445 protein-coding genes, 4 tRNA genes, 9 pseudogenes and 1 riboswitch (1 of these 459 cut by a window edge) are annotated in these 447,011 nt (G+C 63.6%); of the genes and pseudogenes, 237 read left to right on the top strand and 221 right to left on the bottom strand.

Annotation, left to right across the window (positions count from 1 at the left end; translation table 11 throughout):
* Both ACVWW6_RS05255 and ACVWW6_RS05250 read left to right on the top strand, forming a co-directional pair.
* Positions 1-1,284 (top strand): annotated as a pseudogene (locus ACVWW6_RS05255) (efflux RND transporter permease subunit); it begins 1,882 nt to the left of the window's first position.
* 274 nt (positions 1,285-1,558) lie between these two features.
* Positions 1,559-2,752 (top strand): ABC transporter substrate-binding protein, encoded by a 1,194-nt coding sequence (locus ACVWW6_RS05250; RefSeq protein ID WP_161532960.1) that lies wholly within the window; start codon positions 1,559-1,561, stop codon positions 2,750-2,752.
* A gap of 192 nt (positions 2,753-2,944) precedes the next feature.
* On the opposite strand, the gene ACVWW6_RS05245 is transcribed toward ACVWW6_RS05250, so the two are convergent.
* Genes ACVWW6_RS05245 through ACVWW6_RS05230 form a run of 4 tightly spaced genes read right to left on the bottom strand, consistent with a single transcriptional unit; the run spans position 2,945 to position 7,543 of the window.
* Positions 2,945-3,331 (bottom strand): MAPEG family protein, encoded by a 387-nt coding sequence (locus tag ACVWW6_RS05245; protein ID WP_456680283.1) that lies wholly within the window; start codon positions 3,329-3,331, stop codon positions 2,945-2,947.
* 27 nt (positions 3,332-3,358) lie between these two features.
* Positions 3,359-4,441, bottom strand: a complete 1,083-nt coding sequence (locus ACVWW6_RS05240; protein WP_456680282.1) for a lipocalin-like domain-containing protein — start codon at positions 4,439-4,441, stop codon at positions 3,359-3,361.
* Complete coding sequence (locus ACVWW6_RS05235) at positions 4,431-6,893, bottom strand: FtsX-like permease family protein (RefSeq protein ID WP_456680281.1); 2,463 nt, start codon at positions 6,891-6,893, stop codon at positions 4,431-4,433. Before ACVWW6_RS05235 ends, ACVWW6_RS05240 begins: the two co-directional genes overlap by 11 nt.
* A complete protein-coding gene (locus ACVWW6_RS05230) occupies positions 6,890-7,543 on the bottom strand; it encodes an ABC transporter ATP-binding protein (RefSeq protein WP_011083822.1) in 654 nt (217 codons plus the stop codon). Before ACVWW6_RS05230 ends, ACVWW6_RS05235 begins: the two co-directional genes overlap by 4 nt.
* Positions 7,544-7,688: 145 nt before the next feature.
* Here ACVWW6_RS05230 and ACVWW6_RS05225 point away from each other — a divergent pair, with 145 nt between their 5' ends.
* A complete protein-coding gene (locus tag ACVWW6_RS05225) occupies positions 7,689-9,023 on the top strand; it encodes an MFS transporter (RefSeq protein WP_028172671.1) in 1,335 nt (444 codons plus the stop codon).
* Positions 9,024-9,229: 206 nt separating this feature from the next.
* Here the strand turns inward: ACVWW6_RS05225 and ACVWW6_RS05220 are convergent, their stop codons facing one another.
* The 11 genes from ACVWW6_RS05220 to soxX form a co-directional block, all read right to left on the bottom strand.
* The gene (locus tag ACVWW6_RS05220; protein WP_456680280.1) at positions 9,230-10,948 is read right to left on the bottom strand and encodes an N-acyl-D-amino-acid deacylase family protein; all 1,719 of its coding nucleotides are present in this window, start codon (positions 10,946-10,948) and stop codon (positions 9,230-9,232) included.
* Between the two features lie 195 nt (positions 10,949-11,143).
* Positions 11,144-12,352 (bottom strand): MFS transporter, encoded by a 1,209-nt coding sequence (locus ACVWW6_RS05215; protein WP_456680279.1) that lies wholly within the window; start codon positions 12,350-12,352, stop codon positions 11,144-11,146.
* Positions 12,353-12,658: 306 nt separating this feature from the next.
* Positions 12,659-12,841, bottom strand: coding sequence for a hypothetical protein (locus ACVWW6_RS05210; protein ID WP_456680278.1), 183 nt, complete (start codon positions 12,839-12,841; stop codon positions 12,659-12,661).
* An 89-nt stretch (positions 12,842-12,930) separates the two neighbouring features.
* Entirely contained in the window at positions 12,931-13,968 is a 1,038-nt protein-coding gene (locus tag ACVWW6_RS05205; RefSeq protein ID WP_011083827.1) for an MBL fold metallo-hydrolase, read from the bottom strand.
* 286 nt (positions 13,969-14,254) lie between these two features.
* Complete coding sequence (locus ACVWW6_RS05200) at positions 14,255-14,713, bottom strand: DsrE family protein (protein WP_161532967.1); 459 nt, start codon at positions 14,711-14,713, stop codon at positions 14,255-14,257.
* On the bottom strand, positions 14,710-16,461 hold the full coding sequence (soxB, locus tag ACVWW6_RS05195) for a thiosulfohydrolase SoxB (RefSeq protein ID WP_456680277.1): 1,752 nt from the start codon (positions 16,459-16,461) through the stop codon (positions 14,710-14,712). Before soxB ends, ACVWW6_RS05200 begins: the two co-directional genes overlap by 4 nt.
* Positions 16,462-16,505: 44 nt before the next feature.
* Positions 16,506-16,811 (bottom strand): hypothetical protein, encoded by a 306-nt coding sequence (locus ACVWW6_RS05190; protein WP_011083830.1) that lies wholly within the window; start codon positions 16,809-16,811, stop codon positions 16,506-16,508.
* Positions 16,808-17,671: a sulfur oxidation c-type cytochrome SoxA gene (gene soxA / locus ACVWW6_RS05185; protein WP_028172676.1), complete on the bottom strand. Its 864-nt coding sequence runs from the start codon at positions 17,669-17,671 to the stop codon at positions 16,808-16,810. Before soxA ends, ACVWW6_RS05190 begins: the two co-directional genes overlap by 4 nt.
* A complete protein-coding gene (gene soxZ, locus ACVWW6_RS05180) occupies positions 17,671-17,982 on the bottom strand; it encodes a thiosulfate oxidation carrier complex protein SoxZ (protein ID WP_011083832.1) in 312 nt (103 codons plus the stop codon). Before soxZ ends, soxA begins: the two co-directional genes overlap by 1 nt.
* 10 nt (positions 17,983-17,992) lie before the next feature.
* On the bottom strand, positions 17,993-18,484 hold the full coding sequence (gene soxY, locus ACVWW6_RS05175; protein WP_011083833.1) for a thiosulfate oxidation carrier protein SoxY: 492 nt from the start codon (positions 18,482-18,484) through the stop codon (positions 17,993-17,995).
* Positions 18,485-18,509: 25 nt separating this feature from the next.
* Positions 18,510-18,863: a sulfur oxidation c-type cytochrome SoxX gene (soxX, locus tag ACVWW6_RS05170; RefSeq protein WP_028172677.1), complete on the bottom strand. Its 354-nt coding sequence runs from the start codon at positions 18,861-18,863 to the stop codon at positions 18,510-18,512.
* 261 nt (positions 18,864-19,124) lie between these two features.
* Here soxX and ACVWW6_RS05165 point away from each other — a divergent pair, with 261 nt between their 5' ends.
* Complete coding sequence (locus ACVWW6_RS05165; protein ID WP_456680276.1) at positions 19,125-19,799, top strand: DUF938 domain-containing protein; 675 nt, start codon at positions 19,125-19,127, stop codon at positions 19,797-19,799.
* A 126-nt stretch (positions 19,800-19,925) separates the two neighbouring features.
* Here the strand turns inward: ACVWW6_RS05165 and ACVWW6_RS05160 are convergent, their stop codons facing one another.
* Entirely contained in the window at positions 19,926-21,995 is a 2,070-nt protein-coding gene (locus ACVWW6_RS05160) for a prolyl oligopeptidase family serine peptidase (RefSeq protein ID WP_456680275.1), read from the bottom strand.
* Positions 21,996-22,192: 197 nt separating this feature from the next.
* Here ACVWW6_RS05160 and ACVWW6_RS05155 point away from each other — a divergent pair, with 197 nt between their 5' ends.
* Entirely contained in the window at positions 22,193-23,440 is a 1,248-nt protein-coding gene (locus ACVWW6_RS05155; RefSeq protein WP_271557089.1) for an MFS transporter, read from the top strand.
* Positions 23,441-23,660: 220 nt separating this feature from the next.
* Positions 23,661-24,899: an MFS transporter gene (locus ACVWW6_RS05150; protein WP_456680274.1), complete on the top strand. Its 1,239-nt coding sequence runs from the start codon at positions 23,661-23,663 to the stop codon at positions 24,897-24,899.
* Between the two features lie 97 nt (positions 24,900-24,996).
* Here ACVWW6_RS05150 and ACVWW6_RS05145 read toward each other — a convergent pair whose 3' ends face one another.
* On the bottom strand, positions 24,997-25,491 hold the full coding sequence (locus ACVWW6_RS05145) for a VOC family protein (protein WP_456680273.1): 495 nt from the start codon (positions 25,489-25,491) through the stop codon (positions 24,997-24,999).
* 90 nt (positions 25,492-25,581) lie between these two features.
* A complete protein-coding gene (locus ACVWW6_RS05140; RefSeq protein WP_456680272.1) occupies positions 25,582-26,127 on the bottom strand; it encodes a carboxymuconolactone decarboxylase family protein in 546 nt (181 codons plus the stop codon).
* A gap of 137 nt (positions 26,128-26,264) precedes the next feature.
* On the opposite strand from ACVWW6_RS05140, the gene ACVWW6_RS05135 reads away from it, so the two are divergent.
* Both ACVWW6_RS05135 and ACVWW6_RS05130 read left to right on the top strand, forming a co-directional pair.
* A complete protein-coding gene (locus ACVWW6_RS05135; RefSeq protein ID WP_456680271.1) occupies positions 26,265-27,479 on the top strand; it encodes an acyl-CoA dehydrogenase family protein in 1,215 nt (404 codons plus the stop codon).
* A 123-nt stretch (positions 27,480-27,602) separates the two neighbouring features.
* On the top strand, positions 27,603-28,742 hold the full coding sequence (locus ACVWW6_RS05130) for an acyl-CoA dehydrogenase family protein (RefSeq protein WP_456680270.1): 1,140 nt from the start codon (positions 27,603-27,605) through the stop codon (positions 28,740-28,742).
* Between the two features lie 276 nt (positions 28,743-29,018).
* Here the strand turns inward: ACVWW6_RS05130 and ACVWW6_RS05125 are convergent, their stop codons facing one another.
* From ACVWW6_RS05125 to ACVWW6_RS05080, 10 genes are all read right to left on the bottom strand, one after another.
* Entirely contained in the window at positions 29,019-30,056 is a 1,038-nt protein-coding gene (locus ACVWW6_RS05125; protein ID WP_011083843.1) for an amino acid ABC transporter substrate-binding protein, read from the bottom strand.
* Between the two features lie 57 nt (positions 30,057-30,113).
* Positions 30,114-30,707, bottom strand: coding sequence for a L,D-transpeptidase (locus ACVWW6_RS05120; RefSeq protein WP_011083844.1), 594 nt, complete (start codon positions 30,705-30,707; stop codon positions 30,114-30,116).
* A gap of 446 nt (positions 30,708-31,153) precedes the next feature.
* Positions 31,154-32,128: a hypothetical protein gene (locus ACVWW6_RS05115; RefSeq protein ID WP_456680269.1), complete on the bottom strand. Its 975-nt coding sequence runs from the start codon at positions 32,126-32,128 to the stop codon at positions 31,154-31,156.
* 103 nt (positions 32,129-32,231) lie between these two features.
* Entirely contained in the window at positions 32,232-32,795 is a 564-nt protein-coding gene (locus ACVWW6_RS05110) for a thioredoxin family protein (protein ID WP_011083846.1), read from the bottom strand.
* Positions 32,796-32,825: 30 nt separating this feature from the next.
* Positions 32,826-33,524 (bottom strand): cytochrome c biogenesis CcdA family protein, encoded by a 699-nt coding sequence (locus tag ACVWW6_RS05105; protein ID WP_011083847.1) that lies wholly within the window; start codon positions 33,522-33,524, stop codon positions 32,826-32,828.
* 488 nt (positions 33,525-34,012) lie between these two features.
* Complete coding sequence (locus ACVWW6_RS05100; RefSeq protein WP_011083848.1) at positions 34,013-34,624, bottom strand: sigma-70 family RNA polymerase sigma factor; 612 nt, start codon at positions 34,622-34,624, stop codon at positions 34,013-34,015.
* 447 nt (positions 34,625-35,071) lie between these two features.
* A complete protein-coding gene (locus ACVWW6_RS05095; RefSeq protein ID WP_161532978.1) occupies positions 35,072-35,809 on the bottom strand; it encodes a response regulator in 738 nt (245 codons plus the stop codon).
* Between the two features lie 10 nt (positions 35,810-35,819).
* Entirely contained in the window at positions 35,820-37,565 is a 1,746-nt protein-coding gene (locus tag ACVWW6_RS05090) for an ATP-binding response regulator (protein WP_011083850.1), read from the bottom strand.
* On the bottom strand, positions 37,535-39,613 hold the full coding sequence (locus tag ACVWW6_RS05085) for a sensor histidine kinase (RefSeq protein WP_060909436.1): 2,079 nt from the start codon (positions 39,611-39,613) through the stop codon (positions 37,535-37,537). Before ACVWW6_RS05085 ends, ACVWW6_RS05090 begins: the two co-directional genes overlap by 31 nt.
* 6 nt (positions 39,614-39,619) lie before the next feature.
* Positions 39,620-40,615, bottom strand: coding sequence for a TRAP transporter substrate-binding protein (locus ACVWW6_RS05080; RefSeq protein WP_011083852.1), 996 nt, complete (start codon positions 40,613-40,615; stop codon positions 39,620-39,622).
* A gap of 187 nt (positions 40,616-40,802) precedes the next feature.
* On the opposite strand from ACVWW6_RS05080, the gene ugpB reads away from it, so the two are divergent.
* From ugpB to ACVWW6_RS05020, 12 genes are all read left to right on the top strand, one after another.
* On the top strand, positions 40,803-42,143 hold the full coding sequence (ugpB, locus tag ACVWW6_RS05075; protein ID WP_456680268.1) for a sn-glycerol-3-phosphate ABC transporter substrate-binding protein UgpB: 1,341 nt from the start codon (positions 40,803-40,805) through the stop codon (positions 42,141-42,143).
* Between the two features lie 205 nt (positions 42,144-42,348).
* A complete protein-coding gene (locus ACVWW6_RS05070; protein WP_011083854.1) occupies positions 42,349-43,380 on the top strand; it encodes a M4 family metallopeptidase in 1,032 nt (343 codons plus the stop codon).
* Positions 43,381-43,406: 26 nt separating this feature from the next.
* Positions 43,407-43,682, top strand: a complete 276-nt coding sequence (locus tag ACVWW6_RS05065) for a protealysin inhibitor emfourin (protein ID WP_456680267.1) — start codon at positions 43,407-43,409, stop codon at positions 43,680-43,682.
* 66 nt (positions 43,683-43,748) lie between these two features.
* Positions 43,749-44,684: an aminoglycoside phosphotransferase family protein gene (locus ACVWW6_RS05060; protein WP_161532982.1), complete on the top strand. Its 936-nt coding sequence runs from the start codon at positions 43,749-43,751 to the stop codon at positions 44,682-44,684.
* A 406-nt stretch (positions 44,685-45,090) separates the two neighbouring features.
* Complete coding sequence (locus ACVWW6_RS05055) at positions 45,091-46,713, top strand: ABC transporter substrate-binding protein (RefSeq protein ID WP_456680266.1); 1,623 nt, start codon at positions 45,091-45,093, stop codon at positions 46,711-46,713.
* Between the two features lie 269 nt (positions 46,714-46,982).
* Positions 46,983-47,996 carry an ABC transporter permease gene (locus ACVWW6_RS05050; protein ID WP_456680265.1) on the top strand — a complete coding sequence of 338 codons (1,014 nt, stop codon included), beginning with the start codon at positions 46,983-46,985 and terminating at the stop codon, positions 47,994-47,996.
* A gap of 3 nt (positions 47,997-47,999) precedes the next feature.
* Positions 48,000-48,899 (top strand): ABC transporter permease, encoded by a 900-nt coding sequence (locus ACVWW6_RS05045; protein ID WP_456680264.1) that lies wholly within the window; start codon positions 48,000-48,002, stop codon positions 48,897-48,899.
* A gap of 94 nt (positions 48,900-48,993) precedes the next feature.
* The gene (locus tag ACVWW6_RS05040; protein ID WP_456680263.1) at positions 48,994-50,829 is read left to right on the top strand and encodes a dipeptide ABC transporter ATP-binding protein; all 1,836 of its coding nucleotides are present in this window, start codon (positions 48,994-48,996) and stop codon (positions 50,827-50,829) included.
* 15 nt (positions 50,830-50,844) lie between these two features.
* The gene (locus tag ACVWW6_RS05035; RefSeq protein WP_028172697.1) at positions 50,845-51,024 is read left to right on the top strand and encodes a DUF4089 domain-containing protein; all 180 of its coding nucleotides are present in this window, start codon (positions 50,845-50,847) and stop codon (positions 51,022-51,024) included.
* Between the two features lie 7 nt (positions 51,025-51,031).
* Positions 51,032-52,426 carry an AtzE family amidohydrolase gene (locus ACVWW6_RS05030; RefSeq protein ID WP_304550353.1) on the top strand — a complete coding sequence of 465 codons (1,395 nt, stop codon included), beginning with the start codon at positions 51,032-51,034 and terminating at the stop codon, positions 52,424-52,426.
* Between the two features lies 1 nt (position 52,427).
* On the top strand, positions 52,428-52,820 hold the full coding sequence (gene hpxZ, locus ACVWW6_RS05025; protein WP_011083862.1) for an oxalurate catabolism protein HpxZ: 393 nt from the start codon (positions 52,428-52,430) through the stop codon (positions 52,818-52,820).
* A gap of 4 nt (positions 52,821-52,824) precedes the next feature.
* Entirely contained in the window at positions 52,825-53,547 is a 723-nt protein-coding gene (locus tag ACVWW6_RS05020; RefSeq protein ID WP_028172700.1) for a GntR family transcriptional regulator, read from the top strand.
* 107 nt (positions 53,548-53,654) lie between these two features.
* Here ACVWW6_RS05020 and atzF read toward each other — a convergent pair whose 3' ends face one another.
* Entirely contained in the window at positions 53,655-55,463 is a 1,809-nt protein-coding gene (gene atzF, locus ACVWW6_RS05015; RefSeq protein WP_456680262.1) for an allophanate hydrolase, read from the bottom strand.
* Positions 55,464-55,670: 207 nt separating this feature from the next.
* Complete coding sequence (locus ACVWW6_RS05010) at positions 55,671-56,165, bottom strand: MarR family winged helix-turn-helix transcriptional regulator (protein WP_456680261.1); 495 nt, start codon at positions 56,163-56,165, stop codon at positions 55,671-55,673.
* A 168-nt stretch (positions 56,166-56,333) separates the two neighbouring features.
* Here ACVWW6_RS05010 and ACVWW6_RS05005 point away from each other — a divergent pair.
* Positions 56,334-58,191, top strand: a pseudogene (locus tag ACVWW6_RS05005) (feruloyl-CoA synthase).
* Between the two features lie 409 nt (positions 58,192-58,600).
* On the opposite strand, the gene ACVWW6_RS05000 reads toward ACVWW6_RS05005, so the two are convergent.
* Positions 58,601-59,107, bottom strand: a complete 507-nt coding sequence (locus ACVWW6_RS05000) for a MarR family winged helix-turn-helix transcriptional regulator (protein ID WP_456680260.1) — start codon at positions 59,105-59,107, stop codon at positions 58,601-58,603.
* Between the two features lie 83 nt (positions 59,108-59,190).
* On the opposite strand from ACVWW6_RS05000, the gene ACVWW6_RS04995 reads away from it, so the two are divergent.
* From ACVWW6_RS04995 to ACVWW6_RS04985, 3 genes are read left to right on the top strand one after another with little or no spacing between them, the layout of a single operon-like run.
* Positions 59,191-60,399: a cytochrome P450 gene (locus ACVWW6_RS04995; protein ID WP_304550357.1), complete on the top strand. Its 1,209-nt coding sequence runs from the start codon at positions 59,191-59,193 to the stop codon at positions 60,397-60,399.
* A gap of 12 nt (positions 60,400-60,411) precedes the next feature.
* On the top strand, positions 60,412-60,735 hold the full coding sequence (locus tag ACVWW6_RS04990) for a 2Fe-2S iron-sulfur cluster-binding protein (RefSeq protein ID WP_011083869.1): 324 nt from the start codon (positions 60,412-60,414) through the stop codon (positions 60,733-60,735).
* A 52-nt stretch (positions 60,736-60,787) separates the two neighbouring features.
* Entirely contained in the window at positions 60,788-61,999 is a 1,212-nt protein-coding gene (locus ACVWW6_RS04985) for an ABC transporter substrate-binding protein (protein WP_456680259.1), read from the top strand.
* Between the two features lie 287 nt (positions 62,000-62,286).
* On the opposite strand, the gene ACVWW6_RS04980 is transcribed toward ACVWW6_RS04985, so the two are convergent.
* The gene (locus tag ACVWW6_RS04980; protein ID WP_038965243.1) at positions 62,287-63,552 is read right to left on the bottom strand and encodes an NAD(P)/FAD-dependent oxidoreductase; all 1,266 of its coding nucleotides are present in this window, start codon (positions 63,550-63,552) and stop codon (positions 62,287-62,289) included.
* A gap of 300 nt (positions 63,553-63,852) precedes the next feature.
* On the opposite strand from ACVWW6_RS04980, the gene ACVWW6_RS04975 reads away from it, so the two are divergent.
* Positions 63,853-65,025 (top strand): ABC transporter substrate-binding protein, encoded by a 1,173-nt coding sequence (locus ACVWW6_RS04975; RefSeq protein ID WP_028172709.1) that lies wholly within the window; start codon positions 63,853-63,855, stop codon positions 65,023-65,025.
* A gap of 300 nt (positions 65,026-65,325) precedes the next feature.
* Here the strand turns inward: ACVWW6_RS04975 and ACVWW6_RS04970 are convergent, their stop codons facing one another.
* From ACVWW6_RS04970 to ACVWW6_RS04930, 9 genes are all read right to left on the bottom strand, one after another.
* The gene (locus ACVWW6_RS04970; RefSeq protein ID WP_304550359.1) at positions 65,326-67,197 is read right to left on the bottom strand and encodes a bifunctional sugar phosphate isomerase/epimerase/4-hydroxyphenylpyruvate dioxygenase family protein; all 1,872 of its coding nucleotides are present in this window, start codon (positions 67,195-67,197) and stop codon (positions 65,326-65,328) included.
* Positions 67,194-67,931, bottom strand: coding sequence for an ABC transporter ATP-binding protein (locus ACVWW6_RS04965; RefSeq protein WP_271557049.1), 738 nt, complete (start codon positions 67,929-67,931; stop codon positions 67,194-67,196). Before ACVWW6_RS04965 ends, ACVWW6_RS04970 begins: the two co-directional genes overlap by 4 nt.
* An 11-nt stretch (positions 67,932-67,942) precedes the next feature.
* Positions 67,943-68,686 carry an ABC transporter ATP-binding protein gene (locus ACVWW6_RS04960; protein ID WP_025576614.1) on the bottom strand — a complete coding sequence of 248 codons (744 nt, stop codon included), beginning with the start codon at positions 68,684-68,686 and terminating at the stop codon, positions 67,943-67,945.
* Positions 68,683-69,681 (bottom strand): branched-chain amino acid ABC transporter permease, encoded by a 999-nt coding sequence (locus tag ACVWW6_RS04955; protein ID WP_011083876.1) that lies wholly within the window; start codon positions 69,679-69,681, stop codon positions 68,683-68,685. The genes ACVWW6_RS04960 and ACVWW6_RS04955 overlap by 4 nt, the downstream gene beginning before the upstream one ends.
* Complete coding sequence (locus ACVWW6_RS04950; RefSeq protein ID WP_161532997.1) at positions 69,678-70,553, bottom strand: branched-chain amino acid ABC transporter permease; 876 nt, start codon at positions 70,551-70,553, stop codon at positions 69,678-69,680. Before ACVWW6_RS04950 ends, ACVWW6_RS04955 begins: the two co-directional genes overlap by 4 nt.
* Positions 70,554-70,714: 161 nt before the next feature.
* Positions 70,715-71,845, bottom strand: coding sequence for an ABC transporter substrate-binding protein (locus tag ACVWW6_RS04945; protein ID WP_456680258.1), 1,131 nt, complete (start codon positions 71,843-71,845; stop codon positions 70,715-70,717).
* Between the two features lie 60 nt (positions 71,846-71,905).
* The gene (locus tag ACVWW6_RS04940) at positions 71,906-72,784 is read right to left on the bottom strand and encodes a shikimate dehydrogenase (RefSeq protein WP_011083879.1); all 879 of its coding nucleotides are present in this window, start codon (positions 72,782-72,784) and stop codon (positions 71,906-71,908) included.
* Positions 72,785-72,928: 144 nt separating this feature from the next.
* Positions 72,929-73,867 carry a LysR family transcriptional regulator gene (locus ACVWW6_RS04935; protein WP_304550368.1) on the bottom strand — a complete coding sequence of 313 codons (939 nt, stop codon included), beginning with the start codon at positions 73,865-73,867 and terminating at the stop codon, positions 72,929-72,931.
* Between the two features lie 249 nt (positions 73,868-74,116).
* Positions 74,117-74,293, bottom strand: coding sequence for a hypothetical protein (locus ACVWW6_RS04930; RefSeq protein ID WP_053815098.1), 177 nt, complete (start codon positions 74,291-74,293; stop codon positions 74,117-74,119).
* Positions 74,294-74,459: 166 nt separating this feature from the next.
* On the opposite strand from ACVWW6_RS04930, the gene ACVWW6_RS04925 reads away from it, so the two are divergent.
* From ACVWW6_RS04925 to ACVWW6_RS04895, 7 genes are all read left to right on the top strand, one after another.
* Positions 74,460-75,188, top strand: a complete 729-nt coding sequence (locus tag ACVWW6_RS04925) for a helix-turn-helix transcriptional regulator (protein ID WP_028172714.1) — start codon at positions 74,460-74,462, stop codon at positions 75,186-75,188.
* An 83-nt stretch (positions 75,189-75,271) separates the two neighbouring features.
* A complete protein-coding gene (locus tag ACVWW6_RS04920) occupies positions 75,272-75,931 on the top strand; it encodes an acyl-homoserine-lactone synthase (protein ID WP_456680257.1) in 660 nt (219 codons plus the stop codon).
* A gap of 1 nt (position 75,932) precedes the next feature.
* The gene (locus ACVWW6_RS04915; RefSeq protein WP_456680256.1) at positions 75,933-76,151 is read left to right on the top strand and encodes a hypothetical protein; all 219 of its coding nucleotides are present in this window, start codon (positions 75,933-75,935) and stop codon (positions 76,149-76,151) included.
* A gap of 312 nt (positions 76,152-76,463) precedes the next feature.
* Positions 76,464-77,381 (top strand): branched-chain amino acid ABC transporter permease, encoded by a 918-nt coding sequence (locus tag ACVWW6_RS04910; protein WP_011083884.1) that lies wholly within the window; start codon positions 76,464-76,466, stop codon positions 77,379-77,381.
* Positions 77,378-78,322, top strand: a complete 945-nt coding sequence (locus tag ACVWW6_RS04905; protein ID WP_456680255.1) for a branched-chain amino acid ABC transporter permease — start codon at positions 77,378-77,380, stop codon at positions 78,320-78,322. Before ACVWW6_RS04910 ends, ACVWW6_RS04905 begins: the two co-directional genes overlap by 4 nt.
* Positions 78,315-79,082, top strand: coding sequence for an ABC transporter ATP-binding protein (locus tag ACVWW6_RS04900; protein ID WP_161533001.1), 768 nt, complete (start codon positions 78,315-78,317; stop codon positions 79,080-79,082). The genes ACVWW6_RS04905 and ACVWW6_RS04900 overlap by 8 nt, the downstream gene beginning before the upstream one ends.
* Positions 79,075-79,788, top strand: coding sequence for an ABC transporter ATP-binding protein (locus ACVWW6_RS04895; RefSeq protein ID WP_161533002.1), 714 nt, complete (start codon positions 79,075-79,077; stop codon positions 79,786-79,788). The genes ACVWW6_RS04900 and ACVWW6_RS04895 overlap by 8 nt, the downstream gene beginning before the upstream one ends.
* Positions 79,789-79,988: 200 nt before the next feature.
* On the opposite strand, the gene ACVWW6_RS04890 is transcribed toward ACVWW6_RS04895, so the two are convergent.
* From ACVWW6_RS04890 to ACVWW6_RS04880, 3 genes are all read right to left on the bottom strand, one after another.
* Positions 79,989-80,408, bottom strand: coding sequence for a hypothetical protein (locus tag ACVWW6_RS04890; RefSeq protein ID WP_456680254.1), 420 nt, complete (start codon positions 80,406-80,408; stop codon positions 79,989-79,991).
* Positions 80,409-80,740: 332 nt separating this feature from the next.
* The gene (locus ACVWW6_RS04885; RefSeq protein WP_456680253.1) at positions 80,741-82,177 is read right to left on the bottom strand and encodes a glutamine synthetase family protein; all 1,437 of its coding nucleotides are present in this window, start codon (positions 82,175-82,177) and stop codon (positions 80,741-80,743) included.
* A 136-nt stretch (positions 82,178-82,313) separates the two neighbouring features.
* Positions 82,314-83,672, bottom strand: a complete 1,359-nt coding sequence (locus tag ACVWW6_RS04880) for an aromatic ring-hydroxylating dioxygenase subunit alpha (protein WP_304550377.1) — start codon at positions 83,670-83,672, stop codon at positions 82,314-82,316.
* Positions 83,673-83,787: 115 nt separating this feature from the next.
* On the opposite strand from ACVWW6_RS04880, the gene ACVWW6_RS04875 reads away from it, so the two are divergent.
* On the top strand, positions 83,788-84,573 hold the full coding sequence (locus ACVWW6_RS04875) for an IclR family transcriptional regulator domain-containing protein (RefSeq protein WP_304550378.1): 786 nt from the start codon (positions 83,788-83,790) through the stop codon (positions 84,571-84,573).
* Positions 84,574-85,077: 504 nt separating this feature from the next.
* Positions 85,078-85,410 carry a PRC-barrel domain-containing protein gene (locus ACVWW6_RS04870; protein WP_304550381.1) on the top strand — a complete coding sequence of 111 codons (333 nt, stop codon included), beginning with the start codon at positions 85,078-85,080 and terminating at the stop codon, positions 85,408-85,410.
* Between the two features lie 90 nt (positions 85,411-85,500).
* Here ACVWW6_RS04870 and ACVWW6_RS04865 read toward each other — a convergent pair whose 3' ends face one another.
* The 4 genes from ACVWW6_RS04865 to ACVWW6_RS04850 form a co-directional block, all read right to left on the bottom strand.
* The gene (locus ACVWW6_RS04865) at positions 85,501-85,935 is read right to left on the bottom strand and encodes a VOC family protein (RefSeq protein WP_404524611.1); all 435 of its coding nucleotides are present in this window, start codon (positions 85,933-85,935) and stop codon (positions 85,501-85,503) included.
* An 89-nt stretch (positions 85,936-86,024) separates the two neighbouring features.
* Positions 86,025-86,870 (bottom strand): helix-turn-helix domain-containing protein, encoded by an 846-nt coding sequence (locus ACVWW6_RS04860; RefSeq protein WP_456680252.1) that lies wholly within the window; start codon positions 86,868-86,870, stop codon positions 86,025-86,027.
* Positions 86,871-86,928: 58 nt separating this feature from the next.
* Positions 86,929-87,321 (bottom strand): group II truncated hemoglobin, encoded by a 393-nt coding sequence (locus ACVWW6_RS04855; RefSeq protein WP_404524607.1) that lies wholly within the window; start codon positions 87,319-87,321, stop codon positions 86,929-86,931.
* Between the two features lie 266 nt (positions 87,322-87,587).
* Entirely contained in the window at positions 87,588-88,496 is a 909-nt protein-coding gene (locus tag ACVWW6_RS04850) for a helix-turn-helix transcriptional regulator (protein WP_456680251.1), read from the bottom strand.
* Positions 88,497-88,617: 121 nt separating this feature from the next.
* Between ACVWW6_RS04850 and ACVWW6_RS04845 the strand changes: the two genes are divergently transcribed.
* From ACVWW6_RS04845 to boxB, 5 genes are all read left to right on the top strand, one after another.
* A complete protein-coding gene (locus tag ACVWW6_RS04845) occupies positions 88,618-90,159 on the top strand; it encodes a benzoate-CoA ligase family protein (protein WP_456680250.1) in 1,542 nt (513 codons plus the stop codon).
* Positions 90,160-90,271: 112 nt separating this feature from the next.
* Positions 90,272-91,108: an alpha/beta fold hydrolase gene (locus ACVWW6_RS04840; RefSeq protein WP_456680249.1), complete on the top strand. Its 837-nt coding sequence runs from the start codon at positions 90,272-90,274 to the stop codon at positions 91,106-91,108.
* A 21-nt stretch (positions 91,109-91,129) separates the two neighbouring features.
* Positions 91,130-91,648, top strand: a complete 519-nt coding sequence (locus ACVWW6_RS04835) for a DUF309 domain-containing protein (RefSeq protein ID WP_271557023.1) — start codon at positions 91,130-91,132, stop codon at positions 91,646-91,648.
* A 111-nt stretch (positions 91,649-91,759) separates the two neighbouring features.
* Positions 91,760-93,448, top strand: a complete 1,689-nt coding sequence (boxC, locus tag ACVWW6_RS04830) for a 2,3-epoxybenzoyl-CoA dihydrolase (protein WP_161533008.1) — start codon at positions 91,760-91,762, stop codon at positions 93,446-93,448.
* 14 nt (positions 93,449-93,462) lie between these two features.
* Entirely contained in the window at positions 93,463-94,914 is a 1,452-nt protein-coding gene (gene boxB / locus ACVWW6_RS04825) for a benzoyl-CoA 2,3-epoxidase subunit BoxB (RefSeq protein ID WP_456680248.1), read from the top strand.
* A 146-nt stretch (positions 94,915-95,060) separates the two neighbouring features.
* On the opposite strand, the gene ACVWW6_RS04820 is transcribed toward boxB, so the two are convergent.
* Positions 95,061-95,861, bottom strand: coding sequence for an SDR family NAD(P)-dependent oxidoreductase (locus tag ACVWW6_RS04820; protein ID WP_060909410.1), 801 nt, complete (start codon positions 95,859-95,861; stop codon positions 95,061-95,063).
* 122 nt (positions 95,862-95,983) lie between these two features.
* Complete coding sequence (locus ACVWW6_RS04815) at positions 95,984-97,042, bottom strand: polysaccharide deacetylase family protein (RefSeq protein ID WP_456680247.1); 1,059 nt, start codon at positions 97,040-97,042, stop codon at positions 95,984-95,986.
* 165 nt (positions 97,043-97,207) lie between these two features.
* On the opposite strand from ACVWW6_RS04815, the gene ACVWW6_RS04810 reads away from it, so the two are divergent.
* The 14 genes from ACVWW6_RS04810 (at position 97,208) to phoB (ending at position 109,575) form a co-directional block, all read left to right on the top strand.
* A complete protein-coding gene (locus ACVWW6_RS04810; RefSeq protein ID WP_456680246.1) occupies positions 97,208-98,602 on the top strand; it encodes an OmpA family protein in 1,395 nt (464 codons plus the stop codon).
* 2 nt (positions 98,603-98,604) lie between these two features.
* On the top strand, positions 98,605-98,901 hold the full coding sequence (locus tag ACVWW6_RS04805; protein ID WP_028172731.1) for a hypothetical protein: 297 nt from the start codon (positions 98,605-98,607) through the stop codon (positions 98,899-98,901).
* 202 nt (positions 98,902-99,103) lie between these two features.
* Positions 99,104-99,694 (top strand): TetR/AcrR family transcriptional regulator, encoded by a 591-nt coding sequence (locus ACVWW6_RS04800; protein ID WP_028172732.1) that lies wholly within the window; start codon positions 99,104-99,106, stop codon positions 99,692-99,694.
* Positions 99,691-100,623 carry a haloalkane dehalogenase gene (locus ACVWW6_RS04795; protein ID WP_456680245.1) on the top strand — a complete coding sequence of 311 codons (933 nt, stop codon included), beginning with the start codon at positions 99,691-99,693 and terminating at the stop codon, positions 100,621-100,623. Before ACVWW6_RS04800 ends, ACVWW6_RS04795 begins: the two co-directional genes overlap by 4 nt.
* A gap of 10 nt (positions 100,624-100,633) precedes the next feature.
* On the top strand, positions 100,634-100,861 hold the full coding sequence (locus tag ACVWW6_RS04790) for a SelT/SelW/SelH family protein (protein WP_456680244.1): 228 nt from the start codon (positions 100,634-100,636) through the stop codon (positions 100,859-100,861).
* A gap of 17 nt (positions 100,862-100,878) precedes the next feature.
* Positions 100,879-101,310, top strand: coding sequence for a GNAT family N-acetyltransferase (locus ACVWW6_RS04785; RefSeq protein WP_028172735.1), 432 nt, complete (start codon positions 100,879-100,881; stop codon positions 101,308-101,310).
* A gap of 422 nt (positions 101,311-101,732) precedes the next feature.
* Positions 101,733-102,788 carry a lysylphosphatidylglycerol synthase domain-containing protein gene (locus ACVWW6_RS04780; RefSeq protein ID WP_011083909.1) on the top strand — a complete coding sequence of 352 codons (1,056 nt, stop codon included), beginning with the start codon at positions 101,733-101,735 and terminating at the stop codon, positions 102,786-102,788.
* Positions 102,789-102,861: 73 nt separating this feature from the next.
* A complete protein-coding gene (locus ACVWW6_RS04775; RefSeq protein ID WP_456680243.1) occupies positions 102,862-104,160 on the top strand; it encodes an ATP-binding protein in 1,299 nt (432 codons plus the stop codon).
* 144 nt (positions 104,161-104,304) lie between these two features.
* Positions 104,305-105,318 (top strand): phosphate ABC transporter substrate-binding protein PstS, encoded by a 1,014-nt coding sequence (gene pstS, locus ACVWW6_RS04770; RefSeq protein ID WP_028172737.1) that lies wholly within the window; start codon positions 104,305-104,307, stop codon positions 105,316-105,318.
* Positions 105,319-105,459: 141 nt separating this feature from the next.
* Positions 105,460-106,449, top strand: coding sequence for a phosphate ABC transporter permease subunit PstC (gene pstC / locus ACVWW6_RS04765; protein WP_028172738.1), 990 nt, complete (start codon positions 105,460-105,462; stop codon positions 106,447-106,449).
* 4 nt (positions 106,450-106,453) lie between these two features.
* Positions 106,454-107,299 carry a phosphate ABC transporter permease PstA gene (pstA, locus tag ACVWW6_RS04760; RefSeq protein WP_011083913.1) on the top strand — a complete coding sequence of 282 codons (846 nt, stop codon included), beginning with the start codon at positions 106,454-106,456 and terminating at the stop codon, positions 107,297-107,299.
* Positions 107,296-108,117, top strand: coding sequence for a phosphate ABC transporter ATP-binding protein PstB (pstB, locus tag ACVWW6_RS04755; protein ID WP_011083914.1), 822 nt, complete (start codon positions 107,296-107,298; stop codon positions 108,115-108,117). Before pstA ends, pstB begins: the two co-directional genes overlap by 4 nt.
* Before the next feature lie 11 nt (positions 108,118-108,128).
* Positions 108,129-108,845 carry a phosphate signaling complex protein PhoU gene (phoU, locus tag ACVWW6_RS04750; RefSeq protein ID WP_011083915.1) on the top strand — a complete coding sequence of 239 codons (717 nt, stop codon included), beginning with the start codon at positions 108,129-108,131 and terminating at the stop codon, positions 108,843-108,845.
* Positions 108,846-108,867: 22 nt separating this feature from the next.
* Complete coding sequence (gene phoB / locus ACVWW6_RS04745; RefSeq protein WP_456680242.1) at positions 108,868-109,575, top strand: phosphate regulon transcriptional regulator PhoB; 708 nt, start codon at positions 108,868-108,870, stop codon at positions 109,573-109,575.
* Between the two features lie 256 nt (positions 109,576-109,831).
* On the opposite strand, the gene ACVWW6_RS04740 is transcribed toward phoB, so the two are convergent.
* Positions 109,832-110,341, bottom strand: a complete 510-nt coding sequence (locus tag ACVWW6_RS04740) for a GcrA family cell cycle regulator (RefSeq protein WP_011083916.1) — start codon at positions 110,339-110,341, stop codon at positions 109,832-109,834.
* A gap of 454 nt (positions 110,342-110,795) precedes the next feature.
* Between ACVWW6_RS04740 and ACVWW6_RS04735 the strand changes: the two genes are divergently transcribed.
* From ACVWW6_RS04735 to ACVWW6_RS04725, 3 genes are all read left to right on the top strand, one after another.
* Positions 110,796-112,004 (top strand): aspartate aminotransferase family protein, encoded by a 1,209-nt coding sequence (locus ACVWW6_RS04735; RefSeq protein ID WP_161533014.1) that lies wholly within the window; start codon positions 110,796-110,798, stop codon positions 112,002-112,004.
* Complete coding sequence (gene argF / locus ACVWW6_RS04730; RefSeq protein WP_011083918.1) at positions 112,004-112,927, top strand: ornithine carbamoyltransferase; 924 nt, start codon at positions 112,004-112,006, stop codon at positions 112,925-112,927. The genes ACVWW6_RS04735 and argF overlap by 1 nt, the downstream gene beginning before the upstream one ends.
* 158 nt (positions 112,928-113,085) lie before the next feature.
* Positions 113,086-114,093 carry an Hsp33 family molecular chaperone gene (locus tag ACVWW6_RS04725; RefSeq protein WP_011083919.1) on the top strand — a complete coding sequence of 336 codons (1,008 nt, stop codon included), beginning with the start codon at positions 113,086-113,088 and terminating at the stop codon, positions 114,091-114,093.
* 218 nt (positions 114,094-114,311) lie between these two features.
* Here ACVWW6_RS04725 and apaG read toward each other — a convergent pair whose 3' ends face one another.
* Positions 114,312-114,704: a Co2+/Mg2+ efflux protein ApaG gene (gene apaG / locus ACVWW6_RS04720; RefSeq protein WP_028172741.1), complete on the bottom strand. Its 393-nt coding sequence runs from the start codon at positions 114,702-114,704 to the stop codon at positions 114,312-114,314.
* A 211-nt stretch (positions 114,705-114,915) separates the two neighbouring features.
* Here apaG and ACVWW6_RS04715 point away from each other — a divergent pair, with 211 nt between their 5' ends.
* The 3 genes from ACVWW6_RS04715 to ACVWW6_RS04705 are packed head-to-tail and all read left to right on the top strand — an operon-like array spanning position 114,916 to position 117,947.
* A complete protein-coding gene (locus ACVWW6_RS04715; protein ID WP_011083921.1) occupies positions 114,916-116,163 on the top strand; it encodes an OpgC domain-containing protein in 1,248 nt (415 codons plus the stop codon).
* Entirely contained in the window at positions 116,163-116,942 is a 780-nt protein-coding gene (locus tag ACVWW6_RS04710) for an SGNH/GDSL hydrolase family protein (protein WP_028172742.1), read from the top strand. The genes ACVWW6_RS04715 and ACVWW6_RS04710 overlap by 1 nt, the downstream gene beginning before the upstream one ends.
* A gap of 12 nt (positions 116,943-116,954) precedes the next feature.
* Entirely contained in the window at positions 116,955-117,947 is a 993-nt protein-coding gene (locus ACVWW6_RS04705; protein ID WP_304550429.1) for an SGNH/GDSL hydrolase family protein, read from the top strand.
* Positions 117,948-118,074: 127 nt separating this feature from the next.
* Here the strand turns inward: ACVWW6_RS04705 and ACVWW6_RS04700 are convergent, their stop codons facing one another.
* Positions 118,075-119,262 (bottom strand): O-succinylhomoserine sulfhydrylase, encoded by a 1,188-nt coding sequence (locus tag ACVWW6_RS04700; protein WP_456683120.1) that lies wholly within the window; start codon positions 119,260-119,262, stop codon positions 118,075-118,077.
* A 74-nt stretch (positions 119,263-119,336) separates the two neighbouring features.
* Positions 119,337-119,416: riboswitch (SAM riboswitch) on the bottom strand.
* Between the two features lie 80 nt (positions 119,417-119,496).
* Here ACVWW6_RS04700 and ACVWW6_RS04695 point away from each other — a divergent pair.
* From ACVWW6_RS04695 to ACVWW6_RS04685, 3 genes are all read left to right on the top strand, one after another.
* Entirely contained in the window at positions 119,497-120,633 is a 1,137-nt protein-coding gene (locus tag ACVWW6_RS04695) for a 2'-deoxycytidine 5'-triphosphate deaminase (protein WP_011083925.1), read from the top strand.
* Between the two features lie 192 nt (positions 120,634-120,825).
* A complete protein-coding gene (locus ACVWW6_RS04690) occupies positions 120,826-121,878 on the top strand; it encodes a hypothetical protein (RefSeq protein ID WP_456680241.1) in 1,053 nt (350 codons plus the stop codon).
* Between the two features lie 347 nt (positions 121,879-122,225).
* Complete coding sequence (locus ACVWW6_RS04685; RefSeq protein WP_456680240.1) at positions 122,226-123,671, top strand: MATE family efflux transporter; 1,446 nt, start codon at positions 122,226-122,228, stop codon at positions 123,669-123,671.
* On the opposite strand, the gene ACVWW6_RS04680 is transcribed toward ACVWW6_RS04685, so the two are convergent.
* The 6 genes and pseudogenes from ACVWW6_RS04680 to ACVWW6_RS04655 form a co-directional block, all read right to left on the bottom strand.
* On the bottom strand, positions 123,668-124,168 hold the full coding sequence (locus tag ACVWW6_RS04680; RefSeq protein ID WP_456680239.1) for a hypothetical protein: 501 nt from the start codon (positions 124,166-124,168) through the stop codon (positions 123,668-123,670). The two genes, ACVWW6_RS04685 and ACVWW6_RS04680, sit on opposite strands and share 4 nt — an antisense overlap.
* A gap of 113 nt (positions 124,169-124,281) precedes the next feature.
* On the bottom strand, positions 124,282-124,683 hold the full coding sequence (locus tag ACVWW6_RS04675) for an SRPBCC family protein (protein ID WP_456680238.1): 402 nt from the start codon (positions 124,681-124,683) through the stop codon (positions 124,282-124,284).
* 124 nt (positions 124,684-124,807) lie between these two features.
* The gene (locus ACVWW6_RS04670; protein WP_028172750.1) at positions 124,808-125,167 is read right to left on the bottom strand and encodes a VOC family protein; all 360 of its coding nucleotides are present in this window, start codon (positions 125,165-125,167) and stop codon (positions 124,808-124,810) included.
* A 103-nt stretch (positions 125,168-125,270) separates the two neighbouring features.
* Positions 125,271-125,630, bottom strand: coding sequence for a hypothetical protein (locus ACVWW6_RS04665; RefSeq protein ID WP_456680237.1), 360 nt, complete (start codon positions 125,628-125,630; stop codon positions 125,271-125,273).
* A gap of 130 nt (positions 125,631-125,760) precedes the next feature.
* Positions 125,761-126,601 (bottom strand): annotated as a pseudogene (locus ACVWW6_RS04660) (helix-turn-helix transcriptional regulator).
* 10 nt (positions 126,602-126,611) lie between these two features.
* Entirely contained in the window at positions 126,612-127,190 is a 579-nt protein-coding gene (locus tag ACVWW6_RS04655) for a methylated-DNA--[protein]-cysteine S-methyltransferase (protein WP_456680236.1), read from the bottom strand.
* A 344-nt stretch (positions 127,191-127,534) separates the two neighbouring features.
* On the opposite strand from ACVWW6_RS04655, the gene ACVWW6_RS04650 reads away from it, so the two are divergent.
* The 6 genes from ACVWW6_RS04650 to ACVWW6_RS04625 all read left to right on the top strand — a co-directional run bounded on the left by ACVWW6_RS04650 (position 127,535) and on the right by ACVWW6_RS04625 (position 132,348).
* Complete coding sequence (locus ACVWW6_RS04650) at positions 127,535-128,650, top strand: site-specific integrase (RefSeq protein ID WP_456680235.1); 1,116 nt, start codon at positions 127,535-127,537, stop codon at positions 128,648-128,650.
* Positions 128,651-128,742: 92 nt separating this feature from the next.
* Positions 128,743-128,985 carry a helix-turn-helix transcriptional regulator gene (locus tag ACVWW6_RS04645; RefSeq protein ID WP_456680234.1) on the top strand — a complete coding sequence of 81 codons (243 nt, stop codon included), beginning with the start codon at positions 128,743-128,745 and terminating at the stop codon, positions 128,983-128,985.
* Between the two features lie 19 nt (positions 128,986-129,004).
* A complete protein-coding gene (locus ACVWW6_RS04640) occupies positions 129,005-130,963 on the top strand; it encodes a hypothetical protein (protein ID WP_456680233.1) in 1,959 nt (652 codons plus the stop codon).
* A gap of 122 nt (positions 130,964-131,085) precedes the next feature.
* The gene (locus tag ACVWW6_RS04635; RefSeq protein WP_456680232.1) at positions 131,086-131,952 is read left to right on the top strand and encodes a hypothetical protein; all 867 of its coding nucleotides are present in this window, start codon (positions 131,086-131,088) and stop codon (positions 131,950-131,952) included.
* Entirely contained in the window at positions 131,952-132,104 is a 153-nt protein-coding gene (locus tag ACVWW6_RS04630) for a hypothetical protein (protein ID WP_456680231.1), read from the top strand. The genes ACVWW6_RS04635 and ACVWW6_RS04630 overlap by 1 nt, the downstream gene beginning before the upstream one ends.
* Complete coding sequence (locus ACVWW6_RS04625; protein ID WP_456680230.1) at positions 132,097-132,348, top strand: hypothetical protein; 252 nt, start codon at positions 132,097-132,099, stop codon at positions 132,346-132,348. Before ACVWW6_RS04630 ends, ACVWW6_RS04625 begins: the two co-directional genes overlap by 8 nt.
* A gap of 177 nt (positions 132,349-132,525) precedes the next feature.
* Here the strand turns inward: ACVWW6_RS04625 and ACVWW6_RS04620 are convergent, their stop codons facing one another.
* Positions 132,526-133,314 carry a hypothetical protein gene (locus ACVWW6_RS04620; RefSeq protein WP_456680229.1) on the bottom strand — a complete coding sequence of 263 codons (789 nt, stop codon included), beginning with the start codon at positions 133,312-133,314 and terminating at the stop codon, positions 132,526-132,528.
* Positions 133,315-133,319: 5 nt separating this feature from the next.
* Positions 133,320-134,408 carry an ABC transporter substrate-binding protein gene (locus ACVWW6_RS04615; RefSeq protein ID WP_456680228.1) on the bottom strand — a complete coding sequence of 363 codons (1,089 nt, stop codon included), beginning with the start codon at positions 134,406-134,408 and terminating at the stop codon, positions 133,320-133,322.
* Between the two features lie 649 nt (positions 134,409-135,057).
* Between ACVWW6_RS04615 and ACVWW6_RS04610 the strand changes: the two genes are divergently transcribed.
* A complete protein-coding gene (locus ACVWW6_RS04610) occupies positions 135,058-135,837 on the top strand; it encodes a hypothetical protein (protein WP_456680227.1) in 780 nt (259 codons plus the stop codon).
* A 51-nt stretch (positions 135,838-135,888) separates the two neighbouring features.
* On the opposite strand, the gene ACVWW6_RS04605 is transcribed toward ACVWW6_RS04610, so the two are convergent.
* The 3 genes from ACVWW6_RS04605 to ACVWW6_RS04595 all read right to left on the bottom strand — a co-directional run bounded on the left by ACVWW6_RS04605 (position 135,889) and on the right by ACVWW6_RS04595 (position 139,722).
* Positions 135,889-136,536, bottom strand: coding sequence for a hypothetical protein (locus ACVWW6_RS04605; protein WP_456680226.1), 648 nt, complete (start codon positions 136,534-136,536; stop codon positions 135,889-135,891).
* A gap of 19 nt (positions 136,537-136,555) precedes the next feature.
* Positions 136,556-139,165 (bottom strand): Ig-like domain-containing protein, encoded by a 2,610-nt coding sequence (locus ACVWW6_RS04600; protein WP_456680225.1) that lies wholly within the window; start codon positions 139,163-139,165, stop codon positions 136,556-136,558.
* A 347-nt stretch (positions 139,166-139,512) separates the two neighbouring features.
* A complete protein-coding gene (locus ACVWW6_RS04595; RefSeq protein ID WP_456680224.1) occupies positions 139,513-139,722 on the bottom strand; it encodes a hypothetical protein in 210 nt (69 codons plus the stop codon).
* A 344-nt stretch (positions 139,723-140,066) separates the two neighbouring features.
* Here ACVWW6_RS04595 and ACVWW6_RS04590 point away from each other — a divergent pair, with 344 nt between their 5' ends.
* The 3 genes from ACVWW6_RS04590 to ACVWW6_RS04580 all read left to right on the top strand — a co-directional run bounded on the left by ACVWW6_RS04590 (position 140,067) and on the right by ACVWW6_RS04580 (position 141,812).
* Positions 140,067-140,906 (top strand): hypothetical protein, encoded by an 840-nt coding sequence (locus ACVWW6_RS04590; protein ID WP_456680223.1) that lies wholly within the window; start codon positions 140,067-140,069, stop codon positions 140,904-140,906.
* 46 nt (positions 140,907-140,952) lie between these two features.
* A complete protein-coding gene (locus ACVWW6_RS04585; protein ID WP_456680222.1) occupies positions 140,953-141,225 on the top strand; it encodes a hypothetical protein in 273 nt (90 codons plus the stop codon).
* A gap of 134 nt (positions 141,226-141,359) precedes the next feature.
* Positions 141,360-141,812: a hypothetical protein gene (locus ACVWW6_RS04580; protein WP_161533034.1), complete on the top strand. Its 453-nt coding sequence runs from the start codon at positions 141,360-141,362 to the stop codon at positions 141,810-141,812.
* Between the two features lie 370 nt (positions 141,813-142,182).
* On the opposite strand, the gene ACVWW6_RS04575 is transcribed toward ACVWW6_RS04580, so the two are convergent.
* The 4 genes from ACVWW6_RS04575 to ACVWW6_RS04560 all read right to left on the bottom strand — a co-directional run bounded on the left by ACVWW6_RS04575 (position 142,183) and on the right by ACVWW6_RS04560 (position 146,278).
* Positions 142,183-143,058: a hypothetical protein gene (locus ACVWW6_RS04575; RefSeq protein WP_456680221.1), complete on the bottom strand. Its 876-nt coding sequence runs from the start codon at positions 143,056-143,058 to the stop codon at positions 142,183-142,185.
* A 724-nt stretch (positions 143,059-143,782) separates the two neighbouring features.
* Positions 143,783-144,280, bottom strand: coding sequence for a hypothetical protein (locus ACVWW6_RS04570; RefSeq protein ID WP_456680220.1), 498 nt, complete (start codon positions 144,278-144,280; stop codon positions 143,783-143,785).
* Positions 144,277-144,633 (bottom strand): helix-turn-helix transcriptional regulator, encoded by a 357-nt coding sequence (locus ACVWW6_RS04565; RefSeq protein WP_456680219.1) that lies wholly within the window; start codon positions 144,631-144,633, stop codon positions 144,277-144,279. The genes ACVWW6_RS04570 and ACVWW6_RS04565 overlap by 4 nt, the downstream gene beginning before the upstream one ends.
* Before the next feature lie 274 nt (positions 144,634-144,907).
* Positions 144,908-146,278, bottom strand: a complete 1,371-nt coding sequence (locus tag ACVWW6_RS04560) for a hypothetical protein (RefSeq protein WP_456680218.1) — start codon at positions 146,276-146,278, stop codon at positions 144,908-144,910.
* 109 nt (positions 146,279-146,387) lie between these two features.
* On the opposite strand from ACVWW6_RS04560, the gene ACVWW6_RS04555 reads away from it, so the two are divergent.
* Positions 146,388-146,630: a hypothetical protein gene (locus ACVWW6_RS04555; protein WP_456680217.1), complete on the top strand. Its 243-nt coding sequence runs from the start codon at positions 146,388-146,390 to the stop codon at positions 146,628-146,630.
* A 383-nt stretch (positions 146,631-147,013) separates the two neighbouring features.
* Here the strand turns inward: ACVWW6_RS04555 and ACVWW6_RS04550 are convergent, their stop codons facing one another.
* Both ACVWW6_RS04550 and ACVWW6_RS04545 read right to left on the bottom strand, forming a co-directional pair.
* Entirely contained in the window at positions 147,014-148,045 is a 1,032-nt protein-coding gene (locus tag ACVWW6_RS04550; protein WP_456680216.1) for a tyrosine-type recombinase/integrase, read from the bottom strand.
* Positions 148,046-148,152: 107 nt separating this feature from the next.
* Complete coding sequence (locus ACVWW6_RS04545; RefSeq protein WP_456680215.1) at positions 148,153-148,437, bottom strand: helix-turn-helix domain-containing protein; 285 nt, start codon at positions 148,435-148,437, stop codon at positions 148,153-148,155.
* A 439-nt stretch (positions 148,438-148,876) separates the two neighbouring features.
* Between ACVWW6_RS04545 and ACVWW6_RS04540 the strand changes: the two genes are divergently transcribed.
* Complete coding sequence (locus ACVWW6_RS04540; protein WP_456680214.1) at positions 148,877-149,611, top strand: hypothetical protein; 735 nt, start codon at positions 148,877-148,879, stop codon at positions 149,609-149,611.
* A gap of 100 nt (positions 149,612-149,711) precedes the next feature.
* Here the strand turns inward: ACVWW6_RS04540 and ACVWW6_RS04535 are convergent, their stop codons facing one another.
* The 10 genes from ACVWW6_RS04535 to ACVWW6_RS04490 all read right to left on the bottom strand — a co-directional run bounded on the left by ACVWW6_RS04535 (position 149,712) and on the right by ACVWW6_RS04490 (position 161,522).
* A complete protein-coding gene (locus ACVWW6_RS04535; RefSeq protein ID WP_456680213.1) occupies positions 149,712-150,182 on the bottom strand; it encodes a DUF6527 family protein in 471 nt (156 codons plus the stop codon).
* A 4-nt stretch (positions 150,183-150,186) separates the two neighbouring features.
* Complete coding sequence (locus ACVWW6_RS04530; RefSeq protein WP_456680212.1) at positions 150,187-151,638, bottom strand: ThiF family adenylyltransferase; 1,452 nt, start codon at positions 151,636-151,638, stop codon at positions 150,187-150,189.
* Entirely contained in the window at positions 151,635-152,051 is a 417-nt protein-coding gene (locus ACVWW6_RS04525; protein ID WP_456680211.1) for an E2/UBC family protein, read from the bottom strand. Before ACVWW6_RS04525 ends, ACVWW6_RS04530 begins: the two co-directional genes overlap by 4 nt.
* Positions 152,052-152,327 carry a hypothetical protein gene (locus tag ACVWW6_RS04520; protein WP_456680210.1) on the bottom strand — a complete coding sequence of 92 codons (276 nt, stop codon included), beginning with the start codon at positions 152,325-152,327 and terminating at the stop codon, positions 152,052-152,054.
* 404 nt (positions 152,328-152,731) lie between these two features.
* Positions 152,732-155,068: an EcoAI/FtnUII family type I restriction enzme subunit R gene (gene hsdR / locus ACVWW6_RS04515; protein ID WP_456680209.1), complete on the bottom strand. Its 2,337-nt coding sequence runs from the start codon at positions 155,066-155,068 to the stop codon at positions 152,732-152,734.
* Between the two features lie 8 nt (positions 155,069-155,076).
* Positions 155,077-156,309, bottom strand: a complete 1,233-nt coding sequence (locus ACVWW6_RS04510) for a restriction endonuclease subunit S (protein WP_456680208.1) — start codon at positions 156,307-156,309, stop codon at positions 155,077-155,079.
* On the bottom strand, positions 156,306-157,790 hold the full coding sequence (locus tag ACVWW6_RS04505) for an N-6 DNA methylase (protein ID WP_456680207.1): 1,485 nt from the start codon (positions 157,788-157,790) through the stop codon (positions 156,306-156,308). The genes ACVWW6_RS04510 and ACVWW6_RS04505 overlap by 4 nt, the downstream gene beginning before the upstream one ends.
* Before the next feature lie 94 nt (positions 157,791-157,884).
* Positions 157,885-160,539, bottom strand: a complete 2,655-nt coding sequence (locus tag ACVWW6_RS04500; protein WP_456680206.1) for an AAA family ATPase — start codon at positions 160,537-160,539, stop codon at positions 157,885-157,887.
* Positions 160,540-160,805: 266 nt separating this feature from the next.
* The gene (locus tag ACVWW6_RS04495; protein WP_456680205.1) at positions 160,806-161,123 is read right to left on the bottom strand and encodes a DUF3768 domain-containing protein; all 318 of its coding nucleotides are present in this window, start codon (positions 161,121-161,123) and stop codon (positions 160,806-160,808) included.
* Positions 161,124-161,279: 156 nt separating this feature from the next.
* Complete coding sequence (locus ACVWW6_RS04490; RefSeq protein WP_161533049.1) at positions 161,280-161,522, bottom strand: hypothetical protein; 243 nt, start codon at positions 161,520-161,522, stop codon at positions 161,280-161,282.
* A 544-nt stretch (positions 161,523-162,066) separates the two neighbouring features.
* Between ACVWW6_RS04490 and ACVWW6_RS04485 the strand changes: the two genes are divergently transcribed.
* The 7 genes from ACVWW6_RS04485 to tnpC all read left to right on the top strand — a co-directional run bounded on the left by ACVWW6_RS04485 (position 162,067) and on the right by tnpC (position 168,887).
* Positions 162,067-162,516: a DNA N-6-adenine-methyltransferase gene (locus tag ACVWW6_RS04485; RefSeq protein ID WP_456680204.1), complete on the top strand. Its 450-nt coding sequence runs from the start codon at positions 162,067-162,069 to the stop codon at positions 162,514-162,516.
* Between the two features lie 196 nt (positions 162,517-162,712).
* Complete coding sequence (locus ACVWW6_RS04480; protein WP_456680203.1) at positions 162,713-163,909, top strand: type IV secretory system conjugative DNA transfer family protein; 1,197 nt, start codon at positions 162,713-162,715, stop codon at positions 163,907-163,909.
* Between the two features lie 50 nt (positions 163,910-163,959).
* The gene (locus ACVWW6_RS04475) at positions 163,960-164,295 is read left to right on the top strand and encodes a hypothetical protein (protein ID WP_456680202.1); all 336 of its coding nucleotides are present in this window, start codon (positions 163,960-163,962) and stop codon (positions 164,293-164,295) included.
* A 127-nt stretch (positions 164,296-164,422) separates the two neighbouring features.
* The gene (locus ACVWW6_RS04470; protein WP_456680201.1) at positions 164,423-165,340 is read left to right on the top strand and encodes a DUF5677 domain-containing protein; all 918 of its coding nucleotides are present in this window, start codon (positions 164,423-164,425) and stop codon (positions 165,338-165,340) included.
* A gap of 1,071 nt (positions 165,341-166,411) precedes the next feature.
* Positions 166,412-166,858, top strand: coding sequence for an IS66-like element accessory protein TnpA (gene tnpA / locus ACVWW6_RS04465; protein ID WP_060908461.1), 447 nt, complete (start codon positions 166,412-166,414; stop codon positions 166,856-166,858).
* The gene (gene tnpB / locus ACVWW6_RS04460) at positions 166,855-167,205 is read left to right on the top strand and encodes an IS66 family insertion sequence element accessory protein TnpB (RefSeq protein ID WP_038379303.1); all 351 of its coding nucleotides are present in this window, start codon (positions 166,855-166,857) and stop codon (positions 167,203-167,205) included. Before tnpA ends, tnpB begins: the two co-directional genes overlap by 4 nt.
* Before the next feature lie 95 nt (positions 167,206-167,300).
* Entirely contained in the window at positions 167,301-168,887 is a 1,587-nt protein-coding gene (gene tnpC / locus ACVWW6_RS04455) for an IS66 family transposase (protein ID WP_371740533.1), read from the top strand.
* Here tnpC and ACVWW6_RS04450 read toward each other — a convergent pair whose 3' ends face one another.
* The 4 genes from ACVWW6_RS04450 to ACVWW6_RS04435 all read right to left on the bottom strand — a co-directional run bounded on the left by ACVWW6_RS04450 (position 168,888) and on the right by ACVWW6_RS04435 (position 178,018).
* Complete coding sequence (locus ACVWW6_RS04450) at positions 168,888-169,325, bottom strand: hypothetical protein (RefSeq protein WP_060908463.1); 438 nt, start codon at positions 169,323-169,325, stop codon at positions 168,888-168,890.
* 133 nt (positions 169,326-169,458) lie between these two features.
* On the bottom strand, positions 169,459-169,995 hold the full coding sequence (locus tag ACVWW6_RS04445; protein WP_456680200.1) for a hypothetical protein: 537 nt from the start codon (positions 169,993-169,995) through the stop codon (positions 169,459-169,461).
* 165 nt (positions 169,996-170,160) lie between these two features.
* Positions 170,161-177,270 (bottom strand): SpvB/TcaC N-terminal domain-containing protein, encoded by a 7,110-nt coding sequence (locus ACVWW6_RS04440; protein ID WP_456680199.1) that lies wholly within the window; start codon positions 177,268-177,270, stop codon positions 170,161-170,163.
* A gap of 91 nt (positions 177,271-177,361) precedes the next feature.
* Positions 177,362-178,018 (bottom strand): hypothetical protein, encoded by a 657-nt coding sequence (locus ACVWW6_RS04435; RefSeq protein ID WP_456680198.1) that lies wholly within the window; start codon positions 178,016-178,018, stop codon positions 177,362-177,364.
* Positions 178,019-178,293: 275 nt separating this feature from the next.
* On the opposite strand from ACVWW6_RS04435, the gene ACVWW6_RS04430 reads away from it, so the two are divergent.
* The gene (locus ACVWW6_RS04430) at positions 178,294-178,887 is read left to right on the top strand and encodes a hypothetical protein (protein WP_456680197.1); all 594 of its coding nucleotides are present in this window, start codon (positions 178,294-178,296) and stop codon (positions 178,885-178,887) included.
* A 502-nt stretch (positions 178,888-179,389) separates the two neighbouring features.
* On the opposite strand, the gene ACVWW6_RS04425 is transcribed toward ACVWW6_RS04430, so the two are convergent.
* Positions 179,390-179,671, bottom strand: coding sequence for a helix-turn-helix domain-containing protein (locus ACVWW6_RS04425; RefSeq protein WP_456680196.1), 282 nt, complete (start codon positions 179,669-179,671; stop codon positions 179,390-179,392).
* Between the two features lie 323 nt (positions 179,672-179,994).
* On the opposite strand from ACVWW6_RS04425, the gene ACVWW6_RS04420 reads away from it, so the two are divergent.
* A tRNA-Gly gene (locus ACVWW6_RS04420) sits at positions 179,995-180,068 on the top strand.
* A gap of 89 nt (positions 180,069-180,157) precedes the next feature.
* On the opposite strand, the gene ACVWW6_RS04415 is transcribed toward ACVWW6_RS04420, so the two are convergent.
* Positions 180,158-181,150: an alpha/beta fold hydrolase gene (locus tag ACVWW6_RS04415; protein WP_011083933.1), complete on the bottom strand. Its 993-nt coding sequence runs from the start codon at positions 181,148-181,150 to the stop codon at positions 180,158-180,160.
* A gap of 175 nt (positions 181,151-181,325) precedes the next feature.
* Here ACVWW6_RS04415 and ACVWW6_RS04410 point away from each other — a divergent pair, with 175 nt between their 5' ends.
* The 11 genes from ACVWW6_RS04410 (at position 181,326) to ACVWW6_RS04360 (ending at position 191,698) form a co-directional block, all read left to right on the top strand.
* Positions 181,326-181,907, top strand: a complete 582-nt coding sequence (locus tag ACVWW6_RS04410; RefSeq protein ID WP_063921603.1) for a helix-turn-helix domain-containing protein — start codon at positions 181,326-181,328, stop codon at positions 181,905-181,907.
* Positions 181,907-182,419: a GNAT family N-acetyltransferase gene (locus ACVWW6_RS04405; RefSeq protein WP_304550611.1), complete on the top strand. Its 513-nt coding sequence runs from the start codon at positions 181,907-181,909 to the stop codon at positions 182,417-182,419. Before ACVWW6_RS04410 ends, ACVWW6_RS04405 begins: the two co-directional genes overlap by 1 nt.
* A gap of 2 nt (positions 182,420-182,421) precedes the next feature.
* The gene (locus ACVWW6_RS04400; RefSeq protein WP_028172791.1) at positions 182,422-182,886 is read left to right on the top strand and encodes a GNAT family N-acetyltransferase; all 465 of its coding nucleotides are present in this window, start codon (positions 182,422-182,424) and stop codon (positions 182,884-182,886) included.
* Positions 182,887-182,987: 101 nt separating this feature from the next.
* Positions 182,988-184,031 carry a LacI family DNA-binding transcriptional regulator gene (locus ACVWW6_RS04395; protein WP_011083937.1) on the top strand — a complete coding sequence of 348 codons (1,044 nt, stop codon included), beginning with the start codon at positions 182,988-182,990 and terminating at the stop codon, positions 184,029-184,031.
* Between the two features lie 80 nt (positions 184,032-184,111).
* A complete protein-coding gene (xylB, locus tag ACVWW6_RS04390; protein ID WP_456680195.1) occupies positions 184,112-185,566 on the top strand; it encodes a xylulokinase in 1,455 nt (484 codons plus the stop codon).
* Positions 185,567-186,889, top strand: coding sequence for a xylose isomerase (gene xylA / locus ACVWW6_RS04385; protein WP_456680194.1), 1,323 nt, complete (start codon positions 185,567-185,569; stop codon positions 186,887-186,889).
* Between the two features lie 12 nt (positions 186,890-186,901).
* Complete coding sequence (locus ACVWW6_RS04380; RefSeq protein ID WP_011083940.1) at positions 186,902-187,660, top strand: ATP-binding cassette domain-containing protein; 759 nt, start codon at positions 186,902-186,904, stop codon at positions 187,658-187,660.
* Positions 187,660-188,742, top strand: coding sequence for an ABC transporter permease (locus ACVWW6_RS04375; protein ID WP_038965265.1), 1,083 nt, complete (start codon positions 187,660-187,662; stop codon positions 188,740-188,742). Before ACVWW6_RS04380 ends, ACVWW6_RS04375 begins: the two co-directional genes overlap by 1 nt.
* A gap of 94 nt (positions 188,743-188,836) precedes the next feature.
* Positions 188,837-189,769, top strand: a complete 933-nt coding sequence (locus ACVWW6_RS04370) for a sugar-binding protein (protein ID WP_038965268.1) — start codon at positions 188,837-188,839, stop codon at positions 189,767-189,769.
* Positions 189,770-189,868: 99 nt separating this feature from the next.
* Entirely contained in the window at positions 189,869-190,846 is a 978-nt protein-coding gene (locus ACVWW6_RS04365) for an aldo/keto reductase (RefSeq protein WP_011083943.1), read from the top strand.
* Positions 190,847-190,849: 3 nt separating this feature from the next.
* A complete protein-coding gene (locus tag ACVWW6_RS04360) occupies positions 190,850-191,698 on the top strand; it encodes an amidohydrolase family protein (protein WP_011083944.1) in 849 nt (282 codons plus the stop codon).
* Between the two features lie 199 nt (positions 191,699-191,897).
* On the opposite strand, the gene ACVWW6_RS04355 is transcribed toward ACVWW6_RS04360, so the two are convergent.
* From ACVWW6_RS04355 to ACVWW6_RS04340, 4 genes are all read right to left on the bottom strand, one after another.
* Positions 191,898-192,263, bottom strand: coding sequence for a nuclear transport factor 2 family protein (locus ACVWW6_RS04355; RefSeq protein WP_456680193.1), 366 nt, complete (start codon positions 192,261-192,263; stop codon positions 191,898-191,900).
* Between the two features lie 157 nt (positions 192,264-192,420).
* Positions 192,421-192,771: a RidA family protein gene (locus ACVWW6_RS04350; protein ID WP_011083946.1), complete on the bottom strand. Its 351-nt coding sequence runs from the start codon at positions 192,769-192,771 to the stop codon at positions 192,421-192,423.
* Positions 192,772-192,885: 114 nt separating this feature from the next.
* On the bottom strand, positions 192,886-193,803 hold the full coding sequence (locus tag ACVWW6_RS04345; RefSeq protein WP_404524570.1) for an alpha/beta hydrolase family esterase: 918 nt from the start codon (positions 193,801-193,803) through the stop codon (positions 192,886-192,888).
* Between the two features lie 3 nt (positions 193,804-193,806).
* Complete coding sequence (locus tag ACVWW6_RS04340) at positions 193,807-195,465, bottom strand: FAD-binding dehydrogenase (protein ID WP_456680192.1); 1,659 nt, start codon at positions 195,463-195,465, stop codon at positions 193,807-193,809.
* 265 nt (positions 195,466-195,730) lie between these two features.
* On the opposite strand from ACVWW6_RS04340, the gene ACVWW6_RS04335 reads away from it, so the two are divergent.
* The 5 genes from ACVWW6_RS04335 (at position 195,731) to ACVWW6_RS04315 (ending at position 200,201) form a co-directional block, all read left to right on the top strand.
* Positions 195,731-196,252, top strand: a complete 522-nt coding sequence (locus ACVWW6_RS04335; RefSeq protein ID WP_028172800.1) for a hypothetical protein — start codon at positions 195,731-195,733, stop codon at positions 196,250-196,252.
* A gap of 110 nt (positions 196,253-196,362) precedes the next feature.
* Positions 196,363-196,557: a hypothetical protein gene (locus ACVWW6_RS04330; protein ID WP_060909380.1), complete on the top strand. Its 195-nt coding sequence runs from the start codon at positions 196,363-196,365 to the stop codon at positions 196,555-196,557.
* 24 nt (positions 196,558-196,581) lie between these two features.
* Positions 196,582-197,172 (top strand): SCO family protein, encoded by a 591-nt coding sequence (locus ACVWW6_RS04325; protein ID WP_011083950.1) that lies wholly within the window; start codon positions 196,582-196,584, stop codon positions 197,170-197,172.
* Between the two features lie 301 nt (positions 197,173-197,473).
* On the top strand, positions 197,474-198,409 hold the full coding sequence (locus ACVWW6_RS04320; protein WP_456680191.1) for a transporter substrate-binding domain-containing protein: 936 nt from the start codon (positions 197,474-197,476) through the stop codon (positions 198,407-198,409).
* Positions 198,410-198,557: 148 nt separating this feature from the next.
* Entirely contained in the window at positions 198,558-200,201 is a 1,644-nt protein-coding gene (locus ACVWW6_RS04315; protein WP_011083952.1) for a lysine--tRNA ligase, read from the top strand.
* 21 nt (positions 200,202-200,222) lie between these two features.
* Here the strand turns inward: ACVWW6_RS04315 and ACVWW6_RS04310 are convergent, their stop codons facing one another.
* A complete protein-coding gene (locus ACVWW6_RS04310) occupies positions 200,223-200,708 on the bottom strand; it encodes a cupin domain-containing protein (protein ID WP_404524567.1) in 486 nt (161 codons plus the stop codon).
* 109 nt (positions 200,709-200,817) lie between these two features.
* Positions 200,818-201,588, bottom strand: a complete 771-nt coding sequence (locus ACVWW6_RS04305) for a helix-turn-helix domain-containing protein (protein ID WP_456680190.1) — start codon at positions 201,586-201,588, stop codon at positions 200,818-200,820.
* A 215-nt stretch (positions 201,589-201,803) separates the two neighbouring features.
* On the opposite strand from ACVWW6_RS04305, the gene ACVWW6_RS04300 reads away from it, so the two are divergent.
* Complete coding sequence (locus tag ACVWW6_RS04300; RefSeq protein WP_404524565.1) at positions 201,804-202,160, top strand: antibiotic biosynthesis monooxygenase family protein; 357 nt, start codon at positions 201,804-201,806, stop codon at positions 202,158-202,160.
* Here ACVWW6_RS04300 and ACVWW6_RS04295 read toward each other — a convergent pair.
* Positions 202,139-202,891: a carbonic anhydrase gene (locus ACVWW6_RS04295; protein WP_028172806.1), complete on the bottom strand. Its 753-nt coding sequence runs from the start codon at positions 202,889-202,891 to the stop codon at positions 202,139-202,141. The genes ACVWW6_RS04300 and ACVWW6_RS04295 overlap by 22 nt on opposite strands.
* A gap of 89 nt (positions 202,892-202,980) precedes the next feature.
* On the bottom strand, positions 202,981-203,634 hold the full coding sequence (locus ACVWW6_RS04290) for a S24 family peptidase (protein ID WP_028172807.1): 654 nt from the start codon (positions 203,632-203,634) through the stop codon (positions 202,981-202,983).
* Positions 203,635-203,937: 303 nt separating this feature from the next.
* On the opposite strand from ACVWW6_RS04290, the gene ACVWW6_RS04285 reads away from it, so the two are divergent.
* Together ACVWW6_RS04285 and ACVWW6_RS04280 are read left to right on the top strand one after the other, a co-directional pair.
* The gene (locus ACVWW6_RS04285) at positions 203,938-204,285 is read left to right on the top strand and encodes a DUF952 domain-containing protein (RefSeq protein ID WP_304566609.1); all 348 of its coding nucleotides are present in this window, start codon (positions 203,938-203,940) and stop codon (positions 204,283-204,285) included.
* Positions 204,282-205,379, top strand: a complete 1,098-nt coding sequence (locus ACVWW6_RS04280) for a quinone-dependent dihydroorotate dehydrogenase (protein WP_011083959.1) — start codon at positions 204,282-204,284, stop codon at positions 205,377-205,379. Before ACVWW6_RS04285 ends, ACVWW6_RS04280 begins: the two co-directional genes overlap by 4 nt.
* Before the next feature lie 75 nt (positions 205,380-205,454).
* On the opposite strand, the gene ACVWW6_RS04275 is transcribed toward ACVWW6_RS04280, so the two are convergent.
* The 5 genes from ACVWW6_RS04275 to ACVWW6_RS04255 all read right to left on the bottom strand — a co-directional run bounded on the left by ACVWW6_RS04275 (position 205,455) and on the right by ACVWW6_RS04255 (position 211,085).
* Positions 205,455-206,780, bottom strand: coding sequence for an MATE family efflux transporter (locus ACVWW6_RS04275; protein ID WP_456680189.1), 1,326 nt, complete (start codon positions 206,778-206,780; stop codon positions 205,455-205,457).
* A 1-nt stretch (position 206,781) separates the two neighbouring features.
* Positions 206,782-207,516 carry an MBL fold metallo-hydrolase gene (locus ACVWW6_RS04270; protein WP_456680188.1) on the bottom strand — a complete coding sequence of 245 codons (735 nt, stop codon included), beginning with the start codon at positions 207,514-207,516 and terminating at the stop codon, positions 206,782-206,784.
* A 31-nt stretch (positions 207,517-207,547) separates the two neighbouring features.
* Complete coding sequence (locus tag ACVWW6_RS04265; protein WP_028172810.1) at positions 207,548-207,850, bottom strand: DUF6460 domain-containing protein; 303 nt, start codon at positions 207,848-207,850, stop codon at positions 207,548-207,550.
* A gap of 323 nt (positions 207,851-208,173) precedes the next feature.
* Positions 208,174-210,051 carry an ATP-dependent DNA ligase gene (locus tag ACVWW6_RS04260; protein WP_456680187.1) on the bottom strand — a complete coding sequence of 626 codons (1,878 nt, stop codon included), beginning with the start codon at positions 210,049-210,051 and terminating at the stop codon, positions 208,174-208,176.
* A complete protein-coding gene (locus tag ACVWW6_RS04255; protein ID WP_456680186.1) occupies positions 210,048-211,085 on the bottom strand; it encodes a ligase-associated DNA damage response exonuclease in 1,038 nt (345 codons plus the stop codon). The genes ACVWW6_RS04260 and ACVWW6_RS04255 overlap by 4 nt, the downstream gene beginning before the upstream one ends.
* A gap of 59 nt (positions 211,086-211,144) precedes the next feature.
* Here ACVWW6_RS04255 and ACVWW6_RS04250 point away from each other — a divergent pair, with 59 nt between their 5' ends.
* From ACVWW6_RS04250 to pdeM, 4 genes are all read left to right on the top strand, one after another.
* Positions 211,145-212,071 (top strand): methyltransferase domain-containing protein, encoded by a 927-nt coding sequence (locus ACVWW6_RS04250; RefSeq protein WP_456680185.1) that lies wholly within the window; start codon positions 211,145-211,147, stop codon positions 212,069-212,071.
* 116 nt (positions 212,072-212,187) lie between these two features.
* Positions 212,188-213,417, top strand: a complete 1,230-nt coding sequence (locus tag ACVWW6_RS04245; protein ID WP_456680184.1) for an ABC transporter substrate-binding protein — start codon at positions 212,188-212,190, stop codon at positions 213,415-213,417.
* A 164-nt stretch (positions 213,418-213,581) separates the two neighbouring features.
* Positions 213,582-216,158, top strand: a complete 2,577-nt coding sequence (locus ACVWW6_RS04240) for a ligase-associated DNA damage response DEXH box helicase (protein WP_456680183.1) — start codon at positions 213,582-213,584, stop codon at positions 216,156-216,158.
* 53 nt (positions 216,159-216,211) lie between these two features.
* Entirely contained in the window at positions 216,212-216,883 is a 672-nt protein-coding gene (pdeM, locus tag ACVWW6_RS04235) for a ligase-associated DNA damage response endonuclease PdeM (protein WP_051000237.1), read from the top strand.
* Positions 216,884-216,974: 91 nt separating this feature from the next.
* Here the strand turns inward: pdeM and ACVWW6_RS04230 are convergent, their stop codons facing one another.
* Entirely contained in the window at positions 216,975-217,838 is an 864-nt protein-coding gene (locus ACVWW6_RS04230) for a LysR substrate-binding domain-containing protein (protein WP_456680182.1), read from the bottom strand.
* Positions 217,839-217,947: 109 nt separating this feature from the next.
* On the opposite strand from ACVWW6_RS04230, the gene ACVWW6_RS04225 reads away from it, so the two are divergent.
* Together ACVWW6_RS04225 and ACVWW6_RS04220 are read left to right on the top strand one after the other, a co-directional pair.
* Positions 217,948-218,889, top strand: a complete 942-nt coding sequence (locus ACVWW6_RS04225; RefSeq protein WP_456680181.1) for a DMT family transporter — start codon at positions 217,948-217,950, stop codon at positions 218,887-218,889.
* A 12-nt stretch (positions 218,890-218,901) separates the two neighbouring features.
* The gene (locus tag ACVWW6_RS04220) at positions 218,902-219,675 is read left to right on the top strand and encodes an MBL fold metallo-hydrolase (RefSeq protein WP_456680180.1); all 774 of its coding nucleotides are present in this window, start codon (positions 218,902-218,904) and stop codon (positions 219,673-219,675) included.
* 115 nt (positions 219,676-219,790) lie between these two features.
* Here the strand turns inward: ACVWW6_RS04220 and ACVWW6_RS04215 are convergent, their stop codons facing one another.
* The 4 genes from ACVWW6_RS04215 to ACVWW6_RS04200 form a co-directional block, all read right to left on the bottom strand.
* Positions 219,791-220,561, bottom strand: coding sequence for a TIGR02186 family protein (locus tag ACVWW6_RS04215; RefSeq protein ID WP_456680179.1), 771 nt, complete (start codon positions 220,559-220,561; stop codon positions 219,791-219,793).
* Positions 220,558-221,475 (bottom strand): sulfite exporter TauE/SafE family protein, encoded by a 918-nt coding sequence (locus ACVWW6_RS04210; protein ID WP_028172821.1) that lies wholly within the window; start codon positions 221,473-221,475, stop codon positions 220,558-220,560. The genes ACVWW6_RS04215 and ACVWW6_RS04210 overlap by 4 nt, the downstream gene beginning before the upstream one ends.
* Before the next feature lie 315 nt (positions 221,476-221,790).
* Positions 221,791-225,228 (bottom strand): hypothetical protein, encoded by a 3,438-nt coding sequence (locus ACVWW6_RS04205; protein WP_456680178.1) that lies wholly within the window; start codon positions 225,226-225,228, stop codon positions 221,791-221,793.
* 372 nt (positions 225,229-225,600) lie between these two features.
* Positions 225,601-226,191, bottom strand: a complete 591-nt coding sequence (locus ACVWW6_RS04200) for a PadR family transcriptional regulator (protein ID WP_028172823.1) — start codon at positions 226,189-226,191, stop codon at positions 225,601-225,603.
* Between the two features lie 200 nt (positions 226,192-226,391).
* On the opposite strand from ACVWW6_RS04200, the gene ACVWW6_RS04195 reads away from it, so the two are divergent.
* From ACVWW6_RS04195 to ACVWW6_RS04180, 4 genes are all read left to right on the top strand, one after another.
* Positions 226,392-226,775 (top strand): nuclear transport factor 2 family protein, encoded by a 384-nt coding sequence (locus ACVWW6_RS04195; protein ID WP_060909362.1) that lies wholly within the window; start codon positions 226,392-226,394, stop codon positions 226,773-226,775.
* Between the two features lie 118 nt (positions 226,776-226,893).
* Complete coding sequence (locus ACVWW6_RS04190) at positions 226,894-228,684, top strand: acyl-CoA dehydrogenase C-terminal domain-containing protein (protein WP_456680177.1); 1,791 nt, start codon at positions 226,894-226,896, stop codon at positions 228,682-228,684.
* A 70-nt stretch (positions 228,685-228,754) separates the two neighbouring features.
* Entirely contained in the window at positions 228,755-229,963 is a 1,209-nt protein-coding gene (locus ACVWW6_RS04185; protein ID WP_011083978.1) for an acetyl-CoA C-acetyltransferase, read from the top strand.
* A 20-nt stretch (positions 229,964-229,983) separates the two neighbouring features.
* Entirely contained in the window at positions 229,984-232,197 is a 2,214-nt protein-coding gene (locus tag ACVWW6_RS04180; RefSeq protein ID WP_456680176.1) for an FAD-dependent oxidoreductase, read from the top strand.
* 448 nt (positions 232,198-232,645) lie between these two features.
* On the opposite strand, the gene ACVWW6_RS04175 is transcribed toward ACVWW6_RS04180, so the two are convergent.
* Together ACVWW6_RS04175 and gstA are read right to left on the bottom strand one after the other, a co-directional pair.
* The gene (locus tag ACVWW6_RS04175) at positions 232,646-232,954 is read right to left on the bottom strand and encodes a hypothetical protein (protein ID WP_456680175.1); all 309 of its coding nucleotides are present in this window, start codon (positions 232,952-232,954) and stop codon (positions 232,646-232,648) included.
* 227 nt (positions 232,955-233,181) lie between these two features.
* Positions 233,182-233,796 (bottom strand): glutathione transferase GstA, encoded by a 615-nt coding sequence (gene gstA, locus ACVWW6_RS04170; RefSeq protein ID WP_011083981.1) that lies wholly within the window; start codon positions 233,794-233,796, stop codon positions 233,182-233,184.
* 126 nt (positions 233,797-233,922) lie between these two features.
* Between gstA and ACVWW6_RS04165 the strand changes: the two genes are divergently transcribed.
* From ACVWW6_RS04165 to ACVWW6_RS04155, 3 genes are all read left to right on the top strand, one after another.
* On the top strand, positions 233,923-234,420 hold the full coding sequence (locus ACVWW6_RS04165) for a MarR family winged helix-turn-helix transcriptional regulator (protein ID WP_011083982.1): 498 nt from the start codon (positions 233,923-233,925) through the stop codon (positions 234,418-234,420).
* 96 nt (positions 234,421-234,516) lie between these two features.
* Entirely contained in the window at positions 234,517-235,887 is a 1,371-nt protein-coding gene (locus ACVWW6_RS04160; protein ID WP_028173709.1) for a glutamate--cysteine ligase, read from the top strand.
* A 113-nt stretch (positions 235,888-236,000) separates the two neighbouring features.
* The gene (locus ACVWW6_RS04155) at positions 236,001-236,573 is read left to right on the top strand and encodes a PAN domain-containing protein (RefSeq protein WP_028173708.1); all 573 of its coding nucleotides are present in this window, start codon (positions 236,001-236,003) and stop codon (positions 236,571-236,573) included.
* A 124-nt stretch (positions 236,574-236,697) separates the two neighbouring features.
* Here the strand turns inward: ACVWW6_RS04155 and ACVWW6_RS04150 are convergent, their stop codons facing one another.
* The 4 genes from ACVWW6_RS04150 to ACVWW6_RS04135 all read right to left on the bottom strand — a co-directional run bounded on the left by ACVWW6_RS04150 (position 236,698) and on the right by ACVWW6_RS04135 (position 240,125).
* The gene (locus ACVWW6_RS04150) at positions 236,698-237,264 is read right to left on the bottom strand and encodes a nucleotidyltransferase family protein (protein WP_456680174.1); all 567 of its coding nucleotides are present in this window, start codon (positions 237,262-237,264) and stop codon (positions 236,698-236,700) included.
* A 22-nt stretch (positions 237,265-237,286) separates the two neighbouring features.
* Positions 237,287-238,066: a signal peptidase I gene (gene lepB, locus ACVWW6_RS04145; RefSeq protein ID WP_456680173.1), complete on the bottom strand. Its 780-nt coding sequence runs from the start codon at positions 238,064-238,066 to the stop codon at positions 237,287-237,289.
* Positions 238,063-239,490 (bottom strand): metalloprotease TldD, encoded by a 1,428-nt coding sequence (tldD, locus tag ACVWW6_RS04140; protein WP_271556921.1) that lies wholly within the window; start codon positions 239,488-239,490, stop codon positions 238,063-238,065. The genes lepB and tldD overlap by 4 nt, the downstream gene beginning before the upstream one ends.
* Before the next feature lie 101 nt (positions 239,491-239,591).
* The gene (locus ACVWW6_RS04135; protein ID WP_028173706.1) at positions 239,592-240,125 is read right to left on the bottom strand and encodes an invasion associated locus B family protein; all 534 of its coding nucleotides are present in this window, start codon (positions 240,123-240,125) and stop codon (positions 239,592-239,594) included.
* Positions 240,126-240,572: 447 nt separating this feature from the next.
* Here ACVWW6_RS04135 and coxB point away from each other — a divergent pair, with 447 nt between their 5' ends.
* The 9 genes from coxB (at position 240,573) to ACVWW6_RS04090 (ending at position 247,656) form a co-directional block, all read left to right on the top strand.
* Complete coding sequence (coxB, locus tag ACVWW6_RS04130; RefSeq protein WP_011083989.1) at positions 240,573-241,412, top strand: cytochrome c oxidase subunit II; 840 nt, start codon at positions 240,573-240,575, stop codon at positions 241,410-241,412.
* A gap of 87 nt (positions 241,413-241,499) precedes the next feature.
* Positions 241,500-243,125: a cytochrome c oxidase subunit I gene (gene ctaD, locus ACVWW6_RS04125; RefSeq protein ID WP_011083990.1), complete on the top strand. Its 1,626-nt coding sequence runs from the start codon at positions 241,500-241,502 to the stop codon at positions 243,123-243,125.
* A gap of 60 nt (positions 243,126-243,185) precedes the next feature.
* Positions 243,186-244,130: a heme o synthase gene (locus tag ACVWW6_RS04120; protein ID WP_456680172.1), complete on the top strand. Its 945-nt coding sequence runs from the start codon at positions 243,186-243,188 to the stop codon at positions 244,128-244,130.
* Complete coding sequence (locus ACVWW6_RS04115) at positions 244,127-244,300, top strand: hypothetical protein (protein WP_011083992.1); 174 nt, start codon at positions 244,127-244,129, stop codon at positions 244,298-244,300. Before ACVWW6_RS04120 ends, ACVWW6_RS04115 begins: the two co-directional genes overlap by 4 nt.
* 5 nt (positions 244,301-244,305) lie before the next feature.
* The gene (locus ACVWW6_RS04110; RefSeq protein ID WP_456680171.1) at positions 244,306-244,950 is read left to right on the top strand and encodes a cytochrome c oxidase assembly protein; all 645 of its coding nucleotides are present in this window, start codon (positions 244,306-244,308) and stop codon (positions 244,948-244,950) included.
* Between the two features lie 79 nt (positions 244,951-245,029).
* Entirely contained in the window at positions 245,030-245,926 is an 897-nt protein-coding gene (locus ACVWW6_RS04105; RefSeq protein WP_011083994.1) for a cytochrome c oxidase subunit 3, read from the top strand.
* 97 nt (positions 245,927-246,023) lie between these two features.
* The gene (locus tag ACVWW6_RS04100; RefSeq protein WP_011083995.1) at positions 246,024-246,425 is read left to right on the top strand and encodes a DUF983 domain-containing protein; all 402 of its coding nucleotides are present in this window, start codon (positions 246,024-246,026) and stop codon (positions 246,423-246,425) included.
* Positions 246,422-247,174, top strand: coding sequence for an SURF1 family protein (locus ACVWW6_RS04095; protein ID WP_028173703.1), 753 nt, complete (start codon positions 246,422-246,424; stop codon positions 247,172-247,174). The genes ACVWW6_RS04100 and ACVWW6_RS04095 overlap by 4 nt, the downstream gene beginning before the upstream one ends.
* Before the next feature lie 116 nt (positions 247,175-247,290).
* Complete coding sequence (locus ACVWW6_RS04090) at positions 247,291-247,656, top strand: nuclear transport factor 2 family protein (protein WP_304550685.1); 366 nt, start codon at positions 247,291-247,293, stop codon at positions 247,654-247,656.
* On the opposite strand, the gene ACVWW6_RS04085 is transcribed toward ACVWW6_RS04090, so the two are convergent.
* Entirely contained in the window at positions 247,653-248,993 is a 1,341-nt protein-coding gene (locus tag ACVWW6_RS04085) for a histidine kinase (RefSeq protein ID WP_304550687.1), read from the bottom strand. The two genes, ACVWW6_RS04090 and ACVWW6_RS04085, sit on opposite strands and share 4 nt — an antisense overlap.
* Positions 248,994-249,079: 86 nt before the next feature.
* Between ACVWW6_RS04085 and ACVWW6_RS04080 the strand changes: the two genes are divergently transcribed.
* The 5 genes from ACVWW6_RS04080 to ACVWW6_RS04060 all read left to right on the top strand — a co-directional run bounded on the left by ACVWW6_RS04080 (position 249,080) and on the right by ACVWW6_RS04060 (position 254,391).
* Positions 249,080-249,724, top strand: coding sequence for a response regulator transcription factor (locus ACVWW6_RS04080; RefSeq protein ID WP_011083999.1), 645 nt, complete (start codon positions 249,080-249,082; stop codon positions 249,722-249,724).
* 548 nt (positions 249,725-250,272) lie between these two features.
* Positions 250,273-251,691, top strand: a complete 1,419-nt coding sequence (gene thrC / locus ACVWW6_RS04075; RefSeq protein ID WP_404524541.1) for a threonine synthase — start codon at positions 250,273-250,275, stop codon at positions 251,689-251,691.
* Entirely contained in the window at positions 251,688-252,977 is a 1,290-nt protein-coding gene (locus tag ACVWW6_RS04070; protein ID WP_011084001.1) for a M16 family metallopeptidase, read from the top strand. Before thrC ends, ACVWW6_RS04070 begins: the two co-directional genes overlap by 4 nt.
* 39 nt (positions 252,978-253,016) lie before the next feature.
* Complete coding sequence (locus ACVWW6_RS04065; RefSeq protein WP_011084002.1) at positions 253,017-253,604, top strand: GNAT family N-acetyltransferase; 588 nt, start codon at positions 253,017-253,019, stop codon at positions 253,602-253,604.
* 133 nt (positions 253,605-253,737) lie between these two features.
* A complete protein-coding gene (locus ACVWW6_RS04060) occupies positions 253,738-254,391 on the top strand; it encodes a hypothetical protein (RefSeq protein WP_456680170.1) in 654 nt (217 codons plus the stop codon).
* Between the two features lie 216 nt (positions 254,392-254,607).
* Here the strand turns inward: ACVWW6_RS04060 and ACVWW6_RS04055 are convergent, their stop codons facing one another.
* The 5 genes from ACVWW6_RS04055 to ACVWW6_RS04035 all read right to left on the bottom strand — a co-directional run bounded on the left by ACVWW6_RS04055 (position 254,608) and on the right by ACVWW6_RS04035 (position 257,244).
* Positions 254,608-255,093, bottom strand: coding sequence for a F0F1 ATP synthase subunit B family protein (locus ACVWW6_RS04055; RefSeq protein WP_011084004.1), 486 nt, complete (start codon positions 255,091-255,093; stop codon positions 254,608-254,610).
* Between the two features lie 5 nt (positions 255,094-255,098).
* Positions 255,099-255,662 carry a F0F1 ATP synthase subunit B family protein gene (locus ACVWW6_RS04050; protein ID WP_028173699.1) on the bottom strand — a complete coding sequence of 188 codons (564 nt, stop codon included), beginning with the start codon at positions 255,660-255,662 and terminating at the stop codon, positions 255,099-255,101.
* A gap of 62 nt (positions 255,663-255,724) precedes the next feature.
* On the bottom strand, positions 255,725-255,955 hold the full coding sequence (locus ACVWW6_RS04045; protein WP_007599451.1) for a F0F1 ATP synthase subunit C: 231 nt from the start codon (positions 255,953-255,955) through the stop codon (positions 255,725-255,727).
* Between the two features lie 53 nt (positions 255,956-256,008).
* Complete coding sequence (locus ACVWW6_RS04040; protein WP_011084006.1) at positions 256,009-256,758, bottom strand: F0F1 ATP synthase subunit A; 750 nt, start codon at positions 256,756-256,758, stop codon at positions 256,009-256,011.
* A gap of 111 nt (positions 256,759-256,869) precedes the next feature.
* Positions 256,870-257,244 carry an AtpZ/AtpI family protein gene (locus ACVWW6_RS04035; RefSeq protein ID WP_028173698.1) on the bottom strand — a complete coding sequence of 125 codons (375 nt, stop codon included), beginning with the start codon at positions 257,242-257,244 and terminating at the stop codon, positions 256,870-256,872.
* A gap of 359 nt (positions 257,245-257,603) precedes the next feature.
* Here ACVWW6_RS04035 and ACVWW6_RS04030 point away from each other — a divergent pair, with 359 nt between their 5' ends.
* Together ACVWW6_RS04030 and ACVWW6_RS04025 are read left to right on the top strand one after the other, a co-directional pair.
* Positions 257,604-258,125 carry a hypothetical protein gene (locus ACVWW6_RS04030; RefSeq protein ID WP_028173697.1) on the top strand — a complete coding sequence of 174 codons (522 nt, stop codon included), beginning with the start codon at positions 257,604-257,606 and terminating at the stop codon, positions 258,123-258,125.
* A gap of 143 nt (positions 258,126-258,268) precedes the next feature.
* On the top strand, positions 258,269-258,742 hold the full coding sequence (locus tag ACVWW6_RS04025; RefSeq protein ID WP_304550732.1) for a secondary thiamine-phosphate synthase enzyme YjbQ: 474 nt from the start codon (positions 258,269-258,271) through the stop codon (positions 258,740-258,742).
* Between the two features lie 63 nt (positions 258,743-258,805).
* Here ACVWW6_RS04025 and ACVWW6_RS04020 read toward each other — a convergent pair whose 3' ends face one another.
* A complete protein-coding gene (locus ACVWW6_RS04020) occupies positions 258,806-260,431 on the bottom strand; it encodes an MFS transporter (RefSeq protein ID WP_202633115.1) in 1,626 nt (541 codons plus the stop codon).
* A 346-nt stretch (positions 260,432-260,777) separates the two neighbouring features.
* Between ACVWW6_RS04020 and ACVWW6_RS04015 the strand changes: the two genes are divergently transcribed.
* Entirely contained in the window at positions 260,778-261,449 is a 672-nt protein-coding gene (locus ACVWW6_RS04015; protein WP_060909349.1) for a response regulator, read from the top strand.
* 5 nt (positions 261,450-261,454) lie between these two features.
* Here the strand turns inward: ACVWW6_RS04015 and ACVWW6_RS04010 are convergent, their stop codons facing one another.
* A complete protein-coding gene (locus ACVWW6_RS04010; protein ID WP_456680169.1) occupies positions 261,455-264,295 on the bottom strand; it encodes an ATP-binding protein in 2,841 nt (946 codons plus the stop codon).
* A 199-nt stretch (positions 264,296-264,494) separates the two neighbouring features.
* Here ACVWW6_RS04010 and ACVWW6_RS04005 point away from each other — a divergent pair, with 199 nt between their 5' ends.
* The 3 genes from ACVWW6_RS04005 (at position 264,495) to ACVWW6_RS03995 (ending at position 266,606) form a co-directional block, all read left to right on the top strand.
* Entirely contained in the window at positions 264,495-264,914 is a 420-nt protein-coding gene (locus tag ACVWW6_RS04005) for an organic hydroperoxide resistance protein (RefSeq protein WP_161533096.1), read from the top strand.
* 36 nt (positions 264,915-264,950) lie between these two features.
* Positions 264,951-265,979, top strand: coding sequence for an alpha/beta fold hydrolase (locus ACVWW6_RS04000; RefSeq protein ID WP_456680168.1), 1,029 nt, complete (start codon positions 264,951-264,953; stop codon positions 265,977-265,979).
* 72 nt (positions 265,980-266,051) lie between these two features.
* Complete coding sequence (locus ACVWW6_RS03995) at positions 266,052-266,606, top strand: cytochrome P460 family protein (protein ID WP_456680167.1); 555 nt, start codon at positions 266,052-266,054, stop codon at positions 266,604-266,606.
* A 39-nt stretch (positions 266,607-266,645) separates the two neighbouring features.
* Here ACVWW6_RS03995 and ACVWW6_RS03990 read toward each other — a convergent pair whose 3' ends face one another.
* Entirely contained in the window at positions 266,646-270,155 is a 3,510-nt protein-coding gene (locus ACVWW6_RS03990) for a PAS domain-containing hybrid sensor histidine kinase/response regulator (RefSeq protein ID WP_060909344.1), read from the bottom strand.
* 300 nt (positions 270,156-270,455) lie between these two features.
* On the bottom strand, positions 270,456-271,685 hold the full coding sequence (gene hemA / locus ACVWW6_RS03985; RefSeq protein ID WP_060909343.1) for a 5-aminolevulinate synthase: 1,230 nt from the start codon (positions 271,683-271,685) through the stop codon (positions 270,456-270,458).
* Between the two features lie 270 nt (positions 271,686-271,955).
* Between hemA and aroQ the strand changes: the two genes are divergently transcribed.
* On the top strand, positions 271,956-272,387 hold the full coding sequence (gene aroQ, locus ACVWW6_RS03980) for a type II 3-dehydroquinate dehydratase (RefSeq protein WP_456680166.1): 432 nt from the start codon (positions 271,956-271,958) through the stop codon (positions 272,385-272,387).
* Between the two features lie 59 nt (positions 272,388-272,446).
* Here aroQ and ACVWW6_RS03975 read toward each other — a convergent pair whose 3' ends face one another.
* From ACVWW6_RS03975 to ACVWW6_RS03960, 4 genes are all read right to left on the bottom strand, one after another.
* Entirely contained in the window at positions 272,447-273,508 is a 1,062-nt protein-coding gene (locus ACVWW6_RS03975; RefSeq protein WP_161533099.1) for an MBL fold metallo-hydrolase, read from the bottom strand.
* A 220-nt stretch (positions 273,509-273,728) separates the two neighbouring features.
* Positions 273,729-275,882, bottom strand: a complete 2,154-nt coding sequence (locus ACVWW6_RS03970) for a methyl-accepting chemotaxis protein (protein ID WP_404524527.1) — start codon at positions 275,880-275,882, stop codon at positions 273,729-273,731.
* 165 nt (positions 275,883-276,047) lie between these two features.
* Positions 276,048-276,773, bottom strand: a complete 726-nt coding sequence (locus ACVWW6_RS03965; RefSeq protein WP_011084022.1) for an outer membrane protein — start codon at positions 276,771-276,773, stop codon at positions 276,048-276,050.
* 223 nt (positions 276,774-276,996) lie between these two features.
* Positions 276,997-277,317 carry a helix-turn-helix domain-containing protein gene (locus ACVWW6_RS03960; protein WP_011084023.1) on the bottom strand — a complete coding sequence of 107 codons (321 nt, stop codon included), beginning with the start codon at positions 277,315-277,317 and terminating at the stop codon, positions 276,997-276,999.
* 192 nt (positions 277,318-277,509) lie between these two features.
* Here ACVWW6_RS03960 and ACVWW6_RS03955 point away from each other — a divergent pair, with 192 nt between their 5' ends.
* Positions 277,510-277,797 carry a hypothetical protein gene (locus ACVWW6_RS03955; protein WP_028173687.1) on the top strand — a complete coding sequence of 96 codons (288 nt, stop codon included), beginning with the start codon at positions 277,510-277,512 and terminating at the stop codon, positions 277,795-277,797.
* A gap of 19 nt (positions 277,798-277,816) precedes the next feature.
* Here the strand turns inward: ACVWW6_RS03955 and ACVWW6_RS03950 are convergent, their stop codons facing one another.
* From ACVWW6_RS03950 to ACVWW6_RS03920, 7 genes are all read right to left on the bottom strand, one after another.
* On the bottom strand, positions 277,817-278,329 hold the full coding sequence (locus ACVWW6_RS03950) for a PaaI family thioesterase (protein WP_011084025.1): 513 nt from the start codon (positions 278,327-278,329) through the stop codon (positions 277,817-277,819).
* Positions 278,330-278,399: 70 nt separating this feature from the next.
* Positions 278,400-278,609 (bottom strand): hypothetical protein, encoded by a 210-nt coding sequence (locus ACVWW6_RS03945; RefSeq protein ID WP_011084026.1) that lies wholly within the window; start codon positions 278,607-278,609, stop codon positions 278,400-278,402.
* Positions 278,606-278,782 carry a hypothetical protein gene (locus ACVWW6_RS03940; protein WP_166466026.1) on the bottom strand — a complete coding sequence of 59 codons (177 nt, stop codon included), beginning with the start codon at positions 278,780-278,782 and terminating at the stop codon, positions 278,606-278,608. Before ACVWW6_RS03940 ends, ACVWW6_RS03945 begins: the two co-directional genes overlap by 4 nt.
* 190 nt (positions 278,783-278,972) lie before the next feature.
* A complete protein-coding gene (locus tag ACVWW6_RS03935) occupies positions 278,973-280,592 on the bottom strand; it encodes an ABC transporter ATP-binding protein (RefSeq protein WP_456683119.1) in 1,620 nt (539 codons plus the stop codon).
* Between the two features lie 2 nt (positions 280,593-280,594).
* A complete protein-coding gene (locus tag ACVWW6_RS03930; protein ID WP_028173684.1) occupies positions 280,595-281,434 on the bottom strand; it encodes an ABC transporter permease in 840 nt (279 codons plus the stop codon).
* A complete protein-coding gene (locus tag ACVWW6_RS03925; protein ID WP_456680165.1) occupies positions 281,431-282,402 on the bottom strand; it encodes an ABC transporter permease in 972 nt (323 codons plus the stop codon). The genes ACVWW6_RS03930 and ACVWW6_RS03925 overlap by 4 nt, the downstream gene beginning before the upstream one ends.
* A gap of 199 nt (positions 282,403-282,601) precedes the next feature.
* Positions 282,602-284,152 carry an ABC transporter substrate-binding protein gene (locus ACVWW6_RS03920; RefSeq protein ID WP_011084030.1) on the bottom strand — a complete coding sequence of 517 codons (1,551 nt, stop codon included), beginning with the start codon at positions 284,150-284,152 and terminating at the stop codon, positions 282,602-282,604.
* 215 nt (positions 284,153-284,367) lie between these two features.
* Between ACVWW6_RS03920 and ACVWW6_RS03915 the strand changes: the two genes are divergently transcribed.
* The 3 genes from ACVWW6_RS03915 (at position 284,368) to ACVWW6_RS03905 (ending at position 286,545) form a co-directional block, all read left to right on the top strand.
* Positions 284,368-285,027, top strand: coding sequence for a TetR/AcrR family transcriptional regulator (locus tag ACVWW6_RS03915; RefSeq protein ID WP_011084031.1), 660 nt, complete (start codon positions 284,368-284,370; stop codon positions 285,025-285,027).
* Positions 285,028-285,280: 253 nt separating this feature from the next.
* Positions 285,281-285,943, top strand: a complete 663-nt coding sequence (locus ACVWW6_RS03910; protein WP_456680164.1) for a DUF3313 domain-containing protein — start codon at positions 285,281-285,283, stop codon at positions 285,941-285,943.
* 32 nt (positions 285,944-285,975) lie between these two features.
* Complete coding sequence (locus ACVWW6_RS03905) at positions 285,976-286,545, top strand: DUF2147 domain-containing protein (RefSeq protein ID WP_456680163.1); 570 nt, start codon at positions 285,976-285,978, stop codon at positions 286,543-286,545.
* Between the two features lie 3 nt (positions 286,546-286,548).
* Here the strand turns inward: ACVWW6_RS03905 and ACVWW6_RS03900 are convergent, their stop codons facing one another.
* Positions 286,549-286,860: a hypothetical protein gene (locus ACVWW6_RS03900; protein WP_161533106.1), complete on the bottom strand. Its 312-nt coding sequence runs from the start codon at positions 286,858-286,860 to the stop codon at positions 286,549-286,551.
* 182 nt (positions 286,861-287,042) lie between these two features.
* On the opposite strand from ACVWW6_RS03900, the gene irr reads away from it, so the two are divergent.
* Positions 287,043-287,522 carry a Fur family transcriptional regulator Irr gene (irr, locus tag ACVWW6_RS03895; RefSeq protein WP_060912765.1) on the top strand — a complete coding sequence of 160 codons (480 nt, stop codon included), beginning with the start codon at positions 287,043-287,045 and terminating at the stop codon, positions 287,520-287,522.
* A 235-nt stretch (positions 287,523-287,757) separates the two neighbouring features.
* Here the strand turns inward: irr and ACVWW6_RS03890 are convergent, their stop codons facing one another.
* The gene (locus tag ACVWW6_RS03890; protein WP_456680162.1) at positions 287,758-289,308 is read right to left on the bottom strand and encodes a winged helix-turn-helix domain-containing protein; all 1,551 of its coding nucleotides are present in this window, start codon (positions 289,306-289,308) and stop codon (positions 287,758-287,760) included.
* A 133-nt stretch (positions 289,309-289,441) separates the two neighbouring features.
* Here ACVWW6_RS03890 and mddA point away from each other — a divergent pair, with 133 nt between their 5' ends.
* Positions 289,442-290,230 (top strand): methanethiol S-methyltransferase, encoded by a 789-nt coding sequence (mddA, locus tag ACVWW6_RS03885; protein WP_028173676.1) that lies wholly within the window; start codon positions 289,442-289,444, stop codon positions 290,228-290,230.
* A 229-nt stretch (positions 290,231-290,459) separates the two neighbouring features.
* Positions 290,460-290,882 carry a GFA family protein gene (locus tag ACVWW6_RS03880; protein WP_028173675.1) on the top strand — a complete coding sequence of 141 codons (423 nt, stop codon included), beginning with the start codon at positions 290,460-290,462 and terminating at the stop codon, positions 290,880-290,882.
* A gap of 50 nt (positions 290,883-290,932) precedes the next feature.
* On the opposite strand, the gene phnF is transcribed toward ACVWW6_RS03880, so the two are convergent.
* The gene (phnF, locus tag ACVWW6_RS03875; RefSeq protein ID WP_011084038.1) at positions 290,933-291,664 is read right to left on the bottom strand and encodes a phosphonate metabolism transcriptional regulator PhnF; all 732 of its coding nucleotides are present in this window, start codon (positions 291,662-291,664) and stop codon (positions 290,933-290,935) included.
* Positions 291,665-291,771: 107 nt separating this feature from the next.
* Between phnF and phnG the strand changes: the two genes are divergently transcribed.
* The 9 genes from phnG to ACVWW6_RS03830 are packed head-to-tail and all read left to right on the top strand — an operon-like array spanning position 291,772 to position 298,747.
* A complete protein-coding gene (phnG, locus tag ACVWW6_RS03870; RefSeq protein ID WP_038965299.1) occupies positions 291,772-292,236 on the top strand; it encodes a phosphonate C-P lyase system protein PhnG in 465 nt (154 codons plus the stop codon).
* Between the two features lie 4 nt (positions 292,237-292,240).
* Positions 292,241-292,852, top strand: coding sequence for a phosphonate C-P lyase system protein PhnH (phnH, locus tag ACVWW6_RS03865; protein ID WP_038965300.1), 612 nt, complete (start codon positions 292,241-292,243; stop codon positions 292,850-292,852).
* A gap of 1 nt (position 292,853) precedes the next feature.
* The gene (locus ACVWW6_RS03860; protein WP_271556881.1) at positions 292,854-293,957 is read left to right on the top strand and encodes a carbon-phosphorus lyase complex subunit PhnI; all 1,104 of its coding nucleotides are present in this window, start codon (positions 292,854-292,856) and stop codon (positions 293,955-293,957) included.
* Complete coding sequence (locus ACVWW6_RS03855; protein WP_011084042.1) at positions 293,954-294,850, top strand: alpha-D-ribose 1-methylphosphonate 5-phosphate C-P-lyase PhnJ; 897 nt, start codon at positions 293,954-293,956, stop codon at positions 294,848-294,850. The genes ACVWW6_RS03860 and ACVWW6_RS03855 overlap by 4 nt, the downstream gene beginning before the upstream one ends.
* The gene (gene phnK, locus ACVWW6_RS03850) at positions 294,843-295,640 is read left to right on the top strand and encodes a phosphonate C-P lyase system protein PhnK (RefSeq protein WP_011084043.1); all 798 of its coding nucleotides are present in this window, start codon (positions 294,843-294,845) and stop codon (positions 295,638-295,640) included. The genes ACVWW6_RS03855 and phnK overlap by 8 nt, the downstream gene beginning before the upstream one ends.
* Positions 295,641-295,648: 8 nt before the next feature.
* Positions 295,649-296,347 (top strand): phosphonate C-P lyase system protein PhnL, encoded by a 699-nt coding sequence (gene phnL / locus ACVWW6_RS03845; RefSeq protein WP_456680161.1) that lies wholly within the window; start codon positions 295,649-295,651, stop codon positions 296,345-296,347.
* An 11-nt stretch (positions 296,348-296,358) separates the two neighbouring features.
* Positions 296,359-297,516, top strand: coding sequence for an alpha-D-ribose 1-methylphosphonate 5-triphosphate diphosphatase (locus ACVWW6_RS03840; RefSeq protein ID WP_456680160.1), 1,158 nt, complete (start codon positions 296,359-296,361; stop codon positions 297,514-297,516).
* A complete protein-coding gene (gene phnN / locus ACVWW6_RS03835) occupies positions 297,513-298,109 on the top strand; it encodes a phosphonate metabolism protein/1,5-bisphosphokinase (PRPP-forming) PhnN (protein WP_456680159.1) in 597 nt (198 codons plus the stop codon). Before ACVWW6_RS03840 ends, phnN begins: the two co-directional genes overlap by 4 nt.
* Before the next feature lie 26 nt (positions 298,110-298,135).
* Positions 298,136-298,747: a pyridoxamine 5'-phosphate oxidase family protein gene (locus tag ACVWW6_RS03830; protein ID WP_456680158.1), complete on the top strand. Its 612-nt coding sequence runs from the start codon at positions 298,136-298,138 to the stop codon at positions 298,745-298,747.
* A 229-nt stretch (positions 298,748-298,976) separates the two neighbouring features.
* Here the strand turns inward: ACVWW6_RS03830 and ACVWW6_RS03825 are convergent, their stop codons facing one another.
* Positions 298,977-299,708 (bottom strand): SDR family NAD(P)-dependent oxidoreductase, encoded by a 732-nt coding sequence (locus tag ACVWW6_RS03825; protein ID WP_011084048.1) that lies wholly within the window; start codon positions 299,706-299,708, stop codon positions 298,977-298,979.
* A 391-nt stretch (positions 299,709-300,099) separates the two neighbouring features.
* On the opposite strand from ACVWW6_RS03825, the gene ACVWW6_RS03820 reads away from it, so the two are divergent.
* Together ACVWW6_RS03820 and ACVWW6_RS03815 are read left to right on the top strand one after the other, a co-directional pair.
* Complete coding sequence (locus tag ACVWW6_RS03820) at positions 300,100-300,333, top strand: hypothetical protein (RefSeq protein ID WP_404524509.1); 234 nt, start codon at positions 300,100-300,102, stop codon at positions 300,331-300,333.
* A 21-nt stretch (positions 300,334-300,354) separates the two neighbouring features.
* Complete coding sequence (locus ACVWW6_RS03815; protein WP_404524508.1) at positions 300,355-301,308, top strand: aliphatic sulfonate ABC transporter substrate-binding protein; 954 nt, start codon at positions 300,355-300,357, stop codon at positions 301,306-301,308.
* Between the two features lie 7 nt (positions 301,309-301,315).
* Here ACVWW6_RS03815 and ACVWW6_RS03810 read toward each other — a convergent pair whose 3' ends face one another.
* The 3 genes from ACVWW6_RS03810 to ACVWW6_RS03800 all read right to left on the bottom strand — a co-directional run bounded on the left by ACVWW6_RS03810 (position 301,316) and on the right by ACVWW6_RS03800 (position 304,508).
* Positions 301,316-302,098, bottom strand: a complete 783-nt coding sequence (locus ACVWW6_RS03810) for an alpha/beta fold hydrolase (RefSeq protein WP_161533118.1) — start codon at positions 302,096-302,098, stop codon at positions 301,316-301,318.
* 4 nt (positions 302,099-302,102) lie between these two features.
* Complete coding sequence (locus ACVWW6_RS03805) at positions 302,103-303,398, bottom strand: O-acetylhomoserine aminocarboxypropyltransferase (RefSeq protein WP_011084053.1); 1,296 nt, start codon at positions 303,396-303,398, stop codon at positions 302,103-302,105.
* Positions 303,399-303,698: 300 nt separating this feature from the next.
* Positions 303,699-304,508, bottom strand: a complete 810-nt coding sequence (locus ACVWW6_RS03800; RefSeq protein ID WP_456680157.1) for an IclR family transcriptional regulator — start codon at positions 304,506-304,508, stop codon at positions 303,699-303,701.
* Positions 304,509-304,636: 128 nt separating this feature from the next.
* Between ACVWW6_RS03800 and ACVWW6_RS03795 the strand changes: the two genes are divergently transcribed.
* From ACVWW6_RS03795 to ACVWW6_RS03770, 6 genes are read left to right on the top strand one after another with little or no spacing between them, the layout of a single operon-like run.
* The gene (locus tag ACVWW6_RS03795) at positions 304,637-305,602 is read left to right on the top strand and encodes a Bug family tripartite tricarboxylate transporter substrate binding protein (protein ID WP_456680156.1); all 966 of its coding nucleotides are present in this window, start codon (positions 304,637-304,639) and stop codon (positions 305,600-305,602) included.
* Positions 305,603-305,605: 3 nt separating this feature from the next.
* Positions 305,606-306,223, top strand: a complete 618-nt coding sequence (locus ACVWW6_RS03790) for a flavin reductase family protein (RefSeq protein WP_456680155.1) — start codon at positions 305,606-305,608, stop codon at positions 306,221-306,223.
* Between the two features lie 49 nt (positions 306,224-306,272).
* Entirely contained in the window at positions 306,273-307,133 is an 861-nt protein-coding gene (locus ACVWW6_RS03785) for a fumarylacetoacetate hydrolase family protein (RefSeq protein ID WP_456680154.1), read from the top strand.
* Positions 307,134-307,136: 3 nt separating this feature from the next.
* The gene (gene hpaH, locus ACVWW6_RS03780; RefSeq protein ID WP_011084058.1) at positions 307,137-307,940 is read left to right on the top strand and encodes a 2-oxo-hept-4-ene-1,7-dioate hydratase; all 804 of its coding nucleotides are present in this window, start codon (positions 307,137-307,139) and stop codon (positions 307,938-307,940) included.
* 25 nt (positions 307,941-307,965) lie between these two features.
* Positions 307,966-308,349, top strand: a complete 384-nt coding sequence (locus ACVWW6_RS03775) for a RidA family protein (RefSeq protein WP_011084059.1) — start codon at positions 307,966-307,968, stop codon at positions 308,347-308,349.
* 13 nt (positions 308,350-308,362) lie between these two features.
* Positions 308,363-309,238: an amidohydrolase family protein gene (locus ACVWW6_RS03770; protein ID WP_304566579.1), complete on the top strand. Its 876-nt coding sequence runs from the start codon at positions 308,363-308,365 to the stop codon at positions 309,236-309,238.
* Positions 309,239-309,267: 29 nt separating this feature from the next.
* Here the strand turns inward: ACVWW6_RS03770 and ACVWW6_RS03765 are convergent, their stop codons facing one another.
* Both ACVWW6_RS03765 and ACVWW6_RS03760 read right to left on the bottom strand, forming a co-directional pair.
* Positions 309,268-309,996 (bottom strand): helix-turn-helix transcriptional regulator, encoded by a 729-nt coding sequence (locus ACVWW6_RS03765; RefSeq protein WP_456680153.1) that lies wholly within the window; start codon positions 309,994-309,996, stop codon positions 309,268-309,270.
* 171 nt (positions 309,997-310,167) lie between these two features.
* Entirely contained in the window at positions 310,168-311,175 is a 1,008-nt protein-coding gene (locus tag ACVWW6_RS03760; RefSeq protein WP_456680152.1) for an LLM class flavin-dependent oxidoreductase, read from the bottom strand.
* A gap of 262 nt (positions 311,176-311,437) precedes the next feature.
* On the opposite strand from ACVWW6_RS03760, the gene ACVWW6_RS03755 reads away from it, so the two are divergent.
* The 4 genes from ACVWW6_RS03755 (at position 311,438) to ACVWW6_RS03740 (ending at position 313,582) form a co-directional block, all read left to right on the top strand.
* A complete protein-coding gene (locus ACVWW6_RS03755; RefSeq protein ID WP_271556839.1) occupies positions 311,438-311,614 on the top strand; it encodes a hypothetical protein in 177 nt (58 codons plus the stop codon).
* Positions 311,615-311,848: 234 nt separating this feature from the next.
* Positions 311,849-312,352 carry a Twin-arginine translocation pathway signal gene (locus ACVWW6_RS03750; protein WP_456680151.1) on the top strand — a complete coding sequence of 168 codons (504 nt, stop codon included), beginning with the start codon at positions 311,849-311,851 and terminating at the stop codon, positions 312,350-312,352.
* A 12-nt stretch (positions 312,353-312,364) separates the two neighbouring features.
* Positions 312,365-313,003: a ferric reductase-like transmembrane domain-containing protein gene (locus ACVWW6_RS03745; RefSeq protein ID WP_456680150.1), complete on the top strand. Its 639-nt coding sequence runs from the start codon at positions 312,365-312,367 to the stop codon at positions 313,001-313,003.
* A gap of 102 nt (positions 313,004-313,105) precedes the next feature.
* Complete coding sequence (locus ACVWW6_RS03740; protein WP_456680149.1) at positions 313,106-313,582, top strand: Crp/Fnr family transcriptional regulator; 477 nt, start codon at positions 313,106-313,108, stop codon at positions 313,580-313,582.
* A gap of 1,023 nt (positions 313,583-314,605) precedes the next feature.
* Here ACVWW6_RS03740 and ACVWW6_RS03735 read toward each other — a convergent pair.
* Positions 314,606-314,680, bottom strand: a tRNA-Thr gene (locus ACVWW6_RS03735).
* Between the two features lie 319 nt (positions 314,681-314,999).
* Here ACVWW6_RS03735 and ACVWW6_RS03730 point away from each other — a divergent pair.
* The 5 genes from ACVWW6_RS03730 (at position 315,000) to ACVWW6_RS03710 (ending at position 319,022) form a co-directional block, all read left to right on the top strand.
* The gene (locus ACVWW6_RS03730) at positions 315,000-315,188 is read left to right on the top strand and encodes a hypothetical protein (protein WP_456680148.1); all 189 of its coding nucleotides are present in this window, start codon (positions 315,000-315,002) and stop codon (positions 315,186-315,188) included.
* A gap of 40 nt (positions 315,189-315,228) precedes the next feature.
* On the top strand, positions 315,229-316,935 hold the full coding sequence (locus ACVWW6_RS03725) for an FAD-dependent oxidoreductase (RefSeq protein WP_456683118.1): 1,707 nt from the start codon (positions 315,229-315,231) through the stop codon (positions 316,933-316,935).
* A gap of 125 nt (positions 316,936-317,060) precedes the next feature.
* A complete protein-coding gene (locus tag ACVWW6_RS03720) occupies positions 317,061-317,369 on the top strand; it encodes an EthD family reductase (protein ID WP_028173644.1) in 309 nt (102 codons plus the stop codon).
* A 189-nt stretch (positions 317,370-317,558) separates the two neighbouring features.
* Complete coding sequence (locus ACVWW6_RS03715) at positions 317,559-318,068, top strand: hypothetical protein (protein ID WP_060909319.1); 510 nt, start codon at positions 317,559-317,561, stop codon at positions 318,066-318,068.
* A gap of 129 nt (positions 318,069-318,197) precedes the next feature.
* Positions 318,198-319,022 (top strand): alpha/beta fold hydrolase, encoded by an 825-nt coding sequence (locus ACVWW6_RS03710; RefSeq protein ID WP_456680147.1) that lies wholly within the window; start codon positions 318,198-318,200, stop codon positions 319,020-319,022.
* Between the two features lie 38 nt (positions 319,023-319,060).
* Here the strand turns inward: ACVWW6_RS03710 and ACVWW6_RS03705 are convergent, their stop codons facing one another.
* Positions 319,061-319,702, bottom strand: coding sequence for a TetR/AcrR family transcriptional regulator (locus ACVWW6_RS03705; RefSeq protein ID WP_060909317.1), 642 nt, complete (start codon positions 319,700-319,702; stop codon positions 319,061-319,063).
* 89 nt (positions 319,703-319,791) lie between these two features.
* Between ACVWW6_RS03705 and ACVWW6_RS03700 the strand changes: the two genes are divergently transcribed.
* The 9 genes from ACVWW6_RS03700 to ACVWW6_RS03660 all read left to right on the top strand — a co-directional run bounded on the left by ACVWW6_RS03700 (position 319,792) and on the right by ACVWW6_RS03660 (position 325,888).
* Complete coding sequence (locus ACVWW6_RS03700) at positions 319,792-320,730, top strand: SDR family oxidoreductase (RefSeq protein ID WP_456680146.1); 939 nt, start codon at positions 319,792-319,794, stop codon at positions 320,728-320,730.
* Between the two features lie 26 nt (positions 320,731-320,756).
* Positions 320,757-321,416: an NAD-dependent epimerase/dehydratase family protein gene (locus ACVWW6_RS03695; RefSeq protein WP_038965313.1), complete on the top strand. Its 660-nt coding sequence runs from the start codon at positions 320,757-320,759 to the stop codon at positions 321,414-321,416.
* A gap of 81 nt (positions 321,417-321,497) precedes the next feature.
* Positions 321,498-321,941, top strand: coding sequence for a DUF2948 family protein (locus ACVWW6_RS03690; RefSeq protein ID WP_028173638.1), 444 nt, complete (start codon positions 321,498-321,500; stop codon positions 321,939-321,941).
* 276 nt (positions 321,942-322,217) lie between these two features.
* Positions 322,218-323,513 (top strand): histidinol dehydrogenase, encoded by a 1,296-nt coding sequence (hisD, locus tag ACVWW6_RS03685; protein WP_456680145.1) that lies wholly within the window; start codon positions 322,218-322,220, stop codon positions 323,511-323,513.
* Positions 323,510-324,007 (top strand): UPF0262 family protein, encoded by a 498-nt coding sequence (locus ACVWW6_RS03680; RefSeq protein WP_011084075.1) that lies wholly within the window; start codon positions 323,510-323,512, stop codon positions 324,005-324,007. The genes hisD and ACVWW6_RS03680 overlap by 4 nt, the downstream gene beginning before the upstream one ends.
* A gap of 6 nt (positions 324,008-324,013) precedes the next feature.
* Complete coding sequence (locus tag ACVWW6_RS03675) at positions 324,014-324,481, top strand: arsenate-mycothiol transferase ArsC (protein ID WP_011084076.1); 468 nt, start codon at positions 324,014-324,016, stop codon at positions 324,479-324,481.
* A gap of 155 nt (positions 324,482-324,636) precedes the next feature.
* Complete coding sequence (locus tag ACVWW6_RS03670) at positions 324,637-325,266, top strand: Maf-like protein (RefSeq protein ID WP_011084077.1); 630 nt, start codon at positions 324,637-324,639, stop codon at positions 325,264-325,266.
* Between the two features lie 166 nt (positions 325,267-325,432).
* Positions 325,433-325,615, top strand: a complete 183-nt coding sequence (gene yacG, locus ACVWW6_RS03665; RefSeq protein ID WP_011084078.1) for a DNA gyrase inhibitor YacG — start codon at positions 325,433-325,435, stop codon at positions 325,613-325,615.
* 197 nt (positions 325,616-325,812) lie between these two features.
* Positions 325,813-325,888 (top strand) — tRNA-Phe (locus ACVWW6_RS03660).
* 69 nt (positions 325,889-325,957) lie between these two features.
* On the opposite strand, the gene ACVWW6_RS03655 is transcribed toward ACVWW6_RS03660, so the two are convergent.
* The 7 genes from ACVWW6_RS03655 to mdcA are packed head-to-tail and all read right to left on the bottom strand — an operon-like array spanning position 325,958 to position 331,975.
* The gene (locus ACVWW6_RS03655) at positions 325,958-326,878 is read right to left on the bottom strand and encodes an acyltransferase domain-containing protein (RefSeq protein ID WP_456680144.1); all 921 of its coding nucleotides are present in this window, start codon (positions 326,876-326,878) and stop codon (positions 325,958-325,960) included.
* A complete protein-coding gene (gene mdcB / locus ACVWW6_RS03650; protein ID WP_456680143.1) occupies positions 326,878-327,726 on the bottom strand; it encodes a triphosphoribosyl-dephospho-CoA synthase MdcB in 849 nt (282 codons plus the stop codon). The genes ACVWW6_RS03655 and mdcB overlap by 1 nt, the downstream gene beginning before the upstream one ends.
* Positions 327,723-328,370: a malonate decarboxylase holo-[acyl-carrier-protein] synthase gene (gene mdcG / locus ACVWW6_RS03645; RefSeq protein ID WP_304550764.1), complete on the bottom strand. Its 648-nt coding sequence runs from the start codon at positions 328,368-328,370 to the stop codon at positions 327,723-327,725. The genes mdcB and mdcG overlap by 4 nt, the downstream gene beginning before the upstream one ends.
* Entirely contained in the window at positions 328,363-329,103 is a 741-nt protein-coding gene (mdcE, locus tag ACVWW6_RS03640) for a biotin-independent malonate decarboxylase subunit gamma (RefSeq protein WP_456680142.1), read from the bottom strand. The genes mdcG and mdcE overlap by 8 nt, the downstream gene beginning before the upstream one ends.
* On the bottom strand, positions 329,090-330,004 hold the full coding sequence (locus tag ACVWW6_RS03635) for a biotin-independent malonate decarboxylase subunit beta (protein ID WP_456680141.1): 915 nt from the start codon (positions 330,002-330,004) through the stop codon (positions 329,090-329,092). The genes mdcE and ACVWW6_RS03635 overlap by 14 nt, the downstream gene beginning before the upstream one ends.
* Positions 330,001-330,318, bottom strand: a complete 318-nt coding sequence (gene mdcC / locus ACVWW6_RS03630) for a malonate decarboxylase acyl carrier protein (protein ID WP_028173631.1) — start codon at positions 330,316-330,318, stop codon at positions 330,001-330,003. Before mdcC ends, ACVWW6_RS03635 begins: the two co-directional genes overlap by 4 nt.
* A 10-nt stretch (positions 330,319-330,328) precedes the next feature.
* Positions 330,329-331,975, bottom strand: a complete 1,647-nt coding sequence (mdcA, locus tag ACVWW6_RS03625) for a malonate decarboxylase subunit alpha (protein ID WP_456680140.1) — start codon at positions 331,973-331,975, stop codon at positions 330,329-330,331.
* Positions 331,976-332,168: 193 nt separating this feature from the next.
* On the opposite strand from mdcA, the gene madL reads away from it, so the two are divergent.
* From madL to ACVWW6_RS03585, 8 genes are all read left to right on the top strand, one after another.
* Positions 332,169-332,603 carry a malonate transporter subunit MadL gene (gene madL, locus ACVWW6_RS03620; protein ID WP_028173629.1) on the top strand — a complete coding sequence of 145 codons (435 nt, stop codon included), beginning with the start codon at positions 332,169-332,171 and terminating at the stop codon, positions 332,601-332,603.
* A complete protein-coding gene (gene madM, locus ACVWW6_RS03615) occupies positions 332,600-333,364 on the top strand; it encodes a malonate transporter subunit MadM (protein ID WP_456680139.1) in 765 nt (254 codons plus the stop codon). The genes madL and madM overlap by 4 nt, the downstream gene beginning before the upstream one ends.
* On the top strand, positions 333,365-334,084 hold the full coding sequence (locus ACVWW6_RS03610; protein ID WP_404524476.1) for a GntR family transcriptional regulator: 720 nt from the start codon (positions 333,365-333,367) through the stop codon (positions 334,082-334,084).
* Between the two features lie 220 nt (positions 334,085-334,304).
* The gene (locus tag ACVWW6_RS03605) at positions 334,305-335,624 is read left to right on the top strand and encodes an aminotransferase class V-fold PLP-dependent enzyme (RefSeq protein WP_456680138.1); all 1,320 of its coding nucleotides are present in this window, start codon (positions 334,305-334,307) and stop codon (positions 335,622-335,624) included.
* Positions 335,625-335,760: 136 nt separating this feature from the next.
* The gene (locus tag ACVWW6_RS03600) at positions 335,761-335,940 is read left to right on the top strand and encodes a hypothetical protein (protein WP_304550771.1); all 180 of its coding nucleotides are present in this window, start codon (positions 335,761-335,763) and stop codon (positions 335,938-335,940) included.
* A gap of 218 nt (positions 335,941-336,158) precedes the next feature.
* Positions 336,159-336,827, top strand: coding sequence for an FABP family protein (locus ACVWW6_RS03595; RefSeq protein WP_456680137.1), 669 nt, complete (start codon positions 336,159-336,161; stop codon positions 336,825-336,827).
* A 19-nt stretch (positions 336,828-336,846) separates the two neighbouring features.
* A complete protein-coding gene (locus ACVWW6_RS03590) occupies positions 336,847-337,557 on the top strand; it encodes a RibD family protein (RefSeq protein ID WP_404524471.1) in 711 nt (236 codons plus the stop codon).
* Positions 337,558-337,567: 10 nt separating this feature from the next.
* A complete protein-coding gene (locus tag ACVWW6_RS03585) occupies positions 337,568-338,839 on the top strand; it encodes a flavin monoamine oxidase family protein (RefSeq protein WP_456680136.1) in 1,272 nt (423 codons plus the stop codon).
* A 49-nt stretch (positions 338,840-338,888) separates the two neighbouring features.
* Here ACVWW6_RS03585 and ACVWW6_RS03580 read toward each other — a convergent pair whose 3' ends face one another.
* The 3 genes from ACVWW6_RS03580 to ACVWW6_RS03570 all read right to left on the bottom strand — a co-directional run bounded on the left by ACVWW6_RS03580 (position 338,889) and on the right by ACVWW6_RS03570 (position 340,434).
* A complete protein-coding gene (locus tag ACVWW6_RS03580) occupies positions 338,889-339,209 on the bottom strand; it encodes a hypothetical protein (RefSeq protein WP_028173622.1) in 321 nt (106 codons plus the stop codon).
* 164 nt (positions 339,210-339,373) lie between these two features.
* Positions 339,374-339,943, bottom strand: coding sequence for a cysteine hydrolase family protein (locus ACVWW6_RS03575; protein ID WP_456680135.1), 570 nt, complete (start codon positions 339,941-339,943; stop codon positions 339,374-339,376).
* A gap of 143 nt (positions 339,944-340,086) precedes the next feature.
* Entirely contained in the window at positions 340,087-340,434 is a 348-nt protein-coding gene (locus tag ACVWW6_RS03570; protein ID WP_011084105.1) for a DUF3088 domain-containing protein, read from the bottom strand.
* A gap of 110 nt (positions 340,435-340,544) precedes the next feature.
* On the opposite strand from ACVWW6_RS03570, the gene ACVWW6_RS03565 reads away from it, so the two are divergent.
* Positions 340,545-342,374 (top strand): AMP-dependent synthetase/ligase, encoded by a 1,830-nt coding sequence (locus ACVWW6_RS03565; RefSeq protein WP_456680134.1) that lies wholly within the window; start codon positions 340,545-340,547, stop codon positions 342,372-342,374.
* Positions 342,375-342,599: 225 nt separating this feature from the next.
* Positions 342,600-344,198: an oleate hydratase gene (locus tag ACVWW6_RS03560; RefSeq protein WP_074076562.1), complete on the top strand. Its 1,599-nt coding sequence runs from the start codon at positions 342,600-342,602 to the stop codon at positions 344,196-344,198.
* A 41-nt stretch (positions 344,199-344,239) separates the two neighbouring features.
* Here the strand turns inward: ACVWW6_RS03560 and ACVWW6_RS03555 are convergent, their stop codons facing one another.
* The 7 genes from ACVWW6_RS03555 to ACVWW6_RS03525 form a co-directional block, all read right to left on the bottom strand.
* Positions 344,240-346,096: a sensor histidine kinase gene (locus ACVWW6_RS03555; RefSeq protein WP_456680133.1), complete on the bottom strand. Its 1,857-nt coding sequence runs from the start codon at positions 346,094-346,096 to the stop codon at positions 344,240-344,242.
* A 141-nt stretch (positions 346,097-346,237) separates the two neighbouring features.
* Positions 346,238-346,816 carry a hypothetical protein gene (locus ACVWW6_RS03550; RefSeq protein ID WP_028173616.1) on the bottom strand — a complete coding sequence of 193 codons (579 nt, stop codon included), beginning with the start codon at positions 346,814-346,816 and terminating at the stop codon, positions 346,238-346,240.
* A gap of 203 nt (positions 346,817-347,019) precedes the next feature.
* A complete protein-coding gene (locus tag ACVWW6_RS03545) occupies positions 347,020-347,763 on the bottom strand; it encodes a CoA-transferase (RefSeq protein WP_456680132.1) in 744 nt (247 codons plus the stop codon).
* Positions 347,763-348,581, bottom strand: coding sequence for a CoA transferase subunit A (locus ACVWW6_RS03540; protein WP_456680131.1), 819 nt, complete (start codon positions 348,579-348,581; stop codon positions 347,763-347,765). The genes ACVWW6_RS03545 and ACVWW6_RS03540 overlap by 1 nt, the downstream gene beginning before the upstream one ends.
* A 33-nt stretch (positions 348,582-348,614) precedes the next feature.
* Positions 348,615-349,928, bottom strand: a complete 1,314-nt coding sequence (locus tag ACVWW6_RS03535; protein WP_456680130.1) for a tetratricopeptide repeat protein — start codon at positions 349,926-349,928, stop codon at positions 348,615-348,617.
* A gap of 15 nt (positions 349,929-349,943) precedes the next feature.
* A complete protein-coding gene (locus tag ACVWW6_RS03530) occupies positions 349,944-350,954 on the bottom strand; it encodes an aldo/keto reductase (protein WP_456680129.1) in 1,011 nt (336 codons plus the stop codon).
* Positions 350,955-351,290: 336 nt separating this feature from the next.
* Positions 351,291-351,716 carry a PaaI family thioesterase gene (locus ACVWW6_RS03525; protein WP_060912756.1) on the bottom strand — a complete coding sequence of 142 codons (426 nt, stop codon included), beginning with the start codon at positions 351,714-351,716 and terminating at the stop codon, positions 351,291-351,293.
* A 68-nt stretch (positions 351,717-351,784) separates the two neighbouring features.
* On the opposite strand from ACVWW6_RS03525, the gene ACVWW6_RS03520 reads away from it, so the two are divergent.
* On the top strand, positions 351,785-352,414 hold the full coding sequence (locus ACVWW6_RS03520; RefSeq protein WP_456680128.1) for an NUDIX hydrolase: 630 nt from the start codon (positions 351,785-351,787) through the stop codon (positions 352,412-352,414).
* A 56-nt stretch (positions 352,415-352,470) separates the two neighbouring features.
* Positions 352,471-353,685 (top strand): hypothetical protein, encoded by a 1,215-nt coding sequence (locus ACVWW6_RS03515; protein WP_456680127.1) that lies wholly within the window; start codon positions 352,471-352,473, stop codon positions 353,683-353,685.
* 113 nt (positions 353,686-353,798) lie between these two features.
* On the opposite strand, the gene ACVWW6_RS03510 is transcribed toward ACVWW6_RS03515, so the two are convergent.
* Positions 353,799-354,101, bottom strand: coding sequence for a hypothetical protein (locus ACVWW6_RS03510; protein ID WP_028173608.1), 303 nt, complete (start codon positions 354,099-354,101; stop codon positions 353,799-353,801).
* A 195-nt stretch (positions 354,102-354,296) separates the two neighbouring features.
* On the opposite strand from ACVWW6_RS03510, the gene ACVWW6_RS03505 reads away from it, so the two are divergent.
* From ACVWW6_RS03505 to ACVWW6_RS03485, 5 genes are all read left to right on the top strand, one after another.
* Entirely contained in the window at positions 354,297-354,776 is a 480-nt protein-coding gene (locus ACVWW6_RS03505) for a hypothetical protein (protein WP_028173607.1), read from the top strand.
* A 193-nt stretch (positions 354,777-354,969) separates the two neighbouring features.
* Entirely contained in the window at positions 354,970-355,917 is a 948-nt protein-coding gene (locus ACVWW6_RS03500; RefSeq protein WP_028173606.1) for a TAXI family TRAP transporter solute-binding subunit, read from the top strand.
* Between the two features lie 208 nt (positions 355,918-356,125).
* Positions 356,126-358,234, top strand: coding sequence for a TRAP transporter permease (locus ACVWW6_RS03495; protein ID WP_456680126.1), 2,109 nt, complete (start codon positions 356,126-356,128; stop codon positions 358,232-358,234).
* On the top strand, positions 358,231-358,608 hold the full coding sequence (locus ACVWW6_RS03490) for a DUF1850 domain-containing protein (RefSeq protein ID WP_304550784.1): 378 nt from the start codon (positions 358,231-358,233) through the stop codon (positions 358,606-358,608). Before ACVWW6_RS03495 ends, ACVWW6_RS03490 begins: the two co-directional genes overlap by 4 nt.
* A gap of 57 nt (positions 358,609-358,665) precedes the next feature.
* On the top strand, positions 358,666-359,472 hold the full coding sequence (locus tag ACVWW6_RS03485) for an SDR family NAD(P)-dependent oxidoreductase (RefSeq protein WP_456680125.1): 807 nt from the start codon (positions 358,666-358,668) through the stop codon (positions 359,470-359,472).
* Between the two features lie 160 nt (positions 359,473-359,632).
* On the opposite strand, the gene ACVWW6_RS03480 is transcribed toward ACVWW6_RS03485, so the two are convergent.
* Positions 359,633-360,403, bottom strand: coding sequence for a hypothetical protein (locus tag ACVWW6_RS03480; RefSeq protein WP_456680124.1), 771 nt, complete (start codon positions 360,401-360,403; stop codon positions 359,633-359,635).
* Between the two features lie 139 nt (positions 360,404-360,542).
* Positions 360,543-362,120 carry a cation:proton antiporter gene (locus ACVWW6_RS03475; protein ID WP_011084124.1) on the bottom strand — a complete coding sequence of 526 codons (1,578 nt, stop codon included), beginning with the start codon at positions 362,118-362,120 and terminating at the stop codon, positions 360,543-360,545.
* Positions 362,121-362,190: 70 nt separating this feature from the next.
* Here ACVWW6_RS03475 and ACVWW6_RS03470 point away from each other — a divergent pair, with 70 nt between their 5' ends.
* From ACVWW6_RS03470 to ACVWW6_RS03450, 5 genes are all read left to right on the top strand, one after another.
* Positions 362,191-362,955, top strand: a complete 765-nt coding sequence (locus ACVWW6_RS03470; RefSeq protein WP_028173600.1) for a tetratricopeptide repeat protein — start codon at positions 362,191-362,193, stop codon at positions 362,953-362,955.
* Between the two features lie 199 nt (positions 362,956-363,154).
* The gene (locus ACVWW6_RS03465) at positions 363,155-364,531 is read left to right on the top strand and encodes a tetratricopeptide repeat protein (protein WP_456680123.1); all 1,377 of its coding nucleotides are present in this window, start codon (positions 363,155-363,157) and stop codon (positions 364,529-364,531) included.
* A 304-nt stretch (positions 364,532-364,835) separates the two neighbouring features.
* A complete protein-coding gene (locus tag ACVWW6_RS03460) occupies positions 364,836-366,746 on the top strand; it encodes a propionyl-CoA synthetase (protein WP_011084127.1) in 1,911 nt (636 codons plus the stop codon).
* 176 nt (positions 366,747-366,922) lie between these two features.
* Positions 366,923-367,192, top strand: a complete 270-nt coding sequence (locus ACVWW6_RS03455; protein WP_028173597.1) for a hypothetical protein — start codon at positions 366,923-366,925, stop codon at positions 367,190-367,192.
* Positions 367,193-367,384: 192 nt separating this feature from the next.
* Positions 367,385-368,131 carry an OmpW/AlkL family protein gene (locus ACVWW6_RS03450; protein ID WP_028173596.1) on the top strand — a complete coding sequence of 249 codons (747 nt, stop codon included), beginning with the start codon at positions 367,385-367,387 and terminating at the stop codon, positions 368,129-368,131.
* A 70-nt stretch (positions 368,132-368,201) separates the two neighbouring features.
* Here ACVWW6_RS03450 and ACVWW6_RS03445 read toward each other — a convergent pair whose 3' ends face one another.
* On the bottom strand, positions 368,202-368,387 hold the full coding sequence (locus tag ACVWW6_RS03445) for a hypothetical protein (RefSeq protein WP_027546983.1): 186 nt from the start codon (positions 368,385-368,387) through the stop codon (positions 368,202-368,204).
* Between the two features lie 221 nt (positions 368,388-368,608).
* Positions 368,609-369,301, bottom strand: coding sequence for a DUF1013 domain-containing protein (locus ACVWW6_RS03440; protein ID WP_028173595.1), 693 nt, complete (start codon positions 369,299-369,301; stop codon positions 368,609-368,611).
* Between the two features lie 255 nt (positions 369,302-369,556).
* On the opposite strand from ACVWW6_RS03440, the gene ispH reads away from it, so the two are divergent.
* The 3 genes from ispH to rnhA are packed head-to-tail and all read left to right on the top strand — an operon-like array spanning position 369,557 to position 371,976.
* Positions 369,557-370,525: a 4-hydroxy-3-methylbut-2-enyl diphosphate reductase gene (gene ispH, locus ACVWW6_RS03435; protein WP_011084132.1), complete on the top strand. Its 969-nt coding sequence runs from the start codon at positions 369,557-369,559 to the stop codon at positions 370,523-370,525.
* A 6-nt stretch (positions 370,526-370,531) separates the two neighbouring features.
* Positions 370,532-371,515 (top strand): homoserine kinase, encoded by a 984-nt coding sequence (locus tag ACVWW6_RS03430; RefSeq protein ID WP_011084133.1) that lies wholly within the window; start codon positions 370,532-370,534, stop codon positions 371,513-371,515.
* Positions 371,512-371,976, top strand: a complete 465-nt coding sequence (rnhA, locus tag ACVWW6_RS03425; protein WP_011084134.1) for a ribonuclease HI — start codon at positions 371,512-371,514, stop codon at positions 371,974-371,976. Before ACVWW6_RS03430 ends, rnhA begins: the two co-directional genes overlap by 4 nt.
* Positions 371,977-372,095: 119 nt before the next feature.
* Here rnhA and ACVWW6_RS03420 read toward each other — a convergent pair whose 3' ends face one another.
* The 6 genes from ACVWW6_RS03420 to ACVWW6_RS03395 all read right to left on the bottom strand — a co-directional run bounded on the left by ACVWW6_RS03420 (position 372,096) and on the right by ACVWW6_RS03395 (position 379,736).
* Entirely contained in the window at positions 372,096-372,581 is a 486-nt protein-coding gene (locus ACVWW6_RS03420; protein ID WP_011084135.1) for a peroxiredoxin, read from the bottom strand.
* Positions 372,582-372,689: 108 nt separating this feature from the next.
* A complete protein-coding gene (locus tag ACVWW6_RS03415; RefSeq protein WP_011084136.1) occupies positions 372,690-373,244 on the bottom strand; it encodes a DUF924 family protein in 555 nt (184 codons plus the stop codon).
* 15 nt (positions 373,245-373,259) lie between these two features.
* Positions 373,260-374,945: a long-chain fatty acid--CoA ligase gene (locus ACVWW6_RS03410; RefSeq protein ID WP_011084137.1), complete on the bottom strand. Its 1,686-nt coding sequence runs from the start codon at positions 374,943-374,945 to the stop codon at positions 373,260-373,262.
* Positions 374,946-375,138: 193 nt separating this feature from the next.
* Positions 375,139-376,602 carry a D-alanyl-D-alanine carboxypeptidase family protein gene (locus ACVWW6_RS03405; protein WP_404524447.1) on the bottom strand — a complete coding sequence of 488 codons (1,464 nt, stop codon included), beginning with the start codon at positions 376,600-376,602 and terminating at the stop codon, positions 375,139-375,141.
* A 190-nt stretch (positions 376,603-376,792) separates the two neighbouring features.
* Positions 376,793-378,601: a glucan ABC transporter ATP-binding protein/ permease gene (locus tag ACVWW6_RS03400; RefSeq protein ID WP_011084139.1), complete on the bottom strand. Its 1,809-nt coding sequence runs from the start codon at positions 378,599-378,601 to the stop codon at positions 376,793-376,795.
* An 85-nt stretch (positions 378,602-378,686) separates the two neighbouring features.
* Positions 378,687-379,736 (bottom strand): ABC transporter substrate-binding protein, encoded by a 1,050-nt coding sequence (locus tag ACVWW6_RS03395; RefSeq protein ID WP_456680122.1) that lies wholly within the window; start codon positions 379,734-379,736, stop codon positions 378,687-378,689.
* Positions 379,737-379,965: 229 nt separating this feature from the next.
* Here ACVWW6_RS03395 and ACVWW6_RS03390 point away from each other — a divergent pair, with 229 nt between their 5' ends.
* The 7 genes from ACVWW6_RS03390 to ACVWW6_RS03360 all read left to right on the top strand — a co-directional run bounded on the left by ACVWW6_RS03390 (position 379,966) and on the right by ACVWW6_RS03360 (position 385,887).
* Entirely contained in the window at positions 379,966-380,343 is a 378-nt protein-coding gene (locus ACVWW6_RS03390) for a hypothetical protein (RefSeq protein ID WP_028173590.1), read from the top strand.
* Positions 380,344-380,514: 171 nt separating this feature from the next.
* The gene (hisE, locus tag ACVWW6_RS03385; protein WP_011084141.1) at positions 380,515-380,919 is read left to right on the top strand and encodes a phosphoribosyl-ATP diphosphatase; all 405 of its coding nucleotides are present in this window, start codon (positions 380,515-380,517) and stop codon (positions 380,917-380,919) included.
* Between the two features lie 45 nt (positions 380,920-380,964).
* Positions 380,965-381,567, top strand: coding sequence for a YqaA family protein (locus ACVWW6_RS03380; protein ID WP_161533195.1), 603 nt, complete (start codon positions 380,965-380,967; stop codon positions 381,565-381,567).
* A 128-nt stretch (positions 381,568-381,695) separates the two neighbouring features.
* A complete protein-coding gene (locus ACVWW6_RS03375; protein ID WP_011084143.1) occupies positions 381,696-382,226 on the top strand; it encodes a hypothetical protein in 531 nt (176 codons plus the stop codon).
* A 36-nt stretch (positions 382,227-382,262) separates the two neighbouring features.
* Entirely contained in the window at positions 382,263-383,663 is a 1,401-nt protein-coding gene (locus ACVWW6_RS03370; protein WP_011084144.1) for an aspartate ammonia-lyase, read from the top strand.
* 251 nt (positions 383,664-383,914) lie between these two features.
* Positions 383,915-384,883: an NAD(P)H-dependent flavin oxidoreductase gene (locus tag ACVWW6_RS03365; protein WP_011084145.1), complete on the top strand. Its 969-nt coding sequence runs from the start codon at positions 383,915-383,917 to the stop codon at positions 384,881-384,883.
* A gap of 230 nt (positions 384,884-385,113) precedes the next feature.
* Positions 385,114-385,887, top strand: a complete 774-nt coding sequence (locus ACVWW6_RS03360; RefSeq protein WP_011084146.1) for a thioesterase family protein — start codon at positions 385,114-385,116, stop codon at positions 385,885-385,887.
* 423 nt (positions 385,888-386,310) lie between these two features.
* Here ACVWW6_RS03360 and ACVWW6_RS03355 read toward each other — a convergent pair whose 3' ends face one another.
* A complete protein-coding gene (locus ACVWW6_RS03355) occupies positions 386,311-387,873 on the bottom strand; it encodes an AMP-binding protein (RefSeq protein WP_011084147.1) in 1,563 nt (520 codons plus the stop codon).
* Positions 387,874-387,981: 108 nt separating this feature from the next.
* Between ACVWW6_RS03355 and ACVWW6_RS03350 the strand changes: the two genes are divergently transcribed.
* The 4 genes from ACVWW6_RS03350 (at position 387,982) to ACVWW6_RS03335 (ending at position 391,046) form a co-directional block, all read left to right on the top strand.
* Complete coding sequence (locus tag ACVWW6_RS03350) at positions 387,982-388,947, top strand: NAD(P)H-dependent flavin oxidoreductase (protein ID WP_161533198.1); 966 nt, start codon at positions 387,982-387,984, stop codon at positions 388,945-388,947.
* 167 nt (positions 388,948-389,114) lie between these two features.
* Complete coding sequence (locus tag ACVWW6_RS03345) at positions 389,115-389,363, top strand: hypothetical protein (RefSeq protein ID WP_028173584.1); 249 nt, start codon at positions 389,115-389,117, stop codon at positions 389,361-389,363.
* Between the two features lie 136 nt (positions 389,364-389,499).
* Positions 389,500-390,219, top strand: coding sequence for a hypothetical protein (locus ACVWW6_RS03340; RefSeq protein ID WP_456680121.1), 720 nt, complete (start codon positions 389,500-389,502; stop codon positions 390,217-390,219).
* A gap of 137 nt (positions 390,220-390,356) precedes the next feature.
* Positions 390,357-391,046 carry a hypothetical protein gene (locus ACVWW6_RS03335; protein ID WP_456680120.1) on the top strand — a complete coding sequence of 230 codons (690 nt, stop codon included), beginning with the start codon at positions 390,357-390,359 and terminating at the stop codon, positions 391,044-391,046.
* A gap of 3 nt (positions 391,047-391,049) precedes the next feature.
* Here ACVWW6_RS03335 and ACVWW6_RS03330 read toward each other — a convergent pair whose 3' ends face one another.
* Positions 391,050-391,235: a GMC oxidoreductase gene (locus ACVWW6_RS03330; protein ID WP_236842174.1), complete on the bottom strand. Its 186-nt coding sequence runs from the start codon at positions 391,233-391,235 to the stop codon at positions 391,050-391,052.
* Positions 391,236-391,345: 110 nt separating this feature from the next.
* Positions 391,346-391,570, bottom strand: coding sequence for a cysteine rich repeat-containing protein (locus ACVWW6_RS03325; protein ID WP_028173581.1), 225 nt, complete (start codon positions 391,568-391,570; stop codon positions 391,346-391,348).
* Positions 391,571-391,804: 234 nt separating this feature from the next.
* Here ACVWW6_RS03325 and ACVWW6_RS03320 point away from each other — a divergent pair, with 234 nt between their 5' ends.
* Entirely contained in the window at positions 391,805-392,095 is a 291-nt protein-coding gene (locus ACVWW6_RS03320; protein ID WP_028173580.1) for a hypothetical protein, read from the top strand.
* 138 nt (positions 392,096-392,233) lie between these two features.
* Here the strand turns inward: ACVWW6_RS03320 and ACVWW6_RS03315 are convergent, their stop codons facing one another.
* From ACVWW6_RS03315 to ACVWW6_RS03280, 8 genes and pseudogenes are all read right to left on the bottom strand, one after another.
* Positions 392,234-394,159, bottom strand: a complete 1,926-nt coding sequence (locus ACVWW6_RS03315) for a sensor histidine kinase (protein ID WP_456680119.1) — start codon at positions 394,157-394,159, stop codon at positions 392,234-392,236.
* The gene (locus ACVWW6_RS03310; RefSeq protein WP_304550799.1) at positions 394,156-394,827 is read right to left on the bottom strand and encodes a response regulator; all 672 of its coding nucleotides are present in this window, start codon (positions 394,825-394,827) and stop codon (positions 394,156-394,158) included. Before ACVWW6_RS03310 ends, ACVWW6_RS03315 begins: the two co-directional genes overlap by 4 nt.
* 112 nt (positions 394,828-394,939) lie before the next feature.
* Entirely contained in the window at positions 394,940-397,666 is a 2,727-nt protein-coding gene (locus ACVWW6_RS03305) for a DUF2235 domain-containing protein (protein ID WP_456680118.1), read from the bottom strand.
* A gap of 326 nt (positions 397,667-397,992) precedes the next feature.
* A complete protein-coding gene (locus tag ACVWW6_RS03300) occupies positions 397,993-398,226 on the bottom strand; it encodes a hypothetical protein (RefSeq protein ID WP_028173576.1) in 234 nt (77 codons plus the stop codon).
* Positions 398,227-398,382: 156 nt separating this feature from the next.
* Positions 398,383-398,685 (bottom strand): hypothetical protein, encoded by a 303-nt coding sequence (locus ACVWW6_RS03295; protein ID WP_028173575.1) that lies wholly within the window; start codon positions 398,683-398,685, stop codon positions 398,383-398,385.
* 1,722 nt (positions 398,686-400,407) lie between these two features.
* The gene (locus ACVWW6_RS03290; protein WP_097668979.1) at positions 400,408-400,653 is read right to left on the bottom strand and encodes a hypothetical protein; all 246 of its coding nucleotides are present in this window, start codon (positions 400,651-400,653) and stop codon (positions 400,408-400,410) included.
* A 219-nt stretch (positions 400,654-400,872) separates the two neighbouring features.
* A pseudogene (locus ACVWW6_RS03285) lies at positions 400,873-401,094 on the bottom strand (hypothetical protein).
* Positions 401,095-401,268: 174 nt separating this feature from the next.
* Positions 401,269-401,502 (bottom strand): hypothetical protein, encoded by a 234-nt coding sequence (locus ACVWW6_RS03280; protein ID WP_245448845.1) that lies wholly within the window; start codon positions 401,500-401,502, stop codon positions 401,269-401,271.
* A 540-nt stretch (positions 401,503-402,042) separates the two neighbouring features.
* Here ACVWW6_RS03280 and ACVWW6_RS03275 point away from each other — a divergent pair.
* Positions 402,043-402,255 carry a helix-turn-helix domain-containing protein gene (locus ACVWW6_RS03275; RefSeq protein WP_456680117.1) on the top strand — a complete coding sequence of 71 codons (213 nt, stop codon included), beginning with the start codon at positions 402,043-402,045 and terminating at the stop codon, positions 402,253-402,255.
* Between the two features lie 177 nt (positions 402,256-402,432).
* Complete coding sequence (locus ACVWW6_RS03270; protein WP_143279317.1) at positions 402,433-402,612, top strand: hypothetical protein; 180 nt, start codon at positions 402,433-402,435, stop codon at positions 402,610-402,612.
* A gap of 14 nt (positions 402,613-402,626) precedes the next feature.
* Here the strand turns inward: ACVWW6_RS03270 and ACVWW6_RS03265 are convergent, their stop codons facing one another.
* The 3 genes from ACVWW6_RS03265 to ACVWW6_RS03255 all read right to left on the bottom strand — a co-directional run bounded on the left by ACVWW6_RS03265 (position 402,627) and on the right by ACVWW6_RS03255 (position 404,326).
* Positions 402,627-402,887, bottom strand: coding sequence for a DUF7662 domain-containing protein (locus ACVWW6_RS03265; RefSeq protein WP_430649833.1), 261 nt, complete (start codon positions 402,885-402,887; stop codon positions 402,627-402,629).
* A gap of 740 nt (positions 402,888-403,627) precedes the next feature.
* Positions 403,628-403,804 (bottom strand): hypothetical protein, encoded by a 177-nt coding sequence (locus ACVWW6_RS03260; RefSeq protein WP_179879972.1) that lies wholly within the window; start codon positions 403,802-403,804, stop codon positions 403,628-403,630.
* A gap of 102 nt (positions 403,805-403,906) precedes the next feature.
* Positions 403,907-404,326 carry a hypothetical protein gene (locus ACVWW6_RS03255; RefSeq protein ID WP_143279318.1) on the bottom strand — a complete coding sequence of 140 codons (420 nt, stop codon included), beginning with the start codon at positions 404,324-404,326 and terminating at the stop codon, positions 403,907-403,909.
* 547 nt (positions 404,327-404,873) lie between these two features.
* Between ACVWW6_RS03255 and ACVWW6_RS03250 the strand changes: the two genes are divergently transcribed.
* Positions 404,874-405,122, top strand: a complete 249-nt coding sequence (locus ACVWW6_RS03250; RefSeq protein WP_097668986.1) for a PilZ domain-containing protein — start codon at positions 404,874-404,876, stop codon at positions 405,120-405,122.
* A gap of 476 nt (positions 405,123-405,598) precedes the next feature.
* On the opposite strand, the gene ACVWW6_RS03245 is transcribed toward ACVWW6_RS03250, so the two are convergent.
* The 4 genes from ACVWW6_RS03245 to ACVWW6_RS03230 all read right to left on the bottom strand — a co-directional run bounded on the left by ACVWW6_RS03245 (position 405,599) and on the right by ACVWW6_RS03230 (position 409,634).
* The gene (locus ACVWW6_RS03245; protein ID WP_371740486.1) at positions 405,599-406,105 is read right to left on the bottom strand and encodes a thermonuclease family protein; all 507 of its coding nucleotides are present in this window, start codon (positions 406,103-406,105) and stop codon (positions 405,599-405,601) included.
* 24 nt (positions 406,106-406,129) lie between these two features.
* Complete coding sequence (locus tag ACVWW6_RS03240; protein WP_161533206.1) at positions 406,130-406,618, bottom strand: hypothetical protein; 489 nt, start codon at positions 406,616-406,618, stop codon at positions 406,130-406,132.
* 3 nt (positions 406,619-406,621) lie between these two features.
* Positions 406,622-407,599, bottom strand: coding sequence for a S8 family serine peptidase (locus ACVWW6_RS03235; protein ID WP_371740488.1), 978 nt, complete (start codon positions 407,597-407,599; stop codon positions 406,622-406,624).
* Positions 407,600-408,512: 913 nt separating this feature from the next.
* Positions 408,513-409,634 carry an IS630 family transposase gene (locus ACVWW6_RS03230; protein ID WP_456680116.1) on the bottom strand — a complete coding sequence of 374 codons (1,122 nt, stop codon included), beginning with the start codon at positions 409,632-409,634 and terminating at the stop codon, positions 408,513-408,515.
* Here ACVWW6_RS03230 and ACVWW6_RS03225 point away from each other — a divergent pair.
* Positions 409,557-409,934 carry a LexA family protein gene (locus tag ACVWW6_RS03225; protein WP_456680115.1) on the top strand — a complete coding sequence of 126 codons (378 nt, stop codon included), beginning with the start codon at positions 409,557-409,559 and terminating at the stop codon, positions 409,932-409,934. The genes ACVWW6_RS03230 and ACVWW6_RS03225 overlap by 78 nt on opposite strands.
* On the opposite strand, the gene ACVWW6_RS03220 is transcribed toward ACVWW6_RS03225, so the two are convergent.
* The 7 genes from ACVWW6_RS03220 to ACVWW6_RS03190 form a co-directional block, all read right to left on the bottom strand.
* On the bottom strand, positions 409,861-410,640 hold the full coding sequence (locus ACVWW6_RS03220) for a hypothetical protein (protein ID WP_456680114.1): 780 nt from the start codon (positions 410,638-410,640) through the stop codon (positions 409,861-409,863). The genes ACVWW6_RS03225 and ACVWW6_RS03220 overlap by 74 nt on opposite strands.
* Positions 410,543-411,280 (bottom strand): AAA family ATPase, encoded by a 738-nt coding sequence (locus ACVWW6_RS03215; protein ID WP_246740476.1) that lies wholly within the window; start codon positions 411,278-411,280, stop codon positions 410,543-410,545. Before ACVWW6_RS03215 ends, ACVWW6_RS03220 begins: the two co-directional genes overlap by 98 nt.
* Positions 411,281-411,821: 541 nt before the next feature.
* Entirely contained in the window at positions 411,822-412,136 is a 315-nt protein-coding gene (locus ACVWW6_RS03210) for a tyrosine-type recombinase/integrase (protein WP_371740489.1), read from the bottom strand.
* Positions 412,106-412,969, bottom strand: coding sequence for a tyrosine-type recombinase/integrase (locus ACVWW6_RS03205; RefSeq protein ID WP_371740490.1), 864 nt, complete (start codon positions 412,967-412,969; stop codon positions 412,106-412,108). Before ACVWW6_RS03205 ends, ACVWW6_RS03210 begins: the two co-directional genes overlap by 31 nt.
* A gap of 911 nt (positions 412,970-413,880) precedes the next feature.
* Positions 413,881-414,090: a MerR family transcriptional regulator gene (locus tag ACVWW6_RS03200; RefSeq protein ID WP_097669670.1), complete on the bottom strand. Its 210-nt coding sequence runs from the start codon at positions 414,088-414,090 to the stop codon at positions 413,881-413,883.
* Positions 414,091-415,154: 1,064 nt separating this feature from the next.
* Entirely contained in the window at positions 415,155-415,478 is a 324-nt protein-coding gene (locus ACVWW6_RS03195) for a hypothetical protein (protein ID WP_456680113.1), read from the bottom strand.
* Positions 415,479-415,720: 242 nt separating this feature from the next.
* Entirely contained in the window at positions 415,721-416,809 is a 1,089-nt protein-coding gene (locus ACVWW6_RS03190) for an LLM class flavin-dependent oxidoreductase (protein WP_161533207.1), read from the bottom strand.
* Positions 416,810-417,206: 397 nt separating this feature from the next.
* Between ACVWW6_RS03190 and ACVWW6_RS03185 the strand changes: the two genes are divergently transcribed.
* Genes ACVWW6_RS03185 through ACVWW6_RS03175 form a run of 3 tightly spaced genes read left to right on the top strand, consistent with a single transcriptional unit; the run spans position 417,207 to position 419,700 of the window.
* A complete protein-coding gene (locus ACVWW6_RS03185) occupies positions 417,207-417,953 on the top strand; it encodes an ABC transporter permease subunit (RefSeq protein WP_456683117.1) in 747 nt (248 codons plus the stop codon).
* Positions 417,950-418,678 carry an ABC transporter ATP-binding protein gene (locus ACVWW6_RS03180; protein WP_161533208.1) on the top strand — a complete coding sequence of 243 codons (729 nt, stop codon included), beginning with the start codon at positions 417,950-417,952 and terminating at the stop codon, positions 418,676-418,678. The genes ACVWW6_RS03185 and ACVWW6_RS03180 overlap by 4 nt, the downstream gene beginning before the upstream one ends.
* A 17-nt stretch (positions 418,679-418,695) precedes the next feature.
* Entirely contained in the window at positions 418,696-419,700 is a 1,005-nt protein-coding gene (locus ACVWW6_RS03175; RefSeq protein ID WP_161533209.1) for an NrtA/SsuA/CpmA family ABC transporter substrate-binding protein, read from the top strand.
* A 558-nt stretch (positions 419,701-420,258) separates the two neighbouring features.
* Here the strand turns inward: ACVWW6_RS03175 and ACVWW6_RS03170 are convergent.
* From ACVWW6_RS03170 to ACVWW6_RS03155, 4 genes and pseudogenes are all read right to left on the bottom strand, one after another.
* On the bottom strand, positions 420,259-420,468 hold the full coding sequence (locus tag ACVWW6_RS03170; protein ID WP_456680112.1) for a hypothetical protein: 210 nt from the start codon (positions 420,466-420,468) through the stop codon (positions 420,259-420,261).
* A gap of 48 nt (positions 420,469-420,516) precedes the next feature.
* Positions 420,517-420,729, bottom strand: coding sequence for a HEPN/Toprim-associated domain-containing protein (locus ACVWW6_RS03165; RefSeq protein ID WP_456683116.1), 213 nt, complete (start codon positions 420,727-420,729; stop codon positions 420,517-420,519).
* Positions 420,730-420,915: 186 nt separating this feature from the next.
* The gene (locus ACVWW6_RS03160; protein ID WP_161533211.1) at positions 420,916-421,587 is read right to left on the bottom strand and encodes a mobile mystery protein B; all 672 of its coding nucleotides are present in this window, start codon (positions 421,585-421,587) and stop codon (positions 420,916-420,918) included.
* Positions 421,587-421,832 (bottom strand): annotated as a pseudogene (locus tag ACVWW6_RS03155) (DNA polymerase/3'-5' exonuclease PolX); the annotation flags it as partial. The gene ACVWW6_RS03160 and the pseudogene ACVWW6_RS03155, both read right to left, overlap by 1 nt.
* Positions 421,833-421,940: 108 nt before the next feature.
* Here ACVWW6_RS03155 and ACVWW6_RS03150 point away from each other — a divergent pair.
* The 3 genes and pseudogenes from ACVWW6_RS03150 to ACVWW6_RS03140 all read left to right on the top strand — a co-directional run bounded on the left by ACVWW6_RS03150 (position 421,941) and on the right by ACVWW6_RS03140 (position 423,028).
* Positions 421,941-422,384, top strand: a complete 444-nt coding sequence (locus ACVWW6_RS03150) for a YybH family protein (protein WP_161533212.1) — start codon at positions 421,941-421,943, stop codon at positions 422,382-422,384.
* A 16-nt stretch (positions 422,385-422,400) separates the two neighbouring features.
* Positions 422,401-422,596: pseudogene (locus ACVWW6_RS03145) on the top strand (hypothetical protein).
* 15 nt (positions 422,597-422,611) lie between these two features.
* Complete coding sequence (locus tag ACVWW6_RS03140; protein ID WP_011087993.1) at positions 422,612-423,028, top strand: hypothetical protein; 417 nt, start codon at positions 422,612-422,614, stop codon at positions 423,026-423,028.
* Between the two features lie 224 nt (positions 423,029-423,252).
* On the opposite strand, the gene ACVWW6_RS03135 is transcribed toward ACVWW6_RS03140, so the two are convergent.
* From ACVWW6_RS03135 to groES, 9 genes and pseudogenes are all read right to left on the bottom strand, one after another.
* Positions 423,253-423,717: a hypothetical protein gene (locus ACVWW6_RS03135; RefSeq protein ID WP_011087992.1), complete on the bottom strand. Its 465-nt coding sequence runs from the start codon at positions 423,715-423,717 to the stop codon at positions 423,253-423,255.
* A gap of 62 nt (positions 423,718-423,779) precedes the next feature.
* Entirely contained in the window at positions 423,780-424,895 is a 1,116-nt protein-coding gene (locus ACVWW6_RS03130) for a trypsin-like peptidase domain-containing protein (RefSeq protein WP_011087991.1), read from the bottom strand.
* 72 nt (positions 424,896-424,967) lie between these two features.
* Complete coding sequence (locus ACVWW6_RS03125; protein ID WP_011087990.1) at positions 424,968-425,468, bottom strand: Hsp20/alpha crystallin family protein; 501 nt, start codon at positions 425,466-425,468, stop codon at positions 424,968-424,970.
* An 84-nt stretch (positions 425,469-425,552) separates the two neighbouring features.
* Positions 425,553-426,014, bottom strand: coding sequence for a small heat shock protein HspB (gene hspB, locus ACVWW6_RS03120; protein WP_456680111.1), 462 nt, complete (start codon positions 426,012-426,014; stop codon positions 425,553-425,555).
* 525 nt (positions 426,015-426,539) lie between these two features.
* Positions 426,540-427,465: pseudogene (rpoH, locus tag ACVWW6_RS03115) on the bottom strand (RNA polymerase sigma factor RpoH).
* A gap of 166 nt (positions 427,466-427,631) precedes the next feature.
* Positions 427,632-428,090 carry a small heat shock protein HspA gene (hspA, locus tag ACVWW6_RS03110; protein ID WP_011087986.1) on the bottom strand — a complete coding sequence of 153 codons (459 nt, stop codon included), beginning with the start codon at positions 428,088-428,090 and terminating at the stop codon, positions 427,632-427,634.
* A 592-nt stretch (positions 428,091-428,682) separates the two neighbouring features.
* Positions 428,683-429,030, bottom strand: a complete 348-nt coding sequence (locus ACVWW6_RS03105) for a hypothetical protein (protein WP_456680110.1) — start codon at positions 429,028-429,030, stop codon at positions 428,683-428,685.
* A 202-nt stretch (positions 429,031-429,232) separates the two neighbouring features.
* Entirely contained in the window at positions 429,233-430,855 is a 1,623-nt protein-coding gene (gene groL, locus ACVWW6_RS03100; protein WP_161533219.1) for a chaperonin GroEL, read from the bottom strand.
* A 48-nt stretch (positions 430,856-430,903) separates the two neighbouring features.
* Positions 430,904-431,218 carry a co-chaperone GroES gene (gene groES, locus ACVWW6_RS03095; protein WP_028171493.1) on the bottom strand — a complete coding sequence of 105 codons (315 nt, stop codon included), beginning with the start codon at positions 431,216-431,218 and terminating at the stop codon, positions 430,904-430,906.
* A 265-nt stretch (positions 431,219-431,483) separates the two neighbouring features.
* On the opposite strand from groES, the gene ACVWW6_RS03090 reads away from it, so the two are divergent.
* The gene (locus ACVWW6_RS03090) at positions 431,484-431,687 is read left to right on the top strand and encodes a hypothetical protein (protein ID WP_212320327.1); all 204 of its coding nucleotides are present in this window, start codon (positions 431,484-431,486) and stop codon (positions 431,685-431,687) included.
* Between the two features lie 103 nt (positions 431,688-431,790).
* Here ACVWW6_RS03090 and ACVWW6_RS03085 read toward each other — a convergent pair whose 3' ends face one another.
* The 4 genes from ACVWW6_RS03085 to hspE all read right to left on the bottom strand — a co-directional run bounded on the left by ACVWW6_RS03085 (position 431,791) and on the right by hspE (position 433,865).
* Positions 431,791-432,078, bottom strand: a complete 288-nt coding sequence (locus ACVWW6_RS03085) for a hypothetical protein (protein WP_202633240.1) — start codon at positions 432,076-432,078, stop codon at positions 431,791-431,793.
* On the bottom strand, positions 432,056-432,772 hold the full coding sequence (locus ACVWW6_RS03080) for an ETC complex I subunit (RefSeq protein ID WP_456680109.1): 717 nt from the start codon (positions 432,770-432,772) through the stop codon (positions 432,056-432,058). Before ACVWW6_RS03080 ends, ACVWW6_RS03085 begins: the two co-directional genes overlap by 23 nt.
* A 52-nt stretch (positions 432,773-432,824) precedes the next feature.
* Entirely contained in the window at positions 432,825-433,316 is a 492-nt protein-coding gene (locus ACVWW6_RS03075) for an Hsp20/alpha crystallin family protein (RefSeq protein WP_456680108.1), read from the bottom strand.
* Between the two features lie 93 nt (positions 433,317-433,409).
* Positions 433,410-433,865, bottom strand: a complete 456-nt coding sequence (gene hspE / locus ACVWW6_RS03070; RefSeq protein WP_456680107.1) for a small heat shock protein HspE — start codon at positions 433,863-433,865, stop codon at positions 433,410-433,412.
* 481 nt (positions 433,866-434,346) lie between these two features.
* On the opposite strand from hspE, the gene hspD reads away from it, so the two are divergent.
* From hspD to ACVWW6_RS03050, 4 genes and pseudogenes are all read left to right on the top strand, one after another.
* The gene (hspD, locus tag ACVWW6_RS03065) at positions 434,347-434,802 is read left to right on the top strand and encodes a small heat shock protein HspD (RefSeq protein ID WP_456680106.1); all 456 of its coding nucleotides are present in this window, start codon (positions 434,347-434,349) and stop codon (positions 434,800-434,802) included.
* 67 nt (positions 434,803-434,869) lie between these two features.
* Positions 434,870-435,199: a hypothetical protein gene (locus ACVWW6_RS03060; protein WP_456680105.1), complete on the top strand. Its 330-nt coding sequence runs from the start codon at positions 434,870-434,872 to the stop codon at positions 435,197-435,199.
* A gap of 10 nt (positions 435,200-435,209) precedes the next feature.
* Positions 435,210-435,431: a hypothetical protein gene (locus ACVWW6_RS03055; protein ID WP_456680104.1), complete on the top strand. Its 222-nt coding sequence runs from the start codon at positions 435,210-435,212 to the stop codon at positions 435,429-435,431.
* Positions 435,432-435,516: 85 nt separating this feature from the next.
* A pseudogene (locus tag ACVWW6_RS03050) lies at positions 435,517-436,015 on the top strand (glycosyltransferase); the annotation flags it as partial.
* Positions 436,016-436,208: 193 nt separating this feature from the next.
* Here the strand turns inward: ACVWW6_RS03050 and ACVWW6_RS03045 are convergent.
* Positions 436,209-436,400, bottom strand: a complete 192-nt coding sequence (locus ACVWW6_RS03045; RefSeq protein ID WP_212320337.1) for a hypothetical protein — start codon at positions 436,398-436,400, stop codon at positions 436,209-436,211.
* 102 nt (positions 436,401-436,502) lie between these two features.
* On the opposite strand from ACVWW6_RS03045, the gene ACVWW6_RS03040 reads away from it, so the two are divergent.
* Positions 436,503-436,865, top strand: coding sequence for a PRC-barrel domain-containing protein (locus ACVWW6_RS03040; RefSeq protein WP_456680103.1), 363 nt, complete (start codon positions 436,503-436,505; stop codon positions 436,863-436,865).
* Between the two features lie 321 nt (positions 436,866-437,186).
* Positions 437,187-437,321, top strand: a complete 135-nt coding sequence (locus ACVWW6_RS03035; protein WP_333937948.1) for a hypothetical protein — start codon at positions 437,187-437,189, stop codon at positions 437,319-437,321.
* 48 nt (positions 437,322-437,369) lie between these two features.
* Here ACVWW6_RS03035 and ACVWW6_RS03030 read toward each other — a convergent pair whose 3' ends face one another.
* The 4 genes from ACVWW6_RS03030 to ACVWW6_RS03015 form a co-directional block, all read right to left on the bottom strand.
* Positions 437,370-437,603: a hypothetical protein gene (locus tag ACVWW6_RS03030; RefSeq protein WP_161533221.1), complete on the bottom strand. Its 234-nt coding sequence runs from the start codon at positions 437,601-437,603 to the stop codon at positions 437,370-437,372.
* A 92-nt stretch (positions 437,604-437,695) separates the two neighbouring features.
* Positions 437,696-437,878: a hypothetical protein gene (locus ACVWW6_RS03025; RefSeq protein ID WP_097669664.1), complete on the bottom strand. Its 183-nt coding sequence runs from the start codon at positions 437,876-437,878 to the stop codon at positions 437,696-437,698.
* A gap of 402 nt (positions 437,879-438,280) precedes the next feature.
* Positions 438,281-438,667 (bottom strand): hypothetical protein, encoded by a 387-nt coding sequence (locus tag ACVWW6_RS03020; RefSeq protein WP_246740478.1) that lies wholly within the window; start codon positions 438,665-438,667, stop codon positions 438,281-438,283.
* A 238-nt stretch (positions 438,668-438,905) separates the two neighbouring features.
* A tRNA-Ile gene (locus ACVWW6_RS03015) sits at positions 438,906-438,981 on the bottom strand.
* 1,172 nt (positions 438,982-440,153) lie between these two features.
* Between ACVWW6_RS03015 and ACVWW6_RS03010 the strand changes: the two genes are divergently transcribed.
* The gene (locus tag ACVWW6_RS03010; RefSeq protein ID WP_246740479.1) at positions 440,154-440,300 is read left to right on the top strand and encodes a hypothetical protein; all 147 of its coding nucleotides are present in this window, start codon (positions 440,154-440,156) and stop codon (positions 440,298-440,300) included.
* On the top strand, positions 440,297-440,425 hold the full coding sequence (locus ACVWW6_RS03005) for a hypothetical protein (RefSeq protein WP_256380416.1): 129 nt from the start codon (positions 440,297-440,299) through the stop codon (positions 440,423-440,425). Before ACVWW6_RS03010 ends, ACVWW6_RS03005 begins: the two co-directional genes overlap by 4 nt.
* A gap of 80 nt (positions 440,426-440,505) precedes the next feature.
* Here the strand turns inward: ACVWW6_RS03005 and ACVWW6_RS03000 are convergent, their stop codons facing one another.
* Positions 440,506-440,712 carry a hypothetical protein gene (locus ACVWW6_RS03000; protein ID WP_161533222.1) on the bottom strand — a complete coding sequence of 69 codons (207 nt, stop codon included), beginning with the start codon at positions 440,710-440,712 and terminating at the stop codon, positions 440,506-440,508.
* A 500-nt stretch (positions 440,713-441,212) separates the two neighbouring features.
* Between ACVWW6_RS03000 and ACVWW6_RS02995 the strand changes: the two genes are divergently transcribed.
* Complete coding sequence (locus tag ACVWW6_RS02995) at positions 441,213-441,503, top strand: hypothetical protein (protein WP_161533223.1); 291 nt, start codon at positions 441,213-441,215, stop codon at positions 441,501-441,503.
* Positions 441,504-441,888: 385 nt separating this feature from the next.
* A complete protein-coding gene (locus tag ACVWW6_RS02990) occupies positions 441,889-442,155 on the top strand; it encodes a DUF3551 domain-containing protein (RefSeq protein WP_097670021.1) in 267 nt (88 codons plus the stop codon).
* An 885-nt stretch (positions 442,156-443,040) separates the two neighbouring features.
* Here the strand turns inward: ACVWW6_RS02990 and ACVWW6_RS02985 are convergent.
* Complete coding sequence (locus tag ACVWW6_RS02985) at positions 443,041-443,421, bottom strand: transposase (RefSeq protein ID WP_430649860.1); 381 nt, start codon at positions 443,419-443,421, stop codon at positions 443,041-443,043.
* A gap of 83 nt (positions 443,422-443,504) precedes the next feature.
* Positions 443,505-443,651 carry a transposase gene (locus ACVWW6_RS02980; protein ID WP_456680102.1) on the bottom strand — a complete coding sequence of 49 codons (147 nt, stop codon included), beginning with the start codon at positions 443,649-443,651 and terminating at the stop codon, positions 443,505-443,507.
* A gap of 226 nt (positions 443,652-443,877) precedes the next feature.
* On the opposite strand from ACVWW6_RS02980, the pseudogene ACVWW6_RS02975 reads away from it, so the two are divergent.
* A pseudogene (locus tag ACVWW6_RS02975) lies at positions 443,878-444,405 on the top strand (IS66 family transposase); the annotation flags it as partial.
* Between the two features lie 379 nt (positions 444,406-444,784).
* On the opposite strand, the gene ACVWW6_RS02970 reads toward ACVWW6_RS02975, so the two are convergent.
* Positions 444,785-446,428 (bottom strand): recombinase family protein, encoded by a 1,644-nt coding sequence (locus ACVWW6_RS02970; protein WP_456680101.1) that lies wholly within the window; start codon positions 446,426-446,428, stop codon positions 444,785-444,787.
* Positions 446,429-447,011 lie beyond the last annotated feature (583 nt).

Below are 447,011 nucleotides of genomic sequence, written 5' to 3'. Positions count from 1 at the left end.
CAGGCCGGCAATGCGGCGGCGCTCTTCCCTGTGTTCGATGAGCCCGAGGTGCGGCTGAAGAAGGGCCTGACCGCGAATGCCATCACGGCCGAGCTGCGCAAGCGCCTCGCCGCGATCCAGGGCGCCTTCATCATCGTGATTCCGCCACCCGCCGTGCCCGGCATCGGCACGGGCGGCGGCTTCACCATCCGCATCCAGGACCGCCAGGGCCGAGGGCCCGAGCTGCTGGCATCCGCGACCGACGAGCTCGTCGCCGCCGCCCGCAAATCGCCCTCGCTGCTCGCTCCGACGGTGTTCTCGCCGTTCTCAGCCAACACGCCGCAGCTCTTCGTCGACATCGACCGAACCAAGGCGCAGAAGCTCGGTGTACCCATCGCCAACATCAACGACACGATCCAGACCTATTTCGGATCGACCTATGTCAACGACTTCAACCTGTTCGGCCGCACCTACCACGTCACCGCGCAGGCCGATTTCCCGTTCCGCAAAGAGCCGAGCGATCTCGCGCGGCTGCGCACGCGCAACGCCTCCGGCGACATGGTGATGCTCGGCAGCGTGGTCGACTTCAAGGATGTCTCGGGGCCCGACCGCGTCGCGCGCTACAATCTTTACGCGGCGTCCGAGCTCCAGGGCGAGCCGGCGCCTGGGACGAGCTCGACCACCGCGCTCAACGCCATCAAGAAGCTCGCCGACGACACCCTGCCGAGCGGCTTCACCTTCGAGTGGACGGATCTCTCTTACCAGCAGGTCACCGGCGGCAACGCGGGCCTGCTGGTATTCCCGATCTGCGTGCTGTTCGTCTATCTCGTGCTCGCCGCGCAATATGGCAGCTGGACCCTGCCGTTCGCGGTGATCCTGATCGTGCCGATGTGCCTGCTAGCGGCCACCATCGGCGTCCGCATCATGGGGCAGGACGTCAACATCCTCACCCAGATCGGCTTCGTCGTGCTGGTGGGACTGGCGGCGAAGAACGCGATCCTGATCGTCGAGTTCGCGCGCGACATCGAGAACGAAGGCAAGCCGCGGTTGGAGGCCGTGATCGACGCCTGCCGCCTGCGTCTGCGGCCGATCCTGATGACCTCCTTCGCCTTCATTCTCGGCGTGCTGCCGCTGGTGGTCTCGACGGGCTCCGGTTCGGAAATGCGCCAAGCCGTCGGTGTCGCCGTCTTCTTCGGCATGCTCGGCGTCACCCTGTTCGGGCTTCTGTTCACGCCGATCTTCTATGTGGTGGTGCGCAACCTGGCTGAGGGGAAGAACGACGGGAAGCCGAAGGTCGCAATGTGATGTTTCTCCAGCGTCGTCCTGGCGAAAGCCAGGACCCATTACCCCAGGGAGAAGTTGCGGCGCGAGCAGGTTGCGACCACCGGTCTTCGCCAAATTGCTCCCTGGGGTATTGGGTCCTGGATCTACGCTCCGCTTCGCTGCGCTTGTCCAGGACGACGGTTTTTTGTGGTGCCGCCCTTCATACTAACGACCAACACGCAATGGATGGGCATTCCCGGGGTTCTTCACTAGTATCCGCGCGATTTCAAAACAGAACACTGCTGGGAGCCAACACATGAAATCAGCCCTTTTGGCCGCCGTCGCAACCTCGGCCCTGCTGCTGGCAGCACCGGCCTCCGCGCAAGGCGTCAAGATCGGCATCCTCAACGACCAGTCCGGCGTCTATGCAGACTACGGCGGCAAATGGTCGGTCGAAGCGGCCAGGATGGCGATCGAAGATTTTGGCGGCGAGGTGCTCGGTCAGAAGATCGAGCTCGTCACCGCCGACCACCAGAACAAGCCGGATCTGGCGAGCTCGATCGCGCGGCGCTGGTACGATGTCGAGAACGTCGACATGATCACGGAGCTGACGACCTCCTCGGTCGCGCTCGCGATCCACGAGCTCTCCAAGGAAAAGAAAAAGATCGACATCGTCGTGGGCGCCGCGACCTCGCGCCTCACCGGCGATGCCTGCCAGCCCTACGGCTTCCACTGGGCCTATGACACCCGCGCGCTCGGCGTCGGCACCGGCGGCGCGCTGACCAAGGCCGGCGGCGACACCTGGTTCTTCCTCACCGCGGACTACGCCTTCGGCTACGCGCTGGAGAAGGACACCAGCGAGATCGTCACCGCCAATGGCGGCAAGGTGGTCGGCTCGGTGCGCGTGCCGCTCAATTCCTCGGACTTCTCTTCCTTCCTGCTGCAGGCGCAGAGCTCCAAGGCCAAGATCGTGGGCCTCGCCAATGCCGGCCTCGACACCACCAACTCGATCAAGCAGGCGTCCGAGTTCGGCATCGTCTCCGGCGGCCAGAAGCTCGCCGGCCTCCTGATGACGCTCGCCGAAGTGAACGGCCTCGGCCTGCAGGCCGCGCAAGGCCTGGTGCTGACCGAGGGCTATTACTGGGATCTCAACGACAAGACCCGCAATCTCGGCGAACGTTTCCTCAAGCGCACCGGGCGGATGCCGAGCATGATCCATGCCGGCACCTATTCGGCGACGCTGAGCTATCTGAAAGCGGTCAAGGCCGCCGGCACCAAGGATCCGGAAGCCGTCGCCAAGAAGCTGAAGGAGCTGCCGGTCGACGACGACTTCGCGCAAGGCGGCAAGGTTCTCGAGAACGGCCGCATGGTCCACGACATGTATCTGTTCGAGGTCAAGAAGCCCTCGGAGTCGAAGAAGCCCTGGGACTACTACAAGCTGCTCGCCACCGTCCCCGGCGACAAGGCATTCTTCACCGCCAAGGACAGCGGCTGCCCGCTGACGAAGTAGGGGCGAGGACCGCGCTACAATCTCCGAGTCGTCCCGGCGCAGGCCGGGACCCATAACCCCAGGGAGAAGTGTGGTGCGAGATTCCCACTACGAGTCTTCGCAAAATCACTCCCTGTGGGTATGGGTCCCGGATCTGCGCTCCGCTTCGCTGCGCTTGTCCGGGACGACGGCGGAATGGCCGCAGCCCCCGCCTCACACCAGCCGCGACACCACCGCCCCGATCGCCCCTACCCATAGCGCTATGGCGGCCAGCGCCTGGACCGCAAAGCCCGGGCCGCGCTTTGCGGCGGCCTGCGAATAGCCGATGAAATAGACGATGCGGCCGGCGATCCAGACCACGCCGATTCCGGCCGCGACGGCGTCGCTGATATAGATCGCGAACAGCCAGAGCGACGGCAGGAAGATAGGCATCCATTCCAGCGTGTTGACCTGGATGCGGAAGGCGCGCTCGAAGTCCGGGTGTCCTGAGGTCGCCGGCACCTTGATGCCCGTCCTCGCTCGCGCGCGCGAGACGTTGATGGTGGCGAAGAAATAAAACGCAATCGCCAGCAGCGTGACGAGGGCGGTGAGGTGATACATCGCTCGCTTCCTTGAAGAGGTCGCGCTTCAATACCCGGTCAGCTCGAGATAGCCAACACCGTCATGCGTGCCGGCAAAGCTGATCGGCCCTTCCCAATAGGAGAAGCCGGTCCCCATCCAGGCCTTTGGATTGAGCGGCTTGCATTGGATTGAGAACGAGCGCGAGGGGATGGCGATTTGCCACTCCACCGGCAGCTTGCGCCCCGCGACCTCGGCGGTCGCCTTCGGCGTCATCTGGATGTCGCTGCCCGAGATCATCTGCGTGCTGCCGGTGGCGGTGATCCAGTTGCCGAACGGATAGTCCTTGCCGTCCTTCTGCCGCAGCCGGTACAGCATCAGCTTGTCGCCGGATGCAAGATGCAGCGACAGCCAGTCCCAGCCGGTCTGGTCGGCGTCGAGCGGCTGGCTGCTCCACTCGCGGTCCATCCAGGCCTGCCCCGACACATCAACCGGCTTGTCATCGATGGTGAGCGTGCCGCGCGCGCGGTAGAACGGCTGGCTGTAATAGTAGGAGGCCTGGCCGCGCTCCGACTTGCGGCTGAAGCCGCCGTCACCCTGCAACACCACCGCACGATCGGCCTCCAGCGTGAGCGCATAGCTGAAGTTCGTGCCGGAGGCCTTCAGCGTCAGGGGCGCCAAAGTGCGATCGTCGGTGCGCTCAAGACCCTTCATCTCCCAATCGTCGATCCACGCCGCGAAGGGCTTCACTTCGACGCCGGCCTGTCCGATCCCGCCGCGCGAAAACAGCTCGCTGAAGCGATGGGTGTCGGCACGCGTCACCGCCGCATGCGCCATCCAGATCTGCTGATTGGCCCAGCCTTCGCCTTGCGGTCCCGGCTGCGCCGCCTGACGGAACAGCGTCCATTGCAGGCCGCAAGCCGCGCCGCTGCTGTCGACGAGGTTCGCCGTGAGATACCACCACTCGATGCGAAATTCCGGATGCGGCCCGTGATCGGCGGGGAAGGCGAACGTCTTTCCCGGCGTGACCTTCGCAAAGCCGTCGGCCGTCTCGCCGAGCCCGGCATAGCCTTGCGCGCCGGCGCGGCTCGCAAGAGCGAGCGCGGCTATGCCGCCGGCAAATGCGCGCCGCGAGATCTTGTCAGCGCTCATTGGCAAACACCTTGACGAGGTTCGCCGGCTGCATCCGCGCCAGCCGTGCGACCGGCAGCAGCGCGGCGAGCAGCGAGGCGACCAGCGCGACCGCGACCAGCTCGACGAGTTGCAGCGGGAACACATGGAACGGCAGCCGCCAGCCGAACGCCTTCACATTCACGATCGCAATCAGGCACCACGCCACCAGCAGCCCGAGCGGCACGGCCAGCAGCGAGGTGAACAGCGCCACCGACAGCGTCTTGGTCAATTCGATCGCGGCGAGGCGCGGCCGCGTGATGCCGATCGCCCACAGCGGTGCGAGCTGCGGCAGGCGGGAGTTGGCCAGCGTCAAAAGACTGGTCAGCAGCGCGATGCCGGCGACACCGAGCGTGAAAGCGTTCAGCGCCGATGTCACCGCAAAGGTGCGGTTGAAGATGCGGATCGATTCCGCCTTCACCGTCGCCTGGTCGGCGACGCTGCGGTCGTCGAGTGCAAACCGCTTCTGCAAGGCCGCGATCAAGTCCGGAATCTTGTCCCGCGCGACGATGAGGCCGATCCGCGTCTGTGGCGTCTGCGGAAAGTGACGGATCAGCGCCGCGACATTCACGGCCAGCTGACCCTTGGGATTGCCGTAATCGGCATAGATGCCGACGATGTCGAGCTCCCAGGTCCCGCCCGGCGCCGGCACCTCGACGACGTCGCCGACGCGGACGTTGAGGCGGCGGCTCAATTGCTCGCTGATGAAGGCGGCATTGCCCGGCACCAGCTGGGTCCAGGCGCGTGGCGCAGTCTCCAGCAGCGGCCAGCGCTCGCGATAGAGTGCGTGATCGGGCAGGCCGAACAGCTCCACCGGCTGGCCCTGGACTTGCGTCTCGGCGCGGCCGCCCGACAGGATCGCCTGGACTTCGCTGCGCTCCTTCAGCCAGTTCCGGATCGCGACGCCGTGCGCATTGTCGGAAGCGCTGATGTAGACGTCGGCCGCGAGCCGCCCGTTGAGCCAGCCGACGAAAGTGCGGCTGAAGGTTTCCACCATGGTGGAGACGCCGACATTGACGGCGAGCGCGAGCAGCAGCGCCATCAGTGCCAGCGACAGCCCGGAGAGCTGCTGCCGGCTGTCCGCCCAGAACCACAGCGCGAGCGGTCCTCGCGCGCCGCGCTGGCCTATGAGCAGGATGATGTCGAGGAAGGCCGGCAGGATCAGTGCCGCGCCCAGCATCAGCGCCGCCAGCACGCCGAAGCCTGCGATCAGCGATTCGCCATAGTGAAGCAGCAGCAGCGCGACCGCGAACACCATGCACGCCGCAATGCTTTGCAGGATCAGCCAGCGGCGCTGCCTCTGCTGCCAGGCGTACGGCTGCGCGGTCGCCAGCACCGGCATCCTGATCGCCTTGATCAGGCTGGTCGCCGCCGCAACGAGCGCGCCGGCAACGCTGATGCCGATGCCGGCGAGCCACCATTCGGGCTGCAAGCTGAGTTGCCCCGGGATCTGCGCGCCATAGAGCCCGCGCAGCGACGCCGCGACGTCGGGCAACAGCGCTGCCGCGATGAAATAGCCGCAGACGAGCCCGATCAGTCCGGCGACCAGCGCCAGCGCCACCAGCTCGATCACCAGCACCGTGTTGACGAGGCGTGCCGAGGCGCCGCAGGCCCGCAACGTGCGCAGCATCGGCAGTCGCTGCTCGAAGGCAAGACCCACGGCCGAATTGACGATGAACAGGCCGACGAAGAACGACAACAGGCCGAAGGCGGTGAGGTTGAGATGGAAACTGTCGGTGAGACGCTCCAGCTCCGTCTCCGCATTCGGCTCGACCCGTTGCAGCCGGTCGCCGACGACGCTCGCCAGCGGCGCCGGCTTGCCCTTCGGCTTGCCGATCAGCAACCGCGAGATTTGGTCCGGCTTGTTCAGGAGCGTCTGTGCCACGCCGATATCGACCACCAGCACGTCGGGCACGAGCTGCGGCTGCACGTGCAGCGGCGGCAGTGTTGCGCCGCTGCTGATCGGCGGCGCCGCGCCTTCCTGCTCCTGCAAGTCGGCCAGCGTCTCCTTCGCCACCAGCGTCCGGCCGGGCGGCGCGACGAAGCTCGTCAGGTCCGCGGCACCAAGGCGTGGCGCGTTGCCGACATCGACCGGCAGCGTCACCGGCTCGATGCCGAGCAGCCGCACCGAGCGCCCGTTGATCTGGACGCGGCCCTCCAGCACCGGCGAGACCGGCCAGCCTGCGCGGCGGAGCCTGACGAACAGGTCTTGCGAGAAGGTCGCCGCATTGGGTGCGACCAGCATCGGCGTCCGCACGCCGCCGAACGTCGCCGCGGCGCGGTCATAGGCATTGCGGGCCTGCTGGTTGATCGCCTGCACGCCGCTCCACAGCGCGGTCGCGGCGATCAGCCCGATCAGAAGTGTCGCGAACTGCATCCTGTGCCGCCGCCAATGGCTCAGGAGCACCGCGAGGACCCACAGCGCGCGCCTCATGCGATTCGCCCCGCATGCAAAGTGAGGTGGCGGTCGAGCGTGCCGGCCAGATGCAGGCTGTGCGTCACCATCAGGAAGCCGCAGCCGGTGCGCGTGACGAGGTCGCGCGTCAGCGCCAGCACGTCCTCGGCGGTCGCTTCATCCAGATTTCCGGTCGGCTCGTCCGCGAGCAGCAGCGAGGGTCTTGTCGCGAGCGCCCGGCCGATCGCGACCCGCTGCTGCTGGCCGCCGGACAATTGCTCGGGATAGCGCTTCAGGAGGGCGCCGAGCCCGAGCCGTTCGACCAATTCACTGGACCAGGCCGCGTCGTGCCGGCCGGCGATCCGCGCCTGGAAGGCCAGATTGTCGGCCACCGACAGGCTCGGGATCAGGTTGTACTGCTGGAACACGAGGCCGATCCGGTCGCGCCGCAGGCTGGCGCGCCCCGCGTCGGACAGCTTGGTGACCTCGGTGTCTTCCAACCGGATCGAGCCGCCATCGGCGGCATCGAGCCCCGCGATCAGGTGCAGCAGCGTGCTCTTGCCGCTGCCGGATTCGCCGGTGAGCGCGACGCGTTCACCGGCCTTGAGGTCAAGGTCGACGCCGCGCAGCACGTGGACCGGTTCGGCGGCCGAGGAGAACGTCTTGGAGAGATTTCGGATGCTCAGCACGATGAATGGCGCCGGACGGAATTAACGGAAATGCTGCGTAGCACACCTGCCGCGGAAATGCCGGGGTTGCGTTGCCGTCGAAGCCGTTGTTAGCTCCAACAACGGCCAAATCAAAAAACTGCCAAAAAGACAGACGGGGAGAACGATGAGCGCTCAGGGAACGCCCATGGTGGCGGGCAAGACGACGACATCCAGGGAAACACCGAAGGGCGCCTGGACGGTCACCTTTCTGCTGTTTCTATTTATGCTGGTTAACTTCGCCGACAAGATCGTCGTCGGCCTCGCCGGCGTGCCGATCATGGCGGATCTGAAGCTCTCCCCGGAGCAGTTCGGCCTGCTCGGGTCTTCGTTCTTCTTCCTGTTCTCGATCTCGGCCATCGTGGTCGGCTTCATCGTCAACAAGGTGCCGACGCGCTGGGTGCTCCTGACGCTGGCGGTGGTCTGGGCGCTGGCGCAGTTTCCGATGGTCGGCACCGTCTCCTTCACCACGCTGCTGATCTGCCGCATCGTGCTGGGCGCCGGCGAAGGCCCGGCCTTCTCGGTCGCCGCGCACGCCATCTACAAATGGTTCCCCGACGAGAAGCGCACGCTGCCGACTGCGATCCTGTCGCAAGGCTCGGCTTTCGGCGTCATCCTGGCCGTGCCGGCGCTGAACTGGGTCATCGTCAATCACTCCTGGCACTACGCCTTCGGCGCGCTCGGCGTCGTCGGCCTGATCTGGGTCTGTGCCTGGCTCGCGCTCGGCAAGGAAGGCCCGCTGGAGGACACGCACACCCTTGCGGCCACCGAGGCGAAAATTCCCTATCTTCAGCTTCTCACCTCGCGCACCTTCGTCGGCTGCGTCGCGGCGACCTTCGGGGCTTATTGGGCGCTGTCGCTGGGCCTGACCTGGTTCACGCCGTTCATCATCAAGGGCCTCGGTTTCTCGCAGAGCCAGGCCGGCTGGATTTCGACCCTGCCCTGGGTGTTCGGCGCCACCATCGTGATCCTGACGGGTTGGATCTCGCAACTGATGATGGCCCGCGGCTCGACCACGCGCGTCGCCCGCGGCGTGCTCGGCTCGGTCCCGTTGATGGTCGGCGGCCTGATCCTGGCTGCGATGCCGTATGTTCAGGGCGCCGGCCTTCAGCTCGCCTTGCTCGTGGTCGGAACGGGCCTGTGCGGCGCGATCTACGTCGTCTGTCCGCCCATGCTCGGCGAATTCACGCCGTCGTCGCAGCGCGGCGCGATCCTGGCGATCTACGGCGCGCTCTACACGCTCTCGGGCATCATCGCGCCCGCCGTGATGGGCACCGTGATCCAGCGCGCCGGTAGCATGCTCGACGGCTACATGACCGGCTTCACCATCAACGCCGTGATCATGGTCGGCTCCGGCCTGCTCGGCCTGGCCCTGCTCTGGCCGAACAGCGAAAAGGCTCGGCTGACGCGCGCTGCCGCCCCGCAGGCAGCGGCGCTGAAAGGCGCGGTGTCGCCGACGTAAGGGGTGGCAGGCGTTCAAGGCCCGCCACAAACACCGCTGTCGTCCCGGCGAAGGCCGGGACCCATAACCACAGGGAGTGGATTGAGGCGAAGCTGATAACTCCAAGTCTTCGCAAAACAATTGCCGGGGCGTATGGGTCCCGGCCTTCGCCGGGACGACACCGAATGTGAGGCGCGGCCTTCGCGTCTCACATGCATCCTACCGCGCTAGTTCACCACCCCCTGCGCGCCACGAATCAACTTCCCCGGCCGGCGCCCCGTGGCCGCGCCATGCCGCTGCGTCACCACGCCCGACACGATGGTCGCTTCATAGCCGTCGACGTCCTGCAACAGCCGCCGCCCGCCGACCGGCAGATCGTAATGCACCTTCGGCGGATGCAGATGCAGGCGGTCATAGTCGATCACGTTGACGTCGGCCTTGTAGCCGGGCGCGATCAGCCCGCGATCGGTGAGGCCGACCGAGAGCGCGGTCTTGCGTGACTGTGCCGCGACCACGAACGGGATCGTGAGCTTCTCGCCGCGCTTGCGGTCGCGTGTCCAGTGCGTCAGCAGATAGGTCGGGAAGCTCGCATCGCAGATGATGCCGCAATGCGCGCCGCCGTCGGACAGGCCCGGCACCGATTGCGGATCGATCAGCATCTCGCGCGTCGCATCGAGATTGCCGTCGGCATAGTTGAGGAACGGCACGTAGAGCATGCCGCGGCCTTCGTCCGACAGCATCGCGTCATAGGCGAGTTCCTCGGGCTTCCGGCCCTGCTTGCGCGCCCGCGGCCCCAGCGCGTTCTCCGGCGGCTGCTCGTAATCGGGAGGATCGCCGAGCAGGAACATCTTGTCGTAGTTGGGCCGGAAGAACAGCGGATCGTCGGTCGCGGTCGCCGTCTCGCTGAGGATCGCCTGGCGGATCTCGCTCTGATGCAGCCGCGCCAGCCGCTCCTTCAGCGGCAGATGTGCGATCGCCTTGTAGCTCGGATGGGTCTGGAATGGGTTGCGCGACAGCTCGAGCCCTAGCAGCAGGCCGACCGGGCGCGCCGCGATCTGCGCGGTGATGGAGAGGCCGCGCTGTGCGGCGGCATTGATCTCGTCCAGCGTCTGGCGCCAGCGCTGCGGCGCCTTGTCGTTCTGCGTGATCGAGAACGAGATCGGGCATTTCGTCGTGTCGGCGACCCGCAGCATCATCGGCAGGTCTTCGTCGATGGTGGAGAGATCGAGCACGAATTGCAGCACGCTGCGGCCCTCGCGATGCATCGCACCCGCGATCGCGGTAAGCTCGTCTTCGCCGGCCTTCAAGGTCGGCGTGAAATCGCCGGTGGAGGTGCGGTGGTTGAGCGTGCGCGAGGTCGAGAAGCCGAGCGCGCCGGAGCGGACCGCTTCGCCCGCGAGCTTTGCCATCGCCGCATTGTCTTCCGCCGTGGACGGATCGCGGCGCGCGCCGCGCTCGCCCATGACATAGACGCGCAACGCCGCATGCGGCAGTTGCGCGCCGACGTCGATGTCGAAATCGCGCTTCGACAACCAGTCCATGTAGTCCGGAAAGCTCTCCCAGGCCCAGGGAATGCCGGCGCTCAGCACCGGCTCGGGAATGTCCTCGACGCCTTCCATCAGCTGGATCAGGCGGGTGTGGTCGGCGGGCTTGCACGGCGCAAAGCCGACGCCGCAATTGCCCATGATCGCGGTGGTGACGCCGTTCTGCGAGGATGGCGTGATGTCCTGGCTCCAGGTGACCTGCCCGTCATAGTGGGTGTGGACGTCGACGAAGCCCGGCGTCACCAGTTTTCCGCGCGCGTCGATTTCTTCTTTGCCCTTGCCGGAGATCTTCCCGACCTCGCTGATCCTGCCGCCGGTGATGGCGACATCGGCCTCGAACAGCTCGCCGCCGTTTCCATCCGCGACCATGCCGCCGCGGATCACGAGATCAGGATTGGTCATGAGGTTTCTTCCCGTTTTGTTTTTGTTACACGCAGTTCTCTCTACTCGTCGTCCCGGACAAGCGTCAGCGCAGATACGGGACCCGTAACCACAGGGAGTAGTTTGGCGAAGACTCGGAGTGACCAGTCTCGCGCGACGGATTCTCCCTGGGGTAATGGGTCCTGGCTTTCGCCAGGACGACAGTTGAACTTGTCGCTACGCCGCAGCCTGCCGCTTCCGCTCGGTGAACGGCGACAGCACCACCGTCGCCAGCATGAAGATCACGGAGGCGCCGAACACCCAGTGCGGCGCGCTCTGGTCCATGATCCAGCCGAACAAAAGCGGGCTGACGATGCCGCCGAGATTAAAACCGGTGGAGACGATGCCGAAGGCGCGCCCCGCAGCGCCGGCGGGAGCGGCATTGCGCACCAGCATGTCGCGCGAGGGGGCGATCACGCCGGAGAGGAAGCCCGCCGCCGTCATCGTCGCGGTCAAAGCCCAGCCGGGCAATGTCACCAGTGCGATCAAGAGCACGATCGCCGCATTCGCGGCAAAGCAGGCGGCGGCGACATAGCCGTGACGCTCGGTGTGATCGGCGAGGAAGCCGCCTGCGAGCACGCCCGCGGCGCTGGCGCCGAGGAATGCGGTCAGCGCGATGTTGGCGATCGAATAAGAGGCGCCGTAGCCGCTCATCAGCGCCACCACGCCGAAATTGTTGATGCCGGCCACCGACAGGCTGAGCAGCATGAACAGCGCGGTCAGCGTGATCAGCGCCGGCGTGATGACGGCCTGCTTCGGCGCGCTCTCGTGACCGGGCTTTTTCTTGTGCGCGCCGGCCTCGGGAATGCTCATGGCGACCAGCAGCAGCGCCACCAGCACGCCGATCGCGCCCGATGCGATCAATGCGCCGACGCCACCCGATACGGTGACCAGCGCGGCGACGATCGCCGGCGTCACGGCGCCGCCGAGATAGCCGGCAAAGGTGTGGATCGAAAAGGCGCGGCCCATCCGCGCCTCGTCCATGTGCTCCGCCAGGATGGCGTAGTCGGCGGGATGATAGACGCTGTTGGCGAGCCCGAGCAGCACGGCGCAGGCGATCAGCGAGGCGTAGCTGAGGTGCAGGCCGAGCAGGATCAGCGCGCAGCCGCCGAGTGTCAGCCCGATCAGCAGGATCCTGCGCGCGCCGAAATGGTCGACGAGATAGCCGGTCGGCGCCTGCGTCAGGCCCGATACGACGGCAAGGGTGGTGAGCGCGAAGCCGAGCTCGACATAGCCGACGCCGAGCCTGTCCTTCAGGAACGGAAACAGCATCGGCAGGACCAGCAGATGGAAATGGCTGACCCAATGCGCGATCGAGATTCCCGTCAGCGTGCGCAGCGCGCTGTCCGCCTTGCCTTGCTGCGGTGCGGCGAGAACATCGACCATTGCAGTTCCGATTCCCTCCCTGAAGGGAGCGCAAACTATCGGGCACAGCGGTTATTTGTCCATGAACACAGGCGCATGGCAGGTAGTGCGGGTGGCGCCGCTGTCTCAATCATGACTCGACGATGCGATCGGGCACACTGCGCGCCCTCCCCCCTTGCGGGGGAGGGCGGGGGAGAGGGGTAGCCCAGCAAAAGGTCTATCCGTGGTCGATGCAAAGATCGTCGCGTTCTCGAAAGAGTGTGCCGTGTGGCACCCCTCTTCCCGCAAGGGGGGAGGGAACGCGCCATTCGTGGGGCAGGCTTCAACTCACAACGGCTCGTCATCGGGACCGTACCGGTCGCGCTTCGGCGTTGCGATGTCGCCGTCTTCGTAATCGTCGTCGTCGGTGTCGCGCGGCAGCGGCTTCTTCGCCTTGTCGTCCGCCAGCTTCTCGCTGGGGGTTTTGGGCGGCGCGCTCGGCTTGGCGGTCTTGTTGACGATCTTGGCCATGGCTGTTCCCGGATGGTGATGCTGCATCCGATCCTAGTCCCAATATGTGGGCGCTTCCTGACTTATCTCAAGAACGGCGCGTCGGGGCGTCAGTGCACCACCGGTCCGCCCGCCTTCTTCCAGGCATCGATGCCGCCGGCGATATGGGCGGTATTGGCGAGGCCCGCCTCCTTCGCCGCCGCGACGGCCATCGCCGAGCGTTCGCCGAAGGCGCAGAAGAACACGATGCGGCGGCCGGTGGCGGCCGCGACCTCGCGCAGCATGCCGCCGGGCTTCAGGCTCTCCTCGACGGACGGATAGGGCGTGTGCAGGGCGCCCTCGAGCATGCCGTGTTTCATTCGCTCGTTGGTCTCGCGCAGATCGACCAGCAGGATGTCAGGCCGGCCCAGGACGCGGATCGCCTCGCTGGCGGTCAGCGCGCGGCCCTCCTTTTCCAGCTCCTCCTGATGCAGGCCGACGCGCATGTTGGCGGGCACCGCCACGTCCATCATCTTCGGATTGGGCAGCTTCAGGTTCGCCATCAGCTCGATATATTCGTCGACCGAGCGCACCTGGAGCCGCGGATTGTAGCGCTTCTCCTCGCCGATGGTGGAGACGGTGTCGCCCTTGTAGTCATGCGCCGGGAACACCATCGTTTCGTCCGGCAGCTTGAGTAGGCGATTGAAGATCGAATCGTACTGCGCGCGCGAGGAGCCGTTCTGGAAATCGGTGCGGCCGGTGCCGCGGATCAGCAGCGTGTCGCCGGTGAAGACGCGGTCGCCCATCAGGTAGGAATAGGAATCGTCGGTGTGGCCGGGCGTGTACATCACGTCGAGCGACAGCCCCTCGATCGTCACCTTGTCGCCGTCGGCGACGCGCATCGCCACCACGTCGGCCTTGGTCTGGTCGCCCATCACGGTCATGCAATGGGTGCGGTCGCGCAGCTCGCCGAGGCCGGTGACGTGGTCGGCATGAAGGTGGGTATCGACCGCCTTGACCAGCTTGAGGTCGAGCTCGCGCAGCAATTGGCAATAGCGGTCGACCTTCTCCAGCACGGGATCGAGGATCAGCGCCTCGCCGCCGTGGCGGCTGGCAAGGACGTAGCTGTAGGTGCCCGAAACACTGTCGAAGAGCTGGCGGAAGATCATGGCAAGACCCGGCGTGGAACTGATTGCAAATTCTACTACGGTTCTGGTCGAAAAGAGAAGCAATCCACTGTGAAGATGGGAAAATTTAGAAGATCTTTATTGTGAGGTAATGGGCCCGCGCGCTCCTCGTCACATACTCACTGTCATCGCCCGCCCTGTGCGCAATTGCGCACTGGGGCGGGCGATCCAGTATTCCAGAGACAGCGAGAGGTACGGAGAAGCCGCGGCGTACTGGATTCCCCGCCTGCGCGGGGAATGACAGCGCCGGGTGAGGCGTCGGCGCCCCCTACGGCCGCACCACCGTGTACCCATTCTCCGCCAGGAACAGGATCTGTCCGACCCCGACCTGCACCGGCGTCGCGGCGGGGATGAACTCCGGCCGCTTGCCTGTCTCCCGCTCGACCGTGTCGACGGTGTTGAGGCAGATGTCGAAGCGCACGCCTTGCGCGATCAGGCTCTCGACCTGCTTGCGGCGCTCGCTGTTCGACAGCAGCAGGTCGATGCCGGGTCCGAATGCCACCACCTCGATCGCGACCTTGTCGGGGGCGTAGGCCTTAAGGAGATTGTTGGCGACGCTGAGCACCAGCGCCTGCTTCCTGGCGTCGCCGTCGGAGAGCTGCAGCACGATCTTGTGCTCGGCGAACGGCTTGTCCTGAAGCGGCACCTGCTGCGCAAAAGCCGGCGGCATCGCGGCCAAGGCGAGCAGCGCCAGCATCATCGCGCGAAACATTTGCGAGCGCGTCATCCCTGTCCCGCAATGCCCGGATTGTTCTCGACGCCCTTCAGCGTGACGCCGGAGCCGAGCCGCTCCGAAAGCATCCGGCCCGAGCGCAGATATTTGGCCACCACGTCCCACACCGGGGCGCCCTGCTGGCCGTTGACCGAGGCCCAGCCCGCGACCTTGTAGCGGTGGTTGGCGCTGATCGCCTTGCCGTTGTTGAGCTTCAGCTCAGAGATGCGGCCGCCGATCACACCCGCCGGCGTGCAGGTGTAGCTGAGGCCGCCGGCGCGCACCATGTCGCCGCCCTGCTGGTAATAGGGATCGGCGTTGAAGAGATTGTCGCAGATGTCCTCCAGCACGTCCTTGATCTGGGCGCCGGTCATTTCCTGCACATAGGTCTCGGGATAGCTGATCGCGGTTTCCGCGAGCACGTCCTCCATGGTCAGCGCCTGGCCGGACAGCGCGGTGACGCCCCAGCGGAAGCCCGGCGACAGCGCGATCTCGGCGTCGAGCTCGCTGCGCAACGCGGTGCAGATCAGCTCGTCGACCGGGCCGGAGAAATTGCCGCGGCGATAGAGCAGGCGGTCGAGCGTTGCGATCTTCTCCGACCAGTCGGCCACGTGCGGCGCGCGAACCCGGCCGATCAGCTCGGCCATCGCCGGATCAGGCTTCAGCAGCTCGGAATAGACCGGCAGCAGGTGATATTTGACGCCACTGACCTTGCCCTTGTCGAGCGCGAGATCGAGCACGCCCAGAAATTTCCCGTTGGAGCCGGCATTGGTGACGAGTGTCGTGCCGCCGGCGTTCGTCACGGGAATCGGCTGCGGCACGGCGTCGTGGGTGTGGCCGCCGAGGATGACGTCGATGCCGGTGACGCGGCTCGCGAGCTTGAGGTCGACGTCCATGCCGTTGTGCGACAGCAGGATGACGGCATCGACCTTCTCGGCGGTGCGCAAGGCATCGACATGCTTCTGGAGCTCTTCCTCGCGGATGCCGAAGGTCCAGTCCGGCGTGAACCGCTTTGGATGCGCGATAGGCACGTAAGGGAAGGCCTGGCCGACGATCGCGATGCGATGACCGCCGAGCTCCTTGATCACGGAGGGCTTGAAGACGCGCCCCGTCGCCTTGTCGAAGGCGCGGGCGTCGTTGAACGCGGCTTCCTCGGTCAGGAACACGTTTTGCGCCAGGAACTCGCCCTTGAAGCGCTCGAGATTGTCGCGCAGCGCCTGCTCGCCATAGGTGAATTCCCAATGCCCGGTCATCGCCTCGATGCCGAGCAGATTGGCGACCTCGACCATGTCGCGGCCCTGCATGACGTTGGCAAGCCCCGTGCCCTGCCAGAGATCGCCGCCGTCGACGAGCAGCGAATCTCTTTCGCCGACATCGCCGCGCAAGCGATCGACCAGCGTCTTCAGATGGGCAAAGCCACCGAGCTTGCCGAAGCGCGCCGCAGACTTCTCGAACTCGAAGCAGGTGAAGGCATAGGCATCGGCGCTGTCGGGCCGGATTCCGAACCGCTCGAGAAAGGCGCGGCCGACCAGATGCGGCGGCCGTCCCGCCATCTCCCCGATTCCGATATTGACGCTGGGCTCGCGGAAATAGACCGGGTTGAGCTGCGCATGCGTGTCGGTGATGTGCAGGATCCGGGCATGGCCGAAACGTTCGAGGTCGTAAATGCTCGCCGCTTCAGTGCCGCGCGCAAGCCGCGGCAGGCCGAGCGATGCTGCGGCAACGCCTGCACTCTTCAGGAAATCACGGCGGCGGATCGCCATCCAGAATCCTCCGCGCCTCATCGGCAGTTCAACTGAGGTCCAGTCTAGCGGATTTCCATCGCCTTCCAGGCCTCTTTTTCGGACGTGGCCTGGAAGATCGACGCCTTCGCCAGCGCCTCGGCCTCCTTGGCTGCGGCCAGGGCGCGGTCGAAATCGCCGCCATCGGCTGCCTTCTTCGCCGCCGCCAGCGTCGAGACGGTCACGGTCCACTGATTGCGCATGCCGGCTGCCTCCTTGGAGGCGGCTTCGGCGGCGGCATAGGCCGCCTTGTAATCCGCCTCATTCGCCGCGCGCGCCGTTGGCGCGAGGCTAAGGGCGAGCAGCATGGCGAGAGGAAGTGACCGCTTCATGGCCGCGCTCCCGGTCCTGATATCGGCAGTCCGTTGGCGACGTAGGACAGGAAATATTCGACGTCGCGATATTCATCTGCCTGCGGCTCCAGCGGAACCGCCCGGGTCTGGCTGTTGCAGGTGACGAAGCGGCGGCTGGTCGTGCCCATGCCGCTCCATTCGGAGCGGTAGATCGGCATCGCGTTCAAAATGCCGAGCGCAGGCGCCAGGATCTCGGCGCGGATGCGCTCGCCCGGGCTCTGCACATGGCAGCTGGCGCAGGAGAAATTCATCTGGCCGCGCCGCGTGTAGAAATAGCGCTTGCCGTTCTCGAACGCGGCGAGCGCGCGGGGATCATCGGGAATCTTGATGTCCATCAGCTTGCCGCGCGAGGTGAAGGCCATATAGGCGGTCAGCGAGGCCATCTCGTCCTTGACGTAGGAATAGGGCGCCTCGCCGTTGGCCTCGCGGCAGCGGTTGAGCGCGAGCTCCAGCGTGACGACCTTGCCCTCCTTCTCATCGAAGTAGGGATAGTTCTGGCGGATGCCGATGCCGCCATTCGGGAAGCAGTCGGCATAGGTCTTGCCGTTCTTGAACGGGGTGGCGAACATTTCCTTGCCGGCGTCGAGCGCGAACTCGTAGGGCGGGAATTCCTCCTTCTCCTGCCACTGCCGCTTCATGTCCTCGTTCATGGAATAAGGGCCGTTGACGAAATCCTCGTGCTTCACGGTCGGAAACTTCTGGAAGAAGAAGTTCTGGAACGCTTTTGCGTCGGCAACTGGATCGACCTTGTCGGCCGCGATCACGCGCGGCGAGGTGAGGGCGACCGCGACGAGCGCGGCGCTGAGCGAACCAAGCAGGAGGGCGGAGCGGGCCTTCATCACGCGATCTTCGCGGTGGTCGTATCCGACCCGCCCTTGTTGTCGGTCCAGGAGATCTTGATGTCGTCGCCCTTCTTGGCGCCCTTGAAGCTGAACTTCACATAGGGGTCCTTGGAGATGGCGGTGCCCCAATCGGCGACGAAGACGTCCTTGCCGTTACATTCGAACTTCAGCTGCTGGATGAAATGCGCGGGGATCACCTCGCCCTTGGCGTCCTTGACCAGGCCGGTGTCCATGGGGTGCTGGATCAGCGCCTGCACCTCGGTGATGTCGCCGTTTGCGGTCGCGCGCACGCGAATGCTGGATGCCATGTCGATCTCCTTAGCCGCCGCAGCCGCCGACGGTGACTTTGACTTCCTTGGTCGCGCTGTAGAGCTTGCCGTCGGCTTCCACGATCGCGGTCACGTTGGTGGTCTTCGCCATCTTCAGCCGGTTGGCGACAGCAGGGATCGTGCCGTCGGGAATCTTGTAGGACGCGGCGAGCGCGTTCGGGTTCTCGGCCACGAAGAACGAGATCGAGGTCACCTTCTCCAGCGTCGTCGTCACCGAGATCGGAACCACGCCGCCATTCTCGGCGATCTCCGGCGCATCCAGCTTGACCTTGTCGGAGGGCTCGGCAGTCTTGCCGTAGAGCGCCTTGATCGCGTCCGCTTCGTTCTTCAGCTTGAACGCTTCTTCCGGATATTTGTCGTTGGCCGCGGCGTACGCGGGCGCCACGCCGAACGGCAGATTGCCGAGGCCGAGCAGCGCGACGGAGGCTGCGCCCTGAAGGATCAGGCGCCGCGTCGCAAGGGGGCCGGTGGTCGTGGTCATCTGAGCTCTCCTGGCGTGCCTGAAGTCACAGGGTTTGCAGGAAATCAACGATTGCGCTGATCTCCTGGTCGGTCAAAATCCGGTTCCGGCCGAACGGCGGCATCATGGTCTGCGGATTGCGTTTGGTCTCGTCGAAGATGATCGCGGCCAGCTCGTTGCGATCAGGGTATTTCGCCTTGAGGTCCTTCAGCTCCGGGCCGATCGTTCCCGGCAGGTCGCCGCCCTTGATGACGTGACAGGTCAGGCAATTGCCCTTGCCACGGTCGAAGGCGAGCTTCTGGCCCTCGGCCACGGCGGATTGCGCCCGCGCCGGGCTGGCGAGGCCGGCGGCGAAGGCCAGCAAAAGGAGCAGGGCAGGCATCCGGGAAAAGGCGGTCAAGGCGTCATTCCGAGGCGTTATGGCGATGCACTCGATCGCGGAAATAGCAGCGTTCCAAAGCACAAAGGGCATCACCTGACAATCAGGACTATGCACGCGGCAAAATGGAGTTAATATCTTCCGCATTGCAACTAAAGAGATTATTTGTTCGGCCGATTTGGCCACGAGAGTAAGGTCCGTGAGCGCGGGCCGGCTGTTTCGAGGGCGTTTGGGCGCTCCTGCTGTTTTCATCGTGTTCTCGTTTTTTCAAGGGGACGTCACTTGGCTGAATATGTCGTCGAATTTGGCAGGGACGGCGGACGGGTCGAGCCAGATGGGCGGCTCGATGCACCGGCATTCCATCGCAATCACGAGCCGCTCCGGGCGGCTCTGGAAAAGCACCTTGCCGGCTGTTCCGGAAACGTTGTCGAGGTCGGCAGCGGAACCGGCCAGCACGTGGTCCATTTCGCCCGCCATACGCCCGACCTGGTCTGGTGGCCGAGCGACCTCAACCAGCGGCACGTGAAGAGCATCGAGGCTTGGCGCGTCCATTCGGGCCTGCCAAACATCCGCTCGCCGTTGCGGATCGATCTCTCCGATCCCGGCTGGTGTCCGGAAATGCGAAGCGGGCAGGGGCCGACGAGTCTCGCCGCCGTGTTCTGCGCCAACGTCATCCATATCGCGCCATGGACCGTGGCCGAAGGCCTGTTCGCCGGCGCCGGTCGCTATTTGAGGGCCGACGGCAAGCTGTTCCTCTACGGCCCGTTCAAGCGCGACGGCAAGCATACCGCGCTCAGCAACGCCGTGTTCGACACCTCATTGCGCGAAGGCAATCCCGACTGGGGCGTGCGCGACATCGGCGATGTCGAGACGCTCGCGCGAGGCGCCGGCCTTAGTCTCGTCGATACGATCGAGATGCCGGCGAACAATCTGACGCTGGTGTTTGCGCGGGGGTGAGTCACTGCTGATCTGGGTGCACGCCGCGAAGGCGGTGCGCTCCCTCCCCCCTTGCGGGGGAGGGAATGAGAGAGTGGTGCCCGGCTCACGTCGTGCTTCGATCAAAGCCTCGAAGCGACGTTGCGGCTATGCCTCCCCATCCTTCCATCCGATCTTGTCCCTGAGGAATCGAAAGCCCAGCACCTCAAAACCGGCGCGCTCCTTGTTGTCCTTGCCGTAGCCGTGACCGCCGGCTGCCGGCTCGTAGAACCAGGCCTCATAGCCCATCGCCTGGATCTTTGCCGCCATCTTGCGGGCGTGGCCGGGATGGACGCGGTCGTCGCGCCGCGTGGTGGCGATCAGGATCGGCGGATAGGCCTGGCCGGGCTTTGCGTTGTGATAGGCGGAGTAGGTCTTCAGCCACTCCCATTCGTCGGGCTTGTCGGGGTCGCCATATTCCGCGATCCAGCTCGCGCCTGCGAGCAGCTTGGTGTAGCGGCGCATGTCGATCAGCGGGATGGTGCAGAACAGCGCGCCGAAGCGTTCGGGGTAGCGCACCAGCATGTTGGTGATGAGGATGCCGCCGTTCGATCCGCCCTGCGCTGCGATGCGCTTCGCGCTTGTCACGCCGCGGCGGACGAGATCGGCGGCAACGGCGGCGAAATCGTCATGCGACAGCTTCTTGCCGGCGAGCCGGCCGGCATCGTGCCAGCGCGTGCCGAATTCGCCGCCGCCGCGCAGATTCGCCTGCACCGTGGTGCCGCCGCGCTCCAGCCACAGCTTGCCGAGCGATGGATTGTAATACGGCTTCACCGCGACGGCGAAGCCGCCATAGGCGCTCATATAGACCGGCGCATCGCCGGTCTCCTTGGCAGGACCGGTCTGCACATAGGGAATGCGCTCGCCGTCGATCGAGATCGCCTCGTGTTGCGTCACCACGAGGCCGTCGGCGGTGAACGTCTTCGGCGCCTGCTTCAGCACGGTCGGGCTTGCGACGCCGCGCTCCAACAGCAGCAGCGAGGGCGGCGTGAGCGGATCCTGCACGTTGGCGAGCAGGTCGCCATTGCTCTCGGAGGGATGACGGTCGAGCGGCCAGATATCGACGACGCCGATCTGCGGGAGGCCGGGAAGCGTGGCGCGGCTCCAGCCCGCGGCGGACGGCGTGCAGATCTCGAATTGCGGCTTGAGCTCGTCGAGGATCGACAGCACCAGCTTGCTGCCCGCCCAGAACAGGCCCTGCAATGCGCGCCGCGGGCCGGGCTCGAACAGGACCGCGAAATCGCGGCTGCCGGCGAGGAACGCCGAGAGCGAGATGCCGAGCACGGTGTCGGTGGCAAAGGTTCGGCCTCCGGCCGACCAGTCCTTGCGCAGCTTCATCGCGAACCAGTCGCCATGCGCCTGCATCCAGACGCCGGTCGGCAGGTCGAGCTTCGTCGTCGCACCGGTCGCATCGCGCAGCCAGATCGCGTGATTGAAGAAGTCGATCTGATCGACGATCCAGACCCGCGGCGCCGATCCGGTGTCGTCGGCCATGCCGGAGACCGCCATGTGATCGGCGGTGGTCTCGATGATCACCTGCGCCTGATCGGCAGGCTGGCCACGCCGCCACAGGCGAACGGTCCGCGCATATCCGGAGCTCGTCGCCATGCCCTCGCCATGCGCGCTCGACAGCAGCAGCGTGTCCTGATCGAGCCAGTCAACGCCGCCCTTGGCTTCCGGCAGCGTAAAGCCGTCCGCCACGAAGCTCTTCGTGTCGAGGTCGAATTCCCGCAAGGTGACGGCGTCGCTGCCGCCGCGCGACAGGCTCAGAATCGCCCGCGAGCTTGCCGGCATGGTGACGATCGCGCTCAGCAGCCAATCCTCGCCCTCCTTTGCCGCGAGCTGGTCGATGTCCAGCACGATGTCCCACGCCGGGCTTGCTTTGCGAAACTCCGCCAGATTGGTTCGCCGCCACAGGCCGCGCGGGTTGGTGGCGTCCTTCCAGAGGTTGTGCAGATCGCTGCCGCGCCGGCTGACATAGGGGATGTTGTCGGGACGATCGTAGATCGCCGCGAGGATATCGCGGTCGCGCGCGAAGGCCGCTCCGCCGAATGCGTCGAGCGTCAGGCTGTTCTGCCGCTCCACGAAATCGAGCGCGTGCTTGCCTTCGATCTCCTCCAGCCAGAGCCAGGGATCGTCGTCGGGAGCGCTGAGCGTAGGCCTGTCGTCGACCGTCATGAACGAAACTCCCAAAAGTCGCGGCGGATAGGATTTGATCGAGCGCAAGCCGTCAAGAGCGCAGCCCGCTATCATCTGCTCGATTGCGTCAGAGGCATGGCCTGCGCCCGTTTGCGCCGGTTGCCCGCCCTCCCGCGCCGCTCCATAGTGCCGGGAATCAACAAAGCCCTTGTGAGCCCGTTGGGGCGGAAATGCCGATGCTTGACGTGACTTCAGCCAATCAGATCGCCGCCGACGCCCGCGTGCGTGCCAATGTGGTGCGTCTTGCTGCCGCGCAGGCGCTGACCGGCGCCAACTCGGCTGTGATCTTCGCCACCGGCGCGATCGTCGGCGCCACGCTCGCGCCCGACATGTCGTTCGCGACCGTGCCGATCTCGATGTATGTGGTGGGCCTTGCCGCCGGCACGCTGCCGACCGGCGCGATCTCGCGCCGCTTCGGCCGCCGCGCCGCCTTCGTCATCGGTACCGGTCTGGGCGCGCTCACCGGCCTGCTCGGCTCGTTCGCCATCCTGCACGGCTCGTTCGCGCTGTTCTGCATCGCGACCTTTCTCGGTGGCCTCTATGGCTCGGTGGCGCAGTCCTATCGCTTCGCCGCCGCCGACGGCGCCAGCGCGGTCTACCGGCCCAAGGCGGTGTCCTGGGTGATGGCGGGCGGCGTGTTCGCCGGCGTGCTCGGTCCGCAGCTCGTGCAGTGGACCATGGATGTCTGGCAGCCCTATCTGTTCGCCTTCAGCTTCCTGGTGCAGGCTGCGGTGGCGCTGGTCGCCATGGGCATCGTCGCCGGCGTCGACATGCCGAAGCCGGCGCCGGCCGATCTGCATGGCGGCCGGCCGCTGCTCACGATCGTGACCCAGCCGCGCTTCATCGCGGCGGCGCTGTGCGGCGTCATCTCCTATCCCATGATGAATCTGGTGATGACCTCGGCGCCGCTCGCCATGAAGCTGTGCGGCCTCAGCGTCAGCGATTCCAATTTCGGCATTCAATGGCACATCGTCGCCATGTACGGGCCGAGCTTCTTCACCGGCGCGCTGATCGCGCGCTTCGGCGCACCGAAGATCGTCGCCGCCGGCCTGCTGCTCGAGGCCGGCGCGGCCACCATCGGTCTCTCCGGCCTCACGGCGATGCATTTCTGGGCCACGCTGATCGTGCTCGGCGTGGGGTGGAATTTCTCCTTCATCGGCGCCTCCGCCCTGGTCTTGGAGACGCACCGGCCGCAGGAGCGCAACAAGGTGCAGGCCTTCAACGATTTCCTGGTGTTCGGCATGATGGCGATCGGCTCGTTCTCGTCAGGGCAATTGCTCGCCAATTACGGCTGGTCCGCGGTGAACATGGTGGTGTTCCCGCCGGTCGTGCTGGGGCTTGCCGTGCTCTCGCTCGTCTCCTGGGCGCGCCGCCGCAAGGCGCGGCTGGACGCCGCCATGGGCGAGTTCCCGGACGCGGTCTGATGGCGGGAGGCTGTCAGCAACGTTGATACTTCGATCCAGGTCGAAGTGATTTTCGGGAGCCACGTTGTTACATGATGCTCGTCATGAACAGGCTCGTCAGGCCAGCAACGTCCTTCATTTTCTGCCGTCATTCCGGGGCACCCGAAGGGTGAACCCGGAATCTCGAGATTCCGGGTTCGATGCTTTGCATCGCCCCGGAATGACGGCGAGGAGCAAAGAAATGCTCGACAATCCCCGCCACGCAGCTCCGATCGACGAATCCTCCCTCCGCTATGAAGGCTGGCGCATCGTCGCGGTCTGCTTCCTGCTCGCGACCTTCGGCTGGGGGCTCGGCTTCTATGGCCAGAGCGTCTATGTCGCCGAGCTCCAGCGCGCGCGGGGCTGGCCGGCCTCGCTGATCTCCGCGGGGACGACGTTCTTCTATCTGTTCGGTGCGCTGCTCGTCGTCTTCGTCGGTGAAGCCGTCCGAAAATACGGCCCGCGCCTCTGCCTGATCGCGGGCACGCTGGCGATGGCCGCCGCGGCGGTCGCGATCGGCGCGGTGCGCGAGCCCTGGCAGCTTTATCTCGCCGACGCCGTGCTCGCCTTCGGCTGGGCCGGCACCAGTCTCGCCATGATCACCAACACGATCAGCCTATGGTTCGACCACAAGCGCGGCATGGCGATCAGCCTCGCGCTGAACGGCGCCAGCTTCGGCGGCATCGTCGGCGTGCCGCTGCTGGTGACCATGATCAGCCATGTTGGATTCGCGACGGCGATGTACGCCACCGCAGGCGCCATGCTGGTGCTGCTCGCGCCGGTGATCCTGCTCGTCGTCGGCCGGCCGCCCGAGCACCATGGCTGGCATGCGGCAGCGAAGGCAAAGCCGCAATCGTCGGCGCAAATCCGCGCGCACGCGCTGCGCGACGTCGGCTTCCTCACGGTGACGATTGCCTTCGCGCTGGTGCTGTTCGCGCAAGTCGGCTTCATCGTGCACCTGATCTCGTTCCTCGACCCGGTGATCGGCCGCGAGCGCGCCGCCGTGGCGGTTGCGGTGCTGACGGCGATGGCGGTGGTCGGCCGGGTGCTGTTCTCGATGGTGATCGACCGGCTCAACCAGCGCCTCGCCTCGGCGCTGTCGTTCCTCAGCCAGGCCGCGGCGTTGTGCGTCGTGATCAACTTGCACAACGACTACGTGCTGATCGCGGCTTGCGCCGTATTCGGCTTCTCGGTCGGCAATCTCATCACGCTGCCGTCGCTGATCGTGCAGCAGGAGTTCGACTCCGCCTCGTTCGGCGTGCTGATCAGCCTGAACACCGCGATCAACCAGGTGACCTACGCGTTCGGCCCCGGCGTGGTCGGCTTCCTGCGCGACTTCTCCGGTGGCTATGCGCTGCCGTTCTATCTCTGCATCGCGCTGGAGGTGGTGGCCGCGGCGCTGATCATGGTGCGGGGGAGGCCGCGGACGAAGCTCTCGTAGGGTGGGCAAAGGCGCGCAGCGCCGTGCCCACCGCCCGACTCTCCAATCGTGTCGAAAGAATTGGTGGGCACGCTTCGCTTTTGCCCACCCTACGACATCACGCCTCCCGCTGCCGCAGCAACGCCTCGACATCCAGCCGCTTCGTAATCATCGCAAGTTTGCCATCCGGTCCGAACGGCCATTGCTCCCTCGGCCGATCCCAATACAGCTCGACGCCGTTCTGGTCGGGATCGCGCAGGTAAAGCGCCTCGCTGACGCCGTGGTCGCTCGCGCCGTCGAGCGCAATGCCGGCCGAAAGCACCCGGTGCAGCGCATCCGCCAGCGCGGGGCGCGTCGGGTAGAGGATCGCGGTGTGAAAGAGCCCGGTCGTGCCCGGCGGCGGCGGCGAGCCGCCCTTGCTCTCCCAGGTATTGAGCCCGATGTGGTGATGATAGCCGCCGGCCGAGATGAAGGCCGCGCCAGAGCCCATGCGCTGCATCAGCTCGAAGCCGAGCACGCCGCAATAGAAGTCGAGCGCGCGATCGAGATCGGCGACCTTGAGATGAACGTGGCCGATCCGGGTGCCGGCATGGACGGCTGGGTTCTGCGACATGACAATGCTCCGTTGATCAACCCCACATAGGCCGCGCCCCGGGACAGTGCCACTGGCCTATCCCGAAACCCAGCGTTTCCGGATGCGAAACTAAGACAGCTCCGGCACCTCGCCCTCGGGCAGCCCGAACTCGAACGTGTTCAGCGTCATCGACACCATTGTGTAGTAGCCGCACAGCCCAATCACCTCGACCACGCCGCGTTCGCCGAGCAACTTCACCGCCTCATCATAGAGGCCCTTCTCGACGCCGCGGCCCTCATGCAGCGACTTCGCGACGTCGTAGATCATCCTGGCCTTGGGGTCGTCGAACTCAGGCGTGCGGCGGTCGCGGATCGCGTCGATGATTTTTGGATCCATGCCGCCTGCAAGCGCGAGGCGCTTGTGCGCGTACCATTCGTAATGCGCGGTCCAGTGCCGCGCCGTCACCAGGATCGCGATCTCCGAAAGCTTGGCGGGGAAAATCGTATCGAAGCGCAGCACTTCGCCGAGCCGCGTCGCGTGACGGGCCATCTCCGGGCTGTTGAGCCAGGCCATCATCGGTGCCGGCGGCTTGCCGCGCTTGCCGGCAATCGACTCGTCATAGGTCTGCCGCTGGCTCTCGTTCATTTCGCCAGGCGAAAGAAGTGTCAGGCGCATTCTCGTTTCCTCTTTGTTTTCAAGCACCGTCGTGGTCGCGACTATAGCCGAATGCGCCTGCGTAAGTGGTTGAATTCCACGGTGCGATGGCCCAGAGTCGCGCCCAACAAGTCGATTTTGATTGATGGAAACGACCAATGACTGACTCTAAAACCAGCGATTCTGAAACGGCCGATCTCGAAACATTCCGCAACGAGACGCGCGCCTGGCTTGAAGCCAACTGCCCGCCGGAAATGCGCAGGCCCGCAACGTCGGACGCCGACGTGTTCTGGGGCGGGCGCAATGCAAAATTCTCGTCCGAGCCGCAGCGCATCTGGTTCGAGCGCATGCGCGACAAGGGCTGGACCGTGCCGGACTGGCCGAAGGAATATGGCGGTGGCGGCCTCAGCGCTGCCGAGCACAAGGTGCTGCGCGCCGAGATGGGAAGAATCGGCGCGCGGCCGCCGCTGTCGAGCTTCGGCATCTGGATGCTCGGGCCGGCGCTGCTGAAATACGGCAACGAGTCGCAGAAGAAGGAGCACCTGCCAAACATCGCGGCGGGCCTGATCCGCTGGTGCCAGGGCTATTCCGAGCCGAACGCCGGCTCCGATCTCGCTTCGCTCCAGACCCGCGCCGAGAGCGACGGCGATGATTTCGTCATCACCGGCTCGAAGATCTGGACCTCCTACGCCAACTATGCCGACTGGATCTTCTGCCTCGTCCGCACCGATCCGGCCGCTAAGAAGCACGACGGCATCAGCTTCATCCTGTTCGACATGACCTCGAAGGGCGTGACGACCAAGCCGATCCTCCTGATCTCCGGCTACTCGCCGTTCTGTGAGACCTTCTTCGACGGCGTCCGCGTGCCGAAATCGCATGTGGTCGGCACCGTCAACCGCGGCTGGGACGTCGCGAAATATCTGCTCCAGCACGAGCGTGCGATGATCTCGGGCATGGGCGAGCGCGGCGTCGGCCGTCCGCTCGGCCAGATCGCAGCCGATTCCGTCGGCAGCGATGCGCAAGGTCGCCTCGACGATGCGATGCTGCGCGGCAAGATCGCGAGCTTCGATGTCGATGAAGCCGCGCTCGCCGCCTGCGCCGAGCGTGCCGTCGATCTCGCCAAGGCGGGGCAGGCGCATCCGGCGTTCTCGTCGGCGATGAAATACTACGGCACCGAGCTCAACAAGCGCCGCTACGAGATCCTGATGTCGGCCGGCGGCGTCGATGCGCTGGAATGGGAGAGCGAGCGCTCGAAGCAGGGCGCCCGTCCGCGCGCCTGGCTGCGCACCAAGGCCAACTCGATCGAGGGCGGCACCAGCGAGGTGATGCTCGGCATCGTCGCCAAGCGCATCCTCGATCTGCCGGGGGCCTAACTCCGCCGTCGTTCCGGGGCGGTCCGCAGGACCGAACCCGGAACCTCGAGATTCCGGGTTCGCGTCTTCGACGCGCCCCGGAATGACACCAACAGATTTACAAAGACGCTAGAGACTGAAGCCATGGCCCTCGTCCTCACCGAAGAACAATCGATGCTCCGTGACTCTGCGCGCGGGCTGATCAGCGACAAGGCGCCGGTGTCGCACCTGCGTCACTTGCGCGACTCCAAGGATCCGACCGGCTTCTCCAAGGAGTTCTGGCATTCCTTTGCCGAGATGGGCTTTGCCGGCCTGCTCGTGCCGGAAGAGTTCGGCGGCTCCGGCCTCGGCTTCGTCGAGGCCGGCGTCGTGATGGAGGAGATCGGCCGCACCTTGATGCCGTCGCCCTTCCTCGCCACCAGCGTGGTCGCAGCCTCGGCGCTGAATCGCGGCGGCAATGCCGCGCAGAAGTCGGAATATTTGCCGAAGATTTCCAACGGCTCGCTGCTGGCGACGCTCGCGATCGACGAGGGCGCCAAGCATCGCCCGCTCCGGACCAGCCTCCAGGCCGTGCGCGCCGGCAACGGCTTCAAGCTCTCCGGTGCCAAGGCCCTGGTCGTCGACGGTCACGTCGCCGATCTCCTGATCGTCGCGGCGCGCACCGCGGGCTCAGCCGGTGAGCGCGACGGCTTGACGCTGTTCCTGGTCAACCCCAAGGCCAAGGGCGTCGCGATCGAGCGCACCATCATGGTCGATGCGCACAACGCTGCGCGGATCGAGCTTGCCAATGTCGAGGTCAATGCCGACAGCGTGCTTGGCGAGGTCGATCAGGCTGCCGGTCTGCTCGACGGCGTGCTCGACATCGGCCGCGGCGCGGTGGCCGCCGAAATGGGGGGCCTTAGCGACGAGGTGTTCAATCGCACCGTCGAGTACCTGAAGAGTCGCAAGCAGTTCGGCAAGCTGATCGGCGAATTCCAGGCGCTGCAGCATCGCGCCGCCGAGCTCTATGTCGACATCGAGATCACCCGCGCCGCGGTGATGAAGGCGCTCCAGGCGCTGGATGCTGACGTCGCCAAAGCCACGTCAGCCGTCGCGGTCGCAAAAGCCCGCGCCGGCACCACCGCCACGCGCGCGGTCCAGGAAGGCGTGCAGATGCATGGCGGCATGGGCATGACCGACCAGTTCGACATCGGCTTCTTCATGAAGCGCGCACGGGTGTGCGAGGAGCTATTCGGGGATGCGAATTACCACACCGAGCAGTTGGCAAGGGCGCGGGGATATTGAGGCGGGTGGACGTGAGGCGCAGGACGCCGCCTCACAATCAGTGTCGTCGCCCGGCTTGACCGGGCGACCCAGTACGCCGCGGCGTCTCGATCAACAACAACTGGCTCTGGAATACTGGATCGCCCGCCTTCGCGGGCGATGACGGTTGAGAGTGTGGAAAGCTCGTGCCTCATCTCGTCATTGCGAGCGCAGCGAAGCAATCCAGACTGTCACCGCAGAGGGATTCTGGATTGCTTCGTCGCTGCGCTCCTCGCAATGACGGCGGAGGAACCGCCGTTACCGCATCGGCGGCGCGTACTGCACGCCACCGGCGTTCCACAGCTGGTTCATGCCGCGCGGGATCTTCAGCTTCGACTTCTCGCCGATATTGCGCTCGTACATCTCGCCGTAATTGCCGACATTGCGGATGATGCGGACGACCCAGTCCTTGGTGAGGCCGAGCTGCTCGCCGTAATTGCCTTCCGTGCCGACGAGGCGCATCACTTCCGGCTTTTTCGACTTCAGCGCCTCGTCGATGTTCTCGGAGGAGACGCCGAGCTCTTCGGCGTTGATCATCGCGTAGAGCGTCCACTTCACGATCATCATCCAGTCGTCGTCGCGCTGGCGCACCACGGGGGCGAGCGGCTCCTTGGAGATCATGTCCGGCAGGATCATGTGATCGCCGGGCTTCGACAGGTTCAGCCGCAGCGCGTAGAGCTGCGAGACGTCGGCGGAGAGCGTATCGCACTTGCCGGTGTCGTAGGCCTTCACCACGTCGTCCAGCTTGTCGAACTTCACCTCTTCGTACTTCATGTTGTTGGCACGGAAGTAGTCGGAGACGTTGAGCGCCGTCGTGGTTCCGGTCTGCACGCAGACCTTGCTGCCGGTCAGGTCCAGCGACGTTTCCTTGTTGCGCGAACGCGGCAGCATGAAGCCTGCGCCGTCGTAATAGGCGACGGCGGGGAAATAGAGGTCGTAGTCGAGCTCACGCGCCATGCTCCAGGTCGAGTTGCGCGAGAGGATGTCCACCTTCCGGCTCTGCAATTCCTTGAAGCGCTCGCTGGCGTCGAGCGCGACGAACTTCGCCTTGGCCGGATCGTTGAAGATCGCCGCCGCCACCGCGCGGCAGAAATCGACGTCGAAGCCGGTCCAGTTGCCCTTGTCGTCGGGGATCGAGAAGCCCGGCAGGCCCTTGTTGACGCCGCACAGCACTTCGCCGCGGCGAACCGTACGCTTCAGGGTGCGGGTGTCGTAGAACTCGTAGATGACGGCGAGCACGCCGACCAGCACGGCGACCGCGAGCCCGATGAGCAGGCCGCCTCGAAAAGTGCGCATGATGTCTCTCTCTCGAAATAATCGGGAAGAAAAGGAAGTGTTGCGAAGGCGGGGAACTTAGAGTTCGGGCTTCTGCCGGATGACCACCTTGGTGCCGACAGGGACGCGATCGTAGAGATCGGCGACGTCGTTGTTGACGAGACGGAAGCAGCCCGAGGACACCTTGGTGCCGATCGTATCGGGACGGTTGGTGCCGTGAATGCGGTACACGGTGGTGCCGAGATACATGGCGCGGGCGCCGAGCGGATTGCCGGGGCCGCCGGCCATGAAGCGCGGCAGATAGGGCTGGCGCTGGATCATCTCGGGCGGCGGCGTCCAGTCCGGCCATTCCTTCTTGTTGGTGATGTTCACCAGCCCCTGCCACTGGAAGCCGTCGCGGCCGACGCCGATGCCGTAGCGGATCGCGCGCCCGCCCGGCTGCACCAGATAGAGGTGGCGCTCTGCGGTGGAGATGATGATGGTGCCCGGCGTCTCGGTGGTGCGGAAGTAGACCACCTGCTTCTGCCATTCCGGCTCGAGCTGGTAGGCGTCGTCAGCGACCAGACCCGGCTCGTCGCCGCGGTCGGGCTGCTGCGCGATGGCCTGTGGTGCAGACAGGATCAGGCCGATCGTGGCCACGAACATCCCGGTCAGGCGACGAAAATCCGTCATTTCAAGCTCTCCCCGCTGCCACAGCGCAAATCATTCAAAGCCATCAAATCTCAGGGGCATGTTCATGGCAAGTTGATGGCGCGCCCGGCTGGTATGTCACGAGAATGCTTTGCTTTTTTGACGGGCCCACGGCAATGCCACAAACAGGGGATGGCGCGAAAAGCAGTACTCGCGACATCGACCGCGGGTTGAGGCATTCCTGAGCGCGACGTTTGAAGTCCGATCGAGTTTGGCCAACACAGTGCTCTCTCCGTTCCCTCCCCCCTTGTGGGGGAGGGGCAGGGAGGGGGGCCACACGGGGATTCTCTCCGTCGCACAACCACATGCGAGGCATCGTCAATAACCGACACCTTTTCCGGGGCCACCCCCCTCCCTAGCCCTCCCCCACAAGGGGGGAGGGAACGCACCTCGGTTGGGGGGGCTCGTCGAGTCTCATCCATCATCGACTAAATCTTGTTATTCTCCGCCGCGATCCCGAGCCGCCGCACGATTTCGGCTCCCACGGCGCGGGCCTCGAGCCGCGAGCCGATGCGGGGGCTGCGAAAGCGTCGGCCCGAGCGCAACCGGATCGTGACGATGCAGTGCTCGTCCTCGGACCGGCCGCGGCGGTCGACGGTGATCGTCTTCACCTCGTGCCCCTCGATATGGTCGGTGCGCGGCTGGCCGTCGCCCCACAGGCGTTCGACGCGGATGTCGCCCTCGCGGATGATCCAGAACACGCCGGTCACGAGGTTGGCGTAGCGATACACGGCGAACGCCGCGATCGCGCCGAGCGGCAGCAGCAGGATATCGACATGGCTCGGCGGCCATCCGCGCCAGAGCTTGTAGGCGTAGGGCACGGCGGACAAGGCGACGGCGATCAGTGCGACGATCCTTATGTCCCGTGCGGAAAACGCCTCGAGCGGCTCGCCGAGATGCATCTCGGAATTGCTGGCATCGAGCGGATTGACCGGCTCCTCGACGTGGGGAACGTCGAATTGCGTGGCGATCCGTGCCACGGTGTCGCGCACATGCGTGACATCCGAGATCGGCGGCGACGTCAGGCGCTCGCCCGAGACAAGCGTGAAGACCAGCTGAAAGCGGGCCTTCACCCGCTTGCTGCCGGGAACTTGCAACCCCGTGATGTCGTCCTTCGGAACGATCCGCGTCTGGAGTTTTCCGAAGGGACGCTGATGCCCGATCAGGATCTCGTCGGGTGTGATGATCCACACCACCGCCGGCGCCATCATGATGCCGACGACAAATCCCGCTCCCACCAGCAGCGCGACCACCGAGATGATGATTTCCAGCGTGTCGTGCGTGAACAGGCCGGGCGTGAAGCAGAGCGCAACGGCCGCCGCAGAGCCGGCCACGACCAGCCGCTGCGCGATCGATGAGCCTTCACGAAGGCGGATGTCGTTGCTGGTGGTCGCGTCGTCCATTGCGGGCGGCTGATTGCGTCGGTTGCGAAACTCCACGGACGGGTCCGTGGAGTCAAGCAACAAGGCCGTCAGGTGAAACCAGCCGCGCGATGTCCGTGCCGCGTCAGCTGCTGGTGTTCAGCAGCCTCGCCACCGTCCGGTCGATCTCGTCGTAGCGGCCTTCACCGGCATGCTGGAACACGATCTTGCCGGTCTGGTCGATGATGTATTGCGCCGGCCAATACTGGTTGCTGTAGGCGTTCCAGGTCTTCGAATCGTTATCCTGCGCCACCGGATAGGTGATGCCGTGACGCTTCAGGGCGGCCTGCACATTGGAGGCAGAGCGCTCGAACGGGAATTCCGGCGTGTGCACGCCGACCACGACCAGGCCCTTGTCCTTGTATTTTGCATAGAGGTCGGTGACGTGCGGCAGCGTGTTGACGCAGTTGACGCAGCCATAGGTCCAGAAATCGACCAGCACGACCTTGCCGCGGAGATCGGCGATGCTCAGCGGCTTCGAGTTGAACCAGGTGTTGATACCGGTGAAGTCGGGCGCGGTCTGCTGGCTTGCGGCCGCGCTGACGACAGGCGCAGCGCGTGCGGCCTCGTCGCAGATGCCGGGGATCACGGCGCCGGTCACGGCCATGCCGATCAGGGCTGCGGATACGGCGAGCAGTTTCAAGGTCATGGAAGCGTCCTCCGTTGAGATGCGAAGCAATCACAGGCCGATCTGGCCGGTGGGATAGAAGCCGGTGAGCCACGCCACGATCAGCGTGTCGTATTGGAAGTAGGCGGCGACCGCGAAGCCGATCACGACGACGCCAAAGCCCTGCTGCAGGCGTGGCGAAATGCGCGCGAGGCTGCGCACGCGCGTCGTCGCGGCCTGTCCGCCATAGGCGATCGCGAGCATCGGGATCGCCGCGCCGATGGCGTAGGCGACCAGCAGCGTGCCGGCCCAGGTCGCATTCTTCGTCGTCGCCACCAGCGTCAGGATCGAGCCGAGCACGGGCCCTGCGCAGGGCGTCCAGACCAGGCCGAGCGTGGTGCCGAGGATGAGCCCGCCAAGCGCGCCCTCGCGCTGCGCGGCGCTCGCAGCACCAAGATCGAGCCAGCCATTGAGCCGGATCGACAGCCATTCGAACGGCGCCGGCCACAGCATCAAGAGGCCGAAGCCGAGCAGCAGGATGGACGCCGCTTCGCGCAGCACGTTCGGATCGAAGTCGAACAGCCGGGTGATCGCGCCGAGCAGCAGCGCAGTCGCCGAGAACGAGATGACGAATCCGAGCGCGATCATCGCCGGCCGCAGATGCCCCGCACGTCCGATCGAAGCGCCAAGCAGGATCGGCAGCATCGGCAGCGTGCACGGCGCAGCGATGGTGAGGACGCCGGCAAGGACGGCGAAGATCAGGTCGAGCATGGGCCACTCGCGAGGGAGGTCACGAGGGCAGTTCGGGATGGGAGGGGCAGTCGTTACGTGGCGTCACGGCTTCGTGACGGGGTGCCCATCAGGGTGACGGTGCGCTCCCTCCCCGCTCGCGGGGGAGGGGTTGGGGAGAGGGTGTCTCCGCAACGGGACACTCCCCGAGAGGAGAGAGCCCGCCCTCACCCGCCGCGCGCGGGACGATGCTTCGCATCGCCCGGGCACGTCGGCCTCTCCCGCAAGCGGGAGAGGCGGGGCTCGCGGTGGCCACCTCAGGCCCAAACACAAAACGACCCGGGGGGGGCATCCCGTCCGGGTCGTTGGAAGTCTTGGGAGGTTTAAGCAAAACCGTATGTGAGGTTTATAGGAGGGAAGTTTTTCCGCCTGATGTTGTGGTTTGTTTCAATTGTTTCGTCCGCGGTAACACTTCCGTGTCCGGGAATAGGGCCGCTGGTCCGATCCTATCCCTTTGAAATCATGAGCTTTCAGGCGGCGAAGCGGTCGACGCCGCAGCCCTTAAGCAAATCCGCCAATTGCTTGCGGGCATAGAACATCCGCGTCTTCACCGTGCTCTGGGGGATGCCGATGATCCGACCGACCTCCTCCACGGACTTCTCGTGGTAGTAGACGAGGGTGATGATCTCGCGATGCGCGGGCGACAGTTTCTGCACGCAGGCGCGCAGGATGGCGCTGGTGTCGCTGCGGTCGAGCGAGGTCTCGGGGGTGTCGGTGTCGTCAGGGATCTGGCGCACGTCTTCCTGGTCGATGTCCTCGAAGCGGCGCTGGCGCATCGCGGTCAGCGCCTTGAAGCGGGCGATCGACAGCAGCCAGGTCGAGACCTGCGAGCGGCCCTGGAACTGGCCGGCGGTCCGCCACACGTCGAGGAACACCTGGCTGACAAGGTCTTCCGCGGTGGTGGCATCACGCACGATACGCAGGATGAAACGGTAAACCCGCACATTGTGCCGGCAATACAGGATGTGCATCGACGTCCGGTTGCCGTCGGCAATGCTTTCCAGAAGCATATCGTCCGAAGTCGCCTGAGCGGCGATGATGCTCTGGCTGGCCTGGGCGTTGATGGCGATGACGTTCGGCATAGACTTGGCTCCCCGTAGCGCCGCAACCGAGCGGCGTTTCCTTGGACCAAAGTGTTAATCAGCCACCGTTTCGGGACGTCTGCGCGAAAAGCGGAAAATGGTTTCGTGCGCCGCCAAATTGTTTCGTCGGACAGGGCGCGACGAAACATTCGGGGCAAAAAAGCGTGGAATTTCAATGTACGGAAAATACGGGGGTGGGGATTTGGCAGCGAGCGGAGGCGCCGGGAACGAATTTTCGGGGTTTGCGTTCAGTCGCGCCCGGCACTCCGCCGTCGTCCCGGACAAGCGCGCCAAAAGCGCGCGCCGGTCCGGGACCCATAATCACAGGGAGGCGTTGTGGCGCGAAGCTGGTAACTCCGAGTCTTCGCCAAACCCAATTTCGTGGCTATGGGTCCCGGATCTGCGCTGGCGCTTGTCCGGGACGACAGCTGTATTTGCCGCGCGCCCCTACGTCTTCTCGCCAGCCGGCGAGAACAGATAGCCGCCGCCGCGGATGGTGCGGATTACGGCGGGTTTTGCCGGGTCGGGCTCGATCTTGCGGCGGATGCGCATGATGCGCAGGTCCACGGCGCGGTCGAACGCCTCGGCGTCGCGCGCATTGGCCAGTTCGAGCAGGCGCTCGCGCGACAGCACGCGCTTCGGATTGGCCGCGAACACCTTGAGCAGCCCGAACTCCGATGCGGTCAGCGGATGCTCGTTGCCCTCGTCGTCGCGCAGCGCCTGGGCTTCGAGATCGAGCCATTTGGTGCCGAAGCGGACCAGCTGATCCTTGCCCGATTTCGCCGCCGCAGCCTCCGGCGCCGCGGCCTTGGCCGGCCCGCTTCTGCGCAGTACCGAGCGGATGCGCGCCATCAGCTCGCGTAGCTCGCAGGGCTTTGCCACGTAGTCGTCGGCACCAAGCTCGAGCCCGACGACGCGGTCGATCGGGCTCGCGGTCGCGGTGAGCATGATAACAGGCACGTTGATGCGGCTCTTGAGGTCGCGGATGATCGACAGCCCGTCTTCCTCGGGCATGTTGAGGTCGAGCACGACGAGATCGGGCATGCCGCCGTCGATCGCGGCGCGCAACGACTTGCCGCCGTCGCACAGCGTCACGGTGAAGCCGTGCATCTTGAGGTAATCGCCGACCATCTCCCGGGCCGGGGCCTCGTCGTCGACGATCATGATGTGCTGGCTTTGGGTCATGGTCTTGAGATCACGGCAGTTCGGTCGCGGGGAGGGTAATGGTGAAGGTCGAGCCCCTGCCGGGGCCGTCGCTGTCGGCGGTCACCTCGCCGCCATGCATGTCGATAATACGCTTGACGATGGAAAGCCCAAGCCCCGTCGAGCTCTCGCCGGCGGTCGGTTTTGCCGACAGCCGCTGGAACCGGCCGAACAGGCGGCCGAGATCCTCCGGCGACAGGCCGGCGCCCTCGTCGCTGACGCGGACGATGGTCTCGCTGCCCTCATGGGCGACGGCCACGCTGATCTTGCCGCCGATCGGTGAGTACTTGATGGCGTTGCTGATGAGGTTGTCGATCGCCTCCCGGATGCGGTCGGTGTCGCACATGGTGACGATGTTGGACGGCGCGGCGACGCTGATCGCCTGCTGCTTGTTGACGGCGAGCGGCTGGTTGGCGTCGGCGACCTCCTTGACCAGGGCGGCGACGTCGACCGGCTCGCGGCGGATGGTGATGTCGAAGGCATCGGCCATCGCGTCCGAGATCAGGTGATCGACCATCGTGGTCAGGCGCTTGGTGGCGTCGCGGATGTGATCGACCTGGGCGACCACGCCGCTGGACGAGGCGCCGGTCGAGATCAGCTCCTTCAGCATCTCGGTGCGGCCGAGGATGACGCCGAGCGGATTCTTCAGATCGTGCGCAACGGTGCCCAGGATCTCGTTCTTGAAGCCGTTGGCGCGCTGCAGCCGCAGCCACTGCGCCGAGAGGCGGCGGTTGGCCTGCATCAGGGCGCGGGTGCGCTGGGCGACGCGGTCTTCCAGCTGCGTGTTGGCGTCCTGGAGCTGCTGATAGAGGATGACGTTGTCGAAGGCGATCGAGAGCCGGCTGGAGAAGATCTCGACCAGCGAGCGGTCGGTCTCGGACAGCTCGCGCTCGGCCTGCAGCAGCACGACCACCTCGCGGCCGCTTCCGGTGCGCAAGTAGATCACGCTGCGGTGGTCGGCGAATTCGTTCTTGCGGCGCTGGAAGGCGGCCTCGACCATCTCGCGCAGGTCGGGGTCGAGCGCCTTCGACGTCGTGGTGCCGATGAAGCGGCTGTAGCAGCCGCTGCCGGCGAGCACCGAGAGCTCGGGGTCGACGCCGCCATTGTCGCGCAGGACCAGTATTCCGGCGCAATCGACATTGAGCAGCGAGGCGAGCTGGGTCAGCACGCCCTCGGCGAGCCGCTGCATCGACTTGAAGTCGTACAGCGTCGAGGCCGCGTCGATGATGATCTCGAGGCCGCGCCGCGTCTGCACCATGCGCTCGAGCTGCTGATAGGAGCGCAGCGCCGCGGTCAGCGAGGTGAACAGCTTGTCGGCGGTGAGCTCGGTCTTGGCCTTGTAGTCGTTGATGTCGTACTGCACGATCACGCGCCGCTCGGGCGCTTGGCCGGGCTGGCCGGTGCGCAGGATGATGCGCACGGTCTCGTTGCGGATCTCGTTGCGGATGAACTCGACCAGCTCGAGGCCGGCGACGTCGGTCTCCATGATGACGTCGAGCAGCACCGCGGCGATGTCGTTGTGCGCGGCCATCAGCTTGCGGCCTTCGGCCGCGGAATAGGCGGAGAGGATCTCCAGGCCCTGGCCGTTGAGGCTGTAATCGGACAGCGCGAAACGGGTGCCGTCATGCACGGCCGGATCGTCGTCGATGACGGCGATCTTCCATTTCCGGGCGTCCGTATCCTCCGACGCGGTGCCGGTGTCGTCGATCAGGTGGAGGACATCGTCCTGTTCGGCCATTGAGAAGTCCCGTCAGTCTCTGTGCTTTGCGCGCCGCCCTTGGCGACCCGAGGCATGATAATGCGAAAAGTAGTGCCTTGTCCCAGCTTGGATTCCAGCATCATCCGCCCGCCGAGCTGCTGGGTGACGAGGTTATAGACGATATGGAGGCCAAGTCCCGTACCACCTTCATTGCGCCGGGTGGTAAAGAATGGGTCAAAGGCCTGGCGCTGCACGTCCGGGGTCATGCCGGCCCCGTCATCGGTGAAGATGATCTCGATGTCGTCGGCCCCGCGCGGCCGCGCCGAGATCGTGATCGTGCCGGCGCGCCCGTCGGCGAAGGCGTGGTTGGCGGCGTTGAGGAAGAGGTTGGTCAGGATCTGGCCGTAGGAGCCGGGGTAGCCGTCGAGCAGCAGGCCCTCGGGCACGTCGACCTGGAGCGTGATCGGCGAGCGCTTCAGCACCGGGCGCAGGCTGGCGATGATCTGGTCGGTGGCTTCGCTCAAGCTGAACTGCCGCCGCTCGGCATGGGAGCGGTCGACCGCGACCTGCTTGAACGACTGGATCAATTCGCCGGCGCGCTGGAGATTGGCGACCAGCTGCTGCGAGGCATCGCGCGAGGCCTGCACGAACTCCTCGAGCTGCGAGCGGCGCAGGCCGCCCTCGCCCTTGAGCTGCGCCTCGAAGATATCGCTGCGCCGGGCAAAGCTCGACGCAACGGTGAGGCTGATGCCGATCGGGTTGTTGACCTCGTGCGCGACGCCGGCGACGAGGCCGCCGAGCGCCGCGAGCCGCTCGGCGTCGATCAGGTTCTGCTGCGCGGTGTTGAGCTCGAGCAGCGCGCTCTCGGCCTTCTCCTTGGACGCGCGCAGCTCGTCCTCGGTCTCACGCTTGGCGATCGCGTTCTCGCGGAACACCTCCACCGCGCGGGCCATGGCCCCGACCTCGTCGCGTGCCTTGGTGCCCTGCACCTCGCGGTCGAGGTCGCCGAGCGTGATCGCGCGCATCGCCGCCATGATCTGCTGCAGCGGCAGGCGGATCGACAGCGCGATCAGCACGCCGGCGGTGAGGATGATGCCGAGGAAGATCACCGCGATCGACAGCACGCGCCGCGAAATATCCGCCAGCGTGCGGTCGAACGTCTCCTGCGCCTTCTGCTCGCGCTGGCGCATCTTGGTGGAGAGGTCGTCGATGGCGCCGATCGCCTCGGCCTGGCTGGCGTCGATGGTGTTGCGCAGTAGCTCGGTGCGGCTCATCAGCTGCTCGGAGAGTTTTGCAAAGCCCTCGCGCAGCGCCACGGTGCGGGTCGCGAGCCGTTGCAGCGCCATGCGCTGGAGGTCGTTGTCGGCGAGGTCGATCATCACGGGGATGGTCTTCTCGATCGTCTCGGTGTTGTGGCGCGCGTCGTCGGCCGCGCCTGACGACTGCGACAGATAGTAGGAGTTGGCCGCGACCAGCATCGCGGTGAAGGCCTCGCGCGACTTGCCGAGCGAGGGCCAGATGAGCGCGTCGCGATGGCCGGTGGCGCCTTCGATGATGGAATACAGGCCCGCCATGTCCCTGGCCGGGCCCTGGACCTGGTCCTCATAGGTCTTGGCGATGGTGGCCTGGACGCTGCGCAGCTCGCCGAAGCCGTTGAGGAAGCGGTCGGTGGTGCGCTCCAGCTCCTCGACCGAGCCCGACAGCATCGGGTCCTTGGCGGCGCGGTTGGCGAGTGTCCCCAGCACCGCCTCGCGCAGCAGCAGGATTTCCGCGAACAGGTCCGGGCTCGGCTGGTTGATGTAGCGGTGGATCAGATTGTGCAGCCGCCCGGTCTCGCTTTCGAGCAGCGCCAGGATCCGGTCGGACTCGCGCACCTGGCGCACGTCGTCCCAGGCCGAGCCCAGCACCTGCGAGCCGTTCCAGATCAGCGCCACCAGCACCACCACCACGGCGGAGTTCAGCGCCGCGATCGACAGGATGCGCCAGCGGATCGGCACCGCCCGGAGCGCGCCTACGAGGCGCGCGCGCAGCCGCCCGAGCGGCCCGGGCTGCCTGTCTGCGTGCTCGCTGTGTCCAGACGCGGGCAACGAGGCTCACTCCACCTTGCGAATGCGTTCGATCAGTGCGGCCGCGGCGGGATCGCGCCCGGCCTTGGCGTAGATCGCCGCCATCGCGCCCTCGAACGGCTTGCGATCGATATCCCTGACGATGGTGACGCCGGCTTCCTCCGCCTTGCGCTGCGACTGCTCCTCGAGGTCGCGCCACTTCTCGCGCATGAAGCGGCTGGAGCGCTGCGCGGCCTCCCGGAAGATGGTCTGGTCGTCCGCCGACAGGCTGCTCCAGGCCTTGAGCGAGATCACCAGCACTTCGGGGCTCATCGTGTGCTCGGTGAGCGCGAGGTAGCCGGCATGTTTGTAATGGTCCGTCGTCACGAAAGATGGCCAGTTGTTCTCGGCGCCGTCGATCAGATGATTGGCAAGCCCGGCGAGCACCTGCCCATAGGGCATCTCGATCGGCTCGGCGCCGAGCGAGCGCATCATCTCGCTCATCAACTCCGATTGCTGCACCCGGATCCGCAGGCCCCGGAGGTCTGCGATGCTTTTGACGGGGCGGGCGCCGTTGTAGATCGAGCGCGCCCCGGAATCGTAGAAGGCGAGCCCGACGAAACCGTAGGGCTCGAAGCTGCCAAGGATCTCGCTGCCGATCGGCCCGTCCAGCACCTTCTGCATGTGCTCGATGGACCGGAACAGGAACGGCATGGCGAGCACGTTCATCGCCGGGACGAAATTGCCGATCAGCGCCACATTGGTCCGGTTGAGGTCGATCGCGCCGGCCCGGGTCTGCTCGATGGTCTCCTTCTCCTCGCCGAGCTGGCGGGAATGAAAAACCTTGATCTCGTGCCGGCCGCCGGTGCGCTCGGCGATCAGCGCGCCCATGTAGCGCAGCGCCTGGACGGTCGGGTAATCCTCGGTCTGGGTGTCGGCGGCGCGAAATTCACGCGCAACGGCGCTCGTCGCGCAAATGGCGAACAAAAGCGCGATGAAAATCACCCCGGTCCGTGAGAGTTCGGCACGGTTCAACACTGGCACACTCAACCCCTCAGTGGTGGAGTCTATGGCGAGACCAAAAGGTTCAATGCAATCTAGCAGATGGTTAAGGGAAGGCCATCCCGCCGCGGCCCGCGGGGTGATTGTGCGGCGCGGCCGGCCGTCATTCCCGGTTGAAACTGGAAATGCCGCGCCGTAAGCAGGACGGGGTCGCCTTTTGCCGCGCGACATGGAAAGAGCCATCGTGATTTCAGCATTGCGCTGTTTGCAGGTCGTTGCCGCCGCCGCGGCCTTCACGTTCACCGCGCAGGCCAACGCCGCCACCGACATCGCGTGGTGGCACGCAATGTCGGGCGAGCTCGGCCGGCAACTGGAAAAGCTCGCCGCCGACTTCAACGCCTCGCAGTCCGATTACCGGATCGTGCCTGCTTACAAGGGCAACTATACCGAGACGGTGACGGCGGCGATCTTCGCCTTCCGCTCGCGCAGCCAGCCCGCGATCGTCCAGGTCAACGAGGTCGCCACCGCCACCATGACCGCGGCCAAGGGCGCGATCTATCCGGTGTTCAGCCTGATGCGGGACCAGGGCGAGCCGTTCTCGCTCAACGACTACCTTCCCGCCGTCTCCGGCTACTACACCGATGCGGCCGGCAATCTGTTGTCGTTCCCGTTCAATTCGTCGACGCCGATCCTCTACTACAACAAGACCATGTTCCGTGACGCCGGCCTCGATCCGGAGGCGCCGCCGAAGACATGGCCGGAGCTTGGCGCGATCGCAAAGCGTCTGCGCGACCGCGGCGCTCCTTGCGGCTTCACCACGTCCTGGCCGTCCTGGATCCACATCGAGAATCTCTCCGCCTTCCACAACCTGCCGCTCGCGACCCGCACCAACGGTTTTGCCGGGCTCGATGCCGAGCTGACCATCAACAATCCGGTCGTCGTCAAGCACGTCGCCCAGCTGGCTGAGTGGCAGAAGACCAGGCTGTTCGACTATGGCGGCCGCGGCCAGTCGGCCGAGCCGCGCTTCCAGAACGGCGAATGCGGCATCTTCATCGGCTCCTCGGCGACGCGCGCCGACATCAACGCGAACTCGAAATTCGAGATCGGCTACGGCATGATGCCGTACTGGCCCGAGGTGAAGGACGCGCCGCAGAACTCGATCATCGGCGGCGCCACGCTGTGGGTGCTGCGTGATCGGCCGCGCGCGGAATACAAGGGCGTTGCGCGGTTCTTCGCTTATCTGTCGCAGCCCGGCGTGCAGGCGGCCTGGCACCAGAACACCGGATATCTGCCGATCACCCGCGCCGCCTACGAGCTGACGCGCGCGCAAGGCTTCTACGAGCGCAATCCGGGCTCGGCGATCTCGTTCGAGGAGATCACGCTGCATCCGCCGACGTCGAACTCGAAGGGCATCCGGCTCGGCTCCTTCGTGCTGATCCGCGGCGCGATCGAGGACGAGCTGGAGCAGGCCTTTGCCGGCCAGAAGAGCGCGCAGGGAGCGCTGGATTCCGCCGTCGAGCGCGGCAACAAGCTGCTGCGCCAGTTCGAGCGCGCCAGCCCGGAGCGATAGGCGCTGCTCGGCCCGCTGCGCGCGCACGCGACTCCACATCACGAAATTTGAAGCGATGCACGGATCCGCGGGCGGGCCGCAAATCCACGCTCTCGAAACAATGACGCCCGTGTGAGCCACATCACTTGTGCCGCGGGCGCGCAGCGATAATCTTGAGGTTGTTTTAACTATCATTTTTCCGGAAAAGTTGTGATGGAGATCGCTTATGCCTTGCTCATGTTGCATCATCCCGAACGACGTTCTGACCAGACTTTCCCAGGACAAGAAGCTGTCCGCCGTGCTTCGCAAGCAGATGGTCGACACCGTCCAGGTCAGTCACGAACTGCGCGAATTGCGGACGCAGACGGCGAAATTGACCAGCGTCGTGGCGGCGCGCGCCGCAGGTCTGGTCACGCTGGCCGCGGCGCCGACGGTCACGGTCTACGACTGCAAGCACACGCAGACGCTGCCCGGCACGCCCGTGCCGAAGCCGAAGACGTCCTCGGACGGCTCCGTCAAGCGCACCTTCAACCAGACCACCAAGGTGGCCAGGTTCTACCAGCAGGTCTTCAACCGGAATTCGATCGACGATCACGGCATGACCATGATGTCGTCGGTTCATTTCGGCGAGAAGTACAACAACGCGATGTGGAACGGCTCGCAGATGGTCTATGGCGACGGCGACGGCAGCATCTTCGTCGACTTCACCCGCGGCAACGACGTCATCGGCCACGAACTGACCCATGGCGTGACCCAGCATAGCCTCCAGCTCGCCTATAGCGGCGATGCCGGCGGCCTGAACGAGAGCATCTCCGACTGCTTCGGCTCGATGTTCCGGCAGTGGGAGGCCAAGCAGGACGTCAAGAAGGCTGACTGGCTGATCGGGCGCGACATCATGGGGCCGGCGGCCAAGAAGAAGGGGTTCGCCTGCCTGCGCGACATGGCCGATCCCGCCGCCAAGCACTGCCTGGCGCCGCAGCCGACCAAATATTCGCAAGTGACGCCCGGCATGGACCCGCATTACGCGAGCGGGCCGCCGAACCTCGCCTTCTACACCGCCTGCACGACGCTTGGCGGATACAGTTGGGCCAGGATCGGGCAGGTGTGGTATCATTCGCTCACTGGTTTCGGGCCGGCGCCGAACATGACGATGAAGGCATTCGCGGCGCGGACCCGGCAGGGTGCCCACACGTTGTATCCTGGCGATGCCGCAGTCCTCGCCGCCGTCGATACCGGATGGAAGAAGGTCGGGCTCTAAAACGTGCGATACGGAAGGAAGGAAGCGTGGATCGCTTGAAGATCGAGCGCGTCGGAGGGTTCGCCGGCTTCGGCGGCCCTCACCTCAAGAGCCGCGGTGAAGTGGCATTGTCGGATCTGTCCGCCGCCGATCAGAAGACGGTGGAGCAGCTTTTTGCCGATCCGAAGAAGGTCGCGCCCGCGCATCCAGGTCAGGCCGACGCGTTCAGTTACCGGATCACGCGCGGTGCGCAGACCATCGAAGTCCCCGAGCATGCGGTCCCCTCGACCATCAAGAACAGCGTCAAGGATGTCCTAGAATAACACCGGACGGAGCCGGGCGCTGTGATGGAGGAGTCGCTGCCGCCGGATTCAGTCGGTGCTTGGGGCATGTCCGCGTCGACGAGCCTCGAGGCCTACCGTGCCTTGCGCGCCGACCAGTCCCGATGGCTGCCGATCGCGCTCGACATCGCGCGCAGCCACGGCCTCGACGTCGGCGCGCCGCAGGTGTTTGTAACAGGTACCAATCTCGTGGTCGGCCTCGGTGAGCGCCTGATCCTGAAGATCTTCCCGCCGCTGCTCCACGCGCAATTCGTCTCCGAGCGCGGTTCGCTGACGCAGCTTGCGGGACGTCTTTCCTTGCCAATTCCGCAGGTCGTCGCGGAAGGGATGCGCGACGGCTGGCCCTATCTCGTCATCACGCGTCTTGCCGGCACGCTCGGCTCGGAGGTCTGGCCGTCTCTGCCGGAACAGCAGAAGGAGCGCCTGCTGCGCCAGATCGGCGAGACCATCGCGGCCGTGCAGCGCGCGCCGCTTGGCCCTCTCGCAGCAATAGAGCCGCGCTGGGACGAGTTCATGCGCGCCCAGATGCAGGGGTGCCGCGCCAGGCACCAGCGTCTCGGCCTTGCGCCCAAATTCCTTGGAGGCCTCGACGATCTCCTGCGCGATGCGGCCCGCCTCGTTCCGATGGACGCGCCGCCGGTGCTCCTGACCGGCGAATACATTCCGGAGAACTTTCTGCTCGCCTGCCATGACGGGCAATGGTCGCTCGCCGGCCTGTTCGACTTCGGCGACGTGCGGGCGGGATGGCGCGACTACGACCTGCTCGGCCCCGGCGCCTTCATGGCGGCGGGCCGGCCGGGGAGGGTGCGCAGCCTGCTCGAAGGGTTTGGCTATGCGAAGCTGGACTATGCGCTCAAGCGGCGCCTGATGGCCCTGATGCTGCTGCACCACGCCAGCGATCTCAACAGCCACATCTGCATCGAGGGCTGGCAGGACAAGGCGAAGGATCTCGTCGAGCTGCAGGACCTGATCTGGGCGGAGTGAGTGCTCCGGCCCCACCCCTCTCCGTCATTCCGGGGCGCCGCGAAGCGGCGAGCCCGGAATCCATTTTCCCACGCATTCTGAGGCCCGATGGATTCCGGGCTCGATGCTGCGCATCGCCCCGGAATGACGGCCGGGCCTGGTGGCTTCAGCACGGGCGCCGCGCTACCTGCGCGATGAGTCCTGCCGTCGCCTCCCGAATGGGCTCTCACGCTTTATCGATGAAATTTTGAGCAATTCTCCGTCTTTGTATGCAATCAGGAAGTGCGCCGCTCTCCGGAAAATCAGGCAAAAATCAAAAAGATCAAGTGATATCAGTTGATTAGCGCGAGACTAACGCCTCGTTAAGCTCTGGCACGAACCTTGCGAATCCAGTTCCAACCAGAAACTTTTGTGTTGGAGCGATTTCATGAAGCGCCGCGATTTCCTCAAGTCCGTTTCCGGATTGGCCGCAGGCGCGGCGCTTCCGGCCATGCCGTCCGTGATCTCCTCGGCCAAGGCCGATGCGCGTTCGGAGACGCTGCTGATCGTCTCGGAGGGCGGCCCCAACAATCTCGACATCCACGGCGTCGGCACCAACGTGCCCGGCTATGAGGTGTCCTGGAATTGCTACGACCGGCTGATCAGCCACGAGATGAAGAGCGGCCCCGGCGGCGTGCCCTATTACGATCGCGACAAGTTCAAGGGCGAGCTCGCCGAGGACATGAAGATCGACGACGTGTCGGTCACCTTCAAGCTGAAGAAGAACGCCAAATTCCACGATGGCGCGCCGGTCACCGCCAAGGACGTGAAGTGGTCGCTCGACCGCGCCGTCAGCGTTGGCGGCTTCCCGACCTTCCAGATGAGCGCGGGCTCGCTGACCAAGCCCGAGCAGTTCGTCGTGATCGACGACTACACCGTGCGCGTCGATTTCCTGAAAAAGGACAAGCTGACGATTCCCGATCTCGCGGTGATCGTGCCCTGCATCGTCAACTCCGAGCTGGTCAAGAAGAACGCCAGCGAGAAGGATCCCTGGGGTCTCGAATTCACCAAGCAGCAGACCGCGGGCTCCGGCGCCTACAAGGTGACGAAGTGGACCGCCGGCACCGAAGTGATCATGGAGCGCAACGAGGATTGGGTCGGCGGGCCCTTGCCGAAGATCAAGCGCGTGATCTGGCGCATGGTGCCGCAGGCGGGCAATCGCCGTGCGCTGCTGGAGCGCGGCGACGCCGACATCTCCTACGAGCTGCCGTTCAAGGATTTCCAGGAGATGAAGGCGAGCGGTAAGCTCAACGTGGTGTCGCTGCCGTTCTCCAACGGCATCCAGTATATCGGCATGAACGTCACCAAGCCGCCGTTCGACAACGTCAAGGTGCGGCAGGCCATCGCCTATGCGCTGCCCTACCAGAAGATCATGGACGCGGTGCTGTTCGGGCTCGGCAATCCCATGTTCGGCGCCCCCAAGGACAAGGCCACCGAGGTCGCCTGGCCGCAGCAGCACAAATACAACACCGACATGGAGAAGGCGAAGGCGCTGCTGACGGAGGCCGGCTACGCCAACGGTTTCGAGACCACGATCTCGTTCGACCTCAATTTCGCCGGCGTCAACGAGCCGCTCTGCGTGCTGGTGCAGGAATCGCTCGCCCAGCTCGGCATCAAGACCACCATCAACAAGGTGCCCGGCGCCAACTGGCGCACCGAATTGAACAAGAAGGAGATGCCGCTCTTCACCAACGTGTTCTCGGGTTGGCTCGATTACCCCGAGTACTTCTTCTACTGGTGCTATCACGGCAACAATTCCGTCTTCAACACCATGAGCTACAAGTCGGCGGAGATGGACAAGCTGATCGACGGCGCGCGCGTCGCGGCCGCGAGCGGCGACACCGCGACCTACGACACCGACGTGAAGGGTTTCGTCGATCTCGCCTACAGCGACATCCCGCGCATCCCGCTATACCAGCCCTTCGTCAACGTCGCGATGCAGAAGAACATCAGCGGCTACCAATACTGGTTCCATCGCCGCCTGGACTACCGCGCGATGGCAAAGGGGTGAGGTGTCATGCTGATGGTCGGCGACGCATCGGCATGTGTTGGTCTCTTCCACTGGAGTGAGGTGGGCACTGTCACCTCATTCCCTCCCCCCTTGTGGGGTCCGAGGCGAGCGAAGCTCGCTCTCGAGGGCAGGAAGGGGGGTAGCCACGAACTCCGACCCCTCCCGGAGCCACCCCCCTCCCTAGCCCTCCCCCACAAGGGGGGAGGGAACGCAGCTGAGCAAGTCGTTCGAATTTGCTTCCAATGGCTAGGCAGAAGGAGAGCACGCCCATGCTGACCATGATCGGCAAGCGCCTGATGTTCGCGATACCCTCGCTGATCGGCGTCGTCATCGTCACCTTCCTGCTGACGCGCGCGCTGCCTGGTGATCCCGCCGCGTATTTCGCCGGTCCCGCCGCGACGAAAGAGGCCGTCGAGCAGATCCGGAAGAAGCTCGGCCTCGACCGGCCGCTGATCGAGCAGTTCTTCCGCTACACCAACGACCTCGCCCATGGCGATTTCGGCAACTCGCTGACCACGGGCCAGCCGGTCGCCGCCGAGATCCGCAACCGCCTGCCGGCCTCGGCCGAGCTGACGCTGCTCGGCCTCATCGTCTCGATCGTGATCGCCATTCCGCTCGGCGTGCTCGCGGCGACGCGGCCGGGGTCATGGGTCGATCACCTCTGTCGGGTCACGACGACGGCGGGCGTGTCGCTGCCGGTGTTCTTCACCGGCCTCGTGCTGGTCTACGTTTTTTATTTCCGGCTCGGCTGGTCGCCCGCGCCGCTCGGTCGTCTCGATGTGTTCTACAGCGCACCGCCGACGGTGACCGGCTTCTATCTGATCGACACCCTGATCGCGCGCGACCTCGAGGCGTTCCGCTCGGCGCTGAGCCAGTTGATCCTGCCCGCGACGACGCTTGCGATCTTCTCGCTGGCGCCGATCGCGCGCATGACCCGCGCCTCGATGCTCGCCGTCCTGTCGTCGGAGTTCGTCCGCACCGCGCGCGCCAGCGGGCTGTCGCCGGCGACCGTCATCGTCACCTACGCCTTCCGCAACGCGATGCTGCCCGTGATCACCACGCTTAGCATGGTGTTCTCGTTCCTGCTCGGTGCGAACGTGTTGGTGGAAAAAGTGTTCGCCTGGCCTGGCATCGGCTCCTATGCGGTGGAGGCGCTGATCTCGTCGGACTTCGCGCCGGTGCAGGGCTTCGTGCTGACGATGGCGGTCATGTACGTGCTGCTCAATCTGGTGATCGACATTTTGTACGGCGTGATCGATCCGCGCGTCAGGTTGGAGGGCTAAACCATGAGCTCCGTTGCGCCTGCTGTTGAACCCGTCGGTCCCGCCCGTACCTCGGGACTGGTCGCGATCCTCGAACAGACCCGCTACGTTCTCGGCGAAAACAAGGTCACGGGGTTTGCCTTCGCGCTGCTGATCCTGATCCTCGCCGCCGCGATCTTCGGTCCCTATGTGGTGCCGTATGATCCGCTCGCCTCCGACACCGCCGCGTCGCTGAAGCCGCCCTCGGCGGCGCACTGGTTCGGGACCGATCAGCTCGGCCGCGACATCTTCAGCCGCGTCGTCGTGGCGACGCGGCTCGATACCTTCATCGCGGTCGCCTCCGTCGTGCTAGTGTTTTTGATGGGCGGCCTCGCCGGCATCGCAGCGGGCTACTTTGGCGGCTGGACCGACCGCATCGTCGGCCGCATCGCCGACACCATCATGGCGTTTCCGCTGTTCGTGCTGGCGATGGGCATCGTCGCCGCGCTCGGCAACACGGTGCAGAACATCATTCTGGCCACGGCCATCGTCAACTTCCCGCTCTATGCCCGCGTCGCGCGTGCGGAGGCCAATGTCCGCCGCAATGCCGGCTTCGTGCAGGCCGCGCGCCTGTCCGGCAACGGTGAATTCCGCATCCTGCTGGTGCACATCCTGCCCAACATCATGCCGATCATGATCGTGCAGATGTCGCTGACCATGGGCTACGCCATCCTCAACGCCGCGGGCCTGTCCTTCATCGGCCTCGGCGTCCGCCCGCCGACCGCCGAATGGGGCATCATGGTCGCGGAAGGCGCGGGCTTCATGGTCTCAGGCGAATGGTGGATCGCGCTGTTCCCCGGCCTCGCTTTGATGATCGCCGTGTTCTGCTTCAACCTCCTCGGCGACGGCCTCCGCGACATCGTCGACCCGCAGCGGAGGACGTGATGGCAAAGCCCCTGCTAAGATTCCCCAATGATTCCAACGCCATTCTACTGTGCATGGGGTTGTTTTCGCACTTTTTGAGTGACGGGAGCCATCCATGACGGCCCAGCCCTTACTCGACGTCCAGGACCTCACGGTCGAATTCACCACCCGCCGCGGCATCGTGAAGGCGGTGCAGCACGTCAACATCTCCGTCGCCAAGGGCGAGACGCTGGCGATCGTCGGCGAGTCCGGCTCCGGCAAGTCGGTGACGTCCTATGCGGTGATGCGCATCCTCGACCGTGCCGGGCGGATCGCCGATGGCTCGGTGATGTTCTCGGGCATCGACGTGAAGGCTGCGACCGAAGACCAGATGCGCGACCTGCGCGGCCGCGAAGTCTCGATGATCTTCCAGAACCCGCGCGCCGCACTCAACCCGATCCGCAAGGTCGGCGATCAGATCGAGGACGTGCTGCGCACCCATGTGCAGCAGGCCCAGGTCGCCGATCACGGTGAGAAGGCGATCGAGGCGCTGGAGCAGGTCAAGATCGCCCGCCCGCGCGAGCGCTACCACGCCTATCCGTTCGAACTGTCCGGCGGCATGTGCCAGCGCGTCGTCATCGCGCTCGCGCTGGCCTGCAACCCGCAGCTGCTGATCGCGGACGAGCCGACCACGGGCCTCGATGTCACCACCCAGAAGGCGGTGATGGATTTGATCGTCGAGCTGACCAAGCGCCGCGCGATGTCGACCATCCTGATCACGCATGATCTGGGTTTGGCCGCCGCCTATTGCGACCGCGTCGCGGTGATGGAGAAGGGCCGGGTGGTCGAGACCGCCACGGCCGCCGATATCTTCGCCAATCCGCAGCACCCCTACACCAAGAAGCTGATGCGCGCGACACCGCGGCTCGGCGTGAGCTTGCGGGATCTGTTGCCGGAGGAGGAGGGGGCTTCCTTCGCCTCTCCCCGCGTGCGGGGAGAGGCCGACGCACGAAGTGCGGGGGGTGAGGGGGACTCTCCAAGCACCGTGCTCGCGGAGACGCCCCCTCACCCCAACCCTCTCAGCGCGAGCGAAGCTCGTCGCGACCCCGCAAGCGGTGAGAGGGGGAAGAGCGAACAGCCTCTCCTTCTCATCGAAAAGCTCGTGAAAGAGTATCCCCGTCAGGGCGCCACCGCCACGCTCGGCAAACTGTTCGGCCGCAAGCCGCCGGTGGAGCCGGATGTATTCCGCGCCGTCGACGGCATCAGCTTCTCGATCGGCCATGGCGAGAGCGTCGGGCTCGTCGGCGAATCCGGCTGCGGCAAATCGACCACCTCGATGATGGTGATGCGGCTCCTGGATCAGACCTCCGGCCTGATCCAGTTCGACGGCGAGGACATCGGCGGCATTCAGCCTGCCTCCTTCGCCCGGCTGCCGCAGCGCAGCCGCATCCAGATGGTGTTCCAGGACCCGACCGACAGCCTCAATCCGCGCTTCACCGCCGCGCGCGCCATCGCCGACCCGATCATGCAGCTCGGCGACGTCAGGGGCCGCGACGCGCTGCGCGCCCGCTGCGAGGAGCTGGCCACCATGGTCGGCCTGCCGCACAATCTGCTGGATCGGTTCCCGCACCAATTGTCCGGGGGCCAGAAGGCCCGTGTCGGCATCGCCCGGGCGATTGCCCTGCACCCGAAACTCGTCATCCTGGACGAGCCGACGGCGGCGCTCGACGTCTCGGTCCAGGCCGTGGTCCTCAATCTGCTCCAGGACCTCAAGGCGCGGCTAGGTATGAGCTATCTGTTCGTCTCGCATGATTTGAACGTAGTGCGCTTGCTGTGCGATCGTGTCATTGTGATGCGGACGGGTCGAATCGTCGAGGAAGGCTCTTCCGAGAGGGTTTTGAGCGATCCGCAGGACGACTACACCAAGGAGCTGCTGACGGCGATCCCGCATCCGCCGTTGCCGGTACACTGATTGTTTGGGAGCGTGATGGCCGAGCCGCTGGACGATTATATCGACGCCGTATCGAAAGCGCTGGCATTGCCGATCGAGGAGGCCTGGAGGCCGGCGGTTCGCGCCAATCTCGAAGTGTCGCTGCGGCTCGCCCGCCTCGTCGACGAATTCGCGCTGCCGGACGAGACCGAGCCGGCGCCCATCTTCTCCGTCTGACGCCGCCATGACCACCAAGCCAGAGATGAGTGCTGCCGACATCGCGAAAGCGGTGGCAGGCGGCAAGATGTCCGCCCTCGCTGCCACCGAAGCCGCGCTCGCGCGCATCAAGCAGCACGACACCATCCTCAATTCCTTCACCGACGTCACCGCCGAGCGCGCCCTTGCGAAAGCGCGTGCGATCGATGCCGACATTGCCGCCGGCAAGGAGGTCGGCCCGCTTGCAGGCGTGCCCTTCGCGGTGAAGAACCTGTTCGATGTCGCGGGCCTCTCGACCCGTGCCGGCTCGAAGATCAACCGCGACCTCGCACCCGCCAAGCGCGACGCCACCTTGATCGAGCGGCTGGAAGCGGCCGGCGCGGTTCTGGTCGGCGCGCTCAACATGGGCGAATACGCCTACGACTTCACCGGCGAGAACATTCACGACGGTCCATCGCGCAATCCGCACGATACGACGCGCATGAGCGGCGGCTCCTCCGGCGGCTCCGGCAGCGCCGTCGGCGGCGCGCTGGTGCCGATCGCGCTGGGCTCGGACACCAACGGCTCGATTCGCGTGCCGTCCTCGTTCTGCGGCATTTTTGGTCTGAAGCCGACCTATGGCCGGCTGTCGCGGGCGCGGTCGTTTCCGTTCGTCGCGAGCTTCGATCATCTCGGCCCGTTCGCGCGCTCCGTCACCGATCTCGCGCTCGCCTACGATGCGATGCAGGGGCCGGATGCGGGCGATGCCGCCTGCACCACACGCGGTCTGGAGCCGACGGTGCCGCTGCTCGCCAATCCGGTCTCGGACCTGCGCATCGCGATCGCCGGCGGTTACTTCCAGAAGAACGTGTTTCCCGAGGCGGTCGAAGCCGTCAGCCGCGTCGCCAAGGCGCTCGGCGCGACGCAAATCGTGGATGTGCCCGAAGCCGCGCGTGCCCGCGCGGCGGCTTACGTCATCTCCACCACCGAAGGCGCCTCGCTGCATCTCGATCGCCTGCGCAAGCGTCCGAACGATTTCGATCCCGCCGTGCGCGACCGCCTGATCGCGGGCGCCATGGTGCCCGCGCCGCTGGTGGATCGCGCGCAAAAATTCCGCCGCTGGTATCGCGCGCAGTTTTCCGAAATCTTCAAATCGGTCGACGTGCTGCTGGCGCCGGCGACGCCGTGCACTGCGCCAAAGCTCGGGCAGGTGAATTTCAATCTCGACGGCGTCGAGCTGCCGGTGCGCGCCAATATCGGCATCCACACCCAGCCGATCTCCTTCATCGGCCTGCCCGTGGTCGCGGTGCCGGTGCCGCTCGAGCCGCTGCCGATCGGCGTGCAGATCATCGCCGCGCCCTGGCGCGAGGATATCGCGTTGCGCGTCGCGCATACGTTGGAACGGATGGGCGTTGTTGCAGCGCCAGCCCCGAGAGGATTCTGAGATGGAGATCGATCTCCCAGAGGTGATCGCGGAAGTCAAAGCCGCATTCGATCGTTATGAGCAGGCCCTGGTCACCAACGACGTAACCGTGCTCGGCGAGCTGTTCCGCAACGATCCCCGCACGCTGCGCTACGGCATCGGCGAGAACCTCTATGGCTATGAGGCGATCTCCGGCTTCCGCGCCGGCCGCTCGCCGGTCGGCCTGAACCGTCGCACCGCGAAAACCGTCATCAGCAGCTATGGCCGCGACACGGCCGTCGCCTCCACCCTGTTCTATCGCGACACGGCGCCCGGCAAGGTCGGCCGGCAGATGCAGACCTGGATTCGCTTCCCGGAGGGCTGGCGCGTCGTCGCCGCCCATGTCAGCATCATCGACGAGTCGAAAGAGACCTGATCGAATGACGCTTGACGACCTTCCGCAGGGAACTCTGCCGGCCGAGCCGGTGGTGCCCCGCGTCGACCGGGCCCTGCCGTCGGTGCAGAAGGTCACGCGCGCCGAGGAGCTGCGTCTTCAGCTCGCCGACGAGATCGTGCGCGGAGCCCTGGCTCCCGGCTCGCCGCTGGACGAGACCGACATCGCGCGGCGTTTCAACGTCTCGCGCACGCCGGTGCGCGAGGCCCTGCGCCAGCTGGTGGCGAGCGGCCTCGTCGAGGCCCGGCCGCATCGCGGCGCGGTGGTGGCGCAGCCGTCGATCGAACGGCTGAAGAGCATGTTCGAGGCGATGGCGGAGCTGGAAGCGCTGTGCGCCGGCCTTGCCGCCGAGCGCATGTCCGCCGCCGAACGCCACGGCCTGGAAGCCATCCACGAAGAGCTGCGTGTCCTCAGCTACACCGGCAATCCCGATCGTTTCCACGAGGTCAACGAGCGCTTCCACAACGCGATCTATGCCGGCTCGCAGAACGGCTACATCGCCGAGATCACGCTGGCGACCCGCGTCCGCGTGCAGCCGTTCCGCCGTGCTCAGTTCCGCAACCTTGGCCGTCTCGCCAAATCGCAAGCGGAGCACGACCGCGTCGTCGTCGCCATCATGCGCGGCGACAAGCAGGGCGCCGCCGCCGCCATGCGCGCCCATATCGAGTTGGTGCGCGGGGAGTACGAAATCTACGCGGTGTCGGTGTAGGCGACGCGCACTCCGTGCCGTAGGGTGGGCAAAGGCGCAAAGCGCCGTGCCCACCACCTGGCTGGTGGTAATGGTGGGCACGCTACGCTTTGCCCACCCTACGAGAGCTACGCCGTGGCCGCCTCCGCCATATACGCGCGCCAACCGCCGTAGCTTGTGATGTCTCGCGCTTCGCCGAGCACTTCCGGCTCGACGAGAAAGCCCTTCACGCTGCGGCCGTCGGCGAGCCTGATGGTGCCGATCGCCATCGGCGCCGGAATCGCGTTGACGAACTTGCCGAACGCAGCCGCAGAAAGCGACCAGATCTCCAGCTCGATGGCCGCGCCTTTGCCGGCTGCGACGCGCAGCATGCCCGGCTTCGGTGGCGTCGTCGGAAGCGCATAGAGCTTGTAGTCCGGTGCGGTTTTGGTCGCCTCGATCAGCTTTCCGTTCAGCGCCTTCAACTCGCCGTTCAGCGCCATGCCGGACAGATGCGCGCCGACGACGGCGATCGGAATCTCGTCGATGCCGCCTGCGGCAAGCGGCGAGAGCGCGGGTTGCGCGACGCCCTTCGCGCCGACGCTCAGCCTGGTATCCGCATGGAACACGCGGCCGATGCTCGCAAGCAGCGCATCGCGGCCGGCCGGCGCCAGCAGCGTGATCCCGAACGGGATGCCGTCGGCGCGCATCGATGCCGGCACGGCGAGGCCGCAGAGGTCGAGCAGGTTGACGAAATTGGTGTAGGTGCCGAGCCGGCTGTTGAGCTCGATCGGGTTGGCCAGCACCTGCGCGGTCGTATACGCGGTCGGCGCCGTCGGCAGCACCAGCGCGTCGATATTGGCAAAGGTGCGCTCGGCGATCTTGCGCAGACCCTGCAGGCGATAGAGCGCGGAGAAGGTGTCCGCCGCCGTCAGCCGCGCACCGGCCGCGGTGATCTCGCGCGTCACCGGATGGATCATATCGGGCGCGGACGCCAGCAGGTTCTTGATCACGAGATAGCGCTCGGCGACCCAGGGGCCTTCGTAGAGCAGCCGCGCCGTCTCGTAGAACGGCTCGAGGTCGAATTCGACCAGTGTCGCGCCAAGCGCGGTCCAGCGCTTCAGCGCCTCGCCATAAGCGGCTTCCGCCTTCTTGTCGCCGAAGAAGATCAGCTGCCCGTTGCGCGGCACGCCGAGGCGCAGGTTTGCGGGGAACGGCGTGAGCGCGCCGAGCGGCCGGTCGCGCGAGAATGGATCGGCCTGGTCAGGTCCCGCCATCACGGAGAGTGCGAGTGCAGCATCGTCCACCGTCAAGGCGAATACCGAGATGCAGTCGAGCGTGCGGCAGGCAGGCACGAGTCCCGCGGTCGAGATCATGCCGAGGCTTGGCTTCAGCCCGACGACGTTGTTGAGCATGGCCGGCACGCGGCCGCTGCCGGCGGTGTCGGTGCCGAGCGACAGCGGCACCAGCCCGGCGCCGACGGCGGTCGCCGAGCCCGAGCTGGAGCCACCGGGAATCAGATCCTCGCGAATCGAATTTTTGGGAATGCCGTAGGGCGAGCGTACGCCGACGAGGCCGGTTGCGAACTGGTCGAGATTGGTCTTGCCGATGATGATGGCGCCGGCTGCGCGTAGGCGCTCCACCGCGGTCGAGTCATGGGTCGGTGTGTAGGAGAAGGCGGGGCAGGCCGCCGTGGTCGGAAAGCCCAGCGCGTCGATGTTGTCCTTCACCGCGACCGGGACGCCATAGAGCGGCATGCTGGCGGCATCCGCGCGCGCGGCAAGCTTTTCAGCTTCCGCGATCGCGTCCTTCTCGTCGCGCAGGCTGATGAAGACGGCGGGATCGTCGTGGTCGCGGATGCGTTGATAGGTGCGCGCGATCGTCTGTGCCGGCGTGAGCGTGCTCGCGCGATGCGCGGCCACAATCGCGGCGATCGTTTCAGGCTGCTCAGCCCCCATTTTCAGCCCTCATGGCGACAAAACTCCGGCAACATGTCCTCACCCGGATTGAAGCAAGCGATGTGCCATTGTGTACAGAATCCGGGCAGCGCGAATGCTCCGGATACTATCGGGAGATCAGTAGGTTGGGGGATATTTCGGCGGCCGGGCGGGCCGTCGCGCCAACGCCTTGTTCCGGGCATTTGCGCAAATTTTGGGCAGTCTGGATCAGGTGAAGCCAGCGAGGATCTGGAGCAGCCGCTCGCGGTTCTCCTTGCCGATCTTCGCCTCGACATGGCGCTCGTGCTCGTCGGCGAGCCGCTTGAACTTCGCCAGCGCCGTCTCGCCCTGGGCGGTGAGGTGCAGGGCGTGGGAGCGCCGGTCCGCCTTCGACTTGACCCGTTTCACCAGCTTGCGGTGTTCGAGGCTGTCGAGCAGATGCACAAGCCGGGCGCGCTCGATGCCGAGGCGCTTGGCCACCGCCATCTGCGACAGGCCCGGATTGGCGCCGATTACCGTCAGCACCGAATATTGCGTCGGCCGGATGTCGACCTCGCCCAGCGTCTTGATGAAGTCCTGAAAGATCCAGATCTGGAAGCGCCGCACCGCGTAACCGGCGTGTCCGACCAGCGCGTCGAGCCCGATCTCGTCGGCATCGTTCGGCCGCGCCGCGCCGTTGCCGGCGCGTTTGCGTGGGGAAGTTTGGGCTGCGGTGGCCGTCACGTCGCGTCTCCTGCCATGCATCCCTTGTAGCGCCTCGGACGGCCGTGCGGAAGATTGTTGTTGACGACAACAATTGTCGTGCCCAACATTATGACCAAGGCAGAATGGCCAAGGCAGTCCGGAACGAGGCTGCGGCCGATCCGGACATCCGGGCGGAGGAGGAAACACATGACAGCCGCCTTACGCGGTGACGCGTCAAGTCTGTTCGCAGCGCCCAAGACGATCGCCGAGCATCGCGCCGACGGCAGCATCGTGCTGCGCTCGCCGGAGCCGTTGCACGACAGCGCGCGCTGCATCGGCGACTGGCTGGAGCAATGGGCGCGGCAGACGCCCGATGCGATCTTCCTCGCCGAGCGCGGCAATGCCGAAGCGCCATGGACCACGGTCACCTACGCGCAGGCATTGCGGCAGGTGCGTGGCGCGGCGTCATGGATCCTGTCGCAAGGCCTCAGCGCCGAACGCCCGCTCGTGATCCTCTCCGATAACAGCATCGACCATGCGCTGCTTGCGCTTGCCGCGCAGCATGTCGGCGTGCCCTCCGCCGCGATCTCACCGGCCTATTCGCTGATGTCCAGGGATTTCGACAAGCTCAAGAGCATGATCGCGCTGCTCGAGCCGGGCGCGATCTACGTCTCCGCGACGAAGCCGTTCGCGGCGGCGCTGGCTGCGATCGAGCCGCTGCACAAGGCGCAGATCATCAGCGGCAACGGCGCTGACGCCGACGCACTCGCCTTCAGCGCCGTTGCGGCAACGCCCGAAATTGTCGACGTCGCAAAAGCCTTTGCCGCGGTGACGCCGGACACGATCGCAAAATTCCTGTTCACGTCAGGCTCGACCGGCACGCCGAAAGCCGTCATCAACACCCAGCGCATGCTGACCTCGAGCCAGCAGGCCAAGGCGCAGACCTGGACCTTCCTCGAACAGGCTGGCAGCGATCTCGTCATTCTCGACTGGCTGCCCTGGAGCCACACCTTCGGCGCCAACCACAATTTCAACCTGGTGCTGCGCAACGGCGGCTCACTCTATATCGACGGCGGCAAGCCTGCGCCCGGTCTCTTTGCGACGTCGCTCGCGAACCTGAAAAGCGTGATGCCGACGGTCTATTTCAACGTGCCGCGCGGCTTCGACATGCTGATCGCGGCATTGCGCGGTGACGAAGCGTTGCGCCGCCGCTTCTTCAGCGAGGTGAAGTTCGCCTTCTATGCGGGCGCAGCGCTGCCGCAGAACCTGTGGGACGCGCTCGAACAATTGTCCGTCGAAACCGTCGGCCGCCCGCTGCCGATGGTGTCGGCCTGGGGCTCGACGGAAACCTCGCCGCTGGCGACCGACTGCCATTTCCTCGCCGAGCGCTCCGGCAATATCGGCGTGCCCGATACCCGGTACCGAGCTGAAGCTCGTCACCTCCGGCGACAAGCTGGAAGTGCGCGTGCGCGGCCCCAACGTCACGCCGGGTTACTGGAAGGCGCCCGAGCTGACCAGGCAGGCGTTTGACGATGAGGGCTTTTATCTCATCGGGGATGCGGTGAAGCTTGCTGATAGCGCGCGGCCGGAGCGCGGCCTGTTCTTCGACGGGCGTGTCGCGGAGGACTTCAAGCTCAATTCCGGCACCTGGGTCAGCGTCGGCACGCTGCGGCTCGCCGGCATCGCCGCGCTGGCGCCGCTCGCGCAGGACATCGTCGTCGCCGGTCATGGCGGCGACGAGGTGCGCTTCCTGGTGTTCCCGAACATCCCGGCGTGCCGTGGGCATGCCGGTTTGCCGGAGACGGCCGATGTGAATGATGTGCTGGCACATGACAAGGTCAGGGGTGCGATCGCTCAGGGGCTTGCGAAGCTGAAGCAGCAGGGCGCCAATTCCTCCGGCCACGCCACGCGCGCGCTGCTGCTCGCCGAACCGCCATCGGTCGACGGCGGCGAGATCACCGACAAGGGCTACATTAACCAGCGCGCGGTGCTGACGCGACGCGCGGAGGCGGTGGCGCGGCTGAATGACGATGCGGCGGGGGAATGGATTGGGTGCGTCGGGTGAATTGACCCCGGAGGCGGCGCCTCATCGAGACGATGACGCAACCGCGTAATGGCGCAGTCCAGGTCGTCTCGCTGTCATTCCGGGGCGCGCCTCTTGGCGCGAACCCGGAATCCATCTCACCGCAGGGGCTGTTGCACGATGGATTCCGGGTTCGCGCTACGCGCGCCCCGGAATGACGAGTTGAGTGTGAGACAGACTGCCCATAGGCCAGCCAACCTGCCGCAATATCCTGCCAGATTATTTTGTTGCCTAAGCAACTAATTTGTGCGAACCGTTCCGGACAAGGATGACGGTGGACGAACCGCCGCGCCTGATCTCGGAGGAAACGATGCTCGGCAGGAATGGTGCCGCGGGCAAATGCCGGCGCATGCCTGAAAGCGGCGATGCGGCGCGCTTCACGCGCGGTGCGTCAGGCGGTGCTGCTGCCCGTCACCGCGCCGAGATTTTCGTGCAGCCGGCGGAGCAGATCGATCAGCACCTCGCGCTCGTCCTTGCTCAGGCAGGACAGCAGGCGCCGTTCGCGCTCGAACGCTGCGACGATCACCTTGTCATGGGTGGCGCGTCCTCTCGCCGTCAGCGCGATCGAATGGGTGCGACCGTCATTCGGGTCGGTGCGGATCGACACCAGCCCGCGCTTCTCGAGGCCGGCAAGCGTCCGGCTCACCGGCCCCTTGTCGAAGCCGATGACGTGGCAGATGCGCGAGGCGGGAATGCCGGGCTCGATCGCCAGCAGCGACATGATCCGCCATTCCGTGACGTTGACGCCGAACTCGCGCTGGTAGAGCGCGGTCGCGCTGTTCGAGAGCTTGTTGGCGATGAAGGTGATGAAGGCCGGGACGTAACGATCGAGATCAAGCGTCGGGCCGGTCTCGGCGGGCGCGGGCTTTTGGCGGGCTCTGGTCGAAGACGGCGGCATATCGGGCTTCTGACTCGCGTGGTGCCCGAAGACCTAAGGGCAAGCGCGGCCCTTTCACAAGATCAAAATGAGGGAGGACTTCCATGAGCGTACCCGGCTCCGCCGCATCAGGCGTCCCGCATCTCGACGTCGATCCCTTCGACATGAATTTTTTTGCCGACCCCTATCCCACGCACGAGCTGCTGCGGGAGGCGGGGCCGGTGGTCTATCTCGACAAGTGGAACGTCTATGGCGTGGCGCGCTATGCCGAGGTCCACGCCGTGCTGAACGATCCCGCGACGTTCTGCTCCAGCCGCGGCGTCGGCCTCTCCGATTTCAAGAAGGAGACGCCGTGGCGGCCGCCGAGCCTGATCCTCGAGGCCGATCCGCCCGCGCACACCCGGACCCGCGCCGTGCTGTCAAAGGTGCTGTCGCCGACGGTGATGAAGCAGGTGCGCGACCGCTTTGCCGCGGCGGCCGAGGGGCGGGTGGACGCGTTGATCGAAAAGCGCAGCTTCGATGCGATCGCCGACCTCGCCGAGGCCTATCCGCTCTCGATCTTCCCGGATGCGCTCGGGCTGAAATCCGAGGGGCGCGAGCATCTGATTCCCTACGCGAGCGTCGTGTTCAACGCGTTCGGGCCGCCCAACCAGTTGCGCCAGGAGGCGATCGCGCGCTCGACGCCTCATCAGGCCTATGTCGCCGAGCAATGCCAGCGCGAGAACCTCGCGCCCGGCGGCTTCGGCGCCTGCATTCATGCCCAGGTCGATGAGGGCGCCATCACGGCCAGCGAAGCGCCGCTGCTGGTGCGCTCGCTGCTCTCGGCCGGCCTCGACACCACCGTCAACGGCATCGGAGCGGCCGTCTATTGCCTCGCGCGCTTTCCGGAGCAATGGCAGCGCCTGCGCGGCGATCTCTCGCTCGCGCGCAGCGCCTTCGAGGAAGCGGTTCGTTTCGAAAGCCCGGTGCAGACCTTCTTCCGCACCACCACACGTGAGGTCGAACTGTCGGGCGCGACGATCGGCGAAGGTGAGAAGGTGCTGATGTTTCTCGCCGCCGCCAATCGCGATCCGCGCCGCTGGGACAAGCCCGACAGCTATGACGTCACCCGCCGCTCGTCCGGCCATGTCGGATTCGGCTCCGGCATCCACATGTGCGTCGGCCAGCTCGTCGCGCGCCTCGAAGGCGAAGTGATGCTGACGGCGCTGGCGCGGCGCATCGCGAAGATCGAGATCACGGGCGAGCCGAAACGCCGCTTCAACAACACGCTACGCGGGCTCGACAGCCTGCCTGTGACCATCACCCCGGCCTGACGAGGAGCCTCGATGCCCGCGATTACTTTCATCCATGCCGACGGCAAGTCCGACCGTGTCGAGACCTCGGGCGGCGAGAGCGCCATGCAGGCCGCGACCCGCCATGGCCTCGACGGTATCCTGGCCGAGTGCGGCGGCAATGCCATGTGCGCGACCTGCCACGTCTATGTCGATGAAGCCTGGCTCGCGCGCCTGCCCGCGATGGCAGATGACGAAGACGCGCTGCTCGACGGCACCGCCACCGAGCGACTGCCGAACAGCCGGCTGTCCTGCCAGATCATGATCACGCCCGCGCTCGACGGGCTCGTGCTGAGACTGCCGGAACGACAGGTCTGAATTCCAAACGTGCCGGCGACGACCGGCGCGACACACATAAGGGGAGGGAACGATGAAACACCTGAAATGGACGCTCGCGCTGGCCGCAAGCCTCGTGAGCGGCGCAGCAAGCGGCGAAATCTCCGACAACGTCGTGCGCATCGGCGTGCTCAACGACATCTCCGGCATCTTCCAGGACACCAACGGCATGGGCTCGGTCGAAGCCGCGCGCATGGCGGCCGAGGATTTCAACGGCGGGGGTAAGAACATCAAGGTCGAGATCGTCTATGCCGACCACCAGAACAAGGCCGATGTCGGCAATGCGATTGCGCGCAAATGGCTCGATGTCGAGGGCGTCGATGCCATCGTCGACGTGCCGAATTCTGCGGTCGGCCTCTCCATCAACACGCTGCTGCGCGACAGCCGCATGACTTTCCTGGCGTCGTCCACGGCGAGCTCGGATCTCACCGGCAAGGCCTGCTCGCCCAACACCATCCAGTGGGTCAACGACACCTGGGCGACCGGCAACACCACGGCGGCCGCGATGGTGTCGCGCGGCGGCAAGGACTGGTACTTCCTCACGGTCGATTTCGCGCTCGGCAAGGGCATCGAGGCCGAAGCGCAGAAATATATCGAGGCGCATGGCGGCAAGGTGATCGGTTCCTCCAAGCACCCGCTCGGCACGTCTGACTTTGCCTCCTTCCTGTTGCAGGCGCAGAACTCGAAGGCGCAGGTGATTGGCCTTGCCAATGCCGGCGGCGACACCATCAATGCGGTGAAACAGGCCGCCGAGTTCGGCATCCAGCAAAGCGGGCAGAAGCTCGTCGCCTTCCTGCTCTTCATCAACGACGTCCACGGCATGGGCATCAAGGTCGCGCAGGGGCTCCAGCTCATGGAAGCCTTCTACTGGGACATGAACGACGACACCCGCGCGTTTGCCAAGCGCTTCGGTGCGCGGCCGGGGATGAACGGCAAGATGCCGAGCGGCAACCAGGCCGGCGTCTATGCCTCCACGCTCGCTTATCTCAACGCGGTTGCCGCCACCGGCAGCGACAATGCGAAGGACGCCGTGCCCGAGATGAAGAAGTTCAGGGGCAAGGACAAACTATTCGGCGACACCGCCATCCGTCAGGACGGCCGCGTCGTGCATCCCATGTATCTGTTCGAGGTGAAGAGGCCGGAGGAGTCAAAATACCCTTACGACTACTACAAGCTGGTCTCGACGATTCCGGCGGAGCAGGCGTTTCGCCCGCTGGCGGAGGGCGGGTGCGAGTTGGTGAAGTAATTGCTCTTTGCCTCTCCCCGCTTGCGGGGAGAGGCCGGATTGCATCGAAGATGCAATCCGGGTGAGGGGGTGCTTCCGCGAGTCACATGTCCGCGGGAACGACGATCTTTCAACGCGTCATTGCGAGCGCAGCGAAGCAACCCAGAATTCCTCCGCGGGACCCTGGATTGCTTCGCGGCGCTCGCAACGACGGTGGGGGAGCATCGAAGGATTCGACTCCTACTGTCCCCGCGGAGACTCCCCCTCACCCCGACCCTCTCCCCGCAAGCGGGGAGAGGGAGAAGCCGTCACCCCACCACCTTGCTCGATCCCTGCGTGATCAACCTCGCCGCGCGCTGATCTCGCGCGTAGATCCAGAGCCAGCTCAGGGCGACGCTGAGGCGGTGGCGGAGGCCGATCAGGAAGTAGATGTGGGCGATGCCCCAGATCCACCACGCGATGGTGCCGCGCAGCTTGATGCGGCCGAAATCGATCACCGCGAGGCGCTTGCCGATCTGCGCGAGGCTGCCAGAGTGCTTGTAGCGGAACGCTCCCTTCGTCTCTCCGCGCAGGCGCGCCTTGACGGTCTCGGCGACGTGCCGCCCCTGCTGTTTGGCGGCGGGCGCGATTCCGGGCACCGGCTTGCCCTCCCAGGCACTGATCGTCACGGTGTCGCCGATGGCAAAGATCTCGGGATGGCCGGGGATCGTCAGGTCGGCCTCGACCTGCACACGGCCGGCGCGATCAGCCGGCACGCCCAGCCATTCGGCGGCGGGCGAGGCGCGCACGCCCGCAGCCCAGATCTTGGTCTTCGCGTCCAGGCGCGTGCCGCCATAGACCACGCCGTCGCGGTCGATCTCGGTGACGGGCTGGCCGAGCACGACCTCGACGCCGATCTTCTCCAGCGACGCCTGTGCATAGGCCGAGAGCTCGTCGGCGAAGCCTGCGAGCACGCGCGGCCCCGCCTCGATCAGCACCACGCGCGCCTTGGTCGTATCGATGTTGCGGAAATCTTCCGGCAGGGTGTGATGCGCCATTTCGGCGATGGTGCCGGCGAGCTCGACGCCGGTGGGGCCGGCGCCGACGATGACGAAGGTCAGCCGCGCCGCGCGCTTGGCCGGATCGGTCTCGCGCTCGGCGCGCTCGAACGCCACCAGGATATGCCGGCGCAGCGTGGTCGCGTCCTCCAGCGTCTTCAGGCCGGGCGCGAACTGCTCCCATTCGTCATGGCCGAAATAGGCGTGACGCGCACCGGTGGCGAGCACCAGCGTGTCGTAGGGCACCTCGCTGCCGTCGTCGATCAGCACGCAGCGCCTTGTCGCATCGACGCCGCTGACCGTCGCGAACAGCGTCGTCACCTCGCGTCGGTCGCGCATGAGATGGCGGACCGGCCAGGCGATCTCGCTGGTCGCAAGCGATGCGGTCGCGACCTGGTAGAGCAGCGGCTGGAACAGATGATGGTTGCGGCGGTCGATCAGCGTGATGTCGACCGGGGTGCCCGCCAGCCGGTAGGTCGCCTCCAGCCCGCCGAAGCCGGCGCCGACGATGACGACACGATGGGGTGTTGTGGTCATGATGCGCCCTCGACTCTTGCTGCTTCTCTGTTTCATTTAAGTGCGGAAAGTGACCCGCGGTCCAATAGCCGTCATCAATCGCGGAATAGGCTGGGCGTATCGTCGTGCCGCGAAAAAGCGCCGCAGCCTCCACCGAAGTGAGTAGAATTATATTTCTTGCCATCGCCGATGGGGGCGAAATATGGTGCAGGGACGGGTGCTGAGCCATTGGCGGCTCGACAGATTTTGCGTTCAATAGAGACAGGCCCCGGGGCGGCGATCACCCCGTTTCCGGGATCAATAATAAGGAGGGGAGTGGTTATGAGGACGGCATTCTGGCTGGCGGGCGCAGCGGCGCTGGTGCTGGCAAATCCGGCATTCGCCGGCGACACCATCAAGATCGGTTTCGTCTCGACCTTCAGCGGCCCGACCGCCGTGATCGGCAACGACATGCGCAACTCGTTCGAGCTGGCGCTGGATCATCTCGGCCGCAAGATGGACGGCAAGCCGGTCGAGGTGATCTACGAGGACGACGGCCAGAAGCCCGATGTCGGCAAGCAGAAGACCGAGAAGCTGGTGCAGTCCGACAAGGTCGATTTCATCGTCGGCTATATCTGGTCGAACGTGCTGCTGGCTTCCTTGAAGACCGCGGTGGACTCGCAGACCTTCCTGATCTCGGCCAATGCCGGCCCGTCGCAGCTCGCCGGCGAGCTCTGCTCACCTTACGTGTTCTCGACCTCCTGGCAGAACGACCAGACGCCGCAGGCCATGGGCCTCTACATGAACCAGAAGGGCGTCAAGAGCGTCTTCCTGATCGGGCCGAACTACGCGGCCGGCAAGGACATGCTCGCGGGCCTCAAGAACACCTTCAAGGGTGAGATCAAGGGCGAAGAATACACGGTCTGGCCGAGCCAGCTCGACTTCTCCGCCGAGCTCTCCAAGGCCCGCGCTTCCGGCGCCGAGTCGATCTTCGTGTTCTACCCCGGTGCCGCCGGCGTGCAGTTCCTCAATCAATATACCCAGGCCGGCCTGAAGAGCACGATGCCGCTCTACACCGCCTTTACCGTCGACGAGCTGTCGTTGCCGCTCCAGAAGGAGAACGCGCTCGGGGTTCCCGGCGCGCAGCAGTGGGTGAACGACCTGCCCAACGAGCAGAACAAGCGCTTCGTTGCCGACTACCGCAAGAAGTACCCCAATCTGCGTCCGACCTATTACGGCGCCCAGACCTACGACGCCGCCCAGCTCATCAACAGCGCCGTCGTCGCGGTGAAGGGCGACACCAGCAAGAAGGACGCGATGAAGGCCGAGATGGAGAAGGCCAACTTCAAGTCGCTGCGCGGTGCGTTCAAGTACGGCAACAACCACATCCCGGTGCAGAGCTTCTATCTCCAGGACGTGGTCAAGGACGCCGATGGCCAGCTCGCGCTGAAGACGGTCGCCACCATCGTCGAGAACGACCAGGATCGCTTCCATCAGAAGTGCGCGATGAAGTGAGCTGGTTGGGCGAGCTCTCTCCTCTCCCCCTCCCCGTTCTTACGGGGAGAGGGGCGGGGTGAGGGGCTGTCTCCGCGAGGACGGAGCGAGTCGAATTCCTCGAAATTCCCCACATCGTATTGCGAGCGCAGCCAGAGCCTTTCCGCGGAGGGATTCTGGATTGCTTCGCTGCGCTGGCAACGACGTATTGAGAGAGTGGTGCTCCCGATTGTCATGTCTCTCGCGGAGACTCCCCCTCACCCGGAATCCGCGCTACGCGCGAATTCCGGCCTCTCCCCGCGAGCGGGGAGAGGTGAAGAGCTACACCCGCGGCATGCTCGCGGGCCGCACTTCGCGTGATTGCGCCGCGAGCCTGATCCCGGCATTGGCCGCGCCGAAGCCCTGATAATTCCTTCGTTCGACGATCTCAAAGAAGAAGCGCTCGTCGAAGATGTGGGTGTAGACCTGGAAGAACTCGCCGTCGCCCTCGCGGTCATAGAGGATGTGGTTGGCGCGTAGCTGCGCCATCAGGTCGGGCGCGAGGTCGTATTTGGCTTCGATGTCGTCGTAGTAGTTGTCGGGAATATCCAGAAAGCCCGCGCCGCGGGCGCGCATCGCTGCGACCGCTGCAAAGATGTCTCGGCACGCAAACGCGACGTGCTGCACGCCTGAGCCGAAGAACTCCGAGATGAAGCGGGCCGGCAGGGTGCGGTTGGCGGAGGAGCCGTTGAGCACGAAACGCAGGCTCTGGTCGCCGTTGATGACGGCCTGGCTCTGCACGAGGCCCCTGGGATCGGCGATCTCCATCTGCGGCAGGCGCTTGAGGTCGAGGATGCCGGTGTAGAACAGCAGCCAGGACAGCATCTCGTCATAGGGCATCGACTGCGCGATATGGTCGACGGCGAGCAGCGCGTCCGCGCTCGCCTCGCTCGCAACCGGTTCGAAATCGGTGTCCCAGTTCTTGCCGGCCTGGTCGAGGAAATAAAGCAGGCTGCCGCCGACGCCGTGGATCGCGGGAATCTCCAGCTCGCCCGGCCCGACCGGCTGATAGAAGGTGCGCGCCTTCAATGCTTCGGCGCGCTGCATGGCAAGGCCCGCATTGTCGACGTCGAGCGCGATGGCGCAGACGCCGGGGCCGTGCGTGACGTAGTGCGAATGCGCAAAGCCGTCGGTCTCGCAATTGATGACGAGCTCGACCTTGCCCTGCGACCAGCGCTCCACCGCCTTGCTGCGATGCTCGCCGGTCTTGCGGAATCCGAGCTGCGACAACAGGCGGGCGAGTTCGCCGGCCTTGGTCTCGTTGACGGCAAACTCGATGAAGCCGGTGCCGTGACTTTTGGCCTTCGGCGCCAGTGGTTCGCTGACGAGCTTCGGCCAATCCGGTGCAAGCTGGTCCTCCAGCAGGATCAGCGAGCGCAGGCCGTCGATGGCGGTCTGGGCCGCCGAGCCGGCGCGGAACTGGTCGTTGAAAATCTCCAGCGACAGCGGTCCGGCATAGCCGGTCGCCGCGACCGCCGCCATGAATTCGCCGACCGGCAGATCGCCCTGGCCGGGGAACGAGCGGAAGTGCCGGCTCCAGGACAAGATGTCGAGCTCGAGCTTTGGTGCGTCGGCGAGCTGCACCAGAAAGATCTTGTCGCCGGGGATCGAGGCCATCGCGCGGACCGGAAAGCCCGGGGCGAGTGCATGAAAACTGTCGAGGATGACGCCGATCGCGGGATGATCGGCGCGCCGCACGATCTCCCAGGCATCGCGGTAGTCGTTGACGTGCCGTCCCCAGGCCAACGCCTCGTAGCCGACGCGCAAGCCCCGCTTGGCCGCGCGATCGCCGAGCTCGCGAAAATCGTCCGCGGCGCGGTCGATGCCGCCGAGCGAGCTGGGGGAGACGTTGGAGCAGATCAGCAGCAGGTCGGTGCCGAGCTCCTGCATCAAGTCGAACTTGCGCTCGGCGCGGGCAAAGTTGCGCGCGCGCTGCGGCTCCGGCATGCCCTCGAAATCGCGGAACGGCTGGAACGCGCAGATCTTGAGGTTGAGATCGCGGCAGAGCTTTGCGATGTCGCGCGGGCCTGCGCCGAACGACAGCAGGTCGTTCTCGAAGATCTCGACCTCGTCGAAGCCGGCGGCTGCGATGGCGCGCAGCTTTTCATCCAGCGCCCCTGAGAGAGAGACGGTCGCGATCGAGCGCTTGTTCATGCTGCTGTCTCCTCCATGGCTCCCCCGAGGAAGAGCTGGCCGATGCGGGGATCGTTCAGGATGCGCTTCGCGCCGTCGACCATGCGGGTCTGGCCGAGCTCGAGCACGATGCCGATATCGGAGATCTCCAGCGCCGAGCGCGCGTTCTGCTCGATCATCAGGATAGTGACGCCGCGGTCGCGCAGGCTCTTGAGGATGTCGAAGGTCTGCTGCACCATCAGCGGCGACAGGCCGATCGAGGGCTCGTCGATCAGCACGAGCTTCGGCTCGAGTAGCAGCGAGCGGGCGATCTCGAGCTGCTTCTGCTCGCCGCCCGAGAGCGTCGATGCCTGCTGTGCCGACTTGCGACGGAGCGCCGGAAACAGGTCGAGTGCCGCCTCGATCCGCTTGGGCAGGTCGAGACCCTTTCCGGCGGCGACGCCGCCGAGCTCGACATTGTGGCGCACCGACAGCTCGGGGAAGATGTTGCGGCCCTGCGGAACGTAGCAGATACCGGCATTGAGCAGCCCGCGCTGGCTTAAGTTCGTGACGTCGCGACCGGCAAAACTGACCTTGCCCTCGCGCAGCCTGAGCAGGCCGAAGATCGCCTTGAATACGGTCGACTTACCGGCGCCGTTGGGGCCGATGATGGTGGTGATGGTGGCCTGCGGAACGGAAAACGTCGTGCCGTTCAGGATCGTCATCTTGCCGTAGCCGCCGACGAGATTGTGAACCGAGAGGATCGGGTCGCTCATGGCTCGTGCCCTCAATGCCCCAGATAAGCTTCGATCACGGCCGGGTTCTTGCGGACCTCGTCCGGCCGTCCCATCGCCAGCACCTTGCCTTCGGCCATCACCATCACGCGCGAGCACAGCGACATCACGAACTCCATGTTGTGCTCGATCACGACGAAGGTCGCGTTCTTCTCGCGGTTGATCGCGACCAGCCGGTCCTTCAGGTCCGCCAGCATCGACGGGTTGACGCCGCCGGCGGGCTCGTCGAGCAGCACGAGGCGCGGTCCGCCCATGAAAGCCATGGCGGCATCGAGCAGCTTCTGCTGGCCGTAGGACAGGCCGCCGGCAGGTTCAGCCGCGAGATGGTCGAGCTTGAAGAAGCCGATCATCTGGTTGGCGGCCTCCGTCAGCCCGGCATCGGAGCGGCCGACCAGGCGCGAGGCCATGTTGCCCTGGTGCTCCTGTCCCGCGAGGATCAAATTCTCGCGCACCGACAGTTTTGGAAACACCTGCAAGAGCTGGAAGGTGCGGCTGACACCGAGCTTGTTGAGCTCGGAGGGGCGCAGCCCCGTGACGACCTTGCCGTCGAGCTTCACTTCGCCGCCTGATGGCGTGAGCTGGCCAAGAATGCAGTTGAACAGGGTCGACTTGCCGCAGCCGTTCGGCCCGATCAGGCCGAGGATCTCGCCTTCGCGGACGTCGAAGCTGACGTCGGCGACCGCGCTGATGCCGCCAAAATTCTTCTTGATGTTGGTGACTTCGAGGACCGCACTCATTGCACCGTCTCCAGCCGGGATTTTGCCACGGCGCGCAGCGCAGAAGCCGCCTTGGTGCGGCGCTCGGCGAGATAACGGTCGAGGATTCCCAAGATGCCGGTCGGCGACCAGATCAGCAGCAGCATCACCGCGATCGCATAGAGCATCAGGTAATACCCTTCCGTGAAGCGCAGCCATTCCGGCAGCAGCACCGCGATCATCGCGCCCAGGAAGGGACCGAAATAGAAGCCGGCGCCGCCGACGATCACCATCATCAGGAGATCGAGCGAGAGCGACAGGTTGAACGGCACCGGATCGATATATTGCGTCAGCGGCGCGTAGAGCGCGCCGGCAACGCCGCCAAGCGCCGAGCCGATCGCAAACGCCATCAGCGTGTAGCGCCTTGTGTCGATGCCGAGCGATTGCGCGCGCAGCGGGTTTTCGCGCAGCGCCATGAAGGCGCGGCCCCAGGGCGAGCGGATCAGCCACCACACCGCGAGCGAGACGATCGCGAGCGAGCCGAGGCAGACATAGTAGAAGGGCAGCGGCTTGTTGGTCGCGATTCCGAAGAAATGCGGGCGCGGAATGTTGGAGATGCCGTAGATGCCGCCCGTCAGCCAGCTCTCGTTGCGGAACACGAGGAAGGCCAATGTCGAGAAGGCGAGCGTGACGAAAGCGAGGTAGTGGTGCTGCACGCGCAGCGCGGGATAGCCGAGCACCCAGCCGACGCCGAAGCTCAAGACGATCGCAACCAGGATCGCGACCGGCAGCGGCCAGCCATGGGTGGTCATGATCGCCGCCGCATAGGCGCCGATGCCGACGAAGGCGCCCTGGGCAAGCGAGACCTGGCCGGCATAGCCGAGCGTGAGGTTGAGGCCCATCGCGGCGATGGTCATCACCGCCCACTGACTCAGGATGAACAGGCCGTAGCGGTTGAAGTTCATGGGGACGATGATCAGGCCGGCGATGACGATGAGGCCGAGCGCGATCTTCAGGGGTTTGCCAAAGCTGCTCATACCGTGCGCTCCTCGGCGCGGCCGAGCAGTCCTTGCGGCCGGAACAGGATGACGACGATCAGGAAGATCAGCGGCACGGCCGCGCGGTATTGCGTCGAGACGTAGCTTGCCGCGAGATTGTCGAGCACGCCGATCAACAGGCCGCCCGCGATCGCGCCGCGCACCTGGTTGAAGCCGCCGACGATCGCCGCGATGAAGGCGGCCTGGCCCAGCACCTCGCCGGACGAGAATTTTGCCAGATAGATTGGCGTGATCAGCAGCGAGGCCAGCGCGACCAGGAAGGCGTTGATCAGGAAGGTCAACAGGATCATGCGCTCCACGGGCACGCCGATGATGCGCGCCACCGTCGGGTTCTGCGCCGCCGCCTGCATCTGGTGGCCGAGCGAGGTGCGGTTGAGGAGCGAGGTCAGGCCGAAGACTGCAAGAATGGCGACGACGAGGACGCCGATGCTTTGCAGCGAGACGGCGTGGCCGAGGATGGAGATATCGCCGGTCGGCACGATCGAGGGGAAGGGCGAGGCCTCCGCGCTGAAGAACTGCTTCACCGATTCCTTGATGCCGATCGCCAGCGCCATGGTCGCGATCGCCAGCGGCAGCACGCCATGGCGCATCATCGGATCGACCAGCAGCATCTTGAAGGCGAGGCCGAGCAGGATCATCGAGAGCAGGATGCCGAGGATGATCGCGAGCCAGAACGGCGCGCCGGCATGCATCGTCGCGAGCATCAGGAACGCCGGCAGCATCACGAACTCGCCCTGCGCGAAATTGATGGTCTGCGAGGTCTGCCACAGCAGCGTGAAGCCGACCGCGACCAGTGCATAGATGGCGCCGGTGGCAAGTCCTGCGACCAGAAGATCGAACAGATTGGACATTTTCCCCTCTCTCCTCTCCCTCTCCCCGCTTGCGGGGAGAGGGTCGGGGTGAGGGGGAGTCTCCGCGAAGTCAGTGACAGTTGGACTCGCGGAAGCTCCCCCTCACCCGCCGCGCTTCGCGCGTCGGCCTCTCCCCGCGTGCGGGGAGAGGCAAAGAAGCCTCACTTCACCTTCGGCAGCACCTGCTTCACCACCTGCTTGCCTTCGACCACTTCGACCAGAAAGCTCTGGCGGTCGATGTCGCCGGTCTCGTTGAAGGTGACGTCCATCAGGATGCCCGGCTCGTCCGCGGCCTTGATGGTCAGGCCATGCAGCGCGTCGGCGAACGCCTTGGAATCGACCTTGCCCATCTTTTCGGTGGTGGCCTTCACCATGTAGACGGCGAGGTAGCCCTTCAGGCCGTTGTGGTCCGGCACGTAATTGTACTTCTTGGAAAACTTCTCGCGGAACGCCTTGATCAGGTCGACCGGTGCGTCCGTGGTGAGGCCGACATGGCCGCGCGCGCCGTTGGCGGCATCGCCGGCAAGCTCGATCACCTTCTGGCCGATCAGCGTGGTCTCGCCCATCAGCGGCGCGGTGACGCCCTGGCGCTTCAGCTCTTTCAGGATGCGCGCGCTCTCTTCCTCGTTGAGATAGACGAATACGGCATCGGGATTGGCGGACTTGATCTTGCCGACGTCGGCGGCGAAGTCGGCCTGGCCCGCCTCGGTCGAGAGATCGGCAACGACCTTGGAGCCGAGCCGGTCGAGCTCCTTCACGACGACGTCGCGTCCGCCGCGGCCGAAGTCGTTGTTGACCCAGACCACCGCGACCGACTTCGCCTTCATCTCGTCGTGGATGTATTTCGCGACCTTCGGCATCGAGGATTGCTGGCCGAACGAGGTGCGGAACAGGAACTTGTTGCCGGCTTGCGTCAGCTCGGCGGCTTCGCCGCCCATGATCTGCGCGATGCCGGCTTCGGCCGCGAGCGGTGCGGTGACCTTCACCGAGCCGGAATAGCCGGGTCCGAGCAGCACATAGGGCTCGGCATCGAGTGCCTTCTGCACTTGCGCGCGGGCAACGCCCGGATTGGATTGCGAGTCGGCATGGGTGACCTCGAGCTTGCGGCCGAGCACGCCGCCCTTGGCGTTGATCTCCTCGATCGCGAGGTCGATGCCGTTCTTCCAGTTGGTGCCGACGGTGGCGCCGCCGCCCGACAGCTCGGCGACGTCGGCGAGCTTGATCGCCTGTGCGTGGACGCTGGTTGCAGTCGCGAAGGCAAGCAGGGCGCCTGCCAGAATAGTCGATTTCATCGTCTCTCCTCCCGTTCCCTCTGATGTTGTTGTCCGCGGCCTTGTGTCCGGCCGCTTCGGTTACGCTGCGTGATAGGCTGAGCTTCGTGCCGCCATCACCTCGTCAAAAGCCTCTCCCATGACTTCGGTCGATGGGGCAAGGCCGGTGAACAGTTCGAAAGCGTCGGCGGCCTGGTAGATCGCAAGCTCCCGCCCGGTCATGATCTTCGCGCCGCGCTCCTGCGCCGCGGCCAGCAGCGGCGTGATCAGCGGCGAATAGACGGCGTCGGCCACCCAGAGCTTCTCGTGCAGCAGCGCAGCCGGAACAGGCATGCCGCGGTTCGGCAGCATGCCGACCGGCGTGCCGTTGACGAGGCCGGTCGCGCCGTCGAGCGCGTCCTCGACGCTTTTCGCGACCCTGGCGCCGCCGTGCTTGGCAAGCAGTGCGGCAAGTTTTTCGGCCCGCGCCGGTTCGGAGTCGAAGATGCGGAGGTCGGCGACCTCAAGGCTCGCCAGTGCGAAGGCGATCGCCTTGCCGACGCCGCCCGTGCCGATCACGGCAACCGCATTTCCAGACGGCGCCAGCAGCGGCGCCACCGCGCGCGCAAAGCCGGTGGTGTCGGTGTTGTGGCCGGTCAGGCGGCCGTCCCTGACAACGACGGTGTTGACCGCGCCCATCGCGGCGGCGCCCGGCGCCAGTGCGTCGAGCAGTGGGACCACCGCTTCCTTGTAAGGATAGGTCACGTTGACGCCGGCAAAGCCGAGCCGCCGCACGCCTTCGAGCATCAGCCTCAGTCCGGCCGCGTCGGCGCCTGCGACCTCGATCAGCTGGTAGTGACCGCGCAGGCCGAGCGCCTCGGCGGCGCGCTCATGCATGGCGGGGGAAGCGGAATGCGCGATCGGCGCGCCGATCAGGCCGGTGAGGAGTTTCTTGCTGGCGGCGTATCCGCGCTTCGACATGGTTCGCTATCGTCTCGTTGGGAGCGTTCGGTCCCGGCCATTAGCGGGGAAACCTGCGCAATTCCAAGGGGGCTTCCGCGTGCGACGATAGCCTTTCCCTCGCCTAACACAATTACCCTTATGCCCCGCAAACCTAACATCATGTTATTTCTTCCGTCCGCGCGCAGGCGCAGCCCTGCCGTTGCCGCGGGACGGCTCGACCGCGCGCATCTCGGCGCGCAGGGATTCGATGAAATACTCGACGTGAAGCGACAGCGGTGCGCCGCGCTTCACCGCGATATAGGTGTCGAACCGCGTCGGCTCGGTGATCTTGAGCAGCTCGATCCCGGGATAGCCGCCATGGGCCACCGTGAACTGGTCGATGACGGCGATGCCGAGCCCCGCTTTCACCAGCGCGCAGACCGTGGTGCCGAAGCGCGCGCGGATGGTGATGTTGTAATCGAGCCGGTTGCGCGCAAAGATCCCGGCCATGATCCGGCCGTAGGGGTCGTTCGGATCGATGCCGATCAGCGGGTAGCGGGTGATCTCGGCCGCCGACACCTGCTTGCGGCCGGCGAGCTCGTGGCCGGGCGGCACGATGCAATAGAGCTCGCCCGAGGCGAGCGGCAGGAAGTCGAGCCCGGAATGCTCGAGCCGGTAGCTCATCGCCACGCACTCGCCGCGGCCGAGCAGGAGATAGTCGATGGCTTCCTCGAGCTTGAGGATGTTGATGTCGATGCCGAGATCGGGATAGCGGCGCCGGACGCGCTCGATCGCGCGCGGCACCATCACCTGCGAGATGCTCGGCACCGAGCCGATGCGCAATTCCGACAGGCCGCCGCGGCCGATCTTGGAGATGATCTCGGAGAGGTCGTCGACCTTCTTGTAGACGCCGTTGATCTGCTCGAAGATGTTCTCGGCTTCCGGCGTCGGGAAGTAGCGGCCGTTCTGGCGCTGGAAGAAGCGGATGCCGAGCGAGCGCTCGGTGTATTTGACGAGGCGGCTGATCCCCGGCGCCGAGACGTTGAGCAGCTTCGCCGCACCGCCAATGGTGCCCGTCACCATCACGGCACGGATCACTTCAACCTGGCGCAGCGTCATCATGTCCCGGGCTTCCGAAGGAGGATCGTGCGGCGATCATCTCACGAGAGAAGCGAGGTCAGCCAGCGGCAAATGGCGAGCCATGGCAGCGCAGCGAGCGATTCCCATGCCCTCCAGGGGAGGGTAAGGGCGCCGCTCATTCGCTGACGATGATGGCGGAGTAATTTCGCGGTTGGCGTGTTTCGACTAAAATCTGCGCGTTCAAATGGAAGGGCGGCGGCGTGGCGCGATCTGTTGCATCGGCGTCGTCTGCTAGCTCGCCGGCCCTTCGGGCGATACGCTGTTCGCGAACTCGGCGCGCTCGCTTTGTAGCACCTCGCGCGCGAACTCGATGATCTTCTGCTTGTTTGCCGTTTCACGGACGGCGAAAAACACGCGGTTCAATTCCAGGCCGAGCACGCTGTTGAGGGCGATGTTCTCGTCGTCCATCGTGGTTTTCCCGCTTTGTACGCCACAGGTGTAACTTGACGTCCCTTCTTCCACAAGTAGATTAAAGCTTCGGAGCAGGCGGATACCGGAGAACTACGGAAGCAGCGAATTGAGGCAGCCCCCAAATACGTGCTATAGCGGACGGCGAGGGTCAGGAAACGCACCGATGTCCGCCGTCGATTATGGCCGGGAAGCGCTCGACTTCATCGAAGGCCTGGGTGTCTATCGCAAGGTACCGGACGCCATGAGCGCGCTTGAAGCGGCCTTCGGCCGTTTCGGCTTCGAAACTATCATTGTGACGGGATTGCCGAATCCCGATCAGCGGTTTGCGCAGATGGTGCTCGCCAAGCGCTGGCCGGCGGGATGGTTCAATCTCTACACTCAGAACAACTATGACCGCTTCGATCCCGTGGTGCGGCTGTGCCGGCAATCGGTCAATCCGTTCGAGTGGTCGGAGGCACCCTATGATGCCGAGCTCGAGCCGAGCGCGGCCGAGGTAATGAACCGCGCCGGCGATTTTCGTATGTCGCGCGGCTTCATCGTGCCGATCCACGGGCTCACCGGCTATGAAGCCGCGGTGTCGCTCGGCGGCGTCCATCTCGACCTCAATCCCCGCAGCAAGCCGGCGCTGCACCTGATGGCGATGTATGGCTTCGACCACATTCGCCGTCTGCTCGAGCCGACGCCGTATCCGTCGACGCGTCTCACCCCGCGCGAGCGCGAGGTGATCTCCTGGGCCTCGCAGGGCAAGTCGGCCTGGGAGATCGGCGAGATCCTGCACATCACGCAGCGCACCGCCGAAGAGCATCTTGCAACTGCTGCGCGCAAGCTCGGTGCGGTCAACCGTACGCATGCGGTTGCGCTGGCGATTCGCCACAAGATCATCAATCCCTAAGCGACGTACTGGGAAATTTCCCAATATCGAACCTGCCTCTTTTCGCAGAGGCTGCCCCCCATTGAGGCTGAATGGGGGTTTCCATGATTCACGCAATTTCCGCGGTCAATCGCCACTTATACGAGGACGTACTCGAGCAGCATTTCCGGCTGCGTCATGACATCTTTGTCGAGGAGCGGCACTGGGAGACGCTGCGCAGGCCGGATAGCCGCGAGGTCGATTCCTATGACGACGAGGATACCGTCTATCTGCTTGCGCTGGAGGGACGGCGCGTCGTCGGCGGCCACCGGCTCTACCCCACGACCAAGCCCTCGATGATGAGCGAGGTCTTCCCGCATCTGGCGGCGGTTCGCGGCTGCCCCTCGGATCCGCTGATCTGGGAATGGTCGCGCTACTTCGTCGTCCGCGATCGCCGCGACGGCGCGCTCAACCTGCAACTGATGGCGGCGGTGCAGGAGTTCTGCCTCGACCAGGGAATCGCGCAGGTCAGCGCGATCATGGAAACCTGGTGGTTGCCGCGCTTCCACGAGGCCGGTTTCGTCGTGACGCCGCTCGGCCTGCCGGCTCTGGTCGAGAACGCCTGGACCATGGCGGCCACCATCGACATTCGTCGCCAGACGCTCGATGTCCTGCATGATCGCATCGGCATGCCTTCCATCGTGCAACAGGACGGCCCGCGTCTGGACGCCGTCGCCCGTGCCAACCTTTGCGGCCTCGCTGCCGCGCAACGAAAGAGCGCCTGAAATGTCGAATATGATGCGGGACAGCCAGATCATGGCGCAAATCAACGACGAGAATCTCGGCTACATGTCCGACATGGCGCTCGAGCTGGCGCAGATGGCGGACGACTCCGGACTGACGACGCTTGCCTATCTGTTCCGGATGGCCGCACTGGAGGCCTCGACGGCAAACAGCGTGCTCGCCGAGCCGGACGATCTTCCCCGGCAGATGACGTCGCACTAGACGCAACCTTCTTCACTTCTTTCATTCCGACGACGTCCTCACCCTCTCCCCGGCCTACCCGGGGGGAGGGTGATCGTTTGGGTGCGGCAGGTTGCCCCATGCTGCGCGGCAGCCTTCTTGCACCGCAGGACAGGTTTCGGCCGTGTGCGCCGGGATGCAACAAAGTGCATGTTTGGTGTCAAATCGCTCTTGCCTCTGAACGATACTGCCATTACCCATTTTTCGGCCTTGAAGAGGCAGGGGGAGCTCTTTCACTGATGGCGACCGTGTTCGAACATCGGCGCGACGCTGCGTGCGCCTGAAAGAGTCTTGATGCTGCTCGTCGTCGAACAGTTTCTGAACGGATTGCAGTTCGGCCTGCTGCTGTTCCTGCTCGCCGCCGGCCTGACGCTGGTGTTCGGGATCATGGATCTCGTCAACCTCGCGCACGGCTCGCTCTACATGATGGGCGCCTATTTCGCCGCGACCTTCGCGGCCTGGACCGGCAGCTTCCTGCTCGGTGCGCTGATGGCGCTCGGAGCAACGCTCGTGCTCGGCATCGTGCTCGAGATGACGGCGCTGCGGCATCTCTACGGCCGCGACCATCTCGACCACGTGCTCGCGACCTTCGGCCTGATCCTGTTCTTCAATGAAGCCGTGCGGCTGATCTGGGGCCCGGCAGGCCTGGCGCTGCCGCTGCCGGCCTGGCTCACCGTGCCGGTGCCGATCCTGCCCGGCATTCACTATCCCGCCTATCGCCTCGCCATCATCGTGGTGGCGCTGCTGGTCGCGCTGCTGCTCTATCTCGGCGTGATGCGCACCCGCATCGGCATGCTGATCCGGGCCGGCGCCTCCAACCGCGAGATGATCGGCGCGCTCGGCATCAACATCAAGCTGCTCTACACGCTGGTGTTCGGTCTCGGTGCCGCGCTCGCCGGCCTTGCCGGCCTGATGCAGGCGCCGATCCTCACCGTGCAGATCGGCATGGGCGAGAACATCCTGATCCTGGCCTTCGTCATCATCGTGATCGGCGGCATCGGCTCGATCCGCGGCGCGTTCCTGGCCGCGATCTTCGTCGGCATGATCGACACGCTCGGCCGCGCCTTCCTGCCGAATCTGCTGCGGCAGGTGCTCAGCGGCGCCGCTGCCTCCACCGCCGCGCCCGCGCTGTCGTCCATGCTGATCTATCTTGTGATGGCGATCGTGCTGGTGGTGCGGCCGGAGGGGCTGTTTCCGGCCAACCGTCGATGAAGGCTTTCACGGTGAGCAAGGCCGTCACGGCCCTGATGCTGGCGGGCCTCGTGCTGCTGCCGCTGTATTCGCAAGCATCCGGCAACGTCTTCATCCTGACGCTGTTCACCCGCATCGTCATCCTGGCGCTGGCTGCCGCGAGCCTCAACCTCATCATGGGTTTTGGCGGCATGATGAGCTTTGGCCACGCCGCCTATCTCGGCATCGGCGGCTACGCCGTCGGCATGCTCGCGCAGGAAGGCGTAGGTTCCGGCTTCATCCAGTTTCCGGTCGCGCTGGCGGCCTCCGCGATCTACGCACTGGTGATCGGCGCGCTCTCTCTGCGCACCCGCGGTGTCTATTTCATCATGATCACGCTGGCCTTTGCGCAGATGGCCTATTACGTCGCCTCGGGGCTGGCGCGTTACGGCGGCGACGACGGCCTCACCGTCTACAAGCGCAGCGACTTCTCCGGGCTGATCAATCTCGGCAATCGCGTGCAGTTCTATTATCTCTGCCTCGCCTGTCTTCTCGGCGTCCTGTTCCTGATCTGGCGCATCGTCAATTCGCGCTTCGGTCTCGTCGTGCAGGGGCTGCGCTCCAACGAGCAGCGCATGCAGGCGATCGGCTTTCCCGCCAAGCGCTATCAGTTGGTCTGCTTCGTCATCTCCGGCATGATGTGCGGACTTGCCGGCGCGCTGCTCGCCAACAACACCGACTTCATCAGCCCGGCCGTGATGTACTGGACGCGTTCCGGCGACCTCATGGTGATGGTGATCCTCGGCGGCATGGGTACGCTGTTCGGCCCTGTGATGGGCGCGGTGGTGTTCCTGCTGCTGGAGGAATTCCTGTCGCAGATCACCGAATATTGGGCGCTGATCATGGGGCCGCTACTGCTGCTGATCGTGCTGTTCGGGCGCGGCGGCATCATGGGCGTGCTCGGGAGGGCTGGCCGTGGCTGAACCCTTGCTCCGCGTCGAGAAGCTGGTTCGCCGCTTCGGCGGCATCGTTGCGACGGACAACGTCTCGCTCGACGTCGCGGCCGGCGAGCTGCACGCCATCATCGGCCCGAACGGCGCCGGCAAGACCACGCTGATCAGCCAGCTCACCGGGCATCTCGAACCGCATTCCGGCAGCGTCTCGCTCGGCGGGCGCGACATCACCTACCTGCCGGCCTATCGCCGCTGCGCGCTGGGGCTGGCGCGGTCGTTCCAGATCACCTCGCTGCTGCTCGACTTCACCGCCGCCGACAACGTCGCGCTGGCGGCGCAGGCCCATGCCGGCACCTCGTTCCGCTTCTTCGCCAGCGCGCGCAAGGAAAAGGGCCTGCGCGACGCCGCCCATTCCGCGCTCGATCGCGTCGGCCTGTTGCATCGCGCCGACGTCGTGGTGTCGAGGCTCAGCCATGGCGAGCGCCGCGAGCTGGAGCTTGCGGTCGCGCTGGCCAGCAAGCCGAAATTACTCCTGCTCGACGAGCCCATGGCCGGCCTCGGCGTCACCGAATCCCAGCGCATGGTCAAGTTGCTCCAGGAGCTGCGCAGGGAGGTCTCGATCGTGCTGGTCGAGCACGACATGCCGGCGGTGTTCGCGCTGGCCGACCGCATCTCGGTGCTGGTCTATGGCCGCGTCATCGCCTCGGGCGATCCGGCGGCGATCCGCGCCAACGAGGACGTCAGACGCGCCTATCTCGGCGACCAGCATGTGGTGACGCACCATGGCTGACCTGCTGCTCGACGTTGACGGCATCGAGACCTGCTACGGCCTCTCCCAGGTGTTGTTCGGCCTGTCGCTGTCGATCAAGCCGGGCGAGATGGTCTCGCTGATGGGCCGCAACGGTATGGGCAAGACTACGACCATCCGCTCCATCATGGGCCTGACACCGGCGCGCGCCGGGAGCATCCGTTTTGCGGGCTCCGAGGTGCGAACGCAGCCGTCCTACAGGATCGCAAAACTCGGCGTCGGCCTGGTGCCCGAGGGACGCCAGATCTTCCCGAACCTCACCGTGCGCGAAAACCTGGTCGCGGCGGCGGCCGACCGCTTCGGCAGCAGCAATCCCTGGACGCTCGCGGCCATCTACGTGATGTTCCCGCGCCTCGCCGAGCGCGCGTCGAACATGGGCAACCAGCTCTCCGGCGGCGAGCAGCAGATGCTGGCGATCGGCCGCGCGCTGATGACCAATCCGAAGCTCCTCATTCTGGACGAAGCGACCGAGGGCCTTGCGCCATTGATCCGCGAAGAAATCTGGAACTGCCTGTCGCTGCTCAAGAGCCGGGGCCAGTCGATCCTGGTCGTCGACAAGAACGTCGATCACCTCGCCCGCATCTGCGATCGCCACTTCATCATCGAGCGCGGCAAGACGGTGTGGAGCGGCACGTCGGATCAGCTGATGGCCGAGCCGGATCTGCAGCACAAATATCTGGGGATCTAGCGAGCTCGGCGAGGTGAGGGGCAGAGCGCTCCCGCCCATCTCTCGGTGTCGTCCTGGCGAAGGCCAGGACCCATACCGCGAGGTCTATCTATTTCATGCGGTATCAGTTCCGAACCGGCAGTCTTCGCCAAACCCCTCCCTGGGGTAATGGGTCCTGGCTTTCGCCAGGACGACGCCGGGGAGAAAGCGTCGCACCTCGATCACCAATAAATCCCATGCCGGTGCAGCTCGCGGATCACCCGGGCCTCGGTGGACGGCTGGCGGCGCTTTGGCTTCGCCGTTTCGGTCGTGCTGGCCACCGGTGCGGCAGTGGACTGAGTGGGGGTGGGGGGCGTGGCAACCGGGGCGGTCGCGACCGGTGCGGCTGCTGTCGGCGGCGTCGTAGCAGTGGTTGCGGCTGGCGGTGTTGAGGTCGGGGCGGTCGTCGCCGTCTGCAGATTCGGCGCCTGCGTTGCCGCCGGAGCCTGCGTCGTCTGCGCCGGCACGGTTGCCGTCGCGGCCGGCGGCTCGGTGGCCTGCTGGTTCGAATTGGTTGCCGCAAGGCTCAGGCTCCGCGGACCACCGGCATAAGCCTCGGTTGCGACCAGCGACATCACGGCGATCAGGATCAGCTTGCGCATGAGAACCCCCGTTATCTGGCCAATATGTCTTACCCAATTCGCACGCGCCGGCGCCTAACGCGACAGGTGGTGCGTGCCGATTTCGATCAGGGTGGCCCGGCAGGACAAGCGATAGATCAGACTGAACAATCGACCCAACATGACCGAACTCCGTTGTTGATCATCGGCAGGAACTCTAGACCCCGTGTCTTTCCGGCGGTTTTCGAGGGGGGAGGAAAATGGCTTCATCGGATGGTGGGGAGATGTCGTCGGAACAGGCGGGACGAAGTCGCCTCACAGCGGCGTGAGCCGTGCGCTATGGTGCTCCCCAGGGCCGCCTGTCGAAAGGGGTGTCAGAATATCTCGAAATATTCCCGATGCTCCCAGTCTGTGACCTCGGCGAGGAAGCGGTCGATCTCGGCGTTCTTGATGTGGGTGTAGTAGTCCACGAATTCCGCACCGAACTTCTCGCGGAAGAACGGATCGTCCTTCAGCGCCGCAACCGCATCGCGCAGCGACTTCGGCAGCAGCGGCGCATTGGTCTCGTAGGGCGTGTCGGCCGACGGACCGGGATCGAGCTTGCGATCGACGCCGTCGAGGCCGGAGAGGATTTGCGAGGCCATGTAGAGATAGGGATTGGCAGCCGGCTCGCCGATGCGGTTCTCAAGGCGCGTGGCGGCATCGCCGGCAGCCCCGAGCACGCGGATCATCACGCCGCGATTGTCGCGGCCCCAGATCGCGCGGTCGGGCGCCAGCGAATAGGAGCGGTAGCGCTTGTAGCCGTTGATGGTCGGGGTGGTGAACACGGCGGACGCGCGGGCGTGGTCGAGCAGGCCGGCAAGGTAGGCGCGGCCGAACGCGCTGAGCGGCTCGCCGCCTGCCTGCGCCATGAACTGGTTTTCGCCGCTGGTGCGCGAGACGATCGACTGGTGCAGATGCCAGCCGCTCGCGAACAGGTTCGGCAGTTTGGGGCGGCACATGAAAGTGGCGTGATAGCCGTGGCGCCGCGCGATCTGCTTCACGGCCGAGCGGAACAGCACCATGTTGTCGGCGGGCTCGAGGCCCTTCCTCGGCGCGAAGGTGAACTCGCACTGGCTTGGCCCGAACTCGACCTCGACCGAGCGCAAGGGCAGGCCGAGTGCGACGACGTCGCGGCGCAGGATCTCCAGCACCGGCTCCATCTGATCGAAGCGCTGCTCGGTGAGGTACTGGTAGCCGTGGCTGAGCAGGCTCACCGAGGGCGGCGTCCCGGGCTGGCCGGCGTCCTCCGCACGCATATGCGGATCGTCGAGCTTGAAGATGTGGAACTCGACCTCGAGCCCGGCGACGAAATCGTGGCCGCGGCCAGCAAGCTCATCGAGCACCTTGCGATAAAGCCCGCGCGTTGCGAACGGCACGGGGCGGCCGTCATTGAAATGGAGATCGCACAGCACCCAGCCCGTGGTCGGCGCCCATGGCAGCACGCGGAAGGTGGTGGGATCGGCAACCATCAGCACGTCGGCTGCGCCCTCCATCTCCTTCATGCCGAACCCGCCGCCCGATGTGAACACCGGGAACACCGTGCGGTGCGAGGTGTCCTTGGCGAGCATGGTGGTGGTGATGGAGCAGCCGCTCTCCAGCGAGGCGATCGCCTCCGCGGCGATGATGGTCTTGCCGCGCAGGATGCCGTGCTGGTCGGGGAAGGCGAGGCGGATGACCTCGAGGTTCTTCTCCTCGACGATGCGGCGCATGCGTTGCGCCGCGTCCTTCTGTTCATCCGACCACAGCGCATGACGCGCGACGAAAGTCACTGCTATTGCTCCCCGATAGCTGTCGTTCCGGGATGGTCCGAAGGACCAGACCCGGAACCTCGAGATTCTCAGGTGCGCAAGTGCGCACCATAGTTCGATGCTATCGCATCGCCCCGGAATGACGATGCCCCAAAAATCACTCCGCCGCCGTCAGCCGATGCACCTTGCCTTCGATCTCCTTCGGCACCGGCGCGGTCCACGGCGCGCCGCGGCGGCGCTTGACGTCGACTTCCATCCAGTAGGTCTCCCAGCCCCGCGTCGGCCCGATGCCGTCCATGGTCGCCGGTCCCTGGATGCTGCGCGCGTTGGCCTCGTCGAGGAACAGCATCGGCTTCTCGCCGCCGCCGACCTTCTCGATCTCCTGCCGCAGCAGGCGGCGGTATTGCACGATTGCCTTGTCGCTCTGGCCGAGGTGCTCCTTGGTGCGGTCCTGGATCGCGCCCATCGACTCCACCGCCCACTGGTCGTGGACGTTGATGTCGTTGCCCATGCCGGTATAGGTCGCGGTCTGCTGCTCGTGCGGATCGAAACCGTAATCGTTGCCGCTGTTCTTGCGCGATTTGTAGTCGGGCAGCTCATAGAGCTCGAGCCGCTGGTCGCGCATCTTCTTTTTGTCGACGGGGTTCGTGTAGCTGGTGAAGATCGCGTACCAGTAGCAGTTCTCGTCGTCGACCGGCACGTGCCACTGCGTGATCGTCATCTCCGTGCTCATGGGGATGACGAAGCCGTGCGGGAACAGCTGGTTGGTGACGCGCACATGGGTGCGCTCCTCGTCGATCTCGCGCAGCGCGATCAGCCGGAGGCCGTATTCGGTGTGCTCGACATTGATGATCGGACGGTCGTATTCGCGCAGGATCTTCGTCATCGGCAGGTCGCTGCCCGCGGAGGCGCCGCGGAACTGCTTGCCGTAGGCGGTGGAGGTATCCTCGTCCTCGAAGAAGCGGTGCAGATAGGAGGCGTGCGCGGGATCGATGCCGACCTCGAGCGCCTGGAGCCAGTTGCAGGCCATGTGGCCCTTGAACGCGAACGTGTGAGTATCAGGCGCGACAAAGCAGTCGATCTCGGGAAATGCAGGCGGCTCACCCTCGCCGAGATAAGTCCAGAGGATGCCGCTCTTCTCTACGACAGGATAGGAGCGCTGGCGGATGTTCTGGCAGAGCTTTGAATCCTTCGGCTCTGCCGGCGTCTCGATGCACTGGCCGGTGGCGTCGAACAGCCAGCCGTGGAAGGCGCAGCGCAGGCCGCCATGCTCGAGCCGCCCGAAGGCGAGGTCGGCGCCGCGATGCGCGCAGTGGCGATCGATCAGGCCGTAGCGCCCTCGCTCGTCGCGGAACAGCACGAGGTTTTCGCCGAGCAGTCGCACGGGGCGGATCGGCCGCGCGCCTTCCAGCTCGTCGACCAGCGCCGCCGGCTGCCAGTAGCTCCGCATCAGCTTTCCGCAGGGGTCCTTGGGCCCGGTGCGGGTGATCAGGTCGTTCTGCTCCTGGCTCATCATGGCGAGTGCATCCCATATCTCGGAGTGGCGTTTGTTCGCCTATTGAACGAATGGGCGAATTATGACATGCCTAGGATCGGCAGCAAGCACTATTTTGCAGGAAAGTCCCGACGCCATGCCCAAGCTGAAGCGAAGCGAGACCGATGAGCGTGCGACGGATTTCGTCGAAAGCCTCGATCGCGGCCTGCGCCTGCTTCAATGCTTCGGCACGACGGTCGGCCCGATGACCCTGAGCGACCTCGCCCGCGCCGCCGATCTTCCGCGCGCCACTGCCCGGCGGATGCTGTTCACGCTCCAGCGTGGCGGCTTCGTCGGTGGTGACGGCAAGCTGTTCACGTTGACGCCGCACGTGCTGACCCTTGCGGCCTCGTATCTGCGCTCCAACCAGCTCGTCGCGGTTCTGCAACCGGTGCTCGATCGCGTTGCGACCGCGGCAAATGAAATTTCATCGCTCGCGGTGCTCGATGGCGACGACGTCGTGTTCGTCGCGCGCAGCAGTCCGGCGCGGATGTTTTCAGGCGGGCTCGAGATCGGCTACCGCCTGCCGGCGTTCTGCACGTCGGTCGGCCGCGCCATGCTCGGCCAGCTCGATGATGCCGAGCTCGCCCCGCGCCTGAAGACAATGACGCGCGAAGCGCTGACGCCGCAGACGGTGACCGATCCCAAGGCGCTGCTCGCGCGCATTACGGCCGACCGTGCGCAGGGCTATTCGCTGGTCGATCGCGAGGCCGAGCCGCATTTCCGCTCGATCTCGGTTCCCGTGCGGCGCTACGATGGTGTGATCGTCGCCGCCGTCAACATGGGCGCCCATGTCGACCGCGTGCCGGCGCAGGAGCTGCTCGACCGCTTCCTGCCGCTGCTGCGCGAGGGCGCGGCGAATGTGAAGGACAGGTTGCTGTGACGTATGGAGTGACAAGCACACCGCTTCTGACGCTGACCCATATGGATACGGGTGTGACGTTCTATCATCTGAGCGATGAGAGAGCGTTCTTTGAATGGTTGACGCGAATTCCCTGCGTGCAGAATTGCGAAGGTGATGGCAACCGGGGTCTGGTTGTTCGATTGAAGCGGCGGCCAGGAAAGGATGATCTCCGGCAGCTTCTCGCACTCTCCATCGCTACGGCGTCGACATGAAGCAGTTGGCAAAATTCGAGACGGCCAAAAATCGTGTCTGGTTCCGTGATCCACGGAAATACTGGTACCGCGCCGTGTTTGGAAAACCATCCGCGCGGCAGTAAGCGTAGGGTGGGTTAGCCATGCGGCTGCGCGAAGCGTAGTCGCTCGGCGTAACCCACCACTTCTCGCACCGCGGGACCCAAAGAGGTGGGTTACGCTGACGTTAACCCACCCTACATTCCCGCCGCCCGTGCTATAATGCGCTCCACCCAAGACGAGGGAGGATGCCATGCAACACACCATGGTTCCCAGTGATCGCGTGGAGCACGTCGCCGTCTACGGGCGCGACGGCACGAAGCTCGGCACGATCGAACGGCTGATGCTCGACAAGGTCAGCGGAATGGTCGCCTATGCCGTGATCAAGACCGGCGGGCTGCTCGGTGCTCATCACCATTATCCGGTGCAGTGGACCGCGCTGAAATACGATCGCGGCCGTCAGGCGTTCCAGGTCGAGATGACGATGGACGAGTTCAGCAGCGGCCCGTGCGAGTTCGATGGCGACGAGTTCGATTGGGGCGACCGCTCGCGGTCCTACCCGCATCCGAATTACTGGTCGGTCTGAAGAGCCGGACGGGTTCGCAGCCGCATCGCCCTTGCGGGCGCGATTGAGCTTGCCGCGCCCGCCGAGCGGCATTTGAAGCGACCATCTGGCCTATCCCGCCAGCGGCTCTTCGCCGACCTTGGGCCAATAGGTTCCAAAGCTCCAGAGGCCGCCCTCGGGATCGCGCGCCGCGAAATCGCGGCTGCCATAATCGGTATTGTAGGGCTCCATTTCGATCGCCGCACCGGACGCCTTCACCTTCCCATAAAGTGCGTCGGGATCATCGACAGCCAGATAAATGGCATCCGTCCGGCGGCCGCCGATGTCGCCGATCCGCTTTGCGTACGCATCATCGCGATGCGCACCGAGCATGAGGATCGATGATCCAAATGCCAATTCGGCGTGAACGACCGTGCCCTCCTTGCGATAGACCACGCGTTCGGCGAAGCCGAGAACGTTTTTCAGCCAGGCGATCATCGCCTCCGGATCCTTGCAGCGCATGGTGTGGTACAGGCGCGGCGCTTCATAGCCATTCTGCTGGTTCATGAAATTCTCCGGGAAATTATCCAGGTCTTTTGCAGCACCGACCCTAGTTCGGATCGCGCCAGCCGGGCTTGAACAAATGGGACCGGACGCTATCCGCCGCCGTCCCGCATCAGGCGTGGATCCGCAAGATCGAGCCGCGCGGCCCATCCGGTCGGCGTCTCGCCGCTGAGTAACCGGAAGTCGCGGGCAAGATGCGCCTGGTCGGCATAGCCGGCGTCTGCCGCGACGGCTGCCCAGCCGCCTGTCCCGTCCGTGCGGGCCAGTGAGCAGGCCCGATGAAAGCGCAGCATCTGGGCCATTGTCTTCGGCGGCACGCCGATCTCGTTGTGGAAGCGGCGCGTGAGATGCTTGCGGCTCCAGCCTATGTCGGTGGCAAGCTCGGTGATCCGGACCGCGCCTGCCCGTCGCCAGAGCGTATCGAGGGCGAAGGCGATCGCCGGCGAGGGCTCATGCACGGCGCGACGAAGCACGAAGTCTTCCACGATCTCAAATCGTCGCTGCCATCCGACCGCCTCGGCAACCCTGGCGCGGAGGTTCGCGCCATCCCGTCCCAGAATGTCGTCCAGACCGACCATGCGCGCGGTCAGATCCGGCACTGCTCCTCCGAAGAAGCGATACGCTCCAAGCGGGGCGAAATCGACCTGAACGCATTCGGCGCGGCCATCGGATTCGATAAGGACCGGTCCGGGAAAGAGACCAGCCGCGAAACTCGGCTGAGCGTCGGCAACATCCGGCTCGCGCCCAAGCGCAATGCGGAAGGGTGTCCCCAAATTCACGAGAAGAGGCAGCGCAAGCGGCGCCGCGTGCCGGAAGCCGGCCAACCCGACGCCGCGCTCGCGATAGAACGAGATGCTGGAGACCAGCCGCGCAAGGCGTGGCGAGGCGGGCCGACGGATGACATCGGGGTTTGCGGCAGCGTCCATCGCGCGCAGCATAGCGCCGCAACGGTGCCCCTCCAAGTGCATGGCGCGCCCCGCCTTGCCTTGTGGGTGGCTAGCGGTTGCGCATCCAGTCGGCGAGGCCGGACAGCGCCTTGTCGAGGTCCTGCCGTGCGGCAGCGTCCGCGACCGTCTCCTCCAGCGCGCCGCGCATGCAGGTGAGCCACGCATCGCGTTCGGCATCACCGATGGCAAAGCCGATATGCCGCTGGCGCAGCCGTGGGTGTCCCTTGTCGACGGAATAGAGTTTTGGGCCGCCGGTCCATTCGGTGAGGTAGCGCTTCAGCACGTCCCTGATCAGGCCGAGATCGGCTGCATGCATGGCGCGGATGACTTGCGCCTCCGGCAGCGTATCCATCCGTTCGTAGAAGCGATCGACCAGAAGGTCGATCGTGGCACTGCCGCCGATCCGCTCGAACATGGAGATTGCGACGTCGCTATCGGTCATCATTTGTCTCGAGGCTTGCTTGCTGGTCGTTGATATAGTGTTGCCGGAGGTCGCGCAAAATCCTTGCTGTCGTCCCGGACAAGCGCAGCGAAGCGGAGCGCTGATACGGGACCCATAACCACAGGGGGTAGTTTTGCGATGACTCGTGGTTACCAGCTCGCGCAACAACTTCTCCCTGGGGGTATGGGTCCCGGATCGGCGCGCGCTTGTGGCGCGCTTGTCCGGGACGACAGTGGAGTGTGTAGCTGTAGCGAGTTCGAAACGACCTACAGCGCCACGCTGCGCAGACCAAAGCTGCGCGCTTCGTTCTGGAGCACCGGGCGCACCGCGTCGATCAGGCGCGCGGCGGCGGCATCGACGGAGAGGCCCGCCGTATCCACCACCGCCGTCGCACGCGAGTACAGCGGCTCGCGGCTCAAGAGGATGTTGCGCAGCTCGGCCATCGCGGAGCGGTCGTCCGCCATCGGGCGCAGGTCGCCCTGGCGACGGACGCGGGCCATGTGCTCCTCGGGCTCGGCCTTCAGCCAGATCGTGTAGTACGACGACAGGATCTGGTCGAAGGTCAAAGGCTCGGAGACGATGCCGCCGCCGGTCGCCAGCACCATCAACTCGTTGCGCGCGAGCAGCTGTTGCAGCGCCGCCTGCTCCATGCGGCGAAAGCCTTCCTGGCCGTACAGCGCGATGATCTCGGCGACCGAGAGGCCGTTCTGCTGCTCGACCTCCTTGTTGAGCTCGACGAAGCTCCAGCCGACCTTCTTCGCCAGGATCTTGCCGAGCGTGGACTTGCCGGCGCCGCGCAGGCCGATCAGCGCGATGCCGCAGAACGGCGCGCGCCGCGGCGCGGATGCGCTGCCGCCGGCGAGCAAATCCTTGGCCTGCGCGATCTGAGACGGCGTCGCCTTGCGCAGGAGATCGCGAAACATCTGCCAGTCCGGCGTCGGATCGGCGCTGGGCAGCAGATCTTCGAGATGCGCGCCCATCGCGTCGGAGACGCGGCGGAGCAGCACGATCGAGACATTGCCCTTGCCGCTTTCGAGCTGCGCGATGTAGCGCTCCGAGATTCCTGATACCTTGGCGAGCACTTTGCGCGACATGCCGCGCAGTGCGCGCGTGGTGCGCACACGCTGGCCGAGCTGTTCGAGGAAGCGGGATTCGGCGTCGGGACTGTCGGTCATGAGCCTTCTTTACAGATGTCCTGCGGCGCGTTTTAATGAAACATAATGCCTGCTGGCATTGACAGCAAGCCGCCGCGGTGTCTTTCTATGAATTATAATTCTAAATTCAGGGGAGAAGTCCGTGAGCGAGGGATCCTATAACGCGGTGACCTGGCTGCTCGACCGTAACGTCGAGGAGGGGCGCGGCAACAAGCTCGCCTTCGACGACACCGTCTCGCGGCTGACCTATGGCGAGCTCCAGCGCGAGAGCCGCCGCGCCGCCAACATGCTGCGCCGTCTCGGCGTCCGCCGCGAGGAGCGCGTGGCGATGATCATGCTCGATACGGTCGATTTCCCGATCGTGTTCCTGGGCGCGATCCGCGCCGGCGTCGTGCCGGTGCCGCTCAACACGCTGCTGACCGCGGACCAGTACGCCTACATCCTCGCCGACTGCCGTGCCCGCGTGCTGTTCGTTTCCGAAGCGCTCTATCCCGTCATCAGGGACGTCGTCGGCCGCATGCCGGATCTCGAGCATGTCGTCGTCTCCGGCGCCAAGCAGAATGGCCACAAGCAGCTCGCCGAGGAGCTCGCTGATGAGAGCGACCAGTTCACCACCGCCGCGACTCATCCGGACGAGCCGGCATTCTGGCTGTATTCGTCCGGCTCGACCGGCATGCCCAAGGGCGTGCGCCATCTGCATTCGAACTTGCAGGCGACTGCGGACACCTACGCCAGGCAGGTGCTCGGCATTCGCGAGAGCGACGTCTGCCTCTCCGCCGCAAAGCTGTTTTTCGCCTATGGTCTCGGCAATGCGCTGACCTTCCCGATGTCGGTCGGCGCAACCGTCGTGCTGAACAGCGAGCGCCCGACGCCGGCGCGCATGTTCGACCTGATGAACCGCTATAACCCCTCGATCTTCTACGGCGTGCCGACCTTGTTCGCGGCGATGCTCAACGACGAGATGATGAAGGCCGAGCGCGGCGGAAAGAGCTTGCGCATCTGCACCTCGGCCGGTGAGGCATTGCCCGAGTCTGTGGGCAACAGCTGGAAGGCGCGCTTCGGCGTCGACATTCTCGACGGCGTCGGCTCGACCGAGCTCTTGCACATCTTCCTGTCGAATGCGCCCGGCGACATCAAATACGGCTCCTCCGGCAAGCCGGTGCCGGGCTATGCGGTGCGGCTCGTCAACGAGGCCGGCCAGGACGTCGCCGACGGCGAGGTCGGCGAGCTGCTGGTCGATGCGCCCTCCGCCGGCGAAGGCTATTGGAACCAGCGCCACAAGAGTCGCCGCACCTTCGAGGGCCCGTGGACCCGCACCGGCGATAAATATGTCCGCGACGCCGAGGGCCGCTACACCTTCTGCGGCCGTGCCGACGACATGTTCAAGGTCTCCGGCATCTGGGTCTCGCCGTTCGAGGTCGAGAGCGCGTTGATCACGCACCCGGCGGTGCTGGAAGCCGCCGTCGTGCCCGAGGCCGATCCGGAAGGCCTCTTGAAGCCGAAAGCCTTCGTCGTGCTGCGTCAGGGCGCGAAGACCGCGAACTTGCAGGAGATGCTGAAGGAGCACGTCAAGCAGAAGATCGGCCCGTGGAAATATCCGCGCTGGATCGACGTGGTGGACTCGCTGCCGAAAACGGCGACGGGGAAGATCCAGCGGTTCAAGCTGCGGGAAGGGGCGAATTGATTGGCTTCGTCATTCCGGGGCGCGCGAAGCGCGAACCCGGAATCTCGATCCGCAGACTGCAATCTCGGGATTCCGGATCAACTCGCTTTGCGAGTTGTCCGGAAATGACGGAATGAATGGAACCGACAGCATGACCAACCTCACCTCCACGGGCTTCCTCAGCGTCAGTGGCGCCAGCCTCGAATATAAATGGCTCGCGCCGCAATCAGCGGAGGCACCGACCATCGTCATGCTGCACGAAGGTCTCGGCTCGGTCGGGCTCTGGGGCGACTTCCCGGAACAGCTTCGAGAGGCGACCGGTGCCGGCATCTTCGTCTATTCGCGTGCGGGCTACGGGCAGTCGAGCCCGGTCGCGCTGCCGCGGCCGCTGGATTACATGCACCGCGAGGCGCTGGAGGTGCTTCCGAAACTGCTCGATGCGATCGGCTTCAGGCGCGGCCTCCTGCTCGGCCATTCCGACGGTGCCTCGATCGCGACGATCTACGCCGGCGCGCACCAGGATCATCGCCTGAACGGCCTCGTGCTGATCGCGCCGCATTTCATCGTCGAGGACATCTCGGTGAAATCCATCGCCGCGATCAAGACCGCCTATGAGACCACCGATCTCAAGCCGAAGCTCGCGCGCTGGCACAAGGACGTCGACAACGCCTTCTACGGTTGGAACGGCGCCTGGCTCGATCCGAAATTTCGCGACTGGGACATCTCCGAATACCTCGCCTATATCCGCGTCCCTGTCATGGTCCTGCAAGGCGTGGACGACCAATATGGCACACTGCGCCAGGTCGAAATCGCGCAGGAAGAGTGTTATTGTCCGGTAGATTTGAAAATTATTTCAGGCGCGGGCCATTCCCCGCATCGTGAAGCGCCGGGGGCGACGCTTGACGCAATTGAGCAATTTGCAAAGGCGGCCCTGCGCGACGATCAGGGACTTCAGGGACGCGCCGCATGATGTTGCGGAGGCGCACCTCGCATGAGTGCGCCGCCGAATGCGAGCGGCCCGCTGCCGTGGCCGCAATGGGCCTATGTGCCGGGCGAGGCCGGGCTCGATGCCGACTACGAGACGCTCGCCATGGCCAAGGCGCTGGTGCCTTCGGCGTTTCGCGGCCATGTGCCGGCGCGCCATCCGGCGCTGCGCTACGGGCTCGCGCTCAACGACCGCGGCTATTTCTGGGAAGCGCAGGAGGTGCTGGAGGCGGTGTGGGCCGCAGCGCCCCAAGGCGGCCGCGAGCGCATTCTGCTGCGGGCCTGCATCCGCATCGCCAATGCGAATTTGCGGCTGCGCATGCAAAGGTCGCATTCGGCGGCACGGCTGTTTGGCGATGCGCTGGCGGAGCTGCGCGCGCTGAGCTCGCGCAAGGCGGCGGCCGGCGACGGCTTTGTCGAGAGCTTTCCCATTGCTGCGCTGACGGCCTTGCTCCAGGCCAAGCTCGGTCGTCCCCAGCTCTCCAAGGCCGACTGGATCGCACTCGGCGCCATCGTGCGGTCCTAGACACTGGCATGAAACAAAGTGCATGTATTGGCTGTTAAGGACTAGACGCGCTCTGAAATATGCACTATTGTGCATCTAACGGTAAAACCAAGACGAACTCAAGGGTGGCCCATGGCCGGGGAAGATCGGCGCCTCGCAGGCGGCGCGACATTCATCGATTTCCAGACCGAACCGTCCCGCTACAAGCACTGGAAGCTCGCGGTCGACGGCGACGTCGCGACCCTGACCATGGACGTCGACGAGAACGGCGGCCTGTTCGAGGGCTATCTGCTCAAGCTCAATTCCTACGACCTCGGCGTCGACATCGAGCTTGCCGATGCGATCCAGCGGCTGCGCTTCGAGCATCCGGAGGTGAAGGTCGTGGTGATGCGCTCGGCCAAGAACCGGGTGTTCTGCGCCGGCGCCAACATCCGCATGCTCGCGGGCTCGACCCACGCCCACAAGGTCAATTTCTGCAAGTTCACCAACGAGACCCGCAACGGCATGGAGGATTCGTCCGAGAATTCCGGCCAGCGCTTCATCACCGTGGTGAACGGCTCGGCCGCGGGCGGCGGCTATGAGCTTGCGCTCGCGACCGACCACATCATCCTCGCCGACGACGGTGCCTCTTCGGTGGCGCTGCCCGAAGTGCCGCTGCTCGCGGTGCTGCCGGGCACCGGCGGCCTCACCCGCGTCGTCGACAAGCGCAAAGTGCGCCGCGACCATGCCGACTTCTTCTGCACCATCGAGGAAGGCGTGAAAGGCAAGCGTGCCGTGCAGTGGCGTCTCGTCGACGAGATCGCGCCGAACTCCAAGCTGGAAGGCAAGATCACCGAGCGCGTCAAGGAATTTTCCGCGGCCTCCAGGCGCAGCGGCAGCGGCAAGGGCATTGCGCTGACGCCGCTCAGGCGCATCATCGACGAGACCAGCCTGCGCTACGGCTTCGTCACCGTCGACGTCGATCGTGCCGCCCGCATCGCCACCATCTCGATCAAGGCGCCGGAGGCGGCGCCGCCGGCCGACATCGACGGCATGATGGCGCAGGGCGCCTCGTTCTGGCCGCTCCAGGTTGCGCGCGAGCTCGACGATGCGATCCTGCATCTGCGCATCAACGAGCTCGAGATCGCCATGCTGGTGTTCAAGAGCCATGGCGACCGCGCCCATGTGCTCGCATCCGATGCCTTCCTTGAAGCCAACAAGGCGCACTGGCTGGTCAACGAGATCAGGCATTACTGGAAGCGCGTGCTCAAGCGTATCGACGTCACCTCGCGCACGCTGGTGACGCTGGTCGAGCCCGGCTCCTGCTTTGCCGGCACGCTCGCCGAGCTCGTCTTCGCCGCCGACCGTTCCTACATGCTGATCGGCACCCGCCAGGGCGACAACCGCCCGCCGCCCTCGATCGAGCTCTCCCCGATGAATTTCGGCCCGTATCCGATGAGCCATGGTTTGACGCGGCTTCAGTCTCGCTTCCAGGCCGACCCGGCCGATCTGGAACGCGCCGAAGCCACCATCGGCACGAGCCTGGACGCCGAAGAGGCCGAGGAGCTCGGCCTCGTCACCTTCGCGCTCGACGACATCGACTGGGACGACGAGGTCCGCGTGTTTCTGGAGGAGCGCGCCAGCTTCTCGCCCGACAGCCTCACCGGCATGGAAGCGAGCCTGCGCTTCGTCGGCCCGGAGACGATGGAATCAAAGATCTTCGCGCGCCTCACTGCCTGGCAGAACTGGATCTTCCAGCGCCCGAACGCGGTCGGCGAGGAGGGCGCGCTCCGCCGTTACGGCAGCGGCCAGAAGCCGAAATTCGATATGACAAGAGTTTAGGGAGAAGCACGGCCATGAACATGAACATCATGAACGTCGACTACTCGACCAAGATTCCGAACAACGTCAACCTCGCCGAAGACCGCCAGGTGCTGAAGGCACTCGAAGGCTGGCATCCCGGCTACATGGACTGGTGGAGCGACATGGGGCCGGAAGGCTTCCAGGAGTCGCTGGTCTATTTGCGCACCGCTTATTCCGTCGATCCGCGCGGCTGGGCCAAGTTCGACTATGTCCGCATGCCCGAATATCGCTGGGGCATCCTGCTTGCGCCGCAGGAGGAAAACCGCGTCGTTCCGTTCGGCGAGCATTATGGCGAGCCGGCCTGGCAGGAAGTGCCGGGTGAGCATCGCGCCATGCTGCGCCGCCTGATCGTGATCCAGGGCGACACCGAGCCCGCCTCGGTCGAGCAGCAGCGCCATCTCGGCAAGACGGCGCCCTCGCTCTACGACATGCGCAACCTGTTCCAGGTCAACGTGGAAGAGGGCCGTCACCTCTGGGCGATGGTGTATCTGCTCCAGAAATACTTCGGCCGCGACGGCCGCGAGGAGGCCGACGATCTGCTCCGCCGCCGCTCCGGCGATGCGGACGCGCCGCGTATGCTGGGTGCCTTCAACGAGGCGACGCCGGACTGGCTGTCGTTCTTCATGTTCACCTACTTCACCGACCGCGACGGCAAGATGCAGCTGCACAGCCTCGCGCAGTCGGGCTTCGATCCCTTGTCGCGCACCTGCCGCTTCATGCTGACCGAAGAAGCGCACCACATGTTCGTCGGCGAGACCGGCATCACCCGCGTCGTGCAGCGCACCTGCGATGCGATGCGCGAAGCCGGCATTACCGATCCCACCGGCATCGCAAAAGTCCGCGCGCTCGGTGTGATCGATCTTCCGACCATCCAGAAGAAGCTGAACCTGCACTACACGCTGTCGCTCGACCTGTTCGGCTCGGAGGTCTCGACCAACGCGGCCAACGCCTTCAATGCCGGCATCAAGGGCCGCTATCACGAGACCCAGATCGAGGACGATCACCAGCTCAAGAACGCCACCTATCCGGTGCTCAAGTTCATCAACGGCGAGATCAAGCTGGTCGACGAGCCGGCGCTGACCGCGCTCAACATGCGCCTGCGCGACGATTACAGCCAGGATTGCGTCAAGGGCATGCTGCGCTGGAACAAGGTGATCTCGACCGCGGGCTACGACTTCAAGCTGACGTTGCCCAACGTCGCCTTCCACCGCCACATCGGCGAGTTCAAGGACGTCCATGCGACGCCCGACGGCATTTTGATCGACGATGCGACCTGGGCGAAGCGCAAGGACGAGTGGCTGCCTTCGACAGCCGACGGCGACTTCATCACCTCGCTGATGCAGCCCGTCACCGAAACCGGCAAGTTCGCCTCCTGGATCTCGCCGCCGAAAGTCGGCATCGACAACAAGCCCGGCGATTTCGAGTACGTGAAGATCGAGTCGTAGGCGCGGCCTCATACTCAGCTGTCGTCCCGGACAAGCAAACGCCTGGCAACGCATAGCGTTGCCAGGCGTTTGTGTAGATGTGGGACGACACCAAATATGAGGTGAGGGCGTCCAGCGCACTCGCTCTCTTAGTCCCCCGGGTTCAGCTACCCCGCGATCTCCAGCCCGGCATTGGCGTAGACCACGCCGCCGTCGACGGCGATGGTGTTGCCGACCACGTAATCGCCCGCACGCGAGGCGAGATAGATCGCGACCCCTGCCATGTCCTCGTCGGTTCCGATGCGCCGCGCCGGAATGCGCTTGGCGACGTCGTCCGCATGGTCGCGCGCGGCCCGGTTCATGTCGGACTTGAACGCGCCCGGCGCGATCGCGGTGACGTTGATGTTGTCCTTGATGAGTTTCGTCGCCATGCGCCGGGTCAGATGGATCACGGCGGCCTTGCTGGCGGCGTAGGAATAGGTCTCGCTCGGATTGACGAAGATGCCGTCGACCGAGGCGATGTTGATGACCTTGGCCGGATGTTCCGCGCTTGCCGCCGCGCGCAGCGGCTTCGCCAGCGCCTTGGTCAGGAAGAACAGCGACTTGACGTTCAGGTCCATCACCTTGTCCCAGCCGCTTTCCGGGAATTCGTCGAACTCAGCGCCCCAGGCGGCGCCGGCATTGTTGACGAGGATGTCGAGCTTCGGCTCCAGCTTGATGATTTCGCCGGCGAGCTTGTCGCAGCCTTCGACGGTCGAGATGTCGATCGGCAGCGCGATGCACTCGCCGTCATAGAGAGCCGAGAGCTCTTTCGCCGTCGCCTCGCACGGGCCGGCCTTGCGCGCGGTGATGTAGACCTTCGCCGCGCCTTGCGCGAGGAAGCCCGCCGCGATCATCTTGCCGATGCCGCGCGAGCCGCCGGTCACGAGTGCGATGCGGCCTTTGAGCGAGAACAGATCGTTGAACATGGTACCTCCCTTTGGTGGTGCTCGTTTTGGGCGGGGAGGGGGAGGGAGTCAATCTTGTCGTCGACCTGGCCTTCGCCAGGACGACGGCAGAGATTGCGGTGACAGCGGTGGACGACAGAAACTTAAGCCGCCGCAATCCGGCGAAAGCCGTTCCACATCGCGGTCGCGGCGCCCGAGGTCAGCACCGGCAGGATCCGCGTGTCCTGGTAGTTGCCGTTGAGCGAGATGCGCGGCAGCGCGGTCATGTGGCCGGCGTTCTCGGCGAACAGCATGCCGGGCCGCGTCGTCACCGCGGTCTTGAAGCCGGCCGATGCGGCCAGCGCAAATTCGCGCATCCCGGCCGCCTCGCGGTCGCCATAGGGATAGGCGAAGTGCAGCACGGGACGCTCCAGCACCCGCTCGATCCGCGTGCGGCTCACCGCCATCTCCTGCGCGGCGATCTCCTCGCTCTGCCTGGCGAGATTGCAATGGCTGATGGAGTGCGCGCCGATCGTGACCAGCGGGTCTGCGGCCAGCTGCTTCACCCCGTCCCAGGACAGGCAGAGGGTGTGGCACAGCGCTTCCATGGCGACGCCGTGCCTGGCGCAGAGCGCTGCGATCTCGCGCGCGAGATCGTGCTCGCCCGGCAGCGCGCGCAGCCAGTCATGCAGGCGGTCGAACGCCGCCTGTTTCGCGGCAGGCGTCGTCGCGTCGAGCCGCAGCGCGGAATTGCCGATCTGCACCTCGATCTGCTCGGCCCTGGCGATCACGGCTTCCAGCGCGGTCCACCACAGCCGCCCCGTGCCCTCGGCGAAATCGCTGGCGACGTAGACCGCCAAAGGCGCGTCAAATTCGCGCAGCACCGGCAGCGCATAGTCCAGATTATCGCGATAGCCGTCGTCGAGGGTGAAGGCGGCGAAGCGGCGGGTGAACCTGCCCTGCACCAGCCGCTCATGCAGCTCGTCCATGCTGACGATGTCGATGTCGCGCGAGCGCAGATGGCTCAGCGTCGCGCGCAGGAAATCCGGAGTGACTTCGAGATGTCGGTTCGGCTGGAACGTGGCCTCGCGAGCCGGCCGCACGTGGTGAAGCATGAAAATGGCGCCGACGCCCGACAAAAGCGGGCGCAACAGGTGGTGCGCCCCGCTGAAATAGAGTGCTCCCAGCCCGGCGCGGATGACGTTGTTACGAAGTTGTTTCATGACCCGCTGGCGGACTCTGGCATTCCGTCCTCAACTTACGGAAGAACCCTTGAAGAAAAAGTTATTCCAATTGTCCACGCAAAGGCCTTGCGAGGGCCGCCATTTCCGGTTTGACAGCCTGCCAAGGGTTTGTTTTGTCTCCGGTTCCAGAGTTCGGGTCGTCGAATGCAGAAGCTTTTCAGGTGGGCCAGCAAATGGTGGCCAGGGCTGATCCCCCTGGCCGTCATGTGGGGATTTGCGGCCTGGAATAACACCTTACCGGTCGAGGCGGACCTGTCCGCCCGCAGCTCGGCGGCGCTCAAGGAGACCGTTCTGGACAAGACCCGGATCGCGGTGGACGGCCGCGATGTCAGCCTGGCCGCGGACGCCTTTTCCGAGGAAGGGCGCCGGGACGCGGTAATGGCGGTGGAGATTGTCCCGGGCGTGCGCCTGGTCGACGATCGGACCCGCCTCGTTGCCGAGGCAAAACCCTTCGTCTGGAACGCCGAGCGTGACGTGGTGCGGGTGACGCTGTCGGGCTCCGCGCCCTTGCCGTCGATCAAGGCCCGGCTGACGGAGGCGGCACGCAAGGAGGTCGGCGGCGTCGAGGTCGCCGATCAGATGGGGCTGGCACGTGGCGCGCCGCCGCGCTTCGAGGCCGCCGCGATGCTGCTGCTCGACCAGATCGGCAAGCTCAAGGACGGCAAGATCACGATCTCCGACACCAAGATCAACCTGTCGGGCATGGCGCGCGATCTCGGCGGACGCGAGGCGATCGCGGCTGCGCTGAAGAACTTGCCGGAAGGGTTCTTGATCGCCGCCAACGACATCAAGGCGCCGCCCTATATCTTCCAGGCCTACAAGGATCCGGTTGCCGCGACCGTGACGCTGACCGGCTATGTTCCCGACAACAACGTCCACGCGGCGATCGCAACCAGCGCGTCGCGAAAATTCTTCAACGAGAAGGTCGTCGACAATCTCAAGGCCAGCCTCGGCGCCCCCGGCGCCTTCAACCCCGCCGTGGTCGCAGCGCTCGGGGCGCTGTCGCGGCTGTCGACCGGCACGCTCGTGGTGTCCGATCGCGAGGTGAAGCTGTCGGGCGATGCGCTCTATGAAGGCGCCGGCAACGACATCCGCGCGGGCCTTGGCAAGGACTTCCCGAAAAACTGGCAGTACAAGCCGGAAATCACGGTGAAGCCCGCGGCAGGCCCGGTCGACGGCACCGTCTGCCAGCAATTGTTCTCCGAGCTCCTGAATAAGGGCAAGATCCGCTTCACCACCAAGCGCGCCGACATCGATCCGGACTCTGCGGGAATTCTCGACCATCTGATCGAGACGGCGCTGCGTTGCCCCACCACCAATATCGACGTCGCCGGGCACACCGATGCCGACGGTGAGGACGCATTCAACCAGGCACTCTCGGAGAAGCGCGCGCAGGCGGTGATCGACTATCTGGTCAAGGCCGGCCTGCCCGCCAGCCGCTTCACCGCGATCGGCTACGGCAGCACGCAGCCCGTCGCCGGCAACGACACCGACGACGGCAAGGCGCAGAACCGCCGCATCGAATTTCTGGTGAGGTGACGATGCCCTATCTCGTTTCGTTCCATCTGGGCTGGCTGATCGGATCGCTGGTGCTGGGCTTTTGCATGGGCTGGATCTCGGTGGTCCAGCGCGGCAACGGCACCTCGAAGGTCACCGCGCGCTGGCTCGCCGCGCTCGCCGTAGCGCTGGTCGCGGCCTCGCTCGCGCATGTGGTCCCCGGCCGCTTCGGCTACTGGCTCGACCTCGGCCTCATCATGTTCGCCTGCTACCTGGTCGGCTGCACCATCGGCGCCTGGTTGCGCGACCGGGTGGTCTCGCGGAGCCAGCCGGCGGCTTGAGTCCTTGGTTCGCGTGAGGCCATCGCTCTCTCGCTCCCTCCCCCCTTGCGGGGGAGGGAGCGTACCGCCATCGGCGCGCTAGGCGAGGCTCATCCCATCAGTTCCAGATCCAACATTGCGATAACAGCCTGATCGGAGTGCGAAATCGCCGAGCGATGAAACTACGCTTGACATTAATACGTACGTACGTATTATTTTGCTCATGCCAAAGCCTTCGCTCAAAGACGCCATCCTCGACGCCGGCCTCAAGGTCATGTTCCGAACCGGCTATCACGGCACCAGCGTGCGCGACGTCACCGCTGCGGCGGGCGCGCCGCAGGGGTCCTTCACCAACCATTTCCGCTCCAAGGAAGCGTTCGCTTCGGAGGTGCTCGACCGCTACTTCGACGTCACCAGGGGGCTGGTCGCAGAAGCGCTTGAGGACACGACGCTGACGCCGCGCGCGCGCCTCAAGCGCTATCTCGACATCATCACCGGCCGGCTCGAGGCCGACGGTTATGGTCGTGGGTGTCTGATCGGCGATCTCAGCCTGGAGGCGACCGGCAGCAGCGAAATGCTGCGTACGCGCCTGACCGAGATTTTTGCCGAATGGCGCGTGCCGTTCGCGGCCTGCATCGCTGAGGCTCAGGCGCGCGGCGAGATCGCATCCGATTTCGAGCCCGGGGAGCTTGCCGACTTCCTGCTCGCGTCCTGGCAGGGCGCGATCCTGCGCATGAAGGTCGATCGCAATCCGAAAGCGCTCGAACGTTTCAAGACCATCGCATTTCAGACCGTGTTCAAGGAGCTGACATGAGCAAGCCAATCGAGATCGAGATTCGCAGAGCGCCCGTGCTGGGAAGCAGCATGGCTTACCGCGAGACGGGTGCGCAGGATGCGCCGGTCGTGCTGTTCCTGCACGGCAACCCGACCTCGTCGCACATCTGGCGCAACATCCTGCCGTTGGTGTCACCGGTCGCGCATTGCATTGCGCCCGATCTCATCGGCTTCGGCCAATCCGGTAAGCCTGACATCGCCTACCGCTTCTTCGACCATGTCCGCTATCTCGATGCGTTCATCGAACAGCGCGGCGTCACATCAGCCTATCTCGTCGCGCAGGACTGGGGCACGGCGCTCGCATTTCATCTCGCCGCGCGCCGGCCGGACTTCGTACGCGGATTAGCCTTCATGGAATTCATCCGCCCGATGCCGACCTGGCAGGATTTCCACCATACCGAGGTCGCGGAGGAGCAAGATCATGCCGAGGCGGCGAGGGCGGTCTTTCGCAAGTTCAGGACGCCGGGCGAGGGTGAGGCCATGATCCTCGAGGCGAATGCGTTCGTCGAGCGCGTTCTGCCCGGCGGAATCGTCCGCAAGCTCAGCGACGAAGAGATGGCGCCCTATCGCACGCCGTTCCCGACGCCTGAGAGCCGTCGCCCCGTTCTTGCGTTTCCCCGCGAGCTGCCGATCGCAGGTGAGCCCGCCGATGTCTATGAGGCGCTCCAATCCGCCCATGCGGCGCTGGCCGCATCTTCCTATCCGAAACTGCTGTTCACGGGCGAACCGGGCGCGCTCGTCTCGCCGGAATTTGCCGAGCGGTTTGCGGCCTCGCTGACGCGTTGCGCGTTGATCCGGCTCGGCGCGGGATTGCACTATCTGCAGGAGGACCACGCTGACGCAATCGGCCGATCGGTGGCCGGCTGGATCGCCGGCATCGAAGCGGTGCGTCCGCAGCTCGCCGCGTGAGGAGGATGAGATGTCGGATGTGACGATCGTCTATTGCCGTCCCTGCGGCTACGAGAAGCGTGCGAAGGAAGCTGCCGCAGCGCTGCGCCGGCAACTGGCGCTGGAGGCGGATCTCGTGGCTGGCAAGGGCGGCGTCTTCCAGGTCAAGCTCGGCGACAGGATTGTCGCCAGCCGCAGCAAGGGCCATTTTCCCGGCACCGACGAAATCGTCGCAGCCGTCACCGCGGCGCAGCATTGATCCGGGGAGGCACGCAGATGCCGGTCGTCTGGAACGAAGATCCGGCGGCAATCGACTGGAACGAGCTTTCCGCGCTCTACCGCACCGCTCCGCTCGGCAACAAGACACCAGCCGATCTCGCGCTCGTGTTCGGCAACAGCATGTTCTGTGCCTTCGCTTATGACCAAGGCCGGCTGGTTGGTGCCGGCCGAGCGCTGGCGGACGGCCGCGACTGCGCCTACCTCTGTGATGTCGCGGTGCGCCCGGACTGTCAGGGGCAAGGCCTCGGCCGCGAGATCATCGAGCGGCTGCTGGCGCGATGCCGCGGACATCGCAAAATCATCCTCTACGCGGTGCCTGGCAAAGAGGGCTTTTATGAGCGTCTCGGCTTCCGCCGGATGACGACGGCCATGGCGATTTTCGACGACCAGGCCAGTGCCTATCAGCGCGGCTATCTGACCGCCCCTTAAGCTGCTGTTGCGCCGCACCTGTCTGGTGCATCGGAAAATCCGTCCAGAACGACCCCGTCGCCCCTCCTTCAACAGCCGGGCGCGGCCCATAGATTGACGTCGGCTTAAAACGTGACGGAACATTGCGCGGCCGAAATCATCAAAACTTCATGGCGTCTGCGCAGGATTGCCATGGAGATTCGCGTCAGCCTTGCCGCCGAAAGCGCCAAACCGTGCATCCAGAGCCCGCAACCCTGCCTAAAATATTGAAGGCACGTGATTTTGTTCGAATTGGCGAATTCCACTCCGCCCCAAAACGCGCTAGTGGAGGGTTAGGGGGCATGCGCGATGCCGGAGCCGGCGGCGAGGGTTCGTTGAGTGCCTGTGCGTCGTTTGCCTGTTCGCCGGCCGTCCTGGCCGCTGAAGCGTTGTTCGAGGTCTAGATGCTGGAAGCCATACGCAGGGCGATGACGTTTCTGCGCCAGAAGCAAGTCCTGCATAAGCTTGGAGTTGTGATCAGCGTCGCGGTCATCGGCATCGCTTGCTATGTGCTCTACCACATGCTGCGCGGCATCGACTTCAACGAGGTGATCGAGGCGATCAAGAGCACCGAGCCGAGCCAGATTGCGATGGCGGCGCTGTTCGTGGCCGCGGGCTATTTCACCCTGACCTTCTACGACCTGTTCGCCGTGCGTGCGATCGGCCACGCCCATGTGCCTTACCGCATCAATGCGCTCGCCGCCTTCACCAGCTATTCGATCGGCCACAATGTCGGCGCCAGCGTCTTCACCGGCGGCGCGGTGCGCTACCGCATCTATTCGGCCTATGGGCTGAACGCGATCGATGTCGCAAAGATCTGCTTCCTCGCCGGCCTGACCTTCTGGCTCGGCAATGCCGCCGTGCTGGGCCTCGGCATCTCCTACCATCCGGAGGCGGCGGCCTCGATCGACCAGCTTCCGCCCTGGCTGAACCGGACGCTGGCGCTAATGATCATCGTGGGACTGGTCGGCTATGTGGTCTGGGTCTGGACCCAGCCGCGGGTGGTCGGCCGCGGGCCCTGGACCGTGGTGCTGCCGGGCGGACCGCTGACGCTGCTCCAGATCGCGATCGGCATCATCGATCTCGGATTCTGCGCGCTCGCAATGTACGTGCTGGTCCCGGACGAGCCCAACCTCGGCTTCGTCGTGGTTGCCGTGATCTTCGTCTCGGCCACCCTGCTCGGCTTTGCCAGCCACTCGCCCGGGGGCCTCGGCGTGTTCGACGCCGCCATGCTGGTCGGCCTCTGGCAGATGGACCGGGAGGAACTCCTGGGCGGCATGCTCCTGTTCCGCGTCCTCTATTATCTGTCCCCCTTCGTCATATCTGTAATCTTGCTGACGTTTCGCGAAGTTATAATCGGCGCCCGATCGAAGCGTTTGCAGCAGGCGGCGCTCAAGCTCGACCCCGGCCCGGCGCGTGAAGCCGCCTATGTGAGAGAGCGCAGCGACGGCACCGCCTGACGGCGCCAAGCCTTTAGGACCAAGCCTTTAGGACGAAGCCGTTAGGACAAGCCCCTAGGAGAAGCCCGCCCCGATGGCGATTGACGCCCCATCTTCTCCCACCGCGCAGCCCTGGTCCGACCGGCTGCGGCACTCGACGATCATCCTGATCGCCGCGGCGCTGGCGCTGTCGGTCGTGGTCTCGCTCGGCGAATTGTCGGTGTTGCACGCCGTTGCCGTGTTCCTCTGCATCGCCGCTGCGGCGCTGATCCCCTGGCGGCTGCACGACACCGCCGCCTCGCGCGACGATGTCAGGCGCATCAACCCGGTCGAGAGCGCCGCGGTGGCCGCGGTCGTCGCCGGCATGCCGGATCCGGCGGTGCTGCTCGACCGTGCCGGCCGTGTCATCCATCTCAACGCGGCCGCCGCCCAGCTTGCGCCGGCGCTGCGCAGGAACGAGCTCGCCCAGTTCGCGCTGCGCTCGCCGGAGATCATCACCGCGCTGCGCGAGTCGATCGCGACCACCGAGCCGCGGCGCGCGACCTATCTCGACCATGTCCCGGTCGATCGCTGGATGGAGCTGATCATCACGCCGGTGCCGGTGCCGACCACCTTCGGCGGCGCCGACAAATGCATGCTGATGACCTTCCACGACCAGACGCCGCTGCGCCGGGTCGAGGAGATGCGCGCCGACTTCGTCGCCAATGCCAGCCACGAGCTGCGCACGCCGCTCGCCGCGCTGTCGGGCTTCATCGACACGCTCCAGGGCCAGGCCAAGGACGACCCCAAGGCGCGCGAGCGCTTCCTCGGCATCATGCACAACCAGGCCACCCGCATGGCGCGCCTGATCGACGATCTGCTTTCGCTGTCGCGGGTCGAGCTGTCGGCCCATGTGCGCCCCGACACCCTGGTCGACCTGCTGCCGATCATCCGCCAGGTCGCCGACGGGCTCGAGCCGCTGGCGCGCGAGCGCCAGGTCGAGGTCGAGATCCATCTGCCGGAGCCGCCGATGATGATCGCGGGCGACCGCGAGGAGCTGCTCCGCCTGTTCGAGAACCTGATCGAGAACGCGCTCAAATACGGCGCCTCGGGCGGACGCGTCATCGTGTCACTGACCTCAGGCGCCGCCACTGATGGAACTCAGGAAATCCGGGTCATGGTCCGGGATTTCGGCCCCGGCATCGCGCCTGAGCACCTGCCGCGGCTGACCGAGCGGTTCTACCGGGTCGATGTCGGCGACAGCCGCTTGCAGGGCGGGACCGGGCTCGGATTATCGCTGGTGAAACATATTCTTAACCGGCATCGCGGCCGGCTTTTGATCGAAAGCGTGCCCAAACAGGGCGCCACTTTCACCGCCTGTTTTCCCCAGATCAGGCCCCCGGTGACAGTCTGAAATTCAAGCGATTTCAATCGCTTGGGGCTGTCATCCGACTGTCACGAAACCTTCGTAAAAGCACAGCCGACCGCTCCTAAAGGGGCGGCACGGGGAGCGCGATCGGGCGCGGATGGCGCTTCGCTCCCCTGTATGGAGACCAGCATGAATTTCCTCAAAACGATCGTCGCTGCCGGCTTGGTCGCCGCATCGACGACGGCGGCCTTTGCTGCCGATATCACCGGCGCCGGCGCGACGTTCCCGTTCCCGATCTATTCCAAGTGGGCCGACGCCTACAAGAAAGAGACCGGCAACGGTCTGAACTACCAGTCGATCGGCTCCGGCGGCGGCATCAAGCAGATCCAGGCCAAGACCGTGACCTTCGGCGCCAGCGACGCGCCGCTCAAGGCCGAGCAGCTCGAGAAGGACGGCCTCGTCCAGTGGCCGATGGTGATGGGTGCCATCGTTCCGGTCGTCAACATCGAGGGCGTGAAGCCGGGCGAGATGGTGTTCGACGGCGAGACGCTCGCCAGCATCTATCTCGGCAAGATCACCAAGTGGGACGATGCCGCGATCAAGAAGCTCAATCCGAGCCTGAAGCTGCCCTCGGAGGCGATCACCGTCGTCCGCCGCTCCGACGGTTCGGGCACCACCTTCAACTTCACCAACTACCTCTCCAAGGCCAGCGCGGACTGGAAGAGCAAGGTCGGCGAGGGCACGGCCGTCGAGTGGCCGGTCGGCGTCGGCGCCAAGGGCAACGAGGGCGTGTCCGGCAACATCGGCCAGACCAAGAACTCGATCGGTTACGTCGAGTACGCCTATGCCAAGCAGAACAAGCTGACCTACACCGGTCTCGTCAACAAGGCCGGCAAGCCGGTGCAGCCGACCGTCGAGGCCTTCCAGGCGGCCGCCTCGAACGCCGACTGGGCCAAGGCGCCCGGCTACTACGTCATCCTGACCGACCAGCCCGGCGAGAAGTCCTGGCCGATCACGGCGGCGACCTTCATCCTCATGCACAAGGATGCCACCGACAAGGCAGCCTCGCAGGAAGCCATCAAGTTCTTCCGCTGGGCCTTCAAGAACGGCGGCAAGGCGGCCGAAGAGCTCGACTACATCCCGATGCCCGAGGGCGTCGTGACCCTGATCGAGAAGACCTGGGCTGCCGAGATCAAGAGCTAAGCGCTGCTGTCCCGGACTGGGTGCTGGGATCTCAAAAGACCTCCGCTCCGGATCGGCCCCGTGCCGCATCCGGAGCGCAAGACCAACAACAAGACCGACAGCAAGCGTATAAAACGGGTACAGGGGATCGGCGTGGCAGAGATGGCCGTTCAGAGCGATGTAATCGACGACGCCGGACCGTACGATCGCGCCAAGGCCTTGAGCGCGTTCAAGCTCGGCGACGTCACCTTCTACTGGATCACGCGGCTCTCCGCGATCTCGGTGCTGCTGATCCTCGGCGGCATCATCGTTTCGCTGATCGTCGGCGCTTTCCCGGCGATCAAGGAATACGGCTTCTCCTTCCTGTGGACGCAGCGCTGGGCGCCGTCGGCAGATCCGCCCGTGCTCGGCGCGCTGGGGCCGATGTACGGCACGCTCGTCACCTCCTTCATCGCGATGCTGATTGCCATTCCCGTCGGCCTCGGCATTGCGATCTTCCTCACCGAGCTCTGTCCGCAATGGCTGCGCCGCCCGATCGGCATGGCGATCGAGCTGCTCGCCGGCATTCCCTCGATCATCTACGGCATGTGGGGCTTCTTCGTGCTGGGCCCGTTCCTGGCCAACACCTTCCAGCCCTTCATGATCAAGATCTTCGACGGCGTTCCCGTGCTGGGCGCGATCTTCGCGGGTCCCCCGTCCTATCTCAGCCTGTTCAACGCCGCGCTGATCCTCGCCATCATGGTGCTGCCCTTCATCACCTCGATCTCGGTCGACGTATTCAAGACGGTGCCGCCGGTGCTGAAGGAGGCCGCCTACGGCGTCGGCTGCACCACCTGGGAAGTCGTGCGCAGCGTGGTGATCCCCTACACCCGCGTCGGCGTCATCGGCGGCGTCATGCTGGCGCTGGGCCGCGCGCTCGGCGAGACCATGGCAGTGACGTTCATCATCGGCAACTCGTTCCGCATCTCCTCCTCGATCTTCGCGCCGGGCACCACGATCTCGGCGGCGATCGCATCCGAGTTCGCCGAGAGCGACGGCCTGCACCAGTCCGGCCTGATCCTGCTCGGCCTGCTGCTGTTCGTGCTGACGTTCTTCGTGCTCGCAGCGGCACGGCTGATGCTGATGCGGCTGGAAAAGAAGGCGGGGAACTAACGCCATGAACCCGATCTATTCACGCCGCCGCCGCAAGGACATCGTCGTTCGCGGACTCTGCATCGCCGCCGCCGCCTTCGGCGTCACCTGGCTTGCGCTGATCCTGATCACGCTGCTTTACAACGGCATCGCCGGTCTGAACCTCGAGATTTTCGTGGCAGACACGCCGCCGCCGGGCTCGACCGAAGGCGGCCTGCGCAACGCCATCGTCGGTTCGATCATCATGACCGTGCTCGGCGTCGGCATCGGCGCGCCGCTCGGCCTGTTCGCCGGCACCTATCTCGCCGAATACGGCCGCAACGACCGCCTGACCTCGGTGATCCGCTTCATCAACGACATCCTGCTCTCGGCGCCCTCGATCATCATCGGCCTGTTCATCTACGGCGCGGTGGTGGTGCCGATGCGCGGCTTCTCGGCGATCGCAGGCAGCCTCGCGCTCGCCGTCATCGTCATCCCGGTAGTGCTGCGCACGACCGAGGACATGCTGCTGCTGGTGCCGAACGCGCTGCGCGAGGCGGCGTCCGCGCTCGGCCTGCCGCGCTCGCTGGTGATCAAGCGGATCGCCTATCGTGCCGCCCGCTCCGGCCTCATCACCGGCGTGTTGCTAGCCACCGCCCGCGTCGCCGGCGAGACCGCGCCGCTGCTCTTCACCGCGCTGTCGAACCAGTTCTTCAGCCTTGGCCTGAACAAGACGATGGCGAACCTGCCGGTCACCATCAACAACTTCGTCCAGAGCCCCTACGCCTATTGGAAGCAGCTCGCCTGGAGCGGCGCGCTGCTGATCACGATTACCGTGCTTGCCCTGAATATTGGCGCGCGCATCCTTGGCGCCGAGAGGACCGCAAAATGAGTGAGCTTTCCGTATCGATGAGCGCGGCCGGTGGGCTGCCCCAGGCGCCGCTGCTGCCGGAAGCGCCGGCCAAGGTGACGGTGCGCAACCTCAACTTCTATTACGGCGAGCACCACGCGCTGAAGAACATCAACCTGACGCTCGGCACCAACCGCGTCACCGCGTTCATCGGCCCGTCCGGCTGCGGCAAGTCGACCCTGCTGCGCATCTTCAACCGGATGTACGACCTCTATCCGGGGCAGCGCGCCACCGGCCAGCTCATGCTCGACCAGACCAACATCCTCGACGGCAAGCTCGACCTCAACCTGCTGCGCGCCCGCGTCGGCATGGTGTTCCAGAAGCCGACGCCGTTCCCGATGACGATCTACGAGAACATCGCCTTCGGTATCCGCCTCTACGAGAAGATCTCGAAGTCCGAGATGGACGACCGCGTCGAGAAGGCGCTGCGCGGCGGCGCGCTGTGGAACGAGGTCAAGGACAAGCTCAACGCCTCCGGCCTGTCGCTCTCCGGCGGCCAGCAGCAGCGCCTCTGCATCGCCCGCACCGTCGCGGTGCGGCCCGAGGTGATCCTGTTCGACGAGCCCTGCTCGGCGCTCGACCCGATCTCGACCGCCAAGGTCGAGGAGCTGATCCAGGAATTGTCCGAGAACTACACGATCGCGATCGTCACCCACAACATGCAGCAGGCGGCGCGCGTCTCCGACAAGACCGCGTTCATGTATCTCGGCGAGCTGATCGAGTTCGACGACACCAGCAAGATCTTCACGTCGCCGAGCGACCGGCGCACGCAGGATTACATCACCGGCCGGTTCGGCTGAGGAGACGGGACATGGGTTCTGAACATACCGCAAAGGCCTTCGACACCGACCTCCAGGAGCTCACCCGGCTCGTCGCCGAGATGGGCGGGATCGCCGAGCGCATGATCGTCGATTCCGTCGACGCGCTGATCCGCCGAGACGTCGCGCTCGGCCAGCGCGTCGTCGCCACCGACACCGAGCTCGACGCGCTGCAGAAGCGCATCGAGGAGCGCGCCGTGCTCACCATCGCCCGCCGCCAGCCGATGGCGGTCGATCTGCGCGAGATCGTCGGCGCCATGCGCGTTGCGACCGATCTCGAGCGCATCGGCGACCTCGCCAAGAACATGGGCAAGCGCGTCGCGGCGCTGGAGACGGATTTTCATCCGCTCAAGCTGTTCCGCGGCCTCGAGCACATGACCGACCTCGTGCAGCAGCAGGTCAAGTCGGTGCTGGACGCCTATGCCGCGCATGATCTGCCGGCGGCGATGGCGGTGTGGAAGGGCGACGAGGAAGTCGACGCCATCTGCACCTCGCTGTTCCGCGAGCTCCTCACCTACATGATGGAGGATCCGCGCAACATCTCGTTCTGCATCCATCTGATGTTCTGCGCCAAGAACATCGAGCGGATCGGCGACCACGCCACCAACATCGCCGAGACCGTGTTCTACATGATCGAGGGCCAGGCGATCACCGACAAGCGGCCGAAGGGCGACATGACGACCTTCGCCACGACGGTCCCGAATACCTGAAGACTTAAGGAGCGACGACACCATGGGCGCACGCATTATGGTGGTTGAGGACGAGGAAGCTCTCACCGAGCTTCTCCGCTACAACCTCGAAGGCGACGGCTATGATGTGGAGACGGTGATGCGCGGCGACGACGCCGACACCCGCCTCAAGGAACACATCCCCGATCTGATCGTACTCGACTGGATGCTGCCGGGACTGTCAGGCATCGAGCTGTGCCGCCGGCTGCGGACCCGGCCCGAGACCAAGCAGCTCCCGATCATCATGCTCACCGCGCGCGGCGAGGAGAGCGAGCGGGTGCGGGGTCTTGCGACCGGCGCCGACGACTACATCGTCAAGCCGTTCTCGGTGCCGGAGCTCCTGGCGCGCGTGAGGGGCCTGCTGCGGCGCGCAAGCCCGGAGCGGCTCGCAACGGTGCTGGCCTATGGCGACATCGAGCTCGATCGCGACAAGCGCCGCGTCGCGCGCTCGGGCCGGCCGATCGACCTCGGCCCGACCGAATATCGCCTCTTGGAGTTCTTCCTGGAGCATCCCGGCCGCGTGTTCTCGCGCGAGCAGCTGCTCGACAGCGTCTGGGGCCGCGACATCTACATCGACGAGCGCACCGTCGACGTCCACATCGGCCGCCTGCGCAAGCTGCTCAATCTCGGCCGCGAGCAGGATCCCATCCGCACCGTCCGCGGAGCCGGCTACGCGCTGGATGATCGCTTTGCGAAGGCGGAGCAGACGTAGGGTTTGCAGGCGTTGGTTTAGCGGGCTACAGCCACACTCTCAGTGTCGTCCCGGACAAGCGTAAGCGCAGATCCGGGACCCATAATCACAGGGCGTGGTTGTCGCGCGAAGAAGGTAACTCCGAGTCCCCGTAGCCACATCTTGCGGTGGTTATGGGTCCCGGATCTGCGCGCGCTTCAGGCGCGCTTGTCCGGGACGACATCGAGTTTGTTGGGCCGTCAACGCGTGACGGCCGTCACTCGATTTCAGAACAAACTCACCGCGAGGGCTTCGCCGGTGCGCGCCGGCGATCCGCGGCGGGCTGATATGCCACGCGCGAGTGCTGCGCGCAGTAGGGCAGGCCCGACAGCGCCCTGCCGCCGCAGAAGAAGAAATCCGGGCTCGAGGGATCGCCGACCGGCCAGTGGCAGGTCGCCTCGTTCAGCTCCAGCAGCGACAGCCGCTGGCTCATCGGCACCACGTTGTCGTAGGTGACCGGTTCGGCCTCCACCTCGACCTCGAAGGCCTGCGCCAGCGCGGTGTTGCCGCGCGCAATGGGGCGGCTCACCCGCATCATGTGCTGCGCGGGGCGCGCCTTGCGCGGCCGCGGAGCCGCCGATGAGGGGCTCTTGGCGCGGCCGGATAGGCCGAGCCTGTGTACCTTGCCGATCACGGCATTGCGGGTCACGTTCCCGAGCTCGGCTGCGATCTGGCTGGCCGATAATCCGGCCTCCCAGAGCTTTTTCAACTGCTCGACGCGATCGTCGGACCAGGTCAAAACCGTCATTGCACCCTTTCCCTCGCCGTGCGGCTGCCATCCTGGCGCCTCGCGGCGAATGCCTAAGCCTCGAAAAACCCGTGCCGTCAGAATCCCTTAAGGCTCGCCGGGCGCGCCGATAACGCCCGAACGTCTACGCCGGTACATGAGGACTTAGAGGATCAGAAACACTGCACGAGATGTCGTATCTGACAAGCCAAACGCTACAATATGGCGTGACTCACGCGCAAGAGTCCGCCGACTCGCTTCCACATGTTCCGTGGCGAAAACCCCGCAATTTCGGCTCCGCAAGACTACGGATTCAGCGTTTCGCGAGGCTTTCGGGCGGCATTGACACCGGTTTCACCAGGCATAAGATAGTGTCACGTGCCGCCCTTAAAAGGCGGCACGTTTCGTTTTCCGGGCCGGTCAATGGTGCGCTGCGTGAGCGTGTTCAGGCCGTCCGCAACATCAAGTGATCGTCATGACTAACAGCGCAGCGCCGCATTTGCTTCCCGTTTTCGCCAGATCCGACCTCGGTTTCGAGCGCGGCGAAGGCTGCTGGCTGATTGCGACCAATGGCGATCGCTATCTCGATTTTACCTCGGGCGTCGCCGTGAACGCGCTCGGCCATGCCCATCCCGCGCTGGTCAAGGCGCTGCAGGAGCAGGCCACAAAACTCTGGCACATGTCGAACCTGTTCCAGAGTCCGGACGGCGAGAAGCTCGCTGCGCGCCTGTGCAATGAAAGCTTCGCGGACTTCGTGTTCTTCTGCAATTCCGGCGCCGAGGCGCTGGAAGGTGTGATCAAGCTGGTCCGCCATCATCACTTCTCCAAGGGGCATCCGGAACGTTACCGCATCATCACCTTCGAAGGCGCCTTCCATGGCCGCACGCTGGCGACGCTGGCTGCGACGGGATCTGCAAAATATCTCGAAGGTTTTGGTCCGCCGATGGATGGCTTCGACCAGGTCCCGCATGGCGACATCGAGGCCGCGAAGAAGGCAATCGGTCCGCAGACCGCCGGCATCCTGATCGAGCCGATTCAGGGCGAGGGCGGCGTGCGTTCCGCAACGCCTGCGTTCCTCAAGGCATTGCGCCAGCTTTGCGACGAGAAGGGCCTGCTGCTCGCCTTCGACGAGGTGCAGACCGGCATGGGCCGCACCGGCGATCTGTTCGCGCATCGGCGTACCGGCGTCACACCTGACGTGATGTCGCTGGCCAAGGCGCTCGGCGGCGGCTTCCCGATCGGTGCGATCCTGGCCACCGCGGACGCGGCGGCCGGCATGGGTCCCGGCTCGCACGGATCGACCTTCGGCGGCAATCCGCTCGCGATCTCGGCTGCGAATGCCGTGCTCGACGTCATGCTGAAGCCCGGCTTCTTCGATCACGTGCAGAAGATGTCGCTGCTGCTCAAGCAGAAGCTCGCCTCCGTGATCGACCGTCATGGCGATGTCGTCAGCGAGGTGCGCGGCGAGGGCCTCCTGATCGGCATCAAGGCCGTGGTGCCATCAGGCGATCTCGTCGCGGCGCTGCGCAACGAGAAGCTGCTCACGGTCGGCGCCGGCGACAATGTCGTGCGTTTCCTGCCGCCCTTGATCGTCACCGAAGCCGAGATTGAGGACAGCGTCGGGCGGCTCGAACGCGCCTGCGCCGCGATCTCGTCCAGTCAGACCAAGCGGGCGGCAAGCTGATGAGCAAGTCGCCGAAGCACTTCCTCGATATCAACGAGCTCCCGCTGTCGGAGCTCAAGAGCATGCTCGATGCCTCCTCCGCCATGAAGGCGAAGCAGAAGGCGCATCAGCCGGTGAGGCCGCTCGAAGGCAAGACGCTGGCGATGATCTTCGAGCGCCCGTCGACCCGCACGCGGGTGTCGTTCGACGTCGCCATGCGCCAGCTCGGCGGCGAGCCCATCATGCTCACCGGCGCCGAGATGCAACTCGGCCGCGGCGAGACCATCGCCGACACCGCGCGCGTGCTGTCGCGCTATGTCGATGCCATCATGATCCGCATCCTCAACCACGACGCCCTGCTCGAGCTTGCGGCCAACGCGACCGTGCCCGTCATCAACGGCCTGACGCGGCGCTCGCATCCCTGCCAGGTGATGGCCGACCTTCTGACCTATCAGGAGCACCGCGGCCCGATCGAGGGCCGGACGGTGGCCTGGACCGGCGATGACAACAACGTGCTGGCGTCCTGGGCGCATGCCGCGGAGCGCTTCAAGTTTCAGCTCAATGTCGCAACGCCTCCGGAGCTTGCGCCGAAGAAGGCGATGCGCGACTGGATCAAGGCTTCAGGCGCGCCGATCATGCTCGGCACCGATCCGGAAGCCGCCGTGCGCGGCGCCGATTGCGTCGTCACCGACACATGGGTGTCGATGGGCGACAAGGAAGGCGAGCACCGCCACAACGTGCTCAAGCCATACCAGGTCAATGCCAAGCTGATGTCGCTGGCCAAGCCCGACGCGCTGTTCATGCACTGCCTGCCTGCCCATCGCGGCGAGGAGGTCACCGACGAGGTGATCGACGGCCCGCAATCGGTCGTGTTCGACGAGGCCGAAAACCGCCTGCACGCGCAGAAGGGCATTCTGGCCTGGTGTTTTGACGCGGTGAAGTAAGTTTGGCGTAGGCCCGGCGGCCGCCTCGCATGCAACTGTCGTCCTGGCTTTCGCCAGGACGACGCGGAGGTTGCTGTCCTTGCATACGTCCATTCTGCATTGCCGGATGCAGCCGGAACCCCTTCCATTTCCCACCCACCGACCCCAGATAGACCGCCATGGATTCCCAATCCCCTGACATGAAAACCAGGCCAGAAGGCCCGGTTCGCGCACCATCAGCGGTTCCGATCGACGACGCCGTGCTGCCCTACGAGGTCGACGCGCTCGACGTGCGCGGCCGGCTGGTGCGGCTCGGTCCGGCGCTCGACGACATCCTGACCAAGCACGATTATCCCGCGCCCGTCGGCAAGCTGCTCGGCGAGGCCATCGTGCTGACGACGCTGCTCGGCTCGGCGCTGAAATTCGAGGGTCGCTTCATCCTCCAGGCCCAGACCGACGGCCCGGTGTCGTTCCTGGTGGTGGACTACAAGGCGCCGGACCAGCTTCGCGCCTATGCCCGCTTTGACGCCTCGCGCCTGGGCACGGCGAAGGATTCCGGCGCGCTGCTCGGCCGCGGCCATCTCGCCATGACCATCGACCAGGGCCCCGACATGAGCCGCTACCAGGGTCTGGTCGCGCTCGACGGCGGCAGCCTCGAAGACGCCGCCCACGAATATTTCCTGCGCTCCGAGCAGATCCCGACGCGCGTGCGTCTTGCGGTCGGCGAGGAGTGGCGCTCGAACGACGGCGGCAGGCATCGCTGGCGCGCCGGCGGCATGTTGATGCAGTTTTTGCCGAAGGCGCCGGAGCGCGCGCGGCAGGCGGACTTGCATCCCGGCGATGCGCCCGAGGGCGCCGAAGTGCACGCCGTCGCCGAAGATGACGCCTGGGTCGAGGCGCGCTCGCTGGTCGAGACCGTCGAGGACGTCGAGCTGATCGATCCGGAACTGTCCGGCGAGCGGCTGCTCTACCGCCTCTTCCACGAGCGTGGCGTGCGCGTATTCAAGCCGCTGGTCCTGAAGGCGCAATGCTCCTGCTCGCGCGATGCGGTCGCCGCGATGCTGAAGAGCTTCTCGCCGGACGATCGCGCCGCGATGGTCAAGGACGACAAGGTCGTTGTCACCTGCGAGTTCTGCTCGTCGGTGTACGATTTCACGCCCGATGAGGCGGGCGTGGAGGACGCGTAACTCTATCCTCCGTCATTGCCAGCGCAGCGAAGCAATCCAGAGTCTTTCCGCAGTGGCCGTCTGGATTGCTTCGCTGCGCTCACAATGACGACGGGGAAGCAGCCTGCCAAGTGCTCGGACATCGTAGGGTGGGCAAAGCGTAAGCGTGCCCACCATCTTTCTGCGTCACCACCGAAATGGTGGGCCCGCTTCGCTTTGCCCACCCCACGGCCCCGCCCCTAGTTCAACACCCGCTTGTTGTCCGGGCTATCCAGCGAAAACGTCGGCACGTCGATCTCGAAGCGTTCGCCGCTTTCGCTGACCATCTGGTAGCGGCCGGTCATGAAGCCGGAGGCGGTCGAGAGCGGCACGCCGGAGGTGTATTCGAAGCGCTCGCCGGGGGCCAGGGTCGGCTGCTCGCCGACCACGCCCTCGCCCTTCACCTCCTGCTGGCGGCCGGTGGCGTCGGTGATGATCCAGTGCCGCGTCTTGAGCTGCACGGTCTCCTCGCCCGAATTGGTGATGACGATGGTGTAGGACCAGAAGTAGCGGGAGCGGTCGGCCGACGACTGTTCCGGAACAAAGTTCGGCTCGACGGTCACTTCGATCTGGCGGGTCACGGCGCGGTACATGGCTGCCATCATAACGAAAACCCGGCCGGGAACCAAACGCCGCAAGCGGCTTTCGCGACATCGTCCCGCCAGAATTCGCGGAGAAAGACACCCCAAAGAAAGACACCCCAAAGAAAGACACCCTTATGTGATCCGGCCGCTTTGCGAGACGACGGCCGGACCGGTACAATCCTTATAACGTCGCGATTTGTGTGAGGGTTTCCAGGCCCCGATGACCATTGCGGACCAAGTGACGGGATCGACGATCGCGGGGGCCAAGCCTGCGGATGCAAAGCCGCGTGCGGCCGCGCCGGCCATCTCGCTGCCCGCCATCGGCGAGCGCGAGCTCCGGCTCGACCTGTTCCGCGGCCTCGCGCTGTGGCTGATCTTCATCGACCATCTGCCGTCGAGTCTTTTGACCTGGTTCACGATCCGCAATTACGGCTTCAGCGACGCCACCGAGATCTTCATCTTCATCTCCGGCTACACCGCCGCCTTCGTCTACGGCCGCGCGATGCTGGAGAGCGGCGTCGTCATCGCCACCGCGCGCATCATGCGCCGGGTCTGGCAGATCTATGTCGCCCACGTCTTCCTGTTCACGATCTTCCTCGCCGAGATCTCCTACGTCGCGACCAGCTTCGAGAACCCGCTCTACACTGAAGAGATGGGCATCATGGACTTTCTCAAGCAGCCCGACGTCACCATCGTGCAGGCGCTGCTGTTGCGCTTCCGTCCCGTCAACATGGACGTGCTGCCGCTCTACATCGTGCTGATGCTGGCGCTGCCTTTGATCCTGTGGTCGATGAAGTGGAAGCCCGATGTCACGCTCGGCCTCTCGGTCGTGCTCTACGCGGTCACCTGGGAATACGACCTCTACTTCTCCGCCTATCCGAACGGCTTCTGGGCGTTCAATCCGCTGGCCTGGCAATTGCTGTTCGTCTTCGGTGCATGGTGTGCGCTTGGAGGTGCGCGGCGCATGTCGCGTATTCTGGCTTCACCGGTGACGATGTGGATCGCGATCGCCTATATCGTCGCGGCGTTCTACGTGACGCTGACCTGGTATGTGCCGCAGCTCTCGCATCTGATGCCGAAGCGGCTCGAGCAGTGGATGTATCCGATCGACAAGACCGACCTCGACGTGCTGCGCTTCACGCATTTCCTGGCACTGGCAGCGCTCACCGTGCGCTTCCTGCCGCGCGACTGGCCGGGCCTGAAATCGCCCTGGCTGCGGCCGCTGATCCTGTGCGGCTCGCATTCCCTGGAGATCTTCTGCCTCGGCGTCTTCCTGGCCTTCGCCGGTCATTTCATCCTGGCCGAGGTCTCCGGCGGCGCCGTCATGCATGCGGTGATTAGTCTCTCCGGAATCCTGATCATGTGGGGCGTGGCCTGGGTGATTTCGTGGTACAAGCGCGTAGCTGACAAGAGCGGTGCGAAAACCAAGAACGCCGTCGGCAACGCCGATCTGGCGGGAGGGGGCTGATGAAGGCGAAGGTTCTCCTGAGCCTGATCCTGCTATGCGGTGGCCTCGCCGCGCCGTCGGCGCGCGCGGAGGATGCTGCGCCGCCCGCTCCGGCCGCGCCCGCAGCCTGCGAATTGCCGTCCTATCTGCTCACCAGCGAAAGCCAGCTTCCCAAGGTCGCCGACGCCATCAAGGCCGGCAAACCGCTCGAAATCCTGGTCATCGGCAGCCGTTCGACCACGATTCCGGCCTCCGAGGACGCTTCCTATCCGGCACGCATGCAGGCCATTTTGAAGGACAAGCTGTCGCCATCGGAAGTTGTGCACGTCTCCGTAGAAATACAGAGCAAGAAGACGGCAGAGGAGGCGGCCGCCAGCTTCGTTAAGCTGATGGAAGCAAAAAGGCCTACTTTGGTCATCTGGCAGACCGGGACCGTGGATGCTATCCGAGCAATCGATCCCGACGATTTTCGCGGTGCGGTGACCGGAGGGGTTTCCGCATTGCAAAATGCAGGGGCTGACGTCGTGTTGATGAACTTGCAGTACAGCCCGCGTACCGAAACCATGATCTCGGTGCCGCCCTATCTCGACAATATGCGGGTGGTGGCACAGGAGCACGACATCCCGCTGTTCGACCGTTTCGCGATCATGCGGCAGTGGAATGATCAGGGTCAGTTCGACCTGTTCAGCCCGTCCCGCGGGCCTGAGCTCGCGAAACAGGTCCACGATTGCCTTGGCCGGGCGTTGGCACAGTTCGTGATCGACGCAGCCCATCTGGGGCCGGCCCAGCAGCAAAATTGAGGTCTAGTGTTAATGAGTTCTATCCGCCCTTTTTGCCTGACGTCATGGCTGGCTGCACCCGTGGCGGCGGCGCTGCTGTTGCTGACTCCTGTTTCGCAGTCGCGCGCGCAGGCGCAGGCTGCGCAGGCAACGCCCGCGCCCGCGCAGGCCGCTAATCCCGCTCCGGCATCGCCCTCCCAGACCACCGTCGCCGCGACGTCTCCCGAACAGCGCGGCATCACCGCGCGCGCCATCGACAAGGTGAAGCAGGTCGCGAAATCCGCCGGTGACGTCTTCAACCGCGTCCCCTGCCTGCCGCCGAAGGGCGGCGCGAAGGCGATGGGCTCGCTGCCGCATGTCGCGGGCAAGCTCGTCGCCGGCAAGCCTGTCGTGATCGTCGCGTTCGGCTCGTCGTCGACCGCCGGCTACGGCGCAAGCTCACCCGATTTCAACTATCCGAACCGTCTTGCGGCGCAGCTGCGCCGGCAATATCCGACCGCGGACATCACCGTCATCAATGCCGGCGTCGGCGGCGAGGACGCGCCCGAGATGATGAAGCGCCTCCAGAAGGAGGTGATCGACGTGCATCCGGACATGGTGATCTGGCAGGTCGGCACCAACGCCGTGCTGCGCAATCTCGATCCCGGCGACACCGCCAAGATGGTCGAGGACGGCATCGCCCGCATCCAGGCCGCCGGCGGCGCCGATATCGTGCTGGTCGATCCGCAATATTCGCCGGCCGTCAACCAGCGCAAGGAGAGTGCCGGCAAGATGGTGAAGCTGCTCGGCAAGGTCGCCGAACTCCGTCACGTCGGCATCTTCCCGCGCTTCGAGGTGATGCGCGACTGGCACGAGAATCAATCGATCCCGGTCGAGAGCTTCGTGATCGCCGACGGCCTGCATATGAACGATTGGGGCTATGCCTGCTTCGCCCAGCTCCTCGGCGACGACATCATCCGCTCCGTCGGCCAGATCAAGCTCGGGGTCAACGTGCCCGGGGACGTGCGGGCGTACCGGCCGATGTAGTTCGGCTGCGTAGCCGTAGAGTGGGCAAAGGCGCGCTCTTCGCGCGCCGTGCCCACCATCTATCGCCAGCTCGGTGGTGAATGGTGGGCACGCTTCGCTTTGCCCACCCTACGAGAGCTCGATCGCCTCACGCCTTCTCCAGCGCCGCCGTCAGGTCCTCGATCAGATCGTCCGCATGCTCCAGCCCCGCGGAGAAGCGGATGAAGCCCTCGCTGATGCCGAGCGCGGCGCGGTCTTCCGGCTTCAGGCGCTGATGCGTCGTGGTTGCCGGATGGGTGACGAGGCTCTTGGCGTCGCCGAGATTGTTCGAGATCTTCGCAAGCTTGAGCTCGTTGAGCACGCGGAACGCGGCCGCCTTGCCGCCCTTGACCTCGAAGCCGACCAGCGTCGAGCCGCCGCGCATCTGCTTCTTCACGAGCGCTGCCTGCGGATGATCGGCGCGGCCGGGATAGATCAATCGCGAGATCTTCGGATGGCCGGCCAGCACTTCCGCAACGCGTGCCGCGGTGTCGGTCTGCGCGCGCACGCGCACGGCCAGCGTCTCCAGGCCCTTGAGCAAGACCCAGGCGTTGAACGGCGAGATCGACGGCCCGGTCTGGCGCATGAAATTGTGGAGGTGCTCGGCGATGAAGGCTTCCGAGGACAGGATGATGCCGCCGAGGCAGCGGCCCTGGCCGTCGATGTGCTTGGTCGCGGAATAGACCACGACGTCGGCGCCGAGCGCGAGCGGGCTCTGCCAGATCGGCGTCGCGAACACGTTGTCGACGACGAGCCGCGCGCCGCCCTTGTGCGCGATCTCGGCGATGCCGGGGATGTCGAGCACGTCGAGCGTCGGGTTGGTCGGGCTCTCCAGGAAGAACGTCTTGGTGTTCGGCCGCAAGGCCCGCTGCCACTGGTCGAGATCGAGGCCGTCGACCAGCGTGGTTTCGATGCCGTAGCGCGGCAACAGATCCTGAATGACGTAGAGGCACGAGCCGAACAGCGCGCGGGAGGCGACCACGTGGTCGCCGGCCTTCAGCGGCGCCAGGATCGCCGTCGTCACCGCGGCCATGCCGGTCGCCGCCGAACGCGCCGCTTCGGCGCCTTCGAGCTCGATCATGCGGCGCTCGAACATCGAGATGGTCGGGTTCGAATAACGCGAATAGATGAAGCCGGGATCCTCGCCCTTGAACCGCGCCTCGCACTCCTCGGCGCTGTTGTAGACGTAGCCCTGGGTCAGGAACAGCGCCTCCGACGTCTCGCCGAATTGCGAGCGCAGGGTGCCGGAATGGACCAAGCGGGTTTCGGGACGGTAAGTGGCAGGCGACTTCGACATAGGTACCTCCGACATGACCGTCTCGTCGAAAACGGTCACAAAACAACCGGCCTGGATATATCCACGGGCCGGGATCACAGAGGTCCCCGGCCTGTTTAGCGACTTATTTAACGTGGCTGCAAGCCGGCCGGCTCAAATCACCACGGGATAAGTGATGCTCATATTCCGCAATGGCCTTTCCGTCAAGGCGTCCATCGGATAGCCGTAAAAGGCTAGTATTTCCCGCACGTCCGGATGCGTTTGACCCCTGACGAGGACCCCCGGTTGAGCTTCACGATCGCCGCCGACGCCAATGGTATCCTGCCCGACCGCATGATCGCGGCGATGGCGGAGGCGGGCCTCATCCTGCCCGCATACGATTTCGTCGAAAGCCAGATCCAGCCGGCGAGCCTCGATTTGCGCCTCGGTGACATCGCCTATCGCGTCCGCGCCAGCTTCCTGCCTGGTCCCGGCGCCACGGTGGCCGAGCGCATCGACGAATTGAAGCTGCACGAGTTCAGCCTTGCCGACGGCGCGGTGCTGGAAACCAACTGCGTCTACATCGTGCCGCTGCTGGAAAGCCTCGCGCTGCCGCCGGAGATCGTCGCGGCTGCGAACCCCAAGAGCTCCACCGGCCGCCTCGACGTCTTCACCCGCGTGATCGCCGACGGCACCCGCCGCTTTGACATGATCGGCGCCGGCTATCACGGCCCGCTCTATGCCGAGATCAGCCCGAAGACATTTCCGGTGCTGGTGCGCGAGGGCTCGCGCCTGTCGCAGGTGCGCTTCCGCACCGGTGACGCCATCCTCAATGCCGACGAGCTCGATGCGCTGCATGCGTCCGAGCGCCTCGTCGACATCGACGATGCCGATCTGGCCGGCGGCGTCGCCGTCTCCGTCGATCTCTCCGGCGAGAAGGCGAGCGGCTTCGTCGGCTACCGTGCCAAGCGCCACACCGGCGTCGTCGATGTCGATCGCCGCTCCGGCTATTCCGTCGAGGACTTCTGGGAGCCGATCTCGGCCCGGCCCGACGGCAGCCTGATCCTCGATCCCGGCGAGTTCTACATCCTCGCCTCGAAAGAGGCCGTGCAGGTGCCACCCGACTTTGCAGCCGAGATGGTGCCCTTTGATCCGCTGGTCGGCGAATTCCGCGTGCACTATGCCGGCTTCTTCGATCCCGGCTTCGGCTATGCCGGTGCCGGCGGGTTGGGATCGCGCGCCGTGCTGGAGGTGCGCTCGCGCGAGGTGCCGTTCATCCTCGAGCACGGCCAGATCGTCGGCCGCCTCGTCTACGAGAAGATGCTCGCCCGCCCCGACGCGATGTACGGCCAGCGCATCGGCTCGAACTACCAGGCGCAGGGCTTGAAGCTCTCGAAACATTTTCGGGTGTAGCGACATCTCCAACTGTCATGCCCCGGCTCGACCGGGGCATCCAGTACGCCGCGGCGTCTCGATTCAATCATAACTGTCTCTGGAATACTGGATCGCCCGGTCTTCGCCGGGCGATGACACCGAGTCTGTGGCTGGTTGCGCCGCCCCAGCCGCGATGACACACTCCCGTAAAACAACAAGCCGGGAGCGAACATGACCGCCGCAGCTGACTCCGCGCAGGAAGCCCAATGGAAGCGCTGGCGCGCGGTCGCCGATCTCTATCACGCCTATTTCACCGGCCTTATCCTCACCGTCGTCACGCGGCGCGGCACCGCGGATGCCGCGGAGTTCGTCTTCCGCGTGTTCCGCCGTCAGCAGCAGGAGCGCTTCCTGCCGGGGCTGGAAAAGCTCGGGCTCAGCCATCTGCCGCCGGCGGTCGCGGCTGCGCAATATCACTACCTCTCCAACTGGATCGGCGGCGTGCATGTCGAATACATGTATGAGAGCGACGTCAAGGCCTGGATCCGCTATCCGCCGCCGCGCTGGATCTGGAAGGGCACCGCGATCTGCGGCGTGCCGGGCGAAGTCTCACGCGCGATGCTGCGCGGCTGGCACGCCAATAACGGGGTTGCGCTCGGAGATCTTCGCCTCGGCTTCGTCTGCACCAAGCAGAGCGTCGACGGCCAGGACGGGCTCGAAGGCTATTATCATCAATACGACCATCCGCTCGAACTCGACCAGCGCCTGGTGTTCGCGCGGCATCTGGAAGCGCCGCCGTTCGATGCGAAGACCGCGCCGGCGCTGCCGGTCGCGAGCTGGCCGAAACCGCGGCTTGAAAAAGCCTATCGCAACTATGCGATGGAATATGTCCGCACCGCCGCGCCCGTGATGGTGCAGCTGTTCGGCCCGGAGGACGCCGGTTATCTGCTGCATCTCACCGGCAAGCTGATCGGGATGCAGTATTTCGACGAGGCCGCGGCCGCACTCGCGACGAGCCGCGGCGGCGCGAGGGAATTCGCATCGTTCCTGAACGCGCTGTTCGCTGCCCAGGACGACAATGCTGAGATGACGCAGTCCGAAGGCACCTTCGAAATCCGCCAGCAGAGCTGGAAGCTGATGGACGACGTCGCTGATTGTCACCGCGCCTGCGCCAAGGTGCTGGAGGGATTGTTCGAGGGATTGGCTGCCGGCTGCGGCCGGCATATCGGCATCCGCATGCGCCCGGCCGCAGGCGGCCGTCCGCCGCTGGTCTGGTCGATTGGGTGACGAGAACGGCGCGGCCACTTCGCCTCTCCCCGCGTGCGGGGAGAGGCCGGATTGCATCGAAGATGCAATCCGGGTGAGGGGGACTCTCCGCGAGTCCAACTCGCATCGTTTTCGCGGACGCGGCCCCTCACCCCAACCCTCTCCCCGTAAGAACGGGGAGAGGGAGACGAGAGACCGCAATTCCACGGGCTGAAATGCGCTGCCGCAGGGCACGCCTGCATCAGGCGCAGGAGGAATCGGCAATTGCCGTGCTAACAAGCCTCTCGCCGCGCCTTCTGCGCGAAGAAATTCATTGGCACACCTAGTCATTGCCGCGCCGAAAATGGCGCTCGTGCCCGGGAGAGGACATGTCCGACATCGCCGAAATCCCGGTCGATGAACAAGAGCGCCCGCTGCCGCCGCCTCCGCGGCCGGTGAGGAGCGCGCTGATGGACGGACCGATCCTGCGCACGCTGCTCGGGCTTGCCTGGCCGAACGTGATCGCGCTCTCGGCCGGCACCTGCACGGTGATCGCGGAGACCTCCTATATCGGCCGGCTCGGCGTCGAGGCGCTGGCCGCGATGGCGCTGGTGTTCCCGACCGTGATCCTGACCATGACGATGTCCGGCGGAGCGATGGGCGGTGCGGTGGCCTCCGCCATCGCACGCGCGCTCGGCGCCGGCGATCGCGAGCGCGCCGGCACGCTCGCCGCGCATGCGCTCTTGATCGGCATCACGTTCGGCCTCGTCTTCATGCTGGGCATGCTGATTTTCGGGCCCAAGGTGCTCGAGATGCTCGGCGGCCGCGGCGATGTGCTGACGCACGCGATCGCCTACACGCAGGTGTTTTTCGGCGGCGCCGTGCTGCCCTGGTTGCTCAACACGATGGCGGGCGTGCTGCGCGGCACCGGCAATATGAGGCTGCCCTCGTTCCTGATCCTCAACTCCGCGGCCTGGCAGATCGTGCTCGGCGGCACGCTGGGTCTCGGACTCGGACCGGTGCCGCAGTTCGGCATGCGCGGCGTCGCGGCCGGCGCGCTGATCGCCTATTGCATGAACATCGGCGTCATGGGCTGGTACCTGTTCTCAGGCCGCGCGCGCGTCGTCCCGAAGCTGCGCGGCCTGCGCATCCAATGGGCCATGTTCTTCGACATCCTGAAGGTCGGCGCCATCGCCTGCTTCTCGCCGCTGCAATCGGTGCTGACGATCTCGATCTTCACCCACATGCTGGCGAAGTTCGGTACCGCGATCCTCGCCGGCTACGGCATCGGTGCGCGGCTCGAATTCCTGCTGACCTCGATCGCGTTCTCGTTCGGCATCGCCTCGGTGCCGATGGTCGGCATGGCCGTCGGCGCCGGCCGCATCGCGCGCGCCCGGCGCATTGCCTGGATCGCGGGTGCGAGCGCATTCGTCGCCGTCGGTGCGCCGGCGTGCCTGGTCGCGCTCTTCCCCGATCTCTGGGTCAACATCTTTACCGACAGCGCGACCGTCCGCGCGGCCAGTCACCAATATCTGTCGACGGTGGCGCCGTTCTACGCCTTCATCGGGCTCGCCTCGACGATGTATTTCTCCTCGCAGGGCGCGGCCAAGGTGATCGGCCCGGTGCTGGCGCAGACCGCGCGGCTGATCTACATCTCGGCGACCGGCTGGTGGCTGTCGACACATGAGGCGACCGCGCAGAGCTTCTTCTGGCTGGCCGCGAGCTCGATGGTCGTGCTCGGCCTGCTGTCGTGCTCCAGCGTGGTGCTGACGCGCTGGGGACCGCGCAAGAGCAAGCCCGCGATCAGGCCGGCTCTCTCAGGCGTCGCGGATTAGCGATGCCTGTGGCGGCGATGGCCGCCACCGCCGCCGACATTGGCGAGCCGCATCAGCTGCGGGATCATCGCCATCATGTCGCCGCCACTGGTGCCGCCGAGCATGCCCATGATGTCGCCGCCGCCCATGCCCGTTGGCATATAGCCGCCTCCGCCCATCGGGCTGTAGCCGCCATAATTGGACGCACCAAAGCCGCCGCCGAGATTGCTGCCGCCGAGGCCACCGCCGCCCATCATGCCGCCGAAGCCGCCGCCACCATTCTCCATCATGCGGCTCATCATCGGGCCCATGGTCTGCATCAGCATGGCGAAGCGGCGCTTGCCCATCTTCGCCTTCATCATCTCCAGCATCGGCGCCATCTGGGTCATCATGTCCTCGCCGCCGGCGCCTCCGCCGCCACCGAAGCCCGCGAGCTGCGCCTCCGCCGGCGTGCTCGCGACCGAGAACAGCAGCAGCACGGCGGCTGCCTGGCAGATCACCCTGTCCGCACCTCTCATGGCATGCTCCTCGCGTGCGTGGCTTCGCCGGGAGAGCGGAGCCAACCGGACGCACGCGGCCATGGTTACGGCCGAGGAGGCGAGGGCTCTGTGAGAAAAGTCACAGAGGTCAGTCAGGCGGCCGCGGCTGGAAACGCCTTGTGCATGGCGGCGACGGCTTCCTTCGTCTGCCCCTGGACATACGGCGCAAGCTCGTTCGGCAGCATGTCGATGATCCAGACCAGGCGGCACCGCGCATCGCCCTCGGCGATCACCTGCACCGAGGCGCTGTAGTGCTTCAGCCGCTCGTTGTTGATGGCATAGACGAGGCGCTGCCGCGCATCATTGCAATCGACCATCACCTCGCGCGCGACGGAGCCGTTGGCGAAGGTGACGATGCGTGCATCGCCATCGAGCGTGCAGGCCGTGACGAAGCCCGGCACCAGCCGCTGATGCAGCGCGCCGAAATCGCGCACCGCGTCCCAGACCTCGCGCGCAGGGGCGTTGAGGGGAATGTCGTTGTGGATGGAGGCCATGAAGGTGTCCTTGGTTGAAGGGGTCGTAGGGTGGGCAAAGGCGCGCTCTTCGCGCGCCGTGCCTACCATTCATCGGCACCGTCGCACGTGGCACCCTACGAATGCTCGTGCGTGGGGCGCTTGCTCACACGCAAACCGCCTCGACATTGTTGCCGTCCGGATCGATCAGAAACGCCGCATAATAGGTCGGGCTGTAGTCCTTGCGCGGGCCCGCGCCGCCATTGTCGCGTCCGCCGCTCTTGAGCCCCTCGCTGTGGAACGCCTTGACCGCGTCATGATTCCCGGCGCGAAACGCGATATGCGCGCCGTCGGCCTTCCGCCCCTTGTTCAGGTGCAGCCACAGCGCCGGCGCGCCCTTCGGCCCGAAGCCGGCATAGCCGTCGCCGCTCGAGCACAGGACGTAGCCGAGCGGCGCCAGCACCGCGGTGTAGAAGCGCGTGGCGGCATCGAGATCGGCTACGCGAAGTCCGATGTGGTCGTACATGTTCGTCTCCATTGCAAAGCGCGCCGCGCGTGGCGCACGCCGGAGACGAACCTAGTCAATTGAAGGCAAGCCGCTCTTGGAGAATCTTGCGCATCCCGCCCGGCTAGTTCGCCGGTGCCTCCGCCTGCCAGCGGACCACCCGTCTCAGGTGATAGACCTGCACCCACATGTTCGTTCCAATCACGCTGATCGTCGCGACGATCAGGGCTGTGAGCTTCTGCGGTGCATGAAGGGCGAGGACGAGCAGGAACATGGAAAGGGCCGCCGTGACGCCGAAGCTGAACCAGAGCCCAACGAGGCGTGGTGCAAACCAGGCCGGCTGACCGTCGGTGTCCCACTGCATCGGAATCCTGCGCAAGCTGATCTGGCGGCCGTAATAGACGGCACAGCCCGCGATGAAGGCGAGGCCGACGACAAGCGCGATCAGCGTGGCCGCAATCACGTCAATCGAGGTACTGTCCATCTGCCGGTTCGCCGCCTTGAAGGAGCGCCAAATCGCCCTTCGGTTGTAATACCGCGCGGGGTACCGCAAGTGCCAGTGCATCGCACCCGTCTGGTCAACAGACTGTTACTGGCGAAGCGGCCCGTGTGTCTCAGTTGAGGACGAGTCGTTCCCCGAAGATCCTGCGCTCGCCCTTCGACGCCTGCCGGAACTTCGTCGGCGACACGCCGGCGGCGCGATGGAAGGTGCGGACGAAATTGGAGAGATCGCCGAAGCCGACGTCATAGGCGACGTCGGTGACCGCGATGTCGTCCTCGGTGAGCAGGCGCGCGGCGTGCCGCAGTCGCGAGCGCACCAGATATTGATGCGGGGTGACGCCGAGCACGGCCGAGAACAGCCGCAGGAAGTGGAATGGGCTCAGTCCCGCGTGCCGCGCGGCCTGTTCGAGGTCGACCTCGGCATGCGAGTTGGCGTCGATCCACAGCGCGGCTTCGACGGCGCGGCGGCGGTCGCGTGCGGTGGGCGTGGCCGGCTTGCGCGCCTTGCCCGAGACGACGTCCACGAAACGGCCGGCGAGGATCTGGCCGATCTCGTCGAGGCCCAGATCGCTGTTGCCATCTGCCGCCGTCTGGGCGAGCTCGCCCAGCACCATCAGCTCGGGCAGCGGCGGTGTCGCGCCGACCTTCCAGATCTCGCGCCGTCCCCCGAGGGCATCGACCAGGTCCTCGCTGAAGAAGAAGCCCAGGCAGACGTCGCCGCTGACATGCTCATGCGTGCAGGTGTATTCCTCGCCGGGGGCGCCGACCAGTATCGAGCCTGCCACCAGTTCGAAGAAGCCGGCGCGGCAATGGCAGCCGAAACTGCCGGAGCGGACATAGGCGATGGAATGCCCGGTGCGGCACTCCGCGAACGGCGTGTCGTCCGGCCCCCGCATCGCAGCGGAACTCGGAGACCGTGATCGAGCGTGTCGTCAGCAGCGTGGTCGCATCCATGCGACGTTATCTAGGTGGGCGCCCGAGGCGGGGCAACGGGCAGCAACACCTCGAACAGCGTCTTGCTGGCGACGGGATGGGCACCCTCGAGCGCCAGCAGCCGCCGCTTGGAGATCACCCCGCCATAGGGCGAGAGCCGGTCGGTGTAGTTGCCGGCCTCCAGCACCCGGTGGCAGGGGACGATCAGCATGTAGGGATTTTTCGCGACCGCCTGCGCCACCGAATGCGCCGCGCCGGAGGCCCCCAGCGCCTTGGCGATCTCGTGATAGGTGCGCGTCTCCCCGCGCGGGATCGTGCAGGTGTACTCGTAGACCCGCCGGTTGAAGCCGGGCACGCCGCCGGCATCCAGGCTGACGTCGGAAAAATCAGGATCGCTGCCCTGCAGCAGGCCCACGATGCCCTCGATCGCAAGCTCGGCATTCAGCGGAGGCTGCTGCTCGCGCGCACCGGGATGGACTGCGAAAATCCGGCGGCGGGTGTCGATCTCCCGCGCCTCCGACAATTGCACGGCCACCACGCCGGTGCTGCTCCAGATGATGCCGCAGCGCCCGATCGCCGTGTCGAATATCGTATAGCCACGCCCCACCATGCACACGCCCCACTCAGTGCACGTCACTCCCCCGACAGCTTGATCATAACACCGCCACAATCCGGCGCACCCAAAATCTTGCCAGGACGTTAACAACCGTCCGGCTGGGTGCGCCAAACCGCTTGGCGAGACGCGCCGTCTCGGCTAATCAGGACGGGCGTGAGCAGCGCATCCGCGGGCGTAGTTCAATGGTAGAACGGCAGCTTCCCAATCTTTTGTGAAGCCTCTCCACCGTTCCACATAGTGCCCGTAAACCCCTTGTTTTACAGTGGTTTCCGCGACTCGACCCTCATATACTTCGGCATGGTTATCCGCCTCAATCCACGTGAAAGGCGTGCCAAATCGTGCCAATTCTTGGACTCACAGATCTCACCGTTCAGTCACTGAAGCCGGGTCTGTACATGGACCGGAAGACGCCGGCTTTTGGCCTGCGGGTCGGTAAGCGTCGCAAGACGTGGATCGTCCTCAAAGAGCCCAACCGCACCAAAATCCGGCTCGGTCACTATCCTGATCTGAAGCTTGCAGAAGCGCGCCGCCGCGCCTTTGTCGCGCTCGGCACTCCCGTCGGGGAGAAGGAAATCAGCATCGAGTTCGACCAGGCGAAGCTCGTCTTCGTGGAGGAGAACTATAAGGGCAAGAGCGAGCGCACGAAATCTGAGACGCTCCGGCTTCTCAATCGCTTGAATTTTAGATGCACTCTTGCTGACCTCGACGATGCGGCGATTGAGCGTGAGCTCGGAAAGCTCGCCGACGTACCAAGCGAGCAGCTTCACGCATTCCGCGCGCTCCGGACGATGCTCCGGTGGTGCACGAAACCTCCGCACCGCTACATCAAGCGCAGTCCGCTTGAAGGCTATCCGGCTCCCGGTAAGAACAAGAAACGCAGCCGCATCCTGAACGACGACGAACTCAGAAAAATCTGGCATGCGTGCGAGGGTTTCTTCGGCGACATGATCCGACTCATCATCTTGTGGGGATGTCGGAACGGCGAAGTAGGACGGCTGCAACGAGCCTGGCGAGACGGCCGTGTGCTCACTATCCCGGGTGAGTTCACGAAGAACGGACGGGCGCACGCAATCCCGATCCTTCCAATGGCGCGCGCGATCCTCAATCGGCAGGAAAAGATGGGCGACAACTGGCGGGACAAAAATATTGACTACTACTTCCCCGGTCACATCAAGGGTACGCACTTCAACGACGGCTCGTGGGGAAAGCTGAAGAGGGAGCTCGACAAGCAATCAGGCGTGACCGGATGGCAGGTACGAGATCTACGGCGCACATTTCGCTCCGCGCTCGCGCGCCTGGGAGTCTCGCGCGAAATCGCTGAGATCATGCTCAACCATGTCACTGGTGGAGGCAAAACCGATCTCGATGAAATATACGACAGATACGATTACCTACCTGAGAAGCGCGCTGCGCTGCAAAAGCTCGAAGCCCATCTGAAAAGGGTAGTTAGATGAGTTTTTAGAACGGTTCAATTGGCACCCTTGGTGCACGACTCCGATGAACAAGACGTGGAAACGTAACTTCCGCCTCAGCATCGGAGCGAACTATGACCAAGGCAGTCGTCACTTTTAAGCAATTAAAGACCGAGTTCGGAATCCCTTACTGTCGTGCGCATATTGATCGTCTGGAGGACCCCGACGATCCTTGTTACGACCCTGATTTTCCGAAGAGCTTCAAACTGGGCCGTGGCCGCATGGCTCGTAGAGTCTGGTGGCAGCATGAGATCATCGCCTGGCTCGAGATCCGTGCGACAAGACGAAACGACCTTCCAACACTTGTCGAACACTGACCATCTCTCGGAGGGCTTCATGCGCCTCGATCCACGAAGATGTCTTCAGTGCGGTTTGGCCGAGCGATCTAACGCGATTATGTTTTATAGAGATTATTGGTTTGGTTCGCGGGTCTGCTACGAAAAAGCGATCACACCACTTCTCGATCCTCGCTACGGCTTTGATAAAAAGCCAGAAGAGGATGAATTACTCATAGAACAATATGAACAACATGAACGAGACGCTCACATAAACTGCTGGGAGCGCACACCCATCATCAACTTCATTGACAACGTCTTTGGCACAACAACCACAACCCCAAAAGAATACCTCGATCAACACGTCAAACGTGACTTAGACCGATGGTTTTCGGAGCGAGCCAACGCCATCAGCACAGCCGAGCAAAAACTTAAAAACCGTATTGACGCAGAACTTGCTCTCATCAGTGAAGAGCAATCCGAAAAAGAACGCGCCATTCGGGAAAAGGAAGAGGAAAAACAGCGCATTGCACAGGAGAAAGCAGAGGCGCGATTAGAGGAAGAGCGATTGGCTCAAGAAGCTGAAGAAGAAAAACTCCGACCACGAAAAATCCCCGAATATATCCGGCTTGAACATACGATGGTGATAGCACCCTCTGGTGCCGGAAAAACAACCCTTCTCCAAAATACTCTGCTGGACGATTACCATTCAGCCACAAGACCTAAGGAGCAGCCCGCTTATATTTGCATCGATCCAAAAGGCTTCATGGTAAAGCGTCTTCGCTACCTGCGTATATTTAATGACTCGCTTCCATTCCCTGTCGTCATCGACCCTAAGATGAGACCAGCTCTCAACCTCTTTACAACTCAAGGCCGAGATCCATCACAACTGATTTCTGATTTCAGCTACATTTTTTCTACAACCAAGCAAAAGCTCACGGGGAAACAAGCGGCCTGTTTTGCATTTTGTGCCCGACTTCTTTTCAACGTTCCAAACGCAAATTTGGAAACGCTTCTCGATCTCATGGACGACAAGCGCAATAATCCGATTTTCCAGAGGGCGATTGCTGGACTTCCACCAATACCAAAGCGTTTCTTTGAGAACGACTACTACGAGAAGAACTTCTCTTCCACTAGAGAGGAACTAAAATCTCGCATCTACGGCATAACACAGAATGACTGGCTTGCCGGAATGTTCAACGCAAGAACCCGCAAGCTCGATATTGCGAAGTGCATCCGCGAAAGGAGGTTACTCCTCGTGAATACGCGCATGACTGAACTCTCCGAGGATCACCAAGTCATCGGCCGGTACATCATCTCTCTCGTTCAAGACGCTATTCAAAGCCGAAAGGAACGTCACCCGGTCTACCTTGTAATCGACGAAGCGCAAGAGTTTATGGACCCGGAAAAAACACCGAGGTTGCTACGACTTATGCGTGAATACGGTGGCGGTGTCATTCTCGCCTTTCAGAACCTGTTTTGTGCTGAGTTAGATGAAGCGACACGCGCCGCCATCTCGACAAATACGAGCATCAAATACGCTGCATCTCCCGAAGCTGCCGATCTCAATTATGTGGCGAGAGATTTGCGCTGCACGCCTGATTTTTTGAAGGGAGTAGAGAAAACCGACACTCACGCACGCTTCGCTTGCTATGTCAGAGGCATGAAGCTCCAGCATCCCTTCATCGTTAGTGAGCCTTTTGGTTGGATCGATACGTGGCCGAAGCTAACAGAGGGCGAGCGTAACGCTCGGCGGTATATCAACCGCACGGAATTACAAGATACTCAAGCGCTGCCCGACGATGCTTCTTTTGTTCAAAAACAAACGATACCAACTCCACCCCCGAACACAATGATTTCAACGACTGGTAGGGAATACAAGAGCCAGAGCTCCGACACCCTCAAGAAACCGGAGTTAAAAAAAGTTCGCCTGATGAATAGCGACGACCTGGAGAGGCTGAGAGCCGAACAATGTCCCACTGACGACGATGACAACAAGCCGTCTCCTTGGGGGCAATGATTACGTAAATTTAATCAACGACCGAGCCTACAGCATAGTGCACCACGGCGCGCCGCAGTCCTCCTAGGGCCGACATAGTTGCCGACTTACCAGCCGCCATTGGCGGATTTATTTTCGGCACTATGAAATCTATTAAGCCAGACGTACCCGGCGATCTCGAAATCTTAAAAGCTATCGGGCGGCACAGCCTTTTGCTGCCGGATGATCTCTGCGCGATCACCAATCGCTCATACTCCTCGATCATCTGTCGAACCAAGAAGCTCAAGGATCACGGCTACATCCGTTGGACTGACACGCAGGTCAAGAACCGCGCAGCGTGGCTCAGCTTTCAAAAAGCGTTCCAGCTCACGAATAAAGGTGTCGGCAAGCTCATGGGCATGGGCTGCGACTCCCGTGTCCCCGAGCCGTCAAAGCAATTTCTCCATCAGCTCACCGAGAGCCAGGTCGCAGCTTCCTTTGAAATCGGGGCGCGCGAGCGCCTCGTCACACGCGAGCAAATTCTGAGTAGCCCGAGCACGCCAAAAACTGCCGGCGACCATTTCCCCGTCGTGTTTCAGTTCAAGGGCAAAGACTATAAGTACAAACTCAAGCCAGACATCGGCCCCATCGGGATCAAATATCCGAACGGCACTTATCGATTTCTCGTCGTCGAAGTCGATCTTGCATCCGAACCGCTCATCACCGCGAACCGTGACCGCCAAGCGATCGAAACCAAGATCGCTGCGTATACGAACGTCTTCGAGCAGCGCACCTACCATGCGCAGTTTGGCCTGCCAAACCTCACCGTCCTCTTCACCTCCACAACGCAAACCCGCGTCAACAACATCGTCGATCTCTGCGGTCAGATCGCGGGCAAGTTTTCAAACCGATTTGGCGCGCAAGTGGTGCCGACCATCACTTCGGGCGCCAAACCTCCCAAGCCAGGATATGCCGTCCTCCTGCCTTGGCTTCGACCCGGCGGCAAAACCCTGAACATAGGAGAAGCATAGTGGATCGACTGAAACGCATAACGGAGTTGGTCGCGCAGAAGAGCGCTATCGACGCCGAACTCAAAACTCTCAAAGAGCAAATCGCTCAGGAAAGCGCGGCGCTTAAGAAAACCAGAAAGCCCCGCCAGAAGAAGGACCAGCAGAATGTCTGATGTCCGCTGGTGTCCCGTGTGCCGCAAGTCCGTTTTCGAAGAGCCTCGTTTATTCTTTGCCCAACGATGTGAGGATTGCGATAGCCTCTTGGAAGAAGACGACCAGCGTCTGGAAATCGATTTCAAGGAGCTCGATATCGACTACGAGGAAGAAGAGGAGGAAAAAGACGAAGAGGAAGACAACGAAGAGGAAGACAACGAAGAGGCGAAAGAGACCGAGAGCGACACTGCCGGAACTGAGTAAAGTGAAGGCCGCGCGAATGCGGCTCGAAATCTTGCAATGTCGTCTGGGAATGAGATCTCCGTTTCCGTTGCAGAATCTATTGTCTTTCACCTCTCTCTACGCCCACAAGACCGCATTCCTCCTGGGGCAGGCGCGCCTACCTAAATCAACGGTATTGTCCGCTCTACGAACGAAGCTCTACCTATCTGCCGGGCACAGCTGGTACCTGTCTCCGTCGTGCCGCTCCACATTCATTCGCGCCATGTACTTGTCTTTGACTTCGTCCGAAGGACAGAGACAGGGCGGTTTGTTGCCATAGTGGATCTTCCAACACTCGCTTGCGGTGGCATCGATGAGCTCCCAAGCAATGACATTCTCCGTCTGAACAAGAACGCCGGGGCCAGGAATCGCTGTTGTGCGTGTCCCTTCAACTCTGCACGCAGGCGACAGAAAGACTTGCGCAGGATCGAGTTCGGTCGGGTAAACGCGAATAAAGCCCTCTACGGTCGCATAGTCCTTTACGACCGCTCGCACCATCGCCTTCGTATAGACCAACGTGTCGTTCTCACGCGCATCGACGGGACGCACACCCACACAGGTGAGGCTTTTCTTCAGCACGTACAACAGCGGATGCTCTTGGGTTGTCTTGGTAAGCGACACGAATGGTATCTTGTTCACCGCAGCGATGACCAAATCGTCGTCGTAGGCGACGGACACAAGAATGCCGAGCGCCAGTGCGACTATGTACGCCAGGATCATCTCTGCGGTTTCGACCGCCTGCGCTGGCTTCCGCTTCTTCGCGCGCCATCGCCGCATCGCGAGGGAGGCCAAGCCAAAGGCGGCAATGCTGATCGCAATCGAAATAAAGATATACGCAACTTCACCAAATCTCAGGTCGACTAAGTAGCTAGCGAGACCTAATCCAATGAAGCCTGGTAAGAACGCGGCTACAAACTTGATAGCCTTCTTTGGATCATCGGGGATCATGGCGGCTACTTGTTACAGCAGTCGTTGTTGCAAGAGCCGTCCTTGCACTTGCACGCTGTACCATTGCAGCCATCGTGAACCCCAGCACAGTCAGGACACAGCTCAAACGAACCATTGTTGTTCATGACGTAAACCGCAAGCTTGGGCTGACGGCATTCGCCACCGGCCATAAAGTTGACACGCCCAATTACCGTATCGAAAGACTCGGTACGCATCTTGTCCGCGACTCGATCGCCGGTGGGGTCATTCTGCGCGGCACGTGCCAGGATTTGGAAGGCGGAATACCCATAGTAGGCGTTTGCACCCGTAACGTTCCTCAAGGAATTCGGCATGCCCGGCGGCGTACCAACGGAAGGATCGCGTGGCGCGATAGCGGCCACCTTGATCTGGTTTCCGAGGCGGCCTTCTCCGATGAGATTCACGCCGCCGATGAGAAGGCTGTTTGATGGAAGGGCATCCAGAGGAACGGCACGAGCTTCTCGGCTGAACGAGAATATGATGGCCGGCGAGCCGGGAGTGGCATTCCAATTTTGGATTGGCAGCTGAGTGGCGCGAGCTTCTTGGTTGAGCGCTTCGGTGTGGAATGGACTTTCAAAAATGAAACCCGTGCGACCGCTTTGGTTATCTTTCGCATACCGAATAGCGAGCTTTGCAAGATGCTCAGCGCTATCCCCCACGTGAAACGAGTATTTTTGTCTCGGGTCGGAAAACGGCGTCTTGGATAATCCGATGAAGACGGTCGGCATGTGTTGCTGTTCGCTCACTGCGGCCACCGCCAGCATCACCGCCGCGCCGCCTTTGACAATCAGAAAGTCAACCTTATCGACTTGGATCAGTTGGCGGCTCATCGAGGTCGCGACGTCCGGCTTATTCTGATGATCCTGAGGAATGACCTCTACTGGCCGGTTAGCTATGTGCCCCTGATCATTCTGAGCTGCGGAAACTCCCGCCCGAAATTGCTGGCCTTCATTTGCGCCGGGACCGGAGAAGGCTGCCACCACTCCGATACGAACTGGATTTTGCGCGACCGCCGGAAAAAGCGCGGCGAGCGAGGTGAGGGCAATGACAGCAACGAGAGTTGACCAGCGACCCATGCGATCCTCCTATGGGTGCAGAATCTATAAGTGCTGCCAGGTGATCCCCGGGCGCGCCATGAATACGCAAATAAAGAACTTCTGGACTCTACTGTTGGTAGAGCTGATGGACAAGGGTGACCAACCGAGGACCCGAAAGAAATTGATTCTCTCCCTCAGCATGCTCACCGGCGGGAGCCGGTCGAAGATGGCTGCGAGACACCACGAAGCACGAGGTGTCGAAACGGCCGGAAGACATGTGCACATATCGGGAAGGCCTCGTCATCCGCGTCCTATAGGTCCGCTCGTAGGTTGAACGCGGTTCGGGCGCCTCCAACGAGCGGATCGGTCAGGCGATCTTACGTAGCTGTATTTGCGCTCTTAACTTCGAAGGGCCGGCACAAGTCAAAGGACCGCTGCGATGAAACTGCCGCGATGAAGCTTGCAATTCTCGACCGACAAAATGACGAAGAGCACTATCGCTAGCTGGCCAGGCCTCCACTCGATCGGAATCAAGATGACTACAACCATGCCGTGAGCTAGGATTACGCTTGTTTTTGCGCTGCCGAAGGCGTGGGTCTTCGATTGAAGCTCTAGCAAAGATCCGAACGAAGCATCGTGGCTAGAGTCTTCTTGTCCTATTCCCCATTAAGATGAGGAGGGTCCCGCGGTGGGTGTCAATGAAACTACTCCATCGGTAGTCGTTACAGGCGTCCTTTCTATAGACGAAGCGTCGCTTGATGCGACTATGAGGAATTTCAAGAAGGGCGATAAAATCGGGGTTAAGTGGCCTCAATCGTCCGATCAGCTTATCTCTCTTGTACAAGAAGTAACGAGGAGGTTTGACGAGGAGCACATTGCAGGCATTGGTGCTGAGGAATTCATAAGGAGTGCCCCCGAAGCCCTGCGCGATACGTTTCGCGACCGGGCAAAATGCGAAAAACGCCTCCCCGAATTGATGGACATCATGAGTGACTTCGGGAAGTACAGAGAAGGGCGTCTTGATTTAGACGAGTATTATCTGAACTGCAGAGCGGCAGCGATCAAGTTCTACTTGCTACGGGCCAACTTTCTTGCCCATTGGAAGCTAGGGTACTTAAGTTCTTGGGTCGGGCTGAGTAGACTTGGCCTGAGCGCGCCCGCCGCGTGGAAGCCGTACCAGGGCATGCCGTCTGATAAATTCTATCCTTTCCTGTACGACGAATACAGAACTCAGCATATTTCGAGTATCCGTCTTGTGAAGATTGGGAATTATGAAATTACCACCAATGGATGTCCGGACTGGATATACATCGATATACCGAAAGCTTCGCTCGACCGGAGCGGCAATTTGTGCGCTGGCGAGCACGAGCTCTGTCGTTGGGCTATACCTCAGGTCGAGCTATCCGGGCAATTGAGAATTCCGCCGCCTGATTCGTACAATGGAGAATGGGTCGGTTACACGGCGTAGCGAGCCTCGCCTCTTCTACCAGCGAAGATGCCATCGCGGTCTACAAGGAAATCACTCAGATTCCGTTGCTCGATCACGCAAAAACAACCTAGCGAACGTCAGAAATTGGGCTGCGTCCTCATTTCCGGCAAAGCGCAGCACTACGTGGTCCAAGCCCATGATGCGCGCTATAGGCGGGATTAGCACAGTTTTCCTGATCTCTACCCTGTTCTCAGAAAGAGAGCTGACAACCGATATTCGTCTCCAAGGGATCGTCACAATTCCCCGGATGCCATGATCCGAAACCGCTAAGCGCCCGACGTTCAAATCGCGCATCGCTGTAGCATACGGCGCACTCTCAGACCTGACGGTTATAAAGTCCTTGAGGAGCTCCCAAAAGCTCGTTGGCCCGACCTCACTGTTCAAGGTTAGTACGTGTCCTCCGCTGAATAGCTGCAGTTTTCCAAACGCGCCAAACCAGCCAAAAGTCAACAGGAAGCAGAAGGACGGCCAGAACAAGCGGGGTTCAACGAACTGCCAGCGCGAATACGGATCTGTCCCGAAGATTGGCAACACAAATTGAACAGCCAGCAGAAAGCCCGCCAGCAAGACGGTGATGATCGTCGCAAGGCGAACGTTGGATCGAGTTCTCGTGCCTTTGGAGACAACTTTAACGCCGAACCATTCATATTTCGGTGCAATGTCTAATTGATCCGCCACAACCTCTTTATACCACGACTCAAAGATGCCAACCGGCTAGATGGTACGTATCCGAAATGAGTGTAGCGAAGCTCTCAAAATGGTTGTTCAGCGGGCCAACCAGTGGATTGCCATGAAGTCCATACGCTTGATCGAGCGACACCGCGTATGACTCTGCTTTAGCTATGTCCGCCGCAGCTAGCAAATCCATGCCTCGCAGTTGGTCAACCTTTGCTCTCAACACCATACTAACCAAGTCGATTTTAAAGCCCGCATCTACCTCAATTGGGTTGAGCGAAGTGTTCACCAGATCATCTCCGGTGCGGTTCATGAGAGCGATCTCTTGATCGATCGCGGTCTTTATTTTCGGAGTCCCGAGTACGTTAAACTGCTCGAGATACTGTATATCGATCAGCCCATTTCTGATTTCATCATTCACAAGGCCATTGAGGTCGGCGTTGAGGCCGACAACTTCTTTTGCAATAAGTATTGACTGATCCCAAAGCTCACCTTTTAAGTCGGCAGTCACGAAATTCACGACCGATTTACCGACGGACTCTGCGAGGGGTTTGTCGGCACCGACGAGCAATTGGCGGTCGACCAAATAGTCGACGGCTATATCGACTGTCTTATCGAGCACTACCTTCCAAATCGGCCGGAGGTCGGCACTCAGGACATTCGCCTCCGCATCTGTGAGAAGACTTCGCCAGCTTGCGATAAACTCACTGTTGACCCCGGCCCCTTGCAGCGCGTCCATTTGGTTCGAGAGTTGTAAGAAGCTGCTGTCGTCCTTGATCAAATTGTACACGGCTTTGATTGCATCATATAGCTCCTTGGAGCTGTCTAGGTTAACCCAGAACGCTTCCGACCCAATGAGAGATGCGATCGCCTTAGCAGCGGACACAATCTGCGCATTTTTCGTTGTCTGAACCTGTGCGCTCGCTAGATCAAGGATCGATAACGAGGATTGAGCTGTGCCGCCGTGGCCGTCGTCGACCGAGTATAAGAATGTGTCGGTGCCACCCGACCCCGCCTTATTCGCGAGGTACGTCCAGCTACCGTCCGCGTTGAGCGTGAGCGTTCCATACTTGCCTGCGAGTGCGCGCCCAACCGATAGAGCCGATCCGTTCACCGTTGTTACGTGCGAGATGTCATGGATGTCGGGGTCGGCATCATTCGCTAGCGCGCCATGGTTGGTATCGATAGTGAGTGTTCCGCCCTGCGATACCGAGGCAAAATCAGGCGCAGCTACCGGCTTATCGTTGTTCCCGTTGATTGTAACCGTGACGTCCTGATCGAATTTCCCACCGTGACCGTCGTTGATTTCGACGGTCGACATTACCGTTAGGGTTTCACCAGCTCCGAGGAAATCAAAAGCACTGTCCGGGAGTTTCAGGCCCCAATCGATCTTGCCGCTGTTGGTGTTTCCCAACTCGGGCGCAAGCGAGAACGCATTCTCAAAGTTGAAGACAAGGTCATTGCTTAATTGGAACAGATGACCTTGCGCGTCCTGGTACGTGACGCTCTGATGAACGACGGAAGCCGTTGGACGATCACTGAGATCTTGATCGGTGAACGAAATGACGCCATTTGCAGAATCGAAAGCAACGCTTCCTGTTACATTCGGCCGCTCGTTGATTGTCCCAGTAAGAGTTGAATGCGCAAAATCGAACGTTGGCGACCTATTGAAGGAACTCAATGACAGCGCATAAAGGTTTGCTAGGTCGTTGCCCAGCGCGAACAAAGTATTGTTCTGCGGATCGTATGCCAAGCTTCTGGCTCCGCCCGGCACCTGCCCAAGCGAGTTCCAGTTCTCTCCGCCGTCGATACTGATATAGATGTCGTCACTTGTGATGCTGTTTGCAAAGACGATACTGGCATTTTGTGGATCGATTACGATCGAACCTATCTGATTGCTCTCCGAACCCTGTATCGGCGTCCACGTCGTTCCGTTATCAACGCTACGATATCCACCTCCATTGGTTGCCGCGTACACAACTGTATGGTCGTACTCCAGGTCAAAAATCACGCTGGCTGGAAGCGAATTGGCATGCGTCCATGTAATCCCGCCATCATAGCTATTCAGAAGGCCTAGATCGCCGGTGCCAAGGAGTATATGCGACGAGTTTGATGGATCTACTGCAACGGAAAGAAAGTTGTAGGAGCCGGCACTCTGAGGCAACTGCGTCCAGCTGGCACCCGAATTCGTGCTACGCCATAGCTGTGCGGGCGCGCTGCCATCAGTGTGGATGACAGGGACGTAGAGAACATTGGGATTTTCGGGATCTATAGCCAGCGTGTTGTACTGCAGACTGTTGGATTCCGGCGGCAATCCTGCGTAGACTGCAGCAAACGTTACGCCGCCATCAGTGCTGCGGTACAGTCCAGCGTTCAACCCGAAAGGTGGATACTCTACATCATATACAATTTCCGGATTACCAGGCAGAGGAAGAACGGATGGCGTAAAGACGTCGGGTCCTCGGTAATCCCACGATTGGCCTCCGTCGGTACTGACTATCAATCCTCGCGAAGTGGCGACGAATAACTCTTGGGGATTGTCGGGATCGTCTACGATTTTTAGCGCGAAGAAAGGCTGCTGGGACGGTGTTGCCGAGGGAAATGGGATCACAGTCCATTGAGAGAATGACATCCGACGTCCTCCGGTACTAAAGCTGAGCGGCTGTCTTGATGCTCCCGGTCACTACCGCATCAGCGGCAGGTCTCTTTGCCTGGGTTGTTGCGACGACGTAACTGGAGCAAGGGATTGGCGCGAAGCAGTCTGGAGCTCTGACACTGCCCAAATCTTGGTGCAGAGCGCTTACAACATCTTCGCACCAAGCGCGCGCAATCGGCACCTGTTGGACTGAGCTTGCGTGCGATGTTGACCATCTGAATCTCCCCCATCGCATGGGCGTCGGGCTTAAAAGGTCCTCGCTCGCGACATCATCACGCAGCTATGCCGATACTGAAACCGCAAAGCGAGTCAGCACCGCCGCTTCACTTGGCTGCTGCAAAATCGCTCAGCATCATTTCTCTGAAATGCGATGCCGGAAACGGGATCGCGCATCGCTGCACACAGGCGGCTTCCGTCTCATTGCGACAAGTCCGACTGCTCTGACCCCGGTCGCCCTTCCACTGGGCATCCGCCGCGGTAAGAGACAGAGCAAACATGCAAATAGCTGCCAGCGAAATGCCAATCGTCTTCATTGCATTTCCCCCGTGAGGCAGCTGTCAGGGCTCAATTGGGCCTCTCTCAGGTTGACGCCCATTATTATCGAGAGACAAGACCTAAACGCATGTCCCAGAGGTACTCCTTCCGGATTATCTGACTTTCTGGTTGAGTGACCCAAAGAACGTGAGTGCCAAAGCCGCCGCATCGAATGAGCGACGGCCATTTCCGGCTCTTGGCCCGGACCGGATCAAATAGCTGCTCGCCTCGAATACTCTCAGTCCCAATCGCAAAATTAGGTTGAGTGTTGCTCTAATGCGACTGTAGAGCGAGTCCAATTCGCATAACGTGGGCCTCAGAATCGCAGCGAACGGGGCAAAACATGAAGTTCCCTCGCGCATCGACAAGACCGGCCTTTGTCCTAGGCCTCGTACTGAGCGTCGGCGGCTGCGGCACTTATGTGCCGGAATTGCGCGAGTTTCCAAACTATACGCAGGCTGACACGCAGAACATGATCGATGCGATTGTGCAAAGCGTGCGATGCGAACTTAGCCATGCGATCACAGCTGTAGTCGACAACGACATATCCGAGGCGCGACTGCGACAGAGTAAGCGCACCTACTCGGACTTCCTCGGCGGTTGGGGTGCCGAGGTCGCGCTCACCTTTACTGTCGTCGAGAAAACCTCAGGAGCGCCTTCGGTTCTTTGGACGCCCCCGTCGCCAGCAGCATCCGTGTTTACGCTCAGCACCGGAGTGTCGGGTTCGGCGCAGGCAACGCGCATCGAGAAGATGAACTTCTTCTACACCGTCGCCGAACTCTATGGCCTCCCGTGCAAGGGCAGCGACATCCGGTACGACTCGTTCCTCATTCAGAACGACCTCAAGATCGCCGATCTTCTGCTTGGTCGCATCGGACCAGCCTCGCTTGGCACAGTGCACACTCCAGGTGCTGGCCAAAAGAACGTACTATCGCACGAGATCAGCTTTCAGATCGTTACCAGCGGTAACGCTACGCCGATGCTGAAGCTGGTGCGGGCGACGATAAACCCATCGGGTCCGCTCTTTAGTGTGGGCCGCGATCGCACACATGATCTCTTGATCACCTTCGGACCGATCGCAGGCGGCGGCAAGTCGCTGATCGCGATCGCGGAGCAGTCCCATTTCAGCTCGCAGATCACGAGCGGCGTGACCACTGGATTCCGTTCGACGCTCGCACCCTAAATAGACGTCCTCAGCGGACGTCGCGAACCGAGGAGGAGACTGGGTTATGGCAAAGAAGAAGAAAGCGGCAACAAAGAAGAGGGCCGTAACGAAGAAGCGGGCAATGGGAGCAAGGGCGGCGCCCAAAATAACTGCGAAAATGCATTCGGCAGCGTTCGAGCGTCTCGTTGCGCATGCGCACAAGTTCGAGAAATCTCCGGTCTGTTACAAAGAGTACCCGGACGGTTCGGCCCAAGTATGCAAGTTAATGCCGGACGGCACCTATGGCGATTGCCAACGCTACGACCTTCGTCCGGTACCCGGTCCGCGATGCGGATAATTCGCGCAATTAGGCAGTTCCCAGGCGCGCAACTGAGGCTCAATCGCATTCTGGCCCGGCGCAGGAATTCAGGATACATTGCAAGTCTAACAGGGCACCCGTTAAAGTAATCTGGCCACGCTGGAGGTTTCCGCATGACCGAAGCAAACGAGGAGTTCCTAGGTGAGGTAGAGGGCTATGAGGGCTGGTACGACGCTGCTTCTGGACGTTGGTACGGCTTGCTCAACTTCTGCAAGTTCTTAACGCTCGCAGCTGCACTGGCGTCCGTCGTGGTCTCAGCCGTGATGGACAAGGAATTTTTTGGCGGATATGGGCGGTGGATTCTCGTGGGCATTGCTATCGTAACTGCTGCAGCGAACGAAGTACTGGGGCAACTCAAGGTCCGCGAGATGGAAGATCTACGCGAGAGAGGCCGCATCGAAGCGGCGAGAATTGGAATATATGCCCGGCAGCGGGTGGCGGAACTTGAAGGCGACCCCGCAGCACTATCGAAGGTCAAGGATGAAATCCGCGAGCTGCTGCATAGACTTGAACTGAGCCAGCATGGTGGTGCGGTTCTAATCGACAGTCCCAATAAAACCCCATAATGGACGAGGCCACCTTCGCGAATTGCGCGAGTGACCCAATCTTATAGTCTGCCCGCGCGGTGTGATCCGTCCTCATTCGGTGTCGAGGCAGCCGTCGGTTGAGTGCAGGCACATCGGTTACCTTCACTGACCTTTGGTCCGGACATGCAGCTGTTCGAGTTCGTGTTCAAGCGGAGTTTCTCTTAGTAGAGTTGCCGCCGACCGAGTGGTGCTCGAAATCGCATTGGATGCGTCTGCCCTCAACAACTTTCAACGAAGCTCTTTCCGATCGCTTGCGCCTGCTCGCGCAGACGTCCGAGTTCATGCGCTGCACTGGACAAAAAGGCCCGCGGGATGCGGGCCTCAGTTCTTTTGGAGTCCTAGATGAAGTCTAAATTGTTGGAAGAGCCGCAGATGCGGCCGTTTCTCCGAACGTAGCCATGGCAGCAGCCTTTGCAGTGGCCGTGTCCGCATACATTTTTCTCAAATTCACCGTCCCAGAATCCGTCGGCACCTTAATCGGATCGCATCCCTTCGCCTGCAAATCATTTATGGCACTATTTATCGTGGTAAGAGCGGCATCAAACGGCTTGGAAATCGCGTTGCCGGTGCTGCCGGCGCTATTCGCTAGCTGTTGTTTGAACAAATCCACGGCGTGCTGAATTTCGGCTTTCATCGACGCGGCGAGAGCTTGTCCCTTAGACTGCAAAGCACTTCCTCGATCCTCTGCACTCTGTATGTTTCCTTTAACATTGATAACGGTAAATTGCGGAAGCCCAATAACCCAGCGCACTCGTTGCATCGTAAATGTAGGTATCCCTATTACAAAATGCTGCGTCTTCATCGTAACCGACGGAATGTCGTAGTATATATCTTGGCGCTGCATATACGTTTCGGGCACACTAATGATGATATCGTGCCATCTCACGGTAAAGTTGACTACTTCGGGATACTGTCCGACTTTTCTATCAACCATTCTGACTGCTGGAATATCAAAGGCGATGTGCTGGCGCACCGATGTAATTTCAGGAAGGTCGAAGGAGATATCTTTGTTCTCGATCGTAACGCTTGGCACGTCAAAGATTATCTCTTCATCTTTCCAGTCAACCTTGAAGTCAATGCCGATCGTAGCTCCGAAGGCGTCTGGATCGTCCGTGTCGTCTTTGATCGACTGTCCTTCGTCTTGAAGTGCTTTGATCTGGGGCGCATACTTGGCTTTGATTGCTTCAATTTGGTCATTAAGCGCCTTTGATGGATCGTCGGCCATGTGAGTTCTCCTTTGAATCGCTGCGTCCGAGAAATCTGTCTTAGTGCGCGAGAAGTAGCGGTTAAGTCGTCTTGGCGTGAGCCAGTCAAATGTTGAAGACAATTTGTTGACGATGTACGGAGCAAGCATAGTCACACCTGCGAACAAGAATGTGCCTAGGCAAAAAGACGTCCTGACTTCTCACCTCGCTCTTGTGCAGCAAATGCCGGACCCGCCTGAGCAGAGAAGCCTTGTGCCAACATTGCTAACCGCAAACAACGCTCGCGGGATGACCCGCCTCATGCGTCGCCCCAAGCAACGGGCGGCCGACTTTTGGTCATTGACCCGCCACTACCAGAAATTGCGATACCAGCATGGATTGAATATGCCCGCAAGGGTGCCGGTCTTTTAGAATGCTCGGAGACGGCGAATAGACCTGAGGCACTCGGACGACAGCAGCTGCAACGCTTCGACCGAACTCATAGTGCTCGGACCATAGAGCGCCTTGGCGCCGTCGAATACGAAATGTCGTGGCTCATCCACGGCTTGCGAAGCAACAGCCTTCTTTCGGTTCGACCAATCGAGATACCAGCGTCAGCTTTCAAAACGGGACGCCGACGTGCTCGTCGGCCTCGTCACGCACTTCCGCAACAACGACGGAGATCTATTAGGAAGTACCCCAACAGGAGTATCTCGTTCCGCGAACAAGCGAATGAGGAAGCTAAGGCAATTACCCTAAACCTTGTCACTCCTGAAAGAACACGAGTCCTTGCGCCGCTGCATCAAAGAGGCCCATTCGGCGGTCCTCGCTCATCCAAGGTTTGCGAGGCGGCGGGACATATTGCTGAAAGGCTGGAATGTGCTTTGCGATCAGCTCAGCAAGACTTTGCTTGTTTGGACATCCGTAGCCCTCGAATGCCCGACGGACTTGGTCGCGCGAATACGCGAACACTCGAGTGCCGCGATCATTCGCAAGTTTAACAATCAAGGCGTTCAGGTTGCGGATACGTCGCGCCCGCTGCGTTCCCTGTTCGGACGTGTCCTGAATGACGAGAGCGTCGGGCGCATATCGGTCGAAAACAGTTTTGATGCGAATGAGACATACGCGACTTTTTTGGGGCCCGCGTGTCTCGCGTATCCCCCAATCGAAGGGCGACAGGTGGCCTTCGAAGAGGATGAACGCAAAGCCGCGCGTGTTTAGATAGACCGATAGGACAAGTGCATAGCGGCGGAGCGTTCTCATACTGTTGATTCAGAATGGTTCGCGTTCACTCGCTCCACGAGTTGTTCAAGAAAGTCGAGCTTCAAGCGCGCTGCTTTCGACGCGTCGCCCTGAAGTTCGTCATAGAGTTCGCTGGCCCGGGCGAGAATGACTCGACGGAGTTCAAATAGTAGTCCCGGGAACAAGTCCAATGCGGGCATGTTGAAGATCATCATGCATATGAGTGCCGCATTGAGGCTTGGCCTTCGCTTCGACGCTTCAATTCGAGAGATGGCAGTTCGGCTCTTGATACCAATTAGAAATGCGAGTTCCTGCTGGGTGAGTCCCCAGCGACGACGATGCGGACGAAGGTATGATTGGTGTCGGTGATGCATAGGTGGTGCGGCCGGCCGGCAAGATGACAGGCACGTATGCTATGATCCCCTTGAATGTGGTCTCATCCGAGACCCGAAAAAGTGCCGACTCGGCACTTAATACAAAACTGCGCCCCTCATTCTATCTATCGTGGCTTCTGAAAGGATGCCTTATCCGGCATGAAGATCGGGTGGAGATGGGGACTTGGGGACTGGCAGAGCGACACCGCAAAGCTAGATATTCTAGCATTGAGTCGACTTGCGACGTCCAAGAGATCCCTGTTTTGAGATGCGACTAGGATGTCCCCGGAGTCCCCACATCCCCCTCGTGCCCGATCGTCGACCGACCGATAACGACATTCACTCCATATCGGCGGCACAATATTTCAACCTTCTGCCTCTCGGCCATCGGCACGACGTACACCCCATGGGATTTATAGCTAAGAAGGTTCAGCTTCTTGCGCAGGACGCTCCCGATCCACCGGTTACTGAGTGGCCTTTCATATTCGGCACCATAGCGTTGGATCATACCCGTGGTTACGTCAGCAACCGGTACGACCAGTCTGTTGGAAGACAACATTTGTTCCATCAGGACCTCCAGGACTTGAGCTTCCATGAGCAGGCCACGCTCGGCAACGATCAGATCTTGGGCACGCTTCGCTGCGCTCCGAAGCGCGCTCTGGAGCCGTGGGTCGCTGACGATGCTCAGCAGGGGCAGCATGATTTGATTGATGCGCGGCTCCAGCGTCGGGTCGACGAGGGACGGGTCGAGCTTGATCTCGTGCCGTCTGCGAAAACGATATAGGAGCAGTTTGTTGCGTAGCTCGCGGGCTTCGTCTTTGAAGGTCGGCGGGAGATTGATGGGAATATCATCGCGCAACGGCCGCGCGCCGGTTTCTTCGGTGATGAAGCGGCTCTCCAGTGCTCGATCTTCGTAACGGCCTCGCGTCGCAACGATCTTGGGTCCAAAGACATGGAATGCTTGCGGGTTGAACTCGCGCTGGCGGTTCATGACGGTGCGCAGGACGGGCATGCCGCGCACGTTACCGTTATTGAGGATCTTGACGATCTCCGAGCGCTCGTCGCTGAAACGGAAATCGGCCTCGTCGAAGATCAGCGTTCCGCGGAATGCGTCGAGCGTGTGGAAGATCGGCGAGACCGTCGAGGCGCCGCTCGCGAAGAACGGCTTGTAGCAGAGCGAGCCGATCGTGAGGAGCGACCGCGTCTTGCCCGTCCCGAAATCGCCCCGAAGGCGAAGGTACGGCAGGTCATTGAATGCGTCGTACACCCAGCTCAGGATCACATAGTGGCCTGCGACCTGCTCGAACGTCGGGCTGAGATCGGCATAGCGATGGATGAAAGCGATGACGTCAGAGACGAGCTCCTGCTCGCCTCCATAGGAGCGCGGCTCGGATGGGAGTAGGACAACCTCGTTCTTGATCAGATTGTTGTTGGGCGAGAACGGGACCAATTGGTAGCCGCCCGGCACGTCTACGCGTTTAGCTAGGGTCCAGCGTCCCGCCAACGATGTTGCAAACAACGTTGTGCGATGTTCCGGCCTGTATATCAGTTCAACGATCGTGCCGTCTTCGAGCACATCGGAGACTGTCGGTCTGACATGTCGCTGCTCGGTCGTCCCTCTGCGGATAGTATCATCATCGCTCATGCATCGAATGGTCTCCGACTACATCGAGCTCGGCGAGGCCCGAAGCGGTATCTGCTCTGGCACATTCACGAGTCTTGGACGGAGCATCTCATGCGTCTAGGCTGGGCGCATGGAAGGAATAACGATTCATATCGGCTGGGAATATTTCGTCGGGCTTTTGAGCGCTCTGATCGCGATGGCCTGGTATTCCAATGGCCGGTTTACGGCACTTGAAACGTCGATGGACTGGGTCAAGAACATGTTGCTCGACTTGAAGAAGTCGATTGATGACGCAAACGCGAAGGAGCGTAGCGATTCATCAAAAGACAGGGCTGAGGCGCGTAAGCCGCTCAAGCAACAAACGTTGTGGTGAAGCGGATTTGAGGAAAGCGTGCGTACACTGAGGGTCTCTGGAACGCAAAAGCCGCCATGTGGCGGCTCTTGCGTATGCTTCATCACCTTTGCCGTATCGTTCTTGCTAGTAATGTAACGTGGTTGCCCACGGGTTGCCCAAAAAGTGACAAAGCATGACTAATCTCGGCCAACGTGCGCGCGATTGAGAGTCCCGATTGTTGGCTCTAATTCTTGTGTTTTGTGGCTTTTTCGCCCGTTTCCAAGCTCAAGCTAAAACTCGCAAATCAGGGTTCGATTCCCTCATCGCCCGCCCATTTTAGCGAGCATCTAAGCGCTCGAATTGCTACTGCAGTCTGTGGTTGCCCACCGGTTGCCCAAACTCCTAGTGGAGGTCCGACTCCGTCACCACCCGCTCGATAGCTCCGCGTCTTTCCGAGCTCTTCTCTCAGCCAGCATCCAGTGATTGCCCACGGGTTGCCCCAAGTCTGCGTTAGTCGCCGTTCTCGGATTGAGCATTTCGATTGCTGTCCGCAGTATTGAGGGTGCGACGTGCGCATATCGCATGGTCGTTGTAATGCTCGAATGTCCAAGAAGTGCTTGAACAACGTGCAGCGGCGTTCCCCTCATGGCCAAGTGCGACGCGAACGTGTGCCGTAGAAGGTGCCACGTCACAATTCGCATTCCCGCTGCTTTGCACACCTTTGCCAAACGCAGGTTTATTCGCTGACTGTTGAATGGCTTGTTGCCATCCATGAATACAAATCCTGTGCTCTGCTTTCTGCTGTGGAGCAGCTCGAAGAGGTCGACGTCGAGCGGAACATGCCGCTCACGATTGCTCTTTGGCGTATCAAGCGCTTTCCGGACGTCGCAATATGAGTGCCGTACTGCGAGGCTGCGATTGTGCCAGTCTATCGACGACCATTGCAGGCCCTTGAGCTCGCCCTGTCGCATTCCTGTGCGAAGTGCAGTGAAGATCATTTCGTAAACAACACCATCCGCACTGGAAAGCAGCAATTCACACTCTTCCGGCGACAGGTAATCGGTCTTCGGCGGTGGGCATTTTGGCCATTGTATTTTCGGAAGTGGCGCATCCAAGTTGAGCCATTCATGAGCGCACGAAAGACACTTAGAGAGCACTGTCAGGCGGTTCCGCAGAGTTTTGTGCGACACACCGTCCTTCATCTGTCGTGCCTTGAATTGTTCAACATGATGCGTGCCGATCTTGTTGAGCGGTAGCTTTCCGAAGAAAGGAACGAGATGGAGTGCAAGTATGCCCTTCTTTGCTCTGCGCTCGCTGAACTTGTTGTTTGTCACGACGTAGTCGTCAAACCACCCCCATGCGAATTGATCAAATGACTGGTCCTGCTGTGCCGCTTCTCTATCGACGGGCTCACCGCGCGCCAACCGTTGCCGCAGCATCGCCTCGTACGCCAACGCCCCTGCTCGTGAATTGTCGGGACTTCTCTTTCGGTACCGCGTGCGATTGACGCTGAAGTCAACCCACCACGATGTTTTTATAGTTCGTACTGCCATACCAATATTTATTCGACTGGCTCCACCCGTTGCTTCGCCAAATACGCTCTGACGTCTTCCTTGGAAAAACGAACGCTGCCACCTACCTTGATAAATGGAATGCGTCTTCCCTGTTGCAGACGTCGCACACTGGAAGTTGAAATGCTAAGCAGCTTGGCCACTTCAGTGATGTTCAATAGCTCGACATCGGATTTGAAACAGTCGGTAATTTTCAAAGAACCATACGGCGTCGGCGAATTGTCATCGCCGACTGGCATTTCAACTTTATCATCATTGATACGATGTCTGAACATAGGGACATGTTGCACGCCAACTCGGGTGGGGCCCAGGCCCGAAGTGGTGACAACAAGGGACGTAGCGTTTTTCTGTCCGGCAGATCTTAGCTGATACAACGGATCAACCCACCTCGACCGGCTGTTGTTTGCAGCTGCTCAATCTAACGAAGTAGGCCGAGCGAAGTACTCAGCGGCCAGTTGTGATCGATATTGATTGCATTTGGAGGCACGCAGGGAGTTTCGACCGCTGTATCGTGTGACAGAAACGCACGCTAACGTGGCGTCTGCGATCGATTGAGCGGGCATTATCAACAATGACCAGTCTGATCGTGACCCTCAACGTGTCGAGGTTCGAACTTTGGCGAGTATTATTGCCAACGCGGCAACATCTGAACTCTGTCCAATAAAGCAGGCTACGATCCGACCGATCGCTGACGACTGAGTGAGAGGACGTGACATGGACGCTGATCGCAAATACGCGGTTGCTTCGTTACTCTTTGACTACGTCAAAAGTCCTTCCTTACGGCATCTGCGCGATCCACACAGTGTACACAGACTGGCACGCGACATCGTGACCGCGCTCGATAGAGCGAGTTCCGTATGGAAGAAGTGGGAGCCGGATCGGGAGGAGATCGCAAAGGCGGCAGCACCTTGCTGGATACCGCTAGAGGATCTTCAGACCTTTCTAAATACATTGCCAGGTCCCTCTCTAACGAAAACGGATGTCGAGCAGCGTTTGCGCGCGATCTGGGAGGAGCCGCATGCAAACTATCCGAAGGATGAGCTCATGGAGGGCTGTCGTGCGCTGTATCACGCCGAGAAGGCGGAGGGTACCGAGATGCGCGCAATCGTTGGTGCGCTGCAGGAGCACCTAGAACGCGAGGAAGAGCGGCTTCGGCGCGAGCAGCAGGAGCAATACCAGCGTTGGAAGGAAGAGGAGCGGGTAAAGCTTGAGCAGCGCTATCTCTCTGGTGCAGATTGCGGGTGGACCCAAGTCGAGAAGTCCGAAGCATTATATTGTCGGCGTAACGGCCGCGCGTTCCGCATTGTACAAGGCAAGGATAAGCGTTGGACAATGTACCGTGTCAAAGAGATTGACGACGAAGGCGAGCTGTTCGGCATCTATCAGAGCCGTAGTGATGCGAACATGGCGCCGAAGAAGATTGCATATGCCCCTGAGCCGCATCGCTAACGATATCTAGCGCCGTCTGCATATGCTGAAGCGGAGAATCGCGCTCCTTGCGAAATCGCCTGCCGGTGGATGCAGGTTTTAAGTCTGTCTTCAAGGTGCCTCACGCACTAAAATCAATTTTTCTTTGCGAGCCGCGGTCGTAGAGCTCTGGTTTGGCGATCCATGGAGCCACCCCAGTATCGGATGTCCAGAATACACGTCCATCTTGAATCCAAAAATGGCTCATGCACCCTTTCTTCCGCCAAACTGACGGATGTAAATCCGGTCTGCCGGCACCATTTACGGAGACGCGCCACCGTGGAGAATGAGGAGCCTGCAACGGTAACGAAATCACCTGTTTGCACGGACATGGGCATCTGAATAGCGCCCACCGGAATGTGCCTTGATGCCGAACAACAACGAATTCTTGTTCAGAAACGTCATCGTTTCTAGGGGTTTTCGCGAGGATAACAGTTTCTCTAAACCGGATGGTAGGCGGAGCGTTTTGTTCAACCTGAACATCAGGGACAGGTTCACTCGGTCCGAAGAAGCTTCGAACGAGCTGAGCGATACGTTCCAACAGAATCCACATGCGATTATTTTAACGCCCCCAAGGCAGGCATCTCCAGGCGATATCTGCCCTCATCTCTCAGTAAGATTGCGTGCTGCCGACAATATATGCAGTCGGGATCATCGACCGGCTCATTGCTATGCACAGCCTCGTGAATAAAGTCGTGCCATATGTTGTCGCGACGCAGATCACTCGGTAGTTTGCGAAACGGCTTGACCAAATCCATTAGCGTTGCCACCGCGGAATCCGCGGTCGCGCTTGTGAACGGGCCGACACCCGGAGCTTGCTCTCCGCCTCCCACAAGATAATATTCGCGCTCCAACGTCTCAGCATCAAGAGCTGCAAGCTCCGGCCGCTCGTTGATCGCTTGCTCGTACTTGAGCTTCATTTCCGTAACTACTCGTTGGCACCGGAGGCACGATCCGCTTTCAGGCAGAATGCAACTAACGCGACCGCGATGATCTCGCAAATAAGGCTCATTCTCTGAATCAATATCGATCTTTCCCGTAAGGCCAGTATCAATGTAGGCGAAGGCGTAATAATAAAGCGCCTGGTTCAAGATATCGCGACCTGCAACGTCGTCTGTACAGCCGAAGACAACATCGGCGCTTGAGAGTGCGTCAACGGCGTTCGGAGATTCGTCAAGATATTGGCCGATCCAAGAAACGGAGACCGTCAGGCCGAGCGAATCGATGTAGCTTGCGAGGATCTTCGCCTTGTTGTGTCCGAGATCATGTCTGCGGTGTCCACGAACTCGATTTAGATTTGTTTCTTCGAGGTCATCGCCGTCAATTATAATTAGCTCACCGACGCCTGCCCGTGCCAGTAGCGTCGCCGCAGATGATCCAGTGCCTCCCGCACCGACAACGACTACTCGAAGCGACTGCAATTTCTTATTGAACGGTTTCCCGAAAGCGGCTTCCTGTCGTTTCAAAATCTCAGTCGTCGGTGCGTCTCCTGGTACACCGTGAAGAGTCAGATACTCACCAAGGCAGGAGATGTGTCTGACCCCTTCGACTGCCTGCGGATGCTCTCCTCGACGAACGCGAGCAATCCATTTTCCATCGCAGAGCACCATCGCAACCAGCATGCTTTGCGGTCCGTTGCTTCCGACGAAACCCCGCATAATGTTTCGTTCATTTTCATCGTCTTTCGGCGAGAACTGAAGGTGTCCGGAAGGGTGCCCGTGCACAAATCCGAGCTCCAATCCTTCCTTCTCGCAGCGAAAGTAGACTTCTGTGAACTTGCGCATGTTGATACGGAGGCTGATCGGAGTGCTTTCGATGACCCAGTCGCCGGTCATCTCGATTATGTCGACCACGACAAATCGAATTGAAGATGGCTGACCTTCGACTTGACGATCGAACTTGCGGAGCAAAAGGACGGCGCCACGTTCGTGACCATCAGGATGCCCGGTGAGCCATGTACGGAGTGTCGCATCCTGAGAAGCGAGCAATGTAATTCTGTGTCCGTTCATTTTTTGTCGGCGTCGGGATTTTTAAACGCCCATTCAAGGCGATCTAATATCTTCTGCACCTTATCGACCTTCGGTTTCCAAGGCTGCTTGTTCCAGTGGCGCGACCATCGGCAGTATTCGACGCCTTTATGAATCCGAGAGTCCTGATTCGGGCCGCTGATCGCGGGTATCTCCTTGCCATCGGCGCGGGCTAACTGCGGAAACACCCAGAACATATCGCAGCCAGCCGTGTTGTAGTTCGCGGGAATGACGTTCAATACAGCTACCGTCTTAACCGGTTCAGCTGCCGCTACATACATCCCTTCCTTCAGGGGGAAATTCTTGATGATGAGGAAGCGATTTGCCTCGTCTTCCTCATACTCGAGCCCTGCCTCCGTCAGGACTTGGTAGTCCTCCTCGAAAAGCAGGGCCATTTACTGTTCGCCGGCCTCCGAGCTCGCCTCTTGGGCGTAGAATTTCTCGATACCAGGCACGCTTAAATCGATCGAATCTGTATCCTTCACCAGCTGGCCTGCTTTTCCCTTGACCTTCAAGAACAAATCCATGCTCTCTGGTATGCCGGGTCCAAGCCCGCGCACTTGTGCACCAGTAATGTACTGACTGTCCCAGCCATAAACGTCGTTTTCGACCTGCACTTTCCATTTTTGGTGACCTTGGCCACCACCGTGGGCTTTGTCGTCTTGTGCCATGAAGTATCCTCGATTTGATAATGCTTATATCGTACACCTATTGCGCGCAATTGATGCGATGTAACCGCATCGGGCGATAACCAGATCTAAATGTCAAGAGGGAGATTTTGCGCCGGTCTGGCGATGAAGAATGCTGGGACGTAGTGTCGGTCGGTTGGGAAAAGCAATCCCGCAGCGTCCTGAGTCAGATTTATTACACCATAGCCGTGACGGAGCACGTTTGGATCTGTCGCCAGCTCGATAGCGAAAATATATCTACGCCAATCATCGCTGAGGTGACCAGAGACGGCCCGCCAGTGATAATATCTGCGCCCGTGCGTCGTAATCCGAATGGTCGGCATCGAATGGATCGATGGGACGCAGCGCCATTCGGGGTCTAGGTAGTATCGGAAGTCTTCTTCGAGCTACCGAGCCGCATCGGCGTACAGGTATTTCTGAAAACCGATAAAGGTGTCGCGGATCTTGGGTATGCCGCCGAGCTCGCGAGCTGCATCACTGACGGCCCGGTATTTCAGCTCAAGGAGCGGTGTCAACTTGGACTGATCCAACTCTCCGACGCCTTCCTTTACATATTCAGCCAACACGAAATCGAGGAATTCGCGCAACCTGTCGTCTCCATAATGGGCGAATATGGCTCCTTTTCGGGTTTCTACACGCTCTTCTCGGGTGATTGGAGAAAGTGCGAACGCGATGTACGCAAGTACATCATACAGATCGCTTTTCTCAGCGTCGATGAGACGTTTGATTTCCGCGAGCTGCGCATCTCCAAACCCTTTTTCAGCTAACCCCTCGAGCAGCGCCTTCCTTGTACTCGGCTCACCCCACAGCGACCGCAGTTCGTCCTCGTTCTTGAACAGTGCTGGAAGCTCACCAAAGAGTCGTTCGATGAATTGCGCCGCAGACATTGGCTTGCCATCGGCACTCCAAAAAGTCGTCGCCATCATGTGCTGGATTGCGCGCTCCTTGCCATCGGCGAGTTTGATCTTCAGTCTCTGCTGACGCTTCGGCTCTTCGTCGTCACCCTCTCCGGGTTTCGGCTCGCCGTCACCGTCGCCTTTAGGCGGCCGAGGCCGCGGCGTCTCTGGTTCGACCGGCTCTCCATCCCACTCCGGGTCATTGAAATGCTGGTAGGCCTTAACGAAATCATAGATCGTGAAGTAATCCTTGCCTTCGTATAGGCGGGTCCCTCGACCGATGATCTGCTTGAACTCAATCATTGAGTTAACCGGCCGCATCAGGACAATGTTGCGCACGTTTCGCGCATCGACGCCGGTCGAAAGTTTCTGAGAGGTCGTCAGAATGGTAGGGATCATCTTATCGTTGTCTTGGAAGTCCCGAAGGTGCTGATCACCAAGCGCTCCGTCTTCCGCAGTAACGCGAACGCAATAGTTCGGATCCTTGCTCTTTTTCATCTGGTTGATGAGATCACGCACCATGAGCGCATGCGCTTGCGTGGCGCAAAAGACGAGAGTCTTTTCGTTTTGATTAATTTCGTCCAAGAATAGCTTCACGCGATACGTTTCACGCTCGGGTATGACGATCACCTTATTGAAATCGCTTTCAACGTAGCGCTTCCCGGGCACCACTTCGCCCTCGATGATGGCGTCGTCAGGCGTATAGGTGTAATCGTCCATCGTCGTAGCGATCTGTTTGACCTTGAAAGGCGTCAAGAAGCCATCGTTAATCCCCTCGCGCAACGAGTAGGTATAGATCGGCTCTCCGAAGTACTTGTACGTATCGACGTTCGCCTTGCGCTTCGGCGTCGCCGTCAGCCCGAGTTGCACGGCGGGCTTGAAGTACGTAAGAATTTCGCGCCAAGTGCTTTCATCGTTTGCGCCGCCACGATGGCATTCGTCGATAATGATGAAGTCGAAGAAGTTAGGCGGATAGTCGCCGAAATTCGGCGCGGGGTTTCCTTCGGAGTCGGAGCCAGACATGAACGTCTGAAAGATCGTAAAGAAGACACTTCCGTTCTTGGGCACTCGCCCGTGCTTACGGATGATTTCGGGATCAATGCGCACCAACGCCTTGTCCTCGAACGCGGCGAACGAATTGAAATCGTTGAAAGCCTGATTGGCTAGCCCATTTCGATCTGCCAAGAACAGAATGCGCGGCCGGCGCGTCGGCTCACCCATCAGATTCCAACGGGCTTCAAAGAGCTTCCAGGCGATTTGGAATGCTATCGACGTTTTTCCAGTACCCGTCGCAAGCGTCAGAAGCATTCGTTGAGAACCCGTGGCGATACGCTCGAGGACCCGCTCTACCGCGATTTGCTGGTAGTAGCGGATGTCCCAGCTGCCACCCTTGTCCGGGTAAGGCACGGCTGCGAACCGATCACGCCAGTCGTTTTGCTGTTCGAACGTACGATTCCAGAGATCATCCGGGCTTGGGAACGCAGGCACTTCACCTTCGCTTCCCTCCCGCATATCGATTGCGTAGATACCCTTGCCGTTTGATGAGTACGCAAAGCGGATCGACAGCTTACCCGCATAATCCTTCGCTTGGCCGACACCTTCGGTCAGCTCTTCATCCCACGCCTTCGCTTCGATGACCGCGAGCTTATGATTGCGGTACTCCAAGACATAGTCGGCCTTCAGTGCCTTACCGCGCTTACCATGCCCCTCTATTCGGCCCGGCGTGATAAAAAACTCGCGCCGCACCCGACTGCCTTCCACTATACCCCAGCCTGCCGCACTCAAGGCGGGATCAATATGTTCTGCTCGGGTCTCGGCTTCGTTCATAGCTGCATCTAAACTTTGTGATTGAATGCTTCATTAAATAGCGAGCGCTTCAGTCTCTCAAACGCTTGCAACTTACGCTCGTAGCTATCGACGAGCTGTTGCGTCTCAACTTCAAGCGCAGAGAGCGACTCGGCGATTGTGGCCTGCTCATTCATCGAGCTGGGGAAGGCCACGACAACTTGCCTGATCTTCGTTGGAGACGTATGTCGCACTTTGACGCCCGATGCACTGTCATGAATTTCTTGGCGTACTCGTCGCGTGTTGAAGACGTGAAAAAAGAACTCGTTCACCCAAGGGGCATCCGGCTTCGGCTGGACTAGACCCAGACGCTGGTTGTGCAAAAACCTATTTGACTCTGGAACAATTATCGGGCTTCCGAGGAGGCCAGCGGCTTGCTCGGTCATTGCGACAAGCAGGTCACCTTTGGCAAGGACATAGTCCTCTAATATCTCCCCTCCATAGTATTTTTGCTTATCACCGCGATCGCGGTATCCTCCACTTTCGAAAAAGTTGCCAGGCGTCAGAACTACATATTCGCCCTCAGTTCTAAAGAACGTACTCTTAAAGGCGAACCCGTGCTTGATGTCGCAAAGATCCTCCAGTGGGCTCTCTAACCAGCCCTTACCTCGCCGAGCAAAGATCGACTCTCGGTGACTCGAAAAAATTTCTCGCGCATTCTGAAGGCTTCCTTCTGTATTCGCTGTCGCGGTGCTAAGCTCATCCAAAGCCTTTTCAAGTACACCGACAATCCGCTGTTGTTCCACGAACGACGGGTAAGAAATATTGATCGCTTTGTACGCGTCGGTATCCAGATTGCGGATGCCAGTCGAATGACTTTGCATGTCGGCAGTTACGCCAGACATATACTTCCAATGCAGGAACTTATGGAGATATCGGAAATCCAGTTCTTTCGGGTCACGAACTCGAAGAGCAGCGGTGAAGTTGCTGAATGAGTATTCCGAGTCCTCCTTATCAAATAGCGCTACTCGCCCAACCGGCTGTTTAGGACCGCCCCCCGACTTCTCCAATATGATGTCACCGAAAGCCAGGCGGCGCTTCTCTAGCTTCTTCGCCTCCACTTCGATGTATGCGACGTCGGTGTCATCCAGCGTCCCCTCTTTAGTGAAGTTGGTGTTTCGGATGACACCAACTGTCACGAACGGAGGCTTTTCTCCCTTCCACAGGCCGTTTGAAAAGTGACACGCGTCGTCGAGCGTCTTCGTCTTCCAGGCAACCGTCATAGCAGAGCCTTAATCCTATCTAGCGCTTCTGCAGTCTCGGAATCCAGCTCTGCAATCTCTTCGATGATCTCAAGTGAGCTTCGATGAGCTTCTACTTTTCGGCCATTCGGGTTGCTTACGGAAAGGTCGAAAGTAGTCGTGTCGACATTCTTAACGTCGACGCTCCAACTCTTCGGCGAGCTCGCAGAAGTCTTCTGTAGTTCGACGAACTCATTTAAGTCGTCATCATTCAGGGGGTTGGTCTTGCCGAGGTTGCGCCCTGGGTCGAGCTGATAGAACCATATCTTTCGAGTGGGGGCACCCTTCTCGAAGAACAACACAACTGTCTTCACACCCGCGCCCTGAAACGTGCCACTGGGACAATCGAGCACCGTATGCAGATTACACGTCTCAAGAAGAAGCTTCCGCAAGCTCACAGAAGCATTGTCCATGTTTGAAAGGAACGTGTTCTTGATTACGATGCCGGCACGCCCTCCGGGCTTAAGCATCTTGATAAAATGCTGCAAAAACAGGAATGCAGTTTCGCCACTACGAATCGGAAAGTTCTGCTGAACTTCCTTCCGTTCTTTACCTCCAAAAGGCGGATTAGCCAGGATCACCTCAAACCGATCTTTGTCTTGCACGTCGGCGAGGTTCTCGGAAAGTGTATTGGTGTGAATGATGTTTGGCGCCTCGATGCCATGCAAAATCATGTTCATGATGGCAATGACGTAGGCTAGCGACTTCTTTTCCTTGCCATAGAAGGTCTTACTTTGAAGAACTTTCAGTTGAGTGGTGCTCAGCTTCTCCTTCATTAGGTAATCATAGGCTTCGCATAAGAAGCCAGCCGAACCGACAGCGCCATCGTATATGCGCTGACCAACTCGCGGATTCACGACTTGGATAATCGCGCGAATGAGAGGTCGGGGGGTGTAATACTCGCCGCCATTGCGGCCAGCATTCCCCATTCGCTTGATCTTTTCCTCGTACAGATGCGACAGCTCGTGTTTTTCTTGCTGCGATTGAAAGCGAAGCTCATCAACCAGTTCGAGCGCGTCTCGCAAGCTGTAGCCGCTCTGGAATTTGTTTTTTATCTCTCCAAAGATTTCCCCGATCTTATATTCGATCGTGTCCGGGCCTTCAGCGCGCTGTTTGAAGCCATGAAGGTACGGGAAAAGCTTTCCGTTCACATATTCGATTAGATCGTCGCCCGTGAGCGCCTTGTCGTGGTCGAACGAACCGTCGGTCTTTTTGGGCGCAGCCCAGACAGACCAACGATGATCCTTATCGATGATGAATTTATAAGGCTTGCCCTCAAGCTCTGCTTTCAGTGCCCGTTCCTGCTCAAGATCATCGAGGTACTTAAGAAACAGCATCCATGACGATTGTTCCGTGTAGTCCAGCTCGGTCGTACAACCGGCCTCTTTCCAGAGCACATCGTCCAGATTCTTGAATGTCTGCTCGAAGCGAGAACCGCCCCCCGAGCGTGCGATTTCCAGCATTCTCTTCGTCCCCCGGCCAACCCAACCCATATCGAGTCACAATAGCATAAGATAGCTTTTTGCTCGCTCAGAACGCAACTTTCGTTCGGCGTTGTTACCAGCCAAGCTTCTGTGATACCTTTGCCTTCTTCCGCGTTGCTCGTCCATCTGTTGCCGTCCTGCGCGCCACCCTCAAAGCCGCTTCGAGCACATCAAAGTCCTTTCGAAGAGCCTTGAGATCATCGAGGTCTGGCGGATCCTCTCGCTTTTGATCGCTGCGATTATGGGCGAGGATAACCTCAGACAGCCGCCCATGTAGCTCAACAATTTGCAACGCAAGCGACTGATCGAAAATGACCTCTTCAAGGTTCGTGACCTTGATGTGATCGTCGTACCTCTGAATCGTTCCTGCGAAAAGAATTTCCTCGATCAGCGCTTCGGTAGCACTGCGGAGGTAGTCGAAAGCCGCGCCGAGCGCCCGTTCTTGCTCCTTCGCGCCGAGCGAAGAGAAATCTCTGACGGCATCCTGGGAGTCGTTCTTCAGCTTCGTTAGTGATGTGAGGCGCGGGCTCGTATTGTCCTCTACGTTGCCTGGGATGCCATCGATCTTACGCATCCAGTGTGCGACAGCCGGAATGGAGTTGCGCTCTGCATGCTTGACGAGCTGGCTCATAAAAACAATGTCGTGCGTGAAAACAACGACCTGGCGTTCGCCGGCCTCTATCGCCAAGCGCTTGGCAATTTTGTCCTTTCGTTCATGGTCGAGTGAAGTGACGGGATCGTCAAAAATGATACCGCAATTGTTCTTGTCGAGCTGGATCTCGGTCAGAAAGTCAGCCAACGAGCAAGCATTCTGCTCGCCCTCGCTAAGAATCTCACTGGGGTTGTACTCTACCGCAAAATCGAGCCGATACTCCTTTACAGTATTGCCCTGTGCTCCGCTCGTTCGCATGACAAGATTGAAGTTGCAATCCAAACGGCTGAGCTCTTGATTGAAGATGCCCTTATAGTTCCGAGCAACGCCGAACAAGAATGACTCCGTTCGTTTCTTGGTCGTGGCCATTTTGATGCCTGCGAAACCCGCTTTGTCTGCCTTGGCGGACCACTGCAGATATGCGAGGTATTCGAGCGCAGCCCCTTTTACCGATGCCACCTTCTCCTTGTCTTTGAGACCGACCAGTTGGGCTGTTAGCGTTGCAATCTCTGTCGTAGGATCGACCAATTTATTCTCTTCGGCTTCCTTAGTCTTAATGAGACGGTCAATCTTCGACAAATTAACTGTAGGCACCTCCTTCGTGTCTACCTTTTCAAGTCTGCCAATCTTCGCTTCCCAATCGGCGTTCACTGCAGCCAGCGCTTCGAACTGGATCTTAAGTCGCGCCAGGTACGCTACGTCCTGTTCGAGAAGGATTTTCACGCCAGCGTCAGTGTCAAGAAGCTTAGGATGGAGCGCCTTCGATGAGCGCAGATCCTGCAACACGGCCGTTTGGCGACGCATCAAGAGCGCTAGCTCGCTCTCTGCTTTGCTCTCCAAGAATTGCCAGTACCTCGCGAACAGCTCCTGGGCATCACGCGTTAACTTTTGATGGCACAATGGGCAGTGCGCAAGTGTCTCGCTCTTTCTTGCGTTTACCTCAGCTGCATGAAGTTCCTTCGCAGCGACAATTAGAGCTTTCCATTGTGGGCTGCCGATTGTCTGGAGGAGCCCGTCGTCGAAACGGCTTACACTTAAACTCTCTACAAGCGTCTTCTTCTCTGCGATCTCGATTACGAGTTGATTGAGTTCTTGTTCCTTGGCGATGCTGAAGTAGTCGACGACAGTTTGCAGTGTCACCTTGAGAGCTGAGAGATTTTGGCGATCGTTCGAGAGTTGCTTCTTCCTCTTGGGGATGTCGAGCTTTCGTTTCTCGTCGATCTGTTTCTGCAAATCTGCAATCACGCGCCCGTCGAGCTCAGGGTCGAAACTCGCGTGCTCGAGCAGATCGACTTCTTTTGTTACGGCGGTTAGGCCTTTGCAAAATACGGCGGTCGCTGACGTGTCTCTATCGAAGAAAGTCCAGCTGAACGGATTGGCCTTCCTCCGTGCGTTACGCTCGTTGGCTAGCCGTTCCTCCAGTTTCGCGATGGTGTCCGCGACCTTATCAAATATCTTGATTTGGGCCGGGGTGAAGTTGACCCGATTGGACTGATCAAGGTGGATAAGGACGCTTTCAGCGTCGAAAACTGCGAAGCGCTTGAGATCGTCGATGTCATCGCCGAGCGAGTACGTGAGTTCCCGAGTGGACCCGTCTGCGGCCTGAACTACGAAAGTTGCCTCAGCTACCCCGGCCTCATCAAGTCGCACGTTTGGCAAGACCTCGCGTTCTCCACGGGAGAAGCAGGCATTGCAAAGGAGGCGGCTAATGCCGCTCTTTCCGCTTCCGTTGGCGCCATAGATGAGAGTGAGATTTGGGCCGACCTTAATCGAGCAATCCTCCGGGATCGCGTTTACGTCCATGAAGCCTTTTATCTCGACCAGCTTAATTCGGTCGGTGCCCATAATGGGCTCACCGATTGATCCGATTTCATTCTTAAAAGAGACGACCGGCCGTTGATCGGAGAGGGGTTCAATAATACCGAGATGCTCTAAAAGATACGTGTAGCATAGATCTAAGTCGTCTTTGGTCAGAACGTCCTTTTCGAGGTTGAGTTTCCAAACGTGCTGTTCCCAAAATGGCTTTGCGGCGAGCCATGCTTCTAGGCTCTCAATAGACGGATTATTCTCAATCATAAAAGTATCGCCTCGAATCCTCATACAACCGCAAGTATAGATGGTTCGACTTGAGGTCGCTACTCAACGTTAGGGTATGTGCTCAAAAGAATAGCCCTCGCGTGAGCGAGGGCTGGACAAACCGCGTCCGAGTCAATTCCGCCCTGATCGGGCGCCTAACCCATAAGGGGTCCGGCAGGCCTTCCGATGGTCCCCACAACGGTACTCTTCCTGCTGGAGCATCGACCCGCTGCGTCTAGATGGGAGGCGGTCACTTCTTGCTTTATTCAGTACTCGCTGGACAGCATCAGCGTGAGCACACGCGTGGTCCGCTTTGGATCGCTCGGATCTTCTGAGCCGTACCGCATATCCTCGTCGTAGTAGTCGATCTTCCAGAAGAACTTCCGACCCACCAGGTCGAAGCTCCCGAAGTCGTGCTCGCCATGCGGGTCGTTCTCCTGGGTAAATCCGGAGAAATCCGCTACCTGACGAAGCGCCTCGGCCTTTACGGACTCGGGTAGCTCTGCGACCCCGATCGTCATCATCACTCTGCCGCCGCAGAACGTGCGTCGGAAGGCGTCGTTGAGAAGGGCGATACTATTCATCATCGCGCTCCTCCGCGTCCTCGCTTCGGTAGGGCGATATGTGACGAGCGCCGCAGTACGGACAACGCTCGTCGCATTGTGCGGACCGCACGGCGGTCCACTCGCGGCCGCATTCTGCGCAATGGTAGTAGTTGCGGACTTGCATGCGCCGACCTCCTAGATCAAGTCGGCGAGCACAAGCGCGGAAACGAGCGTCTGACCGCCACACGCCTCGCAGAAGCCTTGGTCTTGATCGGGCTCCATATCGGCAGTGTGGTCGCACCCTTCCGTCATGCAGATGGCGGGACATCCGCTGTTGAGGAGAGCGGCCAGCAGAAGATCGTCGAGGTTTTGGAAGCCTCTCTGGTCGCAGAGCGTCATCAGCTTTTGAGCTTTTTGGGAAAGAGCAATGTTGGACATCGTGTCCTCCTCGCTACGGGCACCCGAACTATTCGGATGCTCGATTGCGAGGCGGACGCCGAGCGTCCATCACCGGGCGGGATTTAGAGTAAATGCCCAATCGACCGTATGGACGCTCGTCGCGATGCCTCCGCCTCGCCACCGAGACCCGGACATGCATGGCAGGTCCCGGATTACGGGGCGGAACGTCGAAAGATCAAACTCTGAGGCAATACTGGTCGGTGAAGCCGGATCGGTCGAGACGCGAACTCGTGCCAGATCAGCACGAGAAGCTGGAAGCGCGAGAGCCTCGGCGCTAGCCGCGGCTCTGCTATCCGAATCCCTCTAGTCAGCTTTTTGTCTTTGGTTGGACCGTGCGAAGGCTCGTCGTTGAAGACGCGGGGCGGCATCTTGATCGCGAAAAATATTAGGTCGACCTAACGACAACGTGAAGCCTGTGCGCGGCGCAACATCACGCATCTCTCGTGCACGTAGCAGCACATAGCAGTCGTGTTCTGGAATTCGGTTTGCGTATAAGTGGGTGTCCTCTTCAACGAGGACACAAATGACGATCAGCTCAACACTCTACAGCAGCCGGACAGACGAGTGGCCCACGCCACGATCCTTCTTTAACGAACTGAATGCGGAGTTCCGGTTCACGCTTGATCCGTGCGCGTCCGAAGCTAATACGACCTGTCCCATCTTCTTCACCAAGGAAGAAAATGGCCTCATGCAGGATTGGAAAAATCACCGCGTCTTTTGCAATCCGCCGTACGGCAAGACAATGCGCGATTGGGCCAGGAAGTGCTATCAGGCGTCGCGGGAGGGAGCGCTCGTTGTCCTGCTTGCGCATGCGCGTACGGACACGAGATGGTTTCATGAATGGGTCTACGACAAAGCGCATGAAATACGTTTTGTGCGTGGTCGTTTGAAATTTGGTGATGGCCGCCAATCAGCACCATTTCCATCAATGATCGCCGTGTTTCTGCCTGGGAAGTGCGCGCTACCATCCTGACTGGAGGTGGTCTCGCATCAAGTTCGTAACGACTGAATCGACTGCACCCGCAGCGGCGAGTTCTGCGGCCATTGTCGCGGCTAGCCCGAATTGAGCGGAGACGGGAGGTCGTGACCCCGGGTCACGGGGCGAACGTGACATCGAAATACGGGACACCGTCTCGGGAAATGTATGACCGGGCGTGAAGATGTGCCTCATGCCTTCAGGAATTACGCGCTTTGCTCGCACGGACCATCGCAACGGCGACCGGACCTTTGGGGTCAAGGACGAGGACCGCTTTTCACATGTCTACATCATCGGCAAGACGGGGACCGGCAAGTCGACGTTGCTCGAAACGATGGTGCTCCAGGATATAGCGCGTGGACACGGACTTGCCCTCATCGATCCTCACGGCGATTTAGTGGAGCGTGTCGCGGCTCAAGTGCCGGCGAGACGCGCGTCGGAGGTGATTTATCTGAACGCCGGTGATCCTTCGCAGCCCTATGGATACAATCCGTTACGTCGCGTTCGAGAGGATCGGATTGCTCTTGCCGCTTCCGGCTTCATCGAGGTCTTTAAGAAGATGTGGCCGGAAGCATGGGGCGTGCGCATGGAGCACATCTTGCGCAATGTCCTCATGGCGCTTTTGGAGCAGCCGCATGCGACGATGCACGATGTGCTGCGCATCTTGTCGGATCGAAAGTTCCGTGCGGGGATTGCGCGACAGGTAAAGAATGAGACCGTTCGCAACTTTTTCCTGAACGAATTCGAGCGCTTTTCTTTCGGCTATCGCGCCGACGGCACGGCGCCGATCCAGAACAAAGTCGGCGCCTTTCTTTCAGATCCGGTGCTCAATCGGCTCCTAACCGCTCCGGAGCGCGATCTGCATGTCCGGCGGATCATGGATGAGGGCAGGGTGCTGCTGGTCAACCTGGCCAAGGGACGGATTGGCGAGGACAGCTCCTCGTTGTTGGGTGGGTTGCTGGTCACCACGCTCGGACTCGCCTCCTTCAGCCGAGCGGAGTTGCTGGCGCGCGATCGGCGGGACTTTTTCGTCTACGTCGATGAGTTTCAGAACTTTACGACGCTCGCTGTGGCGAATATGTTCGCAGAGCTCCGCAAGTATCGGGTCGGCTTCACGGTCGCCCATCAATATCTTCACCAGCTTGAACCGGAAGTTCGCCATGCGGTGCTCGGAAATGCTGGGACGATTATCTCTTTCAGAGTTGGTTCGGAGGACGCGACGTACTTGGTACGGGAATTTCAGGATCGATTTGACGAAGTCGATCTGTTGCAGCTGCCGAACTATCGCATCTATTTGAAGCTCATGATTGACGGAATGCCTTCGAGGTCATTCAGTGCGATGACGCTTCGCCCCAGAACAAACGCCATTTCCGACTTCGGCATGCTATAGATGCAACTCACCTTCGTTGCGGTTCAGGATTGATTTGCGAAAGGATTCAGATGACGACCGAGGATCGCTCTCCCGTTTCCGAAGAGTTGAAGGAACGAATTCGCAGCCTTCATCGAATGTCACCGGGCGACTGGCAAGAGGTTCTTGCCGCGCTCACGGACCAATCTCGTTCACGGGCTGAACTTCAGCCTTCTCTTTTGGCCGCTCTCAACGTTCGTATTACCTATGATCTAGTAAACGCGCTGCACAAAATGGATGCAACGAGCGGAGCGTTGGCGAGGAAATTGATCGTGCTCACGTGGGTTCTCGTCATCTTCACCGCGGTCCTATTAATCGAACCGGCCGACAGTTTCATTCACTGGCTGCTCAAGATTAAGTCGCATTAACAACATAACCTTGCAGCCAGGCATCCGTACCCTCGCGCTTTGGAAACTGGCTTCGCGCGTTATCGCTGAGATGTGACGGAAGATCTTGAGGAGGAGCGCGACAAGACATGTCCGCTAATATGTGTTCATGAGCGACGAAAAGCCATTTACCCCGCTGCCCAGGGCGCCCTCTTTCACAGACGAAGAGGTACGCCATTGCAAAGAGGCAGGCGACTACAGGCCGATACTGTTTGAGTGGTACAAGTTCGTAGGTAGCTTGAATGCGGTCGTTGCCCATATACAAAGGGAATCGCCTGCGTTCAGACCAATCCCTGATAAACAGTTCAACGTACTGGTCGGCCTTCTGAATAGATGTGCTCGCCTTATGCTGTCCAACGTGGCGCTCTCGCACGAGGGCAAGTTCGGGGAAACGACAGCTATCGTTGATCGGTGCATCTTCGAAAGCGCCGTCAAGATCATCTGGTTATGCTTCGACGCTTCTTCGGAGAAGTTTACTCGCTATCTAGCCGATGGTCTGAAGACCGAGCTTGAGTTCAAGGCAAAGATTGAGGCCAACATTGGCGCTAGAGAGGGCGAGGCACTCCAGATCGAGAAGCGTATGCTCACCTCGATTAGCAACCACATGGCGGCAGCGGACTTGACCGAAGCCCAGATTTCGGAGGCAAAGAAGTTGCCAGATCTGGCTAGCATGCTTTCAATTATTGGATTTGATCGGCTGATCTATATCACTGCACAGAAAATTGGCTCTCATCATGTGCACGGCACATGGCCAAGCTTGTTGTTTCACTATCTTGAAGAAGAACCGCGCGGGAGCGGCACATTCGTCCCGCGCGATCATAATTGCAGCACCCACGTGAACCAATTCATGTTTGTGCCTCTCATCGTGCTTGCCGCCCTGTCTGCGTATATAAACTACGTATTCGAAAGCACGGACGAGGCGAAAGCATTTTGCGATCTGTTCGAATCTGCGGAGAAGGAGATCATGCAAGTGTACAGTGACGCATTTGACGGGGGACCTAAGCTCGTAGCCACAAGAACGTTTTAGGAAATGCGAAGGCTGGATGTCGACGTCGCGCAAGTCTGTCGGACGGCTTCGCCGGACGAAAGGATTTCTAGGGTTCGTAGAACCCAGAAAGTCAGGCTGGGAATGGTCCCGACCGCGAAGTGACAAATCATTGGTCTCGCTTGCAATTCCGCGCTTCATCCCCCCGAACGCAGGTACCGATGCGGCATGAGGGGGTGTTTCGAGGGATGTGCCTAGGGGCGTGTAGGGGCAAAGCTTTGAAAGCCCGGCTAGCTGCGAACTTACTGGGTTTTGTTCTAGTTGTTCTTATTGAGCTGGGGAGGTCGTTGTTGAGTCTGTTGAAGCGGTTGGCAGTGCGGAACTGTCGGCGGGTGCATCAGCTGTCGTAGCGGCAGCATCGTCAAACGAATCGAGTGCGGCTTGGTCAGCGGGCTCCATCACTGATTTCTGTGGCGTACCGCTTACAGCAAGCGCTTCGTACTCACCTGTCGTGAGCTTGAACTCATGTACGTTGCCGCGCGCATCATGGCAGACCGTCCACGCTTGTTCTCCAATGAGATTCACTACGGTAGTTGAAGACGTCGTGTCTTCGATATGACCCGATGCGGTATCGTACAGCGGACCAACGTATGATTGATCGCAGTGGAGCTGCACTTCAACTAGGCCAGATTGCTGAGGAGTTGCCGAACTTGTGTCTGCCGGTGCCGACACATCAGTCCGCCGCAGGCGTCTCTGCGCTGTTTGATGCCGTATCTGTAGCGGGGGCTACCGGTTTCGTGTCAGTGGCAACCGGATCATTCGAGGTAGCGACGCTTTCCGACGATGTTGCGTCAACTTGAGCCGCTACAAATCGAATTCCCATCATTCCTACCACCGCGAACGCGGTTGCTATTAGAAGGCTAAATCCTACGAGAACGAGTGCGTTACTTTTCATACTCCTTTGCGTCTAACTAATAATGAAATCCACTAGAACCGAATTGTATTCAAATCGATTGGCGGCGCTTCAAAGTGAGCGTCATCTGGCGACCACGCACTGAGGGTTGATCTAGTCGGCTAGGAAGATCTCGTGGAGAGGTTTGTCACGAGGTCACCATGTCAAGAGCGAGTTGTAAGGATGGCGATAAGGATAGGCATACGCCTATCCTTGAGGACGGCTCCGACACGCTGCGGCGCGTCGAGATCATCACGGGGACCGGCCGACGACGGCGCTGGTCGACCGATGCGAAAGCGGCGATTGTCGCGGAGAGTTTTGCGCCGGGTGCAAGCGCTTCCGGGGTGGCGCGGCGACACGACATCAGCCCGAGCCTGTTGTTTCTTTGGCGTCGTCAGACAACGCGGGCGAAGCTCGAGGAGCATGGAGGCATGCCATCAGGCTTTGTGCCGGTCGCAATCACCGACTGTGGAGGCAAATTGCCGCTATGCGAGGAGCAGGGAGCGATTGAGATCGAGGTCGGCGCAGTTCGCATCCGTGTCATGGGAACGGTCGACCGGCGAGCACTCTGCGAGGTGCTTGCGGCAGTCGGGACGGTCGGCCGATGATCGGGCCCCGCGCTGGGTTATCGATCTGGATCGCGACGCAGCCGGTCGATTTCCGTCGCGGCATGGACTCGCTGGCGATGCTGGTAAGCGAGGCGTTTGGAGCCGATCCGTTCGACGGCGGGCTGTGGGTGTTTCGATCCAAGCGCCGAGATCGCGTGAAGATCCTGACCTGGGACGGAAGTGGCCTTGTTCTCTACTACAAGAGAATCGAAGGGCAGTTCAGCTGGCCTCCGATCAAGGAAGGCGTCATGCCGCTATCTCATGCTCAGCTCTCGGTGCTGCTCGACGGCTCGGACTGGAAGCGTGTGCCGATGCGGGTTGTGGATCAACCAACACGAGCTGGTTGATCATCATCAAGAGTAGTTCGTCATTCATGCAGAGCTGTAGTAGAACGCGCTGCATGATTGATTTGCCTTCCGATCGAGCATTGCTCCAGCAAGCCGTGACGGCACTGTCGTCACGGCTTGCCGTGGTGTCGGCGGAATGCAGCACGCTGGCGGCCGAGCGTGATGTGGCGATCGCCCAACGCGATGCTGCAGTCCAGGAGAACGACAAGCTCCTGATGATCCTGTCCCAGTACAAGCGCACGATCTTTGGTCCCCGCTCCGAGACACTGGATCCCGGACAGCTGTCTCTCTTCACCATCACGGCGCAGGCGGCAGGTGCCGCCGCCAACGACGACGGGACCGGAGGCAGGCTGCCTGATGGAGCGGAAGGCCGTAGCAAGCGACCGGCGCGACGCAACCGGGGGAGGCTTCCGGAGCATTTGCCGCGCATCGACGTCGTGATCGATATCGAGAGCCACATCTGCCCCTGCTGCGGCGAGCGGCTGCACAAGATCGGGGAGACCGTCAAGGAAGCCTTCGACGTCATTCCGATGCAGTACCAGGTCAAGCGCATTGTGCGTCCGCGCTACGGCTGCCGGGGATGCCGCCAGGGTGTGCTGCAGGCACCGGCGCCGGCCCAGGCGATCGACGGCGGGATGGTGACGGAAGCCTTGCTGGCCCACATCGCGGTGATGAAATACGGCTACCAGCTGCCGCTGTATCGGCAGGAACAGATGTTCGCCGCGCAAGGCATCACGCTTGACCGGCAGACGCTGGCCTCATGGATGGGCCGCGCCGCCTGGTGGCTGAAGCCGCTTCACACGCTGTTGCGCGACACAGTGATGTCCTACCCGCGGCTGTTTGCCGACGAGACGCCACTGCCGGTTCTCGATCCCGGCCGTGGCAGAACCAAAGTCTGCCAGTTCTGGGCGATCGCCACCGATGACCGTCCGTGGGGCGGCCCCGCGCCGCCGGCGGTGGTCTACATGTTTGCCGAGGATCGCAAGGCGATCCGCGCCAAGCAGCTGTTCGGGGATTACCACGGCATCCTGCAGGTCGACGGCTATGCCGCCTACAAGGGCCTGATCAAGAACGGCGGCCGTCTGGTGCTGCTGGCGTTCTGCTTCGCGCATGCGCGGCGGAAGTTCTGGGACGTTCACGTCGCGACGAAGTCGCCGATTGCCGCGGAAGCGCTGCAACGGATCGCGATGTTCTACGCCATTGAGGATCGCATCCGCGGTCTGCCGGCGGCGCATCGGGCTGCGGTGCGGCAAACCGACACCAGGCCGCTGATCGAGGACTTCAAACCCTGGCTCGAGGCGCGACTGCTGGAAGTCTCGAAGAAGTCCGGTCTGGGCAAAGCCATCCGCTACACCCTCAACCATTGGGACGGCCTGACGCGCTTCATCGATGACGGACGCATTGAAATAGACAGCAATACGGTCGAGCGCAGCATCAAGCCGATAGGCCTGGGAAAGAAGAACTACTTGTTCGCCGGCAGTGAAGGCGGCGCCGAAACATGGGCCATTCTCGCCTCGCTCATCAACACGGCAAAGCTGCAAGACATCGACCCGCGACACTATCTGACCGATGTTCTCGAGCGCATCGTCTCCGGACGTACAAAGATCAATCAGCTGCACATGCTGTTGCCGTGGAATTGGAAGGCCGAGCGCGACAGTTCGCTGGCAAAGCTCGCCGCCTGATCAGTTCGACGGCAAGGACTCTGGAACTTCCTGCGCATCGCTGGTGTCGTCATAGATCTCCTCGCGGATCACGCGCAGCGTCATCTCGTGCAGATAAACTTGCAACGCCCTCTCCAGCTCGGTGAACTCCGGCAACAGAACTTTGTCGACGAAGCCTCGGGACGCACGGATCACCACCGTGTTGCGTCGTTGGCGGTGATAACGAAACGGCCGCAGCCCGTACCGGCGGCAAAGCGCCAAAAACAGGTGCCGCGACCATTGGTCAGGAAGTGAGAATTGCTGCTCGATCGGCGGATCGTGGCGAGCGAGCTCCGCGACCCGGGCACGCACCCGCTGGAGCGCAGCTTCCGCCGCAAGGCGCTCACCGGCAGTTCCGGCACCCGCGAACAACGCCTCGATCTTCCGAAGCTTCTCGCGCAGCTGCGATTCGCTGGTCATTCTGATCCCCGTTGCCCGCTCCGAACCGGGATCACCCCATCACCGCGCGCCGGCAGCGTCAATCATCCAGACCGCGCTATCCAGAGCATTCCGCGCAAGTCAAGCCCAGGCGCCAGTGATCCTCTCGTGACGCTCACGCTTCAAATGCGTAAGGACCTACGAGCAAGTACTTATTCGGAGTCCGGTCGTCAAATTCAAAGTATGGAGGATATGCGTTCCATGTCGCGCCTACTTCATGGCCGCACAAATAATCATACCCTGAACCGCTACCAGGATCTCCGCCATTCTTTTCGGAGATTGTTCTATAAACTTGCGGCTTTATGTCGATCGTATACCTCGTCTTGTGTTCAGTGGGATTTGGCCGTTCATGGAAGTTCGGAGTCCCATCCGGAAAATACGTTACTGGAACATCCACAGCCTGAATGTCACAATCCTTCTGCTGCGCTTGGGTCAGCTTTGCGTACCACTCTCTTACAACATCAATTGGCGCGTCGGTTGCATTCTTCGAAAAAACTTTGATCGTAAATTCGTAGTCGGGGTTGGTTGCAGATTTTCCGATCACTTTCTGGTCTGCATCAGAGAATGTCATGGCGTACCCATTGATGGGATCAAAGGCTCGCCGGTCCGTGCATTTTTCGACGAACGCTGTAATCCCAGCTTTCTCAAACACGACTTTCTTCCAGGGACAGTCTGTCCGCTGCTGGGTCGGCCAGTCACCCCAGCCGTACGCTACAAAGTTACGGATATCGCTGTGAAAGTAGTAGAGGGCTAAGCAAATTGACAAAACTGATGCTAATAAGGTCGCTAGTAGCAGTCGGCGTTTTTCTTTCATAACTTATTTAGGTCTGACTTCTGTCACGACAAATGTCTTGCCCGTCCCATATGTGCTATTTCCTGACAGGCTGCTGTCGTTATTCAAGTATAGCTTGTTTTCTTGGCTCATGGCGTGCCCGGGGTAGGGATCTACGTAATGATAATATTTTCCCCCCGCATCGGTCCCTGAGCCATCAATGATTACAAAGTGCTGTGTAGCCTTATTCGCATTGTCTGTATTTGTGCCGCCATTTATGTTCAGGCCAACTGAAATAGGCTGTCTGTTTGCAAGATAAGAATCTATGGTTCGAATGCCTTGTTTCGCGTCTCCTTGGGTCGTCAATTGCCCGTTGCCGTTGAAGGCCGCAGTAGTTATTCGATCTTTGGAATCCGGTCTATATCCGAGCATTGTCGCACACGCGTCGAAACAACCAGCGTCAGTTTTTTGCGACACGTATCCACCTGGAAGCCCCACGGACGTATACGATGCTCCGAGTACGACGCCGCCTCCACCGCTTGATTGAGTAGGCGCCGTGCTGCTCTGTGCATTGCCGGTGCCGCTAACGCCGGCTCCGCCAATGAGAGAGAGAATTGATCGGAGCGCTGCGGCTAACTGAGACAAGAGACTAGAAAGCGTTGCCGCGTCGCCGTTGGGGTCACTCTTTGTGATCGGGTTGTCGTTGGCGTAGGAGTAGCTGTTCAGTGACTGCGGATCTCGCAGATTTTGAGCCTTCGGATCACCCCAGAATACCGGGTCTTGAGAAATGAACTGCCCTCGCACGGGATCGTAATAGCGCGCATTCAGATAATCTAGATTCGACTGGTCTGCGAATTGGTCGATGTATCTTCTTGCTGAGTTAGCCCCACCGACATTTGTGCTGATCCTCGTCGCTCCGTATGGATAGTAGTCCAGGGTCTGCACTACCGTGCCCGTCGAGTCGGTTACGACGTTCGTTGATCCGAGATGATCCGGATGGATGTATCTCGTTTGCACTGTTCCAGTCGCGCTACCGTTCTTGAACTGCTGGTCGATGGTCGAAAGAAGCGTGTCTCCGTTAAAGACATATTCAGTAGTAGTCGCCCAGTTGTTCGACGATTTCGTACTTGATGCGATGGAATAGATCTTGAACGGATACGTCGTTGTCGCCGTTGAGCTTGCAATCTGATAGACGCGTTGTCCTTGGTAGTCATACCCATAGGTCGTAGTCGCGTTATTGAAACCGAGCGCTATAAGTCGATTTGCATAATCCCAAACGTAGCTGGTGGTCACGCCGTCGGTTGTCTTCTGCGTGAGGTTGCCGTCGTTGTCATAGCTTAGCGTCGTGGTTGAGACACCATTTGCGATTTGGGTTGCGCCATGCGGATTTGTATATCCGGTCTGCGCGTAAGTGAAATTGTTGGTTGATCCATTGAGGAAGGTTAGCAGACTCCCGAGCGCGTCGTATGTGAATTGCTGTTTGTACGGGCTAGAGCTCGCCGCAGTTGTCGACGCGGAGAGGAGCCGGTTCAGCGAATCGAAAGTGAACGTCGTCGAAGCGTTTGCGAGCGACGTTCCGCCGTTGGTGATCTGAGTGATGTTGCCGACAGGATCGTAGGTGTAGGAGAAGTTCTGGACGTTAAAACTATTCGCGAGCGTTGTGAGTTGGGAGAGGCGGTACTGATTGCCAGCGTCATATGTGCGCGTCGTTGACGCGCCATTGCCAAAGACGGTAGTGATAGATTGCCCCGTCGGAGCATACGTGAAGCTTGAGACGACGTCGCTGAATGATCCTCCGGAGGGCTTGCGCTGTATTTGGCTCGGCAGACCAGCGATGTTGTAGTTGACATTCACCTGCGTCCCATTCGGGTATATCCACGACGTCACGTTGCCCTGGCGATCGTACGAGTATTGCATGTTGTACTTGTTGCCGAGCACGGTCGTGGTGGCCGATGTGACGCGGCCGAGAACGTCGTATGCATTGGTCGTGGTCGCAGATGCTGACGATGCGCTGCAGAGATACCCGATGCCATTGGTGCAGTTATCGTACGTGAGCGTGACCTCGGTCCCGCCTTGTCCGGTGTAATCCTCGCTGAGCATGCGGCTCAACGCATCATATGTGCGGTTTACGACTTGACCCTTCGGATCAGTTTGAGAGGTCAGATTGCCCTGATCGTCATATGTGTAGTTCCACGTTCCAAACGTCGTGTCGGTCGCATTATGCAGATCCTGAGCCGAAGAGCGTCTACTCAATCCGTCGTATGCGAAGTGGCGAACGTTGCCCGATGCGTCAGTCGACGTGGCGAGATTGTTTTGTGGATCGTATGTGTAGGTGGTTGTCGCGGCGGTTACGAGCGTGAATACGCTTGGTTGCGCTGAAGCGCCCTTGATCTCTATTCCAAGCTCCTGCCAATCGCTGCTCGTGCCACCATGAGTCCAGCCGAGCGTGTTTGATCCATGTATTGCCGTTTGCAGCGTGCCTGCGCCGTTTGATTCATTCGGGCCAGAGGCGCATTGCTCTGTGATCCGTGAGACTTCTGGAGAATTCGGCGTCAGCGACTGTCCGAAATCGTAGTAGAGGTTGTCGTCAACGATCGAATTATCAAGCGTCGTCGTGAGCGATAGCGACGGATTGCCGCTACCGCCGCTGCTATAACTCTGCGCACCGAGCGGATTTGAGTTGTCCGTTCCGGTATACGAAACCGCCGTGCCCAAGCTGGCGCTCGGTGTCGAAAAATTGACAACGACGTTGTTCGTCCCGCTCGGGGGATTGACGAGATACCAGGTCGCATTCGCTCCGCCGGGAGAAGTTGACGCTAGTGTCATGGCAACACCGGCATAGGTTATGCTCGTCACATTCGGCACGTCGAGTTCGTGGACGATCAGGAGCGTTGAGGTCGCGCTGACCGTCTTTGAGAATGTGACTGAGCTTGCATTCGTGCACTGCGTCCACCCCGTGCCCCCGTATGTGCCGGATTCGGCGGAGGGGTTTGTTGCGCTCGTTACCGTCGACGAGGACGTCGTCTGATATTCGACCACGTTTGCAAGATTGCCGAACGCGTCTCTAATGTAGTCTTTGTAATTTCCATTTGAATCGGTCGTCCGTGTCTTCCATTGGTAATAGGTATTTGTTGTGGTCCCAACCGAATTCGAAATTCGCGCAACCCGCTGAAGCGGGTCATAGAGAAACTTGGTAAAAAGCGACGCCGTCGATAACGGGGAGGTGTATGAGCTTCCCGATGAGAAGTACGGGATGGTCGTGGATGCCAATTCACCTGCAGTGTCGTACTGCTTGTCGAATACGGAGTAGGTGTTTGCTGTTGGCGAATTCTTGCGCTCTTGGATCAAACGGCTGAGGCCATCGTAATAATCGAAGGTGTCGACGGTCGCCGATGAGCTCAGATAGTCGGCTCGGTGATCGAGGGATGGCGTCGTATTGTCCGTGTACGTATGAGTCGTCGACGTGGCATAAGAGCTTGGAGACGATGTGGACGAAACATCAACTTCGGTGAGGCGTCCGACTCCGTCGTACAGAGTCCTTGTGAGCGAGCTATTCGGATCATTCTTCCAGCGCACTTTCCCGTTCGCGTAGTTGTAGAGAAATTGCGTCTTCTGCTGCAGCGGATTTGTCGTAGTGGCGACGAAGAGGTTGGGCGCGTCGTAGACGTATGAAGTTGCATTGCCGTTGCGGTCTGTCGAGGTGGCGACGAGTCCGTATGAGTTATACGTCCTTGTCGAGCTCGCGTAAGTGCTTCCGCTGATCCAGTCTTCCTGCCTGGTGTTATTCCCTACTGATACAGATCCGTACCCCAAAGAGTCGTAATAGAGCTTTTGGTCCGAACTCGTTGCGGAATAGTAGTCGAAGAGCGCCTTTCGTATTGGCAGGATCATGTTGACTGAGCTGCTCGCAACATACGAGTAATTGGTCGTTCGCAGATCAGTGCCGATGTCGGCGTACGTGCCGTCCGAGTTGCCGGTCACCTCTCCATAGTCAACTGTCTTGAGAAGATCGCCGGTCGTAGACGAGTACGCATATGCGGTAGCTCCATCACGATGCGTACCATCGGCACCAAAGTCTTCGGTTAGCTGGCTGCCGAGACCAACAAACGTACCGTTTCCGCGATCAACAGTGTCCCACCGATAATAGTTGCGACGCGTAAGGATGCCTGAGGGGTCAAATACATCGGTGCGGAATTGATGATTGATCTGTCCAAAGCCGTCGCTTTGCTCCCCGTTCGTCGTATCGATGTCGTTTCCCTGGTCGTAGAACGTGCGGACGATCGATTCCGAGTTCGTGGTCGTCGAGACCGCGAAGCCTGCGAATTTTCGATTGATCGGGCCCTGGGCGAGATAAAGGCGTCCGCCTCCGAAGGCGTATGTCGTGGTAGCGAAGTTTCCAAGGCCGTCTTTATTTCCGATCGCGGAGACCGTTAACAGCGCGGTCGGCAATTCGGGGTTTGTGCTCGTCGAAGACGTATAGGCGACATTCACACCGCCTCCCTTGGAATTCACTATCGAAGTGAGAATGTCCTGCTTCTGTTGGCCGTTGCCGTTGAAATTGGCGTACTCATTGAATTGCAGGCTGCTCGAACCAGAGCCGCATGACGTGATGTACGAAGGCAGTGCGTATTGGGTCGTTGTAGCCCAGCCATTTCCCGTGTTGATGTACACAATCTTCGCATCAGCAACTTCGCCAATGCACGAGCCGGAATTTTGATACGAGCGCACGAAATCCGGAAGCCCATCGCCGTTCAAATCCATGAACCGGATGCCGCGATCGATAAACGTAGTGCCGGTGTCGTACTGGGTCGATGTTGCGATAGTCCATTGCGGAGACGCCGATGTAAATCCTGTTCCCTTGTTCACATACACTTTGATGTATGCAGCATCGGCGTCCGACACGACGAGATCGTCGAGACCATCGCCATTGATGTCGATCAGTTGTTCAGAGATATTGGATGGCTGAGTCGAGGGAAACGATGAGAGTGGTAGAAAATAATTCGTAGATGATGTCCAACCTGAGCCGTTATTTAAGTATGAGATCGGCCCGTAATAACTTGCGATCCATTCCAAATAGTCCGGAAGACCGTCGCCATTCGGATCGCCGAAAATTCCTCCTGTTGTTATATTCCCGGCGCTGGTTTTAATACTGAAAGGGATCGCGTCGCTCACAGTAGAGGTCGATGTATAATTGTATGTCGAACTCGTCGCTGAATACGCATTGAGATAGAGAGCATATGCGGTATTGGATGGACTCACGTCGTCTCGATAACCCCTCACGATGTCCGCTTTACCATCCCCATTGACGTCGATGTACCTGACGCCTCGCTCCAATCCCGAGTAACCGCTCGCCCAATATTCGGGAATGGTCGTAACGTCGCTCGACGTTGCGCCACTGTTGTCTGCCCAAATGTACCCGTGTCCCGAATCAAAAACGTTCGTATCGTTGGTTCCGTTTCCGTTCGAATCGGCCAGAACAAATCCCGCACTGCTGATCTGCCGGTTTGCAGGAGCGTAAAACTGGGCGGAGGATGTAGAGTACGAGAACGTTGTGGCGGGAAGCGAAGTCAAATTTCCGCTGTCATCGTAGCCCTGTTGCTGAACGCTTGTGAGCATTGAGCGATACCCATTCGCACCGGCTCCGTAGCCAAGCAGGTATTTTCTGACGATTGACCCGTTCACAGAGGCGTCGATCTCGGAAATTCGCTGGGTCGTCGTCGCGGCGAAGGCGGTCGCGTAGCTGATCAACGTGTCCGGACGAGTACTGGTTGCGAAGCTAATGGTCGAAATGCCGTCGGTAGAGCCGTTGCCGGTATAGATTACCTTGTATGGATAGATGACGTTATTGTCTCTCAGATACGTGTATTTGACGTAGTTGCCGTTGGTGTCGCGAACTTCCTGAAGCATCCATTTGTAAGTCTGGGTCGATGTGCTGACAGAAGTGTCATACATTCGACCGCTGTCGTCGGAGCCGAAGGTGTATTTGTTCCCCTTCTTGTCATACATGACCCACGTGTTATTTGTGAAAGTGTACTGGTTGAATTGCCCACCGTCGTCCAATTTGGCAACATAGTTGCTCGCGGATGCCTGGGTTGCAGATGAACCTCTGATTTCTATGTCCGTCTCCGCCCACGAGCCGTTTGGTCCCGACCAGCCGAGCGAGTAGTTGCCTGCCGTCGTCGATTGGAGCGTGCTCGCGCCGTCTGAGAGGTTACCGGCACAGCGATCAGCTGCCCGTTGCGTTTGCGGAGAGTTCGCACTGTATGAGCCACCGAGGCCGTCGCTGTAGTAATCATCAATGATTGAGTTGTCGATGGTAGTCGTGATGGAGTTCGAGGGGCTACCCGTCGCCCAGTTGTGAGTTAGACTGAATGCACCGAATGGGCTCGATGTTGCAGTGCCTGCATAAGAGATCGACGAGCCAGCCGAAGCTGTCGCCGACGAAAAACTTACCACTATGTTGTTAGTGCCAATTGTCGGATTCGCTAGGTAATAGATGGATCCTTGACCGGTCGTCGTCGAAAGGGTCATCGCAACGCCTGCGTAGGCGACTCCCGTTACCAAAGAGGAAGTAATGTGAACGATAAGCAGGGTTGACGTTGCGCTCACCGATTTTGAAAACGTCACAGAACTCGCGCTTGTGCACTGCTGGTAACTTGCTGTCGTATACGAATTGGTTTCGACGGAGGGAGGCGAGGTACTTGCGCTTACTGCTGCAGCCGTTGTGCTCGCAGCGAGTTCTCCTTCCAATGAGGACGCGAAACGCGCGTTACTGTTGTACAGGTCTTGCGAGCCGGTTTTGTTGAGGCGCTGAATATACGGGATTGAAAGCGACCAGCCGTAGCCCACGACACTGTCTTGAGTTCGTTGGCTGTTGTAATCGAGCGAAATGTCGGGCTGCAGTCCGTTGCGCCCCGGAGGAATGTCGAGCGGTATGCGCTGTGTGAACGCGCCGGTGACGCCGTCGACTTTAGAGGGCTCGCCAGTGCCCGTAAGTGCGTTAGAATTCGGTATCGTGATTTCACCGCCGCCGAAAGCGCTCACTGTCGACAGTGGCGAGAGGATCATCACCGCAGGAACAAGGAGCGAAATGACTTTCGATTGGACTGACCCGAGTTTCCAACGGAAATTGTTCACAAAGAAGATTGCTGACACCTGCACAATAGCATGTGCGCGGCGGACGCTGCTGCTTTCGAACGGTCTACTGTGGATAGTCGGCTATCGGTGGCGCGGCAATTTCAAGCCGCTAGTCCCAACTCGGGGATTCTCCGGGTTGCCAACTGATGTATGACTGCCAATCGTCGGGCAAAGCTCCGGCAAAACCAGTTTGCTTCGGATATTTCCCGTAAACAGCCTGCAGTTCGTTACAGCTGCAGAACTTATCGACTATGGCCTCCTTTGCGTCCTGCAGTATGTTTCTCGCTTGAACCTCAGCGTGCATAAATAGCTCAATCGTCTCGTGAACCATCACCTGATTAAAGGTCCAGCGTGAATTGGCGATCTTCGGATCTTTGATCGATATGAACTTTCCCGGATGTCCAGGGAGACCGGTGGGATGATATGAACCGCCCGCGCCATACCTCGTGACGTGAACTTTGAGGAAATACGGTGGATGACGCGTCGTTCTCGCGAAGAAGGCCTCGAACAGATCTTGCGCCTGCGCAGCCCAGTTGCCGCGTAGTGCGTCCATCGAGCTGCCCGGTTCGACATCGCTTACAATTGCCTCGCGCAATTGATCGTCGGCGATGAACGTTCCTTTGTCCATCTCGCTCATCAACGATGGCGGGAGCCGGACACTGTAAGTGCCGCGCAGCTTGGCATATTGACGTATTTGCCAACGTAAATATACGAGTTCATCGTCGATATTGCGGTCAATCGTGTAAGTCGTCGGTCTTGTATGCACTGTTCTCTCCGATGGACGCCCCGCCGCGTGTAAGGGCCTTTGGATAGTTCCCAGTTCTTTCTCTTACTTCGGTCACTTTGGTGCCGGATGTCCCGTGCGTGGAACGACATGCTCGTCGGTAACCACTAGACGAGGAACTCTCATTTCGGTTAGCCTCTCTCACGTCTGGCCAGCAGTTTAGTCAGGTTTCTTTGGATCCCCCAACGATGGGGTTCTACATTTACATTAGCTCGTTACTTTCATGTCTATAGTCGCGCAACAGTGGTTGCTCTAAGATGCCGGCAGAAAGTGATTTTGTACTAATCGCCATGGATGCCGCGCAACGTGCGCTGTCGCGCCCACTGATCATCAGACGCGGTCAGCCTCTCCTGTATGCGATTGGTGTCGACAATAACTTGACTGTTACAGCCGACCCGAAATCGCCAGTGCGCGGAGATTCCGCGTTCGAAACCGATTTGTGCGTCTTCGAGGAAAAGGCCGGCGGTATTAGCATCCCGAGAGTTGTGCTCGAATTCAAGACGGGCGTCTCAACGCACGACGTGCTGACGTACAGCGCAAAGGCGCGAAAGCACAAACAGGTCTATCCCTATCTGCGCTACGGCTTGGTAGCCTCGAATGTCGCGCACGTCCCTCGTCGCTTCTTTATACACAATGAGGCGCTGGATTTCTTTGTGGGGCTCGAAAGCAAAAGAAGCGCTGATCTACTTGAGTCGGTTATCGCCGACCTGCTTCAAAGAGAGGTGGAGACATCAAGGAAGCTTGAGAGCATTGCATTCGGCAAGGTTCGCACCATGCTCTATCGAAGTGAAGTTATAATAGAAGATGCCGCGGCCGGCGTGGAGGTATCTGCCGTCGAGAAGAGAGCGTAAACTCGGATGTTGATAGCTCAGCAGATAAACAATCTGGTGACTCAACTCAATGCTCCCATCTGCGATGCTTGCATCGTGAAATCGTTGCGACTGACCGCGCACGCGCATTCAGCTCAAATCACTGCAGCACTCGGGACAACAACCGATTTCGATCGCAGGATCGGTATCTGCACCATGTGCAAAAACGAAAGGACGGTAATACGGGCAACGAGACCCAAGTCCTAGAAGGACAAAGGGCGGCCCGAGGATGTTTGCGGATGCATCTCGGTCCCCCAACTCCCCAGACCTTTCCAGGAAGCTCCATGCAATGAAGAAAGAGTCTTCAACAACACGGGACATGAGCAGCAAACGCAGCCGCGTCGACGCCGTCCCTATTTGCCGCTAAGGCCTTTGAAGGAGCTGGCCCTCAGCAAGCCTTCGGACGTTATGTCGCGGTATTCAACATCCCCGTCACCTCAAGTCCCACGATGACTACCATCAGCAGGACTTGCCCCGACGGTAGCTATTTCGGCCTGCGACGTGGATAAGCCGGTTTGCGACCCTTAGGCAAGGTCTTGGGAGTCCTCGCACCTTTGGGCGGCCGAGCAAATAGCTCGGACAAATGAACACCTAGCGCTTCGGCGATGCGGTCGAGAAGATCAATTGTCGGGTTCTTCGATTGCCGCTCAAGACTGCCCACGTAGGAGCGGTCAATTCCGGTTGAGTAAGCCAATTTCTCTTGCGAAATTCCGCGATCAATGCGGATCCGACGCACATTCCAAGCCACAAGCGCACGAACTTTCATGAGCCGAAGACATGCTATCGACCGGGCCGTCAATCCACTGGCTATAATCCCACTATTAGTTCTTCCCGAGGGCAACCTGCAGCTCGCATCGAAAGTTCGCCTCTTTGCACGGATGAGCGGTGGGCAAGGAGGTTTCACATTGAGGGACCTTCCGGGATAACAGTTGATGCCTTGGCCGACGCGCTTCGGCCCCAACTTCCCAGAGATTGCAAATTGCGACATTGTTTGCTCTAACTTGGGTCGCATCCGAACTGGCTCTGCGTGCCAAAACCGTGCCAAGCCAATTCAGGGCGAGACGAAAATCAAAGCAATCTCAAGAGATTGCGGGCGTAGTTCAATGGTAGAACGGCAGCTTCCCAAGCTGCATACGAGGGTTCGATTCCCTTCGCCCGCTCCATCCTGCTTCGCGCGAAGGCGCTTCGCAGGATTTCCATTCTTCGGCAACGCGATGCAGGATGCCCTTCGAAGCTTTAGCGGAGAAGGGTGCTAACCTGGCAAGCTCCGCAAAAATTCGACGATCGCTGCGTTCACCTCCGTGGGCCGCTCCTGCTGCGTCCAGTGCCCACAGCCCGGCAGTATCTTGATCTCGCGCAGTTGCGGCACGAATTGCTTCATGTTGGCGAGATGCTCGGCGGCGCCGGGGAAGGCGATGACCATGTCGTGGTCGCCGGCGATGAAGAGCGAGGGCACCACCACCTTCACGCCCTCGAAGGCCCCCATCAGCTCCCAGTTGCGATCGATGTTGCGGTAGTAGTTGAGCGGCCCGCGAAACCCGCTGCGGGCAAATTCGGCGCTGTAATAGTCGAGGTCGGTGGCGCTGAGCCACGACGGCAGCGGCACCTGAACCTTCGGCAACATGCCGTCCTTGCGCGAGACCATGCCGACGCCGACGGTTCTGCCGGCGCGCTCGGCGCTCGCGCGGATTGCCGCCGCCCCTTCGCCGGAACCGCCATAGAGCATGGCGCCGAGCGTTGCGCGCGGATCCCGTTCGAACTCCGCTTCGGCGACCCCCGGCTCCTGGAAATACAGCTGGTAGAACTGCGCATCTGCCGTCTGCGGCATGACACTCGTCGGCCGCGCCTCGCTTCGCGGCCGATAGGGCACGCTGAGGATCGCGGCGGCGCGGAAGCGATCGGGCCGCAGGCGCGCCGTGTGCCAGGCGATCGTCGCGCCCCAGTCATGCCCGACGATGACGGCGTCCTTCACCTCGAAGGCGTCGAGTACGCCGACAAGATCGCCGACCATGTGGAGGATCGTGTACTGGTCGATCGCCTCGGGCCGGTCGCTCTTGCCGTAGCCGCGCATGTCGGGCGCGACCGCGTGGTAGCCGGCCGCCGCCAGCGCCTCGAGCTGATGCCGCCAGGAGTACCAGCCTTCCGGAAAGCCGTGGCAGAGCAGCACCATCGGCCCCTTGCCCTGCTCGGCGACGTTGAGGCTGATACCGTTGGCCTTGATCGTCCGTTGCGTTGGCTCGCCCATCTCGTCGCCTCCGGATCATTTGTGATTGGGGCGCATCCTAACCGACCCTACGAGCTCTGCGAAGATTCTAATATATTAGACTGCCGCTCACGGCGTTCGCCTCCGTCCGCGCTAAGCTCCCTCTCACCCTGATGGGTGGTGCGGTCTGTGGCCGGGCAATGTTCGGATGAAGACCATGGACCAGCAGAAACTCGACCGTGCGATCGGTCGTCGCTTGAAGACCCTGAGGACGCAGGCGGGCATGACGTTGAACGAACTCGCAGGCCGCTCCGGCGTCAGCCGGGCCATGATCGGGCGGGTGGAGCGGGCGCAGAGCAGTGCGACGGCGGCGCTGCTCAACAAGCTCTGTGCGGCGCTCGACGTCACGCTGAGCGACGTCGTCGCACTCGCGGAGAAGCCGCCCGAGCGGCTGATGCGGCTTGCCGACCAGCCGCATTGGCGTGATCCCGACAGCGGCTACCGCAGGCGCCATGCCTCGCCGCCGGATGCGGCAAGCGGCATCGAGATCATCGTCGTCGACCTGCCGGCCGGCGCGCGCGTCTCCTACAGCCCCTGGGGCCGCAACGCCTTCACCCAGCAGCTCCTGATGCTGGAGGGCGCGGTCTGCGTGCATATCGACGCCAAGACGGTTCGCTTGCGCGACGGCGACTGTCTCGACTTCGACGTGATGCGTGCGGTGACCTTCGAGAACGAAACCAGACAGGACGCGCGCTACGTCATCATCACGCGGCGCGGCACTTCTTACGGGAAAATGTGATGTCGCTGATCGTGCGGGACGCCACGCTGGAGGATGCCGAAGATATTTTGGCCATCTACAACCATGCCGCGATCAACACCACGGCGGTCTGGACCGACGGTCCGGTTGATCTCGAGTCGCGGCGCGCGTGGATCCGCGCGCGACGGGAAGCCGGCTATCCTGTTCTGGTCGCCATGAAGGGCAGGGATGTGGTTGGCTTCGCGTCCTTCGGCGATTTCCGTCCCTGGCCCGGCTATCGCCACACGGTCGAGAATTCCGTCTATGTCGACGAGCGGCATCATCGCGCGGGCATCGGCCGCGGCCTGATGGTAGCGCTGATCGAGCGCGCCACGGCGCTGAACAAGCACACGATGGTCGCCGCGATCGAGGCCTCGAATTCCGCCTCGATCGCGCTGCACGCCTCGTTCGGCTTTGCCGAGGTTGGCCGTATGCCGGAGGTCGGCTGCAAGTTCGGCCGCTGGCTCGATATGGTCCTCATGCAGATGCGGCTTGCAAGCGGAGTGAGGCCGTGACGATGCAGATCCGTCCCGGCGACACTTTCGATCCGCGCGTCGTCGCGCTGCTCGATCATCACGTCACGGCGGCGCGGGCGCAGACCGCGCCGGGCAGCGCCCATGCGCTCGATCTGGCGGGCCTTCGCGCGAGCGACGTCGCGTTCTGGACCGGCTGGGACGGCGAGACGCTGGTCGTCACCGGCGCGCTGAAGACGCTTTCGGCCACCCATGGCGAGGTCAAGTCGATGCACACGCTGCAGACCACGCGGCGGCGCGGCTTTGGTCGCGAGATGCTCCGCCACATCATCAGTGAAGCCCGCGCGCGGGGCTTGACGCGGCTCAGCCTCGAGACCGGCTCGTGGGACTATTTCAAGCCGGCCCACGCGCTGTACCAGGCGCATGGCTTCGTCCTCTGCGGCCCGTTCGAGGGCTATGTCGAGGACCGCAACAGCCTGTTTCTGACGCTGGATCTGAGCGGCCGCTGAGCTCTCCGGCCGACTGCCGCAGTGCAACCGGGGGCCGAAAATTCTTTCGCGCCCCTCAAAATGAGTTGCGTACCTCAAAAAACCTCTGCTAGCCTTCAGCCATGGCCGATACTCTCACCGCCGCCGCGCTGACGCTGAAGGACATCGCCCGCGAGGCGGGCGTCAGTCTCGCGACGGTGGATCGTGTGCTGCACAACCGCCCGGGCGTGCGGCCCGATACGGTCCGGCGCGTCAAGGCGGCGATCGAGCGCAACGCGTTCCAGCCGCACGTGGCCGCCGCAGAGCTCGCCCGCGGCCGCGCCCGCCGCTTTGCCTTCGTGATGCCGTCCGGGCCGAACCCGTTCATGCAGCAGATCGAGGCCTATCTCGGCGAGATGTCGGCCTGGCTCTCGGCCCGCCGCCTCGGTGTCGAGATGGTCGCAACCGACGTGTTCGATCATTCCATGCTCGCAGCCTCGCTCGAGGCGCTGTCGGGCGATTACGACGGCGTCGCCGTGGTGGCGCTGGATCATCCCGGCGTCCGCGCCGCGATCAACGATCTCGTCGATGCCGGCACCAAGGTGGTGACGCTGGTCTCGGACGTGCCGTCGTCGCGGCGCCACCATTATGTCGGCATCGACAACATCGCGGCGGGGCGCACCGCCGGCGCGCTGGTCGGGCGGCTGGTCGGTCAGCGCTCCGGCAAGGTCGCGATCGTGGCGGGCTCGCAGGGCCTGCGCGACCATGCCGAGCGCATCTTCGGCTTCAATCAGGTGATGGCGGCGGAATTCCCTGGCCTCAGCGTGCTGCCGGTGCTGGAAGGGCGCGACGAGGACGAACGTTCGGAACAGGTTCTGGCCCGGCTGCTCGGCAGGCATGCTGACATTGTCGGCCTTTATAATGTCGGCGCGGGCACACAAGGTGTCGCCAAGGCGTTGAGCGATGCCGGCCGCGACAAGCAGGTGGTGTTCGTCGGGCACGACGTCACGGCGCTGACGCGCCGGCTGCTGTTGCAGGGCGTGATGGATGCCGCGATCTCGCAGAATCCGGGACATGAGGCGCGCGCCGCCGTGCGCGTGCTGCTCGCGCTCGCCCGTGGCGAGCCCATCCTGCACGAACAGGAGAAGATCAGGATCGACATCGTGATGCGGGACAATCTGCCTTAGCGGCAGCGGATTTCGAACGGCCCGTTGCGGGCAAGGCGACGAAAAGATCGCACACGGCCACAGGCGAAAGGGAGGACGGCGTGTATCTCGGATTGGACATCGGCACGTCCGGTGTGAAGGCGGTGCTCGTGAACGATGCCGGCGCGGTTGTCGCGACGGCGGCGCGCGAGCTTGCGCTGTCGCATCCGGCGCCGCTGTGGTCCGAGCAGGATCCCGACACCTGGGTCGATGCGGCGACCGGTGCGGTCGATGATCTCGCATCCCGCCATCCGCGCGAAGTCGCGCGGGTCGCCGGCATCGGACTATCGGGCCAGATGCATGGCGCGACGCTGCTCGGCGAGGATGGACGGCCGCTGCGCCCCGCCATCCTCTGGAACGACGGCCGCTCGCAGGCCGAATGCGTCGCACTGGAGCGGCGCTGTCCGTCGCTGCACACGATCGCCGGGAATCTGGCGATGCCCGGCTTCACCGCGCCGAAGCTGCTCTGGGTCGCGCGGCACGAGCCAAAGATCTTCGCGCGTGTCGCAAAGGTGCTGCTGCCGAAGGCCTATGTCCGCTATCGGCTGACCGGCGAGATGGTCGAGGACATGTCGGACGCGGCCGGCACGCTGTGGCTCGATGTCGGCCAGCGCCGCTGGTCGGCCCTGCTGCTGCATGCGACCGGCCTCGATCTCCACCACATGCCGCGCCTCGTCGAGGGCAGCGCGGTGAGCGCGGTGCTCGCGCCGGAATTCGCGCAGCGCTGGGGTATGGCAAAGGATGTCGTGGTCGCGGGCGGCGCCGGCGATAACGCCGCCAGCGCGATCGGGCTTGGCGCGATCGCGCCCGGCGATGCGTTTCTGTCACTGGGAACGTCAGGTGTGATGTTCCGTGCCACCGACCGCTTTGCGCCGGCGCCGGCTTCAGCCGTGCATGCGTTCTGCCACGCGCTACCCGGCCTGTGGCACCAGATGGGGGTGATGCTGTCGGCGGCGGCCTCGCTCGCCTGGCTCGCGAGCGTGATGGAGACGCCGGCCGCCGCGCTGCTGGCGCCGCTCGGCGAGCGCGTCGATGGGCCGAGCCCGATAAGATTCCTGCCATATCTCGACGGCGAGCGCACGCCGCACAACGACGCCGCCGCCAGCGGCGCCTTCGTCGGTCTGCGCGGCGCGACCGGGCGCGGCCAGATCGTGCAGGCCGTGCTCGAAGGCGTCGCCTTTGCCGCGCGCGACAATCTGGCGGCACTGAGCGCGGCGAGCGGGCCGATCGTGGAAGTCGATCTCGTCGGCGGTGGCTCGCGCTCGCCGCTCTGGGCCCAGATCTGCGCCGACGTGCTCGGCATTACCGTCCACCGCGTCGAGGAAGGCGAGGTGGGTGCCGCGCTCGGCGCCGCGCGGCTCGGACGCCTTGCCGCCACCGGTGACGATCCTGCTGAAGTTTGCACGCGCCCGCGCCGGCTCGCGAGTTTCGCACCCCGCGCATCCGTGACCGCCGCCTATGACGAGGCCTATCGCCGCTGGCGCGCGCTTTATCCCGCGTTGAAGGAGTCCGCTTAAGTGAACGTGTCAGCCAAATTCTTCGAGGAAAGCACGCCTGTCGCCTTCGCCGGCCAAGATGCCGGACCAGCGCCCGCCTTCCGCTGGTACGACAAGGACCGCCTCGTCCACGGCCGCCGGCTCGAGGATCACCTGCGCTTTGCGGTCTGCTACTGGCACTCCTTCTGCTGGCCGGGCGGCGATCCCTTCGGCGGCGAGACGTTCCTGCGGCCCTGGCATCACGGCACCGATGCGATGGCGCAGGCACGGGCCAAGGCTGATGTCGCTTTCGAGCTGTTCCGGCTGCTGGACGTGCCCTTCTTCACCTTCCACGACGTCGATGCGGCGCCGGAGGGGGCTTCGCTCGCGGAGTCGGTCGCCAACCTCAACGCGATCGCCGACCTGTTCGAAGCGAAGATGGCCTCGGCCAAAGTCCGGCTGCTCTGGGGCACCGCCAATCTGTTCACGCATCGCCGCTACATGGCGGGCGCCGCGACCAATCCGGACCCTGACATCTTCACTTATGCCGCCGGCCAGGTCCGCGCCGCGCTGGAGGTGACGCACCGGCTCGGCGGCCAGAACTACGTGCTGTGGGGCGGCCGCGAGGGCTACGAGACGCTGCTCAACACCGATCTCAAGCGCGAGCTCGACCAGCTCGGCCGCTTCGTCTCGCTCGTCGTCGAGCACAAGCACAAGATCGGCTTCAAGGGCCCGATCCTGATCGAGCCGAAGCCGAAGGAGCCGACCAAGCATCAATATGATTTCGACGTCGCCACCTGCTACGGCTTCCTCGCGCGCTACGACCTCCTCAAGGACGTCAAGCTCAACATCGAGCAGAACCACGCCATCCTCGCCGGCCATTCCTTCCATCACGAGGTTGCGCTCGCCGAGGCGCTCGGTGTCTTCGGCTCGCTCGACGTCAACCGCGGCGACGATCTGCTCGGCTGGGACACCGACCAGTTCGCGATGAACGTGCCGGAGCTCGCGTTGGTGTTCCACGAGATCCTGAACCGCGGCGGCTTCACGTCCGGCGGGCTCAATTTCGACGCCAAGATCCGGCGTCAGTCGATCGACCCGGACGATCTGATCCACGCCCATGTCGGCTCGATGGATGCCTGCGCGCGCGCCTTCCTTGCCGCCGCCGACATGCTTGATGCCGGCGCCCTCACCGCGCCGCTCGACAAGCGCTACGAAGGATGGGCCGGACCCGAGGGCCGCGCCATTCTCGGCGGCCAGCGCTCGCTCGCCGATCTCGCCGATCGTGCGCTCGGCCCCGGTTTCGACCCGCAGCCACGCTCGGGACGGCAGGAATATCTGGAATCCCTCGTCAACCGCTATGTCTGAGGAAGGTCGCTGATGACAAGTGCTGAGGCAACACCGGTGCTCCAACTCTCCGGCATCGGCAAGGAGTTCGGCGCGATCCGCGCGCTGCATGACGTCGACATGCAGGTCTTCCCCGGCGAGGTGGTCGGCCTGATGGGCGACAACGGAGCGGGCAAGTCGACGCTGGTCAAGATCATCGCGGGCAATTTCCGCCCCAGCCATGGCGAGATCCGCTTTGCCGGCAGCGCGGTTCATTTCAACCGGCCCGTCGATGCCCGCACGGTCGGGATCGAGGTCGTCTATCAGGATCTTGCGCTGGCCGACAATCTGACCGCGGCCGCCAACGTCTTCCTCGGCCGCGAGCTGAAGCGAAAATTCGGCCCGTTCGCCTTGCTCGACCACAAGGCGATGGCGGCGCGCGCGCTGGAATTGTTCGGCGAGTTGCGCTCGGAGACGCGCCCCGACGACCTCGTCAAGCAGATGTCGGGCGGCCAGCGCCAGGCGGTCGCGATCGCGCGGACGCGGCTCTCCAATGCGCGGCTGGTGATGATGGACGAGCCGACCGCCGCGATCTCGGTCCGCCAGGTCGAGCAGGTGCTGAGCCTGATCCACCGGCTCAAGGAGCAGGGCGTCGCCGTGATGCTGATCTCGCACCGCATGCCCGACGTGTTCGCCGTGTGCGACCGCGTGATCGTCATGCGCCGCGGCGAGAAGCGGGCCGACAAGGCGATTCAGGCGACGTCCCCCGAGGAAGTCACTGCCCTCATTACCGGCGCGAAGGAGGCGGCGTGATGGCCATGCCCCTGGAATCCCCGATCACCTTCTCCAATGTCGGCAAGATCAAGTGGTGGCAGCGCGGCATCTTCGCCTCCCAGACCGGCTACGTGCTGCTCGCGCTGGCCGTGCTGCTGGTGATCATGCATTTCGCCAGCCCGTATTTCTTCACCCAGGGCAACATGCAGAACGTGGCGAAGAACTTTTCCTTCATCGCCATCGCCACCCTCGGCGTCACCTTCGTGATCATCACCGGCGGCATCGATCTCTCGGTCGGCTCGATGATGTGCTTCTCGGCCATGATCACCTCGATGGTCATGACCGAGCTGTCGACGCCGGGCGGGCTCGGCGCCTCGCTCTTCGTGCACATGGCGGCCGACGGCAAGACGGTGCTGGCCAATGTCCCCGGCCTGATCCTGCTGATCTCCGTCGTCGCGGGCCTTGGCGTCGCGCTGATCGCCGGTCTCGTCAACGGCTTCTGCATCGCGGTGCTGGGCCTGTCGCCGTTCGTGACCACGCTCGGCATGCTCTCGATCGTGCGCGGGCTCGGCTATGTCGTCTCCAACGGGCGCGGCAGCTTTCCCGGCGGGCCGGACGCCGATTACTTCTACGCGCTCACCTCGGGCGACGTGCTCGGCGTGCCCGTACCGTTCATCTATCTCGTGATCCTTGCGCTGGCGATGGCGGTGGTGCTGCACCACACCTCGTTCGGCCGCCATGTCTTCGCGCTCGGCGGCAACGAGAAGGCGGCCGAACTGACCGGCATCCCGGTCGTGCGCGTGAAGATCGAGGTCTATGTGCTCTGCGCGCTCGCCGCAGGCCTCCAGGGCATCATCATCTCCGGCTGGCTCGGATCGGCACCCGCCAACATGGCGACGTCCTACGAGCTCAACGTGATCGCGGCGGCCGTCATCGGCGGTGCCAACCTCGCCGGCGGCATCGGCGGGCCGCTGGGGGCCATTGTCGGCTGCGTGCTGCTGGAAGTGATCCGCAACGGTCTCGTGCTGGCACAGGTCAGCTCCTACTGGCAGCAGACGCTGGTGGGCGTGATCATCATCCTGGCCGTGCTGGTCGATCGTGTGCGCTCGCGGATGATCTGAAAGTGACGTCGTTCGGGAGGACCACGAAAATGCCGCCTGTCCGCTTCCCGGACGAACTTGAGAGGACAGGCGCCAAAGAAGGGTGGAGGAGACGATGAGGAAACTTCTTCTTGCGGGCATCGCTGTCGCGATGATGGCGACGCCGGCGTTCGCTGCGAACTATCGCTTCGTGATCGTGCCCAAGGCGATGAACAATCCGTTCTTCGATTTTGCGCGCGACGGCTGTCTGAAGCGCGCCAAGGAACTCGGCAATATCGAGTGCGTCTACAAAGGGCCGGTCGAGCACGAGCCGGCGACGCAGGCGCAGATCATCCAGGACTTCGTCACCCAGAAGGTCGACGGCCTCGCAATCTCGGTCGCCGACGTCGCGGCCATGACCAAGTCGATCGAGGCGGCGACCGCGGCGGGCATCCCCGTCATCACCTTCGATGCCGATGCACCGGGATCCAAGCGCATCGCCTATATCGGCACCAACAACAAGGAGTTCGGCGTCGCGCTCGGCAAGCAACTCGTGAAGATGCGGCCTGACGGCGGAAAGTACGCGATGGTCTCGGGCGGTCCCGGTGCCAAGAACCTTGCCGAGCGCGTCGACGGCGTCCGCGAGGCGCTGAAGGGCTCGAAATGGACCGAGGTCGCGGGCTCGCCGACCTTCTGCAACGACGATCCGGCACTCGCGGTCCAGCAGATGACGGATATGCGCACCGCAACGCCCGATCTCGCCGCCATCGTTCCCATCGGCGGCTGGCCGATGTTTGCTCCCGAAGGCTTCAAGGCCTTCGCCAGCAGGAACAAGAAGGACATCGATTCCGGCAAGTTCACGCTGGTCGTTGCCGATACGCTGAAGATGCAGCTCGAATTGCTGCGCGACGGCTATGCAAATGCGCTGGTCGGCCAGCGACCGTTCGAGATGGGCGAGAAGGCGATGGACACGCTGCTCGCCATCAAGAAGGGCGAGAAGGTGCCGGAGATCGTCTATACCGGCCTCGATCTCGTCACCAAGGACAACGTTGCGCAGATGCTGAAGTAGGAGCGCCGCCAGCCCCGCACTCCTGCTCCTGCGTGCCTCTCCCGCTTGCGGTTTCCGCAAGCGGGAGAGATGATTTGGACTGCCGGAAGGAAATTTGGAATGAAACGGTCGCGGCTCGGCTCTCTCGACGTCACCTCAATCGGCCTCGGCTCCGCCCCTCTCGGCGGATTGTTCACCCCCGTCAGTGATGCCGATGCGCAAGCGACGCTCGAGCGGGGTTGGTCGGCCGGCATCCGCTTCTACGACACCGCGCCGCTCTACGGCTTTGGCCTGGCGGAACGGCGGCTCGGCGCATTCCTGCGGCAACAGCCGCGTGACTCCTACGTCATCTCGACCAAGGTCGGCCGCCTGCTGCGCTCGGGCGATGGCGCTGCCGCCGAGGACGAACATTACAAGAGCACGCCGCGCGAACGGCCGGTGTTCGATTTCAGTTACGACGGCGTGATGCGCTCGGTGGAGGAGAGTCTTGCTCGCCTCGGGCTCGACCGCGTCGATGTCCTGCTCGTGCATGATCCCGACGATCATTATGACGACGCCGTCGCCGGCGCCTTCCGCGCGCTCCAGCGCCTGCGCACGGAGGGCACGGTCAAGGCGATCGGCGCCGGCATGAACCAGTCGGAAATGCTGGTCCGTTTTGCCGAAACCGTGCCGGTGGACTGCTTCCTGCTCGCCGGCCGCTACACGCTGCTCGACCAGGGCGCGCTGGATGCGCTGTTTCCTGTCTGCCAGGCAAAGAACATCGGCATCCTGCTCGGCGGCATCTACAACAGCGGCATTCTGGCCAACCCGCACACCGGCGCGAAGTTCAACTATCAAGACGCCGACGCGGCGCTGATCGCGCGGGCGCTCGAGCTCGACGAGCTCTGCCGCAGGCACGGCACCGAGCTGAAGGCCGCCGCGCTTCAATTCTGCATGGCCCATCCGGCCGTGACGGTCGCCGTGCTGGGCGCGCGCAATGCCGGCGAGGTCGCCGACAACATCGCGATGTGGCAGGCGCCGGTGCCGCCGGCCTTCTGGCAGGAGCTGCGTGCGCGGAAGCTCGTCGACGCGCGGGCGCCGCTGCCGGGTGGAGTGTAGGGCATGGTGATCGACGCCCATCAGCATTTCTGGGATCCGGCGCGCGCCGACTATCCCTGGATGGACGCGCCCGAACTCGCGCCGATCCGCCGTGCCTTCGGCCCCGCCGATCTCGCGCCGCTGTTGAAGGCGAATGGCATCGACGCGAGCATCGTGGTGCAGTGCCGCTCGGCGCTGGAGGAGACCGAGGAATTCTTGCGCATCGCGCATGCGACGCCCTCTGTCGTCGGCGTCGTCGGCTGGGTCGATCTGACCGATGGCGCGCTTGGGGACACGCTCGACCGGCTGCGCGCCGCGCCGGGCGGCGACAAGCTGGTCGGCATCCGCCACCAGGTCCACGACGAGGCCGATCCAGATTGGCTGCTCCGCGAGGACGTCCGGCGCGGGCTTGTCGCATTGTTCGTCCGCGATCTCACTTACGACTTCCTCGTCCGCACCCGCGAATTGCCGGCGGCGATCGCAACCGCGCAGGCCTTTCCCAACGCGCGCTTCGTGCTCGACCATGCCGCCAAGCCGCCGATCGCTTCCGGCGGAAGCGCCGAATGGGCTGATCGCATCAAGGCGCTCGCCGCTTGCGGCAATGTCTGGTGCAAGATCTCCGGGCTCGCGACGGAAGCGGTCTGGAGCGACTGGGACGCGGATCGGCTGTTGCCGTTCGTCCAGCACGCCGCGACATGTTTCGGTGAGGATCGTTTGATCTTCGGCTCCGACTGGCCGGTGTGCCTGCTTGCGGGAAGCTATGCCGAGATCAAGGGCGCGCTGGAGGCGTGTTTGGCGAAGCTCGGGCCGGGCGCGCGGGACAAGGCGTTCGGGATGAATGCGAAGGCTGCGTATCGGCTAGCGATTGCTTAAGCCGAGCTCGCCCCAACCAAGGTGTCGTCCCGGCCTAGTGCGCAATTGCGCACGGGGGGCCGGGACCCATAACCCCAAGGGAGTAGTCTGGCGAAGACTAGTCGTTCGGTACTCCCACCGCGCGCAGTCCGAGAGATCACGCGGTATGGGTCCCGGCCTGCGCCGGGACGACGACGGAGCTTGAGGCTACGCTCGCCCCTCACGCGCCCGCGGGCACCTGGTCCAGAAATCCCGTGATGCTTCTGATGCGCCCGTCCTTCAGCACGGCGAAATCGGTGCCCTTGATCGGGCTGTCGACGCCATCGGGGCCAAGGCCCCAGCTGAAGCGGAGATGATCGCCGTAGCCGTTGGGCTCGCCCAGCAGCTTGAACTTGAAATCGGGAAAGCGCTGTTGCACGCCTGATATCAGCGCGTCGATGCCGTCCTGGCCGTCGCCCTTCATCAGCGGATCGACATAGCTCGCATCCGCCGTCCAGTTCTGGCTCAGCAGCTCGCGCCGGCGGCTTGTCGTGCGCTCGTTCCAGAGCTCGATGTAGTGGCGGGCAATGGTGACGTGGTCGGTCATGGGGTGCTCCTTCGATGACGCCGTGGTCGGCTGATCGCCACTATCGAAGGTTCGCGCACGCCGATCGATTACCTCTGAGGTCATCGGCGTGCGCAAAAAAATGAAGCGCGATGATGTTCTCATCGCGCTTCAGTCGCATGCGAATTGTTCGCGAAGATTACTTCGCGGCCGTGACCATGATCTCGACGGTGTATTGCGGCGCTGCCAGCTTGGCCTCGACGGTGGCGCGGGCCGGGGTGTTGCCGGGGGAGACCCAGGCGTCCCACACCGCGTTCATCTCGCCAAACGTCTTCATGTCGGTGATGTAGATCGTGGCCGAGAGCAGCTTCGACTTGTCGGTGCCGGCCTTGGCGAGATGGCCGTCGATCGTCGCCAGGATGTCCTGGGTCTGCTTCGTCACGCTTTCGCCGGCGGCTTTGCTCGCGACGACACCGGCGAGATAGACGGTGTTGCCGTGCACGACGACCTGGCTCATGCGCGGGCCGGTTTCAAAACGCTGAATGCTCATTTGGGATCTCCTGGTGGAATGGCGGCCCTGTCTAGCCCAGCACCTCGCGCTCAGCCACCCCAGGCACGCATGCGTTGCCCGTGGCGCATGCGTCGTGGGCGTTGCACGCGTTCCCTACGGAAACTGACTGAAGAACGTCCAGATCGTCTCGGCGCCGTCGATGTCGCTGTTCTGAGGCCCGAGCAGGCTGGTTGCGACCTTGGGGAAGCGGGCATCCGGCGCGAAGCCGGGCATGCGATGGCCGCCATGGTTGACGCGATAGAGCACGACGTCGTGCCCCCTGGGGCAGCGCGAGGAGATCCGCGTGACCGTGGACTGGTCCGCGGGTGCCCTGTCGGGCATTTCAGTCACGTTGGCATCATCGGTCTCGCAGCCGTTGAGCTTGCGCCAGAAGGCAAACGTCTCTTCGGTCGACCAGAACCCGTCCGCGGCAAAATAGCTCGATCCGCGTCCGCCCTCGTAGGGCACCAGCGGGTCGGCCGTGCCGTTCATGATCAGCATCGGCAGCGGCCGCGACGGATGGCACGTGACCGCGGCTTCATCGGTGAGGTTCATGATCACGCTCGCGCCTGCCGTAAACAGATCGGCGCGGGCGCAAGCAAGCGTCATCGCCATGGCGCCGCCATTGGAGATGCCGGCGACATAGACGCGGCCAGGGTCGGCCGTGCCGTTCGTCACCAGTTTCTCGACGAGCTTGGCGATGAAGGCGACGTCGTCGGTGCCCTCGGGCGGGCCTCGGAGCGCGGGTCCCGCCTTCGTCCTCGCATCGGCCCAGGCATGGTTGAGCCCATCCGGAAAGACCACCGCGAAACCTTCGCGCTTTGCGACCTGCGGCCACGCCGTCCGCGCGACCATGTCGGCGCCGCGCTGGGTCTTGCCATGCAGCACGACCACCAGCGGGACAAGTCGCTTGGCCGGCAGTTGCACGGTGTAGGACCGCATCACGCCGTTGACGTCGATGGTGTCGGCGGACGCAGCCGGGGCGGTGGCGAAGCCCGCGAGAAGCGCCCCGATATGCATCCACCGCCGCACGATCTAGCCTACCGCCTTCGCCGCCGCACGGCCCGCATTGCGGCCCGAGAACAGGCAGCCACCGAGGAAAGTGCCTTCGAGGGAGCGATAGCCGTGCACGCCGCCGCCGCCGAAGCCCGCGGCTTCGCCGACCGCATAGAGGCCGGGAATGACACTGCCTTCGCCGCCGAACACGCGCGAGTCGAGATCGGTCTCGAAGCCGCCGAGCGTCTTGCGGGTGAGAATGTTGAGCTTGACCGCGATCAGCGGTCCGTGTGCGGGATCGAGGATGCGATGCGGGGAGGCGGTGCGGATCAGCTTGTCGCCGATATAGCGGCGCGCATTGTGGATGTTCATCACCTGCGCGTCCTTGACGTAGGGATTGGCGATCTCGCGGTCGCGCGCCTCGATCTGCATCTTGATGTGCTCGAGCCTGAGGAGGTCGCTGCCGGCAAGCTTGTTCATCGCCGTAACGAGATCGTCGATCTTGTCGCGCACGATGAAGTCGACACCATGGCTTTTGAATGCTTCCACCGGCGCCGGCGCGCCCTTGTTGGTGGCGCGGCGCAGCGTCATGCGCCAGCTCTTGCCGGTGAGGTCAGGGTTCTGCTCCGAGCCCGACAGCGCGAACTCCTTCTTGATGATGCTCTGGGTCAGGATGAACCAGGAATAATCATGGCCCGTCGACATGATGTATTTGAGCTGGCCGAGCGTGTCGGAGCCGGGGAACAGCGGCGCCGGCAAACGCGTGCCGGTGGCGTCGAACCACATGGACGAGGGCCCCGGCAGGATGCGGATGCCGTGGCGCGGCCAGATCGGTGACCAGTTCTGGATGCCCTCGACATAGTGCCACATGCGATCGCGGTTGATCAGCCGCGCACCCGCCTGCTCCGTGATGCCGATCATGCGGCCGTCGACGTGTTCGGGCACGCCCGAGATCATGAATTTTGGCGGCTCGCCGAGCCGCTTGGGCCAGTTCTGCCGCACCAGCTCGTGATTGCCGCCGATGCCGCCGGAGGCGACGATCACGGCCTGCGCCTTCAGTGCAAACTCCCCGACGACATTGCGCGAGGAGCTCTTGCCGCGCTCGACATTGTCGGGCGCGAGAACGGCGCCGCTGACGCCGTCCACCGTGCCATTGGTGATGGACAACGCGTCGACGCGGTGGCGGAATTTGAAGATCAAGCGGCCGCTCTTCATCGCCTCGCGCGCGCGGCGCTCGAACGGCTCGACGATGCCGGGCCCGGTTCCCCAGGTGACGTGGAAGCGCGGCACCGAATTGCCGTGGCCCATCGCGTCATAGCCGCCGCGCTCGGCCCAGCCGACCACGGGGAAGATGCGATGTCCCATCGCGCGCAGCCAGTCGCGCTTCTCGCCGGCCGCGAAGGCCACATAGGCCTCGGCCCATTTGCGCGGCCAGTGATCCTCGTCGCGGTCGAAGCCGGCGGTTCCGAGCCAGTCCTGCATCGCGAGATCGAAGGAATCCTTGATACCGAGCCGGCGCTGCTCGGGCGAATTGACCAGGAATAGTCCGCCGAACGACCAGAACGCCTGGCCACCGACCGACTGCTCGCCTTCCTGGTCGACCACGATCACGCGCTTGCCCGCATCCGCGATCTCGGTTGCGGCCACGAGGCCCGATAGTCCGGCGCCGACAACGATGACGTCTGTCTCTTCAGCCATGCGCGTCCCCCTCCATAGGTTCCCCCCTGTAGTTGCCCGGATTGAAGCCAGCGGTTCTAACTGAGATCAAGGGTGTGGCGCGTAAGACATCATTAACTTGTTCCACTTTGGGATAGAGCCCGGCCAAGTGCAGCGCGGACGCAACACTGGATTTGAATTTGTTTTGAGTCAGCCGGCCTGCCTAGACAAAACCTTGGTTACGACGGACGCTAGCCGTGCATCACCACCTGACACGCAGATTCGAATTCGACTGGGGCGGGGGACAATGAAGTTTCTGACGGGGTTGCTGGCGGCGGTTGTGCTCATCGCTTGCATGGGGGCTTCTCACGCGGTGGTTCGCATCGCGGATGACCGCGGCGGCCGGATCGGAACCTACGTCGACAAATACCAGGACCTGCGGCAGTCCGGCGAAACCGTCATCATCGACGGCCTCTGCGCCTCCGCCTGCACCATCGTCCTCGGCGCCATCCCGCACGACCGCATCTGCGTGACCTCGAGCGCGACGCTCGGCTTCCATGCCGCCTGGGATTTCGGCGCCAATGGCCGCGCTGTCACCAATTCCGAAGCAACCCAGATGCTTTACGCAATGTATCCCTCGCAGGTGAGGCGCTGGATCAGCCAGCGCGGGGGCCTGACCCCGCACATGCTTTTCCTGAGGGGCAAGCAGCTTCAGGCCATGTACAAGCCCTGCTACATGGACGCGCAGGCCTCGGCGATCAAACCGACCCGCCGGTCTCTCCCGCAATCGGACCAGCTCGAGTCCGCCCGGGGCCAGCTCCTGCACTGACATCCTCGGCACGACGGGTTTGCTTTAGCCCGCCAGCGGCGCCTTGCCCGCAGGCGGGCTAAAGCTTATCTCAAAGCTAGGGAACCGGGGCTTTCGCCCCGATCGTTGTCATGGCTCAACCAGTGCGCCCGGCCCATCCGTTACAGGACAATTCGCCCACTGCCGGCCGGACGCCGTCTGTGCTGCTGTTGGCTGGCACAGGTGTCGGCGGCCTGGTCGTGATCGGCGCGCTGGCGCTGTGGTTCCACTATGGCACCCAGGTGTTCTTCGAAATGATCAGGACCGGCTTCATTGCCTGCTTCTGACCCCCGACAGGAAGTCTTCCGCCCATGAGCTCCGCCACCCGCCCGCTGGTGATCGCGACCGCCTTCGCCGCAAGCCTGATCGTCGGGCTGCTGATCATGTTCTGGGCCATGGGCGGGGTCGGCAAGGTGGCGCAACCGGCTGCGATCGGCGGCCCGTTCCAGCTCACCGACCAGAACGGCAAGGCCGTCACCGACAAGAGCCTGAAGGGCAAGCCGACCCTGATCTTCTTCGGCTACACCCATTGTCCCGACGTCTGCCCGACCTCGCTGTTCGAGATCTCGGAAGTGCTGCGCGCGATGGGCAAGGACGCCGACAAGGTCAACGCCATCTTCATCTCGGTCGACCCCGAGCGGGACACGCCGGCGACGATGAAGAACTATCTGTCGAGCTTCGATCCGCATCTCGAGGGCCTCAGCGGCGATCCCGCCGAGATCGCCAAGGTGATCACGTCCTACCGGGTCTACGCCAAGAAGGTCCCGACCAAGGACGGCGACTACACCATGGACCACACCGCGCTGATCTATCTGATGGACCGCGACGGCCGCTTCGTCTCGCCGTTCAACCTGAAGCGGACGCCGGAAGAGGCCGCGGCGGACCTAAAGCGTTATCTGTAGTTTGGTGGATCGGTCGGGCCGCGTCCTCGGTGTAACCTCTCCCGCTTGCGGGAGAGGTATAGGCCGCCTTTGGCGGCCGTCCTCTAAGACGCCGAGGCAAAGCCTCGGCTATGGCAGAGCGCCGGGTGAGGGCTCTCTCCTCTCGGGGATTGTCCCTCCGCGGAGACACCCTCTCCCCGACCCCCTCCCGCAAGCGGGAGAGGGAGCGCACCTTCACCCTGACCGCAATCGGCGCTCGCGTTCCCGGGCGGATGGTCTATAAGGCCCTCCGATCCCAACGAAATTCGTTCATTTCCGGCCGATGGCTCCATCGCAACAGGCGAAATCGTCCAAATCTGCCCGTGGCTTGCTGACAGGGCTGGCCGTCGGCGCCTGCCTGTTCGCCGGCCTGCCCGGCGCGACGGCGCAGGCCCCGGCCAAGCAGCCTCCGGCGGCGCCCCAGGTCACCCCGCAGGTCGCGCCCCAGGCGGCCCCGCAGGCCGTGCCCGGCTTCTGGGACCCGCGGCGGCGGCCGGAGCGGCCGGACCTGTCGCGCCTGACCGTGATCCGCTTTTTGACCGAGACCGACTATCCGCCGTTCAACTACACCGGCGCCGACGGCAATCCGGCCGGCTTCAACGTCGATCTCGCCCGCGCGCTCTGCGAGGAGATCAAGGTCACCTGCACGGTGCAGATGCGCCGCTTCGAGACCCTGGTCGACGCGCTCACCTCGAACCGGGGCGATGCCATCATCGCCTCGATGGCGGTGAGCCCGCAGCTCCGGGCCCGCGTCGACTTCTCCGATCCCTATTACCGCGTGCCGGCGCGCTTTGCCTCGCGCAAGGATGCGGTGATGCCGGAAATCCGCCCGGAATATATCGAGGGCAAGAAGGTGGGCGTGATCGGCGGCTCCGCGCATGAAGCCTATCTCAAGGCGATGTTCACCGACGCCGAGCTGCACCCCTATCCCAACGACGACGCGATGCGCGCCGCGCTTCGCAAGGGCGAGGTCGACTTCATTTTCGGCGACGCCATCTCGCTCGCCTTCTGGATCAACGGCACGGATTCGGGCGATTGCTGCGCCTTCTCCGGCGGTCCCTTCGTTGAGAGCCGCTTTTTCGGTGAAGGCATCGGCATCGCCGTGCGCAAGGGCAACGACGTGCTGCGCCAGGCCCTGAACTGGGCCCTGTTCCGCGTCTGGGAAAAAGGCCGCTACACCGACCTGTGGCTGCGGTATTTTTCGGTGAGCCCGTTCTAACCATCGATCGTCATTCCGGGGCGCGCGAAGCGCGAACCGGAATCTCGAGATTCCGGGTTCGATGCTGCGCATCGCCCCGGAATGACGATCAAGACCATTTTTGCATTCTGCCGGGAAATCGCTATTTTCCGCGGCCCGGAGGCCCCTGATGTCCGTTATCGATCTTGCCGCGAATCCGAGCGACCTGCGTGCGCTCGCCGAACAATCCAACGCCTGGCCGTTCGAGCAGGCGAAGGCCATTGTCGCGCGGCTGAAGAAAAGCCCGAAGGACGAGGTGCTGTTCGAGACCGGCTACGGCCCCTCGGGCCTGCCGCATATCGGCACGTTCGGCGAGGTCGCGCGCACCTCGATGGTGCGCCATGCCTTTCGCGTGCTGACCGAGGACAAGATCAAGACGCGCCTGCTCGCCTTCTCCGACGACATGGACGGGTTTCGGAAAGTGCCCGACAACGTCCCCAACAAGGAGATGCTGGCTGCGCATCTCGGCAAGCCGCTGACGCGCGTGCCGGATCCGTTCTCCAACGAGTACCCGTCATTCGGGCACCACAACAACGCCCGCCTGCGCGCCTTCCTCGATCATTTCGGCTTCGACTACGAGTTCGCGAGCTCGACCGACTATTATACGTCCGGCCGTTTCGACGCGACGCTGCTGAAGATGCTCGCCGCCTACGACAAGGTCATGGCGATCATCCTGCCGACGCTGGGGCCGGACCGCCGCGCGACTTATTCGCCGTTCCTGCCCATCAGCAAGACCACCGGAATCGTGCTCCAGGTGCCGATGATCCGCCGCGATGTCGCGGCCGGCACGGTGACCTATGTCGATCCGGATACCAACCAGGAAGTCGAGACGCCCGTCACCGGCGGCAACGTCAAGTGCCAGTGGAAGGCCGACTGGGCGATGCGCTGGGTTGCGCTCGGTGTCGACTACGAGATGGCCGGCAAGGACCTGATCGATTCGGTGAAGCTCTCCGGCGCGATCGCCAGGGCGCTCGGCGCCACGCCGCCCGAAGGCTTCAACTACGAGCTCTTCCTCGACGAGCAAGGCCAGAAGATCTCGAAGTCGAAGGGCAACGGCCTCACCATCGACGAATGGCTGCGCTACGCCTCGCCGGAATCGCTGTCGCTGTTCATGTATCGCGAGCCGAAGGCGGCCAAGCGGCTGTATTTCGACGTCATCCCGCGCAATGTCGACGACTATCAGCAGTTCATCGACGGCTTTGCGAAGCAGGATGGCAAGCAGCAGCTCGGCAATCCGGTCTGGCACATCCACAACGGCCATCCGCCGAAGGGCGACATGCCCGTCACCTTCCAGCTTCTCTTGACGCTGGTGTCGTCGTCGAATGCGGAGAATGCCGAGACGCTGTGGGGCTTCATCGGCCGCTATCGCCCCGGCGTGAGCCCCAAGACGCATCCCAAGCTCGATGCGATGGTCGGCTACGCCATCAACTACTACCGCGACTTCGTGGCGCCGACGAAGCAGTTCCGCGTGCCGACCGAGACCGAGCGCGCCGCGCTGCAGGATCTGCGCGATGCGCTGTCGCAGCTTCCGCAGGAATCCTCGGCCGAGGACATCCAGAACGTCGTCTACGAGATCGGTCGCCGCGAGCCGTTCCTCGACCAGGTCAAGAAGGGCAAGGACGGCCGTCCGGGCGTGACGCTCGACTGGTTCAACATGCTCTACCAGGTGCTGCTCGGCCAGGAGAAGGGTCCGCGCTTCGGCTCCTTCGTTGCGGTGTACGGTGTGCAGAACGCGGTCAACATGATCGACGGCGCGCTGGCGCGGAGCGCGTGAGGCAGGTAGCGAGGCGCGACCCTAAAGCGGCTCGCCCGCCTTGGTCGTGAATTTGTAGACGCCATCCGGCCCGAGCACGGCGTGCATGTCGACGTCGGGATAGCTGATCACGTCGTCCGGCGTGCGATCGCCGATCACGAGCAGCCTGACGTCGCGTGTGGTGCGATTGACGAAGCGGTGCGCATCGCCGCTGCCGGCGGGGAAGCCGGCGCACATTCCCGTCGTCAGCACCTGCGCGCCGGAATCGGTCTCGAGCACCACTTCGCCCTCGATCACGAAGACGAACTCGTCCTGGCGCGAATGCGCGTGACGGAACGAGGATTGCCCGCCCGGAATGATCCGGGTCAGGTTGACGCCGAAATTCTTCAGCCCCGCATGCTCGCCGAGCCGGCGGTTGTAGCGCATCTGGTTGGCGGCCCGGTGCAACTGCGGATAGCTGGTGAAATTGCTCTCGCTGACGTCCTCCGGATCGAATGCGGGGAGTCTCGGTTTCGCTGGTGTGGTCATTTCGCTTTCTCGGTCAGGCCAGGAATCGGCACGGCGCCCGCCGCGCAGAACCTCCGCAGCATCGCAGTAGGGCGCGTGTTCCCCGGCAGTATTGGCTGAAATTGCCGCGTCAGCCCGCCCGCGCGGCCTGCGCAAACTGCAAGGGCGTGATGCCGTAGCAGCGCCTGAAATGCTTGTTGAGCGCGGCCTGGTCGCAGAATCCCGCCGCCAGCGCGCTGTCGGCCAGCGAATGGCCACGCCTTAGGAAACGGCAGGCCGCGTTGAGCCTGATGTGGACGAGATAGGCGTGCGGGGTAAGGCCAACCGTGCGCTTGAACAGCCCGATCAGCTGGAAACTGGTGAGGCCTGCGAGGCCGGCAAGCTGGTCCAGGCTCAGATTTTCGGCATGGCGCTCCCGCATCAGGGCGATCAACCGCGACACGACGGCGTCGCGGCCGGCAGGGATCTTGCTGCGGCGTCCGTCACCATAGCGCTCGAACAGACGGCCGAAGGCATCGGCGACCAGCTCGTCGGCCAAGAGGTCGTCCTGTTCGGTTTCCAGCACCCGGTGCAACCGGTCGAAGCGCCCGATCAGATCGCCGTCGTCGAGCATGCTCTCCTGGAGGTGGGGCAGGGCGTCCGTGCCGAAGCGCCGCGCGAGGTCGCCGATTGCAGGCTGGGCGAGATAGAAGGCGCGATAGCGCCATCGTCCGCTATCGCCCATCCGGGCCGACTGCCGCTCGTCCGGATTGGAGACGAACAGCGTGGCGGCGCCGACCTTTCGCACGACATTGCGGTTGCGGATTTCGGCGCCGCCGGACTCCGTTACCGCGATCACATAGGCATCATGGGTGTGCGAACCGTAGTCGTGGTGACGGAAATCGGCGCGCAGCAGGCTCATGCCGGGAATCCGCCGGCTGTGCCAATAGCTCGTGTGGTTGCCAGTGTGCCGGCGCGCCATCGTCGGTCCGTGTGCTCCGTCTCTCGCACATCATGGCGCGACGGGCGGTCCTGGACGAGAGGCAGAATCGGGATGGGAGCGTTGCCGCAATTTCAGCCAATACGGCGCCGGGTGTGTTCCCGCAAGACTCGGCCTTGCAGGCTTCGGAGAGAAGGATGATCGCTCGCATCTGGCGTGCGGCGGCCACGCGCGACAAGGCCGCCCTCTATCAGCATCACTTTGCAACCCGGGTGGTGCCGCACCTTGAGGCCATCGACGGCTTTTCCGGCGCCTCGCTGTTGCGCCGCGAGGTGGAGGGGGGCACCGAAGTGCTGGCGCTGACGCTGTGGCAGGGCCTCGACAGCATCCGCGCCTTCACGGGGCCCGATCCCGACAAGGCCGTCGTCGATCCTGAGGCGCAGGCCATGCTGACGGCCTTCGATGCAACGGCCGCCAACTACGAGGTCGTCGTGGACGTCAGACAGAACGTCCGAGGCGCCGAAGCTGCGCCTCAGGTCGAGCGTAGCACGTAACGCCGGTTGTCCTTCTGCACCGGCCGCGCGTTCATCGGATAGAGCTTTGCGAAGGCGGCGACGTCGGCGGCCGAGACCTGGATCGGGGTGGTCAGCAGCAGCCATTCGACCACTTCCGAGCAGGGCGGCGTCGTCAGCGAGCCGGGATAGCGGAAGTAGCTGAGCCTCGTTGGCAGCATCGCGAGGGGATCGATGCTCGCGTCGGCTTTCACCGCCGGGCCTTCCGCCGCGGGCATGGTCTTGACGATCTTGCCGAAGGCCGGGTTCGGCTTGCCCTCGGCCATCAGCACGCCGACCACGGCGAGCCCGCCGGCATCGTTGCGATGGACGAAATGCGCCTCCATCGGAAAATTCTTGCCGCCGATCATGTGCTCGCTCGGCCGGTGGAAGTGCACCTGGAGCAGCTTGTATTTGACGTCGCCGAGCGTGAGCGTGCTGCCTTCGGCGAAGTTGAGCTGGATCGTGTGCCCGTTGTTGACGATGGTGTCGGCGCTCTTGCCCCAATTCAGCTTCAACGTCGGCAATTGCGACTTGATCGTCGCCTCGATGTCGATCGGCGATTGTTGCAGGCCGACCGCGCAGGCCTTGTTGGCCGCGTCGAGATCGCCCCATTTGGCAGGAGCTCCGGCGCCTTCATAGCTCCAATGCACGCCTTCGGCGGCGAAGGCCGGCTTGCAGACCGGACAAAGCGCAAGACCCGCGAGGGCCTTCAATGCGTGACGGCGATTCATCATATTCCCCCAAGATGAATTAGATCGGCGATGCGCGCGCAACCTAGGCGAGAGGCGCGGTGAGTCGCAATGGCCGTCGCGCGTTGAATTTATTGGCTCGCCCACACGATCCTTGCGACCCACGCGAGCTCACCCGCCGCGATCGTGCGCTCGGCCTGCGAGGCATCGAGCGGCAGCAAGTCCAGCGCCTTGGCCGTGCGGCGCTTCAACGTTGCGACCGTCACCTCGCCCGCCTTGGTCGTCACCACGACACGATCCCCCTTGCGGATCGGCGTGCCGGGTGAGACCAGGATGACGTCGCCGTTGCGATAGGTCGGGGCAAGCGCATCGCCGGCAATCTCCAGCGCAAACGTCTGGCTGTCCTCGGCGGTGGGAAGCGCGAGCTCGGTCCAGCCCTTGCCGGACGGAAGGCCGGTCTCGTCGAAAGCGCCGCTCGCGCCCGCCTGTGCGAGCCCGAGCAGCGGCACCGAGCGGCTGTTGCCGGTCTCGTCGCTGATCAACCCGGCAAAGACATCGATCGAGGCGCCGGCCGCTGCCAGCGCTTTTGCGATCGATTCGGTCGAGGGCCAGCGCTCGCGGCCGTCCGAGGTGACACGCTTGGACCGGTTGAAAGTGGTGGGGTCGAGCCCTGCCCGCTTGGCAAGGCCGGACGGAGACAGCCCGGCGCGCGCCGCCAGCCGATCCAGCGCGACCCAGATCTGGTCGTGAGTCAGTATCCTCTGCGCTTTGGCCTGTCTGACCATGGAAGGTCCAGCCCGTCGCCACTCAGGAAAACTGTCCTCAAATCAACCGGTTTTCCGATTTTCGCGCAAGAGGCGACGGCGGACGCGCTTTCAAGCGAAGCGGATACCGGTTCGCGTCAAGAATACGCGTCAAAACAAGAATTTAGAGCCCATTCCGATTTCATCGGAATGGAATAGGCTCTAAGTCTTGAGTTCGGAAGGGGCCGCCTTTACGGTCGCGCCGGGTTTTGAGACCCGCAAGAGACGAAAAACCCCAAGAGACTCAACGAGCTGACTCAAAGAGCAAACAGGGCTCCACATCAGGTGGTCAACAAGATCTACAAAATCTGTCCGGCCTCGGCCTGGCGCGAGGCGGAACGGCAGGGCGTGTACCGCGGCAGCGCGGACGACGCGCGCGACGGCTTCATCCATTTCTCGACGGCCGCCCAGGTTCCCGAGACCTTGCGCAAGCATTATTTCGGGCAGCGCGCGCTGTTCCTGGTCGAGGTCGACGGCGATGCGCTCGGCAGCGCTTTGCGCTGGGAGCGCTCGCGCAATGACGAGCTGTTTCCGCATCTCTATGGCGAGCTCGATTTCGGCGCGGTCATCTCGGTGGTGAACCTCAACATGCGCTCGGACGGCGGCCACGACATGCCGGAGCTTGCCCCGTGATTCGCGCCTTCGATGCTCTTTCGCTGCCGGTGCTGCGCTGGCTCGATCCGGAGGATGCGCATCGCCTGGCGATCCAGGGCCTGCGCTTCCTGCCGCCGGTCAAGCCGCGCGCTGACGATCCCAAGCTCGCGGTGCGCGCCTTCGGGCTCAACTTTCCCAACCCGATCGGCATGGCCGCGGGCTTCGACAAGAGCGCGGAGGTGCCGGATGCGCTGCTGCGCCTCGGCTTCGGCTTCGTCGAGATCGGCTCGGTGACGCCCAAGCCGCAAAGCGGCAATCCGCGGCCGCGGCTGTTCCGGCTCGAGCGCGACGAGGCCGTCATCAACCGCATGGGCTTCAACAATGACGGCGCGGATGTCGCGCTGCGCCGGCTCGCCGCGCGCGCGCAGCACGGCGGCATCGTCGGCGTCAATGTCGGCGCCAACAAGGATTCGCCGGACCGCGTTGGGGACTACGTCAAGCTGATCGAGGCCTTTGCGCCGGTCGCGAGCTATTTCACGATCAACGTCTCCTCGCCGAACACGCCGGGCCTGCGCAACTTGCAGGAAGGCGCGCTGCTCGACGACCTCCTCGCAAGGGTGATCGACGCGCGCGAGCGGGTGCGCCAGAAGGCCGGCGACACGCCGGTGCTGCTGAAGATCGCGCCGGATTTGAGCCTTGCCCAGCTCGACGACGTCGTGCAGGTCGCGCGCTCGCGCCGGGTCGACGGCATGATCGTGTCGAACACGACGATCGCGCGGCCGAGCACGCTGCGCGAGGAGATGCGGGCGAAGGAGCAGGGCGGCTTGTCCGGCCGGCCGCTGTTCCGCCTGTCGACGCGCATGGTCGCGGAGACCTATGTGCGCGTCGAGGGCGCGTTCCCGCTGGTCGGCGTCGGCGGTGTCGATTCCGGCGGCGCCGCGCTGACGAAAATCCGCGCCGGCGCGAGCCTGATCCAGCTCTATTCGTCGCTGGTCTACAAGGGCCTCGGCCTCGTCGAGGAGATCAAGCGCGACCTCACCTCGACATTGCTGCGCACGGGCCGGGATTCGCTCTCCGACATCGTCGGCGCGGATGCTGCGACGCTGACGGCGGAAGACTGGCCGGGGATGTGAGGCGCCGTTCTTCGCCTCTCCCCGCAAGCGGGGCGAGGGAGAAGAGAAAGCCGCTCCATCCGGGCCACGATTGTTCTACGATTTCGGAAACGTCGCCCCATACAGCGCCGGATAACGCGCGCCCTGCAGGCCGCCGCGCGCGACATAGAAGGCGATCAGCGCGCACCATAGCCCGGCATTGCCGAGGGATTGCAGCGCCCACCAGGTGATGAGGAAGATCGCCAGCGAGGCCAGCATCAGATTGCGCATCTCGCGGGCCCAGGTGGCGCCGATATAGATCCCGTCGAAGCCGAAGGCGAACACGCCGGGCACCGGCGCGAGCACGATGAAGGGCAGGAAGTCGCGCGCGGCCCGGCGGACGTCTTCGCTCGCGGTCATGACATTGATCAGCGCCGTCCCGAACAGCGCGAACAGCACCGCGACCACCAGCGCGAAGCCGAGCCCCCACGCGAGCACCAGCCGGGTCGAATCCGCAAAACCCCTTGCATCGCGTGCGCCAAAGGTCCGGCCGCAGAGCTGCTGGGCCGCGTTCGCAAGACCGTCGAGGAAGAAGGCGCTGACCAGCAGGAAATTGTTGAGCACGGAGTTCGCGGCCAGCGTGACGTCGCCGGCGCGCGCGCCCTTGGCGGTGAAGAACAGGAACACGGCGATCAGCGCCGCAGTGCGGATCATGATGTCGGAGTTCACCGCCAGCATCCGCATCAGCTTGGCCTGGTCGAACAAGGTGGCGCGAGGCACGCCAAAGCCGCCGTCCGCATAGCGGCGGCAGACGATCACGCCGAGCGCGAAGCCGATGGTCTCCGAGAGCAGCGCGGCGATCGCAGCGCCCGCGATGCCGGTGTCGTAGACCAGCACGAGCAGGATCGTCGCCGCCATGTTGACGAGATTGATGACGATCTGAAGCAGCAGCGCCGGATTGGCGCGGGCCTGCCCCACCAGCCAGCCGAGGATGACATAGTTGGCGAAGGCCAGCGGCGACGACCAGATCCGGATCATGAAATAGGTCTTGGCGGCGCGCGTGACGCCTTCGCTGCCCCCCATCAGGTCGAACAGCACGGCCGCCAGCGGCAGTTGCAGCGCGATCAGCGCCGCCCCGATCAGGCTGGCGACGATGAAGCCGCGCATCAGGATAGCGGTCAGCTCGCGCGTCTCGCCGGCGCCGAGCGCCTGCGCGGTGAAGGCGAGCGTGCTCATGCGCAGGAAGCCGAACAGCCAGAACAGGCAGTCGAAGATGACGGAGGCCATCGCCACGCCGCCGAGCAGCGCGGCATCGTCGAGCCGCCCGATCGCCGTGGTCGAGACCACCCCGATCAGCGGCGTGGTGAGGTTCGCAACCATCGCCGGGCCCGCGATGGCGAAGACCTGGCGGGAGCCGATCTTGGGGGGGACGGGCGCGTGCATGTCAGAACACGAGCACCATGCCGTCTTCGGCGGCGAGATGCTCGATATCGGCGAGGTGCGACAGCATGTCGTCGCTCATGTGGGTGAGGACGAGGCGTTTGGCGCCGATTGCTGGCAAATGCTGTTCCAAGGTCTTCAGGCTGAGATGGTTCTTGACCACCTTCTCGTACATATAGGCTTCTGCGATGAAAAGGTCCGCGCCGTGCGCCAGCGGAACGAGCGTCTCCGTCCACTCGGTGTCGGCGCTGTAGGCGAGCGTGCGGCCCTCGGTCTCGACGCGGTAGGCGAGGAACGGGCCACCGGATTCGCCGTGCACGACCGGGTAGGGCGTCACCGTCACTGCGCCGAAATCGCGCCTTTGCCCGGGCGCGAGCTCGACGACGGAGAGCTCGAAGCGCTGCTTGGTCTTCGAGGAATGCTCGAACATAGCCTCCATCACCTCACGCAGCCGCGTCTCGATGCCTCGCGGGCCCGCGATCGTCAGCGGTCGCGTTCGCCGCGAGAACTGCGCGTCGAGCAGGACAAACGGCAGGCCGGCAAAATGGTCGCCGTGGAAATGCGTGATCAGGATCAGATCGATATCGTTGCGGTCGATCTCGAGTCGCTTCAGCGCAGGCAGGGCCGACGCGCCGCAGTCGATCAGGAAGTTGGCCTCGCGCCCCGCAACGTGGAAACAGGTGTTGAGCCTGCCGCCCGAGCCGAAGGCGTCGCCGCAGCCGACAAAGCGTAATTGCATCGGCTGCGGGCTCCCTGAGCTCGATCCGGACTTAGCGGCGCGGCGCGCCGAAGACGCGCGACAGCAGCCAGATCGGAATCACGATGACCGCGCCGAGCAGGAAGTAGCGCCACAGCCAGTTCACGGCATCGAAGCCGAGATCCCACAGCCGCTGGAACAAGAGGCGAATGCTGTAGATGATATTCCAGGGATCGAAGCCGATCGCCGCCAGCACGACGCCCACCAGGATCGAGAGCAGGACGAGGCGAAACGCGACCGCCAGCGGCGAGCCGCCGAGAAAGCGGTTCAGGCCGTCACTGCGGCCGGCCGGCAAATCTCTGACGTCTTGGACCATCGCAAAAAACTCCTCGCGGGATTCGACCCGATTATAAGTCACGGCGGGGCACATGGGGAACCCGTAACCGGCCGTCAATCAGCTTACCGCATTTTAATTTCGGCAGCGCGCCAGCGATTTGCCGGCGGCTGGGCTCACCTCTCCCGCTTGCGGGAGAGGTCGGCGCGTCCGGCGATGCGAAGCATCGTCCCGAGCGCCGGGTGAGGGCTCTGTCCTCTTGGGGAATCCCGATGAGGGGACATCCTCACCCCAACCCTCTCCCGCAAGCGGGAGAGGGGGCGCACCTTCGCCTTGGCGACAATCGAGCCTCGTCTCAGCACGCTTCAAGCCTCAACCTCCGCCGCCTCCGCCTTCAGCATCTTTTCCAGGGTTTCCAGCCGGTCGGCCTCCCGCGGCGGCTTGTCCCACCGCAGTCGGCTGATGCGGGGAAAGCGCATCGCGACGCCTGATTTGTGCCGCGGCGAGCGCTGCAGCCCTTCGAACGCGACCTCCAGCACCAGCCCCTTGTCGCCCTCGTGCACGACATGGCGCACCGGGCCGAACTTTTCCGTGGTGTTGCGGCGGACGAAGCGGTCGATCTGGAGCAGTTCCTCGTCGGTGAAGCCGAAATAGGCCTTTCCCACCGGTACCAGCTCGTCGCCGGTCTCACCTTCGGTCCAGACGCCAAACGTGTAGTCGGAATAATAGGACGAGCGCTTGCCGTGGCCGCGCTGCGCGTACATCAGCACGGCATCGATGATGTGCGGGTCGCGCTTCCACTTCCACCATTGGCCCTTCGGTCGGCCCGGCAGATAAGGCGCATGGCGCCGCTTGAGCATCACGCCCTCGACCGCGTCGGCATCCTCGCCGGCGCCGGCACTTGCGGGGTCGGCGCGCGCGGCGGTCAGCGCCTCCCAGCTCGCGAAGGGCACGATGGGCGACAGATCGATGCGGGGATCGCCGAGCTTAGTGATGAATGTTTCCAGCCGTTCCCGCCGCTCCGTGAACGGCAATTCACGCAAATCGTTCTCATCGTCGCCGAGCAAATCGTAGGCACGCAGATGGATCGGGAATTCCTTGATCAGCTTTGGCGAGACCACCTTGCGATTGAGCCGCTGCTGGAGAACGTTGAAGCTCTGCACGCGGCCCTCGCGCAGGATCAGAAGCTCGCCGTCGATCGCGCCCGGCAGGCGCAGCGATGGCACGAGATCCGGAAAGCTCCCCGTGATGTCCTCGCCGGTGCGCGAATAGAGCCGGGCAGTGACGTGGCCGCGGTCGTCGCGGCCCGCAACCGCCTGCACGCGGATGCCGTCCCATTTCCATTCGGCGATGTAGTCGGCGGGATCGAGCGCGACGAAATCGGTATCGTCGATCGCATGCGCGAGCATCACCGGGCGGAACGGCGCGGGATCGCGATTGACCGGCTTTTCGCCGCGGCCTTCCAGCCAGGCGAACAGGTCGAGATAGGGTGGCGCGAGCCCCGGCCAGATCAGCTCGACCTCATGCGGGTCCTTGTCGCCGATCGCCGCCGCGGCGGTCTTTGCGAGGCGTGCGGAAATGCCGATGCGAAGCGCGCCGGTGACGAGCTTGAGCAGCGCCCAGCGGCCGGTCTCATCGAGCTCGTCGAGCCAGCGTTCGAGTTGCTTCGGCAGTTCGGTCTTGCCGAGGGTGCGGAGCGTGGTGACGACTTCGGTGAGGGTCGGCGGCGGCGGGTTGTTGTGGTTGCTTGGGTGGAGCGCATCGCTGTCATCTCGCCCGCGGTACCCCCATCCCTGACCCTCCCCCGCAAGGGGAGAGGGGACGGAGAGGCTCGTGCCTCCATCACTTTGGGAATCGCTATTAGTTGTTGTGCTCGCTGACAGCGCCGCGTTCCGCTGCGCTCCCTCCCCCCTTGCGGGGGAGGGCGGGGGAGAGGGGTGGCCCGGAAAAGACTGCCCGCCATCTCCCGCGCGCTTCGGCCACATCAGCGCCACCGTCTCCGAGAGATCGCCGACATAATCGTAACTCAACCCGAACAGCACCTCATCCGTGCGCGACGCGATCAGGTCGCGGATCAGCGCCGGCTTGGCGTGCTTGAAGCTGAGCGCGCCGGTCAGCGCAGCGAGCGCGTAGCCGCGATCGGGATCGCCGACCTCGCGGAAATAGCCGGTGATCAGCCGCAGCTTGTTGTTGCGTCCGGGCTCGTAGGCGAGACGGTCGAGGAGTTCGGCGAAGCGGTTCATGCTTCCGCCTCGCCCTGAAGCGGCGTCTCGCTCTCCTCCTCATCGCCATAGCCGACCAGATCGAGCGGCTGCGCCCTCAGGCCGCGCGATTGGCACCAATGCACCAGCGCGTCTTCCTGGCCGTGCGTGACCCAGATCTCGCCGGCGCCGGTCGCCGCGATCGTGGCGGTGAGGCCGTCCCAGTCGGCGTGGTCGGAAATCACGAGCGGCAATTCGACGCCGCGCTGCCGCGCGCGGGCGCGCACGCGCATCCACCCTGAGGCGAAGGCGGTGACGGGATCGGGAAAACGGCGCGTCCAGATATCTGATGTCGCTGACGGCGGTGCCAGCGTGATGGTGCCGGCGAGCGCCGCTTTCTTCACGCCCATCACCGGCCTGAGATCGCCGAGTGCGATCCCGCGGCTCTGGTAGTAATGGGTGATCGTCTCCATGGCGCCATGCAGATAGATCGGCGCGTCATAGCCGGCCTGCCGCAGCAGCGCGATCACGCGCTGCGCCTTGCCGAGCGAATAGGCGCCGACGAGATGCGCGCGCTCGGGAAACAGCGCGACCGAGGCGAGCAGCTTCTTCACCTCATCGGCCGCATCGCCATGCCGGAACACCGGCAGGCCGAACGTTGCCTCGGTGATGAAGACGTCGCAGGGGACCAGCTCGAACGGCGTGCAGGTCGGATCTCGCGCGTCCTTGTAGTCGCCGGAGGCAACGATGCAGGTGTCTTTACATGTCACCGCGATCTGCGCCGAGCCCAGCACATGGCCGGCCGGGTGGAATTTCACGCTGACGTCGCCGAGCCGGATCTCTTCGCCATAGCGGATGGCCTGCGTCGAGCTGGCAAAATTCTCGCCATAGCGCAGCCGCATCATGTCGAGCGTTTCCTGCGTCGCCAGCACCGCGCCATGGCCGGCGCGGGCATGGTCGGAATGGCCGTGGGTGATCACGGCCCGCTCGACCGGGCGCACGGGATCGATGTGGAAGCCGCCGGGCTTGCAGCACAGGCCGGCAGCAGCTGGCAACAGGATGTCTTGCGGGCGCATGACTGGTATATAGGCTGCCTCACCGCATCTTCGAGTCACCACCCGCTTCCTGGTTCCCAATGCCCCTGCGCCTGTTTCTGTCCTCCGGCGATCTCATGGCCGACCGCCGTTTCGAGTTCGCGCGCGACCTCCAGCTCAAGGGCGATCTGCCTGCCGCCGCCGATCTCCTCGAGCAGGCGATCGAGCTCGCACCGAATTTCGCCTCGGCCTGGTTCACGCTCGGCGAGATCCGGCAGCAACTCGGCGAGCGCGACAAGGCCATCGCGGCCTTTCGTAAATCGCGGGAGTCCGATCCGGGGGATCAGCATGGTGCCGCCCTGCATCTGATACGGCTCGGCGACGCGCAGATGACGGAGATGCCCAAGGCCTATGTGCAGGCCCTGTTCGACCAGTACGCGCCGCGTTTCGAAGACGTGCTGATCAACGATCTCGGCTATCGCGCCCCGGCGCTGATCTTCAAGGCGGTGCTGGCCGCGCGCGTTGCCGCGAAGAAGCCGGCTTTCTTCAAGCGCACCATCGATCTCGGTTGCGGCACTGGGCTTGCGGCCGCCGCCTTCGCCAAGCAGGTCGATCATTTCATCGGTATCGACCTGTCGCCCGGCATGATCAGGGTGGCGCGCGCGACCGAGCTCTATGCCGAGCTCGAGGTCGCCGACATGATCGAGGGCCTGCGCAGCAAGGGCGATGCGAGCGCGAACCTCGTCGTGGCCGCGGATGCGTTCGTCTATCTCTCCGATCTCGCGCCGGTGTTGGCCGAAGCCGGGCGCGTGCTTGCAGCGGGCGGCGTGCTTGCCTTCACGCTGGAGACGCATGACGGCAGCGGCATCGTTCTCGGCGAAGGCCTGCGCTATGCCCATTCGGCGGAATATGTGCGGGGCGCGATTGCGCAAGCCGGACTGAAGCTCCTCACCCTGGAGCCGGGCTCTCCGCGCAACGAGAACAACGAGCCGGTGCGCGGCCTCGTCGTCGTCGCCGAGAAAACTTGAGTCTAGGCGCTAAACGCCCCGCGATTTGAGCGTCATTGCGTCGCAAAGCGACGACTTCGGACTTGCGAGCCGTGCTGCGATGCCAGCACAATGCGCGCGCCAGGGAGAAACAAATAATGACCAAGAATCCATCGCGGCGCGATTTCAGCGCCGCCGCGCTCGCCACCATCGCCGCATCCACCTTGCCCGCGCCATATGTCTGGGCCGCGGAGAAGAAATACGATGTGGGCGCCAGCGACACCGAGATCAAGATCGGGCAGACCGTGCCGCATTCCGGCCCCGGCTCGCTCTACGGCGTGCTCGGGCGCGTCGGCGAGGCCTATTTCCAGATGCTGAACGAGAAGGGCGGCATCAACGGGCGCAAGATCAAGTTTCTCACCATGGACGACGCCTACAGCGCGCCGAAATGCGTCGAGGCGACGCGGCGCCTGGTCGAGCAGGAGGAGGTGCTGGCGCTCTACGGCTCGCTCGGCACCGCGCCGCAGACCGCCGTGCACAAATACCTGAACTCCAAGGGCGTGCCGCAGCTGCTGCTCAACACCGGCGCGTCGAAGTGGAACAATCCGAAAGAGTTCAAATGGACGATGGCGGGCCTGCCGCTCTATCCGACCGAGGCACGCATCCTGGCGCGGCATGTCGTCAGCGTGAAGCCGAACGCCAAGATCGGCATCCTCTACCAGAACGATGATTTTGGCCGCGACTTCCTCGGTCCCTTCAAGAAGGTGCTGACTGACGCCGGCGGCACCGCGCAGGTGATCATGGAGCAGACCTACGATCTCACCGAGCCGACCGTCGATTCCCAGCTCATCAATCTCTCGAAGTCGGGCGCCGACGTGTTCTACAACATCTCCACCGGCAAGGCGTCGTCGCAGTCGATCCGGAAAGTGGCCGAGCTCGGCTGGAAGCCGCTGCAACTGTTGTCCGCGGGCTCCACCGGCCGCTCGATTCTGAACGCCGCGGGCCTCGAGAACGCCGCCGGCATCGTCGCCATCCGCTACAACAAGGAGGTCGGCCTGCCCAAATGGGAGAAGGACCCCGACGTGATGGCGTTCGAGGAGCTGCGCAAGAAGTACACGCCGGCCATCGACCCCGACAACACCATCGCCTTCGCCGGCTACGGCCAGGCCGTCACCATGGGCGAGATCCTGCGCCGCTGCGGCGATGATCTCACGCGTGCCAACGTGCTGAAGCAGGCCTCGACTCTTGCCGGCTTCCACTCGCCCTACTTCCTCGAGGGCGTCACCTACAGCTACACGCCCGAGGACTACACGCCGATGAAGACGCTCTTCATCTCCACCTTCACCGGCAAGGATTGGGATATCTCCGACAAGCCGATGTCGGAGTAGGAAACGGGCAGGACGTCGTAGGGTGGGCAAAGGCGCCCTTGCGCCGTGCCCACCATCTCTCCAGGTACCCATACGCGAAGGGTGGGCACGCTACGCTTTGCCCACCCTACGAGACCTCCCTCCACCCCTCGACGAACCCGCCCCCACGGCTTACCTGTGATGCCGTGCCGCCCCGCATCCACAAAATCCCGGCCGAGCCGGCCGCGCCGCTGCCCGACCGTTTCGAGGCGTGGTTCGCGGCGCGCGGCTGGTCGCCGCGCGCGCATCAACTGGCGCTGCTGGAGAAGGCGCGCGAGGACCGCTCCGCGCTGCTGATCGCGCCGACCGGCGCCGGCAAGACGCTGGCGGGATTTCTGCCGACGCTGGTGGAGCTTTCGACGCCGGCGGTCGAACGCGACGCCAGCGCCAGGCAAAGCCTCGTCTCCACCGGCCGCAGCGTGCAGCGTAGCGCTGGCCTCCACACGCTCTACATCTCGCCGCTCAAGGCGCTCGCCGTCGACATCGCGCGCAACCTGGAGCGACCGATCGCCGAGATGGCGCTGCCGATCAAGGTCGAGACCCGCACCGGCGACACGCCGGTGTCGCGGCGGCAGCGGCAGCGGCGCTATCCGCCTGATATCCTGCTGACGACGCCGGAGCAGCTCGCCCTTCTGCTCTCCTCCGACGACGCCCCGTTCCTGTTCTCCTCCTTGAAGCGCATCGTGCTGGACGAGCTGCACGCGCTGGTGACGTCCAAGCGCGGCGATCTGCTCTCGCTCGGGCTGGCGCGGTTGTGGCGGCTGGCGCCGCAGATCCGCGCGATCGGATTGTCGGCGACCGTGGCCGAGCCGGACCAGCTCGCGCGCTTCCTGGTGCCGCAGACTGATGGCAAGGAAGTGGCCGCCGACATCGTGATCGCCGGCGGTGCCGCGCCGCCGCTGGTCGAGATGCTCGATACGCGCGAGCGGCTGCCCTGGGCCGGCCACGGCGCGCGTCACGCGCTCAGCGAGGTCTATGAGCTGATCAAGGCGAACAAGACCACGCTGGTCTTCGTCAACACCCGCAGCCAGGCGGAGATGCTGTTCCAGGATCTCTGGCGCATGAACGACGACGGGCTCGCGATCGCGCTGCATCACGGCTCGCTCGACGTCGCCCAGCGCCGCAAGGTCGAGGACGCGATGTCGGCAGGTAAGCTGCGCGCCGTGGTCTGCACCTCCTCGCTCGACCTCGGCGTCGACTGGGGCGACGTCGATCTCGTCGTCAATATCGGCGCGCCCAAGGGCTCGTCGCGCCTGATGCAACGCATCGGCCGCGCCAATCACCGCCTCGACGAGGCCTCGCGCGCGGTGCTGGTGCCGGCCAACCGTTTCGAGGTGCTGGAGTGCCGCGTCGCGATCGATGCCATCGCCGAGAATGCGCAGGACACGCCGCCGCTGCGCACCGGCGCGCTCGACGTGCTGGCCCAGCATGTGCTCGGCTGCGCCTGCGGCGAGCCGTTTCTCTCCGACGAGCTCTATGACGAGGTGCGCACTGCCGCGCCTTACGCCGGTCTGGCGCGGCAGGATTTTGACGATGTCGTCGATTTCGTCGCCTCCGGCGGTTACGCGCTGAAGACCTACGAGCGCTTCGCCCGCATCAGGCAGGATAAGCAGGGACGCTGGCGCGTCGCCAATCCAAAGGTGCGGCAGAGCTATCGTCTCAATGTCGGCACCATCGTCGAGGAGCCGATGCTGAAGGTGCGGTTGGTGCGTTCCCGCTCCACCGGCAGCGGTTCGACCGGCGCGATCGCGCGCGGCGGCCGCGTGCTCGGCGAGATCGAGGAATACTTTATCGAGGGGCTGACCGCCGGCGACACCTTTGTGTTCGGCGGCGAGGTCGTGCGCTACGAGGCGCTCGCCGAGGATCAGGTCTATGTTTCCCGCGCCAACGACAAGGATCCGAAGGTGCCGTCCTATATGGGCGGCAAGTTCCCGCTCTCGACCTATCTGGCGGAGCGTGTGCGCCGCCTGCTCGACGACAGGCGCGCATGGAACGGTCTGCCGGAGCAGGTGCGCGACTGGCTGTCGTTGCAGAAGGACGTCTCGCGCGTGCCGGGTGTCCGCGAGCTTCTGGTCGAGACCTTTCCACGCGGTAACAAGCATTATCTGATCTGCTATCCCTTCGAAGGGCGCCTCGCGCACCAGACGCTCGGCATGCTCTTGACGCGTCGTCTGGAGCGTGCCCGCGCCCGGCCGCTCGGCTTTGTCGCCAACGAATATGCGGTGGCGATCTGGGGGCTGGGCGACGCCTCCTTCATGGTCCGCAACGGCGAGCTCAATCTCGACGCGCTGTTCAACCCCGACATGCTGGGGGACGATCTCGAAGCATGGCTGGCCGAATCCGCGCTGATGAAGCGCACCTTCCGCAACTGCGCGCTGATCTCCGGCCTGATCGAGCGCCGCTTCACCAATGAGGACAAGAGCCGCCGCCAGGTGCTGTTCTCGACCGATCTCGTCTACGACGTCCTGCGCAAGCATCAGGCCGATCACGTCCTCTTGCGCGCCGCCCGCGCCGATGCCGCCACCGGGCTGCTCGACCTGCGCCGTCTCGGCGGCATGCTGGCCCGCATCCAGGGCCGCATCACCCACCGGGAACTCGACCACGTCTCCCCGCTCGCCGTCCCCGTGATGCTGGAAATCGGCCGCGAGTCAGTCTATGGCGAAGCAGCAGACGAGCTCCTGGCCGAGGCCGCCGACGAGCTGGTCAAAGAGGCGATGGGATAAGAGCAGGTTTTGACGTGACGGCAGGCGCGCTGGTTTCAGGAGATGTCGAGGACATGCGCGTTTCCAGAGTCACCATCAGCGATGTGACGTTCGCCGCCGATCTCTCCGGCGCCCTGTTCTGGGAAGAGCAGCGCCTGCTCGTCGTCTCCGACCTGCATCTCGAAAAAGGCTCGAGCTTCGCCAGCCGCGGCGTGCTGCTGCCGCCTTACGATACGATCGCGACACTCGGCCGGCTCGCTGCTGTCATCTCCCGCCATGATCCGCGCACCGTCATCGCGCTTGGCGACAGTTTTCACGATCGCACCGCGCATGAGCGACTCTCCGCGGAGGATCGCGACGCCGTTGCCGGACTCCAATCCGGTCGCGACTGGATCTGGATCTCCGGCAACCACGATCCGATGCTGCCGCGCGATCTCGGCGGCACCGTCGCCGACGAGGTCGCGATCGGCCCGATCACGTTCCGCCACGAGCCGACCGGCGCGCATGGCGAGATCGCCGGCCATCTCCATCCCAAGGCCCGCGTCTCCGCGCGCGGCCGTTCGATGGAGCGCCGCTGCTTCGCCAGTGACGGGATGCGCGCCGTGATGCCCGCCTTCGGCGCCTATGCCGGCGGCCTCAGCATCCGCGACGCGGCGTTTGCAAGGATCTTCCCGAAGAACGGTTTTGTCGCCCATCTGCTCGGCGACCGCCGCGTGCATGCGATTGCCGCGTCGCGGTGTTATTGAGCGTAGCGTACTGAACACACGCTGCGCGCCACGTGCACAACTGCACTCCCTCCCCCGCAAGGGGGGAGGGAACAGACCGACCTCGTGGCGACTAGGCCGCCTTCGCCTGCACGTTATCGCAGAACTCCGCGAGTCGATCCGCGAGCCGCAGCGTTGCCGGGCTCGCATCCGGCGCAGCCATCAGCGCCACCTCGGTCTTGTTGATTGGCGCAAAGCCGTCCTTCGCGGTCAGCACGCGATGATCGGCCTGGATCGACATCTCGGACAGGATGCTCAGCCCCATGCCAGCGGCGACCGCGGCCTGGATGCCGGCGAGGCTCGATGACGTGTAGGCCATGTGCCAGGTGCGGCCCGCGCTCTCCAGCGCGTGGATGGCGCCGGCGCGATAGAGGCAGCCCAGCGGAAAGCCGATCAGCGGCACCGACGGCGCGCCCGCGTCGATCGGATGGCTCTTGCTGGTGACCCAGTGCACCCGCTCCGGCCACACCGCGATCGCGCCCTTCTCGCCGGCCTCGCGCTTGTAAAGCGCCAGATCAAGCTCGCCGCGTTCGAGATCACGGGCGAGGTTCTTGCTCTGGTCGGCGCGGACGTCGAGCCGCAGGCGTGGATGCGAGCGCGAGAACGTCGCCAGCAATTTCGCCAGGCGATAGGCCGCAAAATCCTCGGGAATGCCGAGCCGGATCGCGCCTTCGCTGTCGGGCTGGCTCAGCACGTCGCGCGCCTCTTCCGCAAGCGACAACAGCCGCCGGGCGTAGGACAGCAACCGCTCGCCGGCCTCGGTGGGACGCACGTCCTTGCCGTCGCGGTGCAGGAGCACCTGGCCGACATCCTCCTCCAGCCGCTTGATCTGCTGGCTGACGGTCGATTGCGTGCGGTGGACGCGCTCGCCGGCGCGGGTGAAGCCACCGGCCTCGACGACCGAGACGAAGCTGCGCAGAAGCTCGAGATCGAGCATGGGCGCCTCCATTCGAAAATCCACTGATTGGAAGTTAATCATTTAATTTCCAAATGGCAAGCGGCCTCCCTAGATCGAGGGCCAGAAGAAAACATCCGAGAATGCCCTCATGTCGCTCGCCCCCTCGATTCCCGTTCCCCGCAGCCGCTTCAACACGCTGCCGCTCGCTATCGGCCTGTTCTGCCTGCTCTGGAGCTATGCCTTCGTCGCCGGTAAGATCGGCGTCACCCATTGTCCGCCCCTGATCCTGCTCGCCGCGCGCTTCTCGCTCGCCGGCATTTTGATCCTCGGTGCGACGCTGATCCGCGGCGACAGCTGGTCATTGTCCTGGCGCGATGCCGCGATCTTCGCCGTGCTCGGCATCGCCAACAACGCGCTCTATCTCGGCCTCGGCTACACCGGCCTGCAATCGGTCTCCGCCGGGCTCGGCGGCCTGATCGTGTCGGCCAATCCGGTGTTCACTGCGGCGCTCGCCGCATTGCTGCTTGGCGAAGGCATGACTTGGCGCAAGGCGAGCGGTCTTTTGCTCGGCGTCATCGGAGTGACGGCGATCGTCTGGCACCGCCTGTCGGTCGGCACCGATTCATGGCACGGCATCGTCTTCACGCTTGCCTCGCTTGCCTCCATCGTCCTCGGCACGATCCTCTTCAAGCTGCTCGCGCCGAAGGGAAGCCTGTGGATCGGCAACGGCGTGCAGAATCTCGCAGCGGGCATCGTGCTGACGCCGGTCGCGCTCACCTTCGCCGACGTCCACGCGATCAATGTCACCCCAAGCCTGATCGGCGCCTTCGCCTTCCTCGTGCTCGGCGGCTCGATCCTGGCCTACTGGCTCTGGTTTCATCTCCTGGAAGTGTGTGGCGCCACCGCTGCCAGCGCCTATCATTTCCTGATGCCGCCGCTCGGCATGCTGTTCGCCTTCCTCGTGCTCGGCGAGCATGTCGAGGCCCGCGACCTGCTCGGCATCATCCCGGTCGCACTCGGCATCTATCTGGTGACCCGGCCGGCCAAGTCGCCTTCGTCAAAGCCGCTTCCGTCAAAGGCCGCATCGTAAGGAAGGTTCATCATGCCCATCTCCATCACCCTGATCGGCGGCCCGACCGCGCTGATCGAGATCGACGGCTTCCGTCTCCTCACCGACCCGACCTTCGATGCGCCAGGCGCGTACCAGCTGCCGCATGTGAAGCTGGAGAAGACGATCGGGCCCGCGTTGACAGCCGATATGATCGGTCCGGTCGATGCGGTCCTGCTCAGCCACGACCAGCATTCGGACAATCTCGACAATTCCGGTCGCGAGTTTCTCAAACATGCGAAGCGCGTGCTGACGACAGAGGCCGGCGCCAGGCGCCTCGGCGGCCATGCCGAAGGCCTTGCGCCCTGGGCGACCTCGCATGTGAAGGATCGTGACGGCAATTCACTGACCATCACCGCGACGCCGGCGCGTCACGGTCCTGCCGGCATCGAGCCGCTGTCGGGCGATGTCATCGGCTTCGTGGTGTCCTCAAACCGCAAGGACACAAGCGCGGTCTATATCAGTGGCGACACCACCTGGTTCGACGGCGTTGCCGAGGTCGCCCGCCGCTTCAAATGCGGCGTGGTGCTGCCCTTTGCCGGCGCTGCGCAGACGCGCGGGCCGTTCCATCTCACCATGGACACCAACGACACCATCGAGACCGCACGGGCCTTTCCCGATGCGATGATCGTGCCGCTGCATACCGAAGGCTGGGCGCATTTCCGCCAGAACAGCGAGGACCTGCGCAAGACCTTCGACGTGCTCGGTTTCGGGACGCGATTGCGATTGCTGGAGCCGGGCGTGCCGACGGTGATCGAGGCGCCGTGATGGAGGTCGTCGTTCCGGGGCGACGCGAAGCGTCGAGCCCGGAATCCATTGCGCCGCCTACTCCGCCGATCGATGGATTCCGGGTTCGCGCTACGCGCGCCCCGGAATGACGGTCTCAATCCTTCCTGAACACGATCGACGCCATCCACCCCGTCATCAGCGCCATTGCCGCGGTGGCGAGGCCGTAGATCAGGCCGTTCTGTCGCGCGGTCGTCGCGACGAACTGCTCGAAACCGACCTTGACGATCTCGAAGGCGGTTTCGGTCCTGCCGATGAATGCGCCGCCCGCGAACAGCTTGATCTCGACCTCATAGGTGCCGATCGGCACCTCCGCCGGCAGCGGAATCCCGGTGCGGAACAGCGTCGGCGTCAGGAACGTCACGGCGCTCGCATCCTCGCGATAGAGGCCGCGCTGGGTGCGCAGGCGGATGAAGGCGGAGCGGAATGCGTCGTTCGGCACCACGTCGGCATAATCGCCGCTGACCCGCTGGGTCAGCCGCACGTTGTTCAGCCCGATCTGCTGCCGCCGTGCGATCTCGGGCGAGGTGATGACGTCGAACGGGCGGTTGGCGAACAGCGCCAGGTAGCTCGGCACCTGCAGGAACTGCCGGTAGTCGGTGTTGATCCAGATGCCGAAGGTGCGTTCTTTCCGCCGTGTCACCATGTCGGCGCGCGGGCCCATCACGGTGACCACGAGATCGTAAGCCGTGCGGTCCGCGGGCGTCGTGGCGTCCTTCTCGACCGAGCCGAACAGCACCAGCTCCTCGCCGGAATAATTCGGCGTCACCGTGACGCGGTGGTTGGAGACCGACACGATCAGCCGCTCGGCCCGCGCGGCGCTGCCGAGCAGCAGGACGAGAACGATTGCGAGCAGCGCGCGAATCATCCGCTCACTCCGAGCTCACGGATGGTGAAGAGATCCTCCGGCCGGATCACCAGCTCGATCGCAAAGCGGACGCCGACCGAGAGGATCAAGAGGCCCAGCAGCAAACGAAGCTGCTCGCCGCGGATCTTCTGGCCGGCACGTGCGCCGAACTGCGCGCCGGTGACGCCGCCGACCATCAGGATCAGCGCCAGGACGGCATCGACGAGGTGGTTGGTCACCGCATGCAGCATGGTTGCGAACAGCATGGTGACCAGGGTCAGGACCATCGACGTCCCGATCACCGTCGAGGTCGGCACTCGCAGCAGGTAGATCATGATCGGCACCAGGATGAAGCCGCCGCCGATGCCCATGATGGCGCCGATAAAGCCGATCATGGTGCCGACGATCAAGACGGGGATCACCGAGAGATAGATCTTCGAGCGCTTGAACCGCATCTTCAGCGGCAGGCCATGGATCCAGTTGTGCGTGCGCCGCGGCGGCACCGTGCCGCGCCGCGTCCGCATCAGGGCGCGCAGGCCTTCGGAGAACATCAGGCTGCCGACGGTGGTGAGCAGCACGACGTAGGACAGCGCGATCATCAGATCGAGCTGGCCGAGCGCGCGGAGCTGCGTGAAGGTCCACACCCCCAATGCTGTGCCGGTCACGCCGCCGCAGAGCAGCACGCTCGCCAGCGCCGGATCGATCGCGCGCCGCCGCCAGTAGGAGATCGCGCCGGAAAAGGAGGACGCCGCGATGTGGCTAGCGACCGAGGCGACCGCGACCGCCGGCGTGATGCCGATGAAGATCAACAGCGGCGTCATCAGGAAGCCGCCGCCGATCCCGAACATGCCGGAGACGAAGCCAACCGCAGCGCCCATCGCCAGCACCAGGAAGACGTTGACCGGAAGATCGGCGATCGGAAGGTAGAGCTGCATTGAACCACGCACCGGCCAGACGGATCGATTGCCGCGTCCCTCAATAGCGGAATTCGCTGTCGAGCGGATCAGGAATTTTGGGCGTGGTGAATGGGTGTGAGGAGTGTGATGAGATTGGGCGTGATCGTTGCGACAATGGAGGTGCGCTCCCTCCCCCGTTTGCGGGGGAGGGCTGGGGAGAGGGTGCCTCCGCAGTGAGACTCCCCAAGAGGATAAAGCCCTCACCCGGCGCTCTTGCGAGCGCCGACCTCTCCCGCAAGCGGGAGAGGTGCACCGAGCCCGTGGCCCGCTTGGTTCAATCTAATGCTATGCGGCTCAGTGCGCCGCTGACGCCGACCGCTTCGTCGCGACCGGCTTCGGCGCGGGCTTGGCGTTCGCCTGCGGCGCGCTGTCCCAGCCGCCGTTCGGGGCTGGGACGTTGACGGCATCGTCGGGCTGCGGTTCGGCGCTGAAAGTCTGGATCGCGAGCTTGGCGGCGGCGAGCGATTGCGGATCGAGGCGCTTGGCGACGTCATCGCGCTTGCCGGCGGCGTCCGCATCGCCCTGGGCGGCTGCCAGGCTGAACCATTTGTAGGACTCGGCGAGGTTCTGCTCGACGCCGATGCCGCGGGCATAGAGGATGCCGAGGTTGAACTGGCTGTCGGCGACGCCGCGGTCGGCCGCTTTCCGGAACCACTGCGCCGCGCTCTTGTAATTGGCACCGCGTCCGCCGCCGTCGGCATCGAGCACAGCGAGATTGTGCATCGCCTTGGCGTTGCCGCGCTCGGCGGCCTGCGTGTAGTAGCGGCGGGCGATGTCGGCGTCCTTCTTCACCCCGAGGCCCTTTTCGTAGAGCGTGCCGAGGCGGAAGGTTGCGGGCATCACGCCGGCCTGCGCCGCGCGGTCGTACCATTTCGCAGCTTCGTCGTAGTTCGCAGCGACGCCCTTGCCTTCGGCAAAGCGCACGGCGATCTCGTAGGCGGCGGTGGCATCGCCCTTCATCGCGGCGGTGCGCAAGCCTGGGCCGCCGATAGCGTCGGGCAGTTTCTCGCTCGGCGGCACCTGGACGAGGCCGAGTCGCGCGCGGCTGGCCCCCGACAGCGCGCCGGTGACGTCGCTGGCGGCAGGCGGTACGGCCGCCGGAGCGGGCGGGATTTCAACCGAGGCCGAGCCGCCGGAATTGGGAGTGGAAGCCGGCGCGGCATTGTTCTGGGATTGCCGTCCGATCGGCGTCGGCGAGGTCATCGAGGGCGTGACCTGCTCGGGTATGGCGGGCTTGGTCTCGACCGGAGGCGGCGAAGCCTGCGGCGCGGGCTGGCTCACCGAATTCTCCATCGCCTGCGGCGCCGGCGGCGCGCTGCCGCCATCGAGCAGGTTCATCGCCATCTTGAAGGTGCCGAGCACGATCACGACCACGCTCGCGCCGACCAGCAGCGAGCGGATCTTCGAGGTGATGGTTGAGGCGCCTTCCTGGCCCTTGTCCTTGGCGCGGGCGATTGCGGCCTTGGCGCCACGGGCCGGCTTCTCGGGCGGCTGCGCGGCGGCGGCCTGAGCGGCGCGGCGCGCGGCCGCGATGAAGCTCGACGACGACACCGGCTCCTTCGGAGCAGTGGGAATTCCGCTGATCGCGCTTTCGGACGCGGCGATGCGCTCCGACGGCGTGGCAGCGCGCCCGCCCGGCCGTGTGCCAGGCTCGAGCGGATGATCCGGCGGCAATTCCGGCGCCAACGCGGCGCGGGCGGGCGCCGTATGCGGCTCCAGGATTTCACTGATCGCGCGCGGCGGCAAGGGTGGTGCGGCTTGCGGTGCCGTCGGCGCCATCGGGACCGGCGGCGGAGCGGCAGGTGCCGCGGCGGCGTGGAATTCGCGCGGCGCGGCCACGAAGGCGGAATGCGCCGGCTGCTGCATGGCGGCCGGGTTCGGCAGCTCAGGCTTCGGATCGTATTTCGGCTGCTGCGCTTGCTGCCGAGCTTCGCGCGCCATCGGCGCGGGCTCCATGGGCGCAGCCATCGCCATCGGCATCGGCGCAGGGGCCGGCGGCGCGGTGCGCACCGCGCGCAGATCGCCCTCGATCATCGAGAGGCGATCGACGACGTGGCCGAGCGCGCTGTGAACGGCTTCGAGCGAGTCCTGGGTGCTGCGGTTGGTTTCGGCCTGGCTGAAGCGAATGTCGGAGAGCTCGCGCTTGACGAGATCGACCATGCCGGAATCGGGGGACGGCGCCGAACTGCGGCTCTCGGCGAGCGCGGAATAGGTCGCCTGCTGCCGTTCGAGATGGCGCAGGATGTCGTGCAGCCCGTCCTCGACGCGGCTGAGATTGGTGTTGCGCGGATCGGAGGCAGCTTCGATCCGCTCCAGCAGATAGGAGACGCGCTGTTCCAGATGCGCAAAGGTCGAGGCCGAATCGCTGCCGACCTGCATGCGGTCGAAACGATCCGACAGCGCACGGATTGCGGCCTCGAGGTGCTCGGTGCTCTCGGCGGGCTGAGGTCGCTCGCGCGTCTCCAGCGCGGCGGTGAGTGCCGCGATGCGCTGCTCGAGCACGGCAAAGCTGTCGCTCGGGCCGGACGAGCGGGTGATCTGGTCGACCTTGGACGACAACAGCTGCACGTCCTCGGACAGCCGTGCCAGCGCTTCGTTGGAGGCAACGTTGGAGACGATGCCGCGCAGCGCCGAGATCGCGCCTTCGAGCTGGCGCACCGTGGACGGATCGTCATTGGCGCGCAGGATCAGATCGAGCTTGGCGCCGAGATTGCGGATCGCCTCGTCATAGCCGGTGAGCTGCTCGGCCGGCGTCAGCGTGCGCAGCACCTGCTTGATGTCGGACAGCGCGTGCTCGATGCCTGACAGAACCTGGCCGTCGGTGCCGGACGAGCGGGTCTCGTCGATGCGACGGTGCAACGAACGGATTTCGTTTTCGATCGATTCGATCGCGCGGCGCGGCATCGCCTCGGTGATGGCGTGGCGGATCTCCGCGAGCTCGCTGCGGAAAGCGTTGATCGCCTGCTCGGTATTGTCGGGGCGCTGGAGCGACTCGATCTGGCTCGTGATCTTGAGCAGATGGCGCTCGAGCGACGAGAAATCCGGCCCCGGCTGCGGTGGCGGCGGAGCGTAGGCAGGCGCGGGTGGCGCCATCGGCGCGGCGAAAGGAGCTGCCGCGGGCGCAATCGACGGCGCGGCGCGCGGCGGCATCTGCCTGGGCGCAAAGCCGTCGAGCTCGCTCTGCCGCGCCGTGATCTCGGCGACGGCAACGTCGAACGAGGCGGGGCTCAGCGGCGGCGAACTGCGATAGACCTGCGCGGCCGCGCGCTCGACCGCATCGGCCTGGCGCTGGCGCGTCTCGACGGGTGCGGGCCGCGGAGCCTGAGGCGGCTGCGGTTGCAGCTGCTGCGGCTTTGAGATTTGCGACAGGCGCGCATCGAGCCGCGAGATCGCGTCGTTGAGCTGGCGTGCGACGCCCTGCTCGCGCGAGACCTCTTGTCGTGAAGAGTCCTGGCGAGGGGTGGGCTTCGAAATCCGTTCGATCTGCTGGGTGATCGCGTCGAGCCGCTGGTGGATGTCGGCGACTTCGCGGCTTTCCGGACTCGGTACCTGGTTCGGCATGTGTTGCGGACGCTGCTCGTAAGGTCCGCGAAAGTTTGGCGGGGCAGTTTCGCCGAGCGTGGAGTTCAGCCAATCGTTGAGTGACATGCCGGCTCTGCGCGCAGCAGCTTCGGCCCGCTCCCGGACGGAGGGATCGATGCCGTCAACACTCCACGATACGCGCGAATTCATGACTCTGTCCGGTTCCGACTTCGGCGCCCCACCCGGCGACTCCAGCCTTCCCACGCGTGCCGGTTGCAAAGACAATCGGATTTGGCGCGGGTCGTCTGCCTCGAAAACCGACTTTTGTCTGTTACGGTAAATAACGGGTTAAGGAACGCGGGCCCGGTGTCTTAAAGTTGGGCGGCGGGAACCCAATGAACTGAACCTCAGCTTTCGCCGCATAGTCGGAGCGCTCCCTCCCCCGCCTGCGGGGGAGGGCTGGGGAGAGGGTGCTTCCGCAATCGAGGATCCCCAAGAGGAGAAAGCCCTCACCGCGCCTTCGGCGCGACCTCTCCCGCAAGCGGGAGGAGGTGACGGGCACCGCCGCGGCCGATCTAGCCTTCAGCCCTTCCCCTCGCGCTTGCCGTCCTCCAGCGGCACCACCGTGCCCTTGCCGCTCATCGTCGACAGCGCCTCGAGTGTCTCTTCGCAAAAGTCGGCGACCATCTGCTCGTGGCGGGCGCCGAGGCGGAGCAGGAGCAGGTTGCCGAGATCGAGCCGGCCCTCCGCCGTGCCGTCCGGAAATCGCTTTTTCAGAATCCGCTCATAGTTGGCGTGGCGGTCGCGGTGGTGCTCCAGCCGGGCCATCAGGTCGGTGCGAAGGGGTTCGATATCGATGCTGTCGAGCGCATGCAGCCGAACCAGCAGATCGTCCTTGGTCGAGGCTGGCGTGCTTGGCCGCGCGGCCCAGTGCCGCAGCGCTGTTCTACCCTCGGGGGTGAGCGTATAAACCAGCTTGTTGGGCTTGCCGGATTGCACGACCTCGCGGCCCTGGATGTAGCCGCGGTCGCGCAGCTTGGAGAGCTCGCGGTAGATCTGCTGATGGTCGGCCTTCCAGAAGAAGCCGATCGAGGAATCGAACGTCTTGGCGAGCTCGTAACCCGTCATCGGACGTTCCGTCAGGCATGCGAGGATTGCGTCGCCCAGTGCCATGACACCGGCCTCCCTTCTTCGACCTTGACCAACCAGCTTGACTTTATGCGCATCTGCGCATATGCGTCAATGTGCATATGAGGCAGCTTCGGAGCGGGCCAAAGACCCGCCCCGAAGATCAAGCAAAATCAACCTCTTCGCTACTGTGCATGGGGTTGTTTTCGCGTTTTTTGCCCTGGCCTTTAGGGAGGCGCCCGAGAATGACCGGCCTCGATTCCTGGTACGGCTATATGAAGTCCCATGACCGCAAGGCGCTCTGGGACCTGCTCCATCCCGATGCCGTGTTCGAAAGCCCTGTGGTGCATTCGCCCCAGCGCGGCCGCGACATCACCTTCAAATATCTGTCGAGCGCCGAGAAGGTCCTCGGCGGTCCCGGCTTCACCTATGTCGGCGAGTGGACGAGCGCCAATGGCGCCGTCCTCGAGTTCAAGACCATGATCGACGGCATCGAGATCAATGGCGTCGACATCATCACTTTCGATTCCGAGGGACGCATCACGCATTTCAAGGTGATGGTGCGTCCGCTCAAGGCGATCAACATGCTGCACCGTCTGATGGCGGAGCAGCTTGCCGCCCCATCATGACCCTGCCCTGAGGTTGCAGAAGCAGCTAAGCTTGCTGGCAAAGGCTGCGCCGCAGGAATCACGCGAACATCGTCACTTCAAGCCCCAATGACTTCAAGGTACCTGCCGGGAGACCACCATGCCGATCTATAAAGCCCCCATCGAAGACGTGAATTTCCTGCTCAACGACGTCTTCCAGATCGATCGTTACGACAATCTGCCCGGCTTCTCCGATGCGTCCAGCGACGTGCGCGAGGCGATCCTGGGCGAAGCCGCCAAGCTCGCCGAAGAGGTGCTCCAGCCGCTCAACCGCGTCGGCGATCTCGAAGGCTGCAAGCGCGCCGATGACGGCAGTGTCACTACGCCGAAGGGCTTCAAGGACGCGTTCAAGCAGGTCGCCGAGGGCGGCTGGCTTGGCCTGTCGGCGCCGACCGAGTTCGGCGGGCAGGGCCTGCCGGTGACGCTCTCCCAGGCGGTCAACGAATTCCAGATCTCCGCCAACATGGCGTTCTCGATGTATGGTGGCCTCACCATGGGGGCGACCGCAGCCCTGATCGTGCACGGCAGCCCCGAGCAGAAGAAGACCTATGTGCCGAAGATGGTGGCGGGCGAATGGACCGGCACCATGAACCTGACCGAGCCGCATTGCGGCACCGATCTCGGCATGCTCCGCACCAAGGCGGTGCGCCAGCCCGACGGCAGCTTCAAGATCACGGGCACCAAGATCTTCATCTCCGCTGGTGAGCACGACCTTGCCGACAACATCATCCACCTCGTGCTCGCCCGCATTGAGGGCGCGCCTAGCGGCATCAAGGGCGTGTCGCTGTTCGTGGTGCCGAAATTCCTGGTGAATGCCGACGGTTCGGTCGGCGCCCGCAACGGCGTGGTCTGCGGCTCGATCGAGCACAAGATGGGCATCCACGGCAATTCCACCTGCGTGATGAACTACGACAGCGCCACCGGCTGGCTGATCGGCGAAGAGAACAAGGGCATGCAGGGCATGTTCGTGATGATGAACGAGGCCCGCCTCGGCGTCGCCGTGCAGGGTCTCGCGCAGTCCGAGGTCGCCTATCAGAACGCCGTCGCCTATGCCCGCGAGCGCATCCAGGGCCGTTCCCTGACCGGCACCAAGGCGCCGGACAAGCCGGCCGATCCGATCATCGTGCATCCCGACGTGCGCCGTACGCTGCTCTCGATCCGCGCCTTCAACGAGGCCGCGCGCGCCTTCGTGATGTGGACCGCTCTGAAGAGCGACGTTGCTCACCGGTCGGAGGATGCCAAGGACCGTCAGGCCGCCGACGACCATATGGGCCTGATGACGCCGGTGTTGAAGGGCTTCCTCACCGACTACGGCTTCGCCAACGCTGTGCAGGCGCAGCAGATGTATGGTGGCCACGGCTACATCGCCGAGCAGGGCATGGAGCAGTTCGTGCGCGATGCGCGTATTGCGATGATCTATGAAGGCGCCAACGGCATCCAGGCGCTCGACCTCGTCGGCCGCAAGCTGCCGCGCGACGGCGGCCGCGCCATCATGGCCTTCTTCGGCGAGGTCATGGCCTTCGCCAAGGAGAACGGCGGCGACGAGGCGCTAAAACCCTTCATCACCCCGCTCTCGGCTTCGCTCGGCCATCTCCAGCAGGCCACCACCTGGCTGATGCAGAATGCGATGATGAAGCCGGACAATGCGGGTGCTGCCGCAACCGATTACCTGCATCTCTTCGGCTTCGTCGCGCTCGGCTACATGTGGGCGAAGATGGCCAAGGTGACCAATGCCAAGATTGCCGAGAGCGGGGCGACGCCCTATCTCTCGACCAAGCTCGTCACCGGTCGCTTCTTCATGGAGCGGATGTTGCCGGAGACCGCGGCCAATCTCGCGCGCATCCAGTCGGGCTGCGCCACCATCATGGAACTGCCGGCAGAAGCGTTCTGAGCATTTTCGCTTCACCAATAATGCCGATCGCGTCGCGGTCGTAACCAATAGCTGCAATCAGGAGGCTCCCATGGCAGATGCCTACATCTACGACCACGTCCGAACCCCGCGCGGCCGCGGCAAGGCGGACGGCGCGCTGCACGAAGTTACCGCGCTGGCGCTCGCCGCGGTGCCGTTGAAGGCGCTGAAGGACCGCAACAACCTGCCGGAAGATTGCGTCGACGACGTCGTGCTCGGCGTGGTCGATCCCGTCGGTGAAGCAGGCAGCGACATCGCGCGTTTCGCCGCGCTGAAGGCGGGCCTCGGCGAAGCCGTGCCAGGCGTGCAGATCAGCCGCTTCTGCGCCTCCGGTCTCGATGCCGTGAACTTTGCGGCCGCGCAGGTGATGAGCGGTCAGCATGAGCTCGTCATCGGCGGCGGTGCCGAATCGATGAGCCGCGTCGGCATCGGCGCCTCCGGCGGCGCCTGGCCGATGGATCCCTCGATGGCGGTACCCGCCTATTTCATGCCGCAGGGCGTCTCGGCCGATCTGATCGCGACGAAGTACGGCTTCTCTCGTGACGACGTCGACGCTTACGCCGTGCAGAGCCAGCAGCGCGCCGGCAAGGCCTGGGACGAAGGCCGCTTCAACAAGTCGGTCGTGCCGGTGAAGGACATCAACGGCCTCACCATCCTCGCCAAGGACGAGCACATGCGTCCCTCGACGACGATGCAGTCGCTGGCGCAGCTTCAGCCGGCGTTCACGATGATGGCGCAGATGGGCGGCTTCGACGGCGTCGCGGTGCAGTCGCACCCCGAAATCGAGCGCGTCAATTACGTGCACCACGCCGGCAACTCGTCGGGCATCGTCGACGGCGCCGGCGCCGTGCTGCTCGGCAGCAAGGACGCGGGCAGCAAATACGGCCTGAAGCCGCGCGCAAAAATCCGCGCGTTTGCGAACATCGGCTCCGAGCCCGCGATGATGCTGACCGGTCCGGTCGACGTCACCGAGAAGCTGTTCGCGCGCTCCGGCATGAAGAAGTCGGACATCGATTTGTTCGAGCTCAACGAGGCCTTCGCCTCGGTCGTGCTGCGCTACATCCAGGCCTTCGATATCGACAACGCCAAGATCAACGTCAACGGCGGCGCGATCGCGCTCGGCCATCCGCTCGGCGCGACCGGCGCGATGATCCTCGGCACCGTGCTCGACGAGCTCGAGCGCACCAACAAGTCCACTGCCCTTGTGACGCTGTGCATCGGCGGCGGCATGGGCACCGCGACCATCATCGAGCGCGTCTAAGGCGAAGGGGAGCAACCAACATGGCTTACAAGAATTTCAAGGTTGAAACCGACGCCGACGGCATCGCGCTCGTCACCTGGGACATCCCGGGCCGTTCGATGAACGTGCTCGACGAGACCTCGACCAGCGAGCTCGATGCGATCGTCAAGGCAACCACCGCCGACGCCGCGGTGAAGGGCATCGTCATCACCTCGGCCAAGGAGGCGTTCTGCGCCGGCGCCGATCTGTCGATGCTCGAGGGCATGAACCAGGCCTACGCCAAGGTCTTCAGGGAGCAGGGCGAGACCGCCGCGAACCAGATGCTGTTCGAGCAGAGCCGGCGCTTCTCGCAGGTGCTGCGCTCGATCGAGACCTCCGGCAAGCCGTGGGCGGCCGCGATCAACGGCCTCGCGCTCGGCGGCGGTTTCGAGATCACGCTGTGCTGCCACTATCGTGTGGCAGCGGAAAATCCCAAGACGCGCCTCGGCCTGCCCGAGGTCAAGGTCGGCCTGTTCCCCGGCGCCGGAGGCACGCAGCGCGTGCCGCGCCTGGTGCCGCCGCAGGATGCGATGACCATTCTGCTCAAGGGCGATCCGGTCACGGTCGAGAAGGCCAAGGCACTCAATCTGATCCACGCCATCGTTCCGGCCGCTGATCTTATCAAGGCCGCGAAAGACTGGATCAAGGGCGGCGGTAAGGCCGTCGCGCCCTGGGACGAGAAGGGCTTCAAGCTGCCCGGCGGTCCGGTGTTCTCCAAGGCCGGCATGATGATGTTCCCGGCCGGCAACGCGATCTATCGCCGCGAGACCTACGACAACTATCCGGCCGCGCGCGCGATCATGAGCTGCGTCTATGAAGGCCTGCAGCTGCCGATCGACGCCGCGCTGCGGGTCGAGTCGCGCTACTTCACCTCGGTGCTGCGCTCCAAGGAAGCAGCCGCGATGATCCGCAGCCTGTTCCTGTCGATGCAGGAGCTCAACAAGGGCGCGCGTCGTCCGAAGGACGTGCCCGCAACCAAGGTGAAGAAGATCGCCGTGATCGGCGCCGGCTTCATGGGCGCGAGCGTCGGCTACGTCTCCGCGCGTGCCGGCCTCGACGTCGTCCTGATCGATCGCGACCAGGACAGCGCCGACAAGGGCAAGGCGCATGCGCAGAAGGTGATCGAGGAGCAGATCAAGAAGGGCCGCGCCAAGCCCAATGATGCCGAAGCGCTGCTCGCGCGCATCACGCCGACCGCGGACTATTCCACGCTCAAGGACGTCGACCTCGTCATCGAGGCCGTGTTCGAGGACCGCAAGGTCAAGGCGGAGACGTTCGCCAAGGCGCAGGAATATCTGAAGCCGGACGTGATCTTCGCGTCGAACACCTCGACGCTGCCGATCACCTCGCTCGCGGAAGCCTTCAAGGACCAGGGCAAGTTCGTCGGCATCCATTTCTTCTCGCCGGTCGAGAAGATGATGCTGGTCGAGATCATCCTCGGCAAGAACACCGGCGATGTCGCGCTTGCGACCGCGCTCGACTATGTCCGGCAGATCGGCAAGACGCCGATCGTGGTCAACGACAGCCGTGGCTTCTTCGCCAACCGTTGCGTCGGCCGCTACGTCGCCGAAGGCAACGAGATGTTCCTGGAAGGCGTGCCGCCGGCGATGATCGAGAACTGCGCCAAGATGGCCGGCATGCCGGTCGGCCCGCTCTCGCTGTCGGACGAAGTGGCGCTCGACCTCGGCCTCAAGATCATGAAGGCGACCGAAGCCGATCTCGGTCCGAACGCCATCAACCCCGATCAGAAGAAGCTGATGGTGGAGATGGTCGAGAAGCAGGGCCGACTCGGCCGCAAGAACAGCAAGGGCTTCTACGACTATCCCGAGAAGGGCAAGGGTCAGAAGAGCCTGTGGCCGGGCCTCTCGGCGCTCCAGCCGAAGCAGCTCGACCCCGACACGCTCGACGTCGAGGAACTGAAGCAGCGCTTCCTGGTGGTGCAGGCGGTGGAAGCCGCGCGCACGGTGGAGGACCACGTCATCACCGATCCGCGCGAAGCGGATGTCGGCTCGATCCTCGGCTTCGGCTTCGCGCCGTTCACCGGCGGCACGCTGTCCTACATCGACTTCATGGGCACGAAGAAGTTCGTCGAGCTCTGCCACAAGCTGGAAGCGAAATACGGCTCGCGCTTCACGCCGCCGAAGCTCCTTGAGGAGATGGCGGCGAAGGGCGAAACCTTCTACGGCCGCTTCGCGCCGAAGAAGGCGGCGGCCTGATCACCCAAGGCCATTTGAGAACAAAGGCCGGATCGTCGATCCGGCCTTTTTGTTTGGGGAGACGTCATCACGGTTGCGTCAGGAGGTTCCCGATCTGTGGAACCGGTCACAGAATTCGCGTAGGAACCGTGCCAGAGTCCCCGCTGCCGCGGTGTCGCGCAATTGTCATAGGCGCGCCAAAGCGGCGCCGTTCTTTTGCTCGGCCCTGGCACTAGTCTTGCTGCGGGTCAGGGTCACGAACCCGGTTGGGACGCTTGCCGATCCATCGGCGAGTTGAAGAGAAAATAAGAAAGTGTCCTTGATGAACTCCTTGGTGCTGCGGAAGACCGCGCTTGGCCGCGATCTCACCGCGAAATACACTGTTGCGCCCGCGAATGGCCGTCTCACGCCGCAACAAAAGCCGGCGCGCCTGCGCCGCAAGGGCCCGGTGCTTTGGGCAGCCTTGGCGTTACTTGTGCTCGCGGTGGATTTTCTGCTCGCCTGTCTCGCCTGGCTCGCCGTCGATTTCGTCATGGGATGAGACGTGGCGCGCGTGCAGCACATAGGCTGCCGCGAAATAGGCGAGCTGGCAGATGGCAAGACAGATGGCAATGACGATCACGCCCGCCATCATCCCGAATTCGTAAGCGCGCAGAATTATCGCCGAGAACACTGCGATCAACGGTGAGATCACAACCAGCGCCCAGATCTTGAAAACGCAACCTGTCGCGATTCCCACCAACGCACTTGCGACGATCAGGACGAAGGCAATCGTCAAGTTCAACTCCGATGAGAGCCCAAAAAATCTTCAAACAATTCAGCCAAGCTCGCCCGCTTTGCGAGTGCTGACAAGACAGCACTACTTACGTTTGGCGAACAGTAGTTCATAAGTCAAACTAAGGTACGATGATCCGGCGCAATGGGTCCGCTCCCGCGCCGCCGGCAGCAAATGAAGAAAGGCCGGGTCGTCGGTCCGGCCTTTCGCTGCTTGCGTCTTGCGAGCGCTTACTTTGCCTGCGCGAGGCCTTCCTTCCTCAGCGCCTCCTGCACCTGTGGCCGTGCCGCGACGCGGGTCTTGTAGGCGGTGAGGTTGGGCATCGCCGAAAGATCAAACTTCATCCGGTCGGCCCAGGTCAGCATCGTGAAGAGATAGCCGTCGGCAACCGTGAACTGCTTGCCCATCAGGTAGTCGCGGCCGGCGAGCTGGCTGTCGATGTATTTCAGCTTACCCATGACGCGGTCCTTGAAGAACGCCTTGGCCTCGTCGTTCAGCGCCGGCGCGAACATCGGGCCGAAGCTCTTGTGCACCTCCGAGGTGAGGAAGTTCAGCCATTCGAGCAGCTTGTAGCGCTCGGCGCTGCCGTGGGCCGGCGCCAGCGCCTTGGCAGAAGCCTGGTCGGCGATCATCTGGACAATCACCGGGCCTTCGGTCACGATCTCACCGCTGTCGAGCCCCAGCGCAGGGACCTGCCCCTTGGGGTTCAGCTTCAGATAATCCTCACCATTTTCGAGCTTCTTGGCCCGGATATCGACCTTGACCAGCTCGTAGGGCAGGCCGGCTTCGAGGAGTGCGATGTGGGGGGACAGGGAGCAGGCGCCGGGCGAGTAATAGAGTTTCATGGAATTTCCTCCTCTTGTTGCTTGGCTTGGGCGAATGAACGCCTACATGCAGCTGCATGCAATAGTCAAGATTGATGCAGGTGCATCGAGTAGGGTAAGAGACGGGCGACGAGTTTGAGCGGGACCATGAAACGCAAGCCATCGACCGAGGCAACCGCCGCCTGGATCCGCCTGATGCGGGTGCAGAGCCGCGTGCTCGACTGCGTCGAGCAGGACCTGAAGAAGGCGGGGTTCCCGCCGCTGGCCTGGTATGACGCGCTGCTCGAACTGTCCCGCGCGCCCTCCGGCGAGTTGCGGCCGGTGGAACTCGAACGGCAGATGCTGATCCCGCAATACTCCACCTCGCGCCTGATCGACCGCCTGGTCGATGAGGGCCTTGCCTCGCGGCGCGAATGCAAGATCGACAAGCGCGGACAGTTCGTCGAGATCACGGAAGCCGGCCGCGAGTTGCAGAAGCGGATGTGGAGTGCCTATTCCGCTGCGATCGAGAAATATGTCGGCTCGAAGCTGTCCGATGCCGATGCCGTCAAGCTCAGCGGCCTGCTCGACCGGCTGGGCTGCTCGTGCGGCGAGATGAAGCTTCCGCCCGTCGCCAACGTCAACGAAAGCACGCCGCCGCGATGATCGCGCGGCAAACCAGCACGTCCGCGCGCCCGTCGGTTCGCGGACCATCCCTGTCACCCGCGCATTCGGTCGAAGCGCTTTTGATTAGAGTTTGATATGGCGCGAGACCAGATCGATATGACGCCGTTGCAATCGCGCGACGAGCTCGTTGCGTGGTTCGAGGAAGGCTGCAAGGACCCGTCCGAATTCCGCATGGGCACCGAGCACGAGAAGACGCCTTTCACGCTTGAGGGGCACCGCCCGGTGCCTTACGAAGGCGCACGCGGCATCGGCGCGCTGCTCGAGGGCATGAAGCTCCTGCTCGGCTGGGAGCCGATCATGGAGAAGGGCAACATCATCGGCCTCTACGACGTCACCGGCGGCGGCGCGATCTCGCTCGAGCCGGGCGGACAGTTCGAGCTTTCCGGTGCGCCGGTCGAAAACGTGCACCAGACCCAGAGCGAGCTGATGGCGCATCTGGCGCAGGTGCGCGAGATCGCAGCGCCGCTCGGCATCGGCTTCCTCGGGCTCGGCATGACGCCGTCCTGGTCGCGCACCGACATCCCGGTGATGCCCAAGGGCCGCTACAAGATCATGACCAACTACATGCCGAAGGTCGGCCAGTACGGCCTCGACATGATGTACCGGACCTGTACGGTGCAGACCAATCTCGACTTCTCCTCCGAAGCCGACATGGTCAAGAAGCTGCGTGTGTCGCTCGCGCTCCAGCCGGTCGCAACCGCGCTGTTCGCAAATTCGCCGTTCACCGAAGGCAAGCCGAACGGCTTCCTCTCCTTCCGCTCCGAGATCTGGCGCGACACGGACAATGCGCGCGCGGGCATGATGCCCTGGGCGTTCGAGGACGGCATGGGCTTCGAGCGCTATGTCGACTACGCGCTCGACGTGCCCATGTATTTCGTCAAGCGCGGCGAAGACTACATCGACGTCTCGGGCTCCTCGTTCCGCGCCTTCTTCGACGGCCGCAACAACAATCTTCCCGGCGAGCGGCCGACATTGTCGGACTGGGCCAACCATCTCTCGACGATCTTCCCGGAAGTGCGGCTGAAGCGCTATCTCGAGATGCGCGGCTCCGACGGCGGACCGTGGGGCCGTCTGCCGGCGCTGCCGGCGTTCTGGGTCGGGCTGCTCTATGACGATGTGTCGCTCGATGCCGCCTGGGACATGGTGAAGCACTGGAGCGCGCATGAGCGTCAGGCCCTGCGCGACGACGTGCCGCGCTTCGGCTTCAAGGCGCGGATCAAGGACCGCTATCTGTTCGAGATCGCCAAGGAATGCCTCGTTCTGGCACATGCCGGCCTGCGCCGGCGCGGCCGGATCGACCAGCTCGGCCGCGACGAAACGCGGCATTTGGAGCCGCTCGACCGCATTATCGATTCCGGCCGCACGCCGGCCGAGGAAATGCTCGAGAAGTTCAACGGCCCCTGGAAGGGCTCCGTGGAACCGGCCTACGCGGAGTACGCGTTCTAGACCAACAGGCCAACGACCGGGACTTAAGCCGTTCATCGCCCATACAGGTTTGCGGCGATCAAATGACCGGCTGAAAAAACCTGAGCGTCGTCAATAACTCGAAAGCTGTTCTGATGGGGAAGGGCCGCCTGTCCGTCATGGCAAGGGTCTTGGCAAGCGTCGTGGCATGCGCCGCGCTGCTCTCGCTCGTGCTTGCGAGCTGGCCTGCGCGCGCCCAGACGGCATTCGACCGGCCCGGCGGTGACTATTTCAGCACGCCGGTCACATCTGGCGACCCCGAGGATTGCGCGCTGCTGTGCGAGCGCGACCGCCGTTGCCGCTCGTGGAGCTTCAGCTATCCCGACATCGACGGCGCCGCGGCGGTGTGCTGGCTCAAGAACACGGTGCCGCCGCGCGTGCCGGGCAATTGCTGCATCTCCGGTGTGCGCGGCGCCGGCGTGATCGAGCCGCGCGTCGAAGGCGTGGAGACCTCGATCGACCGCCCCGGTGGCGACCTGCGCAATTTTGAGCTCAAGGACGGCGAAGGCGAGGAGGCGTGCAAGGCCGCCTGCACGGCCGACAACAAATGCCGCGCCTTCACCTATGCCCGCCCCGGCTACACCGGCCGCGAAGCGCGGTGCTTCCTGAAAAAGGAAATCAAGCCACCGCGCCGCAAGGCGGGGTTCACGTCGGGCGTGGTGCGGTAGGATTTAGCTAACGTCGAATACACGGTCGTCATGCCCGGGCTTGTCCCGGGCATCCACGTCGTTTCTCCATCGCGGCTGCGCGTGGATGGCCGGGTCAAGCCCGGCCATGACGTGGCGAGGCATCTCACTCCGCCGCAATGACCGTGAGCTCCGGCCACAGCGCCTTCCATCGCGCGGCCTTCGCCGCGTAATTGGCAATGGAAAAATTCTGTGCCCGATTGGGCCGCACGATCAATCGCGCGACGTCGTCGAACCCGTGCGGCGCATAGACGTCGAAGCTCCCGCCCGCGGGTTGGATACCGAGCTGGGTATTCTCCGTCAGGAAGCGGTCGATGCCGTCGGTTGAACGCGTCAACGGCGGATAGGGCAGGCCGTGCTTGTCGGGGTACCACAGATGCACGCGCGCCTGATTGCGGATCTCGACCTTGACGCCGAGACGCGCCAGCCGTGCCTGCAGCTTGCGGATCACCGCGTCTTCCGCCTCCCACGACGTATCGGGATCGAAATAGAACACGTCGTAGTCGGCGATGCCGTGATCGACGGCGCGGCCCGTGAGCACGTTCCACACCGTCTGCACCAGGCAACCTGCGACCAGCCACGCATCCGGAAGGGCGAGCCGCGCGAGTTCGTCGATGATCGTAACGTTGACGGGATTTCTCAGCGCGAGCGCGAGGAATTCGTCGCGGTTCATTGTGAGGTGAGGAGACTTCCGGTCAATGCACGGCGGTGAAGAACCGCGCGAGGCGGAAACCGGACAGCCAGGTCCACACCGGCTGGCCGCGCATGCCGAGGTCCCAGGAGCCGAGCACGGCATCCGCGCGTCCGACCAGATTGTCGATCGGCAGCAGGCCGACGCCGCCGGAGCGCAGCGGCACGCGGCTGTCGGCGGAGTTGTCTCTGTTATCGCCGAGCACGAAGAGATGTCCGGCCGGCACCGTCACTTCCGGCGTGTTGTCGAGCGGGCCGTTGTCGCGCATCTTGAAGATCAGGTGCGAGACGCCGTTCGGCAGCGTCTCGACATAGCGGTAGGCAGGCTCGCTGCCGCCATTGTCGTCCTCGGCGGCGCCGATGCCGTCGGGCTTGAGCTCGGCGGGCCGGTCGTTGATGAAGAGCTGGCCCTGCCGCATCTGGATGCGGTCGCCGGGCAGACCCACCACGCGCTTGACCCAGGCCTGCGAGCGATCGCCGGGCCAGCGGAACACCACGACGTCGCCCTGCTTCGGCGTCTCCGCGAACACGCGGCCGCTCTCGGGCAGGTTGATCTGGATCGGCAGCGAGGAGGTGCCGTAGCCGTAGGGGAATTTCGAGGCGAGCAGGGCGTCGCCGATCAGCAGCGTCGGCTCCATCGAGCCCGACGGCACGTAAAACGGCTCGGCGAGCGCGCCCTTAGCGATGAACACCGCGGCGACGATGCCGGCGAGTTGCACCAGTTGCCCGCCCCAGCCGCTGCTCTTCCGCTTGGTGGCGGTCGCAGTCATCTTCTCAACACTCATGCGCCTGTTCCACCCACCGTAATGCGTTCCATCAGAAGCGACGGCTGGCCGACGCCAACCGGCACGCCCTGGCCGTTCTTGCCGCAGGTGCCGATGCCGGTATCGAGCGCGAGATCGTTGCCGATCATGCGGATGCGATGCAGGTCGGTCGGTCCGTTGCCGATCAGCATGGCGCCCTTCAGCGGGGCGCCGATCTTGCCGTTCTCGATCTTGTAGGCCTCGGTGCACTGAAACACGTATTTGCCCGAGGTGATGTCGACCTGGCCGCCGCCGAAATTCGCGGCGAAGACGCCGTTCTTCACCGACGCCAGGATCTCGGCCGGATCGCGATCGCCCGCGAGCATGTAGGTGTTGGTCATGCGCGGCATCGGCACATGGGCATAGCCCTGGCGGCGGCCGTTGCCGGTCGGCTTCATGTTCATCAGCCGCGCGTTCTGGCGGTCCTGCATGTAGCCGACCAGGATGCCGTCCTCGATCAGCACGGTGCGATTGGTCGGCGTGCCCTCGTCGTCGATCGAGAGCGAGCCGCGGCGCGAGGCAATAGTGCCGTCGTCGACCACGGTGACGCCCTTGGCCGCGACCTGCTGGCCCATCAGGCCGGCAAAGGCCGAGGTCCTCTTGCGGTTGAAGTCGCCTTCGAGCCCGTGGCCGACCGCTTCATGCAGCATCACGCCGGGCCAGCCTGCGCCAAGCACGACGTCCATCTCGCCGGCAGGGGCGGGAATGGACTCCAGGTTGACCAGCGCCTCGCGCAGCGCGCCGTCGGCGGCGTCGCGCCAGTTCTTGCTCTCGATGAATTCGGCATAGCCGGCGCGGCCGCCATAGCCCTTGCTGCCGCTCTCCTGGCGGTCGCCCTGGCCGGCGACGACGGAGATGTTGACACGCACCAGCGGGCGGATGTCGCGATAGCTCTCGCCGTCGGGCCGCAGGATCTCGACCACCTGCCAGGTTGCGCCCAGGCTGACGCTGACCTGCCGCACCCGCGGATCCTTGTCGCGCAGATAGGCGTCGATCTCGGCGAGCAGCTTGACTTTGGTCTCGAAGCCCGGCGCATCGAGCGGGTTGTCGTCGCCATAGAGGCGCACATTGGTATGCGGGGGAGGAGCCGAAAAGCTGCCGGAGTAGCCGCCGCGCACGGCCGCAACCGCGTCGGCGGCGCGAATCAGCGCCGGCAGCGACACGTCGGAGGAATGGGCGTAGCCGACCGCGTCGTCCTTGACGGCGCGCAGGCCAAAACCCTGGGAGGTGTCGTAGGTCGCCTGCTTCAGCCGCCCATTGTCGAACATCAGCGCTTCGGTCTGGCTGTACTCCAGGAACAGCTCGCCGTCGTCGGCGCCGGCAAGCCCGCGCGCGACCTCGTGGCGAACCTGGTCGCGGTCGAGATTGGCGCGGTCGAGCAGGGAGGTTGTGGCGGGATTGGTCATGTGTCCGTCCATTATCTGGAGATGTGGGGCAAGATAATGGTTTCAGACCAGTTCCGCGAGGGCGCGAAGCCTCACATTACGGAAACAATAGGTCCAGCTGCCTACGGCAGCTTGTCGTACCCCTCACCCAGTCCGTTCAGGCTGAGCGGGAAGCCGATGCCTTCTTCCGGCGTCTCGAAGATGATGAAGGTCGCGGTCTTGGCGGTGCGGAGCTGGCCGAGCAGCTTGTCGTCCATGACGACCTCGGCGACGCAGCCATTGGGCAGGCAGCGCACGAAGCCGGCGCGGCCGACGTCCTGATTGTCGAGCTTCAGCCCGAGGCCGGAGGGCAGCAGGACGCCGAGGGGGGCGACCACGCGCATCAGGCGGCTCTTCTGGTCGGCGGTCTTGAGCACGATCACGGTCAGGCCGGCATTGGAGCGGTCTTCGGCCACGACGCTCTGGATCAGGGCGCATTGCTCGGCCTGGGCGCCCGGCGGGGTGTCGCAGCGGATCTGCCAGTCGCCATGGACGGAGCGCACCGCGCCCTGCGCATGGGCGAGGCTGGGTAAAGCAAGGAGAAGGGCGGCGGCCAGAAGGCCGATCAGCGCGTTGAGGCTGCTATCCGGCCTTGCCATGCATCTCGAAAGCCCCATCGGGGTCGGTCCCTCTGCTCGCTTGGGTCGCTTGCGCGGGTGGACTGATACGGAAATGACGGCGTCTTGAAGGCAATTCCCAAGCAAATTCCGCGCCGCCGAGGCCGCCGCCGCCGGCACGAATCAGGTTCCTGTGCGGCCGTTCGCCTGTGCCTACAACGGGCAATTCCGCTGTCAAGCCGCAGCATCCCGGGAAACGGTATTTTTGTCTGATGTTACTAGGAAATATCTTGCGGGTGATCGCTGGCAGATGGGGTTCAAGACTGCATTGCGATAGATCAAGAATTATGGTTTGAGAAGCTTGATTTCGGCGTTCTAGCGATCTGGCCCCAATTCCTCTTAGAGGTATTCTTGAGTGGCGGTTTGTCAGACGGACGGATCGAATAAGCGTTTCCCGGAAATAGGGGGACGCACCTGGGGTGATTTCGTAAGGGGAGCGCGAACGGCATGAGGATGTCGAAGGGCCGGGTAGGCCGGCATTTGCTGGGATTGGCCGTAGCTGGTCTGACACTGGCGACGGGCAGCGCGGCATTTGCCGAGCTTGGGCAGCCGGCGCCATGGGAGTGGACGCTCCAGCAGTCCGGCTCGCCGGTGATGGACAATATCGTCTGGTTCCACAACTTCCTGTTCGTGCTCATCGCGCTGATTACGCTGTTCGTTCTGGCGCTGCTGGTGGTCGTGGTCATCAAATTCAACGCGAGGGCCAATCCGGTGCCGTCGCGGACCACCCACAACACGCTGATCGAGGTGGCCTGGACGCTGGTTCCGGTGCTGATCCTGGTCGGCATCTCGGTGCCGTCGTTCCGCCTGCTGTTCCTGGAGCTCGACGTGCCGAAGGCGGACCTGACCATCAAGGCGACCGGCAAGCAGTGGTACTGGTCCTACGCCTATCCCGACAACGGCAAGTTCGAGTTCGACTCGCTGATGGCCCAGGACAAGCAGCCCCGCCTGCTCGGCGTCGACAACGAGATGGTGGTGCCGGTCAACAAGGTGATTCGTGTTCAGGTGACCGGTGCGGACGTCATCCACGCCTTCGCGCTGCCGGCGTTCGGCGTCAAGATCGACGCCATTCCGGGGCGACTGAACGAAACCTGGTTCAAGGCCGCCAAGACCGGCATGTTCTACGGCCAATGCTCGGAGCTCTGCGGCAAGGATCACGCCTTCATGCCGATCGCGATTCGCGTCGTGGAAGACAAGGAATTCGCCTCCTGGGTCGAAACGGCGAAGAAGAAATTTGCGAGCGGCGGCACCGGCACCTACGCCTCCGCGGCCGGCCCGACGCAGTAGGCGTCGGGTAAAGGCTCGAGGGGACTGAAAGCGACTAAAGGGCGGGACCTCCAAAGGTCCGATTGGGACGCAAGGCAGGATTTGAAAATGGCAACCAGCGCAGCGGCACACGGCGATCACGCGCAAGACCACGGACATGACGAGCACGCCCATCCGACCGGATGGAGACGCTACGTCTATTCGACCAACCACAAGGACATCGGCACGATGTACCTGATCTTCGCGGTCATCGCCGGCGTCATCGGTGCCGCGATGTCGATCGCGATCCGTGCCGAGCTGATGTATCCGGGCGTGCAGATCTTCCACGAGACGCACACTTACAACGTCTTCGTGACCTCCCACGGCCTGATCATGATCTTCTTCATGGTCATGCCGGCGATGATCGGCGGCTTCGGCAACTGGTTCGTGCCGCTGATGATCGGCGCGCCCGACATGGCGTTCCCGCGCATGAACAACATCTCGTTCTGGCTGCTGCCGGCCTCGTTCGGGTTGCTGCTGATGTCGACCTTCGTCGAGGGTGAGCCGGGCGCCAACGGCGTCGGCGCCGGCTGGACCATGTATGTGCCGCTGTCGAGCTCGGGTCATCCCGGCCCGGCCGTCGACTTCGCGATCCTGTCGCTCCATCTGGCGGGCGCCTCGTCGATCCTCGGCGCCATCAACTTCATCACCACGATCTTCAACATGCGCGCGCCGGGCATGACCCTGCACAAGATGCCGCTGTTCGTGTGGTCGATCCTGGTGACGGTGTTCCTGCTGCTGTTGTCGCTGCCGGTGCTTGCCGGTGCGATCACCATGCTGCTCACCGACCGCAATTTCGGCACGACCTTCTTCGCGCCCGACGGCGGCGGCGACCCCGTGCTGTTCCAGCACCTGTTCTGGTTCTTCGGCCATCCCGAGGTGTACATCCTGATCCTGCCCGGCTTCGGCATGATCAGCCAGATCGTCTCCACCTTCTCGCGCAAGCCCGTGTTCGGCTATCTCGGCATGGCCTACGCCATGGTCGCGATCGGCGGCATCGGCTTCGTGGTGTGGGCGCACCACATGTACACGGTCGGCATGTCGTCGGCGACGCAGGCCTATTTCGTCGCGGCGACGATGGTGATCGCGGTTCCGACCGGCGTGAAGATCTTCTCGTGGATCGCCACGATGTGGGGCGGCTCGATCGAATTCCGCGCGCCGATGATCTGGGCCGTGGGCTTCATCTTCCTGTTCACGGTCGGTGGCGTCACCGGCGTCGTGCTGGCGAATGCCGGCGTCGACCGCGTGCTCCAGGAGACCTACTACGTCGTCGCGCACTTCCACTACGTGCTGTCGCTCGGTGCGGTGTTCGCGATCTTCGCCGGCTGGTACTACTGGTTCCCGAAGATGACGGGCTACATGTACAACGAGACGCTGGCGAAGGCGCACTTCTGGGTCACCTTCATCGGCGTGAATCTGGTGTTCTTCCCGCAGCACTTCCTCGGCCTGTCGGGCATGCCGCGCCGCTACGTCGACTATCCCGACGCGTTCGCCGGCTGGAACCTGGTCTCGTCGGTCGGCTCCTACATTTCCGGCTTTGGCGTCCTGATCTTCCTCTATTGCGTGATCGATGCCTTTGCGAAAAAGGTGCCGGCTGGCGACAATCCGTGGGGTGCCGGCGCGACCACGCTGGAGTGGACGCTGCCCTCGCCGCCGCCCTTCCATCAGTTCGAAGTGCTGCCCCGCGTGCAGTAAGCGATCACCCGCGGCGCCCATGACGGGCGCCGCGGCTCCATAACGAAGCGAGTTGATTTAGTGTCCGTCCTCGACCAGAACGCCGTCGACATCAATCCCCGCATCTCCGAAGCGGAGGTGGGCGACTACATTGCGCTGCTCAAGCCGCGGGTGATGTCGCTGGTGATCTTCACCGCGCTGGTCGGAATGGCGATGGCGCCCGGGCATTTCCACCCGGTGCTGGCGATCACCTCGCTGCTCTGCATCGCCGTCGGCGCCGGCGCCTCCGGGGCGCTCAACATGGCGCTCGAAGGCGATATCGACGCCAAGATGTCGCGCACGGCGAACCGGCCGATTCCGCGTGGTCGCATCACCCGTCCCGAGGCGATGACGTTCGGCATGACGCTCGCCTTCTTCTCGGTGATGACGCTCGGCATCCTCGTCAACTGGATCGCGGGCGCGCTGCTCGCCTTCACCATCTTCTTCTACGTCGTGATCTACACGATGTGGCTGAAGCGCTGGACCGCGCAGAACATCGTGATCGGCGGCGCCGCCGGTGCGTTGCCGCCGGTGGTGGCCTGGGCCGCGGTAACAGGCACGGTCGACGTCGAGCCGCTGCTTCTCTTCGCCATCATCTTCTTCTGGACCCCGCCGCATTTCTGGGCGCTCGCGCTGTTCCGCTCGGACGATTACGCGCGCGCCGGCATTCCGATGCTGCCCAATGTCGCCGGTCCCGATGCGACCCGCCTCCAGATCCTGCTCTACACCATCGTGCTGATCGCGGTGGCCGCCGCGCCCTGGGCGCTCGGCTATTTCGACGCCGTCTACGGCATCGTCTCGCTGATCCTCGGCGCCGGCATGCTGGTGCTCGCGATCAACGTCTATATGCGCCGCGAGCGCAGCCAGTCGTTGCGCGCCACGCGAAAACTGTTCGCCTTCTCCATCCTTTACCTGTTCGCGCTGTTTGCGACCCTGCTGGCCGAGGTCGTGTTCCGGGCGCTTGCTCCGATGGCAGGGGGCGCATGATCGCGGTGGCGGACAAACCCGAGCCAGATGGAATCGTCCTCACCGAGGCGCAGAAGAAGAGCCGCCGTCAGCGCTCGATCGCGATCGCGCTCGCGCTCGGCGTGCTCGTGGTGCTGTTCTTCGCCGTCACCATGGTCAAGGGACCGGCAGTTCTAGTCCGGCCGATGTAGGGAAAATGGATCACGAGCCGACCATATCGCGGGATCAGAGCCGGACGGCCAGGAAAGGCGTCGGTAAGGGCCTCGGTCGTGACGTGCTGGTCGCCTCGATCTGCGGCGGCGTGGTGGCGCTGATGGTCGGCGCCTCCTACGCGGCGGTGCCGTTCTACAACTGGTTCTGCCGCGCTACCGGTTTCAACGGCACGACCCAGGTCGCGACCGCCGCGCCGACCACCGGTCCGATCGCGCGGAAGATCGCGGTGCGCTTCGATTCCAACGTCGCGCCCGGTCTGCCCTGGAAGTTCGAGCCGGAGCAGAGCGAGATCGAGGTCAATATCGGCCAGGTCACGACCGTCTTCTACACCGTGACCAACCAGGCCGCGCGCACCACTGCCGGCCAGGCCGCCTACAACGTCGCGCCGCTGACGGTCGGGTCCTACTTCCAGAAGATCAACTGCTTCTGCTTCACCGAGCAGACCATGGCGCCCGGTGAGAAGCGCGAGATGCCGGTCGTGTTCTACGTCGATCCGTCGATCGCCGACGACCACGAGAACGACGGGCTCAGCACGATCACGCTGTCCTACACGTTCTACCCGGTGAAGGATCCGGTGGTGAAGCCGCTCGCGTCCGGGGAAGGCGACAAACGCAAGGGAAATCTCTGACCGCCGGGCTCACGCTCTGGGGGTTGGACACAAGGGGATAAGTGCCGGACAGGCACGGGATTGAGGAGAGAGACCGCAAATGGCTACCGCGCAAGGCAAGCATCACGACTATCATCTGGTCGATCCCTCTCCCTGGCCGGCGGTCGGTTCGCTCTCGGCATTCATCATGGCGGTCGGCGCGATCGCCTGGATGCACCACATGTTCTCGGCCGCGCCGATCGTGTTCGGCGTCGGCACCGTCGGCGTGCTCTACACCATGGCGAGCTGGTGGGGCGACGTGATCAAGGAAGCCCAGTACAAGGGCGACCATACCCGCGTCGTGCAGCTCCATCACCGCTACGGCATGATTCTGTTCATCGCCTCCGAGGTGATGTTCTTCGTCGCCTGGTTCTGGGCCTATTTCAACGCGGCGCTGTTTCCGGCCGACGCTGTCCACGCCACCCGCGATGCCGTGTTCGGCTGCGGCCTCGGCACCGCGGCCGGAGCCTGCGCGGTCCCCGGCACCTGGCCGCCCCACGGCATCGAGACCTTCGATCCCTGGCATCTGCCGCTCCTGAACACGCTGATCCTGCTCACCTCGGGCACCACGGTGACCTGGGCGCACCATGCGTTGCTCGAGAACGATCGTCAGGGCCTGAAATACGGCCTGATCCTCACCGTCGTGCTCGGCGCGCTCTTCACCTGCGTGCAGGCCTATGAGTACAGCCATGCGGCGTTCTCGTTCGCCGGCAACGTCTATGGCGCGACCTTCTTCATGGCGACCGGTTTCCACGGCTTCCACGTGCTGGTCGGCACCATCTTCCTGCTGGTCTGCCTGTTCCGTGCCTATGCCGGCCACTTCACGCCGAAGCAGCATCTCGGCTTCGAGTTCGCCGCCTGGTACTGGCACTTCGTCGACGTGGTCTGGCTGTTCCTGTTCCTCTGCATCTATGTGTGGGGACACGGCGCCGAGACCATGGCCCACGGCGCGCACTGAGCAGCTTTGGATCGATCAGAAAGGGCGGCCGCAGGGCCGCCCTTTCGCTTTTGCGCCGCCGGAAGTTTCGGCGGAAACTGTGATAGAGTCCGCCATCATGAATGACACCGCCGGTCCACCCAAGTCCGAAACCACCGTCCTGCAAAGCGCGATGCGCGGGCTGGCCTGCAAATGCCCGCGCTGCGGCCAGGGCAAGCTCTATGCGGGCTTCCTGACGCTCGCACCCTCCTGCGACCGCTGCGGCCTCGACTATGCCTTCATCGACACCGGCGATGGCCCGGCAATCTTCATCATCATGCTCGCCGGTGGGATCGTCGTTGCGTGCGCGCTGATCGTCGAGGTCAAGTACCAGCCGCCGTACTGGCTGCATGCCGTGCTATGGCTGCCGCTGATTCTCGCCACCACGCTCTTGCCACTGCGCGCGATGAAGTCGCTGCTGATCGCGCTGCAATTCCACCACAAGGCTGCGCCGGGCCGGCTGGTCGACCGCGCGAAATGAACGAGACTGCGCGCAAGCCTCGCGTGGCCGGCTTTGCGCTGTTCACGCTTCTCCTGGCGGCCGCCTTCGTTGCCCTCGGCGTCTGGCAATTGCAGCGCCGGACCGCCAAGCACGCGCTGATCGCAGCACTCACCGAGCGTCTGGCGGCGGCACCCATTGCGCTGCCGCCGCCCGCACAATGGGCTGCGCTCAATCCCGCGCGCGATGAATTCCGCCGTGTCAGCTTCACTGCGACCTACGCCGCCTCGCCCGATGCGATGGTCTATTCGTCCGGCTCGGCCGTACGCAAGGACGCTTCCGGTCCCGGCACCTGGGCCTTCCTGCCGGCGCGGCTTCCGAGCGGCGAGATGGTCGTGATCGATGCCGGCTTCGTCGAGAACACGATGCAGGATCGCAGTGTCGAGGATCGCGCGGTGAAGAAGCTCGTGACCGGGCAGCCGGTCGCGCTCACCGGCTATCTGCGCTTTCCCGAACCGCCGGGCTGGCTGACGCCGGCGGAGAGCCGCGACAAGCGGCTCTGGTTCGTGCGCGATCATGTGGCGATCGCGAGCGCGCTCGGCTGGGGCACGGTTGCGCCGTTCTACATCGATCTGGAGCAGCCCGCGCCCGAAAATGGCATCCCGCGTCCGGGTCCGCTCGACGTGCATCTGAAGGACGATCACCTGCAATACGCCGTCACCTGGTTCGCGCTTGCAGGCGCGGTGCTGATCGCGTTCGGCGTCTGGGTGAGGGGACGTCGCTCGAGCTGAATCTTCCGTAGGTTCCCGGGAGGAACCCGTTATCACCCGGGGTTTACCATTCAGCGCGCATTCACGAGTGTGGTCCTAAGCCGCATGCAAAATTTCGCGGCAGACAGGATTACGGCGTGAGCGATTTCGATCAGATGGGAATTGTCGTCGATTGGGTGGATGCCTGCCGGAAGGGCGACCTCGCGACGCTGCTCGACCTCTATGCGGCCGACGCGCAGATCGAATGCACGTGCAACGGCACGCAGCGTTATCGCGGCCGAGACGAGCTCGAAACCTACTGGGGGCCGCGGCTCAGCGCATTCTCGTCGGCCGGCTTCGGTCTCGAGGAGATCCATCCCGTGCCTGATGGCGTCGATCTCGAATATTCCGTCGCAGGCGCGCTGCGCATTCACGCCTCGTTTCGCTTCAGTGCGGAAGGCAAAATCGACAGCACGCTGTGCGCGCCGGCGCGACAGAACGCGCATCACGGCTGCGCGTGCTAGCTTTGCGCCGGCTCGTCGCGCGTCCTCTGCACGGGCAGACGGCAGCGCACATAGGTTCGTTCATCCGCGCGCAGCAATGACAGCGATCCGCTGAGCGCGCGCACGCGCTCGTGCATACCGGTCAGACCCCGGCCGAAGACGTTGCCCTCGGTAAATCCCCCGCCGTCGTCGGAAATCTCGACGGCGAGCGCGTCGCCTGAAATGGCCGCCTGCACATGGGCATTGCGTGCTGCGGCATGGCGCAGCACATTGGTCAGCGCCTCCTGGATCACGCGATAGACGGTCTGGGCCAGCGGCCCGTCGAGCCCGTTGAGACCAGGATCGACCGTGGCGGTCAGCCCGATATGCGGGGCCTGCTTGCGAAAGTTCCGGAGCAGCGTCTGCACGCTGGTTTCCAGCCCCAATTCCTCGATATAGAGCGGCCGCAGCCGGTCGAGGATGCGGCGGTTGGTCTGCTGGAGCGCTTCGACCGATTGCAGCACCTCCTGCGCCGTATTGCCGAGATGTCCCACCGGCGGCGAAGCCTCGATCAGGGCGATCGTGCCGGCGCGGATGCTGAACAGCAGCGGGCCGAGCTCGTCGTGCAGCTCGCGAGCGAGATCGCGCCGCTCGTCGTCCTGGAGCGACACCAGGCGGTGCAGCAGGTCGCGATTGTCCTGGCTTAGTCGCGCGAGCGTCGCCGCCAGCGCATTGGCCTCCTCGCAGCTCTGCCGGATCTCCGGCGGCCCTGCCACCGGGATCGGCGTCGCATAATCGCCGCGCCGTATTCGCGTGAGGCCTGCGCCCAGATTTTGCAGGGGGCGCAGTGCCGATTCCGCGAAGAGATAGGCGATCGTTCCGGTCAGCACCGTCAGCACGGCGATGAGGCTCGTCAGCGCCAGAAAACCGATCCATTTCTCGAACAGGTCGGCCGACAGGTCGGGCAGGAACACGAGATCGCCGACCCGCTTGCCGTCGATGATCAGCGGGGACGCTGCGTCCATGTCCGGGATGGTGAGCAGGTCGATGAACCATTGCGGCACGCTATGCGGCTTGCGCGGACCGGCCGTTGGCGAGGGCTCGGGACCCGCTTCGACAGGACGGAATTGGATATCGGAGGAGGTGCCCAAAGAATGGACAAAGGCGTCGAGCGTCTGCCGCGGATTGTCCGAGGCGCGCAGGGTGTTGTTGAGCGCCGCGGCGACCGCTCGGGCCGAATGTCGCCCCAATTCGTTCTCGTCGGCCAGCTGGCCGGTCGCAAAGCTCTGGAGCAGCACGCCGCCCATGACCAGCGCGGCGAGGAAGCTCACGCCGAGCGGAAGAAACAGTTGGGTTCTGAACGACAGGTGTTGCCACATTAGTTCAATTCTAACGCGTCCCGGCGGATTTCTCTCTTTCCATTTGTTCCCGCCGGTCTATGAGTTGAAAAACCAGAGAGCGCGCGATGCAAGATACCGCCAAGCCGGCGACCAGGGTCCTGATCGTCGACGACCATCCTGTGGTGCTGTCGGGTTGCCGAACCCTGTTCGCATCCGACCATTCGATCCGCATCGACGAGGCGATGGACGCCAAATCCGGCCATCGCGCCTATATCAGCAAGCGGCCCGACGTCACCGTGATCGACATCAGCCTGCCGGATGTCTCCGGGTTCGAGCTGATGCGGCGGATCCGCAAGGACGATCCTGATGCCAAGATCATTATGTTCAGCATGAACGACGATCCGGCCTTCGTGGTGCGGGCGGTCGAGCTGGGGGCGCAGGGCTATGTCTCCAAGGGCGATGATCCCCGGATCCTGCTGAAAGCGGTGCGCAAGGTGGTCGCGGGCGACAATTTCATCTCGCCGCAGCTGGCGGAGGCCGTGACGTTCTCCGGTGCCGCGATCAAGGCCAATCCGGCCTCGCAGATGACGCCGCGGGAGCTCGAGATCCTCCGCCTGCTCGGGCGCGGCGATAAGATCGTCGAGGTCGCCGAGGCGCTTGGGATCTCCTACAAGACGGTCGCCAACACCACCTCCCTGCTCAAGCAGAAGTTGGGGGCCAAGAACCATTCCGACCTGATCCGGATTGCGGTGGAAATCGGCATGAACTGACGTCCCGCCAGCGACCGAACCGGCTGCTCCAGGATGCAGCGGTTCGGCCGACGGATCGGCGACTCCGCCGGCCGGGCAATGCGTGGCCGACGGCGGACGCTATCCGCCGACACAATGGACTGCGGCTGCGTTCGTTCCTGCCGCGATCAAGGGTTCAGGAAGAAATGGCAAAGCCGGCCTTGTGGCCAGTATGCGGACGGGTATGCGGCGTTCATACGCGTCGGGAAAAACAGGAACATTTGTCGTCGCGCCCGGTTTTCGCCCTTGACGGTCTGAGGACAGGCGACGAAAGCTTGCGCGAGCAGTTTTAGCGGGCAGGCGCCCCGGACGAGCCAAACTGGTCTGCACATATCAACGACAGACCTTCCAAGAGAGGGCTGCGGCATTGCCGCAGCCCTTTTCGTTGCAAAGGGTGCGGGCGGGAAGCGGTTTCCCGATGCCGCAAAACACTTTATGGTGGCCCAAAGCCTCTGGCTGTTAATCAGGAATATCGTGAAATCAAAGGCTTACGGATCAAGCTTCGGCTTGGCCGGCCTTTGGAGGGCAGTTTGACTCGTTATATCTCGACCCGGGGCGAGGCCCCCGAACTCGGCTTCTGCGACGTGATGCTGACCGGGCTTGCCCGCGACGGTGGCCTGTATGTGCCGGCGACATGGCCGCAGCTCTCGGCTGACACGATCGCCGGCTTCTTCGGCCGCCCGTATTGGGAGGTCGCCGTCGACGTGATCCGTCCCTTCGCGGGAGGCGAGATCACGGACGCCGAGCTCGGCCGGATGGCGAACGAGGCCTACGCCACCTTCCGCCATCCCGCGGTGGTGCCGCTGCGCCAGATGTCGCCGCACCAGTTCGTGCTGGAGCTGTTCCACGGCCCGACGCTCGCCTTCAAGGACGTGGCGATGCAGCTCATCTCGCGGCTGATGGACCATGTGCTCGCCAAGCGCGGCCAGCGCACCACCATCGTGGTCGCAACCTCCGGTGATACCGGCGGCGCTGCGGTCGAAGCCTTCGCGGGGCTGGAGAACGTCGATCTCATCGTACTGTTCCCGCACGGCCGCATCTCCGAGGTGCAGCGGCGGATGATGACGACGACGGGCGCGGCCAACGTGCATGCGCTCGCCATCGAAGGCACGTTCGACGACTGCCAGGCCCTCGTGAAGGGAATGTTCAACAACCATCGCTTCCGCGATGCGACCTCGCTGTCCGGCGTCAATTCCATCAACTGGGCGCGTATCGTTGCCCAGGTGGTCTATTACTTCACCTCCGCCGTTGCCGCCGGCGCGCCGGCGCGCGCGGTGGACTTCGTCGTGCCGACCGGCAATTTCGGCGACATCTTTGCCGGCTACGTCGCCAAGCGCATGGGTCTGCCGGTGCGGACCCTGCGCATCGCCGCCAACGTCAACGACATCCTGGCGCGGACGCTGAAGACCGGCATCTACGAGGTGCGCGAGGTGCACGCCACGGCGTCGCCGTCGATGGACATCCAGATCTCCTCGAATTTCGAGCGGCTGCTGTTCGAGGCCGGCCGGCGCGATGCGGCCGGTGTGCGCCGTCTCATGGATTCGCTGAAGCAGTCCGGGCGCTTCGTGCTGCCCGATGCGACGCTCGCCGCGATCCGCGAGGAGTTCGACGCCGGGCGCGCCGACGAGACCGAAACCGCGGCCGCGATCCGCGCCGCCTGGCGTGAGGCGGGCGAGCTGGTCGATCCCCATACTGCGGTCGCGCTCGCGGTCGCCGATCGCGACACCACCGACACCACGGTGCCCAGCATCGTGCTCTCCACCGCGCATCCGGCCAAATTCCCCGACGCGGTCGAAGCGGCCTGCGGCCAGCGGCCGCAACTGCCGGCCTGGCTCGACGGCCTCATGACCAAATCCGAACACATGAAGGTGATGAAGAACGATCAGGCCGAGGTCGAGCGGTTCGTGCTGTCGGTCAGCCGTGCCGCAAAACAGGGAGTTGCCGGATGAGCGTCGAGATCTCCAAGCTTGCGTCCGGCCTCACCGTCGTCACCGACAAGATGCCCCATCTCGAGACTGCGGCGCTCGGGGTCTGGGCCGGCGTCGGCGGACGCGACGAGAAGCCCAACGAGCACGGCATCTCGCATCTCCTCGAGCACATGGCGTTCAAGGGCACGACCAAGCGCTCCTCGCGCGAGATCGTCGAGGAGATCGAGGCTGTCGGCGGCGACCTCAATGCCGGCACCTCGACCGAGACCACGTCCTATTATGCGCGGGTGCTGAAGGCCGACGTGCCGCTGGCGCTCGACGTGCTCGCCGACATCCTGGCCAATCCCGCCTTCGAGCCCGACGAGCTGGAGCGCGAGAAGAACGTCATCGTGCAGGAGATCGGTGCCGCGCAGGACACGCCCGACGACGTCGTGTTCGAGCATCTCAACGAGCTCTGCTATCCCGACCAGCCGATGGGCCGCTCGCTGCTCGGCACCGCCAAGACGCTGCGCGCCTTCAACCGCGACATGCTGCGCGGCTATCTGTCGACGCATTATCGCGGGCCCGACATGGTGGTGGCGGCCGCCGGCGCGGTCGATCACAGCCAGGTGGTCGCCGAGGCCGAGAAGCGCTTTGCGAGCTTCGAGGGGACGCCGGGCCCGAAGCCGCAGGCCGCCCAGTTCGGCAAGGGCGGCGCCAAGGTCGTGCATCGCGAGCTCGAGCAGGCGCATCTGACGCTGGCGCTGGAAGGTGTGCCGCAGAACGATCTGTCGCTGTTCTCGCTCCAGGTCTTCACCAACATCCTCGGCGGCGGAATGTCGTCGCGGCTGTTCCAGGAGGTGCGCGAGAAGCGCGGCCTCTGCTACTCGATCTACAGCTTCCACGCGCCCTATACCGATACCGGCTTCTTCGGCCTCTACACCGGTACCGATCCGGCCGATGCGCCGGAGATGATGGAAGTCGTGGTCGACGTCATGAATGATTCGGTGGAGACCCTGACCGAGGCCGAGATTGCACGGGCCAAGGCGCAGATGAAGGCGGGCCTCCTGATGGCGCTGGAGAGCTGCTCTTCCCGTGCCGAGCAGCTCGCCCGCCACGTCCTGGCCTATGGCCGGCCGCAGACGGTGCAGGAGCTGGTGGCCCGGATCGACGCCGTCAGCGTCGAATCGACCCGGGACGCGGCGCGTGCACTGCTTTCGCGCAGCCGCCCTGCGGTTGTCGCATTAGGCAGTGGCAGGGGTCTGGACACGGCGGTGTCTTTTGCGGAAGGATTGACCCGGGCACGTGCCAAGGCGCGACTGCATTAGGAGCCGCGCGTGGGCTGATCCGCCCCGGGAAGCATCACCATGGCCCTCTTTCGCCTGCCATCCAGTGGACCCGCCGCCCTCGCGCCGCGCGGCAACGGGCTTTTGCTGCGTGCACCGCAGATGTCGGACTTCCTGCAATGGGCTCACTTGCGCGAGTCCAGCCGCGATTACCTGACGCCCTGGGAGCCGATCTGGCCGTCGGACGATCTGACGCGCTCCGGCTTTCGCCGCCGCCTGCGCCGCTATTCCGAGGATATCGCCGCGGACCGCTCCTACCCCTTTCTGATCTTCCGTGAGCTCGACGGCGCCATGGTCGGCGGCATAACGCTCGCCAATGTCCGGCGCGGCATCGTCCAGGCCGGCACCATCGGCTATTGGGTCGGCCAGCCCCACGCCCATCGCGGCTACATGACGGCTGCGCTGCGGGTGCTGCTGCCGACGCTGTTCGGCGAACTCAACCTGCACCGGGTCGAGGCTGCCTGCATCCCCACCAATGCACCGTCGATCCGGGTGCTGGAGAAGTGCGGCTTCTCCCGGGAAGGGCTGGCGCGCCGCTATCTCTGCATCAACGGGGTCTGGCAGGACCATTTGCTGTTCGGTCTGCTGCACGAGGATTTCCGCGGCTGAGCCGGTCGGTTCGTACAGCCAAAGTCTCCGGCGTCCTGCCTTTTTTGCTGCCTTGGGTTCGCCGATTTTGGCGATATAACGCGGCGGGAAGGCTGGCGATCGGCCGGATTGTTGTCATGGAGTATGGGCGTTGATGGTGCACGAGCTTCGGTCATCGCGGAATGCGTTGCGGCGGGGGACAGCGATCGCGCTGGCGTTGTCGGTTGCGTTCGCGTCCGTCTCGCCGGTGGCGGCCCAGTCGTTGAGCGACCGCTTCAAGAGCCTGTTCGGCGGCAAGTCCGACGAGCCGGCCCAGTCCAAGCCGGCGCCTGCGCCCGGACAGCCGGCCGACGACGATGTCGATTGCCCGCAGGTCACGGTGCGCGCCGGCGCCTCTACCTATGCGGTCGGAGCCACCGGCAAGCCGGCCGTCGGCAATGAGGTCCGCTTCCAGGCCACCATCACCAAGATGGCGCGTGAATGCGTGCGCAACGGCGGCGACATCACGGCCCGGATCGGCGTCCAGGGCCGCGTCATCGCCGGTCCCGCCGGCGCGCCTGCTAGCGTCGAGGTTCCGCTGCGCGTCGCGGTGGTGCAGGGCGGCGTCGGTGAGAAGGTAATCGCCTCGAAGGCCTATCGGACCACGGTCGGGATGTCGGAAGGCGGCAGCGTGCCCTTCACCTTCGTCGCCGAAGATCTGTCCTATCCGATCCCGTCGGCCGCGACCGCCGATTCCTACGTCTTCTACGTCGGCTTCGACCCGCAGGCGCTGTCGCCCGAGCCGAAGGCAAAGCCGAAGAAGAAGTAGGGTCTCGATCTCGGCTGGCACCGCAATTTCAGCTGCCATCACCCGCGAAAGCGGGGGATCCAGTATTCCAGAGCCGTCAGCGGTCTACGGAAGGGCCGCGGCGTACTGGATGCCCCGCCTTCGCGGGGCATGACATCCAATTTGCGGCCACGGCGCCGACAAACAAAAAAGCCGGCGCTCATCGCGCCGGCTTTTTGATTGATGAGGCGTTCGCGCTCAGTTCAGCTTCTGCCGAACTTCGCTGATGCTCTTGGCGAGCAGGTCGTCGGCGACTTGGCCCTTGACCGACTGCGACAGGATCGTGGAGGCGGCCTGGACGGCGGCTTCCGCGGCTGCGGCACGGACATCGGCCACCGCCTGGGCCTCGGCGAGCGCGATCTTGCTCTCCGCGGTCTTGGTTCTGCGGGCCACGAAGTCTTCCATCTTCGCCTTGGCCTCGGTCGCGATGCGCTCGGCTTCGACCTTGGCGTTGGCGATGATGTCGGCAGCCTCGCGCTCGGCCGTGGCACTGCGCGCCTTGTAGTCGGCGAGCACCTTGGCCGCCTCCTGCTTGAGGCGCGTCGCGTCGTCGAGCTCTGCCTTGATGCGCGCGGCGCGATGGTCGAGCGCGGTCATCGCAGACTTGAAGACCCCGAGATAGCCGAACACGACCATCAGGATCACGAAGGCGATGGCGACCCAGGTTTCAGGATCGAAGAACATCTCGATTAACCTTTCAGGGACGCATCGACCGCGGCATTCACTGACGCGGCATCGGGAACGACGCCGGTGAGCTGCTGCACGATCTGGCCTGCCGCATCGGCCGCGATGCCGCGGACGTTGCTCATGGCGGCTGTGCGGGTCGAGGCGATGGTCTTCTCCGCCCCGGCGAGCTTGGCCGCCAGCTGCTCTTCCAGGGCCTTGCGCTCGGCTTCCGCCTGCGCATTCGCCTTGTCGCGGGATTCATTGCCGATCGCCTGCGCCCGCGAACGCGCCGAAGCGAGTTCGCTTTCATAGGCCTTCAGCGCCGCGTCGGACTGGTCCCTCAGCGTCTGCGCCTCGGCGAGGTCACCCTCGATCTTGTTCTGACGCGCTTCGATCGCCCCGCCGACCTTCGGCAGAGCGAGCTTGGACACGATCACGTAAAGCACGACGAAGAAGATCGCGAGCGACACCAGCTGCGAAGCATAAGTGCTGCTCTCGAACGGCGGAAAGCCACCACCGTGACCGCCTTCGGCCCCGGTGTGGGCGCCCGCCGCTGGACCCTTCGCCCCGCCATGACTCTCAGCCATGGAGTACTCCTGTTGCTGTCATGCGCGCCGCTTCGGTCGAAGCGGCGCGAAGAACGTCGTCCTCAGAGCGGAACGAACAGCAGCAGCAGCGCGATCAGCAGCGAGAAAATGCCGAGCGCTTCGGTCACGGCGAAGCCGAAGATCAGGTTGCCGAACTGGCCCTGAGCGGCCGAGGGGTTGCGAACGGCCGCGGCGAGGTAGTTGCCGAAGATCACGCCCACGCCGACGCCCGCACCGCCCATGCCGATGCATGCGATGCCCGCGCCGATAAGTTTTGCTGCTGCCGGATCCATTTTAGACTCCTTGGAAGAAAGATTGGGTTGTGGGTGGAAATTCCCCGGACCGCTCAGTGTCCCGGATGAATGGCGTCGTTGAGGTAGATGCAGGTCAGGATCGCAAACACATAGGCTTGCAGGAACGCGACCAGAATCTCGAGGGCGTACAGCGCGACCGTGAGCGCCAGCGGCAGCACGCCGCCGACCCAGCCGAGGGCGCCGAGCGAGAAGCCGAGCATGGCGACGAAGCCCGCGAACACCTTCAGCGCGATGTGGCCGGCCAGCATGTTGGCGAAGAGACGGACGCTGTGGGAGACCGGCCGCAGGAAGAACGACAGGATCTCGATGAACATCACCAGCGGCAGGATGTAGCCGGGGACGCCGTGGGGCACGAAGATCGAGAAGAATTTCAGGCCGTTCTTGGCAACGCCGTAGATCAGGACCGTGAAGAAGACCAGCAGCGCCAGGGCTGCCGTCACAATCAGATGGCTCGAGATCGTGAAGGTATAGGGAATGATGCCGATCAGGTTCGAGACGCAGATGAACATGAACAGCGAGAAGATCAGCGGGAAGAACTTCATGCCTTCCGAGCCGGCGGTCGAACGGATGGTCGACGCGACGAACTCGTAGGAGATCTCGGCGACCGACTGAAGGCGCCCGGGAACCAGCTGCGCACCGCTGGCAAGCATCAGCAGCGAGATGATCGCCACGGCGATCAGCATGTAGAGCGATGAATTGGTGAAGGCGATCGTCTGATGGCCGATATGGCCGATCGTGAAGAGAGGCTCGATGTTGAACTGGTGGATCGGGTCGATTTTCATCAGCGCGGCATCTCTTGGTCTGCCGGGCAATGCCGGCGGGTCTCGGTCTGCCGGCCGGGCCGGCCCGTACCGGCAAAGCCGGCACGATCATTCCTCTCCTGAGCGGATCGCTTAAGAACCACCGCGCCTGTTTTGACCTGCCCCTGCCGTTCTCACCACATTCACCACGCCGGCGACGAAGCCCAGCAGCAGGAACACGATAAATCCGAAAGGCGACGTCGACAGCAAGCGGTCGAAACCCCAGCCAATCCCCGCTCCGACGACGACCCCGGCGACCAACTCCGAAGATAACCGGAAACCAAGCGCCATCGCCGAGGCTCTGGCCGCTCTGTCTCCATCGTCACCTGCGGGTTGCTCGGTCTTGACGTGGCGGCCGCGAAGTTCGGACAACCGCTGATCAAGATTTCCGAGCCGTTCGGAAAGCGCAGCTTCCTCGGGCGATCTATCGCGATCTCCATTCTCGCCGTGTCCCGTGCCCTGTGTCATGCAACGAAGACCCGAAACGCCGCGGCTGAATGGAAATTACGCCCGCCACCCTCAAAAGCCGCGCGGACCATACTGATGGCCCATAATCAAGTCAAGCCAAGTCACGATTGCGTCGCTTTCTGTTATGTGTCTGATTTATTTGACGATATCGGCGCACGCGGCAGCGCTGCACACAGCGTGACGCCGCACCGCAGCAGCTCCTCTCATGATCGGTGGATGCGGTCGCCATTTCGCCGTGCTGCCGGGATCAAACGGGCGGCCGTAATCGTTGATTCCGGGCGAGTGTTTTTGGCGGCGGATGGCCTTGCCGGGGTGTAGAATTGCAGATGTGCCACCTGCGCGGCGTGGCGGAGAGTGCGATGAGACCAGCGACGTCGTCCACAACATCATGGCTTTCGGCAGCGGCGCTGGCCGCGGTGATGGCCAGCAGCGGCGGTCTCGTTGCCGCGCAATCCGCGCCCGACGGCGAAAACGGCCGCTACAGCATGACGCCGATCCCCGAGGGCGTGCTGCGGCTCGACACCCGCACCGGCACGGTGTCGACCTGCACCAAGAACGGCGCCGGCTGGGCCTGCTACGCGGTGCCCGACGAGCGTGCCGCGCTCGACGCCGAGATCGGCCGGCTCCAGACCGAAGTCGAGAAGCTGAAGGGACAGCTCGCGGCGGGACCGACCGTGTCGGGCAAGATCGACGAGGCGCTGCCGAAATCCGACCCGCTCAAGAAAGCCGATCCGAAGGTCGCCGAGGGCGACCGCAAGATCGAGATCCCGCTGCCGAGCGACCAGGACGTCGATCGTGTGATGTCGTTCCTGGAAAAGGCCTGGCGTCGGCTTATCGACATGGCCAACCGCGTGCAGAAGGACGTGTCGGGGAGGATCTGAGTTTGTCGTCCTGGCGAAAGCCAGGACACATACGGCGCGGCCTCTCGGTTCATTCTCGAAGCGCGTTGCCACCTTTTGCCGTCACGCGCATTCGGGGTAATGGGTCCTGGCTTTCGCCAGGACGACGTTACGAGAGAACCTCCATGACATCAGCCAGATCCGTAACCCGCTCGGCGCCATCCTCGGTGCAAGCCACCATTATCTCATCGTCGCTGCTCACCGTGGAGACGCAGGGGCGCGGCTTCACTGATCTCACCAGCGAAGCTATGAAATTCATCAATGAGGCTCACGCGCGCGAAGGCGCGCTGACGCTGTTCATCCGTCACACCTCGGCGTCCCTGACGATCCAGGAGAACGCCGATCCGTCCGTCCTCGTCGATCTCACCACCGCGCTATCCAGGCTCGCGCCGGAGAACGCCGGCTGGACCCACGACACCGAGGGGCCGGACGACATGCCCGGACATATCAAGACCATGCTGACGCAGACTTCGCTTCAGGTCCCGGTCCTGGACGGCAGGCTCGCGCTTGGCACCTGGCAGGCGATCTATCTGATCGAGCATCGCGCCCGCCCGCACCGGCGCGAGGTAGTGCTGCAATTCATCGGCGCCAATCAGTAGGCAGAAAACAAAACCGGCCGCGGAGACCGCGGCCGGTTGGTGTTGGTTGATCGTTGCTTGCGATCAGGTCGCCTTGATGTCGACGTCCTTGGTCTCGGGCAGGAACAGGAAGCCGATCACGACGGTGATGGACGCGAAGATGACCGGATACCAGAGACCCGCGTAGATATCGCCGGTCGAGGCCACGATGGCGAAGGCGGTCGCGGGGAGCAGGCCGCCGAACCAGCCGTTGCCGATGTGGTAGGGCAGCGACATCGAGGTGTAGCGGATGCGGGTCGGGAACAATTCGACCAGCATCGCGGCGATCGGGCCGTACACCATGGTGACGAAGATCACGAGGATGAACAGCAGTCCGATGGTCGCGGCCACCTGCGGACGGAAGATGTCGAACGGATGCGCCATCTTCACGATGCCGGCGTCGCCGGTCTTCGGGTAGCCGGCGGCCTGCACGGCGGCGAGAACCGCAGGATTGCTGTCCTTGGCGTTCGTGTAGGCAACTTCCTTGCCGTTGACCATCACCTTTACGCCGGAGCCGGCCGCACCCGATGTCGTCGAGTACTTGACCGACGACTGGGCGAGGAAGGCGCGTGCGGTGTCGCAGGGCGCGGTGAAGACGCGGGTGCCGACCGGGTTGAACAGGTCGCCGCAGCCTGCGGGATCGGCCACCACCTCGACCTTGGTCTGCTCGATGGCCTTTTCCAGCGCCGGGTTGGCGTTGGAGGTGATCATCTTGAAGATCGGGAAGAAGGTCAGTGCCGCGATCAGGCAGCCGCCGAGGATGATCGGCTTGCGGCCGATCTTGTCGGAGAGCATGCCGAACACGATGAAGAAGCCGGTGCCGAGCAGCAGCGACCAGGCGATCAGGAGGTTGGCGGTGTAGCCGTCGACCTTCAGGATCGATTGCAGGAAGAACAGCGCGTAGAACTGGCCGGTGTACCAGACCACGCCCTGGCCCATCACGCCGCCGAGCAGCGCGAGCAGCACCAGCTTGCCGTTCTGCCAGTTGCCGAAGGCTTCCGTCAGCGGCGCCTTCGAACTCTTCCCCTCGTCCTTCATCTTCTGGAAGATCGGCGATTCGTTGAGGCGGAGCCGGATCCAGACCGAGATGCCGAGCAGCAGCACCGAGACCAGGAACGGGATGCGCCAGCCCCAGGCCGCGAAGTCGGCTTCGCCGATCGCGGAGCGGGTGAACAGGATCACCAGCAGCGACAGGAACAGGCCGAGCGTTGCCGTGGTCTGGATGAAGGAGGTGTAGTAGCCGCGCTTGCCGTTAGGGGCATGCTCCGCGACATAGGTCGCCGCACCGCCATATTCACCGCCGAGCGCGAGACCCTGGGCAAGGCGCAGCGCGATCAGGATGATCGGGGCCGCGATGCCGATCGTCGCCGCATTCGGCAGCAGGCCGACGATGAAGGTCGACAGACCCATGATCAGGATGGTGACGAGGAAGGTGTACTTCCGGCCGACGATGTCGCCGATGCGGCCGAACACGATCGCGCCGAACGGGCGCACCAGGAAGCCCGCGGCGAATGCCAGCAGCGCGAAGATATCGCGGGTTGCCGGCGGGTAGGCCGAGAAGAACTGCGCGCCGATAATGCTGGCCAGCGAGCCGTAAAGGTAAAAATCGTACCACTCGAAGACGGTACCCAGCGAGGAGGCGAGAATGACGAACCGTTCGTCCTTCGTCATCCCTCCCACGCCAGCTTGAGACACAGCCATTGTCGACATGTTGAGTCGCTCCCCGAAAAATTCGTTTCCTCGCGCCCCAGACGCCCGGTCATGCCGGATCAACCCCAGGTCTTGGCTCCAAGGTAACATCGGCGTGAAACCCGCCCCAATACGACTTTCGGCCTTGCGCGCTGACGCGCGCCTGACGGCGCGGTATCGGGCGCCGCTGCGCAGCCGCGAAGACTTCCGGATTAACCCCTTTGCAGCAAAGGGATAATGTGCACTTGCATGCCACGGCCGGTCAGGGAAGAATTGGCCAGCCGTGGCATCGACTCGCCAGCCGGTAGCGAATGACAGCAAGAGAACGATGAACGCTCCCTCGACCCATCTCGTCATTGCCGATGATCATCCCCTGTTCCGCGATGCGCTGCGGCAGGCGGTGGCGAGCGTCCTGACCTCGGCCAGGATCGACGAGGCCGGATCGTTCGAGGATCTGACCAAGCTGCTGGAGCAGACCTCCGACGTCGACCTGATCCTGCTCGATCTCTCGATGCCCGGGATCTCCGGCTTTTCCGGCCTGATCTATCTGCGCGCGCAATATCCGGCGATCCCGGTGGTGATCGTCTCGGCCTCCGACGACAGCGCCACGATCCGCCGCTCGCTCGATTTCGGCGCTTCCGGTTTCATCCCGAAGCGTTTCGGCGTCGAGACGCTGCGCGACGCCATCCTCAAGGTGATGGAGGGGGACGTCTGGGTTCCCGCCGACACCGACCTGTCGGCCGCCACGGACCCCGACATGACGCGCCTGCGCGACCGCCTGGTGACGCTGACGCCGCAGCAGGTGCGGGTGCTGATGATGCTGTCGGAAGGGCTGCTCAACAAGCAGATCGCCTACGAGCTCGGCGTTTCCGAGGCCACCATCAAGGCGCATGTCTCGGCGATCCTGCAGAAGCTCGGCGTCGAGAGCCGGACGCAGGCGGTGATTGCAGCCGCGAAGATCGCCGGTGGCCAGTGGAAGCAGGGCACGCCGACGGGGTGAGCCCGCTACAGTGTGGCCAGGAGCGCGCTGGCTGCCCTGATATCCACCGTCTCGGAACCTTCGACGAAGCCTTCGAGCGCCGCCTGGAGCAATAGCTTTGCGTCCTCGCGGCCGTGCCGTTCGGCAAGCAGCTGCACAAGATCAATCGCCGCTCGCAGCTCCCAGGCTTTCGCAGCCTTGCCCCGGCTGAGCTCCAGCGACTGCATGAGGCAGGTCTCCGCTTCCCCGGTTTTCGGCTCCGGGAGCGACAGCAACACCTTGGCCCTCATGCGCAGCAATTCGGGCATATAGAGATGATCGCCGCCTTGTTCGACGAGGCGGATCGCATCGTCGACCAGGTGCGCGCTCTGCTCGACCTGCCCCAGTGCCAACAAGCCCTGGACCAGCGCGATGTTGAACGTCGTGGTGAGCAGCTCGTAGCCGGAATCGTGGAGCTCGCGCAGGCAGGCCCTTATCGTCTCGACGCCGCCTGCGGCGTCGCCGCGCCGGATCGCCAGTTCGCCTTTGACGCCGCGGCCGACCGAGAGATAAGGGCCCATCGAACGCGAGGTGGCATGCGCGATGAAGTGGTCGATGCTCTCTTCCGCATCGTCGAGCTCGCCGCTCCAGAGATCGATCGAGACCAGCCATATCAGCGCGATGCAGAGCGTGATCGGATGGTCCATCTGGGCGGCTTCGGTGACCGTCTGTCGCGCCAGCTGCCGCGCATCCCCGGGCCGGCCCTGCAGCCAAAGCTCTCGCGCGAGCGAGATGCCGGCCCGGTTGCGGTGATCGAAGCCATGGACCGTGCTGATCCGTTCTGTGCCCGGCCCCCGCCAGGCGGCCTCCAGCATGTTCAGTGCGTCGCGGTGCTCGCCGGCCAGATGCAGCGAGACACCCAGCAGCGAATGGGCCAGTCCGATGGACGCGGCATCGCCCAGCGTTTCGGCGACTGTGAGGCTCTGCCGTGCGTAACCAAGCGCGGCATCGAACTGCCCCATCCGCTCGTGGAAGATATGCATGCGGCCGAGCAGCTGAAGCTGGTTCGGCGCGTCGCCGCGCGCCTCCGCGATCGCGAGGCTTCTGCTCAATGCGCCGCGCGCCGCTTCGCTGCCGCCGCGCGTGAACATCAGGGTCAGTCCCAGGGCGGCCTGGATGTGCATTTCCTCGGCGCCGCCGCGCGTGGACGGATCGATCGCAAGCAGCGCCCGTTCCGACCAGCGCCGGCATTCGATCAGCAGTGACATTGCGAGAAAGATGGGAGCTGCCGCAGCGGCGAGCGCAATGCCGATGCATGCATCGCCGTTCGCGCCAAAACACCAGTCCAGCGCGGCGCGCACGTTGTGCAGCGCGGAGAAGTGGACCGCGCGTTCGTCGGCGCTCGGCACCGTCGCCCATGTCGTGCCGGCCTGTTCCAGCCATCGCCGGTAGTAGGTCGCGTGGCGGGCGGCGAGCGCCGCGTCGTCAGGCTCGATTTCGAGCAGATAGGCGCGCGTCGTGTCGAGCAGCCGGTAGCGCATCATGGCGCCGATCGGTCGCGGAGCGACCATCGACTTGGCGACGAGGCTGTCGATGGCGTCGAACAGGCGGGCGCGGTCGACACGGTCGTCCGGCACGACCTCGAGCGCCGCGTCGATGGTGAAATGGCCGGCGAAGACCGCGAGCCTGCGCAGCACGAGGCGCTCGGTGCCGGACAGCAGCCCGTAGCTCCAGTCCAGCGTCGCCTGCAATGTCTTCTGCCGCGGCGGCGCGGTGCGCTGCCCCTGCCACAGCAGATTGAGGCGTTCGTCGAGCAGCGCCGCCGTTTGCTCCAGGCCGTAGGCTTCGACCCGGCCGGCAGCGAGCTCGATGGCCAGGGCCATGCCGTCGAGCCTGCGGCAGATGCCCGCGACGATCGCCGCATTGCCATCGTCGAGCGCGATCTGCGCGCCGCCGGCGGTCGCCCGTTCGAGGAACAGCTGAAGCGCGGGATAGGTCTGCGCGACGGCCGCCGTCAGTCCGGCATCGTCAGGCGGAACGGCAAGCGGCGCCAATCGATAGACCTGCTCGCCCTCGACGCGCAGGGCTTCGCGGCTCGTGGCCAGGATATGGACATGCGGCGCGGCGTGGAAGATCTCCGCCGCCAGCGGCGCTGCGGCGGCGATGACGTGCTCGCAATTGTCGAGGATCAGCAGCATCCTCTTGTCCCGGAGATGCGCGAGCAGCGCGGGCAGCGGGTCGTCAGTCTGGGCTGGCAGACCCAGCATCAGCAGGATTGAGGTGATCACGAGATCGGGATCGCTGAGCGCAGCAAGATCAACAAAGTGCGCGGCGTCGGCGAAGGTCTCGAGCAGGTCGTGAGCGACCGCCACCGCAACGGCGGTCTTGCCGACGCCGCCCGGGCCGACGATCGTGACGAAACGCGAGGTAATGAGCTTGTCCGAGATGGCCGCGACCACTTCGTCGCGTCCGACCATCCGCTGCAGCCGGTTCGGCAGTTTCACGGGCGGCGGTTCCATCCGCGGCGCGGGGCGCCGCTCTGCCGGAACATCCGTTTGCGAGATCGGCGCCACGAAGCAATAGCCGCGGCCGGAGAGCGTGGTGATGTAGCGGGCGCCGTCCTTGCCGTCGCCGAGGGCCTTGCGAAGCGCTGCGACATGAAAGCGCAGATTGGCCTCCTCGACGGCCATGCCGGGCCACACCAGCGCCATCAGGTCCCACTTGCTGACGACCTCGTTCGGCCGCGAGATCAGCGCGATCAGCGTGTCGAAGGCTTTCGTGCCGAGCGGCAGCGCGACGCCGTCGCGCGTCACGAGCCTTTCATGCGGTGTCACGGTGAATGGCCCGAACGACAGGGGTCCTGCCGTAGGCGCAGCCGGCTCAGTCATGGCGAGATCTTGGTCCTTGCGAATGGACCGGATAGCCAGATGATCGCGATCCGGCAAGGCCGCTCACGCATCGGCGTCAGACCGCGCATGCAGGCCTCATGAGGCACGCAGGCGGAGATCTCACAATTTCTCACAAGTCCAAACGGGTGTCCTGCGACAGCCGCTGCTAGTCAGTTGCGCGACGGCAAGGAGACCTTTCATGACGCAAGCGGCGAAACTGCTCTACACGGCCCGAACCCACACTGGCGGCGGACGGCAGGACGGCATGTCCCGCAGTTCGGACGGCCGCCTCGATGTGCGGCTCTCTCCGCCGGGCGGCGCCGGCATCGGCACCAACCCCGAACAGTTGTTCGCGGCCGGCTGGTCGGCCTGCTTCGAAGGCGCCATGGAGATCGCGGCGGCCAAGCGGAAGATCACGCTTCCCAGGAAATGCGCAATCGATGCGGAGATCGACCTCCTTCTCGATGAGGGCGCTTACGCCCTCCGGGCCCGCCTCAATGTCAGCCTGCCGGGCCTCGATCGCGAGGTCGCACGCGACATCGTCGATGAGGCGCACCAGACCTGTCCCTATTCCAAGGCCGTCCGCGGCAACATCGACGTCGCGATCGCGTTGATCTGACGAACCACCTCCGACCATCAACAAGGTAGCACCATCATGAAGCAGCTCATCGACCAGCATCGCCGCAAGTTTTTTGGCGTCGCCGCGGGAACCGTTGCCGTGGGTCTCGGCGTGATCGATCTTGCCCGCGCTGAAACGGAAGCGCCGCGATCTTCCGCATCGAATGCGTCGTTCGGCACGATCAAGCAGATCGATGCCGGCGTCCTCAATGTCGGCTATGCCGAGGCTGGCCCGTCGAACGGTCCCATCGCGATTCTGCTGCACGGCTGGCCCTACGACATTCATGCCTTCGTCGATGTCGCGCCGATCCTGGCAAAGGCCGGCTATCGCGTGATCATTCCTTATCTGCGCGGCTACGGCACGACGCACTTCCTCTCCAGCGAGACGCCGCGCAATGGCGAGCCGGCCGCAATGGCCGTCGACATCATCGCGCTGATGGACAAGCTCGACATCAAGAAGGCGGTCGTCGCCGGCTTCGACTGGGGTGCGCGCACCGCCGACATCATCGCCGCGCTGTGGCCGGAGCGCTGCCGCGCGCTGGTGTCGGTCAGCGGCTATCTGATCTCCAGCCAGGCTGCCGGCAGCGCGCCGCTGCCGCCGTCGGCCGAGCTGCAATGGTGGTATCAGTTCTATTTCGCGACCGAGCGCGGCCGCGCCGGATACGAGAAGTACACGCACGATTTCGCAAAGCTGATCTGGAAGCTCGCATCGCCGCAGTGGAAGTTCGATGATGCCACCTTCGACCGCAGCGCCGCGGCGCTCGACAACAAGGATCACGTCGCGATCACGATCCACAATTACCGCTGGCGGCTCGGGCTCGCCAAGGGCGAAGCGAAATACGAGGAGCTTGAAAAGAAGCTCGCGGCGGCCCCGCTGATCATCGTGCCGACGATCACGATGGAAGGCGACGCCAACGGTGCGCCGCACCCCGACCCCAGCGTCTATGCCAAGAGATTCTCCGGCCGGTACGACTATCGCCTGATCACCGGCGGCATCGGCCACAATCTGCCGCAGGAGGCACCGCAGGCCTTTGCCAAGGCCGTCATCGACGCCGACGGCGCCTGAGGATCCGCCAGCACCTCGGTCCAGCCGGGCTGGACCGAGGTTCATCCGTAGATCCCAGCTTGATGAAGCGTCATGACGCCAACTGAACCTGCAAAGAAAAGACTGTCCTTCAGCACGGTGGTCGTGCTTGCCGCGCTTCTTCTGATCGTTCTCCTGACCTGCTTGCCGTACCTCGTCTCGATCGCGCTCGCGGAGGGCCCCGCGACAGCAGATGCCTCGCCGATCTTCGGGGTCACGATTCCCGCGGGCTACAGGCAATGGGAGCTGGTCGCGCCGGCCGAAGAGGCCGCGCCGCTCGACGAGCTTCGCGCGGTCGTCGGCAACCAGGTGGCAATCGACGACTATCAGGCCGGAAAGCTTCCGTTCCCGGATGGCACCATTCTGGTCAAGCGCGCCTGGAAGCGGAAACGGTCACCGGAATTCGCGTCCGCGACGATTCCCGGCGCTGCCACCACGGTCCAGGTGATGGTCAAGGATTCCAGGAAATATGCCTCAACCGGCGGCTGGGGCTTTGGCCGCTTCGTCAACGGCAAGCCGGTCGACGAGGCCCAGCACCGCACCTGCTTCGCCTGCCACGAGGCTCGCGCCAAGAGCCGCGATTATGTCTTCACGCGGCTTGCGCCCTGAGTTGCGACGGCGTGCCTGGCATTCGCCAACGGGCCTCTCTCACTCCGCCGCCACCATCTGCTGCGTGCGCCACTGCCCGAGCAGGGCGCGCAGCGAGGCCGGCTTCACCGGCTTGTTCAGCACCGCGATCTTCTCGTCGCGCGCCGCCAGCTGCACGGCGGGGCTGCGATCGGCGGTGATCAGGATCGCAGGGATGGCGTCGCCGAAGCGGCGGCGGATGTCGCGGATCGCGGCGATGCCGTTGCCGCGGTCGAGGTGATAGTCGACCAGCAGCCCGGTGACGCGCTTGCCCGCAACTTCGATCGCCGCGATCGCGCCTTCGGGATCGGCGACCGCGATCACCTCCGCGTCCCAGGCCTTCAACAGCGTGCGCATGCCGTCGAGGATCGCCGCATCGTTCTCGATGCAGACGATCAGCGCGCCCGCGATCGGCGTACGCGCCAGCGGCGTCGCGCTGGTCACCGCGGCGGTGAGGGTGATCGCCTTCGCCGTCGGCACCGTCACCGAGAATACCGAGCCACCGCCCACATTGGCGTCGATGGCGATGCCGTGGTTGAGCACGCGCGCCAGCCGTTCGACGATCGACAGGCCAAGGCCGAGGCCGCGCGCGATCCGCGCGCCCTGCTCGAGGCGGTGGAACTCCTTGAAGATCTCGCCGCGCTTGACCGTGGGGATGCCGACGCCGGTGTCGTAGACGCAGATCTTGAGCGAGGCGCCGCGGCGGCGGCAGCCGACCAGCACGCGGCCGCGCGGGGTGTATTTGATCGCGTTGGAGATCAGGTTCTGGAGCAGGCGCCGCAGCAGGAGCCGGTCCGACTCGACCGGCAGCGAGCAGGGCACGAAGGTGAGATCGAGGCCCTTGGCGCGCGCGATCGGTGCGAACTCGATCTCCAGCGAGCGCATCAGATCGGCCATCTTGAAGCTCGAGATCGAGGTCGCCATCGCGCCGGCGTCGAGCCTGGAGATGTCGAGCAGCGCGCCGAGGATCTCCTCGATGGCTTGCAGGGATTCGTCGATGTTCTCGACCAGCCGGGTTTCCTCGCCGCTGTGCTGGCGTTCGACCAGACTGGTGACATAGAGCCGCGCCGCGTTGAGCGGCTGGAGAATGTCGTGACTGGCGGCGGCGAGGAAGCGTGTCTTGGAGATGCTGGCGTCTTCCGCCGTGCTCTTGGCCAGCGCCAGCTCGGAGTTCAGCCGGGTCAGCTCTTCCGTGCGGTCGCGTACGCGCTTTTCCAGTGTCGCGTTGGCGCGCTCCAGCGCTTCCGCGGCCTCGAATGTGGGCGTGACGTCGGTGAAGGTGATGACGAAGCCGCTGCCGGGCATGCGGTTGGTGAGCACCTCGATCACCATATGGCGGTCCGGCAGGCGCTCGAGATAGGGCTCGCTGTCGATGGTATAGGCGGCAAGCCGCCGCTCCAGCATGGCCTCGCGCTCGATCGGGTCGGCCGGATTGCTCACGTCCATGAATTCCAGGATTTCGCGAAGCGGCGTGCCGAACTGGATGAAATGCGGGGGAACGTTGAGGAGATCGCCGAACTGCCGGTTGGAGCAGATCAGCTGCAGGTCGGCGTCGAACACTGCGATGCCCTGGCGCACATGGTTGAGCGCGGTCTGCAGGATCTCGCGGTTGAAATGCAGCGCCGCATGGGAATCGTCGAGCAGCTTCAGCGCGGCTTTGGCGGAGACCGTCCGCTTGCGCAGCAGCAGCGACATCACGAGGCGCGAGGACGCAGCTCCGATCGATGAGGCGATCAGGTGCTCGGCGTGCTGGAGCAGCTCGAAATCGGCGGGCGCTGCCGGCTCGAGCCGCACATTGCGACGGGCCGAGAAGGCCTCGAACGAATGCCGGGCGCGGTCGGGCCCGAGATATTGCGCGACCGTGGTCTGGATGTCCTGCACAGTGACGGTGGTGCGCCAGCGGCGGAAATTCGGGGAGATCGGCGCGAGCGTGTTGGGCACGAACAGATCGGCCTGCACCAGCTCGATGGACGAAGGCCGCCGTGCCAGCGACAGCAGCACATAGGTGAGGATGTTGAGCGACAGCGACCAGATGACGCCATGCATCAGCGGCGGCAGGTCGGCGCCGAACAGCGCCTGCGGCCGCAGCACCTCGATCCCGAACGGGCCGTGCTGGAGCAGCAGGATGCCTGCGGTCGAGGAATCCATGAAGCTCGGAATGAACAGCGTGTAGAGCCACACCGCGAAGCCGACCAGCATGCCGCCGATCGCGCCGCGGGCGGTCGCCCGCCGCCACAGCAGCCCGCCGAAGAAGCTCGGCGCAAGCTGGGCGATGGCGGCAAAGGACAAGAGGCCGATCGCTGCGAGCTGGGTATTGCCGAGCGCGCGGTAGTAGAAATAGGCCATCACCATGATGGCGAAGATCGCGAGCCGCCGCGAGCGCAGCAGGAAGTCGCTGAAATCGGCGCCGCCGGTGCGCCCCTCCGGCCGCCGTTGCAGCACCAGCGGCACAACGAGGTCGTTCGAGACCATGATGGAGAGCGCAACGCATTCGACGATCACCATCGCGGTCGCCGCTGACAGGCCGCCGACGAAGATGGCGACGCTGAGCAGATCCGCGCCGCCCGCCATCGGCAGCGCCAGCACGTACATGTCAGGATCGGCCGTGCCGAACGGAAAGCTGACGAGGCCGGCGATCGCGATCGGGATCACGAACAGATTGATGGCGACGAGATAGAGCGGGAACAGCCAGCGCGCGCGGCCGACCTCGGCATCGGAAGAATTCTCCACCACGCTGACATGGAACTGGCGCGGCAGCAGCATGACCGCGCACAGCGACAGCAGCGTCATGGTCAGGAAGTTGCCGATCGACGGCGAGTAGTTGATGGCGCGCACCGCCTCCGGCGTCTTCATCGCGCGCTCGATCAATTCATGCGGCGAGAACATCCAGAATGTGACGAAGATGCCGGCGGCGAGAAAGGCGACCAGCTTGACGATGGATTCGGTCGCGACCGCCAGCATCAGGCCGTGCTGGTGCTCGGTGGCGTCGGTCTGCCGCGTGCCGAACAGCACGGCGAAGGCCGCCATCGCCAGCGTCACCATCAACGCCATGTCGCCAAGGATCGGGATGTGGGAGAAGGCCTGATCCTCGCTCAGGATCGTCTCCAGCGAGGAGGCGACCGCCTTGAGCTGGAGCGCGATGTAGGGCACCGAGCCGATGATGGCGATCAGCGCCACGGTCGCCGCCACCGCCTGGCTCTTGCCGTAGCGGGCGCCGATGAAGTCGGCGATCGAGGTGATGTTGTGGGCCTTGGCGAGCTGGATCACGCGGCGCAGCACGCCGGCGCCGAGGCCGATCATCAGGATCGGGCCGACATAGATGGCGAGGAAGTCGGTCGAGGTGCGGGTGGCGAAGCCAACCGAGCCGAAGAAGGTCCAGGAGGTGCAGTAGATCGCCAGCGACAGCGGATAGATCAGGCCGGAGGCGCGGCCTGGCCCGGCCGGCGAGCGGCGGTCGCCGTGGCTCGCCACCAGGAACAGGAAGCCGATATAGCCAAAGGCGGCGGCAATCACGCCCCAGTCGTGCAGCATGGCGAGCGTGCTTCTCCCTGGGCGCGACGGCGCCCGGTCTCATTTTCCCTGCAAATCTAGCGCGTTGGACGAGGCGAGGCGACAGCGAAATGCCCGGAAGGGGCGGGAACTGGCGTCGTCGTTAAGCCGTAGGGCGAGCTGCCTGCTCTCCCTCGCCCCGCTTGCGGGGAGAGGGTGGGGTGAGGGGGGCTCTCCGCGGGGACGGTGGCAGCTGGACTCGCGGAGACTCCCCCTCACCCGGATCGCATCTGGCGATGCGATCCGGCCTCTCCCCGCAAGCGGGGAGAGGCGAAGAAAAACCTACTCCGCCGCCAGCGACTTTTGCTTGAGCGGCAGGCCGAGGCGGTCCCACACCTGCAACAGGGCTTCGGCGAGCTGATCGATCAGGCCGTCGTCGTGATAGGGCGAGGGCGTGATGCGCAGGCGCTCGCTGCCCTTGGCAACGGTCGGATAGTTGATCGGCTGGATGTAGATGCCGTGCTCTTCGAGCAGGAGGTCGGAGGCCTGCTTGCACTTCTCGGCATCGCCGATGAACAGCGGCACGATGTGGGTGTCGCTCGACATCACCGGGAGACCGGCGGCATTGAGGATCGCCTTGACCCGGGCGGCGCGGTCCTGGTGGCGCTCGCGTTCCCAGCTCGAGGTCTTCAGGTGCTTGATCGCGGCGGTCGCGGCCGAGCAGATCGCCGGCGGCAGCGCGGTGGTGAAGATGAAGCCCGGCGCATAGGAGCGCACGGCGTCGATGATCTGGCCGTTGGCGGCGATGTAGCCGCCGAGGCAGCCGAACGCCTTGGCCAGCGTGCCTTCGAGAATGTCGATGCGGTGCATGACGCCGTCACGCTCGGCGATGCCGCCGCCGCGCGGGCCGTACATGCCGACCGCGTGGACTTCGTCGACATAGGTCATCGCGTTATATTTCTCGGCGAGATCGCAGATCTTGGCGAGCGGAGCGACGTCGCCGTCCATGGAATAAAGGCTCTCGCAGGCGATCAGCTTCGGCCGGTTCGGACCCGCCGCTTTCAACAGCGCTTCGAGATCGGCGAGGTCGTTGTGACGGAACACGACGCGCTCGCAGCCGGACTGGCGGATGCCCTCGATCATCGAATTGTGGTTGAGCTCGTCCGACAGGATCAGGCAGTTCGGAATGAGCTTTGCGATCGTCGCGATGCCGGTCTGGTTCGAGACGTAGCCCGAAGTGAACAGCAGCGCGGCTTCCTTGCCGTGGAGATCGGCGAGCTCGGCCTCGAGCTGCACCAGCGGATGATGCGTGCCGGCGATGTTGCGGGTGCCGCCCGCGCCGGTGCCGACGCGCGTTGCGGTCTCGACCATGGCGCCGACGACCTTCGGATGCTGACCCATGCCGAGATAGTCGTTGGAGCACCAGATCACGACGTCGCGCTTGCCCTTGGGCGAATGCCAGATCGCATGCGGAAACCGGCCCGCCATGCGTTCGAGATCGGCGAACACGCGGTAGCGCCGCTCAGTGTGGAGGCGATCGAGGGCGGAATTGAAGAACTGGCTGTAATCCATCGGCAAACCTGCAACGGAACCTGACCAAGGGGCGCATCTTCTTAGAGCTTTTCCAGCTCCAATGTCTATGCGCTATCCCACATTTGGCCCTGGAGGGCATTTGGGCAAAATGCCCTATCGTGCGATTTGAAACTTGATCCCGATCAAAGAACTCACCGGCTTGTGTAATGCTGCTTTGCGGTAAGTACCGGGAGGGGCCGACATGGCAGCCTGGGGCTGCCTGGGCTCGGCAACACAATTCAGCAGATTATCATTCGAAAGGACCCTCCCATGAAGCGCGTGATGATCCTCAACGGTCCCAACCTCAACATGCTCGGCATCCGCGAGCCGCACATCTACGGCACCACGACGCTCGCAGAGGTCAATGCGAGCTGCGAGGAAGCCGCCGCGAAGCTCGGGCTCAAGCTCGCCTTCCACCAGTCCAACCATGAAGGCGTGCTGGTCGACCTGATCCAGTCGGCGCGGCAGGACTCCGATGCGATCGTCATCAACCCGGCCGGCCTGTCCTTCACCTCGGTCTCGATCATGGACGCGATCAAGACATTCGAAGGCCCGGTGCTGGAAGTCCACATCTCCAACATCCACGCCCGTGACGAATATCACCGGCACTCGAAGATCTCGTTCGTGGCGACCGGCGTGATCTGCGGGCTGGGGCCGTTCGGCTACATCGCGGCGCTGCACGCGATTGCGAATATGAAGTGAAATGCTGCCGCAGCGACGGTCTGCTCCCTCGCTCCGCTTGCGGGGAGAGGCGAAAAAAATCACGTCGTCCGAAACTGAAGCACGCCGTCCTTGGTCTCCGCCGTCAGCCGGCCCTCGACGATCATGTAGTTGACGTGGGCGACCAGTTCGCCGGCGGCAAAACCCATCTGGTGTTCGTCGAGCACGTGCTTGTTGAACACCACGGGCACCAAGGCGCGCGAGGTCTGCGGCACCTCGCGGCAGGCTTCCGCGATCAGGCGGCAGCGCTCCTCGTGGTGGTCGGCGAGCTGCTTGATGCGGGTCTTGAGCCCGTAGAACGGTACGCCGTGGCCGGGCAGCACCAGCAAATCATAGGGCAGCGTCGTGGTGAGGCTGGCGAGCGAAGCCAGATATTCACCGAGCGAGTTCTGGTCGGGCTCGACCGCCCACACGCTCACATTCGGCGAGATCTTGCTCAGCACCTGGTCGGCGGAAAGGAACAGCTTGTCGTCGGCGCAATACAGCATCACCTGGTCGAGCGCGTGGCCGCCGCCGGTGATCACCTTGAAGCGGCGCGTGCCGATCACGACCTCGTCGCCATGCGAGATGCGGCGGTAGGACGGCGGCAGCACCGAGACGCGCTTGAGATAGTCCTGGCCGCGGCCGAGCAGCTTTTCGGTGAGCGACTCGTCCATGCCGTGGCGGCGGAAGAACAGCCGCTGCGCTTCGCGTCGCTCCTCGGTGCCGCGATTCTGGTGATAGACCGATTGCAGATATTCGACCTGCGACATCACCAGCGGGCAGTTGAACCGCTCGACGATCCACCCCGCAAGCCCGACATGATCGGGGTGGGAGTGAGTGACGATCAGGCGCGTGATGTTGACGCCCTTGAGCGGGCCGTCGAACAGCTTCGTCCAGGCCTCGATCGTCTCCTCGTTGCCGAAGCCGGCGTCGACCATGGCGTAACCGTCGCCGTCGGCGAGCAGGTAGATGTTCACATGGTTGAGGCGGAACGGCAGCTTCAGCCGCGCCCACAATACGCCGGGCTTCACCTCCACGACCTCGTCGGGGCCGGGATGCTGGTCCCAGGGATAACGCAGGGCCTCCGCGGAGGACTGCACGGTGTCGGTCTTCGCGTTCATGCTACCGACTTAAACCCGCCGGGCGCGCCCGCGCCAGCCGAAAAAGGACGCGAGGGTGGCTCGCATAGCGGTCATTCCGGGCCGGATTTTTCCGTGACCCGGATGGAGCGCGGCCCAAAAATACCGGTCATTCCGGGGCGCGCGTGAGCGCGAACCCGGAATCTGGAGGTCGTCGCGCGAGATTCCGGGTTCGGCGCTAAGCGCCGCCCCGGAATGACAATCAGGCCGCCCGCATGCTGTTGAGGAACGCGTCGATCTCCCCGCGCAGCAGGTCGGCCTCGCGGCGCAGTGCGTCGGAGGCGCCCAGCACTTCGCTCGCCGCAGCGCCGGCTTCGGCGGAGGCGGTGGAGACGCCGACGATGTTGCTGGAAACCTCGCTGGTGCCGCCAGCGGCATGCTGGATGTTGCGCGCGATCTCGCGGGTCGCCGCGCCCTGTTCCTCGACAGCCGCAGCAATCGTCGTGGTGACGTCGTTGATCTCGCCGATGATCCGGCCGATGCCCTGAATGGCGCCGACCGCCGAGGTCGTCACGTCCTGCATGCTGGCGATCTGGGTGCGGATCTCCTCGGTCGCCTTCGCGGTCTGGCTCGCGAGACTCTTCACCTCGGAGGCGACCACCGCGAAGCCGCGGCCGGCCTCGCCCGCGCGTGCCGCCTCGATGGTGGCGTTGAGCGCGAGCAGATTGGTCTGCGAGGCGATGGTCTGGATCAAATCGACCACGACGCTGATGCGGCTCGCGCTGTCGGCGAGGCTCTGCACCGTGGCGTCGGTCGCGCCGGCTTCGTCCACGGCCTTCTTGGCGATCCCGGCCGAGGTGACCACCTGGCGGCTGATTTCGGCGATCGAGGACGACAGCTGCTCGGTGCCTGACGACACGGTCTGCACGTTGACCGAGGTCTCTTCGGCCGCGGAGGCGACCGCGTTGACCAGCGCGTTCGACTGGTCGGCGGTGGTCGACATGCTCTGCGCGGTCGATTGCATCGAATTGGCGGACTGCGCCAGATTGTCGAGCGCGGAGCGCACCGTGCTTTCGAATTCGGCGATCTTCGCCTCGATGCGAGCGGCACGCTCGGCCTTGGCGACGCGGTCCTTGTCCTGTTCGCTGGCGAGCGCGCGGGCCTCGACCATGCTATCGCGGAACACGGTCAGCGTGTCGGTCATCGTGCCGATCTCGTCATTGTGCTTGGTACGCGCGATCTCGGTGTCGAGATCGCCGGCCGAGAGCGACTGCATGGCGCGCTGGAGGCCGGTGATCCGGCGCAGGATGTTGCGGCCGACATAGAGCCAGACGAACAGCGCCGAGCCGACCAGCATCAGCGCGCCCAGCGCCAGCATGACCGACGTCGCGAGCGAGATCTCCTGCCGCGCCTGGAAGGTCGACGCGTTGGTCTCCTTCTGCACGCCGTCGACGAGCTGCTGCACGCTGATGCCGAGGCCGACGTTGAGCTTACGCGTCTCGTCCAGGATGGTCTGGCCGTAGTCGATGGAGTCGAGCTCCTTCTCACGCAGATTGAACACGCCGGTCTTGCCGGTGCCGAGCGCGAGCAGCTTTTCCGCCGTCGCGCGCAGCATCTTGTTGCCCTCATTGTCCGACAGCAGATCGAGGTTCGACCGCAGGCGTCCTTGTGCCGTCTTGAATTCCTTCTGGATGTCGTCGAGCTTGTCGCTCGTGTTCGCCGACAGCGCCGCGCTCATGTCGGCGGCTGCGAGATTGCCGCTGGCGACGACGTTGCCGAGCTGGCCGACGGTCTGCGCGGCTTCGGTGGCATCTTCGGCCGACAGGTTGGCCGAGCCGAGAATGGCGTTGACCCGGGTCTGCGCGTCCAGCATTGCCGGACTGGCCGCGCCCACGAAGGCGCCCTGGGCGCTGCGCAGCGCGTCATATTGCTTGTCATGGAGGGCGGCAATGTCCAGCCGTTCGCGGGCGGCCTTGGCCAGGCTCTGGGCCGCCTCGTTGATGCTCTTCATCGTCTCGCTGAGTCCGGAGACGACGGCCTTGTCGCCGCCGAGCTCGATGATCTCGTTGAGTTTCTGCTGCGTCTGCTCCTGCAATTCCCTGAGCTTCTTGGTGCGCTCGTTCAGGGCGTCCTCGCTTTGAGCCGCAAGCAGGGCCGGTCCCTGTGCCGCAAGGCTCGCGCTCAGGGCCGACAATTGCAGGCTGGCGGCGAGGCGCGGAATGTCCCGCCCGCTCAGTTCTGTCATGCGTCCGCCGAGATTTTGCAGCGCCAGGCCGGCGCCGGCCGCGATCACGAGGCCCATGCCCGCGATCACCGCGAAGGCCGTGAACAGGCTGCCGCGCACGCCCCATGTCGGCATCTTGAAACGAGGTCTCAAACGGCCAAGCAAACGGCCAACGCCCAGACGGATCGCCATCGAACTTCCCCCACGCTCTTGCTTCTGTTTTGTGGCGGGCAGTATCGGCGGGGCCGGTTAAAAAAATCGCAATTGGTGCAATTGCTTGCGCTGGTTCCGCAGGGCGAAAAAAGAAGGGCCGGCAACGGGGCCGGCCCTTCGTCAGGATAAGGTTTTGCTAACCGATCAGTAGCGCGCGACCGTCGAATTGGCCCAGTTGAAGCGATAGTTGACGCCCGCCTTGAAGGTGTGGTCGTCGGTGGTGAAGTTGCCGGTGCCCGCCAGCGGGCCCGCGGTGAAGTGCGCGTCGCCGAAATTGTAGTACTGGTACTCGGCCTTGGCCGACCAGTTCGGCGCGAACATGTATTCGAGTCCGGCGCCGACGGTGTAGCCGTTGCGATGATCGCCATCGATGATGAAGCCGGTCGGCACGCCGCCGACGGTGACCTTCTCGTTGTTGTCCGAATAGGCGTAGCCGCCCTTCACGTAGAGGAGGCCCGGACCCCAGGTGTAGCCGACGCGGCCGGTGATCGAGCCGAGGCCGCGCTGGTCGTTGGTGTAGGCGACGCCGCCCGGAAACACCGCGCCGACGCTGCCGGAGAGCCAGGAATACTGGCCTTCGACGCCGACCACGAAGTTCGGGTTGAACTGCCAGTCAGCACCGACCTGCACGCCGCCGAGGAAACGGCCGTTGCCGTTGTTGCCGGTGGAGAGGCCGTTGAAATTGTTGTCGCTGGAGAACGCGCCGCCGACATGGGCGCCGAGATAGAATCCCGTCCAGTTGTAGATCGGCGCGACATAGGCCGGCGCGGGCGCCTTGTAGTAGTTGCGGTTGCCGAGATCGGCGCCGACGGCCGGCGCAGCGGCGCCCACCACGAGCAGCGCGACGGTCGCAAACAGAATCTTCTTCATAGTCCAAACTCCAACACTTAGGTCCCCGGCAGGCGCGCTTTCCGCGCCGTCGTTGGTTTTGCAGATAGCTCGCTTTTGACGAAAATGCTGTCACATCCGTGGCACAGCGGCAGCCAACCTAACGTATTGGGCTGCAAATGATTTTCGTGCTTAATGGCGACTTAAGAAATGCTGAAGGAAGGTTTAACGTCGCCTCTTCCCGGTAACTTGCGTGCGGCTCTTGTTAACCAAGACGCCGCCGTGCTTCATCGCGCATCTGCGCGCGGAATGCCGCGCGCTTTGCCGGCCGGTCTTCCTCGCGCACGTCGTGGCGATCGAAGATGTCGAACTTCTCCAGGATCGGATAGCGCTCGCTCGCCATCGCGAGCACGCGCAGCACCTTGGTCGCCGACGGCGTCGGGCCGCTGACCTCCCAGCGCCGGATGGTGTCGGCGCCGCCATTCTCCGGCAATCCGCACAGCCTGGCCATGTCGGCCGCGGTGAGCTTGCGCTCGAGGGCATCGGAAAGGTCGGCGCGGAGTTGCTTCAGTTCGGGGCCGGTCATGTCAATCGCGTTCAGGGAGCTGCTCAAGGCAAATGCACTAGCGCTGATTCGGGTCCATCCGAAGGCAGCGAGCGCAGCCCCCGGGCTCCGGTACCTTTGTGTGCGCACGGAGTTATGAACGGAGTGCCCATGGAAATCTTCCGGCGAATGAACAGATGACACAGCGGGGCCCTAGCGATGAAGGGATCAGCCATGACAACCGTCAAACTCGCCATTGCCGCGCTCATCACGACCGGACTGCTTGCCGCGCCGTTCGCGGCTGAGGCGAAGAAGCACCGCTCGAGCCGATATTACAGCACCAGTGTGGTGGCCCCGGCCTATGGCAGCGCCGGATTGCCGGCGACGCAGGGCAGGCCCGCTTACGGATCGTCCGGACAGACGGTCGGCACGGTCACGGCGCCGTCGATCGGAACGTACAACTGGCCGTCGGTCGGCGTGACCAATTCGGTCCCGACCTGGAGCAATACCAACCCGCGGTGATGAGCGATTGCATCGCCCGTCAGCTCTCCGCGCCGCCCTTCTCAATGCCGAACACAAGGCAGGTCGTCGTCGCGTGCGCGAGCAGCCGGCCCTTCGTATCGGTGATGCGCGCTTCGGCGGTCGCGACGCGGCGGCCAGCGTTCAGTACGCGGCCTTCGGTGCGGATCACGCCGCTGGCCTCGCTCATGCCGCGCACGAACGAAATCTTGAATTCCAGCGTCGTGTAGCCGGTCCCGCCGGGCAGGGTGGTCTGCACCGCCAGCCCCATTGCGGAATCCAGCAATATCGCGGCGTAGCCGCCATGGACCGAGCCGATCGGGTTGTAGTGACGCAGGCCCGGCACGCTGTGGATCACGACAATTCCAGGTTCGGCCCTGCAGTCGAACGGCTCGACCGTCTGCATGATCGGCGGTTCGGGCAATTCCCCGGAGAAGATCGCGCGGACAAAATCAAGCCCAGACATCGATGCCATCACGTCGATGGGCACGACACCGTATTCGATGGCCGGTTTGCCGACTTTGTCGTCCACCATCGAGCGCCTCCAGACCTTATGAAATGATATATATCATATAATAAGGGATGGAAAAGAGCCAGAAGGCGGCTCAGGCGCCCCGGCCGCCCTGTTGCCCGATCACGCAGCGCCATCCCGCGAGGCGCTCGGCCGGATGCTGGTTCATCCATTCGGCGAGCTGCGGCGCGCCCATCATGCAGGACTGCATCGAAACGTCGGCGAAGTCCGACGTGGTGACGATCTGCTCGTGACAATTGGCGGGAGAGGAGAGGCTGCAAAGCACGGCAATGATCTTGATCACGACAGATTTTCCACGTTGCCGCCGCCGACGGCGCGCCCGATCGTGGTCGTGTCGTGCCGCTCGCTGACCGGATCAGCGGGCGGGAAGATACTGTCGTAGATCGCGCGTGCCTCCTGGATGAGGCGCAATCGTTCGCGCTCGGATCTCGAGACGAATTGAATAACCTGGCCCATGTTTGGCTCCGAAGAGTTTGGCGACCATCATCAGATGATGGAAATCATTCCAAAGCGATGTGGGGTGCGGCCCGGCGCTTTGAAGCTGTGTAGGCGGTCACGAGGAATAAAAAGCGCGTGAGAGCGCCGTTACGACAGATGGGGTTCGATTCGGTCCAATCGTCCGGGGCCGAACCGGATACCGTTCGCCTCACGCCGCCGGCGCGCGCTCCTTCCGCCCTGGCACTGCCGCGAGCAGCTCGCGCGTATAGGCGTGCTCGGGCGCGGCGAACAGCTGCGCGGTCGGCTTCAGCTCGACGATCGCGCCGCGCTGCATCACCGCGATGCGGTCGCAGATCTGGGCGGCGACGCGCAGGTCGTGGGTGATGAACAGCATCGAGAGGCCAAGGCGCGCCTTGAGGTCTTCGAGCAGCCGCAGGACTTGCGCCTGCACCGAGACGTCGAGCGCGGAGACAGCCTCGTCGGCGACGATGATCTCGGGCTCGAGCGCGAGCGCGCGCGCGATGCCGATGCGCTGGCGCTGGCCGCCGGAGAATTCATGCGGATAGCGTTCGAGCGCGCCGGCATCCAGGCCCACCATCTTCAGGAGATCGCGAGCGCGCTCGAAGGCGACCTTCGGATCGGTGCCGGCCGCGATCGGGCCGTCGGCGATGATGTGGCCGATCTTGCGGCGCGGATTGAGCGAGGCGAACGGATCCTGGAAGATCATCTGGATGCGATGGCGCTCGGTGCGCAGCGCCTTGCCCGTGAGCTGTGTGAGATCGGTCTCGCCGATCCGCACCGTGCCGCGGTCGGCTTCGATCAGCCGCATCACGAGGCGCGCCACCGACGACTTGCCCGAGCCGGATTCGCCGACGAGGCCGAGCGTCTCGCCCTTGAGGATGTTGAAGTTGACCGCGCGCGCCGCATCGACGCGGCGGTCCTCGCGAAACCAGCCGCCCGAGGTGACGTAGGTCTTGTCCAGCCCGATCACCTCGACGGCCCTGGCCTGGTCGTCGAGGGGCTCGCGCGCCGGCGGATCCATCGACGGCACGGCCGCGAGTAGCGCCTTGGTGTAGTCGTGCTGCGGCTCGTTGAAGACGGTCGCCGCCGGGCCTTCCTCGACCACCTTGCCATGCCGGAGCACCACGACCTGGTCGGCAATGTCGGCGACCACGCCGAAATCATGGGTGATGAACATCACCGCCATGTTGCGGTTGCGCTGGAGGTTGCGGATCAGTTTCAGGATCTGCGCCTGCGTGGTGACGTCGAGCGCGGTGGTCGGCTCGTCCGCGACCAGCACCGCCGGCTCGAGCGCGAGCGCCATCGCGATCATGGCGCGCTGGCGCTGGCCGCCGGAGAGCTGGTGCGGATAGGCGCGCACGATGCGCTCGGGGTCGGGCAGGCCGACCTCGCGTGCCAGCGCCAGCGCTCTTGCGCGCCGCTCCTTCGGCGTGAGCAGGCCGTGGGCCTCGAACATCTCCCCCATCTGGTCGCCGATCCGCATCAAGGGATTGAGCGCGGTCATCGGCTCCTGGAAGATCATCGCCAGCCGGCGGCCGCGCAGGTCGCGCCAGCCGTCGTCATCCAGCTTGAGCAGGTCGCGGCCCTCGAACTGGATCTCGCCGGAAGTGACGTTGACCGTATCCGGCAGCAGGCCCATCAGCGCATGCGCGCACATCGACTTGCCGGAGCCGGATTCGCCGACGACGCAGACGATCTTGCCGGGCCGAAGGTCGAGCGAGACGCCGTCGACGGCGAAGGCACGCTCGGCGCCCTTGGGCAGTGCGATCTGCAGGTTCTTGATGGAGACGGCGGGCGGGGCGGTCATCATCAGCGTCCCTCCCGCGACAGGCGCGGATTGAGCGCGTCGTTGAGACCTTCGCCGATCAGGTTCAGCCCAAGCACCGAGATCAGGATGGCGACGCCGGGAAACACCGTGATCCACCAGGCCTGGCGGATCACGGTTCGGCCGGCGCCGACCATGTAGCCCCAGGAGATCAGATTGGGATCGCCGAGGCCGAGGAAGGCCAGCGAGGATTCCAAGAGGATCGCGGTCGCCACCATCAGCGAGGCCAGCACGATCACCGGCGACAGCGCATTGGGCAGGATCTCGCGCAGGATGATCCAGGTGTTGCTCTGGCCGGTGACCACGGCGGCCTGGACATATTCGCGCGTGCGCAGCGACAGCACCTCGCCGCGGACGAGGCGGGCGACCGGCGGCCAGCTCACCACCGCGATCGAGGCCACGATCGAGTAGATCGAGGGCTGCAGGATCGCGACCAGCACGATCGCGAGCGCAAAGCTCGGAATGGTCTGGAAGAATTCGGTGAAGCGCATCAGGGCGTCGTCGACCTTGCCGCCGAAATAGCCGGCCATGGCGCCGATCGGCACGCCGACGACCAGCGCCACCAGCGTCGAGACGAGGCCGACCAGCAGCGACACGCGTGCGCCAAAGATCATGCCGGCGAACACGTCGCGGCCGAGCGCGTCGGTGCCGAGCGGCACGGCCCCGAGCGTGAACGGCGGCAGGAACGGCCGCTGTACCATGCGCCAGGGCGAGTTCGGGAACAGCATCGGTCCGAACACTGCGATTCCGATCGCAAGCAACAGGATGATGAGGCCGATGACGCCGCTCGGGCTCTTCAGCATCGATTTCCAGAACTGTTTCATGAGGCGAATTCGATGCGCGGATCGACCAGCCGATAGACCAGGTCGGTGATGAGGTTGAAGATCAGGACCATGGCGGAGCAGATCACGAACACGCCGAGCAGGAGGTTGTAGTCCCGCTGCAGCAGCGCGTCGTACATCAGGCGCCCGATGCCGGGCCAGGCGAACACGGTCTCGGTGATGACGGCGCCGCCGATCAGCGTGCCGGAATGCACGCCGGCGAGCGTCACGACGGGCAGCAGCGCGTTGCGCAGCACGTGGCGGCGCTGGATCACGGCGTCGGAGAGGCCCTTGGCGCGCGCGGTCTTGACGAAGTCGAGCCGCTTCACCTCCAGCATCGAGGCGCGTGTCATGCGGGTATAAGTCGCCATGAAGAACAGGCCGAGCGTCATCGCCGGCATGATCAGGTGTTTTGCGACGTCGACCGCGTGGGCCAGGCCGGTGAAGTTGGCGCCGACCGTCTCGTAGCCGAAGCTCGGCAGCCAATCGAAGGTGACCGAGAACAGGAGGATACCCATCAGCGCCACCCAGAAGATCGGCATGGCGTAGAAGATCAGGGCGAACACGGTGATGCCGGTGTCGAGAAAGGTTCCGGCAAAGCGCGCCGCGAAGCTGCCGAACAGGACGCCGAGCATCAGCGAGATCGCGAAAGCGGTCAGCGTCAGCAACAGGGTCGCCGGCAGCCGTTCGAGGATCAGCTTCGACACCGGTGCCTGCTGGCGGAAGGAGAAGCCGAGGTCGAGGGTGACGACGCCCTTGACGTAGATGAACAGCTGCTCGGGCAGCGGCTTGTCGAGGCCGAACTTTTCCCGGAGCTGCTTGACGAAGATCTGGTCGCTGGCGCCGGCCTCGCCCGCCATCACGACCGCGGGATCGCCGGGCGCAAGCCGGATCAGGAAGAAATTGAGGACGACGATCGCGAGCAGGACGATCACGCCCTTCACGACACGCTGAGCGACGAAGGAGAGCATATCTATAACGCAGTGAGATTGAGGTGCGTGTCACCGCGATCACGGTGCACTCCCTCTCCGGCTTGCGGGGGAGGGCAGGGGAGGGGGTGCTTCCGCGGAGGGATTGCCAAGAGGAGAGAACCCTCACCCGCTACGCTCTTCGAGCGTAGCGACCTCTCCCGCAAGCGGGAGAGGTAAGGGGAGTTCGGAGCGCCTGCCATCACTTGTCGAGCCATGCGTCCTTGAAGCCGTCATTGACGCCGATGCCGGTCGTGATCAGGTTCTTGACCTTGCAGCGCATGATGGTCGGGAATTGCAGCTCGAGCATCCAGGCCACCGGCACGTCCTCGACCAGGATCTTCTGCGCCTTCTCGTAGATCTCCTTGCGCTTGGAATCCGGGGTCGCGACGGCGCCATCGGCGAACAGCTTGTCGATCTCCGGGTTGGAGTAGCCCTCGACATTGTTGAACACCTGGCCCTTGGCGATGGCGCTGGAGACGTAGTTGCGCCCGACGCCGAGGGCCGGATCGCCGTACTGGTAGAGATAGGTGAAGGCGATGTCGTAGTCCCAGTCGCCGATCTTCTGGTTGCCGCCGGCAACGTCGGTGGCGATGGTCTCGATGTTCATGCCGACGTCCTGGAGATTCTGCTTCACGGCTTCACCCCAGCGCTGCCAGGTCTCGCCATAGGCGAGCGGCAACAGGCGGATCTTCTCGCCCTTGTAGCCGGCTTCCTTCAGCAGCGCCTTGGCCTTGGCCGGATCGTACGGATATTTCGGCACGTCGTCGGTGTAGTATTTGATGGTCGAGGCGGACGGGCCGGTCGCGACCTTGCCGAGCCCGTTCCAGATCACGTCCTTGGCGAAATCGCGGTCGATCGCAAACATGATCGCCTGCCGCACCCGCTTGTCCGCGAGCGGGCCCTGGCGGTTGTTCAGCCATAGCCAGGCCAGCGGCGAGAAGAACTCCCAGCCGGCGCCGGTGACGCAGGTGTCCTTCAGCTTGGACAGCCGCGGCACGTCGAAATTCTCGACCGAGCCGCCGGGCAGCACGTCGACCTTGCCGGTCTCGTACGCCACCGAGCGCGCGGCGGCGTCGGGAATGACCTGCCAGTAGATCTCGTCGAGATAGGGTTTGCCCTTTTCGTGGTAGTTCGGGTTCTTGACCAGGCGGATGAACGAGCCCTTCTGCCACTCCTTGAACATGAAGGGGCCGGTGCCGACCGGGGCGTTGTTGTAGGGGTTGGTCTTCCAGTCGGTGCCGTCATAGAGATGCTTCGGCACCATCGGCATCGAGCCGACCTCGAAGATACCGAGGAACGGGCCGAACGGCTGCTTCAGCGTGAACACCACCGTGTAATCGTCGGGCGCCTCGACCTTGTCGACCTGCCCGAGGTTGTTGCGGGCGCGCGCGTGGGTCTGCTTCAGCATCTCGATCGAGAACAGCACGTCGGCGGCGGTGAAGGGCTTGCCGTCATGCCAGGTGACGCCCTTCTTGAGCTTGAAGGTGTAGGTCTTGGCGTCCTCGCTCACGGTCCAGCTCTCGGCGAGTTCCGGCTGCGGCTCGAGCTTGGGGCTGTAGCGCAGCAGGCCCTCGAAGATGTTGCCGGACACCATCTGGACCGGGCCGTTCTGGACCATCGCAAGCATCAGTCCGGGCGGCTCGGGCTGGATCACGGCATTGATCACACCCCCCGTTTTCGGCTCTTGCGCCAGTGCCGAGGCCGTGAGGCCGCAAGCCAGGAGGAGACCAAGCAACACTCGTTTTGGCATGTCTTATCTTTCTCAAGCGAGGCCAGCCGCAGACGCTTCGCACGTCATGGCGCGCAAAGCTACGGCCGGCCCATCCCAGTCCCCATCCGGTATCGAGGCTCACATAGTCCCATTCGGCGCCGCAAGATGAAAGTCTCGACAGTGTTCGCACAAAAAATGTACAGCGCGTCCTGTTTTCACTTGATTCATTATCCTGTCGTGGAGACAAGTCGGCCATGGACAATGCCACGCGCTCCGAACGGTCCCGCAACGCTGCGCTCGAAGCGGCCATCGCCATCATCGCGCGCGACGGGCCGGGCCGGTTGACGCTCGATGCCATCGCCCGCGAGAGCGGCCTCAGCAAGGGCGGCGTGATGCATCAGTTCCGCACCAAGGAGGCGGTGCTAAAGGCGTTGCTCGAGCGGCAGATGGCGCATTTCGAGGAGTTCTCGATCCGCTATATGGCAAAGGTGAGCGGGACCTCGGCAAATCCCAATCTGGCGACCCAGCTCGCCACGATCCGGGAAGCGGCGACCTCGCCGAATTCTGCCGCGCTGGCCCTGGTTGCGGCCATGGTCGAAAATCCCGACCTGATGGCGCTGCCGCGCGAACTCGAAATGAAGAGGATGGCGGCGATCAAGGAAGAAGCCGCCGATCCCGACCTCGCGATGCTGCGCTGGGCCGGGGCGCTCGGGCTGCTGCTGAGCTCGCTATTCGGCATGTCTCCGCTCAGCAAGGACGAGCACCAGCGACTGTTCGCGCGACTGCTCGACGACGCACAGTGGACCGGCCTCGGACAGCCCGCCACGACACGCACCAAGTCCGCGGCCAAGTCCACGGCCAAGTCCGGAACGCCATCGGCGGCAAAGGCCCCGACCCCGCGCAAGCGCGCCTGATTCACCGTTAACGAATTCCGACCGGCGCCTGCCCAAAACCGCGCCTGCGGCCAAATGTGCCAGCGCGTCATTTCCGTACTTTACAAACCAACTAGTCGGTTTTATAAACGGAAACACTGAGACGGCCCAAGGCGTCTGAAATGGCCCCGGACGATGCCTTGGGCCGGCAATGGTGAGCGCCGCAGCCGCGTCTGGTCCCAAAACGCGGCTGCGGTCCCCATCGCCTTGCTGAAAGCCGCTAGAGGAGTCTGGAATGGATCGCTCGATCGCCCTGCGCGGTCTGGGAACGCTGGTGCTTTGCGCGGCCGCGGCCGGCTGCGCCTCGGTCGCCCCCGTGCCCTATTCGGAGATGGCGTCGTCGGCCTACATGGCCCCGGACAAGTCGGACGCCTCCGGCCGCGTGCCCTACCGCTATTCCACGCCGGTCGACTGGCGCGCACATAATAAAGTGATCCTGGATCCCGTCGTGCTCTACCGCGGCAAGGATCATCAGTTCGGCGACATGTCCGACAAGGACAAGGCAACGCTCGCCGCCTACATGCAGAACTCCTTCGCCGAGCGGCTGCGCGGCCGTTTCGCGTTGGTGCGCGAGCGCGGACCGAACACGTTGCGGATCAGGCTGACGCTCACCGGCGCCGTCACCAACACGCCGGTGCTCGGCACGCTCTCGCGCTTCGACCTCGCCGGTGCCGTCTACAACGGCGTGCAGGCCGCGCGCGACGGCGAGGGGACGATGACCGGCTCGGTCGTCTATGGCGTCGAGATCTTCGACGCCGCCACCTCGCGCCTGCTCTCTGCCTACGTCACCAAGCAATACCCGGGCGCCTACGACATCAAGGCCAGCGTCGGCGCGCTCGCAGCCGCCACCGCCGGCCTCGACAAGGGCGCCGACGCGCTGATGGCGCAACTGAACTGACGCGGCAACCCGCGCAACGAAAGGCATCGCAGATGGACATTCTTCTTCGCTTCGTGCTGCGCGTCGCGATCACCGTCGTGATGATGATTGTCGGCGGCCGCGCCGGCGCTGCCGCGCCCACCGATCCCAGCGGCACCTGGCTGGTCGAGGACGGCCGCGCCCGCATCCGGCTCGAACGCTGCGGTCCGTCGCGCGAGCGCATCTGCGGCTTCATCGTCTGGATGAAGGAGCCGGCCGACAAGCGCGGTCAGCCCTATCGCGACAAGGAGAATCCTGATGCGGACAAGCGCGCCCGCGCGCTGCTCGGCCACCAGCTCATCATGGGCTTGCAGGCGACGCCCGAGGGACGGTTTGCCGGCGACATCTACAATGCGGAGGACGGCAAGTTCTATTCGGTCTCGCTGTGGCGCGAATCTCCTGATCGTCTCAAGCTCAAGGGCTGCCTGATCAAGTTCCTGTGCCAGACCCAGACCTGGCAGCAGACCCTCGACGTGCTGCCCGGTCAGCTCGTCGGCCTGACCGGCGATCTCAACGGCCCGCGCGCCGACAAGGAATGGGCGGCCGTGCCGGCTCCGAAGCCGATCCAGGTGAAAACGAAATAGCCTTCAGGGCGTCCGCAGCGCGCGTCGCAACTCGTCGAGCGCGTCTGCGAGCTGCTCGCGGTGCGCGATGTCGTCCTTGGGGAGTGCGGCGACGTTGCCGGCGAGCTCCCGCAGGATGCCGGCGAGCAGCCCGAAATTGATGTGCAGGTGCACCGATTTGCGCTCATCGGCCGCGCCCGGATGTTGCAGCACGAGCGCAACGCCGCTGCCGTCGAGCCGCGCCTCGAAGCGCGATGAATGCTCGAAGGTGCCGACATAGAACTTGTCGGGATATTCGAGCGCGACCTCCGCCTTGTCGGGAACCGGCCTGGACATGTGAGCCTCATCGATATCGCTGCATTGTGACCGGGAATAGACCGGGCCGCCTTGCGATAGGTCAGAGGCGACCGCTTCCGGATTTGATCCGGATCAAAGCCAAGCCGCCGCTTCTGCGATCGAATGGCAACTGGCCGGACGCCGCGTTGCGTGCCCTGGTTCTTTAAGCCGTGAGACGATCGATGGACATGCAGGCCACGAATATTCCCGCGGGCGACGACAGCGGACCTGACGTCGTCGTACCGGAGCCGGATGAGGGCGTGCAGCGCTGTCTGCAATTGCTTGTTGATGCGGGCCTCCGGCCAACGCGCCAGCGCCTGGCGCTCGGCCAGTTGCTGTTCCTGCGCGGCCATCGTCATGTGACCGCCGAGGGGCTTTATGAGGAGGCGCTGGCGGCAAACGCATACCTGTCGCTCGCGACCGTCTACAATACGTTGAACCAGTTCACCGAAGCCGGCCTGTTGCGCCGGATCGCGGCCGACGGCATCAAGTCGTTCTTCGATACCGACACATCCGTACATCCGCACTTCTACCTCGAAGGCGAGGATGTGCTGGTCGACGTCGCCGATGGCCTCGCCTTCACCAGGATTCCCGAGGCGCTTCCCGGCCACGAGATCGCGCGGCTCGACGTCATCGTCCATCTGCGCCGGAAGCGCGTGTAGCGCCGCCGCGCTCTTACCTTCCCCTGGAGGGGCCTCACCGCACGCCGTGTCCTTCGAGACGACCGCTTCCAGCGGTCTCCTCAGGATGAGGCTAAGCAGCACCGTGCCCGTTGAAGCTGCTGCCGCGAATTCCGTCCTCATCCTGAGGAGCCCGCCAGGCGGGCGTCTCGAAGGATGGCCGCAGGAACCGCTCTCAAATGCTATTCCCCTGCCGTTCAAGGGAAGGCAAGAGGTGTCACCGCAACCCCGCCCGGCGGAATCCTTCCAGATAGTGCTCGCGATCGGCGTCACTGGCCCATGGCAGTTGCGTCTCGATCCAGTGCAGCGAGATGCCCGGCTGGGTGCGGCGGAGCTCGCCCAGCGCCATCTCCGCAAGCATCCCGTCGCCGGTCATGCCGGCGGAGACGGCGAGCACGCGATAGGCGCCGGTGAGGTCGCCGCGATGGCGGATGGCCTCGCGCGCGAGCGCGATGGCCTCGTCATAGCGCCGCTCGGTGAAGCGCGCATAGCCGGCGATACCGTGATAGATCGCCAGCGACGGGTCGCGCGGTGAGAGCCGGATCGCCCTCTGCGCCGCCTCGAACGAGTCCTTCGATCGTCCGGCATAGGACAGCGCCAGCGCGTAATAGCCCTGCGCCAGCGAGAAGTTCGGATTGAGCGCGAGCGCCTGCTCGAACTCGGACAGCGCGTCCGCAAGCCTGCGCGTCGAGAAGTAGACGCTGCCGAGCCCGGCATGCGCCCAGGCGTCCTCATGATCGCAGCGCACCGCGGCCAGCGCGGCGGCTTCCGCTATTGGCGCCACCCTGGCCAGCTCGACCCAACCGAGATGCGCGCCGAACATGTGGTTCGCCGCCAGCACCGACAGCGCCTGGCCGTAATTCGGATCGATCCCGATCGCGCGTTCGAGCAGTGCCTGTGCGGCCTCGTGATCCTGCCGCGTCACGCGCCAGTAGTGCGACAGCGCGCGCATCAACAGATCCCAGGCGTCGAGGCTCGCGGGCGGCTTGCGATGGCTGCGAAAATTCTCCGCTGCGTGGATCTGCGGCTCGATCGCCGCGACGATCGCGTTGGTGATCTCGTCCTGCACGGCGAAGACGTCGACGAGCTCGCGGTCATAGCGTTCGGCCCAGAGATGGCTGCCTGACGCCGCGTCGTTGAGCTGGGCGGTGATGCGCACCCGGTTGTGCGCCTTGCGCACGCTGCCTTCGACGATGTAGCGGACGCCGAGCTCCTCGGCGATCTGCCTGATGTGGACCGCGCGTCCCTTGTAGATGAAGGACGAGTTGCGGGCGATCACCATGAACCAGCGCTGCTTCGACAGGGCGGTGAGGATGTCCTCGCTGATCCCGTCACCGAAATAGTCCTGTTCGGGATCGCCGCTCATGTTCTCGAAGGCGAGCACCGCGATCGCTGGGCGGTCCGCAACAGTGCGTGCCGGGGCCGCGGCGGGTTCCGCAGGCGCGAGTGTGACTGCCACATCTTCCCGGACCTCGCCGACGAACCGAAAGCCCTTGCGCGGGATCGTCTTGATCAGCCGCTGAGTCGCGCCGTCGTCGCCGAGCGCCTTGCGCGCGGCATTGATCCGGCTGTTCAGGGCGGAATCCGAGACGATCCGGTCACTCCAGATCTGGCTGATCAGGTCATCCTTGCTGACCACTCGGGCCCGCTGCGCGACGAGGTAGAGCAGCAGATCGAACACCTGGGGCTGCAACGGCACGGCGACCCCGGCGCAGGTCAGTTCGCGCAGGTCGCCGTCGAGCACATTGTTTTCAAAGCAAAATCGCACGTTTCTGTCGTCTCAAGCAAAAATCAAAGTCGTCTCAGGCGAAAATCAACCGTCCGCAAAAGCCATGGAACGTCCGATCCGGCATGGTGCGAAGACCAAACAGTGCCGATGCCTCGGCACAACGGAGCTTTCCATGTCCCAAATTGATCACCAGGTTCATTCGATCGGCCCGGAGGTTACGGGCTCTCGCATTTTCAAGTTCATCGCCTTTCTGTACGGAATTGCGGCGTATCTCGTGTTTTTCGTCACCATTCTCTACGCTATCGGCTTCGTGATGGGGCTGGTGGTGCCGAAGACCATCGACACCGGAACCGACACGTCGACGGCTGAGGCCGTCATCATCAACCTGCTCCTGATGGCGCTGTTCGCCGTCCAGCACAGCGTGATGGCGCGCCAGCGCTTCAAGACGTGGTGGACGCAGTTCGTCTCCAAACCGATCGAGCGCAGCACCTATGTGTTGTTCGCGAGTCTGTCATTGCTGCTCCTGTTCTGGCAGTGGCGTCCGCTGCCGACGGTCATATGGGAGGTCGAGGACCCGGATCTCGCCGTGACGCTGGTCACGGTGTCCTTCGCAGGCTGGGTGCTGGTGTTCACGTCGACCTTCATCATCAACCATTTCGAATTGTTCGGATTGCATCAGGTGACCAACCATCTCGTCGGCAAGGAAGCGACGCCGCCGCGTTTCAAGACGCCGCTGCTCTACAAGTTTGTCCGTCATCCGATCTATCTCGGCTTCATCGTCGCGTTCTGGGCGGCTCCGGTCATGACTGCGGGACATCTGCTGTTTGCGGCCGTGACCACGATCTACATCTTCGTCGGCATCGCGCTGGAGGAGCGCGACCTCATTGATCTCTTCGGCGACGAATACCGGCAGTACAAACAACGCGTGTCGATGCTTATTCCCTGGCGCCGGTCAGTTTAGTTTTCGCGCTCTGCGCGCGCGTCCGCCGAAAGGAGGACGCGCGGCGGCGCCGAGGCGCGTATCGGACCTTGCCGGACTCTCGCCTTCAACGTCCCTCGGAGTGATTCCCCCTCACTCCGAGGCTACCAACGCGAGCGAAGCTCGTCGCGACCCCGCATCCGCCTTCGCCGAGATCTCGGTGACCGGAGCGGGGAGAGGATTTCCAACCTTCATCAACGGAGACGACCCAATGAAACATGTCGGACACTGCTTCTGCGGCGCGGTTACGGTCGAGGTCACGGGTGCGCCGGAGGCGATGGGCTATTGCCATTGCGGCTCCTGCCGGTCCTGGTCCGGCGGGCCGGTGAACGCCTTCAGCCTGTGGAAGCCCGACGCGGTGCGCATCACCGAGGGCGCGCAGCACGTCGAGACCTTCGCCAAGACGCCGCTCAGCCAGCGCAAATATTGCAGGAAGTGCGGCGGCCATCTCATGACCAATCACCCGCCGCTCGGTCTGACCGACGTCTTCACCGCCACCATCCCCACCCTGGCGTTCACGCCCGGCGTCCACGTCAACTACGCCGAGACGGTGCTGCCGATGCGCGACGGCCTGCCCAAGCTGAAGGATTTCCCCGCCGAGTTCGGCGGCAGCGGCGAGATGATGCAGGAGTAGCAGGCGCTGCTCTTCCTCCTCCTCTTGCGGGGGGAAGAGCGGGCTGCATCTCAGCCGTTCTCCACCAGAAACTCCACCCGCTCGGCGGCAAAGCGCGAATGCTTCGTCACCAGCGGCTTGCCGTCGAGACCGTGGTCGGTGGCATCGACCACGAGGATCGGCCGTCCCAGCGGCAGATCGAGCCGTGCAGCGTCGGTCGCATCGACGATGCCGGCGGTGATCCGGGTCGCGCCGCGGCGATAGTCGCGGACGCCGAAGTGTTCGAGCAGTTTCGTCATCGAGCGCGTTGCGGCAAACACGCTGCCCGCACCCGGAAACAACTCCGCCGACAGCCACGTCGTGGAGACGCAGATCGGGGTGCGGTCGGCTAGGCGTATCGCCTCGATCCGCACCAGCGGGGCGCCGACCTTCAGGCCCAGCTCGCGCGCCAGCTCGCGCGTCGCGACGTCGTCGGACGCCTCGATCAACTGCCCGCGCGGCTCACGGCCGCCGGCACCGACGATCTCCGAGAAGCGCGTGCGCGAGCGCAGCGGATAGGCGATGCGCTGCGCCTCGACATAGGTGCCGCTGCCACGTTCGGCGCGCACCAGGCCGCGCTCGGCAAGGGCTGCCAGCGCCCGCCGCACGGTGTGGCGATTCACGCGATAGGTCTCGGCGATCTCCATCTCGCCCGGCAGCTTGTCGCCGGCGGCGAAGCGGCCGTCGGCGATGCCGCGCTCGATGCCGTCGGCAACGAGGCGCCATAGCGCGACGCCCGTGGAGGCGGTGTCCTGCATGCTCATATCGCCGGTCAGCCTAGCCCGAAAATCACACGCTTGTCACGAAACAGTCATGGCGCTTCCGTATGAAGTTGTCTACTATCATAGACAACTTGAGTTCGGCAAGTTCGGTGGATCGGGTGACGCAGCACAACAATCAGCAAGCCCAGCGCAAGGCCGCGATGGCCGTGCTGGCGCACGCGGAGGCGGGCGAGATCGCCGCTCGCCTCCGCGCTTTCGCCCTCCCGGCCCATCAGGATCTGCGCGCGCCGGAAAACGGCCTCGTCATGCTGCGCGGCCGGGTCGGCGGCGACGGCGCCCCGTTCAACCTCGGCGAAGCCACGGTGTCGCGTGCCGCCGTGCGGCTCGCGAGCGGCGAGGTCGGCTTCGGCTACACGCTCGGACGCGACGGTGAGAAGGCGCGGCTGATCGCGCTGTGCGATGCGCTGGTGCAGTCGCGGGATTTTTCCGCATCGGTCGAGCGGGACGTTATCGCACCGTTGCGCGAGCAGCTTACGATCCGGCGCAAGCAGGCGGCGGCCGAGACCGCCGCGACGAAGGTTGATTTCTACACCATGGTGCGCGGTGAGGGGTGAGATCATGACCACGATTGCGGAACTGCCGCCGGGGTTCGCCGACAAGGTGCTGTCGGCGCAATCGACCTTTCGCTCGGTCATGGACGCGATGGCGCGGCCGGGTTCGGTCCAGCGCATCGTGCCGATGGCGGGCACACCCGGGCCGATGATGCGCGGCGCCGCCGCGATCGCGCTGACGCTGTTCGATCACGACACGCCGCTCTGGCTCGATGCGCGGATGTCGGAAAGCTCGGAAGTCGTGAAATGGCTCAAGTTCCACACCGGCGCGCCGGTGATTCAGGACTCCTCGATCGCGAGCTTTGCCCTGATCAGCGATGGCGCCTTGCTTCCGGCGCTCGAGCGCTTCGCGCTTGGCACCAGCGAATACCCGGACCGGTCGACCACGTTGATCCTCCAGGTCGATAGCCTTGACGCGGGGCGGGGCTTCGAGCTGCGCGGCCCCGGCATCGATGGCGTCGCGACGCTCCGGGCCTCGATCAAGCCCGCCGACTTGTTCGAGCGGCTGCGCGTCAACGAGGCGCTGTTTCCGCGCGGCATCGACGTGGTGCTGGTCGCCGATGATGCCGTGGTTGCGATCCCGCGCACCACGCGCGTCGCGAACAAGGGAAGTGAATAGCATGTATGTCGCAGTCAAAGGCGGCGAACGCGCCATCGAGAACGCCCATCGGCTGCTCGCCAATGCGCGGCGCGGCGATCAAAGCGTGCCGGAAGTCACGCTCGACCAGATCTCGGAGCAGCTTGGTCTGGCCGTGGACCGCGTCATGAGCGAAGGCTCGCTTTATGACCGTGAGCTCGCAGCGCTCGCGATCAAGCAGGCGCGCGGCGATCTGATCGAGGCGATCTTCCTGGTTCGCGCCTTCCGCGCCACCCTGCCGCGCTTCGGTGCGAGCGAACCGGTCGACACCGGCGCCATGCGCGTGCAGCGGCGGGTGTCCTCGACCTTCAAGGACATTCCCGGCGGCCAGATCCTCGGGCCGACCTTCGACTATACGCACCGCCTGCTCGATCCCTCGCTCGCGGAGGGATTTGTGCCGGACGCGCCGGCGACGGCCGAAGCCTCGACCGCGCCGACGCCGCGCGTGACCGATATCCTGGGCCGCGATGGGCTGATCGAATCCTCGCCGCAGGCCGAGGCCGGCGCCAGCGTCGGCGATCTCACCCGCGAGCCGCTGAACTTCCCGGCCGACCGCGACCTGCGCCTGCAAAATCTCGCGCGCGGCGACGAAGGCTTCCTGCTGGCGATGGGCTATTCCACCCAGCGCGGCTACGGCCGCAACCATCCCTTCGCCGGCGAGATCCGCTTCGGCGAGGTCGAGGTCGAATTCTCCGCCGAGGATGTCGGCTTCGCCGTGCCGCTCGGCTCGATCGAGCTCACCGAGTGCCAGATGGTCAACCAGTTCAAGGGTTCTGCCACGGAAGCACCCTGCTTCACCCGCGGCTATGGCCTCGCCTTCGGCCAGAGCGAGCGCAAGACCATGTCGATGGCGCTGGTCGATCGCGCGCTGCGTGCCCGCGAGCTCGGCGAAGAGGCGCTCGCGCCGGCGCAGGATGAAGAATTCGTGATGTCGCATTCGGACAATGTCCAGGCGACCGGCTTCGTCGAGCATCTGAAGCTGCCGCACTATGTCGACTTCCAGTCCGAGCTCGGCCTGCTGCGCAAGCTGCGTCAGGAGTTTGCCGAGGCCAATGCGCCCGATGCCATGAAGGAGGCCGCGGAATGAACGCGCCCGCCTACAATTTCGCCTATCTCGACGAACAGACCAAGCGGATGATCCGCCGCGCCATCCTGAAGGCGATCGCGATCCCCGGCTATCAGGTGCCGTTCGCCAGCCGCGAAATGCCGATGCCCTATGGCTGGGGCACCGGCGGCGTGCAGGTCACCGCCGCGATCCTCGGTCCTGAGGACGTGCTGAAGGTGATCGACCAGGGTTCCGACGACACCACCAACGCGATTTCGATCCGCAAGTTCTTCGCCAAGACTGCCGGCGTCGCCACCACGACGGCGACCGACGCGGCGACCGTGATCCAGACCCGTCACCGCATCCCCGAGGCCGCGCTGAACGAGAACCAGGTGCTGGTCTATCAGGTGCCGATCCCGGAACCGCTGCGGTTCCTCGAGCCACGCGAGACCGAGACGCGGCGCATGCATGCGCTCGCCGAATACGGCCTGATGCATGTGAAGCTCTATGAGGACATCGCCCGCTTCGGCCACATCGCGACCGCCTACGCCTATCCGGTCAAGGTCAACGCGCGCTATGTGATGGACCCGTCGCCGACGCCGAAATTCGACAATCCCAAGATGGACAATTGCCCGGCGCTGCAATTGTTCGGTGCCGGCCGCGAGAAGCGCATCTACGCGATCCCGCCCTATACGCAGGTTGTGTCGCTCGATTTCGAGGATCACCCGTTCGAGCCGTATCGCTTCAATGCGCCCTGTGCGCTGTGCGGCGCGGATAACTCCTATCTCGACGAGATCGTCACCGACGACAAGGGCGGACGGATGTTTGTCTGCTCCGACACCGATTATTGCGAGGGCCGCCAGGCCGCCGGCCATCACGGCAGCCTGAGCGCTGCGCCGTACAAGGAGAAGGCGCAGGAGACATCAAATGGCTGATCACGACATGCTGGACAACGATGAGCCGCTGCTGGTTGCGAATTCGCTCAGCAAGTCCTACGGCCGCATCGCCGCGTGCCGCGACGTGTCGTTCTCGCTCTATTCCGGCGAGGTGCTGGCGATCGTCGGCGAATCCGGCTCGGGCAAGTCGACGCTGCTGCAACTGCTGTCGGGCCAGCTCGCGGCCAGCGGCGGGCACGTCACCTACCGGATGCGCGACGGCGTCACCCGCGATCTCGCCACGCTCGGCGAAGCCGAGCGGCGCTTCCTGTTCCGCACCGACTGGGGCTTCGTGCACCAGGATCCCGCGCAGGGCCTGCGCATGGCGGTCTCGGCCGGCGCCAATGTCGGCGAGCGGCTGATGGCGGTGGGATGGAATCACTACGGCCGCATCCGCGACACCGCGTCCGACTGGCTCACGCGCGTCGAGATCGACACGGCTCGAATCGACGACGCGCCGCGGACCTATTCCGGCGGCATGCGCCAGCGTCTCCAGATCGCCCGCAATCTCGTCACCGAGCCACGGCTGGTGTTCATGGACGAGCCCACCGGCGGCCTTGACGTGTCCGTGCAGGCGCGCCTGCTCGATCTGCTCCGCAGCCTCGTCGCCGAGCTGAACCTCGCCGTCGTCATCGTCACCCACGACCTTGCGGTCGCGCGGCTATTGTCGCACCGCGTGATGGTGATGAAGGGCGGCCGCGTGATCGAGACCGGTCTCACCGACCAGGTGCTCGACGATCCCCGTGAGCCTTATACTCAGCTCCTCGTTTCCTCGATTCTGCCGCCATGAGCCCACTGATGACCGCCATGATCGACGTCACTGATGCCAAGAAGACCTTTACGATGCACCTGCAGGGCAGCATCGAGCTGCCTGTCGTCAGCGGCGTGACCTTCCAGGTGAACCCCGGCGAATGCGTCGTGCTGTCGGGCCCGTCCGGCGCCGGCAAGTCGTCGATCCTGAAGATGATCTTCGGCAATTACCGCTGCGATTCCGGCCGCATCGGCATCCGCCATCGCGGCGCGCTGATTGATCTGGCCACCGCCGAGCCGCGGCAGGTCCTCAACGTGCGCCGCGCGACCATCGGCTATGTCAGCCAGTTCCTGCGCGCGGTGCCACGGGTCGCCACGATCGACGTCGTCGCCGAGCCGCTGATCGTGAACGGCCTGGCCCGAGCCGAGGCGCAGCAGAGGGCGGGTACCCTGCTGCACCGCCTCAACATCCCTGAGCGGCTCTGGCAGCTTCCGCCCGCGACCTTCTCCGGGGGCGAACAGCAGCGGGTCAACATCGCGCGCGGCTTCATCTCCGACCTGCCGATCCTGTTGCTGGACGAGCCGACCGCCTCGCTCGATGCCGCCAACCGCGCCGTCGTGGTCGAGCTGATCGCCGAGAAAAAGCGCCAGGGCGTCGCCATGGTCGCCATTGTCCATGACGACGAAATCCGCCATCTGATTGCCGACCGTATTGTTGACGTGACCAGCTTTGCCGCCGCCGCCTGAAGGAAATTGAAATGAACGCCAAGCCGAAGGACACCGTGATCGCCAACGCCAGGATCGTGCTGGCTGACCGGGTGATCGAGCAGGGCTGGCTGGCTCTTGCGGATGGACGCGTCGCCGAGATCGGCGAGGGCAGGGCACCCGCGGGTGCGGAGGATGCCGGCGGCGACCTCATCATGCCCGGCCTGATCGAGCTCCACACCGATCACCTCGAGGCGCATTACGTGCCGCGCCCGAAGGTGTTCTGGAATCCGGTTGCCGCCGTCGTCTCCTACGACGGCCAGCTCGCGACCTCGGGCATCACGACCGTGTTCGACTCGCTCCGGGTCTGGCGTGAGGACGGCGCTGAGGAAGTCGACGGCCGCGCCGGCGTGCTCGCCGCCGCGATCACGACCGCGCGCGATGCTGATTTGTTGCGCGCCGACCACTTCTTGCATTTGCGCTGCGAAATCCCGATGCCGAGCGTGGTCGAGGAGGCCAAGGAGCTGATCGACCGTCCCGACGTGAAGCTGATGTCGCTGATGGACCATACGCCCGGCCAGCGCCAGTTCCGCGACGAGGGCAAGCTGCGCGACTATTACCGCGGCAAGAACGGCGGCAAGACCGATGCCCAGCTCGACGAGCTGTTCGCAAAGCGCTTCGAGTATCAGAAGGCTTATGCGGCGACCAACATGCGCGAGATCGTGGCGCTGGCGCATCAATACAACATTCCGCTGGCGAGCCATGACGACACCACCGAGGAGAATGTCGCGGACGCCGTGCGCGATCGCGTCTCGGTGGCGGAATTCCCGACCACGCTCGAGGCCGCGCGCGGCCTGCATCAGGCCGGCATCGACATCCTGATGGGCGCGCCCAACGTCGTGCGCGGCGGCTCGCACTCCGGCAATATCGCCGCGGTCGATCTTGCCCGCGAGGGCCTGCTCGACATTCTCTCGTCGGACTACATTCCATCGAGCCTTCTGATGGCCGCGCTGCAATTGCCTGAACATGTGCCCGCGATCAGCCTTCCGGCGGCGGTTCGAACCGTAACGAAAGCGCCGGCCGAGGCGGTTGGTCTCTTCGACCGCGGTGAGATTGCGGTCGGCAAGCGCGCCGACCTGATTCGGGTGCACATCGCGGGCAGCGTTCCCGTCGTCCGCAGCGTCTGGCGCGAAGGAGGCCGGGTCGCATGAGCGAGACCGCGACCATGGCGCAAGGCGAGGCGGGTGCGATCGGCCCTGGCCGGCTCGTGCTCGTGGTCGGTCCCAGCGGCGCCGGCAAGGACACCTTGCTGCAGCTGGCGCAGGCGGCCTGCATCGATGATCACGACGTCGTCTTTCCGCGTCGCGTCGTGACGCGTGAGTCCTCCGCGGCTGAGGACAACATTGCCATGAGCCCGGATGAATTCCGGCGCGGGATCGATCACGGCGATTTCGCCGTGCATTGGGACGCGCATGGGCATTCCTACGCGCTACCGCTCGAAATCAACGACGACATCCGCGCCGGCCGCGCCGTCGTCGTCAACGTCTCGCGCACCGTGATTGCCGCGCTGCGTCAGGCCTATGCCAATGTCGTCGTGGTCGCCATCACGGCGCCGCCGGACGTGCTGGCGCAGCGGCTTGCCGCCCGCGCCCGGCACAGCGACGGCAATATCGCGGAACGGCTGTCCCGCAGCGTCGAGGACGCATCGGCGCCGGCCGATGTCACCATCCTCAACGCCGGCAGCGCGGATTATCACAGCCGCCAGCTCGTGCGCGTGATCAGGAACGAAGGCTGGCGCGAGTAACCGCCGGCGCAAAGGAGAGTGGAAGAATGTCGGTGATCGAAACGGTCGAACAGCTAGAGGCCATCTACGGCGCCACCAACGATGCCTCGACCGTGAAAGTCGCCGACCATGTCACGCCGCTCTATCGCGTCTTCATCGAGAAGGCGCCGTTCGCGGCGCTCGCCACCATCGGGCCCGAGGGCATCGACTGCTCGCCGCGCGGCGATCTGCCCGGCTTCGTTCGCATTCACGGCCCCAAGACGCTGATGCTGCCGGATCGTCGCGGCAACAACCGGGTCGATTCCCTGCGCAACATCGTGCGCGACCCGCGCGTGTCCCTGATGTTCCTGGTCCCCGGCTCCGGCAATGCGGTCCGCGCCAATGGCCGCGCGCATCTGTCGATCGATCCCGAGTTGCTGGCGTCCTTCAAGGTCGAAGGCAAGGCGCCGCGCAGCGTCATGGTGATGAATGTGGACGAGATCTACTTCCAGTGCGCCCGCGCCATCGTCCGCTCCGATCTCTGGAACCCCGACAAGCGCATCGACCCGAAGACGCTGCCGACGCCCGGCCAGATCCTCGCCGAGATGAGCCAGAACAAGGTCGGCGGCGAGGAGTACGATCGCGGCTGGGCGGCGCGTGCCGCAGCGACGATGTGGTGATGCTCTTACCCTCTCCCCTTGTGGGAGAGGGTGGCTCGCCGCGAAGCGGCGAGACGGGTGAGGGGTATCTCTCCGCGAGTCCAGAATCGTAGGGTGGGCAAAGGCGCACTTGCGCCGTGCCCACCGCATATCCAACACCTGGATAGAAATGGTGGGCACGCTCCGCTTTGCCCACCCTACGGCGTTCATCGAGCCTGGAAGAGGGCGCGTGCCGCAGACGCCAAGTCCCCTAGTTAAACGCCATCCCGCCGCTCAGCGCGATAGTCTGGCCGGTCATGTAGGCATTGTCGACCAGCAGCATCACCGCCTTCGCCACCTCATCCGCCGTGCCGAAGCGGCCGAGCGGGATGCGGCTGACGAGTTGGGGCTGGCCGCTCATCATGTCGGTCTCGATCAGCGACGGCGCCACCGCGTTGACGTTGATGCCATCCTTCACCAGCCGCGCCGCATAGCCGCGCGTCAGCCCCTCCATGCCGGCCTTGGATGCGTTGTAGTGCGGGCCGATCGAGCCGGCGCCGCGTGCCGCGCCGGAGGAGATGTTGACGATGCGCCCCCATTTCTTCGATCGCATCGCCGGCAGCACCGCCTGCGTGCACAGGAAGACGGATTTCAGATTGACCAGGATGGTGCGGTCGAAATCGTCCTCGGTGAGGTCGTCGACGCCGCGCGTGATGGCGATGCCGGCATTGTTGACGAGAATGTCGATGGGCCCGAGTTCCGCCGTGACGCGTGCGACCATTGCAGCGACGGCCTCGCGCTGCGATACGTCGGCGGCAACGGCGATGGCGCGGCCGCCGCGTTTGTTGATCTCGCCCGCCAGCTGCTCGGCCTGCCCGATCCGCTCGCGGCAGTTGATCGCCACCGCCGCGCCGGCCTCGGCCAGCAGGCGGCAGACCGCGGCGCCAATCCCGCGTGAGCCGCCGGTGACGAGCGCTGTGCGCCCCTTCAGGTCATTTGCCATGCCGGGATCTCCCAATCCTCTGTTTTGCGCCCGCCGGAGCCTATCATGTGCGCCGCTCGCGCGTGTTGAACTCGTCGCGAGATGAATCTGCCTGCGGGCGCTTGCGGCGGGAGAAGCGGCCGAACGTGTCGCTCGCAAATATGGATAGCCATTTCATTGACCAATCGCGCCGATCGCTCGATATTTACAGCATCGAAACTGCTCCTCGAGCCGAAGCCGCAACATGAGAACCGATCACCAGCGTAATCCGGACGACATGCACCCGTGCATGACGCGGCGCTGTTTCTCGGCGGCGACCGGCACCTGTTGTTGTTGCTGACCGCCACCCTCTCAGCACTCACATCGCAAATCTTAAGCCAGGAACGCCGAGAAATCCGGCGAGCGAGCAGTCATGTCCCAAGCCCAATTCGAAGACCAGTCCAACGCCTACATCATCGAAATCCACGACCGCGCCGCCGGCATCATCACAAGAGACGCGCGCGGCTTCCGCTTCTTTTCCTCCGAGCGGTTGTTCGACAGCCTCGAAGGCCGCCAGTTCCGCTCGGCGCGCGATGCCGAGCGGGCCGCGCGCGCGGTGTTCTCCGAGCGGAGCCGGCGCGCGAGTTCGCAACTCTTCGCCAACTGATCCCACCGAAAGGACCGCGATATGATTACTCGACGACACATGCTCGCAACGACACTCCTGGTCGCGACAGCCCTGGCTGCACCCGTGCACGCGGAGAACAAGCCGGCGGAAATCCGCATCGGCACCCAGAAGGGCGGCTTCTTCCCGGCGGTGCGCCAGCGCCAGACGCTCGAAAACGCCTTCAAGCCGCTCGGCATCGAGATCAAGTGGATCGACTTCCAGTTCGGTCCACCGCTGCTGGAGGCAATCAATGTCGGCAGCGTCGATTTCGGTTATGTCGGCGACTCCCCGCCGATCTTCGCGCAGGCCGGCGGCGCGAAGATCCGCTACGTCGCCGCGGTGAAATCGGACGGCAACACCCAGGCGATCGTCGTGCCGAAGGACTCGCCGATTCACGCACTGGCCGATCTCAGGGGCAAGCGCGTCGCCTTCGGCAAGGGATCGAGCGCGCATAATCTGCTAGTCGCGGCGCTCGAGAAGGCCGGCCTGTCCTGGTCCGACATCACGCCTGCGCCGCTCGCGCCGGCCGATGCGACGGCGGCCTTCGTGAAGGGCTCGGTCGACGCCTGGTCGATCTGGGATCCCTATCTCGCGCTCGCCGAGCTGAAGGAGAATGCGCGCGTTATCGCCTTCGACAAGGACGTGCACAAGCCGAACGCCTTCTACATCGCCGGCGCCGATTTCGTGGAGAAGTATCCCTCGCTCGTTGCGAAGCTCAACACGGCCTTCGCGTCCGAAGGCGTATGGGCGGATTCGCACCACGAAGACGTGGCGAAGGCGCAGGCCGAGGCGACCGGCGTCGACATCGACGCGATCCGCCGCTTCGTCGCCCGCTCCAATTATCGCGTGGTGCCGATCGATGCCGAGGTGGTCAAGAGCCAGCAGGCGGTTGCCGACCGCTTCGCAAAGCTCGGCCTGATCCCGAAGCCGGTCAATGTCTCCGACATCGTCTGGAAGTGGACGCCGGGGTCTTGAGCCGGGCTCAGCCTTTCAGCGCGGCCAGCAACTCATCCGGGCGCTCGGCCATGATCATGTGGCCGGCGCCCGGTACCACGACGGTCTTCGCATGCGGGATCGCGGCCGCGAGCGCCTTGCCCGCCTTCGCCGGAGTCATCATGTCGCGCTCGCCGAGGATGAGCGTCGCAGGCACCTTGACGCTCGCGGCAGCGGCGAGCGCATTCGCGTAAGCATTGCAGGCCGACAGATCCCTGAACAGCACGCCCGGCTCGCAAGCCTTCAGCACCGCCTGCGCGCCGCCATGCATCCACAGGCCCGGCGCGAGGCTGCCGCCGAGCTCGGCGTTGAAGCCGAGGCCCCAGATCGACACCATGTCGTTTGCATCCTGCGAGTTGGCTTCGGCCGCCTTCAAGAGATCCGGGCCGACCGTCATGGTCGCGGCGGTGCCGATCAGGCTCAGCGCGGAAATCTTGTCGGGATGCCGCGCGGCGGTCTCCAGCGAGATCAGCGATCCCATGGAGTGCCCGATCAGATGCGCCTTCGCAGCTCCTGCCGCATCGAGCAGCGCCGCCGTCCAGTCGGCCATCTCGGCGATGCTCGAGAGCGAGGGGCCGGCCGAGCGGCCGTGACCGGGAAGGTCCGGTGCCAGCACGGAAAACCCGTGATGGGCGAACCAGCGCGTATGCAGGGCCCAGGTCGAATGGTCGAAGCCGGCGCCGTGGATGAAGACCACCGCGGGCAGGGACCTGTCGAATTCGCGGCCGCCGGTCGCGACAAATACCTCGGCCCCGTTGACGGAAAGCTTCATGGTGTCAGACCTTTTGCGAGATGCGCAGTGCTTGATTGAGGTCGTCGATGATGTCGGAGGCGGTCTCGATGCCGACCGACAGCCGCACCAGCTCCTCGCCGATGCCGGCGGCCTTGAGCTGCTCGGCGTCCATCTGCTGATGCGTGGTCGAGGCCGGGTGAATCACCAGCGTCTTGGCGTCGCCGACATTGGCGAGATGGCTGATCATGCGCAATGACTCGATGAACTTGCGGCCGGCAGGGCGGCCGCCCTTGATGCCGAAGGAGACGATCGAGCCGGCGCCGCGCGGCAGCAGCTGCTTTGCAAGCTGGTAGTCCGTGTGGTCTTCAAGCGAGGGATGCAGGACCCAGTCCACCGCCTTGTTGGACTTCAGCGCCTCCAGCACCGAATGCGTGTTCTGCATATGCCGGTCCATGCGGACGCCCAGCGTCTCCACGCCCTGCAAGAGCTGGAACGCGTTGGTCGGCGACAGGCAGGCGCCGAAATCGCGCAGGCCCTCGGTGCGCGCGCGCATGATGAACGCCGCGGTGCCGAACTGCTCGTCGAAGACGATGCCGTGATAGCCGCCATAGGGCTCGGTCAGCACGCCGAACTTGCCGGAGCCGCGCCAGTCAAAGCGGCCACCGTCGATGATGGCGCCGCCGATCGCGATGCCGTGGCCGCCGATCCATTTGGTCGCCGAGTGCATCACGATGTCGGCGCCAAGCTCGATCGGCCGGCTGAGATAGGGCGTCGCAAAGGTGTTGTCGATCAGCAGCGGAATTTTTGCCTCATGCGCGATCGCCGCGACCTTCGGGATGTCGAGCACCTCGAGCCCGGGATTGCCGATGGTCTCGCCGATCACGAGCTTGGTGTTCGGCTTGATGGCGCTGCGGAACGCATCGAGATCGCGCGGCTTCACAAATGTCGTGGTGATGCCGAAGCGCGGCAGCGTATGCGCCAAAAGGTTGATGGTGCCGCCATAGAGCGAGCTCGACGCCACGATGTGGTCGCCGGCGTTGAGCAGCGTCGCGATGGCGAGATGCAGCGCAGCCATGCCGCTCGCGGTGCAGATCGCGCCGACGCCGCCTTCGAGCGCGGCGAGCCGCTCCTCCAGTACGCCGGTGGTCGGATTGGAGATGCGCGTGTAGATGTGGCCGGCCCGCTCCAGGTTGAACAGCGCGGCGGCGTGATCGGAATCCTGGAACACGTAGGACGTGGTCTGGTAGATCGGCACCGCGCGGGCGCCGGTCGCGGGATCCGGATGCTGGCCCGCATGCAGGCTCAGGGTCTCGAAGGCAGGCGGTTTTGGCGCGGGCATGCGTGGCCTCGTTGCTCGGTCGGCGATGGCGGCCCTTGTGCCACAAAACCGCGTGCCAAGTCAGCCCATTGACAGCGCCGTGGGATGGCGCACAGCGGTGACATGATTGAGGCGAGCTCTGTCCGCATCGCCGGTGGGCTCCTCGCCCCGTTCTTACGGGGAGAGGGTTGGGGTGAGGGGCTCCATCCGAGATCACGGTGACAGTCGGACTCGCGGACAGTCCCCCTCACCCGGATTGCATCTTCGATGCAATCCGGCCTCTCCCCGCAAGCGGGGAGAGGCGAACGGCGCCGCCTTCAGTTAGCCGACATTGCCCCGGATCGCCTGCTCGATGATCCGCGCCTCCCGCAGCAGGATCTCCACGACCTCCTGCTCGCGGCGCGGGCCGAGCCTCGTCCGAAAGGCGGAGACGGTCATCGCCGCGGCGGGCTGTCCGTCCGGGGTCTTGATCCAGGTCGAGATCGACTTCGTGCCCTGCACGAGGCCGATCTCTCTCATATTGTAACCCCGCTTCCGCGCGGCGGTGACCTGGCTCATCACGGCTGCGACGTCGGTCTGGTAGACCTCGAACCGCTTCTCGTTGGCTGCGACGATTTTTCGCGCGTCCTGCGCCGGCATCGCGGCGAGGATGGCGACGCCGGCGCTGGAGACGCCGAGCGGCCGGCGCGCGCCGACCTCGATCGACAGCACCTGGATCGGATAGACGCCGATCCTGCGATCGACGCACAGCGTGTCGTTGCCGGTCCGCACCGTCAGGAACAGCGTGTCGCCGATCTCGGCGGAGGCGCGCCGCAGCGACGGATTTGCCGCGACCAGCAGGCTTGACGGCCGCGGCCGTGCCAGCGCCAGCTCGGGCACCTGGTTGCCGATCGCGTAGCGGCCGGTGCGATCGTGCCGCTCGACGATGCCTTCCTCGATCAGCACGTGGACGATGCGATGCACGGTCGGACGGGTAAGGCCGGTCGCCCGCACGACCTCGGCCAGCGGCACGCCGTCCTCGCGGCCTGCGGCAAGAATGCGCAGCACCGCGAGCGCGCGCCGGATCGCCTGCGCGCCCTGTCGCGGTTCCAGCGCGCTATGGGCGACTTTCGGAGAAGGTCTCTTGTCCATAATATGGACAAGAACGCCACAATTCACTCGACAGGTAAAGCGCGCATCTGGAGATTGCGCGGCGATCGAGCGCCGCGCGCAACGTCAAGGCGTTCGAAGTGAATTGGAAGCGCCGCCGGGAGGTTAACATGAGATTAATCGCGATTGCCATAGCCGCTGTCACGGCGATGCTGGCGGGGCCCGCATCGGCCCAGCAATGGCCGGCGCGCAGCGTCAAGCTGATCGTGCCCTATCCGGCCGGCGGCAATGTCGACAGTGCCGCGCGCATCGTCGCCGACAAGCTCCAGGAAAAGCTCGGTCAGCCCTTCATCATCGAGAACAAGGCCGGCGCCGGCGGCATGATCGCGGGCGAGGCTTTCGCGAAATCGGCGCCCGACGGCTATACGCTGTTCGTCGGCGCCAACGGCCCGGTGTTGTTCGCGACCGAGATCAACAAGCGCGATGCCTATAGCTGGAAGAAGGATTTCCTGCCGATCTCGACCATCTCGATGACGCCGCTGGTGCTCGAGGTGCATCCCTCCGTCCAGGCCAACAATTTCAAGGAATTCATCGACCTCGCCAAGCGCGAGCCCGGTAAGCTGACGATGGCCTCGCCCGGCCCCGGCACCACCAATCATCTGCTCAGCGAATTGATGCAGTCGAATCTCGACCTGCAATGGGTCACCGCGCACTACCGCGGCAACGCGCCGGCCATCAACGATCTGCTCGGCGGCCAGGTGCAGTTCGCGTTCGACCAGCTCACGGTCAGCCTCCAGCACATCAAGGCCGGCCTGTTCCGCGCGCTCGCTGTCACCAGCCCGCACCGGCTGAAGTCGCTGCCTGATGTCCCGACCTTCACCGAGCTCGGCTACAAGGATTTCGACGGCCAGACTTTCACCGGCCTGTTCGCGCCCGCGGGCACGCCGGCGCCTGTTGTCGACAAGCTGCACGAGACGCTGGTTGCGATCCTGAAAGACCCGGGCGTGGTGGACAAGTTCGAAAAGCTGGGCGGGGAAGCCGTCGCGATGACGCCGGGCGAGTTCAAGGCCTATCTCGAGCGCGAGGACGCCAAGTGGATTCCGGTCGTGCGCAAGGCCAACATCAAGGCGGACTGAGCAATGCGGATCGATCCCACCGAGCTCGGCGCGGAGCGCATCTACCGGCTGATGACCGGCATCGTGGTGCCGCGCCCGATCGCCTGGGTGACGAGCCTGTCACGCTCCGGCGTGCTCAACCTCGCGCCCTTCAGTGCCTTCACCTTCGTCTCGCAGAAGCCGCCGATGCTCGCCATCAGCGTCGGCCGCAAGGGCGCGGACTACAAGGACACCGCGCACAACATCCTCGACACCGAGGAATACGTCATCCACATCGCCGATACCCCGCTGATGTCTGCGGTGCACGACAGCTCGATCGAGCACCCGCCTGAAGTCAGCGAGGTCGCGGAGCTCGGCCTGGAGACGCTTAGCTGCGAGCGCATCAAGGTGCCGCGGCTCGCGGCCGCACCTGTCGCGATGGAGTGCCGCTTCCGGCAGTGCCTCGAATTCGGCGACGCCCGCAGCCGGCTGATCGTCGGCGAGGTCGTGATGTTCCACATTCGCGACGGCCTCGTGGAAAACGGCAAGGTCGAGACCCGGGCGCTCGACCCGATCGCGCGCATCGGCGGGCCGCGCTACGCCCGCCTCGGCGAGATCGTGACGCTGGACACCGTCTTTCAAACTCCCAAATCGACCGACTGAGCGCGCGGCCCATCGCGCCGGCCCCCAACGACCATTGGAGAAAACGACAATGCGACTCCTGAGCTATCTCTTGGACGGCGAGGCGCGCTACGGCGCGGCCGTCGCGGGCGGCGTGGTCGATCTGACCCGGCGGATCGGCCGCGACTTCTCCGACGTGAAGGCGCTGATCGCGGCCAATGCGCTGGCGGACGCGCAGGAAGTGATCGCCGATCAGCAACCGGACTACGCGCTCGATGATCTCGTCCTGCTGCCGCCGGTGCTGGCGCCCGAAAAGCTCTGGTGCATCGGCGTCAACTACGCCGAGCGCAACGCTGAATATAAAGACAATTCGGATCTGCCAAAATATCCCAGCCTGTTCGTGCGCAGCATGTCGTCGATGACAGGCTCCGGCCAGCCGCTGGAGAAGCCCAAAGTCTCGGATCAACTCGACTATGAAGGCGAGCTCGTGATTGTGATCGGGCGGGGCGGCCGCCACATCCCGCGCGAGAAGGCGTGGTCGCACATCTTCGGCATGACGCTGTGCAACGAAGGCACGATCCGCGACTGGCTGCGCCACGGCAAGTTCAACGTCACGCAAGGCAAGAATTTCGACCGCTCCGGCAGCATCGGCCCGTGGATCGTCACGGCGGACGAGCTCGACCCGCGCGGACCTCATGACATCACCACGCGCGTCAACGGCGAGGTGCGTCAGCAGGACACCACCAAGCGGCTGATGTTCCCGTTCGACTTCCTGATCTCCTATCTCTCGACCTTCGCCACCCTGAAGCCCGGCGACATGATCGTGACGGGCACGCCGACCGGGGCGGGCGCGCGCTTCGATCCGCCGCGCTGGCTGAAAGTCGGCGACGTCGTCGAGGTCGAGTCGAGCCGCATCGGCGTGCTGCGCAACACCGTGGCTGCGGAGCAATAGACCATGCTGGATGCCGCCACGATCGAACGTCTTGCCGCGCGCCTGGACGAGGCCGAGCGCACCAAGGCGCTGATCCCGATGTTCTCGAAAGAGTATCCCGGCCTCACGATCGAGGACGCCTACGCCATCCAGCGCGCCTGGACGAAACTCCAGCTCGGGCGCGGCCGCGTCATCAAGGGCCACAAGATCGGCCTGACCTCGAAGGCGATGCAGAACGCGGTCGGCATCTCCGAGCCCGACTACGGCGTGCTGTTCGCCGACATGTTCTATGCCGACGCCACGCCCATCCCGTTCGATCGCTTTCACGCGCCACGAATCGAGGTCGAGCTCGCCTTCGTGCTGAAGGCGCCGCTGCGCGGGCCCGACTGCACCATCTTCGACGTGCTCAACGCCACCGACTACGTGACGCCGGCGCTGGAGATCTTGGAGACGCGCATGCACCGCGTCGATCCCGAGACCGGCAAGACGCGAAAGGTCATGGACACGATCTCGGACAACGCCGCGAACGCCGCGCTGGTGCTCGGCGGCCGGCCGTTCCGCCCGATGGATGCGGATCTGCGCTGGATCGGCGCGCTGCTGTTCCGCAACGGCGAGGTCGAGGAGACCGGGCTTGCCGCCGGCGTGCTCAATCATCCCGCCAACGGCATCGCCTGGCTCGCCAACCGGCTCGCGCCGCATGACGAATATCTCAGGGCCGGCGAGGTGGTGCTGGCGGGATCGTTCACGCGGCCGGTGGACATCCGCCGCGGCGACACGTTCCACGCCGACTACGGCGCGTTCGGCTCGGTGTCGTGCCAGTTCGTCTGAACCAACACACAAGAGGGAGCGCACCATGACACGGCGCAAGAGCATCCACATCGGCGGCTTCAAGCACGCCAATCCGATTCCGAACGCTTGCCGCATCGGCAATCTCGTGATGTCGGGCGTCATCCTTGGCCGCGATGCGGCCGGCGCGATGCCCGTGAGTCTCGACGCGCAATGCGCCAACATGTTCGCGCACATGAAGGCGACGGTGGAGGCCGCCGGCGGCACCACCGACGACATCATCAAGATGACGGTGTGGCTGAAGGACCGCTCGCAGCGCGGGCCCGTCAATGTCGAGTGGCTGAAGATGTTTCCGGACGAGCATTCGCGCCCGGCGCGCCACGCGCTGCCGATGGACAACATGGACGGCGGCGCGCTGGTGCAGTGCGACTTCACCGCCGTGATCGACTGAAGGAGATTTGCGCATGCCGACCTATCTGCCGTTCGACCCGAATCCGCGCCGCCCGGTCAAGGCGCCGCCACTGAGGACCATCGACAGCCAGTTCCACGTGCTGGGGCCCATCGAGAAATATCCGGAGCGCCCCGGCGCGGCCTATCGGATGCCGACCGCGACCTGGGAAGCGGCGTTGCGTATGCACAAGACGCTCGGCATCGAGCGCGGCATCATCGTGCAGACCACGACCTATGGCGCGGATCATGCCGTCGTGCTCGACGCCCTCGCGGCGATGGGTCCGAACTACCGCGGCTGTGCCAACGCGCTGGTGTTCGCCGAGGCGAACGATTCCTATCTCGCAAAGCTGCATGACGCCGGCGTCCGCGGCGCGCGCTTCAGCTTCCGCCAGGAGCTCGGCGCCGTGCTGTCGGATACCGATTTCGCCCGCGCCATCGCCCGCATTCGCGAGCTCGGCTGGTACGTCAAGATCCAGCCGGAGAAGGACGGCATCGTCTCCAGCGTCGCGAAGTACGAGAATCTCGACGTTCCCGTGCTGATCGACCACATGGCGCGCCCCGATCCGCAAGCCGGCAAGGACGATCCGAACCTGCGCAAGATGCTGGAGCTGCTCAAGAAGGGCAATTTCTGGGTGATGCTGTCGCTCGGCGAGAAGACCTCGAAGGCCGGCCCGCCCTACGACGACGTGATCCCGATCGCGCGCGCCTATATCGAGGCAGCAAGCGACCGCTGCGTCTGGGCCAGCGACTGGCCGCATCCGGTCTCCGTCAAGCAGCCGCCCAACGATGCCGACCTGCTCGAGCTGATGTACCGCTACGCGGCGGACCAGGCGGAGCTGGAAAAGATCCTGGTGCACAATCCGGCAAAGCTGTTCGGCTTTGCCGACTGATCGACTCCGGTCGCGTCGGGCCTGGCACCTCAGGGCGAGATGATCCGGTCGCGCATGGCGATCATCACGGCCTGCGTGCGGGTGGCTGCGCCGAGCTTCTTGCAGCAGCTCTTGATGTGCGCCTTCACTGTGCGTCCCGTGATGGCCAGGGCATCGGCGATCTCTTCGCTGGATCGCCCGACGGCCGCGAGCGTCAGCACCTCGCGCTCGCGCAAGGACAGTGCGTGCTGCGGAGCCTCGGGCAGGCCGCGCAGCTTCAGCACCCGGTCGAAGGCGTAAAGCGCCATGAGGTGGAGCGCCGGGAGATCGCGCTCCGGCAGATCGATCTCGGCGCCGCCGAACCACACCTGGCCGGTGCGGCCCGCCGGCGAGATGACCGGGATCACCACGCCATCCACCATGCCGAAGTCGCGGGCGCGTCGCACGAGCTCGACGGCGCGCGGCTCCCGTTCCGGATCGTACGGCGCTTCCCTGAACCAGCGGAACGGCTGAAGCGTCGTCCTGCAATAACGCAGCGCGGGATCGTGCCACACATACTGCGCCTCGGAATACATATCGAGAAAGCCGGCCGGCAACCGTTCGGCGAGAACCGCCTCGCGCGGCAGTTCGGTCGACAGCGGGGCGACATAGGAACTGCAGAAATAGTCGAAGCCGTGCTGGCCGAGCGTGCGGCTCATCGCATCCAGAATGCTCGCGACATCAGGAAGCTGCCGCACTGTCTCGACGAAATCGAATGCTCGACTGCGGACCACGTCCATCGGCAGCCTACGATCAGTCCTTGAGGGATCGGCGCTACGCTACCCTTCCAGGCGCCGAGTGTAGGACGTCAATGCTGTAACTGCAACCTGCGCGAAACTCGCCAGCTTCATGAACGCGATCGGCGAGGCGTGAGGATCGGCCATATCTGGCTCGGCCGTGTGATGCCTTGATCACCGGGCCGGTTGCGCCGCCAGCCGGTCGCGCACCTCGGCCGCGATCTCGAACGAGCGCAGCCGGGCGGCATGGTCGTAGATCTGGCCGGTGGCCATCAATTCGTCCGCGCCGGTCTCGGCGATCAGCGCCTTCAGCTCCTCTTCGACCACGGTGGGCGAGCCGACCGCGGAGCAGGACAGCGACTGGCCGACCATGGCCTTCTCCGCCGGCGACCACAGCGCGTCCATGTCGTCGACCGGCGGCGGCAGCGGGCCGGGCGTGCCGCGGCGCAGATTGATGAACTGCTGCTGCAGCGAGGAGAACATGCGCTGCGCCTCGGCGTCGCTCTCTGCCGCGAACACGTTGACGCCGACCATCGCATAGGGCTTGTCGAGCTGCGCCGAGGGCTCGAAGCGCGCGCGATACTCACGCAGCGCCGGCATCATCATCTGCGGCGCGAAATGCGAGGCGAAGGCGAAGGGCAGGCCGAGCATGGCCGCAAGCTGCGCGCCAAACGTGCTCGATCCCAGGATCCAGAGCGGCACCTTGGTCCCCATGCCGGGCACGGCGCGGATCGTCTGGTTCGGCTGCACATCGCCAAGCAGCGCCTGCAATTCCAGCACGTCATGCGGAAAGTTCTCGGAGCTGGTGGCGAGGTCGCGCCGCAGCGCCCGCGCCGTGAACTGGTCGGTGCCCGGCGCGCGCCCGAGCCCGAGATCGATCCGCCCCGGATAGAGCGACTCCAGCGTGCCGAACTGCTCGGCGATGACCAGCGGCGAATGGTTCGGCAGCATGACCCCACCGGAGCCGACGCGGATCGTCTTCGTGCCGCCCGCGACATGCCCGATCACGACAGAGGTCGCCGCGCTGGCGATGCCCGTCATGTTGTGATGCTCGGCCAGCCAGAACCGCTTGTAGCCCCAGGCCTCGGCGTGCTGGGCAAGATCAAGCGAATTGCGAAACGCCTGCGCGGCGTCGCCACCCTGGCGGATGGGAGCGAGGTCGAGCACGGAGAAGGGGATCATGCGTGGGGGTCCGGGTGGAGGGCGATATGTGCCGGGGCTCCATATGTAGTACCTGCCAGCCCGAATGTTAGCGTTGCAGTGTCGATCGGACACCGGCGCAACGATGCCATTCGGAATTGTCGCGGGTGACCGGCGAACTGCCAGATAGCGTTTTTGACCCAGCGGACTCCCAGCGCAGGTTTGATTTACGTCAACATTCAAAACCTGGCTTCATTTTCACTTCCGACATTGGTTGCTTCGATTTCCTTCCTGGAGAGGTACTATGGCCGATCCGACCAAGCTCTCGGTTGAGAAAGCGCTCGAAAAGATACGTCAGCGCGACGAGCCGAAATCAGAGAATTCACGCCTTGATGAAAAAACCGACGCTCTCAATGAAGAGATAAAACGTATGAGAGCACAAAGGCTCCGCCTTGAACGACAAAAGGGCAAGCGTGGCTGAATAGCGCGTAGGATGGGTAGAGCACTTGCGAAACCCCATCATGTTTCGTCGTCGAACAAAGCCTCGATGGGTTTCGCTTCGCTCAACCCATCCCACGAGGCTGTCTAAGCGCCCTGCGCCTCCGTTCACAACACTGTTATTGCGACCTATGGCGCCCTTTGTCGCAACTGGGCGTTTTGCGCCTGTTGTTGTACCCTTGCCAGAGCCACTACCCGGACGCCCGGAGGAATTGACATGACCATTGTCGTACTCAGCCGCCGCAACCTCCTCGTCGCCAGCGGCTCCGTTCTCGCAACCGGAGTTTTGGCGGCCGGCGTTCCCGGGCTCCTGCTGCCGGCCCGCGCGGACGGACTCGCGCCAACCGAAACGATGTCCGGCGGGGCGAACAACTACCGCAAGGGCGCGGCGATCGTGGATCGGATCGGCAAGGGCGGCTTCTGGATGAGCGGCACCGTCCGCCGCGCCGGCGACGGCGCTCCGCTTGCCGGGCAGCGCATCCAGATCTGGGCGCACACGGTCGAAGGACAGGAGCACGAGCCGCAGAGCCATGGCGCCACGCTCACTGACAAGGACGGCAAATTCCGGCTCGAAATGCCGCAGATCATTCCGATCTTCGGCCAACCGCACGGTCACCTCGCCTATGACAGCGGTGAATTCAAGACCGTCTTCCTGCGGCCGGTGATGCGGAGCGCAAGGGAAACCAGCCTCGAGGCGCACTTCGTTCTGCAGCCGGCCTGACCGGGCCAACGAATGACGGGGTGGAAACTGGCCCGGGTGATCCTGATCTGGGGCGCCTTGGTTTCGGCCATTGGCGTGCCGATCGCTGCTGCCGCAGGAAGCGAGCAGCTCGCATGGCGCGGTCCGGTCTATATCCTTGCCGGGTTTGCGGGGATTATCGCGCTGGGTCTCGTGCTCGTTCAGCCCCTGCTGATCGGCGGATATCTGCCGGGACTGTCGGCCTATCGCGGACGGCGCGCCCATCTCTGGATCGGTGGGGCGCTTGCTCTGGCGATCGTGATCCATGTCGCCGGCCTCTGGATCACCAGTCCCCCCGACATGATCGACGCCCTGACCTTCTCGTCGCCGACGCCGTTCTCGCCCTTCGGCGTGATCGCCATGTGGGCCATCTTTATCGTTGCGCTGCTGGCTCTACTGCGCCGGCGATTGGGACTGCGGCCGCGAACGTGGCGTTTCGTTCATATGCCTCTCGCGATCGTCATCGTCGCAGGCAGCGCGGTCCATTGCCTGCTGATCGAGGGAACGATGGAGACGATCTCGAAGGCGGCGCTTTGCGCGCTCGTCCTCGCGGCAACCGTGAAAGCCATGGTTGACCTTCAGGTTTGGCGAAAGCGAAGGACGCTGCGCGGCGAGAGCATCGCGCGGCAGTGAGCCGGATGGAATTGATCGCGATCTGCAGGCCGCTTTGTTTCAACACGTTCGGCGTCGTCTGCTCTGCTTGCCGCAGAAGGCAACGAAGCTTATCCTCGCGCGATGGTTGCCAGTGCCCCCGATCTGAAAGCGTTCCTGCTCGCGACGCCGTTCTTCGGTGGTCTTTCGGACCCCGGTCTCGACCTGCTGATGTCGATGCTGGTCGAGTGCCGCTTTGATGCCGGAGCGACCGTCGTGGCGGAAGGCGATCCGGGACGATCGTTGTTCATCGTCAAGTCCGGCCGGCTGGCGGTGAGCAAGCGGGCGGCTGCGGGAAGCGTCATCCCGATTTCGGTTCTGGAGCGAGGGGACTTCTTCGGTGAGATGACCCTGATCGAAATGCAAAACCGCTCCGCCACGGTGGTCGCGGAGAGCCCGACGGTGCTGTACGAGCTGACGGCGCAAAAACTCTACGCCTGCTACAAGGCCGATATCCACGCCTATGTGATCGTCCTGCAGAACATCAACCGCGAGCTTTGCCGGCGGCTGCGCCGCTCCGACGATCGCTTCGCCGGGCATCAGGTGGATGAAGACAACTGATCATGCGTAGGATGGGTAGAGCACTTGCGAGACCCATCCTGCTTTACCGCCGATCAAGCTCTGACGGGTTTCGCTTCGCTCTGCAAAGGCTGGTGCGGCTAGAGCAACGCCATTGAATGCAGCGAGTTTCTATGAAAGCCGAAGGCAACCAAGCCGGACAGAAGCAGCGCAGTCCCAGTCACGATCAGGCAACACGCAAACACTATCGAAGCCTCGGGTTCGTTATGAATGACAAAGACGATAATAGATAAAACTTTACCGACAATCGAAAGGAACAATTAACCTTACTGGCGCGGACCAACAGGTAAGAACCTCGGCATCAGGTCTGCGGAGTGTCGTCGGGCTTGTGTCTCCGTGCTCGCCAATTTGCCCGTCGGGCAAAACACCTGCCTCCCGCAAAAATCCGTCAACCCTCCTTTGCAAAAATATTCCACTTTACCGAAATTCGGGTTTGCGGCATTGTCTCGCCATCCCGGTCCTCGGAGAGGGGCGATCGTACGTCGTAACGAACGTGGATCGGGGTGCGGTGGACGCGGCTGCGTCGGGCACGCGAATGCGGGACCAGGGCGAGATGAACCTCGTGAGGTCCTGCTGCGTGCAGACGGACGGCGCCGAAGTCCGGCGAAGCTACTAAAGCGAAGCCGGATGAAGCTGCGTACGGCAAAGACGCGTGGTCCTGACCGTCGTTGCTACGGTCAAGCCTTGCGGAGATGAATCGGGGCTCGACCGGGTCTCGGGCATCGCCAATTCGCAAGGTGACGGAGGCCAGAAGGAACTCGGCTCCGGGGAGAGCGCGCATACGCCGTCAACCCATCGCGCAGGGAAGGCCGGGTGTTTTCCGGCCCACCTGTTGTCCCGCCTGCGCATTTGCGTGTGCAAATTCTTCGCGCAGCGGATCGTGGGTGCCAGCCGGCACCCGGCCTTCCCTGCGCCCTCTTCACCTAAAGAGGGTCAAGGTGAGAACAAAACTCGGGCACTGCATGCCGCGAGAATGCCGATCTGTGCGTGATTTGACCCAGAGAATGGTGCTGCCAGACAGGATTGAACTGTCGACCTCTCCATTACCAATGGAGTGCTCTACCACTGAGCTACGGCAGCATGTGCTGGGATCTAGAATCGGCCGCCACGAGGGGCCTACCAAGCGGGCCGATATCTGCCACAAGCCCCCCTCCTGTGCAAGCTTGCAAGCCCTGCCAAGACGAGAAAATCGGGCCGATATCGGGGCCAAAATGCCCGTTTTGGCTCGAAACGACCGCCTTTCCGTCGATTCGGGTTCCGATGTCCCCACCCAACTGGCCAGTTGGCCGAGCTGCCGGATTCGCCTCATTTTGGAATTTCGCACGATCGGATCGCGCGGGCCTCTTGAGCTGCCACGTTCATTGGGCATGTTATCGCCGATCGCTGCAATGGACCGGTGATGGCTGACGAGAACGACAAGAGCACGAGGCCGGCGAGGGTGTCCCGGGACGACCGGCTGAAATCGGCGCTGCGTGAAAACCTGAAGCGGCGGAAGCTGCAGGCGCGCGAGCGCGCCGCAAGCGCCGAGCCCTCGCAGAATGACGACGCATCCCTAGATGAGGGGACCGCCGGCAAGACCGGCGGTTAAAATCCGGCGGCTGGAAATTTTGGAGTTGAGCGACGTGGCAATGGGGCAAGACGGACAGCAACGAAACGACCGTGAGGCGCTGATGTCGCGGTTCACGCGCCCCGAGCAGACCTTTCCCGCGCTGACATCGGCCGAGATCGAGCGCATCAGGCATTTCGGCGAGCTCCGCACCTATTCGGATGGCGAGCTGCTGTTCGAGACCGGCAAGCCGGGGCCCGGCATGTTCGTCATCCTGAAGGGCCATGTTGCCATCACCCAGCGCGACGGGCTCGGTCATGTCAGCCCGGTGATCGACCAGGGACCCGGCCAGTTCCTGGCCGAGCTCGGCCAGCTCTCGGGGAGGCCGGCGCTGGTCGACGGACGCGCCGAGGGCGATGTCGAGGTGGTCCTGATCCCGCCGGACCGGCTGCGGGCCCTGCTGGTCGCCGAAGCCGAGCTCGGCGAGCGCATCATGCGCGCGCTGATTCTGCGCCGGGTCAGCCTGATCCAGGGCGGCGTCGGTGGCCCGGTGCTGATCGGGCCGTCGAACTCCGCCGGCGTGGTGCGCTTGCAGGGCTTCCTCACCCGCAACGGCCAGCCGCATCATCTGCTCGATGCCGACAGCGAGCACGACGCGGCCGAGGTGATCGCGCGTTATTCGCCGAAGCCGGAAGATTGGCCGCTGGTCGTCACCGCCGACGGCAGCGTGCTGCGCAATCCCAGCGAGATCGAGCTCGGGCGCGCCATCGGCATGATCGGCGGGGCGAAGGATGATCGGATCTACGACGTCGCGATCGTCGGCTGCGGGCCGGCAGGGCTCGCGACCGCGGTCTACGCGGCCTCCGAAGGTCTCTCGGTTGCGGTCGTCGATACGCGCGCCTTCGGCGGCCAGGCCGGCGCCAGCGCGCGCATCGAGAACTATCTCGGCTTTCCGACCGGCATCTCGGGTCAGGCCCTGGCCGGCCGCGCCTTCACCCAGGCGCAGAAGTTCGGCGCCGAGATCATGATCCCGATGTCGGTGAAGTCGCTGGACTGTTCGCGCAGTGGCGGCACCTTCGCCCTCGCGCTGGATTGCGGCGACACATTGCGCTCGCGCGCGGTGGTGGTCGCGAGCGGCGCGCGCTATCGCCGGCCGGAGATCGCAAAGCTCGACACGTTCGAGGGCCGCGGCGTCTGGTACTGGGCCTCTCCGGTCGAGGCGAAGCTGTGCGCCGGCGAGGAGGTCGCCCTGGTCGGCGCCGGCAATTCGGCGGGCCAGGCCGCCGTGTTCCTGTCGGGTCACGCCAAGAAGGTGCTGATGATCATCCGCGGCGGCGGTCTGGGCGCCAGCATGTCGCGCTATCTCATCGAGCGCATCGAAGCGACGCCGAACATCGAATTGATGTTCAACACCGAGATCACGGCGCTCGAGGGCGACGAGGCCTCGCTGCTGCGGCGCATCCGCTGGAAGAGCCGGCTGTCGAGCGACGAGGATTCTGCCGACATCCGCAATCTCTTTCTGTTCGTCGGCGCCGATCCCGCCACCGGCTGGCTCGACGGCTGCGGCGTGACGCTCGATCGCGGCGGCTTCGTCGTGACAGGCGCGCAGTCCGAGCAGAACCAGGGCCGGCTCGTGGCGCCGCTGGAGACCTCCGTGCCCGGCGTCTACGCCGTCGGCGACGTCCGCTCCGGCTCGGTCAAGCGCGTCGGCGGCGCCATCGGCGAGGGCGCGCAAGTCGTCGCATCGCTGCACGGCTATCTCGGCGACGCCGCAAAACCGGCGCTTTAGTCAAGGAGAAGGCAAGGGAATGGCAAGTCGAATCCGGCTTGCCATCTTGCTGCGTCCCACAGACTATCGCCTGGTCGCGAGGCCAATCGCGCGTGGAAAAACAAGGATTCCCAAGGGAGGACTCAATGGCTGAAATCGTCGTGCTCTACAAAACACCCAAGGATGCTGCGGCCTTCGACAAGTACTACGCCGAGACCCACATTCCGCTCGCCAAGAAGCTTCCCGGCCTGAAGAAATACGCCGTCAGCAAGGGGCCGGTCGCATCTCCCGCAGGTCCTTCCGGAATCCATCTCGTCGCCATTCTCACCTTCGACAGCGTGGCCGACATTCAGGCGGCATTCGCCAGTCCGGAAGGCAAGGCGACAGGCGCCGACGTGCCGAAATTCGCCAGCGGCGGTGCCGACCTCTTGATCTTCGACACCAAGGAAGCGTGAACAATCGATTCAATTTTGGTCGAAGCCTGCTGTCGTTTGTGACAGCGATGCAAAAAATTCAGCCATGCGTTTGTCGATTCGCACGATGACGCATGGCTTTGCCCATGCGTGTGACGACAACGCATGTGGCAATCTCATGAGGGGCGTAATACTAATCTCCATCTCAATGCAGAGAGTAGGAGAGATGTCATGGTTCTAGGGTTGAGCTTGCCCGTCTTCACGATGGTCCATGTCATCATAAGCCTGATCGCCATCGTCGCCGGCCTCGTCGTGATGTTCGGCCTGCTCGGCTCGAAGCCGATGCCGGGCCTCACTGCGATCTTCCTGCTGTTCACGATCCTCACCAGCGCGACCGGCTTCCTGTTTCCGTTCAAGGAGCTGTTGCCCTCGCACATCATCGGCATCATTTCGCTGGTGCTGCTCGCGATCGCCTGCATCGCGCTCTACGGCATGAAGCTCGCGGGCGTCTGGCGCCCGGTCTACATCGTCACCGCGATGATCTCGCTGTACTTCAACGTCTTCGTGCTGGTGATCCAGTCGTTCCTGAAGGTGCCGGCGCTCGCCGCGCTCGCGCCCGCCGTGCCGCCGGCGCCGCCGTCCGGCCCGGTGTTCGCCGTGGTGCAGGGCATCGTGCTGGTGTTCTTCGTGGTGCTGACCATCGGCGCCTGGCGCCGCTTCAAGCCGATGGCGTTTGCCTGATCGCACGAACCCTCGTCATTCCGGGGCATCGCGCCGCGATGAGCCCGGAATCTAGCGCGACAATTTCCAGATTCCGGGTTCGCGCGGACGCGCGCCCCGGAATGACGTTCCACTCAAAGGAGCCCCACCATGCCCACCATCACCACCAAAGACGGCGTCGAGATCTTTTTCAAGGACTGGGGCTCGGGTCAGCCGATCGTGTTCAGCCATGGCTGGCCGCTGTCGGCCGACGACTGGGACGCGCAGATGATGTTCTTCGTCACGCGCGGCTACCGCGTCATCGCCCATGACCGCCGCGGTCACGGCCGCTCGGCGCAGGTCGCCGATGGCCACGACATGGATCACTATGCCGACGATCTTGCGGCGGTCACCGCGCATCTCGACCTGAAGAATGCCATTCACGTCGGCCATTCCACCGGCGGCGGCGAGGTCGTGCATTACATCGCGCGCCATGGCGAGAGCCGGGTGGCGAAGGCCGCGATCCTCTCCGCGGTGCCGCCGCTGATGGTGCAGACCGCGGCCAATCCCGGCGGACTGCCGAAGAGCGTGTTCGACGATTTCCAGGTGCAGCTCGCCGCCGGCCGCTCGGCCTTCTACCGCGATATCGCCGCCGGCCCGTTCTACGGCTACAACCGTCCCGGCGCAAAACCGTCGGAAGCGGTGATCCAGAACTGGTGGCGCCAGGGCATGATGGGCGGCGCCAAGGCGCATTACGACGGCATCGTCGCGTTCTCGCAGACCGACTTCACGGAGGATCTGAAGAAGATCAGCGTGCCCGTGCTGGTGATGCACGGCGACGACGACCAGATCGTGCCTTACGCCGACTCCGCGCCGTTGTCCGCGAAGCTGCTCAAGAAGGGCATCCTGAAGACCTACAAGGGCTTCCCGCACGGCATGCCGACGACGCATGCCGAGACCATCAACGCGGACCTGCTGGCGTTCTTCAAAGAGTAAGTCCGCGCTTACCCTCCCTTCCAGGGGAGGGTAAGCGATCACTTCAATATCGCCCTGATCGCATCGAACGTGCGCTTCACGAAAGCCTCCGGCTTCTCCCGCGCACCTTCGCCGATCCAGCTCTCGCCGCCGACGCGCATCGCGCCGGTGGCGATCATGGCGACGAGCCGGGCCTTCAGCCGGTCCGACTTGCGGCCGGAGCGTTGCGTGAGCCCGTCCGCGAGCGCGCGCTCGAGCTTTTCGTATTTGAGTTGGTCGCGCGCGTGGAGCGCGGGATTGTCGCGTTTGAGCCGCGACATCGCTGCCGCCTCGGTCGGATCGATCCGCTTGACCGCCGCGGCGATCGCATTCTCCGCCGCCGTCAGCATGGATTCGTCCGCAGGCCGTGCGAGAATCTCGGAGACCAGCGCGGCCGCGGCATCCTCCTGCCAGGCGGCGACCACGTCCTCCTTCGAGGCGAAATAATGGAAGAAGCTGCGGCGCGACACATCGGCAGCGGCCGCGATGTCGTCGATAGTCGTGGTTTCGAAGCCGCGCTCTAGGAACAGCGCCATCGCCGCGCGCTTCAGTCGCTCGCGGGTCTGCTGCTGCTTGCGCTCGCGCAGGCCGGGCGCCGCCGGGGATTTTTCTCCGGAGGACAAGGGCTTGGCGCGTCTGCTAGCGTGCTTCGAAGCCTTCAAATTATTTCACCTCTTGCAAATTTGCACTTAGTGCACATTTAGACCGGTCGCGGGCCTTATTCCACCCCCTGATAGCCTGGAGCTATGGCATGACCGACTGGACCACGGCAGACATCCCCTCCCTCAGCGGCAGGACCGCCGTCGTGACCGGCGCGACGGGCGGGCTCGGCTACGAGACGGCGATGGCGCTGGCGGGCGCCGGTGCCATTGTCATACTCACCGGACGCAACGACGCAAAGGGCCTGCGGGCGATCGAGGGCATTTGCGAGCGGTTTCCCAATGCGCTGATCGCCTACGAGCATCTCGACCTCGCCAGCCTGTCCTCCGTGGCCGATTTCGCCCGGCGCTTTGCCGCCGGCAACGAGCAGCTCGACCTCCTCGTCAACAATGCCGGCGTGATGGCGCTGCCGAAACGGCAGCAGACCGAGGATGGCTTCGAGATGCAGCTCGGTACCAACTATCTCGGCCATTACGCGCTGACGGCGCGCCTGTTGCCGCAGCTTCGCCGGGCGAAAGCGTCTCGAATCGTCAATCTCTCGAGCCTCGCGCACCGCTCCGGCGCGATCAATTTCGATGATCTGCAAGGCAAGCGTTCCTATCGTCCGTGGCGGGCCTATTGCCAGTCCAAGCTGGCGATGCTGATGTTTGCCTTGGAATTGCAGCGTCGCAGCCTCGCCGCCGGCTGGGGCGTGACCAGCGTTGCCGCCCATCCCGGCTACGCGCGGACCGATCTCATTGCGAACGGGCCGGGCGCCAACACGCTCCAGTGGCGCGTCGGCCGTTGGCTGCAGCCGTTTATCAGCCAGTCCGCCGTCGAGGGCGCGCTGCCCACGCTGTTCGCGGCGACCTCGCCGGCGGCCGAGCCCGGCGGCTATTACGGTCCGAACGGGTTCTATGAATTGAAGGGGCCGCCAGCGCCGGCGAAGATCATGCCATGGGCCAAGGATTTCGCCGCGGCGGCCATGCTGTGGGATGTCTCGGCAACGCTGACCGGTGTATCCTTCGACGACATCGCGGTCGCCGCATGAGCCGCGACGCTGTTGGGGACGTCCCGATGCAAGTCATCATCTTTGGCGCGACCGGCATGGTCGGGCAGGGCGTCTTGCGCGAGTGCCTGGTCGATGCCGGCATCGACCGCGTGCTCGTGGTCGGCCGCAGTCCGACCGGCGTGCGCAACGCCAAGCTCACCGAGATCATCCACGACGATTTCACGAACTATTCGGCGATCGAGTCTCAACTGACCGGCTTCGACGCCTGTTTCTTCTGCCTCGGCGTCTCCTCGATCGGCATGAGCGAGGAGCGCTATCGTCATCTCACCTATGACCTCACGCTCGCCGCGGCGACGACGCTGGCGCGGCTCAATCCGCAGATGACTTTCACCTATGTCACCGGCGCCCACACCGACTCCACCGAGCAGGGCTCGCGGATGTGGGCGCGGGTCAAGGGCAAGACCGAAAACGATCTGCTCAAGCTGCCGTTCAAGGGCGCCTACATGTTCCGGCCCGGCGCGATCCAGCCCCTGCATGGTGCCCGCTCCAAGACCGCCTGGGTGCAGGCCGTGTATGCCGCAACCTGGCCACTCTGGTCGGTGCTGCGCCGGATTTCGCCGCGGCTCGTCACCTCCACCGAGCAGATGGGCCGCGCCATGATCCGCGTCGCCCGGGAGGGGTATCCGCGCAAGGTGCTGGAGATGGAGGATATCAATAGCCTCTAGTCCGCCGGGTCGTTAGTTCTAAGGAAATTTCCGCGGCCGCGCGCGTTGGGCCGTACCCGCCCCCCAGGAGAAATGCCGGCGATGTCGCCCCAGCTCAAACTGATCGCGCTCGATGCCGACGATCTCGCCGTGATCTCCACCCATGTGCAGGATGCCCGGGTGCAGGCCTCGGACATCATCTGGCGGCAGAGCGAGAAGCGGCTGGTGGTCGGCATGAGCCGGCTGGACTGGGAGCAGACGCTGGACGGCGAGACCGAGCCGCGCCGGCTGGTCGCCGCGCTCCGCTTCGACCGCGTGCTTGCCTGCAAATCGCGCAACATCGACCTCGGAGCCCCGGACGAGGTTCTGGACCTCGTCGGCATCGAGTTTCACCCCCAGGACGGCCACGACGAGGAGCCCGGCGGCAGCGCCCTGCTCTTGTTCGCCCAGGGCGGCGCCATCCGCCTCGATGTCGAATGCCTCGAATGCGAGCTGACCGATCTCGGGGCGGACGAACTGGGGACGGGGATCGAAGCGGAGGGGTGAGGAATGGGAATGACCCCACTCCTGCTGTCGTCCTGGCGAAAGCCAGGACCCATTACCACCGGTGGTCGTGATGGAGTGGGCCGGAACCACATCCTGCTTCAATTACAACAAGTTGGGGTAATGGGTCCTGGCTTTCGCCAGGACGACATCGAAGCAGGATGGCGATGGGCGACGACGACGTCTCGCAAGGGTTGACGGCGGGAGGCCGTCGCGCCATTGAGCAGGGGACCTGGTGCGCCAATCGCCCCGAGAAACCAGCCAGAAGCCAAGCCAGACATGCCCGTTCGTCTCGACCGCAGCAGCGCCGATTTTGACCAGCGATTCGCGGCCTTCCTCGCCGCCAAGCGCGAGGTCTCGGCCGACGTGGAGGCCGCCGCGCGCGCGATCGTCGACGACGTGGCGAGGCGCGGCGACGCCGCCCTGCTCGAGGCCACGGCGAAGTTCGACCGGCTGACACTGGACGCATCCGGCCTTCGCGTCTCGGCCGCCGAGATCGAGGCTGCGGTGAAGGCCTGCGATGCCGCGACGCTGGATGCCTTGAGCCTCGCGCGCGACCGCATCGAGACCTATCATCGCCGCCAATTGCCGAAGGACGAGCGCTTCATCGACCCGCTCGGCGTCGAGCTCGGCTGGCGCTATACCGCGATCGAGTCCGCCGGCCTCTACGTGCCCGGGGGAACTGCCGCCTATCCGTCCTCGGTGCTGATGAACGCGGTGCCCGCTAAGGTCGCCGGCGTCTCGCGCCTCGTGATGGTGGTGCCCTCGCCGGACGGCAAGCTCAATCCGCTGGTGCTGGCGGCGGCAAAGCTCGGCGGCGTCACCGAGATCTACCGTGTCGGCGGCGCGCAGGCCGTCGCCGCGCTCGCGCACGGCACCGCCACCATCGCGCCGGTCGCAAAGATCGTCGGTCCCGGCAACGCCTATGTCGCCGCCGCCAAGCGGCTGGTGTTCGGCAAGGTCGGCATCGACATGATCGCCGGCCCCTCCGAGGTGCTGGTCATTGCCGACGACACCGGCAATGCCGACTGGATCGCCGCCGACCTGCTCGCGCAGGCCGAGCACGACACGAGTGCGCAATCGATCCTGATCACCGATTCCGCACGCCTTGCCGCCGATGTCGAGAAGGCGGTCGAGGCGCAGCTGAAGACGCTGCCGCGCACCGCGATCGCGAGCGCCTCCTGGGCCGACTTCGGCGCCATCATCATGGTGAAGAATCTCAACGACGCCATCCCACTTGCGGATGCGATTGCCGCCGAGCATCTCGAGATCATGACGATCGATCCCGACGCGCTCGCCGCACAGATCCGCAATGCCGGCGCGGTATTCCTCGGCGCGCATACGCCGGAGGCGATCGGCGATTATGTCGGCGGCTCCAACCACGTGCTGCCGACGGCGCGCTCGGCGCGATTCTCCTCGGGCCTCTCGGTGCACGACTTCATGAAGCGCACCTCGATCCTGAAATGCGGCCCGGATCAGCTTCGTGCGCTGGGACCTGCTGCGATGACGCTTGGCAAGGCGGAAGGGCTGGACGCCCATTCGCGCTCGATCGGATTGCGCCTCAATCTGTCATGACAAAGCCGCCCGAACAGGACGACTCCAACAATCGCATCGTCGCGGTCACCCTCGACGAGGAATCGATCGGCCGTTCCGGGCCCGACATCGAGCATGAGCGCGCGATTGCGATCTACGACCTGATCGAGCAGAACCTGTTCGCGCCGGAGGGCGCCGACGGGAAGGGGCCGTTCACGCTGCATATCGGCATCACCGGCAACCGCCTGATGTTCGACATCCGCCGCGAGGACGGCGCGCCCGTGGTCGTGCATCTGTTGTCGCTGGGGCCGTTCCGCGGGATCGTGAAGGACTATTTCATGATCTGCGACAGCTATTACCAGGCGATCCGCACCGCGACCCCGGACAAGATCGAGGCCATCGACATGGGCCGCCGCGGCATCCATGACGAGGGATCGCGCACGCTCCAGGAGCGGCTGAAGGGCAAGGTGCGGGTCGACTTCGAGACCTCGCGCCGGCTGTTCACGCTCATTACTGTTCTGCACTGGAAGGGGTAAGCGCGGATGGCTGCGCCCCCACGCGCACGCGATCCGCAATCGGTGCTGTTCGCCTGCGCGATGAACAGCGTGCGCTCGCCGATGGCCGAGAGCCTGCTGCGGCACATGTTTCCGCAGGGCCTCTACGTGAAGTCGGCCGGCGCCAGGAAGGGCGAGCTCGATCCTTTCGCCGTTGCCGTGATGGCCGAGCTCGGCCAGGACATCTCCGTCCACAGGCCGCAGACCTTCGAGGAGCTGGAGGACTGGGAGGGGCTGAACTTCGACCTCATCATCACGCTGTCGCCGGAGGCGCATCACAAGGCGCTGGAGCTGACCCGCACGCTCGCGGCCGACGTCGAATACTGGCCGACCCAGGATCCCACCACCATCGAAGGCAGCCGCGACCAGAAGCTCGCCGCCTACCGCGAGGTCTGCGACCAGCTGCTGCTGCGCATCCGCCGGCGCTTCGCGAAAGTGGGCGCAGCGAGCGGGTAGCATCCGGTGGGCGTAACACCCGCGTCACAGACTGCAGGCACAGGCATGTCGGACACCTCGAATCAGCAAAGTCCGGGTTCCCGGGTTGTGAAATCAGCCCCCTTCCGATAGGTTCCGCGCGCAATTCACCCCTGCCTCATCCCCAAAATCACCTGATGCTTGGCCGCCCCAAATTCGTACTTGCCTCCGGTTCGCCGCGGCGCCTGTCGCTGCTCAACCAGGCCGGCATCGAGCCGGACGCGCTCCGGCCGGCCGACGTCGACGAGACGCCGAAGCGGGGCGAGCTGCCGCGCGCCTGCGCCAATCGCCTCGCAAGGGCCAAGGCGGATGCGGCGCTGAAATCGGTGCAGCTCGACGACGAATTGCGCGGCGCTTTCATCCTCTCCGCCGACACGGTGGTGGCGGTCGGCCGCCGCATCCTGCCCAAGGCCAATCTCGTGGACGAGGCGGCGCAGTGCCTGCGGCTGCTCTCGGGCCGCAATCATCGCGTCTATACCGCGATCTGCCTCGTCACGCCGCGCGAGGCCTTCCGCCAGCGCCTGGTCGAGACCCGCGTCCGCTTCAAGCGCCTGTCGGAGGACGACATCCAGGCCTATATCGGCTCCGGCGAATGGCGCGGCAAAGCCGGCGGCTACGCCGTGCAGGGTATCGCCGGCTCCTTCGTGGTGAAGATGGTGGGGTCCTACAGCAACGTCGTCGGCCTACCGCTCTACGAGACCACGACGCTGCTCGGCGGCGAGGGCTTCCCGATCCGCTTCGGCTGGCTCAACGCCACCGCCGTGTGAGCGCGAATGCCGCGCCGGACGGGTCTTAACAAAAATCTCGAAAACAACCCCATGCACAGTAGAATTGGCCCGCGGGACCCGGGCCGCGACGCCTGCGCGTCCGCCCGAGGAACCTGTTTGCGGACAGGCTCTTGAACGTTTTCACCCCGTGTAAGCTGCCGACATCATGGACGACCAGGTCAAAATGCCCACCGGCCCGCTCAAAACCTGCCCGATCTGCGGCAAGCCCGCCGTGCAGGCCACCCACCCGTTCTGCTCCTCGCGCTGCCGCGACGTCGACCTGAACCGCTGGCTGAAAGGCTCCTACGTCATTCCCGGCCGCGACGACGAGGTGGATGACGTTGAATAGAAAAGCAATATCAATTACTTAATTGAGCTTCCAGCGTGCCGCACGCCAGCCGCGGCAACGCCACCCCACCTTGTGCACAGCCGGGTCGCGCCCGGCGTAGCCTTCAGGCGAAGCCGGGTGGACAGGCGGCCTTCAGCCCACTATAAACCGCCCGCTCGATGGGCCTTGACCTTCTCTTTGGGTCCTTCCCTCAGCACGCCCAGGTAGCTCAGTTGGTAGAGCATGCGACTGAAAATCGCAGTGTCGGTGGTTCGATTCCGCCCCTGGGCACCATCCGGCTCTTCCAACAGCCCGATATCCAAAGCAATTCTGTAATTCCAACGGCCTCGCGCTGCCGATTGGCTATTCGGCCGCAATCCAGTTTCGCAGGCCATCGACCGTGCGGAATCCGTCCGCCGCGTAGCAGCGAATGGAGGGAAGGAAGGCCTGCATCATCTCGGCGAGCGCGTGTCCCGGACCGAGATCCAGCACCCTGCTGACGCCCAGCTCCGCAAGGGCTTCCAGCGTCGCCGACCAGTCGATCGGGCGCGCCACCTGCCGGGCGAGCTTTGCGGTTGCGTTGCTCGCGGAGAAGATGCGCTCGCCATCGCCTCCGGCGAGCAGGACGCGCTGGCTTGCAATGGCGGAGCGTGTGCTGGCGTCGAGCGCCAGTTGAAGGGGGCGGCAGGCCTGTTCGAGCTGCCGCGTGTGCGAGGCGATTTTCACGGCGAGCAGACCTGTGCGCGTGGCGCCTTGTCGTATCGCTTCCTCGCAGAGGTCGATCACGTCCTGCTCGGCGCCTCCGACGACAACGAGACGATCGGGGTTCCTGATCGCGATCTCGCAGCGATGCTTCCCGAGCAGGCGTTCGAGCGCGGCCGGGTCGAGCCCGCGGACATAGCCGAGGCGGCCATCGGGGCCGGCGACGCTATCCATCAGGCGCGCGCGAACAGCCGTCAATCGCAAGGCTTCATCGGCGGTCCATATCCCTGCAATGCTCCAGGCGGTCATCTCGCCGACGCTGTAGCCGGTGACGGCCGCAGGTTCGGTCAGGAGATCGGCAATGCAGGCATGGATCGCGAGTGCCGACGTGACGGTCAGGATCTGGCTGACATGGTTTGCGGACAGCTCGTCTGCGCTGTGCGTCCGGACGAACTCCCGCGGATCCTCGCCAAGATGCGCGGTTGCCGCGACGAAAACAGGCTCCGCGGCAGGCTGACCGGCGGCCAGATCGAAGATCTTGTCCGAGAGGGTGCCTTGTCCACCGCAGAGCAGAGCAAGCATCAGGGGTCCAGCCGGTCGACGAAGAGGGCCATGGCCAGCAGATCAGCCGAGCCGCCGGGACTGAGATTGCGTGCCACGAATGCCTGATGAATCTCGATGGCTCGCTCGCGCCAGCCGTGACGTCCAACGCCTCCGGCGGCAAGAAATGCGGATGCGCTGGCTTGGGCGAAGTGCAATCCCTCCGCTCCGCCGCGATGCAGGAGGTTGGTGTCGGTGACATCGGCGATGAGCGTCATGCAGGTCTGAACGCGGACCGCTTCCTCATCGCAACGAGCGAGCTTTCGCGCAGCATGCAGGGCGGGCAGGGCGATCTCGTAGACCGACGGGAAGCCGCAAGCCGCCTCCGCCCTGGCGCCGCCGGCACCGTAGCGCCGCGAGGCCATGGCGCCGTGGCTGCGCAAGGATATGGGACCCGAAAGGATATCTTCGCCCCAGCGCTGCGACACCAGATCGCCGAGCGACTTGCGAATGCCGAGCGCGCCGCGATATCCGGCCGCGGCGCAGAGCAGACCCAGTCCGAAGATCGCGCCGCGATGCGTGTTGACGCCTCCGGTTTCCGCGAGCATGGCGCGCTCGGCGGCGACCCCGATCGCGCGCAACCGGCTCATGCCGGCGCCTTCGGCTCCGGCAAGCGCCAGATCACGGAGGAATGGCCTCAAGGTATCGGCGCTGCGGCACAAGAGCCCGGCGTCCATGTCGCTGTGCGCGCCATTGTCGACATGGCTGACGAGCCCCGGTTTCGGATGAGTTTCGACTTCGAGCTTCAAGCAAAGCGACGCCAGATCACCGAGCTGCGCCGCATCGGGCGCGTTGGCAGGTGTCGATTGCCATCTCAGCGCGACGGTCACGACAGATTCCCCGTCAGAAACGCGGCGCGCGTCGTGCTGATGACGCCGGCGGGGCCTTTCACGAGGACTTCATCGTCGTCAGCACCGATGAGCTCGCGCCATTGGACGCCTCCCGCGCGACCAACGATCTCACCGTCCAGCCGCATCGGCGCCTGGTTCGCAATCCGGCCGATGTCCGACGGCAGAGTGTCGGCTTGCCTTGCCGACGACAGCGGCCAGAGCAGATCGAGGTCCGAACTGTCGGAAAGATAGGGCAGGCCGGTGAGATGCTGCCAGGCCAGGCTGCCGAAGGTGCGTGTCTCCGGCAGAAGCTGGAGCAGCAGGCCGATCGTCTCCCGCCAGCGCGCAGGTGCCGCGGCGGCCGCATCGGCCAAGGATGGCGGCGGAGCCGATGCGATGATGTCGCCGGGTGCGAGCGCGAACGCGATGCGCCGTTTGCCGTGGCTGGGCGGCAGCGGCAGGCCGAGCGGAATCATGCCGGCGGCATCGCTGCACGCCGGCCGGCGAACGATGAGGGGGCGGTCGGCGCGCGCCCAGCCGTCGATGATCGGCTCGCTGGCGAGTTCGGGGTGGCGGCTCATCACGGCCGCCCATCCGGCGGCCGAGGCCTTCACCATGGTGTGACGCGCGTGCGCTTCAGCCATGTTGCGCGCCCTGCTGCGATATCGCGGCGAGTCCGACGACCCGATCGGCGATCTCGGCCGCCTTTCGACGTCCGCCCCGCTCCGCGCCGAGCTGGCTGCGTTCGTCCCGTCCGGCAGGCTGTGCCAGCACGGCCGCAAGCTGCGGCGCCAGGGGCGCAGTTTCGTCCCAGACGACGTGAATGCCGCCGGTGCGGACCATGTTGTCGAGCCCGGGCGCGAAAACGGGTGTCGCTTCCGCCTTGGCCTTCAGCACCTCGATCGGAAGCTTGGTGACCCGCGCCATCGACGGCAGATCCATCACGGCGGGATGCGCGCCGGGAAGCGCCACCAGCGTGCCGGTGGCAAGAGCGGTGGCGATGAACGCGCCGGCCGCGCTGCCGCCGTAGAGCAGGCCGACCGTGCGGTGTCCCTCGGCCTCTGCCAGCAGCAGGGCCTTGGCGAGATGCGATAGATATTCGCTGAGGCCAAGCAACTCGTCGCGCTTGCTCATGCGCTGGCTGGCGGAATCCACCAGGACCAGGATCGGCGCCCGATCGTTGGATTTGATGATCTCGATCACGCGCCCTGCGAGCGCGATCGCCTCGTCCACGCCGAGCGGCTGTCCTTGCGTGATGCCGAGCACGTGGATCGCCCCGCCATCAGGCAGGGTCGCCTGTCCCGCGATCATCGCGCCGGTCGTTTCGATCTTGCGGCCGTTCGGGAACAGGCCGGCCAGGATGTCATCGAGCGTCATCGGCGTTCTCCCTTGTGTCTGCCGCGTGAAGAAAGGCGTCGGTCGGAAGCGCGGGGATCTCGGTCGGCGCGTCGATACCAAGCGCCTGCCAGATCTCGACGGCGTCCTCGGCTTCACCGAAACGCTGCAGGCGGCGCTCCAGGCGCTTCTGCTCGGCTGCGAGAGCGCTGGTGTCGCAGCCACGCTTGATCTTGAGCGCGTCGATCGCAGCATGCCGAAACGCCAGCGCCTCGTCGTCGACGAACATGTCGGCGCCGCCGATGAGATAGCGGTGCTTGCAGCCCATGGTGCGCCAGACCAGCGCGCGATCGCGCGAGTCGAACTCCTCGATGCCCCTGTTGGTCTCGATCACCTCGGGACCGCTGACGCTGATCCGCCCCTGCTCGGACACGATCAGGCGCGAGCAGGTGCCGGCGATCAGGCTGCCGCCGCCATAGCAGCCGGCACGTCCGCCGATCAGGCCGACGACGTTGATGCCGGCGCGGCGTGCCTCGACCACCGCGCGCATGATCTCTGCGATCGCGAGCTCTCCGGCATTGGCCTCCTGGAGCCGCACGCCGCCGGTGTCGAACAGGATCAGCACGTCGTGCTTGAGCGTACGCGCCGCGCGCAGGAGGCCGGTGAGCTTGGCGCCGTGGACCTCGCCGAAGGCGCCGCCCATGAAGCGTCCTTCCTGCGCGGCGACGAGCACCGGCGATCCCTCCAGGCGGCCACGGCCGACGACGATGCCGTCGTCGAACTGCTCCGGCAGGTCGAAGATCGAAAGATGCGGGCTGATCTCGCGCAGTTCGGGGCCGATGTACTCGGAAAAGCTGCCGGCATCGACCAGCGCGTCGATGCGCTGCCGGGCGCTCGCCTCGTACCAGCTCAGCGAAATAGTGTTGGCTGCGACCTGTGTCATCGTTCCGGCTCCTCGATCTTGCGGACGCCTTGCGCAAGGCGCAGCGCGACCGTGTCCGGCCGGGCGCCGCCGTCATTGATGGAGATGCGCAAGCCGCCGGCAGAGCGGCGGGCGACGAAGTCGCGGACCACGGCGTCCCACACCGCGCCGAAACCGTGAGCTGCGGTTGCGATGTCGATCGTGCACATGTCGGCCGGCGAGGCGCGTTCCAGCAGCACCTCGAGATTGCCGGAGGCGACGACGCCGACGATCGCCTGCGCGCGGGTGCCGCCGGCGGATCTGGCTGCGGTCAGCCTGAAGCTGAGCTTTTCCATGCGAAACTCCTCACCAGTTGCGGAAGCGGCTGGGCGGACGGTAGAGGCCGCCGGAGGCCAGCATGAGGTCCTTGATCGAGCGGGCCGCCAGCAGGCGGCGGTCGGCATCAAGCGGGTCGATGCCGAGATCCTCGGGACGACGAATGACGCCGCGTTGCCTGAGCTGCTCGACCAGCTTCGCATCGCGCGCGCGTCCGATGTCGGTGTACCCGGCGACGCCGCGGATCGCCTGCTCGCGCTCGTCCTTGGTGCGGCACATCAGGAGGTTGGCGATGCCTTCCTCGGTGACGATGTGGGTCACATCGTCCGAGTAGACCATCACCGGCGCCAGATCGAGCTTGAGCTCGCGCGCCAGCTCGAGCGCATCCAGCCGCTCGACGAAGAGCGGGGCATTGCGCTCGCCGAAGGTCTCGCCGATCTGCACCACCAGCTTGCGACCGCGGCGCAGCGCGGCGTTGGAGTCGGGGTCCGCTTCGGCGCCGGCCTTGAGCCAGGGTTCGCTCGGGTGGCGGCGGCCATGTGGATCGGATCCCATGTTGGGCGCGCCGCCGAACCCGGCGATGCGGCTCGTCGTCACCGTCGAGCTGTGACCCTCGAGATCGATCTGCAGTGTCGATCCGATGAACATGTCGCAGGCATAGAGGCCGGCCGTTTGGCAGAAGGCGCGATTGGACCGCAGCGAGCCGTCGGGGCCGGTGAAGAAGATGTCGGAGCGCGCCGCGACATAGTCCTCCATGCCGACTTCCGACCCGAAGCAGTGGATCTGGTCGACCCAGCCGGATTCGATCGCCGGAATGAGGGTTGGATGCGGGTTGAGCGCGAAGTGGGTGCAGACCTTGCCCTTGAGGCCGAGCTTCTCGCCATAGGTCGGCAGCAGCAGCTCGATCGCGGCGGTGTTGAAGCCGATGCCGTGATTGAGGCGGCGCACGCCGTAGGGCGCGTAGATGCCCTTGATGGCGAGCATCGCCGTCAGGATCTGGGTCTCGGTGATGGCGGCGGGGTCGCGGGTGAAGAGCGGCTCGACATAGAACGGCCTGCCGGCTTCGACCACGAAATGCACGAGGTCGCCGGGAATATCGACGCGCGGCACCTTGTCGACGATCTCGGTGACCTGCGCCACCACGAGACCATTTTTGTAACTCGTCGCCTCGACGACGGTCGGCGTGTCCTCGGTGTTCGGCCCCGTATAGAGGTTGCCGTCCTTGTCGGCACTCACCGCGGCGATCAGCGCGACGTTTGGCGTGAGATCGATGAAGTAGCGGGCGAACAGCTCGAGATAGGTATGGACCGCGCCGAGCTCGATCTTGCGGCCGAACAGCATGCGCGCAATGCGCGCCGATTGCGGGCCCGAATAGGAAAAGTCGAGCCGCCGCGCGATGCCCTTCTCGAAGACATCGAGGTGTGCGGGCAGGACCACGCCGGACTGCACCATGTGCAGGTCGCTGATCTCAGCGGGGTCGAGGTTCGCAAGCGCCGCGGCGAGGATGTCGGCCTGCTTCTGATTGTCGCCCTCCAGGCACACCCGGTCGCCTGATCGGATCACGGCCGCAAGAAACACGGGCAGGCTCGGGAGCGGGACGATCTTTCCCTTCGCGTGCCGCCGGCCGGCCGTCAGGCGCTCTTCCAGAGCGGCCTTTTGCATACCCCAATTGCTCATCTCGGCTCCTTGGCATGCGAGGTTGCCTTCATTTGTACCGAATGTATGCGTATTGCGCCTTAATGTCAATTAGTGTATACGCAAACTCATAAGCGATGGATATTCGCATACACAGGAGGAGATTTAAGATGCGAATGCATGCAAGGCGTCCAAGTCGCGTGGCCGGAGCTCCGTTCGTTCAGGGGAGGCGCCCGTGACCGTTTCCGGCGTAGCGCTGCTCTCCATCTGCACGTTGCTGGGGGTCTTGCTGGGGGACCTGCTCGGCATCGCCCTCGGCGTTAAGGCCAATGTCGGCGGCGTCGGCATTGCCATGATGTTTCTGATCGCCGCCCGGCTCTGGCTGGTGCGGCACGGCCTGCTCAGCCACGGTCTCAAGACCGGCGTCGAGTTCTGGGGCAGCTTCTACATTCCGATCGTGGTCGCCATGGCGGCGCAGCAGAACGTCGTCGCTGCGGCCAAAGGCGGTCCCATCGTCGTCATCGCGGGGATCGGCGCGGTCGCCGTGTGTTTCGCGATGGTGGCCCTGATCGGCCGGCTCAGCGGCCGTGTCGAGACCATGGACGAGATCGAGGCGCGAGAGGCGCTCGAGGCGAGCGTGCCCCACTTCAAGTCCGGGAGGATCGGATGACGATGATATCGCACATTCTTGCTGCAAACTCGCTGCTCACCGCTTTCGCGGCCGTCGGGATCCTGATGTGGGCCTCCGGAGCGATCTCGAAATACCTCACCTTCGGACGCATCCACGGCTCGGCGATCGCGATCATGCTGGGTCTCGTGCTGGCCTTCTTCGGAGGCCTCGCCACAGGCGGTGAAAAGGGCGTCGCCGACCTGCCGGCGCTGACCGGGATCGGCCTGATGGGCGGAGCGATGCTGCGCGACTTCGCCATCGTCGCCACCGCCTTCGAGGTCGATGTCGTCCATGCGCGCAAGGCCGGGGCGATCGGTGCGGTCGCGCTAGGGCTCGGAACTGTCGTCCCGTTCATCCTGGGCGTGTTCGTCGCCGCGGCATTCGGCTACACCGATGCCATCTCGATGACGACGATCGGTGCCGGCGCGGTGACCTACATCGTCGGGCCGGTCACGGGGGCTGCGATCGGCGCATCCTCGCCGGTTATTGCGCTCTCGATCGCGACCGGTGTATTCAAGGCGGTGATCGTCATGATCGGCACGCCCTTCGTGGCGAAGATGATCGGTCTGAACAATCCGCGCAGCGCGATGGTGTTTGGCGGCTTGATGGGAACGGTCAGCGGCGTGTCCGGAGGGCTGGCGGCGACGGACCGGCGCCTGGTGCCGTACGGTGCGCTGACGGCGACGTTCCACACCGGGCTCGGGTGTCTGGTCGCGCCCTCTGTTCTTTACTTCGCGGTGCGCGCGATCACGGGAGGCTGAATGGCAGGATTGTTGAAAGTCGCAGCCGACGCCGAGGACGATGGCGGGCTGCTCTCCGATCGCATTCGCAACGCGCTCACCGACGAGATCGCCTCGGGTGCGCTGGTCGCCGGTTCCGCCCTGGAAGAGCAGCTGTTGGCCGATCGCTTCGGAGCCTCCCGCACGCCGGTGCGGGAGGCGCTTCGCCAGCTCGTGGTCAGCGGCCTGGTCGAAGTGCGCGGGCGGCGCGGCCTCGTCGTGGCGCGGATGACGCCCGAGCGCATCATGGACATGTTCGAGACCAGTGCCGAGGTCGAGGCGATGTGCGTCAGGCTCGCGACCTATCGCATGACCCCGCTCGAGCGCAGCCATTTGATCGAGCTGCATGACGCCTCGCTGAAGATGGTCGAGGCCAATGACGTCGATGCCTATGACGCGTTCAACCGGGAATTCCACGAATGCATCTACCGGGCAACGCACAACTCGTTTCTGGCAGAGCAGGCGCAGGATGTCCGCTCGCGTCTCAGCGCTTTTCGCCGCACGCAATTGCGGCATGGCGATCGCATTCGCAAGTCCCGCGACGAGCATGACGTCATCATGCAGGCGATCGCCGAAGGCGATGGCGAGACCGCATCGCGCAGGATGCGGGCGCATATGTTGAACGCGGCCGCGGCGCTTCGGCGCTACATCGATGATCGCCTGGGCGGACCGGCCGACGGGCCTGCAACCGACAACACCTGACGATTGCGGTTGTGCTCCGATGTTGAAACTAAGCAGATCGGTGCGGGCGTGAGGTGCCAGCAGGGCGCGCGGCTTTTCCGTTTTGACGAGGCCGGTGTGTGCGACCAACCAGATCGTATTCCCTGCCGGGGCAACGTCCGGCATCATCAGACTGTCACCGCCCTGTCATCGGTGTTCCATTGATCGCTGCTCCTTTCGCCGCGCAGCGCAGAGGGTGGACATGCATCTGATCAAGACAATTTCTTCCGACCGCCGGTCGATCCTGAAGGGCCTCGCGGCCGCAGCTGTCGCGCCGCTGGCGGCGCCGGCTCTTGCCGCCGAGAGCCTGCCGGCACAGCCGACTGGATCGGCGGCCGCAATCGCCACCGACAAGGCCTATTGGACGGCCGTGAAGGGGCTCTATGCCGTGACGCCCGATGTCGTCAATCTGGAGAACGGCTTCTGGGGCATCATGGCCGAGCCCGTGCGGCGCGAGTTCATCCGTCTGTCCGATATGGTCAACTATCAGAACACCTATTACGCGCGGCAGCGCGCGGGTGCGGATTTCGAGGCCGTGCGGGCCAAGGTGGCGGAGGCGGTTGGAGCTGCGCCCGAGGAAATCGCGCTCACCCGCGGCGCGACCGAAGCGCTGCAGCTGCTCATCGGCGGCTACAACAAGCTGAAGCCCGGCGACAGCGTGCTCTACGCCGACCTCGACTACGATTCGATGCAGTATGCCATGAACGCGCTTGGGGCGCGCCGCGGTGTCGACGTGGTCAAGTTGGATGTGCCGGAGCCGGCCACCCGCCAGGCCTTGCTCGACGCCTATGCCCGCGCCCTCGAGGCGAATCCGAAGGCCAGGCTGCTTCTCCTCACCCATGTCAGCCATCGCACCGGCCTCGTCATGCCGGTCACCGAGATCGCCCGCATGGCCAGGGCCAAGGGCGTCGACACCATCCTCGACGCCGCCCATTCCTGGGGGCAGATCGACTTCAGGGTGGGCGAGCTCGAGGTCGATTTCGTCGGCTTCAACCTGCACAAATGGATCGGCGCGCCGGTCGGCGTGGGCTTCCTCTACATCAGGAAGGACCGCCTCGCCGACATCGACCGTGACCTCGGCGACGAGGATTTTCCGGCGACCGACATCCGCTCGCGCGTACACACCGGCACGGTCAATTTCGCGACGGTGCTGACGGTGCCCGCGGCCGTCGAACTGCATCAGCAGATCGGCGCCGCGGCGAAACAGGCCCGCCTGCGCTACCTGCGCGACTACTGGGTCAGTCGCGTTCGCGGCTTCAAGGACATCGATATCCTGACGCCGGACGAGGCCGGCCTGTATGGTGCGATCACGTCCTTCCGCCTCGCCGGCAAGACGAGCAAGGCCGACAACGACGCCACCGTGGCGAAGCTCAGGGACACCCACAAAGTCCTGACGGTTCGCCGGGCTGGCGTCGCCAAGGGCCAATGCATCCGCGTGACGCCGGCGCTCTACACCGAGGAGGCCGATCTCGACCGGCTCGTCGAGGCGCTTGCCGCCATCACGGGTACGAAGTCGGGCTGAACCCGCTCGGGGCGGAGTGCAATCGGCCAGCGCATCGACAATCATCGCGTGATCGCCGGCACATATCATTCGAGCCGGTCAATCTAGCTTGTTGTCAGGTGGCTCGCAGTGATCCACCAGGCAAAGGATAAGACTCATGCGCAATTACATCCTTGTGGCTCTCGCAGCGATCGCATTGGCAAGCGTGGTGATGCCCTCGAACGCGACGACCATCGTCCGCGACCATCGCGACCCGCCCGTCGTGCGCGACCATCGCAATCAGACCATCGTTCGCGACCACCGCAATCAGCCGGAGGTCCGCGACCACCGCCACTAGACGTCCTTGCGACGGAGCCGAACCCAATCGGTTCGGCTCCGCTTCGCGGTTCAAGCCATTGAGACCGCGCTTCGTATTTTCCCCCGCGAACTCCCTGGAAGGCCACCGATCGCCTGCGCGTGGCGCGGATGTCCATTCGCGATTGTGAGGCTTGAGCACGAGCCATGTTGCCGCCTCCGTGCTATTGCTGCTCCCCGCAACTTCCCGCGAGGACACACATGCTTCCCCTTCCCGCCGACATCTTCACCGAGCCCGAGAACGTCTCGCCCGACGGTCTCGCCAATCTCGGCCCGCTGCGCCGTCTCGCAGGCAGCTGGCAGGCCGACAAGGGGATCGACGTCAACCCGAAGGCCGAAGGACCGGAGCGGCGGACCTTCATCGAGCGCATTCGGATGGACCCGATCGATCCGCAGGCCAACGGCCCGCAGCTGCTCTACGGCCTGCGCTATCACATCCACATCAACACGCCCGAGGAGGACATCACCTTCCACGACCAGGTCGGCTACTGGCTGTGGGAGCCCGCGACCGGGCTGATCATGCAGACGCTGGCGATCCCGCGCGGGCAGGTGCTGCTCGCCTCGGGCAAGGCCGGACCTGATGACAGGAAAATTTCGGTCACGGCGAAGCGCGGCGACACCGCTTACGGGATCTGCTCGACCGACTTCCTGGAACAGGCCTTCCGCACCGACGCTTACCGCTGCGACATCACCTTCAACGACGACGGAAGCTGGACCTACCTGATCCAGACCGAGTTGTTCGTCCGCGGCGCGCCGTTCAATCATCACGACACCAACACGCTCCAGCTCGTCGCGCCGCCAAAGCTCAATCCGCTCGCGGCGATCGTCAACGATCGCGCCAAGAGCGGCGGCGGCGGAACGGCGGGTTGAGCGCAGTCCGGAGATTTGCATGAAGCCCTACGTCATCTGTCTGATGCATTCCAGCCTGGACGGCCGCACGCACCCCAGCCGCTGGCGTCCGAAGGGCGCGGGCACGGACTGGTTCGAGAAGATCCATGACGAGCTCGGCGGCGATGCCTGGGTCATCGGCCGCGTCACCGGCTCGGAGTTCGCCAAGGGCAAGCCCTATCCCGCCGGAACGGCCGGGACGTTTCCGCGGGAGCCGTGGTTTGCGCGGCGTGATGCAAAAACCTACGGCGTCGTGCTCGATGCGCAGGGCAAGATCGGCTGGGGCCGCTCCGATATCGGCGGCGATCCGATTGTCGTGGTGCTGACCGAGGGCGTGCCGGATTCGCATCTTGCAGGCCTGCGCGGCGAGGGCGTGTCCTATATCTTCGCCGGCAAGTCGGAGATCGACCTCGCACTGGCGCTGGACATTCTCAACCGCGAGCTCGGCGTGAAGCGCCTGCTGGTCGAGGGCGGCGGCGTCGCCAATGGCGCGTTCCTGCGCGCCGGTCTCATCGACGAATTCAATCTCATCCTCAGCCCCGCGGTGGATGGCGCAAGCGGCGCGCCCTTCGTGTTCTCTTCGACGGAAGCCGACAGCGACAAGCGCGCGCCCCTCGCCGCGATGACGCTGGAGGGGGTGCGGGAGCTCGGCAGCGGTGTCCTGCTGCTGCGCTATCTGATCAAGAACGATCCGCAGGCCGTGGGTAAGTAAAAGCACCGGCATGTCGGACAAACCACAGCATATCGTCATCGTCGGTGCCGGCGCGGCCGGCCTGATGGCGGGGCGCGAGCTCGTGCGCGCCGGCAAGAGGGTGACGGTCCTGGAAGCACGCGACCGCTGTGGCGGGCGCATCCACCCGGTGCCGGCGGCGGAGTTCGGCTACCCCGCCGATGGCGGCGCCGAATTCGTCCATGGCGATGCCCCGGTGACACGCGCCCTGCTGCGCGAGGCGGGGCTGTCCCTTCAGGAGATCGAAGGCACGCTATGGAGATTTGACGGTGCACATTTCTCGCGTGAGGATCGCCATGATCCGCACGAGGCGGAGCTGCATGCCGTGCTCGGGAATTTGAAGGACGACCTCACCGTCGCCGATTTCCTGCGCCGTCATTTTGCCGGACCCGAGTATGACGGGCTGCGCTATTCGATCGAGCGGATGGTCGAGGGCTACGATGCCGCCGATCCCGAGCGCGCCTCCACGCTGGCGCTGCGCGAGGAATGGATGGACGGCGGGCTCCACACGCAGGCGCGCATCAATGGCGGCTATGGCGCGCTGATCGATTTTCTCGCCGCCGAGTGCCGCAGGCATGGCGCGGCGGTCCGCCTCGGCTGCGTGGTGTCGGCGATCGAGGACGAAGGCGGCGCGGTGGTCGTTCGCGGTGCCGGCGGCGGGGTGCATCGCTGCGACCGCGTGATCGTCACGGTGCCGCTGCCGCTGCTGCGCGAGATCGTGCTTCCGGCGAGCGTGCGCGCGAAGGCGGCGGCTGCCGACGACATCGGCTTCGGCAACGTCGTCAAGATTCTGCTGCGGTTTGCGCGGCCATGGTGGCGCGAGCGAAAGCCGGATCTTGCGGATATGACCTTCCTGCTGTCGGACCGGACCATCCCGGTGTGGTGGACGCGCCATCCGGAGCAGCATCCCGTGCTCACCGGCTGGTTCGGCGGCCCGCGGACGGCGGAGCTGCAAGACCTCGATCCGCAGGCGTTGATCGAGGCCGGGCTTGGTTCGCTCGCCACCATCTTCGGCCTGTCGCGCGAAGACGTCGCGCGCGACCTCGTCGCGGCCACGGCGACCAATTGGGGGCAGGATCCGTTCGCCCGCGGCGCCTATTCCTGGGCCACGCCGCGGACGCGCGCGGCGCAAACCATGCTCGCGCGCGCCGAGGGAGCGGTGCTGTTCTCCGGCGAAGCGCTGTATCGCGGCCGCGACATGGGCACGGTCGAGGCGGCGCTGGCGAGCGGGCTGGAGACGGCCGGGACGATCTTGCGGGGATGAAAAAAGGCCCGCGTGGTCGCGGGCCTTTCGTTCGCAGCCGATCGCCGGCTTACCAGCGGTTGCCGCCGAAGCTGAAGGTCACGCCCGGACCGCCGCCACCGTAATATCCGTACGGTCCGCCGCCGTAGTAACCGTGGTGCCGCGGGTAATAGCCGTAGCTCCGGTAGTGCGGACGATAGTAGCCATGGTGGTGATGGCGCCATTGATGATGGCGATAGCCATGATGGTGGTGCCTGTGCTGCGCGCTGATGTCGGTCGGCTGGCCTCCCCGCGCGCTTTGCTTCGCGCTTGTGGTGTTGGCCGCGTTCGCCGCCGATCCGCCGGCGAGCGCCGCGGCACCGACGGCCATCGCGACAATGAGATACTTCATGTCATCACTCCAGTTGAATGTCGTGTGACAACACATGGGCGCTGGTTGCGTTCCGGCTAGTGCGGGCGTCGAAACGACGCAGCACGTGCTGTCCGATTCGGCGCGGATGATCGCGCGGCGTGAGATTTATTGTCGCATCACCGGCATTGATCGCACTGCTGCCATCACTTCGCCGCGAATGATGCGATCACCTCGCCCGCGGTGACGATGCGGGCGAACTCGCCGTTGAGATTCGACAGCGTCATCGCATGGACTTCCTCGGCGGAATGCGCATCGCCATCGGGGCCGATCCGGTCGAAGGTCCAGGTCGCATCGCGCACGAGCCGCGTGTCGAAGCCGAGATTGCCGGCCATCCGCGTCGTCGTCTCCACGCAATGGTTGGTGGTGGCGCCGCAAATGACGAGCGTGGTGATGCCGCTTGCGCGCAGGCGCGTCTCGAGGTCCGTGCCGATGAAGGCGCTGTTGACGCGCTTGACGATCACAGGCTCGCCATCCTGTTCGCGCGCCTCGTCCTTGACGGCGTAGCCGGTGCGCGATGGCAGAAACGACGAATTCGGCTTGGTGCCCTCGTGGCGGATATGAAAGATCGGCGCACCGTTTGCCCTGAACGCCGCGAGCAGATCGACGATGCGTGCCACCGCGTCCGGATTGTTGCGGCGCTTGCCCGCCGCCTCCCATTCGTCGAACGCGCGCTGGACGTCGATGACGATAAGGGCGGGGAGAGGGTGCGGCATGATCGGACCTTTCGGACGGCTTGTCGGGCCGAATATGCGAGGCGATCGGGGAAGCGCAATGCCAATCTTCCCTCGTTTCGCGACGTCATTGCAGGTCCGTGGCCCGGATTGCGCTGCGCTCCATCCGGGCTACGTCGACGTTCCTACGGATGCGGATCGGGAAAGCCGTGGCGTTCGGAGAGCGCGGCGAGGATTGCGTCCTTGTCGGCGACGAAGGCGCGGCCGCGGTGGCTGCCGGTCTGGTGCCGCGATGTCGCGCCGTCTGCCAGCACGAGCAGCGGCAGCGACTGGTTCTCCTCCCCGACCAGCGCGATCACGGCCTGCCGCGGCTGCGGCCACGCGATGCGCTCGACGTCGAGCTTTTCGGCGAGCGCCGGAAACGAAGCGAGCACGCCCTCCATCAGCGCGCAATGCCAGCAATAGAAGCGCCGGCCCGGATAGGCCGGGTCCTCGAACCCCGGGCGCAGCAGAAACAGCAGGTCGCGCGTCATGGATCGCTCCGAAGCATGGCCGCCTTGCTGAGGATCAAGGCGGCGAGGGCTGGCCGGCCTAGTGTCGAGCCCCCAGATTCATGGGAATCGACGGTGAAGGAAAGGACGCCATGCCGGGGCCGATCAGTCAACCGCAGACGCTCGCCGACGTGAAGACACTGCCTGAGCTGCTGCGCTGGCGCGTCGAGGCGACGCCGGCGGCGGAAGCCTATCGCCATTTCGACGCGCATGCCGGGCGCTGGGTCAGCCAGTCCTGGCACGAGATCGACGCGGAATTCGAGCTGTGGCGGCGGGCGCTGGCCGCGGAGAATTTTTCGCCGGGCGAGCGCGTCGCCATCCTGATGCCGAACGGCATTGCGCATATCGCGATGGACCAGGCGTCGCTGTCGCGCGGTCTCGTGCCGGTGCCGATGCATGCGGTCGACAACCCCGACAGCATCGCCTACATCCTCGCCGATTCCGGCGCGCTGCTGCTGTTCGTCGATACGCTGGCGCGCTGGCAGGCGATCGTGGCCACCGGCCAGCCGCTCGATGCGCTCAAGCGCATCGTCTGTGCCGACATGACCGGACCGGTGCCGGCCGATGCACGCATCGTCGCGCTCGACCAATGGCTTGCGTCCGCGCCTGGCGCGACCGCGCCATTGTCCGACGTCGCGGTGGCGCCGGACGATCTTGCCGCCATCGTCTACACCTCGGGCACGACCGGGCGGCCGAAGGGCGTGATGCTGTCGCATGACAACGTTGTCGCCAATGTGAAGGCGATCGCGCATCGCATCGCGGCGTCGCCCGACGACGTCTTTCTGTCCTTCCTGCCGCTCTCGCACACGTTCGAGCGCACCGGCGGCTATTACTATCCGATCGCGGCCGGGGCCTGCGTCGCCTATGCGCGCTCGGTGCCGCAACTCGGGGACGACCTCAAGCATGTGCGGCCGACGGTGCTGGTCTCAGTGCCGCGGATCTACGAGCGCGTCTACGCGCTGATCATGCAGCACCGGGCTTCGGCCGGAAGCATCGAGCGGGCGCTGCTCGATCTCACGATTGCCGTCGGCGGCCGGCGGTTCGACGCGCGGCAGGGACGCGGCGCACTGTCGCTGCTCGACCGGCTGGCCTGGCCGCTGCTGAAGCAGCTCGTCGCCGACAAGGTGCTGGCGCAGCTCGGCGGCCGGTTGCGCGTCGCGGTTTCCGGCGGCGCGCCGATCGCCGAGCCCGTCATTCGTCTGTTTCTCGCGCTCGGGCTCGACATTCTCCAGGGCTACGGCATGACCGAGACCTCGCCGGTGGTTTCGGTCAACACCCCCGAGGACAACGATCCGCGCTCGGTCGGCCATGTGCTCGACGGCGTCGAGGCCAGGCTGGGTGAGAACGACGAGCTGCTGGTGCGTGGCCCAAGCGTGATGCTAGGCTACTGGCACAAGCCCGAGGAGACGCGCCGCGTGAAGGAGGCCGATGGCTGGCTGCACACCGGCGACCAGGCCCGCATCGAGAACGGGCGCATCACCATCACCGGCCGCATCAAGGATATCCTCGTGACGTCCACCGGCGAGAAGATCGCGCCGGTCGATCTCGAGACCGCGATCCTGGCCGATCCCCTGTTCGAGCAGGCGCTGGTGGTCGGCGAGCAGCGCCCGTTCCTCGCCGCGCTAGTCGTGCTCAACGCCAAGGCCTGGGTGCAGGAGAAGGAAAGGTTGGCTGCGAGCGGCAAGCAAGGCGGTGCGGCGGAGCGGGCCGCGCTGCTTGCGCGAATCGCAGCGGCCGTGAAGGCCTATCCGTCCTACGCGACGCCGCGCGCGGTATGGTGGACGCTGGACCCCTGGACCATTGCTAGCGGCCTGCTCACGCCGACGCTGAAGAACAAGCGCCCCGCGCTCGAACACCGCTTCGCCGAGGAGATCGCGCAGATCTACGCGAAGAAGCCGGCGGCGACGGTGAAGGCGCAGTGACGTCGCCTCTCCCCGCTTGCGGGGAGAGGCCGACGCGCGGAACGCGCGGCGGGTGAGGGGGAGTCTCCGCGAGTTCAACTCCTACCGTTTTTCGCGGAAGCAGCCCCTCACCCCAACCCTCTCCCCGTAAGAACGGGGAGAGGGAGAAGAAAGCGCTCACATCCTCTTGAACGCCGTGTCCATCGCGCTTGATCCAGCGCAACTTCGCTCGCTGGCCCTCATGCAATGTCGCCGCGAAAGTTCGAATTGCAGTCGAGGCAAGTCATGAAGGCGTATTTCATCGGTGGTGGCATCGGATCGCTCGCGGGCGCGGCGTTCCTGGTTCGCGACGCGCAGCTGCCGGGTCGCGACATCGTGATCTACGAGGCGCAGCCGCTGGTCGGCGGCAGCCTCGACGGCGCACTGCTCGCGAACGGCGCCTATTCGCTGCGCGGCGGGCGCATGCTCACCACCGACCATTACGAATGCACCTGGGACCTGCTGTCGAGCATCCCCTCGCTCGAGCGTCCGGGCCTGAGCGTGCGCGACGAGACCGTCGCGTTCAACGAGGAGAACCCGGCGCATTCGCGGGCGCGGCTGGTCGACCGCAACCGCTTCAAGATCGACGTCTCCCACATGGGCTTTTCCGCGCGCGACCGGCTCGAGCTGCTGCGGCTCACCGAGGCCTCGGAGGAGACGCTCGGCAACAGCCGCATCACCGACTGGCTGTCGCCAAAATTCTTCGAGTCCAATTTCTGGTACATGTGGCAGACCACTTTCGCCTTCCAGCCCTGGCACAGCGCGGTCGAGCTGAGGCGCTATCTGCACCGCTTCATGAGCGAATTCCCGCGCATCGAAACCCTCGCCGGGGTCAAGCGTACCGTCTACAACCAGTATGACGCGATCGTACAGCCGCTTGCCGACTGGCTGAAGCGGCAAGGCGTGCAGTTCGTGCGCGGCACGGCCGTCACCGACATGACGCTCGAAGACGAGGGCGGACGCGTGCGCGTCCGCCAGCTGGTGCTCGATCGCGACGGCCGCACCGCCAACGTCCGCATCGAGGACGGCGATCTCGTGTTCTTCCAGAACGGCTCGATGACGGATGCTTCGAGCCTGGGCACCATGACCGAGCCGCCGCCGCACCTGACCAAGGCCGACAGCCAGGGCTGGGCGCTGTGGGAGACGATCGCGCAAGGACGTCCCGAATTCGGCAATCCGTCCGCGTTCAACAGCTCGATCCCGGAATCGTACTGGCTGTCCTTCACCGTCACCTGCCGCGATCCGCGCTTCTTCGACAAGATGGAGGCGTTCTCGGGCAACAGGGCCGGCACCGGCGGGCTGGTGACGTTCCGGGATTCCAACTGGTTGATGTCGGCGGTGCTGTATCATCAGCCGCATTTCGCCGGCCAGCCGAAGGACGTTCAGGTGTTCTGGGGCTATGCGCTGCATCCGGACCGCATCGGCAATTTCGTCGGGAAGCCGATGTCCGAGTGCGGCGGCGCCGACATCCTGAACGAGCTGTGCGGGCACCTGAATTTCGATCGCGACGTGTTCGAGACTGCGACCTGCATTCCCTGCCGCATGCCCTACATCACCAGCATGTTCATGCCGCGCAACGTGACCGACCGGCCGCTGCCGGTGCCCAGGAATTCGGTCAACCTTGCCTTCGTCAGCCAGTTCGTCGAGATCCCCGACGACGTCGTGTTCACCGTCGAATATTCGGTGCGCGCGGCGCAGATGGCGGTCTATCAGCTCATGAAGATCGAGCGCCCGGTGCCGCCGGTGACCCGCCACGACAAGTCGCTCGCGGTGATCTTCGCGACCCTGGAGAAGGCGTTCGCTTGAGGCTTTCGCCGGGATGACGTCGCCGGCGCACGCGACGGCGCCTATCGCGGCGCTGCCAGCGGCAGGCTGACGTGAAAAACGACGCCCCCTGACGGGACGTTTTCGGCCCAGATGCGGCCGCCATGCGCCTGGACGATGGTATGCGCGATCGAGAGGCCTATGCCCATGCCTTGCGCCTTGGTCGTGAAGAACGGCTTGAAGATCTCGGCGACTTTCTCCGCGAGGATGCCGTCGCCCTTGTCGGCGATGGAGACAAGGGCGAGGTTGCCCTCGGTGAGACTGGTTCGTCCGACGACGCGGCGCCGCTCGTCCGGAAGATGGGCCACAGCCTCCATGCCGTTCACGACGAGATTGAGGATGGCCTGCTGGAGCTGAATCTTGTCGCCTTTCACGCGAATGTCTGCGGACGACGGCTGCATGACGAGTTCAACATCGTGGGTCAGGGCCTGCACGGAGAGGAATCGAAACACCTCGCCGACGGTGGCATTGAGGTCGAGCTCGCGCCGTTCGGCCGGGTCTCGCTTCAGAAACGAGCGCAGCCGGCCGATGACTTCGGCGGCCCGCTGATCGTCACGGCGGATGTGGTCCAGGATGTCCCTGATCTCGCCGAGGTCGGGCGCCGGACTCTGTAATATCTGCTGGGCCGTCTCGGCATTGATCAGAATGGCGGCGAGCGGCTGGTTCAGCTCGTGTGCGAGCGAGACGGACATCTCTCCCGCGGTCGCGCGGCGGTTCATGTGGGCGAGCTCCGACATGCGCTGGCGCGCCTCGACCTCGGCCACGAAGCGCAGACGGCGCTCGCGCAGCAGAATGGTGATCATCAGCGCCTGCACCAGCACCACGCCTGCAATGATCGCGGAGTGCCAGTAATACTGCTCCCAGAAGGTCAGCTGGCGGAAACGCACCTCGCTGCCGGGGGGCAGATTGGCTTCGTCCACATTCCAGCGTTTCAGCTGCCGCCAGTCGAAGATCGGCCTCACGTTGTTTCCGCTGAACGGTGCGATGCTCGAGGGCGCTTCGCCGTCGAGGATCCGCATCGCCACTTCGCCGGCTTCTCGCCCGATGATTTCGGGCAGCAGCAGGAAGCCGCCCACGCCCGACCGTCCGAGGAACGTATCGGACGTTATGATGATCGGGCGGTTCGCACTCTCGGCAACGCGTGCGAGCGCCGAGGCCGGGGCGTAATAGGTGCCTTCGCCGTCGGAATACATCGCCGAGGTCAGGATCGCGGAGCGGTCGGGCAGGGAAGCGACGCGACTGCGGACCTCACGCAGCACCGCGCCGGACAGATCGATGACTTCGAGATCGGGCATTGCGGCCGCGAAGTCCTGCTTCCAATGTCCGTACACCAGCGGATTCTTCCAGGCCTCGCCCACCAGGACGACACGCGTCAGGTCGGGAACGATTGCGCGCGCTGCGGTCAGGAGGTGTGTCGGCCTCACTCTGGCGAAGACGGCCGTCGTATCGGGCAGGAACAGCGCGCGCGTCTCAGGCAGGTCGGGAACGAAGCCGTATACCACGGGCGCGGCGGGCCAGATGTCCTGCTTCCGCTTCTGAAGGAATTTCGCCGATGCGACGCCGATCGAAACGATGACGTCGATCGGCCGCTGCGCATATTTGGTCTTGAGGTGACCGACCAGGCTCAATTCATAGTCCGGTCCCGGGAAGCGGGCGAGATCGAGGCTTTCGCCGTAGATCACCGTGTTGCTCTTCCCGTTCTGCTTCGCGGCGGTGCGGATTCCGGCAAAGATCTCCGAATAAAAGGGCGAGCGAAAATCGGCTTCTTCCAGAACCAGGACCGAACGCTGCTGGGGGCCGTCGGCTGCGACGCATTCAGGCGAGAGGCCAGCGAACAAGCAGGCGATCAGGATGCGCGCGAGCCCGCGGATCACACGCATTGCCGGACTCTCGGCCTCGCCTCTGGATGCAATCGGGTCTCCTCAATGAGGATGCACGCGAGAGCATAACCGCCTGACCTGGAGTTTCAACGGAAGGATGCGTGCTCACCCCGGTGACAAGCAGGGCGACACAAGGGGCCGCTACTTGAACGGATCCTGGATCGACGGCGACGATTGCCTGATGCGGCGCACGCTTACCGGCGTGCCGTCGGAGACGAACAGGAGCTCGTACTTCCGGCCCTCGCTGTCGGTTGCGGAGCAGGTGACATCGGTCACCTTCCGGGCGGCGAAATTGCCGGTCTGGCGGCAGATTCCGGTGGAGGTCTGCTCCGCCGGCACCGGCAGGCCGTCGACCTTGGGCCGGTCCTTGGAGTTGAGCAGCATGCGGTCGATCGGCAGCTCGTAGGAGTTGTCGTCGGCCCGCTTGCCGTTCTCGCCGGAGAACGACACGACGTGGTTCGCATCAGTGGGGTCGTCGACAGCGACGGCGAAATTGACCCGGCCCGTGTCGCCATGGGCGTAGGCCACCGTCTTGCAGGCAAGGGTACGCCCCGCGACCTTGAGCGTCTTGCAGTGGCCGGACATCAGCGCCAGCAGATCGATGAAGGCGGTCTGCTGCGCCGGCTGATTGTTGACGGGAATCGGCCTGGAAGACTCAGCAAAACAAGGGCTTGCGAGGACAACGAAGGCTGCCGCGAGGGCCGGTCGGCAGAGGCGCATCGTGAGGCTCATAGGCCAGGGGATCGCGGAAAGGTTCCGCTCAACAACCATCGAACCGCAAATTGGTTGCGATCCCGTTTGTGCCGCCAAGCCCGTCTGGAATACCACCGCGCCACCCATCGGCGATTCGCCCAAAATCGCCCAACCATCCCGGAAGGCACTTGCCGTCAGGCCAGTGTTTTTTTCGTGGCAGAACCGGAGGGTCACGCCGCCTGCTTCATCGTCCTTGCAAAGGCCGGGTAAGTCTCGGCGAGCTCGTCGAAAATCCGACCGCGCAGCAATGCCAGGGTTGCGGAATCGGGCCGCGCGGTTTCCCGCACGACCTCCGGTTCTTCATAGGTGAAGCCGGTATTCTCCCTGATGTCGGCCGGCGTGAAGGGCGGATGCACCGAGCGCAGGGCGAAGCCGCCTGCCTCGCGGTCGAAGTCGAACAGCGCCATGTTGGTCAGGAGCGCGTAAGGCCCGCCGCGGCGAGGGACCTCCGGTGTGGTCGCCCGGGCGCTGACGAAGTCGACCTTCGGCACGAACACGCGCGGGGTGTGCTCCTCGCGAAACAGGATCACGCGCGGAATGAGATGGTAGAGATAGGCCGAGCCGAACGAACCGGGCCAGCGCACGTCGGTCTTCGGGTAATCGCCGGTGCCGACGAGGTTGATGTTGCCCGCGCCGTCGATCTGGCCGCCGCCGAGAAAGAACGCATCGACCCTTCCTTGCGCGGCGCAGTCGAACAGCTCGATGCCGCCATTGGTGAAGAAATTGTGCCGCTGCGATCCCAGGATCGAGATGCGCACCGGCGGTTTGCCACAGAGTTCGTTGCGTGCGCGCAGCAGCATCGCACCGGCCGCGGGGATCGGCGACGATGCGCCGACCGCGACGTGACGGATGCCGTCGAGCAGGTCGGCAATGGTGGCGATCAGGATTTCTCGCCGTTCGCGTTCCAATGACATCAGGCCACCTGCTTGCGATGGGACAGGAAGGTCGAGAGATAGGCTCGGAAGCCGTCCTCGCTGCGCGCCATCGCCGCATAGCGCGCGATCTCGGCCTCGTCGGCAGGATATTCGTTCCATAGCGCCAGCGGCCAGGCGCCGCGCTCGGCAACCGCGATGGCGTCGACATAGAGCGAGGGCAGCACGCCAGCGGCGGAATCCTCCGTCTCGAACAGATCGCGGTCGACGATGCGTTCGACGGTGGCCAGCGTGCGCTTGGCGGCATAGGCCATGGTGGCGAGCTCGCGGAAGCGGCCGATCCTGATATTGCCGGCACGGTCGGCCTCCGGCGCATGGAACAGCGCAACGTCGGGCTTGATCGCCGGCACCACCACGACCTTGCGCGCCTCGCCGACCGGGCTGTCGATCACCTTCCAGTCCGGCCGCACCTCGAGCAGATCGCTGCCGATGATGCCGGCGATCGGCATGAAGGGCACGCCGTGTTGCGCCGCCATCAGGCCGGCGTGAATCGCGGGGCAGGTGGCATCGCGCAGCGTTACGCTACCCGCCCGCACCGCGGCGCCGAAACGCGGCGCGCCGCCGGCTTCGCCGAGCGAGATGGCGCTGGTCTCGAGCGTCTTGACCGCACCGGCACCGATCAGGAGATCGGCCTGCATGCCGCTGATGGGGACGCAGACCAGATGAAGATTGTCGATGCCGGCCGCGATGATGGCGGCGGTCGCGGCCATCGCGACGCCGGAGCGGTCCACGGGGACGGCCAGCGATTGCCCCGATGCAACGCGGCTGGCCAGCGCCTCCAGTGCAACGATCTCGGTCATGGGCGTCCTCCGCTTTGTTTTTCTTATCCTGCCTCAAGCCATCGCCGCCTGCCAGCGCGTATCGCGCAGGGAGGGGCGGCGATGCAGGCGGGCGTCGAGCATGCTGCGGGCGCGCGCCAGCTCGCCGCCGCGCATGAGGGCGACAATAAAGGTGTCCTCGATCAATTCGCGCTGGGCATGGCTGCCGCCGATGCGGACGACGTCGGCGAGCACGGGTGCGAGCGTCCGCACGCAGGCCGCATAGTCCTCGTCCGCAAAGGCCGCCAGTGCGCGGCAGATCGCCGGCACCACGGGGCCGGCCGGCAGCTTGCCCTCGGCGACCCGCTGCTCGATCACGGCAAGGCGCGCGGCGAGGGCGTCGCGGTTTTGCGTTGCGGCCGCGAACAGCGCCATATGGACGTCGGCGAACGGCAAGCTCGATTTCGGAAACAGCTTTTGCGCGGCGGAGTCGGCGTCGAGCCAGAGTTCCTGCGGCACGGCGTGGCCATAAGCGGACAGGCGCCAGAGCAGCGAGGCGCCGTCGGTGACGACGTTGAGCGGCGGCGCCTGCGTCGCGGAGGGCTGCAGCACGTCGGCATAGATCGCAAGTGCGCGTGCGGCGTCGCCATGCTCGAGCGCGCCGAGCGCCTGGTGCCAGCGGATGTGGCCGTGCAGGATTCCGGCGCGGTCGTAAGTGGGAATCCACTCGTCGACGAGACGGTCGGCCGCCTCGATCGAGCCGTCCTCGAACATCGCATGCAGCACGGCGTGCGCGGCATGGGCATTCTGCCGGCGCAGGGCGAAGCCGCGCTCGGTGATGCCGCGGCCGCGGGCTACGTCGCCGTTCTCGGTCATCGCCCAGCCGGACATGGTGAGGAACCACCAGTCTTCGCCATAATGCCGCGCGACGCGCTCGCACAGCTCATGCCGCGCGCGGTCGTGATCGGCCATGCCGGAGAAGGCGAACAGGCCGAACGCGCCGAGCGGCAGCGACAGCACCACGGCATCGCGCGGCCATGCCTCGACGTGTTTCAGCGTCGCCGCAATCGCCTCGGGCAGCCGTCCCTCGATCGCCAGCGCCAGGGTCTCGACATGCGAACGCTCACGTTCCGTGCCGCGCTTTGCAACGAGCTCACGCGCGGCCGCCGCCTTCTGTCGCGCGAGGTCGCCCTGCTGGTAGAAGGCATGCACGCGGGCGCGGGCGATAAGGGGAAGCGCAAAGTCCGGATCGGCGGCGATGGCGCGCTCCAGCGTCTCCGCCGTACCGGTCCAGCCCGCCAGCATGAGGTCGACGCCGTCGCGATAGGCGGATGCCGCTTCGTGCGAGTTGGTGGAGAATGGCAGGCCGTATCGATCTTCATGCGCCATCGTCGCCTCCCGCTGTTATGCCGTTCGCGCGCGGCGGCCTTCGATCGGATAGGCCGGGTCGTTGTAGCCCGGTGTCGAGGGATGGCCCGGCGTCACCAGGCGGTCGATCAGGGCTTCGTCCTCGCTGGTGAAGCGATAGTCGAGTGCGCTGATGTAGCCGTCCCAATGCTCCTCGGTGCGCGGGCCCGCCACAATCGAGGAGACGAAAGCGGAGTTCAGCACCCAGGCGACAGCGAACTGGCCGGCGGTGATGCCTTTCTTCTCGGCGTGGCTCTTGATCTCCTGCGCGAGCTGGAGCGACTCCGGCCGCCATTCCGTCTGCATCATGCGGGTGTCGTTGCGTCCCGCACGCGTCTCCTTGTCCGGGGCTGCATCCGGCTTGTACTTGCCGGTGAGCACTCCGCGCGCCAAGGGGCTATAGGGCACGATGCCGAGGCCGTAGTAGGCGCAGGCCGGAAAGTGCTCGACCTCGGGCATGCGGTTCATTGCGTTGTAATAGGGCTGGCTCACCGCGGGCCGGTCGATGCCGAGCCGGTCGCAGATGTTGCAGATTTCGGCGACGCGCCAGGCGCGATAGTTCGAGACGCCGAAATAGCGCACCTTGCCCGCGCGGATCAGATCGCCCATCGCGCGCACCGTCTCCTCCAGCGGCGTCGCATGGTCCTCCTTGTGCAGATAGTAGATGTCGATGTGGTCGGTGCCGAGCCGCTTGAGGCTTTCGTCCGCGGCCTGCAACACCCAGCGCCGCGACAGCCCGCCGCGATTGGGATCATTGCCCATGGGATTGGCGAGCTTGGTCGCCAGCACCCAGGCATGGCGGTTGTTGCCGATCGCGCGGCCCACGACCTCCTCGGATGCGCCCTTCGAATAGGCATCCGCGGTGTCGATGAAATTGATCCCGGCTTCATGCGCCTTCGCGATGATCCGCGTTGATGCGGCTTCATCGGTCGGTCCGCCGAACATCATGGTGCCCAGACAGATCGGCGAGACTTTCAGGCCAGTGCGGCCGAGCTGGCGGTATTGCATGGGCGGATCCTTGCTGCCTCTTGTGGGAGCAGCATAGCCATCCCGCTCCGTCATTGCGAGCGCTGCAAAGCAATCCAGAGATGCGTCCGAGGAACGCGTCTGGAGTGCTTCGCCGCGCTCGCAATGACGAGGTTGGGGGAGCGCGTTGTTCCCCATCGTCGTCCTGGACAAGCGAGCGCCTGGCAACGCGTAGCGTTGTCCAATTGCGAGCGCCGATCCAGGACCCATTACCCCAGGAATTGGTTTTGCGAAGATTCGCGGTTACCGGTTCGCGCTGCAATTTCTCTCAGGGGTAATGGGTCCTGGCTTTCGCCAGGACGACGGCGGAACGCGCCGCTACGCCGGCCCCTTCAAGATCTTGAACACGCCGTTGGCCATCACCACACAGCGGTTGTCCACGCTGACTTCGGTGCTCATGAAAATCAGACTGCGCGTCGCGCGCACCACGCGCGGGCGGGAGATCAGGATGTCGCCGATCTGGCCGGCCTCGACGAAATGGGTGTCGAGCTGCACTGTTGCCATGAACTCCTTGCCGGAGACGTAGCGGGCGGTCATGCCGCAGGTGCGGTCGGCGAACGTCATCATCACGCCGCCCTGGACCATGCCGCGGCGGTTGTGATGCTTGTCCTCGGTGGCGAGTGCGAATTCGTAGCGACCGTCGACCTTGCGCTGCCACAAGGGGCCGATCAAGTGCAAGAAGCCCGTGGTATCGAGGATGGTCCAGCCCTCCGATTTGAGCCTTGCGGCGGCCTTGTTGGTCATCTCGTCGTCCATTCCTCTGCGGGCCTTGCGATCTCATTTCATCGGGGGCGGACGTGGTGTAGTCAAGCATGATGAGACCGTTCGACGATGCCACACGGCGGAATATCGCGGCCGCCTGCGCGGCCTTCACGCGGCTGCCGGAAGACGGCGCAGCGCCTTCGCTGAAGCGCGCCGCGGTGGCGGTCGCGCTGACTGCGGCGGGCGAGGGGGACGACACCGCGTTCCTGCTCACGCTGCGCGCATCGCACCTGCGCGCTCATCGCGGCCAATGGGCCTTGCCGGGCGGACGCTGCGATGCCGGCGAGACGCCGGTCGAGGCGGCGCTGCGCGAGCTCGACGAGGAGCTCGGCCTTCGCCTCACCAGCGCGGAGGTGCTCGGCACGCTCGACGATTATCCGACCCGCTCCGGCTATCTGATCACGCCGGTGGTGGTCTGGGCCACGGCCGCCGCCGCCATCCGTCCGAACCCGGACGAGGTCGCCTCCGTTCATCGCATCGCGCTCACGACGATCGAGCGCGACGACGCCTTTGATTTCACCGCGATCCCCGAAAGCAGCCGCCGAGTGATCCGCTTTCACTACCAGATGAGCCTGATCCACGCGCCGACGGCGGCGTTGATCTACCAGTTCCGCGAGGTGCTGGCGGGGCGGCAGACCCGCGTGACCGAGCTGGAACAGCCGGTGTTCGCCTGGAAGTGACGATGGTAAACGGCGCGTTAACGTGACGGTTACCGGATGCCTGTTAAGAGAGCGGCATGCATCATTCGATTCGAAAGAGCCTTGCGCTGGTTCCATTCGCGCTCGTCCTGCTCGCGCCCGCCGCGCGTGGCGGCGCGTCCGACGCGCTGCCGCCCGCCGTCCGCGATGCCAAGGCCCAGCTCCTGTCGCAGTTTTTTGCCCAAGGCGGGGCGTCCCCCGCTGTGCTCGAATATCGCCGCAAGCTGCAGGAATATCAGGCCGCGCGCGCGGCCTTCGACGAGGAAGCCGGCGCCTATTGGAGCCAGATCTCCGAGAAGCGAAAGACCCGCAATGCCAAGCGGCGCGGCGGGCAGCAGATCACGCTCGACGATTACGTGCTGGAGCATCCGCCGCTGTATAGCGGGCCGAAGCGGCCGGTGAATCCGGAGCCGGAGGAAACGCCGGAGCGCCCGACCAAAAAGCCGATCCCCGTCGTCGCCGATCTGCTGCGTGCGGCGCAGGAGCTCTACCAGTTCACGCCGCAGCGCCCGTCCAGCGAGGTCGAGTTCAAGCGCGCCTATGCGCGCTACGCGCTCGCCTCCGGGCTGACGCGCGAGCAGGCGGTGCGGGTCTATTCGTTCGAGACCGGCGGCACCGGCAGTTACGACGTGCAGGCGGGCATCGAGCATGGCGGCAAGCGCGCGATCTCGACCGCGATGGGCTACAACCAGCTCCTGACCACCAACAGCGTCGAGCTGCTGGCCGAGCAGGGCCATGAATTCATTCGCGCGCTCTCCGACAAGGTGGCGCGGACCTCGGGCCCGGCGCGGCAGTCGCTCGAGCACAAGCTCACCGTGCTGAAGAAAATGGTGGCGCATGCGAAGTCGGTGCCGGACTCCTGGTCGGAGCACGAGAAGATCGGCAACACCGCGCAGGGCTGGGCGATGCATGCCATGGTGCTCGACGTCGATATCGGACCGATGCTGCAGACCCACAAGCTGCTGACGTCGGTGCTGTTCGCGCGCGCAAAGGGCTACGCGCGTCCGCTCACGGCGGCCGAGCTCGAGATGATGAACCTCACCGGCGACGGCACCGGGCTCGACATGGTGACGATGCCGCAGGCGATGCGCGAACAGGTGCCGACCTCGAACTTCTTCCAGCGCGGCGGCTACGAGCGCAACCCGGTCGCGATCCGCCACAACACGGTGGCGAAGCTGCTCGCGGTGACGGATACGCGGATGGACAGCAACAGCAACAATGCCGGCGCGCGGGAGCTGGCGGGGGCGTTTTAGGACGCTGCCGTAGGGTGGGCAAAGCGAAGCGTGCCCACCGCTTTCGACCAGAGTGTGCTGACAGGTGGTGGGCACGGCGCTAACGCGCCTTTGCCCACCCTACGGCGCCGTGCCTACTGATCCGGCCCGAACTTGAACTTGCCGTCGCCCTCCAGATACGGGCCGCTGCGCATGTAGAGCTGGCCGTTGTGGCCGATGAAGAACAGCGTGCCCTTCGGCACCTTCTTGGCGCCCTTCAGCAGCTCGCCGGCATTGCTGGTGCCCATCTTGTAGGAATAAGTCTTGCCGTCCCTGTCATAGGCGTAGCCCATGTCGGGCTTGAGCTCCCAGGGCGTCGCCTCGGTCTGCGCCAATGCGGGTGCTGTGAATGCGCCGAGCGCGGCTGCGATTGCAAATGCCTTCGTTGAAAATGCCATGATCCTATCCTCCCCATCGTCGGGGTGCCCGGCTTGAACAAATCACGAACGGCATTTTCGGGTCAATTCGCGAAAGCGCCGCGGCGCATCACGTCTTGTCCAGCAGTTTGTGATTTTCCCTTCGTCCCCTCGCGACTATGTTCCGCTTTCCGTCTAGAACGCAATTCGACAAAAATATTGGTGGGGATGATTCGAATGAACCATGTCATTAAAGCCTGCTCGGCTGCCGCGCTGTTGCTTACGGCGCTGGCACCGGCCGCCCGGGCCGATGATTACCAGCTCAGCCACAACCAGCGGATCTCGTGCAGCCGCGGCCTTGCCCCGGGCAAGCTGAACACGGCGACCTGCAAGTCCTACACCTATCTCTTCAACACCAGGACCTCGGAATATTTCCGCTGCCAGGTCTCGCTGGCCCTGACCCGGGACAACAAGGAAGTCATCAACGTCCAGACCGACGGCGGCTGCACCAAGAAGCCGCGCATCTTCGAGACCGACGGACATTACGACTTCGACGCCACCGAGACCGAGCCGCCGAACACCAATTCGTTCTTCGGCCCCGGCGGCTACTCGGTCTGGGCTGCTGACGTCACCGCGCAGAAGGTGCGCGGCTGCATCATCATCTCCTCCGGCCTCGGCTCCGACATCTCCAAGTGCCTGGACATGACGTTCCAGTGAGCAGATAGCGCGCTCGAACACGATGCGTTCGGGCGCGCCGCGATCCGGCTGCGCCACGTCGCCGCACCCGTCGGGTTCCCCAAAAGTCGAGCCGGAACGGCTGTTTACCGCAGTCCTGTTTTGCCTATTGGATGGGTTGACCCGCCCCCCTCATCCGGCCAATTTCCCCGCCGGTTTGGGGAGTACAGAAATCATGAAACGGACGATTTTCGGCGTGGCCGCGGCTCTTGCTCTGGCGGCGTCGGCGCCTTGCGCGCATGCGCAATCCTTCATCAACGTGCTGACCGGAGGCACCTCCGGCGTCTACTACCCGCTCGGGGTCGCGATCGGGAAGATCTACGGCGACAAGATCCCGAACGTGAAGACGCAGGTCCAGGCCACCAAGGCGTCGGTCGAGAACCTGATCCTGCTCCAGCAGGGCCGCGGCGAGCTTGCGTTCACGCTGGGCGACTCGCTCAAGGCGGCCTGGGACGGCGACGAGGAAGCCGGCTTCAAGACCAAGCTCGACAAGCTCAGGACCATCGGCGCGATCTATCCGAACTACATCCAGATCGTCGCGACCACCGAGAGCGGCATCAAGACGCTGGCCGACCTCAAGGCCAAGAGCCTGTCGGTCGGCGCCCCGAAGTCGGGCACCGAGCTGAATTCCCGCGCGATCCTCAGCGCGGCCGGCATGAGCTACAAGGACCTCGGCAAGGTGGAGTATCTGCCGTTCGCCGAATCCGTCGATCTCATGAAGAACCGCCAGTTGGGTGCGACGCTGCAATCGGCCGGGCTCGGTGTGGCCTCGCTGAAGGATCTCTCCACCTCGAGCCCGATCACGGTGGTGTCGGTGCCGAAGGAGACCGTCGACAAGATCGGCCCGCCCTTCATCGCGGCGACCATTCCCGCCAACACCTATACGGGCCAGGACAAGGACGTGCCGACCGCGGCCGTGGTCAACTATCTCGTGACCAGCTCGGCGGTGTCGGACGATCTCGCCTACCAGATGACCAAGCTGGTCTACGAGTCGCTGCCGGAGTTGCAGAATGCCCACGCGGCCGGCAAGGAGATCAAGCTCGAGACGGCCGCCACCGGCAGCCCGGTTCCGTTGCACCCCGGCGCGATCCGCTATTACAAGGAAAAGGGGCTGATCAAGTAATTCTCCGCTGTCATTCCGGGGCGGCTCGCAAGAGCCGAACCCGGAATCTCGAGATTCCGGGTTCGCATCGCCCCGGAATGACGGAGTGAGCGTGGATGCCCGGGTCATCTGCGCGAAGACGCTTCGCGCTTCTGCCCGGGTATGACGTATTCAGGGCGCAGCGCGAATGCTGTAAGAACGCACCTAATCAGGGCGCGGGGAAACATCGATGTTGCAGGCAGAGGGCTCTGAGGCGCCCATCAAGGTCGAATTCGACAATTTCGAGCACGGCTTCCCCGAAGGGTTTGGCCCGGGCTGGTGGGGCCGGCTCGCCTACTGGATCGGCATCGCCTTCGCGACCTTCCAGCTCTATGTCGCCGCCTTCAACTATCTGCCGAGCCAGGTGGTGCGCGGCGTCCATGTCGGCTTTCTCGTTCTCCTCACCTTCGGCCTGATCGCGAACTTCACTGCAAGGAGCGATGTCGGCCGCGCGCTCGGCTGGGTGATCGGCGGCGCCGGCTTCTTCTGCGGCCTCTACCAGTGGATCTTCTACGCCGATTTGATCGCGCGCGACGGCGATCCGACCAGGCTCGATCTCGCCGTCGGCACGCTGCTTGCGGTGCTGATCTTCGAGGGCACGCGGCGCCTGATGGGCGCGGCGCTGCCGCTGATGTGCGGCGCGTGCCTGCTCTACTGGTTCTTCGGCCAGTATCTGCCATCGCCGCTCAACCATCGCGGCTATGATTTCGACCAGATCGTCACGCATCTGTCGTTCGGCACCGAAGGCTTTTACGGCGTGCCGATCTACGTGTCGGCGACCTACATCTTCCTGTTCATCCTGTTCGGCTCGTTCCTCGAGCGCGCCGGCATGATCCAGCTCTTCACCGACGTCTCGCTCGGCCTGTTTGGCCGCACCCGCGGCGGACCTGCCAAGGTCGCGGTGTTCGCCTCGGGCATGATGGGCACGATCTCGGGCTCGGGCGTCGCCAACGTCGTCACCGTCGGCCAGTTCACGATTCCCTTGATGATCAAGTTCGGCTATCGCCGCGCCTTTGCAGCCGGTGTCGAGGCCACGGCGTCGATGGGCGGGCAGATCATGCCGCCGGTGATGGGCGCGGTCGCCTTCATCATGGCGGAGACGCTCGGCGTCCAGTACTCGGAGATCGTGAAGGCGGCGGCGATCCCCGCGATCCTCTATTTCGCATCCGCGTTCTGGATGGTGCATCTGGAAGCCGGCAAGCACGGTCTCGTCGGCATGAAGCGCTCGGAGATCCCGAGCGCCTGGAAGGCGCTGGTGACGCGCTGGTACCTCGTGCTGCCGCTCGCCGCGCTGGTCTATATGCTGTTCGAAGGCTTTACGCCGCTCTATGCCGGCAGCATGGGCCTCGCGCTCACGGTGACGCTGATCCTGGGCGCCAGCATCACGGCCGGCGCGTCCTCGATGGTGATCCGCACCATCTTCTGGGTCGGGCTCGCGCTCGTCGTCGCCGCATTGTCGCGCGACGGGCTTCAGATCGTGCCGGTCGCGAGCGTCGTCGCCGGGCTGATCGTGATCACCGCCTTCATCCGCGGCGGGTTCAAGGCCCTGCGCGAGTGCCGCGACGCGCTGGCCGAGAGCGCCAAGTCCGCCATCACCGTCGGCATGGCGTGCGCCATCGTCGGCGTCATCATCGGCATGATGTCGCAGACCGGCGTCGGCACCATCTTCGGCGGCTGGGTGATCGGTCTCGGCGAGAAGAGCCTGTTCCTGGCGCTGATCATGACCATGCTGCTGTCGATCCTGCTCGGTACCGGCATTCCGACCATCCCGACCTACATCATCACCGCCGCGCTCGCGGCGCCCGCGCTGGCGAAACTCGGCGTGCCCCTGATCGCGAGCCACATGTTCGCGTTCTACTACGGCATCATGGCCGACCTCTCGCCGCCGGTCGCGCTCGCCGCGCTCGCGGCCGCGCCGATCGCGAAGGAAAATCCGGACAAGATCGGCTGGGAGGCGATGCGCATCGCGCTCGCCGGCTATGTCATCCCCTTCGTCTTCGTCTATTCGCCGGCGCTGATGCTCCAAGCCGGCGATCCCATGGCGGCCAAGCTCGGCTTCTACGGCGCGGTCGCGCTAGCGACCTTCAAGGCGCTGGTCGCGATCGGCCTGTTCGGCATGGTGGCGATCGGCTTCCTGTTCACGCGGCTGACGCTCGTCGAACGCCTGGTCGCGCTCGGTGCCGCGTTCTGCCTGCTCGGCGACTTCCCGTTCAGCGACACCGCGGGCTTCGTGCTGTCCGCCGCGCTCGTGCTGTGGCAGTGGCGGCAGCGCCCACCGGCAACGGTCGAGGCGGTGTGAGCCTCTGCTTCGCCACAGCATCAGGCGTGAAGGCGCTGGCGCTGTCCGCCTTCACGCTGGTGTGGACGCATTCGATCGAAAAAGTCGACTGGCAGGAGGACTGGCGCGTCACGCCGGCGGGGCTCGAACTGGTGCAGGCGCGGGTCAAGGGCACCGGCGCCGGCATGGAGCCGCCGCCCGAAGCGCGGCTCGTCGATGGCTGGTTTCAATGGCAGCCGCAGCGTGCGCCGATGCAGGAGGTCGTGCTCGGCAATTCCGGCGCCGCCGGGGAATGGCGGCTCTGCCATGACGGCGCGTGCCGGACATTGTCGGAGATTGTCGGGCATCCCATAGGTGCTAACGTCACGACGATGAAGGTCTGCAACGATCCGTAGCCCGGATTGCACTTCGCTCCATCCGGGCTACAAGAATAACAACAAGGGAGACACGCGATGGATCGGCTCAAGGGCAAGGTTGCGATGGTGGTGGGCGCCGGCTCGATCGGGCCGGGCTGGGGCAACGGCAAGGCGACCGCGGTGACCTTCGCGCGCGAGGGGGCGCAGGTGTTCTGCGTCGACCGCAACGGCACTGCTGCCGAGGAGACCGCGAAGATCATCAATGACGAAGGCGGCAAGGCGACCGCGTTTACCGCCGACGTCTCGCGGTCAGCCGAGATCGAGGCGATGGTCGCGGCGTGCCTGAAGGCCTATGGCCGCATCGACGTGCTCGACAACAATGTCGGTATTGCCGAGATGGGCAGCGTGGTCGAGGTATCCGAGGAGAGCTGGGACCGCGTCTTCAGCGTCAACCTCAAGAGCGCCTATTTCGCCATGAAGCACGTCATCCCCGTGATGGTGAAGCAGGGCGGCGGCTCAATCATCAACATCTCTTCGATCGCCTCGATCCGCCACATGGGCATCTCCTACGTCACCTATGGCACCTCGAAGGCGGCGATGAACCAGATGACGCGCACCACCGCGATCGAGTTCGCGCGGCATCATGTGCGCGTGAATGCGATCCTGCCCGGCCTGATGAAGACCCCGATGGTCGAGCATTCCGCCGGCCTTGCCGCCAGCTACGCCAAGGGCGACGTCGAGGCGATGTGGCGCGCGCGCGATGCCCAGGTGCCGATGGGTCACATGGGCGATGCCTTTGACGTCGCGAATGCCGCGCTGTTCCTGGCGTCGGACGAGTCGAAATATGTGACGGGGATCGAGCTGGTCGTGGACGGCGGGATCACGTGCAAGGCGGGGGCGTAAGCGCTGCCTCACACTCCGCCGTCGTCCTGGACAAGCGAGCGCTGATCCAGGACCCATTACCACAGGGACAGGTTTGGCGAAGGCTGGTAGCTCCAGCCTTCTTCAACAATCGGCATTCGGGGTAATGGGTCCTGGCTTGCGCCAGGACGACATCGGAGAACTACTGCGCCAGCGCCAGAATCCCGCCGGCGAACGCATGCCATGCCGCGCTTTCGCTGATCGGCCAGTTCAGCACCTTCACCGCCAGCATCGCGAGCGTGCCGGTGATGTAGACCGGATGCACGCGGCGCTCGGTGCGCCAGTCGCGCACCATGGCGACGACGAGCAACAGCGAGGCGACCACGGCCGGCGCGATGGTCACCGGCACCGGCGGCGGACCGGGCGGTCCGGGAGGGGCGAGGAAGGTCAGAAACCAGCGCGCGATCGCGGCGTCGAGGATCGAGACCGCGGCGAGCAGCATCAGGCGCTTGTGGATCTCGGGCCTGCGGGTGTTCGCGATGCCGAGCACAAACACCACCGCGAAGAACGCGATGCCGCTCATCGGCACGATCGAGAAGGCGATGCCGGCTTCTTTCTGCCCGAGCGCGGCGGAGTGCTGCATCACGTGCACGGAGGCGAGGAAGCCGAAGATCGTCATCGCGGTCGCGAGCGAAACGCCGACGATGCCGATCGCGCGGTGATTGACCACGCGGCCTGAAGCCGCCAGCCAGGTCTGGATCACAAAATAGAGAGACCAGCTGAAGAACAGGAGGCCGTGAAAGTGAATCACGGGGCTTGCGGAGAACGTCCGGTGGGCGAGCGGCACCCAATAGGTCGGCGCGAAGCCGAGAAAAGCGGTCGCCGCGCAGGCCAGGGCCATGTGGAGGTAAAAATATCGTGCAGGCGACGCATCACGCGCGCGAACACGACGGTCGTCGATCAGGGTCGTCATCTGGAGTGTGTCTGAAGAGACGGCGTTTGGTTCAATGCCCCGCTGTCGTCCCGGATCGGCGCTCCGCTCCAGTCAACGCTGCGCGTTGTCTGGAGCTTCGCTCGTCCGGGACGACAGCGGAGTGTGCTGCTCTTGAGGCTTATCCCCCCGCGCTCAATTCTGCGCGATCGAGCTCCTCCTCGAGGCGGTGAAAGGCGTCGTCGCCGATCACCTCGGTGGCGCGCAGGTCGAAGATCGATTTGCGCGCGGCCTCGATGGCGCGGCGGCGCAGCGGATCGGCCGGTAATTCGCCACTGGCAATGCCGCCGTTCGGATCGTCGTCCGCCTGCATCAGGATGGCGCGATATTCGAGCCGCAGGATTTCCGCCTCCTCCGACGGGTCACTCTCGATCGCATCGAGCGCCGCGCGATAGGCGACCGCGCGTCCGCGCGCGACCTCGATGCCGACGGGATCGTCGTCCTTAAGCCCGAAGGCCAGGATCAGCGGCCGCAGCGTCAGGCCCTGGATGACGAGCGATCCCAGCACGACGGCAAAGGCGATGAAGACGATGAAGTCGCGATAGGGAAAGTTCTCCGGCAGGGCGAAGGCGGTCGCGAGCGTGACGAGGCCGCGCATGCCACACCAGGAGATGATGAGGCCGCCCTTCGGCGAGGCCACCTGTTTCGGATCCTTGGGATGATAAAGTCCGTGGGCAATCAGCGCGCGCAATGTCGTGCGGTAGAACGTCACCCAGAGCAGCCGCACCAGGACCACCGTGAGCAGGATCCAGGCTGCCGCCACGCAATATTCCCAGCGCACGTCCGCGTCCAATCGCGTCCAGATCGGCCGCATCTGCATGCCGATCAGCATGAAGGCGAGCACGTTGAGCACGAACACCATCGTCTCCCACACCGCATAGGACGGCACCCGCAGCCGCGCCGGCATGTGCGCCCCCGCCGTGCGCGCCATGGTGATGGCGTAGACGACGATGGTGAGGATGCCGGAGAGGCCGAGATGCTCGGCGGCGATCCACACCATGAAGGTGGTGGCGAATTGCAGGATGATCGCGCTGGGCGCTTCCTTCACGCGTTGGAGGAACAGCGGTATGATGCGCCCCGCCAGCAGACCGGCGAGGACGCTGCCGACCAGCGCCAGCGCGATCGTCGGCGCGACCTCGCTCCATTTCAGATGCTGCATGACGACCGCGCCGACCGCGATGCGATAGATCAGCAGCGAGGTCGCGTCGTTGAGCAGGCTCTCACCCTCCAGCACCTTCACCATGCGATGGGGCAGCTTGACCTGGCTCAGGATCGCGACCGCCGCCGCGGCATCCGGCGGCGCCACGATGGCGCCGAGCGCGATCGCGGCGGCCCAGGGCATGTCAGGCATCAGCCGGTGCGCGACGTAGGCAACTCCTACCGTGGTCAGGCCGACCGCGGCCACGACGAGGGTCGAGACCGGAACCCAGTTGTTGCGCAGGTCCCGCAGCGAGGTGTCGAAGGCCGCATCGAGCAGGACCGGTGCGACAAAAAGCGCCAGTGCCAGGTCCGGCTCCAGCGTCCAGGTCGGACTATTCGGAACGAAAGCGATCAGGGCGCCGCCGATGGCGAGAAAGGTCGGGTAGGGGACCTTGATCCGCCGCGCCAGCGCCGATAAGGCAACGGCGCCGAGCAGCAGCGCGATGATCCATTCGAATGTCGACACGATAATCCCCGAAACCGATTTGAGCGGCGCCACAAGCTAGCACCAATCCGGCCGTATGATGGATAGTACGGCCTCAAGGCAAGACCTCCTGACTGCAGCAAGCATGCGTTTTCAAAATCTCATTCAATGGTCCGGTGCCGTACTGCTCTGCGCGCTCCCGCTCGGCGTGGCCCTGGCCGCGACCGGTGGCGAGCCGGCCGCCGTCACGCAGGTCGACATCGCGCCGTGCCTTGCGGCTGCCGCTGGCGACGACATGGACAAGGCCAATTCCGCCTGCGCTGACGTGATCGACAATGAGAAGACGGCGAAGGGGGACCTGATCAAGGCGCTCGTCGCGCGCGGCGCGCTTTACGCGCGGCACGATCAGGTCGACCGCGCGATCGCCGACGACAGCCGTGCTCTCTTGCTCGATCCCACCCTCGCGGATGTCTTCAACGCGCGGGGCGAGCTCTGGTTGAAGAAAGGCGACAAGCCCAAGGCGGTGCAGGATTTCGGCGCCGCGTTGAAGCTCGATCCGAACCACGAGAAGGCCAAGGCCAATCACAAGGCTATGGCGCGCGAGCTCGAGCGGATCGGCGCGCAGATGGCGGTCGCGGGCAAGCCCAGCTTCAATTGCGCCCGCGCGGCCCGCGCCGTGGAGAAGGCGATCTGCGGAAATCGCGAGCTCGCCGATCTCGACCGCGAGATCTACGGATCGCATTTGCGCGTCATCCGCGAAGCCCAGAGCCCGGCGGAGGCGCGCAAGATCCAGCGCGAACAGGACGATTTCATCGCGCGCAGGAATAGCGGGTTTGGCCGACCGGGGTATGATCTGAAGAAGGCGATGCAGGACAGGCTGCAACAGATCAACGGGGTGGACGGGTATTGAGTTCTTCGCCTCTCCCCGCGTGCGGGGAGAGGGGGACTTTCCGCGAGTCTCACTGCTGCCGTCCCCGCTGAGGCTCCCCCTCTCCCCGCAAGCGGGGCGAGGGAGTGCAGGTGCCGGTGCGTCGCTTGCTGGGCGCGCTTGAACCCATCGCCAATCCACCGCGACAATGGTGAAAACCTGACGTCACGGAGCCTTCCTCATGTGCGGCACGCGCTCTTCCGCGCAAACATCCAAAACCTCGCTGTGCGCCCTCCTGCTCAGCGCCGCCATGAGCCTTGTCCTCGCCGCGCCTGCCTCGGCCGCCGCCGATTGTATCGCCGGCAGCAAGGCTGCTCCCGCCGAGCTGATCACGTCGTGCAGCGCCATCATCGACCAGGCGGCCAATTCGAGCTCCGATCGCGCTGCGGCGCTGCTGGTCCGTGCTGACGCCAATGCGCGCACCTCGGGTGGTCTCACCCAGGCCCTGCGGGACATCGATCGCGCGATCGCACTCGACGGCAAGAACGCAAAAGCCTGGCGCCTGCGCGGCGATCTCCTGCGCGAGGCCGGCGGCGATCTCAACCGCGCCGCGGCGGACCTCAGCAAGGCGATCGAGCTCGATCCGCAGGATGCGGAGTCCTACGAGCTGCGCGGCGTCGTCTACACCAGTCAGCGCCGGCTCGACCGCGCGTTGGCCGATTACGACCAGGCGATCAAGCTGAAGCCGGATGACGCGCAGGCCTGGTCCGACCGCGGCGTGACCTATTATCTCGGCGGCGACAACGAAAAGGCGATCCGCGATCTCAGCGAGGCGCTGCGGCTCGATCCGAACCGGCCGCGCACCTATACCAATCGCGGCGCGGCCTACAAGAAGCTCGGCCAGCTCGACAAGTCCGTCGCCGACGCCGGCGAGGCGATCAGGCTCGATCCGAAGGTGCCGGAATATTACGACAATCGCGGCCTGTCGCTGGCCGCGATGGGCGATTACGACAAGGCGATCGCCGACTACGACCAGGCACTGCGGCTGGCACCGAAGCCGAACTTCTTCACCAACCGCGGCGATTCCTACCAGTTCAAGGGCGAGTTCGGGGCGGCGCTGAGCGACTACGAGTCCGCGCTGAAGCTCGATCCGAATTTCGCGCAGACCTACAACAATCGCGCCGTGCTCTACAAGAAGATGGGCGAGCGCAGGAAGGCGCTGGCCGATTACGAGACCGCGCTGAAGCTCGATCCCGGCAACGACAACGCGGCCAATGGCCGCCGCACCATGATCGCGGAGATCGCGAAATTCGGCGATGAGCCGCGGCGTCCGCTCGCGGCGAATTCCGGCAACGGCCCCTCGTTCGATTGCGCGACCGCGAAGCGCGAGGTCGAGAAGGTGATCTGCGCCGATCCGGAGCTGGGCGTGCTCGACCGCCAGATCGCCGAGACCTACGAGCGCGTGCTGAAATCCGCGAACAAGCGCTCGGCCGGCGACCTGCGCCGTACCCAGCGCGATTTCCTTAGCACCCGCAACTCAAGCTTTGGCCGGCCCGGCTATGATCTGAGGAAGGTCATGCAGGAGCGGTTGCAGCGGCTGAACGCGATGGAGGGGTAGGCGGGATTCTTCGCCTCTCCCCGCGTGCCGGGGAGAGGCCGGAATTTGCGACAGCAAATTCCGGGTGAGGGGGACTCTCCGCGAGTCCAGCTCTCACCGTCCCCGGGGAGACTCCCCCTCACCCCGACCCTCTCCCCGCAAGCGGGGAGAGGGGGAAGGACATCATCCTTTTCAGCTTGAACCGCGGCCCGATCCCGGGAAAATACCTCTCAAACAAGGCCGGCGATTGATCCTGGTCATGGCGGGACGGCTGTCCTGTCGTCAGGTCAAGGCTAGGCAAATAAGGGAAACGGGAGCGCGGGACATGAACATCCAGGGCAAGAGCAGCTATCACGAGGTCCATGCACGCTCGCTGGCTGATCCCCAGGGCTTCTGGGCCGAGGCGGCCAGGGAAATCGACTGGATCGAGCCGCCCAAGACGATCTTCGACGCGTCGCAAGGAACCTACGGCCGCTGGTTCACCGGCGGCGTGGTCAACACCTGCTATAACGCGCTCGACCGCCATGTCGAACGCGGCCGCGCCGACCAGGTCGCGCTGATCCATGATTCGCCGCTGACGAACTCGATCACCAAGCTCACCTATGCCGAGCTGCTGAACGAGGTGCAGGCGCTCGGCGCCGTCATGCAGGATTTCGGCGTCGCCAAAGGCGATCGCGTCATTCTTTACATGCCGATGGTGCCGGAGGCGGTGGTCGCGATGCTCGCCTGCGCGCGCATCGGCGCGGTGCATTCCGTCGTGTTCGGCGGCTTTGCCGCGAAGGAGCTTGCCACCCGCATCGACGATGCACAGCCGAAGCTGATCCTGTCGGCGAGCTGCGGCATCGAGCCCGGCCGCATCGTGCAGTACAAGCCGCTGCTCGACGAGGCGATCAGGCTTGCCGGCAGCAAGCCGAAGGCCTGCATCGTGCTGCAACGTCCGCAGCTCACCTGTGACCTGGCGCCGGGCCGCGATTACGATTGGGCGAGCCTGCGCCGCAAGGCGATGAACGACGGCAAGAAGGCGCCTTGCGTGCCGGTCGCCGCCACCGATCCGCTCTACATCCTCTATACCTCGGGCACCACGGGCATTCCCAAGGGCGTGGTGCGCGACAATGGCGGCCATCTGGTCGCGGTGAAGTGGTCGATGTTCAACCTCTATGGCGTCAAGCCGGGCGAGGTCTGGTGGTGCGGCTCCGACATCGGCTGGGTGGTTGGCCACAGCTACATCGTCTACGGCCCGCTGCTGCACGGCGCGACCTCGATCATGTATGAGGGCAAGCCGGTCGGCACGCCCGATGCCGGCGCATTCTGGCGCGTCATCTCCGAGCACAAGGCGGTGGCGCTGTTCACCGCGCCGACCGCGTTCCGCGCGATTCGGAAAGAGGATCCGGAAGGAAAGTTCATCCGGCAATACGACCTGTCGACATTCCGCACGCTGTTCCTCGCCGGCGAGCGCGCCGATCCGCCCACGGTGGAATGGGCGGAGCAGCAGCTGAAGGTGCCTGTGATCGACCATTGGTGGCAGACCGAGACCGGCTGGTGCATCGCCGGTAATCCGGTCGGCCTCGGCATGCTGCCGGTGAAGCACGGCTCGCCGACGGTGCCGATGCCGGGCTACCAGGTCGACGTGGTCGATGAAGCGGCCAAGCCTGTCGGTCCCAACACCATGGGCTCGATCGTCATCAAGCTGCCGATGCCGCCGGGCTGCCTGCCGACGCTGTGGAAGCAGGACGAGCGCTTCAAGGAGGCTTACCTCAGCGAATTCCCCGGCTATTACAAAACCTCGGACGCCGGCTACAAGGATGAGGACGGCTATGTCTGGGTGATGGGCCGTACCGACGACATCATCAACGTCGCCGGGCATCGCCTGTCCACCGGCGGCATGGAGGAGATCCTGGCCTCGCATCCCGATGTCGCCGAATGCGCCGTGCTCGGCGTCAAGGACGCGATCAAGGGCGAGGTGCCCTGCGGCTTCCTGGTGCTCAAGGCCGGCGTGCAGCGCGCACCCGCCGAGATCGAGAAGGAAATCATTGCGCTGGTGCGCGACAAGCTCGGGCCCGTCGCTGCCTTCAAGCTCGCCATCACCGTCGGCCGCCTGCCCAAGACGCGCTCCGGCAAGATTTTGCGCGGCACCATCAAGAAGATTGCCGACGGCGAATCTTGGACCATGCCCGCGACGATCGAGGACCCCAAGGTGCTGGACGAGATCGGGGCGGCACTGAAGGGGCGGGTGTGAGGTTTCGAACCATCGTTCCGGGGCGATGCGAAGCATCGAACTATGGTGCGCAATTGCGCACCTGGGAATCTCGAGATTCCGGGTTCGGTCCTGCGGACCGCCCCGGAATGACGGTGTTGCCGACTTACAATCTCCTCATTCCGGGCTAAACAGGGCCCGCCAACAGGGGACCTCGTATGCCACTCGCCACCGCGCCGCGCCTGCTTGCAGCCTTAGCTCTCGCCATTGTGCTCTCCGCCTGCTCGGCGCGCTACCAGACGCCCGTGGCTGTGGGCGGCGACGATGACGACGCGGTGTGCCAGAGCCGCGGTTATGCGGCGGGCTCGCCGGAATATGTGGCTTGCCGCAAGGACCGTGATGTCCAGCGCAGCGCCGCTACCGCCCGCGCCGACCGCCGCCAGCGCGATCTCGGCGAGTACATGCTGAACCATCCCGAGCGGCCGTGATATCGGGCGCGGTATAATCCTGCCTGGCCACTGGCTCGCATTCGCGCTCCTCGTGACACATCTGCAACGCCGCGGCACAAATCGTGCCGCGTTTCGCCGGATTTGATCGGCGTCAAATCCTTCACCATCCCCTTTCTGCTCTGACGCTGGTGTCGCGCAACGATGCGCGAGAGACGGCTGAAGGGGATTGAAATGCAGAGAACGACAAGACACTTGGCGCGGATCGCGATGGTCGGTGCGATGCTCGCGGGGACTTTTGCCTCGGCGCAGGCCGCGGACCTGCCGGTCTACAAGAAGGCGCCGCCGCCCGTGGAGGCGTTCAATCCCTGGATGGTGCGCCTGCGCGTGCTCGGTGTGTTGCCCGATGCCGGCGGCTCGACCGTCAACGTCGCGGGCGTGCCGTCGCTGTCGTCGCCGAATTCCGGCCTCTCGATCAGCGACCAGGTCGTGCCCGAGCTCGACATCAGCTATTTCTTCACCAGGAACATCGCGGCCGAGCTGATCCTCGGCGTGACCAGGCATTCGATCAGCGGCACCGGCTCGCTCGCGAATTTGCCGATCGGCAAGACCACGCTGCTGCCGCCGACGCTGACGCTGCAATATCACTTCGACAATTTCGGTGCGTTCAAGCCGTATATCGGCGCGGGCGTGAACTACACCGTGTTCTTCAACAATTCCGCCGCCAATGCGCCGGCCGCCATCGTCGGCCCGCCCGCGATCGTCGCCACCACCACGAGCCTGCACGTCAGCAATGCGTGGGGCGGCGCCGTGCAGTTCGGCTTCGACTACATGCTCGACCGGCATTGGGGTCTCAACGTCGACGTCAAGAAGCTCTGGCTGCGGCCGGACTACAGCGCGACCGTCAGCGGCCTGCCTGTCACCGGCAACGCGCATATCGACCCGTGGCTGGTCGGCGGCGGCGTCACGTACAAGTTCTGATGACGTCTTCGCGGCGCCGGGCGGGGGGGCCCGGCGCCGCGTCGATCTGCTCGACCAATCCTGTATCCTGTCAGTCCGAATGCACGGTGCGGGGATGCCGATCGTGCAGGAGCTTCGCGAGCGGGTCGCGATCCTCGGGGTGCCCTTGTACGGCGATCTCGAACAGCGATTCCTGAATGTCCCGGGGCATCTCACCCCAGACCGACAGCGCCGCGTGACCAAGCATCAAGGCAAAGCGTTCTTCGTTGACTTGCATCTCTGATCCTCCGCGCGGGAACAATGCGACATCATACGCATCGTTCCAGATTGCGGCCACGTGCGCCTCGCCGGCTGGCTGCCGAGATCATGCAGCCTCTCGCCCTGGCCTCCGCGAATCTGCCAGGCAGGCATCGACACACGCCCGCGCGCCCAAATAAAAACGCGGCGGGGGGCCGCCGCGTTCAAATCCAGCTTGATGGTAAATCGGAGGAGGGGGAATTACTCCTCCTCGTCCTGCTTCTTGCCGCCGAGGGTCTTCAGCTTGGCGAACACGGCGTCCACGTTGAGGTCGTCGCTCGATCGCTCGGCCGGCTCGAACTCGTCCTTCTTGGTGGTCTCCGAGGCCGGCAGCAGGGTCGCGCCGCCATAGGCCGCGTCGATCGGCTTTTCCTTGGCCGCGCGGGCCACCTCGAAATCGAGCTCGATCTGCGAGCAGAGGCCGAGGGTGACCGGATCGATCGGGGTCAGCGAGGACGTGTTCCAGTGGGTGCGGTCGCGCACGCTGGCGATCGTGCTCTTGGTAGTGCCGACCAGGCGCATGATCTGGGCGTCCTTGAGCTCCGCATGGTTGCGCAGCAGCCAGAGGATGGCGCTCGGGCGCTCGTGGCGGCGCGAGACCGGGGTGTAGCGCGGGCCCTTGCGCTTGGGCTGCGGCGGCAGCACGACCTTGCTCTCCTGGAGGCGGAGCCGGTAGTCCGGGTTCTTCTCGCCCTTCTCGATCTCCTCGCGGGTGAGCTGGCCGTTGGAGAGGGGATCCATGCCCTTGATGCCCTGGGCCGCGTCGCCGTCGGCGATCGCGCGCACCTCGAGGGGATGCATCTTGGTGAAATCGGCGACCTGGTCGAAGGTCAGCGCGGTGTTGTCGAGCAGCCAGACGGCGGTCGCCTTGGGCATCAGAGGTGCGTTGCTCATGGCAAATCTCCTTTGTGCTTCGCCCACCCCTTTGGAGGCGAAGCCGGTGGTCATCAGCGATGACTGGGAATTCGCGCTATATAAGCCCGGAGGGGCTAGCCACGCAATGGTTCTGCTATAGATAGTGCCTTGACAGCGCCCGAAAGGGGGCCCAATTCCCTCTGAAGTCGCTGTAAGCCCGTACCCTAAGCCCTATTCATCCATCGACCGCTTCCCGCCCCATTCGGCGAGGTGATTCGGTCCCGAGATCGCTCAATGTCAGCCAAACCAGACCTGAAGATCGTGCTTTGTTCTCCCCGCGGCTTCTGCGCCGGGGTGGTCCGGGCGATCGACACCGTGGAACGGGCGCTCGATAAATACGGCGCCCCCGTCTATGTTCGCCATGAGATTGTGCACAATAAATACGTCGTCGATGGGTTGAAGAAGAAGGGTGCCATCTTCGTCGAGGAGCTGGCCGAAATCCCGGAAAGTACCACCGCGCCGGTCGTATTCTCGGCCCATGGCGTGCCGAAATCGGTTCCCGCCGACGCCCAGTCCCGTAATTTGTTCTCGCTGGACGCGACCTGCCCGCTGGTGACCAAGGTCCACCGCGAGGCGGCGATCCACTTCAAGCGCGGCCGCGAGATCTTCCTGATCGGCCATTCCCATCACCCCGAGGTGGTCGGCACGCTCGGCCAGCTCCCCGTCGGCGCCGTCACCCTGATCGAGACCGCCGAGGACGCCAAGACCATCACCCCGAAGGATCCCAACAACCTCGCCTTCGTGACCCAGACCACGCTGTCGATCGACGACACCGCAGAGATCGTCGCGCTGCTCAAGGAGCGTTTCCCGAACATCAACGGGCCGCACAAGGAAGACATCTGCTACGCCACCACCAACCGCCAGCTCGCGGTGAAGAAGGTGGCGCCGGTGGTGGACGCCCTGATCGTGGTCGGCGCGCCGAATTCGTCGAACTCGCAGCGCCTGCGCGAGGTCGCCGAGCGTGAGGGCTGCCCGATCGCGGTGCTGGCGCAGCGCGCCGCCGACCTCGACTGGAAGCGGTTCGAAAACATCACCAGCCTCGGCATCACCGCGGGCGCCTCGGCGCCGGAAGTGATCGTCGAGGAGATCATGGACGCGTTCGCCGAGCGCTTCACGCTGCATGTGGAGACGGTCTCGGCCGCGGAAGAGAACGAGTTCTTCCCGCTGCCGCGCCAGGTGCGCCCCGAAGCCGCCGCCGAGTAGACCTCTATGGCGGTCTACACCGACGTCGCCGCCGACGAGCTTGCGGATTTCCTGAGCCAATACGATCTCGGCGAATTGCTCTCCTACAAGGGCATCGCCGAGGGTGTCGAGAACTCCAACTTCCTGCTGCACACCACCAAGGGATCGTTCATCCTCACGCTCTACGAGAAGCGCGTGGCGAAGAACGATCTGCCGTTCTTCCTCGCGCTGATGACGCATCTCGCCGAGCACGGCGTCAATTGTCCGCTGCCGGTGAAGGGAAGAGACGGCGAGGCGCTGCGCGAGTTGTCGGGCCGCCCCGCCGCGATCATCACCTTTCTCGAAGGCGTCTGGCCGCGCAAGCCGAACGCGGCCCATTGCGCCGGCGTCGGCGAGGGCCTGGCCAGGATGCATCTGGCCGGCGCCAATTTCGCGATCAGGCGCGCGAACGCGCTCTCGGTCGCGGGCTGGCGACCGTTGTTCGATGCGGCCGCAAGCCGCGCCGACGAGGTGCAGCCGGGCCTGCGCGCGTTTCTCGCAGCCGAGCTCGACTATCTCGCGAGCGGGGTCTGGCCGACCAATCTGCCCGAGGGCGTGATCCACGCCGACCTCTTCAACGACAACGTCTTCTTCCTCGGCGACAAGCTCTCGGGGATCATCGACTTCACCTTCGCCTGCAACGACATGCTGGCCTATGACGTCGCGATCTGCCTCAACGCGTGGTGCTTCGAGCCGGATCACTCCTTCAACGTCACCAAGGCGCGCGCTTTCCTCAACGCCTATGGCCGCGTGCGCAAGCTCTCGGAGGCGGAAGAGGCCGCGCTGCCGCTGCTGGCGCGCGGTGCCGCGATCCGTTTCCTGCTGACGCGGCTGGTCGACTGGCTCAACGTGCCGCCCGGTGCGCTGGTGAGGCCGAAGGATCCGCTGGAATATGTCCGCAAGCTGCGCTTCCACCAGAGCGTCTCGAGCGTGCGCGACTACGGGCTGATGCCGTCAGGACTGGTCGCGTGAGCGAGCTTCCCGTCGTCACGATCTATACCGACGGCGCGTGCTCGGGAAATCCCGGGCCCGGCGGCTGGGGCGCGATCCTGAAGTTCGGCGACAAGGAGAAGGAGCTGAACGGCGGCGAGCGTCACACCACGAACAACCAGATGGAGCTGATGGCGGCGATCTCGGCGCTCGAAGCGCTGAAGAAGCCGTGCACCGTCGATCTCTACACCGACAGCCAGTATGTCCGGCAGGGGATCACGGGCTGGATCCACGGCTGGAAGCGCAACGGCTGGCGCACCGCCGACAAGAAGCCGGTCAAGAATGTCGAGCTTTGGCAGCGCCTCGACGCCGCGCTGAAGGCGCATCAGGTCCGCTGGCACTGGGTCAAGGGTCACGCCGGCCACCCCGAGAACGAGCGCGCGGATCAGCTGGCGCGGGACGGGATCGTGAAGGCGAGGTTGCAGCAGAGGGTGGCGGAGTAGCAGTTTGTTCCGTCATTCCGGGGCGGTGCAAAGCACCGAACTCAGGTGCGCAATTGCGCACCCGAGAATCTCGTGATTCCGGGTTCGCCTCTGCGAGGCGCCCCGGAATGACATCTATCTCAGAGCTGCCCGAGCAGCGTATCGCCGCCTGACACCTCGACCTTGCCGGGCATCGCCTCGAGGTTCAGCTTCTTCACCACGCCGTCCTCGACCAGCATCGAATAGCGCTTGGAGCGGATGCCGAGGCCGTTGGCGGAGGCGTCGAGCTCCATGCCGATCGCCTTGGTGAAGTCGGCATTGCCGTCGGCGAGGAAGACGGCCTCGTCGCGCTGGTCGGTGTCGCGCTTCCAGGCGTTCATGACGAAGGCGTCGTTGACGGAGATGATGGCGATGGTGTCGACGCCCTTGTCCTTGATGGCGTAGGCGTTGAGGAAGATGCTCGGCAGATGCATTTTGTGGCAGGTGCCGGTGTAGGCGCCGGGCACCGCGAACAGCGCCACCTTCTTGCCCTTGAAGATATCGTCGGTGGTCTTCACCTGCGGGCCTTCCGCCGTCATCACGCGGAATTTCGCCTCGGGCAGCTTGTCGCCAGTCTGGATCGCCATCGTCAGTCTCCCTGAAAATCGATCCCGCTTTTTAGACTGTGCGGCGGGCCTGCACAATATTGCCGGCAGGGAAAGCGGCGAAGGTTGCGGCCCTTCACCTTGATGTCATCAGCCGGAAAAGCCGCCATTGTCGAGGAAGGCCTGTTCTTCCTCGGTGGTCGGGCGTCCGAGGACGCGGTTGCGGTGGGGGAAGCGGCCGAACCGGCGGATAATGTCGGCGTGCTCCCGCGCGTATTTCAGGTTCTCGGCATTGTCGGCGTCCTGAAACAGCGCAATGCAGTGCAGCTGGTCGGGCAGGTGCTCGGAATGCATGAAGGGCATGTAGAGGAATTCGAGCAGGGCAGGATCGATCCGGCGATCCGCGCCCCGATCGATGGCGCGGCGGGCAATTTCGCGCGCCAGCGCATCGCTGGAGAAGGTCCTGGGATCGCCGCGAAACATGTTGCGGGGGAACTGATCGAGCACGATGACGAGCGCGAGTGCGCCGTCGTCGCTTGCCTCCCATGACGCGAGCTCGCCGGCGGCCGCCTGCTGCCAGAGGGCGAGAAAGCGGCGCCTGACCTCCGCGTCGAAAGCCTCGCTGCGCTTGTACCAGCGTTCGCGGCCGGCCTCGCGCCAGAAGGCGAGAATGCCGGCCGGCTTGATGTCGCCGACCTCAGTCATGACTCAAAGGCAGCCTTACGCCGCCTCCGCCTTCTTCTCGTCGCGGAGCTGCCGGCGCAGGATCTTGCCGACGTTGGTCTTCGGCAGGTCGGTGCGAAATTCGATGTGCTTGGGCACCTTGTAGCCGGTGAGCTGCTCGTGACAGAACTTGATCACGGCTTCGGCGGTGAGGTTTTGGTCCTTCTTCACCACGAAGGCCTTCACCGCTTCGCCCGATTTGGAATCGGGGATGCCGATCACGGCGCATTCGAGCACGCCCGGATGGCTCGCGATCACTTCCTCGATCTCGTTCGGGTAGACGTTGAAGCCGGAGACCAGGATCATGTCCTTCTTGCGGTCCACGATCTTGGTGTAGCCCTTCTCGTCCATCACGCCGATGTCGCCGGTGCGGAAATAGCCGTCCGCGGTCATCACCTTGGCGGTCTCTTCCGGCCTGTTCCAGTAACCCGACATCACCTGCGGGCCCTTGGCGCAGATCTCGCCGGCCTGGCCGAGCGGCACTTCATTGCCGTCGTCGTCGCGGATGGAAATATAGGTCGAGGGCACGGGGATGCCGATCGAGCCGGAGAAATCGTTCGTGGTTGCCGGATTGCAGGTCAGCGTCGGCGAGGTTTCCGACAGGCCATAGCCTTCGGCGATGAAGCAGCCGGTCACCGCCTTCCACTGCTCGGCGACGGGGCGCTGCACGGCCATGCCGCCGCCGTTGGAGATCTTCAGCTTGGAGAAGTCGAGCTTCTTGAAGTCCGGATGGTGCATCAGGCCGTTGTACAGTGTGTTGACGGCCGGGAAGCTGTTGACCTGGTACTTCGCCAGCTCCTTGACGAAGCCCGCGATGTCGCGCGGGTTGGGGATCAGGAGATTGCAGCCGCCGGCGCGCACCGCGAGCAGGTAGCAGGCCGTCAGCGCGAAGATGTGATAGAGCGGCAGCGCGCAGACGATCATCAACTGGTCGACATGCGGAGGCGCGGCGAGCGCCGGCTGGAGCCAGGCATCGTTCTGCAAGACGTTGGCGACGATGTTGCGGTGGAGCAGGGTCGCGCCCTTGGAGACGCCGGTGGTGCCGCCGGTATATTGCAGGAAGGCGACGTCGCCCGGCGACAGTTTCGGCTTGTTGAATGTCAAGCCGCGGCCGGCCGACAGCGCGTCGTTAAAGGACACCGCGCCCGGCAGCGACCAGGCCGGTACCATTTTCTTGACGCGGCGGACGACGAGGTTGACGATCACGCCCTTGAAGCCGAGCAGGTCGCCCATGCTGGCGACGATGACGTGCTTTACCGATGTCTTAGTGATCACCTGCTCGACGGTGTGGGCAAAGTTCTCCAGCACGATGATGGCTTCGGCGCCGGAATCCTTGAGCTGATGCTCGAGCTCGCGCGGCGTGTAGAGCGGATTGACGTTGACCACCGCAAAACCGGCCCGCAGCACCGCGGCGGTGGCGATCGGGTATTGCAGCACGTTCGGCATCATGATGGCGACGCGAGCGCCGCGCTGGAGTCCGCGGCCTTGCAGATAGGCGGCCAGCGCAACCGACATCTGGTCGAGGTCGCGGTAGCTGATCGACTTGTCCATGCAGATGAACGCCTTGCGGTCGGCGAACTTGGCGAAGCTCTCCTCCAGAAGGTCGACCAGCGATGCGTATTGCGTCGGCTCGATATCGGCGGGCACGCCGGGCGGATATTGCTTAAGCCAGATGCGCTCCATGGAAACTCCCCTCTCCTACATCAGAGCCCGTTGTATCTCGGGCTTGCCTCATTACCGCCAGTATCGAGCCTGCCGGAACGGGTGGCAAGCCGTCGAGGCTTAGGGCAAAGGTCGGAGAGTGGCTACTGGAATCGTCGCAAAACCGCGCTGCCGCAGGTGCGAAGCGCCGGCTTCGGTTTAATTCGCAGGGGCGTTAACTGTTGTTGGCCGGCTTGGCGGGAGGCTTGGTCGCGGCCTTGGGCTTGGCGGGTTTTGCCGGCTGATCGCTATTTGCGGCGGGTTTCGCCGCATCGGGCTTCGCCGCGGCATGCTTGGTCCCCGCGGGTTTGGCCGCGGTCTTGGTGTCAGCCTTTGCGTCACCCTTCACATCACCCTTGGCGCCTGGCTTCGCTGCCGCCGTCTTGGTGTCCTTCGGCTTATCTGCCGGCTTGTCGGCTGCATCGGGTTTCTTGGCGACACGCGACTTCTTGCCACGCGCCTTCGGCGTGGCCTGCTGGTCGGCATCGGCTGCGACCGCGGCGATCAGGGCAGTGCCGGTGCGGGTCGGGCCGGTATAGACCAGCACGGGCTCGGCCGCCGCCGGCGCCGAGGCCATCAGCTCGGAGGCCTTCATCAGGGGCGGCTGAAGCCCGGCGGTGAAGAAGGTCACCTGGGCTTCGCCGCCGGTGGCGGAGGCCGATCCGGTCGTGCCGCCATTGGCCGCGATCAGGGCATCGTCGTCGTCGCTCGCCGGCCGCTTGCGATGGCCGCCGCACATGTCGTCGCGCAGGTTCGGCGGCGAGGCGTCGACCGGCACGAGGTTTTCGACGGTGCCGAGCGAGGGACGCAGCCACGACAGATTGTCCTGGCTGAAGCCGCGCTCCAGGAGCTGCGCCGCCTTCACCGCGCGCGCCGTTCCGGAATTGGCGCCGAGCACAACCGCGATCAGCCGGCGGCCGTTACGCGTGGCCGAGGCGACGAGGTTGTAACCGGAAGCGCAGATGAAGCCGGTCTTGAAACCGTCGGCGCCGGGATAGCGGCCGATCAGCTTGTTGAAATTCCCCGTGACGCGCTTGCCGAAACGGATCGCCGGAATGTGCACGAAGTATTCGTATTCCGGCAGGTCGCGCAGGAACGAGCGTGCGAGAATGCCGAGATCCCGCGCAGACGTGATCTGACCATCGGCGGGTAGGCCGTTCGGATTGACGTAGCTCGTCTGCGTCATGCCGAGCTTCTTGGCGGTATCGTTCATCATGACGGAGAAGCCGTCGATCGATCCGCCGACGCCTTCGGCGAGCACCACGGCCATGTCGTTCGCCGACTTGACCATCATCATCTTCAGCGCGTTGTCGACGGTGAGCTGTGTTCCGGGCCGGAACCCCATTTTCGACGGCGACTGCGAGGCCGCGGTCGGCGACACCGTGAGCAGCGTGTCGAGCGTGAGCCTGCCGTCCTTCACCGCCTTCAACGTGACATAGGCGGTCATGATCTTGGTGACGGATGCCGGATACCAGGGAATGGTCGCGTTATCCGCCTGCAACACCTTGCCGCTGTCGGCTTCGATCAGCAGCAGCGCTTCGGCGCTCGCCGCGCGCGGCGCGAGCAGCGCGGCGCATGCGAGGGCCGCAGCGAACAGGTTGAACAGGGATTTGCGAAGCAGCGGGCGAAAGGCGTGCACTATCCGATTCCGGTCCTTGGAGATCCGCCGGTTCCGGACGGTTCTCGTGATCTGAGTTTCGGGTTTTGAATTCCGGCGCCGCCGCTTGCGGCGTCGCAAACCTATACCGGCTCCTGCGTCGAGAATAGGGGTTTCGGCGCGGTATTCCGCAATGAAATAGGCCGAATTTCGGCGGTCCTGCGGGGACTTGCTAGGGGGATTTGGCCGCAGTCGCGATAGTCTCGGCCGCCGTCACGCTGGCCCGTGTGTTGGCTCGTGACTGTTCCTGCACCATGAACTGGGCCCTGGCGAGCTCGGCAAAATGGCCGCCTTTGGCCACGAGTTCATCGAAAGTTCCGCTTTCGGTCACGCGCCCGTTCTCGAATACCAGGATCCGCGTGGCGTTGCGGATGGTGGCGAGGCGGTGGGCGATCACGAAGGTGGTGCGGCCCCTCATCACTTCGTCGAGAGCGGCGTTCACCTTGACCTCGGTAACGGCGTCGAGCGCGCTGGTCGCCTCGTCCAGGATCAGGATCGGCGGGTCCTTCAGCAGCGCACGCGCGATCGACAGCCGCTGCCGCTCGCCGCCGGAGAGCATGCGGCCGCGCTCGCCGGCATTGGTCTCGAACCCGCCGCTGCGCTCGATGAATTCGAGCGCCTGTGCGCGCTCGGCCGCCTTGCGCATCTCGGCTTCGGTCGCATCCGGCTTGCCGACGCGCAAATTCTCCGCGATCGAGCGGTTGAACAAGAGCGCTTCCTGGAACACGACGCCGATGTTTCGCCGCAGCGAGGTCAGTGTAACGCCGCGCACGTCCATGCCGTCGATCCTGATGAAGCCGGATTGCGGATCGAAGGCGCGATGCAACAGCGCAATCGCGGTGGACTTGCCGGCGCCGGTCGGGCCGACCAGCGCGACGGTCTGCCCGGGCAGCGCGGTGAAGGAGAGGTCCTCGACCGCGGGGCGCTTGCCGTCATAGGAGAAGGTGACGTCGTTGAACTCGACGAGGCCGGACAGGCGTCCGGCATCGATCGCGTCGGGACGGTCGTGGACCGCCGGCACGGCATCGAGCACGTTGAAGAATTCGCGCAGGCGCGGCGCTTCCATGAACACGTTGTTGATGAAGCTCACGACCTGCTCGAGCTTCTGGATCAGCAGCGTCGCAAAGCTCACGAACATCACGATCTCGCCGACCGAGGTCAGCCCCTGGTCGTGCAGGGCGATGCCGAGCGTGAAGATCGCGAGCACAGTGATGGTGGTGGAGGCGCGCGTGATGACGGTGACGAGCGCCCACCAGGACAACACCGGCATCTGGGCTTCGAGCAATTGATTCGCGACCGAGCGCAGCCCCTGCACCTCGGATTCGACGCGCACGAAGCTCTGCACCAGCGCGACGTTGCCGAGCGCGTCGGAGGCCCGCGCGGAGAGCTCGCTGTAGTGCTCCTCGACCGCCATCTGCATGCCGAAGGTCCGGCGCACGACGAAAGTCGTCAGCGCCGTGAAGACGATGCAGAGCACGAACAGCAGGATCGCGAGCCGCCAGTTCAGATAGAGCGACAGCGGCAGCAGCACCACGACCGAGAGGATTGCGGCAAAGTGCTCGCGGAAGAAGCCGAGCCACAGCCGCCACAACGCGTCGGTGCCGTTGAGCATCACCTTCATCAGCCGGCCCGAATGGGTGCCGGAGTGGAAGGTCAGCGGCAGCTGCAGGATGTGCTCGAAATAGTCGGTCAGCACCGCCTGGCGCTGGCGGTGGGACAGCCGGTCGGCTTGCAGCGCAACGAGCGCGCTGCATGCGATGGTGAACAGCCCGAACGCGACCCAGGCAGCCAGGAAGGGCCATGCCGAGCTCGAACCGGCGACTGACTTGCCGGAGAGCACGTCGACGATGCGGCCGAACAGGACGGGCTCGGCGAATTGCGAGGCGGCGAGCAGGAGATTGGCAAACGCCAGCAGCCAGCCCAGCCGCGCCTCCTTGCCGAGCAGCTCGAGAACGCGGGTGTAGAGGCTGAAAATGGACATGCGGACCGGCAACTCGGGCGGATAACGGGGCCCGTATTCTAAGCAGGGATCGTCCGCGAGATACAGCGGAAGCTATCGGTTTTGCTCAATTGATCAGCCGCCCTGCGACCGGCGGCAGGAACTGGTCGTCGAAGATGTCGCCCGCGGCCGGCCGCTTGCGGAATTTGAAGTCCTGGGCGATCTGCTCGATCGAGCGGTCCAGCCGCGCCGGGTCGATGCCGCCGAGACCGTTGCGCTTGACCTCGTCGGTCAGGATGTTGTCGACGAGCACGGTGCGCAGGCGCTCCAGTTCGAGGTCGCGGTCGCCGTCGTCGATACGGCTCGCGGCCTCGTCCGCCGCACGGGCGGGCTCTTTGACGGTCGCGTTGATACCGGCGATCAAGGCGCGGACAAATCCCCTCACGGCGTCCGGCTTCGCCGCGGCGAAAGCGGGGTTGGCCACCACGGCAAAGCCATAGGCTTCGCAGCCATAGTCGACGTAGCGCAGCACCACGAGATCGTCGCCGGGCACGCCGCGGTCGCGCAGGTTCACCGCCGAGAGATAGCTGAAGCCGGCGACGGCATCGACTTGCCCTGCGGACAGGATCGGCTCGCGCACCGCCGCGCTCATCTTGTGGAATTTGATGCGCGACACGTTGATGCCGTTCTGCTGCGCCAGCGCCGGCCACAGCCGCATCGACAGATCGCTGTCGGCGACGCCGACGGTCTTGCCGTCGAGATCGGGCAACAGGTGGATGCCGCGGCTCCTGCGCGCGACGATCGCGTAGGGCGCGCGGTTGAACAGCACGAACACCGCCTTGAGCGGCGCCGCCTCGTCCTTGTCGCGAAAGCGGATCAGCTCGTTGATGTCGACGAGCGCGAGCTCGCTGTCGCCCTTGGCGACGCGCGCGAGCGTCTCCGGGGACCCGGGCGCGGTGTTGAAGGAGACGTTGAGGCGCTCGGCGCCGAATTTGCCGTCCTTCGCGGCAAGGAAGAACGGCGCCATGCTCGCATCGATCGGGCGGTCGAAGGTGAAGTGGATCGCGACGGAGGGCACGGCGGTCTCGGCCGCCGTGACGTCGCGTGCGGTCAGTGTCGCAAGCGAGATCGAGAGCGCCAGCAGGCAACGAGAAATGATCGTCTTGAATTCTGACATCAGTTGCGCCGGTCCCGCATTGTTGTGGTTTCGTGACGCTCGCAGCGCCGGCCGGCGACGAGCCTGCGCGCGCCAATATGAACGGCGGATGAGCGGTGGTTGCGTCACGATTACGCAACCCCGTTCAGCTTGTGTTGGGGTTCGGGAACCCAACATGGGACGTGGGTGTTTGAAAGACATGAGCCTGTCTGCGCAGGCACCATTCGAGGTCCCAAGGAGGGTCCAGGACATGTTCGACCGATTTTCGAGACTGGCCGGCCGCAAGGCCGTTCTCGCCACCGCTGCGGTGCTGGCGCTGACTGCGGTCGCTCCGACCGCCTCATACGCCGGCGGCCGTCACTGGCGTGGTGGTGGTGGCGCAGCGGCTGCCGCAGCCTTTGCCGGCATCGTCGGCACCGGCCTTGCCATCGCCGCGACCCGCAATGCCTATGCCTACGACAACGGGCCCTATTATGGCGGTTATGGCGGTCCGGCCTATTACAGCGGCCCTGCCTATTACGGCGACGGCCCCTATTACGGTCCGGGCCCGAACTACCAGTATCAGCGCTACGGCGGCACCGCCCCCTCCGAGCTCTGCGGCCAAGGCTATTACACCAACTGCTACTAGCCTTGACGACGAGCCTTGAAGACCAGCCTTGAAGACCAGCCCTGGCGACCAGACCTTGGCTACCAAGGGTTGACCAAAACAGGCCGTCGCACTTGCCGCGCCGGCCTGTTTTTTGCTTTAATTGCCGGGCGTTAACGCGTTCGCCATTGGTTTAGAGTAGTTTTGAGTACCATGAGTGATTCGCTTGAGCGGCTATATCTGGCTGTGCTCGCGGCCAGAGACCTTGATCCGGCAACATCGCGCACCGCCCGGCTGTTTCAGCGTGGCCCCTCCAAAATGGCGAAGAAACTGGCCGAAGAGGCGATTGAGGTCGTCATCGATGCCGTCAATGGCGACACCGATGCCGTGGTCCGGGAAAGCGCCGACCTGCTCTACAATCTCACCGTGCTCTGGGCCTCGGCCGGCGTGCGCCCCGAGGACGTCTGGCGCGAGATGACGCGGCGGGAAGACATGCTCGGCATCGCCGAGAAACTGCCGAAGTCGGCGATGAAGCTGCCCAAAGTTGCGTCACCGCGCGTCGCTGCGAGGCGGCCAATTGTCGCGCTCGAGGGCCGTACGGCGCGCAAGCGCCACTAGAACCGTCATAATTCGCCTCAATCTCGGCATGGACAAATCCGTCCCATGGTGCTTCATCGCGGCGCCATGCTGAAACGTATCTACGACTGGTGCATCGACGCCGCCCACAAGCCCTACGCGCTCTGGATCATGGGAGCCGTGGCTTTCGCCGAAAGCTCTTTCTTTCCGGTTCCGCCGGATGTGATGCTGATCCCGATGTCGCTGGCGCGCCCGCAGCGCGCCTGGGTCTACGCGGCGGTCTGCACCGCCACCTCGGTGCTCGGCGGCCTGCTCGGCTACGCCATCGGTGCGCTGCTGTTCGACTCGGTCGGCCACTGGCTGATCCAGGTCTATGGCCTCGGCGACAAGGTCGATGCCTTCCGCGCCTCCTATGCGGAGTGGGGTGCGGTGATCATCCTGCTCAAGGGGTTGACGCCGATCCCCTACAAGCTCGTCACCATCACCTCGGGCTTTGCCGGCTACAATATCGGCCTGTTCGTCCTGTGCTCGATCGTCGCGCGCGGCGGACGCTTCTTCATCGCCGCGATCCTGCTCAACCGCTATGGCGACTGGATCCGGGTTCGGATCGAGAAGCATCTCGGTCTGTGGGTCGCGCTCGGTGCCGCCGTGCTGGTGCTCGGCTTCGTGGTGGCGGTCAAGCTGATCTAGAGCATGATCCGGACCCGAAGGGCCGCGTCAGCGCAAAGCGTGAAGCGGTTTTGCGGATAGATCATGCTCGACGGATAACGCATCCGCAGCGCTTTGCCGCTGCGCCGGCTTCGGCTACGGTTGCCGTCATGATGGTTCGATCCGGCAATCCGGCCGTGCGGCTTGGGACGCTGACGTCAGCAGTGCTGCTGCTCCTGCTGGGTGCGGGCGGGACCGGATGGCCGCAATCCGCGCCGCCGGCGCTCGGCTTGCAGGAGCAGGGGCCGCAGGCTGCTCCGCCGCCATCGACGCCTGCCCCGCCGGCGGGCGGGGAAAATCCCGGGCTGATCAACGAAATGGGCAAGCTGTTCGACAAGCTGCCCTCGATCCTGCCGCCGATCAAAAGTCCGAGCGAGACCATGAATGACCTGTCGCGGCTGGCCACGCCCTCGACCATGGTCTCCGGGCGCGTGGCCTGTCCGGTCTCGTCGAACGGCGCGCCGGATTGCAAGCAGGCCGCCGACCAGCTCTGCCAGGGCAAGGGCTACAAGCAAGGCAAGAGCCTCAACGCAGACTCCGCCGAGAAATGCTCGGCCAAGGTTCTCATCCCGGGCAGGCAACGCAAACCGGACGACTGCCGCACCGATACTTTCGTGACCAGCGCGCTGTGCCAGAACTGACGTGACGACGCCGCGCGCGAGCAACCAGGAGCGCCCATGAGCCGTACGGAGCAGGATTTCCTCGGACAGCGTGAGATCGCCGACGATATTTACTACGGCGTCCAGACCATCCGCGGGAAGGAGAACTTCCACATCACCGGCATTCCGATGAACCAGGAGCCATACTTCGTGAAGGCGCTGGGTTACGTGAAGAAGGCCGCGGCGATGGCCAATCGCGATCTCGGCGTGATCGACGCCAGGGTGGCCGATGCGATCATCCTCGGCTGCGACCGCGTGATTGCCGGCGACATGATGGATCAATTCGTCACCGACTTCATCCAGGGCGGCGCCGGCACCTCGACCAACATGAACGCCAACGAGGTGATCGCCAACCTCGCGCTGGAATCGCTGGGCTTCAAGAAGGGCGACTACCAGCACGTCAGCCCGAACGATCATGTGAACTACGGCCAGTCGACCAACGACACCTATCCGACCGCCTTTCGCCTCGCGCTGATCCTGCGGCTCGAGAGCTACATGACGGCGCTGCGCCAGCTCCAGGAGGCGTTCTTCGCCAAGGGCCGTGAGTTCGACCGCGTGCTGAAGATGGGCCGTACGCATCTTCAGGACGCCGTGCCGATGTCGCTCGGCGCCGAATTCCGCGGCTGGGGTACCACCATGGGCGAGGAGGTCGATCGTATCTCCGAGGCACGGGCGCTGCTGCGCGAGATCAATCTCGGCGCGACCGCGATCGGCACCTCCGTCACCGCGGCGCACGGCTATCCCAAGCTCGCCGTCCGGCATCTGAGCGCGCTGACCGGCATCGACTTCATTCTCGCCGGCGACCTCGTCGAGGCGACCTCGGATACCGGTGCCTATGTGCAGCTCTCCGGCGTGCTCAAGCGCACGGCGAGCAAGCTGACAAAAATCTGCAACGACATCCGGTTGCTGGCTTCGGGCCCGCGCGCCGGCTTCAACGAGATCAACCTGCCGCAGCTCCAGCCGGGCTCCTCGATCATGCCGGGGAAGGTCAATCCCGTGATCCCCGAGGTCGTCAACCAGACCAGCTTCCTTGTCATCGGCCTCGACACCACGGTGACGCTTGCCGCGTCCGCCGGCCAGCTCCAACTCAACGTGATGGAACCGGTGATCTCGTTCGCGCTGTTCTTCTCGATCCGCACCATGGAGCGCGCGGTCAACAGCCTGCGCGAGAACTGCGTCGTCGGCATCACCGCCAACGCGGAGCACACCCGCAACATGGTGCTGAACTCGCTCGGTATCGTCACGGTGCTGAAGCCGCTGCTCGGCTACAAGCAATGCGCCGAGATCGCGCGCGAGGGTTACAAGAGCGGCAAGTCGCTGCACCAGATCGTGGTTGTCGAGCGCAAGCTGCTGACGCAGGAGAAGTGGGACGAGATGTTCTCGTTCGAGCGGCTGATCAATCCGGACCTGATTGCGTGATGTCTCATGGTCATTCCGGGGCGCGCGAAGCGCGAACCCGGAATCCATTTCGCCCACGCGTGCGGAGGTCAGACGGATACCGGGCTCGCGCCTTTCGGCGCCCCGGAATGACGGAAGAGGAATTCCGCGGCTTGGAATTGCGGTAACGGCATCTTCCGCGGCGGCAAAACGCAATACTTGACAGTGGAAAGATTGCCTTGTTGGTATGGCTCCCAACTTCGATTTGACCGCCAATAGAGGATCGTTTCGCGATGTCCATGCCTGCCTTGTTCAAAGGGCGCCTGTCGATCCCCGTGATCGGCTCGCCGCTCTTCATCATCTCGGTGCCCGATCTCGTGATCGCGCAGTGCAAGGCGGGTGTCGTCGGCTCGTTTCCGGCGCTGAACGCGCGGCCGCCCGAGCTGCTCGACGAATGGCTGGCGCGGATCACCGAAGAGCTCGCGGCCTATGATCGCGCGCATCCCGACAGGCCGTCGGCGCCGTTCGCGGTCAACCAGATCGTGCACAAGTCGAACAACCGGCTCGATCACGACATGCAGCTCTGCGCCAAGTACAAGGTGCCGATGATCATCTCCTCGCTCGGCGCGCGCGAGGAACTGAACCAGGCCGTGCACGGCTGGGGCGGCATCGTCTTCCACGACGTGATCAACCAGAAATTCGCGCACAAGGCGATCGAGAAGGGTGCCGACGGCCTGATCCTGGTCGCGGCCGGCGCCGGCGGCCACGCCGGCGTGATCTCGCCGCTTGCCTTCGTGGCGGAAACGCGAAAGTGGTTCGACGGCCCGATCGCGCTGTCGGGCGCAATCGGCAACGGCAAGGCGATCCGCGCCGCGCGCATCCTCGGCGCCGACTTCGCCTATATCGGCTCGGCCTTCATTGCGACCAAGGAAGCCAACGCTGTCGAGAAGTACAAGGAGATGATCGCGGGGTCGACGGCCGACGACATCGTCTATTCCAACCTCTTCACCGGCGTGCACGGCAATTATCTGAAGCCCTCGATCCTCGCCGCCGGCATGGATCCGGAGAACCTGCCGACGTCCGATCCGTCCAAGATGAACTTCGGCACCGACGCCTCCGGCGAGCGCGCCAAGCCAAAGGCCTGGAAGGAGATCTGGGGCTCGGGCCAGGGCATCGGCAGCGTCGACCAGGTTCTGCCTGCCGCCGAGCTGATCGCGCGCTTCAAGAAGGAATACGACGAGGCGATCGATCCGCCGTTGTGAACGGCGGCTATTGCGTATTGCAGCGCGCGTATCTTTCCTCCGTCGTCCTGGACAAGCGCAGCGGAGCGGAGCGCAGATCCAGGACCCATTACCCCAGGGAGTAGTTTGGCGAAGACTCGGAGTTGAGAGTTGCGCGCCACAACTTCTCCCTGGGGTAATGGGTCCTGGCTTTCGCCAGGACGACACTGTCATTGGAACTCCGAGCGTCTCAGGCAACAGAGATCTGCACCATGCCCCCGATCTACCGTGTCGACGGCAACAGTGTCGTCACCAGCCCTGACGCTGCGGGTCCGTGGGACCGGCGCATGCAGCATGGCTCGGCGCCGGCATCGCTGGTGACGTGGGCGGCGGAGCGTATTCCGACGCCTGTTACGATGGACATCGCGCGCGTCACCATCGATCTGATGCGCCCGGTGCCGGTGGCGCCGCTCACGATCAAGACCGAGGTCTTGCGCGAGGGCCGCAAGATTCAGCTCTGCGAAATCAAGCTGCTCGCCGACGGCGTGCAGGTCGTGGGCGCCACAGTGCTGAAGATCAGGCGGCAGGCGCAGGCGCTGCCGGATGACGTCAAGGAAGTCCCGCTCGCGCTGCCGTCACCGGAGGATTCGCTGGTCGAGGACGGTCATGCCGCCACCAGCCCGTTCGTGCGCTCGGTCTCGATGCGCGCCGCGCGCGGCCGCTTCGGCCAGGCCGGTGCGGGCGCGATCTGGTTTCGCGTCGACCATCCCCTGATCGAGGGCGAAGCGATCTCGCAGGCCATGCGCGCCGTGGTCGCCGCCGACTTTTCCAACGGCACCGCCTCGACGCTCGACTTCCGCGCCTGGACCTACATCAACGCGGACCTCACCGTGAGCCTTGCGCGCCAACCGGTCGGCGAGTGGATCCTGCTCGACGGCGACTCCTGGATCGGCCCTGATGGCGCAGGACTCGCCATGTCGCGGCTGGCGGATCGGCAGGGCTATTTCGGTCGCGCGGTGCAGAGTTTGGTGATCGAGAAGCGGTGAGCGTGACGGCAAGCGCCGTGATCGCTCCTTGAGCCGAAGGAACGGCAGACTTCCGCCGCCGCGGAAGGGATGCCCTGGTCGCGAGCCTCTTCTCTTGTCCGGAGGTCTCTGTTCGACGCCAGCGTCCTGCCTGTTCAACTGCCGTAGACGATCTTGATCTCCCACAGCAGGACAACAATAGCCGTGATCAACGTGATCGCGGCCAACGCACTTTCCAAGGAAGCGACTCTCATTTGATACTCCGCTTCCCAGCCCCATCAGCGGTCTAGTTGATTCGTTGATTCGCCCGCAATCGCGCGGACGGCGTGCCTGAAAAGTCCCTTCCGCGCTGTTGTTCGCCGGTCACAGCGACACCGTAAAATCCCGGGGTCGGGCGCGGGGGCCTGCACGGTGCCGCCTGCCACAAGTTGCAGATCGAGACGACTACCCCACCATCCGGTCCCGCCCGCTCCAGAATCCCGCGCGCAGCACCTTCTTGTCGACCTTGCCGACGCCGGTCATCGGCAATTGCTTGACGAACTGGATCTGCTTTGGCGCATGCGCCGAACCTTTCCGCGTCTTCACGAAATTGATCAGCTCGTCCGGATCGGGCTTTGCGCCTTCGCGCGGCACCACGATGGCGGTGACGGCTTCGCCCCATTTCTCGTCGGGGATGCCGACGACCGCGACCATCGCGACATCGGCGTGCTGCGACAGCACGTCCTCGACCTCGCGCGGAAAGATGTTGAAGCCGCCGGAGACGATCATGTCCTTCTTGCGGTCGAGGATGAACATGTAGCCGCGCTCGTCCTTGCGCGCGATGTCGCCGGTGTGGACCCAGCCGTTCTTCAGCGTCTCGGCGGTGATGTCAGGCCGCTTCCAGTATTCCGCCATGACATGCGGGGCGCGCACGCAGATCTCGCCGGCCTCGCCCGTCTTCACCTCCTGGTCATTGTCGTCGAGGATCCTGACCTCGCAGGCCGCGATCGGGAAGCCGCAGGACAGGAACAGTTCGGGCGTCCGGGGATCATGGTCCTTCTTGCGCAGCACCGAGATCGGATAGCATTCGGTCTGGCCGTAGAGCTGCGAGAACACCGGCCCGATCCGTTCGATGCCCTCGATCAGCCGGCTCGGCGACATCGCCGAGGCGCCGTAGAGCACGAGCTCGAGCGAGGAGAGGTCGGTCCTGCTCAGCGCGGGATGATCGAGCAGCACATAGATCATGGTGGGCACGAACAGCGTGAAGTTGATGCGCTCGCGCGCGATGGTCGCCAGCACGGCCTCGGGATCGAAACCCTTCAGCATGTGCACGGTGCCGCCGCGCATCAGGGTCGGCAGCACCTTGGTGCCGGCGACATGGCTGATCGGGGCGACCGCGAGATAGCGCGCATCTTCCGGGATTTCGAAGTCGGCGAGGATCGCGGCGGCGGCCCCGGCATTTTCGCGGTGGTAGCGCAGCGCGCCCTTGGATTTGCCGGTCGTGCCGCCGGTGTAGTTCAACGTGGAGAGATCGTCAGGGCCGGCGAAGCAATGCGCGCTGGCATGGCCTTCGATCTCGATCGCCTGCAGCAGGTCGACGCCATAGTCGGCCGGCCCCGTGGTGAAGACCGCCTTGAGCCGGCTCGCACTCGCGGCAAGCTCGCCGCCGCGATCGCGGAACGCGGCCGCATCGACCACCAGCACCTCGGCCTCGGAATCCTCGAGTTGGAACAGCTGGTCTCCCCGCGATCCCAGTGGATGCAGCCAGGTGACGCAAAACCTCGACAATTGCGCTGCGACACCCGCGCACCAGGTGTCGGCGCGGTTCGCAGTGAGGAAGGCGACGCGTGCGCCGGGCTGCAATCCAAGCCGCATGAACACGCCCTGGATGTGCCCGATCAGGTCGATGGTGCCCCGATAACTCAGCGATCCGCCGGGCCAGGCGAACGCGGTGCGGCCGGGATAGCGCGCCAGCGCCCGCAGCGCCTGTGCGCAAGTCGGGGACGATGCGTGGAGCGGATCTGACATATGTTTCCTCGCTGCTTTGTCATCGGCTTCTGGCGTGCCAATGTTTGCCGTAACGCTAGCACAGGGAATGCGGGATGGAACGACACAGCCCGCGCGAGGGAGGCATGCGTGACGTCTGATCGACTGCAACGTTTCCGCGATCGCCTGGCACTGCCGCTGATCGCCGCGCCGATGTTTCTGGTGTCGGGTGTCGAGCTCATGGTCGCGGCCTGCCAGAGCGGCGTGATCGGCAGCTTTCCCAGCGCGAATTGCCGTAGCGCGGAACAGCTCGACGAATGGCTCCGCGAGATCGAAGCGCGGCTGCGCCGGCATGAAGATCAAGCCGGCCGCAAGGCGGCGCCGCTCTGCCCAAACCTGATCGTGCACCGCTCCAATGCGCGGCTGGAGCAGGATCTTGCCGTGCTGCTGCGGCACAGGCCGGAGATCGTCATCACCTCGGTCGGCTCGCCCGCGCCAGTGCTCAAGCCGCTGCATGACGCCGGTGCGCTGGTGTTGGCGGATGTCGCCTCGATCCGCCACGCCGAACGTGCGGCGGAAGCAGGTGCCGATGGACTCGTGCTGCTCACGGCGGGCGCGGGCGGGCAGACCGGCTGGCTCAATCCGTTCGCCTTCGTCCGCGCGGTGCGCGCATTCTACGATGGCATCATCGTGCTCGCGGGCGGCATCAGCGATGGCCGCGCGCTGCATGCTGCGGAAGTGCTCGGCTGCGATCTCGGCTACATGGGCACGAAGTTTATCGCGACGCGCGAGAGCATGGCGGATGATCGTTACAAACGGATGCTGGTCGAGAGCAGCGCCGACGACATCCTGCTGACCACCGCGTTCACGGGGCTTCAGACCAGCATGCTGAAGCCGTCGATCGTCGCTGCGGGGCTTGATCCCGACGACCTGCCGGCGCGCGGGGCGATCGACATCGCCAAGGACATCGACGTCAACGCGCGCGAGAACCGGCCAAAGCGCTGGCGCGATATCTGGAGCGGCGGGCACTCGACCTCCGGCGTGACCGATGTGCTCGCGGTTGACGATCTCGTCGCGTCGACGCTCGCGGAATATCGCGCGGCGGGTGGGCGGTAGGCTCCTCTCCCTCTCCCTGTATGAACGGGGCGCGGGAGACCAGGCGCCGTCGCATCGATCACAGTTAATCCTGCATGGCTCGATTCCCCCTCACTTAACGGCAGATTAACCATCGCCCGCCCAGAATCCCCCTCAAGGCCGCCAATCAGGACCGAGAGGGACAGGCGATGGATTTCGATTTTCTCAACTCCAAGACGGCGGCTTCGCTGGACGAAATCCGCGTCCGCGTGGCCCACGCGCTGGCCCGCCATCCGCTGTGCCGCAATGTGCGCTTCGATATCGTCAGCGTCCCCCGCACCCGCCGGGGCGGCAACTGGACGGTGACGCTGCAATCGGTCGAGCCGCGCGCGGTCTGGGAGGCCTCCGAAATCGTCGCGGACATCCAGGATGCCTACGATCTGGCCTCAGCTGCTTGATTTTACTCGGCTTTTTAGTCGCGTCGCCATAGGCATGGTGATTGTCGCCGCAAAGGCACACTCAAGCCTTAATTCGTTCCTTTTTCCCGGGCACCGTTGACAACATCGTGAACCGCCCCTCCCCCCGGAGAGACGTTTGTCCAAAGCCATCACCATCGTCGTTCTGACCTGTTTCCTCGTCCTCGGTGCCGCCACCACCGCCATTCTCGGACGCGACAGCGTGCCCAGCGTTAGCGCCGAGATGATCACCCAGGCCTCGCCGAAACCGCTCGCGACCAACCGCGCCGCCAAGGCCGACCGTCTGGTTCCGACCCTGGCGCTGGCCTCGGCCGCGATCGAGCCGGTCCAGGTGCCCGCCGACAAGCTTGCGCAGGCGCCGGTGCTGACCGAGCCGCTGCGCCAGGCCTTTGCCGCCGCCACTCCGTCCGATTTTCCGATGTCCAAGACGGGTTCATCGGCGAGCGTGAACGAGGCGCCCACGGCGGAAGCTCCCGCCGTCGAAGTCCCGGCCAAGCCGAAAGTCGTCGCCAAGCCGCAGCCGCAGAAGTCCTATTCGCTGCTCTCCGACGTTCAGATTTCGGGCATCAAGGATCGTCTGAAGCTGTCGTCGTCGCAGGAATATTACTGGCCTTCGGTCGAGACGGCGCTGCGCAACGTCGTCCGCAGGATCCAGGCGAACAAGCTGTCGAATCCGAACGCGCCGCCCGGCGCGCAGATCGATCCGAACTGCGACGAGGTCCAGCAGTTGAAGTCGGCCGCGATGCCGCTCCTGTTCCAACTGCGTGACGACCAGAAAGAGGAAGTGCGCAAGCTCGCCCGCATCATTGGGCTCGAGAAGGTCGCGCAGCAGATCTGACGCGCGGTTTCCGAAAACATCATGCTCAAACAATGAGCTGAGGCGCGATGGCCAGCCATCGCGCCGAGGGAACCTTCGATATCAGGAACATCCGGCAATCTCCAGGCGTTGCCCGCTCCAAAAGAGGGAGTGGACCAATGCGCGCCTCGACAGCCTATTTCGTCGGTGCCGGAACCATCGTCGCGGCCATCGCTATTGGTCTCGGTGGCGGCATCGTCGCCGGCAACATCATGAATCCGATCGCGCCCAAGCAGGGGCCGGATGCCGGCAAGCTGGCGCAGCGCACGGAAGCGGTTATCGCGCCGGTCCAGAGCAATGCGCCGTCGGAGCGCGTGCAATATCTCACCGGCTCGCAAGCCTTCGGCGCGATGATCGCCGCGCCCGCGCAGGCGCGGGACGACGCCAAGCCTGAGACAAGGCCCGACACGCAGGTCACTCCGGCGAACGCCGAGCCCCCCGCGCCACAGCCGTCGCAAGCGGCCGCGGTCGAGCCGCCGAAACCGGCATCGCCATCGCCTCCGCAGGCCGCAAAGCCAGTCGAACAGCAGGCTTCGACAGAGCCGTCCTCCTCACCTGACAACGCCTATGCCAAGGCGAGGGATTTTGACGTGAAGCGTGCCGCGTCCGAACGGCGCCGGATGGATCGCCGCGAGCGTTGGTCCGAGCGTCACCGCTATGAGTCCCGCGATCCCCGCGGCATGCGCGACCGGACCGATTGGGACGACGTGGCCCGCAACATCCGCCAAGATTCAGACGCGCGCGATTACGCGGGCCGGCCGCGCGGCGGCTTCCCGCAGATCAGGCTGTTCGGCCCCGACGACGACTAGCACCTAACCCAGGATCGCGGTCGCTGCGCGCTCGGCAATCAGGATCGTCGGCGTCTGGATGTTGCGGGAGATCCTGATCGGGATCAACGAGGCGTCCGCGACATGCAAGCCGTCAATGCCTCGCACCTGCAACCGCTGCGGATCGGCGACGGCGAGATCGTCCATGCCCATCCGGCAGCGCCTCGTCATTCCGGGATGCGTGCGCAGCACGCAGGCCCGGAATCCATTTATCCGCGGCGACCGCAGCGCGATGGATTCCGGGCTCGCGCCGTTGGCGCGCCCCCGGAATGACCGCTAGCTCAGCCCCCGTGCGACTCCACCACCTTGCGGCAGCCGTCCGAAAGCTTCGACTTGTTCTCGCGCAGGCAGGCGTTCATCTGCGGCGGCTTGCCGACATGTTCGGCGCAGAATTTGCTGGCGTCGCCGCGGCAGGCCATCTGCTCCTGCAGCGTCGGACCGGATTGTGCCGCGGCGGGCAGGGCGGTGGCGGCAAGCAGCAGCGCGGCAAGGATCGAAATCTTCATAAAACACCTCTTTGGGCTTGTCGGGTGGTCCCGTTCGGGATCAAGCGGGCGGACCATCTCGCGGAGGTCTGGTGCCGGTCCATGCCATGTTCATGGCATCGGATCGCGCTTCTGGCCTGCGTACCCCCATCTTCATGGCATGTATCCGTACGCCGTCTTTTGCCATTCAGACTGCACGTCGGCTGCGAACCCGGTGATTGCACCGGGACGCCGAACGGGAAGCAGGAGAGCAAGATGTCGAAAAGAGCGGGAGTGCTGAGCGCCGGGCTGACGATCATGGCGCTGGCGGGTGCGGCGATGGTGTCGCTGGGCACGAGCCCGGCGCAGGCGGTGGTCTATTGCAAGACGGTCGGCGTGCCCAAGGGCTGCGTGGTGCGGCCGACGGCGGCGGTGGTGGTCGCGCCGGGAGCCCCGGTCGCGGCGGCTGCGGTCGCGACGCCCGGCGTCGGTGCGCCCGGTGTCGGCGTACGTGCCGGCACGCCGATGAATCGCGGCGGCCCGGTCAATCGCGTCGGTGTTCGCTGACGATCTCGTTCGATTGAGTTGATTGCATCGCTTCGGGCGACGTGATGACCCTGCGGACAAACCCCCCGTCCTCCGCATGAAGATCATCCGGCCCGTTCCCTCTCTCCGTACGTCCCACACGTTCGGGGAGGGGGCTTTTCAGCCGGCAGCGGCGTCGCTGTCGGGAAAGACTTGCGGCAATTGCAGCCGCACCCGCGTGCCCGCGGCATCCGAGCTCAGATCGAGCACCGCGCCGCAGCGCGCGGCGCGGCTTCTCATGTTGCGCAAGCCCCGCGCGGTCTGGCTCGCGCCCGCGGCCTCGCAATTGCCGGCCAGCGCAAAACCGCGGCCGTCGTCGGTCACGCTGATCACGCCGTACGGCCCCTGGTCCGCGTCGAGCGTCTCGATCGTGACCGCGATATTGCCGGCGTGCGCGTGCTTGACCGCATTGGTCACGGCCTCGTCGAGGATGCGCACGATCTGGATGACGTGCCATGGCCTGAGCTCGGGATGCAGCGGCAGGCCCTGCGGCGTCGCCACGCGCCAGTCGAGCGCGATGTCGTGCGGGCGCAATTGCATCGCCGCGCGCTCGCGCCAGGAGCCGAGCGCGAGCATGAGGTCGCCGCCGATGTCGTCCATGGAGTCGATGACGAGACGGAGATCCTTCAGCGCCGCGCGGGCGGCGTCCGTGATGGTCGCACCCTCATGGCCGCGCTCGGACAGCGCGACGATGCTGACGAGCTGGCCGCCGAGGCCGTCATGCAGGTCGCGCATCAGCCGCGTGCGCTCGTTGGCGAGCGCGGCGGCCCGGGCGCGCGCCTCCTCGCGGGCAAAGCTCGCCTTCAGCCGCTCCTCGGCCTCGCGCACGCGCGTCACGAGCTGGCCGGCAAAGCTGTCGACCTGGTTCAGCGCGCGGGCGAAGCGCCAGGTCAGGCCGGCGCCGATCGCGACCAGCATCGCCGAATAGGACAGGCGCGAGACGAAGATGCGTTCGTTGGTGACGATCTCGGACACCGACAGCATGTCGTGGACCCAGCAGGTCAGCACGATGCTCACCGCGCAGCCGAGCGTGAAGCTCGCGGCATCCTGCCGCCGCACAACCGCGGCCGCGGTGACGCAGGCCATCAGGAACAGGCAGACCCCGACCGTGGGGATGCCAAGCAGGAGAAACAGAATGCGCGGCAGTGGCGGCCCGGCGATCAGCCCGACCACGAACACGACGATGCCCGGCGCGAACAGCAGCGCGCCGTAACGCGGCCAGCGCCAGCCGAAGAACAGCACGCCGAACACGACGATCAGCGCGCTCTCGGTCGGAGCCGATGCCAGCAGCACCGCGGCAAGCCGCGACGTGGTGGCCGGCGGCACCGGCGGCGGTACGAACGCCTGCACCACGCCGAGCACCATCGCCGCCGCCAGCACGCCGTAGACCGGCTCGCGGCGCCGCATCAGCCACATGATCGCAAGGATGACGGCGAGGATGGACTGCCAGGCGGAGAACACCACCGGCAACGTGACGAACAGCAGCGTGCGTGTCTCATAGGCGGGACGCAAGGCTGCATCGGGGCCGACATAGACGGTGTCGAGAAAACCCTTCAAGGGTCCCCATACGAACAGCCGTACCGTGATCTCGTTGCCGCCGTCACGCAGCAGCGATGCGGGAATGAGCGCGATGAGCGGCGTGTTACGGTCCGGCCGGTTGGCGTTGAAATCGCGGCGGGAGTCGAGCACGACGACACCGTTGACGGCGACCTCCACCGCATTGCTGAAACGCGGCAGAAACACCGACCATCCCGCCGCCGCATCGCCGCGCCCAACCGTGAAGGCGCCGGTGTAGAGCGGCGGATCGGCCAGAGAGTAACGCGACGAGGTGAAGTGCGGCAGCGTCACGGGACGGCTCGCGCCGTCCTCCCGCAGCGAAAATCCGCTCAAGGCAAAATCGTCGGGGTCGCTCGGCTGGAGCAGCCGCAGCCCGAGGATGGTGGCGATCACGATCAACGCCTGGAGCAGCAAGTAAGGCACGAGGCGCGCGGCCAGCAGCCGGCGCCGCGCGGGTTTGACCGGTGCCTTCGCCGCGATCTCGCTCACAGCTTGATCAGGCCCTGCTGGACGGCCTCGAACACCGCTTCGCTGCGCGTGTGGACCTCGAGCTTGCGATAGATGTTCTTGATGTGCCCGGGCACGGTCTGCCTGGACAGGCCGAGATGGCTTGCGATCTCGGCATAGCTGAAACCTTTGGCGATGCCCCAGAGGATGTCGATCTCGCGCGGGGTCAGTCTTGCGGTGTTGAGTGCGGGGCCCGGCGGCGGCTCCGTCGAATTTTGCGTTCGCCGCACGATGAAACGGGCGATCGAGGCCGAGATCGGGGAATGGCCGGCGACCAGATCGCGCACGGTGGTGGCGATATCGGTGGGGAAGGCGTCCTTGAGCAGGTAGCCGGTGGCGCCGACCGTGATCGCGGAGATCACACTCTCCTCGTCGCCGAGCGCCGAGATCACCATGATCTCGGTGTCGGGAAAGCGCTGCCGGACCTCGCGGATCAGCTCGACGCCATGGCCGTCGGGAAGCCTGAGATCGGTGAGCAGCACGCGCGGTGCCGCCTCGCCCAGCGCTGACCGGGCCTCTCCCAGCGTGCCGGCGCTGCGCACCTCGTAGCCGGCCTTGACCAGCGCATCCTGCAGCCGCCAGCAGGTCGGCGCGTCATCCTCGACGAGGAGGATGGTGATGGCGTCACCCGTCTCGCCCTGTTCGCTCATGTCCATCGTCCCGCACCGCGTGTCCCCCGCGGCGCACGGCAAGTTTACCCGCAGCAGGCACGCCGCGACACCCATAATCATGGGGGCCGCAATGAGGCGGCGTCCCGGACGCCTACTGCTTCGTCGCGGCCGGTTTGTCCGTCGGCATCGGCAGGCTCGGCAGTCGCTGCACGATGATGCGCGCGGTGCCGGCATTGTTCTTGTAGAACTGCTCATAGGGCCCCTGGACCGCGTCGAGCATCGCCGGCCGCAACGCTGCCGGCAGCAGTGCTGGGTAAATCTGCACGGCGTCGTTGACGTAGAAGAACAGATCGCCGGCGTCGGGCGCGACGAATTCGGCCACCAGCCGTCCCGACAGTTTCTGGTCCTCCCAGATCGTGCGCGCCGTGGGATCCTTCGGCACCGGGTCGAAAGGTCCGAGCTTGCTGACAGCGAGCTTGAGCGGATTGTTGTGGGGGAGCGCCTCGAACTCCTTCGTCTTGTCCAGCTGGGTCGGATACCTGCCCTTGCGCTTGTCCGCATCGTCCTCGGCCGGAATGGTCGGATTCATCCGGCGCGGCAATTCCTCGGCCGGCATGACGTTGACGGCCTGCAGCGGAATGTCGCTCATTCCCTTCGTGCCGATGCGCACCACGGGCTGGAACCAGGCGGCGCCGAACTGACGGAGCGTCGGCAGGGCGAGGTAGTGAGGCGTGAAATAGGTCATGAAGCCGTTCGTGCCGCTCATGATGGTGCGGTCGAACCAGGGATCCTCGATCTCGACCCAGACGCGGTATTTGCGGCCCTTCTCGACCGCAAGGCCGCTCCACCAGCAAAACTCCCTCGTCGCGAAGCGGCCGGGCGCATCGACCGGCTCGTCGGGCACCGGCGTCCCGGCCTCCGGCCCGGGCGTCGCGCAGATATTTCCGGTCGCGGTGCGGGCCGTGAAGACGCTGGTCGCTCCGATTAGCAGTGCGGCGTAGAAGATGATGAACAGGAAGATGCCCGGCAGCACGAGCCTGACGAAGAACCAGCGGGCCGGCCCCGCATTCAGCCGCATCCATCGGGCGAAGCGGAGCAGCATGCCGGGCTCGTCGACATGCCGCCGGCTTGCCATGCGGTGCGGCCTGCTCCAGGCCAGCCGCGCGCGTTCCTGGATGGTGTCGCGCAGCACCGTGTTCCTGCGCCAGATCAGGTAGGTGATGGCCAGGACGGTCGAGGTGGCGAACGGGTAATACAGCGTGATGTCGAGCCACGGCGCCGCATAGGATGGCAGAACGTTCCTGACGAGATTGGCGAGCGGACCCAGCACGGCGCCAACGAGCCAATCGATGGTGGCGATGACGTGCAGCACCACCGTGCCTTGCAGACCGTTATCCTTCGACACCCCGATCAGGCTGCGGGCGATCCACGGCCAGACCGCGATCACGCCGACCATGAACAGCAGCGAGAAATAGGCGACGCGCCGCCACCACACGGTGTCGCGCGTGAGCCTGGCCATTTCGGCGCTGGGCGTGCTCATGCGCGTGAACGCTTCGGCCTCGCTTTCGCGCCGCGGGCCCTTGGCTTTCGCCAGATAGGCCTGCTTCATCACCCCGCGGGTACTGTCCGCGATGAGGTTCAGCTTGCTGCCGTCCGGCATCAGCACCAGCGCGTCCGCCGGCAGCATGATCGGCGCGTAGTCGTCGCAGCCGAACAGCATGCGTTCGATGACGGCGAAGTGCACCACCGGCAGCCCGCCATTGACCTCACCGGCGAGGACCGGGCGTGGTCCGTAACGATAGAGCACGGCGGCGCCGCTGCGCGAATCGTGCTTCGGTCCGATCGCCGATTGGTAGTCCCTGAAGTGCTCGATCTCGCCGTCCTGGAAACGGAGCCGGCCTTCGAGCTGATCGGTCATCCAGACCAGCGGCACGAAGGACAGCGTGGAATCCGGATAGCCGCCGCCGACGTCGGAATGGACGCCGGTGAACCACACCTCCTTGACCGTCTGGTCGGCCGCCAAATGGCTCTGGTCGATCCGCAGCGGATGGAAGGTGGTGCGCTCGTCGTCCAGCGCCAGCGCATGACAGATGTGCTTCACCTTGCGCGAGGGCCGGTGATTGCGGAACGAGATCGGCCAGATCGCCCAGTCGATCGCGACGCGCAGCTCCTCGATCGGGACGCCGAAGGCCTCGACCGTGTCGAACAGCCCCATGAATTCGATGTCGACGTCCTTGCGACCGTTCATCGCCGCCCGGACATCGGCGTAGGAACGGTGACCGCAGATCGAATGATAGAGATAGAGCAGGAAATCGCGGATGAAGCGCGCGATCCAGATCGTCGGCAGGCTCTTCTTCCATGGCACGGTGTCGCGGCGGTATTCCCGCCACGCGGCCATGGCGTTGCGCCCCATCTCCTCATGCGACACCGGCGTGCCTTCGATCTCCGCCGGCACCAGGCCCTGGCTCGCGATCATGGACGCCAGCGTGCGCGCGGTGAAGGCGCCGCGGCTGAAGCCGAAGATGTAGATCTCGTCGCCCTCGCGCCAGTTCCAGCACAGGAAGCGGTAGAGCTTGCGGACGTTGGAGGGCACGCCGAAACCGGTTGCGCCGTCGAGCGCGGCGAGCGGCGCCCAGCCGGCGGTGCCGACACCCTTGATGTAGTGGGTGATCTGGTCCGGCTGGGTGTGGTCGAGCGCCTCGTAGAGACGCCAGACGCTGGATTCCTGGGCTGTGAACGCATTGCCCGTGCCGTCGGCGAACAGCACCAGCTTGCGTTTCGACCGGGCGGCGTCGGCCGTCCCGCCGGCATTCATCCTGCTATGCGGGTGTTCCGGTCCGGCAGTATCAGCGGTCCGCGCGCCATCCTGATCTGGCATGGGCTCCTCCGGCAATTTCACGAGGAAGCGCTTCAGGCCCGAGCCGGCACTCCTCGGACTCAATCAACGATTGCGTTATAAAATGGGATGTATTCTGCGCATAGTCCCGCTGAGGTAGCAAGCAGGAACGCGCGGTCTCGCCGCGGTCGGACGTCGCGGAATGACGGTCGCGAAAAGCATTTGGTTTTGCTGGTCGGCGTGCCGGACGGCGAGGGGAAGCGATGTCGCTCTTCGTAGGGTGGGGTAGCGTCAGCGTAACCCACCTCTTCTGCTTCGGCGGATAGGGAAGTGGTGGGTTACGGCTTCGCCCAACCCACTCTACAAGCCTACAATGTCTCCACCCGCGGCGGCGGATAGCGCCGCGCCAGTGCCGACAGCGGCAGGTGCCGCTCGCCTTCCGGCAGCTCCAGAAAGGCCAGCACGAGTGGCCGCTTCCAGTCGCCGATGCCGAAATCCATCGCCGTCCATTTCTGCGGCTCGGGGCCTTCGAGGCCCCGGACCCAGACGAAATAGCGGGGGAGGTCGTCGATGTCGGCTTCCGTCGTGCGTCTCCTGGCCATCAAAGCTGCTCGCTGCAACACCACGTTGCTGCAGGATATAGGTATCGACTTGGCGAAGTCGAACGCGCCGACGATCGTTCGTACCGGCACGCACGCGGCCTTCTGCCGGCACAGCGCGTCCGGGAGGCCGAGGCGAGTCGCAAGCGACGTTTCTCGTCACTGCCAGAGCCGACTCTCCGCAACCCGGTTGATGTCGGCGAGCCGCCGGTCCGCGTCGGCATTCAGATCGATGCTTGCGACCAGCGCCAGCAGGCGGCGATAGGCGCCGTCGGCAATTTCGACCGGCAGCGGGGCCTCGTCAAAGGCCTCGACATAGCTGCCGACGAGACTGCTCAACAGGCGGCACAGGCCGCGCTGGGATGGATGGTCCCGGCCGAGCATCTCGAGCTTCTGCTGAAAGATCCGGAAGGTGCGCAAACCGTGGTGCTGCTGCGAAAGCCACGTGTGCAGGTCGTTCATGTGAGCCTCTTCGAATGACGGAAGAAGCTACCGGTTTATAAAGTGGGGACGGGAGGATGGGAAGGGATTGAGCTACGTTGAGCCAGTCCGTCTTCGCCAAGAGGCTTCGCCGGACACGCTTCGCCCTTCGGTCTCGCATGGCTGCGCCACGCGAAGCCCGAAGGGCGAAGCGTGGTGCCCCTGGCCGGTAACCGCCTAATGCCATAACTATTTGAATTTGAATTAGTTTTCGTCGTCAATGGCGGCCGATACCAACAGAAATACCAACAAACCGACGCGCGGTATTAGCTGGCAAAAAAAATAGCAGGCTCCCCGGCAGCAGGCACACCCCATGCCGTTCCGGTCTCCACAATCGCCCTGGCCGGCACCCCAATAAACCTTCAAGCAATTGATTTTATGCAGAAATATTTTATCCCACTTCTGATCCTACCAACGCTGCTATCAAGGCTGGCGAACATGGCACACGTCGCGGCCTGATCGCCGGCAAGCGTGCTGAAGCGGCCATTGCCGAGAACCCGCGGAAGTCCGACCGCGCTATTGCCGAGGAAATCGGGGGCAGCAATCGGAGCGTAAATCGCGCTCGCCATTCAACTGGGACACAAGACCCAGTTGCGAAGCGCGTCGGCAAGGATGGCAAGCATGGTCGAAGCCGCGAACGCCGCTAACCCAGGTCATATCGCCCGCGGGAGCGGCACGCTGGAACCAGGCCGGGGGAGTGGGAAGCTAATGGACAAACTCCACCCCGGCGAAAACACCGCGACGCCATACGAGGCGGCACGGGAAGCTCGTCCGAAATTCGTCGAAGGATAGGTCGAAGCCAGTCGACCGGATTGGAATATCTTTTAGCAGTACGCCGGCGCCAAGAACGGAAAGGTTTAACATCTTGCAGGGCGTGATGATCACGTCGCCTGGCAGCGAGAGCATAACCATCTGGTCCACCGTCTTGCGTGTGACGCGTCGCCGCTCAACACCCGTCCATTCGAGAGACACTTTCAGTCCCCTCAAGGTTAGCAGCATCACAGGGCGGGGTCGCCGACCAATGGGACGGCGACCCCTAGCCGGGAAGTCGCCGGTACGCGAGACGAGGACGACTTCGCGACTGCATCTAGCATCGTCGCCGGCCCCGGCGAGCGCAAGAACGTCCGTGCGTTAGTGTTACTTGGCTGCTTAACGACGCTCCGCGAGGCGATGCCTTCAACACTTCGCAACGTCCGTGCGAACTCAGACCGTAGATGCTGCGCGTGCGCCGCATCCTTTGGCTCTGACAAAAACGCAACCTTTACGAGGAAGCGGTTCAGTAGCGATGCTATGGCGAGGTTGTCCGAGTGTTGCGAGCGCATGGCCGTGAGTTGCCGACGCATCTCAATAAGATCGAGGGGGGCGCTGTCTGACCGCCTTTTCAAATGCAACTCGCGCGAGATGTCCAAATCAAATCAAACGAAGCCGCCGCGCCGAGTATATTGGCGCGACGGCTGCGCCATGGTGAACCCGAATGGGACTATGTCGGTGCAAGAGAGGCTAACTCTCCTTAGCCCCGGTGCAATCGAAGACGCGGATTAAGCTTGATGTCGCCGCGGAACGTTAAATCTGGAACAAGGCTGCTGTCCCTGGCAGCATGCCCGCGCGTTCAGTTCGACGCCCTTGTCCAGCGACGTCCCGGCGAGGCGATTGATATAGATCCTCATTGCGCATCAGCTCGACACCACGGGCTGATCGTGCTGCCTAGGAGGCCAGCCGAAGATCGTATCGGCGCTTCAACCGATCGCTTGTGACCTTGGCAGCATATTGAATGCGGTCGAGATCGCCTCCGTCGTTCGCTATGACACACAATTGCCAGTTGATGCCCTGTGGTTGATAGGCCGCGTATTCGACTTCTACTGAGACGACATGTTCGGAGCCGGGGAAACTACGAATGTCCTGAAGCGCAATGCGTTCGAGGTCAGCCTTCGAAATTAAAGCTTTTGCCACCTACATCTCCTGATGTTGGCAAAGGGACGCCGAGCGGCACACCGTAGCCAACCGAACCTGCGCGGCTAAGTTCCTATGGGGGCTGCGATGCTTCGATCTTTAGCCCCGCCGCGGAGCGGAAGCGTCAATTGAAGGTAAAACCGCTTCGTCGCGTTGGCAGTAATGAAAGCCTCCAACGAATGTCGAAACGTCGTTGTTCGATGTTCCCTTTCCTCAGGCCTACTGTTGACGATCGCCGATGTCGAACGCGCCTAGACGGTAATCTTCCCCCACCGATTGCTCAGTCGTCGGCCGCGCGATCAAAGTGAAGGTCGCGTCGGGATAGCGCGTCCACACCTAAATGTCCTCTGAAGTGACGGTTAGATATCCGAAAAAGCACTTGTAGCGACCCGGCCCGGTTACCCGGCCGACTTTGTCCCACGTGACCTTATTAACGCGCATTCTTGCTCAATCGAAAAAGAAACCCGCTCCACTTTCGGGGAGCGGGCTTCTCCTGCCCATGCGTATCGCGCCCTGTCCGTTAAGCGCTCAACTAGCGTAGTTCGGATTGGTTTCCGCCCGGTTACTATTCGCAGTCAAGCGAACGAGGGCCGCGGTGATAGGACGTTTGTTGTGCTAGCTCCGCTCGTTCTCGGGCAATGATCCCGGCGGGGGTTTGAGTTCTTCTAGGCCGGCTTCGATCACCGCGAGTTCGTCTTGTATTGCTTTGACAGCACTTTGTGGGTTGATGCCCGACACGGCTTGCAGCTCAGCGAGAACCTTGCGGCGATGCGCGAGTAAGTCCGTCAGCGCGCGACGGTCCCGCACCTTCACGTAGCCAGCGACGATCAGTTCCATGGCCTTTGACACGTTCGTCGTTTCCTAATCCGCGCCTTGCAGTCATCGCGGTTGGTAAAGCACCCTCAGACCAGCTTCTGTCATGCGGCATTCGATACCCGTTTTCGTTGAGCGTCGTTCGATCCAGCCATTTCGCAGAAGCGCAAGCTTGGTTCCGGGGGTGTCGGGCAACTTCGTGGAGGCGATTCAATCGACATCCCGCAGAAAGTTGAGAAATGCCTTTTGGTCAATTTCGTCTCAAGCGAGCGCTCTGTTTGCATTGCAACTAATTTTGCATTTGCATTCTTGAGGATCAGTTACCAACCGGGTGGAGTCGGCAATCTTTTCTAAATGGCTCGAAATTATGCTTCGAACATGGATCACGAGGGCGCATCGGCGGCTTGGTTCGTTCCGGCTCTCAGGCGAAGCTACGCTCGTCTAGCAGCGTTGATGACGCGCGGTAATCGCGCGCCTGAGCCCAGCCGCTTGCCGGCGCCGCCGCGCTCAGAGCGGCCAGCTCGCTTTCCTGATCCACCGAGATGGCCAGCGCCGCCGCGCATTTAGGCACTGCGAATGACGAACAGTCGCACATCAACGCGTCCGTGGTCGCCAGACGAAGAGGCGGAATTGCTCTCGCTCTTTAGCGCAGGTGCCACAGCTGAAGAGGTCGGCGAGCGGCTAGGCCGCACCCGACAAGCGGTTTACGCTCGCTTGCAGCGCTTTCAAAAACAGCGGGGACGAGCGAGTAGGACGAGTGGGAGGTTATTCGCTCAGTTGCCGGGGTGATCTAGAACGGCGATCAATCTTTAAGGTCGCAAGATCACATCTGCTGCGGACATGGGGCCGCGATCTGACCGCATCGCCCGTTAATCCGCTGACTAACTCTCAGCCGGTACATCGAAGGTTCAATTGCCTTCACTGCAAAAAGGCCCAAGCTATAGGCGGTCGCATTGAGGGCAACCGATGACCAGCCCGACTGATAGTGAATTGCGCGCCGCTGTGACCGCCGCCATTGAGCAGTGGAAGACTTCGCGCCAGCTTCCCCACCTGTCGCCAAACGATTGTGAGACGTTGAACAAGCTGATCATTACCGGACTTCAAACCGTGCTGTTCCAGCGTGCGAAGGCCTTCGACAAGCGCTAAGCCGTATAGCTTGATCAAACCCGGCGGAATTCGACGACGCGATCTTTAATCGAAGCATGCGCGCGAAAGCCCGCGTTCATCCAAGCCCTTGCTTGGGTATGTCCAACCTTCATGGAGCTTTCGTTGCTCCACCACGCCGTGAATTTGTGAGCCGATGCTGGAAGCTTTCTCCTAAGTATCTCTTCCATTTCGGAGAAGGTTAGCCGAACGATTTGTCTGCGCTCGCTCAACAGCCGTTGATGCAATGGTTCGTAGATCGATTTTCGGAAGGTCATGGTCTCAGTGGCCGGCAAGGCAGAAATTCGCTCATCGTACACGGGCTCGCTTTCAAAATTCGGCGACCGCCAATCCGAGCCGGGGGCTCAGACGCCGTAGGCGCGACCAATCTGTTTCGTCATCGCGATCGCGGCTGCGGTATAGCGACCATCTGACAAATAGTGATCGTACGTCGTTAAGAAGAGGAGCGCCAAGAGCGCAATCAGAATTCCCTTGCACATAGCGGACTTCTCCAGCGAGGAGACTGCCAACCGAGTGTAAAATCGAAATGGAACAGGTACTTCCAAGGGAGCCGCGGTGCGGCGATTACAACCATCTCAGCATTGACGAGAAGCCGCAATTTTCGGTTAACTCGTTTCGGACCGACCTCGCAGCTTCTGCCTTTGGCACTGCGTCGCGGCGAGGCGAACTAGTGCGCCGCAGCGACGAATTTTTCGGGGCTTGGAGACCTCGCGAGGAAGCCGACTCCAGCATGTGCGCGGCTACCTCGGCTTGCCGCGCTCTTCTGATAAGCCGCTCACGTTCGATACTAGGCGGGGTGGCTAGGGGCTTCTTTCCGGAGACGCACAGCCTCTTCCGAAAGGCGCTTGTCGAGGGGATCGATTTGTTCGAAACGACGCCGTTCCTGCATGGCGCGCTCCTTCCTTGCTGGGTGGGGCGGGAGCGCAGCCGGCGTTCTCATCACCGATAGAAGCTTGCTTCGCCGCGAGCATCCGAAGCTTTCAAAATGGGCCGGCATTTACGCGGCGACGTGGAACGATGCGATCAGGGCACGTACGTCGTTGGCCAACTCGCGATAGTGTTCGCTCGCACGCAGATACATCTCGCGATTACTTCCATCCGATCGTTTGGCGATCAACTCGCATTCAGCTGCGAGACTTTCAAAACGTTCCAGTTTGGCTTGAAAACCGATCATGTGGCGTCGCCCCGAAACTCGTTACTAAAAGGGTCGCGAAAGATATTCGCCGAATTAGGTCGAGGCGAACATCGTTATCGAATATAATTATGCCGTACCAATTTACCGGGCCGCTGCGTGCGCAGTACGTCCATGTGCATCGAGGGTTCGGATGCTGACCGCGTCACCACAGTAACAGCGAGGAATGCCTTCCGCGCGCTGCGGGAGCGCGAGCGAGTGCATTCGGTCTCTCCAAGCCATCCAGTCGCGGGCTTCTCGCCATGTTTCCGTGAGCGTCGCTGCGAGCCCGTCCCAAGCCGCTTGGAAGCCGTCCCGCGCCTGGTCGAAGGTCTCAGCAATCCCGCTGCGATGCTCGCCCGGGTCAACGCCGGGATAGAAGCCGCAGGACCAGCCCCATTGCGGTGCGGAATTGGGAACGCCCGAGCGCCGGCTGATCACACCGACCCGCACGTCGCCGAGGTAGATCAGCCACGTTTCGCGATTGGGATCATCTTTGCCGCGGCGGCGGGTGAGCGGAGGCACGCCGCCATCAAAGCGGTAACTGATGAGGCCTGCAAATTATCAATCGCTTGCGTGTTGAGAGGCTGGCGAACCACTGCCGCTCGGCATCACTGCCGCCGGCCATCGCTTGCGCTACCTTTGGGCTTGGGGGGTGATCAGCAGCGCTGACCGCAAGCGTGCCGGGCGCCGATTAACAACTCGCTAACCAATTCGGGCGGGCTCTGGATATTTCGCGGGCAAGATCGCGGCGGTCTTGGGCCGCCGCTTGGTGGGGTGTTTGAGGGGCGAAAGGCGCATACTTTCAACTTGTCTGCTGTCGCATCGGTTTCTTACCGCCCTGCTTTTCCTAGGCCACGACGACGACTTTAAGGTCGTGAGCGGTAACCCAACTTCAACCGTTATCGCTATACGATCTGCTCTCGCGGATTGGTGACGAGTACCGCGGGGACGCATGGGCAATCGGAAACCCGTCAGCCCTACGCGGCTGGCGGGTTTTTCGTTAGGCTCGCAGCGCGAAGTCCTTGCCGCTCGGCAGAGTGATAGCCCGCGTTGCTACTGGAAAGAAACAGTGCTGGAACGTCGCAGACAACAGCGCATCGAAATAAACGAGGTCGCCTACATCTTCGGCGACGGATCGAGCACCTGTTGCCGCGTCGTCGACATCACCGAGCACGGAGCAGCAATCGAGCTGCCCTTATCAGCCGGGCATAGTATGAAAGGCCGGTTCAAGCTCATGATTGCGAAGGGTCGCGTCGAAAGAAATTGTCGCCTAATCTGGCGTTCGGGCAGCCGTATCGGCGTTGAATTTACGGATTGACCTGTAGGCGATTGCAGAACACTTGATCCTACAGCCGCGGGCGGCTGCGGGCCGCGAAAGCAGCCGCTCACCTCAATTTTCTGTCTAGCTTTCATCTCACATGCATCTTCTCGACGATCGCGTAGAGTAGCATGAAGATCGGCGGGAACACGAACAACCAAGCTCCGCGCTGCGCGCAAACTCGCGGTTCGGGTCGGTATGCTTTGCGAATGGTGTCGACGGCGGCGCGGGCCGGCGACGCCCAGCGGCCCGTTTTAGCATCCGTGACCGCAATTTTGTCGGCAGGCTTCGACCGTCGTCAGGGGGCTGAAATGAATGGGCGCTAATGCGAGAAGATTATCGGAAGACTGATTTCAAGCAACGATCATCGTTGCTGCGGTGCGAACACTCACCACCGCATTCATCCTTGGCGGCCAGGCCGCTGGCCATCATCGGGCCGGTGTTTCGTCTGAGAATTCGATGGCCGTTGACCCGCCCTAATGCAAGAGCGATATCGCCATGGTTCGACAAAGCTTCCGGCCCACAATGCCGGCGCTGGCGCGCTCGGCGCGCCGTTGCGCTTCGACGTATTGGCCGTTGGAGTACTTAGGCCAATCGAGCGCATGCCCGTTCGAGACCATCCAATGCGCGATATCCGGGCCCGGCTCTCCGATCTTGCAAACGGCGACGGTCCGGCCGTATTGGTCGCGGTCTTTGGGCCTACAGATAACGGGGCGCGGGATCGCATAAAATAGGCCAGCCAAGGCTGCCGCTGCCTTTTGGCCGCATCGATAGAGTTCACTGTCGTCGCCGCGGCAAAGCTGATCGTGCTCCGGCGCGTCGATGCCCCACAAGCGAATGCGCGTGCCGTGGATTTCGATCGTATCGCCATCGATGACGCTCGCACGCCCGACGATATCATGCGCAGCCGTTGGGCAGGCGGCGGCTAGTGTGGCTAAAACGACGAAAAGGCCAGTAGCCATAAGACCGAGGTTAGCCGGCAATTGCGGCTCGGTGTCACGCCCATCTCAATTCTTTCGCAGAGGTATCGCGACATCTACAATCACGCCTCCACCGACTCTAGTGAACGCCTGACATCCGACCGTCGCGTTGGGAAGAGCGACGGCAGCTTGTTCACCTGTGTCCCTGAGCGCGGCCCGATGGCATCGATGCGCCGCCGCTTCTAATTTCTCAAGGTCGGCTCCTGTGACGGCGTTTCCGGCCGTTGCTGCGAGGACGAACCAGTCGGCTGGCGGGAAGCCGCTCGCATCCCAGTTCAAGGAAACATAGGTCACGAACTTGGGGTCACAGATCAGGACCATGTCCGGCCTTTTAAAGAAGACGCTGCCGCCAGATGGCGAGAAGTGATCGAAATGCGTATTCGTCCGCTCGATGATCCGGGCCGTTATTTCCTTGCATTCGGGCGTCTCGGCTGATCGCTCGCCGGCCCAGCTGCGTGGGATCGACGCTAGCGCAACGAGTACCGTCAAAAGGAAGGGACTGGGCAGATAGCGCATAAGTTAACGGGCGCGAAGGGGTACGGCCGGGGCAATGCGTGCTCTGGCTTGATTGTAGACTTCGGAAATGCCCGGCATCGCGACGGTCACCGCTAGCCCAAACGGGACCAATTCGTCGACGTCGGCTCCGCGGTCGGGCTCTCGCTGAACGACGAACTCAATTGAAGAGGTCGCGGTCAGGGCCGGTGCTTTATCGCCGTCCCAACGTCTGGAAAAAACGGTTCCTTTGCTGGCCTGATTAGCATCTGGTTGTGCCTTCGCAAGCAGAACGCGAAAACCGCCAAGCTCGTCAGGGGCCAAAAGCGAAAGCTTGACCGATCGATACGACTGTCGTCCGGGAAGGACCGGAGTAAGCCAAGCAAGCGTTGCTCGTACGGAATGCGCGAGCGGTTGGCCGCTCATGCAGGTCGGAAGCGGAACGGTAATCGAACGTCGAGTTTCGGAGCCAAGAGTTCCTGCCGCCCAGAATGTAGCCCGATCTGATGCGCAATAGATCGCATCCTCCGCGCTGACTATTCCGAAACCCAGGAAGCGTCGGACGTTGTCTTTCTGTCGTACGTGCTGCTTTGCATCAGGAGGACCTAACACGCTCTTTATGAGGTCCGCGCTGTCTGATGGCCAAGCCGCGGTGTGGACCAGCAATGCTTTGAGGATGACTGAGCGTTGGTGCTCCGACAACGAGACGAACTGTTCTCCGTATGCCTCTTCCAACGCGTCGTGAGTTCTATGTGCCGTCCGCGATGCTAAGGCCGATGCAGCACTCGTGCCGCAAGTGTAGTGCTCCCAGTTGTTGCTCCCGTCGCGCGGCGGCGCCGCGACCCTCAAGCCATGCGGTCGCGCTCCTCCTGTCGGCCTTACAGCAAGTGCCGCCCCACTTGCCACCATCGTCAAGTGTTCGCGAGAACCCGCCATTAAGATGTCTGGCTTCACGCTGTTCGCGAAGCCCGGTCCTAAAGCGCTTGATGGGTTGGCGGTGACCATCGGTTGAAATGGGTCAACCCGGCCCGGCCCGCCGCGCCGCGACGCTCCGCAGGGCTAACTGCGTCGATGTTTGCCGAGCCCACCGTTATTCCGTTGATCGTTTCGGAGGGCGAAAGGAGGCGTCGATATCCTATCAGCGCCGAAAGCGCTGTCAGCGTTTGCGTGGCTCGCCCCGGTTGAACAGTGGCTTCGTACTCAGCCATCGTCAGAAAAGGCGGGAGATCAAACGGCTGAACGTGATTGCCCGCACTCACGCAAAAGAGAATTCCGTATCGATGGGACAGCCTGTCAAGAAGCCGTGCCCACGGCGACAGCCGACCTTGGAAGGGCTTTCTCGCGTTCCCGAGTGAGATATTGACGATTAGCACTAACCGGGCAGTGGGGTCATTGCGCGCGACGCATGGCCGTAACTGCTTGGTAAACGAGGTCGATGACAAGCCGATCTTCGGGGAATTGGTCGCCTGCGCCCATGACGGGCACGAAATGAATGCGGCGGCCTAGCGACGGCTCTGCAAGATTTCGATCGCCGTGCGCAATTAGGGAGGCCATTGCAGTCCCGTGAACTCTCTCGGCTACCAGAGCGGCGGGCTCAAGGCCGAAGAGATCATCAACATTCAGCCTGCCGCGAAGCAGGGGATGTTGAGCGACGGGTACGCCATCGAGTATCGCTAAGATTGGTTCGCCGTCTGCCGTAGGGACAATTTGGTCAGCTGGGGACTGCGCGGCATCGTCTGTGCTATCCGGCGAAGCGATACTTTGCGGCCGGATGTGCATTACAGCATCCATGCCGCTGATGCCGTTTTCTGACCGCTCTACAATTTGCCGCACGGCAGGTGCGGGCAATCGGGCCAAGAGCGCGTGATAAGCAATGTCCGCAATCCGGCTTCTTGATACTAGTGGCTCTGCACAGTGATTATGACTCTTTGGAAGTAGCAGGATAGGCGCGGCCCATTTTGGTGCGGGCCTTGTCTGTTGTGAACATCCATTTGATGCGTGAGCGGGCAGCATTTCGCTTGCGTTCCCAGGCGGTGATTTCGCGGCGCAGTCGCTTGGGGTCGTCGATCCTGCGATCCAGGCACTGGCCCCGCAGGACGCCGATTTCGATCTCGACCATGTTGAGCCAGCTTGCGTGTTTTGGGGTGTAGTGGAACTCGAGCCGTCGCAAAATCCGCCTGGCTTCGGCGGGCGGGAACGCCTGATAGAGGGCGCCGGCGGAGTGGGTCGATAAATTGTCCTGGACGACCCGGATGATCTCGGCGTCGGGATAATGGATGTCGACAAGATCACGCATGCATTGGGCGTAATCCCCTGCCGCTCGCCGCTCGGTGACCTTGACCTTGCGCCAGGGACGATGCACGTCGAGGAGAACGAAGAGATTGACCGTGCCATTGCGACGATACTCATAATCGTAACGTTCGAGCCTGCCGGGCTTGGCCGGGATGGGCTGACGCGTTTCGCCGATGAGTTGCACCGGGCTTTCGTCGAAGCACACCACTGGCCGCCTGGAGTCGGGCGCCTCGGCATAGAGGTCGAGCACATCCTCCATGCGGGCGACGTATTCGCCGTCGACCTGCGGAATGCACCACATGTCTTTGCGCCAGGGCTTGAGGGCATTCTCGGCCAGGCGCCGCCGAACCGTCTCATGCGACAGGCTCTTGTGTTCGGTGAGCTTGACCATCGCACCCGCCAGCAGCTTTAGCGTCCAGCGGGCACGGCCCTTTGGCGGACTGGCGCAGGCTGTCGCCACCAGCAAGGCTTCTTCCTTGCCCGTGAGTTTGCGCTCCGCCCCGGGACGCGGCTCTTCGCTCAGCGCCCGCTCCAGATTGCCTTCGACGAAGCGTCGCTTGGTTCGGTACACGGTCGAGCCGCCCACGCCGACGCTCCTCGCGATCTCCTCGTCGCTGGCCCCGGCATCGGCGGCCAGCAAAATCTGCGCTCGCTTGAGCTTGCGAGACGCATGCTTGCCGCCGCTGAGCAGCGCCTTGAGTTCGATGCGCTCAATTTGGCTCAGTTCGACCCGATAGCGTACATTCATGCGTGCCTCCTCGTTCGAGGCACGCACAAACAACTGAATCGGATGGCCGGCGTGAGTCCTTCGGCAAAAACCTTCACGCCCAAACAGGGGCAGTACCTGGCCTTTATCCACCTCTATACGCGGCTGCACCGCAGACCCCCCGCGGAAACCGACATGCAAGAATACTTTCGCGTCAGCCCGCCTTCGGTTCACCAGATGGTGCTCACGCTCGAACGCGCCGGCCTCATCAGACGGCAGCCAAGGACGCCTCGCAGCATTGAGGTCCTCGTTGATCCAAAATACCTGCCGGAGCTAACCTGACTGCCAGACGCAACCTGTCAAAATCACCGTGCAGAGCTACTAGCGCGCCGCCCAGCCCTCCAATCCTCTCGATGACTGCGTGTTCGGCAGCGGTCGCCAACTCTTCAGACGATCTGAACACGAGTTCGATTTCGATGGCGAGAAATTCGCCATCGCCCATCAACTCAACTTCCTCTCCGAAGATTTCTCTGTCGCTTTCTTGGACGCGGTCGCTTGGACCCCACGTCCTTATTTCACGAAGCGTTGCGAACACGTCGCGCCATGGTGCGAACCCGGCGCCCAGCTCCTGGCCCGCCGTCCATCGCTTCCATAACGACAAGATGTTCTGTAGAGCGGCTGCATCCGGCACCAAAAGATACGCTTCAGGTGCCTTGTCCTGATTATCACCTTCAAGCTCTTCTTCGTCGACTAATTCGAGCCCCGGAATTCTTCTGATTGCGTTGGCAAAGTTTGTGACGGCTCCACGGACCTCGAACACCAACAGCCGTTCTGGTGCGAGCGCAGAGGGGTCAGCGCGCAGCGTCAGCCCGGAGGGGTCCCGGCGAAGCACTTCATCCAAGCGTCGAAAACGTGGGCCGAAGGTCGCGTTCTGAGCGGCGGGAGAATATTTAGCCGGCTTCGGGATTTTTAGCTGCTTGCCGGCCGGTCTTGCGGTCGGATTGCTCGGCGTTAGCCGTAACAGTGGTTTGGTTGGATCGCCCGCCATAAATGTTCTCTGGTTTTACCCTCGACGACCAATATTCAAGTTCGGCCGTTATCGCTGAATTGATCGAAAGCTCACCGAGGCCGAGAATTTGACGGCGGCGGACGTTCTGACAGAAGTCCAGAACCTCGGCATATGAAGTCGCGTCAATCTTTTCAGCCAATTCCTGAGCCGATAGTGATGGGCGTTCCGGCCAGCCGGCAAAAAGTCGCCCGATAAAATGCGCGATTTCCGCGAGTTGAGGAGCCGGGAATGAAAGCTTGAGCTGGAAGCGCCGCCACACGGCGCGATCGAGTAATTCTGCATGGTTGGTAGCAGCGATGGTCACAACGTAGCTGGGAAGCTTGTCGATCTGCATCAAAAGGAATGAAACAACCCGCTTTATTTCTCCGGTTTCGTGGTCGTCTCCGCGCTCTTTGCCGATCGCGTCAAACTCATCGAAGAAAAGAACGCAGGGCTGGGTACGTGCATAGTCGAACAGCGCGCGAAGGCGCGCGTTCGTTTCACCTAGATAGCTTCCAACCAACGCGTCGTACCGAACGACGAAGAACGGTAACGCAAGCCCCTCAGCGATCGCCTCTGCAAACGATGTCTTGCCGTTGCCGGGCGGGCCCCGACAGAAGAATGCGATGTCTCGGCTCATAGCCGCTCGCTCGGAGCACGTCAGCGCGCACGTGCTCTTCGATCAGTTGAAGACCCTCCGCCCGAGCAGGCAAAGGCAGGACCAATTCGTCGAGCGATATGCGCGGTGTGACTTCGAGGATTGTGTCTCGGCCGGCCGCGGTGGTCGGGCGTTGAGACGATGTCGCCAAGCTGGGCGGAGTAACGGCAACCGTTTGCAACGCGCGTTCGAGCCGATCCGCATACGCATGATGGTTCTTGGCGCGCTCGTCAGCGACGATCGCCTCAACAGTGGAGCGCAGCATGGGCTTATCGCCGGCAACGCCGGCGCGCACGAGTGAGACTAGGAGATCGCTTTTGGCCATAATGGACAACCTATACGGATATTTTAGCGTCTCGACACTGCTACGAAAGGCGCTTCCTTGTGAACAACTGGGCGCCGGCTGGCGTTCCTGACCGGCCGGCGCTAACGCCCGTTTTGGTCACCTAGCATCTTCGAAGCGAATTAAGATATTGAGAACGCGTACAGAATAGTCGTCTGGTGGCTTGCCTCAGCGGCGGCGTCACGTCGCCGATCGTCGACCGGCCTTGATCGGTACGACCAAACCGGAGCGCCTCAGGTCGTCCGGACGATCGGCCCACCACTGCATCATGCGAACCCGCTCATCCCAATACTGCGCCGAGTTGTAGGCGGCCCGGACCTCATCATTGTCTTGGTGGGCAAGCTGCCGTTCGATCGCGTCGTGATGCCACCGGCGGCTTTCATTGAGGAGGGTCGACGCCGTGGAGCGGAAGCCGTGCGCCGTCATCTGGGTCTTGTCGTAGCCGAGCCGGCGGAGGGCGGCGTTCAGGGTGTTGTCTGAAATGGGCGATGCCACGACCGGATTTGGGGGAAGAGGAAGCGAGACGATCCTGTTACCTCGCGGAGGGCCGCGATCAACGCGAGTGCCTGTCGAGAAAGCGGTACCTTGTGCGGCCGGGGCATCTTCATCTTTTGCGCCGGAATGTCCCAGATGGCGTTGTCGGTGTCGAATTCAGTCCATTCAGCGTGGCGAAGCTCGCCCGGCCGGACGAAGGTTAGCGCGATCAGCTGCAACGCGGCGCGCGTGGTGGCCTGACCGTCAATGTCGTCGATGGCGCGGAGCAGGGCGCCGACTGCTTTTGGTTCGGTGATGGATGCGCGATGCTGGACCTTCGGCGCGATGAGGGCGCCGGCGAGGTCGGCCGATGGGTCGCGCGCGGCGCGGCCCGTCACTATCGCATAGCGGAAGATGCGGCCGGAGAGGCTGCGAGCGCGTCGCGCGCTCTCATACCGGCCGCGGCGTTCGATCTTTTTCAAAGCATCCAACAATTCCGGAGCCGCTATTTCCGCAATGGGGCGATCCCCGATCTCAGCGCACAGCAGGTCGACCAGCCATTTCTTTTTCTTGAGGGTCTTGGGATCGTCTCCCTCAACCTCGAACTTGGCCACCAGTTCGTCGGCGATGATCCGGAAGGTGTTGGTCCGGGCAAGGCGGGCAGCTGTTCGATCGAGCTTCCTCTGTGCCGATGGGTCAACCCCTTTCGCCAAGAGAGCCTTGTTGGCGTCGCGCGCATTGCGAGGCTCGGCGAGGCTCACAGTCGGGTAAGCACCGAGTGCGATCAGCTTCTGCTTTCCGTCGAACCGATAAGCTTGCCGCCATAGCCGCGAACCGTTGGTCTCGACAAGCATGTGTAGACCACCGCCGTCGCTGACCTTGTAGGCGTTGGTCTTGGGCTTGGCAGAGCGGCAGGGGCATATGAGGGGTCCCCCAGTGCTACCAACACACCGATCGGGCCTACCAACAGTCCTACCAACAAAATGGGCGGTTGGTCGCGAGCGATCGCGAAGGTCGGCGAATAGAAAACTGCTTATTTTCAAGCATTTCTATCACGCGAGCGAAGGTCAGCGAAAGTGGGGGAATGAACTATTGGTGCCCTGGCCGATACCGCTTAATCCCATAACCATATGCAACTAAAGTGGTTTTTAGCATCAGTTGTGACCGATGCCAACAAAAATACCAACAAACTGACAAGCGCTGTTGGTCGCCAAAGAGGCTCCTCGGCGGCGGACCCCACAATCGCCGCGCGACCGGAATCGAACCCAGCATTGCTTCGAATTCTCGACGGGATCGACCTAACATGATTATCGCGAAGTCGATGGCGGGTCTTTGTCACGTGCACGCGAAGCCGACGCAGAGAGCGCTGATCCTCGACGCGCTGCACGTCCAATGCCGATGGCGGCAATGTCCGACAACACCTGAACAAGACGCTGCGGATCGTGGACTGCAGTACTGCCCCCGGCGGTGATCACTGCGCGCGCGGCTCCAGTTCGACCGCGTCGACCCAGCTCAAGCGATGAGGGCGCGTTCGACGACGATGTAGTGGAAGCCTAACTCGCCCACGACACGGAGCACGAAAGCGCCGCAGCGCAAGGTGTTGGTGCGGGGCCACCCCGGCAAGGGCGACAACAAGAACATCCCCGTCATCTATAACCGTGCTGCCTATTGGGTCGAGCGCGTGCGTTTAATGCAGTATTAGTCTGATCGCCTCGATAAGCCTGCGCGACAGTGCGCCCGCCGTCTCGCTGAAAAGATCGGCGGCCTAGCCCGCTCTCGTTTCGACCCTCGGCAGCGAAGCGTGATATTCATCCACGCTGTCGAGGTCGATCATGGTCTTGCCTCCCATTTTGTAGGCCCTGATCCTCTCGAGGGCGATCAGCTCATAAGCCTTAGTCTTTCCGAATTTGCCATACCGGCAACCGTCCTTGAATTCGACGATTCGGCGCCGGTTGCTGTTATCATTGTCAACCATGAGTCCCTGCATGTGCTTCGATGATCTCCCCATAATCGGCTCAAGCCTGGCTGAGTGAGATGAGCATTTTCCTAGTGCGACTCTTTTGCCGATGCGGGCTTACAGAAAGGCGCCGCTTTTGCGGTAGTTGACGAGTTCCCGCTGACTTGTTCAACGCCTTCTGCGCGTAACCCTTTTGCCCAGGATGCGTGATCTATATCGCCTTCGGTGCCAAACAAAGGGCTTCTGATGCCGCGGCCAACTCCTGCGCGCGGTAGCGTACAAATCGGACGGATCGGAAGCGTCGTTGGCAAGCTCGTAGCCTGCCGTCCCGTGCTCGCTTGGCCCTGTACGGCAACCTCAGAAGCGCCGGTGGAAGCGAAACTTCAAATCCTCAGAGTCAGGCGTTCCAATTAGTTCCTGTGCAACATTGCAACAGCTACAGCGAAATTTGCCGTCGTCCTCTTAAGGCTGAAGCAGGAGTTCGATCCCGCTATGGAGCGTCCAAAATTTCAGTGACATAGATCTGTTTCGGCGAAGCCGTCGAATAGCCGGATATCCGTTCTCGCCATTGCGGCGAGCTTACCGAACATCGTTGGCGACAACTGTCGCGTCGAGGAACGCTATTGCCAAAGTGCTCTTTTCACTGAGGCAAAACTCCGCGGGACACATCATGTCGGCAAACAAATCATCTTTATTTGAGGATGGATATTGACTGGAAGGTCACGATGATGGCTCGATCACGCGCTTTCATGGAGTTTTCATGCACGCCCCATCGCCACGCAAGAGCACAGCAGACAGCGAGCCGTCACCACGCTCCAGCCCCTCAAATGAACGTCCTTGGACCGCAGTAGAAAAGCATAAGCTGCGAGGCATGGTCGATCGAGGACTGCCGACGAGCAAGATTGCCCGCAATCTCAGACGACCACATGCCTCCGTTGTGGCGATGGCAACGAGCTTGAGGCTGCCGTCCGAAAACTGAGTTCATCCCGGCACATTGCCCAACCCGCTGGGGCCGAACGGATTGGCTCCGTCTGCCCATAGGGCACCGAAGAATATCTTTCTCACAAAGCGGACTGCGCAAACTATCCGAGATGCGGCACCACGAGTTTTCGAGTCGCGTCCGCGAATTCGGCGACGACATGGCGATAAGCTGACGCTTCCTGGGTGGTCGCGGCGCGCGGCGGATAGCTTGCGCCTGCCGTCTGCAGCCGTTGCAGGCAGAATCGGTCCAACACCTGCACAAACCAGACCCAGCGATGGTCGCCGCCTGGGTCATACCCTTCGCTTCGAATGCAAGGCTTCTGACGCCTACCGGGACGACATAGACTGTATGCGCCGTTTTGCAGCAGACAGACAATGACCCGCTCGATGGGATCGATGGGATCGAGGGGATAGCCATGCTTCACTTCCCGAGATGATTAGCGGAACAATCAAAGCTCGCTTTGACATCAAACCTGGATGGGCACGAAGTGGTTGATCGCCAATACGTTCCCAGGACCCGAGACCTACGTCGACGGTGCGTACCCCATTCTTCAGAAGCGCGAGCTGTTCTGGATGGAATACACCGGCTCTCTGCTCGCGACCACTTTGTTTAGTCGCTACGCGAAACAGGCGCCGGAAGTCGCGTCGACCCAACCGCCGCAGAGATCTAGCCAAGGGACCGGGCCAGCCGCTCGGCGGGCCCGGTGGGTTGCTTCGCCCGCACGCGCGGGATCACCTCGAGCGCAAATCGGCGCATCTCGGCCTCGAACGGCTGGAATTGCAGCATGAAGAGCTCAATGCCGGCTGCATGGAAGGCCTCGATGCGCGCTGCGACCTCGTCATAGCTCCCGACCAGTCCCGCTGCCGTGCCGCCATTGCTGCCGACGCGCGGCGTCTTCTGCATCGTCTGCATCATCACGACCTTGGGGTCGGTATTCTGCTTCTGGATGGCCCTCATCGGTGCATCCTTTGCAGCCAGGCTAAGCAGCCGCTCATAGGCCGCCTGCGCCTGCTCCCGGGTTTCGCGCGCGACGACGAAGGCCGACAGACCGAAACGAAGCGGCGCCGCACCCCGCGGACGCGCGGCGACATTGGCGATCAGGCCGGCCACATCCTCCAGGGGCTGACCATTGATGAACCAGACGTCACCATGGCCAGCGACCAGGTCGCGCGCTGGCTCGGATTCTCCGCCGACATAGATGGCAGGGCGCTTGCGGTACAGGCTGGTCGGGCGCAGCGCATAGTTGGAGACGTTGAAGTGATCGCCTCTGTAGTTGAGGCGTTCACCCTCCATCAGGCGCGAGACGACCGAGATCCATTCCGTGCCGTAAGCATACCGAGCGTCATGATCTGGAAAGCCAATCCCCGCCTTCTCCAATTCCGGGCGGTTCCAGGCATTGACGAGGTTGATCGCAAAGCGGCCGCGGCTGATGTTCTCGATGCCGAGTGCGAGCTTCGCCAGCACGACGGGATGATAGAGATAGGGCTTGATCGCGGCGATGATCTCGATTCGAGTGGTCAGCGCCGCAATTGCCGCCGCGGCGCTCCAGGCCTCAAGTTGATCGAGATCTTCCTGATGTGGATTGATCGTATGTTGCGCGATCAGCGTAGAGTCATAACCGAGCTCTTCGGCTGCGAGCACCAGATCCCGATTACGCTCCCATGACGCATCATAGGGCTCTTCCGGGTCATGGTGCGCAGCTCGCGGCCCATGCACCAGCGCCCAGATGCCGAAACGAATGGGTGCAATCGCCATCATGCTCTCCCGCAACTTTCTCTCGCTATGCCATCGCATCGGTACGCGTTCTCGCCGCGGGCTGACGAAAGATCAAGCACATCCACCTCAAAAGATTTTCTTTGTCGCGCACCGGTGCCGTGACGGCAGCAGATCACTCCTGAGCGAACGCCAATTGAAATAGTGCTCTATTTCTGTCGAGCCCATTTCGTGGGACATTTTCCGCGGATGGCAAGTTGTTGGAATCGCACCTCCTGCATCAGATGCAGTGCGTGGAACGGGGTCTCACGTCTTGAGCAATATCGAACTGAGCCAAATCGACTACACGGTGATCGGTGCGGATGACGCGCCGTCATCGCAGGGCAGCGTTCAATCGCCGGCGCGAGGAAGCAAGCTTGGTGCTCGCGGCCTTCAGCTCCTGTCCTGGATCGCGCCTGTGCTACTCGTCATTGTCTGGGAGGCGCTTGCACAGGCGGGATGGCTTTCGCCACAGGTTCTGCCCGCGCCGAGCAAGGTCATCCGAACAGCATTCAAGCTTGCGACCACCGGGAGCCTGTTGAACGACCTTGGCGTCAGCCTGCTGCGTGCCGCAGCCGGCTTTGCGGTCGGTGCTGCGGTTGGCGCCGCGCTGGGCGTTCTTGTCGGCTTCTCGCGAATCGCGGAGGCCGCGATCGACCGCAGCGTGCAGATGATCAGGGCCGTCCCTTTCCTCGCCGCGCTCCCCCTCGTCATCGTCTGGCTGGGCGTCGGCGAAGCGGAAAAGATCTTCCTTGTCGCGCTCGGCGTCACGTTCCCGATCTACATCAACACCGTGCTCGGCATCCGCCAGGTCGATCCCAAGTTGCTCGAACTTGGTCGGGTCCAGGGCCTGAGCTCGATCCAGCTGATCAGACGCATCATCCTTCCCGGCGCGTTGCCCTCGATCCTGACCGGCGTCCGCTATGCCCTGGCCACGGCCTGGCTCGCGCTGGTGGTGGCTGAAACCATCGGTGCCCAATCGGGGATCGGCTTCCTCGCGATGGATGCGCGCGAATTTCTGCGCACAGATGTGATCGTCCTGACGATCGTGATCTACGCGCTGATCGGCGTCGCGGCCGACGCCATTGCCCGCTTTCTCGAACGTCGCCTCCTCGCCTGGCATCCGAACTACGGAGCGGAGCGATGAACGTGCACGTCGCTCCGCAGTCTTCTACGCCATTCGAATCCGGACCGGCTGTCGTTGTCAGCAACCTCGTCCGCAGCTACGGCAGCCGCGTCGTGATCGAGAAATTGAACCTGCGCATCGATCGTGGGGAGTTCGTCGCCCTGCTCGGCGAGAGCGGGTGCGGCAAGACAACGCTGTTACGGGCGCTGGCTGGGCTCGATCCCATCCAGCGTGGTCGTATCGTGGCACCCCGCCGGCCGGCCGTGGTGTTTCAGGAGCATCGGCTCCTGCCGTGGGACAATCTTTGGCACAACGTGGCGCTTGGCTTGCAGGTTCCGGATCCTCGCGAGCGCGCCGCCGAAGCGCTTACCGAGGTCGGCCTCGGTGACAGGCTCGAAGACTGGCCCCGCCATCTCTCCGGCGGGCAAGCCCAGCGGGTCGCCCTCGCCCGCGCGCTGGTGCAGCAGCCCGAGCTTCTGCTGCTTGACGAGCCGTTTGCCGCGCTCGATGCGCTGACCCGTATCCGCATGCACCAGTTGGTCCGCGAACTGGTGGCCGATCATCAGCCGGGCGTCCTGCTCGTCACCCACGATGTCGACGAAGCGATCACCCTCGCCGATCGGATCCTCGTGATGCGCAACGGCGCGATCGCTTTCGAGCATCGCGCCGTGCGTGACGGCTCGACACCTATCTCGCGCGCCGATCTCCTCGGCGAGCTTGGCGTGGTCCCCCATTCTCACAGCTAGTCATCCGGAAGGCCGACATGTCCGACTTTTCATCCGCCAAACCATCCCGGCGCAGCTTCCTCGGCTCCGCAGCTTTTGGCATTGGCGCGCTCGCTGGCATGAATATCAGCGAATTCGCCCAAGCCGCACCTGGCCGGACCACCGACACAGTTTGCCTGACCTGGGGCTTGAGCGGCCTCAACCTGATCGCCAAGGAGCGTGGCGAGTTCGAGAAAGTGCTGGCCAAGGACGGCATCAAGGTCGAATGGCTCGGCCCCTTCCCGAACCATGCGCCGACCCTGCAGGCGGTCACGGGCGGAAGCGCCGACTTCAGCTTCGGCGGCAGCACGACCCCGGCTCTCGCCGCCATCATTGCAGGCTCGCCGCTGGTGTTCACACAGTTCGTGGTCTACGAGCCCCGCACCACGGCGATCATTGCCAAGGACGGCTCCGGCATCGACAAGGTCGAAGACCTCGTCGGCAAGTCAGTTGCGGTCAACCGCTCCGGCCTTGGAGAATTCCTGCTGGTCGCCGCGCTGGAGAAGCACAAGGTTGACCGTTCCGCGGTGAAGTTCGTCTATCTCAATCCGCCTGATGCCGCGCCGGCACTTGCCTCCGGCAAGGTCGACGCCTGGTCGATGTGGAGCCCCGGCGTCGATATCGCCCGGCTTGAATACAAGGCGCACGACATCTTCCTGGAAGGCCGCGATCTCGAATTCCAGATCGACTACACGTCCTACCTGACCACTCGCAAATTCGCGACGGACAATCCCGCGCTGGTGCGGGCCGTGAACGATGCGTTCCGCGCCGAAGGGAAATGGGCTTCGGAGAACGCCAAGGACGCCGAGTACATCGCGCAGAAGACCGGCAAGTACAGCGATGAGCTCCGCGACCAGTTCATCGCGCTGAAGCGCCAGTATCGCTATTTCGCGGTCAATGACGAGCAGTTCGTCAGCGAGCTGCAAAAGGCCGCCGACTGGCTCGTCGCCCGCAAGGTTCTGCCCGAGCCGGTCAGGGTGGCCAATCATCTCGCCCAGCTTTGAGAGCCCTCCAGCCGGTCAAGGCAATGAACAAGACCTATCCACGCTCTCCCTCACGCCGTCGGAGCCGCTCAAGGCCGGCTCTCCGGAACTCAAGGCTCTACTCAACCAGATCGGGCCAGTGACCGCGTGGCGCGGGCAGAGTTGTTCTTGGACTTCCTTACTTCTGAGCAGCGCGGATCGCCCGCCGCTCGTTCAAGATCAACTGGAGTGTTTGGGCAATCGGCTTGCGTTGCCGATAACATTCTCGGAAAATGAAGACGCCGCTCAACCCGATAAGGGGAGCGGCGCTTATAGCATTCCTTGTGGTCCAGCGCTCCCTGCCAAGTACCGATATCTTTTTTGTAGTTGCTCCAAACGACCTGTGCTGCCGGATATCCAACGAGGTTTAGATCCAAGTAGCATTCAATCGCGTCGGCTCGCCCATTGATATCACAAGCGGTAATGCCCTCCGGCCCGCGTGCCGGGAAGCTCCGAAATTCGTCTAAATCGGGAAGTCGCATCGCGTGCATATTGCTCGAGAGCCTCAATTCCTGAAGTTTGCGATAGGCGTCGACCCCTTCAGCATTCATTGTCGAGCAGAAACAGCACCTTATTCTGTATGTCGATACGGAGTAGGCCTTCCGCGAATTTCACCAAATTGCCTGTGCCCCAAAAATGGTGCCGCTCCTCTACATCAATAAATCGGAAGAAATCAGCGACGTCCGGCCGCAAGATTTCGAGAGCGCGACTGACGATGCGCGCATCCGATGCGCCTTCGGTGGCAACCAAAATTGATTGGGTTCGCCTCGCTCCAGATTGGAATTCCTCCCTGGCGGCCTAGCCCGCGTTCACCAGCGGCCCAAATTGCCAAATAACCTCAACTTCGGCATTTGCTGGATTTGTGCCAAAAACTTGCAGCATCGCCGGCGCGCTCAGGATGCACAATTTATCCGACAGATAGCTGGCTTCCGACCAATATGAATTGAAACTGCCGCCCCAGGGGAGACGCCCAATATCATCCTGGTCGTTCGCGAGCCGACCTTGAGCGATTGCCGCGCGCTCGGGTGTGTCGAAGTCAATATAATCAGATGCGAGGGTCGAGAGGGGATTTCCTTGACCGCTGACCTGGACGGCAAGGCGATTACCTTCGAGTCATTCTGGCACAAATCCGGCTATGAGCTCTTTGTTGCGATGCGGGACTTTGCCGAGGCTTTGCCAGAATGAAGGGCGATCGGGTTATGATTGGGCGAAAGCGATGAGCGGCCCGAGATCATGATTGTCGGCCGCCTGGAGCGCTGCGATATAAGTCGCACGGGCGGCGCCAGCCGTTTGCAAGTCTGCGCTGCCCCACGTGAAGCGTTGGCCGCCAAGCTGCACGATCAACACATCGGCAGCCAATCGTGACCAGCGGCCGTTGCCGTTTGGAAACGGATGTACGGATACCAGGCGGTGATGGAAGCGAGCGGCAAGCTCGTCCGGTGGATAGGTGTTGTTCTCGACCCAATACCTTGCATCGTCGAGCACCTGATGCAACGAAACTTCGATTAGATGCGGCGCGACGCCGAGGTTGCGCTCCGTCGTTCGAAATTTTCCAGCCCAGCGCCAGACGCGTTCAAACATGCGCCGATGCAAGCTTTTGAGAAAACTTTCCCGCGTCGCAACCTTCCGTCGGCCGAATGCCCAGCGGTTTGCCGTCGCGATATTCTGCTGCTCAAGTTCGTTCAGTTCGCTGCGCAAAGTGATGTGGGTCGGGATGAGATCCTCCGGGCCGGCATGGGCATCGCCTTCAACACCATGGCCCTCTACCAGCACGATCCGATCCTGAGGCGGCTTGCTGAAGTGGTGGCCGCGATCGGCGGCGACCGCGACCACGGTGCACCCAAGCGAGAGCGCGTGCGCCTGCTGCATCAGGCCGCCCGGGCGAGCGAGCGCCGCTTCTGCCGAAGGTAGCGCGTGAGGTCCGAGAGAGGCATCGCGTTCAAGACCCTGGCGGCGGGGACACCGCCCTTGCGGGCCATCTCGACGCCCCAGTGCATGTGGTCGAGCTCCGGGATCGAGTGCGCGTCCGGATTGATGCTGAGCATGCAGCCGAAGTCGAGGGCGGCCTGGTGCCAGCGCCAATCCAGATCGAGGCGCCACGGATGGGCGTTGATGCTGCACCGCAGCGGTCTCGACGATTGCCGACCATCCGTATTTGATGTCAAATTGATCCTTGTTCTGGGTCGAGCTTTTTTGATGTCCATTTTCAGGGAGGAATTGCGATGCTGCGGGCCTGCTTCTCATGCCTCTTCGTTGCGATCGTTTCGCTGTCAGCAATGGCCGCTGACGGTGATCCGAAGCAGAAGGTCGAAGCGATCGCTTCGGAATATGCTGCAAGCTTCAACAAGCAGGACGGTGCGGGAATTGCCGCCCTGTTCGCGGCGGGCGGGATCCACGTCAATCCGGCCGGTCCGCGTTCCGACATCGCGGAATTCTACCAAGGCGCGTTCAAGGCTGGGTTCGACCACGAGGAGATCACGGTCGACCAGGCATGGCCGCTGGGGTCGGACATGGCGCTTGCCATAGGGGCGTACCGCCTCGCAGGCAAAAATCAGAACGGCGCGCCCATCGAGACGGGAGGTATCTGGACGGCGACCTACGTGACCGAGGGCGGCAAGCTCAAGATTCGTTTGCTGTCGGCGATGCCCAAGCCGCCGCCTCCTTGAAGTAGGAGGTCGCCTAATGTTCGACGCGCCTACCACAGCACTCTTGCGTGCGGTCCTCGATGAAGTCTGCAAGAGCATCTCGGGGTGCGAGATCGGGATGCGCGCGCACCTCGCTTCGAAGATTTTGGAAGCCGCAACGAAGGGCGAAATCTCCCACGAACGATTGAGGCGAGCCGGGCGCAAAGCCCTGGGCGCCAACCATATGGCGCTGAGCGCAGGGGGCGGGGATGAATTTTCAGGTCACGGTCCTGAAAATCCTGGTGAGCTATCCGGACGGCTTCGCCGTCATGGCCGACCTCAAGCGCGACATGGCGATTCTGGCGACCAGCGGACGTGACTGGGCCGAACGCACCAAGCGGCTGGCTGCGCGCGTGCCCGAGCTGGACATCTTCTCGCAAGGTCTCGTCGAGAGGCTCGACGGCGGCTGGCGTATCACCGAGAAAGGCCGCGCCGTTCTCGAGATCATGGAGGCGCGGCCGGTTGCCGTGCCGGCTACCGAGCAGCCTCCCATCCGGGCGACCGATGCCTCGACGCCTGCGGCGACACCGGCGGCATCCCCCGTCGCGACGGGCCGACGCAAGCGGGACCAGAAGCGGCGTCGACGCGATCTGGTCGCAGCGCGGGCAAGGGCCAAGGCTTCGTAACGGAGCCCATCTCAGGCCAGCGTAAGAAGGCGTCGTCCGTCACCGATTTGCCGTCAGCTTCCCGCAACGCCCTCCCGGGCGACGGCCTCCACCTCGCCCAGATTGGCATGGCCGTTCGCGGCCCGCAGGAGCGCTTGGACAACGTATTTGCGGGTTTCTTGATCGACGCCGCGGGGAGCTTCCGGCAAATGGTCTCCAGCGCCTCAAACCGTAGGAGCAACAGCTTATTCCAGCTCAATTTGCGTTTGAACGGACCTGACGACCCGTTCGAAGGCAGCTTTAGCCAGCCGATCATCAGTGAGCCATTCCATTGTCCAATTCGGTCGACCCTCCAGTTCCCTGAACGTGGCGACTTCGTAAGCACCTCCGGTGCGCGACAGTGACGCCCCGAGCGTTGGGTGGTCACGCACCAAGGACCAAACCCTTGCTTCGATGTCGCGTCGGCTCGCCCTAACCGGATGCAGTTCGTACTTAGCCTGCAGGTCACTGGCAATCTGGTCGAGGCGCGCATAACAGGCCACGGATACCTTGTTGTCCTTTCCGGCGATCCCAAAGCCCCAATTTGCATCGGGGCGCGGCGTAGGACCAAATATGAAAAGATCCTCCAACTCGCCGCACTCTTCGTGCTTGCGAGCGGCCGCCAGCATCATCTGGCGCAGTTCTTCTTCACTCTTGCGATCCTTGACCACCTACATCTCCCCCGAGTACTCATGCCGTACTGCTTTGAAAACCCGTCGCCGCGCCATTCTTATCATTGATCGGCCGTGCGTCTCACGGGCACAGCTTTTGCTGGACCCACCTCGACGCTCGCGCTGCGAGCAGCGCCATTGCGTTCGAACCGAAGCTCGACGCGGCTACCGACTGGGGTAAGGCCAATCAAATTGCGAAGCTGGGACGCGCTCCGGATCGGCGTGCCATCGACAGCCTTCACGATGTCGCCCTTTTGCAGCCCCGCTTGCTCCGCCGGCGAACCACTGGCAATCTCCGCGATCAGCGCCCCTTGATAGCTCTCCTTGGCCGCAAGATCGACTCCAAGATCGCGGATGGATATGCCGATCTGGCCGCGACGAACTTCGCCGTATTGAACAAGCTGCTCCATGACGCGGCGGGCCATGTTGATCGGCACAGCGAATCCGATTCCGACGTTACCGCCGCCCGGAGAAATGATCGCCGTATTGATCCCGACAAGTTGTCCCCTCAGGTTAATCAGGGCGCCGCCCGAATTTCCGGGATTAATGGATGCGTCGGTCTGGATGAAGTCCTCATACCCTTGCTTGCCAAGGCCGGTTCGGCCGAGGGCGCTGACAATTCCCGAAGTTACGGTCTGACCCAAGCCGAAGGGGTTCCCGATCGCGATCACGAAATCACCGACCTCGATCCGATCGCTGTCACCCAACGGGATGGCCTTGAGGTTACCTCTTAGTCCTTGCAGTTGAAGAACGGCAACGTCGGTTGCAGGGTCACGCCCAACCAATTTTGCGTCGAACTTTCGTCCGTCTTTGGTCGTGACTTGGGCCTTAGAGATCTGCGCAACGACGTGATTGGCGGTGAGTACATAGCCGCGTTCGGCGTCGACGATTACGCCCGAGCCGGTTGCCTGGACTTCCTTTTCAAGCTGCTTGGGAAGATCAAAAAACTCTCGAAAGACGGGATCGCGGTAGAGCGGATTGTCCTCCTTGACCCGGGCGTGCACCGAAATGTTGACGACCGAAGGGGTGGTTTCCCTTACCACAGGCGCAAGGGTCGGGATTTGGCCGCCCCTGATGTCCGGAACCTGTGCGAGCACGGGCGACCACGCGATAGAGGCGCAAAGGAGCAAGACTGCGGCGAACCGTCGATCCTTTATTACTGATGAGTTCTTCGACATGGTGAGTAAACGAGTTTTGTAGAGGGGGAATTCCAACGTCCCGACGATCGCACGCCCGGACGTTGGAAAGTGTCAGCCATTGCGATTGATCGCGATGCGGCGGACATTTTTGGCTTCGGCAGATTTCGGCACGGTTATGGTCAGGACGCCGTTCTTGAACGCGGCCGAGACTTTGTCCTCGTCGATGCCCTCCAGCGGGATACGCCGTTCGAATCGGCCGTAGTATCGTTCGCTGAAACGACGTGCCTTGTCTTCCGATTCGGATTTTTTCTCGCCGGAGATCGAAAGGACTCCATTCGCGATTTCGAGACTGACGTCCTTCTCCTCCAGGCCGGGCAGCTCAGCGGTGATGCGCACCTCCTTGTCCGTTTCATCGATGTCGATCTGGGGCCAGCCGAGCCCGCTCAGTCCCCGGCTCGATCCGAACGGCGCAAGATCAAAGCCGCGGAATACCTCGTCGAACATCCGGTTCATCTCGCGATGCAATGTAAGAAACGGATTCACATCGGCTCCGCGGTGAATGCCGACCTCGCGTCCGCCGTTATTCCACGGAATGAGGTCCTTGATACCCATGGTGTGTTCTCCTCAATTCAGGCGACTTCCGCCGCGAATCGCCGCGGAAGTCTGTTCTTCGCTGATGTGCGCGTTGCGTGGCGGTCAGGCCGCCTTGCCGTCGATCTGCCGGACGTTCGAAGCGGACGAACCGCTGATCGAAATCCGGCGCGGCTTCATGGCCTCGGGGATCTCGCGCACCAGTTCGATCTGCAGCAAGCCGTTGTCGAACGAGGCTCCCTTGACCTGGACATAGTCCGCCAGATTGAACTGCCGCTTAAAGGGCCGAGACGAAATTCCCTGGTACAGGAACTCGCGCTGCTGTTTTTCCGACTTCCGGCCTTCGACCGTCAACACGCTTTGTTCTGCGGTGATCGCGATTTCATCGGCCGAGAAGCCCGCCACCGCCAGCGAAATCTGGTAGCGGTCTTCGCTCAGTCGCTCGACGTTGCATGGGGGATAGTTATCCTCCGTGCCGGCCTGTTGCGCGGCGTCCACAAGATCTAACAGACGGTCAAAGCCGATGGTCGACCGCCAAAGGGGAGCGAAATCGTAGGTGGTCCTCATAGCCAAATCCTCCACTGAGCAAGATGGGTACGAGCAGGCGTCGGACACCTCCGGCGCCCGTCTCCGCCGGGCCCTCGAAGGGCGCCCGGACCGCTTGTCGCGGCACGCTAAAAATTAGAAAAAGCCGATTCGATTTCAAGTGGGCGATCAACGATTTTCAGCGACCGGGGAATCCGCCGATATGGTTTTGCTCGCGGTCGCCCGGATTCTCGCGAAGAGCGATCACTTTCCGGCTCACCAAGTCATAACTACCGCGTGTCTGGCTTTCGACGTCCGCGAATTGGAGAGGATACGGGATCCGCCTCTCATGCTGCGCCCGCAATCCCACCTGTTGTCAAGACAAGTCGGTGTTGGCGATGCCGGCTCCCTCCACCGTCAACGCCGGCGAGCCGCACAACCTGTCTCGAACATCGCGGCCTGCAAGGCGACAACGACTGCTCCAGTCGCTGCGGCTGTGTTTGCCATCACGAGAAGAATGACCAACGGAGTAAACATGGCGATCAGTCCAGTGATCTTTTTGCGGGCTTAGGCCCAAGCCACCCCCTGCTTCATTTCTTTCGCGCGGGAAGACGGCGGGCCATTGGCCTCATGTCGACTTGTCAGCATCGTAGCCTTTACCTTTTGAAACGCTCGCTCCTCGATCTGGCGAACCCGTTCGCGGGATACTCCATATTCCGCGGCAAGTTCTTCAAGGGTCGTCGACTCCTCGTTCAGCCAGCGCGCGGTGAAGATGTTGCGTTCGCGAGCGTTGAGGTTGGCGAGGGCGTTAGCGAGGGCCAGACGACGCTGCTTGGCCTCCTGCTCCTCGGCCAACGTGATTTCACAAGTCGGCGCGGGATCGACAAGCCAATCCAACGTTTGTCCGCCCTCATCCTCGTCGTGGATCGGTACATTCAAGGAAGCGTCTCCACGCAGGCGGCGGTCCATGGCGACAACGTCTCGTTCAGCCACCTTGAGGCGCTCAGCAATTAGCCCGACCTGCTCCGGACGCAAATCGCCGTCCTGTAGCGCAGAGATCGCGCTTTTGGCCCTCCGCAGTTTGAAGAAAAGCTTTTTCTGGCTGGCGCTCGCGGCGATCTTGACCAGCGACCAGGACCGCAGGATGTACTCCTGGATGGAGGCCCTGATCCACCACATCGCATAGGTGGCAAGGCGAACGCCCCGATCCGGATCAAACCGCCTCACAGCCTGCATCAAGCCAATGTTTCCTTCCGAGACAATTTCCGCGTCGGGAGGCCGTAACCGCGATAGCGCATCGCTATCTTGGCGACGAGCCTGAGATGACTGGTCACCAGGTGGTACGCTGCGTCGCGATCCCGGTGCTCGCGCCAGCGCCTTGCGTAGGCGAGCTCCTGCTCGGGCTTGAGCAAGGGAAACTTACGGATCTCGACGAGATATTTCGACAGCCCAGCGTCGACAGACGGGGCAGGTAGAGCGGCATTGTTAAACATCTTGCAAACCCCCATTAGAGCTAAGGAATTGGACTCGTTTCATCGGGCCTCAATCGACCGGCTCGATCTCGCTTGATCGAGGGGCACGCGCACGGACACGCCGGCACAGGTGCGGCGGCCGGTAAGCGGCTCGGCCTTGTGGTGAGCCCGTCGAACAACCAAGCCGTCAGGCCGCTTCGCGCTCGATCTGCTGGACGTCGGATGCGGCCAGATTGTCAATCGGGATCCGGCGAGGCTTCATGGCGTCCGGAATCTCGCGAACCAACTCGATCTGCAGCAGGCCGTTGTCGAACCGTGCTCCCTCGACCCGGACGTGGGCAGCCAGACCGAACTGCCGCTTGAAAGGTCGCGACGAGATGCCTCGATAGACGAAGTCCCGCCGTCCTTTTTCGCCCTTGCGACCTTCGATGGTGAGCACGCTCTGTTCGGCCGTCACGGTGATTTCATCGGGGGAGAAACCGGCCAAAGCCAGCGAAATCCGATACCGGTCGTCAGACAGGCGTTCTACATTGCAGGGTGGGTAGTTGGCTTCGCCGGCGGTGTGCCGGGCCGCGTCGACCAGATCGAACACGCGGTCGAAGCCGATAGTTGATCGCCACAGGGGGCTGATGTTGTAAGTCCTCATAGCCAAATCCTCCAAGGAGCAAGATGGGTACGAGCAGGCGTCGGACACCTCCGGCGCCCGTCTCCGCCGGGCCCCTAGGGCGCCCGGACCGCTTGTCGCGGCGAGCAGAAAACTAGCAAATCGCCTTTTGGTTTCAAGTAGAGAGCGGAGAATTTTTGTCCGAAAACTAACCCAATGTTACCGAGCCACGGAGCACGTCTTCAAAATTAGGCAAAGCCATCGAGGGGTCTTCAGGGGCCTTACCAGACGCCCCTGCGTCGGTAAGCGATGCGGCAATATCGTACTGAGTTCGATCGTCAGGCGTGTAAACGCTGCAATTCCGCTTCGGCCAGTTCGACCAACCGGGTGAGCCTTTGGCGATGTTCTGCAGCGAGATCCTGTGCTTTGAGAAATCGCCGCAATGCTCGATTGCTCTGCGTTGGCTTTCAACCACGAAGGATCGGACCCTGGCGGCCCGCTCAAATACGAGCGTCTCAGGCGGAAACCGGACGCTGGTCAGTACGTCCGACATGATCGAATAGCGAGGGGGGAGCCGGCCGGGGGATGCGATCAGCGCAATCGGTCGAGATCGCATCCCGGTGAGTGAATGAAACTAGCCGATCGCTGGTCTCTCCCTATTGCGGTCTTCCGGCATAAGCTTGATTCCCGATGGGTCCAGGATCGGTGAAAGGAGCATGTCGACCTTCAACGTGTTCACGCCGGCGCCCCACGTCAACCAGGGCATCGAATCCAGATACGGGATCGGCGGCAGCGCGATCGTCCCGAAAACCTGCCCCGACTCCGGCTTGCTGCGCGGGCCATCCACCTCCCAAGCCGCCAGCGACGGCAGGACCAGGACCGCTGTCATCGAGGCCGTGAGAATCCCGCGGACCACGCGCTGTCCGAAGGCTTGTTTGCGGTTCTCCGCATGAGCGGAGACAATGGTTTGATCTCTGATCATCTCATCCTCCAATCGGTCGAAAACTGATCCAGGCGATCGTGAGAAGGCTGAGGGCGAACATGAGCCAATGCATTACAGTCGCCCCGCTCTTGCGCGATCGAGATTGCATGCGTGTGCTCATCTGGGTCTCCTTGTGCTTTGCGTTCCTTTCTCTTTTGGTTAGTGGTTGAGCCCGGCCGGTGGCGGCCGGGCTCGATCTTGGCTAGAAGTCCATCGGCGGCGCTGCGGGCGCCGGCTCGGACTTCTTCGGCTTCTCGGCGATCAGCGCTTCCGTCGTGATCAGCAGCGCGGCGACGGAAGCCGCATCCTGCAACGCGGTGCGAACGACCTTGGCGGGATCGATCACGCCTGCCTTCGCCAGGTCCTGGTATTCGCCGCTGGCGGCATTGAAGCCCCAATTGTAGCTGGAGTTCTCCAGCAGCTTACCGACCACCAGCGAGCCGTCTTCGCCGGCGTTCTGCACAATCTGCCGCGCCGGCACCTGGATCGCGCGGCGCACGATGTCGACGCCGGCCTTCTGGTCGGCATTCACGGTCTTGATGGCATCGAGCGCCTTCAGGCCGCGCAGCAGCGCGACGCCGCCGCCGGGCAGGATGCCTTCCTCGACTGCCGCCCTGGTCGCGTGCATCGCGTCATCGACGCGATCCTTGCGTTCCTTGACCTCGACTTCGGTCGCGCCACCAACGCGGATCACCGCGACGCCGCCGGCGAGCTTCGCAAGCCGCTCCTGCAACTTCTCGCGATCGTAGTCGGAGGTAGTCTCCTCGATCTGCATCTTGATCTGGGTGACGCGGGCCTCGATGTCCTTCTTGGACCCCGCACCGTTGACGATGGTCGTGTTCTCCTTGTCGATGACGACCTTCTTGGCGCGGCCGAGCATCTTGAGCGTGACGTTCTCGAGCTTGATGCCGAGATCCTCCGAGATCGCCTGGCCACCCGTCAGGATCGCGATGTCCTCCAGCATGGCCTTGCGACGATCGCCGAAGCCGGGCGCCTTCACGGCCGCGACCTTCAACCCGCCGCGCAGCCGGTTGACGACGAGGGTCGCGAGCGCTTCACCTTCGACATCCTCGGCAACGACGAGCAGCGGCTTGCCGGACTGCACGACGGCTTCGAGCAGCGGCAGCATGGACTGCAGGGTCGACAGCTTCTTCTCATGGATCAGGATGTAGGGGTCTTCGAACTCGACCCGCATCTTCTCGGCATTGGTGACGAAGTAGGGTGACACATAGCCGCGATCGAACTGCATGCCTTCGACCACCTCGAGCTCGGTATCGAGGCTCTTGGCTTCCTCTACGGTGATGACCCCGTCGTTACCGACCTTCTGCATGGCGTCGGCAAGAAAGCGACCGATCTCGATATCGCCATTGGCCGAGATGGTCGCGATCTGGGCGATCTCCTCGTTGGTGGTGACTTTCTTGGCGTGCGCCTTCAAATCATTGACGATGGCTTCGACGGCCAGATCGATGCCGCGCTTGAGGTCCATCGGGTTCATGCCGGCGGCGACGGACTTCGCGCCTTCCTTGACGATGGCCTGGGCCAGCACGGTCGCGGTGGTGGTCCCGTCGCCCGCGAGGTCACTCGTCTTGGAGGCGACCTCCCGCACCATCTGCGCGCCCATGTTCTCGAACTTGTCCTCCAATTCGATCTCCTTGGCGACGGTCACGCCATCCTTGGTGATGCGCGGCGCACCGAAGGATTTCTCGATCACGACATTCCGCCCCTTGGGGCCGAGCGTGACCTTGACCGCATTCGCCAGCGTATCCACTCCCCGCAGCACCCGGTCACGGGCGTCTGTGGAGAATTTCACCTCCTTGGCAGCCATGTTCGTTGCTCCTCTCTCCTCAATGACTGTCGGCTTCGCAAGTTGTGCTCAGGCGGCCTTCTTGACCGAGCCGGTCTTGTCGACCACGCCCAGAAGATCGCTCTCCTTCATGATCAAGTAGTCCTGGCCGTCGATCTTCACTTCGGTACCCGACCATTTGCCGAACAAAACGCGGTCTCCCGGCTTGACATCGATCGGGATCAACTGGCCTTGCTCGTTTCTGCCACCGGAGCCCGCGGCGATGATCTCGCCTTCCTGCGGCTTCTCCTTTGCGGTGTCGGGAATGATGATGCCGCCGGCGGTCTTTTCCTCGGCATCAATGCGGCGCACAAGCACGCGGTCGTGCAGTGGGCGGAAATGCATGCACATCCTCCATGTCAGTTCAGCGATGTCCAAAAACCGGGTCCGGGCAACCGGCCCCCGGGCGAAAACGACCTAGGATCCGAAAAACGGCCGTTCAAGAGGTCTTTGAAAAATTTTTGTCACTCCGGCCGTCCGACTGCCAACCGCGGTCTTGAACGGCGAATTTGGCGCGACCAGTTGATCTTCCATTCACCGCCCTCCCTCCGTAGCTGACCGCGGATTGAGGTCGTCTGCGCAATGTTGGACTCCGCCAAGAACGACGACCATGGACGACTATCGCGACCTGGTGATTGCTGGTCTGGCGGTGCTGTGTGCGGGTCTCATGTTGGTCGCCGGCCTCCTGTTCATTCTGGGTTCGTCCGACGGGTCAAAACCGGCGGAGATCGAGCCGCCAAGCCCGCAGGTCGCTGCATCGAGTCCTTTGGAGATGGCGCCGGCGAAGCACGATTCGATCGCCAATTTCAGATGAAGGCAAACTGAGGCGCGGTGCCCGAAGCCCCGGCGAGATGAAAGCGCGCCATTGTTGCCGATCCTGCGGCTTGAAGATCAAAGGCCAATTTCAGATGCCTGGGTCATCGTCGCTTCTTTACCTGCTTTCGCTTGGCCTTCAACACGTCCGCTTGAGTGCGATAGGCCTTTGCCAAGTTCAAAAGGTTTGCATCAGCGGTCACTCTCGCCTTTCGCTCGGCTTTGTCGGCCTGCTTGCGCAAGAATTTGGTTGCCTTTGCCATGGCATCAACCTCTGACTTATTCTTCAACATCCATGATCGCGCTACCTCTGTTTCGGAAAGATAGGCGAGGCGCCTCGCCGTGAGCGGGCCGACCACCTGCGCGAAGTCAGCTTGCCTTTCTGTCGACATGCTCGAAGGATGCTGCCGTAATCTGCGGCTCCTCGAGATCGAGTAGCGCGTCGATCACTTCCTGGAGATGGGAAGGCGTCGCCAGCAAGTTACCTTTCGAGTGCTCCGTCTCAATCTTAGAGGCATGAAGAGCCCAGCGCCGCAGGATGTCGCGCTTTCGCGCCGGCGACAGATTGCTGTCCAGCAGCACCTGTTGCGGATCTGCGTAGCTCTCGGCAGGTTCAGCCCCAGGCCCGGACCCGTGGCGGATCACCTCCGGCCCAAGGGTCCGCTCAATCCATTCCAGCCGTCGGCGCCGCTGCTGGCTGGCGGCTAGGCCCTCAACCTCGGGATTGTCCGAAACCAGGCGCGGCTTCGCCCCCTGCGCTGGCAAGCCCTGCACTGAGTATTGCAGACCTTGGCGGCGCGCATATGCGATGGCGGCTGCGACGGACGGGAACGAAAGTTTGACCTGCGAGAGGGGATCGTCGTCGCCGGTCCAACCCATCAGCGGTTCGATGTACGGGGCCGAGCGGCGCTCGAAACGCAGCGTCCAGCGCTGTGCGCGAGCCCGTCCCGAAGTCATCGGCGAGGGGGCAGCCTTGTAGATCACGGCCTGCGCATCCGCCGGAAATACCGAGTTCGTCACCGGCGTCTCTGAAACGGGCCGACGCGTCGTAAAGTCCGAATGTGTCGATAAAGGCGCGATGTTCATGAACGCCTCCTTCGAACCAGGCGGGCGGGGGCGGCCCCCCGTCCGCTTCGTCTTACTTTCCGTTGATGGCGATCCTTTTCACCTTCCGCTGTTCCGTAGGTGACTTCGGCAGCGTGACGGTGAGGACCCCGTTCTTGAACGACGCGGCGACGTTATCCTGGTCGACGTCGTCGACGGGAATACGCCGCTCGAAACGTCCATAGTGGCGCTCGCTGAAGCGACGCTCCTTGTCTTCCGTTTCGCTCTTCTTCTCGCCGCTGATCGTCAGCACGCCGTCGGCAAGTTCGACCTCGACGTCTTTCTGCTCGATGCCGGGAAGCTCGGCGATAACCTTCACTTCCTTGTCGGTCTCGTTGAGCTCGACGCTGGGCCACCCCATCGTCGCCGGCGGGGCGAACCGGCCGATATCGACGCCGCGGAATACGTCGTCGAAGAGCCGATTCATCTCGCGATGCAGCGAAAGAAACGGGTTGTCGCCCTCGGTGCGTCGCGCAGGTACATTGCGGGAGCCGTTGTTCCATGGAATGAGTTCGCGTAGTGCCATTGTGGTCCTCCTTTCTTGGGTTTGGTCGTCAATCGACCAGCAGTCCGCAGCGCGAACCGAGCCGCGCAGCGGCTCGCTGGGCAGCAGCCGGTGTCAGGCCGCCTGTGTCCGATCGCTCTTCTGGTGGTCGTTGCCGGCAACGTCGATCGTGATTTGACGCGGCTTCAGCGCCTCCGGCACTTCCCGCGCCAGGGCAATCCTGAGCAGCAGGCCGTCTTCGAACGTCGCGTCCTTGACCTGGACGTAGTCGGCCAGGTTGAATACGCGCCGGAAGGGCCGGACGGGGATTCCCCGATACAGGTAGTCGCGTTCATCCTCGTTGGCCTTGCGGCCTTCGACCGTGAGCGTCGAGCGCTCTGCGGTGATCGCCACGTCGGCCAGGGTGAAGCCGACCAGCGCCAGCGAAATCCGGTACTGGTCCTCGCTGATGCGTTCGATATCATACGGCGGGAAAGTGTCGCCGTCGTCTACCGTATCGTTCACCAGGTCTAAGAGGCGGTCGAACCCGATGGTCGAGCGCCAGAAGGGTGATAGATCGTAGGTTCTCATAACCACATCCTCCGCTGAGCAATATGGATAGGAGCAACATCGGAGTATCTCCCCGATGGCCTCTGCCGGACCCGAAGAGGCATCCGGCGCCACGCTCCCGCGTGGCTGCACAAAAACTAGGATGGGGCGATTTCGTTTCAAGGGGAGTGTAGGACGCGAAAAGCGACCGGCCGACGGACCGGTCGTGCCACATGAAGAAACCTGGAAAGTCGAATGTCGCCGCTTCGGCCGACGACGGGCAAAGTCTCGGGCCTCATGTCGCCGACGCCCTGGTGGCGCAGCGGAAGCCCGTTAACCAGACGGCCCAGGCTGGCTGAAAATTTTCCGGGCCTCCCTTGAAACCAAATTCGGTTTCTCTAATTTTCGAGTCGCCGCCGCAGGGCGGCTCTCCGGGCGCCTGACGGGCTCGGCGAATCCAGAGACGGGCACCGGTCGTGTCCGGTGCCGCTCGTAACCATTTTGCTCCGTGGAGGATCTGGCTATGCGCAGTTACGACTTCTCACCGCTCTGGCGTTCGACCATCGGTTTCGACCGCCTTTTCGACCTCGCTGAATCCGCCCAGCGCGCGACCGAGGACAATTACCCGCCCTACAACATCGAACGGCTCGGCGACGATCGCTACCAGATTTCGCTCGCGGTGGCCGGCTTCTCTCCCGACGAAATCTCGGTGACGGCCGAGCAGAACGTCGTGACGATCGAGGGCAACAAGACGGACAAGACTGAACGCGAATTTATGTACCGCGGCATCTCGACCCGCGCGTTCAAGCGCCAGTTCAACCTGGCCGACTACGTTCAGGTCAAGAACGCGTCCTTCGACAACGGTCTGCTCAAGATCGAACTCATCCGGGAGATTCCCGAGGCCATGAAGCCGCGACGGATCGCCATCAATGGAGCGACGCCGGACAACCTGCACAAGCTCGAATCCAGGGCGGCTTGAACCAGTACGTATTGCGGCGGCCCGGTCTACGGGTCGTCCATCCACTCGTCTTCGAAGGGAGGAAAACATGCGGCCGACGACCGCCACCGACAACGTCTTCGACTTCCAAGCGCTCCTGCACCCCGGCACCGTCTTCGAGCATCCCAAGGACGTGGTTAGGCATCCGTCGCTTTCGCTGGCCGAGAAGCGGGCGATCCTCGCCTCCTGGGCTTCCGACGCTTCGGCGATTGCGTCAGGTCCGGGGCTTCGTGCGCCCCATGGACTGAAGGCGCCTGTCAGCATCGATGCCATCCTGGATGCATTATGCGATCTGGATGGCGGCCCACGCAATCCGCGCAATCCGCCCGGCGGAAAGCCAAAGCGACGGTTTTCCACGTCGCGGGTGCTGGCGGCGTGAGGAGGATCCCATGGAAGATATCCGTCTACCCCGTTACGTAATCGACCGTCTGGAGCAGCGCTGGACGAGCCGGTTGCAACAGGATGCGAAGACCTGGAGCATCGACAGAGAGAAGCCCGTGCAGGCGCGCCACGTCCAGACCGACGGCTCGCGGGTCATCCCCGCGCTCGGGGCCACTGAACTGGCGTCGGCCTTTAACGGGTGTGACTGGCTGTACGGGAGGAATGAATGAGGATCGCGCAGATTGCGCCGCTCTTCGAGAGCGTCCCGCCACGGCTGTATGGCGGAACGGAGCGGGTCGTTTCATATTTGACCGGGCGGCCGGATTGCTTTTCCCCCATCGATTGGCCCGAGCCGTTCGGGCTGGTCATGATCGAGGCCATGGCCTGCGGAACGCCGGTGCTTGCCTTCCGCTGCGGATCGGTCCCGGAGATCGTCGAGGACGGGCTGACCGGGCGCATCGTCTCAAGCCTCGATGAGGCGGTGCAGGCCATTCCAGAGCTGTTGGCGTTGGACCGGAAAGCGATCCGGATGCGCTTCGAGGAGCGGTTCTCCTCCCGTCGCATGGCATCGGACTACGTGAAAATTTACCACTCCATTCTCCGTAGCCACGCTGCGCGGCAGACCAAGATTTCGGCCGTTGCCGCCTTATCCGCGAAGGCCGCGCGTAGTTTGGAAGGGTCGCCCGCGATAGGTCGGCTGGATGCGCTTGAACAGGTCATCATGCGACCCGAAGAAGGTCGTCGGAAGGGCGCAGCGGGGGCGAAGCAAAAACGAACTTCAGGATGTGGCGCGAGCCTGGGGCTGGAGGCCTGAATTCCGTCGGCGTCCTTGTCCGGCGATCGCCATCACAGGGCGCTAAGATCCGCACTCCCCGTGGCTGGTCCTGAGGCGTGTGCGGCCTAGTGCCGTGCAAGCTCCGACGATGCCGCCCCAGCCTTGCCTCCGTTCCACCCTTTTGATCACCGGCCGATGCCCTTCAGGACCTGCTGCATCTGCCGATCTACGTTTACGCGGTAGCCGCCGCTCGGCCCGCGTCAGTGATCCGGTATTCGATATCGCCAGATGGAAGCGGCTCGGTTTCCACGAGACCCAGCTCCACCAGCCGTGCCACGATCTCATGGTCGAACATCGGCGGGCTGACCCAGGATTCGCCGAGCAGCTTCCTCAAAAATTCGCGCTCCAGCTCGGTCAGCTCCATCCTCGAACTCCGCTCATCCAGAACAAGGCCGCCAAGGCTTCAGCCAGGAACGGAACCATCGTCCTCCCGTTGACTCCAGAAGACAACATCCGGGAGGTCAAAATGACCATGGAAGATCGCGAGACGTTCAGCCTGATTGGAAGCGACAAGGTCGAGGGCACGAACGTGTACGGGGCCGACGGCGAAAAGGTCGGCTACATCGAGCGCGTCATGATCAACAAGGTCAGCGGCAAGGTGTCGTACGCGGTGCTCAGCTTCGGCGGTCTGCTCGGCATCGGCGACGATCACTATCCGCTGCCCTGGCAGGCGCTGAAATACGACACCAACCTCGCGGGCTACGTCAGCGGCATCACCCAGGACCAGCTCCGCGGCGCCCCCAAATATGCCGACGAGAGCAGTTGGAATTGGAGCGACCCCGCCACCACGCGCTCCGTGAACGCTTACTACGGCGTGCCGGTGGCTTGAGGCGGGCGGGCCAACGCGCCCGCCGTCACGCCAGACGACCCGCATGGGCTGTCGAGGAGACTTGAAGAGTGAGTAACGCCGTTCGTGTCCTGGTCGTGGAGGATGAAGTGCTGATCTGCAGCTTCATCGAGGACGCCTTGTCGGACGGCGGCTTCGAGGCCTGCTCGGTCCATTCGGGGAGAGGCGGCCCTGTCGACCTTTCGCGACGGCCACGAAGGGTGTCAGGCGCTGCTGACGGACGTCAACCTGGGTGGGGGCATCAGCGGATGGGATCTGGCGCGGCAGGTTAGGGAGATCGCGCCTGGCTTTCCCGTGGTCTACATGACGAGCGCCAGCGCGCCGGACTGGAAATCGCAGGGCGTCGATGGCAGCCTTCTGATCGAGAAGCCCTTTGCGCCGGCGCAATTGGCTGCCGCCGTCTCGCAGCTACTCGATACCGGGACCGGGTCGGGTTGAACCGGATCGCTGGGAGGCTGCGATCCTTCGGCGCGGATCAGCGGATCGTCAGCGTGGCGGCGATGGCTTGGCCCTGCACTCGGCAGCGGCGCGAGCCGCCGCGACCGCCATCCAGTCCCGCAGCAGGCCTCTGTCCTCTCTCGAAAAGGACGCGCGCCGCTTGAGATCGTCCAGAGTCTCGCCGGGATGGCATCGCTCGTAATCCTCGCGGATCAGCGACTCGAGGTAGGTCGGGTCCCGTCCGCTGATCGAATCGAGATGCTGGCGCGAGTTGGTTCTCATGGTTGCTCCTGGACGGGGAGCATCTACGAGATGTGGCCGACGGCCAAGCGCTGCTCAAGCTTATAGGCGCGCCGCCCGACGACCAGGGCAGATCAGGCTGACCACTTATCTTCTTCGCGCCGAGCTTCGTCGTCGTTAAGGCGCTCGGCCACGTCGGCGGCGAGATCTGGATCCTCAGTATTTGCGATCGGCTTGCCGTCCTGCTTTTTGATTTTTTTGCCTTCTGCAGTCACCGGAAAATCAGCGGGGTTCAATGGTTTCTTGGAAGTGGACATGACGTCTTCCTCCTGCCAGCAGGATAGCACGACTTCAGAAAACCCGCAGATTTTAGTAACTCGTTGTTCCGGGCACTTCTCAGGGTGGATACTCGACTTCGGTTTTTTTCCATCGTTTGTCCGCTTCCACGGTCCGGCCCGCCCCGCTGCCTCTCAGCGGTTCCGATGCCGGCGCGGAATCCCGAGCACCGTACTGCTACGGTCGCTGCGATTCACTCCGCCTTAACCTAACCGGCGTCGGGTTGCGTGCTGAATCGCTTCGAGCTTGGAGAGCATCGGCATGCTCAAGGACGGCACCTACTCAGCCTGGTTCAAGACGCCCAGGGGCGAGGGGACCGGCATCGTTCACTTCGAGAACGGCAAGATCTCCGGAGGCGACAGCATCATCACGTACGGCGGCACCTACGAAACCGTTGGAGATCGCTTTACGGCGACCGTCACCACGAAGCGACACACCGCAGGCCATGCGACGGTGTTCGGCATCGATGACTTGGAGCTGAAGCTCGATGGCGTCGTGAAGGGCGCGACAGCGAAGTGCACCGGCACGGCCGCAGCGGCGCCGGGGCTGACCTTCGAGGCGACGCTCATTCCCTGGCGACAGCTCCGGCTGACATTCCGAAGAAGTACGCGCTCATCGACCGGCCACTCGCCGACAAGCAGCGGGACGGCGGTTGGAGAGGGCAGAAAGGCCTCGTCGACAAGTATCACCGCTTGTTCGCCGACCACGCGGGCGCTGCGCTGGCGGGGGATGGAAGAGACGACGTTGAAGTCATCGATCTCCGGATGCAATACATCAAAAGAAGCACCGGTTAGCAGCAGGTGTCAGGGCAAACCCTTGGCTACGACGTTGGGTGAAAAAGACCCCCTCGCTTTTTCTGGCGGTCAAAAATCAGCGAAAAAAACAGGCGAAATTCATCAGTCGTATCAGTGGGATCTGAGATCGAGTCGTTTTCAAAACGAAATCGAGTCGTTCTTAAAGCGGAAATCGAGTCGTTTTCAAAGTGTCCGCATACAGCAGCGTTCTGAATGGTGGGCCCGGCAGGACTCGAACCTGCAACCAGACCGTTATGAGCGGCCGGCTCTAACCATTGAGCTACAGGCCCCGCTGCGGGCGACCGCTGAAAGGTGGTCGGCAACGGTGCGCGGCTCGTCTACAGGATGGCCGGCAATCCGGCAATGCCAAATTGGTCCGATTGAGCCGCGCCTTCGGGAGCCCTTCCGAGCCGCCGATCGACGGGGCACCAATCTATCAGGAGCGCCCGGATACAAGGACTCTGTGCGACGAAGACGGTCACGTCAGCTTGGGTGAGACGTTGCAGCAGCAAGTAGTACGAACCTGGCTCGATCATCCATCGATCGCAATTAGCGCATTTGCCGTCTTGGCTATGCAATCTTCTCGATCCAGGGCTGGTGCAGCTCTACGAACGCCGAACCCAGATTTTTGACGACGAAGATCGAATGAAAGTGACGATGGAATTTCTTGAGAAAGAGAACCGCTCGCTGAAAGACCTTGTGGTCCAACTTTCCCATCATTTTCCTCGACTAAACACTCCGGCGAATGGTGGATTTGCTCGGTTAGGCTGCGATGCTCGGCTTGGCAAGAACGGTGATGATCCAGCGTGTGGGGTTGCTGGGGGACTTAACTTCCATGACCGACCGGACCAACCCCGTGACGAGCGATCCCTCTAAACTCAACGTTGTTTTTTGCCCGCGATGTTGGTCATAGCGGCAGCGCCTCGCCACCTTTGGATTAGTCGTCTCGACTGTTTGCATGCGGGTATTACCTCATAGTCACTCAACAGAACTCGACGCCGATCAGGAGACCTTTTTGCCATGAAACCTTGCAACGCCTACCCTGGTCCGCGCGAAAGAGTTTAAGTTGAAACACGGGCCTAACGAACGTTAGATCCTCGACCCTGATTGTCGCGCCGCCTTTGGAGATGTCCAACACCGAACATCTCCTCGCCGCGAAAGCCCCGTCGATTGCCATCCACGCTTCTTGATTGGTCCTTCTGCGGGGAGAACGAGGTTTTCTTCCGAATATTGTCATTAGCCCAAACTCCATGCTTGGGAACGGGCGAGGGAAGGGATAGTTGCAGGTCCAAACAATTCGACCTTGTTGGTCGAGGCTGCCGAAACTGCGCGTTCTAAAATTCGCATCCCATCCAACAGCGCATAGAATGCCAGAGAGCGTATCGGAACCTGTCGTGCTCCCGGAACGATTGCCATTACTCGGGGTTCACGCAGCGCAGCATTCAGGGGCAAGGAGATATTCATGGAGAAGCTGTTACTGCTGTCCGCGGCTTCCGCGCTGATCTCGACGGGCGCAATGGCCCAGTCGACGGTCACCACGACCACGGGCGCCGGCCATGCCGCCCTGCAAATCGAGCCGGAATACGCACCAAGATCCGTACCGACGTGACCGAGCACAAGATCCGCCCGGTCGAGATGCGCGAGAAGATCGTCGTCCGCCAGCCAGTGCCGCGCAACGTCGAGCTCGAGGCGGTCGCTGCCGACTGGAGTCCCTCTCTCACGAAATATCGCTAGTTTTCTGCGATCACGACGGATTCGCTGTGCGGCCGGCGCAGATTCTGGCCTCACCGACCTATTGCACGCGATCTCGGTTGCTAAGCCTCTCTGTGTGGGATAGCAAAGCCCTCGCAGATCGTGACGAAAGCCTTTTTCGATTCGGCATCCTCGAAGCAAAAATGCGCTCCTTCGGCACCTCGCTCAATCGACCAGTCGATTTTGCTTTGTCGTGCAATGCGCGATGCCTCTTCGCGCAAGTGATCCAATTGCTTGCCGGAGGCACGGACAATCACACAATCTGTCATTTCGAACGCTCACTAACTCAAAAATTTAGTTCACGATGTATGGTCGGGCGTCACCGGCTTCCTAATCTTGGCCAACACCCGTTGCAGTCGCCGTAATACGACTGACCGCGTCGAGACAAGACCATTACACGCCTTGATGCAAGCGGTCCGAGAGAGGTCCAGGCGCTGCACATTGTTTGAAACAGGGGCGGTGGTTCCCTCCGGAGGCCGCATCCTGTCCCAGCGCGGCCCGCATCCATCTGCGTTAAGCTTCCTGCTCGGTAAAACTTGGAAACGACGCGTTTTGGGTCTAGGATCATGCCGCCGGGGCTGGACTGCATTTTTTCACGATGAGCATTTTGAACCCGGAGGGCCGTCGGCGGTATTGTCGGCGGCTTTTTTCAAGGAGAAACGGTGGGTTGGGCTGCCCTATCTGGCAATTGGCGTCTGCGCCATTGTCGCAGCCTGGTTTGTGATGAACTGGCTCGTCCCGCGTGGCCGAGTCGTGCGGGGGGACGTCAATGCATGACTGGAAGAGCGAACTCGATGCGCTCGTCGCTGAAACGACGGCGTTCGCTAAATCGCTGAAGGTCGAGATCGAGCTGCCGCGGCCTCAGCAGAAGGAAATCGTCGAGCTCGCTGGCCTCAGCGTGCCCGACCATGGCGGCAGCGAACGCGATGAGATCAGGAAGCGGGTCGAGAGTTTCAAAGCGCATCAAGAGAGCTTTACGCGCGAGCGCGAGGAATATGCCGATTCACTGCTGCGCCGGATCAGGCCGATCACCCAGAAGAGCTCGCTGAACGGTTCATGAGCTCCGCCAAGTCCCTTAAGTCGTGCAGCTCAAGCAATACGCGCTCGACGGCAAACCTAAAGGCCCGTGAATTTTCCGCGTTTCGGCCTTGCTAAGCTCTCCGTAGACTTAGGGCCACCCCGAATCGATTCTTTCCGGAGCGCGAGAGTTCTCAAGCCCCGTTAGCGCTTTCCGCCGCACATGTACCTCGTGACGCTGGAAAGATGCGTTCCTTTCGACAAGCAGCAGGATTTCTGCTCTGAACTCGGAGCTCCGTCCCACCCGAGCTCCTTTCGAAGGCAATCGGCCCACGGACGGCGACCCGCCATTTGCCATTGACAAAGATCAAGACATCAAATCCGGATCCACTATCCTTCTGCAAGACTTAACGGAGGCTAGAGGTCTCATGCGCAACCTTCTGTTCATCGGTGTGCTTGCACTTCCCATCGTCATCGGTTTTGGATCGCCCTCGACCGCCGCTCCGCGGGGTCGTTCGTATATCCCCCCGGCTCGGCAGGACGTTTATTGCTTGCAGGGACGTACCTGGGGATATCCGGGCAATTGCCAGTTCTCGACCTATGATCAGTGCATGGCCACTGCATCCGGCACCTACGCCTATTGCGGCATCAATCCGGTCTACGCGTTCGCGCGACAGAGAGCGCAATCGCGCTGATGTCCGATGGTCAAGCGTGATGGAGACATTAGTCTGAGTCCTGCTCATACAAATGGACCTGCGGTGCAGGGTTGAGAGACGTTGGACTTCCGCCGATCGGACGAGCCCCCGTTCGAGCAAGCCGCGCGATGCAGTCACCTCAGGTGCGTCGGACGAGACGCAGGACCGATCGAGATGCGGCCTCATCTGCGTCACGCGCAGTCGCGCGTCGCGCTTTAATTCAATTCAAAACAGCGGGAATGCGTCAAACAGACATCTGCTTGTTGCGTTTTTGTCAGCTTCTTCTACCATGGTGACCTCTCGAGTTTTCGACTTTGGTTAGTTTCTACGTGGCGCTCGTCACGCGAAAGCTACATTGCATTATCTGCTAGAAAACGAGGGAGATCTTCCAAATGTTAGATGCCCCCACCACCGCGCTCCTACGGGTGGTCCTCGACAACGTCTGCAAGAATCTTTCCCGGTACGATACCGGTGCTCGCACCCATGTTGCCTCGACAATTCTGGAAGCTGCGAGCACAGGAGAAATAAGACCTGACCGCCTTACACAGATCGGTCGCGATGCTCTTTCCAAAGCCCCGCCGGTGAGGCGATAGGTTGGCCAAGTATGATCGGTCACTGAAGTGCCGCTGAGCCGGTCCTGCAGCGACGATTGAGTAGAGGAGATTGCCTTCTTGCGTGGATTTCGGAACGATAAACTCCGTGACTAGAGGCCCGTGTTGGAAAGGCACAGGAATCCTTGTCGTTCAAAGACAAATAGTGATGGCCGCGGTGATGCTCAGATTGGAAAAAAGTACGACGCATCGGTCGTGGCGAGTTGCGATCGCGAACCCTTCAGTCTAGCAAAGAGGTTTTCGTCGACTTGTGTCGTTGGCGACAAGCGCCTGGTCATAGGGATATGCAACCTTTCGCTTCGGCTCGATGCAATGCCGAGTTCGATGCCCGTGCGTACCAGAGCCTCCGGACGTCGGCCTCGCTAGCCGGGATCCCAGTAAGCCGCATCGCCCACACCGCAGCTTCATCGCCGCGGATCAAAGCAACCGCAGGTGTCGTATCGTTGACGTTAGCGGGTGTGGTCAACACCGCGCGGATCAAGCCGGATCCTTCATCGACACCGACATGGGCCTTGTAACCGAAGGTTGCGCCGCTTTTGCCCTGCCGTTTGGCAAACCGGGCATCAGGATCGTTTGAGGGGCGATCCTCCTTGGGCGGAGCCGAGACTGCCTGGATCAGGGTCGCATCCAGCATCGTGCCGCGCTTGAGGATCACGCCAGCATTCTCAAGTTGACGATCCAGTTCGCCAAACAGCTCCTCCAGCAGGCCTTGTTCAACGAGCTGGTTCCGGAAGCGGTTCAGGACCGTGTGGTCGGGGGCGCATCCTCAAGGCTCAAACCGACGAAGCGCTTGAACGACAACCGGTCGCCCAGCGCTTCCTCGAGCTCGCGCTCCGAAAGACCATAGAGCGACTGCAACAACACAGCACGAAACAGCACCAGCACCGGATAGCCTGGCCGACCGGGGCTCCCTTCATCTCGCAAATGGCCAATCAGCTTCTAAAACCGGTACCACTTGACCAGGCCAGCCAGCCGATCCAGCGCCGCATTCGCGCCGGCCCCCTTCGGCATCAGCGCTTCCACAAAGCTCGGCTGTCCCGTCTGCTTAACCGCCATCGCTACCCTCCAAGGCTTTTCCCTAGGGAATCACAATTGACGAATTACGCAACAGGCCCCGATCGCGCTGGAGGCGGTCAGGCGTCTGGACGCGCTGTTCGAGATCGAGCGCACCATCAACGGCCGCAGGGCGGACGAGCGGCGCGCCGTGCGCCGGAGAAGAGCAAACCGCTTCTCGACGACATGCACGCCTGGTTGCTGCGTGAGCGCAAAACCCTCTCGCGCTCTTTCGAGGTCCTGAAGCCCATGAACTACATGCTCAGGCGCTGGGACGACTTCGCCCGCTTCCTCGACGATGGAGGATCTGCCTCAGCAACAACGCGGCCGAAAGAGCGTTGCGGGGCATCGCATTGGGAAGGCGCAACTGGACCTTCGTCGGCCCCAACGCGGCGCCGACCGCGCCGCCGTCATGCTCACCCTCATCACCTCCGCACGCCTCAACGACATCGACCCGAAAGCCTGGCTCGCCGACGTCCTCGCTCGCATCGCCGATCTTCCCGCCTCGCGTCTGCACGAACTGCTGCCCTGGGAATGGAAGCGCCTGCGCCAAGCCGACATGCCCGCCGATCAGCAGGCCGCCTGAACCTCTCGCGCCACATCATAAACCCGCCAGCGCTCGCGCGCCTGCGACAATCCCGCGGCCTTGCCCGTGTGCGTATTCAGTTCTTGCGAGTCGAGCCGATCGGCAGATGCGAGGCTCCAAGATCAATCGACAAGTTTTAACGTTGACCCGACGCTTCTGCCGGCCGCGGCGGTATGGCTATCGCAATGCTTCGAGACCGGGCCACGAGTCCCCTGGGCCGCCTAGCACCAGTTCGGCGCTGAACGAATAGTGGGGCAAAGCCAACGGCGAGGCATGTCGCTCCTAGACAGCGAAACGCGGCAAGTGGGAAGGTCTCGAGATCTCAGCTTCTAAAAGAATTGTGAAGCACTGCTTCGCGGAGTTCTGTCCCTGCGTTTGATCAGCGCCGCGCGCGGGCGTTCTTGGTCTTGGGCTGCTTTGGTCTCGATCGCTTGCCCTGTGGCGCTGGGGAAGAACGGCCTTTCCGAATTACTCGCTTCGTGATCGCTCGAGCCAGAGCGTCAGTAGTATCGAAGCGAGCGATTCCACGGCGAACGCGAGCCCTCTCAGAAAAGTTTATGGTTCGTCTTACTTTCCCGTGGGTCGACAGCAGCACGTAATCGAGCACCGATTCGTTATGCTCAGACAGCCTGATGGCGGCAATCCAGCCCTGAGGCAGGCGTGCCCTACGCTTGATCGACCAGTACGGCGCTCGATTTTGCCTTCCGCACCAGAGGGCTGATCGAATTGAGATGTTGACCGATCCATCCACGCGCAAGTAACCTGTCCTGTTGCCAGAGGCGGTGCGACCACCGGCTTTCCTGATGGCCATGGCGATCTGAGAGCCGAGCTTGGCCTCTTGCTCCGCCCACCGCGGGCGCGACTCAAGAAACCCATAGCTGCGCTTGGGAGCGTAGCCAATCAGCCGATACACGTTCATCAAGCTGCCGAAGTGAGTTTGATAGGTGGAGGTGCAGGGAAGGCCTATCGTGCTGGCTATGATAGCGGAGCTCAGGCGTCCTTCCTTGAGCAGCGTTTGGCGTAGACGGGCAAGCATCTCCTCTTCAGTGAGGTCGACACGCCGTTCCTCAATGATCTTATTTACCTTCAGGAAGGCTTCGCGTTCGATGATCGGCTCGATACATCCCTCGCTGGTGATCCAAAGTTCGGGAGGATTGCAGGTGCTGGTCCGCCGCAGCTTGCGTGATCGGCGGTTAAAGGTCTGGTTTCCAATGTAGTTCTCGTTTCTAAGCACTCTGTTAACCGATGCACGAGTCCACCGAACTCCTGTGTTCGTGAGTATGGCCCTCCGGTTTAGCTCTCGGGCGATAATCGCTTCCGACTTTACCTGCAGGAATCGCTCGAAGATCCACTTCACCACGGCTACTTCCTCGGGAATGCCGGGTCGCACTCGGATGTGATCAGTCGTGAGGTACTTCCGATCACCGTTCTTCAGCACGCCTCGTGACTTCTGACTCTGATCGACAAGTTCCCGCAACAGTGCATAACCAGGGCGACCTCCGAGCTTGAAGCCAAGTCGCGCGAACCGGCACTGCGCAATGTGAACCTTTGCCGAGAGCTCACGGCTGTACTCCGCCGCCATTACTCGCTTGATGTTCTTGACGATGCTGGAGAGCATGCTGCCGTCATTGTCAAACAGCTCAGCACAATATGTTATCTTGATGCCCGCCTGTTTGCAGACGAATTCGTAATACGCGCTCTCGTCGACGTCCTGAAAGCGGCCCCACCGGCTTACGTCATAGACCAGAATATGACCAAAATCGGCTTCTCCTGTTTGGACATCCTTGATGAGCTGCATAAGGCCGGCCCTGTTCTTGATGAGCAGACCGCTCTCACCCTCGTCGCGATAGGTTCGTACAATCGTCAGGCTATGGGCGTGTGCGTATGCTGCAATCACAGCGGCCTGATTCTGAATCGAGTATTGCTGCCGCTGTGTCGACATGCGGACATATTGTGCCGCTCTCATGCCAAGCTGCGATCGTACCAAATGAGCCTTATGGACCTCGGGCGCGTTGGCCATCATTCTCGGTTCCGAACCTTACACGACCTGGAGCAAATCAAACACCTGTACGACGCCTACAGCAAGAATTACTTCAATTGGAAATAATAGCCCGCCATCGGCGCCGGTGTCGATGCAGAAAGGACCTGCTTGCGAGCGCGACTGCTAGTGCGGGCGCAAACGCGGCCGCCGATCGCTGGGCCGAAGATCGCAATGGTGGCCGGCGAACGCCCACACGAGACAGTGAAGTACGTCGAGGTCTCCCCATCTGTCGCCATGGCAGACGGAAGGCGGCATTCGCTTTCTGCCGTGGCGTGGGCGTGCGGCTCACCATGTTGCCAAGCGGCCGCCGGCACCGGCCGAGAATGCTACGCCGCGTATTCCCGAACCGATCATCGGCGCCAGGCTGCGCGCTGGTCGCTCAAATACGTCGATGTCTTTGTGCCGGATGTCCCGGCGGCACGAGCGGAGCTCGATGCCCGTGAAGCCCGTTGTGAGCGACGGATGGCAAAGGACGCGCAGAGCGGAGAAGCGTCGCCGAGACTTATCGAGCGCGGATGGCCAAATGGCTCGAGGCGCGCCGGATGGCCGGCAGAGGCGTACCGAT

Source organism: Bradyrhizobium sp. USDA 3311 (assembly GCF_054062495.1).
Note: the sequence above shows the minus strand (reverse complement) of the source record. Positions and strands in the feature narration are given on the sequence as shown.

Bases quoted from the DNA above. Each gene is read 5' to 3' on its own strand.
- ACVWW6_RS05250 (WP_161532960.1), top strand. From the start codon at position 1,559: ATGAAATCAGCCCTTTTGGCCGCCGTCGCAACCTCGGCCCTGCTGCTG.
- ACVWW6_RS05245 (WP_456680283.1), bottom strand. From the start codon at position 3,331: ATGTATCACCTCACCGCCCTCGTCACGCTGCTGGCGATTGCGTTTTAT.
- ACVWW6_RS05240 (WP_456680282.1), bottom strand. From the start codon at position 4,441: ATGAGCGCTGACAAGATCTCGCGGCGCGCATTTGCCGGCGGCATAGCC.
- ACVWW6_RS05235 (WP_456680281.1), bottom strand. From the start codon at position 6,893: ATGAGGCGCGCGCTGTGGGTCCTCGCGGTGCTCCTGAGCCATTGGCGG.
- ACVWW6_RS05225 (WP_028172671.1), top strand. From the start codon at position 7,689: ATGAGCGCTCAGGGAACGCCCATGGTGGCGGGCAAGACGACGACATCC.
- ACVWW6_RS05220 (WP_456680280.1), bottom strand. From the start codon at position 10,948: ATGACCAATCCTGATCTCGTGATCCGCGGCGGCATGGTCGCGGATGGA.
- ACVWW6_RS05215 (WP_456680279.1), bottom strand. From the start codon at position 12,352: ATGGTCGATGTTCTCGCCGCACCGCAGCAAGGCAAGGCGGACAGCGCG.
- ACVWW6_RS05210 (WP_456680278.1), bottom strand. From the start codon at position 12,841: ATGGCCAAGATCGTCAACAAGACCGCCAAGCCGAGCGCGCCGCCCAAA.
- ACVWW6_RS05205 (WP_011083827.1), bottom strand. From the start codon at position 13,968: ATGATCTTCCGCCAGCTCTTCGACAGTGTTTCGGGCACCTACAGCTAC.
- ACVWW6_RS05200 (WP_161532967.1), bottom strand. From the start codon at position 14,713: ATGACGCGCTCGCAAATGTTTCGCGCGATGATGCTGGCGCTGCTCGCC.
- soxB (WP_456680277.1), bottom strand. From the start codon at position 16,461: ATGGCGATCCGCCGCCGTGATTTCCTGAAGAGTGCAGGCGTTGCCGCA.
- ACVWW6_RS05190 (WP_011083830.1), bottom strand. From the start codon at position 16,811: ATGAAGCGGTCACTTCCTCTCGCCATGCTGCTCGCCCTTAGCCTCGCG.
- soxA (WP_028172676.1), bottom strand. From the start codon at position 17,671: ATGAAGGCCCGCTCCGCCCTCCTGCTTGGTTCGCTCAGCGCCGCGCTC.
- soxZ (WP_011083832.1), bottom strand. From the start codon at position 17,982: ATGGCATCCAGCATTCGCGTGCGCGCGACCGCAAACGGCGACATCACC.
- soxY (WP_011083833.1), bottom strand. From the start codon at position 18,484: ATGACCACGACCACCGGCCCCCTTGCGACGCGGCGCCTGATCCTTCAG.
- ACVWW6_RS05160 (WP_456680275.1), bottom strand. From the start codon at position 21,995: ATGACGGTCGACGACAGGCCTACGCTCAGCGCTCCCGACGACGATCCC.
- ACVWW6_RS05155 (WP_271557089.1), top strand. From the start codon at position 22,193: ATGCTTGACGTGACTTCAGCCAATCAGATCGCCGCCGACGCCCGCGTG.
- ACVWW6_RS05150 (WP_456680274.1), top strand. From the start codon at position 23,661: ATGCTCGACAATCCCCGCCACGCAGCTCCGATCGACGAATCCTCCCTC.
- ACVWW6_RS05145 (WP_456680273.1), bottom strand. From the start codon at position 25,491: ATGTCGCAGAACCCAGCCGTCCATGCCGGCACCCGGATCGGCCACGTT.
- ACVWW6_RS05140 (WP_456680272.1), bottom strand. From the start codon at position 26,127: ATGCGCCTGACACTTCTTTCGCCTGGCGAAATGAACGAGAGCCAGCGG.
- ACVWW6_RS05135 (WP_456680271.1), top strand. From the start codon at position 26,265: ATGACTGACTCTAAAACCAGCGATTCTGAAACGGCCGATCTCGAAACA.
- ACVWW6_RS05130 (WP_456680270.1), top strand. From the start codon at position 27,603: ATGGCCCTCGTCCTCACCGAAGAACAATCGATGCTCCGTGACTCTGCG.
- ACVWW6_RS05125 (WP_011083843.1), bottom strand. From the start codon at position 30,056: ATGCGCACTTTTCGAGGCGGCCTGCTCATCGGGCTCGCGGTCGCCGTG.
- ACVWW6_RS05120 (WP_011083844.1), bottom strand. From the start codon at position 30,707: ATGACGGATTTTCGTCGCCTGACCGGGATGTTCGTGGCCACGATCGGC.
- ACVWW6_RS05115 (WP_456680269.1), bottom strand. From the start codon at position 32,128: ATGGACGACGCGACCACCAGCAACGACATCCGCCTTCGTGAAGGCTCA.
- ACVWW6_RS05110 (WP_011083846.1), bottom strand. From the start codon at position 32,795: ATGACCTTGAAACTGCTCGCCGTATCCGCAGCCCTGATCGGCATGGCC.
- ACVWW6_RS05105 (WP_011083847.1), bottom strand. From the start codon at position 33,524: ATGCTCGACCTGATCTTCGCCGTCCTTGCCGGCGTCCTCACCATCGCT.
- ACVWW6_RS05100 (WP_011083848.1), bottom strand. From the start codon at position 34,624: ATGCCGAACGTCATCGCCATCAACGCCCAGGCCAGCCAGAGCATCATC.
- ACVWW6_RS05095 (WP_161532978.1), bottom strand. From the start codon at position 35,809: ATGACCCAAAGCCAGCACATCATGATCGTCGACGACGAGGCCCCGGCC.
- ACVWW6_RS05090 (WP_011083850.1), bottom strand. From the start codon at position 37,565: ATGGCCGAACAGGACGATGTCCTCCACCTGATCGACGACACCGGCACC.
- ugpB (WP_456680268.1), top strand. From the start codon at position 40,803: ATGGAAAGAGCCATCGTGATTTCAGCATTGCGCTGTTTGCAGGTCGTT.
- ACVWW6_RS05070 (WP_011083854.1), top strand. From the start codon at position 42,349: ATGCCTTGCTCATGTTGCATCATCCCGAACGACGTTCTGACCAGACTT.
- ACVWW6_RS05060 (WP_161532982.1), top strand. From the start codon at position 43,749: ATGTCCGCGTCGACGAGCCTCGAGGCCTACCGTGCCTTGCGCGCCGAC.
- ACVWW6_RS05055 (WP_456680266.1), top strand. From the start codon at position 45,091: ATGAAGCGCCGCGATTTCCTCAAGTCCGTTTCCGGATTGGCCGCAGGC.
- ACVWW6_RS05050 (WP_456680265.1), top strand. From the start codon at position 46,983: ATGCTGACCATGATCGGCAAGCGCCTGATGTTCGCGATACCCTCGCTG.
- ACVWW6_RS05045 (WP_456680264.1), top strand. From the start codon at position 48,000: ATGAGCTCCGTTGCGCCTGCTGTTGAACCCGTCGGTCCCGCCCGTACC.
- ACVWW6_RS05040 (WP_456680263.1), top strand. From the start codon at position 48,994: ATGACGGCCCAGCCCTTACTCGACGTCCAGGACCTCACGGTCGAATTC.
- ACVWW6_RS05035 (WP_028172697.1), top strand. From the start codon at position 50,845: ATGGCCGAGCCGCTGGACGATTATATCGACGCCGTATCGAAAGCGCTG.
- ACVWW6_RS05030 (WP_304550353.1), top strand. From the start codon at position 51,032: ATGACCACCAAGCCAGAGATGAGTGCTGCCGACATCGCGAAAGCGGTG.
- hpxZ (WP_011083862.1), top strand. From the start codon at position 52,428: ATGGAGATCGATCTCCCAGAGGTGATCGCGGAAGTCAAAGCCGCATTC.
- ACVWW6_RS05020 (WP_028172700.1), top strand. From the start codon at position 52,825: ATGACGCTTGACGACCTTCCGCAGGGAACTCTGCCGGCCGAGCCGGTG.
- atzF (WP_456680262.1), bottom strand. From the start codon at position 55,463: ATGGGGGCTGAGCAGCCTGAAACGATCGCCGCGATTGTGGCCGCGCAT.
- ACVWW6_RS05000 (WP_456680260.1), bottom strand. From the start codon at position 59,107: ATGCCGCCGTCTTCGACCAGAGCCCGCCAAAAGCCCGCGCCCGCCGAG.
- ACVWW6_RS04995 (WP_304550357.1), top strand. From the start codon at position 59,191: ATGAGCGTACCCGGCTCCGCCGCATCAGGCGTCCCGCATCTCGACGTC.
- ACVWW6_RS04990 (WP_011083869.1), top strand. From the start codon at position 60,412: ATGCCCGCGATTACTTTCATCCATGCCGACGGCAAGTCCGACCGTGTC.
- ACVWW6_RS04985 (WP_456680259.1), top strand. From the start codon at position 60,788: ATGAAACACCTGAAATGGACGCTCGCGCTGGCCGCAAGCCTCGTGAGC.
- ACVWW6_RS04980 (WP_038965243.1), bottom strand. From the start codon at position 63,552: ATGACCACAACACCCCATCGTGTCGTCATCGTCGGCGCCGGCTTCGGC.
- ACVWW6_RS04975 (WP_028172709.1), top strand. From the start codon at position 63,853: ATGAGGACGGCATTCTGGCTGGCGGGCGCAGCGGCGCTGGTGCTGGCA.
- ACVWW6_RS04970 (WP_304550359.1), bottom strand. From the start codon at position 67,197: ATGAACAAGCGCTCGATCGCGACCGTCTCTCTCTCAGGGGCGCTGGAT.
- ACVWW6_RS04965 (WP_271557049.1), bottom strand. From the start codon at position 67,931: ATGAGCGACCCGATCCTCTCGGTTCACAATCTCGTCGGCGGCTACGGC.
- ACVWW6_RS04960 (WP_025576614.1), bottom strand. From the start codon at position 68,686: ATGAGTGCGGTCCTCGAAGTCACCAACATCAAGAAGAATTTTGGCGGC.
- ACVWW6_RS04955 (WP_011083876.1), bottom strand. From the start codon at position 69,681: ATGAGCAGCTTTGGCAAACCCCTGAAGATCGCGCTCGGCCTCATCGTC.
- ACVWW6_RS04950 (WP_161532997.1), bottom strand. From the start codon at position 70,553: ATGTCCAATCTGTTCGATCTTCTGGTCGCAGGACTTGCCACCGGCGCC.
- ACVWW6_RS04945 (WP_456680258.1), bottom strand. From the start codon at position 71,845: ATGAAATCGACTATTCTGGCAGGCGCCCTGCTTGCCTTCGCGACTGCA.
- ACVWW6_RS04940 (WP_011083879.1), bottom strand. From the start codon at position 72,784: ATGTCGAAGCGCGGATACGCCGCCAGCAAGAAACTCCTCACCGGCCTG.
- ACVWW6_RS04935 (WP_304550368.1), bottom strand. From the start codon at position 73,867: ATGATGACGCTGCGCCAGGTTGAAGTGATCCGTGCCGTGATGGTGACG.
- ACVWW6_RS04930 (WP_053815098.1), bottom strand. From the start codon at position 74,293: ATGGACGACGAGAACATCGCCCTCAACAGCGTGCTCGGCCTGGAATTG.
- ACVWW6_RS04925 (WP_028172714.1), top strand. From the start codon at position 74,460: ATGTCCGCCGTCGATTATGGCCGGGAAGCGCTCGACTTCATCGAAGGC.
- ACVWW6_RS04920 (WP_456680257.1), top strand. From the start codon at position 75,272: ATGATTCACGCAATTTCCGCGGTCAATCGCCACTTATACGAGGACGTA.
- ACVWW6_RS04915 (WP_456680256.1), top strand. From the start codon at position 75,933: ATGTCGAATATGATGCGGGACAGCCAGATCATGGCGCAAATCAACGAC.
- ACVWW6_RS04910 (WP_011083884.1), top strand. From the start codon at position 76,464: ATGCTGCTCGTCGTCGAACAGTTTCTGAACGGATTGCAGTTCGGCCTG.
- ACVWW6_RS04905 (WP_456680255.1), top strand. From the start codon at position 77,378: ATGAAGGCTTTCACGGTGAGCAAGGCCGTCACGGCCCTGATGCTGGCG.
- ACVWW6_RS04895 (WP_161533002.1), top strand. From the start codon at position 79,075: ATGGCTGACCTGCTGCTCGACGTTGACGGCATCGAGACCTGCTACGGC.
- ACVWW6_RS04890 (WP_456680254.1), bottom strand. From the start codon at position 80,408: ATGCGCAAGCTGATCCTGATCGCCGTGATGTCGCTGGTCGCAACCGAG.
- ACVWW6_RS04880 (WP_304550377.1), bottom strand. From the start codon at position 83,672: ATGATGAGCCAGGAGCAGAACGACCTGATCACCCGCACCGGGCCCAAG.
- ACVWW6_RS04875 (WP_304550378.1), top strand. From the start codon at position 83,788: ATGCCCAAGCTGAAGCGAAGCGAGACCGATGAGCGTGCGACGGATTTC.
- ACVWW6_RS04870 (WP_304550381.1), top strand. From the start codon at position 85,078: ATGCAACACACCATGGTTCCCAGTGATCGCGTGGAGCACGTCGCCGTC.
- ACVWW6_RS04865 (WP_404524611.1), bottom strand. From the start codon at position 85,935: ATGAACCAGCAGAATGGCTATGAAGCGCCGCGCCTGTACCACACCATG.
- ACVWW6_RS04860 (WP_456680252.1), bottom strand. From the start codon at position 86,870: ATGCTGCGCGCGATGGACGCTGCCGCAAACCCCGATGTCATCCGTCGG.
- ACVWW6_RS04855 (WP_404524607.1), bottom strand. From the start codon at position 87,321: ATGACCGATAGCGACGTCGCAATCTCCATGTTCGAGCGGATCGGCGGC.
- ACVWW6_RS04850 (WP_456680251.1), bottom strand. From the start codon at position 88,496: ATGACCGACAGTCCCGACGCCGAATCCCGCTTCCTCGAACAGCTCGGC.
- ACVWW6_RS04840 (WP_456680249.1), top strand. From the start codon at position 90,272: ATGAATGGAACCGACAGCATGACCAACCTCACCTCCACGGGCTTCCTC.
- ACVWW6_RS04835 (WP_271557023.1), top strand. From the start codon at position 91,130: ATGAGTGCGCCGCCGAATGCGAGCGGCCCGCTGCCGTGGCCGCAATGG.
- boxC (WP_161533008.1), top strand. From the start codon at position 91,760: ATGGCCGGGGAAGATCGGCGCCTCGCAGGCGGCGCGACATTCATCGAT.
- boxB (WP_456680248.1), top strand. From the start codon at position 93,463: ATGAACATGAACATCATGAACGTCGACTACTCGACCAAGATTCCGAAC.
- ACVWW6_RS04820 (WP_060909410.1), bottom strand. From the start codon at position 95,861: ATGTTCAACGATCTGTTCTCGCTCAAAGGCCGCATCGCACTCGTGACC.
- ACVWW6_RS04815 (WP_456680247.1), bottom strand. From the start codon at position 97,042: ATGAAACAACTTCGTAACAACGTCATCCGCGCCGGGCTGGGAGCACTC.
- ACVWW6_RS04810 (WP_456680246.1), top strand. From the start codon at position 97,208: ATGCAGAAGCTTTTCAGGTGGGCCAGCAAATGGTGGCCAGGGCTGATC.
- ACVWW6_RS04805 (WP_028172731.1), top strand. From the start codon at position 98,605: ATGCCCTATCTCGTTTCGTTCCATCTGGGCTGGCTGATCGGATCGCTG.
- ACVWW6_RS04800 (WP_028172732.1), top strand. From the start codon at position 99,104: ATGCCAAAGCCTTCGCTCAAAGACGCCATCCTCGACGCCGGCCTCAAG.
- ACVWW6_RS04795 (WP_456680245.1), top strand. From the start codon at position 99,691: ATGAGCAAGCCAATCGAGATCGAGATTCGCAGAGCGCCCGTGCTGGGA.
- ACVWW6_RS04790 (WP_456680244.1), top strand. From the start codon at position 100,634: ATGTCGGATGTGACGATCGTCTATTGCCGTCCCTGCGGCTACGAGAAG.
- ACVWW6_RS04785 (WP_028172735.1), top strand. From the start codon at position 100,879: ATGCCGGTCGTCTGGAACGAAGATCCGGCGGCAATCGACTGGAACGAG.
- ACVWW6_RS04780 (WP_011083909.1), top strand. From the start codon at position 101,733: ATGCTGGAAGCCATACGCAGGGCGATGACGTTTCTGCGCCAGAAGCAA.
- ACVWW6_RS04775 (WP_456680243.1), top strand. From the start codon at position 102,862: ATGGCGATTGACGCCCCATCTTCTCCCACCGCGCAGCCCTGGTCCGAC.
- pstS (WP_028172737.1), top strand. From the start codon at position 104,305: ATGAATTTCCTCAAAACGATCGTCGCTGCCGGCTTGGTCGCCGCATCG.
- pstC (WP_028172738.1), top strand. From the start codon at position 105,460: ATGGCCGTTCAGAGCGATGTAATCGACGACGCCGGACCGTACGATCGC.
- pstA (WP_011083913.1), top strand. From the start codon at position 106,454: ATGAACCCGATCTATTCACGCCGCCGCCGCAAGGACATCGTCGTTCGC.
- pstB (WP_011083914.1), top strand. From the start codon at position 107,296: ATGAGTGAGCTTTCCGTATCGATGAGCGCGGCCGGTGGGCTGCCCCAG.
- phoU (WP_011083915.1), top strand. From the start codon at position 108,129: ATGGGTTCTGAACATACCGCAAAGGCCTTCGACACCGACCTCCAGGAG.
- phoB (WP_456680242.1), top strand. From the start codon at position 108,868: ATGGGCGCACGCATTATGGTGGTTGAGGACGAGGAAGCTCTCACCGAG.
- ACVWW6_RS04740 (WP_011083916.1), bottom strand. From the start codon at position 110,341: ATGACGGTTTTGACCTGGTCCGACGATCGCGTCGAGCAGTTGAAAAAG.
- ACVWW6_RS04735 (WP_161533014.1), top strand. From the start codon at position 110,796: ATGACTAACAGCGCAGCGCCGCATTTGCTTCCCGTTTTCGCCAGATCC.
- argF (WP_011083918.1), top strand. From the start codon at position 112,004: ATGAGCAAGTCGCCGAAGCACTTCCTCGATATCAACGAGCTCCCGCTG.
- ACVWW6_RS04725 (WP_011083919.1), top strand. From the start codon at position 113,086: ATGGATTCCCAATCCCCTGACATGAAAACCAGGCCAGAAGGCCCGGTT.
- apaG (WP_028172741.1), bottom strand. From the start codon at position 114,704: ATGTACCGCGCCGTGACCCGCCAGATCGAAGTGACCGTCGAGCCGAAC.
- ACVWW6_RS04715 (WP_011083921.1), top strand. From the start codon at position 114,916: ATGACCATTGCGGACCAAGTGACGGGATCGACGATCGCGGGGGCCAAG.
- ACVWW6_RS04710 (WP_028172742.1), top strand. From the start codon at position 116,163: ATGAAGGCGAAGGTTCTCCTGAGCCTGATCCTGCTATGCGGTGGCCTC.
- ACVWW6_RS04705 (WP_304550429.1), top strand. From the start codon at position 116,955: ATGAGTTCTATCCGCCCTTTTTGCCTGACGTCATGGCTGGCTGCACCC.
- ACVWW6_RS04700 (WP_456683120.1), bottom strand. From the start codon at position 119,262: ATGTCGAAGTCGCCTGCCACTTACCGTCCCGAAACCCGCTTGGTCCAT.
- ACVWW6_RS04695 (WP_011083925.1), top strand. From the start codon at position 119,497: ATGCGTTTGACCCCTGACGAGGACCCCCGGTTGAGCTTCACGATCGCC.
- ACVWW6_RS04690 (WP_456680241.1), top strand. From the start codon at position 120,826: ATGACCGCCGCAGCTGACTCCGCGCAGGAAGCCCAATGGAAGCGCTGG.
- ACVWW6_RS04685 (WP_456680240.1), top strand. From the start codon at position 122,226: ATGTCCGACATCGCCGAAATCCCGGTCGATGAACAAGAGCGCCCGCTG.
- ACVWW6_RS04680 (WP_456680239.1), bottom strand. From the start codon at position 124,168: ATGAGAGGTGCGGACAGGGTGATCTGCCAGGCAGCCGCCGTGCTGCTG.
- ACVWW6_RS04675 (WP_456680238.1), bottom strand. From the start codon at position 124,683: ATGGCCTCCATCCACAACGACATTCCCCTCAACGCCCCTGCGCGCGAG.
- ACVWW6_RS04670 (WP_028172750.1), bottom strand. From the start codon at position 125,167: ATGTACGACCACATCGGACTTCGCGTAGCCGATCTCGATGCCGCCACG.
- ACVWW6_RS04665 (WP_456680237.1), bottom strand. From the start codon at position 125,630: ATGGACAGTACCTCGATTGACGTGATTGCGGCCACGCTGATCGCGCTT.
- ACVWW6_RS04655 (WP_456680236.1), bottom strand. From the start codon at position 127,190: ATGGTGGGGCGTGGCTATACGATATTCGACACGGCGATCGGGCGCTGC.
- ACVWW6_RS04645 (WP_456680234.1), top strand. From the start codon at position 128,743: ATGACCAAGGCAGTCGTCACTTTTAAGCAATTAAAGACCGAGTTCGGA.
- ACVWW6_RS04640 (WP_456680233.1), top strand. From the start codon at position 129,005: ATGCGCCTCGATCCACGAAGATGTCTTCAGTGCGGTTTGGCCGAGCGA.
- ACVWW6_RS04635 (WP_456680232.1), top strand. From the start codon at position 131,086: ATGAAATCTATTAAGCCAGACGTACCCGGCGATCTCGAAATCTTAAAA.
- ACVWW6_RS04625 (WP_456680230.1), top strand. From the start codon at position 132,097: ATGTCTGATGTCCGCTGGTGTCCCGTGTGCCGCAAGTCCGTTTTCGAA.
- ACVWW6_RS04620 (WP_456680229.1), bottom strand. From the start codon at position 133,314: ATGATCCCCGATGATCCAAAGAAGGCTATCAAGTTTGTAGCCGCGTTC.
- ACVWW6_RS04615 (WP_456680228.1), bottom strand. From the start codon at position 134,408: ATGGGTCGCTGGTCAACTCTCGTTGCTGTCATTGCCCTCACCTCGCTC.
- ACVWW6_RS04600 (WP_456680225.1), bottom strand. From the start codon at position 139,165: ATGTCATTCTCTCAATGGACTGTGATCCCATTTCCCTCGGCAACACCG.
- ACVWW6_RS04595 (WP_456680224.1), bottom strand. From the start codon at position 139,722: ATGAAGACGATTGGCATTTCGCTGGCAGCTATTTGCATGTTTGCTCTG.
- ACVWW6_RS04590 (WP_456680223.1), top strand. From the start codon at position 140,067: ATGAAGTTCCCTCGCGCATCGACAAGACCGGCCTTTGTCCTAGGCCTC.
- ACVWW6_RS04585 (WP_456680222.1), top strand. From the start codon at position 140,953: ATGGCAAAGAAGAAGAAAGCGGCAACAAAGAAGAGGGCCGTAACGAAG.
- ACVWW6_RS04580 (WP_161533034.1), top strand. From the start codon at position 141,360: ATGACCGAAGCAAACGAGGAGTTCCTAGGTGAGGTAGAGGGCTATGAG.
- ACVWW6_RS04575 (WP_456680221.1), bottom strand. From the start codon at position 143,058: ATGGCCGACGATCCATCAAAGGCGCTTAATGACCAAATTGAAGCAATC.
- ACVWW6_RS04570 (WP_456680220.1), bottom strand. From the start codon at position 144,280: ATGAGAACGCTCCGCCGCTATGCACTTGTCCTATCGGTCTATCTAAAC.
- ACVWW6_RS04565 (WP_456680219.1), bottom strand. From the start codon at position 144,633: ATGCATCACCGACACCAATCATACCTTCGTCCGCATCGTCGTCGCTGG.
- ACVWW6_RS04560 (WP_456680218.1), bottom strand. From the start codon at position 146,278: ATGAGCGATGATGATACTATCCGCAGAGGGACGACCGAGCAGCGACAT.
- ACVWW6_RS04555 (WP_456680217.1), top strand. From the start codon at position 146,388: ATGGAAGGAATAACGATTCATATCGGCTGGGAATATTTCGTCGGGCTT.
- ACVWW6_RS04545 (WP_456680215.1), bottom strand. From the start codon at position 148,437: ATGTTCAGACATCGTATCAATGATGATAAAGTTGAAATGCCAGTCGGC.
- ACVWW6_RS04540 (WP_456680214.1), top strand. From the start codon at position 148,877: ATGGACGCTGATCGCAAATACGCGGTTGCTTCGTTACTCTTTGACTAC.
- ACVWW6_RS04535 (WP_456680213.1), bottom strand. From the start codon at position 150,182: ATGTGGATTCTGTTGGAACGTATCGCTCAGCTCGTTCGAAGCTTCTTC.
- ACVWW6_RS04530 (WP_456680212.1), bottom strand. From the start codon at position 151,638: ATGAACGGACACAGAATTACATTGCTCGCTTCTCAGGATGCGACACTC.
- ACVWW6_RS04525 (WP_456680211.1), bottom strand. From the start codon at position 152,051: ATGGCCCTGCTTTTCGAGGAGGACTACCAAGTCCTGACGGAGGCAGGG.
- ACVWW6_RS04520 (WP_456680210.1), bottom strand. From the start codon at position 152,327: ATGGCACAAGACGACAAAGCCCACGGTGGTGGCCAAGGTCACCAAAAA.
- hsdR (WP_456680209.1), bottom strand. From the start codon at position 155,068: ATGAACGAAGCCGAGACCCGAGCAGAACATATTGATCCCGCCTTGAGT.
- ACVWW6_RS04510 (WP_456680208.1), bottom strand. From the start codon at position 156,309: ATGACGGTTGCCTGGAAGACGAAGACGCTCGACGACGCGTGTCACTTT.
- ACVWW6_RS04505 (WP_456680207.1), bottom strand. From the start codon at position 157,790: ATGCTGGAAATCGCACGCTCGGGGGGCGGTTCTCGCTTCGAGCAGACA.
- ACVWW6_RS04500 (WP_456680206.1), bottom strand. From the start codon at position 160,539: ATGATTGAGAATAATCCGTCTATTGAGAGCCTAGAAGCATGGCTCGCC.
- ACVWW6_RS04495 (WP_456680205.1), bottom strand. From the start codon at position 161,123: ATGAATAGTATCGCCCTTCTCAACGACGCCTTCCGACGCACGTTCTGC.
- ACVWW6_RS04490 (WP_161533049.1), bottom strand. From the start codon at position 161,522: ATGTCCAACATTGCTCTTTCCCAAAAAGCTCAAAAGCTGATGACGCTC.
- ACVWW6_RS04485 (WP_456680204.1), top strand. From the start codon at position 162,067: ATGACGATCAGCTCAACACTCTACAGCAGCCGGACAGACGAGTGGCCC.
- ACVWW6_RS04480 (WP_456680203.1), top strand. From the start codon at position 162,713: ATGCCTTCAGGAATTACGCGCTTTGCTCGCACGGACCATCGCAACGGC.
- ACVWW6_RS04475 (WP_456680202.1), top strand. From the start codon at position 163,960: ATGACGACCGAGGATCGCTCTCCCGTTTCCGAAGAGTTGAAGGAACGA.
- ACVWW6_RS04470 (WP_456680201.1), top strand. From the start codon at position 164,423: ATGAGCGACGAAAAGCCATTTACCCCGCTGCCCAGGGCGCCCTCTTTC.
- tnpA (WP_060908461.1), top strand. From the start codon at position 166,412: ATGTCAAGAGCGAGTTGTAAGGATGGCGATAAGGATAGGCATACGCCT.
- tnpB (WP_038379303.1), top strand. From the start codon at position 166,855: ATGATCGGGCCCCGCGCTGGGTTATCGATCTGGATCGCGACGCAGCCG.
- ACVWW6_RS04450 (WP_060908463.1), bottom strand. From the start codon at position 169,325: ATGACCAGCGAATCGCAGCTGCGCGAGAAGCTTCGGAAGATCGAGGCG.
- ACVWW6_RS04430 (WP_456680197.1), top strand. From the start codon at position 178,294: ATGCCGGCAGAAAGTGATTTTGTACTAATCGCCATGGATGCCGCGCAA.
- ACVWW6_RS04425 (WP_456680196.1), bottom strand. From the start codon at position 179,671: ATGAAAGTTCGTGCGCTTGTGGCTTGGAATGTGCGTCGGATCCGCATT.
- ACVWW6_RS04415 (WP_011083933.1), bottom strand. From the start codon at position 181,150: ATGGGCGAGCCAACGCAACGGACGATCAAGGCCAACGGTATCAGCCTC.
- ACVWW6_RS04410 (WP_063921603.1), top strand. From the start codon at position 181,326: ATGGACCAGCAGAAACTCGACCGTGCGATCGGTCGTCGCTTGAAGACC.
- ACVWW6_RS04405 (WP_304550611.1), top strand. From the start codon at position 181,907: ATGTCGCTGATCGTGCGGGACGCCACGCTGGAGGATGCCGAAGATATT.
- ACVWW6_RS04400 (WP_028172791.1), top strand. From the start codon at position 182,422: ATGCAGATCCGTCCCGGCGACACTTTCGATCCGCGCGTCGTCGCGCTG.
- ACVWW6_RS04395 (WP_011083937.1), top strand. From the start codon at position 182,988: ATGGCCGATACTCTCACCGCCGCCGCGCTGACGCTGAAGGACATCGCC.
- ACVWW6_RS04380 (WP_011083940.1), top strand. From the start codon at position 186,902: ATGACAAGTGCTGAGGCAACACCGGTGCTCCAACTCTCCGGCATCGGC.
- ACVWW6_RS04375 (WP_038965265.1), top strand. From the start codon at position 187,660: ATGGCCATGCCCCTGGAATCCCCGATCACCTTCTCCAATGTCGGCAAG.
- ACVWW6_RS04370 (WP_038965268.1), top strand. From the start codon at position 188,837: ATGAGGAAACTTCTTCTTGCGGGCATCGCTGTCGCGATGATGGCGACG.
- ACVWW6_RS04365 (WP_011083943.1), top strand. From the start codon at position 189,869: ATGAAACGGTCGCGGCTCGGCTCTCTCGACGTCACCTCAATCGGCCTC.
- ACVWW6_RS04360 (WP_011083944.1), top strand. From the start codon at position 190,850: ATGGTGATCGACGCCCATCAGCATTTCTGGGATCCGGCGCGCGCCGAC.
- ACVWW6_RS04355 (WP_456680193.1), bottom strand. From the start codon at position 192,263: ATGACCGACCACGTCACCATTGCCCGCCACTACATCGAGCTCTGGAAC.
- ACVWW6_RS04350 (WP_011083946.1), bottom strand. From the start codon at position 192,771: ATGAGCATTCAGCGTTTTGAAACCGGCCCGCGCATGAGCCAGGTCGTC.
- ACVWW6_RS04340 (WP_456680192.1), bottom strand. From the start codon at position 195,465: ATGGCTGAAGAGACAGACGTCATCGTTGTCGGCGCCGGACTATCGGGC.
- ACVWW6_RS04335 (WP_028172800.1), top strand. From the start codon at position 195,731: ATGAAGTTTCTGACGGGGTTGCTGGCGGCGGTTGTGCTCATCGCTTGC.
- ACVWW6_RS04330 (WP_060909380.1), top strand. From the start codon at position 196,363: ATGGCTCAACCAGTGCGCCCGGCCCATCCGTTACAGGACAATTCGCCC.
- ACVWW6_RS04325 (WP_011083950.1), top strand. From the start codon at position 196,582: ATGAGCTCCGCCACCCGCCCGCTGGTGATCGCGACCGCCTTCGCCGCA.
- ACVWW6_RS04320 (WP_456680191.1), top strand. From the start codon at position 197,474: ATGGCTCCATCGCAACAGGCGAAATCGTCCAAATCTGCCCGTGGCTTG.
- ACVWW6_RS04315 (WP_011083952.1), top strand. From the start codon at position 198,558: ATGTCCGTTATCGATCTTGCCGCGAATCCGAGCGACCTGCGTGCGCTC.
- ACVWW6_RS04310 (WP_404524567.1), bottom strand. From the start codon at position 200,708: ATGACCACACCAGCGAAACCGAGACTCCCCGCATTCGATCCGGAGGAC.
- ACVWW6_RS04305 (WP_456680190.1), bottom strand. From the start codon at position 201,588: ATGAGCCTGCTGCGCGCCGATTTCCGTCACCACGACTACGGTTCGCAC.
- ACVWW6_RS04300 (WP_404524565.1), top strand. From the start codon at position 201,804: ATGATCGCTCGCATCTGGCGTGCGGCGGCCACGCGCGACAAGGCCGCC.
- ACVWW6_RS04295 (WP_028172806.1), bottom strand. From the start codon at position 202,891: ATGAATCGCCGTCACGCATTGAAGGCCCTCGCGGGTCTTGCGCTTTGT.
- ACVWW6_RS04290 (WP_028172807.1), bottom strand. From the start codon at position 203,634: ATGGTCAGACAGGCCAAAGCGCAGAGGATACTGACTCACGACCAGATC.
- ACVWW6_RS04275 (WP_456680189.1), bottom strand. From the start codon at position 206,780: ATGCACGCGCCCGTCCCCCCCAAGATCGGCTCCCGCCAGGTCTTCGCC.
- ACVWW6_RS04270 (WP_456680188.1), bottom strand. From the start codon at position 207,516: ATGCAATTACGCTTTGTCGGCTGCGGCGACGCCTTCGGCTCGGGCGGC.
- ACVWW6_RS04265 (WP_028172810.1), bottom strand. From the start codon at position 207,850: ATGGTCCAAGACGTCAGAGATTTGCCGGCCGGCCGCAGTGACGGCCTG.
- ACVWW6_RS04260 (WP_456680187.1), bottom strand. From the start codon at position 210,051: ATGAACCGCTTCGCCGAACTCCTCGACCGTCTCGCCTACGAGCCCGGA.
- ACVWW6_RS04255 (WP_456680186.1), bottom strand. From the start codon at position 211,085: ATGCGCCCGCAAGACATCCTGTTGCCAGCTGCTGCCGGCCTGTGCTGC.
- ACVWW6_RS04250 (WP_456680185.1), top strand. From the start codon at position 211,145: ATGCCCCTGCGCCTGTTTCTGTCCTCCGGCGATCTCATGGCCGACCGC.
- ACVWW6_RS04245 (WP_456680184.1), top strand. From the start codon at position 212,188: ATGACCAAGAATCCATCGCGGCGCGATTTCAGCGCCGCCGCGCTCGCC.
- pdeM (WP_051000237.1), top strand. From the start codon at position 216,212: ATGCGCGTTTCCAGAGTCACCATCAGCGATGTGACGTTCGCCGCCGAT.
- ACVWW6_RS04230 (WP_456680182.1), bottom strand. From the start codon at position 217,838: ATGCTCGATCTCGAGCTTCTGCGCAGCTTCGTCTCGGTCGTCGAGGCC.
- ACVWW6_RS04225 (WP_456680181.1), top strand. From the start codon at position 217,948: ATGTCGCTCGCCCCCTCGATTCCCGTTCCCCGCAGCCGCTTCAACACG.
- ACVWW6_RS04220 (WP_456680180.1), top strand. From the start codon at position 218,902: ATGCCCATCTCCATCACCCTGATCGGCGGCCCGACCGCGCTGATCGAG.
- ACVWW6_RS04215 (WP_456680179.1), bottom strand. From the start codon at position 220,561: ATGATTCGCGCGCTGCTCGCAATCGTTCTCGTCCTGCTGCTCGGCAGC.
- ACVWW6_RS04210 (WP_028172821.1), bottom strand. From the start codon at position 221,475: ATGCAGCTCTACCTTCCGATCGCCGATCTTCCGGTCAACGTCTTCCTG.
- ACVWW6_RS04205 (WP_456680178.1), bottom strand. From the start codon at position 225,228: ATGAATTCGCGCGTATCGTGGAGTGTTGACGGCATCGATCCCTCCGTC.
- ACVWW6_RS04200 (WP_028172823.1), bottom strand. From the start codon at position 226,191: ATGGCACTGGGCGACGCAATCCTCGCATGCCTGACGGAACGTCCGATG.
- ACVWW6_RS04195 (WP_060909362.1), top strand. From the start codon at position 226,392: ATGACCGGCCTCGATTCCTGGTACGGCTATATGAAGTCCCATGACCGC.
- ACVWW6_RS04190 (WP_456680177.1), top strand. From the start codon at position 226,894: ATGCCGATCTATAAAGCCCCCATCGAAGACGTGAATTTCCTGCTCAAC.
- ACVWW6_RS04185 (WP_011083978.1), top strand. From the start codon at position 228,755: ATGGCAGATGCCTACATCTACGACCACGTCCGAACCCCGCGCGGCCGC.
- ACVWW6_RS04180 (WP_456680176.1), top strand. From the start codon at position 229,984: ATGGCTTACAAGAATTTCAAGGTTGAAACCGACGCCGACGGCATCGCG.
- gstA (WP_011083981.1), bottom strand. From the start codon at position 233,796: ATGAAACTCTATTACTCGCCCGGCGCCTGCTCCCTGTCCCCCCACATC.
- ACVWW6_RS04165 (WP_011083982.1), top strand. From the start codon at position 233,923: ATGAAACGCAAGCCATCGACCGAGGCAACCGCCGCCTGGATCCGCCTG.
- ACVWW6_RS04160 (WP_028173709.1), top strand. From the start codon at position 234,517: ATGGCGCGAGACCAGATCGATATGACGCCGTTGCAATCGCGCGACGAG.
- ACVWW6_RS04155 (WP_028173708.1), top strand. From the start codon at position 236,001: ATGGGGAAGGGCCGCCTGTCCGTCATGGCAAGGGTCTTGGCAAGCGTC.
- ACVWW6_RS04150 (WP_456680174.1), bottom strand. From the start codon at position 237,264: ATGAACCGCGACGAATTCCTCGCGCTCGCGCTGAGAAATCCCGTCAAC.
- lepB (WP_456680173.1), bottom strand. From the start codon at position 238,066: ATGAGTGTTGAGAAGATGACTGCGACCGCCACCAAGCGGAAGAGCAGC.
- tldD (WP_271556921.1), bottom strand. From the start codon at position 239,490: ATGACCAATCCCGCCACAACCTCCCTGCTCGACCGCGCCAATCTCGAC.
- ACVWW6_RS04135 (WP_028173706.1), bottom strand. From the start codon at position 240,125: ATGGGGCTTTCGAGATGCATGGCAAGGCCGGATAGCAGCCTCAACGCG.
- coxB (WP_011083989.1), top strand. From the start codon at position 240,573: ATGAGGATGTCGAAGGGCCGGGTAGGCCGGCATTTGCTGGGATTGGCC.
- ctaD (WP_011083990.1), top strand. From the start codon at position 241,500: ATGGCAACCAGCGCAGCGGCACACGGCGATCACGCGCAAGACCACGGA.
- ACVWW6_RS04115 (WP_011083992.1), top strand. From the start codon at position 244,127: ATGATCGCGGTGGCGGACAAACCCGAGCCAGATGGAATCGTCCTCACC.
- ACVWW6_RS04110 (WP_456680171.1), top strand. From the start codon at position 244,306: ATGGATCACGAGCCGACCATATCGCGGGATCAGAGCCGGACGGCCAGG.
- ACVWW6_RS04105 (WP_011083994.1), top strand. From the start codon at position 245,030: ATGGCTACCGCGCAAGGCAAGCATCACGACTATCATCTGGTCGATCCC.
- ACVWW6_RS04100 (WP_011083995.1), top strand. From the start codon at position 246,024: ATGAATGACACCGCCGGTCCACCCAAGTCCGAAACCACCGTCCTGCAA.
- ACVWW6_RS04095 (WP_028173703.1), top strand. From the start codon at position 246,422: ATGAACGAGACTGCGCGCAAGCCTCGCGTGGCCGGCTTTGCGCTGTTC.
- ACVWW6_RS04085 (WP_304550687.1), bottom strand. From the start codon at position 248,993: ATGTGGCAACACCTGTCGTTCAGAACCCAACTGTTTCTTCCGCTCGGC.
- ACVWW6_RS04080 (WP_011083999.1), top strand. From the start codon at position 249,080: ATGCAAGATACCGCCAAGCCGGCGACCAGGGTCCTGATCGTCGACGAC.
- ACVWW6_RS04070 (WP_011084001.1), top strand. From the start codon at position 251,688: ATGAGCGTCGAGATCTCCAAGCTTGCGTCCGGCCTCACCGTCGTCACC.
- ACVWW6_RS04065 (WP_011084002.1), top strand. From the start codon at position 253,017: ATGGCCCTCTTTCGCCTGCCATCCAGTGGACCCGCCGCCCTCGCGCCG.
- ACVWW6_RS04060 (WP_456680170.1), top strand. From the start codon at position 253,738: ATGGTGCACGAGCTTCGGTCATCGCGGAATGCGTTGCGGCGGGGGACA.
- ACVWW6_RS04055 (WP_011084004.1), bottom strand. From the start codon at position 255,093: ATGTTCTTCGATCCTGAAACCTGGGTCGCCATCGCCTTCGTGATCCTG.
- ACVWW6_RS04050 (WP_028173699.1), bottom strand. From the start codon at position 255,662: ATGGCTGAGAGTCATGGCGGGGCGAAGGGTCCAGCGGCGGGCGCCCAC.
- ACVWW6_RS04045 (WP_007599451.1), bottom strand. From the start codon at position 255,955: ATGGATCCGGCAGCAGCAAAACTTATCGGCGCGGGCATCGCATGCATC.
- ACVWW6_RS04040 (WP_011084006.1), bottom strand. From the start codon at position 256,758: ATGAAAATCGACCCGATCCACCAGTTCAACATCGAGCCTCTCTTCACG.
- ACVWW6_RS04035 (WP_028173698.1), bottom strand. From the start codon at position 257,244: ATGACACAGGGCACGGGACACGGCGAGAATGGAGATCGCGATAGATCG.
- ACVWW6_RS04030 (WP_028173697.1), top strand. From the start codon at position 257,604: ATGAGACCAGCGACGTCGTCCACAACATCATGGCTTTCGGCAGCGGCG.
- ACVWW6_RS04025 (WP_304550732.1), top strand. From the start codon at position 258,269: ATGACATCAGCCAGATCCGTAACCCGCTCGGCGCCATCCTCGGTGCAA.
- ACVWW6_RS04020 (WP_202633115.1), bottom strand. From the start codon at position 260,431: ATGACGAAGGACGAACGGTTCGTCATTCTCGCCTCCTCGCTGGGTACC.
- ACVWW6_RS04015 (WP_060909349.1), top strand. From the start codon at position 260,778: ATGAACGCTCCCTCGACCCATCTCGTCATTGCCGATGATCATCCCCTG.
- ACVWW6_RS04010 (WP_456680169.1), bottom strand. From the start codon at position 264,295: ATGACTGAGCCGGCTGCGCCTACGGCAGGACCCCTGTCGTTCGGGCCA.
- ACVWW6_RS04005 (WP_161533096.1), top strand. From the start codon at position 264,495: ATGACGCAAGCGGCGAAACTGCTCTACACGGCCCGAACCCACACTGGC.
- ACVWW6_RS04000 (WP_456680168.1), top strand. From the start codon at position 264,951: ATGAAGCAGCTCATCGACCAGCATCGCCGCAAGTTTTTTGGCGTCGCC.
- ACVWW6_RS03995 (WP_456680167.1), top strand. From the start codon at position 266,052: ATGACGCCAACTGAACCTGCAAAGAAAAGACTGTCCTTCAGCACGGTG.
- ACVWW6_RS03990 (WP_060909344.1), bottom strand. From the start codon at position 270,155: ATGCTGCACGACTGGGGCGTGATTGCCGCCGCCTTTGGCTATATCGGC.
- hemA (WP_060909343.1), bottom strand. From the start codon at position 271,685: ATGGATTACAGCCAGTTCTTCAATTCCGCCCTCGATCGCCTCCACACT.
- aroQ (WP_456680166.1), top strand. From the start codon at position 271,956: ATGAAGCGCGTGATGATCCTCAACGGTCCCAACCTCAACATGCTCGGC.
- ACVWW6_RS03975 (WP_161533099.1), bottom strand. From the start codon at position 273,508: ATGAACGCGAAGACCGACACCGTGCAGTCCTCCGCGGAGGCCCTGCGT.
- ACVWW6_RS03970 (WP_404524527.1), bottom strand. From the start codon at position 275,882: ATGGCGATCCGTCTGGGCGTTGGCCGTTTGCTTGGCCGTTTGAGACCT.
- ACVWW6_RS03965 (WP_011084022.1), bottom strand. From the start codon at position 276,773: ATGAAGAAGATTCTGTTTGCGACCGTCGCGCTGCTCGTGGTGGGCGCC.
- ACVWW6_RS03960 (WP_011084023.1), bottom strand. From the start codon at position 277,317: ATGACCGGCCCCGAACTGAAGCAACTCCGCGCCGACCTTTCCGATGCC.
- ACVWW6_RS03955 (WP_028173687.1), top strand. From the start codon at position 277,510: ATGACAACCGTCAAACTCGCCATTGCCGCGCTCATCACGACCGGACTG.
- ACVWW6_RS03950 (WP_011084025.1), bottom strand. From the start codon at position 278,329: ATGGTGGACGACAAAGTCGGCAAACCGGCCATCGAATACGGTGTCGTG.
- ACVWW6_RS03940 (WP_166466026.1), bottom strand. From the start codon at position 278,782: ATGGGCCAGGTTATTCAATTCGTCTCGAGATCCGAGCGCGAACGATTG.
- ACVWW6_RS03935 (WP_456683119.1), bottom strand. From the start codon at position 280,592: ATGACCGCCCCGCCCGCCGTCTCCATCAAGAACCTGCAGATCGCACTG.
- ACVWW6_RS03930 (WP_028173684.1), bottom strand. From the start codon at position 281,434: ATGAAACAGTTCTGGAAATCGATGCTGAAGAGCCCGAGCGGCGTCATC.
- ACVWW6_RS03925 (WP_456680165.1), bottom strand. From the start codon at position 282,402: ATGCTCTCCTTCGTCGCTCAGCGTGTCGTGAAGGGCGTGATCGTCCTG.
- ACVWW6_RS03920 (WP_011084030.1), bottom strand. From the start codon at position 284,152: ATGCCAAAACGAGTGTTGCTTGGTCTCCTCCTGGCTTGCGGCCTCACG.
- ACVWW6_RS03915 (WP_011084031.1), top strand. From the start codon at position 284,368: ATGGACAATGCCACGCGCTCCGAACGGTCCCGCAACGCTGCGCTCGAA.
- ACVWW6_RS03910 (WP_456680164.1), top strand. From the start codon at position 285,281: ATGGATCGCTCGATCGCCCTGCGCGGTCTGGGAACGCTGGTGCTTTGC.
- ACVWW6_RS03905 (WP_456680163.1), top strand. From the start codon at position 285,976: ATGGACATTCTTCTTCGCTTCGTGCTGCGCGTCGCGATCACCGTCGTG.
- ACVWW6_RS03900 (WP_161533106.1), bottom strand. From the start codon at position 286,860: ATGTCCAGGCCGGTTCCCGACAAGGCGGAGGTCGCGCTCGAATATCCC.
- irr (WP_060912765.1), top strand. From the start codon at position 287,043: ATGGACATGCAGGCCACGAATATTCCCGCGGGCGACGACAGCGGACCT.
- mddA (WP_028173676.1), top strand. From the start codon at position 289,442: ATGTCCCAAATTGATCACCAGGTTCATTCGATCGGCCCGGAGGTTACG.
- ACVWW6_RS03880 (WP_028173675.1), top strand. From the start codon at position 290,460: ATGAAACATGTCGGACACTGCTTCTGCGGCGCGGTTACGGTCGAGGTC.
- phnF (WP_011084038.1), bottom strand. From the start codon at position 291,664: ATGAGCATGCAGGACACCGCCTCCACGGGCGTCGCGCTATGGCGCCTC.
- phnH (WP_038965300.1), top strand. From the start codon at position 292,241: ATGACCACGATTGCGGAACTGCCGCCGGGGTTCGCCGACAAGGTGCTG.
- ACVWW6_RS03860 (WP_271556881.1), top strand. From the start codon at position 292,854: ATGTATGTCGCAGTCAAAGGCGGCGAACGCGCCATCGAGAACGCCCAT.
- ACVWW6_RS03855 (WP_011084042.1), top strand. From the start codon at position 293,954: ATGAACGCGCCCGCCTACAATTTCGCCTATCTCGACGAACAGACCAAG.
- phnK (WP_011084043.1), top strand. From the start codon at position 294,843: ATGGCTGATCACGACATGCTGGACAACGATGAGCCGCTGCTGGTTGCG.
- phnL (WP_456680161.1), top strand. From the start codon at position 295,649: ATGACCGCCATGATCGACGTCACTGATGCCAAGAAGACCTTTACGATG.
- ACVWW6_RS03840 (WP_456680160.1), top strand. From the start codon at position 296,359: ATGAACGCCAAGCCGAAGGACACCGTGATCGCCAACGCCAGGATCGTG.
- phnN (WP_456680159.1), top strand. From the start codon at position 297,513: ATGAGCGAGACCGCGACCATGGCGCAAGGCGAGGCGGGTGCGATCGGC.
- ACVWW6_RS03830 (WP_456680158.1), top strand. From the start codon at position 298,136: ATGTCGGTGATCGAAACGGTCGAACAGCTAGAGGCCATCTACGGCGCC.
- ACVWW6_RS03825 (WP_011084048.1), bottom strand. From the start codon at position 299,708: ATGGCAAATGACCTGAAGGGGCGCACAGCGCTCGTCACCGGCGGCTCA.
- ACVWW6_RS03820 (WP_404524509.1), top strand. From the start codon at position 300,100: ATGTCCCAAGCCCAATTCGAAGACCAGTCCAACGCCTACATCATCGAA.
- ACVWW6_RS03815 (WP_404524508.1), top strand. From the start codon at position 300,355: ATGATTACTCGACGACACATGCTCGCAACGACACTCCTGGTCGCGACA.
- ACVWW6_RS03810 (WP_161533118.1), bottom strand. From the start codon at position 302,098: ATGAAGCTTTCCGTCAACGGGGCCGAGGTATTTGTCGCGACCGGCGGC.
- ACVWW6_RS03805 (WP_011084053.1), bottom strand. From the start codon at position 303,398: ATGCCCGCGCCAAAACCGCCTGCCTTCGAGACCCTGAGCCTGCATGCG.
- ACVWW6_RS03800 (WP_456680157.1), bottom strand. From the start codon at position 304,508: ATGGACAAGAGACCTTCTCCGAAAGTCGCCCATAGCGCGCTGGAACCG.
- ACVWW6_RS03795 (WP_456680156.1), top strand. From the start codon at position 304,637: ATGAGATTAATCGCGATTGCCATAGCCGCTGTCACGGCGATGCTGGCG.
- ACVWW6_RS03790 (WP_456680155.1), top strand. From the start codon at position 305,606: ATGCGGATCGATCCCACCGAGCTCGGCGCGGAGCGCATCTACCGGCTG.
- ACVWW6_RS03785 (WP_456680154.1), top strand. From the start codon at position 306,273: ATGCGACTCCTGAGCTATCTCTTGGACGGCGAGGCGCGCTACGGCGCG.
- hpaH (WP_011084058.1), top strand. From the start codon at position 307,137: ATGCTGGATGCCGCCACGATCGAACGTCTTGCCGCGCGCCTGGACGAG.
- ACVWW6_RS03775 (WP_011084059.1), top strand. From the start codon at position 307,966: ATGACACGGCGCAAGAGCATCCACATCGGCGGCTTCAAGCACGCCAAT.
- ACVWW6_RS03770 (WP_304566579.1), top strand. From the start codon at position 308,363: ATGCCGACCTATCTGCCGTTCGACCCGAATCCGCGCCGCCCGGTCAAG.
- ACVWW6_RS03765 (WP_456680153.1), bottom strand. From the start codon at position 309,996: ATGGACGTGGTCCGCAGTCGAGCATTCGATTTCGTCGAGACAGTGCGG.
- ACVWW6_RS03760 (WP_456680152.1), bottom strand. From the start codon at position 311,175: ATGATCCCCTTCTCCGTGCTCGACCTCGCTCCCATCCGCCAGGGTGGC.
- ACVWW6_RS03755 (WP_271556839.1), top strand. From the start codon at position 311,438: ATGGCCGATCCGACCAAGCTCTCGGTTGAGAAAGCGCTCGAAAAGATA.
- ACVWW6_RS03750 (WP_456680151.1), top strand. From the start codon at position 311,849: ATGACCATTGTCGTACTCAGCCGCCGCAACCTCCTCGTCGCCAGCGGC.
- ACVWW6_RS03745 (WP_456680150.1), top strand. From the start codon at position 312,365: ATGACGGGGTGGAAACTGGCCCGGGTGATCCTGATCTGGGGCGCCTTG.
- ACVWW6_RS03740 (WP_456680149.1), top strand. From the start codon at position 313,106: ATGGTTGCCAGTGCCCCCGATCTGAAAGCGTTCCTGCTCGCGACGCCG.
- ACVWW6_RS03730 (WP_456680148.1), top strand. From the start codon at position 315,000: ATGGCTGACGAGAACGACAAGAGCACGAGGCCGGCGAGGGTGTCCCGG.
- ACVWW6_RS03725 (WP_456683118.1), top strand. From the start codon at position 315,229: ATGGGGCAAGACGGACAGCAACGAAACGACCGTGAGGCGCTGATGTCG.
- ACVWW6_RS03720 (WP_028173644.1), top strand. From the start codon at position 317,061: ATGGCTGAAATCGTCGTGCTCTACAAAACACCCAAGGATGCTGCGGCC.
- ACVWW6_RS03715 (WP_060909319.1), top strand. From the start codon at position 317,559: ATGGTTCTAGGGTTGAGCTTGCCCGTCTTCACGATGGTCCATGTCATC.
- ACVWW6_RS03710 (WP_456680147.1), top strand. From the start codon at position 318,198: ATGCCCACCATCACCACCAAAGACGGCGTCGAGATCTTTTTCAAGGAC.
- ACVWW6_RS03700 (WP_456680146.1), top strand. From the start codon at position 319,792: ATGACCGACTGGACCACGGCAGACATCCCCTCCCTCAGCGGCAGGACC.
- ACVWW6_RS03695 (WP_038965313.1), top strand. From the start codon at position 320,757: ATGCAAGTCATCATCTTTGGCGCGACCGGCATGGTCGGGCAGGGCGTC.
- ACVWW6_RS03690 (WP_028173638.1), top strand. From the start codon at position 321,498: ATGTCGCCCCAGCTCAAACTGATCGCGCTCGATGCCGACGATCTCGCC.
- hisD (WP_456680145.1), top strand. From the start codon at position 322,218: ATGCCCGTTCGTCTCGACCGCAGCAGCGCCGATTTTGACCAGCGATTC.
- ACVWW6_RS03680 (WP_011084075.1), top strand. From the start codon at position 323,510: ATGACAAAGCCGCCCGAACAGGACGACTCCAACAATCGCATCGTCGCG.
- ACVWW6_RS03675 (WP_011084076.1), top strand. From the start codon at position 324,014: ATGGCTGCGCCCCCACGCGCACGCGATCCGCAATCGGTGCTGTTCGCC.
- ACVWW6_RS03670 (WP_011084077.1), top strand. From the start codon at position 324,637: ATGCTTGGCCGCCCCAAATTCGTACTTGCCTCCGGTTCGCCGCGGCGC.
- yacG (WP_011084078.1), top strand. From the start codon at position 325,433: ATGGACGACCAGGTCAAAATGCCCACCGGCCCGCTCAAAACCTGCCCG.
- ACVWW6_RS03655 (WP_456680144.1), bottom strand. From the start codon at position 326,878: ATGCTTGCTCTGCTCTGCGGTGGACAAGGCACCCTCTCGGACAAGATC.
- mdcG (WP_304550764.1), bottom strand. From the start codon at position 328,370: ATGGCTGAAGCGCACGCGCGTCACACCATGGTGAAGGCCTCGGCCGCC.
- mdcE (WP_456680142.1), bottom strand. From the start codon at position 329,103: ATGACGCTCGATGACATCCTGGCCGGCCTGTTCCCGAACGGCCGCAAG.
- ACVWW6_RS03635 (WP_456680141.1), bottom strand. From the start codon at position 330,004: ATGACACAGGTCGCAGCCAACACTATTTCGCTGAGCTGGTACGAGGCG.
- mdcC (WP_028173631.1), bottom strand. From the start codon at position 330,318: ATGGAAAAGCTCAGCTTCAGGCTGACCGCAGCCAGATCCGCCGGCGGC.
- mdcA (WP_456680140.1), bottom strand. From the start codon at position 331,975: ATGAGCAATTGGGGTATGCAAAAGGCCGCTCTGGAAGAGCGCCTGACG.
- madM (WP_456680139.1), top strand. From the start codon at position 332,600: ATGACGATGATATCGCACATTCTTGCTGCAAACTCGCTGCTCACCGCT.
- ACVWW6_RS03610 (WP_404524476.1), top strand. From the start codon at position 333,365: ATGGCAGGATTGTTGAAAGTCGCAGCCGACGCCGAGGACGATGGCGGG.
- ACVWW6_RS03605 (WP_456680138.1), top strand. From the start codon at position 334,305: ATGCATCTGATCAAGACAATTTCTTCCGACCGCCGGTCGATCCTGAAG.
- ACVWW6_RS03600 (WP_304550771.1), top strand. From the start codon at position 335,761: ATGCGCAATTACATCCTTGTGGCTCTCGCAGCGATCGCATTGGCAAGC.
- ACVWW6_RS03595 (WP_456680137.1), top strand. From the start codon at position 336,159: ATGCTTCCCCTTCCCGCCGACATCTTCACCGAGCCCGAGAACGTCTCG.
- ACVWW6_RS03590 (WP_404524471.1), top strand. From the start codon at position 336,847: ATGAAGCCCTACGTCATCTGTCTGATGCATTCCAGCCTGGACGGCCGC.
- ACVWW6_RS03585 (WP_456680136.1), top strand. From the start codon at position 337,568: ATGTCGGACAAACCACAGCATATCGTCATCGTCGGTGCCGGCGCGGCC.
- ACVWW6_RS03580 (WP_028173622.1), bottom strand. From the start codon at position 339,209: ATGAAGTATCTCATTGTCGCGATGGCCGTCGGTGCCGCGGCGCTCGCC.
- ACVWW6_RS03575 (WP_456680135.1), bottom strand. From the start codon at position 339,943: ATGCCGCACCCTCTCCCCGCCCTTATCGTCATCGACGTCCAGCGCGCG.
- ACVWW6_RS03570 (WP_011084105.1), bottom strand. From the start codon at position 340,434: ATGACGCGCGACCTGCTGTTTCTGCTGCGCCCGGGGTTCGAGGACCCG.
- ACVWW6_RS03565 (WP_456680134.1), top strand. From the start codon at position 340,545: ATGCCGGGGCCGATCAGTCAACCGCAGACGCTCGCCGACGTGAAGACA.
- ACVWW6_RS03560 (WP_074076562.1), top strand. From the start codon at position 342,600: ATGTCGCCGCGAAAGTTCGAATTGCAGTCGAGGCAAGTCATGAAGGCG.
- ACVWW6_RS03555 (WP_456680133.1), bottom strand. From the start codon at position 346,096: ATGCGTGTGATCCGCGGGCTCGCGCGCATCCTGATCGCCTGCTTGTTC.
- ACVWW6_RS03550 (WP_028173616.1), bottom strand. From the start codon at position 346,816: ATGCGCCTCTGCCGACCGGCCCTCGCGGCAGCCTTCGTTGTCCTCGCA.
- ACVWW6_RS03545 (WP_456680132.1), bottom strand. From the start codon at position 347,763: ATGTCATTGGAACGCGAACGGCGAGAAATCCTGATCGCCACCATTGCC.
- ACVWW6_RS03540 (WP_456680131.1), bottom strand. From the start codon at position 348,581: ATGACCGAGATCGTTGCACTGGAGGCGCTGGCCAGCCGCGTTGCATCG.
- ACVWW6_RS03535 (WP_456680130.1), bottom strand. From the start codon at position 349,928: ATGGCGCATGAAGATCGATACGGCCTGCCATTCTCCACCAACTCGCAC.
- ACVWW6_RS03530 (WP_456680129.1), bottom strand. From the start codon at position 350,954: ATGCAATACCGCCAGCTCGGCCGCACTGGCCTGAAAGTCTCGCCGATC.
- ACVWW6_RS03525 (WP_060912756.1), bottom strand. From the start codon at position 351,716: ATGACCAACAAGGCCGCCGCAAGGCTCAAATCGGAGGGCTGGACCATC.
- ACVWW6_RS03520 (WP_456680128.1), top strand. From the start codon at position 351,785: ATGATGAGACCGTTCGACGATGCCACACGGCGGAATATCGCGGCCGCC.
- ACVWW6_RS03515 (WP_456680127.1), top strand. From the start codon at position 352,471: ATGCATCATTCGATTCGAAAGAGCCTTGCGCTGGTTCCATTCGCGCTC.
- ACVWW6_RS03510 (WP_028173608.1), bottom strand. From the start codon at position 354,101: ATGGCATTTTCAACGAAGGCATTTGCAATCGCAGCCGCGCTCGGCGCA.
- ACVWW6_RS03505 (WP_028173607.1), top strand. From the start codon at position 354,297: ATGAACCATGTCATTAAAGCCTGCTCGGCTGCCGCGCTGTTGCTTACG.
- ACVWW6_RS03500 (WP_028173606.1), top strand. From the start codon at position 354,970: ATGAAACGGACGATTTTCGGCGTGGCCGCGGCTCTTGCTCTGGCGGCG.
- ACVWW6_RS03495 (WP_456680126.1), top strand. From the start codon at position 356,126: ATGTTGCAGGCAGAGGGCTCTGAGGCGCCCATCAAGGTCGAATTCGAC.
- ACVWW6_RS03485 (WP_456680125.1), top strand. From the start codon at position 358,666: ATGGATCGGCTCAAGGGCAAGGTTGCGATGGTGGTGGGCGCCGGCTCG.
- ACVWW6_RS03480 (WP_456680124.1), bottom strand. From the start codon at position 360,403: ATGACGACCCTGATCGACGACCGTCGTGTTCGCGCGCGTGATGCGTCG.
- ACVWW6_RS03470 (WP_028173600.1), top strand. From the start codon at position 362,191: ATGCGTTTTCAAAATCTCATTCAATGGTCCGGTGCCGTACTGCTCTGC.
- ACVWW6_RS03465 (WP_456680123.1), top strand. From the start codon at position 363,155: ATGTGCGGCACGCGCTCTTCCGCGCAAACATCCAAAACCTCGCTGTGC.
- ACVWW6_RS03460 (WP_011084127.1), top strand. From the start codon at position 364,836: ATGAACATCCAGGGCAAGAGCAGCTATCACGAGGTCCATGCACGCTCG.
- ACVWW6_RS03455 (WP_028173597.1), top strand. From the start codon at position 366,923: ATGCCACTCGCCACCGCGCCGCGCCTGCTTGCAGCCTTAGCTCTCGCC.
- ACVWW6_RS03450 (WP_028173596.1), top strand. From the start codon at position 367,385: ATGCAGAGAACGACAAGACACTTGGCGCGGATCGCGATGGTCGGTGCG.
- ACVWW6_RS03445 (WP_027546983.1), bottom strand. From the start codon at position 368,387: ATGCAAGTCAACGAAGAACGCTTTGCCTTGATGCTTGGTCACGCGGCG.
- ACVWW6_RS03440 (WP_028173595.1), bottom strand. From the start codon at position 369,301: ATGAGCAACGCACCTCTGATGCCCAAGGCGACCGCCGTCTGGCTGCTC.
- ispH (WP_011084132.1), top strand. From the start codon at position 369,557: ATGTCAGCCAAACCAGACCTGAAGATCGTGCTTTGTTCTCCCCGCGGC.
- ACVWW6_RS03430 (WP_011084133.1), top strand. From the start codon at position 370,532: ATGGCGGTCTACACCGACGTCGCCGCCGACGAGCTTGCGGATTTCCTG.
- ACVWW6_RS03420 (WP_011084135.1), bottom strand. From the start codon at position 372,581: ATGGCGATCCAGACTGGCGACAAGCTGCCCGAGGCGAAATTCCGCGTG.
- ACVWW6_RS03415 (WP_011084136.1), bottom strand. From the start codon at position 373,244: ATGACTGAGGTCGGCGACATCAAGCCGGCCGGCATTCTCGCCTTCTGG.
- ACVWW6_RS03410 (WP_011084137.1), bottom strand. From the start codon at position 374,945: ATGGAGCGCATCTGGCTTAAGCAATATCCGCCCGGCGTGCCCGCCGAT.
- ACVWW6_RS03400 (WP_011084139.1), bottom strand. From the start codon at position 378,601: ATGTCCATTTTCAGCCTCTACACCCGCGTTCTCGAGCTGCTCGGCAAG.
- ACVWW6_RS03395 (WP_456680122.1), bottom strand. From the start codon at position 379,736: ATGTCAGAATTCAAGACGATCATTTCTCGTTGCCTGCTGGCGCTCTCG.
- ACVWW6_RS03390 (WP_028173590.1), top strand. From the start codon at position 379,966: ATGTTCGACCGATTTTCGAGACTGGCCGGCCGCAAGGCCGTTCTCGCC.
- hisE (WP_011084141.1), top strand. From the start codon at position 380,515: ATGAGTGATTCGCTTGAGCGGCTATATCTGGCTGTGCTCGCGGCCAGA.
- ACVWW6_RS03380 (WP_161533195.1), top strand. From the start codon at position 380,965: ATGGTGCTTCATCGCGGCGCCATGCTGAAACGTATCTACGACTGGTGC.
- ACVWW6_RS03375 (WP_011084143.1), top strand. From the start codon at position 381,696: ATGATGGTTCGATCCGGCAATCCGGCCGTGCGGCTTGGGACGCTGACG.
- ACVWW6_RS03370 (WP_011084144.1), top strand. From the start codon at position 382,263: ATGAGCCGTACGGAGCAGGATTTCCTCGGACAGCGTGAGATCGCCGAC.
- ACVWW6_RS03365 (WP_011084145.1), top strand. From the start codon at position 383,915: ATGTCCATGCCTGCCTTGTTCAAAGGGCGCCTGTCGATCCCCGTGATC.
- ACVWW6_RS03360 (WP_011084146.1), top strand. From the start codon at position 385,114: ATGCCCCCGATCTACCGTGTCGACGGCAACAGTGTCGTCACCAGCCCT.
- ACVWW6_RS03355 (WP_011084147.1), bottom strand. From the start codon at position 387,873: ATGTCAGATCCGCTCCACGCATCGTCCCCGACTTGCGCACAGGCGCTG.
- ACVWW6_RS03345 (WP_028173584.1), top strand. From the start codon at position 389,115: ATGGATTTCGATTTTCTCAACTCCAAGACGGCGGCTTCGCTGGACGAA.
- ACVWW6_RS03335 (WP_456680120.1), top strand. From the start codon at position 390,357: ATGCGCGCCTCGACAGCCTATTTCGTCGGTGCCGGAACCATCGTCGCG.
- ACVWW6_RS03330 (WP_236842174.1), bottom strand. From the start codon at position 391,235: ATGACGAGGCGCTGCCGGATGGGCATGGACGATCTCGCCGTCGCCGAT.
- ACVWW6_RS03325 (WP_028173581.1), bottom strand. From the start codon at position 391,570: ATGAAGATTTCGATCCTTGCCGCGCTGCTGCTTGCCGCCACCGCCCTG.
- ACVWW6_RS03320 (WP_028173580.1), top strand. From the start codon at position 391,805: ATGTCGAAAAGAGCGGGAGTGCTGAGCGCCGGGCTGACGATCATGGCG.
- ACVWW6_RS03310 (WP_304550799.1), bottom strand. From the start codon at position 394,827: ATGAGCGAACAGGGCGAGACGGGTGACGCCATCACCATCCTCCTCGTC.
- ACVWW6_RS03305 (WP_456680118.1), bottom strand. From the start codon at position 397,666: ATGCCAGATCAGGATGGCGCGCGGACCGCTGATACTGCCGGACCGGAA.
- ACVWW6_RS03300 (WP_028173576.1), bottom strand. From the start codon at position 398,226: ATGGCCAGGAGACGCACGACGGAAGCCGACATCGACGACCTCCCCCGC.
- ACVWW6_RS03295 (WP_028173575.1), bottom strand. From the start codon at position 398,685: ATGAACGACCTGCACACGTGGCTTTCGCAGCAGCACCACGGTTTGCGC.
- ACVWW6_RS03275 (WP_456680117.1), top strand. From the start codon at position 402,043: ATGACGAACAGTCGCACATCAACGCGTCCGTGGTCGCCAGACGAAGAG.
- ACVWW6_RS03270 (WP_143279317.1), top strand. From the start codon at position 402,433: ATGACCAGCCCGACTGATAGTGAATTGCGCGCCGCTGTGACCGCCGCC.
- ACVWW6_RS03265 (WP_430649833.1), bottom strand. From the start codon at position 402,887: ATGACCTTCCGAAAATCGATCTACGAACCATTGCATCAACGGCTGTTG.
- ACVWW6_RS03260 (WP_179879972.1), bottom strand. From the start codon at position 403,804: ATGATCGGTTTTCAAGCCAAACTGGAACGTTTTGAAAGTCTCGCAGCT.
- ACVWW6_RS03240 (WP_161533206.1), bottom strand. From the start codon at position 406,618: ATGCGCTATCTGCCCAGTCCCTTCCTTTTGACGGTACTCGTTGCGCTA.
- ACVWW6_RS03235 (WP_371740488.1), bottom strand. From the start codon at position 407,599: ATGGTCACCGCCAACCCATCAAGCGCTTTAGGACCGGGCTTCGCGAAC.
- ACVWW6_RS03225 (WP_456680115.1), top strand. From the start codon at position 409,557: ATGCTTGCCGCCGCTGAGCAGCGCCTTGAGTTCGATGCGCTCAATTTG.
- ACVWW6_RS03230 (WP_456680116.1), bottom strand. From the start codon at position 409,634: ATGAATGTACGCTATCGGGTCGAACTGAGCCAAATTGAGCGCATCGAA.
- ACVWW6_RS03220 (WP_456680114.1), bottom strand. From the start codon at position 410,640: ATGGCGGGCGATCCAACCAAACCACTGTTACGGCTAACGCCGAGCAAT.
- ACVWW6_RS03215 (WP_246740476.1), bottom strand. From the start codon at position 411,280: ATGAGCCGAGACATCGCATTCTTCTGTCGGGGCCCGCCCGGCAACGGC.
- ACVWW6_RS03205 (WP_371740490.1), bottom strand. From the start codon at position 412,969: ATGCTTGTCGAGACCAACGGTTCGCGGCTATGGCGGCAAGCTTATCGG.
- ACVWW6_RS03200 (WP_097669670.1), bottom strand. From the start codon at position 414,090: ATGGTTGACAATGATAACAGCAACCGGCGCCGAATCGTCGAATTCAAG.
- ACVWW6_RS03190 (WP_161533207.1), bottom strand. From the start codon at position 416,809: ATGGCGATTGCACCCATTCGTTTCGGCATCTGGGCGCTGGTGCATGGG.
- ACVWW6_RS03180 (WP_161533208.1), top strand. From the start codon at position 417,950: ATGAACGTGCACGTCGCTCCGCAGTCTTCTACGCCATTCGAATCCGGA.
- ACVWW6_RS03175 (WP_161533209.1), top strand. From the start codon at position 418,696: ATGTCCGACTTTTCATCCGCCAAACCATCCCGGCGCAGCTTCCTCGGC.
- ACVWW6_RS03160 (WP_161533211.1), bottom strand. From the start codon at position 421,587: ATGCAGCAGGCGCACGCGCTCTCGCTTGGGTGCACCGTGGTCGCGGTC.
- ACVWW6_RS03150 (WP_161533212.1), top strand. From the start codon at position 421,941: ATGCTGCGGGCCTGCTTCTCATGCCTCTTCGTTGCGATCGTTTCGCTG.
- ACVWW6_RS03140 (WP_011087993.1), top strand. From the start codon at position 422,612: ATGAATTTTCAGGTCACGGTCCTGAAAATCCTGGTGAGCTATCCGGAC.
- ACVWW6_RS03130 (WP_011087991.1), bottom strand. From the start codon at position 424,895: ATGTCGAAGAACTCATCAGTAATAAAGGATCGACGGTTCGCCGCAGTC.
- ACVWW6_RS03125 (WP_011087990.1), bottom strand. From the start codon at position 425,468: ATGGGTATCAAGGACCTCATTCCGTGGAATAACGGCGGACGCGAGGTC.
- hspB (WP_456680111.1), bottom strand. From the start codon at position 426,014: ATGAGGACCACCTACGATTTCGCTCCCCTTTGGCGGTCGACCATCGGC.
- hspA (WP_011087986.1), bottom strand. From the start codon at position 428,090: ATGAGGACTTACAACATCAGCCCCCTGTGGCGATCAACTATCGGCTTC.
- ACVWW6_RS03105 (WP_456680110.1), bottom strand. From the start codon at position 429,030: ATGATCAGAGATCAAACCATTGTCTCCGCTCATGCGGAGAACCGCAAA.
- groL (WP_161533219.1), bottom strand. From the start codon at position 430,855: ATGGCTGCCAAGGAGGTGAAATTCTCCACAGACGCCCGTGACCGGGTG.
- groES (WP_028171493.1), bottom strand. From the start codon at position 431,218: ATGCATTTCCGCCCACTGCACGACCGCGTGCTTGTGCGCCGCATTGAT.
- ACVWW6_RS03090 (WP_212320327.1), top strand. From the start codon at position 431,484: ATGGACGACTATCGCGACCTGGTGATTGCTGGTCTGGCGGTGCTGTGT.
- ACVWW6_RS03085 (WP_202633240.1), bottom strand. From the start codon at position 432,078: ATGTCGACAGAAAGGCAAGCTGACTTCGCGCAGGTGGTCGGCCCGCTC.
- ACVWW6_RS03080 (WP_456680109.1), bottom strand. From the start codon at position 432,772: ATGAACATCGCGCCTTTATCGACACATTCGGACTTTACGACGCGTCGG.
- ACVWW6_RS03075 (WP_456680108.1), bottom strand. From the start codon at position 433,316: ATGGCACTACGCGAACTCATTCCATGGAACAACGGCTCCCGCAATGTA.
- hspE (WP_456680107.1), bottom strand. From the start codon at position 433,865: ATGAGAACCTACGATCTATCACCCTTCTGGCGCTCGACCATCGGGTTC.
- hspD (WP_456680106.1), top strand. From the start codon at position 434,347: ATGCGCAGTTACGACTTCTCACCGCTCTGGCGTTCGACCATCGGTTTC.
- ACVWW6_RS03060 (WP_456680105.1), top strand. From the start codon at position 434,870: ATGCGGCCGACGACCGCCACCGACAACGTCTTCGACTTCCAAGCGCTC.
- ACVWW6_RS03055 (WP_456680104.1), top strand. From the start codon at position 435,210: ATGGAAGATATCCGTCTACCCCGTTACGTAATCGACCGTCTGGAGCAG.
- ACVWW6_RS03045 (WP_212320337.1), bottom strand. From the start codon at position 436,400: ATGGAGCTGACCGAGCTGGAGCGCGAATTTTTGAGGAAGCTGCTCGGC.
- ACVWW6_RS03040 (WP_456680103.1), top strand. From the start codon at position 436,503: ATGACCATGGAAGATCGCGAGACGTTCAGCCTGATTGGAAGCGACAAG.
- ACVWW6_RS03035 (WP_333937948.1), top strand. From the start codon at position 437,187: ATGACGAGCGCCAGCGCGCCGGACTGGAAATCGCAGGGCGTCGATGGC.
- ACVWW6_RS03030 (WP_161533221.1), bottom strand. From the start codon at position 437,603: ATGAGAACCAACTCGCGCCAGCATCTCGATTCGATCAGCGGACGGGAC.
- ACVWW6_RS03025 (WP_097669664.1), bottom strand. From the start codon at position 437,878: ATGTCCACTTCCAAGAAACCATTGAACCCCGCTGATTTTCCGGTGACT.
- ACVWW6_RS03010 (WP_246740479.1), top strand. From the start codon at position 440,154: ATGGAGAAGCTGTTACTGCTGTCCGCGGCTTCCGCGCTGATCTCGACG.
- ACVWW6_RS03000 (WP_161533222.1), bottom strand. From the start codon at position 440,712: ATGACAGATTGTGTGATTGTCCGTGCCTCCGGCAAGCAATTGGATCAC.
- ACVWW6_RS02995 (WP_161533223.1), top strand. From the start codon at position 441,213: ATGCATGACTGGAAGAGCGAACTCGATGCGCTCGTCGCTGAAACGACG.
- ACVWW6_RS02990 (WP_097670021.1), top strand. From the start codon at position 441,889: ATGCGCAACCTTCTGTTCATCGGTGTGCTTGCACTTCCCATCGTCATC.
- ACVWW6_RS02970 (WP_456680101.1), bottom strand. From the start codon at position 446,428: ATGATGGCCAACGCGCCCGAGGTCCATAAGGCTCATTTGGTACGATCG.